Source organism: Williamsia muralis NBRC 105860 (assembly GCF_001598915.1).
Classification (GTDB): Bacteria; Actinomycetota; Actinomycetes; order Mycobacteriales; family Mycobacteriaceae; genus Williamsia; species Williamsia muralis.
This window is the reverse complement of sequence record NZ_BDAP01000002.1, coordinates 1-454681: the sequence shown is the minus strand read 5'-3', so window position 1 is coordinate 454681 and position 454681 is coordinate 1. Positions and strand designations below refer to the sequence as shown.

443 protein-coding genes, 3 tRNA genes and 9 pseudogenes (1 of these 455 cut by a window edge) are annotated in these 454681 nt (G+C 64.4%); 236 read left to right on the top strand and 219 right to left on the bottom strand.

Features of this window, described 5'->3' with window-relative positions; all coding sequences use genetic code 11:
- Positions 1-618, top strand: the 3' end of a protein-coding gene (locus tag WIMU1_RS08985; RefSeq protein ID WP_062797510.1) for an FAD-dependent oxidoreductase. It extends 927 nt beyond the left edge of the window; only the last 618 of its 1545 coding nucleotides appear in the window; its start codon lies off the left edge, out of view; its stop codon occupies positions 616-618.
- 17 nt (positions 619-635) lie between these two features.
- On the opposite strand, the gene hsaA is transcribed toward WIMU1_RS08985, so the two are convergent.
- Positions 636-1802, bottom strand: a complete 1167-nt coding sequence (gene hsaA / locus WIMU1_RS08980) for a 3-hydroxy-9,10-secoandrosta-1,3,5(10)-triene-9,17-dione monooxygenase oxygenase subunit (RefSeq protein ID WP_062797508.1) — start codon at positions 1800-1802, stop codon at positions 636-638.
- 175 nt (positions 1803-1977) lie between these two features.
- On the opposite strand from hsaA, the gene WIMU1_RS08975 reads away from it, so the two are divergent.
- From WIMU1_RS08975 to WIMU1_RS08965, 3 genes are read left to right on the top strand one after another with little or no spacing between them, the layout of a single operon-like run.
- Complete coding sequence (locus WIMU1_RS08975; protein WP_062796556.1) at positions 1978-3141, top strand: 3-ketosteroid-9-alpha-monooxygenase, oxygenase component; 1164 nt, start codon at positions 1978-1980, stop codon at positions 3139-3141.
- Positions 3119-3373 carry a hypothetical protein gene (locus WIMU1_RS08970; RefSeq protein ID WP_062796554.1) on the top strand — a complete coding sequence of 85 codons (255 nt, stop codon included), beginning with the start codon at positions 3119-3121 and terminating at the stop codon, positions 3371-3373. The genes WIMU1_RS08975 and WIMU1_RS08970 overlap by 23 nt, the downstream gene beginning before the upstream one ends.
- 47 nt (positions 3374-3420) lie before the next feature.
- Positions 3421-4212, top strand: coding sequence for an SDR family NAD(P)-dependent oxidoreductase (locus WIMU1_RS08965; protein ID WP_062796552.1), 792 nt, complete (start codon positions 3421-3423; stop codon positions 4210-4212).
- A gap of 103 nt (positions 4213-4315) precedes the next feature.
- Here the strand turns inward: WIMU1_RS08965 and bphC are convergent, their stop codons facing one another.
- From bphC to WIMU1_RS08930, 7 genes are read right to left on the bottom strand one after another with little or no spacing between them, the layout of a single operon-like run.
- Positions 4316-5242 carry a biphenyl-2,3-diol 1,2-dioxygenase gene (gene bphC / locus WIMU1_RS08960; protein WP_062796550.1) on the bottom strand — a complete coding sequence of 309 codons (927 nt, stop codon included), beginning with the start codon at positions 5240-5242 and terminating at the stop codon, positions 4316-4318.
- A gap of 22 nt (positions 5243-5264) precedes the next feature.
- Positions 5265-6443: an acyl-CoA dehydrogenase family protein gene (locus tag WIMU1_RS08955; RefSeq protein ID WP_062796548.1), complete on the bottom strand. Its 1179-nt coding sequence runs from the start codon at positions 6441-6443 to the stop codon at positions 5265-5267.
- Between the two features lie 36 nt (positions 6444-6479).
- A complete protein-coding gene (dmpG, locus tag WIMU1_RS08950; RefSeq protein ID WP_062796546.1) occupies positions 6480-7508 on the bottom strand; it encodes a 4-hydroxy-2-oxovalerate aldolase in 1029 nt (342 codons plus the stop codon).
- Positions 7509-7540: 32 nt separating this feature from the next.
- Entirely contained in the window at positions 7541-8443 is a 903-nt protein-coding gene (locus WIMU1_RS08945) for an acetaldehyde dehydrogenase (acetylating) (RefSeq protein ID WP_023954449.1), read from the bottom strand.
- Positions 8444-8453: 10 nt separating this feature from the next.
- On the bottom strand, positions 8454-9239 hold the full coding sequence (locus tag WIMU1_RS08940) for a 2-keto-4-pentenoate hydratase (protein WP_062796544.1): 786 nt from the start codon (positions 9237-9239) through the stop codon (positions 8454-8456).
- The gene (locus WIMU1_RS08935; protein ID WP_062796542.1) at positions 9239-10942 is read right to left on the bottom strand and encodes an FAD-binding protein; all 1704 of its coding nucleotides are present in this window, start codon (positions 10940-10942) and stop codon (positions 9239-9241) included. Before WIMU1_RS08935 ends, WIMU1_RS08940 begins: the two co-directional genes overlap by 1 nt.
- A 2-nt stretch (positions 10943-10944) precedes the next feature.
- Positions 10945-11814 (bottom strand): alpha/beta fold hydrolase, encoded by an 870-nt coding sequence (locus tag WIMU1_RS08930; protein ID WP_062796540.1) that lies wholly within the window; start codon positions 11812-11814, stop codon positions 10945-10947.
- A 183-nt stretch (positions 11815-11997) separates the two neighbouring features.
- Here WIMU1_RS08930 and WIMU1_RS08925 point away from each other — a divergent pair, with 183 nt between their 5' ends.
- Positions 11998-12501: a flavin reductase family protein gene (locus WIMU1_RS08925; RefSeq protein WP_062796538.1), complete on the top strand. Its 504-nt coding sequence runs from the start codon at positions 11998-12000 to the stop codon at positions 12499-12501.
- 34 nt (positions 12502-12535) lie between these two features.
- Here WIMU1_RS08925 and WIMU1_RS08920 read toward each other — a convergent pair whose 3' ends face one another.
- Positions 12536-13429 (bottom strand): IclR family transcriptional regulator, encoded by an 894-nt coding sequence (locus WIMU1_RS08920; protein WP_023954454.1) that lies wholly within the window; start codon positions 13427-13429, stop codon positions 12536-12538.
- Positions 13430-13593: 164 nt separating this feature from the next.
- Here WIMU1_RS08920 and WIMU1_RS08915 point away from each other — a divergent pair, with 164 nt between their 5' ends.
- Entirely contained in the window at positions 13594-14100 is a 507-nt protein-coding gene (locus WIMU1_RS08915; protein ID WP_062796536.1) for a nuclear transport factor 2 family protein, read from the top strand.
- 67 nt (positions 14101-14167) lie between these two features.
- A complete protein-coding gene (locus WIMU1_RS08910) occupies positions 14168-15103 on the top strand; it encodes a 3-oxoacyl-ACP reductase (RefSeq protein ID WP_062796534.1) in 936 nt (311 codons plus the stop codon).
- Between the two features lie 47 nt (positions 15104-15150).
- Here the strand turns inward: WIMU1_RS08910 and WIMU1_RS08905 are convergent, their stop codons facing one another.
- The gene (locus WIMU1_RS08905) at positions 15151-16365 is read right to left on the bottom strand and encodes a lipase family protein (protein ID WP_084248117.1); all 1215 of its coding nucleotides are present in this window, start codon (positions 16363-16365) and stop codon (positions 15151-15153) included.
- Positions 16366-16727: 362 nt separating this feature from the next.
- Between WIMU1_RS08905 and WIMU1_RS08900 the strand changes: the two genes are divergently transcribed.
- A complete protein-coding gene (locus WIMU1_RS08900) occupies positions 16728-18179 on the top strand; it encodes an MFS transporter (RefSeq protein WP_174548715.1) in 1452 nt (483 codons plus the stop codon).
- 314 nt (positions 18180-18493) lie between these two features.
- Positions 18494-19453: an alpha/beta hydrolase gene (locus WIMU1_RS08895; protein WP_062796532.1), complete on the top strand. Its 960-nt coding sequence runs from the start codon at positions 18494-18496 to the stop codon at positions 19451-19453.
- A 66-nt stretch (positions 19454-19519) separates the two neighbouring features.
- Here the strand turns inward: WIMU1_RS08895 and WIMU1_RS08890 are convergent, their stop codons facing one another.
- Positions 19520-20719 carry an adenine nucleotide alpha hydrolase family protein gene (locus tag WIMU1_RS08890; protein ID WP_062796530.1) on the bottom strand — a complete coding sequence of 400 codons (1200 nt, stop codon included), beginning with the start codon at positions 20717-20719 and terminating at the stop codon, positions 19520-19522.
- A gap of 147 nt (positions 20720-20866) precedes the next feature.
- Between WIMU1_RS08890 and WIMU1_RS08885 the strand changes: the two genes are divergently transcribed.
- Complete coding sequence (locus WIMU1_RS08885; protein ID WP_062796528.1) at positions 20867-21889, top strand: oxidoreductase; 1023 nt, start codon at positions 20867-20869, stop codon at positions 21887-21889.
- A gap of 4 nt (positions 21890-21893) precedes the next feature.
- Here the strand turns inward: WIMU1_RS08885 and WIMU1_RS08880 are convergent, their stop codons facing one another.
- Both WIMU1_RS08880 and WIMU1_RS08875 read right to left on the bottom strand, forming a co-directional pair.
- Complete coding sequence (locus tag WIMU1_RS08880; RefSeq protein ID WP_062796526.1) at positions 21894-22271, bottom strand: DUF427 domain-containing protein; 378 nt, start codon at positions 22269-22271, stop codon at positions 21894-21896.
- A 65-nt stretch (positions 22272-22336) separates the two neighbouring features.
- Positions 22337-23131, bottom strand: a complete 795-nt coding sequence (locus WIMU1_RS08875; protein ID WP_062796524.1) for a helix-turn-helix domain-containing protein — start codon at positions 23129-23131, stop codon at positions 22337-22339.
- A gap of 111 nt (positions 23132-23242) precedes the next feature.
- On the opposite strand from WIMU1_RS08875, the gene WIMU1_RS08870 reads away from it, so the two are divergent.
- The gene (locus tag WIMU1_RS08870) at positions 23243-24004 is read left to right on the top strand and encodes an SDR family NAD(P)-dependent oxidoreductase (protein WP_023954463.1); all 762 of its coding nucleotides are present in this window, start codon (positions 23243-23245) and stop codon (positions 24002-24004) included.
- Here WIMU1_RS08870 and WIMU1_RS08865 read toward each other — a convergent pair.
- Positions 23997-24371: a nuclear transport factor 2 family protein gene (locus WIMU1_RS08865; protein ID WP_062797504.1), complete on the bottom strand. Its 375-nt coding sequence runs from the start codon at positions 24369-24371 to the stop codon at positions 23997-23999. The two genes, WIMU1_RS08870 and WIMU1_RS08865, sit on opposite strands and share 8 nt — an antisense overlap.
- A gap of 156 nt (positions 24372-24527) precedes the next feature.
- Here WIMU1_RS08865 and WIMU1_RS26385 point away from each other — a divergent pair, with 156 nt between their 5' ends.
- The 10 genes from WIMU1_RS26385 to WIMU1_RS08820 all read left to right on the top strand — a co-directional run bounded on the left by WIMU1_RS26385 (position 24528) and on the right by WIMU1_RS08820 (position 31926).
- Positions 24528-24677, top strand: a complete 150-nt coding sequence (locus tag WIMU1_RS26385) for a hypothetical protein (RefSeq protein ID WP_165842475.1) — start codon at positions 24528-24530, stop codon at positions 24675-24677.
- A 129-nt stretch (positions 24678-24806) separates the two neighbouring features.
- A complete protein-coding gene (locus WIMU1_RS08860; RefSeq protein ID WP_062796522.1) occupies positions 24807-25706 on the top strand; it encodes a universal stress protein in 900 nt (299 codons plus the stop codon).
- A 318-nt stretch (positions 25707-26024) separates the two neighbouring features.
- A complete protein-coding gene (locus WIMU1_RS08855) occupies positions 26025-26591 on the top strand; it encodes an alternate-type signal peptide domain-containing protein (RefSeq protein ID WP_062796520.1) in 567 nt (188 codons plus the stop codon).
- 39 nt (positions 26592-26630) lie between these two features.
- Entirely contained in the window at positions 26631-27332 is a 702-nt protein-coding gene (locus tag WIMU1_RS08850; protein WP_084248116.1) for a signal peptidase I, read from the top strand.
- The gene (locus WIMU1_RS08845) at positions 27329-27862 is read left to right on the top strand and encodes an alternate-type signal peptide domain-containing protein (protein WP_062796518.1); all 534 of its coding nucleotides are present in this window, start codon (positions 27329-27331) and stop codon (positions 27860-27862) included. Before WIMU1_RS08850 ends, WIMU1_RS08845 begins: the two co-directional genes overlap by 4 nt.
- Positions 27863-27864: 2 nt before the next feature.
- Positions 27865-28452, top strand: a complete 588-nt coding sequence (locus WIMU1_RS08840; RefSeq protein WP_062796516.1) for a hypothetical protein — start codon at positions 27865-27867, stop codon at positions 28450-28452.
- Positions 28449-29039 (top strand): signal peptidase I, encoded by a 591-nt coding sequence (locus WIMU1_RS08835; RefSeq protein WP_084248115.1) that lies wholly within the window; start codon positions 28449-28451, stop codon positions 29037-29039. The genes WIMU1_RS08840 and WIMU1_RS08835 overlap by 4 nt, the downstream gene beginning before the upstream one ends.
- Entirely contained in the window at positions 29039-29614 is a 576-nt protein-coding gene (locus tag WIMU1_RS08830) for a hypothetical protein (protein ID WP_062796515.1), read from the top strand. Before WIMU1_RS08835 ends, WIMU1_RS08830 begins: the two co-directional genes overlap by 1 nt.
- A gap of 1 nt (position 29615) precedes the next feature.
- On the top strand, positions 29616-31100 hold the full coding sequence (locus tag WIMU1_RS08825) for a signal peptidase I (RefSeq protein WP_062796513.1): 1485 nt from the start codon (positions 29616-29618) through the stop codon (positions 31098-31100).
- A gap of 76 nt (positions 31101-31176) precedes the next feature.
- On the top strand, positions 31177-31926 hold the full coding sequence (locus tag WIMU1_RS08820) for a maleylpyruvate isomerase family mycothiol-dependent enzyme (RefSeq protein ID WP_062797500.1): 750 nt from the start codon (positions 31177-31179) through the stop codon (positions 31924-31926).
- Between the two features lie 10 nt (positions 31927-31936).
- On the opposite strand, the gene WIMU1_RS08815 is transcribed toward WIMU1_RS08820, so the two are convergent.
- The 3 genes from WIMU1_RS08815 to WIMU1_RS08805 all read right to left on the bottom strand — a co-directional run bounded on the left by WIMU1_RS08815 (position 31937) and on the right by WIMU1_RS08805 (position 33662).
- Positions 31937-32911, bottom strand: coding sequence for an antibiotic biosynthesis monooxygenase (locus WIMU1_RS08815; protein ID WP_062796511.1), 975 nt, complete (start codon positions 32909-32911; stop codon positions 31937-31939).
- Positions 32912-33144: 233 nt separating this feature from the next.
- Positions 33145-33357 (bottom strand): hypothetical protein, encoded by a 213-nt coding sequence (locus tag WIMU1_RS08810; RefSeq protein WP_062796510.1) that lies wholly within the window; start codon positions 33355-33357, stop codon positions 33145-33147.
- Positions 33358-33428: 71 nt separating this feature from the next.
- A complete protein-coding gene (locus WIMU1_RS08805; protein ID WP_245968899.1) occupies positions 33429-33662 on the bottom strand; it encodes a DUF3263 domain-containing protein in 234 nt (77 codons plus the stop codon).
- Between the two features lie 95 nt (positions 33663-33757).
- Between WIMU1_RS08805 and WIMU1_RS08800 the strand changes: the two genes are divergently transcribed.
- From WIMU1_RS08800 to WIMU1_RS08790, 4 genes are all read left to right on the top strand, one after another.
- Positions 33758-34732, top strand: a complete 975-nt coding sequence (locus tag WIMU1_RS08800) for an arsenic resistance protein (RefSeq protein WP_062796508.1) — start codon at positions 33758-33760, stop codon at positions 34730-34732.
- A gap of 64 nt (positions 34733-34796) precedes the next feature.
- Entirely contained in the window at positions 34797-35231 is a 435-nt protein-coding gene (locus WIMU1_RS08795; protein WP_062796506.1) for a VOC family protein, read from the top strand.
- A gap of 86 nt (positions 35232-35317) precedes the next feature.
- Positions 35318-35467, top strand: coding sequence for a hypothetical protein (locus WIMU1_RS26380; protein WP_023954481.1), 150 nt, complete (start codon positions 35318-35320; stop codon positions 35465-35467).
- Between the two features lie 5 nt (positions 35468-35472).
- Positions 35473-36252 (top strand): glycoside hydrolase family 16 protein, encoded by a 780-nt coding sequence (locus WIMU1_RS08790; RefSeq protein WP_211339011.1) that lies wholly within the window; start codon positions 35473-35475, stop codon positions 36250-36252.
- Positions 36253-36260: 8 nt separating this feature from the next.
- Here WIMU1_RS08790 and WIMU1_RS08785 read toward each other — a convergent pair whose 3' ends face one another.
- The 4 genes from WIMU1_RS08785 to WIMU1_RS08770 all read right to left on the bottom strand — a co-directional run bounded on the left by WIMU1_RS08785 (position 36261) and on the right by WIMU1_RS08770 (position 40988).
- Positions 36261-37589: a hypothetical protein gene (locus WIMU1_RS08785; RefSeq protein ID WP_062796504.1), complete on the bottom strand. Its 1329-nt coding sequence runs from the start codon at positions 37587-37589 to the stop codon at positions 36261-36263.
- Positions 37586-37819, bottom strand: coding sequence for a hypothetical protein (locus WIMU1_RS08780; RefSeq protein ID WP_062796502.1), 234 nt, complete (start codon positions 37817-37819; stop codon positions 37586-37588). The genes WIMU1_RS08785 and WIMU1_RS08780 overlap by 4 nt, the downstream gene beginning before the upstream one ends.
- A complete protein-coding gene (locus WIMU1_RS08775) occupies positions 37819-39654 on the bottom strand; it encodes a hypothetical protein (RefSeq protein WP_062796501.1) in 1836 nt (611 codons plus the stop codon). Before WIMU1_RS08775 ends, WIMU1_RS08780 begins: the two co-directional genes overlap by 1 nt.
- A 311-nt stretch (positions 39655-39965) precedes the next feature.
- Complete coding sequence (locus WIMU1_RS08770) at positions 39966-40988, bottom strand: nitronate monooxygenase (RefSeq protein WP_084248114.1); 1023 nt, start codon at positions 40986-40988, stop codon at positions 39966-39968.
- Between the two features lie 98 nt (positions 40989-41086).
- Between WIMU1_RS08770 and rnhA the strand changes: the two genes are divergently transcribed.
- The 5 genes from rnhA (at position 41087) to WIMU1_RS08745 (ending at position 45088) form a co-directional block, all read left to right on the top strand.
- The gene (gene rnhA / locus WIMU1_RS08765; RefSeq protein WP_062796499.1) at positions 41087-41572 is read left to right on the top strand and encodes a ribonuclease HI; all 486 of its coding nucleotides are present in this window, start codon (positions 41087-41089) and stop codon (positions 41570-41572) included.
- Positions 41569-42486 (top strand): D-isomer specific 2-hydroxyacid dehydrogenase family protein, encoded by a 918-nt coding sequence (locus tag WIMU1_RS08760; RefSeq protein WP_062796498.1) that lies wholly within the window; start codon positions 41569-41571, stop codon positions 42484-42486. The genes rnhA and WIMU1_RS08760 overlap by 4 nt, the downstream gene beginning before the upstream one ends.
- A gap of 182 nt (positions 42487-42668) precedes the next feature.
- Entirely contained in the window at positions 42669-42878 is a 210-nt protein-coding gene (locus WIMU1_RS08755) for a dodecin (RefSeq protein WP_062796497.1), read from the top strand.
- 124 nt (positions 42879-43002) lie between these two features.
- Positions 43003-44133, top strand: coding sequence for a PQQ-dependent sugar dehydrogenase (locus WIMU1_RS08750; protein WP_084248113.1), 1131 nt, complete (start codon positions 43003-43005; stop codon positions 44131-44133).
- A 184-nt stretch (positions 44134-44317) separates the two neighbouring features.
- A complete protein-coding gene (locus WIMU1_RS08745) occupies positions 44318-45088 on the top strand; it encodes a GAF and ANTAR domain-containing protein (RefSeq protein WP_062796496.1) in 771 nt (256 codons plus the stop codon).
- 8 nt (positions 45089-45096) lie between these two features.
- Here the strand turns inward: WIMU1_RS08745 and WIMU1_RS08740 are convergent, their stop codons facing one another.
- From WIMU1_RS08740 to WIMU1_RS08730, 3 genes are all read right to left on the bottom strand, one after another.
- Complete coding sequence (locus WIMU1_RS08740; protein WP_147431357.1) at positions 45097-45384, bottom strand: hypothetical protein; 288 nt, start codon at positions 45382-45384, stop codon at positions 45097-45099.
- A gap of 118 nt (positions 45385-45502) precedes the next feature.
- Positions 45503-45886: a VOC family protein gene (locus WIMU1_RS08735; protein WP_062796493.1), complete on the bottom strand. Its 384-nt coding sequence runs from the start codon at positions 45884-45886 to the stop codon at positions 45503-45505.
- Positions 45887-45960: 74 nt separating this feature from the next.
- The gene (locus WIMU1_RS08730; RefSeq protein ID WP_062796492.1) at positions 45961-46992 is read right to left on the bottom strand and encodes a GGDEF domain-containing protein; all 1032 of its coding nucleotides are present in this window, start codon (positions 46990-46992) and stop codon (positions 45961-45963) included.
- Positions 46993-47303: 311 nt separating this feature from the next.
- Here WIMU1_RS08730 and WIMU1_RS08725 point away from each other — a divergent pair, with 311 nt between their 5' ends.
- From WIMU1_RS08725 to WIMU1_RS08715, 3 genes are read left to right on the top strand one after another with little or no spacing between them, the layout of a single operon-like run.
- Complete coding sequence (locus WIMU1_RS08725) at positions 47304-48056, top strand: isocitrate lyase/PEP mutase family protein (protein ID WP_030165905.1); 753 nt, start codon at positions 47304-47306, stop codon at positions 48054-48056.
- Between the two features lie 51 nt (positions 48057-48107).
- Entirely contained in the window at positions 48108-50996 is a 2889-nt protein-coding gene (locus tag WIMU1_RS08720) for a DEAD/DEAH box helicase (RefSeq protein WP_120802594.1), read from the top strand.
- On the top strand, positions 50993-51739 hold the full coding sequence (locus WIMU1_RS08715) for an SWIM zinc finger family protein (protein ID WP_062796491.1): 747 nt from the start codon (positions 50993-50995) through the stop codon (positions 51737-51739). Before WIMU1_RS08720 ends, WIMU1_RS08715 begins: the two co-directional genes overlap by 4 nt.
- A gap of 18 nt (positions 51740-51757) precedes the next feature.
- Here WIMU1_RS08715 and WIMU1_RS08710 read toward each other — a convergent pair whose 3' ends face one another.
- Entirely contained in the window at positions 51758-52615 is an 858-nt protein-coding gene (locus WIMU1_RS08710) for an SDR family oxidoreductase (RefSeq protein ID WP_062796490.1), read from the bottom strand.
- Positions 52616-52732: 117 nt separating this feature from the next.
- Here WIMU1_RS08710 and WIMU1_RS08705 point away from each other — a divergent pair, with 117 nt between their 5' ends.
- Together WIMU1_RS08705 and WIMU1_RS08700 are read left to right on the top strand one after the other, a co-directional pair.
- Positions 52733-53110: a winged helix-turn-helix transcriptional regulator gene (locus WIMU1_RS08705; protein WP_062796488.1), complete on the top strand. Its 378-nt coding sequence runs from the start codon at positions 52733-52735 to the stop codon at positions 53108-53110.
- Positions 53111-53222: 112 nt separating this feature from the next.
- Positions 53223-54173 carry an esterase/lipase family protein gene (locus tag WIMU1_RS08700; RefSeq protein WP_030165920.1) on the top strand — a complete coding sequence of 317 codons (951 nt, stop codon included), beginning with the start codon at positions 53223-53225 and terminating at the stop codon, positions 54171-54173.
- Between the two features lie 26 nt (positions 54174-54199).
- On the opposite strand, the gene WIMU1_RS26655 is transcribed toward WIMU1_RS08700, so the two are convergent.
- Positions 54200-54361: a hypothetical protein gene (locus WIMU1_RS26655; protein WP_245968898.1), complete on the bottom strand. Its 162-nt coding sequence runs from the start codon at positions 54359-54361 to the stop codon at positions 54200-54202.
- Positions 54362-54732: 371 nt separating this feature from the next.
- Here WIMU1_RS26655 and WIMU1_RS08690 point away from each other — a divergent pair, with 371 nt between their 5' ends.
- A complete protein-coding gene (locus WIMU1_RS08690; RefSeq protein WP_062797489.1) occupies positions 54733-55164 on the top strand; it encodes a DoxX family protein in 432 nt (143 codons plus the stop codon).
- A gap of 61 nt (positions 55165-55225) precedes the next feature.
- Here the strand turns inward: WIMU1_RS08690 and WIMU1_RS08685 are convergent, their stop codons facing one another.
- Positions 55226-56353 carry a citrate/2-methylcitrate synthase gene (locus tag WIMU1_RS08685; protein ID WP_062796484.1) on the bottom strand — a complete coding sequence of 376 codons (1128 nt, stop codon included), beginning with the start codon at positions 56351-56353 and terminating at the stop codon, positions 55226-55228.
- Positions 56354-56453: 100 nt separating this feature from the next.
- Between WIMU1_RS08685 and WIMU1_RS08680 the strand changes: the two genes are divergently transcribed.
- Positions 56454-57713 (top strand): citrate synthase, encoded by a 1260-nt coding sequence (locus WIMU1_RS08680; protein WP_062796482.1) that lies wholly within the window; start codon positions 56454-56456, stop codon positions 57711-57713.
- Positions 57714-57817: 104 nt separating this feature from the next.
- Here the strand turns inward: WIMU1_RS08680 and WIMU1_RS08675 are convergent, their stop codons facing one another.
- Together WIMU1_RS08675 and WIMU1_RS08670 are read right to left on the bottom strand one after the other, a co-directional pair.
- Positions 57818-58300 carry a PPOX class F420-dependent oxidoreductase gene (locus tag WIMU1_RS08675; protein WP_062796481.1) on the bottom strand — a complete coding sequence of 161 codons (483 nt, stop codon included), beginning with the start codon at positions 58298-58300 and terminating at the stop codon, positions 57818-57820.
- A gap of 10 nt (positions 58301-58310) precedes the next feature.
- Positions 58311-59840 (bottom strand): acyl-CoA synthetase, encoded by a 1530-nt coding sequence (locus WIMU1_RS08670; protein ID WP_062796479.1) that lies wholly within the window; start codon positions 59838-59840, stop codon positions 58311-58313.
- A gap of 65 nt (positions 59841-59905) precedes the next feature.
- On the opposite strand from WIMU1_RS08670, the gene WIMU1_RS08665 reads away from it, so the two are divergent.
- The 3 genes from WIMU1_RS08665 (at position 59906) to WIMU1_RS08655 (ending at position 63448) form a co-directional block, all read left to right on the top strand.
- The gene (locus WIMU1_RS08665) at positions 59906-61423 is read left to right on the top strand and encodes an amidohydrolase (RefSeq protein WP_062796477.1); all 1518 of its coding nucleotides are present in this window, start codon (positions 59906-59908) and stop codon (positions 61421-61423) included.
- Positions 61424-61541: 118 nt separating this feature from the next.
- A complete protein-coding gene (locus tag WIMU1_RS08660) occupies positions 61542-63074 on the top strand; it encodes a SulP family inorganic anion transporter (protein WP_062796475.1) in 1533 nt (510 codons plus the stop codon).
- Entirely contained in the window at positions 63074-63448 is a 375-nt protein-coding gene (locus tag WIMU1_RS08655; protein WP_062796473.1) for a MerR family transcriptional regulator, read from the top strand. The genes WIMU1_RS08660 and WIMU1_RS08655 overlap by 1 nt, the downstream gene beginning before the upstream one ends.
- A gap of 12 nt (positions 63449-63460) precedes the next feature.
- On the opposite strand, the gene WIMU1_RS08650 is transcribed toward WIMU1_RS08655, so the two are convergent.
- Positions 63461-63670: a dodecin gene (locus WIMU1_RS08650; protein WP_062797488.1), complete on the bottom strand. Its 210-nt coding sequence runs from the start codon at positions 63668-63670 to the stop codon at positions 63461-63463.
- A 146-nt stretch (positions 63671-63816) separates the two neighbouring features.
- On the opposite strand from WIMU1_RS08650, the gene WIMU1_RS08645 reads away from it, so the two are divergent.
- The 5 genes from WIMU1_RS08645 (at position 63817) to WIMU1_RS08630 (ending at position 69571) form a co-directional block, all read left to right on the top strand.
- Positions 63817-66000 (top strand): FUSC family protein, encoded by a 2184-nt coding sequence (locus tag WIMU1_RS08645; RefSeq protein WP_062796471.1) that lies wholly within the window; start codon positions 63817-63819, stop codon positions 65998-66000.
- A 189-nt stretch (positions 66001-66189) separates the two neighbouring features.
- On the top strand, positions 66190-66363 hold the full coding sequence (locus WIMU1_RS26150) for a hypothetical protein (RefSeq protein ID WP_157366792.1): 174 nt from the start codon (positions 66190-66192) through the stop codon (positions 66361-66363).
- A 111-nt stretch (positions 66364-66474) separates the two neighbouring features.
- On the top strand, positions 66475-66831 hold the full coding sequence (locus WIMU1_RS08640) for a UBP-type zinc finger domain-containing protein (RefSeq protein WP_023954512.1): 357 nt from the start codon (positions 66475-66477) through the stop codon (positions 66829-66831).
- 93 nt (positions 66832-66924) lie between these two features.
- Positions 66925-67806 (top strand): alpha/beta fold hydrolase, encoded by an 882-nt coding sequence (locus tag WIMU1_RS08635; protein WP_062796469.1) that lies wholly within the window; start codon positions 66925-66927, stop codon positions 67804-67806.
- A 199-nt stretch (positions 67807-68005) separates the two neighbouring features.
- Entirely contained in the window at positions 68006-69571 is a 1566-nt protein-coding gene (locus tag WIMU1_RS08630) for an MFS transporter (protein WP_062796467.1), read from the top strand.
- Here WIMU1_RS08630 and zwf read toward each other — a convergent pair.
- From zwf to WIMU1_RS08610, 4 genes are all read right to left on the bottom strand, one after another.
- Positions 69568-71040 (bottom strand): glucose-6-phosphate dehydrogenase, encoded by a 1473-nt coding sequence (zwf, locus tag WIMU1_RS08625; protein WP_023954515.1) that lies wholly within the window; start codon positions 71038-71040, stop codon positions 69568-69570. The two genes, WIMU1_RS08630 and zwf, sit on opposite strands and share 4 nt — an antisense overlap.
- Before the next feature lie 98 nt (positions 71041-71138).
- On the bottom strand, positions 71139-71477 hold the full coding sequence (locus tag WIMU1_RS08620) for a hypothetical protein (protein WP_120802590.1): 339 nt from the start codon (positions 71475-71477) through the stop codon (positions 71139-71141).
- Between the two features lie 271 nt (positions 71478-71748).
- The gene (locus WIMU1_RS08615) at positions 71749-72162 is read right to left on the bottom strand and encodes a hypothetical protein (RefSeq protein WP_062796454.1); all 414 of its coding nucleotides are present in this window, start codon (positions 72160-72162) and stop codon (positions 71749-71751) included.
- A 46-nt stretch (positions 72163-72208) separates the two neighbouring features.
- The gene (locus WIMU1_RS08610; protein WP_062796452.1) at positions 72209-72790 is read right to left on the bottom strand and encodes a universal stress protein; all 582 of its coding nucleotides are present in this window, start codon (positions 72788-72790) and stop codon (positions 72209-72211) included.
- Positions 72791-72972: 182 nt separating this feature from the next.
- Here WIMU1_RS08610 and WIMU1_RS08605 point away from each other — a divergent pair, with 182 nt between their 5' ends.
- The 4 genes from WIMU1_RS08605 to WIMU1_RS08590 all read left to right on the top strand — a co-directional run bounded on the left by WIMU1_RS08605 (position 72973) and on the right by WIMU1_RS08590 (position 75854).
- Complete coding sequence (locus WIMU1_RS08605; RefSeq protein WP_062797486.1) at positions 72973-73641, top strand: winged helix-turn-helix transcriptional regulator; 669 nt, start codon at positions 72973-72975, stop codon at positions 73639-73641.
- Positions 73642-73789: 148 nt separating this feature from the next.
- Entirely contained in the window at positions 73790-74635 is an 846-nt protein-coding gene (locus WIMU1_RS08600; protein ID WP_245968897.1) for a TolB family protein, read from the top strand.
- A gap of 91 nt (positions 74636-74726) precedes the next feature.
- On the top strand, positions 74727-75200 hold the full coding sequence (locus WIMU1_RS08595) for a hypothetical protein (RefSeq protein ID WP_062796449.1): 474 nt from the start codon (positions 74727-74729) through the stop codon (positions 75198-75200).
- A 240-nt stretch (positions 75201-75440) separates the two neighbouring features.
- Positions 75441-75854 (top strand): hypothetical protein, encoded by a 414-nt coding sequence (locus WIMU1_RS08590; protein WP_147431356.1) that lies wholly within the window; start codon positions 75441-75443, stop codon positions 75852-75854.
- 51 nt (positions 75855-75905) lie between these two features.
- On the opposite strand, the gene WIMU1_RS08585 is transcribed toward WIMU1_RS08590, so the two are convergent.
- A complete protein-coding gene (locus WIMU1_RS08585) occupies positions 75906-76466 on the bottom strand; it encodes a TetR/AcrR family transcriptional regulator (RefSeq protein WP_062796445.1) in 561 nt (186 codons plus the stop codon).
- Between the two features lie 88 nt (positions 76467-76554).
- Here WIMU1_RS08585 and WIMU1_RS08580 point away from each other — a divergent pair, with 88 nt between their 5' ends.
- Positions 76555-77301 carry an SDR family NAD(P)-dependent oxidoreductase gene (locus WIMU1_RS08580; protein ID WP_062796443.1) on the top strand — a complete coding sequence of 249 codons (747 nt, stop codon included), beginning with the start codon at positions 76555-76557 and terminating at the stop codon, positions 77299-77301.
- A gap of 35 nt (positions 77302-77336) precedes the next feature.
- On the opposite strand, the gene WIMU1_RS08575 is transcribed toward WIMU1_RS08580, so the two are convergent.
- The 3 genes from WIMU1_RS08575 to WIMU1_RS08565 all read right to left on the bottom strand — a co-directional run bounded on the left by WIMU1_RS08575 (position 77337) and on the right by WIMU1_RS08565 (position 79442).
- Complete coding sequence (locus tag WIMU1_RS08575) at positions 77337-77759, bottom strand: YybH family protein (protein WP_062796442.1); 423 nt, start codon at positions 77757-77759, stop codon at positions 77337-77339.
- Positions 77760-77876: 117 nt separating this feature from the next.
- The gene (locus tag WIMU1_RS08570) at positions 77877-78734 is read right to left on the bottom strand and encodes an alpha/beta fold hydrolase (protein ID WP_084248111.1); all 858 of its coding nucleotides are present in this window, start codon (positions 78732-78734) and stop codon (positions 77877-77879) included.
- Between the two features lie 162 nt (positions 78735-78896).
- On the bottom strand, positions 78897-79442 hold the full coding sequence (locus tag WIMU1_RS08565; RefSeq protein WP_062796440.1) for an NADPH-dependent FMN reductase: 546 nt from the start codon (positions 79440-79442) through the stop codon (positions 78897-78899).
- Positions 79443-79699: 257 nt separating this feature from the next.
- Here WIMU1_RS08565 and WIMU1_RS08560 point away from each other — a divergent pair, with 257 nt between their 5' ends.
- Positions 79700-80557, top strand: coding sequence for an arylamine N-acetyltransferase family protein (locus WIMU1_RS08560; protein ID WP_062796438.1), 858 nt, complete (start codon positions 79700-79702; stop codon positions 80555-80557).
- On the opposite strand, the gene WIMU1_RS08555 is transcribed toward WIMU1_RS08560, so the two are convergent.
- Positions 80558-81331 carry a nucleoside phosphorylase gene (locus WIMU1_RS08555; RefSeq protein ID WP_158599239.1) on the bottom strand — a complete coding sequence of 258 codons (774 nt, stop codon included), beginning with the start codon at positions 81329-81331 and terminating at the stop codon, positions 80558-80560. It lies immediately after the preceding gene.
- 142 nt (positions 81332-81473) lie between these two features.
- Between WIMU1_RS08555 and WIMU1_RS08550 the strand changes: the two genes are divergently transcribed.
- Positions 81474-82745 (top strand): serine/threonine-protein kinase, encoded by a 1272-nt coding sequence (locus WIMU1_RS08550; RefSeq protein ID WP_062796437.1) that lies wholly within the window; start codon positions 81474-81476, stop codon positions 82743-82745.
- A gap of 89 nt (positions 82746-82834) precedes the next feature.
- The gene (locus WIMU1_RS08545; protein WP_062796436.1) at positions 82835-83188 is read left to right on the top strand and encodes a VOC family protein; all 354 of its coding nucleotides are present in this window, start codon (positions 82835-82837) and stop codon (positions 83186-83188) included.
- A gap of 762 nt (positions 83189-83950) precedes the next feature.
- On the opposite strand, the gene WIMU1_RS26650 is transcribed toward WIMU1_RS08545, so the two are convergent.
- Positions 83951-84088, bottom strand: coding sequence for a hypothetical protein (locus WIMU1_RS26650; RefSeq protein WP_245968896.1), 138 nt, complete (start codon positions 84086-84088; stop codon positions 83951-83953).
- Here WIMU1_RS26650 and WIMU1_RS08535 point away from each other — a divergent pair.
- Complete coding sequence (locus tag WIMU1_RS08535; protein WP_245968895.1) at positions 84081-84974, top strand: GGDEF domain-containing protein; 894 nt, start codon at positions 84081-84083, stop codon at positions 84972-84974. The two genes, WIMU1_RS26650 and WIMU1_RS08535, sit on opposite strands and share 8 nt — an antisense overlap.
- A gap of 62 nt (positions 84975-85036) precedes the next feature.
- On the opposite strand, the gene WIMU1_RS08530 is transcribed toward WIMU1_RS08535, so the two are convergent.
- The gene (locus WIMU1_RS08530) at positions 85037-85234 is read right to left on the bottom strand and encodes a hypothetical protein (protein WP_062796434.1); all 198 of its coding nucleotides are present in this window, start codon (positions 85232-85234) and stop codon (positions 85037-85039) included.
- Between the two features lie 70 nt (positions 85235-85304).
- Here WIMU1_RS08530 and WIMU1_RS08525 point away from each other — a divergent pair, with 70 nt between their 5' ends.
- On the top strand, positions 85305-86303 hold the full coding sequence (locus WIMU1_RS08525; protein WP_062796433.1) for a helix-turn-helix domain-containing protein: 999 nt from the start codon (positions 85305-85307) through the stop codon (positions 86301-86303).
- A 142-nt stretch (positions 86304-86445) separates the two neighbouring features.
- Here the strand turns inward: WIMU1_RS08525 and WIMU1_RS08520 are convergent, their stop codons facing one another.
- Positions 86446-87558 carry a carboxylate-amine ligase gene (locus WIMU1_RS08520; protein WP_245968894.1) on the bottom strand — a complete coding sequence of 371 codons (1113 nt, stop codon included), beginning with the start codon at positions 87556-87558 and terminating at the stop codon, positions 86446-86448.
- A 180-nt stretch (positions 87559-87738) separates the two neighbouring features.
- Between WIMU1_RS08520 and WIMU1_RS08515 the strand changes: the two genes are divergently transcribed.
- Together WIMU1_RS08515 and WIMU1_RS08510 are read left to right on the top strand one after the other, a co-directional pair.
- Positions 87739-88032, top strand: coding sequence for a hypothetical protein (locus WIMU1_RS08515; protein ID WP_062796431.1), 294 nt, complete (start codon positions 87739-87741; stop codon positions 88030-88032).
- Between the two features lie 25 nt (positions 88033-88057).
- Positions 88058-88360: a hypothetical protein gene (locus WIMU1_RS08510; protein WP_062796430.1), complete on the top strand. Its 303-nt coding sequence runs from the start codon at positions 88058-88060 to the stop codon at positions 88358-88360.
- A gap of 204 nt (positions 88361-88564) precedes the next feature.
- Here WIMU1_RS08510 and WIMU1_RS08505 read toward each other — a convergent pair whose 3' ends face one another.
- Entirely contained in the window at positions 88565-89008 is a 444-nt protein-coding gene (locus tag WIMU1_RS08505) for an Hsp20/alpha crystallin family protein (RefSeq protein WP_023954550.1), read from the bottom strand.
- Between the two features lie 152 nt (positions 89009-89160).
- A complete protein-coding gene (gene nadE, locus WIMU1_RS08500) occupies positions 89161-89997 on the bottom strand; it encodes an NAD(+) synthase (RefSeq protein ID WP_062796428.1) in 837 nt (278 codons plus the stop codon).
- A 57-nt stretch (positions 89998-90054) separates the two neighbouring features.
- Here nadE and WIMU1_RS08495 point away from each other — a divergent pair, with 57 nt between their 5' ends.
- Both WIMU1_RS08495 and WIMU1_RS08490 read left to right on the top strand, forming a co-directional pair.
- Positions 90055-90609, top strand: a complete 555-nt coding sequence (locus WIMU1_RS08495; protein WP_371850289.1) for a CinA family protein — start codon at positions 90055-90057, stop codon at positions 90607-90609.
- A 54-nt stretch (positions 90610-90663) separates the two neighbouring features.
- Positions 90664-91272, top strand: a complete 609-nt coding sequence (locus WIMU1_RS08490; RefSeq protein WP_062796426.1) for a flavodoxin family protein — start codon at positions 90664-90666, stop codon at positions 91270-91272.
- 25 nt (positions 91273-91297) lie between these two features.
- On the opposite strand, the gene WIMU1_RS08485 is transcribed toward WIMU1_RS08490, so the two are convergent.
- From WIMU1_RS08485 to WIMU1_RS08475, 3 genes are all read right to left on the bottom strand, one after another.
- Entirely contained in the window at positions 91298-92014 is a 717-nt protein-coding gene (locus WIMU1_RS08485) for a pyrimidine reductase family protein (protein WP_062796423.1), read from the bottom strand.
- Between the two features lie 21 nt (positions 92015-92035).
- A complete protein-coding gene (locus WIMU1_RS08480) occupies positions 92036-93352 on the bottom strand; it encodes an NAD(P)/FAD-dependent oxidoreductase (RefSeq protein WP_062796422.1) in 1317 nt (438 codons plus the stop codon).
- A 114-nt stretch (positions 93353-93466) separates the two neighbouring features.
- A complete protein-coding gene (locus tag WIMU1_RS08475; RefSeq protein ID WP_062796420.1) occupies positions 93467-94402 on the bottom strand; it encodes a methionyl-tRNA formyltransferase in 936 nt (311 codons plus the stop codon).
- A gap of 198 nt (positions 94403-94600) precedes the next feature.
- Here WIMU1_RS08475 and WIMU1_RS08470 point away from each other — a divergent pair, with 198 nt between their 5' ends.
- From WIMU1_RS08470 to WIMU1_RS08455, 4 genes are read left to right on the top strand one after another with little or no spacing between them, the layout of a single operon-like run.
- On the top strand, positions 94601-101680 hold the full coding sequence (locus tag WIMU1_RS08470; RefSeq protein WP_062796417.1) for a non-ribosomal peptide synthetase: 7080 nt from the start codon (positions 94601-94603) through the stop codon (positions 101678-101680).
- Between the two features lies 1 nt (position 101681).
- Complete coding sequence (locus WIMU1_RS08465) at positions 101682-103391, top strand: ABC transporter ATP-binding protein (protein WP_062796416.1); 1710 nt, start codon at positions 101682-101684, stop codon at positions 103389-103391.
- On the top strand, positions 103388-105208 hold the full coding sequence (locus tag WIMU1_RS08460) for an ABC transporter ATP-binding protein (protein WP_062796414.1): 1821 nt from the start codon (positions 103388-103390) through the stop codon (positions 105206-105208). Before WIMU1_RS08465 ends, WIMU1_RS08460 begins: the two co-directional genes overlap by 4 nt.
- Positions 105205-106509: a lysine N(6)-hydroxylase/L-ornithine N(5)-oxygenase family protein gene (locus WIMU1_RS08455; RefSeq protein WP_062796412.1), complete on the top strand. Its 1305-nt coding sequence runs from the start codon at positions 105205-105207 to the stop codon at positions 106507-106509. Before WIMU1_RS08460 ends, WIMU1_RS08455 begins: the two co-directional genes overlap by 4 nt.
- Here the strand turns inward: WIMU1_RS08455 and WIMU1_RS08450 are convergent.
- Both WIMU1_RS08450 and WIMU1_RS08445 read right to left on the bottom strand, forming a co-directional pair.
- Positions 106506-106919, bottom strand: coding sequence for a RidA family protein (locus WIMU1_RS08450; RefSeq protein ID WP_062796410.1), 414 nt, complete (start codon positions 106917-106919; stop codon positions 106506-106508). The two genes, WIMU1_RS08455 and WIMU1_RS08450, sit on opposite strands and share 4 nt — an antisense overlap.
- A gap of 30 nt (positions 106920-106949) precedes the next feature.
- Entirely contained in the window at positions 106950-107579 is a 630-nt protein-coding gene (locus tag WIMU1_RS08445; protein ID WP_084248187.1) for a TetR/AcrR family transcriptional regulator, read from the bottom strand.
- Between the two features lie 103 nt (positions 107580-107682).
- Here WIMU1_RS08445 and WIMU1_RS08440 point away from each other — a divergent pair, with 103 nt between their 5' ends.
- A complete protein-coding gene (locus WIMU1_RS08440) occupies positions 107683-108786 on the top strand; it encodes an NAD(P)/FAD-dependent oxidoreductase (protein WP_062797476.1) in 1104 nt (367 codons plus the stop codon).
- Here WIMU1_RS08440 and WIMU1_RS08435 read toward each other — a convergent pair.
- A complete protein-coding gene (locus WIMU1_RS08435; protein WP_243404430.1) occupies positions 108783-109319 on the bottom strand; it encodes a hypothetical protein in 537 nt (178 codons plus the stop codon). The two genes, WIMU1_RS08440 and WIMU1_RS08435, sit on opposite strands and share 4 nt — an antisense overlap.
- 151 nt (positions 109320-109470) lie before the next feature.
- Between WIMU1_RS08435 and WIMU1_RS08430 the strand changes: the two genes are divergently transcribed.
- Positions 109471-110259 carry a sulfite exporter TauE/SafE family protein gene (locus WIMU1_RS08430; protein WP_062796406.1) on the top strand — a complete coding sequence of 263 codons (789 nt, stop codon included), beginning with the start codon at positions 109471-109473 and terminating at the stop codon, positions 110257-110259.
- Positions 110260-110310: 51 nt separating this feature from the next.
- On the opposite strand, the gene WIMU1_RS08425 is transcribed toward WIMU1_RS08430, so the two are convergent.
- Entirely contained in the window at positions 110311-110718 is a 408-nt protein-coding gene (locus WIMU1_RS08425) for a RidA family protein (RefSeq protein WP_062796404.1), read from the bottom strand.
- A 64-nt stretch (positions 110719-110782) separates the two neighbouring features.
- Here WIMU1_RS08425 and WIMU1_RS08420 point away from each other — a divergent pair, with 64 nt between their 5' ends.
- Positions 110783-111403: a TetR/AcrR family transcriptional regulator gene (locus tag WIMU1_RS08420; protein ID WP_174548714.1), complete on the top strand. Its 621-nt coding sequence runs from the start codon at positions 110783-110785 to the stop codon at positions 111401-111403.
- 321 nt (positions 111404-111724) lie between these two features.
- On the opposite strand, the gene WIMU1_RS08415 is transcribed toward WIMU1_RS08420, so the two are convergent.
- From WIMU1_RS08415 to WIMU1_RS08380, 8 genes are all read right to left on the bottom strand, one after another.
- On the bottom strand, positions 111725-113359 hold the full coding sequence (locus tag WIMU1_RS08415) for a monocarboxylic acid transporter (protein ID WP_062796400.1): 1635 nt from the start codon (positions 113357-113359) through the stop codon (positions 111725-111727).
- Complete coding sequence (locus tag WIMU1_RS08410; RefSeq protein ID WP_023954569.1) at positions 113356-113718, bottom strand: DUF485 domain-containing protein; 363 nt, start codon at positions 113716-113718, stop codon at positions 113356-113358. Before WIMU1_RS08410 ends, WIMU1_RS08415 begins: the two co-directional genes overlap by 4 nt.
- Positions 113719-113856: 138 nt before the next feature.
- Positions 113857-115620: a sodium/solute symporter gene (locus WIMU1_RS08405; protein ID WP_062796398.1), complete on the bottom strand. Its 1764-nt coding sequence runs from the start codon at positions 115618-115620 to the stop codon at positions 113857-113859.
- 9 nt (positions 115621-115629) lie between these two features.
- On the bottom strand, positions 115630-116007 hold the full coding sequence (locus WIMU1_RS08400; protein ID WP_243404431.1) for a DUF485 domain-containing protein: 378 nt from the start codon (positions 116005-116007) through the stop codon (positions 115630-115632).
- Entirely contained in the window at positions 116004-116837 is an 834-nt protein-coding gene (locus tag WIMU1_RS08395; protein WP_245968893.1) for a LytR/AlgR family response regulator transcription factor, read from the bottom strand. The genes WIMU1_RS08400 and WIMU1_RS08395 overlap by 4 nt, the downstream gene beginning before the upstream one ends.
- A gap of 43 nt (positions 116838-116880) precedes the next feature.
- Positions 116881-118083: a sensor histidine kinase gene (locus tag WIMU1_RS08390; protein ID WP_062796396.1), complete on the bottom strand. Its 1203-nt coding sequence runs from the start codon at positions 118081-118083 to the stop codon at positions 116881-116883.
- Positions 118084-118110: 27 nt separating this feature from the next.
- A complete protein-coding gene (locus tag WIMU1_RS08385) occupies positions 118111-118407 on the bottom strand; it encodes a hypothetical protein (protein WP_023954574.1) in 297 nt (98 codons plus the stop codon).
- Positions 118408-118417: 10 nt separating this feature from the next.
- The gene (locus WIMU1_RS08380; RefSeq protein WP_062796394.1) at positions 118418-119257 is read right to left on the bottom strand and encodes a helix-turn-helix transcriptional regulator; all 840 of its coding nucleotides are present in this window, start codon (positions 119255-119257) and stop codon (positions 118418-118420) included.
- A 113-nt stretch (positions 119258-119370) separates the two neighbouring features.
- Between WIMU1_RS08380 and WIMU1_RS08375 the strand changes: the two genes are divergently transcribed.
- The 3 genes from WIMU1_RS08375 to WIMU1_RS08365 all read left to right on the top strand — a co-directional run bounded on the left by WIMU1_RS08375 (position 119371) and on the right by WIMU1_RS08365 (position 122533).
- Positions 119371-120372: an aldo/keto reductase gene (locus WIMU1_RS08375; RefSeq protein WP_062796392.1), complete on the top strand. Its 1002-nt coding sequence runs from the start codon at positions 119371-119373 to the stop codon at positions 120370-120372.
- A 102-nt stretch (positions 120373-120474) separates the two neighbouring features.
- Entirely contained in the window at positions 120475-120924 is a 450-nt protein-coding gene (locus WIMU1_RS08370; protein ID WP_120802584.1) for a nuclear transport factor 2 family protein, read from the top strand.
- 124 nt (positions 120925-121048) lie between these two features.
- Positions 121049-122533 (top strand): phospholipase D-like domain-containing protein, encoded by a 1485-nt coding sequence (locus WIMU1_RS08365; protein ID WP_062796390.1) that lies wholly within the window; start codon positions 121049-121051, stop codon positions 122531-122533.
- Between the two features lie 25 nt (positions 122534-122558).
- Here WIMU1_RS08365 and WIMU1_RS08360 read toward each other — a convergent pair whose 3' ends face one another.
- Both WIMU1_RS08360 and WIMU1_RS08355 read right to left on the bottom strand, forming a co-directional pair.
- Positions 122559-123749 carry an acyl-CoA dehydrogenase family protein gene (locus WIMU1_RS08360; RefSeq protein WP_062796388.1) on the bottom strand — a complete coding sequence of 397 codons (1191 nt, stop codon included), beginning with the start codon at positions 123747-123749 and terminating at the stop codon, positions 122559-122561.
- Positions 123746-124978, bottom strand: a complete 1233-nt coding sequence (locus WIMU1_RS08355; RefSeq protein ID WP_084248107.1) for a CoA transferase — start codon at positions 124976-124978, stop codon at positions 123746-123748. Before WIMU1_RS08355 ends, WIMU1_RS08360 begins: the two co-directional genes overlap by 4 nt.
- 135 nt (positions 124979-125113) lie before the next feature.
- Between WIMU1_RS08355 and WIMU1_RS08350 the strand changes: the two genes are divergently transcribed.
- Positions 125114-126325 carry an acetyl-CoA C-acetyltransferase gene (locus tag WIMU1_RS08350; RefSeq protein WP_062797470.1) on the top strand — a complete coding sequence of 404 codons (1212 nt, stop codon included), beginning with the start codon at positions 125114-125116 and terminating at the stop codon, positions 126323-126325.
- Positions 126326-126348: 23 nt separating this feature from the next.
- On the opposite strand, the gene WIMU1_RS08345 is transcribed toward WIMU1_RS08350, so the two are convergent.
- The 3 genes from WIMU1_RS08345 to WIMU1_RS08335 form a co-directional block, all read right to left on the bottom strand.
- Complete coding sequence (locus WIMU1_RS08345) at positions 126349-127011, bottom strand: hypothetical protein (protein WP_147431355.1); 663 nt, start codon at positions 127009-127011, stop codon at positions 126349-126351.
- 94 nt (positions 127012-127105) lie between these two features.
- Positions 127106-127579 (bottom strand): TspO/MBR family protein, encoded by a 474-nt coding sequence (locus WIMU1_RS08340; RefSeq protein WP_023954587.1) that lies wholly within the window; start codon positions 127577-127579, stop codon positions 127106-127108.
- 83 nt (positions 127580-127662) lie between these two features.
- Positions 127663-128091: a PLD nuclease N-terminal domain-containing protein gene (locus WIMU1_RS08335; protein WP_243404433.1), complete on the bottom strand. Its 429-nt coding sequence runs from the start codon at positions 128089-128091 to the stop codon at positions 127663-127665.
- Positions 128092-128247: 156 nt separating this feature from the next.
- On the opposite strand from WIMU1_RS08335, the gene gdhA reads away from it, so the two are divergent.
- From gdhA to WIMU1_RS08320, 3 genes are all read left to right on the top strand, one after another.
- The gene (gene gdhA / locus WIMU1_RS08330) at positions 128248-129591 is read left to right on the top strand and encodes an NADP-specific glutamate dehydrogenase (protein ID WP_371850288.1); all 1344 of its coding nucleotides are present in this window, start codon (positions 128248-128250) and stop codon (positions 129589-129591) included.
- Between the two features lie 63 nt (positions 129592-129654).
- Positions 129655-130539: an LLM class flavin-dependent oxidoreductase gene (locus WIMU1_RS08325; RefSeq protein ID WP_062797466.1), complete on the top strand. Its 885-nt coding sequence runs from the start codon at positions 129655-129657 to the stop codon at positions 130537-130539.
- Positions 130540-130724: 185 nt separating this feature from the next.
- The gene (locus WIMU1_RS08320; protein WP_062796381.1) at positions 130725-131117 is read left to right on the top strand and encodes an STAS domain-containing protein; all 393 of its coding nucleotides are present in this window, start codon (positions 130725-130727) and stop codon (positions 131115-131117) included.
- Positions 131118-131128: 11 nt separating this feature from the next.
- Here WIMU1_RS08320 and WIMU1_RS08315 read toward each other — a convergent pair whose 3' ends face one another.
- Complete coding sequence (locus WIMU1_RS08315; protein ID WP_062796379.1) at positions 131129-132214, bottom strand: NAD(P)H-dependent amine dehydrogenase family protein; 1086 nt, start codon at positions 132212-132214, stop codon at positions 131129-131131.
- 63 nt (positions 132215-132277) lie between these two features.
- Positions 132278-133306, bottom strand: coding sequence for a Rieske 2Fe-2S domain-containing protein (locus tag WIMU1_RS08310; protein ID WP_062796377.1), 1029 nt, complete (start codon positions 133304-133306; stop codon positions 132278-132280).
- Positions 133307-133486: 180 nt separating this feature from the next.
- Here WIMU1_RS08310 and WIMU1_RS08305 point away from each other — a divergent pair, with 180 nt between their 5' ends.
- From WIMU1_RS08305 to WIMU1_RS08270, 8 genes are all read left to right on the top strand, one after another.
- On the top strand, positions 133487-134107 hold the full coding sequence (locus WIMU1_RS08305; protein WP_023958726.1) for a TetR/AcrR family transcriptional regulator: 621 nt from the start codon (positions 133487-133489) through the stop codon (positions 134105-134107).
- Between the two features lie 133 nt (positions 134108-134240).
- Positions 134241-135524, top strand: a complete 1284-nt coding sequence (locus WIMU1_RS08300) for a lipase family protein (RefSeq protein ID WP_062796375.1) — start codon at positions 134241-134243, stop codon at positions 135522-135524.
- Positions 135525-135644: 120 nt separating this feature from the next.
- Entirely contained in the window at positions 135645-136004 is a 360-nt protein-coding gene (locus WIMU1_RS08295) for an SRPBCC family protein (RefSeq protein WP_370623712.1), read from the top strand.
- Between the two features lie 146 nt (positions 136005-136150).
- On the top strand, positions 136151-137023 hold the full coding sequence (locus WIMU1_RS08290) for a DMT family transporter (protein ID WP_062796373.1): 873 nt from the start codon (positions 136151-136153) through the stop codon (positions 137021-137023).
- A gap of 67 nt (positions 137024-137090) precedes the next feature.
- A complete protein-coding gene (locus WIMU1_RS08285) occupies positions 137091-137477 on the top strand; it encodes a DUF2834 domain-containing protein (RefSeq protein WP_062796372.1) in 387 nt (128 codons plus the stop codon).
- A gap of 92 nt (positions 137478-137569) precedes the next feature.
- Entirely contained in the window at positions 137570-138904 is a 1335-nt protein-coding gene (locus tag WIMU1_RS08280; RefSeq protein WP_062796370.1) for a hypothetical protein, read from the top strand.
- Between the two features lie 2 nt (positions 138905-138906).
- The gene (locus tag WIMU1_RS08275) at positions 138907-140280 is read left to right on the top strand and encodes an outer membrane protein assembly factor BamB family protein (protein ID WP_062796368.1); all 1374 of its coding nucleotides are present in this window, start codon (positions 138907-138909) and stop codon (positions 140278-140280) included.
- Positions 140281-140352: 72 nt separating this feature from the next.
- Entirely contained in the window at positions 140353-140967 is a 615-nt protein-coding gene (locus tag WIMU1_RS08270) for a Type 1 glutamine amidotransferase-like domain-containing protein (protein ID WP_062796366.1), read from the top strand.
- A 127-nt stretch (positions 140968-141094) separates the two neighbouring features.
- Here WIMU1_RS08270 and WIMU1_RS08265 read toward each other — a convergent pair whose 3' ends face one another.
- Genes WIMU1_RS08265 through WIMU1_RS08250 form a run of 4 tightly spaced genes read right to left on the bottom strand, consistent with a single transcriptional unit; the run spans position 141095 to position 145419 of the window.
- Positions 141095-142600 (bottom strand): flavin-containing monooxygenase, encoded by a 1506-nt coding sequence (locus WIMU1_RS08265; protein ID WP_084248106.1) that lies wholly within the window; start codon positions 142598-142600, stop codon positions 141095-141097.
- Positions 142597-143523 (bottom strand): hypothetical protein, encoded by a 927-nt coding sequence (locus tag WIMU1_RS08260; RefSeq protein ID WP_030166382.1) that lies wholly within the window; start codon positions 143521-143523, stop codon positions 142597-142599. Before WIMU1_RS08260 ends, WIMU1_RS08265 begins: the two co-directional genes overlap by 4 nt.
- Positions 143524-143525: 2 nt before the next feature.
- Positions 143526-144398 carry an SDR family NAD(P)-dependent oxidoreductase gene (locus WIMU1_RS08255; RefSeq protein WP_062796363.1) on the bottom strand — a complete coding sequence of 291 codons (873 nt, stop codon included), beginning with the start codon at positions 144396-144398 and terminating at the stop codon, positions 143526-143528.
- 16 nt (positions 144399-144414) lie between these two features.
- A complete protein-coding gene (locus tag WIMU1_RS08250; protein ID WP_062796361.1) occupies positions 144415-145419 on the bottom strand; it encodes an alpha/beta hydrolase in 1005 nt (334 codons plus the stop codon).
- A gap of 132 nt (positions 145420-145551) precedes the next feature.
- Here WIMU1_RS08250 and WIMU1_RS08245 point away from each other — a divergent pair, with 132 nt between their 5' ends.
- Positions 145552-146613: a ferredoxin--NADP reductase gene (locus tag WIMU1_RS08245; protein WP_245968892.1), complete on the top strand. Its 1062-nt coding sequence runs from the start codon at positions 145552-145554 to the stop codon at positions 146611-146613.
- Positions 146614-146668: 55 nt separating this feature from the next.
- Here WIMU1_RS08245 and WIMU1_RS08240 read toward each other — a convergent pair whose 3' ends face one another.
- The 3 genes from WIMU1_RS08240 to WIMU1_RS08230 form a co-directional block, all read right to left on the bottom strand.
- The gene (locus tag WIMU1_RS08240; protein WP_281275284.1) at positions 146669-147886 is read right to left on the bottom strand and encodes a pyridoxal-phosphate-dependent aminotransferase family protein; all 1218 of its coding nucleotides are present in this window, start codon (positions 147884-147886) and stop codon (positions 146669-146671) included.
- Between the two features lie 488 nt (positions 147887-148374).
- Entirely contained in the window at positions 148375-148833 is a 459-nt protein-coding gene (locus WIMU1_RS08235; protein ID WP_062796359.1) for a DUF3237 domain-containing protein, read from the bottom strand.
- Positions 148830-149312, bottom strand: coding sequence for a nuclear transport factor 2 family protein (locus WIMU1_RS08230; RefSeq protein ID WP_084248105.1), 483 nt, complete (start codon positions 149310-149312; stop codon positions 148830-148832). The genes WIMU1_RS08235 and WIMU1_RS08230 overlap by 4 nt, the downstream gene beginning before the upstream one ends.
- Positions 149313-149586: 274 nt before the next feature.
- Between WIMU1_RS08230 and WIMU1_RS08225 the strand changes: the two genes are divergently transcribed.
- Complete coding sequence (locus tag WIMU1_RS08225) at positions 149587-150624, top strand: NADP-dependent oxidoreductase (RefSeq protein ID WP_062796357.1); 1038 nt, start codon at positions 149587-149589, stop codon at positions 150622-150624.
- Positions 150625-151020: 396 nt separating this feature from the next.
- Here the strand turns inward: WIMU1_RS08225 and WIMU1_RS08220 are convergent, their stop codons facing one another.
- Entirely contained in the window at positions 151021-151956 is a 936-nt protein-coding gene (locus WIMU1_RS08220) for an alpha/beta hydrolase (RefSeq protein ID WP_062796355.1), read from the bottom strand.
- A gap of 433 nt (positions 151957-152389) precedes the next feature.
- Here WIMU1_RS08220 and WIMU1_RS08215 point away from each other — a divergent pair, with 433 nt between their 5' ends.
- From WIMU1_RS08215 to WIMU1_RS08200, 4 genes are all read left to right on the top strand, one after another.
- A complete protein-coding gene (locus WIMU1_RS08215; RefSeq protein ID WP_062796353.1) occupies positions 152390-152953 on the top strand; it encodes a cupin domain-containing protein in 564 nt (187 codons plus the stop codon).
- Positions 152954-152996: 43 nt separating this feature from the next.
- Positions 152997-154502: a CoA-acylating methylmalonate-semialdehyde dehydrogenase gene (locus WIMU1_RS08210; RefSeq protein WP_084248104.1), complete on the top strand. Its 1506-nt coding sequence runs from the start codon at positions 152997-152999 to the stop codon at positions 154500-154502.
- A gap of 18 nt (positions 154503-154520) precedes the next feature.
- Entirely contained in the window at positions 154521-154970 is a 450-nt protein-coding gene (locus WIMU1_RS08205; protein ID WP_084248103.1) for a VOC family protein, read from the top strand.
- Between the two features lie 161 nt (positions 154971-155131).
- Positions 155132-156001 (top strand): mycofactocin-coupled SDR family oxidoreductase, encoded by an 870-nt coding sequence (locus WIMU1_RS08200; RefSeq protein WP_062796351.1) that lies wholly within the window; start codon positions 155132-155134, stop codon positions 155999-156001.
- 383 nt (positions 156002-156384) lie between these two features.
- Here WIMU1_RS08200 and WIMU1_RS08195 read toward each other — a convergent pair whose 3' ends face one another.
- Complete coding sequence (locus WIMU1_RS08195) at positions 156385-157047, bottom strand: TetR/AcrR family transcriptional regulator (RefSeq protein ID WP_062796349.1); 663 nt, start codon at positions 157045-157047, stop codon at positions 156385-156387.
- A gap of 345 nt (positions 157048-157392) precedes the next feature.
- Here WIMU1_RS08195 and WIMU1_RS08190 point away from each other — a divergent pair, with 345 nt between their 5' ends.
- The 4 genes from WIMU1_RS08190 (at position 157393) to WIMU1_RS08175 (ending at position 163549) form a co-directional block, all read left to right on the top strand.
- Complete coding sequence (locus WIMU1_RS08190; RefSeq protein ID WP_062796347.1) at positions 157393-158892, top strand: long-chain-fatty-acid--CoA ligase; 1500 nt, start codon at positions 157393-157395, stop codon at positions 158890-158892.
- A gap of 427 nt (positions 158893-159319) precedes the next feature.
- Positions 159320-161542, top strand: a complete 2223-nt coding sequence (locus tag WIMU1_RS08185; RefSeq protein ID WP_062796345.1) for an MMPL family transporter — start codon at positions 159320-159322, stop codon at positions 161540-161542.
- A gap of 7 nt (positions 161543-161549) precedes the next feature.
- The gene (locus WIMU1_RS08180) at positions 161550-162875 is read left to right on the top strand and encodes a sensor histidine kinase (protein ID WP_062796344.1); all 1326 of its coding nucleotides are present in this window, start codon (positions 161550-161552) and stop codon (positions 162873-162875) included.
- Positions 162872-163549, top strand: a complete 678-nt coding sequence (locus WIMU1_RS08175) for a response regulator transcription factor (RefSeq protein ID WP_062796343.1) — start codon at positions 162872-162874, stop codon at positions 163547-163549. The genes WIMU1_RS08180 and WIMU1_RS08175 overlap by 4 nt, the downstream gene beginning before the upstream one ends.
- A 152-nt stretch (positions 163550-163701) precedes the next feature.
- Here WIMU1_RS08175 and dnaB read toward each other — a convergent pair whose 3' ends face one another.
- Positions 163702-165087 (bottom strand): replicative DNA helicase, encoded by a 1386-nt coding sequence (gene dnaB, locus WIMU1_RS08170; protein ID WP_120802581.1) that lies wholly within the window; start codon positions 165085-165087, stop codon positions 163702-163704.
- Between the two features lie 482 nt (positions 165088-165569).
- Here dnaB and WIMU1_RS08165 point away from each other — a divergent pair, with 482 nt between their 5' ends.
- Positions 165570-166133 (top strand): hypothetical protein, encoded by a 564-nt coding sequence (locus WIMU1_RS08165; RefSeq protein WP_062796342.1) that lies wholly within the window; start codon positions 165570-165572, stop codon positions 166131-166133.
- Between the two features lie 109 nt (positions 166134-166242).
- On the opposite strand, the gene WIMU1_RS08160 is transcribed toward WIMU1_RS08165, so the two are convergent.
- On the bottom strand, positions 166243-166755 hold the full coding sequence (locus WIMU1_RS08160; RefSeq protein ID WP_062796340.1) for a MarR family winged helix-turn-helix transcriptional regulator: 513 nt from the start codon (positions 166753-166755) through the stop codon (positions 166243-166245).
- Positions 166756-166833: 78 nt separating this feature from the next.
- Here WIMU1_RS08160 and WIMU1_RS08155 point away from each other — a divergent pair, with 78 nt between their 5' ends.
- On the top strand, positions 166834-168966 hold the full coding sequence (locus WIMU1_RS08155) for an MMPL family transporter (protein WP_174548713.1): 2133 nt from the start codon (positions 166834-166836) through the stop codon (positions 168964-168966).
- An 11-nt stretch (positions 168967-168977) separates the two neighbouring features.
- Complete coding sequence (locus WIMU1_RS08150) at positions 168978-169595, top strand: lipocalin family protein (protein ID WP_062796337.1); 618 nt, start codon at positions 168978-168980, stop codon at positions 169593-169595.
- 68 nt (positions 169596-169663) lie between these two features.
- Here the strand turns inward: WIMU1_RS08150 and rplI are convergent, their stop codons facing one another.
- The 4 genes and pseudogenes from rplI to rpsF form a co-directional block, all read right to left on the bottom strand.
- Complete coding sequence (rplI, locus tag WIMU1_RS08145) at positions 169664-170119, bottom strand: 50S ribosomal protein L9 (protein WP_023958688.1); 456 nt, start codon at positions 170117-170119, stop codon at positions 169664-169666.
- 18 nt (positions 170120-170137) lie between these two features.
- Positions 170138-170401 (bottom strand): 30S ribosomal protein S18, encoded by a 264-nt coding sequence (rpsR, locus tag WIMU1_RS08140; RefSeq protein WP_023958686.1) that lies wholly within the window; start codon positions 170399-170401, stop codon positions 170138-170140.
- Between the two features lie 58 nt (positions 170402-170459).
- Entirely contained in the window at positions 170460-170990 is a 531-nt protein-coding gene (locus tag WIMU1_RS08135; RefSeq protein ID WP_023958684.1) for a single-stranded DNA-binding protein, read from the bottom strand.
- Positions 170991-171197: 207 nt separating this feature from the next.
- Positions 171198-171473 (bottom strand): annotated as a pseudogene (gene rpsF / locus WIMU1_RS08130) (30S ribosomal protein S6); the annotation flags it as partial.
- A 185-nt stretch (positions 171474-171658) separates the two neighbouring features.
- Here rpsF and WIMU1_RS08125 point away from each other — a divergent pair.
- Together WIMU1_RS08125 and WIMU1_RS26145 are read left to right on the top strand one after the other, a co-directional pair.
- The gene (locus WIMU1_RS08125) at positions 171659-173149 is read left to right on the top strand and encodes a glycosyltransferase family protein (protein ID WP_062796335.1); all 1491 of its coding nucleotides are present in this window, start codon (positions 171659-171661) and stop codon (positions 173147-173149) included.
- Positions 173146-173721 (top strand): GNAT family N-acetyltransferase, encoded by a 576-nt coding sequence (locus WIMU1_RS26145; protein ID WP_062796333.1) that lies wholly within the window; start codon positions 173146-173148, stop codon positions 173719-173721. Before WIMU1_RS08125 ends, WIMU1_RS26145 begins: the two co-directional genes overlap by 4 nt.
- Before the next feature lie 48 nt (positions 173722-173769).
- Here the strand turns inward: WIMU1_RS26145 and WIMU1_RS08115 are convergent, their stop codons facing one another.
- The 3 genes and pseudogenes from WIMU1_RS08115 to WIMU1_RS08105 form a co-directional block, all read right to left on the bottom strand.
- Positions 173770-175446, bottom strand: a complete 1677-nt coding sequence (locus tag WIMU1_RS08115) for a glycosyltransferase family 87 protein (RefSeq protein ID WP_062796331.1) — start codon at positions 175444-175446, stop codon at positions 173770-173772.
- Positions 175447-175458: 12 nt separating this feature from the next.
- The gene (locus WIMU1_RS08110) at positions 175459-177504 is read right to left on the bottom strand and encodes a transglycosylase domain-containing protein (RefSeq protein ID WP_099383285.1); all 2046 of its coding nucleotides are present in this window, start codon (positions 177502-177504) and stop codon (positions 175459-175461) included.
- Between the two features lie 284 nt (positions 177505-177788).
- A pseudogene (locus tag WIMU1_RS08105) lies at positions 177789-178178 on the bottom strand (DUF5318 family protein); the annotation flags it as partial.
- Between the two features lie 253 nt (positions 178179-178431).
- Between WIMU1_RS08105 and WIMU1_RS08100 the strand changes: the two are divergent.
- A complete protein-coding gene (locus tag WIMU1_RS08100) occupies positions 178432-179073 on the top strand; it encodes a PadR family transcriptional regulator (protein ID WP_038253268.1) in 642 nt (213 codons plus the stop codon).
- Positions 179066-180160, top strand: coding sequence for an inositol-3-phosphate synthase (locus tag WIMU1_RS08095; RefSeq protein ID WP_062796329.1), 1095 nt, complete (start codon positions 179066-179068; stop codon positions 180158-180160). Before WIMU1_RS08100 ends, WIMU1_RS08095 begins: the two co-directional genes overlap by 8 nt.
- 168 nt (positions 180161-180328) lie before the next feature.
- Here WIMU1_RS08095 and WIMU1_RS08090 read toward each other — a convergent pair whose 3' ends face one another.
- Entirely contained in the window at positions 180329-180547 is a 219-nt protein-coding gene (locus WIMU1_RS08090; RefSeq protein ID WP_023958664.1) for a hypothetical protein, read from the bottom strand.
- A 133-nt stretch (positions 180548-180680) separates the two neighbouring features.
- Positions 180681-181424, bottom strand: a complete 744-nt coding sequence (locus WIMU1_RS08085; protein WP_062796327.1) for a FadR/GntR family transcriptional regulator — start codon at positions 181422-181424, stop codon at positions 180681-180683.
- A gap of 145 nt (positions 181425-181569) precedes the next feature.
- Between WIMU1_RS08085 and WIMU1_RS08080 the strand changes: the two genes are divergently transcribed.
- The 4 genes from WIMU1_RS08080 to WIMU1_RS08065 are packed head-to-tail and all read left to right on the top strand — an operon-like array spanning position 181570 to position 186337.
- Entirely contained in the window at positions 181570-183249 is a 1680-nt protein-coding gene (locus WIMU1_RS08080; RefSeq protein ID WP_062797453.1) for an AMP-binding protein, read from the top strand.
- Between the two features lie 7 nt (positions 183250-183256).
- Positions 183257-184039: an enoyl-CoA hydratase-related protein gene (locus WIMU1_RS08075; protein WP_062796325.1), complete on the top strand. Its 783-nt coding sequence runs from the start codon at positions 183257-183259 to the stop codon at positions 184037-184039.
- Positions 184036-185271, top strand: coding sequence for an acyl-CoA dehydrogenase family protein (locus WIMU1_RS08070; protein WP_062796323.1), 1236 nt, complete (start codon positions 184036-184038; stop codon positions 185269-185271). The genes WIMU1_RS08075 and WIMU1_RS08070 overlap by 4 nt, the downstream gene beginning before the upstream one ends.
- A gap of 10 nt (positions 185272-185281) precedes the next feature.
- Positions 185282-186337 carry an acyl-CoA dehydrogenase family protein gene (locus WIMU1_RS08065; protein ID WP_062796318.1) on the top strand — a complete coding sequence of 352 codons (1056 nt, stop codon included), beginning with the start codon at positions 185282-185284 and terminating at the stop codon, positions 186335-186337.
- A gap of 90 nt (positions 186338-186427) precedes the next feature.
- Here the strand turns inward: WIMU1_RS08065 and WIMU1_RS08060 are convergent, their stop codons facing one another.
- Positions 186428-189811 (bottom strand): pyruvate carboxylase, encoded by a 3384-nt coding sequence (locus WIMU1_RS08060; RefSeq protein ID WP_062796316.1) that lies wholly within the window; start codon positions 189809-189811, stop codon positions 186428-186430.
- A 262-nt stretch (positions 189812-190073) separates the two neighbouring features.
- On the opposite strand from WIMU1_RS08060, the gene WIMU1_RS08055 reads away from it, so the two are divergent.
- Genes WIMU1_RS08055 through WIMU1_RS08040 form a run of 4 tightly spaced genes read left to right on the top strand, consistent with a single transcriptional unit; the run spans position 190074 to position 194652 of the window.
- Entirely contained in the window at positions 190074-191813 is a 1740-nt protein-coding gene (locus tag WIMU1_RS08055) for a PEP-utilizing enzyme (protein WP_062796314.1), read from the top strand.
- Entirely contained in the window at positions 191810-192763 is a 954-nt protein-coding gene (locus WIMU1_RS08050; protein ID WP_243404436.1) for a TIGR03619 family F420-dependent LLM class oxidoreductase, read from the top strand. Before WIMU1_RS08055 ends, WIMU1_RS08050 begins: the two co-directional genes overlap by 4 nt.
- A complete protein-coding gene (locus tag WIMU1_RS08045; RefSeq protein ID WP_062796312.1) occupies positions 192764-193864 on the top strand; it encodes a zinc-binding dehydrogenase in 1101 nt (366 codons plus the stop codon). It abuts the gene before it with no gap.
- A complete protein-coding gene (locus WIMU1_RS08040; RefSeq protein WP_062796310.1) occupies positions 193861-194652 on the top strand; it encodes an SDR family NAD(P)-dependent oxidoreductase in 792 nt (263 codons plus the stop codon). The genes WIMU1_RS08045 and WIMU1_RS08040 overlap by 4 nt, the downstream gene beginning before the upstream one ends.
- Before the next feature lie 42 nt (positions 194653-194694).
- On the opposite strand, the gene WIMU1_RS08035 is transcribed toward WIMU1_RS08040, so the two are convergent.
- The 6 genes from WIMU1_RS08035 to WIMU1_RS08010 form a co-directional block, all read right to left on the bottom strand.
- Positions 194695-195741 carry a zinc-dependent alcohol dehydrogenase gene (locus tag WIMU1_RS08035; protein ID WP_062797449.1) on the bottom strand — a complete coding sequence of 349 codons (1047 nt, stop codon included), beginning with the start codon at positions 195739-195741 and terminating at the stop codon, positions 194695-194697.
- Positions 195742-195746: 5 nt separating this feature from the next.
- Positions 195747-196721 (bottom strand): TIGR03621 family F420-dependent LLM class oxidoreductase, encoded by a 975-nt coding sequence (locus WIMU1_RS08030; RefSeq protein WP_062796308.1) that lies wholly within the window; start codon positions 196719-196721, stop codon positions 195747-195749.
- 94 nt (positions 196722-196815) lie between these two features.
- The gene (locus WIMU1_RS08025; protein ID WP_245968890.1) at positions 196816-197664 is read right to left on the bottom strand and encodes a sugar phosphate isomerase/epimerase family protein; all 849 of its coding nucleotides are present in this window, start codon (positions 197662-197664) and stop codon (positions 196816-196818) included.
- A gap of 92 nt (positions 197665-197756) precedes the next feature.
- A complete protein-coding gene (locus WIMU1_RS08020; RefSeq protein ID WP_062796307.1) occupies positions 197757-198881 on the bottom strand; it encodes a sugar ABC transporter substrate-binding protein in 1125 nt (374 codons plus the stop codon).
- Between the two features lie 62 nt (positions 198882-198943).
- Positions 198944-199966, bottom strand: coding sequence for an ABC transporter permease (locus WIMU1_RS08015; RefSeq protein ID WP_051721164.1), 1023 nt, complete (start codon positions 199964-199966; stop codon positions 198944-198946).
- Between the two features lie 105 nt (positions 199967-200071).
- The gene (locus tag WIMU1_RS08010; RefSeq protein ID WP_062796305.1) at positions 200072-201592 is read right to left on the bottom strand and encodes a sugar ABC transporter ATP-binding protein; all 1521 of its coding nucleotides are present in this window, start codon (positions 201590-201592) and stop codon (positions 200072-200074) included.
- 239 nt (positions 201593-201831) lie between these two features.
- On the opposite strand from WIMU1_RS08010, the gene WIMU1_RS08005 reads away from it, so the two are divergent.
- Complete coding sequence (locus WIMU1_RS08005) at positions 201832-202368, top strand: VOC family protein (RefSeq protein ID WP_245968889.1); 537 nt, start codon at positions 201832-201834, stop codon at positions 202366-202368.
- Here the strand turns inward: WIMU1_RS08005 and WIMU1_RS08000 are convergent, their stop codons facing one another.
- Positions 202369-202842 (bottom strand): nuclear transport factor 2 family protein, encoded by a 474-nt coding sequence (locus tag WIMU1_RS08000; protein WP_023958628.1) that lies wholly within the window; start codon positions 202840-202842, stop codon positions 202369-202371.
- A 60-nt stretch (positions 202843-202902) separates the two neighbouring features.
- Entirely contained in the window at positions 202903-204336 is a 1434-nt protein-coding gene (locus WIMU1_RS07995; RefSeq protein ID WP_062796304.1) for an aldehyde dehydrogenase family protein, read from the bottom strand.
- Between the two features lie 159 nt (positions 204337-204495).
- Here WIMU1_RS07995 and WIMU1_RS07990 point away from each other — a divergent pair, with 159 nt between their 5' ends.
- The 6 genes from WIMU1_RS07990 (at position 204496) to WIMU1_RS07965 (ending at position 210832) form a co-directional block, all read left to right on the top strand.
- On the top strand, positions 204496-205209 hold the full coding sequence (locus tag WIMU1_RS07990) for a hypothetical protein (protein ID WP_243404439.1): 714 nt from the start codon (positions 204496-204498) through the stop codon (positions 205207-205209).
- Complete coding sequence (locus WIMU1_RS07985) at positions 205206-207749, top strand: putative PEP-binding protein (RefSeq protein ID WP_062796302.1); 2544 nt, start codon at positions 205206-205208, stop codon at positions 207747-207749. The genes WIMU1_RS07990 and WIMU1_RS07985 overlap by 4 nt, the downstream gene beginning before the upstream one ends.
- Before the next feature lie 6 nt (positions 207750-207755).
- Entirely contained in the window at positions 207756-208829 is a 1074-nt protein-coding gene (locus WIMU1_RS07980) for an acyl-CoA dehydrogenase family protein (protein WP_062796300.1), read from the top strand.
- An 86-nt stretch (positions 208830-208915) separates the two neighbouring features.
- Positions 208916-209302, top strand: coding sequence for an ArsR/SmtB family transcription factor (locus WIMU1_RS07975; RefSeq protein ID WP_062796298.1), 387 nt, complete (start codon positions 208916-208918; stop codon positions 209300-209302).
- On the top strand, positions 209299-210405 hold the full coding sequence (arsB, locus tag WIMU1_RS07970; protein ID WP_062796296.1) for an ACR3 family arsenite efflux transporter: 1107 nt from the start codon (positions 209299-209301) through the stop codon (positions 210403-210405). Before WIMU1_RS07975 ends, arsB begins: the two co-directional genes overlap by 4 nt.
- A gap of 10 nt (positions 210406-210415) precedes the next feature.
- Positions 210416-210832 (top strand): arsenate-mycothiol transferase ArsC, encoded by a 417-nt coding sequence (locus tag WIMU1_RS07965; protein WP_062796295.1) that lies wholly within the window; start codon positions 210416-210418, stop codon positions 210830-210832.
- 464 nt (positions 210833-211296) lie between these two features.
- Here the strand turns inward: WIMU1_RS07965 and WIMU1_RS07960 are convergent, their stop codons facing one another.
- A complete protein-coding gene (locus WIMU1_RS07960; RefSeq protein WP_062796292.1) occupies positions 211297-211776 on the bottom strand; it encodes an ArsI/CadI family heavy metal resistance metalloenzyme in 480 nt (159 codons plus the stop codon).
- A 98-nt stretch (positions 211777-211874) separates the two neighbouring features.
- Here WIMU1_RS07960 and WIMU1_RS07955 point away from each other — a divergent pair, with 98 nt between their 5' ends.
- Positions 211875-212234 carry an Rv2640c family ArsR-like transcriptional regulator gene (locus WIMU1_RS07955; RefSeq protein WP_062796290.1) on the top strand — a complete coding sequence of 120 codons (360 nt, stop codon included), beginning with the start codon at positions 211875-211877 and terminating at the stop codon, positions 212232-212234.
- A gap of 28 nt (positions 212235-212262) precedes the next feature.
- Here WIMU1_RS07955 and WIMU1_RS07950 read toward each other — a convergent pair whose 3' ends face one another.
- A complete protein-coding gene (locus tag WIMU1_RS07950; RefSeq protein WP_062796288.1) occupies positions 212263-212748 on the bottom strand; it encodes a carboxymuconolactone decarboxylase family protein in 486 nt (161 codons plus the stop codon).
- A gap of 154 nt (positions 212749-212902) precedes the next feature.
- Between WIMU1_RS07950 and WIMU1_RS07945 the strand changes: the two genes are divergently transcribed.
- From WIMU1_RS07945 to WIMU1_RS07930, 4 genes are all read left to right on the top strand, one after another.
- Complete coding sequence (locus WIMU1_RS07945; RefSeq protein ID WP_062796286.1) at positions 212903-213826, top strand: RNA polymerase sigma-70 factor; 924 nt, start codon at positions 212903-212905, stop codon at positions 213824-213826.
- Positions 213827-213929: 103 nt separating this feature from the next.
- A complete protein-coding gene (locus tag WIMU1_RS07940) occupies positions 213930-214766 on the top strand; it encodes an SH3-like domain-containing protein (RefSeq protein ID WP_062796284.1) in 837 nt (278 codons plus the stop codon).
- Positions 214767-214782: 16 nt separating this feature from the next.
- The gene (gene scnC / locus WIMU1_RS07935; protein WP_062796282.1) at positions 214783-215496 is read left to right on the top strand and encodes a thiocyanate hydrolase subunit gamma; all 714 of its coding nucleotides are present in this window, start codon (positions 214783-214785) and stop codon (positions 215494-215496) included.
- A 1-nt stretch (position 215497) separates the two neighbouring features.
- On the top strand, positions 215498-215857 hold the full coding sequence (locus WIMU1_RS07930) for a hypothetical protein (protein ID WP_062796280.1): 360 nt from the start codon (positions 215498-215500) through the stop codon (positions 215855-215857).
- On the opposite strand, the gene WIMU1_RS07925 is transcribed toward WIMU1_RS07930, so the two are convergent.
- The gene (locus WIMU1_RS07925) at positions 215813-216802 is read right to left on the bottom strand and encodes a helix-turn-helix transcriptional regulator (protein ID WP_062796278.1); all 990 of its coding nucleotides are present in this window, start codon (positions 216800-216802) and stop codon (positions 215813-215815) included. The two genes, WIMU1_RS07930 and WIMU1_RS07925, sit on opposite strands and share 45 nt — an antisense overlap.
- Before the next feature lie 63 nt (positions 216803-216865).
- Here WIMU1_RS07925 and WIMU1_RS07920 point away from each other — a divergent pair, with 63 nt between their 5' ends.
- The 4 genes from WIMU1_RS07920 (at position 216866) to katG (ending at position 220479) form a co-directional block, all read left to right on the top strand.
- Entirely contained in the window at positions 216866-217270 is a 405-nt protein-coding gene (locus WIMU1_RS07920) for a RidA family protein (RefSeq protein ID WP_062796277.1), read from the top strand.
- Complete coding sequence (locus tag WIMU1_RS07915) at positions 217267-217692, top strand: SRPBCC domain-containing protein (protein ID WP_062796275.1); 426 nt, start codon at positions 217267-217269, stop codon at positions 217690-217692. The genes WIMU1_RS07920 and WIMU1_RS07915 overlap by 4 nt, the downstream gene beginning before the upstream one ends.
- A gap of 80 nt (positions 217693-217772) precedes the next feature.
- Positions 217773-218204, top strand: a complete 432-nt coding sequence (locus WIMU1_RS07910) for a Fur family transcriptional regulator (protein ID WP_062797441.1) — start codon at positions 217773-217775, stop codon at positions 218202-218204.
- A gap of 49 nt (positions 218205-218253) precedes the next feature.
- Positions 218254-220479 carry a catalase/peroxidase HPI gene (gene katG, locus WIMU1_RS07905; protein WP_062796273.1) on the top strand — a complete coding sequence of 742 codons (2226 nt, stop codon included), beginning with the start codon at positions 218254-218256 and terminating at the stop codon, positions 220477-220479.
- Positions 220480-220548: 69 nt separating this feature from the next.
- On the opposite strand, the gene WIMU1_RS07900 is transcribed toward katG, so the two are convergent.
- From WIMU1_RS07900 to WIMU1_RS07890, 3 genes are read right to left on the bottom strand one after another with little or no spacing between them, the layout of a single operon-like run.
- Complete coding sequence (locus WIMU1_RS07900; RefSeq protein ID WP_062796271.1) at positions 220549-221064, bottom strand: hypothetical protein; 516 nt, start codon at positions 221062-221064, stop codon at positions 220549-220551.
- 31 nt (positions 221065-221095) lie between these two features.
- Entirely contained in the window at positions 221096-221614 is a 519-nt protein-coding gene (locus WIMU1_RS07895; RefSeq protein ID WP_062796269.1) for an SRPBCC family protein, read from the bottom strand.
- A 43-nt stretch (positions 221615-221657) separates the two neighbouring features.
- Positions 221658-222272, bottom strand: coding sequence for a TetR/AcrR family transcriptional regulator (locus tag WIMU1_RS07890; RefSeq protein WP_062797438.1), 615 nt, complete (start codon positions 222270-222272; stop codon positions 221658-221660).
- Positions 222273-222404: 132 nt separating this feature from the next.
- Between WIMU1_RS07890 and WIMU1_RS07885 the strand changes: the two genes are divergently transcribed.
- Genes WIMU1_RS07885 through WIMU1_RS07875 form a run of 3 tightly spaced genes read left to right on the top strand, consistent with a single transcriptional unit; the run spans position 222405 to position 224682 of the window.
- On the top strand, positions 222405-223424 hold the full coding sequence (locus WIMU1_RS07885) for an aldo/keto reductase (protein ID WP_062797437.1): 1020 nt from the start codon (positions 222405-222407) through the stop codon (positions 223422-223424).
- 54 nt (positions 223425-223478) lie between these two features.
- Entirely contained in the window at positions 223479-224363 is an 885-nt protein-coding gene (locus WIMU1_RS07880; protein WP_062796267.1) for an LLM class flavin-dependent oxidoreductase, read from the top strand.
- 22 nt (positions 224364-224385) lie between these two features.
- Complete coding sequence (locus tag WIMU1_RS07875) at positions 224386-224682, top strand: hypothetical protein (protein WP_062796265.1); 297 nt, start codon at positions 224386-224388, stop codon at positions 224680-224682.
- Positions 224683-224701: 19 nt separating this feature from the next.
- Here the strand turns inward: WIMU1_RS07875 and WIMU1_RS26645 are convergent, their stop codons facing one another.
- Genes WIMU1_RS26645 through WIMU1_RS07845 form a run of 7 tightly spaced genes read right to left on the bottom strand, consistent with a single transcriptional unit; the run spans position 224702 to position 231007 of the window.
- Entirely contained in the window at positions 224702-225031 is a 330-nt protein-coding gene (locus tag WIMU1_RS26645; RefSeq protein ID WP_245969206.1) for an acyl-CoA dehydrogenase family protein, read from the bottom strand.
- Positions 224947-225951 carry an acyl-CoA dehydrogenase family protein gene (locus WIMU1_RS07870; protein ID WP_245968888.1) on the bottom strand — a complete coding sequence of 335 codons (1005 nt, stop codon included), beginning with the start codon at positions 225949-225951 and terminating at the stop codon, positions 224947-224949. Before WIMU1_RS07870 ends, WIMU1_RS26645 begins: the two co-directional genes overlap by 85 nt.
- 16 nt (positions 225952-225967) lie before the next feature.
- On the bottom strand, positions 225968-227119 hold the full coding sequence (locus tag WIMU1_RS07865) for a thiolase family protein (protein WP_062796264.1): 1152 nt from the start codon (positions 227117-227119) through the stop codon (positions 225968-225970).
- Entirely contained in the window at positions 227116-227502 is a 387-nt protein-coding gene (locus tag WIMU1_RS07860; protein ID WP_062796262.1) for a Zn-ribbon domain-containing OB-fold protein, read from the bottom strand. The genes WIMU1_RS07865 and WIMU1_RS07860 overlap by 4 nt, the downstream gene beginning before the upstream one ends.
- Before the next feature lie 13 nt (positions 227503-227515).
- A complete protein-coding gene (locus WIMU1_RS07855) occupies positions 227516-228931 on the bottom strand; it encodes a dihydrolipoamide acetyltransferase family protein (protein ID WP_062796260.1) in 1416 nt (471 codons plus the stop codon).
- Positions 228932-228933: 2 nt separating this feature from the next.
- The gene (locus WIMU1_RS07850) at positions 228934-229959 is read right to left on the bottom strand and encodes an alpha-ketoacid dehydrogenase subunit beta (RefSeq protein WP_062796258.1); all 1026 of its coding nucleotides are present in this window, start codon (positions 229957-229959) and stop codon (positions 228934-228936) included.
- A 19-nt stretch (positions 229960-229978) separates the two neighbouring features.
- Positions 229979-231007 carry a thiamine pyrophosphate-dependent dehydrogenase E1 component subunit alpha gene (locus WIMU1_RS07845; protein WP_243404441.1) on the bottom strand — a complete coding sequence of 343 codons (1029 nt, stop codon included), beginning with the start codon at positions 231005-231007 and terminating at the stop codon, positions 229979-229981.
- A 217-nt stretch (positions 231008-231224) separates the two neighbouring features.
- Between WIMU1_RS07845 and WIMU1_RS07840 the strand changes: the two genes are divergently transcribed.
- The 8 genes from WIMU1_RS07840 to WIMU1_RS07805 all read left to right on the top strand — a co-directional run bounded on the left by WIMU1_RS07840 (position 231225) and on the right by WIMU1_RS07805 (position 238464).
- Entirely contained in the window at positions 231225-232772 is a 1548-nt protein-coding gene (locus WIMU1_RS07840; RefSeq protein ID WP_062796256.1) for an AMP-binding protein, read from the top strand.
- Positions 232773-232819: 47 nt separating this feature from the next.
- Positions 232820-233419: a histidine phosphatase family protein gene (locus WIMU1_RS07835; RefSeq protein WP_062796254.1), complete on the top strand. Its 600-nt coding sequence runs from the start codon at positions 232820-232822 to the stop codon at positions 233417-233419.
- Entirely contained in the window at positions 233416-234057 is a 642-nt protein-coding gene (locus WIMU1_RS07830) for a histidine phosphatase family protein (RefSeq protein ID WP_062796252.1), read from the top strand. The genes WIMU1_RS07835 and WIMU1_RS07830 overlap by 4 nt, the downstream gene beginning before the upstream one ends.
- Positions 234058-234190: 133 nt before the next feature.
- On the top strand, positions 234191-234583 hold the full coding sequence (locus WIMU1_RS07825) for a nitroreductase/quinone reductase family protein (RefSeq protein WP_211339009.1): 393 nt from the start codon (positions 234191-234193) through the stop codon (positions 234581-234583).
- 88 nt (positions 234584-234671) lie between these two features.
- Positions 234672-236453: an HNH endonuclease signature motif containing protein gene (locus WIMU1_RS07820; protein ID WP_084248186.1), complete on the top strand. Its 1782-nt coding sequence runs from the start codon at positions 234672-234674 to the stop codon at positions 236451-236453.
- 88 nt (positions 236454-236541) lie between these two features.
- Positions 236542-237336: a maleylpyruvate isomerase family mycothiol-dependent enzyme gene (locus tag WIMU1_RS07815; RefSeq protein WP_062796248.1), complete on the top strand. Its 795-nt coding sequence runs from the start codon at positions 236542-236544 to the stop codon at positions 237334-237336.
- Positions 237337-237475: 139 nt separating this feature from the next.
- Entirely contained in the window at positions 237476-238048 is a 573-nt protein-coding gene (locus WIMU1_RS07810) for a DUF6230 family protein (RefSeq protein WP_031332417.1), read from the top strand.
- The gene (locus WIMU1_RS07805; protein WP_235189541.1) at positions 238042-238464 is read left to right on the top strand and encodes a DUF6114 domain-containing protein; all 423 of its coding nucleotides are present in this window, start codon (positions 238042-238044) and stop codon (positions 238462-238464) included. The genes WIMU1_RS07810 and WIMU1_RS07805 overlap by 7 nt, the downstream gene beginning before the upstream one ends.
- Here WIMU1_RS07805 and WIMU1_RS07800 read toward each other — a convergent pair.
- Positions 238423-238998, bottom strand: a complete 576-nt coding sequence (locus WIMU1_RS07800) for a TetR family transcriptional regulator (RefSeq protein ID WP_062796246.1) — start codon at positions 238996-238998, stop codon at positions 238423-238425. The genes WIMU1_RS07805 and WIMU1_RS07800 overlap by 42 nt on opposite strands.
- A 101-nt stretch (positions 238999-239099) precedes the next feature.
- Here WIMU1_RS07800 and WIMU1_RS07795 point away from each other — a divergent pair, with 101 nt between their 5' ends.
- Entirely contained in the window at positions 239100-240161 is a 1062-nt protein-coding gene (locus tag WIMU1_RS07795; RefSeq protein WP_062796244.1) for an NAD(P)-dependent alcohol dehydrogenase, read from the top strand.
- Here the strand turns inward: WIMU1_RS07795 and WIMU1_RS07790 are convergent.
- Positions 240148-241164, bottom strand: a complete 1017-nt coding sequence (locus WIMU1_RS07790; RefSeq protein WP_245968887.1) for an NADP-dependent oxidoreductase — start codon at positions 241162-241164, stop codon at positions 240148-240150. The two genes, WIMU1_RS07795 and WIMU1_RS07790, sit on opposite strands and share 14 nt — an antisense overlap.
- Positions 241161-242885: a PEP-utilizing enzyme gene (locus WIMU1_RS07785; protein ID WP_062796243.1), complete on the bottom strand. Its 1725-nt coding sequence runs from the start codon at positions 242883-242885 to the stop codon at positions 241161-241163. The genes WIMU1_RS07790 and WIMU1_RS07785 overlap by 4 nt, the downstream gene beginning before the upstream one ends.
- A 134-nt stretch (positions 242886-243019) precedes the next feature.
- Here WIMU1_RS07785 and WIMU1_RS07780 point away from each other — a divergent pair, with 134 nt between their 5' ends.
- Together WIMU1_RS07780 and WIMU1_RS07775 are read left to right on the top strand one after the other, a co-directional pair.
- Positions 243020-243796: an SDR family NAD(P)-dependent oxidoreductase gene (locus WIMU1_RS07780; protein ID WP_062796241.1), complete on the top strand. Its 777-nt coding sequence runs from the start codon at positions 243020-243022 to the stop codon at positions 243794-243796.
- A gap of 159 nt (positions 243797-243955) precedes the next feature.
- Positions 243956-244846, top strand: a complete 891-nt coding sequence (locus WIMU1_RS07775) for an alpha/beta hydrolase (RefSeq protein ID WP_062796239.1) — start codon at positions 243956-243958, stop codon at positions 244844-244846.
- Here WIMU1_RS07775 and WIMU1_RS07770 read toward each other — a convergent pair.
- From WIMU1_RS07770 to WIMU1_RS07750, 5 genes and pseudogenes are all read right to left on the bottom strand, one after another.
- The gene (locus WIMU1_RS07770; RefSeq protein ID WP_062796237.1) at positions 244843-245625 is read right to left on the bottom strand and encodes a ThuA domain-containing protein; all 783 of its coding nucleotides are present in this window, start codon (positions 245623-245625) and stop codon (positions 244843-244845) included. The genes WIMU1_RS07775 and WIMU1_RS07770 overlap by 4 nt on opposite strands.
- Positions 245626-245658: 33 nt before the next feature.
- Positions 245659-247066 (bottom strand): annotated as a pseudogene (lpdA, locus tag WIMU1_RS07765) (dihydrolipoyl dehydrogenase).
- A gap of 27 nt (positions 247067-247093) precedes the next feature.
- Positions 247094-247855 (bottom strand): SDR family NAD(P)-dependent oxidoreductase, encoded by a 762-nt coding sequence (locus WIMU1_RS07760; RefSeq protein ID WP_062796235.1) that lies wholly within the window; start codon positions 247853-247855, stop codon positions 247094-247096.
- A gap of 43 nt (positions 247856-247898) precedes the next feature.
- The gene (locus WIMU1_RS07755; protein ID WP_030166602.1) at positions 247899-248606 is read right to left on the bottom strand and encodes a histidine phosphatase family protein; all 708 of its coding nucleotides are present in this window, start codon (positions 248604-248606) and stop codon (positions 247899-247901) included.
- Between the two features lie 108 nt (positions 248607-248714).
- Positions 248715-249374, bottom strand: a complete 660-nt coding sequence (locus WIMU1_RS07750) for a TetR/AcrR family transcriptional regulator (RefSeq protein WP_062796234.1) — start codon at positions 249372-249374, stop codon at positions 248715-248717.
- Positions 249375-249474: 100 nt separating this feature from the next.
- On the opposite strand from WIMU1_RS07750, the gene WIMU1_RS07745 reads away from it, so the two are divergent.
- From WIMU1_RS07745 to WIMU1_RS07725, 5 genes are all read left to right on the top strand, one after another.
- Entirely contained in the window at positions 249475-250293 is an 819-nt protein-coding gene (locus tag WIMU1_RS07745) for a TetR/AcrR family transcriptional regulator (protein ID WP_062796233.1), read from the top strand.
- 74 nt (positions 250294-250367) lie between these two features.
- Positions 250368-251114, top strand: coding sequence for a ThuA domain-containing protein (locus WIMU1_RS07740; protein WP_062796232.1), 747 nt, complete (start codon positions 250368-250370; stop codon positions 251112-251114).
- A 113-nt stretch (positions 251115-251227) separates the two neighbouring features.
- A complete protein-coding gene (locus WIMU1_RS07735) occupies positions 251228-251533 on the top strand; it encodes a hypothetical protein (protein ID WP_023958528.1) in 306 nt (101 codons plus the stop codon).
- Positions 251530-252921, top strand: a complete 1392-nt coding sequence (locus tag WIMU1_RS07730; RefSeq protein WP_062796230.1) for an aromatic ring-hydroxylating oxygenase subunit alpha — start codon at positions 251530-251532, stop codon at positions 252919-252921. Before WIMU1_RS07735 ends, WIMU1_RS07730 begins: the two co-directional genes overlap by 4 nt.
- 14 nt (positions 252922-252935) lie before the next feature.
- A complete protein-coding gene (locus WIMU1_RS07725; protein WP_062797429.1) occupies positions 252936-253967 on the top strand; it encodes an NAD(P)-dependent alcohol dehydrogenase in 1032 nt (343 codons plus the stop codon).
- A gap of 40 nt (positions 253968-254007) precedes the next feature.
- On the opposite strand, the gene WIMU1_RS07720 is transcribed toward WIMU1_RS07725, so the two are convergent.
- From WIMU1_RS07720 to WIMU1_RS07710, 3 genes are all read right to left on the bottom strand, one after another.
- On the bottom strand, positions 254008-255525 hold the full coding sequence (locus WIMU1_RS07720) for a hypothetical protein (RefSeq protein WP_062796228.1): 1518 nt from the start codon (positions 255523-255525) through the stop codon (positions 254008-254010).
- Between the two features lie 109 nt (positions 255526-255634).
- A complete protein-coding gene (locus WIMU1_RS07715; protein WP_062796226.1) occupies positions 255635-256429 on the bottom strand; it encodes an LLM class F420-dependent oxidoreductase in 795 nt (264 codons plus the stop codon).
- Positions 256430-256444: 15 nt separating this feature from the next.
- Entirely contained in the window at positions 256445-257869 is a 1425-nt protein-coding gene (locus tag WIMU1_RS07710; protein WP_062797427.1) for a phytoene desaturase family protein, read from the bottom strand.
- A gap of 154 nt (positions 257870-258023) precedes the next feature.
- Here WIMU1_RS07710 and WIMU1_RS07705 point away from each other — a divergent pair, with 154 nt between their 5' ends.
- Positions 258024-260093: a PhoX family protein gene (locus WIMU1_RS07705; protein ID WP_062797426.1), complete on the top strand. Its 2070-nt coding sequence runs from the start codon at positions 258024-258026 to the stop codon at positions 260091-260093.
- Positions 260094-260186: 93 nt separating this feature from the next.
- On the opposite strand, the gene WIMU1_RS07700 is transcribed toward WIMU1_RS07705, so the two are convergent.
- From WIMU1_RS07700 to ggh, 3 genes are all read right to left on the bottom strand, one after another.
- On the bottom strand, positions 260187-260813 hold the full coding sequence (locus tag WIMU1_RS07700; RefSeq protein WP_062796222.1) for a TetR/AcrR family transcriptional regulator: 627 nt from the start codon (positions 260811-260813) through the stop codon (positions 260187-260189).
- Between the two features lie 68 nt (positions 260814-260881).
- Positions 260882-261784, bottom strand: a complete 903-nt coding sequence (locus WIMU1_RS07695) for an alpha/beta fold hydrolase (RefSeq protein ID WP_062796215.1) — start codon at positions 261782-261784, stop codon at positions 260882-260884.
- A gap of 21 nt (positions 261785-261805) precedes the next feature.
- Positions 261806-263146 (bottom strand): glucosylglycerate hydrolase, encoded by a 1341-nt coding sequence (ggh, locus tag WIMU1_RS07690; RefSeq protein WP_030166637.1) that lies wholly within the window; start codon positions 263144-263146, stop codon positions 261806-261808.
- Between the two features lie 88 nt (positions 263147-263234).
- Between ggh and WIMU1_RS07685 the strand changes: the two genes are divergently transcribed.
- From WIMU1_RS07685 to WIMU1_RS07675, 3 genes are all read left to right on the top strand, one after another.
- Positions 263235-263912, top strand: a complete 678-nt coding sequence (locus WIMU1_RS07685; protein WP_062796214.1) for an SDR family oxidoreductase — start codon at positions 263235-263237, stop codon at positions 263910-263912.
- Positions 263913-264018: 106 nt separating this feature from the next.
- A complete protein-coding gene (locus WIMU1_RS07680) occupies positions 264019-264402 on the top strand; it encodes a VOC family protein (RefSeq protein ID WP_062797425.1) in 384 nt (127 codons plus the stop codon).
- A gap of 109 nt (positions 264403-264511) precedes the next feature.
- Positions 264512-265396, top strand: coding sequence for an SCO6745 family protein (locus WIMU1_RS07675; RefSeq protein ID WP_062796212.1), 885 nt, complete (start codon positions 264512-264514; stop codon positions 265394-265396).
- A 9-nt stretch (positions 265397-265405) separates the two neighbouring features.
- Here WIMU1_RS07675 and WIMU1_RS07670 read toward each other — a convergent pair whose 3' ends face one another.
- From WIMU1_RS07670 to WIMU1_RS07660, 3 genes are all read right to left on the bottom strand, one after another.
- Positions 265406-265633: a DUF3263 domain-containing protein gene (locus tag WIMU1_RS07670; protein WP_030166646.1), complete on the bottom strand. Its 228-nt coding sequence runs from the start codon at positions 265631-265633 to the stop codon at positions 265406-265408.
- 283 nt (positions 265634-265916) lie between these two features.
- Positions 265917-266261 carry a rhodanese-like domain-containing protein gene (locus tag WIMU1_RS07665; protein ID WP_062796211.1) on the bottom strand — a complete coding sequence of 115 codons (345 nt, stop codon included), beginning with the start codon at positions 266259-266261 and terminating at the stop codon, positions 265917-265919.
- Complete coding sequence (locus WIMU1_RS07660; protein ID WP_062796210.1) at positions 266258-266611, bottom strand: hypothetical protein; 354 nt, start codon at positions 266609-266611, stop codon at positions 266258-266260. Before WIMU1_RS07660 ends, WIMU1_RS07665 begins: the two co-directional genes overlap by 4 nt.
- Before the next feature lie 190 nt (positions 266612-266801).
- Between WIMU1_RS07660 and WIMU1_RS07655 the strand changes: the two genes are divergently transcribed.
- The gene (locus WIMU1_RS07655; protein WP_245968886.1) at positions 266802-267278 is read left to right on the top strand and encodes a MarR family winged helix-turn-helix transcriptional regulator; all 477 of its coding nucleotides are present in this window, start codon (positions 266802-266804) and stop codon (positions 267276-267278) included.
- Between the two features lie 32 nt (positions 267279-267310).
- Here the strand turns inward: WIMU1_RS07655 and WIMU1_RS07650 are convergent, their stop codons facing one another.
- The 4 genes from WIMU1_RS07650 to dps form a co-directional block, all read right to left on the bottom strand.
- Positions 267311-267556 (bottom strand): hypothetical protein, encoded by a 246-nt coding sequence (locus WIMU1_RS07650; protein WP_147431354.1) that lies wholly within the window; start codon positions 267554-267556, stop codon positions 267311-267313.
- A gap of 85 nt (positions 267557-267641) precedes the next feature.
- Positions 267642-268634 carry an alpha/beta fold hydrolase gene (locus WIMU1_RS07645; protein ID WP_062796205.1) on the bottom strand — a complete coding sequence of 331 codons (993 nt, stop codon included), beginning with the start codon at positions 268632-268634 and terminating at the stop codon, positions 267642-267644.
- Between the two features lie 3 nt (positions 268635-268637).
- Positions 268638-269012, bottom strand: a complete 375-nt coding sequence (locus tag WIMU1_RS07640; RefSeq protein ID WP_081729770.1) for a nuclear transport factor 2 family protein — start codon at positions 269010-269012, stop codon at positions 268638-268640.
- A 159-nt stretch (positions 269013-269171) separates the two neighbouring features.
- Positions 269172-269708, bottom strand: a complete 537-nt coding sequence (dps, locus tag WIMU1_RS07635) for a DNA starvation/stationary phase protection protein Dps (RefSeq protein ID WP_023958495.1) — start codon at positions 269706-269708, stop codon at positions 269172-269174.
- 164 nt (positions 269709-269872) lie between these two features.
- On the opposite strand from dps, the gene WIMU1_RS07630 reads away from it, so the two are divergent.
- From WIMU1_RS07630 to WIMU1_RS07620, 3 genes are all read left to right on the top strand, one after another.
- Positions 269873-271099 carry an EAL domain-containing protein gene (locus WIMU1_RS07630; RefSeq protein ID WP_062796201.1) on the top strand — a complete coding sequence of 409 codons (1227 nt, stop codon included), beginning with the start codon at positions 269873-269875 and terminating at the stop codon, positions 271097-271099.
- Between the two features lie 19 nt (positions 271100-271118).
- A complete protein-coding gene (locus WIMU1_RS07625; RefSeq protein ID WP_062796199.1) occupies positions 271119-272495 on the top strand; it encodes a DUF2252 domain-containing protein in 1377 nt (458 codons plus the stop codon).
- A gap of 93 nt (positions 272496-272588) precedes the next feature.
- Entirely contained in the window at positions 272589-273452 is an 864-nt protein-coding gene (locus WIMU1_RS07620) for a DUF2189 domain-containing protein (protein ID WP_062796197.1), read from the top strand.
- Positions 273453-273472: 20 nt separating this feature from the next.
- Here the strand turns inward: WIMU1_RS07620 and WIMU1_RS07615 are convergent, their stop codons facing one another.
- Positions 273473-273880, bottom strand: a complete 408-nt coding sequence (locus WIMU1_RS07615; protein ID WP_062796195.1) for a VOC family protein — start codon at positions 273878-273880, stop codon at positions 273473-273475.
- A gap of 135 nt (positions 273881-274015) precedes the next feature.
- Between WIMU1_RS07615 and WIMU1_RS07610 the strand changes: the two genes are divergently transcribed.
- From WIMU1_RS07610 to WIMU1_RS07600, 3 genes are all read left to right on the top strand, one after another.
- A complete protein-coding gene (locus tag WIMU1_RS07610; protein WP_062796193.1) occupies positions 274016-274564 on the top strand; it encodes a TetR/AcrR family transcriptional regulator in 549 nt (182 codons plus the stop codon).
- Positions 274565-274690: 126 nt separating this feature from the next.
- Positions 274691-276277, top strand: a complete 1587-nt coding sequence (locus WIMU1_RS07605) for a GMC oxidoreductase (protein WP_062796191.1) — start codon at positions 274691-274693, stop codon at positions 276275-276277.
- A gap of 128 nt (positions 276278-276405) precedes the next feature.
- The gene (locus tag WIMU1_RS07600) at positions 276406-277656 is read left to right on the top strand and encodes a lipase family protein (protein WP_062796189.1); all 1251 of its coding nucleotides are present in this window, start codon (positions 276406-276408) and stop codon (positions 277654-277656) included.
- A 23-nt stretch (positions 277657-277679) separates the two neighbouring features.
- On the opposite strand, the gene WIMU1_RS07595 is transcribed toward WIMU1_RS07600, so the two are convergent.
- Both WIMU1_RS07595 and WIMU1_RS07590 read right to left on the bottom strand, forming a co-directional pair.
- Entirely contained in the window at positions 277680-278108 is a 429-nt protein-coding gene (locus tag WIMU1_RS07595; RefSeq protein ID WP_062796188.1) for a (R)-mandelonitrile lyase, read from the bottom strand.
- 209 nt (positions 278109-278317) lie between these two features.
- A complete protein-coding gene (locus WIMU1_RS07590; RefSeq protein WP_062797423.1) occupies positions 278318-279919 on the bottom strand; it encodes an alkaline phosphatase D family protein in 1602 nt (533 codons plus the stop codon).
- A gap of 334 nt (positions 279920-280253) precedes the next feature.
- Between WIMU1_RS07590 and WIMU1_RS07580 the strand changes: the two genes are divergently transcribed.
- Positions 280254-280787 carry a hypothetical protein gene (locus WIMU1_RS07580; protein ID WP_120802579.1) on the top strand — a complete coding sequence of 178 codons (534 nt, stop codon included), beginning with the start codon at positions 280254-280256 and terminating at the stop codon, positions 280785-280787.
- A 37-nt stretch (positions 280788-280824) separates the two neighbouring features.
- Here WIMU1_RS07580 and WIMU1_RS26375 read toward each other — a convergent pair whose 3' ends face one another.
- Complete coding sequence (locus WIMU1_RS26375) at positions 280825-281454, bottom strand: GGDEF domain-containing protein (RefSeq protein ID WP_169805137.1); 630 nt, start codon at positions 281452-281454, stop codon at positions 280825-280827.
- Positions 281455-281896: 442 nt separating this feature from the next.
- On the bottom strand, positions 281897-283144 hold the full coding sequence (locus WIMU1_RS07570; RefSeq protein WP_062797421.1) for an MFS transporter: 1248 nt from the start codon (positions 283142-283144) through the stop codon (positions 281897-281899).
- Between the two features lie 251 nt (positions 283145-283395).
- Here WIMU1_RS07570 and msrB point away from each other — a divergent pair, with 251 nt between their 5' ends.
- Positions 283396-283857 carry a peptide-methionine (R)-S-oxide reductase MsrB gene (gene msrB / locus WIMU1_RS07565; RefSeq protein WP_023958441.1) on the top strand — a complete coding sequence of 154 codons (462 nt, stop codon included), beginning with the start codon at positions 283396-283398 and terminating at the stop codon, positions 283855-283857.
- Positions 283854-284363, top strand: a complete 510-nt coding sequence (gene msrA, locus WIMU1_RS07560; protein WP_023958439.1) for a peptide-methionine (S)-S-oxide reductase MsrA — start codon at positions 283854-283856, stop codon at positions 284361-284363. The genes msrB and msrA overlap by 4 nt, the downstream gene beginning before the upstream one ends.
- Positions 284364-284459: 96 nt before the next feature.
- On the opposite strand, the gene pgfA is transcribed toward msrA, so the two are convergent.
- Together pgfA and WIMU1_RS07550 are read right to left on the bottom strand one after the other, a co-directional pair.
- Positions 284460-285665, bottom strand: coding sequence for a cell envelope lipid trafficking protein PgfA (gene pgfA, locus WIMU1_RS07555; protein WP_255283874.1), 1206 nt, complete (start codon positions 285663-285665; stop codon positions 284460-284462).
- Positions 285666-285735: 70 nt separating this feature from the next.
- Complete coding sequence (locus WIMU1_RS07550) at positions 285736-287142, bottom strand: FAD-binding oxidoreductase (RefSeq protein ID WP_062796178.1); 1407 nt, start codon at positions 287140-287142, stop codon at positions 285736-285738.
- A 339-nt stretch (positions 287143-287481) separates the two neighbouring features.
- On the opposite strand from WIMU1_RS07550, the gene WIMU1_RS07545 reads away from it, so the two are divergent.
- Both WIMU1_RS07545 and WIMU1_RS07540 read left to right on the top strand, forming a co-directional pair.
- Complete coding sequence (locus WIMU1_RS07545) at positions 287482-288402, top strand: esterase/lipase family protein (protein WP_062796176.1); 921 nt, start codon at positions 287482-287484, stop codon at positions 288400-288402.
- Positions 288403-288457: 55 nt separating this feature from the next.
- Entirely contained in the window at positions 288458-289495 is a 1038-nt protein-coding gene (locus WIMU1_RS07540) for an alpha/beta hydrolase (RefSeq protein WP_062796174.1), read from the top strand.
- Between the two features lie 10 nt (positions 289496-289505).
- On the opposite strand, the gene WIMU1_RS07535 is transcribed toward WIMU1_RS07540, so the two are convergent.
- Positions 289506-289787: a hypothetical protein gene (locus WIMU1_RS07535; RefSeq protein WP_062796172.1), complete on the bottom strand. Its 282-nt coding sequence runs from the start codon at positions 289785-289787 to the stop codon at positions 289506-289508.
- Positions 289788-289991: 204 nt separating this feature from the next.
- Between WIMU1_RS07535 and WIMU1_RS07530 the strand changes: the two genes are divergently transcribed.
- The 5 genes from WIMU1_RS07530 (at position 289992) to WIMU1_RS07510 (ending at position 294167) form a co-directional block, all read left to right on the top strand.
- The gene (locus tag WIMU1_RS07530; RefSeq protein ID WP_062796170.1) at positions 289992-290522 is read left to right on the top strand and encodes a hypothetical protein; all 531 of its coding nucleotides are present in this window, start codon (positions 289992-289994) and stop codon (positions 290520-290522) included.
- A 272-nt stretch (positions 290523-290794) separates the two neighbouring features.
- The gene (locus tag WIMU1_RS07525; RefSeq protein WP_062796168.1) at positions 290795-291664 is read left to right on the top strand and encodes an LLM class flavin-dependent oxidoreductase; all 870 of its coding nucleotides are present in this window, start codon (positions 290795-290797) and stop codon (positions 291662-291664) included.
- A 33-nt stretch (positions 291665-291697) separates the two neighbouring features.
- Positions 291698-292564 carry a hypothetical protein gene (locus WIMU1_RS07520; protein ID WP_062796166.1) on the top strand — a complete coding sequence of 289 codons (867 nt, stop codon included), beginning with the start codon at positions 291698-291700 and terminating at the stop codon, positions 292562-292564.
- An 81-nt stretch (positions 292565-292645) separates the two neighbouring features.
- Positions 292646-293545: a hypothetical protein gene (locus WIMU1_RS07515; protein ID WP_062796164.1), complete on the top strand. Its 900-nt coding sequence runs from the start codon at positions 292646-292648 to the stop codon at positions 293543-293545.
- A 190-nt stretch (positions 293546-293735) separates the two neighbouring features.
- Positions 293736-294167: a hypothetical protein gene (locus WIMU1_RS07510; protein WP_157366791.1), complete on the top strand. Its 432-nt coding sequence runs from the start codon at positions 293736-293738 to the stop codon at positions 294165-294167.
- On the opposite strand, the gene WIMU1_RS07505 is transcribed toward WIMU1_RS07510, so the two are convergent.
- The 5 genes from WIMU1_RS07505 to WIMU1_RS07485 all read right to left on the bottom strand — a co-directional run bounded on the left by WIMU1_RS07505 (position 294164) and on the right by WIMU1_RS07485 (position 299370).
- The gene (locus tag WIMU1_RS07505) at positions 294164-296029 is read right to left on the bottom strand and encodes a DUF6924 domain-containing protein (protein ID WP_147431353.1); all 1866 of its coding nucleotides are present in this window, start codon (positions 296027-296029) and stop codon (positions 294164-294166) included. The genes WIMU1_RS07510 and WIMU1_RS07505 overlap by 4 nt on opposite strands.
- 412 nt (positions 296030-296441) lie before the next feature.
- Positions 296442-296870: a nitrile hydratase accessory protein gene (locus tag WIMU1_RS07500; RefSeq protein WP_062796158.1), complete on the bottom strand. Its 429-nt coding sequence runs from the start codon at positions 296868-296870 to the stop codon at positions 296442-296444.
- Positions 296867-297406: a nitrile hydratase subunit alpha gene (nthA, locus tag WIMU1_RS07495; protein WP_245968885.1), complete on the bottom strand. Its 540-nt coding sequence runs from the start codon at positions 297404-297406 to the stop codon at positions 296867-296869. Before nthA ends, WIMU1_RS07500 begins: the two co-directional genes overlap by 4 nt.
- Positions 297385-298170, bottom strand: coding sequence for a nitrile hydratase subunit beta (gene nthB / locus WIMU1_RS07490; RefSeq protein ID WP_084248093.1), 786 nt, complete (start codon positions 298168-298170; stop codon positions 297385-297387). Before nthB ends, nthA begins: the two co-directional genes overlap by 22 nt.
- 339 nt (positions 298171-298509) lie before the next feature.
- Positions 298510-299370: a helix-turn-helix transcriptional regulator gene (locus tag WIMU1_RS07485; protein WP_062796154.1), complete on the bottom strand. Its 861-nt coding sequence runs from the start codon at positions 299368-299370 to the stop codon at positions 298510-298512.
- 102 nt (positions 299371-299472) lie between these two features.
- On the opposite strand from WIMU1_RS07485, the gene WIMU1_RS07480 reads away from it, so the two are divergent.
- The gene (locus WIMU1_RS07480) at positions 299473-300171 is read left to right on the top strand and encodes an SDR family NAD(P)-dependent oxidoreductase (RefSeq protein WP_062796153.1); all 699 of its coding nucleotides are present in this window, start codon (positions 299473-299475) and stop codon (positions 300169-300171) included.
- Between the two features lie 1783 nt (positions 300172-301954).
- Here WIMU1_RS07480 and WIMU1_RS07470 read toward each other — a convergent pair.
- Entirely contained in the window at positions 301955-302464 is a 510-nt protein-coding gene (locus WIMU1_RS07470) for a DUF3995 domain-containing protein (protein WP_062797419.1), read from the bottom strand.
- Positions 302465-302599: 135 nt separating this feature from the next.
- A complete protein-coding gene (locus WIMU1_RS07465) occupies positions 302600-303115 on the bottom strand; it encodes a MarR family winged helix-turn-helix transcriptional regulator (protein WP_245968884.1) in 516 nt (171 codons plus the stop codon).
- A gap of 92 nt (positions 303116-303207) precedes the next feature.
- Here WIMU1_RS07465 and WIMU1_RS07460 point away from each other — a divergent pair, with 92 nt between their 5' ends.
- On the top strand, positions 303208-304137 hold the full coding sequence (locus WIMU1_RS07460; RefSeq protein ID WP_062796149.1) for an NADP-dependent oxidoreductase: 930 nt from the start codon (positions 303208-303210) through the stop codon (positions 304135-304137).
- Between the two features lie 5 nt (positions 304138-304142).
- Here the strand turns inward: WIMU1_RS07460 and WIMU1_RS26890 are convergent.
- A pseudogene (locus WIMU1_RS26890) lies at positions 304143-304480 on the bottom strand (VOC family protein).
- 159 nt (positions 304481-304639) lie between these two features.
- On the opposite strand from WIMU1_RS26890, the gene WIMU1_RS07450 reads away from it, so the two are divergent.
- The 5 genes from WIMU1_RS07450 (at position 304640) to WIMU1_RS26140 (ending at position 309617) form a co-directional block, all read left to right on the top strand.
- Entirely contained in the window at positions 304640-304948 is a 309-nt protein-coding gene (locus WIMU1_RS07450) for a DUF1330 domain-containing protein (protein ID WP_062796148.1), read from the top strand.
- Positions 304949-305170: 222 nt separating this feature from the next.
- Positions 305171-305977, top strand: a complete 807-nt coding sequence (locus tag WIMU1_RS07445) for a GAF and ANTAR domain-containing protein (RefSeq protein ID WP_245968883.1) — start codon at positions 305171-305173, stop codon at positions 305975-305977.
- Between the two features lie 188 nt (positions 305978-306165).
- Positions 306166-306762, top strand: a complete 597-nt coding sequence (locus WIMU1_RS07440; RefSeq protein WP_062796146.1) for an ANTAR domain-containing protein — start codon at positions 306166-306168, stop codon at positions 306760-306762.
- A 293-nt stretch (positions 306763-307055) separates the two neighbouring features.
- Positions 307056-308294 (top strand): fatty acid desaturase family protein, encoded by a 1239-nt coding sequence (locus WIMU1_RS07435; protein WP_062796145.1) that lies wholly within the window; start codon positions 307056-307058, stop codon positions 308292-308294.
- A 372-nt stretch (positions 308295-308666) separates the two neighbouring features.
- The gene (locus WIMU1_RS26140) at positions 308667-309617 is read left to right on the top strand and encodes a hypothetical protein (protein ID WP_147431352.1); all 951 of its coding nucleotides are present in this window, start codon (positions 308667-308669) and stop codon (positions 309615-309617) included.
- 194 nt (positions 309618-309811) lie between these two features.
- Here the strand turns inward: WIMU1_RS26140 and WIMU1_RS07425 are convergent, their stop codons facing one another.
- The 3 genes from WIMU1_RS07425 to WIMU1_RS26135 form a co-directional block, all read right to left on the bottom strand.
- Positions 309812-311014, bottom strand: coding sequence for a HEPN-associated N-terminal domain-containing protein (locus WIMU1_RS07425; RefSeq protein ID WP_084248092.1), 1203 nt, complete (start codon positions 311012-311014; stop codon positions 309812-309814).
- A 268-nt stretch (positions 311015-311282) separates the two neighbouring features.
- Positions 311283-311714: a hypothetical protein gene (locus WIMU1_RS07420; RefSeq protein ID WP_062796139.1), complete on the bottom strand. Its 432-nt coding sequence runs from the start codon at positions 311712-311714 to the stop codon at positions 311283-311285.
- A 243-nt stretch (positions 311715-311957) separates the two neighbouring features.
- On the bottom strand, positions 311958-312116 hold the full coding sequence (locus tag WIMU1_RS26135; RefSeq protein ID WP_157366790.1) for a hypothetical protein: 159 nt from the start codon (positions 312114-312116) through the stop codon (positions 311958-311960).
- A 474-nt stretch (positions 312117-312590) separates the two neighbouring features.
- Here WIMU1_RS26135 and lon point away from each other — a divergent pair, with 474 nt between their 5' ends.
- The 3 genes from lon (at position 312591) to WIMU1_RS07405 (ending at position 315786) form a co-directional block, all read left to right on the top strand.
- Entirely contained in the window at positions 312591-314927 is a 2337-nt protein-coding gene (gene lon, locus WIMU1_RS07415) for an endopeptidase La (protein WP_062796137.1), read from the top strand.
- 169 nt (positions 314928-315096) lie between these two features.
- On the top strand, positions 315097-315438 hold the full coding sequence (locus WIMU1_RS07410) for a DUF3140 domain-containing protein (protein WP_062796135.1): 342 nt from the start codon (positions 315097-315099) through the stop codon (positions 315436-315438).
- A 24-nt stretch (positions 315439-315462) separates the two neighbouring features.
- Complete coding sequence (locus WIMU1_RS07405; RefSeq protein WP_062796133.1) at positions 315463-315786, top strand: TfoX/Sxy family protein; 324 nt, start codon at positions 315463-315465, stop codon at positions 315784-315786.
- A 7-nt stretch (positions 315787-315793) separates the two neighbouring features.
- On the opposite strand, the gene WIMU1_RS07400 is transcribed toward WIMU1_RS07405, so the two are convergent.
- From WIMU1_RS07400 to WIMU1_RS07390, 3 genes and pseudogenes are all read right to left on the bottom strand, one after another.
- The gene (locus tag WIMU1_RS07400; protein ID WP_245968882.1) at positions 315794-316687 is read right to left on the bottom strand and encodes a DUF4436 family protein; all 894 of its coding nucleotides are present in this window, start codon (positions 316685-316687) and stop codon (positions 315794-315796) included.
- 84 nt (positions 316688-316771) lie between these two features.
- Positions 316772-318475, bottom strand: a complete 1704-nt coding sequence (locus tag WIMU1_RS07395) for a cyclic peptide export ABC transporter (protein ID WP_062796131.1) — start codon at positions 318473-318475, stop codon at positions 316772-316774.
- A gap of 12 nt (positions 318476-318487) precedes the next feature.
- A pseudogene (locus WIMU1_RS07390) lies at positions 318488-319360 on the bottom strand (type III polyketide synthase); the annotation flags it as partial.
- Between WIMU1_RS07390 and WIMU1_RS07385 the strand changes: the two are divergent.
- Both WIMU1_RS07385 and WIMU1_RS07380 read left to right on the top strand, forming a co-directional pair.
- A pseudogene (locus WIMU1_RS07385) lies at positions 319355-321151 on the top strand (ATP-binding cassette domain-containing protein); the annotation flags it as partial. The pseudogenes WIMU1_RS07390 and WIMU1_RS07385 sit on opposite strands and share 6 nt — an antisense overlap.
- Positions 321152-321251: 100 nt before the next feature.
- The gene (locus WIMU1_RS07380) at positions 321252-321692 is read left to right on the top strand and encodes an SRPBCC family protein (RefSeq protein ID WP_062797405.1); all 441 of its coding nucleotides are present in this window, start codon (positions 321252-321254) and stop codon (positions 321690-321692) included.
- A gap of 34 nt (positions 321693-321726) precedes the next feature.
- Here WIMU1_RS07380 and leuS read toward each other — a convergent pair whose 3' ends face one another.
- Positions 321727-324579 carry a leucine--tRNA ligase gene (leuS, locus tag WIMU1_RS07375; RefSeq protein ID WP_062796129.1) on the bottom strand — a complete coding sequence of 951 codons (2853 nt, stop codon included), beginning with the start codon at positions 324577-324579 and terminating at the stop codon, positions 321727-321729.
- 83 nt (positions 324580-324662) lie between these two features.
- On the opposite strand from leuS, the gene WIMU1_RS07370 reads away from it, so the two are divergent.
- Entirely contained in the window at positions 324663-325076 is a 414-nt protein-coding gene (locus tag WIMU1_RS07370; protein ID WP_062796127.1) for an SdpI family protein, read from the top strand.
- 35 nt (positions 325077-325111) lie between these two features.
- On the opposite strand, the gene WIMU1_RS07365 is transcribed toward WIMU1_RS07370, so the two are convergent.
- Both WIMU1_RS07365 and WIMU1_RS07360 read right to left on the bottom strand, forming a co-directional pair.
- A complete protein-coding gene (locus tag WIMU1_RS07365; protein ID WP_062796125.1) occupies positions 325112-327160 on the bottom strand; it encodes a CocE/NonD family hydrolase in 2049 nt (682 codons plus the stop codon).
- A 100-nt stretch (positions 327161-327260) separates the two neighbouring features.
- Positions 327261-327857: a YqgE/AlgH family protein gene (locus WIMU1_RS07360; RefSeq protein ID WP_081729758.1), complete on the bottom strand. Its 597-nt coding sequence runs from the start codon at positions 327855-327857 to the stop codon at positions 327261-327263.
- 24 nt (positions 327858-327881) lie between these two features.
- Here WIMU1_RS07360 and WIMU1_RS07355 point away from each other — a divergent pair, with 24 nt between their 5' ends.
- Entirely contained in the window at positions 327882-329240 is a 1359-nt protein-coding gene (locus WIMU1_RS07355; protein WP_084248091.1) for an MFS transporter, read from the top strand.
- A 12-nt stretch (positions 329241-329252) separates the two neighbouring features.
- Entirely contained in the window at positions 329253-330095 is an 843-nt protein-coding gene (locus tag WIMU1_RS07350; RefSeq protein WP_371850287.1) for an LLM class flavin-dependent oxidoreductase, read from the top strand.
- Positions 330096-330098: 3 nt separating this feature from the next.
- Here WIMU1_RS07350 and WIMU1_RS07345 read toward each other — a convergent pair.
- Positions 330099-330815: pseudogene (locus tag WIMU1_RS07345) on the bottom strand (EthD domain-containing protein).
- 60 nt (positions 330816-330875) lie between these two features.
- On the opposite strand from WIMU1_RS07345, the gene WIMU1_RS07340 reads away from it, so the two are divergent.
- The 3 genes from WIMU1_RS07340 to WIMU1_RS07330 are packed head-to-tail and all read left to right on the top strand — an operon-like array spanning position 330876 to position 332502.
- A complete protein-coding gene (locus tag WIMU1_RS07340; RefSeq protein WP_023958350.1) occupies positions 330876-331289 on the top strand; it encodes a hypothetical protein in 414 nt (137 codons plus the stop codon).
- On the top strand, positions 331286-331702 hold the full coding sequence (locus tag WIMU1_RS07335; RefSeq protein ID WP_030166927.1) for a hypothetical protein: 417 nt from the start codon (positions 331286-331288) through the stop codon (positions 331700-331702). The genes WIMU1_RS07340 and WIMU1_RS07335 overlap by 4 nt, the downstream gene beginning before the upstream one ends.
- A complete protein-coding gene (locus WIMU1_RS07330) occupies positions 331699-332502 on the top strand; it encodes a hypothetical protein (protein WP_062796123.1) in 804 nt (267 codons plus the stop codon). Before WIMU1_RS07335 ends, WIMU1_RS07330 begins: the two co-directional genes overlap by 4 nt.
- 18 nt (positions 332503-332520) lie before the next feature.
- Here WIMU1_RS07330 and WIMU1_RS07325 read toward each other — a convergent pair whose 3' ends face one another.
- Together WIMU1_RS07325 and WIMU1_RS07320 are read right to left on the bottom strand one after the other, a co-directional pair.
- On the bottom strand, positions 332521-334020 hold the full coding sequence (locus tag WIMU1_RS07325; RefSeq protein ID WP_084248090.1) for an AMP-binding protein: 1500 nt from the start codon (positions 334018-334020) through the stop codon (positions 332521-332523).
- Between the two features lie 189 nt (positions 334021-334209).
- On the bottom strand, positions 334210-334755 hold the full coding sequence (locus tag WIMU1_RS07320; RefSeq protein ID WP_062796121.1) for a hypothetical protein: 546 nt from the start codon (positions 334753-334755) through the stop codon (positions 334210-334212).
- Between the two features lie 114 nt (positions 334756-334869).
- Here WIMU1_RS07320 and WIMU1_RS07315 point away from each other — a divergent pair, with 114 nt between their 5' ends.
- On the top strand, positions 334870-335961 hold the full coding sequence (locus WIMU1_RS07315; protein ID WP_062796119.1) for an aminotransferase class V-fold PLP-dependent enzyme: 1092 nt from the start codon (positions 334870-334872) through the stop codon (positions 335959-335961).
- On the opposite strand, the gene WIMU1_RS07310 is transcribed toward WIMU1_RS07315, so the two are convergent.
- From WIMU1_RS07310 to WIMU1_RS07300, 3 genes are read right to left on the bottom strand one after another with little or no spacing between them, the layout of a single operon-like run.
- Positions 335955-337121 carry an acyl-CoA dehydrogenase family protein gene (locus tag WIMU1_RS07310; protein ID WP_062796117.1) on the bottom strand — a complete coding sequence of 389 codons (1167 nt, stop codon included), beginning with the start codon at positions 337119-337121 and terminating at the stop codon, positions 335955-335957. The genes WIMU1_RS07315 and WIMU1_RS07310 overlap by 7 nt on opposite strands.
- A 15-nt stretch (positions 337122-337136) precedes the next feature.
- Positions 337137-338702: a glycerol-3-phosphate dehydrogenase/oxidase gene (locus WIMU1_RS07305; RefSeq protein ID WP_062796115.1), complete on the bottom strand. Its 1566-nt coding sequence runs from the start codon at positions 338700-338702 to the stop codon at positions 337137-337139.
- A complete protein-coding gene (locus WIMU1_RS07300; RefSeq protein ID WP_062796113.1) occupies positions 338699-339295 on the bottom strand; it encodes a TetR/AcrR family transcriptional regulator in 597 nt (198 codons plus the stop codon). Before WIMU1_RS07300 ends, WIMU1_RS07305 begins: the two co-directional genes overlap by 4 nt.
- A 20-nt stretch (positions 339296-339315) precedes the next feature.
- Between WIMU1_RS07300 and WIMU1_RS07295 the strand changes: the two genes are divergently transcribed.
- The 3 genes from WIMU1_RS07295 (at position 339316) to WIMU1_RS07285 (ending at position 342737) form a co-directional block, all read left to right on the top strand.
- A complete protein-coding gene (locus tag WIMU1_RS07295; RefSeq protein WP_084248088.1) occupies positions 339316-340941 on the top strand; it encodes an FAD-binding oxidoreductase in 1626 nt (541 codons plus the stop codon).
- Complete coding sequence (locus WIMU1_RS07290) at positions 340938-341837, top strand: diacylglycerol kinase (protein ID WP_062796110.1); 900 nt, start codon at positions 340938-340940, stop codon at positions 341835-341837. Before WIMU1_RS07295 ends, WIMU1_RS07290 begins: the two co-directional genes overlap by 4 nt.
- 93 nt (positions 341838-341930) lie before the next feature.
- Complete coding sequence (locus WIMU1_RS07285) at positions 341931-342737, top strand: transglutaminase-like domain-containing protein (protein ID WP_062796108.1); 807 nt, start codon at positions 341931-341933, stop codon at positions 342735-342737.
- 16 nt (positions 342738-342753) lie between these two features.
- Here the strand turns inward: WIMU1_RS07285 and WIMU1_RS07280 are convergent, their stop codons facing one another.
- Positions 342754-344229: a CCA tRNA nucleotidyltransferase gene (locus WIMU1_RS07280; protein WP_062796106.1), complete on the bottom strand. Its 1476-nt coding sequence runs from the start codon at positions 344227-344229 to the stop codon at positions 342754-342756.
- A 137-nt stretch (positions 344230-344366) separates the two neighbouring features.
- On the opposite strand from WIMU1_RS07280, the gene WIMU1_RS07275 reads away from it, so the two are divergent.
- The 4 genes from WIMU1_RS07275 to WIMU1_RS07260 are packed head-to-tail and all read left to right on the top strand — an operon-like array spanning position 344367 to position 352503.
- Positions 344367-345479, top strand: a complete 1113-nt coding sequence (locus WIMU1_RS07275; protein ID WP_084248087.1) for an NUDIX hydrolase — start codon at positions 344367-344369, stop codon at positions 345477-345479.
- Positions 345476-348046 (top strand): DUF6049 family protein, encoded by a 2571-nt coding sequence (locus WIMU1_RS07270; RefSeq protein ID WP_120802907.1) that lies wholly within the window; start codon positions 345476-345478, stop codon positions 348044-348046. Before WIMU1_RS07275 ends, WIMU1_RS07270 begins: the two co-directional genes overlap by 4 nt.
- Positions 348043-351882 carry a murein biosynthesis integral membrane protein MurJ gene (gene murJ / locus WIMU1_RS07265; protein WP_371850286.1) on the top strand — a complete coding sequence of 1280 codons (3840 nt, stop codon included), beginning with the start codon at positions 348043-348045 and terminating at the stop codon, positions 351880-351882. The genes WIMU1_RS07270 and murJ overlap by 4 nt, the downstream gene beginning before the upstream one ends.
- A gap of 12 nt (positions 351883-351894) precedes the next feature.
- Positions 351895-352503: a DNA-3-methyladenine glycosylase I gene (locus tag WIMU1_RS07260; RefSeq protein WP_062796100.1), complete on the top strand. Its 609-nt coding sequence runs from the start codon at positions 351895-351897 to the stop codon at positions 352501-352503.
- 27 nt (positions 352504-352530) lie between these two features.
- Here the strand turns inward: WIMU1_RS07260 and WIMU1_RS07255 are convergent, their stop codons facing one another.
- Positions 352531-352995 carry an NUDIX hydrolase gene (locus WIMU1_RS07255; RefSeq protein ID WP_062796098.1) on the bottom strand — a complete coding sequence of 155 codons (465 nt, stop codon included), beginning with the start codon at positions 352993-352995 and terminating at the stop codon, positions 352531-352533.
- A 219-nt stretch (positions 352996-353214) separates the two neighbouring features.
- On the opposite strand from WIMU1_RS07255, the gene WIMU1_RS07250 reads away from it, so the two are divergent.
- The gene (locus WIMU1_RS07250) at positions 353215-354126 is read left to right on the top strand and encodes a phosphodiesterase (protein WP_062796096.1); all 912 of its coding nucleotides are present in this window, start codon (positions 353215-353217) and stop codon (positions 354124-354126) included.
- A gap of 16 nt (positions 354127-354142) precedes the next feature.
- Here the strand turns inward: WIMU1_RS07250 and WIMU1_RS07245 are convergent, their stop codons facing one another.
- Positions 354143-355582, bottom strand: coding sequence for a stealth family protein (locus WIMU1_RS07245; protein ID WP_062797397.1), 1440 nt, complete (start codon positions 355580-355582; stop codon positions 354143-354145).
- Between the two features lie 378 nt (positions 355583-355960).
- Between WIMU1_RS07245 and sigM the strand changes: the two genes are divergently transcribed.
- From sigM to WIMU1_RS26995, 3 genes are all read left to right on the top strand, one after another.
- Positions 355961-356548, top strand: coding sequence for an RNA polymerase sigma factor SigM (gene sigM, locus WIMU1_RS07240; protein ID WP_031331106.1), 588 nt, complete (start codon positions 355961-355963; stop codon positions 356546-356548).
- Between the two features lie 91 nt (positions 356549-356639).
- Positions 356640-357218: a G/U mismatch-specific DNA glycosylase gene (gene mug, locus WIMU1_RS07235; protein WP_062796094.1), complete on the top strand. Its 579-nt coding sequence runs from the start codon at positions 356640-356642 to the stop codon at positions 357216-357218.
- 86 nt (positions 357219-357304) lie between these two features.
- On the top strand, positions 357305-358039 hold the full coding sequence (locus WIMU1_RS26995) for an RsmA family anti-sigma factor (protein ID WP_062796092.1): 735 nt from the start codon (positions 357305-357307) through the stop codon (positions 358037-358039).
- Between the two features lie 180 nt (positions 358040-358219).
- Here the strand turns inward: WIMU1_RS26995 and WIMU1_RS26990 are convergent.
- Positions 358220-358618, bottom strand: a pseudogene (locus tag WIMU1_RS26990) (phosphatase PAP2 family protein); the annotation flags it as partial.
- A gap of 370 nt (positions 358619-358988) precedes the next feature.
- Between WIMU1_RS26990 and trxB the strand changes: the two are divergent.
- From trxB to WIMU1_RS07210, 3 genes are all read left to right on the top strand, one after another.
- On the top strand, positions 358989-359975 hold the full coding sequence (trxB, locus tag WIMU1_RS07220; protein ID WP_062796088.1) for a thioredoxin-disulfide reductase: 987 nt from the start codon (positions 358989-358991) through the stop codon (positions 359973-359975).
- Positions 359976-360035: 60 nt separating this feature from the next.
- Complete coding sequence (gene trxA / locus WIMU1_RS07215; protein ID WP_023954118.1) at positions 360036-360368, top strand: thioredoxin; 333 nt, start codon at positions 360036-360038, stop codon at positions 360366-360368.
- Between the two features lie 209 nt (positions 360369-360577).
- Complete coding sequence (locus WIMU1_RS07210) at positions 360578-361759, top strand: N-acetylmuramoyl-L-alanine amidase (protein WP_084248084.1); 1182 nt, start codon at positions 360578-360580, stop codon at positions 361757-361759.
- 47 nt (positions 361760-361806) lie between these two features.
- Here WIMU1_RS07210 and WIMU1_RS07205 read toward each other — a convergent pair whose 3' ends face one another.
- The 9 genes from WIMU1_RS07205 to rpmH all read right to left on the bottom strand — a co-directional run bounded on the left by WIMU1_RS07205 (position 361807) and on the right by rpmH (position 368481).
- The gene (locus WIMU1_RS07205) at positions 361807-362538 is read right to left on the bottom strand and encodes a hypothetical protein (RefSeq protein ID WP_211339043.1); all 732 of its coding nucleotides are present in this window, start codon (positions 362536-362538) and stop codon (positions 361807-361809) included.
- A gap of 220 nt (positions 362539-362758) precedes the next feature.
- Positions 362759-363823: a ParB/RepB/Spo0J family partition protein gene (locus WIMU1_RS07200; protein ID WP_062797393.1), complete on the bottom strand. Its 1065-nt coding sequence runs from the start codon at positions 363821-363823 to the stop codon at positions 362759-362761.
- Positions 363824-363843: 20 nt separating this feature from the next.
- A complete protein-coding gene (locus WIMU1_RS07195; RefSeq protein ID WP_084248083.1) occupies positions 363844-364845 on the bottom strand; it encodes a ParA family protein in 1002 nt (333 codons plus the stop codon).
- Positions 364846-364856: 11 nt separating this feature from the next.
- A complete protein-coding gene (gene rsmG / locus WIMU1_RS07190; RefSeq protein WP_245969297.1) occupies positions 364857-365423 on the bottom strand; it encodes a 16S rRNA (guanine(527)-N(7))-methyltransferase RsmG in 567 nt (188 codons plus the stop codon).
- A 245-nt stretch (positions 365424-365668) separates the two neighbouring features.
- On the bottom strand, positions 365669-366283 hold the full coding sequence (locus WIMU1_RS07185; protein ID WP_062796082.1) for a Jag family protein: 615 nt from the start codon (positions 366281-366283) through the stop codon (positions 365669-365671).
- Between the two features lie 47 nt (positions 366284-366330).
- The gene (gene yidC, locus WIMU1_RS07180; protein ID WP_062796080.1) at positions 366331-367563 is read right to left on the bottom strand and encodes a membrane protein insertase YidC; all 1233 of its coding nucleotides are present in this window, start codon (positions 367561-367563) and stop codon (positions 366331-366333) included.
- A 4-nt stretch (positions 367564-367567) separates the two neighbouring features.
- A complete protein-coding gene (yidD, locus tag WIMU1_RS07175; RefSeq protein ID WP_084248180.1) occupies positions 367568-367885 on the bottom strand; it encodes a membrane protein insertion efficiency factor YidD in 318 nt (105 codons plus the stop codon).
- Between the two features lie 41 nt (positions 367886-367926).
- A complete protein-coding gene (gene rnpA / locus WIMU1_RS07170) occupies positions 367927-368232 on the bottom strand; it encodes a ribonuclease P protein component (RefSeq protein ID WP_062796076.1) in 306 nt (101 codons plus the stop codon).
- Positions 368233-368337: 105 nt separating this feature from the next.
- Positions 368338-368481, bottom strand: a complete 144-nt coding sequence (gene rpmH / locus WIMU1_RS25755) for a 50S ribosomal protein L34 (RefSeq protein ID WP_081729590.1) — start codon at positions 368479-368481, stop codon at positions 368338-368340.
- Positions 368482-368914: 433 nt separating this feature from the next.
- Between rpmH and dnaA the strand changes: the two genes are divergently transcribed.
- The 12 genes from dnaA (at position 368915) to WIMU1_RS07115 (ending at position 382765) form a co-directional block, all read left to right on the top strand.
- The gene (gene dnaA / locus WIMU1_RS07165; protein ID WP_062797389.1) at positions 368915-370549 is read left to right on the top strand and encodes a chromosomal replication initiator protein DnaA; all 1635 of its coding nucleotides are present in this window, start codon (positions 368915-368917) and stop codon (positions 370547-370549) included.
- A gap of 728 nt (positions 370550-371277) precedes the next feature.
- Positions 371278-372447: a DNA polymerase III subunit beta gene (dnaN, locus tag WIMU1_RS07160; RefSeq protein WP_062796074.1), complete on the top strand. Its 1170-nt coding sequence runs from the start codon at positions 371278-371280 to the stop codon at positions 372445-372447.
- A 184-nt stretch (positions 372448-372631) separates the two neighbouring features.
- The gene (gene gnd / locus WIMU1_RS07155; RefSeq protein WP_062796072.1) at positions 372632-373528 is read left to right on the top strand and encodes a phosphogluconate dehydrogenase (NAD(+)-dependent, decarboxylating); all 897 of its coding nucleotides are present in this window, start codon (positions 372632-372634) and stop codon (positions 373526-373528) included.
- 20 nt (positions 373529-373548) lie between these two features.
- Positions 373549-374721 (top strand): DNA replication/repair protein RecF, encoded by a 1173-nt coding sequence (recF, locus tag WIMU1_RS07150; protein ID WP_062796070.1) that lies wholly within the window; start codon positions 373549-373551, stop codon positions 374719-374721.
- A complete protein-coding gene (locus tag WIMU1_RS07145) occupies positions 374721-375308 on the top strand; it encodes a DUF721 family protein (RefSeq protein WP_023954148.1) in 588 nt (195 codons plus the stop codon). Before recF ends, WIMU1_RS07145 begins: the two co-directional genes overlap by 1 nt.
- Before the next feature lie 274 nt (positions 375309-375582).
- On the top strand, positions 375583-377724 hold the full coding sequence (gene gyrB / locus WIMU1_RS07140) for a DNA topoisomerase (ATP-hydrolyzing) subunit B (RefSeq protein WP_084248081.1): 2142 nt from the start codon (positions 375583-375585) through the stop codon (positions 377722-377724).
- Between the two features lie 48 nt (positions 377725-377772).
- Positions 377773-380280, top strand: coding sequence for a DNA gyrase subunit A (gene gyrA / locus WIMU1_RS07135; protein WP_023954152.1), 2508 nt, complete (start codon positions 377773-377775; stop codon positions 380278-380280).
- A 23-nt stretch (positions 380281-380303) separates the two neighbouring features.
- Positions 380304-381356 (top strand): DUF3566 domain-containing protein, encoded by a 1053-nt coding sequence (locus tag WIMU1_RS07130; protein ID WP_062796068.1) that lies wholly within the window; start codon positions 380304-380306, stop codon positions 381354-381356.
- Between the two features lie 65 nt (positions 381357-381421).
- A tRNA-Ile gene (locus tag WIMU1_RS07125) sits at positions 381422-381495 on the top strand.
- A gap of 49 nt (positions 381496-381544) precedes the next feature.
- Entirely contained in the window at positions 381545-381673 is a 129-nt protein-coding gene (locus tag WIMU1_RS26640) for a hypothetical protein (protein ID WP_255283872.1), read from the top strand.
- Between the two features lie 10 nt (positions 381674-381683).
- Positions 381684-381756: transfer RNA gene (locus tag WIMU1_RS07120), tRNA-Ala, on the top strand.
- Between the two features lie 82 nt (positions 381757-381838).
- Positions 381839-382765 (top strand): LLM class F420-dependent oxidoreductase, encoded by a 927-nt coding sequence (locus WIMU1_RS07115; RefSeq protein WP_062796066.1) that lies wholly within the window; start codon positions 381839-381841, stop codon positions 382763-382765.
- A 31-nt stretch (positions 382766-382796) separates the two neighbouring features.
- Here WIMU1_RS07115 and WIMU1_RS07110 read toward each other — a convergent pair whose 3' ends face one another.
- The 8 genes from WIMU1_RS07110 to WIMU1_RS07075 all read right to left on the bottom strand — a co-directional run bounded on the left by WIMU1_RS07110 (position 382797) and on the right by WIMU1_RS07075 (position 387865).
- Positions 382797-383342 (bottom strand): DUF1707 SHOCT-like domain-containing protein, encoded by a 546-nt coding sequence (locus tag WIMU1_RS07110; RefSeq protein ID WP_062796064.1) that lies wholly within the window; start codon positions 383340-383342, stop codon positions 382797-382799.
- Between the two features lie 97 nt (positions 383343-383439).
- Entirely contained in the window at positions 383440-383787 is a 348-nt protein-coding gene (locus WIMU1_RS07105) for a DUF4190 domain-containing protein (RefSeq protein WP_120802905.1), read from the bottom strand.
- 364 nt (positions 383788-384151) lie between these two features.
- On the bottom strand, positions 384152-384769 hold the full coding sequence (locus WIMU1_RS07100; RefSeq protein ID WP_062796057.1) for a hypothetical protein: 618 nt from the start codon (positions 384767-384769) through the stop codon (positions 384152-384154).
- A 64-nt stretch (positions 384770-384833) separates the two neighbouring features.
- Entirely contained in the window at positions 384834-385565 is a 732-nt protein-coding gene (locus tag WIMU1_RS07095; RefSeq protein WP_084248179.1) for a GAF and ANTAR domain-containing protein, read from the bottom strand.
- Positions 385566-385635: 70 nt separating this feature from the next.
- On the bottom strand, positions 385636-386421 hold the full coding sequence (locus tag WIMU1_RS07090; RefSeq protein ID WP_062796055.1) for a GAF domain-containing protein: 786 nt from the start codon (positions 386419-386421) through the stop codon (positions 385636-385638).
- A 25-nt stretch (positions 386422-386446) separates the two neighbouring features.
- Complete coding sequence (locus WIMU1_RS07085; protein ID WP_062796053.1) at positions 386447-387259, bottom strand: GAF domain-containing protein; 813 nt, start codon at positions 387257-387259, stop codon at positions 386447-386449.
- Between the two features lie 157 nt (positions 387260-387416).
- Positions 387417-387671 (bottom strand): DUF6480 family protein, encoded by a 255-nt coding sequence (locus WIMU1_RS07080; protein WP_062796051.1) that lies wholly within the window; start codon positions 387669-387671, stop codon positions 387417-387419.
- Entirely contained in the window at positions 387668-387865 is a 198-nt protein-coding gene (locus WIMU1_RS07075; protein WP_062796050.1) for a hypothetical protein, read from the bottom strand. Before WIMU1_RS07075 ends, WIMU1_RS07080 begins: the two co-directional genes overlap by 4 nt.
- Before the next feature lie 164 nt (positions 387866-388029).
- On the opposite strand from WIMU1_RS07075, the gene WIMU1_RS07070 reads away from it, so the two are divergent.
- Positions 388030-388569, top strand: a complete 540-nt coding sequence (locus WIMU1_RS07070; protein ID WP_023959064.1) for a peptidylprolyl isomerase — start codon at positions 388030-388032, stop codon at positions 388567-388569.
- Between the two features lie 82 nt (positions 388570-388651).
- A complete protein-coding gene (locus tag WIMU1_RS07065) occupies positions 388652-389503 on the top strand; it encodes a rhomboid family intramembrane serine protease (RefSeq protein WP_062797386.1) in 852 nt (283 codons plus the stop codon).
- Between the two features lie 25 nt (positions 389504-389528).
- Here WIMU1_RS07065 and WIMU1_RS07060 read toward each other — a convergent pair whose 3' ends face one another.
- Complete coding sequence (locus WIMU1_RS07060; RefSeq protein WP_062796048.1) at positions 389529-389990, bottom strand: PH domain-containing protein; 462 nt, start codon at positions 389988-389990, stop codon at positions 389529-389531.
- 70 nt (positions 389991-390060) lie between these two features.
- Complete coding sequence (gene crgA / locus WIMU1_RS07055) at positions 390061-390351, bottom strand: cell division protein CrgA (protein ID WP_023959067.1); 291 nt, start codon at positions 390349-390351, stop codon at positions 390061-390063.
- A 100-nt stretch (positions 390352-390451) separates the two neighbouring features.
- Between crgA and WIMU1_RS07050 the strand changes: the two genes are divergently transcribed.
- Entirely contained in the window at positions 390452-391117 is a 666-nt protein-coding gene (locus WIMU1_RS07050; protein WP_030167098.1) for an aminodeoxychorismate/anthranilate synthase component II, read from the top strand.
- Between the two features lie 60 nt (positions 391118-391177).
- On the opposite strand, the gene pknB is transcribed toward WIMU1_RS07050, so the two are convergent.
- The 7 genes from pknB to WIMU1_RS07015 all read right to left on the bottom strand — a co-directional run bounded on the left by pknB (position 391178) and on the right by WIMU1_RS07015 (position 400883).
- Positions 391178-393085 (bottom strand): Stk1 family PASTA domain-containing Ser/Thr kinase, encoded by a 1908-nt coding sequence (gene pknB, locus WIMU1_RS07045; protein ID WP_062796046.1) that lies wholly within the window; start codon positions 393083-393085, stop codon positions 391178-391180.
- Positions 393085-394464 (bottom strand): protein kinase domain-containing protein, encoded by a 1380-nt coding sequence (locus tag WIMU1_RS07040; RefSeq protein ID WP_084248079.1) that lies wholly within the window; start codon positions 394462-394464, stop codon positions 393085-393087. The genes pknB and WIMU1_RS07040 overlap by 1 nt, the downstream gene beginning before the upstream one ends.
- A 4-nt stretch (positions 394465-394468) precedes the next feature.
- Positions 394469-395971 (bottom strand): peptidoglycan D,D-transpeptidase FtsI family protein, encoded by a 1503-nt coding sequence (locus WIMU1_RS07035; RefSeq protein WP_062796044.1) that lies wholly within the window; start codon positions 395969-395971, stop codon positions 394469-394471.
- Positions 395968-397395, bottom strand: a complete 1428-nt coding sequence (locus WIMU1_RS07030; RefSeq protein WP_062796042.1) for an FtsW/RodA/SpoVE family cell cycle protein — start codon at positions 397393-397395, stop codon at positions 395968-395970. Before WIMU1_RS07030 ends, WIMU1_RS07035 begins: the two co-directional genes overlap by 4 nt.
- Complete coding sequence (locus WIMU1_RS07025; RefSeq protein WP_062796040.1) at positions 397395-398882, bottom strand: PP2C family protein-serine/threonine phosphatase; 1488 nt, start codon at positions 398880-398882, stop codon at positions 397395-397397. Before WIMU1_RS07025 ends, WIMU1_RS07030 begins: the two co-directional genes overlap by 1 nt.
- The gene (locus tag WIMU1_RS07020; RefSeq protein ID WP_030167109.1) at positions 398879-399343 is read right to left on the bottom strand and encodes an FHA domain-containing protein FhaB/FipA; all 465 of its coding nucleotides are present in this window, start codon (positions 399341-399343) and stop codon (positions 398879-398881) included. The genes WIMU1_RS07025 and WIMU1_RS07020 overlap by 4 nt, the downstream gene beginning before the upstream one ends.
- Positions 399344-399500: 157 nt before the next feature.
- A complete protein-coding gene (locus WIMU1_RS07015) occupies positions 399501-400883 on the bottom strand; it encodes an FHA domain-containing protein (RefSeq protein ID WP_062796038.1) in 1383 nt (460 codons plus the stop codon).
- A 352-nt stretch (positions 400884-401235) separates the two neighbouring features.
- Between WIMU1_RS07015 and WIMU1_RS07010 the strand changes: the two genes are divergently transcribed.
- A tRNA-Leu gene (locus WIMU1_RS07010) sits at positions 401236-401318 on the top strand.
- Positions 401319-401382: 64 nt separating this feature from the next.
- On the opposite strand, the gene WIMU1_RS07005 is transcribed toward WIMU1_RS07010, so the two are convergent.
- Positions 401383-402768 carry an MFS transporter gene (locus WIMU1_RS07005; protein ID WP_062796036.1) on the bottom strand — a complete coding sequence of 462 codons (1386 nt, stop codon included), beginning with the start codon at positions 402766-402768 and terminating at the stop codon, positions 401383-401385.
- A 43-nt stretch (positions 402769-402811) separates the two neighbouring features.
- Positions 402812-403705, bottom strand: coding sequence for an alpha/beta fold hydrolase (locus tag WIMU1_RS07000; protein WP_062797381.1), 894 nt, complete (start codon positions 403703-403705; stop codon positions 402812-402814).
- A gap of 99 nt (positions 403706-403804) precedes the next feature.
- Here WIMU1_RS07000 and WIMU1_RS06995 point away from each other — a divergent pair, with 99 nt between their 5' ends.
- The 4 genes from WIMU1_RS06995 to WIMU1_RS06980 all read left to right on the top strand — a co-directional run bounded on the left by WIMU1_RS06995 (position 403805) and on the right by WIMU1_RS06980 (position 406212).
- Positions 403805-404299: a DUF6328 family protein gene (locus WIMU1_RS06995; protein ID WP_023955246.1), complete on the top strand. Its 495-nt coding sequence runs from the start codon at positions 403805-403807 to the stop codon at positions 404297-404299.
- A gap of 59 nt (positions 404300-404358) precedes the next feature.
- Positions 404359-404829 (top strand): HD domain-containing protein, encoded by a 471-nt coding sequence (locus WIMU1_RS06990; RefSeq protein ID WP_062796034.1) that lies wholly within the window; start codon positions 404359-404361, stop codon positions 404827-404829.
- Between the two features lie 87 nt (positions 404830-404916).
- Positions 404917-405789 (top strand): SCO6745 family protein, encoded by an 873-nt coding sequence (locus WIMU1_RS06985; RefSeq protein ID WP_062796032.1) that lies wholly within the window; start codon positions 404917-404919, stop codon positions 405787-405789.
- 21 nt (positions 405790-405810) lie between these two features.
- Positions 405811-406212, top strand: a complete 402-nt coding sequence (locus tag WIMU1_RS06980; RefSeq protein ID WP_062796030.1) for a nitroreductase/quinone reductase family protein — start codon at positions 405811-405813, stop codon at positions 406210-406212.
- Between the two features lie 18 nt (positions 406213-406230).
- On the opposite strand, the gene WIMU1_RS06975 is transcribed toward WIMU1_RS06980, so the two are convergent.
- On the bottom strand, positions 406231-406650 hold the full coding sequence (locus WIMU1_RS06975; protein ID WP_062796028.1) for a YccF domain-containing protein: 420 nt from the start codon (positions 406648-406650) through the stop codon (positions 406231-406233).
- A gap of 101 nt (positions 406651-406751) precedes the next feature.
- On the opposite strand from WIMU1_RS06975, the gene WIMU1_RS06970 reads away from it, so the two are divergent.
- Positions 406752-406967, top strand: a complete 216-nt coding sequence (locus WIMU1_RS06970; RefSeq protein ID WP_030167137.1) for a hypothetical protein — start codon at positions 406752-406754, stop codon at positions 406965-406967.
- A 2-nt stretch (positions 406968-406969) separates the two neighbouring features.
- On the opposite strand, the gene WIMU1_RS06965 is transcribed toward WIMU1_RS06970, so the two are convergent.
- A complete protein-coding gene (locus WIMU1_RS06965) occupies positions 406970-407614 on the bottom strand; it encodes a LuxR C-terminal-related transcriptional regulator (RefSeq protein ID WP_062796026.1) in 645 nt (214 codons plus the stop codon).
- Entirely contained in the window at positions 407602-408720 is a 1119-nt protein-coding gene (locus tag WIMU1_RS06960; protein WP_031331435.1) for a sensor histidine kinase, read from the bottom strand. Before WIMU1_RS06960 ends, WIMU1_RS06965 begins: the two co-directional genes overlap by 13 nt.
- A gap of 211 nt (positions 408721-408931) precedes the next feature.
- Between WIMU1_RS06960 and WIMU1_RS06955 the strand changes: the two genes are divergently transcribed.
- Both WIMU1_RS06955 and WIMU1_RS06950 read left to right on the top strand, forming a co-directional pair.
- The gene (locus tag WIMU1_RS06955; RefSeq protein ID WP_120802901.1) at positions 408932-411082 is read left to right on the top strand and encodes an MMPL family transporter; all 2151 of its coding nucleotides are present in this window, start codon (positions 408932-408934) and stop codon (positions 411080-411082) included.
- A 70-nt stretch (positions 411083-411152) separates the two neighbouring features.
- On the top strand, positions 411153-412472 hold the full coding sequence (locus WIMU1_RS06950; RefSeq protein ID WP_245969202.1) for a sigma-54-dependent transcriptional regulator family protein: 1320 nt from the start codon (positions 411153-411155) through the stop codon (positions 412470-412472).
- Positions 412473-412566: 94 nt separating this feature from the next.
- On the opposite strand, the gene WIMU1_RS06945 is transcribed toward WIMU1_RS06950, so the two are convergent.
- Positions 412567-412944 (bottom strand): histone-like nucleoid-structuring protein Lsr2, encoded by a 378-nt coding sequence (locus WIMU1_RS06945; RefSeq protein WP_062796024.1) that lies wholly within the window; start codon positions 412942-412944, stop codon positions 412567-412569.
- A gap of 388 nt (positions 412945-413332) precedes the next feature.
- Between WIMU1_RS06945 and WIMU1_RS06940 the strand changes: the two genes are divergently transcribed.
- Positions 413333-413527, top strand: a complete 195-nt coding sequence (locus WIMU1_RS06940) for a hypothetical protein (RefSeq protein WP_062796022.1) — start codon at positions 413333-413335, stop codon at positions 413525-413527.
- Between the two features lie 328 nt (positions 413528-413855).
- On the opposite strand, the gene WIMU1_RS06935 is transcribed toward WIMU1_RS06940, so the two are convergent.
- Both WIMU1_RS06935 and WIMU1_RS06930 read right to left on the bottom strand, forming a co-directional pair.
- Complete coding sequence (locus WIMU1_RS06935; protein WP_062796020.1) at positions 413856-414491, bottom strand: hypothetical protein; 636 nt, start codon at positions 414489-414491, stop codon at positions 413856-413858.
- Positions 414492-414784: 293 nt separating this feature from the next.
- The gene (locus WIMU1_RS06930) at positions 414785-415849 is read right to left on the bottom strand and encodes a GAF domain-containing protein (protein WP_062796018.1); all 1065 of its coding nucleotides are present in this window, start codon (positions 415847-415849) and stop codon (positions 414785-414787) included.
- A gap of 354 nt (positions 415850-416203) precedes the next feature.
- Between WIMU1_RS06930 and WIMU1_RS06925 the strand changes: the two genes are divergently transcribed.
- Positions 416204-417907 carry a sensor domain-containing protein gene (locus WIMU1_RS06925; protein ID WP_062796016.1) on the top strand — a complete coding sequence of 568 codons (1704 nt, stop codon included), beginning with the start codon at positions 416204-416206 and terminating at the stop codon, positions 417905-417907.
- A gap of 29 nt (positions 417908-417936) precedes the next feature.
- On the opposite strand, the gene WIMU1_RS06920 is transcribed toward WIMU1_RS06925, so the two are convergent.
- The 3 genes from WIMU1_RS06920 to WIMU1_RS06910 all read right to left on the bottom strand — a co-directional run bounded on the left by WIMU1_RS06920 (position 417937) and on the right by WIMU1_RS06910 (position 420289).
- Entirely contained in the window at positions 417937-419013 is a 1077-nt protein-coding gene (locus WIMU1_RS06920) for an NAD(P)H-dependent amine dehydrogenase family protein (protein ID WP_062796014.1), read from the bottom strand.
- Between the two features lie 65 nt (positions 419014-419078).
- Positions 419079-419819, bottom strand: coding sequence for a glucose 1-dehydrogenase (locus WIMU1_RS06915; protein WP_062796012.1), 741 nt, complete (start codon positions 419817-419819; stop codon positions 419079-419081).
- 101 nt (positions 419820-419920) lie between these two features.
- Positions 419921-420289, bottom strand: coding sequence for a PLDc N-terminal domain-containing protein (locus WIMU1_RS06910; protein WP_030167167.1), 369 nt, complete (start codon positions 420287-420289; stop codon positions 419921-419923).
- 438 nt (positions 420290-420727) lie between these two features.
- Between WIMU1_RS06910 and WIMU1_RS06905 the strand changes: the two genes are divergently transcribed.
- Positions 420728-420958, top strand: a complete 231-nt coding sequence (locus tag WIMU1_RS06905) for a hypothetical protein (RefSeq protein ID WP_120802899.1) — start codon at positions 420728-420730, stop codon at positions 420956-420958.
- A gap of 6 nt (positions 420959-420964) precedes the next feature.
- Here WIMU1_RS06905 and WIMU1_RS06900 read toward each other — a convergent pair whose 3' ends face one another.
- Entirely contained in the window at positions 420965-421645 is a 681-nt protein-coding gene (locus WIMU1_RS06900; protein WP_062796008.1) for an alpha/beta hydrolase, read from the bottom strand.
- Between the two features lie 152 nt (positions 421646-421797).
- On the opposite strand from WIMU1_RS06900, the gene WIMU1_RS06895 reads away from it, so the two are divergent.
- Complete coding sequence (locus tag WIMU1_RS06895; protein WP_062796006.1) at positions 421798-422532, top strand: DJ-1/PfpI family protein; 735 nt, start codon at positions 421798-421800, stop codon at positions 422530-422532.
- A 26-nt stretch (positions 422533-422558) separates the two neighbouring features.
- Here WIMU1_RS06895 and WIMU1_RS06890 read toward each other — a convergent pair whose 3' ends face one another.
- Positions 422559-424130: an acyl--CoA ligase family protein gene (locus WIMU1_RS06890; protein ID WP_211339042.1), complete on the bottom strand. Its 1572-nt coding sequence runs from the start codon at positions 424128-424130 to the stop codon at positions 422559-422561.
- A 164-nt stretch (positions 424131-424294) separates the two neighbouring features.
- Between WIMU1_RS06890 and WIMU1_RS06885 the strand changes: the two genes are divergently transcribed.
- On the top strand, positions 424295-425647 hold the full coding sequence (locus WIMU1_RS06885) for a hypothetical protein (RefSeq protein WP_120802897.1): 1353 nt from the start codon (positions 424295-424297) through the stop codon (positions 425645-425647).
- On the opposite strand, the gene WIMU1_RS06880 is transcribed toward WIMU1_RS06885, so the two are convergent.
- The 6 genes from WIMU1_RS06880 to WIMU1_RS06855 form a co-directional block, all read right to left on the bottom strand.
- Complete coding sequence (locus WIMU1_RS06880) at positions 425636-427291, bottom strand: MFS transporter (RefSeq protein WP_062797374.1); 1656 nt, start codon at positions 427289-427291, stop codon at positions 425636-425638. The genes WIMU1_RS06885 and WIMU1_RS06880 overlap by 12 nt on opposite strands.
- Before the next feature lie 286 nt (positions 427292-427577).
- Positions 427578-428387, bottom strand: coding sequence for a UbiA family prenyltransferase (locus tag WIMU1_RS06875; protein ID WP_245969201.1), 810 nt, complete (start codon positions 428385-428387; stop codon positions 427578-427580).
- A 114-nt stretch (positions 428388-428501) separates the two neighbouring features.
- Positions 428502-429677 (bottom strand): alkaline phosphatase family protein, encoded by a 1176-nt coding sequence (locus WIMU1_RS06870; protein WP_062796000.1) that lies wholly within the window; start codon positions 429675-429677, stop codon positions 428502-428504.
- Between the two features lie 3 nt (positions 429678-429680).
- Positions 429681-430334: a hypothetical protein gene (locus WIMU1_RS06865; protein WP_255283871.1), complete on the bottom strand. Its 654-nt coding sequence runs from the start codon at positions 430332-430334 to the stop codon at positions 429681-429683.
- A gap of 97 nt (positions 430335-430431) precedes the next feature.
- Complete coding sequence (locus WIMU1_RS06860) at positions 430432-431901, bottom strand: MFS transporter (RefSeq protein WP_051721192.1); 1470 nt, start codon at positions 431899-431901, stop codon at positions 430432-430434.
- A complete protein-coding gene (locus WIMU1_RS06855) occupies positions 431894-432538 on the bottom strand; it encodes a TetR/AcrR family transcriptional regulator (protein ID WP_084248077.1) in 645 nt (214 codons plus the stop codon). The genes WIMU1_RS06860 and WIMU1_RS06855 overlap by 8 nt, the downstream gene beginning before the upstream one ends.
- Positions 432539-432744: 206 nt before the next feature.
- On the opposite strand from WIMU1_RS06855, the gene exaC reads away from it, so the two are divergent.
- The 3 genes from exaC (at position 432745) to WIMU1_RS06840 (ending at position 435423) form a co-directional block, all read left to right on the top strand.
- Positions 432745-434268: an acetaldehyde dehydrogenase ExaC gene (exaC, locus tag WIMU1_RS06850; protein WP_023955193.1), complete on the top strand. Its 1524-nt coding sequence runs from the start codon at positions 432745-432747 to the stop codon at positions 434266-434268.
- A gap of 53 nt (positions 434269-434321) precedes the next feature.
- Complete coding sequence (locus tag WIMU1_RS06845) at positions 434322-434732, top strand: DUF779 domain-containing protein (protein ID WP_023955191.1); 411 nt, start codon at positions 434322-434324, stop codon at positions 434730-434732.
- A 121-nt stretch (positions 434733-434853) separates the two neighbouring features.
- Positions 434854-435423 (top strand): YdeI/OmpD-associated family protein, encoded by a 570-nt coding sequence (locus tag WIMU1_RS06840; RefSeq protein ID WP_062795994.1) that lies wholly within the window; start codon positions 434854-434856, stop codon positions 435421-435423.
- A gap of 52 nt (positions 435424-435475) precedes the next feature.
- Here the strand turns inward: WIMU1_RS06840 and WIMU1_RS06835 are convergent, their stop codons facing one another.
- The 5 genes from WIMU1_RS06835 to WIMU1_RS06815 all read right to left on the bottom strand — a co-directional run bounded on the left by WIMU1_RS06835 (position 435476) and on the right by WIMU1_RS06815 (position 441587).
- Positions 435476-436267: a YsnF/AvaK domain-containing protein gene (locus WIMU1_RS06835; protein WP_207779645.1), complete on the bottom strand. Its 792-nt coding sequence runs from the start codon at positions 436265-436267 to the stop codon at positions 435476-435478.
- A gap of 211 nt (positions 436268-436478) precedes the next feature.
- Complete coding sequence (locus WIMU1_RS06830; protein WP_023955186.1) at positions 436479-436928, bottom strand: nuclear transport factor 2 family protein; 450 nt, start codon at positions 436926-436928, stop codon at positions 436479-436481.
- Positions 436929-438734 (bottom strand): N-acyl-D-amino-acid deacylase family protein, encoded by a 1806-nt coding sequence (locus WIMU1_RS06825; RefSeq protein ID WP_062795992.1) that lies wholly within the window; start codon positions 438732-438734, stop codon positions 436929-436931.
- Between the two features lie 134 nt (positions 438735-438868).
- Positions 438869-440260 carry a glucose-6-phosphate dehydrogenase gene (locus WIMU1_RS06820; protein WP_062795990.1) on the bottom strand — a complete coding sequence of 464 codons (1392 nt, stop codon included), beginning with the start codon at positions 440258-440260 and terminating at the stop codon, positions 438869-438871.
- 52 nt (positions 440261-440312) lie between these two features.
- Positions 440313-441587 carry an MFS transporter gene (locus tag WIMU1_RS06815; RefSeq protein WP_245969296.1) on the bottom strand — a complete coding sequence of 425 codons (1275 nt, stop codon included), beginning with the start codon at positions 441585-441587 and terminating at the stop codon, positions 440313-440315.
- 76 nt (positions 441588-441663) lie between these two features.
- On the opposite strand from WIMU1_RS06815, the gene WIMU1_RS06810 reads away from it, so the two are divergent.
- On the top strand, positions 441664-442545 hold the full coding sequence (locus tag WIMU1_RS06810; RefSeq protein ID WP_062795986.1) for a LysR family transcriptional regulator: 882 nt from the start codon (positions 441664-441666) through the stop codon (positions 442543-442545).
- An 87-nt stretch (positions 442546-442632) separates the two neighbouring features.
- Positions 442633-442830: a hypothetical protein gene (locus WIMU1_RS06805; RefSeq protein WP_062795984.1), complete on the top strand. Its 198-nt coding sequence runs from the start codon at positions 442633-442635 to the stop codon at positions 442828-442830.
- Positions 442831-442898: 68 nt separating this feature from the next.
- On the opposite strand, the gene WIMU1_RS06800 is transcribed toward WIMU1_RS06805, so the two are convergent.
- The 4 genes from WIMU1_RS06800 to WIMU1_RS06785 all read right to left on the bottom strand — a co-directional run bounded on the left by WIMU1_RS06800 (position 442899) and on the right by WIMU1_RS06785 (position 446799).
- Entirely contained in the window at positions 442899-443708 is an 810-nt protein-coding gene (locus tag WIMU1_RS06800; RefSeq protein WP_062795982.1) for an ABC transporter ATP-binding protein, read from the bottom strand.
- A 10-nt stretch (positions 443709-443718) separates the two neighbouring features.
- Positions 443719-444741: an ABC transporter substrate-binding protein gene (locus WIMU1_RS06795; RefSeq protein WP_062797369.1), complete on the bottom strand. Its 1023-nt coding sequence runs from the start codon at positions 444739-444741 to the stop codon at positions 443719-443721.
- Positions 444742-444773: 32 nt separating this feature from the next.
- The gene (locus WIMU1_RS06790; protein ID WP_062795980.1) at positions 444774-445649 is read right to left on the bottom strand and encodes an ABC transporter permease; all 876 of its coding nucleotides are present in this window, start codon (positions 445647-445649) and stop codon (positions 444774-444776) included.
- Positions 445650-445761: 112 nt separating this feature from the next.
- Positions 445762-446799: a LacI family DNA-binding transcriptional regulator gene (locus tag WIMU1_RS06785; RefSeq protein ID WP_031331411.1), complete on the bottom strand. Its 1038-nt coding sequence runs from the start codon at positions 446797-446799 to the stop codon at positions 445762-445764.
- A gap of 212 nt (positions 446800-447011) precedes the next feature.
- Between WIMU1_RS06785 and WIMU1_RS06780 the strand changes: the two genes are divergently transcribed.
- The 4 genes from WIMU1_RS06780 to WIMU1_RS06765 are packed head-to-tail and all read left to right on the top strand — an operon-like array spanning position 447012 to position 451310.
- Positions 447012-448169: a Gfo/Idh/MocA family protein gene (locus WIMU1_RS06780; RefSeq protein WP_062795978.1), complete on the top strand. Its 1158-nt coding sequence runs from the start codon at positions 447012-447014 to the stop codon at positions 448167-448169.
- On the top strand, positions 448166-449347 hold the full coding sequence (locus WIMU1_RS06775; RefSeq protein ID WP_062795976.1) for a dihydrodipicolinate synthase family protein: 1182 nt from the start codon (positions 448166-448168) through the stop codon (positions 449345-449347). Before WIMU1_RS06780 ends, WIMU1_RS06775 begins: the two co-directional genes overlap by 4 nt.
- Positions 449344-450210 (top strand): sugar phosphate isomerase/epimerase family protein, encoded by an 867-nt coding sequence (locus WIMU1_RS06770; RefSeq protein ID WP_062795974.1) that lies wholly within the window; start codon positions 449344-449346, stop codon positions 450208-450210. Before WIMU1_RS06775 ends, WIMU1_RS06770 begins: the two co-directional genes overlap by 4 nt.
- On the top strand, positions 450207-451310 hold the full coding sequence (locus WIMU1_RS06765) for a glycerate kinase (protein WP_062795972.1): 1104 nt from the start codon (positions 450207-450209) through the stop codon (positions 451308-451310). The genes WIMU1_RS06770 and WIMU1_RS06765 overlap by 4 nt, the downstream gene beginning before the upstream one ends.
- Before the next feature lie 24 nt (positions 451311-451334).
- Here the strand turns inward: WIMU1_RS06765 and WIMU1_RS06760 are convergent, their stop codons facing one another.
- Positions 451335-452093, bottom strand: a complete 759-nt coding sequence (locus WIMU1_RS06760) for an ABC transporter permease (protein WP_245969197.1) — start codon at positions 452091-452093, stop codon at positions 451335-451337.
- 94 nt (positions 452094-452187) lie between these two features.
- Here WIMU1_RS06760 and WIMU1_RS06755 point away from each other — a divergent pair, with 94 nt between their 5' ends.
- The 4 genes and pseudogenes from WIMU1_RS06755 to WIMU1_RS06740 form a co-directional block, all read left to right on the top strand.
- Complete coding sequence (locus WIMU1_RS06755) at positions 452188-453114, top strand: ABC transporter ATP-binding protein (protein WP_062795968.1); 927 nt, start codon at positions 452188-452190, stop codon at positions 453112-453114.
- A complete protein-coding gene (locus WIMU1_RS06750; protein WP_062795966.1) occupies positions 453111-453902 on the top strand; it encodes an ABC transporter permease in 792 nt (263 codons plus the stop codon). Before WIMU1_RS06755 ends, WIMU1_RS06750 begins: the two co-directional genes overlap by 4 nt.
- A 46-nt stretch (positions 453903-453948) precedes the next feature.
- Complete coding sequence (locus tag WIMU1_RS06745; protein ID WP_023955154.1) at positions 453949-454245, top strand: putative quinol monooxygenase; 297 nt, start codon at positions 453949-453951, stop codon at positions 454243-454245.
- Between the two features lie 60 nt (positions 454246-454305).
- Positions 454306-454681, top strand: a pseudogene (locus WIMU1_RS06740) (PaaI family thioesterase); the annotation flags it as partial.

Below are 454681 nucleotides of genomic sequence, written 5' to 3'. Positions count from 1 at the left end.
GAACGGTACCTCAACGAGTCACTCCCCTACGACCAATTCGGTCGGGCCATGATCGCCCGGGGCGCCGACTCCGCCATCCCCTCGTATTTCGTCTTCGACTCCGCCGAAGGTGGCCCGGTGCTGCCGGCCATCTCGATCCCCCAGGCATCGGCCGCAGAACATCTCGACGCCGGCACCTGGGTGCAGGCGGACACGATCGAGGCGCTCGCAGACAAGATCGGCGTTCCCTCCGGCACACTGCGCCGCACGGTCGAGCAGTTCAACGGCTACGCCAAGGCCGGGGTCGACGAGCAGTTCCGACGCGGCGAAGACCCCTACGACACGTTCTTCTGCCGACCGAGCAAGGCTGCAGAAGCACCCAACGCGGCCTTGCGGCCGATCTCCACCGGACCCTTCTATGCGGCCCGGATCATCCTCAGCGACCTCGGCACCAAGGGAGGTGTGCGAACCGATGTCGACGGCCGCGCGCTACGTCAGGACGGCACTGCCATCGACGGTCTCTACGCGGCCGGTAACACGAGTGCTTCACTCAGCGGCCGGTTCTATCCGGGACCCGGAGTACCTCTCGGGACCGCGATGGCGTTCGCCTATCGGGCCGTCCAGCACATGCTCCGATAACCGATCCCACGCTGGCTTCAGACCAGATTGTCCTCGACGGGCAGCCCAAATGCGCCGCGGCCGTATAGTGCCAGCGCCCGCTCGGGTTCGTTGGCGACGTGGACGCTGCCCGCGTGGGCGTCCCGCCATGCACGCTCGATGGGGTTGCCGCGCGTCAGCGAATTGCCTCCGGCGGTCTTGAACAGCAGGTCGATCGCCTCGAGCGCCCGCTCGGTGGCGCGCACCTGATCGCGGCGGGCCCGCAGTCGCATCCACTTCGGCACATCCTCCCCGGCGCGTGCGAGGTCCCACATGTCGCGGACGTTGCGATCCATCTGCAGTGTCGCGGCGTCGATCTCGGATGCGGCGCGGGCCACCGACACCTGAGCGACGTGGTCTTCGGCGAATCGTCCGCCGCCGAGACTGAGCCGCACCCGCTCACGCATCACGTTCACGTAGGACTCGTGACACCCCGCGACCACACCCACGATCGGAGCCGCGATGGCGGAGGTGAAGATCGTGGCAAACGGCAGCCGGTACAGCGGACCTGAGTTGATCTTCTGGCCAGGGCCCCGCAGTTGGGCCGTCTCGTAGTTGCGGATCGTCCGATGTTCGGGCACAAAGGCTTTGGTCACCGTGATCTCGTTGCTCGCGGTGCCCCGCATTCCCACCACGTCCCAGACGTCCTGGATGGTGTAGTCGGCGCGTGGAACGAGCACGGTCATGAAGTCGACCGGCCGGCCCTCTGCCCCGAACTGCAGGGCACCGAGCAGCGCCCACGATGCATGGTCACATCCCGACGAGAACTTCCAGGTACCCGAGAGCTCGTATCCACCCTCCACCGGCAGCAATTGGCCCATCGGCGCGTAGGCCGACGACACGAGTGCGAGCCGGTTGTGGCCCCAGACGTCCTCCTGTGCGCGCTGGTCGAACAGGGCCAGGTGCCACGGGTGCACACCCAGTACCGACACGATCCAGCCCGTGGAACCACAGGCCCCCGAAATGGCGCGCACCACTTCGTAGAACTCGACCGGATCGATCTCCGATCCCCCATACCGCTTGGGCTGCAACATCCTCAGCACGCCGGTGTTCTGCAGATCCTCGATCACGTCGTCGGACACCCGACGTGTCTCGTCGACCACCCGCGCTTGGTCGGCGATGCCGGGCAGCAGGTCACGGACCGAGTGCAGCGTCTCGTTTGTCATCTTCGAACTCCATCGATGCAGCGCAGTGGTTTCGCGATGGTAGGCCGACGGGCCCGGGCACCGCATTGACCAGGTCTCGGTTAGTGAGACCTCCGCCGTGAATGTGGCCGTGGTCACCTAGCGTTCGGGTCACAACTGTTCTGCCGCAACTCCTCAAGGAAAGGACGGACGCATCGTGACCACCTCGCAGTCCGAAACAGGTGAGATCCGTGAGATCGACACGGGGGTCCCACCCACACGATTCGCCCGCGGCTGGCACTGCCTCGGCCTCTCCGAATCCTTCAAGGATGGTCAGCCCCATTCCGTCCAGGCATTTGGCACCAAACTCGTGGTATTCGCCGACAGCTCAGGGAAATTGGCCGTCCTCGACGGGTACTGCCGGCACATGGGTGGTGACCTGAGTCAGGGCACCATCAAGGGCGACGAGGTCGCGTGCCCGTTCCACGACTGGCGATGGGGCGCGGGCGGTCGGTGCAAGAAGATCCCGTACGCGCGCCGTGTGCCCCCGGTCGCGAAGACGCGCAGCTGGAAGGTGCTCGACCAGGACGGCATGCTGTTCGTCTGGAACGATCCCGAAGGCAAGCCACCGCCGGCAGATGTGACCATTCCCCGAATCGAGGGAGCGCTCAGCGATGAGTGGTCGGATTGGGTCTGGTACCAGGTCACCGTCGACACCAACTGCCGCGAGGTGGTCGACAACATCGTCGACATGGCCCACTTCTTCTACGTCCACTACTCGTTCCCCACCTACTTCAAGAACGTGTTCGAAGGGCATGTGGCCAGCCAGTTCATGCGTGGCGAGGCCCGTGAGGACATGCGTCCTCACGCCTCTGGACAACCGAAGATGCTCGGGAGTCGTTCGGATGCCACGTACTTCGGCCCGTCATTCATGATCGACGACCTCGTGTACCAGTACGAGGACCATGACGTCGAATCCATCCTGATCAACTGCCATTACCCGGTGAGTGCCAACCAGTTCGTGCTGCAGTACGGCATGATCGTCAAGAAATCCAAGCGGCTCGAAGGAGCCGCCGCAGACGAGATGGCCAAGAACTTCGGTGTGTTCATCGCCAAGGGCTTCGAGCAGGACATCGAGATCTGGAAGAACAAGACGCGCATCGAGAACCCGCTGCTGTGCGAGGAGGACGGTCCCGTCTACCAACTACGGCGCTGGTACGAGCAGTTCTATGTCGACGTCGCGGACGTGACACCGGAGATGACCGAACGCTTCGAGTTCGAACTCGACACCACCCGTCCGGTGGAGTCGTGGAAGAAGGAAGTGGAAGCCAACGTCGCCCGGAAGGCCATCGGTTCCGATGCAGCCATTGCACTGCACTGAGTGTGGGGCAGCGGTTCTCGTCCAGAAGAACAGCTGGGAACACACCTCGGTGCAGTGGAACGACGATGCCCGCGCGGCATGCCGAGAACTCGCCGGTGGTGCTGCCCGCCGCGTGGGGGCGCCGTTGGAGCGATGCCAGACGCTGACCGACGTGATCGAGAACGCCGCCCGCTCCGGTTCCATCCCGGTGGCCGATGACACGCCGGTTCGGCCTCTGGCGCAATCACATTGACAGTCCGTTCCACACTTTCGTCCGCATCATCCCGAAGGAGTACGTCCTTGATCGACAGGAACCACTACGGTCCGTGGGCGGTGATCGCCGGCGGATCCGAAGGCGTCGGCGCATCGTTCGCCGATCTTCTGAGCACTGCCGGCCTCAATCTGGTGCTGATAGCCCGAAAACCCGGGCCTCTCGATGAGACCGCAGAGAGGGCGCGAAACAATGGGGTCGAGGTCCGGACGTTGGCACTCGACCTTCTCTCACCGGACGCGTTCGAGCAGATCCGGCGGGCCACCGACGACATCGAGGTGGGCCTGCTGATCTTCAACGCCGGGGCCAACAGCTACGGGCACGAGTTCGTCACCGGCGACCTCGCCGGATTCCAGGGTGTCATCGACCTGAACATCACGTCTCAACTCACCCTGTCCCACCACTTCGGGGCGAAGATGAAAGAACGCGGGCGTGGCGGCATCATGTTGCTCGGCTCCCTCGCCGGCTACATTGGTTCAGAAGACCAGAGCATCTACGCCGCATCCAAGGCGTTCGGCCGCATCTTCGCCGAGAGTCTGTGGCTGGAGCTCGAGCCGTTCGGCGTTCACGTGGTCGAGTTGGTGCTCGGAGTGACACGCACCCCGGCGATGATCCGGGCCGGCCTGAATTTCGGTGTACCCGGCATGAACGTTGCCGAGCCGGAAGATGTTGCCCGCGAGGGGATCGAGCATCTCACCGACGGCCCGGTGTGGGTTGCCGGCGGCAACTACGAGGCCGCGCAGAAACGAAACGGCTTCCCCCGGGACAAACTCGTCAAGGGCGCGGCCGAGAGCATGCGCAAGCTGCTCGGACGCCGCTGATCCACAACTGACAAAGCCTCCCGTTTCGGTCACATCCTCCGGTTGCAACTGGAGGGGATGAACGAAGCGGGAGGCTTTGTCTTGGTCAGACTCGGGCAGGTGGTCAGATGTCGGCCGGTGGCGCGAAGGCGGCAAGGGGTTCGGAGCCCGACCAATCGTGGCCCCAGTAGCTGTCAGCGGTGATTTCCTCGGCGGTGTAATGGCTTTCGTCGACCAGCATGCCCTCGGTGCCGAACTCGAGGTCCCAGCCGCCGGGTGCGCGCACATAGAACGACACCATCTTGTCGTTCGTGTGGCGGCCCAGTGTCGAGGAGAGGCTGAACCCCAACTTGTTCACACGATCGAGGGCCTGCCCCACGGCGTCGAGAGTGTCGACCTCCACCATCAGGTGCACCATGCCGGGGTCCTGACTCGCCGGCGCCGGACACAGCGCGAGGCTGTGGTGACGCTGGTTGACGCCGAGGAACCGCACTCTCCGGGCCGGTGCGGGGGCATCGGGACCGCCGAGGCGGATGGCGCCTCGCGGGAGGAAGCCGAGCACCTCGGTGTAGAAGGCGTACGTCTCGTCGAATGCCGAGGTCGGGAGTACGGCGTGACCGAGTCCCTCCGTGCCGGTGACGAATCGGCCACCGTGTGGCGTGACCACCGGACTGTGGTCGAGCACCGGACCGAAGAAGATCTCCGTCCTGGTACCGGACGGGTCGTCGAACGCGATGACCTGTTCGGCATCGCGATACAGCGACTCTTCCTCAGACAACACGTCGACTGCGATGCCTGCCTTCTCGATCGCCTGGCGAACACGCTCGAGGGCGAACTGGTCACGCACCTCCCAGCCGATGGCCAGCGCCTTGTCCGACTCGCCGGGCAAGACGACGATGCGGGAACGACGCTCGTCGAGCCGCAGATACAGACCGTCGGCTTCTGGACCCGAACCCGTCGACATGCCCAATCCGTCGACAGTCAGTTCGCGCCACCGGTCGACGTCGCGGGTCTGGACCCGCAGATATCCAAGTGCTCGTATGTCGGTCATGGGTGAACCTTTCGTGTCAGATCTAGATCATCGAGCGATGCGGGCCTTGCGGCTCGCCGCCCATCTGGGTGAGCGCCGAAGCGTGGAAGATCGACCCCGGCACGTGAATTGCGTGCGCCAAGCCCGCGTGAGCGTCGCGCCAGAAACGCTGCATCGGGGTCTTCAGCTGTAGCGCACCGCCGCCCGACCGTGCAAAGACCTCGTCGACCGCCCGCACCACACGCCATGCGGCAGCGGTTTGAGTTCGCCTGCCGATGGCACGCAGCTCGAACGAGACCTTCTGGCCTCTTTCCGTCATGTCCCAGAATCGGTCGACCGTTTCGAGGACGGCTGCCCGTGATGCAGCGATCTCCGCTGCTGCCTCACCGATTGCGAACAGAACGTAGGGGTCTTCTTTGATCGCCGTCCCCGACACCGTGACCCGATCGCGCTGGGTGTTGATGTGACAAGCGAGGGCGCCTTCGGCGATGCCGATCAGCGACGACGTGATGCCGAGCGGAAAGATGCACGAGAACGGGAAGTTGTAGAGGGTCTGGGTGCGGCCGAACTCCTTGGCTGCGGTCCCGTCGAACACCTTGCCTGCGGCGAGAGTTCGATACGTGGGGATGAAGGCGTCTTTGACGATGAGGTCTTTGCTGCCGGTACCGCGCAACCCCACGACATTCCAGCTGTCCGGGTCGATGTCGTAGTCCGAGCGCGGTAGCAACACGTGCAGGTTCTGCGGTGGCATCAGCCGGTTGCCGTCTTTGTCTCCGACGGCGGCACCGATCATGATCCACCCGCAATGGTCGGTACCTGAGGAAAACGACCAGCGCCCGTTGAGGATGTAGCCGCCCTCTACAGGCTTCGCCACACCCATGGGGGCATAAGGGGATGCCATCCACATGTCGGGGTCCTCACCCCAGATCTCGTCCTGCGCCTTGCGATCGAAGAAGGCGAGTTCCCACGGGTGCACACCGACGATGCCGCTCACCCAGCCGGCCGCGCCATCGATGGCTCCGATACCCATTGCGGTCTCGGCGAACTCGCGAGGATGTGCCTCGAATCCGCCGTACTCCTTCGGCTGCAACATGCGGATGACCCCGGAGTCCCGCAATCGTTTTGCCGAGGTGTCCGACAGCCGCATGAGCTTGTCACCTTCCACGCCCTCGGCGCGGATCTCCTCGGCGAATTGCTGAATGTTGTCCAGAACCTGGCCCATGATGTTCTCGGCTTTCTATAGGTACCCGGCGAACGCCTAGGCAGAGGTTGTTTCCGCGAGACCGATCGCGATCTCGATCAGCTGGTCTTCTTGTCCCCCGACGAGCTTGCGGCGACCTGCCTCGATGAGGATCTCCGCGCCGGAGACCCCATAGCGTTCGCCCTGTTTGTCGGCGTGCTTGAGGAAACTCGAGTAGACGCCTGCGTATCCCATCGTCAGCGACATCCGGTCCAGGAGGCACTCGCCGTCCATGATCGGCCGTACGACGTCCTCGGCGGCGTCGAACATCTTGAGGGTGTCGATACCCGTTCGGATGCCGAGCTTCTCGGTCACCGCGGCGAATGCCTCCACCGGGGTGTTGCCCGCCCCGGCCCCGAACCGGCGGGTGGAACCGTCGATCTGCAGCGCACCGGCCTTCACCGCGAGGACGGAGTTCGCAACGCCCAGTCCGAGGTTCTCGTGGCCGTGGAAACCGACCTGAGCGTCGTCCCCCAGCTCTGATACCAGTGCAGACACTCGATCGCTGACGTCGTCGAGAACCAGTGCGCCGGCCGAATCCACCACGTACACACACTGACAACCCGCATCGGTCATGATCCGCGCCTGCTTCGCGAGCACCTCCGGAGGCTGACTGTGCGACATCATCAAGAACCCCACGGTCTCTAGCCCCAACTCACGCGCCAACCCGAAATGCTGCATCGACACATCGGCCTCGGTGCAATGCGTCGCGATACGACAAATCTGCGCACCGTTGTCCTGCGCCGCCCGAATATCGTCCTTGATCCCCAGACCAGGCAACATCAAGAACGCGATCTTCGCTGTCGTCGCCGTCTCGACCGCCGCGCGGATCAACTGCTGCTCAGGAGTCTTCGAGAACCCATAATTGAACGACGACCCACCCAGACCATCACCATGGGTCACCTCGATCACCGGAACACCCGCACCATCGAGGGCGGCGACGACCGCCTTGACGTGGTCGACAGTGAATTGGTGGCGCTTTGCGTGGGACCCGTCGCGCAACGACGAGTCGGTGATTCGGATGTCGAGATCAGGACTGTAGGGCATGAGTGTTCCTTAGGAAGAGCAGTTCGGGCGGTTCAGACGGCGCCGGCGAGCAGGTTCGAAGCGAAACTCTCGCCGACTTTGGTCGCGGCGGCTGTCATGATGTCGAGGTTGCCCGAGTATGGCGGCAGATAGTCGCCGGCGCCTTCCACCTCGAGGAAGATCTCGACCCGCGCCAGTCCACCGCTCGTCGTGCTGGGTTCGTCGAACTGTGGCTCGGCCCGCAGGCGGTAACCGGGTACGTACTGCTGCACCGAGCCCGCCATCTCGTAGATGGACGCTGCGATGGCATCGCGGTCGGCGTCGGCCGGAATCGAGCAGAATACGGTGTCCCGCATGAACATCGGTGGCTCGGCGGGGTTCAGGATGATGATCGCCTTGCCCCGCTTTGCCCCACCTATGGTCTCGATTCCGCGACTGGTGGTGATGGTGAACTCGTCGATGTTTCCTCGCGTTCCTGGCCCCGCAGACGGTGACGCGACACTCGCGACGATCTCGGCGTAGGCGACCTCGGCAACACGAGACACCGCGTGCACCATGGGGATCGTGGCCTGACCACCACAGGTGATGAGGTTGACGTTGGGCGCGTCGAGGTGCTCGCCCATGTTCACCGACGGGATCACCGCCGGACCGAGCGCGGCGGGTGTCAGATCGACGGCGGTGATACCGAGTTCGGCGTACCGGGGCGCGTTCGCACGGTGAACATAGGCCGAGGTCGCCTCGAAGACGAGGTCGGGCTTCTCATCCTGTGAGAGAAGCCAATCGACGCCCTCCGAACTGGTCACCATGCCGGCGTCAGCGGCGCGCCGAAGTCCTTCACTCTGGGGATCGACCCCGATCATCCACCGCGGCTCGATGATGTCCGAGCGCAGCAACTTGTACATCAGATCGGTGCCGATGTTGCCGGATCCGACGATGGCGGCCTTCGCCTTGGTCATGGGTTCTTCCTCACTTGAATTGCGCTGTCACGGAGCCGATGCCGCTGAAGTCAGCCCGGAAGGTCGAGCCTGCATGCACGTCGATCGCCCGGGTACACGAGCCGGGCAGGATGACGTGGCCGGCCTCGAGGCGTACCCCGAAAGCCGCGACCGTGCGTGCCAGCCACGCAACGGCCTTCGTCGGATTCCCGAGAACCGCGCTCGCCTCACCGCGAGCGATCTCCACGCCGTCCTCGAAGAGCACCGCTGAAATACCTCCGATGTCGATGTCCGACGGCCGGACCCTCCCCGCACCGAGGATGACCCCCGCGGACGAAGCATTGTCGGCGATGGTGTCGACCAGACCGATCTTCCAATTCCTGATCCGTGAATCGATCAGCTCGATACTCGGAACGATGTACTCGGTGGCAGCGAGCACGTCCTCTTCGGTGCAGACCTCCCCAGGAAGGGTTTCGCCCAGCACGTAGCCGATCTCGACTTCGATACGGGGGTAACAGAATCGCGCGGAGTCGATCGGGGCGTCCTCGGAATACACCATCGACGACAGGAGATGTCCGTAGTCGGGCTCGTCGACACCCATCATCGCCTGCATCACCTCGGAAGACAGGCCGACCTTGTGGCCGTACACACTCTCCCCGGCAGCCAGCCGCCTGCGGATGTTGATCAGCGCGATCTCGTACGCGTCGACCACATCGATCTGCTCGAACGTCGTACTGAGGGGATCGATCGGCGAGCGGTGTGCTTCGGCGTACCACAGGAGGTCGGCGGCCGACAAGCGTTCGTCATCGATCAGCATCAGGCTGTGGCCGAATCGAGCGTTGCGCCCCGTTCGGTCGCCGACACATGCCGGGCCGCAATGTAGCCGAACACCATCGACGGCCCGATCGTCGCTCCTGCGCCCGCATATTCGTTGCCCATCACCGACGCCGACGTGTTGCCGGTGGCGTACAGGCCGTCGATGACCGTTCCGTCCTCGCGCAGCACTCGACTCTTTGCGTCGCACACCAAACCGCCCTTGGTGCCCAGGTCGCCTGCCTCACAACGGATTGCATAGAAGGGCCCCTTCACGATCTCGTCGAGGTTGGGGTTCTTCATCGTCGGATCTCCGTAGTAGCGGTCGTATGCGCTCTCGCCACGACCGAAGTCCTCGTCCACACCTGAACGCGCGAAGCCGTTGAAACGGTTGATGGTCTCGACCAGCGTGTCGGCTGGGACACCGATCTCTTCGGCCAGCTCACGCAGCGTGTCGGCCTTGTGCACCACACCGGAGTCGTAGAACCCCTGAGGGAAGGGAACATTCGGAAGTACCTGCGCGAACGGGTACCGATTCTTGGCCTTGGTGTCCATGATGAACCATGCCGGGACGTGCCCGCCCTCCAGCTGCTCGTGCACGAAGTTCACGTAGGGAGCCGACTCGTTGGTGAAACGCTTTCCGGCGCTGTTCACGATCACCGACGGTGGGATACACCTCTCAGAAACCAACGGGATGACCGCACCCATGGGATGAAGGACCGATGGCATCCACCACGCGTCGTCCATCAGGTCTACTGCCGCCCCGAGACGCTGTCCCGCAACGATCCCGTCGCCGACGTTCTCTCGGGCACCCGAACTGACGTCGGCCACACCGTGTCGGGGCAGATACTGTGCCCTCATCTCTTTGTTGTGGTCGAAACCGCCTGTCGCCAACAACACGCCGCGGCGCGCACCGATACGAATGGTTGTGCCATCACGCTCGGCCACCACACCGATGACTGTTCCGCGGTCGTCGGTGATCAGTTCGGTCATCGACGTCTTCAGCCATAAGGGGACGCCTGCGTCCTTGAGGACCATGCGCATCCGTGCGACCAGGGCACGGCCGCCGGTCGCCATGTGCCGGCGTCGGATCACGTTTGAGGACACCCGCCACGCTGCGACCAGCGAGGCCCTGCGCCCCTTCCACGTTCTCTTGACCATGGCGAGGTCGTGGTAGTCCTTCGATGTGACCCACAGTCCCAGTGGGCCTTTCATGCTGTTCGGGCGCTGGAACTTCTCGTCTTCCTTCAGCGCGCGGGTGTCGAAGGGCTTGCATTCGATGGTGCGACCCAGCGCGCTCCCCCCTTCGAACTCAGGGTGATAGTCCGAGTACCCCTTGACCCAGTAGAGCTTCATGTGCGGGCTCTTGTCGAGCAGTTCCATGAGCGCGGGCCCGTTGTCGACAAAAGCGTCGAGGCGATCCGCGGGCACCTTGCCCTCGGTGATGACGTCGAGATAGCGACGGATGGAACTCCGTTTGTCCACCACGCCTTTCGCCCGGAGTGTGGGCGCGTTGGGAATCCAGATGCCGCCGCCGGAAATGGCGGTGGATCCACCGTAGGTGGCGCCCTTGTCGATGATGAGTGTGTCGAGTCCGCTGTGCGCGGCGGTGATTCCGGCCGCCATGCCACCGCCGCCGCTCCCCACGACCAGGAAGTCGACGATTGTCTCGAACTGTCGGGTGTCGAAGCGATTGTTGTCGGCCATGTCTACGTCCTGTCCTTGCGGGTGAGAAAGGCAAGCACCGCAGGGACCCAGGCATCTCGGGCCTCGATCATCGTCCAGTGCCCGCACTTGGGGAATACGTGCAGCTCGCTGTTCGGGATGTCTCGCATCGGCAGCATTGCCATGTCGACCGGGCTCACCCTGTCGTCTCGCCCCCAGGTCAGCAGCGTCGGGGCTTTCACCTTGCCGAGCTGCGACCAATACGGCGGCGCGTCTGAGCGCGCCGCCGCGACCATGGAGGCGGCAAAGGCCTTGCTGCTGTACATCCGTCGAGCGATCTCGAGGGTTGTCGGCTCGGTCGCCAGCTCCCAGCGCTCGTCGGTCAGTTCAGGGGTGATCACAGCCGGGTCATAGACCATCGACCGGAGCCAGCGGCGCAATCCTTCGCGGGTGGGGTTGTCGGTGAACTCCATCAGGAGCTTGATTCCCTCACTGGGCCCCGGAGAGAAGGTGGCCTTGCCCATTCCACTGATGGTGACCAACTTGTCGACCCTGCTGGGTTCATCGATCGCGACCTTGGTGGCGACGATCCCTCCCATCGAGTTCCCGATCATGTGCGCGGTATCGATCTCGAGACCATCGAGAAAGAGTCCGACGGCGGACTGCGCCATCGACATCGGGTGGCCGTCGCCAGGATCGCTGACCCCGAATCCGGGGAACTCCAGTACCAAACAACGGAAATGCTCGGCCAGTTCGGGAAGCACTCCCCGATAGTTCCTCCACCCGGTCACCCCGGGCCCGGAGCCGTGGAGCAGCAGCAGTGGTGGGCCCTCGCCTGCCTCATGGAACCGGAGCATCCCGAGATCGGTGTTCAACTCCCGCAGACTGCGCTCGTAGCTCACGTCTGTCGTCATGGCCCGAACGTTGCCAGCCCGGCGCCTCATCCACAGCCCAGGTCTCGTTGAGCGAGATCCCCAGCACGCCAGGGCCGGCCGGACTCTGGCGCTTCCGCTGAGCGAGACCTCGTACGGCTGCCGAGGCCGGCCGCAATAGCCTCACCTCATCATCGGCCACACAACAGAACCGGAGGTGTTCGGATGTCGATCGAAACGATGTCGCAGACCGACATGCGAAAGGCACTGGGTCAGTTCGCAAGCGGAGTCACCGTGGTCGCCGGTATGGACGACGAGGGACCTATCGGTTTCGCCTGCCAGTCCTTCGCCTCGGTGTCGCTTGATCCTCCCCTGATCCTGTTCTGCGCCGACCACCGCGGGCGGTCTTGGCCCCGTATCCGGAACACGGGCCGGTTCAGCATCAACGTGCTGCACGAGAACCAAACCGATCTGTGTTCCCGATTCGGATCGAGCAACGGGCGCAAGTACGAGGGACTCGACTGGGATCTGAGCAAGTGGGCGACGCCGTCGCTCCCAGGTGTGCTCATGCGGGTACATGCCGAGATCCACGACGTGCACACCGCAGGCGATCACGACGTGGTGATCGGCCGAATCCTCGGGTTGGAGTCGGTCACCGAAGAGCGTCCGATGATCTTCTTCCGCGGCGGATTCGGACTCGACGCGGCTTCAAAGCTTTTGCGTGCCTGAAGCATCGACTGGTTCATCGCGCGTGGCGAATCGACTACAGCCACTGCCCCGACTGCACGGCGAGCAGTCGGTCCAAGGCCTCGGCCGACCACGTGTTGTCCGGCATCGGAGGGGTTTTGCGCCCCCGGCGAGTGGTACCGGCCTCGGGATACAGGGTGCGCGTGACTTCCCGGACCGCCCGCACGACCAGGGGGGCAACCCGTTTGAGCTGAGCGGTCCGTGCGTCTCCGCAGAGCGAGATCGCCGCAACCGGGCCGTCGTATCCGCGGACCGCCACTCCGACGCACGCGGCGCCGCGCACGGACTCACCGCGCTCGAATGCCAATCCGCTGCGCTGTCGGATGCGGTTGAGTTCCTGATGGAGGGTCGGCAGATCAGGGATCGTGTGGTCGGTGCACCGATTCAGCCGCTGCTGATAGATCGCGTCGACGCGCTCCGGATCGAGCCAGGCGAGCATCGACTTTCCGCCGGCGGTGGAATACGCCGGCCCGCGTCCACCAACTCGTGAAGGCAGCGATGCAGCGAACCGTCCACCGACCTTGTCGAGGTAGATGCTCTCGCCCCCGTCGAGGACCGACAGATGGACCACCATGCCGGTCTGCATGTGCAGATCGTGCAACAGAGGCGCGGCAGCCGCACGCACCTGTGCATGACCACCGTCCCCTCCGCCGAGACCCATCGACCGCCGGCCGAGTCGATAGCCGAACGAGGCGTGTTCCACCCAGTTCAACCGGACCAGTTGGTCGAGGATGCGGTGCACCGTCGATCGCGGCAGTTGCGTGCGTCCGGCCACTTCTTCGAGAGTCAGCCGCGACGCAGGGCCGCCGAATGAATCGAGGATGAGCGTCATTCGTTCGAGCATCGAGGGCGGCAGATCCCGCTTACCGGCAGAGCGGGGGTGTGCAGCACCGGAATCAATGACCGTCATCGAGCCTCCATAACCTGGTCGAATCCGAGATCCAGGACAAAACTGAAATGAATTCTTGTAATACTAACAGCAGTCCCGGTGACTGGGAAGCGTGTCGCAGCAGCCGCTGTCGGCAGCGCTGCGAATCCCCGCTCTCTCCGGCCAACAAAACGAAAGGCTGATCCATGACCGACACCACCCCTGACGTGGCTCTTCTCATCCACACACTCACCGAGCGCGTCGCCCTGCTCGAGGACAAACTGGCGATCACCGAGTTGATGACGGCCTACGGCCCGGCCGTCGACAGCGGTTCGGCCGAGGCCGTGGCCCGCCTGTGGACCGAAGATGGCGTCTACGACGTGGACACCGGTGTCATGCGCGGACATGCCGAGATCACGGCGATGGTGAGATCGCAGGCTCACCAGGCATGGATAGATGGCGGCTGCGGGCACGTGTTGGAGCCGGGTCACATCATCGTGGATGGTGACACAGCGGTCGCAACATGCAAGTCGCAGTTGATCATTCGCGATGGTGACCACTTCACGGTCCTGCGGGTGACCGCGACCCGCTGGGAGCTGAGCAAGATCGACGGCACGTGGAAGGTGACATACCGGACCGGGCGTCTGCTCGACGGCCGCCCAGACGCACGCGCACTGCTGGCCGAGGGGGTCCGAGCCGAACATGAAGGTTGACCACTTGCGTCGAAACTAGAATGAATACTAGTTTCGTTGCAGTAGCCAACGAACTGAGGAGCTCAACATGGTGGACACACTCGATCTGGCCGGCCGCGTCGCCGTGGTCACGGGCGCGGGCGCGGGTCTCGGACGCGCGGAAGCCCTGGCGCTGGCCGAGGCGGGCGCCGCCGTGGTCGTCAACGACATGGGTGACAACGCGCATCTCGTGGTCGAGGAGATCACGTCCGCCGGCGGTCGAGCTGTCGCGCTCACCGGTGACGTCTCGGACTGGTCGATGGGCGAGCGCCTTGTCCAGGAGGCGGTCACCCGATTCGGGTCATTCGACATCCTGGTCAACAACGCCGGGATTCTGCGGGACAAGATGATCTTCAATCTGACCGAATCCGACTGGGACGACGTGATCCGAGTGCACCTCAAAGGCCACGCCGCCACCTCGCGCGCCGCCGCCGCCCATTGGCGCGAAGCGAGCAAGAACGCCGGTCAACCGGTGTTCGGGCGTGTCATCAACACGTCGTCAGAGGCTTTTCTGTTCGGCTCGGCCGGCCAGCCGAACTACTCGGCGGCAAAGGCGGGCATCACCGCGCTGACACTCTCCACCGCACAGGGTTTGTCACGCTACGGGGTGCGCGCCAACGCCATCTGCCCCCGGGCACGCACCGCAATGACCGCTGATGCCTTCGGCGAGAACAATGGTGCCGCCGACAGCGATCCGCTCGCGCCGGAGCGCGTAGCCACCCTCGTGCGCTATCTCGCCTCCCCCGCATCCGACGAGATCAATGGTCAGGTGTTTGTCGTGTACGGCAAGATGGTCGCGCTGATGCACGCCCCTGAGGTGGAGAACCGTTTCGACGCAGTCGGTTCCGCATTCTCGGCCGAGGAGCTGGCGGGCCGGCTGACCCCGTACTTCTCCGGCCGTGGAGAGTACGAGACATACGCCGCCTACGGAGTGGCCGAACTGGAGAAGCCCGCCCTGGCCACCAACGAAGGCGCTCTGCAGTGACCTCTGACCCTGCCTGCCCGCCCCGGGCGGGCAGGCAGGGTTGTCGGTCAGCAGCCGTCGACTGCCTGGGCCCCGGTTTTCACCGCGGAGACGAAAGACTGGATGTCACCCAACGAGGCGCCGATGGTCTGGCGGTGGTCGGCGCCCTCGTACAGTCGGTAGTCGATCGGGTTGCCTCGAGCACACAGGGTGTCGACCAGGACATCGGTGCCGGATTTCGGCACCACCGCGTCGGTGGAGCTTTGAGCGATCATCGTCGGCACAACCACTTTCACCGCCGCGGGCTCTTGCTTCGTCATGTAGTCCGTCAACGGACCGAGGTCGGCATCGGCCCGGAACACCTGGCCGTCCACCACCGGTGGCACGCGGCGGATGTCGTCCAGGCAGCCGGTCCTGGCGGAGTCAAGGAGCGGACGAGCCTGATCGGTCAGCAGGTCCTCGGGACGAATCGACGGATCGGCTGCTTGTGCACCGAGGAGTATCAGCGGGAGAAATGACTGCGCTGCAGCGATTCCGGGCACACCCGATTTGAAGTACTCCGGCAGTCGATCGAGTCCACTCCCGGGCGCGATGGCCGCGGCAGCTCGCAGATCGAGCTCCGGTGCACGTTCGGGAGCGTCTGCGGCGGCGAACAATGCGGCCTGGCCGCCCTGACTGTGGCCGACTGCGTACCAGTCTGTCCCGATCGACTGGTCGAGGTCACGTGCTGCCCGCACGATGTCGGTGAGCGCGTTCACCTCCGATTCGGCGTTGACATAGGGATGGACCCCCGGAGTACCCAGACCTTCGTAGTCGGTGCGAACCACGGCAAAGCCCTTACTCAGCCAATCATTTAAAGCGGCATCGACTTCGGTGAGATACGCCTGGGTCGGACCGCCGTCGAAAGCCGCGGACGGTGCGCACGCATCTGCCACGCCGGTGGTTCCGTGCGCCCAGCTGATCACCGGGTAACCCCCGGCCGGGGCGGGAGTTCTCGGTACCGCAACCGTTCCGGACACCACGATGGCGTTCCCACTCGCGTCTTCGGACGAGTACGTGATCAACTTGGTCTGGGCCGCATCTCGGAGAGCAACCGGTCCGTCGACCACGGCCGCGGACAACACTCGGCCTGCTTTCACCGGCGCCATATCGCCTTTCGAACCATCGTCTGTGCCGGACGAGCAGGAAACCACTGCCGAGGTGATCACTGCAGCGGTGGCCAGCGTCGACCATCGGACGGGCGTGGACTTCCGGCGATGCAGTGCGGCAACGATTTCGCTCATATGTGCGCCTCTTTTCATGCAGGCACTGTGACAGCGCCCACCCTTCGGGATCACAACAGTCCCGGTGAGCGAGACCTGCCTTTCCATCGGACGTCCCGCATCACACGTCGCCCGGCTCAGCGACTCATCTGTCTCCTCCAAGCCGCCCCGGCGACGATTCGGAGCGCCGAACAACATCCGATTCCGGCCAGTGGGACTGAACAGTTGGTGTGCGCTGCGTCACTGTAGCTTTTGGCTCACCGCGGCGGAGGCAGCCCGTCCTCGCCCGATCGAATCCACATGTACTGCGCCACAGACCTATACGCCGCAGTCGGCGACAGCCGCGTTCGTCACACATCACCACGTCTACTTGGAGGACACCCATGACAACGATCCCCGACCCAACGGCACCGGCAAAGCCGTTGCCCGAAGGTGGACGATTCAACCGCCGCCGCTCCACCGGGGTGATCATCGGAATCCTGGTCCTCGTCGAGATCATCAGCGCCTTCGAGACCTCGATGGTGTTCGCGGCGATCCCGACCATCATCGCCGACTTCAACAGCGACGCAGCGACGGTCGGCTGGGCGGTGACAGCCTTTCTGCTGGTCGCCGCGGCCTCAGCGGCCGTCTGCGGTCGGCTCGGCGACATGTACGGACGCGAGAGAGTTCTGGTGTTCATCCTCGCCGCCGCCACCATCGGGTCACTGATCAGCGCCCTCGGCGACAGCATCAGTGCCATCATCATCGGTCGTGCGATCCAGGGCGTCGCCGGCGCGATCCTGCCGCTGTGCATCGGATTGGCCCGCGAACACCTGCCCAATGTGAAGGTCCCTGTCGCTGTCGCCCTGATCTCCGGGACGGCGGTGGCCGCCGGTGCAGCGTCCGCCTACGTTGCCGGTTTGATGATCGATCACGCCAGCTGGCACATGATCTTCATCGTCGCGGCCGTGTACGCCGCATTCACCTTGCTGCTTGTGCTCTTCGTGCTGCCCTGGCGACGGCCGGTCGGCACCAGCCAGAAGGTGGACTTCCTCGGCACCATCGCCTTCGCCCCGGCAATCGCGGCAATTTTGCTCGCCATCAACAAGTCCGGCACCTGGGGGTGGAGCGACGCAAAGACGCTCGGCCTGCTCATCGGCGGTGCGGTGGTACTGGCGCTCTGGGTGCTGTGGGAATTGCGGGTCACCGATCCGATCGCAAACGTGCGACTTCTCGCCCATCGCAAGGTCGCGTTGACGATGCTCGCGACGCTGACGCTGGCCGCCGGTCCTTTCGGTATCAGCAACATGATCGTTCCCCTGGTGCTGCAGACGCCCACGAGCGCGCCCTTCGGCCTGGGCATGACCCCGACCGACGCCGGACTGCTGGCATTCGTCGCAGCACTCCTCGGGTTCGCCTTCACCCCGTTGAGCGGCCGGATCACGCGCACCATGGGATCGCGGGTGTCGCTCCTGATCGGCGGCCTGGTGTACGGGGTGTCGGGCGTGATGTTGATGATGTTCCACGATTCCAAGGTCGGGATGTTTGTCATGGTGGTCACCGTGTCCATCGCGACGTCGTTTGCCTACACAGCCCTGCCGAACCTCATCGTGGAAGAGGTTCCGGTCGAGAACACCAGCGAGGCAACCGGTCTCAACACTGTCGTTCGCACTGCCGGGCAGGGCGTCGGCACGTCGATTGCCACGACCATCCTGGCGTCGTCGGCGGTCGCCGGTAGCGTCGCGCCCACCGTCAGCGGGCTCAACACCGTCTCCATCGTGATCCTTGTCGGCACCGGTTTGACCGTCGGCCTCACCTTGATGCTCCGCCGCGGGACGGTCTACGCCGACGCCTGACCCCACCCGATCCCGATGATGTGCCCTTCTGGCGGACCCCACCTGGGGATACCTTCGCCACAAGGGCACATCATCGGGTTCTCCGGTCAGGCCGAACAGTTGATTTTGCGTTAGATATCGACAGCGATGCAGGTGATGCGGGGTCGCTCGCAAAGCTCACAATCGCCGCCGCCATCAGCGGCGTTGCCGGGCGTGCATACAGCAGAAGGCCCTGTTATTTTGCTGTTATCTTTCCCGCGGGCCCGCATGCGGCACCGGGGTGAGCACCGGTCCGGATCGGGCCATTCACTGGCACCACGTACAAAAGGAAACTGATGCGCGCAAAGCACGCCTGGCGAAAGTTCGTCGCCGGAGCCCTTGCCCTTGTGGCCGGAGTGGCGGTCTCGGTGGCCGCGGCACCCGGCACTGCGTCGGCAGCCCCTCAGACGGTCTACGTCTACTCCGCCGCGATGAACAAGAACATCCCCGTTCGCGTCCTCCCCGCGTCAGGCGGTGGCAGCCACGCCACCCTCTACCTGCTCGACGGCCTGCGTGCACCCAACAACAACAGCGGCTGGCTCATCGAGACCGATGTGCAGCAGTTCTTCGCGGGCAAGAACGTGAATGTGGCAATCCCGTTCGGCGGCGGCGGCAGTTTCTACACCGACTGGCAGCGCGACGACCCGACCCTGGGCCGGCAGAAGTGGGAAACCTTCCTCACCCGGGAACTGCCTGCCTACCTGAAGTCGGCGTTCAACAGCGACAACCGGCGCAACGCCATTGCCGGACTCTCGATGAGCGGCACCTCCGCGTTGAACCTTGCTTCCAAACACCCCAACTTCTACCAGGGCGTCGCGTCGTACAGCGGCTACCCCACGGTCAGCACCCCGGGGTTTGCACAGGGCATCGCCGCATCCGTGCTCGAGATGGGCGGCAACCCGGTGAACATGTGGGGCCTGTGGCCGGCCGGAGCCTGGACGGCGAACGACCCCTCGTTGCACACCGGAAACCTGCGTGGCAAGCGTGTGTACGTGTCCTCAGGTGCGGGTTCGCCGCGGACGAACCCGATCTTCAACCCGGCGAGCCCGTCGTTCGACCCGATCAAGTTCTCCCAGATGGTGCCTCTGGAGACCGCGGCGTCGATCAGCAGCCAGCTCTACGTCGCCAGTCTTCGTGTCGCCGGGGTCAACCCGCAGGTCCACATCACGCCGGAGGGTGTGCACTGGTGGACCCACTGGGAGGACCGCCTCAAAGAATCCTGGTACGGAACGCTCGCTCCTTCGCTGGGCGTCTAGTCCCACAACAGTCCGTCGGCCGCGCCCCAGAGCTCTGGGTCGCGGCCGACGTCGTTGTTGCTGTTTTCAGGCGGCCAGGTCTTTGTTCAGAGCCGGCCGGTAGAGACCGATCAGGAATCGCACACCTTGCGGTGTAAGGATGTTCTTCACACCGATTGCCACGAACTTCGCCATCGTCGTGAAGTCCTTGAACTTCGACCTGTCGAGAACCCGTTGTAGCGCCGCTTCGAGCTCCGGGTCGTCGATGTCGCCGGCCCGCAGTTCGGCAAGATTCTCTGCCACAAAGAGTTTCGCATCGCGATTGAAGTGCAACCGGTCGATCGCCTCGATGGAGATGTTGTCGGGCAACGTGGCGCACCGCTCGAGACCACCGGCGATGTAGAGATTGATCATGGTGCGCAGGCACTTTTCACATTCGCCGCAGTTGTAGGCGTTGTCCTGGTTCCACCAGCACACTCGCAGATTGTTCATCGCGGCGTCTTCCTCGATGAACTTCTCCATCTTCGCCGCCCGACTCGCCTCGACCCCGTCGTGGACGAACTCGACCGCGTCGCTGGACCAATGCCCATCCAAGTCGGGATGGGTACCCCATGGGTGCAACTGGTCGGCGGTGTAACTCGAAGGGACGTAGATCTTTTCGACCACGGTCGACAACGCGATCCCGACGTGCGCCAGCAGCGCACCGTGGCCCTGCAGCCCCCAGTTGAGCCGGTTGCGGTCGAGCCGGCCGCGCAGATCCGTCTTCACCTCGATGAGCTCTTTACCCAGTTCGGCCGCCGATTTCCGCAAGGCGTCGAGGGTACGTTCGGCGAGATCGTTGTTGGACAGATCGATGTCGAAACCGTGGATGAAGATGAGATGCGTGATCTCGTCGAGGTGTTTGAGCGTGGTGTAGTACGAATCCACGCCACCAGAGAAGAATGCGCCCACCCCGCGCCGGCCGGAGGACCTGGTGGTCTCGACCGCCATCGGGGCCGTGATCGTCACCTCGTCCAAGATGTCGGGAAACCACGAACCGAGGGTGTCCTGGGCTTTGACGCTCCCCTGCACCGCTGTCTCGCTGACGTCGCCGTACACCACCACGTCACGTTTGTTCCGCATCCCGATCAGGGTTGCGGGCGCCAGCCACGGCGTCGCATCATCCGCCAGGGGAACGTTTGCCGTGGTCGAGACCCTGTCGGTGCGTTCACCGTTGATCAGCAACGCGCTGATGCGGCGGGCGTCGTGCGAGTCCGGCGATGGAACAAGAGTGACGGGGCTGGGCATTTCTGACCTTTCTTCCGCTGATGATCCGCCATCGATGGTGCCAGCCCTGCGATGCCGACGACAGGGGTGTGCCGCCTGCGGCGTGAGTTCATACGTTCGGGCTCCCCCGTCGTCCCATCGTGCCGTGGGTGGCGTTAACGTCGCTTCATGGATCAGTTCTCAGCCCTGGTGGCGCGACAGACCGACGACGGTATCGAGACCGCGATCGAGACCGTGGACGAATCGTTCTTGCCCGAGGGTGGCACTCCGACCGCGACCACCGGCGACGTCACCATCCGGGTGTTGTACTCCAGTGTCAACTACAAAGACGCGCTCGCTCTGACGCCGAAAGGTGGTGTGGTACGCGATTATCCGATCGTTCCCGGCATCGACCTCACCGGCGAGGTCGTGGAATCGAAGTCACCCGACTTCGCGGTCGGCGATCTGGTTCTTGCCCACGGCTACGAGATCGGCACCGGTCGCCACGGCGGCTACGCCGAGTACGCACGCGTTCCGGCCGACTGGGTGGTTGCCCTCGGGGAACTCTCGCCACGCGACGGTGCCGCGATCGGGACCGCCGGGTTCACCGCGGCGATGAGCGTGCAAGCCTTGCTCGATCGCGGGATCTCCCCCGCCGACGGCCCGGTACTGGTGACCGGCGCGACCGGCGGCGTCGGTTCGGTCAGCGTCGACATCCTGGCGGGTCAGGGCTTCGAGGTGGTCGCGTCCACGGGCAAGGCGGACGCGGGCGATCGGCTGCGACAACTCGGTGCCGCCGACGTCATCGGCCGACTGCCACTGGACCCGGATGCCAAACCCCGCCCGCTCGGCAAGGCCCAGTGGGCGGGCGCCGTCGACTGTGTCGGCGGCAAGACGCTCGCCGAGGTGCTGAGCGGCATCAAGTACGGCGGCGCCGTGGCGGCCAGCGGCCTGACCGGCGGACCTGCGTTGGCCACCACCGTGCTGCCGTTCATCCTGCGCGGTGTCGCCCTGCTCGGCATGGATTCGGTGCAGATGCCGATCGAGCCTCGACGAACCATCTGGGCTGCACTTGCCGGACCGCTCGCCCCCAGGCACCTCGAGCACATCGTGTCAGAGGTCGACGTCAAAGACGTCGTCGGCGTGATCGACCAGGTTCGCGCGGGAGAGTTCTCAGGCCGGGCCGTGGTGCGGGTGGCCGGCGGGTTCTGAGGACTCAGCTCGCAGGGTCAACAGAGATGTCGACCCGGTCGGGATAGAAGGCGAGGTGCCCGGCGATCGGCGCGACCGCGTCGTAGGGCTCCTCGTACGTCCAGGCTGCATCTTTGATGACGCCTTCGTCGGTGATGACATCGAAGTAGGAGGCGTTGCCCTTGAACGGGCAGTAGCTCTCGGTGTCGCTGCGTTGCAGCACTTTTGGATCGACCGCAGCCAGCGGCACGTAAGCCACCGGCGGGTAGGACGCCTCACGCAGGGTGAGCGTCTTGTCGGTGTCGGCGACGAGCGTGCCGCCTGCGGTCACGGTCACCGAGTCGGTGCTCGGTTCCACCGTGATCGGATGGTCGGGGCCAGGGATCAATTGCGTTCTCGACATGGTTCGCCTCTTTCTCTCCCTCGATGCCAACGCTCACCGCAGCCGTGCATTCCCCGCGTCACCGATCAGCGAAGTCGCAGGAACTCCGCCGTCTTGTCGTCGGCCGGATAGAAGCTCTCGACGCTGAGTTCGTCGACCGTCACGTCGAGAGGCGTACCGAACGTGGTGACCGTGCTGAAGAACGACAGCTCACCCTGGTCGCTGCGCAGCCTCAGGTAGATTGCAACATCGCCGGAGAGGGTGGCATCTGCGTCGGCATCCTCGTCGGCGTCGGGCACCGGATACCGCTGGAGGCGGGCCAGCAGTGCTTTCAATTCCGGGTCGCCGGTCACCCTGATCTGCCGGTCGAGTCGTTCGAACAAGTGCCTGCGCCACTGCCGATGGTTGATGATCCTGGACCCGAGCCCCCGCGGGTCGAGGCTGAACTCGAGCACGTTGAACGGGGGTTCCAGCAGGTCGTCGGGAGCACCGTCGGTGAAGGCAGCAACCGCTGCGTTGGCGTCCACGAGATTCCAGTGCCGGTCCACCGCCAAGGCCGGGTACGGTTCGGTCGCGGCCAGCACCTGACGTAAAGCGCTCCGCACCATGGTCATTCGGGAACCGTCGAGCGGCGTCTCACCGTAGGACGGGGCATATCCGGCGGCGAGCAACATCTGGTTGCGCTCACGCAGCGGCACATCGAGATGCTCGGCCAGTTTGAGCACCATCGCGCGGCTCGGCACCGACCGGCCGGTCTCCAGGAAACTCAGATGCCGCGCGGAGACGTCGGCCGCTGACGCGAGCTCCAGTTGCGGCACCTTGCGGGTGGTGCGCCACTGCCGCAGCAGGTCACCGAAAAGGTAACGCTGTTCTTCGGTCATGTACTGATCTCCCGGGTTGATCTGTCAGCATTATGGACTGCGGGTTTTGCACCGAGCGCAAGTTCGACTGCTGCCCGTGGGTGGGTGTTCGACGATCGAAGAGGAGTTCTCATGACCGTGCTCGACCGCTTTCGGCTCGATGACCGGGTGGTGATCGTCACCGGCGCCTCGTCCGGCTTGGGGGTTGCTTTCGCCAAGGGGTTCGCTGAGGCCGGAGCCCGCGTGGTGCTCGCTGCCCGCCGCGCCGACAAGCTCGAGAAGACCGCCGCGCTGGTCGAGTCTGTGGGAGGCACCTCCCTGTCGGTGGTCACCGACATCACGCAGGTCGAACAGGCCACCGCGATGGTCGAGGCTGCCATGACCGAGTTCGGCCAGGTGGATGTCTTGATCAACAACGCCGGAGTGGGGACGGCCGTGCCGGCCACCCGGGAGACTCCCGAGCAATTCCGGTCGGTCATCGACATCAATCTCAACGGTTCCTACTGGGCCGCACAGGCCTGCGGCCGGGTGATGAAGCCGGGAAGCTCGATCGTCAACATCTCGAGCGTCCTCGGCATCACCACCGCAGGCCTTCCGCAGGCCGCCTACTCCGCGAGCAAGGCCGCCATCTCGGGGCTCACCCGCGATCTGGCGCAGCAGTGGGGATCGCGAAAAGGCATCCGGGTGAACGCGATCGCCCCTGGATTCTTCGAGTCCGAGATGACCGCCCAGTACCCCGACGGCTATCTGCAGCAGATGGCTGCCCGACAGGTACTGCCCCGCAGTGGCGATCCCGAAGAACTCGCGGCCACCGCGGTCTGGCTCGCCTCACCGGCCGGCGGGTATGTCACCGGGCAGACCATCGTGGTCGACGGCGGCCTCACCATCACATAGCTGTCTGGCCCGGCATCTTGTCGATGAACCCATAGACGCTGGTGATCTTCTCGTCGTTCACCGCGACCACGTCGAAGCCGATCACCACTGCCTCTACTCCGCTCTCCGGAACCAGTTCCCAGGTGAAGCGGGCGATGTTGTGGTGCGTCTCGAACACGTCACCCCGAACGAACCGCATCCCCGCGAATTGTTGCTGAGCGCCGGCGAGCACCTGATCGATCGCTTCTGTGCCCGTCACCGAAGCGAGCGGATCGGTGTAGACACCCTCGGGGTCCCAGACCTTCTCGACGATTGCTCGCCGTGCGCCTGGATCGGTTTCGTTCCAGGCGCTCAGGTAGTCGTCGACCAGGGCGGTCATCTCGGTCATCGCATCTCCTTCGTCTTGCGTTGATGTTGTGATGACCATGCTGCTGCGCCGCGGTGGGTTGGAGCGATGACCTCCGGGGTAATAGTTTTCGGTCCGCGGCCCACCCCTTCCGTACGGTGGTCACCACAGGACGACGTGTACCGATGAGAGGACCCCATGACCTTTCCGCATGAAAACGAAGAGCCTGTCGGCGAAACCGACGAGACAGCCGAGCAGAAGAAGACGTACGAAGCAGGTGAAGAAGGCACCGGGGAAGAACGCGACCATGCTCTCGGTGGCAGCGAGGGCACGTCCGACGGTCAGTAGATGACCGCGTCGCGGACCTGAATCCGTTGATGTCGCCGACACCGCCGACATAGGGTTCGAAGCGAGCCGGGCACTGTTTCCAGCGATCCGCTGGCCTCATCATCCGGTTCACCGGACCGAGGATGTGAGATGAACACCGACGCCAGCAACGCACCGGCCATCGTCGTGGGGATCGATGGCTCCGAGGCCGCACTCGGCGCCGCCCGATGGGCGGCGGACTATGCCGCAGCAAGCCATTCGCCTCTGTCCCTCTTCCACGCGATACCTCGGATCGACTGGTACTTCGCCAACGCCATGGTGTTCACGCCCGAGGCCTTGGCCACCGAACTCGCCGAGGAGGGCCGCAAGAAGATCGACGAGGCGGAATCCGCCATCCGGGCGGTGCATCCTGATCTGACCGTCGAGCGGCACATCGTGAACGAGGCCGTCGGTCCGGCGTTCGAAAAAGTCTCGGCCACTGCGAGGTTGGTGGTCATCGGATCTCACTGGACCAGCGCGGCAAGCGATCTCATCCTCGGCGGCCATGTGATCCGGATCGTCAACAACTCGCGCTGCCCGGTCTTGGTGTGGCGCAGGACGGCCTGCCCCGACACCGACGAGACGCTACCCGTTGTTGTCGGAGTGGACGAGTCGGAGAACTCGACGCGCGCGCTGGATTCGGCGTTCGAGGTCGCCGACACGCTGCGCGCACCGGTGACGGTTGCGCACATGTGGGAGACCGGCGCCGCGGTCGGCCTCGGCTACTGCGAGGGGCCGGTCGACTGGAACCTGCTGCACCTGTTGCAATCCAACCAGGAACAGAAGTTGGACGAATTGGTCGCACCGTTGCGCGCGCGTTTCCCCGGGGCCCACGTCAACAAGATCTACACCGACACCGGGCCGGCCAAGGGGCTCAAGGAACTCTCCCGATCCGCACAACTCGTGGTCGTGGGCAGTCGTGGGCACGGCAAACTCGCCGGGGCCGTGCTGGGTTCAGTCAGCCAGAGTCTGATCCACCACGCGGATTGTTCGGTGCTCGTGGTGCATTGACCATGACCACCTGAGCCCGGGCATTTGTGAAATCATTTCGGTTCGCAACACCAAAAAACACGCAACCCTACTCGCAAATGTGCGAAATAGATAGTTTTGTCAATAAAGCCGAAAACGCTACGGAAACTATTTCCTCATCGAGGGCGTCGTAGCGGTGGACCAACAATGGTGCGCGTGGGGCAGAAAGACATCTTCCCAGCTCAGTCGGCAGATTCTCACCCCGTAAGCACTGCCTACCCAACAATATTTAACCGGTAACAAAATGGTGCTAATTAGGTATAAGGGGGTACGTTAGAAAAACAACCGAAAAGAGCCGATATGAAAAAGCAAACCAAAGCTGCAGCTGCCGCCGGCGCGGGAGCCATACTTCTACTCGGCGGGGCCGGCAGTCTGGCCTACTGGAATGACTCCAGTAGTACCCCCGACGCAGCCATCAGCTCTGGCACGCTTTCGCTTGATGACTGCACCGGCGACGGAACTTGGACCGACGTTAATCATGGTGGCACCACGATCACCGACATCGACGCGTTCCGGATCGTCCCGGGTGATGTGGTGTCCTACACCTGCGAGACGGCTGTCAACGCCACCGGCGACAACCTGACGGCAACCCTGACCGCCGACGTCGGCGGGGTGACAGGCGACCAAGAACTGGAAGACGCTTTGAATCCGCCTGTCGTGAGCGTGACAGCGAACGGCGTCGAACTGCCGAGTGATGATTCCGGAGTTCAGATCACTCCGGCAGCTCTGGACGCCGACCAGCCGATCGTGGTCTCGGTGACAATGACATTCGACCCCCTGACTGACGGGACGACGGCTCAGACCCAGACCGTCAATCTTGCCGCCACCCAGCTCGTCTTGACACAGAACACCAACCCGGCGCCGTAGGCAGCCAAGCCTATTCGCTCCCGCGGCAGACCAACAGCCATGACCGCCGACGACAACTCAACGCACGAGCCCACCGGACTGTGGTGGTGGATCCGAACAACAGTGAGTTGGTCACTGCTGCTCGGAATGCTCGCGCTGTTGGTCCTCGTCATCCTCGTTCCCGCGATCGCCGGCGCGGAGCGCTTCACCGTGTTGACCGGTTCCATGAAACCGACGTATCCACCCGGGACCTTGATCGTGGTCAAACCCGTTGAGGCAAAAGAACTACGCATCGGGTTGCCGATCACCTACCAGTTGCAGACCGGGCAGTCGGCGGTGGTCACGCACCGGATTGTGTCGACGACACAGAACGCGAAAGGCGAGCGCGCATTTGTGACGCGCGGCGACGCCAACGACAGTCCAGACGCGAAACCAGTTGTCGCCGAGCAAGTTCGTGGCGAGGTCTGGTATAGCGTCCCCTATCTCGGCTACGTCAACAACTGGCTCACCGGTCAACAAAGAGCGTGGACCATCGGTGTGCTGGTGATCGGATTGTTCTCCTACGCAATGTTCATGACCGCCGGAGCTCTACGAGACGGACGCCGGGCACGACATAAGAAGTTGGACAACGACGGACCCGACACCTTGCCTTCTGACTCCGCGCGAACCGGACAGCATTCGTCTGTCCACCAGGGTGATCTCACCCCCAACCCGATCAGTAGCTCTGACGAGCGTCTGCAAGTAGAAGAGGCCGAAAAGTGAACCGCAATGCCAAGGGCGCCCTCGCCGCCGGTGCCGCTGTCGTCGTTCTGCTCGGCGGTGCAGGTTCCTACGCACTCTGGAGTGACTCGGCATCGAGCACCCCGGGAAACCTGACCTCTGGGGAGCTCAAATTGACGGCAACCGGAACGTCCGCGTGGAAGGACGTCTCGACTGACGGAATCGTGGGCGGAACTGCCATCAACCCCCTGATCGATCTCCTGGTTCCGCGCGACACGTGGGAATACACCTCCAGTTACACGGCAACAGCCACAGGAAAGAACATGAAGGCTCAGGTCACCGTCAATCCCGGTACCGCGGGAACCCCGCCGACCGGCGTGACGATCACCCCGGCAGCTTCGGTGGACGGTACTACGGCGACCGGTGGTGCCATCACGATCGCGCCCGGCACCCCACACACCGTCATCGTCAAAGTCACTGTTGCGTTTGCTGATGTCACAGGCACCACCAGCCAGGTCTCGCCGGTGAACGTGTCCGGTATGTCCGTCAGCCTGAACCAAGTTCGTCCCTGATCATGATGCGGCCGGTTCTCGCCCGGCTTCTGGTCGTAGCGACACTGGGAGCGATCGTCGCACTGTCTCTGGCGGCAGTGCGATCGACCGATGCCCTCTGGTCTGATCAGGGAACCACTGCAACCACCACGGTCAACACCGGGCAACTGAAATTGGTGGCGGGAACCGGTTCTGGCTCCACCTACCAGTTCGCGGGACTGAACGGATCCGGGATCCTGCCGGGTCAGCAGAACCAGGCACCGCTGGCGGTCACGAACGCCGGCAGCACACCGCTGCGGTACAAACTCAACAGTGCCGGGCCGCAGGTCACGTCCGGCCCGGGCGTCACCGTGTCACTCTCCGGAACGGTGATGGGGGCGGGGGCCACGTGCAGTACCGGCGTGCTGCCGGGAGTCACGGCTTTCACGGCGTTCAGCGCCACCAGCTCCACCACCGCCGCCACCAGCCCGTGGCGTTCACTGGCCAAGGGTGCAACCGAAAGCTGGTGCATCAGGAGCGCTCTGACATCGGTGAATCCACCCGGTACGGGCACCGTATCGGCCACCTACACAGTGCTGTTCGCCTTCGGAACCGAACAGACGCGATCATGATCACAGAACATGCCAGCACATCCGCACTGCCTGCGAGCTCGGGCCGTGGGCATCGTACCGGGCCGCTGTGGTGGACCCTGCAGATCATCACGTGGCTTATCTTGATGATCCTGGTGGCGATTCTGCTCGCGGCCATCGTGCTACCGAAAATTGCGGGCGCTCAGCCGTACACAGTCCTCACCTCGTCCATGAAGCCCGGGTACCCACCAGGAACGCTCATCGTCGTACAGAAGGTCGACACGACGGAACTGGCGATCGGGGACGTCGTCACCTATCAGATGGAGTCGGACAAATCCGATGTGATCACCCACCGGGTCGTCGGCTTCACCTTCGATCAGCAAGGCAACCAGCTACTCACCACGCAAGGTGATGCCGTGGCCGTCCCCGATGCCAACCCGGTGGTGTCGGAGCAAGTCCGTGGAAAACTCTGGTACGCGATCCCGTATCTCGGCTACGTGAACAACTGGGTCAGCGGTTCGACCCGCCTCATCCTCGTCTACGTCCTTGCGAGTGTTCTGGTTCTCTACGCTGCAACCCAATTCGTGGGTTCCGTGCGCGAGCGGCGCGCTTCGAGGAGCCCAACGTGATGTCCTGGTTGCGAGCTCTGACCTCAGCGCTGATCAGTCGACGACTTCGCGCGATCTTATCGATCGGGATGGTCATCGGCATCAGCGTGGTGGGCACGATGGCCCTCTGGTCGTCCACTGTGAGCACTCAATCAGGTGTGTTCACCACTGCCACCATCGATATCCACATCCTCGACAACGGCACAGAGACCGCGTCTTTCGCGTTCGCTCCCGTGGGTCTCCTGCCGGGGCAGTCGGCCGCGAAAGTCATCACCGTGAGCAATACCGGATCGGCGGCGTTCACCTACAACGCGCTGGTGTCCAGTGCCAACGCGCTCGGCCAGGGCATGACGCTCAAGGTGGTGGCCGGAGCGACGGCGACCAACGGAACCTGCGGTACCGGAACCACACTCACCACCAGCGCGACCATCACCAGCACGGCGACGGCATTCTTCACCGGGCGTGGACCGGTCGCAGCTTCCGGAGGGACCGACGCACTGTGCCTTCAACTCAGCCTCCCGATCACGGCACTGGCCGGCCTGGCCGGCACGTCCGGTTCCGTTGTGTTCACCTTCAACGCCGGCGCAGGTATCTGACATGAGCGACCGGACGAAGAAATACGCCATCGAGGTCACCCTCACCGTAGGGGCACTGGCCGGCCTGCTGTGTGTGATCGTCGCGCTCGCGAGCGTCGCATTCGGTCTGTCGCCGTTGGTTTTTCGCTCAGACTCGATGTCTCCGGCTATCGCCACTGGCGACGTCGCCATCGCGCGTTCGGTCTCCGCAGCCGAGCTTGCCCCCGGCGACATCGTCAGTGTGTCCCGCCCAGACGGAACCCGCATCACACACAGGGTGGTCTCGATCGACTCACGCGTCGGCAACTCGGCCACCATGACCCTGCGGGGCGACGCGAACAGCATCAACGATCCTGAGCCGTATACCGCAGTCACAGTCGACCGCGTCTTGTTCCATGTTCCGAATCTCGGTTACGTGTTGAGCTGGTTTACCAGTCCCTACTCGTGGGCGGTCGCCACCCTACTGACCCTCGGGCTGTTGTCCGCGGCATTCCGGCCGGACAGGCTGATTCACCGATCGAACCCAGGCCGGCATGCAGCATCGTCGTCCCCGCGCTCACGTAACGCGACGCTCGCGGTACAGGCGGTGATCGTGTTGACCGTGGTCGCCACCGCGGTGACCGGTTACGTTCGGACGAACAACACCCTCGCAGCGCTCAACGACTCCGCCACCGCGACCGGCACCGTGTCAGCGGGCCGTCCGATCGTACCCACCTCGTTGACCTGCACGAATACCTACCCGAATATCGTACTGTCGTGGCCTAACCCGGTCAGCAACCACAGCTACGACTACGAACTCTCTCTCACCAACGTGGCCGGTGGCGCAACAAGGACGCATGTGAAGATCGCCTCGACCGCCATCACGGCTACTCAGACCATCACTTACAACACCCCGTGGTTTCCCTTGGCCGCCATCTACAACATTGACCTGCGCAGCAAAGTGGGCAACTTCCTGTCGACCGGAAAGCTGACGATTCGCATCCAGGAAGGGTTCTTCACCACGACCTGCGGGGAAACGAACGGAACACCCTCAGGGACCGCCGCCGCACGTTCAGCACCCGCCCAGACCACGACCACCCAATTACCCTCCGCGACAACAACGCAGGCGCCTACCACCACCACGTTGTCGCAGGCGCCCGCCACGTCGACCTCGACTGCGTCCCCAGCCCCGACCACGAGCAGCACACCACCACCGTCAACCCCACTCAGCGAGGAACCCACAGCAAGTCCGGCACCTACGTCCGCGACCACCCTCACGTCGGTTCCCGAGACAACCTCACCCGCAGGAACCTACGTCGCCTCGGCGAACGATGGAACGGTCACCATCGGTGACAAGCAGAGCGGCACAGAGGAATACCGTGGTGATCTCCGAGCCGCGCAACTCGAGTGGGCCGACGACGTGACGCTGAAGGTGACCGCGGCTGACGGCACCGTGAACACGGTGACCAAACGTGACGGCCGATGGTCGACAACGAGTGTGACGGCCACTGTGCCTGCCGCCGGGTGAGCGGCCACCAGGCTGCCCGGTGTCAGGTTCGGGCGACGCCACCCGACCCGTCACACCCACGCGGTACTGTCCGATCGTGGACTACACCGATGCACTTGTAGAACAGAACCGGCTCTTCGGCGAGGCGATCCGGGACGCCGACTTCACGCAGCCCGTGCCCACCTGCCCCGAGTGGACGATCCAGCAGTTGTTCCGGCACGTCGGACGTGGAGATCGCTGGGCGGCGCAGATCGTGGGCGAAAAACGTGACAGCCCGGCCGACCCGCGCCAGGTGCCGAACGGCAAGCCACCGGAAGATCTCGACGGTGCCATCGAGTGGTTCCATGAAGGCGTTCGAACACTCGTCGACGCTGTCGCCGAGACCGGCCCCGACACCCCTGTGTGGACATTCACCGGGCCACAGCCCGCGTCGTGGTGGATCCGGCGGCGCCTCCACGAATCCACGGTGCACCGCGCCGATGCCGAACTGGCACTTGGGATTCCGTACCATGAACGACCCGATCTTGCCGCCGACGGCGTCTCCGAGTGGCTGGCTTTGATCGCGGCGCGACCGGCAGGCCCGACCTCTCCCCTGAACGACGGGGCCACGCTGCACCTGCACGCTGCCGAGGCCGATCTCGGCTCGGCCGGTGAGTGGTTCATCCGCGGCGACGAAGGAGCGGTGGTGTGGGACCACCGCCATGCGAAGGCAGACACAGCCGTGCGGGGGCAGGCAACGAACCTACTGCTCGCGATCAGCCGCCGGAAGACGGCGGAGGAAGCGGACATCGAGATCCTCGGCGACCGTCAGGTGTGGGACACCTGGCTCGAACGGACCCAGTTCTGATCGGCCATCGTCATGGCAGCGTCCAGAACACCACCGTGACGAGGTAGAACACCACAGTCCACAGCGCCATCACGCCTGCGATCACAGCGAACCCGCGCAGATTGGTCTGCTTCTTCGGCGTGTTCGGTGTCGGGTACAACCAGTGACCGAGGATCTTGTTGACGTAGTACGGCATCGTGAAGAACGTCATCACAAAGCTCGACAGCAGGTTGCCGATCAAGAGCCCCAGCCACAGCGGCATCCCCAAGGGCGAAAGGGCAAGCGACAGCAGCACCACGGTGGGGTAGAGACCGACCCAGACGGCAGTGGACATCTTCGTGTCGGACGGTATCGGCGCACGATGACCGTCTTGGTCGAACGCAAACCAGCTGCCGAATGAGTTGTCGATGGTGCGCAACTCGAACTCGTTGAACTTCTTGCCCTCGTCCAGCAGGACCTGCCGCTCACGTGAGGTGAGCCAGGCATCCAGGTCGGCGGCACTGTCGAAGCGGTACAACGCCGTCCACTCGTTCTGCAGGCCCTCGATGGGCCGGAACAGTTCGGTGCCGCGAAACCCCTTGAACCCGGTCTCGGCCTCGCGCATGCGGCCCTGCCATTCGAGGAAGTCGTCGATGTGTTCCGGCGAGACCCGGTGTGTCACCACCACGGTGACAAGCGGATCCACCGGGGCCGCGCCACCGGTGATGACCTGTTGCGTCGCGGGGCCGTCGAAATACTCCCGGCCCTTGTCGAGATGTTCTTGCCGTGTGGCGCTGTTGATCCAGGCCTGCACGTGAGCCACCGAGTCGAAGCGATACACCACCACCCAGTCGGGCTGCACGTCTGTCGGCTGAGCCGTCTCGGCGGCGATGAATCCTGGGTAGCGGGCGGCCGCGGCATTCATGTCGTCCTGCCAGATGGCGAATGCACGTTCGGTTCCGGGGTTGACCTTCTGACCGATGATCACCGTTGCGGCGTTGTTTGTTGTCGTTGCTTCGGCGGTCATCGCCGGCTCCTACTCGTCGTCACGCGGTGGAATCACGGGCAGGCCGGCTCGGGCCACACCTCGACGTGACTCGAAGCGCGTCGTCTCGACTTCCTGGCGGCGCAATCGTACGTGAGCCGACGGCCTTTCACCGGCCGTGTGGAGAAATCGCCCATCGGTAAGACCTCGGCGCAACCGAGGAAGGCACCGACCGCGTGTCACGAAAACCCGCTCGCCCGAGCATCATTGACGCCTCAGACGCTGAAGGCGGCCGGAAATCGTCGGCGAAGTGCATCGATCTGTCGACGGACCTCGTACAGCTCGAACCGTTTGCGCGAGTGCGTCTCCGCCGACACCTTGTTGTTGGTCAGCTCGTCTTCGATCTGCGTTGCCCACAACTCGAGTTGGGCGGCGAAATACGTTGCCTGCGCCTCGTTCGAGTCCTGCTCCCACTGCCCGGAGGTCATGGCGCAAAATTGTAGCCGCTCTATAGTTCCTGTCCGACCCAGATGGGAAGCCCAGTTCAACACCGGCGCAGTCATGCGAGGCGGCGGGTGCACACCTGACGGATCGCGGCGACGACGGACTGGTCGTGCCTACCGACCTGATCGGTGTCGAGCACATCGGTGAGGCGCTCGAAGTAGTCCCGCTCCCCGATGCCGAACTCCACCAGGATGTCGTCGGCCGACCCTCCGCCGTACGGGTACCACCGCCGCGCGAAGTCGAGCATTCGCTCCACCTCGTCCGGAGGGATGTTGCTCAGAGTGGTCATGGTCCAATTATCGATCCTGCGACCGAACTTCGCATCCGACAACGGACCCCGCCGGTCGCCCTGAGAGGATCGTGCGGACCAGAAAGCGAGGGGCAGTGCGTCATCGACTGTCGACGTTGATCGAGGTCCTCGACCGCCGGCAAGTGATTGTCTACGTGGCGGCTATCGCTGCCGGCATCGTTCTCGGCCTCGTCGCACCGGGCGCCGGCGAGTCGCTGGACTGGGCCATCAACCCGGCTCTCGGCGCGCTCCTCTACGTGACGTTTCTGCAGATCCCCACCCGTGACCTCGCCCGGTCGCTGCGAGACCGCCGGTTCCTGGTCGGTGTCGGAGTACTCAACTTCGCCATCGTCCCGTTGGTGGTCGCGGCGATGTTCGTGTTCTTGCCGGACGACCAGGCAGTCCGGTTCGGGGTGCTGCTCGTGCTGCTCAGTCCCTGTATCGATTACGTGATCGTGTTCTCCGGGCTCGCAGGGGGCAGCGCACATCGGTTGCTGGCTGCGACGCCACTGCTGCTGTTGGCGCAGATGATGTTGTTACCGGTCTACCTTGCCGTGTTCCTGGGCTCGGACCTTGCCCAGATCATCGCGGTACGACCTCTCATCGAGGCTTTTGTGATCCTCATCGTGGTGCCACTGCTGCTCGCGTGGGCCACCCAGACGCTGGCGGTGCGTTTCCCGCTCGCGCGTCGAATTCGTTCAGGGGCAACAGCCACCATGGTGCCGCTGATGGTCATCGTGCTGCTCGTGGTTGTCGCGTCGCAGATACCGAAGGTGTCCGGCAGCCTCGGTGACGTCGTCGCGGTTGTGCCGTTCTACGTTCTCTTCCTGGTCGTGATGGCTTTTGTGGGTCGCTGGGTGGCCTCGAGGTTCGCGTTCGACAACCCCGGTCGCCGCGCGCTGGTCTTCAGCGGTGCCACCCGCAACTCACTCGTGGTTCTCCCGCTGGCCCTCGCCCTACCGGCGGGCTACGAACTGGCAGCGGCCGTGGTGGTCACGCAGACTCTGGTCGAGGTGGTCGGCATGGTCGTCTACGTCCGGGTGATCCCGTACCTGATCCCTTCCCGTTGACATCGCCTGCGCAATGTCCGAAACGTTCACGAGACCGTGGCCGCCCTGACCTAGCGTGAGAAGGGTGCAACTCGACCAGCAGATCCACTTCCTGACCTTCGCCACCGCCGACCTCGACGCCGCACGGCAGTTCTACGTGAACGGGCTCGCATGGAAGCCGCTGATGGACGTGGAGAACGAGATCATCTTCTTCCAGATCGCGCCCGGCGTTGTCCTCGGGTTCTTCGAGGCCGGCAAGTTCGCCGAGGACATCGGCGTGGCGGCCGCCCCATCGATATCCGGCGCAACAGTCGCTCACAACGTCGACAGTCGGGATGCTGTCCGGGCCGTCGCCGACGCCATGGTCGCGGCCGGCGCGTCCTTGCTCAAACCGCCACAACCGGGCGCTTTCGGTGGCATCTTCCACGCACAGGTGCGTGATCCCAACGGCCTCATCTGGGAGATCGCGCACAACCCCGGCTGGCACGTCGAGGCCGACGGAACAGTGGTCCTCGCCTGACTCGGTCCTTCGAATGCTTTTCGGTCGGCAACAGCAGGTGGCGACGTACGGTGGGATCAGCACGTGACCATCACCAGCGAGGATCGATGACCTTTCCATTCGAAGACGAAGAGCCCATCGGCGAGACCGATGAGCTCTTGAGACAAGCCGCGGTCTACGAGGCCGGCGAGCACGGGCACGAGATCAACCGCGGTCATGCTCTGGGTGGAACCGAAGGTTCCACGGACGGGCAGTAACTCACGTGGTCACCGACATCGGCGGCCGACGCCTGACCTTCTCCGAGGAGTTCGACAACCACGAGTTGGACCCGGCCGTGTGGTCCCCGCACTACTTGCCCGCCTGGAGTTCGCGGGCGCACACCGCGGCCACCTACAGGATCTCCGACTCCTGTCTGTATCTGTCCATCCCACCGGAGCAGCCGCTGTGGCTGGCAGGCGAGCACTCCCCGATAAGAGTGTCCGGTATCCAGTCGGGCAACGGATCCGGAGCTGTCGGCAGCACCCTGGGACAGCAACCGCCTTTCGACGGGGCCGTGGTGCGCGAGCACCAACCGGAGTTTCGCGGCTGGACGCCGGCGGGCGGCTACTTAGAGATGCGGATGCGTGCCACCGTCTCGCCCAGATCCATGTTCGCCTGGTGGATGGTGGGCCTTGAAGACATTCCCGAGCGCAGCGCCGAGATCTGTGTGGCCGAGATCTTCGGTGACGCCATCACCTCGTCGCCGTCTGCTGCGGCGGTGGGTACCGGTCTGCATCCTTTTCGCGATCCGTCGGTGGTCGACGATTTCACGACGACTGTGCTGCCCATCGATGTGGGCGACTTCCATGACTACGCGGTCGAGTGGACCACCGATGCAGTCGAGTTCTACGTCGACGGCACGTTTGTACGGCGATGCGTGAATCCCCCGACCTATCCCATGCAGATGATGCTGGCCGTCTTCGACTTCCCGGAGCGATCCAACGGCGCCGACGATGATCTGGTGCCAGAAATGGTGATTGATCATCTTCGTGGCTACGCCTGACCGGGCGGTCAACCACCGAACAGCAGGTACAGACCGAGGAAGGTGTAGGCAACCATCGTCAGCAACAGCGCCAACTGCCCGGTGCGCTGGTGACGAGCCGGAAGAAGTCGTAACGACGCATCGTGCGCGGCTATGACTGCTGCGATGTGACCGCCGAGGACAAACCCGACCTTGAGCGTGGCCGCCACCGTCGGGTGTTGTGAGAGAACATAACCGGGGTGGGCGTCCTGAAGCCACAGCACATTCCACCCTCGGCCGAGTGGATCGCCGAGGGCCAGGAACGTCTCCTGCCCCTTCTCCACCAGGTATTGCAGATAGTGGGCCAGCACGTACCCGATCACGATGGGGATCAGCGTGTGTGCCAGTTGGCCCGGAAGTGCTTGTCGCTGAGCCGCACTAACGCCACCGGTGGCGCGGGTGGCGAAGGTGAAGGTTCCGAACACCACCGCGATGAAAACGACAAGGGCAAGGGTGTGTGCCGCCGAGGAGCCCACATCTCCGCCGCCGATCGACTCCACATAGTCCTTCCACTGGGGAAAGTCGGAGAAGCTGTCGAAAGCGGTGGAGCCGAGCAGCACCGACAGCAGAACCACCGTGCCGGGCAGAATCGGAAGCGTGGTCAGGTGATTCATCGGGTTCCCGACGACGATCCGCCCGGTTGCCCGGTCACGGCCGAATACCGAAAGACGGGAAGCGACAACGCTGTACACGTCGAACGGGTCGGACCTGGTGAGCCAGCGGTCTCCCCAGACGGCAGCGCCTGCGACCATGAGCACCACGTAGCAGAGCAGCCAGATCCGGATGGCCGGGACCGAATCCGGCTCAGGTGAGGCGAGTTCGAGCCAGACGAAAGCAAACAAACCGATGGCTGCGGGCCAGTAACCCCACGTCGTGGGGTAGCCGCCCGTGCGGCTGGATCGCGATCGGCCGAGCACTCGGCTACCGAGTCGATAGACGGTGCGGATCGGCGAGATGACCCGCCACACCGGACCGATCAGCACGGACAGAACAACAAGCCCCACCCAGAGAAGAACGTAAAAGCTTCCCGCGAAAGGGTTGTCGTCCGAATCCGGCCCGAAGACCCCGGCCATCATCACCCACACCGCGAACACCAGAGCCATCACCGACGCCACGGTGCGCGTCACCCAAGAATCGACGACGCGATCAACCCACAGCGGTGCCGGCCGACCTGGTTTGTCCGGACCGAACCTCGGTGTACGCCATGCGAAAACCACCACCGCGAACGAGAACGTCAGCGCCCAAGCCCCACCGATGAGCACAGATGTGTACGGGATGGGCAGGTCCTCGGATCCGCCCAGGCCATGCGCAACGATCATCCGCGGGTGTCTCCGGCGCTTCCGTCGCCGCGAACGTATCCGTCACCGTCCTGCTCGATGGTGTCGTGCTCGATGTCCCCATCGAGACCGGGCCCGTCATCGTCGCCGCGCCGTCGATCCCTGACTGCGATGACCACGATGACGATCACCAGGATGAGCGCCGGGAAGAACGCCGGCGCGGCCAACAGCAGCGAGTGGCCGGCCAGATATTGGACGTTGTTGTCGCCCATCAGGTCTGCGGTTGCACTGTCGGTCGCGAGTCCGTACGGGCCCCGGTCTCCTGCTGCTTGTTGTTGATCCGGCCTGCGCCCCACGCCAGCGCTGCGATCAAGATCAACGAGCACGCCAACACCACCAGGCCGGCGACCATGAACAGCCAGCTCGGGTAGTCGAAGCTGCGCTCCCGCTGCAAGATCTTGATCTCGGGCATGAACTCACGTGTCATCGTCGAATCCGCAGCCACCTCAGGAGCCCCGATTCCCGGGTCGGCGGGCAAGAAGATCGGCACGGCGGTCATCGTCGTGCCGTCCTGCACGCGCAGAAGCGTTTTCCACGTCCCCGACACCGGCACCGGCTCCGTGGAGCGGTAGATACCGGCACCGACGCGTTCGAGCGGATCGATGAAGAGACCGCGGTCGTTCTCGATGCCACCCTGCCACGAGAGGATCGACACCCATTCGGGGTCGTCACTGACCAGCCCCGGCGGGTCGATTGTCACCTCGGCCGTCACCATGCGGCCGTCAGTGCTCGGCACATCGGTGAGTGTGATTGTGGCGCGGGCATTCTCCGGCACTTCAGTGCGCAACCCGTTGGCAACGGCCCCTCCGACGATCAGGACCGTGAGCACCACTGCCACAGCGCTCAGGCGGGGACGCGGCAGCGGCTCACCTCGCAAGATGACGGCCAGCAGAGCGCCGCACACACCGGTGGCGATGCTGACCGGGATCGCCATGGCCAGGGCTTCTGCCCACATCCCGGTCGGCCACGGGTAGTGGTACACCGCATCGATCCACCACGACTCGATCCACAAACCGAGGGTGGCGACGCCGAGGCCGGAGACAGCCCCGAACAACACCGGCCGTCGTATCAACGGGGTCAGGGCCAGCAATTCGACCACCACGGCCGGGCCGAGATACAGCGCGAAGAAGCTGATCGGCGCTCCGAGTGCGGGACCGACGACCAGCGCGACGATCCCCCTGATGGCGATTGCGAATAGTGCTGCGGCGATTGCGGATCCGGGCCCCAGGGTCATACGTACCGCGACCAGGGCAAAAGCTGCCGCACCGGCGATCATCATGGGTTGCAGGACAAGCCGGAACTGCTCGACACCGAAGTCGTATTCGATCTGGAAGACCGACAGGCCGATGACAAGTCCGCCGAAGGCCATGCACCGGGTGAGCCAGTTGCCCCACCCGTCGGCCGGCGCATTCTCGCCCATGGCGGCGCGCCCCTCGCGGTCGAGCAGCACCACTGCGATCAGCGACAGTCCTGCACCACCGATCAACATCAGATGAGTCGGGCCCCACAGGGTGACGTCCTGGCCGAACATGCGGTGCCAGATGTCGTCGAGGGGGAACCCGACCAACGCGTAGAAGCCACAGCCGGCCATCAGTACCCCGCCGACCGGTGCGTACCAGGTGCGCGTGATGCGAATGGCCGCCGGACCTGGCTTGTCGTACGGCAGGAAGACGGCCAACATCCCCGCGATGAAGAGCAGGAACAGACCGACCAGGATGAAGTAGTGAGCGGGGTTTGCCAGCGGACCCTCGTCGCGACCCTTGCCGATATGCAGACTGACGTCCCAGATGAACCCGAACAGGGCGCAGATGATGGTGCTGGTGAACAGGAATATGGGTAGCGCAGCCCATGGCGGGCGGTTCAGGCGGCGACCGGCCCACTCGGCTACAGATGCAAGCCAGGTGATCTTCCGGGTTCGGTGGAGATAGCCCACCCAGAGCAGCATCACCGAGACCACCCCGGCAGCCGCGCTCACGGCGAAGACCTGATCCAGTGCCGCTCCGCCACCTTCGGACGCCGCCAGCACGTGCTCACCTTGTGTCAACATCGACTCCCCGCCACCTCACACCACACTGGGCCGAATCCACTCGACTGAAGATTCTCAGTAAAAATACAGTAAACGCACGTGCACCCACAAGGGGGCGAAACTACCGCTGCCTGCAAAAATACGAAGGCTGTGTGGATTCATTTCAGTGCACAGCCGTACACTGGACGTCGGCGGGGCCGTCAGGCGCCGCCGTCTGTAACCATGCGTTCACCTGACTTTGTACGTTACAACGCCGGGTGTCAAGATCCATTGGGTCTCGAAGTCAGCTCACCAAGCCATCTGGGTGGATCAGCGAACGGCCCAGGACAACCTCAGAGGGCCGAGACGAGCCTGGCCACGATGGATTCGGCCGTACCGGAGGTGGCGTTTCGAAAGTCCGTACCGGCCCAGAGGTTGGTGGCGTGCGGATCACCCGCAGCGACCGCAGCCTTCCGCATGGGCCCGGTCAGATGGTGGATCTGCGGGTACGCGAACGGCGCGGAAGCGTCGTGCTCTTGCATGAACCGGTTGTGAAGCCCCCTCGCGTAGCGGCCCGAGAACGCTCGCGTGACTCCCGTCGTCGTGAACTCGGGATCCACCAGGGCGGCGCGGTGCACGGCATTGGTCCCCGCCTCGTCGGCGAGCAGGAACGCCGTGCCCACCTGGACCGCCCGTGCGCCGAGGGCGAGCACCCGGCTCACTTCCTCAGAAGTCGTGATCCCTCCGGTCGCGACCACATCGACTCCCCGCCCGACCACGTCGGCGAGGAGCTCGTCGAGACTGCCCGGTGCGGGTTCAGCGGTGGGGTCGAAGGTCCCGCGATGCCCACCGGCGCCTGGGCCCTGCGCCACCAGCGCGTCGACTCCACGGCCGAGTGCGATGTCTGCCTCGGTCGCCGTGGTCACGGTGCCGAGCGTGAAGATGCCCGCATCGGCCAGTCGCCGGATCTCGTCGGCCGTGGCACATCCGAAGGTGAAGGACACCGCGTCGGGCTTGAGGTCGAGCAACACCTCGATCTTCTCCGCCCAGGCGTCGTCGTCGTATCGCGGCTCACCGAGCGAAGCACCGAACTTGTCTGCCAGTGGCGCGAGTTCTGCTGCGTAAGCCTCGATCTGCGCCGGATCACCAGCATTTGGTTGCGGGACAAAGAGATTGACCCCCAACGGCCCCGACGTCAGAGACCTCGCCTCCTGGATGTCCGCGGCCAGCTTCTCGCCGTTCAACAGGGCTCCGGCCAGAAAACCCATACCCCCGGCGTTTGTCACCGCAGCCGCAAGCGCCGGCGTGCTGGGCCCACCGGCCATCGGGGCGCCGATCACGGGGGCGTCCAGGTCACGAAGGTCGAAGGTGGGCACGTGCTACCTCCCGGGGATCTGAGCCTGCGGTCACCGGCTCGGGTGTGCGGCAGTCGGGCTGCTGCATTCGGTCTCGACGCGACGGTAGCCTCTTCGCCATGGCCGACGACATCGACATGGCGACTCCGATCGAGATCTCGACCGACGGAGCATGCCTCGGCAATCCAGGGCCGGGCGGATGGGGCGCGGTGCTGCGGTACAAGAACCACGAGAAACAGTTGTCGGGTGCCGATCCGGCGACCACCAACAACAAGATGGAATTGACCGGGGCCATCAAGGGACTCGAGGCGCTCAAGAAGCCATCGAAGGTCATCCTCTATACCGACAGCACCTACGTGCGCAACGGGATCATGAAGTGGGCGACCGGCTGGCAGAACAACGGCTGGCTCACCAAGGACAAGAAGCCGGTCAAGAACAGCGAGCTCTGGCGTGAACTGATCGCCCAGTGCGCTCGCCATGATGTGGAGTGGCGCTGGGTCAAGGGTCACGCCGGCGACCACTACAACGAGATCGCCGACCAGCTGGCCACCACCGCTGCTCGGGCACTGCGCGACGGCGGCCCGACGGGCCAGGTGGCCGGATGACCGCCCCCATCCCGGTGGCTCTGCTGCCCCATTCCGATCCCCACCTCGCCGAAGCCATCGCGTCCGCCGGTGGCACCCTCGCCGACCTTGCCGAGGCGCGTGCCCTCGTGTGGATCGGCAACGTCGACGGTTTCCCCGATCCGCTGCCCGACACCATCGAGTGGGTGCAGCTGCGGCTGGCGGGCATCGAGTCATTCCTGCGCGCGGGGTTGCTCGACGATCGGCGGATCTGGACCAATGCGTCAGGGTTCTACGCCGAGAACGTCGCCGAGCACGCCCTCGCGCTCTTGCTGGCCGGCCTTCGCCAGATCAACGTCGCCGTCCTACGGCACTGGGATGAGAAGGCCATCGACCCGGCTGTGCGGTCGCTACACGGCTCCACGGTCGGGATCATCGGTGCCGGTGGCATCGCCCGGTCGCTGATACCCCGGTTGAACGCCTGCGGAGCCCAGGTGATCGCGGTCAACAGATCCGGCCGGCCCGTCGAGGGCGCGTCGACGACGCTGCCGGCTAGCAGGATCGACGAAGTCTGGGGCCTGGTCGACCACGTGGTGCTCGCGGCTCCGGCCACCGACGAGACCCGTCATCTCATCAACGCCCGCACGCTTGCTGCGCTGCCCCGACATGCCTGGTTGATCAATGTGGCGCGCGGTCCACTCGTCGACGAAGTCGCCCTCCGGGACGCATTGGTGGCCGGAGAGATCGCAGGCGCCGCCCTCGACGTGACCGATCCGGAGCCGCCCGACGCCAACGACCCGCTGTGGGATCTGCCGAATGTGATCATCACCCCGCACGTGGCCAATCCGTCCGCGGGTCTGACCCGCACGATGGCGCCGTGGCTCGCCGAGAATCTCCGACGCTTTACGGCAGGCGGCGACATGCTCGCGGTGGTCCGGCCCGGTGCCGACTACTAGTTGCAGCGCTGGAGTGCGGCGGCGCCGACGACCGGCAGCGAGAGTATGCGGCGCGCTGATGGAATCTCCCGTGCCGTAATGGTTGCGTTGTCTCGCCGGCATGGCAAGGCTGAGACAGTCGGCATCTCCCGGTGTCGAGGCTGAGCCACAGCCGGATCCACCCTTCAACAGGAACGAGAAGTATGAGCGACAACGTGTATCGGGTCACCGAGATCGTCGGTTCCTCGAGGACCAGCTCTGATGACGCGATCAAGACCGCGCTGTCCCGCGCCGCTGAAACCCTGAAGAACATCGACTGGTTCCAGGTGGTCGAAACCCGTGGCCATGTGGAGAACGGCGAGATCGCCCACTTCCAGGTGACGGTGAAGGTCGGTTTCAAGCTGGCCGACTGACCTGCGCGGACAGGTCGGCGGCGCGGCGTCCGGGTACCGTTTTGCCAGGGACCCAACGGAACAGACACGCCCGCCGCCGGCAACGGCGCGTTCGACCGGCCAACTCCACCGACCGGAAGCGCTCATGACACACAGACTCGCCGCGTTTGTACTCGCAGGCGCCGTGCTCGTCGCCGGATGCAGCGCCTCGGACAACGCCGACGGACCCGCGCAGTCGGCCGGTTCCACTGAGTCTTCCGGTTCGACCGGGTCGTCGGCCGATCCGAGCCAGCCATCGGCGAGCACCGCTCCTGCGGACGAACCCGCAGATGTCGTCACCGGGCTCGACGCGCCGTGGTCGATCGTCTTCGCCGGAGATGCACCGCTCATCAGCGAACGCGACTCCGGCAACATCCTCGAAGTCGTCCGCGACCGCACCCGGGTGGTGGGCGCGGTGGCCGATGTCGCACCCGCAGGCGAAGGCGGGTTGCTCGGTCTCGCCGTGCGGGAGGAGTTTCTGTACGTCTACTTCACCAGCGACGACGGGGACAACCGCGTGGTGAGATATCGCCTCACCGGATCGGCCGGGAATCTCGGACTCGGCCCCGTCGAACCCGTTCTTGCCGGCATCCCGGGCGGACGAACCCACAACGGCGGCCGTATTGCATTCGGTCCCGACGGCATGCTCTACATCTCCACCGGCGACGCCCAGGACCGGCCGAAAGCGCAAGATCCCGGCAGTCTCTCCGGCAAGATCCTGCGGATCACCCCGGATGGAGACGTGCCCGCTGACAATCCGACAGCCGGCAGCCCGATGTGGTCGCTCGGACATCGCAATGTTCAGGGAATCGCCTGGGCAGCCGACGGCACGATGTTCTCATCCGAGTACGGCCAGGACACCTGGGACGAACTCAACGTCATCAGAAAGGGTGGCAACTACGGTTGGCCCCGCGTGGAGGGGAAGAGCGAACAGTCCGACAGCACCTACATCGATCCTGTTCAGCAGTGGGATCCCGACGACGCCAGCCCCAGCGGGATGACCATCGCCGAGAACACCATCTACATCGCCAACCTGCGCGGTGAGCGCATCCGCGCCGTTCCGGTGGCCGCCCCCGAGACAGGGCGCGACCTCGTCGTCGGCGAGTTCGGACGGGTGCGAGATATCACCGTTGCGCGCGACGGGTCGCTCTGGTTGCTCACCAACAACACCGACGGTCGTGGGGATGCACGAGACGGCGACGACCGCATCAAACGGGTGACAGTGCAGTCTGGCTGACGCCCGAGGAAACCGACTTCCGAAAGCACTGCAATGCAGCGCTTTTAGGCCATGTTTGGCCGTCCGCACTCGCGGTTATTCGCTATAGATGGTTTGACACAGACACGAAGTAAATCGCGGCGCAATCGGGCATGGCGCGTCCGGTAGTCACAAAAGTCGAGTCCGGCAGCGGGAAGGGAGACCGATGGGCAGTTGGCAAGCTGGCGACGATCGCGGCGGCAACAGTTTTGTGGGATGCGGTCCGGTCTCCACGGGCCTGGCCCCGCTCTGCGAGGGGGTCCTGGATGCCGCAGGAGTCGATGGCGCCGCCCTGACTCTGTTGACCACCTCCAGCCGGGTCCGAGACCTGGTGTACGCCACGGACTCGGTGGCTCAGCGGTTGGACGATCTGCAGTTCACGCTGGGCGAAGGCCCTTGCCTGGATGCCTATGAGAACGACGACGCCCACCTGCTCGCCGACCTGGACAATCACAGCGGCAGCAGGTGGCCAACCTTCATCGGGGAGGCCATCGGACTGGGCGCACGGGCACTGTTCGCCTTCCCGGTTGCTGCCGGCGGCACGCCTCTGGCCGTCCTCGAGCTGTACCGGCGGACCGCCGGTGAACTGAATCCCCAGCAGCACGCGGCCGCGACTGCCGCAGCCTCCACTGCCGGTTACACGGTGACCCGCAATTGGCACGACTACCTCGCCACCCAGGGTGACTACGACGACCGGGTTGCCACCGCGGCAGCCGATATGAGTCACGCACAAGACCACACCACGGACAGGTTCTCCCGGTCAGATGTCTACCTCGCATCCGGCATGGTGGCCGCCCAATTGGCCGTTTCTGCCGACGAAGGGCTGGCCAGGTTGCGGGCATTCTCTTTCCGGCACGATCGCTCACTCAAAGACGTCGCGGACGATGTGGTCGCCCGGCGGATGAACCTGCGCACCCTCGACCTGGAAGACCACTGAGCACGAGCTCAGAAGTTGAGCTCGATCAGCCCGACCACCCCGAGCACTCCGCCCAGCAGCCCCGACATCGACAGCAACATCGTCAGGTCGCTGCCCGTGACGGAGATGCGCGGTGTCTCGCGGGGCGTGTCGTCGCGGGTCGCGCGCGTGACAGAGGGGCGCGTCGGCCGGTGGCCCCCGACGGTGGGGTCCCACAGCAGCCCGGTCATCTCCCGAGGAACCGTCTGCGGCGCGTCACGACGGACCAGCACTGGCCTGCCCTGCGATTGGCGACTCGGCCGCTCAAGAAAAGTCACACTGTACATTCTGCCGCGTATCGCAAACTCGTGTCGCCTATCGCGGAATGTTCATCTGTTCGACTCACGGGCCTTACTAGCGATCAGGGTGCCGAAGCGACAGCCTCACCGCCGGCCGTCACACCCCGATGATCGACAGCACATTCCCTGAGGGATCACGGAACCATGCGATGTCCGGGCCCTGGTCGTTTCGAGACCCACGAAAGATCCCCCGCTCGTCTTGGTCGAAGTCGTCGTAGCGGTCGAACTCGACCCCTCGTTCGGTCAGCGCGGTCACCGCCGCATCGATGTCTGGGACCTCGAAGTTGAGAATGGTGAACACTGCCGGTTCGTGGTCGGGCTTGGGATACACCAGCACGTTGGTGCTGCCGGTCAGGTGAAGGTTGAGCAACCCCATCGGGCCGTCCTCGACCTCCAGGCCGAGTGTCTCGGAGTAAAAACTCCGAGCCGCCTCGATGTCCTTGACCGCGAACCCACTGAACGCGTTGTTGATGTCGAGCATGTCGATCCTCCTCGCCGGCGGTCACCGCCGATGGTCATCGCCTTGCCAATACCGACCACCGGTCTGCCCTCAACTCATCGGTCGACCCCGGCGTTCTTCGGCGGCAGATCGTGCTCGAGGGCGGGTGGCGCCAAGGTCACCGCATCTCCTCCGCGTTTCTTCGACTGGTACATCGCGGCGTCAGCCGACGGAGCAAGTGCACTCAGCAGAGCGATCGTCGGTCGAAGGCGTCCGGACTTGGTCATGCAGTGCGCCGCCACGGCAACCCCGACGCTCACCGTGATCGGGTAGGCGTCATGCGGGTTGCGCAGCACGATCCGGAGCCGTTCGGCGAGGTCGACCAGCTGCTCGACTGAGCCCGTGACGGCGACCGCGAACTCCTCGCCACCGACCCGGGCCACCAGCGCTGCCGGACCCGCCGTCGCGGAAAGTCTGGAGGCGGCGAGCGCGAGGACGGTGTCGCCCGCGTGGTGCCCGTGCTGATCGTTCACCGTCTTGAACTCGTCGATGTCCAGCATCAGCACGGCCAGCAAGGTCCGGGGACCGTCGAAGCGCAGCTGGGGGAAGTCCACTTCCAGGCCGCGACGATTGCGGAGCTGCGTCAGGTGATCGCGAAACGCATCGCTGGCGTCGTGGCCGAGGTTCAGCAGGCCGGACTGCATCATGATCGGCGCCGACAACAGAACCGATAGCAAGACGGCGAGCAGAGCGGATGCGATGAATAGATCTTGTCCGGGAGTGACCAGCACCTTGAGGTACAACGCGACCGTGGTCGACGTGGCAAACACCAGGTGCGCGGCCAGCCATCGTGGGCTGTGGAATGCGCTGATGTGGGCGGCGGTCACCGCGAACAACACGCAGCCGGTCATCGCGATGAACGGGTCGACGAACGTGAACAGCACCACCGCAACACCCAGGTCGGAGTAGATGAGGAACAGCTGCGCACCTCGCCTGGACGGCCACGGGCCCCGGAGCCAAGCCAGGCCGACGACCATGCTGCTGACCGCAGCAACCGCGACCGCACCTTGGGCGGCGATGGTCTCGCGTGGACCGGCCGGCGACCCCAGCGACAGCAGCGCTGCCACCCCGTAGAAGAACGACCACATCCCCGACGGCTTGGCGGTTGACGACCAGGGACCCGCGCGAGCGGTGGTAGTTCAGCGTCCACTGATAGTCGAACGGTTGCCGCCACCACCTCCGGATGAAGTGCATGCGGCGTCTCCCGAGAAGTTAGTGGGCGGTACGAAACGATAGGTGAACAGGCTGCGAAAATGTCACTCTGTCAATTCGGCATCGAAGCATCGCGAGATTGCTCGGTGAGATGCAGACCACATCAGAACCGGGCGGCGTCGGTTCGCGCGTCCAGCATGTGGGAACTGATGGAATGGCCGCTCAGACGGGCGTAGTTGTAGGAACCATGACTGATCTCGCAAGCAAGGCAACCACTCTGCTCGAACTCCACCAGCCAGGAAATCCGGTGATCCTCCCGACGGTGTGGGATGCGTGGTCGGCGAATCTCGCCGTGTCCGCCGGGTTCACGGCCCTCACCGTGGGCAGTCACCCGGTGTCGGACTCGATCGGCAAGGCCGACAACGAAGGCATCACCTTCGACGAGTTGATCACCCGCATCAAGCAGATCACCGAAGCTGTCGACGTACCGATCTCGGTCGACATCGAGTCCGGCTACGGCGAAGACCCCAAGCGCCTGATCGATGGCCTGCTCAGCGTCGGCGCCGTCGGTCTGAACATCGAGGACACCGTGCACAGCGAAGGTGGTCGTCTGCGTGAGGCACAGGAGCACGCCGACTTCGTCGGAGCACTGCGTGCAGCATCGGACGCCACCGACACGCACGTGGTGATCAACGCCCGCACCGACCTGTTCGTCAAACAGGTCGGCGATGAGAACGACCGCGTCGACCGCGCCATCGACCGCTTGAAACTGGCGGCCGCCGCCGGCGCCGACGTGCTCTACCCCGTCGGCTTCCACTCCGACGACGTCCACAAGCGCCTCACCGCCGAGCTCCCCCTCCCGGTCAACGCGATCGGTCACCCCGCCAACGACGACAAGGCAGCCCTGGCCGCGCTCGGTGTCGCCCGGGTCAGCTTCGGCCCGATCCTGCAGATGGTCTTGGCCGAACGCGCAGGCGAGGTACTCGCACGCTGGAAGTGATCAGCGGCCCGCTCGGCGCCCGCTGTCGCACCGGCGTGCCACCATGTTGACGTGGTTGCGACAGCGGCGGCGCACGCTTTGTGGCGCTCAGGGGTGGGGTTGTCGCTGTGGTTCACCGACGCAGACGGCCAACCGTGCACCGGCCACGTGCCCGACGGCCTACCGGAGCCGATCGCCACAGCGGTGTCGGGACGGTCACTGCGGCGCACCATCACCGTTGCCGGCCCCGGGCCCACCCGTCGCGACGTCTCATCACTGACACTGGGCCCGGCGGCCTCCTGCGACCTCCTGCGGTCAGTGAATGACGATCCTGCCGTCGGTGGCGAATTACGTTATTACCGTTTCCTTTTGGAATCCACCGAGCGTTTCGTCAGCGCCGGGGCCGTCGCTCCGGCGGTGAATCGGGTCGCCGGCGAGTGGGCAGTACGCTGGGCTCCGCTCACCACGGCGGGCTGGCGGGCCTGGCTCTCCACGGCCATCGCGTCGGCGCCACCGGTGATCCTGGAGAACGGCGATTCCACCGCCATCATGGACTTCTGCGGCGAGATGACCGACCACCTCTGCCGCATCCGCTGCTCCGACATCGCCCCCCATTCAGTGCGGTCGAGCCTGGTCCGAGGTCTGCTGCCGGACACCGATTCTCCGGAAATGTCGGCGGAACGGGCCGCGTCCGCGGCGGCTGCGTGGGCCAGCTGGGCCGATGGCCTCCGGCAGGGCGAGTCCGCGCTGGTGCTCCGGCTGTGCGAGCCCGAAGAAGACGACAACGACGACTCCGACCTGGTGACCCGGTGGCGCCTGCAGGTGTGCCGGCGAACCATGGACCGTCCGGATCAACCCGTGGAGCTGCGCCGGCTGGATCCCCACCAGATCGATGAGATCACCACCGAGGTCGCCGGAGCCGTTCGCGCCTTTCCCGACCTCAAGGCCGCCCACCACGACCACCACTCCCTGGATTTCCTGCTCTCCACCGACACGGTGCTGGCTCTGCTCGACACCGGAGTCGCCGCGTTGGCGGACGCCGGGTTCGAGGTACTGCTCCCCCGGTCCATCGCCCATGTGAGGCCGACCCTGACGCTGCGGGGCAAGCCCGAGGGTGGGCCGCGTTCTCGCGCTGTCATGGTGGGGCTCGGCGAGATTCGGGACTTCCAATGGCAATTGGCCTTGGGCGACGACATTCTCGACGCGTCCGAACTCGAGGCACTGGCGCGCCAGAAGGGTGATCTGGTCAGGATCCGCGGCAAGTGGGTGCGCGCCGACAACGCGGCCTTGTCGAGGTCGGCTGCGTTCATCCAGACCCAGCGGGCACTGGCCGAGTCCGGACAGCCGGCCGACATGGGTGAGCTCTTCAACCTCGTCACCGACGGAGACGACCGGCTGCCACTACCGGTCGGGCGGGTGGAAGGTCTGGCATGGCTCGACGACATCAAGCGCGGTGGGCAACTGGCCCCACCGCCGCTCGAGGCTCCCGCATCGTTGCGTGCCGAACTCAGGCCCTACCAACACCGTGGGATGGAATGGCTGAGGCATCTGAGTTCGCTCGGCATCGGCGCGGTGCTCGCCGACGACATGGGGCTGGGTAAAACCATCCAGGTGCTCGCCCTGATCTGCGGCGAAAGAGCACCAGATGATGCCGGTTCGCGCACAACGCTTTTGGTGTGCCCGATGTCGGTGGTGGGTAACTGGGAACGAGAGATCACCAAGTTCGCGCCCCACCTCACAGTGCTGGTCCATCACGGACCAGGCCGCCTTACCAAGGGGCACCTCGAACCGGCGGCGGCAAAGGTGGATGTTGTCATCACGACGTTTGCGATCGCTTCGCGCGACCGGGCGCTGCTGAGCGCGGTGAAGTGGGACCGCCTCGTGGTGGACGAAGCCCAGCACATCAAGAACGTGAACACCGCCCAGTCCAAAGCGGTGCGGGCGATGTCGGCCCGTCACCGCGTCGCTCTCACGGGCACCCCGGTGGAGAACCGGCTCGAAGATCTTCGTTCGGTCATCGACCTGGTCAATCCCGGACTGCTGGGCACCGCCTCGGTGTTCAAGAACCGCTACGCCGAACCCATTGAGCGCGAACGTGATCGGGATGCGGTACGCAGGCTGTCGGCGGTCACCTCGCCGTTCATCCTGCGGCGGGTCAAAACCGATCCCAGCGTGATCTCCGATCTACCGGAGAAGACCGAGCTGACCGTTCGGGCAAACCTCACCGTCGAGCAGGCCGGGCTCTACCGCGCCGTCATCGACGACCTGATGGATGCCCTCGGAAAGGGCGAGAGCCGTCAGCCCGGTAGTGAACGACGCCGAACGGTGTTCGCCGCCCTGACCCGACTCAAACAGATCTGCAACCATCCCGCGCACTATCTCGGCGACGGCTCTCCCATCCTCCGCCGGAACGAACACCGCTCGGGCAAGGTCGAATTGCTGGCGGACATGCTCGAGAACATCGTCGCCGACGGCGAGCGGGCGCTGGTCTTCACCCAGTTCACCGCGTTCGGCACCATGCTCGAACCATGGTTGTCCGACCGACTGGGCCATCCCCTGTCGTTCCTGCACGGAGGCCTCAGCCGCCCGGCGCGTGACAAACTGGTCGCCGAGTTCGGCGAGGCGGACGGGCCGCCTGTGATGATGGCGTCGCTCAAGGCCGGCGGCACCGGTCTCAATCTCACCGCCGCCAATCATGTTGTGCACTTTGATCGCTGGTGGAATCCCGCCGTCGAGAACCAGGCCACCGACCGCGTGTACCGAATCGGCCAGGAGCGCCGTGTGGAGGTACGCAAGTTCGTCTGCGTCGGAACCTTGGAGGAGCGCATCGACCAGCTCATCTCCGACAAACGTGAGCTGTCGGAGCTGACCGTCGCCACCGGCGAGAACTGGCTGGCCGACACCGGCGACGATGAGCTCTATGAGCTGATGCGCCTGCAGGATGAGGCGGTGAGCGAATGAGCCGCAAGAAGAAGGCGCCTGAACGCGGTTACGGCCTCACGCCGTGGTCCAAGGCTTTTCTGCTGGCCGTCGAGCCGACTGCCGAACAGCGGAAGATCGTCAAGGCGCGCAGCTACTTTCGGGACCGCAACGTCATAGACCTGGTGATGCGGTCGGGCCGGGTCAGCGCCCTGGTGCAGGGTAGCCAGCTCGACCCCTTCGAGGTGGAGATCAATACGCTCGCAGCCGATCCGGCGACTGTCGTCTCCATGCTGCGGCATGAAGGCAAGACGGACGATCTCGTCGCCCTGACCCGCGGCAAGCAACCGCAGTTGCTCGGTTCGCTGGTGATCCCGACCGAGGCGTCGGATCTGCGAGTCGATTGCACGTGCCCCGACGACAGTGACCGCTGCATCCACGTGTTGTCGGTGTGTTTCGAGATCGCGGCAGCGATCGACAAGGAGCCCAGCACCCTGCTCACCGTGATGGGAGTTGAACTCGGCGTCTTGCTGGCCCACCTGCGGGACGCACCATCAGCCGATTCGGCCGAGCCTGACGAAGCCCCTGCACCACCGGTCGATATCGACTTCTACGGCGACGGGCGACAGATGCCCGGACTGCCACATCCACCGCCGATCGACGTGTTGTCCGAGTTGGACACCACTGCCCTCACGGCGGCTCTACGCCGATCGGGTTCTGCGGCGATGGATGTGGCGCAGGCAGTGGACGAGCTGGCTGACCTCTACGCCCGGATTATCCGCTGAGCGACTCTGTGGCGGAGCTCAGTTGAGAACCGACCTGATGACCTCGGAGACCGGGGTCGACTCTCGTCCGATGAGTGCTTGCAGGTCACCACTTGCCGTGTCCAGCTCGCCGCGCGAGATGCCGGCGTCCGCATCGGCAAGCATCGCGGCGACCGGACCCGGCAGGCCGGCCTGCTCCAGTGCGGCGGCGTAGTCGGCCTGCGGGAGGTCCTGGTACGTCACTTCTGCGCCGGAGATCTCACTGATGGCCTTGGCGAACTCGGCATAGGTGAGGCGTTCGCCACCACCGAGTTCGTAGATCTTGCCGCCCTGATCGTCGAGCGTCAGAACTGCGGCTGCGGCGGCGGCGAAGTCGCCCCGGGTCGCAGCCGCGAGACGTCCTTCGCCCGCAGCGCCGTACAGTTTCCCGGACTCGACCGCCTGAGGGATGGCTGCCACATAGTTCTCCCAGTACCAACCGTTCCGTAGCAGCACGGTGGGCACCGACGACTCGGCAAGGCGGGCTTCGGTGGCCTGGTGCTCAGGGGCGAGGGAGATGTTGCTCCGGTCCGCGTTCAGCAGACTCGTGTACGCGATCAGCTGGACGCCTGACTGTTCGGCCGCGTCGATGACGTTGATGTGCTGAGCAACCCGTCGGCCGACCTCCGAGCCCGACACGAGAAGCAGTTTGTCCACTCCCGTCAGCGCCGCACGTAGTGCCGCCGGATCGTCGTAGTCGGCAGATCGAACGTCGACGCCTTTGTCCTGCAGGGCTGTGGCCTTCGAGGCGTCTCGGACCACTGCGACGATCTCGGTCGATGGCACACCTCGATCGAGAAGATTGTCGATGACAAGTGTTCCCAGTTGGCCGGTGGCACCGGTGACCGCTGTTGGCATTTCAAATCCTCCGTCTCAAGCGCCGTTCTCAGCGCTACCGTTTCAGTATGCACTTACTTTTAGTAAGCGCAAGCCGGTGAGTAACCATCCTGGTCACAGCTGGGTTATCGTGGAGCAATGGCCGACCAGGTGGACAACTCTCTCGAAGCAGACGTCTTCGCGCGCGACTGTTCATCCCGCGAGACCCTCCAGGACGTCACCGGTCGCTGGGGGTTGCTGGTTCTCGCGGCACTCGCCGAGGGCAGTTATCGATTCAACGCACTCCGCCGACGAGTCGACGGAGTCAGCGAACGGATGCTCTCGCGGACACTGCAAAACCTCGAACGCGACGGCATGCTCACTCGCACGGTGCTCGAGGCCATCCCACCCAAGGTCGAATACGAGCTGACGCCGCTGGGCCGGGAGATCGCCGAACGGCTGCACGGTCTGATCGAACTGGTGCAGTCGAACATGGACGTGGTCTATGCCGCCCGCGCCGCCTACGACAACCAGTGACTGTCCCACCCGTCGGGAACTCCTGCCAGATTCACCGATCCCGACACCCCGCCTGAGCTGCCGGTTATCCTCGAATCGTAGCTAACCAGTTGCGATGGGCAGTGGGAGCAGAATGCAACGAGCGAAGATCGCCGGGGTGATCGCTGCTCTCGTGTTGACCCTGGGGACGGTGTTCGGGACCGGTCCGGTGGCGGCGAAGGATCCATTGCCCGTCGACTACAACTTCTTCGCCGGTATCCCCAGCGAACTCACTCGGCCCGGCGGCTCCCTGCCCGGGTCCAACGACTGGAATTGCAAGCCGACTCCCGAACATCCGCGGCCTGTCGTTCTTGTGCACGGTACGGGCGGGGGTGCCCAGACCAACTGGGGTACCTACGCGCCGCTGCTTGCGAACAACGGCTACTGCGTCTTCGCCTTGACCTATGGCGCCATCCCGTGGGCACCGTGGCCGATCAGCGCACTTGGCGGCTTCGCATCCATCGACAAGAGTGCCGCCGAATTGGCCGCCTTTGTCGACAGGGTGCGCGCATCGACCGGCGCTGCCAAGGTCGACATCGTGGGGCATTCACAGGGCACCTTGATGCCCACCTACTGGATCAAGTTCCTGGGTGGAGCCGACAAGGTCGACAAGTACATCTCTCTGGCGCCGTTGTGGAACGGCACCAACGTCGCCGCGGCCGGTGAGATCGCTGCCTATGCCAAAGCGCTTGGGATAGACCAGGTTCAGCAGCAGACCATCGGGGCCATCTGCGCGGCGTGCCTGCAGATGACCAAGGGTTCGGACATGCTCAAGAAGTTGCAGCGCGATGGCCTCTATGACCCCGACATCACATACACCAACATCATGACCCGCTTCGACGAACTCGTCGTTCCGTATACGAGCGGGGAGCTGCGAGCTGAGAACGCCACGAACATCGTTGTGCAAGATGGTTGTTCACTGGACTACTCCGAGCACACCGGCATCGCGGGATCTCGCCGGGCGGCGCAGTTCGTCCTGAATGCGCTCGACCCGGCACACCCGCAGGCAGTGGGATGCGAGTTCGTCCCACCCTTCACCGGCTGAGTCTCCGACCCCGGTCGGGTAGGAGTTCATCGGCGGTTGACGGGCGGGATGTCGCGTTGGACCAGCCGAACCCGATCGCGGCCGACCACACCGGGGAAGAAGTAGTACCCCTGAGGTGACTCGACCAAGGTATCGGCGTCAACGCCGCTCACCTCCCACACGTCAACAGGCCCACCGGTGTTGTTCATTCGAACGAACCAGTCACACTCGTACTCATTGGCAGCGAGGAAGCACCCCTCTTGCTCCGGTCGATCCGAACCGGCAATTCCACGTGCGGCGCCCATGAGCCGCCAGTCCAACCCGCTCCGAGAGATGGACGCACGATTCTTTGCGGACGTGACATGAAACCGAGTTGGGCACTCGCGCTCTGATGCTTCTGACTGCATCCGGCCATTGTGCTGCTCCAAGAGCTGAGAGTTAAGTCATTTTTCAGCGGGACGAGACCATTTGCCTCCGCCTGTACAACAACAACCGGCGCTGCTCCCGGCGATTACTTCTGCGTTCCGGCATGGTCTCACTTCACAAGACCGACAAACCGCCACAACCCCAGGAGCGCATCATGACCGCCATCGCCGACAACCCAGCCACGTCCAGCCAGACCACGTCCACCATCAGCCGGAGGTCTCAGATTGCCGGACGAGTGGTGACCGGACTCGTCAGCATCTTGCTGCTCGTCGACGCTATCTCGCACCTGGCATTGCCGGAAGAGGTGACGAAGGCGTCGTACGAGCTCGGCTTCACCGACGGCGACATCGTTGCCATGGGCGTGGTGATGCTGGGGTGCCTTGCGTTGTATCTGTACCCGCGGACCGCGATTCTCGGTGCGGTACTTCTGACCGGATACTTCGGCGGCGCGACCACATCCCACATGATCGATGAAAAGTCGCTCAGCGCAGGCATTTTCTTGCCAGTCGTCGTCGGCATCGCAGTGTGGTCCGGCCTGTGGCTGCGCAGCGCAACGGTTCGTTCGATCATGCCGCTGGTGCGCTGATCACACACGATGTCACCCGACACCTGGACCCGGCGAGATCACCTCGCCGGGTCCACCGGGCTCACCGGACAACCGGTGGGCCGACGTATCGGGCGCTCGGCCGAATGATCTTGCGGTCCTCGGCCTGCTCCAGAATATTGGCGCACCAGCCCACCATCCGGCTCACCGCGAAGGTGGGTGTGAACATCTGTCGGGGCACTCCGCAACTGTCCATGACGACCCCGGCATAGAACTCGACGTTCGCGTACAGAGGACGATCCGGATAGGCCTCGGCCAACACCGCGACCACATCCTTCTCCACATCGATGGCGAACTCGGCCAGCGGTCCACCGAGTCGGGACGCGATGTCGCGCAACAGGTCCGACCTCGGGTCGTTGGTGCGGTACACCGCGTGACCGAAACCCATGATGCGGCTACGCCCCGCCAGCTGGGCTTCGGCCCAGGCGGTCGCATCGCCGGTCTCGGCGATCTCGTCGAGCGCATCGAGTGCCCGATCAGGCGCGCCGCCGTGCAGAGGTCCGGAAAATGCGCCGAGCGCCCCACACACCGCGCTGAAGACATCGGCGCCGGTCGACGCGATCACCCGGGCGGTGAACGTCGATGCATTGAATCCGTGGTCCACGGTGGCGATCAGGTACTGCTCGATCGCTCGTGCACGCTCCGGCTCGGGTTCCTTGCCGGTCAATCCGTACAGCCAGTTCTCTGCGGTCGAAAGGTCGTCGCGCGGTGGTAGCGGATCCTCACCCGCTCGAATCCTGTGCAAGGCGGCAAGGATGGTCGGCGTCATCGCAGTGGCGGCCAGCGAGTCGGCAATCCTTTGATCTGGACCGGCATCCCACAGCGGTACAACCGATGTGGCTGCCGCGGCTGCCGACAACACGGTGCGTAGTCGCGCGAGCATCTGCCGTTCACTGCCGGCCAGGGCGATCGTGCGTAACAGCGACGACAATTCCGCTGGAATCGCGCGAAGGGCCCGCGTCGTGACGACAAACGTGTCCAGCTCGTCGGGGTCCGGAAGGCGACCGTAGACGAACAGGAACCACACTTCTTCGAACGTCTTCGTCCTGGCCAGGTCGATGGCCGAGTACTGGCGATACTGATAGAAGCCCTCGTCACCACGTACATCACCGATCGCGGTATCCGCGACCACGACGTTGCTCAACCCCGGCGGGGCGACCATCACCGACATGTGAATCTCCGATCCATAAGTGTGGTTGTCTGGCAATCACATTCGACCGGTAGTTGCTATGTGTCAATGTTGATCGAATCAATGTGAAGGGACCTCGACGATGGCAGTTCGATCGACCGACCACGTGGCCCATCACCGTCGGCGGCGACCCACACCGCTGCGACACGATGGACGCGACTACCTCACCACCGCGCAAGTCGCCCGGGTGCTCGGCGTCAAAACGCAAACCGTGTACGCCTACGTGAGTCGGGGGCTGTTGACCAGCGCTGCCGTCGACGGGGTCCGGGGCAGCGTGTTCGCCGTCGACGAGGTGGACGCATTGACCCGGCGTTCCGCCGGCCGACCACCGGCAGGGGTCGTCGAACGTATCCGAACCCAGATCACACTGCTCGACGACGATCACCTCTACTACCGTGGCCAGGATGCCGCCGTGCTCGCCACCTCGGTGGACTTCGAGGCAGTTGCCGCAATGCTGTGGCAGAGTGAGCCCGGTTGGGGTCGAAACATGCTGCCCGGCAGTGTGATCAAACAGTTGAGAGCCCTCAGCAACCCCGCACGCCGCCGTGTCGACATGGTCAGAATGGCCATCGGCGTACTCGGATCCCGCGACAACCTCCGCCACCAACTCACCCACGATGTGGTGACCCGCAAGGCCGCCGGCATTCTCGACACGGTGGTCGATTGTTTACCTGTCGCCTCTGGTCAGGACGCAATCGGGCCATCACTCGCGGCGAGGCTGTGGCCGCGGCTCACCCCGATCCCGGCCAACCGCGGCCGTGTCCGCTTGCTGAACGCCGCGCTGGTCTTGCTGGCCGACCACGACCTGACTGCGAGCACGGTCGCGGCCAGGGTGGCCGCGAGCGCGCGCGGCAGCATCTATTCGGTCGTCACCGCGGGACTCGGTGCGCTCGACGGGCCGTTGCACGGAGGTGCCGCCACCAGGGCGTCACGATTCCTGGCCGATGCTCTGGACAATTCTTCGAGTGCATTGGCGCTGTGGTCGGGGCCAGACCAGGCCACACCTGGATTCGGCCACGTGGTGTACCGGGACCACGATCCGCGAGCCGAGGCCCTGTTCGAGTTGATGGCCACCACCACCGGCGGCAACCGGAAAGTCATCCGAACCATCGAAGAGTTGCGGGGTATCGCCGGCCAGACCGATGCCGCGTTCCTCAATTCGGATATGGCACTGGCCGCGATCGCGGTCCGCTTCGACATGGCGCCTGACGCGGCCGAGACGATCTTCGCGATCGCGCGGATCGCAGGATGGGTTGCCCACGCCATCGAGGAGTACGAGGAGCCGAGACTGCGGTTCCGGCCGCAGGGTGTCTACGTCGGGGTGCGACCACCTGCCCCGTGAGCAGAATGTGTGTCGTAGGCGCCGTCGCACCGTTTTGATCGCCGCGCACCGGTTCAAACCCGTGCGCGGTGCACAAGACGGTGCGTGGACAATCTCCGCCGCAGTCAGTCCTGTGCGTCGAGGCGGGTAGCCACGTCTTCCGGAAATCCGCCGGTGGCAATGGGACTCCAGCGCGACGGGGTAATGCGAATCAGCGACTTGCCTTGCACACGCATCGCCTTGCGGTAATCGTCCCAGTCGGGGTGCTCACCGGAGATGCTGCGAAAGTAGTCGACAAGTGCATCTTCGGCCTCCGGCATGTCGAGCACCTCGGCGGTTCCATCGACCTGGACCCAGGCGCCGTTCCATTCGTCGGACACCACACACACGCTCACCGAGCTGTTGCGGCGGGCGTTCGCCGTCTTGGCGCGGCCGGGGTATGTCGATATGACGATGCGGCCTTCCTCGTCCACTCCTCCGGTGACCGGCGATAGCTGCGGACTGCCATCGGATCGGACGGTACTGAGCAGCATGTGGTGCCGCGGCCGGACAAAGTCCAGCAGCGCTTCGCGTTCGACGTCTGTGGTGGTCGCAACTGTTCTGGCCATGGGTTGCAGTCTAGTCCTGCAGTCCGCTGCGCAGTTCCCGCTTGAGCAGCTTCCCACTCTGATTCCGCGGCAGTTCATCCACGAACACAACGCGTTTCGGCACTTTGAAGGGGGCGATCTGCTCTTTGACGTGAGCGATCAGATCATCGGGCGACACGTCGCCTGCGTCCGGACGCAGCACCACCACTGCAGTGATCGCCTCGATCCACTTCTCATCCGGTGTACCGATCACTGCGACCTCCGCGACACCGGGATGGGTGTACACCGCATCTTCGACTTCACGGGATGCCACCAAGATCCCACCGGTGTTGATGACGTCTTTGATCCGGTCGACCACGGTGATGTAGCCCTGCGCGTCACGAGTTACCAGGTCACCGGAATGGAACCAGCCATCTCGGAACGCTTCCTCGGTGGCCGCGGGATTGTCCCAATAGCCTTGGCACAGTTGCGGAGAGCGGTAGAGCACCTCACCCGGGGTGCCGTCGGCAACGTCGTTGCCGTCGGTGTCCACCACTCGCGTCTCGACAAAGAACACAGCTCGGCCACACGATGCCGGCCGATCTTCGTGCTCTTCGGGTTGCAGAACCGTTGCCAGCGGGCCGATTTCGGACTGGCCGAAGCAGTTGTAGAAGGCGATGTCGGGGTAGCGTTCGCGTAGCCGGTTCAGCACGGTGACCGGCATGATGGAGGCACCGTACTGGGCCTTACGCAGGGTCGAGAGATCGCGGGTCTCGAGATCGGGATGACCGGCCAGCGGAACCCACACGGTCGGCGCCAGGAACAGCGACCCGATCTTCTCGCTTTCGATGCGCCGCAGGATCTCCGGGATGTCCGGGGTCTCCATGAGGCTGATCGTGGCTCCCACCGACAGGTACGGGAGCATGAACACGTGCATGCCCGCCGAGTGGTAGAGCGGCATGCAGATGAGCGGATTGTCCGAGTCGGTGAAGGCGAGCGCCATCACCGAAGACACGTATTCGTGGACCATGGCGCCGTGGGTCATCATCGCGCCCTTGGGTTTCGACGTGGTTCCCGAGGTGTAGAGCAATTGCACGAGGCTGGTCTCGTCAACCGGATCGTCGATGTCCGGGATGTCTCCCGAACTGCACCACGCCAGTAGCGAATCCGTGTCGTCACGTAGAGCAATGACGTGCTCGACACGCAGCGATTCGGCGACAGGCGTGAGGCCCGGCCGAAGTGCCGGGTCCACCAGCACCGCACGACTTCCCGACTGCCCGACGAGGTATTCGAGCTCGCCACCCTTCAGCGCATAGTTGACAGGTACATGGACCAGTCCGGCGCGGGCACAGGCCAAAAACCCGATGAGGTAGGCGTCGGAGTTGGTGCCGTACGCCGCGACCCGATCACCTCCGCTCAGGCCGATCGACCGGAGGTGTCCCGCGGCCCTGCTGACAGCGGCATCGAGATCGCGATAGGACCACGAGCGATCGGCGAACCGGAGTGCGATCCGATCAGGAAATTTGGCCGCACTCCGCCGGAGGATGCCGTCGACGGTACTGGCACGAAACATTGTGCTCATGGGAACAAACTTTATAGGAAGTCCAAGTATCTCGAACGCATATCTGTCGTGAGAAGCTGGGCGCCATGACCGTCTCATCCACTCTGATCCGCAGTGCGCGATTGGTTCCGGTCGGCCGACCAACCCCCACAGATCTCCCCGTCGACATCCGGATCGACGACGGAACGGTGACCGAGATCGCTGCCGGGCTTCGCCCACGCGGCGCAGAGACGGTGATCGACGCCGACGGCCGCTGGGCCATCCCCGGACTCTGGGACCAGCACGCTCACCTCACCTGGTGGGCCCAAAGCCGTTCCAAACTGGACGTATCCGGCACTTCAAGTCCTGGTGACGTGCTGCGCATCGTCGCCGACCACGTGGCGTCACTGCCCCACCCCTGGAGGTCCGGCGCGATCGTCGGCTACGGATTCCGAACGGCCACCTGGCCCGAACAGCCAACCGCTGCCATGCTCGACACCGTCAGCGGATCCCATCCGGTCATCCTGGCCAGCGGCGACGGTCACACCGGCTGGCTGAACACCAAAGCTCTTGCACTTCTGGGGGTTCCGCTTCGCGGCGGGCCACTTCTCGAGTCCGAGTGGTTCGATCTGCAACACCATGTCAGCGCCCTGACCGCCGCATCGGAGAACATCGACGACCTGCTGCGCGCGACCATCTCGGACGCAGCGAGCAAAGGTGTTGTCGGTGTCGTCGACTTCGAGATGGCTGCGGGCTACCTGGAGTGGCCGGAGCGATTTGCCCGCGGTATCGACCAGATCCGCATCCGGCCGGTGACGTATCCCGACAGACTCGACGATGTCCTGGCGGCAGGTCTGCGAACGGGCAGCGAACTCGCCGACGGACGAGGGTTGCTGACCATGGGTCCGTTGAAGATCTTCTCGGACGGGTCGCTCAACACCCGCACCGCGTTCTGCTGCGAGCCCTATACCGACACCGAACACCACACACTCGGCCACCAGGCGTACGACCACCAGTCCCTCGTGGAGTTGCTCTCCCGTGGGCACCGCGGCGGTATGGACATCGCCTTGCACGCCATCGGTGATGCTGCGGTGGGCCAGGCACTGAGCGCGTTCGAGGCAACCGGCGCGCGCGGCGGCATCGAACACGTGCAACTCATCCGCCACGACGACATCCGGCGGATGCGAGAACTGGGCGTACGGGCGAGTGTCCAGCCGGCCCATCTGGTCGACGACCGGGAGGTGGCCCGGCAATGCTGGTCCGACCGCACCGACCGTTGTTTCGCCCTTCGTTCGATGCTGCGGGGCGGTGTCACACTCGCGCTCGGCTCCGATGCACCGGTTGCCCCGCTCGACCCGAGGATCGCGATGGCAGCAGCCGTCGATCGGGGCGCCGACGCGACAACCGAGCCGTGGAACCCCGATGAGGCGCTCACCCCGGCGCAAGCCCTTTCGGCCAGTACTGATGGGCAGACCACGGTGGCAGTGGGCAGTCGGGGCGACGTGGTGCTGCTCGACGACAATCCGATCGCATCGGGTTCGTCGACACAGATGGGCGCTCGTCTGCGCGCACTCGGGGTCGCCGCCACCGTCGTCCGTGGCCGGCCCGTTCACCTGGCCCTGTAACGGCGATCGCGCCAGCACGGGTTGGGGCAAACCTCTCGTTACGGTAGGTTTGCGGGCGTCCCGGCCACGTCTGCCGGTCATCACTCCCGACTGCCCACATCTGCTCGAAAGGACGCGCGTGCCCAGCACGAACTCCGTCACCCATTCTCAGAACCCGCCGGCGACGGTGCGCGCGCTCGTGCGTTCACCACGCGATCTCCGGCGGGAGGTGCTGGCAGGTCTGGTGGTGGCGCTCGCGCTGATCCCCGAGGCCATCTCGTTCTCGATCATCGCCGGGGTCGACCCGCGTGTGGGGCTGTTCGCGTCGTTCACCATGGCCGTCACCATCGCCGTGGTCGGAGGCCGGCCGGCGATGATCTCCGCGGCCACCGGCGCTGTTGCGCTTGTCGTGGCGCCGATCGTCGACGACTACGGACTCGACTACCTCATCGCCACGGTCATCCTCGCCGGCATCTTCCAGATCGCGCTCAGCGTGATCGGTATCGCCAAGTTGATGCGCTTCATCCCCCGCAGCGTGATGACCGGGTTCGTCAACGCGTTGGCAATTCTCATCTTCGGAGCCCAACTGCCGCATCTCATCGGCGACGACATCCCCTGGCTCGTCTATCCCCTGGTGGCAACGGGTTTGGCGATCATCGTGCTGTTGCCCCGGCTCACCACGGCTATTCCCTCCCCACTTGTGGCGATCGTGGGTTTGACGGTGCTGGTCACTGCGTTCGGCTGGGATGTCCCCTCGGTGGAAAACGAAGGCGCATTGCCCGATTCGCTACCGTCCCTGTTGATCCCCGATGTGCCGTTCACGATGCACACCCTGTCGGTCATCGCGCCTTACGCACTGGCGATGGCCCTCGTGGGACTGATGGAGTCGCTGATGACAGCCAAGCTGGTCGACGACATCACCGACACACACTCCGACAAGACCCGCGAAGGGTGGGGCCAAGGAGTGGCCAACGTCGTCACCGGGTTCTTCGGCGGCATGGGTGGCTGCGCGATGATCGGTCAGACGATGATCAACGTCAAGCAATCGGGCGCGCGAACCAGGCTGTCGACGTTCCTCGCGGGGTTGTTCCTGTTGATCCTTGTGGTGGTTCTCGGCGACATCGTCGGTGTCATCCCGATGGCCGCCCTGGTCGCCGTGATGATCATGGTGTCAGTCGGTACGTTCGACTGGCACAGCGTCCATCCCCGAACCCTGCGGGTGATGCCGTTTCCGGAAACTCTTGTCATGCTGGTCACCGTTGTCGCAACGGTTTTCACCAGCAATCTCGCCATCGGCGTCGTTCTCGGCGTGCTCACCGCGATGGTGTTGTTCGCCCGCCGGGTCGCACATCTCACCACGGTCACGCCGGTCACCGAAAACGACCCCGAGAGTGCCGATTTCGCCGAGGTGCGTCGCTACCGGGTCACCGGACAGCTGTTCTTCGCGTCGAGCAATGACCTGGTCTATCAGTTCGACTATGCGGGCGATCCCGACAGGGTCATCATCGACCTGAGCGATGCCGACGTCTGGGATGCGTCGACGGTCGCCAGTCTCGATGCCGTACTGGGTAAGTACCGGACGCGTGGCAAACAGGCCACGATCGTCGGGCTGGAGGGCGCGGGGCTCGCGCGCCTCGAACGGTTGTCGGGTCGACTCGGCGCATCCGACTGATGGCCGGCGACCGCATGAAGGTGGGCGAGGTTGCCGATCGGCTCGGCCTGTCGGTCCGGACTCTGCGCCATTACGAAGACATCGATCTGGTGGCACCGACAGCCCGCACCGAAGGCAACTTCCGGCTCTACACCGAAGACGATGTGCGACGTCTGCTGATCATCCGGCGGATGAAACCACTGGGCTACAGCCTCGACGAGATGCGCACGTTCTTACGCGCCGTGGATGCACTGCACGGTTCCGACAAGCCGGATCCCGCTGCCCGTACCGTCATCGACGAGGTGAGAGCCGACGCCCGAAACCGCTACGAACGCCTGCTCACCCACGTCGACTACGCCACCGAGTTCATCGGCATACTCGACGACCTCGACTGACGATGGAACTCCTCAGTCCTCCAGTTTGAAACCGACCTTCAGGGTGACCTGGAAGTGCGCGAGCTCTCCGTTCTCCACGTGTCCTCGGGTCTCGATCACCTCGAACCAATCCACGTTGCGCAGCGACTTGTTGGCCCGGGCTATCGCGGTCTTGATCGCATCGTCGGTACTTGTTGTCGACGACCCGACGATCTCGGTGACGCGGTAGACGTTGTCGCTCATGCGAATCTCCATTCTCGTTCTGCTCGGCGAGGGTTTCTGATCTCTCGCCCAACCCACGTTAGGCGATTGCGGCGCCGCACGACATCGATCTCGACGTCGGCCACCGTTGCCCCGTGGAATCGGACTCCTGCCGTTACCATCACGCCATGGGCTTGCCCGTCCCGCGTCGACTGCGCTCGCTGCCTGCGGCCGCGCGTTCGCGCGACCACGGTTTCGATGCGCTGCGGAGGGCGGTTCGCACCGCGATCATCGTCCCGATCGTGGCTGCCATCGCCGTGCATGTCGGCGGCCCCCAGACTCCGTTGTTCGCCATCTTCGGCACCATTGCGCTCCTGGTGCTGGTCGACTTCCCGGGCAACCGCACTCGACGTGCCGTCAGCTTCGCCGGCCTCGCTGTGGTGGGATACGTATTCATCACCGTCGGAACGATTCTGGCGGCGCCTGCATGGGTGGGCGTGGTCTCGATGCTGGTGGTCGGGGTGGTGGTGTCGTACCTGGCCATTCTCAGTTCGAGTTTCGCCGCGGGCCAGCGAGCTGCTCTCCTCGCGTTTGTCCTGCCGGTGGCAGTTCCCGATGTCGGCCCCATCTCCGACCGACTGCTGGGTTGGACTCTGGCCCTGGTGTTCTGCATCCCGGCTGCGCTGTATCTCCTGCCCCCGGATCACCACGATGCGCTGCGCCGCCGGGCCCGGGAAGTCTGCGATGCCCTTGCCCAACACATCGCCATGAGCGACACCGACACCGCGTCCACCGCGCGAGTCATGGACGCGATGAACAAACTGCGTCAGGTGTACCTGGGTACCGACAGCCGACCTACGGGGCTCACGGCCGGCAGTCGAGCTCTGGCGCGCGTGGTGGACGACCTCGAATGGCTTGCCGCTCAGACCACTCACGGCCAGAACCGGTTACTCGAAGAAGTCCGAGACCCGGCCTCGGCGGTCCTGCGTCGTTGCGTCGAGGTGCTCGGCGAAGGGCGGTCAACAGAAGACGATGACCTGTATCGGCAACGACTCGTCTGCACAGCAACGGACCTGACCTCGGTGTTGCGAAACCGATTCGGTCACAACGTCGAACAGATCGCCGCCGAACCGAGCGAGTCCGAGGCGGAGGCCACTGGCGCCCGACTGCTCACGGTTCACACCGTCGGCACAACAGTGGCTCTCGTCGGGCGGACCATCGCGTGGTCGTCTGCTGCCGATGCGCGGCCGATGATCGCCAAGGTGCTGGGCAGGCAGTTGCCACCGACCGGCGCAGCAGATCTCGTGCTGTCCGAAGTCGAGGCCACCCGAAAAGCCGCGTCGTCGGTCGTCATAGCCCGGTCTGTGATCGCCCGCAACGCCCTGCGCACCGGTGTGGGCCTCGCTGCCGCAGTGGCCCTCATTCAGATGGTGCCGGTGCAGCACGGGTTCTGGGTGGTGCTGGGCGCGATGTCGGTTCTGCGCAGTAGCGCCCTGACCACGGGCTCGAAAGTCGTACGGGCAGTGGCGGGAACCACCGCGGGGTTTGTCATAGGCGGAGCCATCGTCGTCGTGTTGGGTACCAACGGCACCCTGTTGTGGGTTCTGCTTCCGTTTGCAGCTTTCGGAGCCGCCTACATTCCCAAGGTCTTCTCCTTTGCCGCCGGTCAAGCCGCGTTCACGGTGCTGGTGATCACCATGTTCAACATTCTCAAGCCCAGCGGTTGGCACGTGGGCCTGATCCGCGTCGAGGACGTTGCCATCGGATGCGCAGTGGCAGTGGTGGTCTCGTTTCTCCTCTGGCCCCGAGGTGTCGCAGCGACGGCACGTGCGGCCATCGACGGCGCAACCGGCCAGTACCTGCAGTACCTCGATGTTGTGGTGGGCCGATTGCTCCGGGCCGCCGACCCCTCGGCGAACGCCGACGTCACCAAGCATCGCAACCTGAGTGTCATTGCTTATCGCACCGCCGATGACGCAGCACGCCAATATCTTTCAGAAAGTGGTGGGCCCACAGACGAGCGAACGCCCATGCTCCGAGCTTTCGGACACGCCACTCGCCTCCGGGTGGTCGCCGATTCGATCGCAGACCTCCCGTTGCCGCCCGACCCAAACGGCCATCCGCGACTTCGGGCGGTGGTCAGGCGCCACACCGACAAGATCCGGACCGGCCACACGCCGCACACCGACGGCGGAGTCGGGATCGCCGAAGATGCTGTCTCGGCTCTGCGCGCGGACACCGCCGATCACCCATTGGACATGGCCACTGCGCGACCACTGATCGGCACATGCGCGTATCTCGGCGAACTCGAACTGATGTACGGCGCTGCTGAGCCGTCCACTCCGTCCCCACTGAGCCGACCGAGCAGTTAGCCGCCTGTCCCACAAACGGTCGACTCCGAGCGGCTCACGCACGGAAAATCGGTTGCCCCGCGCCATCTGAACCGCCGACACTGTCCTGGCCTGCACAAACACTGCCGAGCGATCGCTTGGCAGGATATTTGCCAATACTGTCAATTCAGACACTGTTGGCGCGATGTATTCGAACGGATAGTTGCTGCCATGGACATCTTGGTGATCTTGGGGCCGGCCGTGGTTGCCGGATTGATTGCGACGTATCAAAATCGCACGTCGCCGCGGGCGTCTTTCGACGCCGGATCTGGGATGAGCCGGGCCCGTACCGAGCTCGAACTCGACCTGCTCGATCGAGGCAACAAGGGGCGCAATGTCGGCTGAGTCGGTCTGGTGGGGCTACGCGGTGGACGCGATCCGCGGTGGACAAGATGCGCAAACGATCGAACACTGATCTTGTGGTCGAGTAACGATCGATGAGCGAGAGGGCCCGGAATGACAACTCCAGACATCAACCCGTCGGTGCCGCCCAGCGGTTCCGGTTGCGTCGAATGCGACCAGACGGGTAGCTGGTGGTTCCACCTACGCCGGTGCGCAACGTGCGGTCACGTTGGCTGCTGCGATGATTCGCTGTCCCGGCACGCCTCACATCATGCCGCCGACACGGGTCATGCCGTCATCCAGTCGTTCGAACCTGGTGAGGATTGGTTCTGGAATTACGCCACCAATGACTACTACCGCGGCCCCGAACTCGCTCCGCCGCACGCGCACCCCGTCGATCAGGCGACGCCGGGTCCGAGTGATCGCGTGCCGGCCGACTGGATGAGTCGGCTGAAAAACCGGACCGACTGACCGGGTTCGGGCTCTCGTAACGGCCCGGAACGGTGGCGGCACGATGTCTCTGACCCGTAGCCTTCACATCACCATCGATGTGGAAGGGGCACCATGGCTTCGGAGTTCGACCTCCTGACCGAGAACGCTGCCGAACTGGATATCGACCTCGATCCCATCCCCGAGGTGACCCGCATCGACACCGATGTGGATGGCAACGTGGTCAGCAGCGTCCAGTGGACCGCCGAGTCCCCCCGCATCGTCTTCCTCCATGGTGGCGGACAGAACGCCCACACCTGGGACAGCGTGATCCTGGCACTGGGCCTGCCGGCGCTGGCCGTCGATCTGCCGGGGCACGGCCACTCCGGCTGGCGAGAAGACCACGACTACCGTCCGCAACCGAATGCCCTCGCCGTCGCTCCGGTCATCCGTGACCTCGCCCCCGACGCCGAACTGGTTGTCGGGATGTCGTTGGGCGGACTCACCACCATCGCCATCACCGCACTCGAGCCCCGCCTCATCCGACGGGCCCTGATCGTCGACGTGAGCCCCGAATCGCCAAAACGGGTTGAGCAACTGAGCGGAGCCGATCGAGGCACTGTAGCGCTGGTCAGCGGACCCGACACGTACGACAGCCGCGACGAACTGATCGAGCTCACCGCCGCAGCGGCACCCGGACGCAGCAGGTCGTCGATCCGTCGCGGGGTCATCCACAACACCCGCGAGCTCGACGACGGCCGCGTGCAGTGGCGCTACGACAAGATGCGCGAGAGCATCGAACCCGGGCCACTCTGGGATGCCTTGTCGGCCAGCACCATTCCCCTCACGCTGGTCCGCGGCGGTGCGTCGGCTTTTGTCACAGACGACGATGCCGCCGAGATCGTCCGTCGACGGCCGGGCACCGAAGTGACCTCGGTACCCGGAGCGGGGCACTCGGTGCAGAGCGACGCCCCACTGGAGTTGGCCGCGATCATCCGGTCGACGCTGGGCTTGTGATCGCAGGCCGTTTCCCTGGGTTGCTTCGATGAACACAGCCCGAAGACTGCGGAACAGTTCGACGATCAAACCCTGAGCTGCGCGCCCGGTCGCGGGATACTCTTTGCGCACCCTGTTGTTTTTCATGTGGATGTTCGTTCGATCACCATCGAGTCAGACTGCTTGTCTGGTGCCCCGGCACCGACGAAGGGAGCCACCCTTGACGGCCACCGTGACATCAGAAGCACCACCACGCGCGAAGGTGGTGCTGGGCACCCTGATACTCGTCGCCGGGGTGGCCAACATCAACCTTGCGGTCGCCAACGTCGCACTCCCCGACATCGGTAGAGCCTTCGACGCGGGTGCCACCGGCCTGAACCTTGTCGCAGTGGGGTATTCACTGGGATTGGCCGCGTCCGTGCTGTACTTCGGCGCTCTCGGCGACCGGCACGGCCGTAAACGAATGCTTGTCTTCGGCATGTTGTTGTCGATCCCGGCCTCGTTGGTGGCCGGCTTCGCGCCCTCGATCGAGGTGCTGTTCGCTGCGCGCCTGGTGGGCGGAATCGCTGCCGGACTGGCCTTTCCGACGACGCTGGCCGTCATCACCGCACTATGGTCGGGCCCGAGTCGCACTCGCGCCATCGCCGCGTGGTCGGCTCTGGGTGGCGCGATCTCCTCACTGGGGCCGATCGTTTCAGGTGCATTGCTCGAGGTGTTCAGCTGGCACTCGGTGTTCCTGGTGACACTGCCGCTGGCCGTGGTGGCGCTGGTGGCCGCGATATTCCTCGTACCATCCGATTCCGGCGATGCGTCTGAGTCCGTGGACAACCTCGGCGGCGTGCTGTCCATCGTGTTCGTGGGCGCAATGATCCTGGCCCTCAACTTCATCCCGATGTCGGGCGCCGGATCGGCGGTGGGTGTACTCGCCGCGATCTCTCTGGCCGCCGGTATCGCGTTCTTCGTGCGGCAACGTCATGCCCCCACACCGTTGTTCAATCTCTCGATTGCCAGTCGCCGCACCTTCTGGGTGGCCGCCTTCGGTGGCGTGGTCGTGTTCGGCACGCTGATGGGTGTCATGTTCATCGGCCAGCAGTATCTCCAGAATGTGCTGGAGTACTCGACGTTGGAGGCCGGCACCACCATCGTTCCCGCCGCGATCGGAATGGTGCTCTTCGCGCCGTTGTCCGCCCGGATGGTCGAGGCGCGTGGTTCACGCATCACTCTGCTGGTGGGATTCGTGTTCATCCTCGCCGGTCTCGTTGCGGCGTTGACGATGTGGACCGAGGATGCGCACTACTGGCAGATTGCTGTGGCGTACGCGTTGGTCGGGATCGGGGTCGGCTTCGCCGGCACGCCGGCATCGCGGTCGCTGACCGGATCGGTGCCACGCTCGCGCGCAGGTATGGCGTCGAGCATGTCAGACCTGCAACGCGATCTCGGTGGGGCCATCATGCAGTCCATCCTGGGTGCAATCCTGACCGCCGGATACGCCCGCGACTTCACCAAGTCGATCTCGGATTCGCCCGACGCGTCCAAGGTCACCGACGAGACCGAAGCCGCTCTCACCAAATCGTTTTCGAGTGCCGAGGTGCTGGCCGAGCGTTATCCCGAGTACGGCAAGGAGATCATTGCCGGCGCCCGCGATGCGTTTGTTCACGGCGACCACCTGGCCTACGCCGCGGCGATCGCCGTGGTGCTGGGCGGCGCCGTGGTGGTGTTCTTCGGTTATCCCAAGGTCGATGACGAACGCCGACTCATGAAAGAGTATGCGCGCGAGGGGTCTTAGCTCTGTTTCTTGTTGCGCCAGATCCTCTCGAACGGCAGGCGCCAGGCGTGGGGCGCGATGAGTTGATGAATGGCGTTTGGCCCCCAGGAGCCCTGGTCGTAGCTGCGCACCGGCGGCGGGTTCTCGAGCAACGGCGCCGAGACCTCCCACAGACGCTCGATGCCTTCGGCTGTTGTGTAGAGCGTTCGATCGCCCTTCATCGCGTCGAGGATCAAGCGCTCATACGCCTCGAGCACAAGTCCCACCTGATCGGTCTCCTGCATGGCGAACTGCAGACTCAGCTTGTCGAGTTTCATACCCGGTCCCGGTCGCTTGCCGTAGAACGACAGCGACACCTTGAACGCGTCGGCCAGATCGAACGTGAGGTGGTCCGGACCTTGCTGTCCCACACCGGAACCCGGCGGGAACATGCTCTTGGGTGGCTCGTGGAAGGCGATGGAGATGATGCGCTGGCCTTCGCCGAGGCTCTTGCCCGTGCGTAGGTAGAACGGCACGCCGGCCCAGCGCCAGTTGTCGATCTCGGCCTTCAGCGCCACAAACGTCTCGGTCTCGGATTCCGGCGCCACGCCGGGCTCGTCGCGGTAGCCGGCGTATTGGCCGCGCACCACATTGCGTGGATCGAGCGGTCGCATGGATCGGAAGACCTTGTTCTTCTCTTCGCCGATCGGTCCCGGCGCCAGAGCGGTGGGTGGTTCCATCGCAACGAACGCCAGGATCTGGAAAAGGTGTGTCACCACCATGTCCCGAAACGCGCCTGTCGACTCATAGAAGTGGGAGCGGCCCTCCAGTGACAGCTTCTCTGGCACATCGATCTGGATGTAGTCGATGAAGTTGCGGTTCCAGATCGGTTCGAACAATCCGTTGGCGAACCGGAAGGCCAAGATGTTCTGCGCCGACTCCTTGCCGAGGAAGTGGTCGATACGAAAGACCTGCTCTTCCTTGAACCATCGGTGAATGGAGGCGTTGAGTGCCACCGCACTCTCGTGGTCGGTACCGAAGGGCTTTTCCATGATGACGCGGGATCGCTTGACGAGATCGGCTGCGTGCAGCATCTCCAGCACTGCCATCGCCGCCTTCGGCGGAACACTGAGGTAGTGCAACATGCGCGCTTCGCTGCCGAGCGCATCGAGTTGCACGCGTACGCCGGCCGCGAGCGCCTCAGCCCCGTCGCCCTGCGGCACGTAGGTCAGGTGCTGGGCGAACTCGGCGGCAGCCTCAGGCGTGAACATCCTGCTGGAGAACTCACTGCAGGCCTTGATCGCGACCTCCCGGAACCCCTCGGTGTCGAAGTCGTCCAGCGATGTACCGACGATTCGCAACTCGGGTGCCAGCTTTGACAAGAACAGGTGGAACAGCCCCGGCAACAGCTTTCGCCGGGCGAGGTCACCTGTGGCGCCGAACAGTACAACGACGTGGGGGGCGAGGTCCCGCTTCTCTTTGCTGCCGCGGGCCTCGATCAGTTCGGTCACACCAGTGATGGTCCCACCTCAGGGGCATTTGGGCGCGCCAACTGTCAGTTGGGCCGGGGGAACACCGAATTGAGTGAGCCGTGCGGCCTCGGCGTGCTCTAGTCCTCCAGGTATCCGGTATTGGGGTCGATCGAGCTGAGAAAGTCTCGGATCGAGCTGCGGTAGTGACCGAGTGTGTCGACTCGCCGCGGCGGTCGACGTTTGGTTGCTTGGTCTGCTGGGACTTGCGCGGTCTCCAGCGCACCTTCCGAGAATCCGTAGCCGGGGTTGGGGCCGTTGTCCCAGTTGTAGTCGTGCCCGCCGTCACGTTCGGTGATGGTGAAGGTCTGACCGTCGACCGTGAGGATGATCGGGAGTGGAGGGACGGTGTCGTCGGGGGCCGCAGGATCAATCTGAACAGGTGGGCCGGTGTTTGATGATGTGACGGTCTGCCGCACTTCGGAGGTGCTGGGAAACCCCGTGCCAGAATCGCTCGGTGCAGGCGGCAAGCACGCATGCGGCAACGGTGAGCGCGGCGACACCTGCTGTTCTCATGTGGTCCCCCTGATGACGTGGCTACGAGGAAGTATGCAGCATTGCCTCGCGGTGGCTGGGAACGAGCCCCCGCACAACCTATTTCACTGAACCCGCAGCCGCTTGGGACCACTGGTACGACCTGGCTTTACAGATCTCCGTCCCCACCGGTGACCTAAACACCCTGCAGTCCAACTAGTTACGCCGACGACAGACTGCGGCCCGCCGGGGCAGACGTAGACACACACTCTGGGCACGTGCTGCGGCTAGGCCTATGGCGGCATAGGTCGCGGTGAGAACGATCATGAGGGCAACAGGTCGGCGCGAACTCGGTTGCCGGAACGCCTGACTGATGCCCGCGGTGGTGTCGGAGATGTCGATGGCAAGCGATAGCTTGGCCCACCGTGCCCGCTCGTGTGGAGTGGCGGTGAGGTAGCCGGTTCCCATTGCAACTGCTCGGGCGCCATACACGCGCGTCATGTATGACAGTTCGTCGGTGGGGCTTACAACTCCGACGGCGGTGGCGAACGCTCGTGGCGCGACCAGAGACGTCACGCCGAGAATGATCCGTCCGGCGGCAAGGGCTTTCATCATCGATGGCGCGTGCATGATTCCTCCTGCTGGTTCCGGTTTTTGACGGGGCTTGCTGGTGTTTTCACGCGGTCGCAGGCCTGTGCAGTGCACGCCATGCCTTCGTCTGGTTGCGCAATTGTGTGGTTGACGCCGGCCGGCTTCGCAGATGTGTAGTTCCGTCAGTGGCGATGAGTGCAACGTCGCTGGGTAGTCGTCGAGCCAGACGACGTACCAATCGGCTCGGACTCTGCCCGGACATACCGGCGATGATGGTCGGACTTTGATACCGCTCGGCGGTGCTGAGCAGCACGCGGACGGGATCGCCGCGGAGGTAGAGCGCGGCGAGGGGCCGCAGACCGGCTACAAGTGCCACCTCCGTACCTCGGCGCAGGACTTCATCGACAGTTGCCCGGTCGGTGAGCAGGTACGCCTCCGCCTTCAACGCGTCGTGCAGTCGGGTCGGGCGCGGCGGTGGGGAGGGCGCTCTGATCGCGCACACGAGAATGACGTCCGCGGGCCCACCCGCCAATCGGCTTGCTGCTGTGATTGCTCGAGTCGATTCCTCTGAACCGTTGCAGCCGAGAACAATTGGCCCGTCCTGGCGGGTTGTCGTGTGGGCCACGAACTGGCCTCGATAGAAGTGGGACAGCATCTTGTCGGCCATGGCCAATCGCCTCACAGTGTCAGGGGTCCTGGGTTTGCGTGTAACCCGAGGGGGCGCCGATGGTTGACGTTGCCTCGCGGGCCGTCGTGCTGATTCGACTCTTACATAAGATTTAGAAGTGCACAAGTAAAAAATTGAAGTCTCCACTTTTGTAACCACTGTCCTGGGGTACGGTGGTGGCCATGGTGCGACGTAGCTACGACCAGTTCTGCGGGCTTTCCCGTGCGCTCGATGTGGTCGGCGAGCGGTGGACGTTGCTGATCGTGCGCGAGCTGATGTCGGGGCCGAAGCGGTACTCCGACCTCTCGGACGTGCTGACCGGCATCGGCACCAGCTTGTTGGCGTCGCGACTCAAACAACTCGAGGTCGACGGGATTGTCCGGCGGCGGTACCTGAGCCCGCCTGCCGCTTCGACCGTCTATGAATTGACCGACCCCGGCCAAGAACTCGCAGACGCGATGGTGCCGTTGGCGTTGTGGGGGGCTCGACATCACACCAGCGAAGATCCGAAGTCTGATGAGAGTTTTCACGCCGAGTGGTCACTGCTGTTCCTCGCGCGCATGCTCGACAAGGAATCACTTCGAGGAATGACTTCGAGGTTCGAGTTCAACGTCGGCAATAGCGTTGCGACACTACAACTTCAAGATGGGTCTCCCCGCGTCCAAGCGGGGCCGCCTCAAACGCCCGCAGACGCGGTCATTTGGACGGAGCCGCCGACAATGGCTGCCATCGCCGGCAATCGGATGACCGTAACCGAGGCCATCGAAAACGGACTCGTCAAGATTGATGGCGACCCTGACACTTTGCAATCGCTCCTCGAGATGCTGGAGGCCAGCCTCGCGCAAAGATGAAGCAGCTCAACCAACAGCATGCCTCCACTGACCAGGCCTGCCTCACATCCGTCCTCAGCACCGCGAGTTCGAATCACGGTTTGTCTGAGCATGTCATCATCACCCAATGCGGTTCATCCGGTTAGTGTCCGTCGCCATCGCCGTTCTAGTGGCCGCGACAGCATGCGCGGACGACGCCCCGCCCGCGCCGACGCCGGTTCTTATTGCTTTCGACGACGGACGGGGTCAGGTATTTGTGGCCGATGCGGACGGTGGTGGCCTACGCCAAGTCACCCCGACCCTGCGTGATGACACGTTTGACATGCAATACGCAAACTTCGCCGCCCTGTCGCCGTCCGGCAAACAGCTTGCGTATACCCGCGGCGGTACCCTCATCGAATTGGTCGACCTCGGGTCGGGCGAGTCCAAGACAATCCGGGACGGCGGTTACCAGCCTGCCTTCTCGCCGGATGAGTCCACCATTGCTTTCGCGAACAACGGCGCCATTTACGTCATGGACAGCGACGGTTCCGATATGCGTGTCATCGCTCAGCACGAGGCGGCCTCCGATCCCGCATTTTCTCCTGATGGCTCGCGCGTCATCTTCGTCGTTTCCGGGTATCTCGTCGAGGCACCGACAGCACCGGGACCATCGAGAGTCGTTTTGCGCGATCAGTTCTGGAACGCAGATCCCGTCTATTCTCCCGACGGCTCGACCCTCGTCTTCTCCAGCAACCGGGGCGGGAACAACGGATCGGAGATCTATTCGATGCCCGTGACAGGCGGTGACATCACAGCGCTTACTGCCACCTACGCCATAAGCCCGGCGTTCACACCTGACGGGTCGCGCATCATTTACACCAGGGCGGCCACGGACTCTGGTGAACTCGTCACCGACATAGCTGTCCCGACTCGCGCCGAGCTCGCCTCGATGAACCCCGACGGGTCCGATCAAAAGCGGCTGACGCCGCAATCCATTACGGCCCAGGGTCCGAGTGTCGCGGGCGGACAATGAAGTGTTTGAGCTGCTTGGCCGACGCCGGCACGAGGGCCGGCGTCGGGGCCGCACCAATACTTGCTCTGAGAAGGACGGCTAGGCTCCGCTTGTGCTGGCACTGAGAGCGGTTTGGTGGAGTTTGGCTCTGGCGGCAGTGATATTCACGATCTGGACTGCGATGTCGCCAGTTGAGGGTGTGTCACTGTCGTGTTCTAAGTCCGGCGAGTTGGGTCTCGACGGAAGCCAAGCCGCGCTGCAGTGCGATGACTCGATCCTGCGCGTCTTTGGTTCGTGGCCGTTGGTTCAGCTCGGGCTGATGTTGGCAGTGCCTCCCGCCGTGGCGGCCCTGGCGATGAAGCGCTGGGTGTCGTGGCTGGTTGTCCTCACATTCGGCGTGTTGGCATTCATAGCGATAGCAAACTGGGCGTCATTCTGGATTCTGTTGGGTTTTGCAGTTCCGATGGCGGCCGTCGGCTTGTTAGTTGCCTTTGTGCAGCACTTCGTTCAACCGCACCGTCCAGGAGGCACTTTCGCCCCTCCAGCACCGACGCCGACGCATACTCAACCTGCCCGCCCAGCGTAAGGAAGCGATCGAACGACCGGCAGGGCAGCGCGGTGTTCACGGATTATTTCGTCAGCGACACGAAAGTTATGGTGCCGCAATCTGTTACGTGAATCAACGAATGTTGCGTTGGCACCGGGTGGGTACGCCAAGTCCACGAGCTGCCGCTTGACATCTTTTCTCCAGTTTGCCGATGTTGCACTCGCAGTGCGGCGTACAGTCCGGGTTCAAAGCGTAGTGACAGGCCAAGGGGGCAGATCCATGCGTATGAATACAACTGTTCGGGCAATCGGCGTCGGGGTCGTTGCAGCCGGAGCTGCGGCATTGGTAATCGGTGTCGGCCCCGCCGCTGCCGCACCGGAATCCGGATCAGCGAGTGGGGGCAGCGCTGACCTTTCTGTGACAATCTCCTCGAGCTTCGACACCTGCCACCTGACGGTCACAAACCGCGGCCCCGACACCGCCTACAACGTCATCGCTGGGCCCAGCAGCCTGGTCGCGCTGCTGGCAGGTGGGCCGCCGCGGTATCTCGGCAACATGGCCGCCGGCCAATCGCTGACCGAATACTTCGGAGGTTGCGGCTACATCGCCGGGGCGCCCCTGACGTACTTCGCGCTGTCCACCACCGGTGACCCCGCCCCAGCGAACAACACTGTCACGTACAACATCAATTAGGCGACCGGGTTCAGCAGCAGGTCGGCGTGCGGCATCTGAGACGTCTCCGACTCAGGATCGGGCCTGCAACATCCGCTCGACTGCGGTGACCACCGATTGCCGGTGAGCAGCAACTCCATCTCCATCAGTCTCGTATTCGTCAAGTCCGGTAAGCCCTTTGGGCGACAGCTGCCAGGCTTGCGCGATGGCGTAGATGAAGACCAGGACGTCGACGGCCGACAATGGTTGGGCCGCGTCCGTCGCGACGGCGAGTGCCTTGTCCCGATAAATCTCGCTGGGCTCAGCAGTTGCTTCTGGCCGCTCGAGCTGAGCCCACATGCTCAGCCGAAGTACTTCGGGGAAACGCTGATGATGGTCGAACACGTCACCGGCCCAACCGGCAAGGTCTTCAGGGCGCGGCGGGACGTTCTCGGCCATCCGACGTAGCGCCGCTGCCAGGGTCGCGTCGAACAAGCCGCTTTTGCCGCCGTAGTACGCGTAGATCATCCGAACGTTGCTCTGCGCTTTGGCAGCGATCCGCTCTACTCGCCCACCCGCAAATCCGTGCGCGGAGAATTCGTCGGTTGCCGCAGCGAGAATCCGTTCCTTGGTCGCCTCGGCGTCGCGGGCCATGGTTCACTCCCTGCTTCGTGTTGACGGGCATTCCAACACGATCTACCTTACAAGTAAGTATTCATTTACTTATCTGACTGGAGAAGCCATGACCCGTATTGCCCTCGTGACCGGCGCCAACCGTGGACTCGGACGAGCGACCGCGCTCGCTCTGGCCCGAAACAAGATCAGAGTTGTCACGGCCTCGCGGGGCGGTGGAAGCGAGGTCGTGGATGAGATCGTCGAGTTGGGCGGCGAAGCCATCGCGGTTCACCTGGATGTCGCGGACCTCGCCTCCATCGAGGCGGCGCGTGTCACCGTGCTCGCCGGCATCGAGCGCGAGTGGAGCGCCAGTACCGTCGACGTACTGGTCAACAACGCCGGGGTGGGCCTGTTCGCGCCGCTTGACGCCATCACGGTCGATGACTTCGACGCCACCTTTGCCGTCAACGTCCGCGGTCCGCTCTTTGTCACCCAGGCTTTCCTGCCACACCTGTCGGAAGGGGCAAGCATCGTGAACGTATCGAGTTCGCTCAGCCGGCACGTCAGCCCGGCAACCTCCGTCTACGCCGCATCAAAGAAGGCCCTCGAAGCTCTTACCCGCAGCCTCGCTGCGGAACTCGGCCCTCGGGGCATCCGGATCAACTCGATCGCGCCCGGCCCCACCGCAACCGACTTCAATGGCGGAGCCATGCGCGACGACGAAGCGATGCGCGCGGGATTGTCCGGACAAACCGCGCTCGGGCGAGTGGGCGATCCAGCTGAGATCGCCGACGCGATCTCAGCCCTGGTGTCCCGCGAGTTCCGCTGGGCGACAGGCGAACGCATCGAAGTATCCGGCGGTGTGTTGCTGTGACGGGGGACCGCGGGCCCTCTAGCTCGTCGATCGATTCATACGACGAGTGTGTTCTGCCGACGCCAAATCACCCAACGACCCTCGCGACGGACAAAGACATACAACGCGTTCATCTCCGGGGCACTGCCGTCGCGCGCGTCCTCCGAGGTGGACCACGCGTTCTTGCGAGCGACGATGACGTCTTGGGCCAGCAGCGTGACATCGACCAATTCGTAGTAAGCGGTCGCGTCTCTCAGAAACCCCGACGCCAGGCCATCTTTCGTGGACTCCTCGATTGCCCGGCGACCTTCGAGAACCGCCCCACGGGCGTTCACGACGACCGCGTCGTCGGCAAGATGCGAGTTCATCTGAACAGGGTCGTTGTTGTTGAACCCCTCTTGAACATCGGTGATGATCCTTCGGATTGCGTTGACATCAGCGGTCTCTGGCGCCACGATGCGGTCTGATTGTTGAGTCATGACACGACGCTAAGACTTCAAGTGAGCATGAAGTCAATACTCGGCTCATGCGCATACGACCGATTCGCTGCGGCAAGCTAGTTTCTCGCGAACCAGTTCAGGGTGAGCTGCTACAGACTATGTTTGGGGGCCGACCGCTGTTCGTACGCGTTGACAGAAGTCGACGATCACTCTGACGGGTTCCTCGGGGTGCGTGCTCAACCCACCGTGCGCTGCATCCGCAACTACGACGTGTTCGCATCCAGGAATGCTGCCGGCCGCGGCCCGTTCGGTGGCCGGCGGGAAGAAGACGTCGTGTTCGAACGCAAGGGACAGAGCAGGAACCGCGATGGCCGAAAGCGCATTGAGGTGTTCGATCCGGTCTCGGGACCAGTCTCGTGATGCTGAGAGCTGCCCAGCGAGGCCGTCGACACTGGTCCACCGGCTACCGTCGTCGCCGAGAATGTCCTGCCAGCCGCTGACGGCCTGCGGATCCTGGACCGTTTTGATGGGCAGGGTGGTCATCAGCAATTCGAAAGTACTGACGGCGGTCGGCAGCGCCCCCGTCGACTCGATGAGGTCGAGCTCCATGGTGTCGACCAGCTCGAGGATCGGCGACGGGTCGAGCCCGGCCATCAATACCGCTGCGGAAAAGACAGTCGGATGTTGCCTCAACAAGGCTTGGGCAACGTAGCTACCCAGGGAGTAGCCGACAACGACAACGTCCGAATCATGTCCGAGTTCCCGCAGAACCTCGATTGCATCGGCAGCAAGATCCTCGACCGAGTAGGGCGCAGGTGGAGCTGATGACGGCGGAATGCCGCGGGCATTGAAACTGATCACCGAGAAGCCTGCGTCGACCAATTGAGTAGATAGGCCGGAGAACTCCCAGACGATCGCCGGCATCCCCAGACCCGCGAGGAGTAATAACGGCTGACCTTCGCCAGCCACACTCACGCCTACTCGCACACCGGTCTGTAGTTCGATTTCATCCATAACTGGCCCCCGCCTGATGTCGGCGCCCCGCCTACCTGCGCCTGGTGCAGCAAGTAGAACACGTTCCAGTTTCGGTCGCGCGGGAATGCACCCTGCCCTACCCACAGACTCCCGACGCACCCGTCCGGTGGCCGCCGGGAAGAACACGTCGGCCTCGAGGCGCTACTTCCCTGATACGTCGGCAGATTCGACCTCCACGACCGCACCTGCAACCGCGGTCAAAGACGCAAACACCTTCGCGTAGCGAGCAACAGCTTCGGCGATGAACTCGTTGAGTCGGGGCAGATCGTCGATCACGAAGTACAACCCGCGGCCCGGCACCACCGCACCGAGTTCGGCGAGCAGCGGCAACAGTGTGGTCTGGGGAGCGAGCGAATGCGTGAGATCACCACCGGTGAAGACCGGGATCGCGACCACTCCCTGCAGCCCATCGGTTCCGTAGCGGTCGAGGAACGCTTTGAGCAGACCCGTATAGGACGCCTTGTAGGTGGGCGTCGCAAAGATCACCAGGTCGCTGTCGGCGACAGCAGTGGTCACCGCCTTCAGTCGCTCCGACGACCACTCGAACAATTCAGACGCGTAGTCGGCGAGTTCGATCACGTCGAGGTCGTAGCTGCCCGGCGTCAACAGCGCCGGCACCAGCGCCTCTGCCACAGTGCGGGTCCGCGCCTGCGGTTTGGGGTTTCCGACGACTACAGAGACTTTCACGTGACTCACTCCAGACATGGCGGTGCCGGTCGGGTTCGACCGCCGGTGACCTTACGACACGAACGGCCGGTTGCCACGGGTTTGTCTCAGCGAGAGTTTTGTTCTGGCGCGTCGAGCGAGAACTGTTACTCCCTCAAATCTGCCGTGTACGAGAACACCGAGGGAATATTGCCCTCGGGAGGCCGCTATCCAACAGTTTTCAGTGGATCCTCCGACCCCTTGACTTCACCCGTACTTGAAGTTGGACCATTCTTGTCATGAGCACACTTCCGGCACCCACGGTCACGAACTCATCCGGCCTCGACATCGACGCCTACTTTCAGCGCATCCATCACACCGGTCCGTCGACACCGACGGTCGAAACACTGCACGCGCTGGTGGCAGCGCACACCCGGACCATCCCGTTCGAGAACATCGATCCCCTGCTCGGCGTGCCCGTCGCCGACCTCAGCGCCACGGCGTTGACCGAGAAGCTGGTCCACCGGGGGCGCGGGGGATACTGCTATGAACACAACGGCCTGATGCGATACGTACTGTCGGAGTTGGGCTTTGAGGTTGACGCATTGACCGGGCGCGTGGTGTGGATGCAGGCCGACGACCACTTACCGGCGCGGACTCACCAGGTCTGCGCAGTCACCATTCCCGGTGTCGCCGGCAAGTACCTCGTCGACGTCGGCTTCGGGGGCCAGACGTTGTCATCGCCCATCCACATGATCACCGACGAAGTGCAGTCGACTCGTCACGAGCCCTACCGGATCCGACGGCGCGATCAGGAGTTGGTGCTCGAAGCGCTGATCCGCGACGAATGGCAGCCGCTGTACCGGTTCACCGAGGACCCGCAGCCGCAGATCGATCTGGAAGTCGGGAGCTGGTACGTCTCGACACATCCGGAGTCGGTCTTCGTGGTCGGATTGAGTGCGGCCAGGGTCACCGACGACGCGCGGTGGAATCTGCGCGGCCGCAACTTGGCGGTACACGGACGCGATGGCTCGTCGACCCGTACCCGTCTCGGGTCGGCCGATGAGGTGATCGAGGTGCTGCAACGCGACTTCGGGATCAACCTCGACGGCGTGAACGGCCTCCGAGACCGGGTTGAGGAAGTTCTGGACACCTAGTCACAAGTCAAGTGCCACAGCGGTATCGAGCGCCACCTCGATGCTGCGCATCCAACCGTCCTTGAGCGCCGAGTCCTTCTTGTCATACACACTCACGCCCTCGAGGAGGTTGCTCGAGCAGGCGCAGACCATCCCCGCACGCAGACCGCGCAACTTCGCCACCACGAACAATGCAGAGCTCTCCATCTCCACGTTGAGAATCCCCATCGCGGTCAGCTGCGCTATCCACTCGGGGCCCTCGGCGTAAAAGGCGTCGTCGGTGGCGTTGATACCCGAATAGACGCCGAATCCGCCCCGCTGCTCCCTCATCGACTCGGCGGTGCGACGCAGTTCGCCGGCAATCCCGATGTCGGGCACCGCCGGAAACCCCGGGTGCACGTAGGCAGCGGTGGTTCCGTCGTTACGGAGTGAACCTTCACTGACAAGAAGGTCGCCCGGCGCGATACCCGGCTGCAGTGCGGCCGAGCTGCCCACGCGGATCATGGATGTGACGCCCACACGGGCGAGTTCTTCCACCGCAATCGCCGTGGAAGGACAACCCATGCCGGTGGAGGTCGCGGTGATCATCTTCCCGCGATACATGCCCGTCATGGTCCGATGTTCGCGGTTGTGTGCGACCTCGGTGACGCCGGTGAGGAACTCCGCCACAAACGGCACCCGAAATGGATCCCCTGGCAGCAGCGCCACGCTTCCGACCTCGCCGGGCGCTATCCCGATGTGGTATTGCCGGGCACCACGCCCCGCGGCAGCCTTATCGACGATCTGCTCTGACACGATTTTCCATCCCGTCCTCAGGAGCGTTCACGCTCCCACAGGGCACGGGGCCTCGCCACTCGAAGCGGGCTCGACAGTTCAGCCGGCGGATGAATCCACTAGCGATCGCGAAACCCGAAACAAAGGGCGCTAGCGTAAGGGAATGCCCGCTCCCGAAACGCTCGCCGGCCGCTATGAACTGCGCGGTCTGCTCGGCCACGGCGGCATGGGTGACGTGTACGACGGGTGGGATCTGCGACTCGGACGTCCGGTGGCGGTGAAAGTGCTGCGCTCAGATCTGGCCGCGGCCGCCGATATCCGGCTGCGATTCGAGAGCGAAGCCCGTACCGCTGCCACCATCAATCATCCCAATGTGGTGGCCGTGTACGACAGCGGCGAGGACGGTGGTCGCCCGTTCATCGTCATGGAGCGACTACCGGGTCGCACCCTTGCCGACGAGATCGCCGAGGCTCCCGTAAGCCCGGACCGGGTCCGGGTGGTGCTCGCCGACGTGCTGTCCGCCCTCGGCGCCGCGCATGCAGCCGGAGTCCTGCACCGCGACATCAAACCCGGGAACGTGCTGTTCAGCACGGCGGGCGCTGTGAAGGTCACCGACTTCGGCATCGCAAAAACCGCTGAGTCGAACCAGACCGCGACCGGTGAAGTGCTGGGAACAGTGGCCTACCTCAGTCCTGATCGGATCGAGGGCAAACCGGCCGGTGTCACCGACGATCTGTACGCGGTCGGCGTCATGGGCTACGAGATGGTCGCCGGGTTCCGTCCGTTTGCCGGCGACAACATCTTGTCGGTGGCGCGGGCCATCTTGCAGCACGACGCGACTCCGCTTCGCGCGCTGTCGCCCTCTGCCGATCCGATGCTCGTCGGGACGATCGAACGTGCGATGGCACCTGACCCTGTTGCGCGTTTCCCCGATGCCGAGAGCATGCGGCGAGCACTGCTGGTTCAACCGATGCATCCCCCCGCTGCGCCCCCGATGCCCGCGGCCGTTCCGCCGGCGACCCGGGCATTCACCTCGCCTATCCCGCCGTCTGCTGCCTACGCAGCACAAGCGGCACCGGCACCCGCGTCGCGGTCTAGGCGCCGGCCGCTGGTGGCAGCAGCGATCGTGGCTGCCGCGATTGTCGCGGTGGTCGCCGGGCTCCTGGCGGTGACACTCGGGTCCGATTCCTCCGATGCCCCGGCGACCACACCGAGCACCACCAGCGCCTCCACCTCGAGCCTCCCGCAACTCGCGCCGGCACCGGTGACCACGGAGACAGCGCCCACCACCACGAGCACGCCTGCGCCCATCGCGCCACCTCCCACGGTTGCCCCGGCGCCCGCCACCACCGGCGACGAGAAGCAGAAAGAAAAAGAAAAGGAGAAAAGAGAGGGCAACGGTAACGGTAACGGCGAGAAGAAGAACGACAACTGAGCGCGCCTCACGCAGCAGGCCTCTGCGCTCATCCGCCGGAGCCAGCTCATTCGCGGTATAACCCAACTACCCACTGGAGAGAGGCCGCCATGTCGCTGGAAGTACTCGGTATCAGTTTCGATGCGCAAAACGCCGCGGCCCTAGCCGGGTTCTGGTCGCGTGTGCTCGCGCGTGACCTGGGAGACGACGCCACCGAGGAGTTCGCCTCGATCGCGCCGAGTACGGGCGACGGGGGACCGCTACTGATGTTTCGCAGGGTTCCTGAAGGCAAGACGGTCAAGAATCGGGTGCACTTCGACCTGAAGGCCGATGACGTGCAAGCCGAGACCCGTCGTCTTATCGCCCTGGGTGCACGCGAACTGCGCTCATTCGGCGAGAACAACAATCAGTGGGTCAGCTTTGCCGACCCCGAAGGCAACGAGTTCGACCTCGTCCCCGCCTGATCTCTCCTCACAGGTCACTAGCCGTCCAGAGCCCGCGGCTTGTTCCCGTCCGCACCGAACTCTCGGGCCACCTGATTTCTCGGGAGGGACCCAGTCCGCGCTGAGCCATCTCGTGAACGCCGGCGTGCGCGCCACTCACCTAAACACGGTTCCTCGCGATGCTCGACCGATCGATGTACCTACGTCCGCGCCCCGCTCGCAAGGCCGCGCCGAAGGACTGGCCCGCAACACGTTTTAACACCGGTTTCACCCACCGGGTGAGGGTGCAGCGCTACAACCCGAGGATCCAGCCGATGAACGCGAGTGCAGCCAAGACGTAAATTTCCACTGAGCCCATGATTTTTCCCTTGTTCGGAGACTTTGATCTAGCGGAGTTGTCGACGAAGCTCGGACTCTCGTGGATCTCGGGATCATCTGAGCCGATACAACTTTGACACGCGAGGACGTGTCTGTCACTTCTTCGGCTAACCAACTTGATGAACATCAGGAAACGCATCGCGCCTTTCGAGCGATCACTTTCCTGTCCACGATGTTGAGCCCCGACAACCACTGCTGCTGTGTCCTCGACATCTTGCTGGGCTGGATACTCGCGGCACGTGCTTCCGGTCAGCTGGGTTCCCTGAAGGCCACATCAATTTCGGCGTGCACGGGTAGCATCAAAGCTGAAGTCGGCCGTCCGAACCGTCCCGATACGGGGGGTTGTCAAGTGCGCCAACTCCTCCTGTGGTGGCGGCAGCCAGACCACTTTGACTGGCTGTCTGACTATTTGGCCGCCCGTAGCCTGACGTCGGCGACCAGATACGTCCTTGCGGCGATCTTGGCGATGCTGGCGATGGCGACATTCTTGATGATGTTGAGTCCCTCGGGTCCACAGAACACGTCCCAGACAGTCGTGTCCATCGCCGTGATGGTCGGTCTATCCGCAATCGCCGCCGGCTACGCGTGGCGGTGGCCGAACCGCAGGCAGTCGCAAGTCGCCTCCGTCGCAGGAACCCTTTTCATCGCGGCGGCCTGCCTGGCTGACTCCGATCCGCGTGCAGGCATGCTCGGATGCACGGCGTTCATCGGCCTTGCGGGCTATATCGGCTTCTTCCACTGTGCTCGCTACCTGTCGCTCACGCTGACCATCTCGCTGGTGACCGCCGTTATCTGTGCTGTCCGGATCGCGGTCGCCGGCGATCCGGCCATGGCGCTATCGAAGCTGCTGGTGATGGGCGGCGGCATCCTTGCGGTGCCATTCTGTGGTCAGGTACTCGTTCACTGGCTGTCCGTCGACGCGCTGAAGTCGTCCACCGATGCTCTGACCGGACTGCGCAACCGTCGCGGTTTCCACCGTGCCGCGTCCGATCTCATCACCGGCGCTGCCGGTGACCCCGAGAGAAGTATCACCGTCGTGATGATCGATCTCGACGCCTTCAAAGCGGTCAACGACGCCTACGGCCACACCGTCGGCGACATGACCCTCATCGCCGTCGCCGACAGCTTGCGTAGAGCCAGTCCCGAGGACGCGGTCGTGGGCCGCATCGGCGGCGAAGAGTTCCTGGTAGCCGAGATCACGCCAGCCGGCAAAGCTGACGACACCGCCGAACGCCTCCGCACAGCCATCGCCACCATGTCGTGGAATGTGACCGCCAGCCTCGGCGTCTCGAGTATCGGCCTTGTCGAGGTCACCGGCAACACCCGCGAGCTCATCAGCGGTCTGATCGCCGCCGCCGACACCGCGATGTACGAGGCAAAACGCGCCGGAGGCAACCAGATCAGTCACGCCGACACGCCGATTCACTGACTACCTGGATACCGAGCCGGCCTCTCCCCAAGGGCTGGACTCACTCATCACTTGCCTTTCGGTCAGCGTGTCCGGATGTCTCGGCAAGTGAACATGTCACCCACCTCGACCTCCCAGAACTCGCGTTGCCGAATCCTGGCCACCGACTCGTCGGGCGGGGTCCTGTTGTGGGCCAACGCGCTGGCCGCGTCCACCCCTGCCGCGAACTCTTTGAGAACTCGCCGAAATCGTTGCATCACAGTCACGTTCTGTCTGTCCATGCACCAAGGGTGGCGGACATCGCCGACAACCAGAAGTGGCACTGATGCCGATCTTCGTTAAGATAGTGCCATGTCTTCGCAGCGATCCCGTCCGGGGTCAGCACGCACCGTGGCCATCCTCGCCTACGACGGGATGACCGCTTTCGAAATGGGTATCGCCGCCGAGATATTCGGCCTGGCCGAGCTCTCCGAGTCATTCTGGCCGGGCATGGTGCGACCCTGGTACTCGGTGCAACTGTGCACGGAGACAACCGCTCCGGTGAGAGTTGTCGGTGGGGCGACCCTGAAGGCAGCATTCGGACTCAAAGAACTCGCCGCAGCACACACGGTCATCATCCCCAGCATCCGCGACATACACGCCCCCATCTCTCCCGATGTCATCTCCGCAGTACGGGACGCCGCGGGGCGGGGGGCACGTCTGGTCTCCATCTGTTCGGGTGCCTTCGTGCTGGCCGCCGCCGGGGTACTGGACGGGCGACGGGCGACCACCCACTGGCGTTACGCAGAGCAGCTCCAGCAGCGGCATCCGGACATCGAGGTGGACCGCCTACCCCTCTACATCGACGAAGGCGATGTGCTCACCAGCGCAGGTTGCTCGGCCGGGCTCGATCTGTGCCTGCACATCGTGCGCAACGACCACGGTCCCTCCGTCGCCAACGAGGTGGCGCGAAGCCTCGTGATCGCACCGCACCGTTCCGGCGGACAGGCCCAGTTCATCGAGAACCCACTCCCCGCAGTCCAGGACGACACTGCCATCACCGACAGCATGGCCTGGGCACTCGCACACATCGACCGCCCCCTGAGCCTGGACGACCTTGCCGCCCAGTGCAATATGTCGAGGCGCAGCTATTTCCGCCAGTTCACCAAGACCACTGGCACCACACCGATCAAGTGGCTGATCGCCCGCCGGATCGATGTGAGCCTGGAACTGCTGGAAACATCATCCGAACCCGTGGAACGCGTTGCGGCACTGGTGGGATTCACGTCCGTTGTGACATTTCGACATCACTTCACCCGATTGATGGACACCACGCCCAGTCAGTATCGGGCGACCTTCCGCGCCAGGTGATCAACGCACCACCCTCATGGTCTCCAGGGATTTGTCGATGGCGTCGGGAAGGTTCATGCCTGCGGCCTTGCCGGTCCGCCAGTGCCTCGACCAGTGGTGCGCGAGATTGGTCCATCATCCTCCTGTCCAGAGATCGGCTGGTTCAACGCAAGGTGTCGGCGTCCAGGGTGCGCGCCGCGACATGCTCGACAACCGCCAGCGCGCCGCACCGCTGGAGTACCTGACGCTGCTGCATCGCGCCGTTTCCACGGCGGAAGAGTGTGTCCAGCGCGTCATCCACGGCTGCACGCTCACCCAGGGCGTCGAGTGCGGGCGCGATGTGGGCGAGCATCCCGTCCACGGCGGTGCGCACCGAAACCATGCTCCCGGAGAGCAGATCTGGACACTCGCCGGTCAGACCGTCGCGTGCTGCCCGCCATTTTGCCACGCGAATGTCATCGGAACTGATCGCCCGCGCGGCGGCGGGCGGGCCGTCAGCAAGGGCCGTCATCACCAGCGCACGCACCAGCGTGGCGTAGAGCACCGTCTCGTCCACAGTCGCGGGAACGTCACTGACGCGGACCTCGATGGTCGGAAAGTTGCTGGAGGGCCGCACATCCCAGTAAATCATCCCCTCGTCGAGCGCAGCGCCCACCTCGAGGAGCCGAGCGGTGGCGGCGTCGTACTCCTCCACCGATGCGAGATGAGGGGGAGCACCCGCGCTCGGCCATCGCGACCACAGCATGGTCCGCCAGCTGCTGTACCCAGTGTCCGATGATCGGTGGATGGCCGAATTGGCCGTCAGCGCAACGAGAACGGGCAACCATGGTCGCAGCGAGTTGCTCACCTCGATTGCACGTGCGCGGTCCGGCACCGCCACATGCACGTGACATCCACACACGCCTTGCTCGGCAGCGATGATGCCGAAGTTTTGTGCGATGCGCTGGTATCGGTCGGTTTTCGACACCGGCTGACGTTCTCCGACGATCGGCGGCACGCCCGCTGCAAGCACGCGGCCGCCCATCTCCCGAGCCGCGGCACCGGCTTTGTTCCGGCTCTCCACGAGGTGCCGCCTGAGGTCGTCCATGGAGTCGAGTATCGGCGTCGCGGTCTCGATCTGGCACGGCGTCAGTTCGAGATCCAGGTCGAGTCCCAGCGATTTCGCGACGTGGGCAACCGCGGCACTTTCCATGAACGGTTCACCTGTCGACTCCTCGACGAGCAGGAGCTCCTCTTCGACACCGAACGTGGGAACGTCCAAACCCGTACTCGCCACCGCACACCTCCTCAGGTCCCCCGACCGACCCCGACCGCCCTCGTCCGTGAGACGCGACCGGCACCTCATTGAGAGGTACCTCCGCATCGATCGCGGCAAACGGCTGGCAGGGGGTGGTTTCGGGCGAGGCCGCACCGGGTACCCGCCATACGAAGGAGTGATGTCAATCTGGAGGACGACATGGATCAGCGTACGAAGGACGAAACCCGCAACAAACTGTCTTTGCCAGTCGGCTGGTCCGGATTTGTGGCCATCGCGGGTGGCGCGGCCTGTGTCGCGATGGCGATCCTGACTCTCGCCGGCGGTCACATGATTGCTGCCGTCATCCTCGCTGTGGGCGCAGTGTTGCTGTTTGCATGGGGCTTTTTCGCCTACCGCGCGACCGACAGCCTCAAGGACAATCACGTGTCGGAACTCAAGGCACGCCGTGACCGAGTGCGTTACCGCGCCAAGTACCCGCGAAAGAACCGCTGACCATTCAGGGACCTGAGGCTTGTCGATGACCAACGACGTCGAAAAGCGCTGGAATGATCGAACGGTCTACCGCGCTGCGGTGACGTATGACCTGGCGGTAATCGCCGCGGCATTCGGCTGGCTGACCATCTACCTGGTGATCGACCCGAGCAGTTCGGTCTGGGCGATCGGAGTCCCGGCACTGTTACTGCTCGGCGGACTGGGGGCGTTCGTCCAGACGTACCGTGTGTGGAAACGCGGTGGCGGTTGGCCGGTATGGCAGGGCGCCGGATGGTTCCTGTTCGTCCTGATGCTGCTGACCCTGAGCTTGCCCGTCACCGCCGATTGACAATCCGTTCTGCTGAGTTCTCACGCTTGTGCCCCCGGCCAAAAGGTCGGGGGCACAAGCGTGTTTGCGTTATTTCGACGTTGTCATGACATTCGCCCACCAGTCGTTCAACGGACTGGGCTCGGGCCAGATCACGGTTTCATCCAACTCCACAGCATCACCCCTCTTTCGCGGTCGACCAATTGCGATGTCAGTCAGCGGTTCTCAGGAGGAACTCGTCTCGATCGACTTCTGCGAGTCCGTGTGGTTGATCGAGATTCGACGAGGCTTGGCCTTCTCGGCAACCGGAATGGTCACCGACAGCACACCGTTCTCGTAGCTCGCCGAGATGCCCGCCGCGTCGATTCCGTCGCCCAGCGTCAGCTGGCGGCGATACGTGCCGTAAAACCGTTCGCTCGACATCCACTGCACGGAATCCTCCGACCGTGCGGTCCGATGGGCGGTCAGGGTCAGCGTGCCATTGTCCACACTGACATCCACCGAGCCGGGATCCACGCCCGGTAAATCGGCGGTGAGAACGTAATGGTCCTCGACCTTGTAGAGGTCCATCGGCATGAACCTCGGCGTTCGAGATGACCCCACCGCCTGGCCGGTCAACAGTCCCCGCGCCAACGTGTCCACATCACTGAAAGGATCAAACCGAAGCACAGCAACCCACCTCCTGCTCGACACTTCGGCCCGCCACCCTGGCGGGCAGCCAATCACTGTGCACTACTTTTTTAGCACTCATCACCGGGGAGTGCCAAGTACTTTTCTCGACGAGTTGCGCACTCGCACACCATCTCCCGGTTCGTCGCCGATCAGCCCGTCGGATCCCGCCACCACAGGTCGGTGGGGGCGACCGGAACGGTGCGCTTGTGCCTGGTCTTGACGAAGGCCTGCTCGATGGTCTTGGCCGCCTCGTCGGAGACCGCCTCTCCGGTCAGGTACGCATCGATCTCGCGGTAGGTGACACCCAGGGCCTCCTCGTCCGGGATGGCGGGCCGGTCGTCTTCGAGATCGGCGGTGGGCACCTTGGTCCACAGGCTGTCGGGCGCGCCCAGATGTTCCAGGAGTCGCGCTCCCTGCCCCTTCGTCAATCCCGAGAGCGGAACCACGTCGGCGCCGCCATCGCCGTACTTGGTGAAGAACCCGGTCACCGCCTCGGCCGCGTGGTCGGTGCCCACGACGATGAGGTTCAGCTGGCCCGCCACGGCGTACTGCACGATCATGCGTTCACGCGCCTTGACGTTGCCTCGGACCAGGTCGGTGAGCTCGTCTATGCCCAGCGCAGCAGCGGTGGCCTTTGCCGCGGCATCGGCGGTGTCCTTGATGTTCACGCTGATCGTGCGGCTCGGCTTGATGTAGTCGATGGCGGTGTCGACATCGGCCTGGTCGGCCTGCACGCCGTACGGGAGCAAGACCGCCACGAACTCGGCTGATCCTCCCGACTGATTGATCCGGTCAACCGCCAGCTGGCACAGACGCCCGGCCAGCGAACTGTCCTGCCCACCACTGATACCCAAGACGAAACCGTTCGCTCCGGCATTCTGCGCGTAGTCGACCAGGAACTGCACCCGGTTCTCGACCTCCGCGGCGACATCGATGTCGGCGCGGACGTTCAACTCGTTTCGGACTGTGTCTGCGAGGGAATACATAACTTCACCGTAGCCGGGGTACACCGGTCCTGCGAACCGAACGGCAACTGTTGCACGATGTTTGCAGCAGCGATGCGACGCGCCCCAAAACAACGTGAGGACAACATGATTGCCGATCCCGACGACCGAGTTCCGACCGAGGACGAGGTGCAGGAGCTGTGTGAGAAACTGGCGAAGTTGGCGGGCGAGCACGATCTGACCATCGCGACCGCCGAATCACTCACCGCGGGTAACCTCGCCTCCCAACTCGGCCGGGCCACGTCGTCCGGCGACTGGTATTGCGGTGGCGTGATCGCCTATCGCAAGGAGGTCAAGTACTCGCTCCTCAAGGTGCCCGAGGGGCCGGTCGTCAGCGAAGAAGCAGCTCTGGCGATGGCACGCAGCACCGCAGAGCTGATGGGTGCCAACCTGGCGGTCGCCGTCACCGGCGAGGCAGGACCCGAACCGCAAGAGGACAAGGAACCCGGGACGGTCTGGTTCGGCGTCTTCGATCACGGTTCGGTGGACGCCACCAAGCGGGTCTTCGATGGCGACCCGCCGGACGTTCTGGCCGCGACAGTTGCTGCCTCGGTGCGCATACTCGTCGACCGGGCGAAGTCGTCTGGCGGGTAGCAGCACGGCCGCGGCGCCATGTTTGGGTACGCCGGCGATGGCTATTCCACACCCATGTCTGAACTCAGCGCCCTCGCCCTGATCTGCAGCCTCAAGCCGTCGCCTGCGCCATCGAGCACCGAGTTGCTCGCCGGTCAGGTGCTCGCCCAGCTCGAGACACATGGGGTGTCGGGGTCGAAGATCCGCGTGGTGGACCACGACGTGAAGCCCGGAGTGGAAGGCGACATGGGCGACGGCGACGAGTGGCCGGCCATCCGCGACGCGATCCGGAAAGCCGACATCTTGGTCGTGGCGACTCCGACCTGGGTCGGTCACATGTCGAGTGTCGCCCAACGTGTTCTCGAGCGCCTGGACGCAGAGCTGTCAGAAACCGACGATCAGGGGCGGCCCGCAATGGTGGGCAAGGTCGCGGTGACGGCAGTGGTCGGCAACGAGGACGGCGCACACAAGATCACAGCAGATCTCTTCCAGGGGCTGAACGACATCGGTTTCACGATTCCCGCTCAAGGCGGAACCTACTGGAACGGTGAGGCAATGCAGGGGACGGACTACAACGACCTGGACGAGACACCTGAGCCCGTAGCCACCACCACTGCCACCGTGGCGAGGAACGCGGCCCATCTGGCCGCGCAGCTGAGGTCGGCCCAGTACCCACCCTACTGACCGCCCGCCAAACGGCTTTCAGGGATCAGCGGATGTACCGCAGATAAAGAAAATCGTTGTGCGAGAGCACATGTGCCAGCTTCATCCGTCGAGGCCCACCCAGAGTGGTCTTCGACCTGGGCGATCCGCCCTGCCCGCCGGCGATCATGGGTGACACCGTCACGCACATCTCATCGATGAGGTCATGCTCTGCCAGGGCCTGCAGCAACGACGGTCCGCCCTCACACAGGATTCGCCGAAATCCACGCTCCCGCAGGGCATCTATCGCCTGCGGCAGATCCACCTGGTCGTGGCCGGCGACGATCGTCTCGTGAGCGTCATCAGGCTCACCCTGGGCGACCACCGCGGTCGTGATGATCAACGGTCGGGGCTCGACACCGAACAGCCGAGATTCCCTCGGCAGCCTTCCTTGGGTGGTGACCACCGCAACCGGTGGCGGGCCAGTGGAACCCAGGTTGGCTTGGCGGAGCCGTATCTGTCTCTCCGTCAGGATCACTCGACCGTACGACTCCGCACGCACCGTTCCCGCCCCGACGAGCAATACGTCGGCGAATGCGCGCAGATCCAGGAGCAATTGGTGGTCGGTCGGATCGGAGATGGCGGCGACGCGGCCGTCGAATGCCGCCTCGTTGTCCAGCGTGTTCACCATGTTGACGCGCACACCGTCCGGCGGAGCGCTGTAGAAGTCGATCGGCGCCACCGTGTCTGCCGCGGTCAGCACGGTCACCTCTGACTCACTCATGTCGCGAAACCGACCGGCCCGTCATGTATACGGTTTGCGGGCCGTCTCCGGATCGCCGTAGGTGATCGCGCGTTCACGCCTCGATCCGGTCGCCAGTGTGGCTGCCCAGTTCAGCAGAGTGCCAGTGCGATTGCGCGCGCCGGAGAGGAACGCGATGTGGATGACGCCCCACGATAGCCATCCCGCCATACCCGACATGTGCAGGGGTCCGGCTTGGACCAACGCGTGATGCCGGGCGATGTACGCCGCGTTGCCCAGGTCTCGATACTTGAACGGCCGCCTCTTGTTGGTCTTGCCTTCCACCGCAGCGGCGATCACCGCACCGGCGTGCCGCCCACCCTGCATGGCGACCTCGGCGACACCGGGAAGTTTGTTGCGCGACATCATGTCTCCGACAACAAACACATTCGGATGCCCCGGAACGGACAGGTCGGCCTCGACCGCGATGCGCCCGGACCGGTCTTGCTCGGCACCCAAGGCAGTGGCCAGCGTCCGTGCGAAAGGCACCGCTTCCACGCCTGCCGTCCACAACACGGTCCGGGTTTCGAACCGGGTCTTCGTCTTCGGTTCGGCCTTGGTGGTGATCTCCACGTCCGTGGCGGTCACATCGGTGACGTGCACGCCCAGGTGGGTCTCGACCCCCACCTTGTCGAGTGTGCGCAGCGCGCTGTCGCTGAGCTTGCTGTCGAACGACTCCAGAACCCGCTGGCCACCGTGCAGGAGCAGCACCCGCGCCTCACCCGGGTCGATCGACCGGAACTCGTGTGTCAGTGCGCGCGTGGCCAATTCGCGGATCTGTCCGGCGAGCTCGACACCGGTGGGTCCACCGCCCGCGACAGCGAAGGTCAGCCAGGGTTGGCGCTCTTCCGGTGTGGGCAGCGATTCCGCCATCTCGAAGGCGGCCACCAGCTTTCGGCGGATGGTCAACGCATCGTCGAGGGTCTTCATGCCCGGCGCCCACTGGATGTACTCCTCGTGACCGTGGTACGCCTGCTGCATTCCTGCAGCCACCACGAGGTAGTCGTATTTCAGCTCGAAGGTCGATCCGTCGAAGCGGCTCGCTGTGAGCACTCGCGCCTCGGTGTCGATGGCGTTCGCCTCACCGAGCGCAACGTGTGCGTTGTCCTGATTGCGCAGCAGGTGCCGCAGAGGACTTGCGATCGATCCTTCGGACAACAAGCCGGTGGCGCACTGGTACAGCAGTGGCTGGAACACGTGACTGGTGCCGCGCTCGACAACGGTCACCGCGACATCGGCGCGCTTGAGGCGCTTTGCCGCGTAGAGACCTCCGAATCCTCCACCCACGATCAACACATGGGGCCGGCCGGGTGCAGTCATTCGGTGTCAACTCCTTTCGCTGCAAGACGGCGCAGCGATACCCGCTTGTTCACAACTCGAATCATGTTATGCGGTTCGGGTGATGACCGGGCCTGACTCAGGCCGCGCGCGGCGTCACGTCAGATAGCCGCCACCGCGTGGGAAGAAGTCTTTGCCCGCATGCTCCACACCGTCTTCGGTCCGCAGTCGTTCCACGACCAGCCCGTGGTTCTTTCCGCGGTATGCGTCGGCTCCGGCCACGATCACCATGCCGTCCCCCTCGTGGATGAACACCCGGCCGGGGGTGCCGCCGTAGATGCCTGTCGAGACCGAGGCCTTGGTGATCCGGATGCGCTCGCCACGGAAGTGGGTGAAGGCGTTGGGGTAGGGATCCGATTGGGCGCGGACGAGGCGATCGATGTCCTCGGCGGGCCAGTTCCAGTTGATCTGGCTGTCGACGTCCGCGCGCTTGTGGAAGAAGGTGCGGTCGGCGAGATTCTGCGGCTTCCAGACGGCTTCACCCGACTCGATGAGGTCGAGGGCTTCGATCAGGACCTCGGGGATGATGTCGATGGTTGCGCGCACGAGATCGGTGGCCGTGTCACGAGGCCCGATCGGCACGGCCCGTTGCACAACCACATCACCGGTGTCGAGGTCGTCGTCCATGCGGTGGGCGGTCAGGCCCACCTCCTTCTCCCCGCTGATCAGCGCCCAGATGACCGGCGAGAAACCGGTGAACTTGGGCAGCAACGAGTCATGCAGGTTCAGGGTGCCGTGCGGCGGTAGATCGAAGAGTTCACGCGGTAGCCAGGTGCGCCAGTTGTTCGCGACGATGATGTCGGGCTCGGCGTGCTTGACCTGCTCGATCAGTTCGCTGTCGGGTCGTTGCGCGAGGTGGACGGGGATGTTGTTGGCCCGGGCCAGTTCTTCGACGGAGTCCGACCAGATGGACTCGTAGGAGTGCTCACTCGGCGGGTGGGTGACGGCCAGAACCACCTCGTGATCCGACTCGATGAGTGCTTCGAGAGTCTTGTGTCCCCAGGTCTGATAGCCGAAGGTCGCTACTCGCATGAAACTTGCCTCTTCAGTCGTCGGAAGTACGTGGCGCCCGCGAGTGCACCACAAATGTGCGTTCAGCTTGACCGACAGAGATAGGTTATGAACCTACATTCACCATTGAAGTTAGTGCAGCATTCCCTAAACTCACCCAGCGATGCAACGGGGCCTCGCCGAGTGGGTCAGCGCGCTCCGGACAGAAGAGATCCTCAGGTGGATTCCGCACATACCTTGACCGGGAACCCCACCCCCTCGGCGCCTTCCCCGACGACTCCAGCTGCCGGATCGGCACCGTTTCCGCTGACCGCGGCCCAACGCGGTATCTGGTTCGCCCAGCACCTGATGCCCCACACGCCCATCGTCATCGCGAACTACGCGGAGATCCATGGCCCACTCGACGTTGATCTGCTCGATGACGTGGTCCGCGCCTGCATGCACGAGATCGACTGCGGGATGCTCCGCCTCGTCGACATCGACGGTGAGCCGTTCCAGGTGGTCGACCAGACCCTCTCGGATCGATTCGAGCGAATCGACCTGCGCGGCGAGGACGATCCCGAACTGGCCGCGCAGGACTGGATACACGCGAACTACTCGGCGCCGATAGATCTGCTCTCCGATCGGCTGATCAAGGGTGCGGTGCTCCGCGTCGGCGACGAGCACTACCTCTGGTACTCCTGCATCCACCACATCGTCATCGACGGCTACGGCGCCATCTTGTTCATCAATCGTGCCGCCGAGCTGTACACCGCAAAGCTGGCCGGACGCGAGGCCGACACCCAGGCCGTCCCTCCGCTGCAGGCGCTGATCACCTCCGAGAACGACTACCGGTCGTCCAGCCGTTTCCAGCGCGACCGCGACTACTGGCTGGCAAAGGCCGCGAATCTCCCCGAGCCGCAGTCGTTGTCGCCGTTCGAATCGGCGCCCGACGTCAGACCACGGCGAGTCGGTGAGCTCCTCTCGACCGAGGTCACCCGGCAACTCGAGGCCGCTTCGACGAGATTGAAGAGCTTCGAGACACCACTCTTGATCGCAACCCTCGCCGTGTACATCGCCCGAATCACCGGTTCGGCGGACGTGGTCCTGAGCCTTCCGGTGTCGGGGCGGACCAACGCGGTGCTTCGCAAGTCGGGCGGGATGGTGTCCAACATCGTGCCCATCCGCGCGTCGATCACACCGACGACGACCGTCGGCGACCTCGTCTCCCACATCCAGCTCGAGCTCACCGGGGCCCTGCGCCATCAGCGCTATCGGGCCGAGGATCTGCGACGCGACCTCGGCGCAGGTGAGGACTCCCGCGGCTTCTACGGGCCGGTCATCAACATCATGAACTTCCCGTCGGACATCCGTCTGGGGCCGGTCACCGGGCGGTTCCAGATCCTGTCGACCGGGCCGGTCCACGACCTGTCGGTGAATCTCTACCCAAGTGCCGACGGGAACACGCGCGTCGACTTCGAGGCCAACCGGCACGCTTACGGAACCGATGAGCTGCGCGCGCACCACCGCCGGTTCGTCACGCTCCTGCAGGCGATGGCCACAGCCCCACCCGACGCCGCGGTCGACGGCTTCGATGTCTTGACTGCCGACGACCGCAGCGCTCTTGTGCCATCTCGTGGCCCGGCGGCTGTGCCCCCGGCAACGTTGAACGAAATGACAAGGGCCGCAGTGCTGGCCGACCCGGATGCCGTCGCCTTGGAGATGCACACGACGCATACGTACCGCCAGGTGGACGCCTGGTCCGATCAGCTCGCCCGAGAGCTACGCGATGCCGGCGCATCCACCGAGCAGTTTGTTGCCATCGCCTTGCCCCGGTCGCTCGACTCCGTACGCAGCGTGTGGGCGGTTGCCAAGACCGGTGCGGCGTTTGTCCCGGTGGATCCGCACTACCCGGCCGACCGCATCGCGCACATGCTCACCGACTCGGGCGCCCGACTGGGCATCACCACCAGCGAGTTCCGCTCGCAGCTGCCCGACACGGTGCAGTGGCTGGTGATCGACGAACAGCTCACCGGTCCCGGGCATGTAGTTCCATTAGCGCCGAAACCCCTAGTCTCGCTGGATCATCCGGTGTACATGATCTACACCTCCGGCTCCACCGGAACCCCCAAAGGTGTTGTCATCACCCACCGCGGACTGGCCAACCTCGCCGCCGAAAGAAAACACAACTACCTCGTCGAACCCCACTCGAGATTCCTCCACAACACCTCACCCAGCTTCGACATGGCCATCGGCGAACAAATCGCCGCACTCTCCGCAAGCGCCACCCTCGTGGTCTCACCCCCGGACCTGAGCCCAGCGGAACTCACCGATTGGATTGTCACCAAACGGATCACCCACGCGTTGATCACCCCGACCATGCTGTCGGCGCTCGATCCAGACGCGCTGGGCTCCCTCGAGGTGCTCGGGGTCGGGGGCGAGGCGGTGACCGGTGACCTGGTGGACCGTTGGGCCGTCGGACGACAGATGCGCAACGGATACGGACCGACCGAAGCCACCGACATCGCCACCGTCTCCATCCTGCGGGCAGGCAAACCGGTGTCGATCGGTACCGCCGTGCACGGTTTCGAACTGTTGGTACTGAACGCCCGCCTGCAACCCGTGCCTGCCGGTGTACCCGGCGAGCTGTATCTCGCCGGGCCCGGCCTCGGCCGCGGTTACCACCGTCGACATGCGTTGACCGCAGAACGGTTCGTGGCCAATCCATTCGGCAGCCCCGGCGATCGCATGTACCGGACCGGGGACGTCGTCAGCTGGGCCGGCGACCACCAACTCCGCTATCACGGACGAGCCGACAGCCAGGTGAAGATTCGTGGGCATCGAATAGAACTGGGCGAGATCGACGCGGTGCTCCGGTCCTCTCCGGATGTCCGGCACGTACGGACAGCGGTACGCGAACTCGCCGACGGCCATCCGGCTTTGGTGTCGTACGTGGTGGGTGACCCGCGCTCGGCAGACCGTCTTCGAGAGTTCGCCGGGCGTAACCTCCCCCGCCACATGCAACCGGCGGCGGTCGTGCTGATCGACGCGCTACCACTGACCCCCACCGGCAAGCTGGACGAACGGGCGTTACCTGTACCCGAACTAACCCGTAGCGCCTACCGCGCGCCGAGTTCCGACGCCGAACGTGTTGTCGCAGCGGTGTTTGCCGAGGTGCTGAACATCGACCAGGAAGACGTGGGGGCCGACGACAGCTTCTTCGACCTGCACGGCAACTCACTGTCCGCGATGGGGGTGGTCTCCCGCGTCAATGCAGAGTTGGGCTGCGGGTTGACCGTTCGCACGGTCTTCGAGAGCCCGACTGTGTCCGGCATCGCCGCAGCGGCGGCGGGAACCACCGGACAGGCAGCGCGTCCGCCTCTACGGCGGGGTGATCGCCCCGCCCGGTTGCCGTTGTCTCCGGCGCAGCAGCGCATGTGGATCCTCAACCAGTTCGACACTGCCGCTGCCACATACAACCTGCCGCTGGCCATCCGACTCACCGGAGAACTCGATACGAGTGCCCTCACGGCAGCTGTCGATGACGTGATCCGACGCCACGAGTCGCTGCGCACCACGTTCCCGAGTGACGACGGCGGACCCAGGCAGGTGGTTCTGCCACCGACTGCGGTGTCGCTCGATCTGACCCCGCAACCGATCGAGGCCGACCACATCGCCGCGGCCGTGCTGACGCTCGCCCGCGACGGTTTCGATGTCGCGGCGGGGGTCGCCATTCGGAGCCGGTTGCTTCGCAGCGCCGCCGACGACCACACGCTGGTACTGGTGATCCACCACATCCTCGCCGACGGCGTCTCCATGGGACCACTCGCTCGCGACGTCATGCTCGCCTACAACGCCCGCACCGAAGGACTTACGCCGAGCTGGCCCGAGTTGCCCGTCCAGTACGCGGATTTCACGCTGTGGCAACATCGTGTCCTCGGCTCGGAAGGCGATCCCGATTCTGTTGCAGCGCAGCAGGTCCGATATTGGCAACAAACACTCGGCGGCCTGCCCGTGGTGCTCGATCTGCCCACCGACCGCCCACGGCCCGCCGTCGCCTCGCACCGCGGAGCGTCCGTCGACTTCGAGATCAGCGGCTCGACCGGCGCCGCGCTGCGGGAGCTGGCGCGACAACATGGTGCATCCATGTTCATGGTCGTCCACGCCGCACTGGCCACGCTCCTCGCAAGGCTGTCCGGTACCGAGGACATCGCGATCGGCGCGCCGATCGCAGGTCGCGGCGAAGAACAGCTCGACGACGTCATCGGCATGTTCGTGAACACGCTTGTCCTGCGGACACAGGTGGACCTCAGTACCGGATTTGCCGACCTTCTCACCCAGACCCGAGCCGTTGACCTCGGTGCGTACGCCCACGGTGATGTCGCATTCGAGCGTCTCGTCGACATCCTGCAACCGCCGCGCACCCAGGCGTATTCGCCGCTGTTCCAAGTGGTTCTGAACTTCGAACCCGGGCTGCCCGGCAGCTTCGAGCTCCCGGGCCTCACTGTGACTCCCGTCCCCCTCGACCCAGGTATCGCTCAGTTCGAACTCGCGTTCTCCATCACCGAGCCGGGGCCCGATGACGACTGCCTGCGTGGGTCGCTGCGCTATGCAACCGACCTCTTCGATCGCCGCTCGGCACAAGATCTCGCCGACCGTCTTGTTCGGATCCTCGATGCGGTCGCCATCGACGCTGCCGCGCCCCTGGCAGACCTGCCGCTGTTGACCGCCGAGGAGAACGCGAAGCTGGTACCCGTACGCGGCCCGGCATCTGTTCCGGCAGCGTCGATGGCCGAACTGATCGACACGGCCGTGCGGCAACGCCCCGACGAAGCCGCGTTCATCTGGGATGGCCGTGCGCACAGTTATCGAGAGGCCGACGCCTGGGCCGACAGCTGCGCCCGAGTCCTGCAGGAACATGGCGCCGCACCAGAACGTTTCGTCGCCATCGCCCTGCCCCGGTCTGCGGACTCGGTGCGCAGTATGTGGGCGGTTGCCAAGACCGGTGCGGCGTTTGTCCCGGTGGATCCGCACTATCCGGCCGACCGCATCGCGCACATGCTCACCGACTCGGGCGCGCTGTTGGGCATCACCACCAGCGAGTTCCGCTCGCAACTCCCCGACACTGTGCAGTGGCTGGTGATCGACGAACAGCTCACCGGTCCCGGGCATGTAGTTCCATTCGCGCCGAAACCCCTAGTCTCGCTGGATCATCCGGCGTACATGATCTACACCTCCGGCTCCACCGGAACCCCCAAAGGTGTTGTCATCACCCACCGCGGACTGGCCAACCTCGCCGCCGAAAGAAAACACAACTACCTCGTCGAACCCCACTCGAGATTCCTCCACAACACCTCACCCAGCTTCGACATGGCCATCGGCGAACAAATCGCCGCACTCTCGGCAGGCGCCACTCTTGTCATCTCACCCCCGCACCTGTCACCGGCGTCGCTCGGCGACTTCATCCGGTCAGAGCGGGTGACCCACGCCCTAATGACACCCACCATGCTTGCCGCGCTCGCTTCCGACGACGTTCCCGATGTCAGGGTGCTGGGTGTCGGCGGTGAGGCAGTGTCTACAGCGCTGGTCGAACGGTGGGCTGCCGGCCGACACATGCGCAACGGATACGGGCCGACCGAAGCCACCGACATCGCCACCGTCGGCAATCTGCGGCCAGGCGAACCGGTCACCATCGGCGCTGCAGTGCACGGATTCACGCTCCTCGTGCTCGACGACCGCCTGAATCCGGTACCGGTCGGGGTGCCCGGCGAGCTCTATCTCGCCGGACCCGGTCTGGCCCGCGGCTACCACCGCAGGTTCGGCCTGACAGCAGAACGGTTTGTCGCCAATCCATCTGGCGCGCCGGGCGACCGGATGTACCGCACCGGCGATGTGGTCGCCTGGTCTGCAGATCTGGAACTGCGCTACCACGGACGCACCGACAGCCAGGTCAAGATCCGCGGACACCGCATCGAACTCGACGAGATCAACGCGGTTCTGCTGAAACATCCGGCGGTCGGGCAAGCCGTCACCATCGGCACCGCCACCCCCACCGGCGAGCCGGCCCTGGTTTCGTATGTGGTGCCATCGACACACTCCAACCCACCGGACACCGTGCACCTCGCGGTGTTCGTCAGCGAGTTCCTGCCCCGGCACATGGTGCCTGCCGCGATAGTCGCGGTGGCCGGCATCCCGGTCACACCGACCGGAAAGCTCGACGAATCACGCCTGCCCGCCGCAACGTTCGAATCACGGACTCCGTTTCGCGCTCCGAGCACGCATACCGAAGTCGTCGTCGCGGCTGCCTTCGCTCGATCACTCGAACGACAGCAAGTCGGCGTGCACGATGACTTCTTCGCACTCGGCGGCAACTCCCTGTCGGCCATCGCCATGGTCGGCTCGATCGGCGAGCAACTGGGCCGACGAGTCCAGCTGCAGTGGTTGTTCGCCGACCCCACCCCGATGGCGTTGGCCCGACGGATCGATATGACCGATCCCGTTCAGGACGACGCCGCCCTCGACGTGGTGCTGCCGATCCGCCGCACCGGCTCGGCAGCACCGCTCTTCTGCATACACCCGATCATCGGATTGTCCTGGTGTTATCGACCTCTGGTGCAGCATCTTCCAGAGGATCGGCCGATCTACGGCATCCAGGTACCCGGGACCGACGACACCGAGCCACCACGGTCCATAGAGGCGACGGCCGCACGCTACGTCGCGGAGATCCGGCGCATACAACCCGACGGTCCCTACCACCTGCTCGGCTGGTCGCTCGGCGGCGTCCTCGCGCATGCGATGGCTGTGCTGATCGAAGAACAGGGTGGCCAAGTGGCCGGTTTGGTGATGCTGGACAGTTTCGCATCACCACCGGTGCCCGCAGCCGACGAATCCGTTCACGCGGGAGATCTGCTGGCGGGACTCGGATTCGACGGTGCCGTACTGGAGCAACTGGGAGCAACGTCCGCAGATTCCCTCACCGACGTGCTCGCGGTGATCGAGGATCTGCCACACGGCATCGAGCGTCATCAGGTTCAGCGCTTGGTCGACTTCGCCGAGCACAACAGCACACTGTTGCGGGAGCATTCACCGGGCATCTACACCGGAGACCTGCTCTTCGTCACTGCTGACGGTGATTCACCGGGGTCCACGGCTGCCGCCGACTCGTGGCTGTCGCATGTGAAAGGCGAGATCTCCACGCTAGCCATCCCGTTCACCCATTGGCAGATGTGCAGCCCCGCCGCGCTTCGTCTCACCGGCCCCTCCATCGCACGGCATCTCGCCCGCCGGTCCGACGTGACACTCGTCGGCGGAGAACGCTGACATGAGGCCTCGGCACACCCGGTCCGGCGCAACAATTCTCCGCGACAGTGCGCGAAGTAACGCCCCGTTGCTGTCCGGCGCAGCACTTCTGCTGTGCCTTCATCAGGCCTGTGAGGTTGCGGTCCCCGTTCTGATCGGCGTGATCATCGACCGGGCGGTGACCAACGGCGATATTGGTTCCCTCGCCACCGGAATCACTTGGCTCGCCGCGGTATTCGTGGCGCTGACGATCTGCTATCGACTGGGCGCACGGCTCGCGATGCGTGCCGCCCTCGATCAGGCACATCGGCTACGCGTCCAGGCCACCCGCCGCGTGCTCGACTGCGCGATGCTGGACACCGACCTGCGCAGCGGGGAACTGATGGCGGTGGCGGGCACCGATGCCGACGAAACCGCGGCACTGCTCCGGTACCTGCCACAGGCGGCGGGTGCCCTGGCCGCCGTCGCGGTGTGCGGCGGCGCGTTGCTGGTCATCGACATCCCACTCGGACTGGCCGTGTTCGTCGGTGTGCCGGTGCTGCTGCTCGGATTACAGCTCACCGCACCGGGTTTGACCCGGCAGATGATCACTCAACAACAGGGCGTGGCCGAGACGTCGGGATCAGCGGCAGACCTCATAGCCGGTCTGAGACCGCTACGCGGTATCGGAGCCGAGGAAGCGGCCGCGGCGCGCTACCAGAAGTCGAGCCAGGATGCGCTGGTCGCCATGCGGCGCGCAGCGCGTGGGCAGGGCATGTTCATGGGGGCGGCCGCGGGAATCAGCGCGATCCTCGCCGTGGGTGTCGCCACCGCTGCCGGATGGTTCGCGCTCAGTGGCCGGATCAGCGTCGGGGAACTCGTCACCGTGCTGGGGATCGCGCAGTTCTTCCTCGAGCCTCTCGCCGTGCTCTCGATGTTGCCAGGAAAGGTGTCGACCGCCCGCGGATCGGCCGAACGACTCGCGCTCATCTCAGACGCCGACGTGGTGAAGTCCCGGGCAACCATGCCGCTCGGACCCGGGCCCCACGGCATCGAGTTCCGGGGCGTCGAATACCACAGCCTGCGCGGCCTCGACCTCATCGTGAAACCCGGTGAATGCGTGGGCATCGTCGCCACCAGTGCCCACGACGCCCACGCGATACTCGCCCTGATATCTGGCGTTGCCACACCGTCGGCGGGGGGCGTCTGGGTGTCGGATGTTCCCGCCGAATGCACCGACACATCCGAACGGCCGCGACCACTGCTGATCGCTCCGCACGCGACTGACCTCTTCACGGGATCCGTCATGGACAATCTCCGCGCCGGCGATGACGACCTCGACCCCATCGCGGTCGGCGATGTGTTGCGGACCGTGGCGGGTGAAGACGTGGCCGCGGCCCACACAGACGGCCTCGATCACGTGGTCGCAGACCGTGGCTACTCGTTGTCGGGAGGGCAGCGACAGCGACTGGCACTTGTCCGCGCACTGCTCGCCGACCCCGCTGTTCTGGTCTTGCACGACCCGACCACTTCGATCGACGCCGTCACCGAACGCGCTGTGGCGCACCATGTCCATCGTCTCCGGCATCAGCGACGGGCCGACCGCACCACGGTGGTGATCACCAGCAGCCCAACCCTGCTGTCGGTGATGGACCGTGTTGTGCTCGTCGACGGGGGCCGGGCCGAACGCGACGGCGCGCACGCCGATCTGACCGCCATGGACAACCGGTACCGCGAGGCGGTCCTGCGATGAGCCCTGAGTTGCACGAAGACACCCGGGTCCTCCCGGTCGCTTCCGGACGACAGACCAGGTCGTGGCTCGCCGCTGCCCTGGCCCACCACCGCGCGGCGGTCGCCCGTGTCATCGCCGTATCCGCCCTTGCCGCAATCGCATCCGTGACTCCGGCGTTGGCCCTGGGAGTGCTGGTCGATCGTGTGGTCGCCGGTGCCGGTACCTCCGTCCTGTTGTCCATCGCCGCGGTCGCCGCTGCCGCCGCGCTGGTCGGCGGAGTGGCTGCGGGACTCTCGGTCTACTCCGTGGCATCTCTGGGGGCCGGGCTGCTTGCCGACCTCCGTGAGAGCGTGATCCGGCGGGCGCTCCGCATGCCCACCCGGGTGCTCGAAGACACCGGGCGGGGCGACCTGCTGTCGCGCGTCACCAACGACGTTGCGGCCGTGAGCAAAGCCGTGATCACCGTGCTGCCCACCATGGTGATCGCGACCATCCTCACCGCGGTGAGTATCGCCACGATGGTGGGGCTCGACTGGCGCCTCGGTCTCGCGGGTGCTGCCGCATTGCCGCTTTACGGGCTCGCTCTGCACTGGTACCTGCCTCGGTCATCCCCGCGCTACGCGGCCGAACGGCGTGCAGTCGGCGAACGCTCCCAGGCCATGGTGGAAAGTTTCACCGGCCTTCGCACCGTGCACGCGTACGGACTCGAGGCATCGCAGGCGAGCATCGTCGAGACCAAGTCCGCTGCGGCGCGCGACATCTCCATTGCCGCATTCACGGTGTTCACCCGCATGGTCGGCCGGGTCAACCGGGCCGAGTTCGTCGGGCTGGCAGCGGTTCTGGTGGTGGGCTTCATGCTCGTCGAGGACGGTGCCGTGTCGGTGGGTGCAACGACAGCCGCCGCGCTGCTGTTCCACCGCCTGTTCAATCCGATCGGCATGATCCTGTACAGCTTCGCCGACCTCCAGCTAGCAGCGGCCGGCCTGTCCCGGCTGATCGGCGTGGCCATCTCGACCGACGTCGATTCCGACGCCCCTGCCGACGCCCAGATCGACAACACTCTGATCGGCGGCGCGCCGACTCGGGGAGGCGCCGTCGAACTGCGCGCCGTTCATTTCGGATACGACGCTCGCCGGCCCGTTCTTCGCGGGATCGATCTCCGCATCGAAGCAGGCACCCGAGTGGCGCTGATCGGAGCGAGTGGCGCCGGCAAGTCGACGCTGGCGGCCATGGTCGCCGGAAACCTCACCCCGACATCGGGATCGGTGATGATCGGTGGCATCCCGTTGGACACGTTGCCTACCGACATCGTCCGGCAACACGTGGCCACCGTCAGCCAAGAGGTCCATGTGTTCGCCGGACCACTGATCGACGATCTCCGTCTCGCCAGGCCGTCGGCCAACACGGACGAGGTCTGTGCCGCGCTCGACACCATCGGAGCACTCGAGTGGGTTCGCGAGCTGCCCGCTGGTCTGGACACCGTCGTAGGCGAGGGCGGCCATCAGCTCACCGATGCGCAGGCTCAGCAGATAGCACTCGCCCGGCTGGTCCTGGTGGACCCGCCGATCGCCGTACTCGACGAGGCCACCGCCGAGGCGGGCAGTCTCGGCGCGCGCGATCTGGAGCGCTCGGCGGCTGCTGCCACGGCCGGGCGAACGACGTTGGTGGTGGCGCACCGGCTCAGTCAGGCAATGCAATGCGACGAGGTGGTCGTGCTCGATCGCGGCACGGTCATCGAACGGGGAACGCCGGCTCAACTGCTGGCTTCTGAAGGACTTTTCGCCCGAATGTGGGCGGCATGGACGATCCAAGGACACGGAAGGGGCGCGGAGCAATGAATGACCACAACACGGAGGTCGTCGACGTCCTCGGAATCGGTTTCGGTCCGTCGAACCTCGCACTGGCCATCGCAGCGGAGGAATTGAACTCCGGACTGCACCCAGACCAGCGGATCACCGCCCGATTCGTGGAAGGCAAAGAACAGTTCGGCTGGCACCCTGGAATGCTGTTGCCTCGCACGACGATGCAGGTGTCATTCCTCAAAGACCTGGCGACACAGCGCAACGTTCGCAGCGAGTACACCTTCCTGAACTATCTCGCGGAGGTGAACAGGCTCACGGAGTTCGTCAACTTCCAGACCTTCTTTCCCACCCGTCACGAGTTCCACGACTACCTGGAATGGGCGGCTCGCAAAGTCGATGCCGACGTCTCGTACGGCACCCGGGCTGTGCTCATCGAGAACTCCGGAGACTGCTTCGAGATCCACGTGGAAGGGCGGCACGCCGGCATCATCAGGGCCCGCAACATCGTCGTCGCAGCCGGCTTGGTGGCCAGGCTCCCCCTCGGGATCACAGCGTCGCAGCGGGTCTTCCACAACCACCAACTACTCCCGCACCTCGCAGAGTTGCCCGAGCCCACCGCCAACAGTTTCCTGGTGATCGGAGCCGGCCAAAGCGCAGCCGAGGTCGCGGAGTACCTGCACACCAACTATCCCGGCGCGGAAGTACACGCGGTGTTCGCCAAGTACGGATACACGCCCGCCGACGACAGTCCGTACGCGAACCGGATCTTTGATCCCAACGCGGTCAACGACTTCCACTCGTCGGCTCCCGAGTTCCGGCGTCGGCTGCAGAACTATCACCGCAGCACCAACTACTCGGCGGTGGACCTCCCGCTCATCGAGGAGTTGTACGCCCGCGAATACGACGAACGAGTGCGCGGCCAACGCCGCCTGTTCGTCCACGGCGCCTCCGAGGTGACCCAAGTGGTCGAATCGGACACCGACGTGACGGTGACCGTTCGTCACGAGCCGACAGGCCTCACCGAGGACATCGTCTGTGATGCGGTGGTGTGCGCCACCGGTTTCGATCCGCTCGACCTCAAGGAGATCTTGGGGGATCTGACGAACAGCGTTGCGTACGACGCTGCCGGACCCCAGGTCGCCCGCGATTACCGCCTCATCACCACCTCACCCCTGCCCGGCGGGATCTTCTTGCAGGGAGGGACCGAACACACGCACGGCATCTCGTCGTCACTGCTGTCGAACATCGCCGTTCGCACCGGGGAGATCGTGAAGTCCGTGGCCCGCGACCGCAAAGGCGAGGCGGTGTCGACACTTTCGCGGGGGAGCCTCGGCTAGGTCTGGTCAGCCAAGGGCCGGGCGGCCACCGCCTCGACCTCGAACAGGATGTCCGGCATTGCAAGTCCCGCAACTCCGATGACCGTTTGCGTGGGCGGTGCGGCGCCGCTGCCCTGCACTGCCTGGCCGATCACCCCGAGTTTCTCGAAGTCGGGACCCACCACATAGGTCCTGAGTTGGACAACGTTGCCTAGGTCGAGTCCGTGGGCGGCGAGGGCGACACCGAGGTTGCTGAAGGCCTGCTTCACCTGCCCGGCGAAGTCTGGCGAGATGACCATGCCGTCCAGGCCCGATCCGTATTGGCCCGCGACGAACACCAGCTCTGCGCCGGACGGAACACTCGCAGTGTGGCTGTACCCGAACGGAACCGGGTCATGCAGCCCCTCGGGGTTGACGATGGTGTGGGACATGACTTCACCTGTTTCTCATCGAGACGTCCTTCAGACGTCGGTCGGGTTGGGCTCTGATGTGTTGAGGGCGAATGCAAGTTGGGCGAGAACCACCTCGCGGTAGTCGACATCCGTAGGTGACAGATGTTCGAGCACAACCGGATACAACAGGCCGACGATGTTCGCCACGACCACCTCGATGATGGCGTCCGAGCCGAAGCGGGGGCGGAAGTCACCCGCGTCGATCCCGCGCCGGACCGCATCGACAAAGGGCTTGCGGTACTGCTCTGCGAGCGTGGCGGCATGTTGCTGCAGTTCGACATCGTGCGCGGCGGCCGTCCAGAACTCCATCAGCATTCGCCAGGTGGCAACGTCCGTGGCCAGGCCGCGGTCGACCATCGCGACGAGCTGCTCCCACGGATCTTCGAATTGAGCTGCGAACTCGTTCATTGCGTCCACCGCAATGGAAGTGGCGCGATCGAAGGCTTCGATCAGCATGTCCTCGCGCGATCCGAAATAGCCCTGCAACGTGCTCACTGCCACACCCGACGCGGCGGCGACGTCGGTGTAGCGGGTACCGCCGTACCCGCGGTCCGCGAGTGTCGCGATCACCTGGTCGAGTACGGCCGTGCGCCTCGCACCGCCCGCTCGGCGGCTGCGACTCGGTCTCGGCTCACTCATGTTCATACCGTATCACCATACGGTACGGATATACCAGATCGCCTCGACCGCCACCTGGACGAACAGTCTCGCCGGCACGGTAGGGATGCGTCAGACTGACACCATGACCGTGACCGTCGATTGCCTGGTCATCGGCGCAGGTGTGCTCGGCTTGGCTGTCGCGAGGCGCCTGGCGCTGGGCGGGCGGGACGTGGTGCTGGTCGACGAGGCGGATGCGATCGGCACGCAGACGAGCTCGCGCAATTCCGAGGTGGTCCACGCCGGCATCTATTACCCGCGGGGCAGCGCCAAGGCCCGGCACTGTGTGGCCGGTCGGCAGATGTTGTACCGCTACTGCAGCGACCGGGCCATCGATCACCGGCGGATCGGCAAGCTCATCGTGGCCACTGATTCCGACCAGCTCGCCCGCCTCGACGCGATCGCGGCTGCAGCGGCCGCAAACGGGGTCGACGACCTCCGGCTACTGAACCGGGACGACCTGGCCACGATCGAACCCGGACTCGACTGTGCGGGCGCGCTCCACTCGCCGTCGACGGGCATCATCGACAGCCACGGACTGATGAGGGGCCTGCATCGCGATGCCGAAGACGCCGGTGCGACAACCGCTCTGCGCACCAAGATGACGGGCGGGCACATCGGGCGCGGGCAGCTCGCCGTCGAGCTCGACGGCACGGCGATCAGCTGCAGAACCGTGGTGAACGCCGCCGGGCTCGGCGCCTGGGATGTCGCACGAGGCATCGAAGGTGTACCACCAGAGACCATCCCGAGGCGATTTCTGGCAAAGGGTAACTACTTTGTTCTCGAGAGCGGCCGAGTTCCGTTCTCGCAGTTGGTCTATCCCGTACCTGTCGGCGGCGGTCTCGGCGTACACCTCACGCTGGATCTCGCCGGCCAGGCTCGGTTCGGCCCGGACGTCCAGTGGACCGACCACATCGACTACCACGTCGACGCCGCCAGAGCAGACCAGTTCCACGCAGCGATCCGGCGTTACTGGCCCGGCCTGCCGGACAACTCACTGGTACCCGCCTACTGCGGAATCAGGCCCAAATTGTCGGGCCCAGGCGACGGGGACAGCGACTTCCTCATCCAAGGCCCCGCCGCACACGGGACGCCCGGACTGGTGAACCTGTTCGGCATCGAATCACCCGGCCTGACGTCCTGCCTGTCGATCGCAGAGGCCGTGGCGTCGATCGTGGATGACCGCTAGAGAATTCGGTCGTTGTCCGGATCGTCGGGATTTTCCGGTTCCTCGGGCGGGGGTTCGACCGGACGGCGCAGGTTGGCGATCGTCGCGTCGATATCGGCGAGCGCCTTCGTCTTCGACGCGTAGAAAATCTCGCCGGGAAGCAACTCGAGCCAACGCACCGACCACCCGATGTCACGCAACGTGTCGCCGCTCTTCTCCGGCGACGCCGCGGCAGCGATGAGTCGGTCATCGAGCTCGAACACCGCATCATCGAGGCGTCCTCGTGCGGCCAGGAGTTCGTCGTCACTGCGCAGGGAAGGGTTCTCGTACACCAGGCCCATTGCGTAACGGATGCGTCGGTGCAGGACGGCCTCTGGATCGGTGGCGGTGGTCCATTCAGCGGGCGCCCGCCCGGGCTTGCCCGGGACCAGGTCGGTGGAGCGGGCAAACCGTCGCACCCGCTTGTTGGAGTCGTAGGCGAACCACAGGCCCCCGAGCAGCATCAGCACGGCGACGACCACCGCGGCGACGACGATCAGCCACGCCACATCCATCACCCTCTCGACCCAACGATCACAACCTTCTGGCCCACGTTAGTTCAGGCACGGGCGTGGCCGGGGACCGCCCGTCCGCGTCATCACACGCCGGCCTCATCTACGCGAGGCCGCTACCAACCCGCTTCGACGCCCGTGGCACGGTGAAGCAATGTCTGTCTGGGAAGTGGTCGCGATCCTGATCGCCGGCGTGGGCGCCGGAGCGATCAACGCGGTGGTCGGCAGCGGAACACTCATCACGTTCCCCACACTGGTTGCGTTCGGATTCGCTCCGGTGACCGCAACGATGACCAACGCCGTGGGGTTGGTGGCCGGCGGCGTATCGGGGACATGGGGCTACCGGCGCGAACTGCGCGGACAGTGGCCGCGGCTGCGGTGGCAGATCCCCGCCTCGTTCGTCGGAGCACTCATCGGCAGCTGGTTGCTGCTGCACCTACCGGAGAAGGCCTTCGAGACGATTGTCCCGGTGCTTCTCGTCCTCGCATTGGCGCTGGTGATCTTCCAGCCCAGGATCCAGCGTTGGACAGCCTCTCGGATGGCCTCGGCACCCGTCGACGACAACAACGACACCGTGCTCAGTCCCGCGCGCCTGGCTCTGGTCACCGGGGCGACACTGCTCGTCGGTATTTACGGCGGTTATTTCACTGCGGCACAGGGCATTTTGCTGATGGGCGCGATGGGCGTGCTCGTCTCCGACAACCTACAACGCCTCAATGCCGCCAAGAACCTGCTCTCCCTCATCGTGAATGTGGTCGCCGCGGTCACCTACACCATCGTTGCGTTCGACCGAATCAACTGGGCCGCTGCCGGTCTCATCGCCATCGGCTCGCTCCTCGGTGGAGTGATCGGCGCCAAGTACGGCCGGAAGTTGTCACCGTCAGCGTTGCGGGGCGTGATCGTCCTGGTCGGTCTGATCGGATTGTGGCGACTGCTCGTCTGACCCGTAGTTGGCTGCTACAGGTCCGAGGCCATCAGCGCACAGCTGCAGCGCTCAGGGCAGTACCGCAGTGGCCTCCACCTCGACCAGCAGATCAGGCTCGCCAAGGGACGCAACACCCAGGAGCGTGATGGGTTTGGTGGGGTCCACCCCCAGCTTCGCCGCCGCGCGGCCAACGCCTTCACCCAGGAGCGGGAACTTCTCTTCGCTCCAATCCATCACGTAGACAGTCAGTTTGGCGACGTCGTCGAAGGTGCCGCCCACTGCGGCCAGTCCCGTCGCGATGTTGAGGTACGCCTGCTCCACCTGTGCGGCGAGGTCGCCCTCCCCCACAGGTTTGCCATCGGCGTCGCGAGCGACCTGTCCCGCGAGGAACACCATCCGGGATCCGGTGGCAACCGAGAGCTGCCGGTACACATCGGGTTTGGGCAAGCCATCAGGGTTCATCAGTGTCACGGGCATGGCAATCTCCTTCTCGAGGTCCTGCGGTCCCTCAAACCATAGCAGTGTTATGTATTGTAGAGAAGTGGTCAGAACAAGAGATCCGGCAGTACGTGCCCTGTTGGTCGAGCGCGCTGCGGTGATGTTGGGGCAGCGCGAATCCATCACCCTGCGCGCGCTCGTCGACGGGACAGGTGTTTCGACGATGGCGGTGTACACCTACTTCGGCGGGATGGACGGCCTGCGGATGGCAGTGCGGCAGGAGGGGTTCACCCGGCTGGAAGCACTTCTGCAAGAGGTCCCGGTCACCCGCGACCCGGTCAAAGACCTTGTGGCACTGTCTGCGGCGTACGTCACCAATGCGTCACTAAACCCCGACCTCTACCGGGTGATGTTCGAAGACGGCATCGCACTGGAAGATCCCGCTGCCGCCGACAACACCCTGGAGCATCTGGTGCAGGCCGTGGCGCGATCCCGACAGCATGGACGGCTGCGCGATGACGTCGACCCACTCGATCTCGCGACGCAGTGCTGGATAGTCGGCCACGGACTGGTGTCGCTGGTGGTCACCGGACCACTGCCACCACAGGCAATCCATCACGGTGCGGCGATGCTCACCTCGCTGCTGACCGGAGCCGGCGACGCACCGGACACGTGCAAGCGGTCGGTGCGGCTGGGATGGAAACCCGACATCCCCGGCATCTGACCAACACGGACTGCAACCGGAGGATCTGAGGCCAAGGCACGCACACCCTCCGGTTTCGTCGACTCCCTCCGGCTGCAACCGGAGCATCTGACTGCAATCGGAGGAACTACCCCTACGGCCACACACCCTCCGACTGCAACCGGAGCCTGGGGACAAACCAACTCGGCCCCACCATTTCTGTATTGGTGGGGCCGAGTCTTTCGGAGGGTGTGGCCGCGGTTGTTCTGGACTGCCGACGAGCGAGCGCAGCGATGTGAGGAGAAGGGAAGAACTACCGCCTGATGGCCACGTCCGACAAAGCGAGCGGAGCGAGCAGAAGGATCAGTGGGATACTGCCTTCTCGACGCCCACTCCGGTCAGCGACCGAACTTCCATCTCGGCCTGCTTGGCAGCGTTCTCCTTGCGACGGCCGCCGATGTAGGTACCGATCACCGCGAGCAAGAAGCCTGCCGGGATCGACACGATGCCCGGGTTCGACATCGGGAAGAGGTCGAAGTTGGCGTCGGGGAACATCGAGGTCGGCTTGCCCGACACCGCAGGCGAGATCACGATCAACCCGATGCAGGTGATCAGACCGCCGTAGATGCTGAACAGTGCGCCGGTGGTGTTGAACCGCTTCCAGAACAGCGAGAACAGCAACGTCGGCAGGTTGGCCGACGCGGCGACCGCGAAGGCGAGAGCCACCAGGAAGGCGATGTTCTGCCCCATGGCCGCGATGCCCAGGACGATGGAGACCACGCCGATCACGACCACGGTGATGCGTGAGACCCGGACCTGTTGTTCCTCGGTGGCGTTGCCGCGCTTGATGACACTGGCGTAGATGTCGTGGGCAAACGAGGCCGACGCGGTGATCGCCAGGCCGGCCACGACGGCGAGGATCGTCGCGAAGGCGACCGCCGAGATCACCGCCAGGAAGATGGTTCCGCCGAGTTCGAACGCCAGCAACGGTGCCGCCGAGTTCTCCTTGCCCGGTGCCGCGAGGATCTTGTCCGGTCCCACCGATTTGGCGGCTCCGTAACCCAGCACCAGGGTGAACAGGTAGAACGCGCCGATCAGGGCGATGGCCCAGGTGACCGAGCGACGAGCTTCCTTGGCGGTCGGCACGGTGTAGAAGCGCATCAGCACGTGGGGCAAGCCTGCGGTACCGAGGACCAGGGCGATACCCAACGAGATGAAGTCGAGCTTGGACATGTCACTGATGCCGTACTTGGCGCCCGGCGCAGCGATGTCACGACCGGCGACAGCTTTGCTCGCCGAACCACTCACGGTGGCTTGGGCATCGGCGATCAACTGCGAGAAGTTGCCTTTCACGGCGAACAGCACCAGGACGAACATCACGCCGGCGCCGGCGATCAACAGCACCGCCTTGACCATCTGGACGTAGGTGGTGCCTTTCATGCCGCCGATGAGGACGTAGGCGATCATCAGCACACCGACGACCGCGACCACGACACCCTGACCGAACTTGCCGTCGATGTTGAGCAGCAGCGCCACGAGTCCACCGGCACCGGCCATCTGGGCGAGCAGGTAGAACAGCGAGACCGTCAGCGTCGACAGTGCAGCAGCCATCCGCACGGGGCGCTCTTGGAGCCGGAAACTCAACACGTCGGCCATCGTGAAACGGCCTGTGTTGCGCAGCAATTCGGCAACGAGAAGCAGGGCGACCAGCCACGCGACGAGGAAGCCCACCGAGTAGAGGAAGCCGTCATAGCCGTAAACCGCGATGGCACCGGCGATTCCGAGGAACGACGCGGCCGACAGATAGTCGCCGGCGATCGCGAAGCCGTTCTGCGGTCCGGAGAACTGGCCGCCACCGGTGTAGAAGTCAGAAGCCTTCTTGGTGGTCTTGCTGGCGCGGATCACGATCGTCATGGTGATGACAACAAACGCTACGAAGATGGCGATGTTCAGCGCGGGGTTGCCGACAGAGGCGGCGCCTGCAGCGAGCGAGGTCATTTGAGCGGTCCTTCCAGCTCGTCGCGGATCGCGGCAGCGCGGGGATCGAGGTCACGGTTGGCGAACCGGACGTAGACGGCGGTGATCACGAAGGTCGTCAGGAATTGACCGAGACCGAGGATGATGCCCAGGTTGATGTTTCCCCAGACCTTGGTGGCCATGAAGTCGCTGGCGTAGGTCGCGAGCAGGACGTAGAGCATGTACCAGGCGAGGAAAAAGGCCGTCAGAGGAAAGACGAAGACGCGTAGGCGGCGGCGCAGGTCCTGGAACTCAGGGCTTGCCTGCATGTCGATGAATGCCTGCGCGTCCGGTGCGGGTCGCTGTGGCGACGCCTCCGGGCTCAGGTCGGATGTGGTCATGACGACTCCTGGGGTGAAGGGAAAAGCTCGTATCGGACATTAGTGAGATGCCGGTCACAGCAGAAGGATGTGGCCGCAGTCACACGGCGAGCTGTCGAACTGTGCGATGAACGGTCGGTTGAGCGCGACGAACGGCACCTACTCCGGCCGCAGATTCGCCTCTCGGTCTTTGCCGACACCAAGGCGTTCGGGAGCATGGAGCCTGGTGAGCAGTCGGCCGACATCGGCTGGGATCTGGTGCGGGGTGAGCTTGCTGACCAGCACCATCGAAGCGAACGCGAGGGGCACACTCACCGCTGCGGGATAGCCGATGATCGTGGCGATCCAGCCTTCCTGCAGGACATCGGCGATGCCCGTGATCGAGGTGGCCAGCGCCGCACCCCCGGCGACCACCCCGCCGACGATCAGCCCCGCTGCGGCGCCTGCCGCCGTCAGGCCACGCCACCAGATACCGAGAACCAGCAGTGGACACAGGGTCGACGCGGCCACCGCGAACACCAGGCCCACCGTGCGCGACAGGTCGATCGACGTCACGGCCACCGCGAGGAACAACGGCACCAATCCGGCGAGCAGCGAGGCGATCCGGAAGTCCCGGACCCGGCCACGCAAGACATCGGTACTCAGCACGCCGGCCACACTCACCAGCAGCCCCGACGAGGTGGACAGGAACGCCGCGATCGCCCCCGCGGCCACCAGAGCGGCCAGGAGTTGTCCGCCCAGCCCGGACACCACCGATCCAGGAAGGAGCAGTACCGCGGCGTCGGATGCACCGGTGATCAGCAGTTGCGGCACCCACAGCCGAGCGAATGCGCCGAGCAGGGTGGGGAACAGATAGAACACCGCCAGCAGACCCACCACCGCCAATGAGGTTGCGCGGGCGGCCCGCCCATCGGGATTGGTGTAGAAGCGGACCAGGACATGCGGCAATCCCATGGTGCCGAGGAAGATGCCGATGATCAGTGAATACACCTGGTACATCGGGTGGTCGCCCCCGAATCCCCATCCGGGAGTGGCCCATTGATCGTGCGTGGCCGGCGCACCCGACACCACCGGTACGGCCGCACCCGGCGCCAGCACCAAAGACGTACCCGCACTGACGTCATGGTCGCCCGCGGTCAGCCTGATCGGGCCGCTCACCTCACCACCGTCGACCGTGCCGTCCGCGGTGACCCAGAGGTCGCTGTTGACCTGCACTACCACGTCGGTGGTGACGTCGACGGTGGTCTGTTCGGCGACGGTGGGAGGGGCCGCCGACCCCAATTCCTGGTCTTCTCCGTAGAAGTGGATCGCCAGCACGATCGCCGGTACCGCGATGGCCGTGAGTTTGAGCCAGTACTGAAATGCCTGGACGAAGGTGATCGACCGCATCCCGCCGCCGATCACGTTGGCGATCACGATGACCCCGACCAGCACTGCCCCCACCCACGGCGACGTACCCAGCAGGATGTTGAGGGTCAGTCCGGCGCCCTGGAGCTGAGGGACCATGTAGAGGATGCAGATCAACACCACCACGGCGGTGGCGAGCTTGCGCAACAGTGTTGACCCGAGCCGGAATTCGGCGAAGTCGGGGACGGTGTAGGCCCCTGATCGCCGCAGTGGTGCCGCGACGAACAACAGCAGTCCGACGTAGCCTGCGGTGAATCCGATCGGATACCACAGTGCGTCGGTTCCGTACTTCGCGATCAGGCCCGCCACACCCAGAAAGGATGCAGCCGAGAGGTATTCACCGGAGATCGCGGCGGCGTTCCAGTTCGGTCCGACACTGCGGGAGGCGACCAGGAAGTCAGAAGTGGTGCGGGCCAGCCGCACTCCGTACGTCCCGATCGCCACGGTCGCCACCGCCGCGACGATCAGCGCCAGCAGGGTCGCAGTCGGTACCGATTGTCCGGTGATGGTCTCCATGGCGGACGGTCAATCGTCGACCAGGTCGGCGAACTCTTGTTCGTTGCGGTCGGCGAGCCGGTTGTACATCCACGAGACCCCGAGCAACACCGGGTAGACGCCCACTCCCAGAACCAGCCAGGGCAGCCGGATCCCCCACACGGTCACCTCGGCCAGATCGGGAAAAACCGCCCACAGCAACGGGATCGCGCACAACATCGCCACGGTGAACCCGGCGAGCCGCAAAGCCAGTCCCAGCTGCGCCCGCATCAACCCGCGGATGAGGGCGTCACCGACCTCGGTCTGCTCTTGCACCTCCACCCGGGACCGGACCCGGCGGGCCCCGCGCCGCTTGGCGAGTACCACCCTCTCGCGGGGTCGCGGCTGACCCTCGGCGGGCGACGTCACGGCGCGTTCCGGGTCTGCCGGGGAATCCGGACCAGACGGTCCTTCAGCTCGCGGGTGTGCCGACGACTGACGGGCAGTTCGACCGGCCGCCCGTCCCGGACCGAACGCAGGCACACCACGGTCCCCGACCCCACCGTGCGGATGCCGGTGACCAGAGGCAAGGCCACGAGATAGGACCGGTGGACACGCAGGAATCCGGCGTCGCGCCAACGTTCCTCGAGAGTGGAGATGGGGATGCGGACCAGGTGCGAACCGGTGGCGGTGTGCAACCGGGTGTAGTCGCCGTCGGCCTCCACCCAGTTCACGGTCGACCGGGGCACCAGCGTGGTGGTCCCGCCCATCTCGACCGGGATCACCTCATCGGTGTCGCCGTCCGCCGCAGAGTCCGGCCGGGAAGCTGGGGTCGATGGCCCCCTTTGCTCCCTGTGCTCGAGCACCCGGCGGACGGACTCCGCCAGCCGCTGCGCGCGCAGTGGTTTGAGCAGATAGTCGACGGCCCCGAGGTCGAACGCCCGGACGGCGCGATCCTCGTGAGCGGTCACGAACACCACGGCCGGCGGGTGCGCGAACGCGGCCAGCACACCCGCGAGCTCCAGGCCGTCGAGTCCGGGCATGTTGATGTCGAGGAACACCGCGTCGATCGCTCCCGGCCGGTCCTTGATCAATCTCAGGGCAGTGGTCGCATCGCCTGCGGTCAGCACTTCCCCGACGGCCTCCTGGGCACGCAGGAGGTAGCTGAGCTCGTCGAGCGCGGGCCATTCGTCGTCCACGGCGAGCACGGTCAGCGCATGCCGGCCCGGTCGTCCTGAACTGTTCGGTGTCTGCGTCACAACGCATCCATCGTGCCACGCACACCGGTCCGCGCGGCTCTTCTCACGCGGAGATGCCCGGCCGGAATTTCGGCACCCTCATGCTCACCTTGGTTCCCGCTCCCGGCGCGGTCTCGACCACCAGACCGTAGTCGTTGCCGAATGCTGCCCGCAGCCTGTCGTCGACGTTCGCCAGACCCACGTGTGCGGACTCGGTCGCAGTCGCGGTGGCACCGGACACGATGGCGTCGAGATCACCCGATCGCAGTAGATCCGGGTCCATACCCACCCCGTTGTCCTCCACACTGATCACGCAGTCGGTGCCTTCGTCGGCGGCGACGATGATCACCGTGCCACCGTCGGGTTTGCTCGAGATACCGTGCCGTACAGCGTTTTCCACCAGCGGCTGCAGGGCAAGGAAGGGCAGCACCACGTTGAGCACCTCAGGGGCCACCTGGAGGCGGACCTGCAGTGCGCTGCCGAAACGAGCCCGCTCGAGGGTGAGGTAGCGATCGATGTTCCGGAGTTCGTCGGCGAGCACGGTGTATTCACCTGCCGACCGGAAGGAGTACCGGGTGAAGTCCGCGAACTCGAGGATCAGCTCGCGCGCCTGATCGGGATCGGTGCGCACGAAGGACGCGACCGTGTTCAGTGCGTTGTAGATGAAGTGTGGACTGATCTGTGCGCGCAGAGCCCGCACCTCGGCGCGGTCGAGCCGGGCCCGCGAGGCGTCGAGTTCGGCCAGTTCGATCTGGCTCCCCGCATATCGGGCGACCTCCGTGATCGCCGACAACATGCCCGGCCCCGGCTGGATGCGCGTCACCACTCCCATCACCCCCACCGATGCGGAATCCTCGAGCAGCAGCGGCTGCACGATGAGCGCGCGCACCCCGGGCTCGTCGAGGTCGGGGGCTTTGATGAGGATGCGGCGACCCTCGTCGGCGGCGCGCACCGCGGCCTGGGCAAAGGTGTCGGTCAGCGCTTCGTGTGGCCCCGTCCAGGCCAGGAGCGTTCCGTCCGCGTCGGCGAGACCGAGGGCATCCGCAGACGTCAGCTCCCGTAGATGCGGCGCTGCTTCGGCCGCCGAATCGGCGCCCAGGCCGCGGCGTAACGGGACAGCCGCGAGTGAAGCGGTGTGGAGTGTCGCGTGAACGACGCGTTCGGCGGGAGTGGTCAGCGTCGGCCGGGTGCGCACGCGCAGGGCCAGCACCGCCACCACGACGAGCAGGACGGCGATGACCGCGAGGGTGAGCGCGATGCCGGACATCAGCGGGTCATCACGCTCGCGACCCGACTAGCGGTCGCCGAGGGCGTATGCGGCAGCAGAGGTTGCCGCGGTGACGGTCAGCACCGACGGCCACGCGCCGATCTTCTTGGCGAGAGGATGGGAGGCCCCGAATGCGAACAGATAGCCACCGAGCAGCGGGGCCGCCACGGCAGGTCCCTTGGTCTGCCACCACTGGGCGGTGCTCCAGGCGCCGGCCGCGGCCAGGACGACCCCGCCGAGTTCGCGGCGTCCCGAGTACCTGGCGGCGGCGAAACCACCGATGAGTCCGGCAGCGACAACAGGTGCGGTGTAGGTGGAAGTCACACCAGCGACTCTAACTGCTGAGCGCTTGGGTTCCGATGACACCGAGAAGGTCCAGTCGTTCTCTGGCCTCGGTCCCCGGCTGGGGGAAGTAGACGAGCAGGTGCTGGTCTTCCTTCTGGGTCACGAGGGTCTCGCACAACAGCGCGATCTCCCCGACCTCCGGGTGGATGAACCGTTTGAGAGCACTGGTCCGGGTGGCCACGTGGTGTTCGGACCACAACGCCGCGAACTCATCGCTGGCTGTGTGAAGGGCGCCGACCAGTTCGGTGACGGTGGCGTCGTCGCCACGCTTGGCCGCGATCGCTCGCAGATCGCTGACGTGTTTGTGGCTCATCCGAGCCCAGTCCTCGGGATTGAAGCGTTCCCTCGTCGCGGGGTCGGTGAACCAGCGCCAGGTGTGGAAGCGGTCCAGACCCGTGACCGTCGACTGATCGCCGACGAGAAGCAGGTTCATCCGGTTTTGGGCCAGCGTCTCGCCGAGGTCGGAGATCGCGCACGCCGGGATGTCGTCGAGTTTGTCGAGGAGGTGCAGCAGACCCGGACCCACGTGGGAGTCGCCGCCGATACGCGGAGGCGGAGCATGCCCGCACAACAGGTAGAGATGGTCGCGTTCGTCATCGGTGAGCCGCAGCGCCCGCGCCATCGAGGCGACGATCTGCGTTGAAGGATGCGGCCCACGAGATTGCTCGAGCCGGGTGTAGTAGTCGGTGGACATCCCGGCCAGCACGGCGACCTCGTCGCGACGCAGGCCTGGCGTGCGGCGGCGCACACCCTCGGGCAACCCGACATCGCGCGGCACCAGGGCCGCGCGGCGCCGGCGCAGGAAATCGGCCAGCTCGGCGCGATCCATTCGTTGACTCACATCCACCACTGTGCCGTTCGCGCGCCATCTCAACCAGGGATCGGCGGTCCCCCGATGACCGGTCTCTGCCGCCGGGGCGGCAACCGGCCGAAGGTGAATGCATGAACATTCAACAGGTAACCCTTGGAAAAACTGGTCCCACGGTCTCGCGCATCGGCCTCGGTGCGATGGGCATGTCCGGCGTCTACGGACCCAGCGATGACGCCGAGTCGATCGCCACCATCCATGCCGCCATCGACGCCGGCGTCAACCTGATCGACACGGGCGACTTCTACGGCATGGGGCACAACGAGATGCTGATCGGCCGGGCACTGCGAGACCGTAGCCGCGACGACGTGCAGCTCAGCGTGAAGTTCGGCGCACTTCGCTCCCCCGACAACGGGTGGGGTGGCTTCGACGGACGACCGGAGGCGGTGAAGAACTTCCTCGCCTACACATTGACGCGCCTCGGGGTCGACCACATCGATATCTACCGCCCGGCCCGGCTCGATCCCGCGGTGCCGATCGAAGACACGGTGGGCGCCATCGCCGAGATGGTCCAGGCCGGATACGTGCGGCACATCGGGCTGTCGGAGGTGGGCAGTGAGACGCTCCGTCGCGCGGCAGCCGTGCATCCGATCGCCGATCTGCAGATCGAATACGCGCTCATATCCAGGGGCATCGAAGCCGACATCCTGCCGACCGCGCGCGAGCTCGGGATCGGGATCACGGCATACGGAGTGTTGTCGCGGGGCCTGCTCAGCGACAGCGTCTCGGTGGCGAGCACCTTCGCCGCCAACGACTTCCGTGCGCACAGCCCGCGGTTCCAAGGTGACAACCTCGCTAGAAACCTGACGCTGGTCGACACCTTAGGCACCATCGCAAAGGAACGTGGGGTGACGGTGGCGCAGCTGGCCATCGCGTGGGTGCTTGCCCAAGGCGACGACATCGTGCCGGTCATCGGGGCCCGGAAGGTGGTTCGGCTGCACGAAACCGTTGCGGCTCTCGACATCCATCTCACTGCCGACGAACTGGCCACCATCGAATCGGCGGTTCCGGCCGATGCGGTCGCCGGCGATCGTTATGCCGAGGCGCAGATGGCCATGCTCGACAGCGAGCGCTGATCTCGCGACCTCCCCGATCCATGCAGGGTTTGTGTTCGTCCGCAGGCACTGCAACGCCGGTATTCGTACACAAAGCCTGCATGGATCGCCTACTGTCCTGCCGTGGCCGAAAACGACGAGCGAGCGATCACCAACCTGATCGCGTCGTACGCCGAACTGGTGGACGCAGGTGATTTCGCCGGTGTCGGTGACCTGCTCGCGCATGCGTCGTTCGGTAGCGGAGAAGGGTCGTTGACCGGCGCCGACGCCATCGCGGAGATGTTCGGGAAGTCTGTGATCACCTACGACGACGGCACACCCCGCACCAAGCACGTCACGACCAACATCCACCTCGAGATCGACGGCGCGTCGGCGGCCGTGCGGTCATACTTCACGGTCCTTCAGGCGGTGACCGGGTTGTCGCTACAGCCGATCATCGCCGGACGGTACCGGGATCGCTTCACGAGAACGGCCGACGGCTGGCAGTTCGCCGAACGGGTGGTCACCATCGATTTGATCGGCGACGTCAGCGGGCATCTTCGCGGGACGCGACCCGCTCCCGTCACCGACTGAGCACCCTCACAACCCTGAGCACCCTCACCACCCTCGTACCGCTGGTCAGCGCCGCCGAATGGATGAGTCCAACAGGACCATGTACTTTTAGCATCGCTATTCATCGAAGAAGTCGAGGACATCAGTGACCGAAGACAGCCGAGTGCTGGTTCCCGGCGACACCTGCTGGCAGATCGCTCGAGCCGACCGCCTCGCCTGCATCATCGATGCCGCCGACTACTTCTTCTACGCCAAGTCGGCCATGCTCGAGGCACGCCATCGGATCATTCTGATCGGCTGGGACTTCGACACCCGCATCAAGCTCGAGCCGGGCGGCCAGACCCTCGAAGGGCCCAATCGTCTCGGCGATTTCCTCAAGTGGTTGCCGAAACACCGGCCCGGCCTCGACATCCATCTGCTGAAGTGGAATCTCGGCGCTCTGACCGCCATGACCCGGGGAATGGCCCCGATCTTCGTCGAGAACTGGCTGACCGACGAAAGCCTGCACTTCGAACTCGACGGCGCGCACCCCGTAGGGGCCGCGCATCACCAGAAGATCTTGGTGATCGATGACCAGCTCGCGTTCTGCGGCGGCATCGACATGACGGTCGACCGGTGGGACACCTCAGACCACAAAGACAGCAACGACTTCCGAACCAAACCCAGCGGAAAGTCCTACGGCCCATGGCATGACGCGACCACCGCGGTCGATGGGGACGCCGCGCGAGCGATCGGCGAGATGGCCCGCGACCGGTGGAAGGCCGCGACCGGGACAACGCTCGAGCAGATAGCCGGCGATTCCGAGGGTGACCAGTGGCCCAAGGGACTGGTCCCCACCCTGGAGTCGGTGGACGTGGCCGTCGCACGCACACTGCCGGAGATTCCGGGCCGCGACGAGGTGCGGGAGATCGAGGCGCTCTACCTGGCGGCCATCGCGAGTGCGCGGCGTTATCTCTACATCGAGAGCCAGTATCTGGCATCACGCACCATCGCCGAAGCGATGGCCGAGCGTCTCGGCGAGTCCGACGGACCCGAGATCATGGTGGTGCTGCCACGCAACGCCGAAGGCTGGCTCGGACAGCAGACCATGGACGGCGCCCGCCACCGACTGCTCAAGCTCCTGTGGAATGCGGACGTGCACAACCGTTTCCGTGCATTCCATCCCGTGACCACCGGGGGTGACGCGATCTACGTCCACGCCAAGATCCTCATCATGGACGACAGCGTGCTCCGGGTCGGCTCGTCCAACCTCAACAACCGCTCGCTCGGTTTCGACAGCGAATGCGACCTCGCCGTCGAGATCCGCGATGACGATGCCACCGCCGATGAGCACCGGGCAAGCATTCGGCACGTTCGCGATCGCCTCCTCGGCGAGCACCTCAACGTCGGAACCGAGGGCTTCATGGACGCGCTCACGAAGCACAATTCGCTGGTGGCCACCGTCGATGCGCTTCGCGGAGAAGGCAAGACGCTGGTGGAGTTCGACCGGGAGGCCATCGACGGCGAGGAGAACCCCCTCGCCGAGAACGAGCTGATGGATCCCGAGCAGGCACCGTCGTCGTTGTTCCAGCGCACGTACCGGGAACTCGCCCGCAGACGCTTGGCTCGGCGCCAATCCGCCCACCGCTGAACGGCTTACGCACCGAGAAGGCCATTCAGAGGGCGTACGTGCGCATCACACCCTTGCTGATTATGGTCTTCTGGATCTCACTGGTGCCTTCACCGATGAGCAGGAACGGCGCCTCTCGCATCAGACGCTCGATCTCGTACTCCTTCGAGTAACCGTATCCGCCGTGGATACGGAAACTGGCCTGGGTCACCTCGGAGCAGTACTCACTCGTCAGGTACTTGGCCATACCGGCCGCAACGTCGTTGCGTTCTCCCGAGTCCTTGAGCCGCGCAGCGTTGATCATCATCAGGTGCGCCGCCTCGACCTTGGTCGCCATCTCTGCCAGCGAGAACGCGATGGCTTGATGCTGCGCGATGGGCTTGCCGAACGTGCTGCGTTGCTGTGCATATCGCGCGGCGAGTTCAAACGCGCGTAAGGCGACACCGCATGCGCGGGCAGAGACGTTGACGCGACCGACCTCGATGCCGTCCATCATGTGCCGGAAACCCTGGCCGGGACTGCCACCGAGGACCATGTCCGACGAGATCCGGTAGTCGTCGAAGAAGAGCTCGGTGGTGTCGATGCCCCGATAGCCCATCTTCTCGATCTTCCCGGGGATCGTGAGTCCCGGCGCCACCTCGCCGAATCCCACGGGCTTTTCGACCAAGAACGTGGTGAGGTTCTCGTGCGCCTTCACCGACCCTTCGTCGGTGCGCACCAGAACCGCGACGAGGGTAGAACTCCCGCCGTTGGTGAGCCACATCTTCTGACCGTTGACGAGGTAGTCGTCGCCGTCGAGTGTGGCGCGGGTACGGATTGCGGCCACGTCCGATCCCAGCTCGGGCTCTGACATCGAAAAGGCGCCGCGCACTTGCCCTGTCGCCATCCGCGGCAGAAAGTGCGATTTCTGTTCGGCAGTGCCGTGCTGCCGGATCATGTACGCCACGATGAAGTGGGTGTTGAGCACACCCGACACACTCATCCATCCGCGCGCCAACTCCTCGACACACAGGGCGTAGGTCAGCAGCGACTCACCGAGTCCCCCGTACTCCTCGGGGATCATCAACCCGAAGAGTCCCATATCGCTCATCGTGTCGACCAGAGCCTGAGGGTAGGTGTCGGAGTGTTCGAGTTCCTGCGCGTTCGGGATCACGTCCTTTTCCACGAAATCGCGCACCGTGGAGAGGATCTCCCTCTGCACGTCGGTGAGGCCTGGGGTTTGCGCGAGTCGGGTCATTCGGTGTCCTTCGTGGTTGGTCGAGTGGTTGCGTGCACCACGCCGCGGTTGTGGAGGTCGGCGATCTGCGCGTCGGTGAGGTTCAGGTATGTCGCCAGCACGTGTGCCGTGTCGTCGCCGTTGGCCGGTGCGGGACGGGCGGGTGGATGTGCGCCCTCGAACGTCATCGGCGTGGTCGGTGCCAGATAGCTGCCGATGCGCGGCTGCTCGATCAGGCCGAACATGGGGTTATTCATCACCTTTGGGCCGCAGGCAACCTGCGCAAAGGTGCGGTAGCGCTCGTACACCACCGACGTGTCCGCCAGGGCTGCCTCCGCCTCGTCGGCGTTCCGTTCGGCGAACCACACCCCGAACAAACCGTCGAGTACCCGGCGATGGCGGTAGCGGTCGCCGTCCTTCGTGAAGTCCACGCGCAGTGCACTTTCCACCGCTCTGACCGCATCCGCAGTTCCGGTGACCTCGGCGAGGTCGCGGAAGTGCCGCGGCGTGATGGCAACCACCATGAGCCGCTCACCATCTGCTGTCGCGAAGTCACAACCGTAAGTGCCATAGATTCCGTTACCCACCCGCGGTCGATCATCGCCGCCGAGCTGCGCCTCGGCCAGGTATCCGAGATGCCCGGTGGTCGCCAGCGCGACATCTTCCAGCGGCAGCACCACCCGTGCACCCGCGCCGGTCTCCGATCGACGGATCACCGCCGCGGTCACCGACAGCGCCGCGTACAGGCCGCATGCCACATCCCATGCCGGCAGTACGTGGTTCACCGGTCCCGCCGTGGTCGATGGGCCGGTGACAAGCGGAAAACCCGTGGCGGCGTTGACCGTGTAGTCGAGGGCACCCGAACCGTCGGCGCGGCCGAGGACCTGAACGTGGATGAGATCAGGACGGATCGCGGCGAGGGAGTCGTAGTCGAGCCAATCTCGTCCGGCCGCATTCGTCACGAGCACACCGGCTTCGGTGATGAGATCACGGATCAGTGCGATCGCCTCGGGGTCGCGGAAGTCGACCGCGACAGATCGTTTGCCCTTGTTCAGATTCGCCCAGTAGATGGACTCGCCTTCGCCGGTGACCGGCCAACGGTGGTAGTCGGCAGCGCCGCCGATCGGGTCGACTCGGATGACTTCGGCGCCAAGTGCTTCCAGTGTCATCCCCGCGAGAGGGGCGGCGACGAAGCTCGACACCTCCACGATCCGCAGCCCCTTCAGTGGCGAGGTCGGCACGTCGGTCACCGCAGGCGGTCCACGGGATGCAGGCAAATGGTCATGGGAACACCCTGCCCGGCATCGGCCCGAAGGTCCATATGCACCGACCCACCATGTTTTCGGCCTTCAGCGTGCATGATGGATCCGCTGAGAGGAGCCGGTGTGCGCGATGTGCTGATCTGTGAACCGATTCGGACCCCGATCGGTCGGTATGGCGGAATGTTCACGTCGCTGACCGCCGTCGATCTCGGTGTTGCCGCCATGACCGGCCTGATCCATCGCACCGGCATCGCACCCGACCTGATCGAAGACGTGATCCTGGGCCACTGCAACGGCAACAGTGAAGCCCCTGCAATCGGCCGCGTGGTGGCCCTCGACGCCGGCCTACCGGTGACCGTGCCGGGAATGCACGTCGACCGCCGGTGCGGATCAGGTCTGCAGGCCGTCATCCAGGCTGCTTTCCAGGTGGGCAACGGCGACAACGAACTCGTGGTCGCCGGCGGCACCGAATCGATGAGCAACGCATCGTTCTACTCGGTCGACATGCGCTGGGGCGCCGCGCGAACGGGGGTCCAGATGCACGACAGCCTCGTCCGCGCCCGGTCCACGGCAGGTGGCAGGCACCACCCGGTGCCCGGCGGCATGATCGAAACTGCCGAGAACCTGCGCCGCAGGTACGGCATCAGCCGCATCGAACAGGACCAGCTCGCGGTGACTTCTCATGCACGCGCCGTGGCGGCACAGCAGGACGGCGTCCTTGCCGAAGAGATCATCCCGGTCGGTGTCTCGGTTCGCGGCGGCGAGAAGGTGATCGACACCGACGAACATCCACGTGCGGACGTGACCCTGGAGAAGCTCGGTGCATTGCGTCCGATCATGGCTGCTGACGACCCCGATGCCACCGTCACCGCAGGCAACGCCAGTGGACAGAACGATGCGGCTTCGCTCTGCGTGGTGACCACTGTTGAGACGGCGGCTGCGCTCGGCCTAGATCCGCTGGTCCGGCTGGTGTCCTGGGGAATCGCCGGCGTGGCGCCGGACGTGATGGGCATCGGTCCCGTCCCGGCGACAGAGAAGGCGCTGGCCAAGGCGGAATTGACGTTGTCGGACATCGATCTCATCGAACTCAACGAGGCTTTCGCGGCCCAGGCCCTCGCCGTGATGCGGGAGTGGGAGTTCGGTGCCGGTGACCTCGACCGCACCAACGTTCACGGTTCGGGGATCTCGCTCGGTCACCCGGTCGGCGCGACGGGCGGACGAATGCTGGCCTCCCTCGCCCGGGAGATGCGCCGCAGAGATGCGCGATACGGGCTCGAGACCATGTGTATCGGCGGCGGTCAGGGTTTGGCCGCGGTGTTCGAGATTGTTCGCTGAGGTCGCTCTGCACGACACCCGAGTCACAAGTTGCTGCCGGCCACCCAGCCTTCCTCCGCCAGCACCCTCGACAAGACCACGGTCGCGCGAGGAGGCTCGGTGACGCCGAATCGTGGACAGCGGGCTCGCAATTCGTTGTGCAAGTGCTGTTGTGGTGTCAGACCGAACGGTTCCTCGCCCGGTGGTGCGATCACACCCCACAGCGAGACGTACACCTCGGCGGTACCGACTCTGAGCCCGGCGGTGTCGCACTCGATCTCGACGCGGCGGTAGTTGGGCTCGGTGCGGTCGACGGCGCTCAGCTGTTCCGGCGTCAGCATTGTCATCACCACCGAGATCGGCGGGCCGGGGCGACGGAACGGGGCCGCGGGGATGAATCCGGCGACGCTGCGGTGCGCACTGTGGCCGACCGAGATGTCGCTGACGGTGCCCAGGAGGAAGGGAACACACCCATCGACCTCCGCGAGCTTTCGCCTCATCACCGCTGCACAGGCGTTTGAACCCACCGCGACCACCGGCCGGCGTTGCGACAGTCCAGGTTTCGCCGCCCTGCGCAGTTCGCGCTCGATGTCCTCGACCGTGGCAAGCTGTCGGTACTCGTCGCCTACGAGCACGCCGGTGCCGTCCACAGCTCGGCCGGGGTACTCCATGGGCCGGGCCGCCAGGTCGTCGTCGCACTCGGACACCGACACAGGATACCGACGCTCAAACGCAGGTTTTGTGTTTCTTTACAGGTGTTGCAACGCCTGCAAGGAGACACAAAGCCTGCACATTCTGCGGTCAGCGATTACGACGCCAGATCGCGGCCGACAGAACCGTCGCGAAAGCGCACCACGCGGCGTACGGAACCAGCGCCGCGGAAGCAATCGGCGACCCTGGCTGCGCGCGCCGAACCAGATCCACACAACTCAGAGTGAGCACACCTGCGGTCGCGGTCGCAGCGTCGAGACGATGCGCTTTGAAGAAGACCCAGGTCCAGGATCCGTTGAGGACAAGATTGAGGTACAGCGCTCGTTCGAAGGCGGCCGCGTCGATGTGGCGGCCCTGCTCATGTAGGCGGTCGACCACCACCGCTGAGCTGATGGCGACATCGCTGTAGAGCGCGGTCCATACGATCGGGAACGCGACGGACGGTGGCTGGAACGGCGGCTTCGACAGCTTGCGGTACCAGCGGGTGTTCACGTCTTGCGACGCCAGCGCGCCGATGCCTGCTGCCAGACCTGCGGCGGCGGATGTCTTGACCAGTGAGCGCATCTCGGGCCCCTTTTCGACGACTCTGCCAACGGTACGTCGCCGGTTCGCAGGTCCGAGGGGTTTCGCGTGACCGGAACGGGCTGTCAGCGTTCCTCGCGCCGACGGCGCCGCCATTCCAGATCGGCGTCGCGCCGCTGCTGTTCAGCTCGTTCGCGGCAGCGCTGCAAGAACTCCGCGTCCGCGACGGGGTCTTGCGGGACGAACCGGCCTTTGCGGTCGTATTCGGGAAACAGTGATCCGGCACCGCGGTCGGCGGGCCGGCGACGATTGCGGGCACGAGGGCGACCGCTGAGGAACCACACCACCGGTCCGACAAACGGAAGGATTATCACCAGGAGCAGCCAGCCCCACCGCGGCATGCCTTTCGGCTCACCTTCACCGCCGACGATGTCCACTAGCGAGGCGATCATCAAGATTAGCACAATGAGTGTCACGTAGGGCATGTACGGCCCCCACCAATACATCCCCCACCAGTACGGGTAGTACAACGGCACACTCGCCCCCTCGGTCACATGATCGGCGCAACTCTTTCACGATGGCCGCTGCGTGAATAGACACTGAGCGATGGACATCTCCGGCGAAAGGCAATTTCTGTCGATCGATAGGCTGATCGGGCAACACGGCACGTCCGACGCCTCGACAAGACCGCAGAGGGAGCACTGTTCCAAGTGATCGATGAGAAGCTACATGACCTCTACGAGGACATCGTCGCCCGCAACCCCGCCGAAGGTGAGTTCCACCAAGCCGTGCGCGAGGTCTTCGACAGTCTCGGTCCGGTGGTGGCCAAACACCCGCACTACACGGACGCTGCGATCATCCGTCGCCTCTGTGAACCCGAACGGCAGATCATCTTCCGAGTGCCGTGGACCGACGACGCCGGCGGCGTGCAGGTCAACCGCGGGTTCCGGGTGGAGTTCAATTCTGCACTCGGCCCCTACAAGGGTGGTCTGCGTTTTCACCCCAGCGTGTATCTCGGCATCGTCAAGTTCCTCGGCTTCGAGCAGATATTCAAGAATGCCCTCACCGGCTTGCCGATCGGTGGCGGCAAAGGCGGGGCGGATTTCGACCCGAAGGGCCGCTCCGACAACGAGGTGATGAGGTTCTGTCAGTCGTTCATGACCGAGCTCTACCGGCACATCGGCGAGCACACCGATGTCCCCGCCGGTGACATCGGTGTCAGTGGACGGGAGATCGGATATCTGTTCGGACAGTACAAACGCATCACCAACCGATACGAGTCCGGGGTTCTGACCGGGAAGGGCTTGTCGTGGGGAGGCTCGCAGGTCCGTACCGAAGCCACCGGATACGGCACGGTGTACTTCGTGAGCGAGATGCTCGCCGCCATGGGCGACTCCTTCGACGGTAAACGTGTCGCAGTGTCCGGCTCCGGCAACGTCGCCATCTACGCAATCGAGAAGATCCAGCAACTCGGCGGGATCGCGGTGGCCTGCTCTGACTCGAGCGGATACGTGGTGGACGACAACGGCCTCGACTTGGAGCATCTCAAAGACGTCAAGATCAAGCAGCGTGGACGGATCGCAGATTACGTGCAGGCACGAGGCCGGGGAGCCGAGCTCGGCACGGCCGGGAGTATCTGGCACGTTCCGGTCGACATCGCGCTGCCCTGTGCCACGCAGAACGAACTCGACGCCGATGACGCGAAAGCGCTCATCGCCAACGACTGCCGCATCGTGGCCGAGGGCGCGAACATGCCCACCACACCTGAGGCCATCAAGCTGTTCTCTGACGCCGGCGTTCGTTTCGCGCCCGGCAAGGCAGCCAATGCCGGCGGGGTGGCGACGAGCGCCCTGGAGATGCAGCAGAACGCGTCCCGGGATTCGTGGTCGTTCGACCACACCGAGGAACGGCTCGCCGAGATCATGCGTTCGATCCACGATCGGTGCCTGCACACCGCAGAGGCTTACGGCTTTCCCGGCAACTACACCGCGGGAGCGAACATCAGCGCATTCACTCACGTTGCCGATGCAATGCTCGCGCAGGGACTGATCTGAAGATCGGCGAAACCGGCACCCCACCCGGGGCGATCATGGAGGATCAGGTTCGTGCAGGTCGGAATGACGTTGCCGGTGATGGAACCGGATCTCGATGCAACTGTTCTCAAACAATGGGCGAAAGCCGTTGACGATGGGCCTTTTTCGTCCATCTGCTGGGGCGAGCGCATGGCCTTCGACAACCCCGACAGTCTCACGATGCTCGGGGCGGTTGCCGCGTGGACCGACCGGGTGCAACTGGTCACCACGGTGATCGTGCCCCAGCTCCACGACCCGGTCATGCTGGCGAAGGCGCTCGCAACGGGCGACATGCTCTCCGGCGGACGGTTGACGGTCGGACTCGGGGTAGGCGGACGGCACGAGGACTATCGAGCAGTCGGCGCCGACCCGAAGACTCAGACCATCCGCGGCATGGCCGACCGCGTCGCGATCATGAAACGGGTGTGGGCCGGCGAACGGATCACCGAATCGGTGCTCCCCGTTGGCCCCTCACCCGAGCAAGAGGGTGGACCTCGGCTGATGGTGGGAACCATCGGCCCGAAAACGGTTCGCTCCGCGGCACATTGGGCCGAGGGATTGGCCGGGACCACGCTTGACCTGGACGTCGACAAGCAGAAAGAGCTGTTCGACGTCGCCACCACCTCGTGGGCGGAGGCGGGCAAGAAGCCACCGCATCTGGCGACATCCTTTTGGTTCGCACTCGGCGATCCCGAACCCGCCCGCGCGCAGATCCACCATCATCTGCGTCGGTACATGAACTGGATCCCTGCCGACTTCGTCGACGCCATCGCTCCCACCACAGGCTGGGCGGGCGACGAGAATCAGCTTGCCGAGGTACTGGCGAAGTTCGCTGCCATCGGCACCGATGAGATCCACCTCATCCCGACCAGTTCAGACGTCAGTCAACTTCAACGGGTTGCGGACGTGGTCGAGGCGTTTCGCGATTAGTTCCCGCCCCCACGCATCCGGGGCGCACCTCGCCGCCGTTACCTTTCCGTTATCGTTCGTCACGATTGCGCGCCGAAGCTCGTTACGCATTGCTTGGGTGAGCGCAACTTTCTACTGTTCAAACAGATCACCAACCTGAAGCCCGAGTTGCGTAGATTCCCGTTTCGAACGAGAAAGGCAGAACGATGACCGCAGATTTCCTGGCAACCGAGTTCTCCGACCGCGAATGGCCGTTCGAGATCAGTGTCGAATCCTTCACCGAAGCACACGCAGTTGTCCGGGTGAGTGGCAACGCCGACATGGTCACCTCTCCGCAGCTTCTGGCGGTCATCAATGCAGCGATGACCAATTACTCAGAGGTGGTACTCGACCTGTCTCAGGTGAACTTCTTTTCCTCTGCCGCCATCGATGTGGTGTTCGAGGCATACGCTCGCCGGCCCGACAGTTTCAGGGTCTTCGCGCCGGTCCGTCCGGCCCGTCAGGTCCTCGAACTGTTCGCCGACGAGCGCCTGCTCACCGAGGCACCTGCTCCGGTCGTCGACATCCGCCGCGCCGCCGGCCTACAGGACGCGTCCTGATCGCTGCGGATTCACAGCTTGAAACGGCCCGCCATGCCCCGCAAGGGCATGTCTGCACTCGTGAGGATTCCTGGTCGCGCGCTGACCACCGAACGGATCGAGTTCAGCGCGGGCAAACCTGTGACGGTCATACCGATGGATGCAAAGTCCTCCGGGTTGTCAAGCCGCACTCCCGGTTTCGGGAAGATCATGTGCTTGCTGTAGATGTTCGGGTCGCCCTGGATATGGGTGATGTAGCAACCCTTGATGTCCCAGCTGGGCGCGGTGTGCGGCGTCATCTGCCATTCCAGGTGTGACTCGACCCGCGGCACACCGTCCACCATGCCCTGGTACTTGATGTAGTTCGCGCCCAGCGAACCCTTTGGCATCTGGTACCACCCGAGGTCCACGTCTTTGGTGCACGCACCGAGCTCGTAGGAGAACTTGACCTCGTCAAGCTTCAGATCAAAACAGTCGGCCATCATGTAGACGCTGTCGGAGAACACTCTCGTGTACTTCTCCAGTGATCCGGGGATCGACGGGTCGTCGATGGGGCGTCCGTACCCGACCTCTTTCCACGTCTCCACCGAATGATGGCACGACACATCCACCGATTCGATGACGGTCACGTTCTCGATATCTGCCACATCGGCGGAGTGGACGACTCCGAGTATCTGGCACAGTCCGGGGTTCATACCGGTGCCATAGAAGGTGGAACCTCCACGCTGACAGGCGGCTTCGAGCACTTCGGTTGTCTTCTTGCCTGACGGGTGCGGGTGGTTCTGGTTTCTGTGGTGCCCCGTGATCCAGTCGGCCGTGGTGACGATGTTGATGCCGGCTTCCAGCACACGCTCGTATAGTTCTTCGTCCGGGAACACCCCGTGGAAGGTCAGCACATCCGGCTTCGCAGCGATGATGTCGTTCACCGATCCGGTGGCGATGACCCCGTTTGGCGCCAGGCCCGCTATCTCGCCCGCGTCCCGGCCCACCTTCTCCGGGGTGTAGCAGTGCAAGCCGATCAGCTCGAGGTCGGGATGACTTGCGATCCGCTTGATCATCTCGGTTCCCACATTTCCTGTGGCCACCTGGAATACGCGAATCTTCTCAGCAGTACTCATGTGTTGTCTCCCTGTTGATCTCGGCTTGTGTACCGATCTTCGGACCGGTGGTTCGACCACCGATCACGATGTGCCCTCGACTGTCGACGTGTGAGCGTGGGTGCGGTTCTGCTCATCTGGATAGAACTGCGCGGCCCAGGCGCGCAGGGCCCGAAAGCCCTCGAACTCCTTGCGGGAGAGGGCCGGTGGGTCGGAGTACCGCTGGTGCGCCCAGATGTTGATGTCGGCCGCGAACTGTTCGATGATGTAGTTCGCCATCGTCTTCGCGTAATCGTTCATCTCCGCGGACTGGTCACCGGGCTTGCGGCCGATCCACACCGTGAACCGGACATCGGACGTGTTGTCGTCGACGGGCGTCACCGCGGACAGAGTCCGGTTGTCGACCATGCCCCAGCTCTTGGTGACCGCCACGCCGAGTCCGCCGTTGATGGCCTCCACCCCGCTGCTGACATCGTCTTCGGACGCCGCGTCGTCAAAGGCCACCGTGAAGTCGACATACGAGACCGGCTCGTCGAAGTCCTGCCTGGTGAACTCCGGAATGAACGGAGTTTTGTGCACGAACTTGAAGTGGGCGAAGTCCACGCCGTTTTCCATGATGTATTGCGGATGCAGTTCGAGCCGCTCGCGATAGAGCACGCCGACGGGGAACGATGGGTAATAGTCGTCCGCGCTCTTGCCGTCGTCGAAGTCGGCAAACACATCCGGAACATCGAAGTAGGGGGCTCGGCCTTCCACGTCGTGCCAGATCCAGATGGATTCGTTGCGCTCTACGACGGGGTAACTGCGGATCCGCCGGCCTTTGTTCGGATGATTCTCGTAGGGAATGCAGACATTTCGGCCTTCGGAGTTCCATTCCCATCCGTGGAACGGGCAGACCAGGTTCTCGCCCTCCACATGGCCGCCGTAGCCGAGGTGGGCGCCGAGGTGTTCGCAGTAGGCGTCGAAGACCGCCACCTGGCCCGACGTGGTTCGCCATGCCACCATCTCGCGGCCGAAATACGTCATCCGGTGAACTTCGCGCACGGTGACCTCAGCCGACCAAGCCACCTGAAACCAGCCGGTGGGCTTCATGGACAGTGTGGGTTTGGCCACTCCGAACCTCCGCGTTTTCTGAATTACGTTGTGCCGCAGTCGACGCCGAGTAGCCACTCGGATGGACCACGCACCCTGCGGCGGCCGCGCTGACCACAACCGTAGAACCATCTGTGAAACTTGTAAAGAGGGTTCTTTGAAAGTGGGCGTCGCGGCCGACACCGACTACCATCGGCTGTCATGACCGAAGTGGCGGCGCCGAGCAGGCGGGCGAACAAGCGAGGAATCGCCACCCGCGAGAGCATGATCAAGTCCGCGATCACCGCGTTGGCAACGGGCGACCCCGGAGCCGTGTCGGGAAACCGGATCGCCCGCGACATCGGGGCCACCTGGGGCGTGGTGAAGTACCAGTTCGGCGACATCGACGGGTTGTGGGCCGCCGTACTCCGCTACACCGCCGAGCAACGTGGCGACCTGCCCGCGAACGTCAAGCCGGGAGGCACCCTCCAAGAACGGGTGACCGGGTTGGTGGAGGCAATGTACGTCGGGCTGCGATCGCCGGAATCGCTGGCGATCGAGACACTGCGTGCGGCCCTGCCCCGCGAACGCACCGAACTCGAGCGCGACTTCCCCCTCACCGCAGCCGAGCTCGCCTCGTGGAAACCACGCTGGGACAACGCTTGTGAGCGTGCGTTCGCCGACCTGGGTGTGGATCCGGTGCGGATCCGGCAGATGGCTGCGCTGATCCCGGCCGCCATGCGCGGCATCACCTCGGAGCGAACCCTGGGAACGTACGGCGACCTCGACGACGCGCGCGACGGCTTGGTCAACGCCATCATCGCCTATCTGGACTCGCAGTAACCGCCGAAAGCCTACAGCGAATGGCTTTCCCAAATACGGAATGAATGATCGTTATTTCGTTGCGGTGCATCATGTTTCGTGAACAGTCGTCGAACTCACTCCGCGGTCGCGGGACCGGTGTTTTAATATCACCATGTCATTTAGTGGTCGGACTCTCGCCCTGCGTGTCGTCGCCGCAGTAGGTCTCCTCGTCGGATCGTTGGCCCTGGCGGGTGTTCCTGCCGCGCAGGCAGATCCGGGGCCCGGGTCCCCGCTTCCGTCGGCCGACCCCTTCTACAGCTACGACGGGTCGCTCACCGACATCACGCCGGGCACGGTACTGCGGAGCCGGCCGATGACTTTTCGGACGCCGACGCTCGACACCCCGATCACCGGTAGCCAGGTCCTCTACCGCACAACCGATCAGCAAGGCAGAGGTGCTGTGACCGTCGCAACAGTGCTGCGGCCGCTGGTGCCCGGACCGACGAAGCTGATCTCGTACCACATGGCGTACGACGCCCTCGGTTCCCAATGCGATCCTTCGTACACACTCAGCGGCGGATCATCCAGTCCCATCGCCGAGGCCGAACAAGCAGTGATCGCCGGCTACCTGGCCGCCGGATACACCGTGGTGGCGCCCGACTACGAGGGTGAAGATCTGGAGTGGACCATCGGACGCCAGTCCGGCTATGCCGCGCTCGACGGTGTCCGGGCTGCTGAGGCTTTCTTGAAGCTGCCGGTCTCCACCCCGGTCGGCCTGCTCGGGTACTCGGGCGGTTCGGTACCCACCCAGTGGGGTGCCGAGGTGGCACCGAAGTACGCGCCCGAACTGAACATCATCGGCGTTGCGGCAGGCGGATTGCCCGTCGACCTGGCCCACAACCTTCCTTACATCAGCGGCGGCACCAAGTGGGCGGGCGTGATCCCCGCGCTGATCGTCGCCTACCAGCGCGCCTACGACCTCGACACCAGCAAGTTCATCTCCGACTACGGCCAGCAGCTGATGCAAACGGTGAGTTCGGAGTGCATCGCCAATTTTGCCGGCGACTATCCCGGCCTGACGGACGCCCAGATGGTGAAGGCCCCGTACACCTCACTGTTGCAGGTGCCGCAGGTCGTCGGCGCGATCGACGACAACATCATGGGCAGCCAGGGAACCCCGAAGGCGCCATTGTTCCTGGCTGTCGGGCATGCCGACCCCATCGGCGACACCATCATGGTCACCGACGACGTGGTGGGTCTGGCACACGAATACTGCGGCCGCGGAGTCGATGTCACCTACGCGCAGTACAACGGTCTGACGCACCAGGAATCGTTCCCGCCGTTCGAGGCACAGGGCTTCGAGTACTTGACCGAGCGTTTTGCGGGTATCCCCACCCGTAGCAACTGCGCCGGCATTCCCCCCGGCAACAGCCTCGCGCCCACACCGATTCCCTGACCACTCCGTCCGGCTCGGTCCAGCAGCACTGGCGGGACCGGTTTGAATCCGCGGTGTTCTGGCTAAGTCCTACCCATGCGCCTGGGTTTCCGACATCGAATGCCGACTGTGGAACTCTCCATGTCGTTGCCGTCGGATGCGGTGTGGGACGTCCTGGTGGATCTGACGTCGTGGCCGAAGTGGGGCCCGACGGTTGCCGGTGCTGAACTCGATGATCCCGGGCCGCTGAAGCTGGGCGCCCGCGGCAAGGTGTGGACACCGGTCGGCGTACCGCTCCCATTCGAGATCAACGAGTTCATCGACGGCCGGGTATGGGCTTGGCGGGTGGCAGGTGTGCCCGCGACCCGGCACGAGGTGATCCCGACAAGGGGCGGCTGCGTGCTCAGCATGGCTGTGCCGGTCTGGGCGCCGGCCTACTTGAGCATCATGGCGATCGCGGTGCCTCGGATCGAGCGTCTCGCCGCCGAGCGCGTCTCCTGACGCAAACACATCTACTGCCGTTGGTACACGCGCAGTTTCGCCGCCGTTCACACGGGGCGCAGTCGGGTCATCCGGCATCAGGCGTCATCTTCTGTGCTGCGAGACAACTCCTGCTGGACGTGATGCGCTCACGGTACGTTCTGTGAGTGAGCAACTCGTTCCTGGCGGTTCTGTGCGCGGTCGGCGCCGCTTTGTGTATCGCAGTGGGCACGGTGATCCGACAGCGATCGGCGTCGGTGATCAGCGATGATGACGTGGGCGCGCTCGGGCCGATCACCACACTCGTTCGCAGACCGGAATGGTGGCTGGGCACACTGGTGGGGTTCGGTGGTTACGGCCTTCAGGCGGTTGCTCTAGGGCTCGGATCGCTTCTGCTCGTGCAGCCCCTTCTCGTGTTGTCGTTGCTGTTCGCCCTACCGCTGGGGGCGAGATTCTCCGGTCGTACCGTCCGGCCACTGGACTGGGCTTGGGCGGCGGCGTTGACCCTGTCTGTCGCCGTACTCGTTGTGGTGGGCGACCCACGCCCCGGTGTCGAACGTGCCGAGACGCAGCACTGGATCATCATCTGCGCCATCGGGTTACCTTTTGTCGCCGCGTTTGTCCTGCTGTCGCGCAACGGATCCAGGTCACGGCGTGCGCTACTTCTGGGACTCGCCGGAGGCGCACTCTTCGGCGTTGCAGCAGTGCTGACCAAAGGGGTTGTCCATCTCGTCGGGCGCGGCCCCGTCGCGCTGCTCACGTCGGTGGAGCCCTACGCGCTGATCGTTGTGGCGGTGATCGCTATATCACTGCAGCAGTCAGCTTTTCAGGTCGGCGCATTGCAGGCATCGCTCCCGGCCACCACGGTGATGGAACCGATGGTCGCCTCGCTGCTGGGCTTCGTTGTGCTCGGCGAGTACCTGCATGCCGACAGGGCCGTGGCCGCGATCCTGGCGATCGCGCTCGTCGCGACGGTCGCCGCTGCAGTTGCATTGGCCCGAAGTGCTGCCGACAGTGAGGAGGTGGTCGTCGCAAAATAGAGAGACTGATGCGAGTCAGCTAGGCCCGACGTGATCGTGCAGATGAAACTCAAGACAGAGGAGCACTATGTCGAAATCACCCACCACCAATGACATCTGGCGGCGCCGGTCTCTCATGGTCACGTTCGTGGCGGCCTTGGTGACCCAGAACGCCATCGCAATTCCGTACGTCCGCGAAAACGGCCCTAAGTCGGTACTGGACTTCTTCATCGGAGACATCCACAAGACAACGCCGGGCCGCTTCGCGATGGTCGACCTCATGTACGTGGTCATCGGATTCCATATCTGGGCGTTCTCGGAAGCGAAGAAGCTCCACATCATCCGATGGTGGGTCGCTTCATTTGTCCTCACCTTCGGGGTGGGCATCGCGACCGCGATCCCCTTCTTCCTGCTCGCCCGGGATCGCGCTCTCGAGCGCCGCGGATCCGACCACCAGGTCGTAAGCGCCGTGTAGTGCAAGCGGTGCTGTAGCCACCTGGGCAAGGTGGCCAGCGTACTGGCCTTATTGCCACGGCTGCCGTAGCGTCCGCAACGGGGAGGAAGTGGATGAACGAGCAGGAATCGTCACGCGCGAAGCAGGCATGGACCTACGCGTTGATCATGGTGTCCGTCGTAGCGCTGGTGATCGCGGTGGCCGGCCTGCTGAGGCCATCGCCGGATCCGGAACTGACCACGTTGCCAACATCATCGACGACGGGGCCCGATCCGGCTGCGCCTATGGACGTCAACATCGTGGAAGAACCCGTGGACCTATCCGCCCCGATTCCGGGGTGCGAGACGGTCGAGCCACCACCCACCGATTCGGGTCGCTACAGTGTTTTTACGTCCAGTAGCGACCCCAGCTACGACAATCCCGAGTACCCGTGGTTTAGCGGTCCAAAGGCGACCGCGATGTCGAACGCTGCGGTCGCGTCGCTGCCCCCAAGTGCAGAAATTGAGTTCGCAAGCCAGGAGAGGTCACTTGTGTTCCAGCCAGTATCTGACCTCGGCGGAGCGCAGCCAGAGCCGAAAGGCTACACCTACGCCACGGCTGCGTTGGTCAACGGCGACGCCAAAGGCAGTGTCTACCTACAGGTTCAGAAGAATTCCGACCCGGTTCCCGCGTGTGTGGCGGGTTATCTCGACGAGCGACGCACTCTCGCCGATGGCACGATCGTCGATGTCCACGACACCTGGGAGGAAGTGAATGGCTCCCGGACTCTTAGACGATCTGCGCGTGCTTACGTGCCCGATCAGTCGTGGATCCATGCGACCGCCTACGACATTTCTGGCGACGCGCAACAAGAGCACAGCGGGAAGATCCCTCTGGCAATCGATGATCTGGTGCGAATTGTCAGTGATCCCGGACTCCGGCTCAGCACCCCGGTCCCACCGGGCACACCCGCGCCGTCAGAAGGGTGCGGGGATTCCTTCGACGACGGCGGCCCAGCCATTACCCGGGAGCAGGCCCGCAGGCTCGATACCATCCTCGCGACGACCGATCTCCGCGGCCGAAAGCTGCCTCCGTTGCAACTCGCCAACTATTCGGATGACATTGTGTGCACATTTCTTCCGGTGTCGAATGGGACTGCAGGACTCAAGATCTCGATCACCGGCGGCCAGCCACTTCCCACTCCCGAACGCCCAGTTCCAGGGTCCAGTGGTCAGCAGGAGATGCGGACGCTTCCTGACGGGACCGTCGTGCAGACGCAGCAGTCCTCCGGCTCGGTCTCAACAACGAGCAGTCCCGACAACTCGCAGAGGGAGACGACCAACTCCGTCGAAGTGACGCGTCCCGGCGGAACTCAAATCTCTGTCAGTTCCAGCGCCGCCGTACCCAATTCGCCGCTTTCCTTGGAAGAGCTCGAATCCATTGCACTCACAGACGGATTGGAGCTGTAGCCGTGCCCAGCAGGAGTACGCGGGCGCTTATCGCGGCCGCCGCAGCCGCCGTCGTGACAGTCACCGCAGCGGCGGCCGTGGTGGCCAACCAGGGTCCGACGTCGGTCAAGAAGATCACCGGGACAAACGAGCACGCGCCGGGGCTCGCTTGGTCCCTCGATGCCGCCGAGTACCTCGGCCGTCCGTTCGGAGACTTCTCTGATCCGCGCGGGGGATCGTCGTACATGTCCGGCACTCCTGGATTCATCCTGGCAGCAGACACTCTCGTGACCATTGTCGGCATTCCGACCGACAGGTACGTCCTCGACGAGGCCGTGATGATCGGTGTCGACCCCGAAAACGGTTCTGTCCGCTGGCGCGCTCCCGCCGCGGATCTCGAGCAGTGCAGCGATCAGCCGATCGATGGGAAGATCTACTGCTACGCACAAGCCGATGGCCACGCGATCGTCACGTACGACCTCAAGTCGGGTGCGTCAGAGAGGCGTTCCGTCGAGGAATACGTTTTCGGTCTCACGACCACCGCCGACACCCTGTACATCATCGAAGGCAGCCCCGAAGACGGCGAGGTCCGGGTCCATTCAGGCAACTTCGACGACGTCTCTGCCAACTGGACGCAGAAATTTGACGTCAGCGGCGGATGGGAGGACGTGTACCAGTCGGGCGTACTGACCGTGGCCGACGAGGTCGGGCTCGTGCGGATGGGTGTCTCTATGGCGCAGTTCGACGCTGATTCCGGCAACCTGTTGTGGGGCAGCGGCGAGAGCTGCGTGTCGAGCGCGACCCTCGAGCCCGGAGGTGTTGTGGTGCAATCGAACAGCGGGTGTGGGTCCGACGACACCGAGTCCGAGCAGCTTCTACGGGGACCGGACGGAAAGGTGCTCGCGACCTCGACGAGTCCGGAAGTGCAGTATCCGGTATTCGAGCACGCCGACGCAGATGATCCCGTCCTTCTCGGCGATTCTGCGTACGACCGCACCACCGGCGAGCGCCTCTGGACCAACCCGGATCTCGTCGCCGGGCAGTCCGGAACTGTCACAGCCGTCGTAGGCAACACCGCCTACCTCAGCGATACGACAAACGCACGCGCGGTAGGTATCGACGTGCGGTCCGGAAAGCAGCTGTGGCGCACCGATGGGGACGAGTCGTTGACCCCCCTCGCGGCCGGTGGCGGGTTACTCGTCGGATCCGGAGTGGTCGAGGGGACCGAGGCACTGATGGCGGTTGACATCGGTACCGGCGAGATCGTGTGGACAGCGCCATTTGTGGCCATCGACGCAGATCCCGAGACGTTCCGTTCGGGCCGTGCGATGACACCGTACGACAATGGGTGGATTCTTTCCTCGGACCGCCGGATGATCGGCCTCACCCCGCTCTGACGCGAAGTACTAAAGTTGTGCCCACCTCAATAGTTTCCGGTCTCCCGACGCGCAACGTGGCAGGCTGATGCTGTGGCTGAACTCCTGTTGGTGAGCCGATGGTTGTCGGCGGTACCGGGCTTCTTGACGCCCCGAACCGGTCCTGGCGCCACCATCGGGTTTGTACCGACCGCATCGTCGATCTATGACAACCGAGCCTGGGTGGACTTCGATCGAACAACTCTCCACGAACAGGGCTGGCATACAGTCGAACTCGACATCGAAGCCATGACGGCAATCGACCTCGCGAAGTCACTGGACACGGTTGATGCAGTCTTCGTTTCCGGCGGCAACGTCTTCCACTTGCTCGAAGTAATGCGGCGCACGGGTTTCGCGGATGTCCTCACCGAACGCGTCGAAGCTGGTCTCCCCTACATCGGCGCAAGTGCGGGTGCGTGCGTCATCGGCGCAGATATCGAACCGCTCGCCCTCCTCGACGACCCCTCCGAGGCGCGCAGTCTTGACTCCACAACCGGGCTTGGCTGGATTGACGAAGTCGTCGTGCCCCACGCCGACGGCATTGTGTCGGGTCGGGCGATCATCGACGAACTCAGACACCGATTCGGTGGGCAATTCACACTGCGACTACTCGCCGACGACCAGGCGTTGCTGGTTTCAGGCAGTTCGCGCTCCGTGGTCCCCTCCTGACGGCGCAGCTTTCGCGTCAGCTCCCGGCCGGACATGAAACAAGGGGAGTGATGCGGTTCTCCGCATCACTCCCCTCGTGTACCCCTGCAGCGGTGGGATTTTCGGGTTCCCTAGTTGTCTACGAAAATCAGGGAGTCCCGGCCAGGACAGCGTCATCCACGCCGGCGGTGTTCGCGGCCGTGATCGAGTAGTCCGGCAAGACAACCGTGTCGAGCTGCTTGACGTACTGCGTCGCGAAGCCGGGATACATGGTGGCGTTGAAGCCGTCTTCGGTGAGGTACCAGCTCGAGCAGCCCGAGTTCCACGTGGTCTTGGTCAACCGCTGCTGCAGATCCTCGTTGTACTGCGCCTGCACGTCTGCGCGCACGTCGAGGACGAAGTTCTGGTTCACTGCCGTGGCGATGGCGTCGACGATGTAGTCGATCTGCGCTTCCATGTACACCAGCGCTGAGCTGTGGCCTGGCCCGGAGTTCGGACCGAAGGTGAAGTACATGTTCGGGTATCCCGAGACGGCAACGGACTTGTAGGCGTAGGCGCCTTTGCTCCACTCCTCGGCGAGGACTCGGCCGCCGCGGCCGGTGATCGGAATCGGCGTGCCCGCCTTGGAGACGTCGAATCCCGTCGCGAAGACGATGGCGTCGAACTGGTGCTCGATCCCCTCGACGGTGCGGATCCCCTTCTCGGAAATACTGGCGATCGGCCAGGTCACCAAGGTGCAGTTGTCCTTCTGCAGAGCCGGGTAGTACTGACTGGTCATCAGCAATCGCTTGCATCCGGCCCGGAACTCGGGCGTGAGCTGACGGCGCATCCATGGATCACGCACCTGGGTGCGCAGGTGCAGCTTGGACACCCCTTCCACGACGCGGGTCAGCGGCGACTTCCACACCACACCCAAGGCGACGGATTCATGGCCCCAGAACCAGGCTTTGCGGGCAAGCGACTGCGTGAACGGCAGGCGTCGATACACCTCACGGGTCACCGGCCGCGTGCTCAGGTTGGTGCGCGGAAGAACCCAGCCGGGTGTGCGCTGGAAGACCTTCACCGAGTCCGCCACACGGACCAGCTCCGGCACGATCTGCACCCCGCTCGCCCCGGTGCCCACGACGGCAACCTTCTTGCCCGCGAAATCGTAGTCATGGTTCCAGCGGGCGCTGTGGATCTTCTCGCCCTCGTAGGTTTCGATGCCGCGGATCTTCGGGAGGCTCACGTTGGCAAGGGGGCCCGACGCCATGACAACGGCGCGAGCGAAGACCGGCTCGCGGTCGTCGATGGTGATCTCCCACAGCGACGAGTCCTCGTGCCAGGTCAGATCGGCCACGTTGTGTTCGAACCGGAAATACTGGCCCAGCTCGAACTTGTCGATCATCGAATCGACGTAGGCGAGGATCTCTTCGCTGCCGGAGTAGGTGTGCGACCAGTCCGGATTCGGCGCGAAACTGTAGGAGTACAGCCGCGACGGAATGTCGCATGCCGCACCGGGATAGGTGTTGTCACGCCACGTCCCCCCGGGACGGGTGCCACGCTCCAAGATGGCGATGTCTGCGATGCCGCGTTGCTTGAGTCGGATAGCTGCGCCGACGCCGGCGAATCCGCCGCCGATCACAGCAACGGACAACACTTCACGGCCGCTCATGCGACGGGCTCGTAGGTCAGTTCCTTCGACCAGGTGGGCTGGGCGCGGAGCAGGCGTTTGGGGTACTTGGCGGTCAGGGTGACCATCGAATCGGCCAAATAATGGTACGGGTGGTCACGATTGATCACCACCGATCCGTGCCAGGCGATGAAGCGGTACATGGGCAAGCGTTTCGGGAACGGCGTGCGCTCACCGACCTTCTTGAATCGCTTCATGGCGGTGTAGAGACGCTCCTCGTCGACACCCATCGCAACGATGTTGTCGCGCATCTTGTTCAGCAACGGGATGTAACGCAGGGTGCCGATGATCAGCGACGGGTGCATCCAGGCGCCGACGGTTTCCACGATGATCTTGCGCATCTTCGCATGACCGAGAAGCTCGATGACCTCGAAATCAACTGCGAGGTGCCGTGACTCATCGGCGTTGATGCGTTTGAACACCTCTTGGCAGACCGGGTCGTCGATCTCGTCGACGATGAACTTCACCAGCGCACCGTCGAGGGCCACCTCGAGCATCGGAATTACTGTGCCGAGCACGGCCAGTGGGGTTTGGTCGGAGTACTTGTCCAGCCAGTCGATGATGAGTTTGACGTTGACGTTCGGCTGAGGGATCTCGTCGTTCTCGAGCATTCCCCACCGGCGCATCAGCGCCAGTTCGGCGTTGGCGTGCTTCTGTTCCTCGGCGTGGAAGTGGCGGTAGATGTCTCGGAGGGTTTCGGTCGGGGCCTTGCGCGCCATGGCCGCGAAGCCGCGGGCACCGACGTTCTCGATCCACATCAGATCCGACATGAACGGCTTGAGTTTGGCGTGCAGTTCGGGGCTGATCAGCTCCGCACCCGGTGCATCCCAGTCGATGTCGGCGAGGGCCCATTGACGGTCTTTGATCTTGTCCAGCATGGCATCGAAATCGAAGTTCTGTGTCATCGTCACTTTCCTGTCGTTGAAGCGGATTGGAGCTGGCTGTGCGGCGCGGGCTCGTCCGGCATCAGTCGATTGAGCAGCCCGGCACCGCGGGCGTAGAGAGCTGGAGTTAGTCGCTTGGCCAGCCAGATCGCTTTGGCATCAAGCTGCGGAACGACGTAGAGGCGGCCTTTGTCGAAGGCGTCGAGTGTGCCGACGGCGACGCGCTCGGGCGAGAACCCGGTCCACCGCATCAGGTTCTGCGCGAGTTGGGAAGACTTCGCGGTGATACGGCCGTCGACGGCGACGTTGGTCTTGACGAACGTCGGGCACAGTACGCTCACGCGCACACCGGTTCCCGACAACTCCGCCGCCAAGGTTTCCGAGAGCGACATGACACCGGCCTTGCCGACGCTGTAGGGGCCCATGGTCGGCGCGGCGGCGAACCCCGCGGCAGAGGCAACGTTGATGACACCCCCGCGTCCGGCCGCGCGCAGTTGCGGAATGAACGTTTCACACCCGTGGATGACGCCCCACAAATTGATACTCAGGGCCCAGTTCCAGTTGTCGAGACCGATGCTGCCCACCGGCTGCCCGCCGATGCCGACGCCGGCGTTGTTGATCACCACCGTTGGGGCGCCACCGAATTCGAGTTCGGCGAACAAGGCGAGATCCTCCACCTGCGATCGGTCGGCAACGTCGCACTGGACTGCGTAGCCACGGCCGGCAAGAAGGCGGACGGTTTCCTCCGCCCGTTCGAGTGAGATGTCGGCGCACACAACGCGGCCTCCGCGCCGGGCGAGCTCGATGGCAAAGGCGCGGCCGATACCGCTTCCCGCGCCGGTCACCACGGCATCGGCGCCGTACGACGGCGGCGGGGTCGATCGGAATCCGAACATGACTTCTCGATTTCTGTTAGAGGGCTGGTTGGCCGAAAGGGACTGCGGTGAGCCCGAGTTCGGTGCGGAGGAACTGTGCTGCCCGTCGCAAGGCGGGCGCCGCCTCCGGAGACACGCGATCAAGCGCTTGGAAGACGTGCATCTGGTCGGGCCAGATCTCGAGCGTGCATGTACCCGCGTTGGCTTCGACGAGGTCGCGCAGGTATTCGGCGTCGGCGACCAGCATCTCGGCGCCACCCGCCTGCACCAGGAAGGGCGGCAACACCGTTCCGGCCTCCACCGCCAGTCGCAGGCGCGGGATATCCGGTTCCTGTCCGGTTGTGTAGAGCGTGGTGAGGGCCCGCGCGCCGGCAGCGGAAATCATCGGATCGCGCCGCACGCGCTCGCGGCCCTCGGCCAAATCGAAGGTCAAGTCGATCAAGGGGGAGAACAGCACCACCGCAGCAGGCTGAGGTATTGAGCGTCGAGCGTTGTCGATGACCAGGTCCAGCGCGAGGTGTCCGCCCGCGGAGTCTCCCGCGACGACGATGTTGCCGGGGTCGTAGCCACGCTCCAGCAGCCACCGATACGCCCGCTCGATGTCGTCCGCGGCAGACGGGAACGGATGCTCGGGTGCGAGTCGGTAGTCCACCACGAACACCGGCAGACCCGCTTCACGTGAGAGTCGCGATGCCAGGCCACGGTGCGTGCGCGCCGAACAGATCGCATAGGCGCTGCCGTGCAGATACAGCACCACTCCGGCGGCCTCGTCCGCGACATTCTCGTCCGGGAACCCGGGTTTCGTGGCGTCCACCCACTCACCGAAGACTCCGTCGTCGCTCACCGCTGTGACCCTGGTTCCGCGCAGCCTACTGCCGCACAAACGCATTGCGACCTCGACGAGGACGCGCGCGACCTGCACGCCGCCCTTGTCGTACGGAAGCCGCGACGCGACCGGACGCAGCGTCGCCGCCGTCACCCGCGCAGCACACCGGGACCGCAGGGATCCCCGCAATGGCACGACCGCGCCTCTCGTTGTCATAACGACAGCATCATCGGAAACTGTGCCATTTGTCAATGGTACGGTTTATTCACACAGATCAACGCACTTCATTCCACCGGAGCAGGCCTGCCAGTGTCGGCCGAGTGCAGACAGTGCACGAAAGGATGACTCTTGACGATCGATTCGGCCGGCACGGCCATCGGTGCACGGACCCTTCGACTGCAGGTCGAGAACGTGATCGAGGAAACGTCCGACGCCGTCACCCTTGTCTTCTCCACACCCGACACCGACCGTCTGGCGCCATTCGACTACCGACCCGGACAATTCGTCACCCTGGAGATCCCGCACGAGAAGGACAGCTCCGTAGCGCGTTGTTACTCGCTGTCGAGCAGCCCCGACTGCGACGAGCGGCCGGCAATCTCGGTCAAACGCACCCCGGGCGGTTACGCGTCCAATTGGCTCTGCGACAACGCCACCGTCGGAATGACCCTGTCGGCGCTGAGGCCTGCGGGCTCTTTTGTGCCGTCACGGTGGGACAAGCCACTCGTTCTTGTCGCGGCCGGCAGTGGCATCACTCCGGTGCTGTCCATCCTCAAAACCGCGCTGGAGGTCCACCAGGAGCGGGTCGTGCTGGTCTACGCGAACAGGTCGACCGAATCGGTGATGTTCGCGAGCACCCTGGCCGACCTACTCCAGCGTTATCCGACGCGCCTCGAGGTGATCCACTGGTTCGAGTCCGACCACGGTTTGCCGACCGCCACCGGGCTGCGCAACCTGGTAACCCCATCGCCCGATTCGGATGCATACCTCTGCGGCCCAGAGGTATTCATGGACCTCGCGCACGACGCCCTCGTCGCCGCGGGACTCTCGCCCGATGCCATCCATCGAGAGGTTTTCAGCTCTATCCAGGCCAACCCGTTCCATACCTCGGTCGCCGATCCACCGTCCGCGACGGACGTGGGTACGCCTGTCACCGCAGAGGTCGAAGGGGAGGACTACACCTTTCGCTGCCCGCCCGACACCGTTCTCCTCGACGCGATGCTCGACAACGGTATCGACGCACCCTTCGTCTGCCGCGAAGGGAATTGCGGCGCATGCGCTTTCACTCTCAAAGCCGGCGAAGTCGAGATGCGTGTCAACGACACGCTTGACGACTACGAATTAGGCAAAGGCATGCGGCTTGCATGCCAGTCCGTGCCTGTTTCCGACAGTCTCGACATCGTCATCGAGTAGGCAGTTCGACAGTCTCAAAGAGATCCGCTGCAATCGCGCCGCAATCCGCACATTCTCAGTCTTTGACTGGCCCGCGGTCGACTGCCGAGGTACCAGAGCAACCCACGGGCAACGCAGAGCTAGAAGGCTTAAGAGTCCCGCTCGGCGACATCGCAGATGTGTAGGACTCGATGGCTGCTTCGCTCCCACCACCGGCAGGAACCTTGACCCCGTGCCGACGAAGCACCGCCTCCAGCGCGGTCAATGTGGTCAGAACGGCGTCGCGGCGAGCGTTGTAACCCATTGTGCCGATCCGCCAGATCCGTCCGTGGAGAGGACCGAAGGAGGTACCGATCTCGATGCCGTAGTCCGTCAGCAGGTCAGCGCGTACCGCCTCGCCGTGCACGCCTTCCGGGATCTCGACTCCGACAACGTTCGTCATCTTGTATCGCAAGTCGCCGAACGTCCTCAGGCCGAGTCCTTGGACTCCGGCAAGCATCGCGTCGCCATGCAGGCGGTGCCGCGACACGCACTCGGTTAGTCCCTCTTCGAGCAACAAGCGTGCACATTCGCGAGCACCGTAGAGCATCGTGGTGGCTTCGGTGTGATGGTTCAACCGCTTCGGTCCCCAGTAGTCGAGAATCTGACCGAGATCGAAGTAGTTGGACTGGACGCGATTCGCGCGAACCACGCTGTCGGCATCACGGATACCGGCCTCGATGCTCTTGCGAGACTCGATCACCTCAACAGCTCTGGGAGACAGGGTCAATGGCGCGCTACCGGACGGCCCGCCCAGACATTTCTGTAAACCAGCCGACACCGCGTCGACGCCCCACTCATCGGTCAGGAACCGGTTGCCGGCGATACTGGCGGTCGCATCGCAATAGAACAGGACGTCGTACTCGCGGCAGATGGCCCCGAGCTCTTCGAGGGGCTGAGCGATCGTCGTCGAGGTGTCGCCTTGCACGATGGCGAGCACTTTCGGGCGCACCGTCTTGATTGCGGCTTCGATCGTTTCGGCGTCAAAGGCGCGCCCCCACTCGACATCAATGGCGTGGACCTTCGCGCCACAGCGTTCAGCGATCTCGACGAGCAACTGGCCGAACCGGCCGAACCTCGGCACCAGCACCCGATCGCCAGGGCTGATCAAAGAGACCAGCGCGGCCTCGATGCCGGCTCGCGCGGTGCCGTCGACGACCAGGGTTGCTTCATTGGAGGTGACAAAGACCTCGCGGTAGAGCGCTTGGACCTCGTTCATGGTCGTGGTCATGAACGGATCGTACTGACCGACCATCTGGGCAGTCATCGCCTGTAATACGCGCGGATACGCCGTGATTGGGCCTGGACCCATCAACAACCGGACCGGAGGATTGATCGGCCCGAGTTCCGCCGAGAGCTGAGATGGTTTCGGGCCAGCGGTCATGAGTCGACCGTAGCAACCCGAGCGTCCAACTTCGCACGCTTCCAGTCGCCGTCGATCTCGTCTGCTTCGCAGACAGATTCGTGCAAACCCGCTGTTGCCGATGGATTCTGGATGTTTCGCCCTTCACGCAACAGGTTGAGCGGGGTGCAGGAGACGGGTTGCATGAGGTCCTCTGTTCGATCATCGGTTCTCTAACAGGAGCCGCATCCTCCACCGGAGTCCACTCCTGTGCTTCTAACGCATAGGACCCGGCGGGGCCGCCGACTTATCGTGTGGTCAGCGGCCCCAGAACCAGAAGATGGGCCTACTGTAGTAGTCGCAGAGTGGGTCCCAGAGCTCTCACGTGTAGGCCACAAGCATCATCCGACGACTCGGAAGACTTGGAACTCGACGACTGGTCCGGGCTGGATGCGTCCTTGTCCGACGAAAATGCTTTGGTTGACCCAGGTGTACTTGGGATCGCCGCACTCCAGACGTGGCGTAGTGACGAAATAATGATCCCCGAAGTCAGTGCCCGTATCCCCGCCACTGAGCGCACCGGCAGCAGCTTCGGTGACCTCCACCAATCCCAGATAGTTCATATAGATGACCGCTCCGTCATCGGTGAAGAACTGCGCGCGCACGTCCAGGCGACCAAAGCCGTCCTCACCGGCCAGAAGCCAGTCCCCACCCCCGGGAGCGGCTTTTCCGCTAATCCGTTCTCCAGAGACGGTGCCCCCGGTGACGGCCAGGACCTGACGCAACCCGTAAGGCCCCGGCCCCACAACCTGAGGCGCAGCAAGCTCGGCAGTGTAAGTGAATTCAGGCTCGAGTCTCACTGAACAGCTCCCACTCCGGCAGCAGCCATCACCGTCGCCATTCCCTTGGCGATCTCGTCGCGTCCGAAGGCCTCGACTACAACCTCTGGATTGAAATATTCACGCAGAAGCGTGATGTGGCCGTCACGAATCCGCATATGCGTGCAGTAGGTGTTCGCATAGATCTTGCCCGTCTGAGTGACAGTTGCCGTCCCATGTAGCTCCAGGACGAACAGCTCCGGATCGGCTGTGTCGTGCACTGTCAGCGAATCAATTCGCAAGTCCGGCACTGACTCGAAGAACCAATCGATGAAGTGACCGATGAGGTCACCGCCTGGAACCGCTTGCACGAGAGGCTCAGGCGCGAAGGGCATCTCCCATACAGCATCAGATGCAAAAAACTTCTTCCACTCCTCCAACGCCGATCCGCGTGGTGGGCCATCGTCCAGGGCTCCCCAGAACTGCTCCACCACCCTGCGGTTGTCAGATTGTGCATTCATTTGCGCCTCCAATGTTCGTTCTTGGCGGCTGTGGCACAACCGCCTACCAATCAAAGATGCACGGTCTGTCGTTGATAGTCAACACTATGTCGAAACTAGAAATCGCACTTGAGACGCAGGCCTGTGCCGCGCCGAGCGCTTGAATCGACAGGCTGTGGACTTTAGTCCACACTCCGTCTAGTCTGGGCGCAGTAGACCCCCACCGGTCGGCAAGCCCAAGATCACGGCTGTCGACATTGCCTCCCTTATCCGCCCCTGAGCTCCAGGAGTTCGTGTGACCACATCAATCAATCGTCAATTTCGCCTGCGTAGCAGACCGACAGGTGAGGTCACCGAGCGTGACTTGGAGTGGCTCGAAGAGTCGCTTTCTGACATCAAGGAGGGGCAGGCGTTGATTCGAACTCTTTACCTGTCGCTAGATCCTACGAATCGAGTCTGGATGAGTCAGATTCGTTCCTATATTGCTCCAGTCGAATTGGGCTCGGTCATGCGTGGGCTAGGCGTTGGACAAGTCGTCGAGAGCCGACGAGCGGACCTTCCGGTCGGCGCATTCGTAGTTGGTTTCACCGGCTGGCAAGAATATTGCGTCGCGGACGACTCGACTCTGGAAATTCCTTTCACGGTACTCCCGGAACCACTGCCGGCCCCGTTGCCGGCGTTCCTCGGAGTGCTTGGCCATACGGGCATCTCCGCTTTCCTCGGCGTGGAGCTCGGCGATCCACGGCCCGGGGAAACATTCGTTGTCTCGGCCGCCGCGGGCGCAGTTGGTTCTATCGCTGGCCAGCTGGCAAAGCAGCGTGGCGCACGGGTCGTTGGTATCGCGGGGGGCGCTGCAAAATGTCAGTATTTGGTTGAACAAGTCGGGTTTGATGCATGTGTTGACCGCCATTCTGATGACTGGCGCAAACAACTCGATGACGCGACCCCTGACGGCATAGATGTCGACTTTGAGAATGCCGGTGGGCCGATTATGGACTACGTTCTCGACCGGTTGAACGTCGGTGCCCGAATAACTTTGTGCGGCCTCATTTCTGAGTACAACGAGTACAGCGAGCAGGGCGACCGGCCAGGTCTGCGGAATGTCAGTCAGTTGCTGATGCAGCGAGCGACCCTACGGGGATTCATCGTCACAGACCATGTCGACCGGTATGGCGAGATCATCGGGGAACTTGCCAAAGCGCTAGGTGGTGGCGCCCTGCAGTATGACGAGACCATCGTGAATGGTCTAGAGCAAGCGCGCGTGACGCTCAACAATGCGTTGTCCGGCAGAACTCGCGGCAAGGTTGTCGTGAAGGTCGCCGACCCGGTGTAACGACACGAGGCGGTCGGTCCCACAGGTACACACCTCTAGCGGAGATCGAACATCGGGGTTGCCCGCTGTGCAACGCCTCAAACTCGTTGCCGGACTGGTCGTTACACCCGAGGGTCGCGGAACTCGCCGCACGATGCTCAAAACCTGTAACGACTGGTCTACCTTCGCATTGACGACTCAGGTATCACGCGGCCGTCGACGGAAGCCGTTGACGGTAGAGGTTAGAGATGAGAGGTGAACATCGTGGTCGTCTGCGCAGGGCAGCGGCGCAGCGAATTGCTCACCGACCTGCGCGCTGCTGCTGTTGACTCATCTCATAGGCGTTGGAACCACGAGAACTGAACAGTGCCGGGGGTGACTCTTGCAGCAGCATACGCTGCGGCACAGAGATTCTCGCTATCTGAGGAGGCCGGCTAGTCCGGATGCGAAAGACGCTATGGCGTGTTCACCTTTGTCCAGAACGCCTGCCAGCAGAAAGAAGCTGTGCGGCATGCCTTGGTACTCCTCGCTGTGAACCCTCACCCCCGCTGCGGTCAGTTTCTCGCCATAGCGGCGGGCGTCATCGGCCACTGGGTCGACCTGCGCGCTGACGATGACTGCTGACGGGGACCCCTCCAGACTCCGAGACATCACCGGCGAGACAAGAGGGGACTGGCGATCGACTTCGTTGGGTACGTAAAGATCGTAGGACCACTCCAGGGCCTTGCGAGTAAGCAACGGACCATCGCCGTATCGTTCGATTGAGTTGCTGACCATGGTGGCATCGAGCGCCGGACACAATAGGCCCTGGGCCCTTACTGTCAGACCCCGCGATTGAGCGGCGTTGGCGACAGCCGCAGCCAAAGAGGCTCCTGAAGAGTCTCCCGCTACGGCGAGTGATTCGGCGTCGATGTCTAGCTCGGCGGCGTGGTTGCTCAACCACTCAAAGGCATCGAGCGCATCGTGGTGCGCACGCGGGAACTGGTTCTCCGGAGCGAGGCGATAATCGACCGCGACGACAATGAGACCAGCTTGAACACATAGCTCCCTGCATAGCCGGTCGTGCGAGTCCAAGCTCCCACGTACAAATCCCCCTCCATGGGTGTACATGACCGCGGGCAGCTCTCGAGTTGTAGATCCGGAAGGTCGATATCGCCGTGCAACGACCGACCCTTTACGGACCGGAATGATGAAATCGTCTACCGCACAGTGCTGGCTTGGCAGTCCCGCCAAGGCGATCAGGCCTTCGCCGGCTTGCCTGTAAACCGCAATCGGCACGTCCCAGGGCTGGGCCGGCGGTTTCGCTTTGAAACCCTTCAGCAGCTGAACCACTTGCGGGTCGAGCGCGGTCATCCGACGACTCGGAAGACTTGGAACTCGACGACTGGTCCGGGTTGGATTCGTCCCCCGTTGGGCCCCGGCCCCACAACCTGAGGCGCAGCAAGCTCGGGATTGTAAGTGAATTCAGGCTCGAGTCTCACTGAACAACCTCCATCTTTCGTGAGTGACACACGCGCGACCGGCGTGCTTTGTGACGAGAATGGACTACCAGTCGAGATTAGTCAACACGTAGTCCATTCCGATCATTGATCGGACTCCATGCGAAAGCCGTTCCCTACCAAGGGATTAATGTTTCGGCCTACTGGTTCACGGCCCGCGTTCCGTGCGCAAAGCGGCGGTGTGCCGTACTCGACATGGTGTTGACTATCACCGACTGTGAGTCTACTCTCACTTTCAGTTGCCGCTTCCCGACCGGCCAGCGGCACCGCGACACGAAAGGATTGTCATGACCATCCACTCGGATGTAGACCAGATTCAGCCCTCGACCTCACGCGACGGCGAAAGCTACGTTTCGCACCGGGACCAGATCCACTTCAATATGACCGGGGACTTCATGACCGGTGTGGATTTTTGGATCCACGCGACCGGCGAGACAACCAACGGCCAGCTCATCATCATCGAGACCAACTGGGTACGCGGCACCGAACCGGTCTGGCACATTCATCACCGCGAAGAAGAAGGTTTCTTCGTCATGGACGGCGAGATCAAGATCCACACCGAAGCCGGTTCATACAACGCAAAAAAGGGCCAGTTCGTCTGGGGACGCAAAGACCAGAGGCACACGTATGAAGTTGTCGGCGACGAAGCTCGGATCCTCGTCATGTTCGTGCCCGGACCTGATCGTGCAGGCTTCGAACCCAACACCGGAATCGATAAATACTTCTACGAAGCACGTGATCGCGAGCTCCGCACACCCGAGCAGCTTCAGGCAGAGGTCGAAAACCTCAAGGTCAACTACGGCCTCGAAATGTTCCCGGATCTGCCCCACCCCCGCGATCAGAAGGCCTGAACGCCAGCGCATTCGGTCAATTCGAGTACAAAATGGAGCAGCAGTGACTATCGACGTTTTCCTTGACACCGTCCCGCACTGGATCGGCGGCGCAGCCGTCGAGACCTCAGGCGGACCACAAACCGACATCCATGACCCTGCCACCGGACGCGTGGTGCGAACCGTCGTGCGGGGCGATGCCGAAACGGTCAACGATGCCGTAGACAGCGCGCGAAGGGCTGCAGGTGCCTGGGCTGATACCCCGGTCCCCGCTCGTGCTTCTGTGCTGCACCGATTTCGGTCATTGGTAGTGGAACACACCGATGAGCTGGCGTCGATCATCACCTCTGAGCAGGGCAAGACATTGCCCGACGCCCGGGGCGAGGTGGCACGGTCAGTTGAAGCAATCGATGTATCGCTGTCGGCTGTACAGCAGCTCAAAGGCGAGTACGCCGACCAGGTGGCCAACGGGGTGGACACGTACTCGTTCCGTCAGCCGCTTGGTGTGTGCGTCGGCATCACGCCGTTCAACTTCCCGATCATGGTGCCGGTATCTATGTTTGTGGCGGCCATAGCCTGCGGCAACGCGTTTGTACTCAAGCCCAGTGACAGGGTGCCGTCGACGGCAGTTCGGTTGGCGCAGATGATGAGCGAAGCCGGTCTACCCCACGGTGTCCTCAACGTCGTCCAGGGCGGTACCGAGACGGCCGAAGCACTCCTAGATCACCCGGATGTTGCAGCCGTGTCCTTTGTGGGTTCCACGCCCGTGGCGCGAGAGATCTACCGGCGATCGGCGCAAACCGGCAAAAAGGTTCAAGCGCTCGGAGGCGCCAAGAATCATCTGGTGGTGATGCCCGACGCTGACCTTGACGCTGCAGCTGATGCTTTGGTCTCGGCGGCATACGGCGCTGCGGGGCAGCGGTGTATGGCGGTGACCGTTGCAGTGGCTGTTGGCGACGCCGCGGAAGCATTGGTCGCGAAAACCGCCGAACGCGCACGCGCATTCAAAGTCGGACCCGGCGCTGAAACGGAAATCGATATGGGGCCGCTCATCTCACAAGTTGCGATCAACCGCGTTCGCGGAGCGCTTGAGCGTTCCGTCGAAGACGGGGGAAAGCTTGTCGTAGACGGCCGCGAGCGATCTGCACCCGACGACGGCTACTTCATCGGGCCAAGCCTGGTCGATAACGTGAGCGTAGAGAGCGACCTCTACCGCCAGGAAGTGTTCGGGCCGGTGCTCGGAGTCGTGCGCGCCGCCAGTTTTGAGGAAGCCCTACAGATCGTCAACAACAATCCCTACGGCAACGGCGCCACCATCTTCACCACCAGCGGGCCCGCCGCGCGGCGGTTCACCCGCGGGGTATTGGCCGGCAGCGTCGGAATCAATGTTCCTATCCCCGTGCCTATTTCGTGGTTTGGCTTCGGAGGCTGGGGAGATTCCCGATTCGGGGACGACGGGCTCAATTACGACGCCTACCGCTTCTACACCAGGGCTAAGGTCGTCACCCAGCGATGGATCGAACCTACTCAGGGTCTGGCTCCCCACTTCGTCGCGGCCGGCAACCAATAGCAGATAAGAGGATCATCGATGGACGCACACGTCCCAGCAACAGAAACCATTGACGACCTTGCCCGGCTCGACCACATCGGGATACTTGTTCGCGATCTTGACGCAGCTGTCACCTACTGGACCAACAGGTTTGACGTCGAAGTCGCCAGGACATTCAGCGCTCCCGCGATGGACATTGTTTCAGTATTCCTCAACACAGCCGGCGCGGAGATCGAGCTGTACACCGTGGAGGACTCGTCCGCCCTCGACAGTGCTCTCGGCAACGCGACATCCAAACTCGATCACATAGCCCTCCGACTGCACCGCGCGGACGGACCCGAACTCGTCGGATGCGACATTCGGGGCCCGGGTCGTCGCGACCCCATCGCAGCGCCCATCGCAATCGGCGAATCTACACATGTCTGGACCGAGCCCCCTGGAATCGATGTTCTCCTCCAGCTGATCAGGCCCGGCGCTCAAGGTCGCTGAACGGGAAGGTCCACTTATCATCCGCCAGCTGTCAACCTCGAAAAACCCTGGGAAAGAGAAACTCTGGCGGTAATTGCCAATCGCTTCACCATTGAAGATCCTGTCGATCTGGCGGGCCGCTAGACCTACACCCCAAGTAAATCACTCAAGGAGGAGTAATCATGGGACAACGAATGGAAGGTAAGGTCGCGCTCGTCACCGGCGCGGCACGAGGGCAGGGACGAGCGCACGCCATCCGTCTCGCCGAAGAAGGCGCCGACATTCTTGCGTTCGACTGCCCGGCAGACGGAAGGGTGCCGTATCCCGTCGCCACATCTGACGAACTCAAGATCACGGTGAAAGAGGTTGAGGCACTGGGCCGGCGGATCATTGCCCACGAAGGGGACGTCCGAGAGCAAACCGCACTCGACAATTTGGTCGCCGAGGGCGTGAGTGTTTTCGGTGGCGTCGACGTTGCAGTGGCCAACGCAGGCATCTGGACTGTTCACCCGTTCGCAGACATTCCAGAAGACGAGTTCGCAGATGTGTTGAACGTCAACATCATGGGCGTCTGGCGCACCCTGAAAGCTGTGACTCCCGCCATGAAGGTGCGCGGTGGCGGATCTGTGATCATCACCTCGTCCGGCAACGGCGTCGAGGGATCTCCTCACTACGTTCATTACGTCGCTTCGAAACACGGCGTCCTTGGGTTGGCCAAGGGTGCCGCGCTGGAGTTCGGGCAATACGGCATTCGGGTCAACTCACTTCTTCCTGGCCCCACCGATACCCCCGCCCTGGACTGGCAGGGCGGTTACGATCTGTGCGCAGGCAAAGGGCCAGGTCAGGGCACCAAAGAAGATTTGCAGGGAGCGAAGTACTGGTCGGCCCTTCGTGACGTGGGCCTGCTGCCACCCCGTGCCATGAGCGAGGCCGTCCTGTGGCTCGCATCTGACGAATCTCAGTGGACAACCGGTCTCGAGATGTTGGTCGAAGGCGGACACATGCTCATGCCAGGACTGAACATGACGAAGATGGCAGCCGACAACCCCTGAACGGGCAGCAGGCCTCGTTGAGCATCACGAGATGCAGTCTGCTCGTGACCGGGTGGTGTCATTTGCTCCAGCTACGAGCGATGACACCACCTTCCGTCTTTGAGAAGGGTCGAGAACACCTGGGCTCCTCCCTCCAGAGATGCGATACGGATCCCGCCCCCGCAAGGCCGGGAAACAAGAACGCAGACCAATGTCTACCCCCGACTGCGAAAATCAGAGGCGCGCAAGGGGGCTCGCCTCTGATCGAGGAAAAGTCATCGCACGGAGGTTGGATTTCGCCAACTCGCCGGATTGACCCAGCGGGCTTTACCGCCATTTATTTAACGCCTGACGCACTGACTCCATAAACGCGACGCAGCGTTATGGCGCCAGACGCGCGCAGCTCACTTGGGTTTCCACTCCAGACCGTAGACCGTCCGCAACCAAACTGTTGTCACAGTTTCGACCATGTCTTCCAGAGGAATTGCGTTCTCGCTGCGTGAACTCATCAAGGCCAGGTTACGTTCTCCCATCCACATCAACGCAGCGGCCAGGGATCTTGCCGGCGGTCCATCAGTAGCCACGCCCGTAGCCCTATCGCGTTCAATCCCCGCGGCAGCGGCGTCTATGAAACGACCAAGGATGGTGTCCCACTGCACCTGCAGGTCCGCTTCAGCCGCAGCGGCGTCTCCAACTTCGCGAAGAACGTGGCCATGCTTCTCCCACACTTGAATGACCTCGGAGACTGCATGCTCAATCGCGGCCTCGGGCGACATCCCGGCCGGCCGCTCGAAAATCAGCTGCGACGCACTGTAGACATCAGAAGTCACCCGTGAGAGCAGGGCCGACAGTACCTGCCATTTCGATTCGAAGTAAAAGTAGAACGATGACCGGGACAATCCGGCCCGCTTGGCAAGATCGTCTATCGAGACGCTCCGCATCGGCACCGTTCGCAGTAGTTCATAGGCACCCTCGAGGATCGCTTGCTCTCGCATGTCCCCTTTGAGGTTGCGCCGGCCAACCTTCGCTTCCGACGAGCCGAGGCCAGACAAAGATGTGGGCACCATGGGTACATGGTAGGACACGAACTGCGACAGAGCGTGTGACGCAGTGCAGTTTTGAGCTGGCAACGTCGCTGAAACTGCTGCGGCGATGCAGCCAAGTAACTCCGAGGCATGTCCCGAAACCGCGAGGTCAGGCCATCATCGGACTCGCTGCTGACCGGTTTTCGACACGGTGTTGACAATCACACACAGGGAGTCCATATTGATAGAACCCCCCGCCCACCTCTCACCGGACCGTTTCTGCTGTGCGAGCAGGCCGCGGCCACACTGACGGGCGGTCACTTGCCACTCGATGTCGCTCGCATGCCAACGAGAAATTGACCGAGCAATAACTACCAGGAGTCAGATATGTCCAGTCTCGCCGATAATCTGATTGCGTCCGCGGAAAAGCACGGCAGTCGACCAGCAATACAACTAGATGATTATGTCCTCACTTATAACCAACTTCACCATCGCGCGGCCGCAGTAGCGGGTGATTTACGCGCCCGGGGGGTCCAACCCGGAGACCGAGTCGGCCTTGTGCTGCCAAATGTTCCCGCTTTTCCAGTGCTTTTCTACGGAATACTGTTGGCCGGCGCGATCGCGGTCCCGATGAACCCCTTGCTGAAAGCACGCGAAGTCGAGTATTACCTCGCAGACTGCGGAATGACGCTCATCTACGGGCAGGACGCCGGAGAGGATACTGTCTCGAAGGCAGCATCGAAGATCGGGATACCAGCGATCCTCGTCCCGCGTACAGGTCCGGATGACTTATCCGGAGAACCACTGTTTACGCCCACCGACCGCGCCGACGATGACACGGCCGTCATCCTGTACACCTCGGGGACCACCGGCAAACCCAAAGGGGCAGAACTCACTCACCGCAATATGTCAACCAACGCGGCGACCACCGTGGACACCTTGATCAGGGTGGGCCCTGATGACGTAATAATGGGCTGCCTTCCCTTGTTCCATGTCTTCGGGCTCACCTGCGGCTTGAATGCGGCGGTCAAAGCTGCCGCCCTACTAACCCTCATTCCCCGATTCGACGCAGTCCAGGCGCTCCAGGTTGTTGCCCGCGATCATGTCACGGTCTTCGAGGGGGTACCGACCATGTACGCCGCGATGCTGCATTCGACCGAAGCCGACAACGCCGACATGTCCTCACTGCGTACATGTATCACCGGTGGCGCAGCCATGCCTGTTGAGGTGCTCAAAAGATTCGAGCGACAATTCGCCTGCGAGATCTACGAAGGTTACGGACTGTCCGAGACAGCACCCATCGCATGCTTCAATCAACCGGGCCTTCAGCGCCGACCCGGCACCATTGGCGTGCCAGTGCGCGGATGCCACCTTCGAATAGTTGATGACGCCGGCATCGACGTACCAGACGGCGAGGCCGGCGAGATCGCCATCCAAGGCGAAAACGTGATGAAAGGGTACTGGAACCGACCCGAAGCCACCGCCAAGGCGATCCCCGACGGCTGGTTTCGCACCGGAGACATCGCTACGCGCGATACCGACGGCTATTACACCATCGTCGATCGCAAGAAGGATCTGATCATCCGCGGCGGTTACAACGTCTACCCACGCGAAGTCGAAGAAGTTCTCTACCAACACCCCGCTGTTGCCGAGGCAGCAGTCGTCGGTATCAAACATACAGACCTCGGCGAAGAAATCGGCGCCGCCGTTGCGCTCAAACCCGGAACACACACTACTCCGCAGGAACTCAAATCATTTGTACGAGAACGAATTGCCGCCTACAAGTACCCGCGCGAAATCTGGTTCGTCGACGTCCTACCCAAGGGTCCGACCGGCAAGATACTCCGGCGTGAAGTTCAATCTCCTAACACCCAACAGACCAACTGACCAGCCCTCCACGCCCGGTTCACCGTGCCCTCATAGCTGCGCTGCAGCGTCACCAGTCCAAACCAGGTGCTCACGCGATCTAGCGACGATCTGGTTATCGCCCATACCGTGGACCTTGCCGACCGCCGCCAACCGAATCGCATCCGCGATCTCAAAAGTGTTACAGGACATACGTTTAGATACTTCCTGCCCGGATAGGGCCGACCAGTTCATCCACTATTCTCTCCGTGAGCGCTCCGCCTGCCATCGTCTCCAGCGACCGACTGTCGCTGGTGCATATGCACCAGGACCCGGGCATCTCTGATTCGGCTGCACTACAACAAAAGGGGTGCCGAGGCACGATGCCAGACGGGGTGCTGACAAGGGATGTTGTAGCTGCGCAATTCGCGCATATTCCTTTGTCTAGCAGTGTCTGGAGTGATCAACGGTGGCAACACTTCTGTATCGGATCGGGCGGTGGGCTTTTCGGCGGCGCCGTGTCGTGCTTTCCCTGTGGCTCGGTGTCTTGATGATCGCTGGGGTCGCCCTCGCCTTGGCACCGGGCGGGGAGGAAGAGGAACTCTCCATGCCCGGCATCGAATCCCAGAAAGCCTTCGACCTCCTCGATGAGCGGTTCCCGGACAACAACTCCCAGGGCGCCGAGGCGCGTCTGGTGTTTCAGGCCCCCGATGGGCAGCAGATGACTGGCGTCGACAACCGGTCGTCCGTAAAACAGGCACTCGGCGCGCTGGGCGGCGGCGGTCAAGTCGCTTCGGTGACAGACCCCTTCGAAACAGACGCCGTCAGCGAGGACGGCACCATTGCTTACTCCACCGTCACCTACAGCGTCGGGGCCGTTGACCTCACCGCACCGACGAAAGACGCCCTGGAGCACGCCGCGGATCAGGCGCGAGATGCTGGGTTGACCGTGGAAATCGGTGGCTCCGCGTTGGATTCGGAAGTGTCACCGGGTGGTACGACGGAAATGATCGGCATCGCGGTTGCGGCGGTTGTACTGATCATCGCCCTGGGGTCATTGGTCGCTGCCGGATTGGCTTTGTTCACAGCGTTTGTGGGCGTGGCCATCGCCTTCTTCCTCGTATCGGCGCTCGCTGTTCCCTTAGGCCTGACGTCGACCGTCGCAATCTTGGCGCTGATGCTGGGACTGGCGGTCGGGATCGACTACGCACTGTTCATCATCTCCCGCTACCGCGACGAACGCGCCCGGGGCCGCAGCCCGGAGGAGGCTGCCGGCCGAGCGGTGGGGACCGCTGGATCGGCTGTCGTCTTCGCCGGCGCGACCGTCATCATCGCGTTGCTCGGGCTGGGGGTTGTTGGGGTCCCTGAACTCACCAAGATCGGGATGGGAGGAGCTGGCGCTGTAGGTCTCGCCGTTCTCGTCGCATTGACTTTGGTCCCGGCATTGTTCGGAACCTTCGGCCGCCGGGTCCTGCCCCGCTCCGTCCGCAAAGCCGCCAAGCGAGAAGTGAAGACCCCGCATCCGCCGCCCACCGCCATCGAAAAGCAAGGGCTCGGCACCCGTTGGGCGCGGTTCGTGCTGCGCCGACCGGTGACCGTGCTACTGATCGCCGGCGTCGGTCTGGGGGCGGTGGCGTTGCCGGCACTGAGCCTGGAACTCGGGTTGCCCGGAGACGAGTCCAAGTCGGTGCAGACCACCGAACGCCGGGCCTACGACCTGATGTCGGATGGTTTCGGCCCCGGCTTCAACGGTCCGTTGACGGTGGTTGTAGATATGTCGAAGTCGGAGGATGCCCGGGCCACCACCGATCTCGTGATGAACACGATCCGCGCAGTAGACGGAATCGAATCGGTGGGCGATCCGGTCGTCAGTGACAACAACGACACAGCAGTTCTCACTGCCATCCCGCAGACAGCACCAACCAGTAGCGATACCAAAGACCTGGTGGCGTCGATCCGTGGAGAGGTCTCGCGTATCGAAACTGTCACGGGTGCAGCTATTTTGGTGACCGGCACGACGGCCCTGAACATCGACATCTCCGAAGCGATGTCCGATGCCCTCATCCCGTATCTGGCCGTGGTCGTCGGTTTGGCGATCCTGTTGCTGATGGTGGTGTTCCGCTCGATCCTGGTTCCGATCAAGGCTGCTCTGGGCTTTCTGGTGTCGGTGGGTGCGGCGTTCGGCGTCGTCGTCGCCGTCTTCCAGTGGGGATGGGGCGCTGATCTGATCGGTATCGACCAGACCGGACCGGTGATGTCGCTGATGCCGATTCTCATCATCGGGATCGTGTTCGGTCTCGCGATGGACTACGAGGTGTTTCTGGTCAGCCGCATGCGGGAGGCCTACGTTCATGGTGCGTCCCCGGAGGAAGCGATCGTCGCCGGATTCCGGCACAGCGGACGTGTGGTGGCCGCTGCCGCGATCATAATGATCAGTGTGTTCGCGGGATTCATCGGCCTCGCCAGTCCGACCATCCAGACGATGGGCGTCGGTTTGGCCGCGGCAGTCCTCTTCGACGCGTTCGTGGTCCGGATGGCGATTGTGCCCGCGGTCCTGGCGCTTCTCGGAGACCGCGCCTGGTGGATGCCCCGTACGCTCAGGCGTGTGCTGCCGAATGTGGACATCGAGGGTGACGCATTGAGCAAGCAGGTCCCCGTGTCCGCACATAGCTCGGATGTTGCCCGAAACTGAGCCGGCCATGATCAACACGGTTGGCGCCCTTCCGCCTTCTCGAACATGGTGGCGGGAGGGCGCCGTCGCCATGACGGCGTTCGCGATATCGCTGCTCGGAGGCGTTTTCCAGGTCGACGACACACTGTCGCCACCGCCTGCCGCCGCTTATGTCATCGCCCTGGTGTCCTGTGCCGTGCTACCGCTGCGGCACCGCACTCCCCTGGCCGCAATGGCGGCCACGACCGTGGCCGGCATGCTGGTCGCACCACTGGATCTGCTGCTGACCCCGCTCATCGCGGTACCGGCGGTGATCGCCGCCTACTCGGTCGCCGTCCGCGGCGAACGGGCCCCGACGGCCGCGGTGCTGCTCACGTCCTCGGTACTGATGATTGCTCCTACCCCACTGTGCGGGTCTCTCTCGTGGCAGGACGCGAGCAGGTTGGCCTCGGTGGTGGCGTTCGTGTTGATGTCAGGTGTGCTCGGTTATTCGACGCAGATCCGGCGGGCTTATCTGGCGGCTGTTGAGGAGCGGGCCCAGCGGGCAGAAGAGACCCGGGACAGCGAGGCACGACAGCGAGTGGCTGAGGAGCGATTGCGTATCGCCCGGGAACTGCACGACGTCGTGGCTCACCAGATCACCCTGGCCAACGCGCAGGCCACGGTCGCGGCTCATCTCTTCGACGCCCGACCGGAGCAGAGCCGCACGAGCGTGACCGAACTCGTCCAGACCACCCGCGACGCGCTCGACGGTCTCCGGGCCACCGTCGGATTGCTCCGTCAGTCCGGCGATGCGTCGACGCCGACCGAACCGGCGCCCGGCCTGTCTCGGCTTTCCGCGCTGCTCGAATCTTTCCGGCGCGCGGGTCTCGAAGCGACGGTGTACCACAAGGGCACTGTCAAACCGCTGCCGCCAGGCGTGGACCTCACTGCCTACCGCATCGTGCAGGAGGCCCTGACCAACGTGACCAAACACGCCGACACCGACACCGCCCAGGTACAACTGGACTGGGGCCGCGATCACGTCACCATCACCGTCGCCGATGACGGTCGCTCTGACGGCGGCGGCATCCGTGGTGCGACGACCGAAGAAGCTGGGCCAGCCGGTTCGAGCCCACCCAAGCGAACCCCTGGATACGGTCTGATCGGTATGCGCGAACGAGTCACCGCAGTCGGGGGCCAACTCACTGCAGGCCGGCGCACGAAAGGCGGCTTCCTCGTCGCCGCGACTCTGCCGTTCCCGTCAGCCAACGCCACGACGACGAAGCGCAAAGAAACAACCATCAGAGGACAAGTGGTCGATCGCGCAGTAAGCGACGAACGACCCGGCGACAGATCGGCAGGGACATCGTGACGCTTCGTGTGCTACTCGCCGACGATCAGGCCCTGCTGCGTGGCGCCTTCCGGATGCTCCTCGACAGCGCCGATGACATCACTGTCGTGGGGGAAGCGTCCGACGGGCGAGAAGTGGTGACATTGACCCAGGAGTTGCACCCGGATGTGGTGATGATGGACATACGCATGCCCGAAATGGATGGTCTCACCGCCACATCGGAGATCTGTGCCGACCCGGAGCTACGCGCCACCCGCATTCTGATTCTCACCACCTACGAGACCGACGAATATGTCGCGCAAGCACTGCGCGCCGGGGCAAGCGGCTTTATCGGCAAAGGAATTGGGGCCGAGGACCTACTCGACGCCGTCCGCACGATCGCCGACGGCGACACACTGCTCTCCCCCGCCGCAACACGCTCCCTGGTCGCCCAATTCCTGGCCGCGCCTAGCGCGACCTCACCGCACCACCCCAAGGAGCTCACAGCGCTTACTCCGCGCGAACTCGAAATGGTGGCTCTGGTCGCAACCGGCCTGTCCAATCAGGAGATTGCCGAACGGATGTTTCTCAGCTCCTACACCGTTCGCGCCCACGTGCAACGCGCCATGACGAAACTCGACGCCCGCGACCGAGCGCAACTCGTCGTCGTCGCCTTCCAGACAGGCCTCGTACAGGGCCCCGATCGACCGCTTTAGTACCGCGCCGCCAACAAATTCACCGTCAGACTTCATACGCAGCAAGCATTCAGAATACCGCCGTCATCGACTGCGGACCTATGCCGTGCGGACTGAACAAGCATGCGTACCCAACATCGCTGGCCGACGAGAACTCCCACGGCACCAACCGCTCAGCCGCGCGCCATATCCACGAACCGGCTCAAATGCAGTTGGTGCGCAACGGTAATCGTCGATGTGGGGCCGTTACGGTGCTTACCGAGGATGATGTCGGCTTCGCCGGCACGGGGGTCATCACGTTCGAAAGCGTCGGGGCGGTGCAACAGGATCACCATGTCGGCGTCCTGCTCCAGCGAACCGGACTCACGGAGGTCGGAGACCTGCGGGCGCTTGTCGGTACGTTGCTCGGGACCACGGTTCAGCTGACTGATGGCGACCACCGGAACCTCGAGCTCCTTGGCGAGCAGCTTGATGCTTCGCGAGAACTCGGAGACTTCCTGCTGGCGCGATTCGACCTTTTTGCCGGACGACATCAGCTGCATGTAGTCGATGACCACGAGCTTGAGATCATGACGCTGCTTCAAACGCCTTGCCTTGGCACGGATTTCCATCATCGTGAGGTTGGGTGAGTCGTCGATGAACAACGGTGCCTCGGAGATCTCACCCATACGGCGAGCCAAGCGGGTCCAGTCGTCATCACTCATCCGGCCCGAGCGCATGTCGCCAAGTTTGATCTTCGCTTCGGCTGAGAGCAACCGCATCACGATCTCGGTTTTGCTCATTTCCAAAGAGAACATGGCACTGGTCATTTGGTGCTTGATGGAGCAGGACCGCAAAAAATCCATAGCCAGGGTACTTTTTCCAACTCCAGGCCGCGCCGCAACAATGATCATCTGACCCGGGTGCAAACCGTTGGTCACTTCATCAAGATCGTGGAAACCCGTTGGCACACCGAGAGATAGACCACCACGCGACGCGATGGAGTCGATCTCGTCCATCGTGGGCTGAAGCAATTCCTCAAGCGCCACATAGTCTTCGGCGGTGCGGCGCTCGGTGACCTCGTAGACCTCGGCCTGCGCGCGGTCGACCACTTCGGCGACATCCTGGCCGTCGGCCCCGGCGTAGCCGTATTGGACGATGCGGGTGCCGGCCTCCACCAGGCGCCGCAGGATTGCCTTCTCGGCGACGATCTCCGCGTAGAAGCCGGCATTGGCCGCGGTCGGCACCGTCGAGATCAGCGTATGGAGGTACGGCGCCCCTCCGATACGTCGAAGCTCGCCCGCGCGGTCGAGCTGCCCGGCAACGGTCACAGCATCGGCAGGTTCCCCCTTGCCGTACAGGTCGAGAATTGCGTCGTACACAGCCTGGTGCGCGGGCCGGTAGAAGTCGCCGGGACGAAGCTTCTCCAGCACGTCGGCGATGGCGTCCTTGGACAGCATCATGCCGCCCAGAACAGATTGCTCGGCGGCCATGTCCTGCGGGGGCTGGCGGCCGAAGTCTTCGCTCGGGGGCACCTGCTCACGCGGAGTTGTATGCCCACGATCGTCAACTACGGCCAACGTGCCACCCCTTTCGCTTCAGGTTGTCTGGACCACTATTTCAAGAGGGTCTGACAACCCAATCGCCTCAGATCGCCGCCGATCTGCATGCGCACCCGCCAGACACTAAGGGCTCGGGCCGATCCGGCCAAACGGAGCTGTGGACCATCCTGTGCACCAACTGTGGACGGTGTGCGGATAGTTGTTAGCGCCCTGTTGGCTACTTGTGGATAAGTGACGTGAATAGAAGCAACATCCCAGGTCAGACACGGTCACTCACTTTTTCTTACTGTGGATACCCATTCACACGGCGTGTCTCTGCAAGTGCGGTTTCGGGCGTGTTCGGTTTGACAAATCGAGTTGTACTACAAACGCACGAACTTCCGTCACTTGCCCTAAAGTGACCGTCACGTGCACAGATCTGTGCTCACCGAACCGGTCACACGAGCCGGCCAACAGTGGTGCAATGATCGGGCACGAACGAATGATCTGGGGAGGCGTTCATGAGGGAGATCATCGGGGTGATTGCCGCTGTTGCGGCCACTGTCGGACTGCTGTCGGCAGGTTCCCCGGCCTCGGCGGTACCGGGTCCCACGTACACGCAGGTCCCCGATCTCGCCGGCTACGTGCCCGTGGACCCCTACGGCTACCGATCCCCCGACTTCGTCGACAACGGCAAGACCTTCTTCGTCACTCCCGGCGGCCGGGTCTGCGCCTTGGGCCCCGGCTACGCCTACGCAGCGTGCACCGGTCACCCGTCCACCGCGCCTCCGGGAATCGTCGGTGCGGCCATCTCTGCGGGCCAGACGGGCCCCTATTGGGTCGCTCCGAACACCTCGTACACGGTGCGTCCGCGGGGCTGGTTCCAACCACCCCTGCTTCAGATCGGTGAATCGATCACCGTCGACGGATCGAGCTGCGCGGTGAGCCCCATCGGGGTCACGTGTGTGGCTGGTCCGAGAGCGTTCACGTTGACCCAGTCCTGGTACAAGTTCGTGACGCCGGCCGGCGACCAGTACCACGACGCGAACCGATCCCCCGAGTTCCTTCCTCCCGATCAGCGCTGACCCAATCGTCTTGAGCGACAAACCCTCCGACTGTGGTCACATCCTCCGACTCCAACCGGAGGAAGTCGCCGAAGTCGGAGGGTCTGGGGACATACACCGAGCCCGCGAGTCACCGCCCGGGCGTCGCCCCACCGGCATTGCCGAGTTCGTCTTCGTACGTGTGCATCGCGGAGATCAACGCCGTGAACACCCGATGGGCCGCGGCAAGATCTTCGTCGGGAAGGTCCACCATCGCATCGTGGGTGTGCTTGCCCAGCGGCGCGAAGAACGCCCTCGCCACGGCCATTCCGTGCTCGTCGTAGCGCAGGATCACTTTTCGGCGGTCGCGTTCGTCGGCCTCCCGCCGGATGTGTCCCGAGCCGATCATGCGTTCCACGAGATGCGTCACAGCCCCGCCCGACACCTGCAACCGCTTACCGAGACCACCCGACGTCAACGGCGCGCCCGCAGCGTCAGCGACCATTACGTGCAGCAGGGCTCGAAAGTCGTTTGCACTGAGGTCATTCAAGGTCGCGAACACACGCGAGATCTGGTCGGACTCGGCATTGAGCGCCCGGACATCCGATGAGATCTGGGACTCGAGCGCCGCGCGGTTGTCCTGCGCCGGCTGATTGTCGGGCATGGGTACCTCCTGCCAGGACTATAAGGCCTCGAGATAGTTTAGTTGCTCAATATTTTAAAATATGAGATTGTTGGGAACATGGCGACCTCGAACACGTCGACTCATTCTCCCACCTGGTGGGATCGCCTTGCTGCCGCAGTGAGCGGCCGTAGATCGTGGTGGATCGCGCTTGCGGTCATCCTGATCTCCGGCGCAGCCATGGGGCTCATCGGCGAGAACGATTCCGGAGATCAAGCGCCGGATTCGCTTCCGCCATCGGCTGACTCGGCACAGGTCAACGAATTGCTCGACAGCTTCCCCGATTCGGACGTATCCGCAGCCGTTCTCGTCACGGTACGCAGCGACGGCGGTCCGCTGTCCGACGACGACAAGGCCGCGGTCGAGCAAGCGCAACAGCGCATGCTGGCGGTCGACCGCTCGGTGCCCACCACCGCATCGGCCGGCCCGGGCGCCGTCGTCTCTCCGGATGGAATCGCAGCCATCTCAGTCGTCCCTGTCAGCGCCGAGCTCAACGGCTTCAAGCTCACCGACCTCGTCGACGAGTTGCGAGACGCCGCCGACAAGGGGCTACCGAGCGGACTGACCACCTACGTGACCGGTGGCCCGGCGTTCGGCGCCGACACCGCAAGCTCGTTCTCCGGTGCCAACGTCACACTGCTGGCAGCGACGGCGCTCGTTGTCGCCCTCCTACTGATCGTCACGTATCGCTCGCCGGTTCTGTGGCTGGTTCCGTTGCTGGTCATCGGGTTTGCCGATCGGCTGGCGAGTTCGGTCGGCACCGGGTTGGCCGAGCTGACCGGCCTCTCGTTTGACGGGTCCACCTCGGGCATCACCAGTGTGCTGGTGTTCGGCGCGGGCACCAACTACGCACTGCTGCTGATCTCGCGGTATCGGGAAGAGCTGCGCAAAGAGCAAGACCACCGGATTGCGTTGCAGCACGCGGTCCGTCATGCCGGCCCAGCCATCCTCGCCTCGAACGCGACAGTGGTACTGGCACTCCTCACGCTTCTGCTTGCCGCACTGCCGAGTACCCGCAGCCTCGGGGCACTGGCGGCTGCGGGTCTTGTTGTCGCGGTGATCTTCGCCCTGCTGGTGTTGCCACCCCTGTTGGCGCTCTTCGGAACTCGACTCTTCTGGCCGTTCATCCCCAAGGTGGGCGATCCGGTGCCCACCGAGGGCGGCAACTGGTTCAAGATCGCAAACGCCGTCTCCCGGCACCCGGTTCGCGTCCTCGCGGTTGCCCTCACGGCATTGATCGCATGTTCGTTGGGTCTGCTCGGCGCAAACATCGGCCTGTCACAGACCGAGCAGTTCCGGGTGAGCGCGGACTCCGTCGAAGGTTTTGACACACTCGCCGAGCACTTCCCCGCCGGGCAGTCCGACCCCACAACCGTCATCGCGGATACCGCTGCCGCCGAAGAGATCCAGTCCGTCCTGGACAGCACCGACGGCGTGATCTCGGCGACCGAAACGGGACGGTCCGACAACGGCCTCACCAAGTGGTCCGTGGTCATCGACGCCGATCCAGCGTCCGAGCGGGCATTCGACATCATCGATCAGTTACGCGACGCCACGGGCGACGTTCCCGACGCGCAGGCACTCGTCGGCGGGTCCGATGCCAAAGCCCTCGACATCGCAAACGCGTCCGAACGTGATCGGCTCCTGATCATCCCGCTGATCCTCGCCGTGGTGTTCGTCATCCTGATCGTGTTCCTGCGCGCTCTGGTGGCACCCGTGGTGCTGGTCGCGACAACAGTGCTGAGCACCATCGCCGCCATCGGGATCGGCAGTCTCATCAGCGAACACCTCTTCGGCTTCCCGGCCCTGGACAACAACGTCCCGCTCTACTCCTTCCTCTTCTTGGTTGCCCTGGGAATCGACTACACGATGTTCTTGGTGATCCGCGCAAGGGAAGAGACACCCGGCCACGGCACGCGAGACGCCATCGTGCGGGCAGTGGCCTCTACCGGTGCCGTGATCACCAGTGCGGGAATCGTATTGGCCGCAGTCTTCTGCGTGCTCGGCATCCTCCCACTCATCACACTGACCCAGCTGGGCATCATCGTCGGACTCGGAATCCTCCTCGACACGTTCCTGGTTCGGACCGTGGTGATCCCCGCACTCTTCAGCGTGATCGGGCCCCGGATCTGGTGGCCAGGCACCGTGGACCGAAAAGCGCGTCCACAACCGGAGTTACAACAACAGAAGTAGGAGATGACACCATGGCGTTTTCACCTCGCCGACTCAGTCGCATCGTGATCGGCGGTCTTGCAATCGCTTTCGCTCTTGCCTGTGCGGCTCCCGCTTCGGCGGACACCAGCTCGCTACCCCAGCCGCTGAAGCCGGTGGCCAAGCTGGACACCCAGCGCTATCTCGGTGACTGGAATCAGATCGCCGCCATCCCACAGCCGTTCAACCTCATCTGCGCGCGCGACACGATGGCGAACTACCAGTTGATCGACCCGGCGAACATTCGGGTGGAGAACACCTGCACCACCTGGACCAACCAGGAGAACCGGATCGTCGGCAATGCTCGGGTCAACGACAAGTTGACCGGCGCCCAACTTCACGTCAGCTTCCCGGGCGTTCCCACGCAGGAATCGAAGGACGGGCCCACCAACTACGTGGTCACCTACATCGCCGATGACTACTCCTGGGCATTTGTCGGAAGCCCCGAGCGCACATCAGCGTTCGTGTTGTCGCGTGAGCCGTCCGTGAGCACCGACCAGTGGAAGCAGATCCGCAAGGTCGCCGAAGACCGCGGCTACAACGCCTGCCTGCTCCTCACCTCTCCGACCACCGGCGGTTCGAACGAGATCCGTCCGCTCTGCACCGTCTGATCAATCGCAGATACAACAAACCCCCGACCACATGTGGCCGGGGGTTTTTTGCGTGTTGAACCTGGTGACTACTTGCCGGCAGTCACGGTGAGGTTGAACTGTGCAACAACGTCGCTGTGCAGGTTCACCAAGACCGGGTAGGTACCGGTGGCCTTGATGTGGCCCTTGGGCAGCTCGATGTTGCGCTTGTCGACAGCAGGTCCGCCGGCACTCTTGATGGCACTGACCACGTCAGCGGCCGAGACCGAACCGAACAGCTTGCCCGAGTCGTGGGTCTTGACACCCAACGTGACCTCGGCGAGCCCTTCGATGGCCTGCTTGAGCTCGTTGGCGTGCTCGAGACCGCGCACTGCGCGAGCGTCCTGTGCACGACGAATGCCTTCGACCTGCTTCTCTGCTCCGCGGGTGGCGACGATGGCCAGCCCACGAGGCAGCAGGAAGTTACGGCCGTAGCCGTCTTTGACCTCGACGGTGTCGCCGGGGACACCCAACTTCTCTACCTCTGCGGTGAGGATCAGTTTCATGTTCTTGGTCCTTTCCGCTTATCGAGAGGTGGAGGTGAAGGGCAGCAAGGCAACTTCGCGCGAGTTCTTCACCGCGATGGCCACGTCCCGCTGATGCTGGACGCAGTTTCCGGTGACCCGACGCGAGCGGATCTTGCCACGGTCAGACAAGAAACGACGCAGGAGCGCGGTGTCCTTGTAATCGATCAGCAGGTTCTTCTCTTTGCAGAAAGTGCAGGCCTTGGCCTTGACGATCTTTTCTGCGCCACGGACCTTCCGTCCGCCTTTAGCTTTTCCAGCCATGTGTTGTCACTCCAAAAGTGTTGAGGTGCACAGCTACCTGTGCAGACTCAGATGTTCGTCAGAACGGTGGTTCGTCGTCCCCGCCACCGAACGAGCCGCTGGCAGGCGCGCTGCCCCACGGATCGTCGTTCTGCGCGGCTGCACCCGAGTTCGCAGCAGCGCCGCGGTTTCCACCGCCGCTTCCGCCGGAACCGAAGTTGCCGCCGCCTCCGCCGCCGCCGCCGCGCGAGGCCCGATTGACCTTTGCGGTGGCGTAGCGGAGCGAGGGACCGATCTCGTCGACCTCGAGCTCCACCACGGTGCGCTTCTCACCCTCGCGGGTTTCGTACGACCGCTGCTTGAGCCGGCCGGACACGATCACTCGTGAACCCTTGGTGAGAGATTCGGCAACATTCTCGGCGGCATCGCGCCAGATGTTGCACCGCATGAACAGCGCTTCGCCGTCTTTCCATTCGTTGGACTGCCGATCGAACGTGCGTGGCGTGGATGCCACGGTGAAGTTCGCGACGGCTGCACCGGACGGCGTGAACCGGAGTTCCGGATCTGCCGTCAGGTTTCCGACAACGGTGATGACGGTATCGCCTGCCATGTGTATCTCCCGAGTTCAGTTGCGGTTGCGCAGTGGTGTGGGTCGATGTGCACCGAGCCTAGAGCTCGGCACCGACACGCATTGGACGTTCGAGCGAGCCCGATCGGACCACTCGAACATCACGAGCTACTTGGCCGGCTTGGCCGCAGCCTTGGCAGCGTGCTTCGCAGCAACCTTGGCGCGGCGTACCTTGGCACGCTCGTCCACGCGCATCACCTTGGTGCGCAGCACGGACTCGTTCAGCTTCAGCTGGCGATCGAGCTCGGTGACCGTCTTGGGCTCGGCATTGAGATCGACGACTGCATAGATCCCCTCAGTGTGCTTGAGGATTTCGTAGGCAAGACGGCGCTTGCCCCAGACATCGACGCCCGCAACATTTCCGCCATCCTGGCGAATCACATTGAGGAAAGTATCCAACGATGGAGCTACAGTTCGCTCATCCAGGTTGGGGTCAAGAATGACCATCAATTCGTAGTGACGCATAAGACCTCATCACCTCCTATGGACTAGGTCGGCCACGGACGATCCGTGGCAGGAGGGTCGCCTGCGTCGGCAACCGGCCCAGACTACCCCAACAGTGCTTGACCAGCGAAATCCTGGCCTCTACGCCACAGCCACCCCCAGACCGGGCGGGCCGAGGCGTATCGACACCCCCTACCCTGTAGGCCATGCCTTCGCCGTCCCCCACCTCCAGCTGGGAAATGACGACGACACCGCGACCGGGCTGGCGGGCGCGTATCAGCGCCGGCCGCGGCGAGCTCCTGCTCATCCTGACCCTCGCGCTGTTGATCAGCTCACTGTTCATGTGGCTCGGCTACCTGGGCAAGGCCACCTGCGGCGGCCCTCCGTTCGACGAGTCCGGCCGCAGTGCGCTCTGGCCGGTCGGTTCGAGCGAGATCATCATGCCCTGCTATTCCGACCTGCAGTTCCTGTGGATCGGCCGCGACATCAACAACCACGTGTTCCCGTACATCCACGGGGGCATCACCGACAACGGGGTGCTCTTCGGAGGCGTGGTCGAGTATCCGGTGCTGTCGGGACTGCTCATGTACTTCGGCGCCAGCGGCGCCCACACCGATACCGAGTTCCTGACCCAGTCCGCGATCCTGCTCGTACCCTTCGGGATCCTGATCGTCATCCTGCTCGCCCTGCTGGCCCGCTGGTACGTGATGCTGTGGGCAGCCACTCCCCCGCTGATCCTCTACGCGTTCCACAACTGGGAGCTGCCGGTGGTCGCGACGTCGGTGGGCGCCATCGCGGTGATGATCCTCGGCGCACGGATCAATCCGCGAACCGGCAAGCCGTGGTTGTCGTTGCGGACCAGCGCGCTCTGGGCGTCCTTCATCCTCTCGATCGGCTTCTGTCTCAAGATCTATCCCGGCTTGTTCGTGCTGCCGTTGGCCATCTTTGTGCTGACCCGCGCGATGGTGCCCGACTCCGAGGCGAGTGGGTCCACGTCGCTGCGCACCCGGCTGACCCGCCGGTCCCTGGATTGGACCGGTGCCGCCGGCGTCGTCGCGGTCGCGGTCATCACGGTGATCGCGGTGCAACTGCCGTTCATGATCGCCGGGTTCAAGGGCTGGCAGGCTTCGCTGTCGTTCCAGGGCAAACGCAAGGCCGACGTCGACACCAACACCATCTGGTACTGGGGACTGCGGCATGTCACCGGCGACGGGCCGAGCGATGCGAACAGCGTCTACAACTCGATCGTCGGGGTTGCCTCACCTCTGCTGATCATCGTCTCGCTGGGCGTGGCGGTGTGGCTGGGGCTCAGACATTGGCAGCGCGGCAACATCTTTCCGTGGATCGGCGTGAGCGCGGCGATGCTGGCCGGGTTCATGCTGTTCCACAAGGTCCATTCGCCGCAGTACACGCTGTGGATACTTCCGTTCTTCGTGCTCCTCAAGGTCGACTGGCGCCTGGTCACGCTGTACCTCGTCGGCGATCTGGCGCTCGACCTCACCATCTTCCGCATGTTCGGCATCCTCACGCGCGGTGACGAGATGGAGTGGTGGGTGATGGGCGGTGTCCAACTGGGCGTGTGGTCGCACGCGCTGTGCCTGGCGATCCTGATCTACCACTTCGTCGGCCGACCCCTGCGGGTGCCACCGGAAAAGGTCTCGCCCACGGCCTCGAGGGCGGCTACCGTACCGGCATGACCTGGTACACCGCCCCCACGCTCTCCGGCGCCCGAATCATGTTGCGCGAGTTGGTACCCGACGATGCGCCCGCCCTCGCTGCCGCGGTGGACACACCTGAGGCATTCCGGTGGACGACGGTGCCCGGCGACGTTGCGTCCGCCGAGCGTTACATCCAGACCGCCCTCGACACCCCCGACCGTGTCGCCTTCGCGGTGGTCGAACAAGACAGTGGTCGCGTGGTCGGCTCCACGAGCTACTACGACATCACTCCCGACTACCGCGCGCTTGCCATCGGCCACACCTGGTACTCCGCCGCCGTACACGGCACCGCGGTGAATCCGGAGGCCAAGCTGCTGCTGCTGCGCCGCGCCTTCGAAGACCTGTCAGCCGTCAGAGTGGTGTGGCATACCGACGAACGCAACGCCCAATCGCGGGCCGGCATCGCCAAACTCGGCGCCACGTTCGAAGGTCTGCTGCGCAAGCACCGTCCACTTCCCGATGGATCATGGCGCACCACAGCGCAATTCGCGATGACGGACGACGACTGGCCCGCCGCGAGAGAGGCCCTCTCCAAGAGGCTGGAACGATGAGCCCGGCCTGAGGGGCCGCCTCAGCTCACTCCGTTCAGGTGCGGCTGGTCACGTGCGCGAGGAGACCGCCATCGAGTCGGTGGTCGGATCGTCTGGCGCTGGACGGGTTCTCACCTTGATCCGCCTCGGCCACGGCAACCGGTCGGGAGCCCTGTCGAGCACCCCACCGCCGGGGTCGTCCACGGCCAGGCTCTGCCATCCGGTGCCACGTCGCACCAGATCGTCGGTCGGGTGATAGATCTGCCAGATCACCAACGCGCACAGTGCCAGCACCGCGAAGTCCCGGACCACAACAGCGGACAGGAACCACTGCTCAGGCAAGCCGTCGTCCGTTTCCTGGAACAGGTACCACATCATGCGCGGCACCCAGACGAGAGCGTCGATCAGCATCCACGTCAACAGGATTCGCGTGTGCGGCAGGGCCAGAACCGCGAGAGGCACCAGCCACAGCGAGTACTGCGGACTCCACACCTTGTTGACCAACAGGAACCCGGCGACGGTCAGGAAGGCCAACTGGGCCAACCGCGGCCGAAGCGGTGCATGGAAGCCGATGAACGCGATGCCGATACAGACCACCACGAACAACGCCATGCTCACCGCGTTCAGCAGGGACGGCGGCTGCCCCCGTTGGTTGCCCCACTGGTAGTCGGTGACAGCCGACACCACGTTGTAGATCGTGTCGGGATCGGTACCCCGAGAAGAGTTGTGGCGGAAGAACTCGGTCCAGCCGCGAAAGTGCAGGACCATGATCGGCAGGTTGATGATCAACCAGGTCGCGGCGGTCATCAGAGCGGTGACGGCGAAGTCGCGGACCTTGCCGGCACGGAGACAGAGCACCAGCAACGGGACCAACAACAATCCGGGATAGAGCTTGGCCGCGATGCCGATTCCGAGGAACACCCCGGTCATCCACGGATTTCGTCGGGCCCACGCCAACATCGCCAAAGCGAGCGCCGCAGTGGCGATGGCATCGAAGTTGGTGAAGATGTGGACCACGACAAGAGGAGAGACAGCTGCGAGCATCACGGCCCACACCCTGCGCCCTGCAGTGAGCGCGGTGGCCCAGATGGTCACCAGCCAGCACAATGCCAGTCCCAGCGCCACGAGGTTGAAGAAGACCACCACGTCCAGCGCGCTGGGCAAGCCCCAATTGTCGTGTGCCCATTGCCAGGCCTCGGTGGCCTGGGCCGCGGCGTACATGAACATCCCGGTCAGTACCGGGTACTCCATGAACCGCTGCTTCTGTCCTCCGGCACCGTTGTCCTCGTACCAGAACGTCTTGTACGGAAGTGCGCCTTCGTTGAGTCGCTCGGCGCTGTAGAGCGGGATGGTGTCGGCGTAACACATCGCGGTGTACTGGCGGTGATCCGACCAATCGAGTGTCTGTTCGCCGGTCGTCTTGTCCGGGGCCTGTTGCAGGCAGCCGGCTTTCGCGTACCAGCCCAACGCCATGAACACGAGGGCGATCAGAAGTATCACCCGGATCGGCGTCCAGCCGGGGTTGCGCCCCACCACCGCATGCAGACCGACCGGGCCACCGATCACCATGCTGCCCGGAGAAGCGATCGGATCGGTACGGCTCGGCAGGACGCGTGTGGTCGCCTCGCGACGATCGGCCGCGGGCAACGCAGGCGACTCGAATACGTTCAGGTGTTCCGTCGCAGCCGAACCGTCATCGTCGCGCACTTCGTGCGACGTCGATTCGGTCGCTTCCCCGTCGGTCATCACCCCACTCGCTCAGCGGGTACCTGTGGACGGTCCACCCTCTTCGGGCGGGAGTACCGGCTCTGTCTCCGTCTCGGTGTCAGGGTCGGGGCCGCCGCCCGGAAGTGGGATCACCACACCGGGGCCGATCGTCACGCCCGGCCGAGTGGTGGTGGTCGGCGGTGTCGTGGTGGTCGGCACCGTGCGCGTGGGGGTGTAGGTCTGCGGCGGCGGCTCATAGGGAACGCCTGCGACTCCACCGATCTCGCCCGGTTCCGGGAACTCCTCGATCGGCCGGCCGTCGAGAGCCCGGTTCATCGCTGTTCGCCAGATCTGCGCCGGGAGGCCTGACCCGTAGATCGTTGCGCCGGTGTAGTTCTTGAGCGCGGTGCCCTTGTCGGTACCAACCCACACTGCTGTCGACAGCTGCGGCGTGTAGCCCACCATCCAGGCGTCCTTGTTCAGCCCGGTGTCGCCGAGCTGGGTGGTGCCTGTCTTGGCGGCGGATGGCCGCTCGCCCCCGTCGAGTGCGTTGCCGTTCGAGTACGAGGCGATCGGTTCCAGTGCAGCCGTGGTGTTGTCGGCCACCTCGGCCGGCAGCCGGCGTTCACCCGCATTGTCGGTGCGCTCGTAGAGCACCTGGCCCTGCGAGTTCTCGACCTTCTGGACGAAGTGCGGGGCGTGGTACATGCCCGACGCCGCGAGCGTGGCGTACGACGACGCCATGTCGATGACGCGAGATGCGTACTGCCCGAGCACAACACCACCCTCGACTCCGCCGTCGGGGTTCTGCAGTGTCTTGGCGCCGTCGGCCGCGACCTCGGGGATGCCCGCGCGGTGAGCCGCATCGGCGACCGCGGTGGGTCCACCGTTGAGGTCCATCATCAGGCGGTAGTAGACGGTGTTCAGCGACATCTTCATGGCCGTCGCCAGGTTGCACGACCCGCAGGATTCGCCGTCCGAGTTGGTGACGGTGAGGCCGCCGGGTCCCTCGAAAGGCGCCGAGCTGTAAGTCTTCGACAGCGGGATGCCCTGCTCGAGTGCTGCCACCAGAGCGAACACCTTGAACGACGAGCCGGTCTGTAGATTGGCCTGCGCGTAGTCGAATCCGTTGCCGTCGTTGCCACCGAAGTAACCCCGGACCGCGCCGGTCCGTGGATCGATCGACACCACAGACGTCCGCAGCTCGGGCGGCTCACCCTCTCGGAGGTCGTTCGCCGCGGTGAAGTTCGCCCGCTGCACCTGGGGATCGATGGTGGTGGTGATGCGAAGACCGCCGGTGCGGATCTCCTCTTCGGAGATGTTGAGTGTGCCGAGCTCGGCCAGTACCTGCTGCTTGATCAGTCCGTTGGGTCCGTCGCTCGCCGGGTCGCCGGCAACGGCCTGGGTATCGACGACCTTCGGGTACTCCTGCGCGTCGGCCTCTTCCCTGTTGATCGCGCCGATCGTGACCATGCCGTCGAGGACGTACTCCCAGCGCCCTTCGGCAGCCTGGAGATTGGTTGCCGGGTCGTAGTAGGAGGGAGAGCGGATCGACGACGCGAGCACAGCCGCCTCCGACAGGGTGATGTCGGCGAGGTTCTTGTTGAAGTACGCCTTGGCCGCTGCCGAGACACCGTAGGCGCCGCGACCGAAGTAGATGGTGTTGAGGTACGCCGCGAGGATCTCTTCCTTGGTCCACTCGCTGGACATCTTCGTGGAGATCGCGAGTTCACGGAACTTCCGCTGGTAGCTGGCCTCGTCGCCGGTCAGCACATTCTTGACGTACTGCTGGGTGATGGTCGAGCCACCACCCGCGTCCTCGCGACCGGTCACCTTGCCCCACGCCGCGCGGGAGTACCCGCGGATCGAGAAGCCCGAGTTGCTCGCGAACTCGCGGTCCTCGGCTGCGATCACGGCCTGCTGCAGCACCTGCGGGATCTCGGTGATCGGCACATCGGTGCGGTTGCCCTCCGGTGGCACGATTCGCGCGAGTTCGCCGCCCCGGGTGTCGACCACCGTGGCGATCTGACTCTGCTTGATGTCGCCGGGTGCGGGCACCTCGGCTCCGGCGTAGGTCACCAGGAACACCGCTGCCATCACCAGCGCGAAAGCGGGGAGCAACGCGCCGCCGAGACCGACGATCCAGGCGACTGCCTTCTGCCACCGTCGCTTCTTCTCGACCGGGTTGCTGCTGGAGGGAGCGCGGCCGCCGCCGCCATGCTCCGAGGTCCAACCGGACCGGTTGGGTCCGTCAGGGCCATTGCTCACAAGTACTTCTCCATACCTTCAGTGCCGATCCCTTTTGAGCCCATTCCATCTGGGCCACCGCCGGCACCCACATCAGTGGCTGCATCGGCTGAACTGTTCGCCATTCGACCCCCCGCTACCCGCCGGGTCCGCCGTACCCGTGGACGCGGAGGCAAGCCGGACACGTACGACTGGACCAGGTGGTTCCAGCTGCAGGTCCTGCACACCTCGACCACATGTACCGAGAACTCCTCCTGGCTCACGGCCAGGCGGAGGATCTCCTCGGTGGTCCGCGCCGACCCCGACACCTGCCCGAGCTTCTCGCCGAACACCCAGGACACGATGGTGACCTGTTCTTTCCGGCAGATCGGGCATCGCACCGAACTGGGACGGCCGTGAAACTTCGCCGCACGCAGCAGATAGGGACTGGCATCGCACACCTCGGCAACCCCGGTACGTCCGGAGTAGACCTCGGCCAGCCGGGACTTGCGCTGTAACGCGTAGTCCACCACCTGTCGCTGCAATCGCACGAATCAAGAGTACGTGCCGCCGACTCGGAAGATTTGGCGGTTCGGCGCCGCCAAGACCACGAAAGGGCTCCGATCGTCGCTGCTGACAGTCCAATTTTTGCGGCACCGATCGTTCTCGACGCGTGCATGCTGCGGATAAGCCCAGTTCAGACGTAGTTTCCATCCCGGTTATATCGGCCCGATACATATGTGTGTAGCATCTGCGGTACAGGTTTCTGCAACACGTTGAACGGAGGTGCGATCGGAGATGCTTGAACTCGCGGTACTCGGTTTGCTCCTCGAATCCCCGATGCATGGCTATGAGCTGCGTAAACGGCTCACCGGACTGCTCGGGGCGTTCCGCGCGTTTTCGTATGGATCGCTGTACCCGTCACTGCGCCGCATGCAGGCCGACGGTTTGATCGCTGAGGATTCGGGCCCTCCGGGAACGCTCAAACGACGCGCTCGTCGCGTCTATGCGCTCACCCCGAAGGGACGCGAACGGTTCGCCGAACTGGTCGCCGACACCGGACCGCAGAACTACACCGACGACGGCTTCGGGGTGCATCTCGCATTCTTCAGCCGGACTCCCGCGGAGGCGCGCATGCGCATCCTCGAGGGTCGTCGCCGGCAGGTGGAAGAGCGGCGCGAAGGTCTCCGAGAGGCCGTCGGACGTTCGAACCGCACAGTGGATCGCTACACCAAGCAACTCCATCAGCTGAGTCTCGAATCCAGTGAGCGTGAAGTTCGCTGGCTCAACGAACTCATCGCCGCCGAGAGTTCGGAATGGGCCGGGGAGTCGACCAAGACGTCGAGGAATCCCGGACCGTTGCCGACCGAGGCGGTTACGACAGAACCCGAAACAACTTCGGTTACACCACACAAAGAAGGGGAACCCGACCATGGGTGACAACACAGTACGCGTGGCAATTGTTGGCGTGGGTAACTGCGCCTCATCCCTGGTCCAGGGCGTGCAGTACTACAAGGATGCCGACGAGAACGCTTCCGTTCCGGGCCTCATGCACGTGAAGTTCGGCAAGTACCACGTCCGCGACGTCGAGTTCGTCGCCGCATTCGACGTGGACGCCAAGAAGGTCGGCTTCGACCTCTCGGATGCCATCTTCTCCAGTGAGAACAACACCATCAAGATCGCCGACGTGCCGCCCACCGGCGTCACCGTGCAGCGGGGCCACACCCTCGACGGACTCGGCAAGTACTACCGCGAGACCATCACCGAGGCCGACGGCGAGGGCGGCGATGTCGTCCAGACCCTGAAGGACGCCAAGGTCGACGTGCTCGTGTCCTACCTGCCCGTCGGTTCCGAGCAGGCCGACAAGTTCTACGCGCAGTGCGCCATCGACGCGAACGTCGCGTTTGTCAACGCCCTCCCGGTCTTCATCGCCAGCGACCCCGTGTGGGCCAAGAAGTTCGAAGATGCCGGTGTGCCGATCGTGGGCGACGACATCAAGAGCCAGGTCGGTGCCACCATCACCCACCGCGTGATGGCGAAGCTGTTCGAGGACCGCGGTGTCACGCTGGACCGTACGTACCAGCTGAACGTCGGCGGCAACATGGACTTCAAGAACATGCTCGAGCGTGAGCGTCTCGAATCCAAGAAGGTCTCGAAGACCCAGGCCGTCACCTCGAACCTCACCGGTTCGCTGGCGGGCAAGATCGACGACAAGAACGTCCACATCGGACCGTCCGACCACGTTGCGTGGCTGGATGACCGCAAGTGGGCCTACGTCCGCCTCGAAGGTCGCGCCTTCGGCGACGTGCCGCTGAGCCTCGAGTACAAGCTCGAGGTCTGGGACTCCCCCAACTCGGCCGGCATCATCATCGACGCCGTTCGTGCGGCGAAGATCGCCAAGGACCGCGGCATCGGAGGACCCATCCTCCCGGCCTCGGCCTACCTCATGAAGAGCCCGCCCGAGCAGCTCGCCGACGACGTCGCGCGCAAGCAGCTCGAAGCCTTCATCATCGGTGCAGACGCCTGATCTGATCCGACAAGCTCCACCCGAGAGCCGCACGCCTTCTAGAAGGTGTGCGGCTCTTGGCATTTCCGGGGCACAACGGTCCTCAGATTCACGTATTACGGGAGCGAACGACGAAGACCCACCGAATACTCGGTGGGTCTTCGTCAGTTACATCGGGGAGTCTGTGGATCAGCCGACGACCGTGGTGTCGTAGTAACCGTCGCCATCGGTGTCGACGTGCACGGTGTCGATGTAGCCGTCGTTGTTCGCGTCCTCGTGCATCTCGTCGGCGAATCCGTCACCGTCGGTGTCGTACTCCTCGTAGTTGGCGATGCCGTCACCGTCGGTGTCGGTGAGAGCGGTGTCGATGATGCCGTCTGCGTTGGTGTCGTAGTACTCGGTGGCCATGATGTCTCCTATGACTCGGTGCTGTTGATTCTCTGTCTTGGTGAAGCAGTCAGAGATAGGAGACGTCGCGGCGCACAAATGTTCCCGCGATTTTCCGGCGCTGAAAACAGCCCACGATCAAGGGAAAGCGGCTCTACATCTGCCAGTGCACCGGCCGCGAGATGATCTCGTTCAACCGACGCCGGTAGTACTTGGCCGTTTCTTCCACGAACGCGCTCATCGCGGTGGCGGACGCGTCTTGGTCGCGATCACGCATGGCGTCGAGAACGTCCTGCTGCATCTCGACCGCAGCGAGCCGGGTCGCCATCGGGTGCTCGCTGGGTTCTGCGTCGCGCACCAGCAGCCACAGTGTTTCCATCACGATCCGCAGAGCTGGATTCCCGGCGGCTTCGTACACCCCTCGCTGGAACACTGCGTTGTTCTCCTGAAAGTTGGCGTAATCGCCGGGGTCCTCGCGCATGCGGTCGAGCGCCAGTTGCATGGTCTCGAGCTGATCGTCGGTGACGTTCGCCGCGGCCTGACGGGCGACGATGGGCTCCATCATCAGGCGCACGTCGATGACATCGCTGATGTTGGCGCCGTTGATCTGCAGGAACAGCTTCATCGTGTTGCCGAGCGACTCGAGCTCCGGCCGCTTTGCCACCGGGCCGCCACCGATGCCGGACTTGATCGTCACGAGGTCGCGGCTTTCGAGCAGACGGAGCGCTTCCCGGACGGTCGTGCGCGCCACCCCGTGCTCTGCGACCATTTCTTTCTCTGTGGGCAGCCGTTGTCCGACGACGATTCCGCCTCCGAGGATCTGATCCGCTATCACGTTGGCCACCCGCGCCGAGATCTTGGGCGCGCGCGCCCGCGGAACGCTTTCCTCGATGGTCATGTGTTTCTCCCCCGCCTCCAAGTTCGTCTCGCAGTGCTAACCATACCTACGGACAGTGTGATGTGCGCCAAGTCTGTACATAGTTAGCGGGATTAGATACTGTAGTCCGTGTCAGAAAAGTACTCACGGGGGCGAGGAGGTGGTCATGTATCCCACACGGCCACCGAATGCTGCTCTGACGCAGAGCTATAGGAATGCCGGGCACTGGCGCGATCAGCCCGTCGCCCACTTCCTCGAGCAAGCCTCCGCTCGATACCCAGACGCTGTTGCGGTGATCGACGGTGCGCGTCGCATCACCTTCGGTGAACTCGACGACGCGTCGGCACGGCTCGCGGCAGCACTGCGAGGTCGCGGTGTGCGATCCGGCGACGTCGTGGCGTTCCAGCTGCCCAATTGCGCCGAAGCGGTCATCGCGTTTCAGGCCGTCATGAAGCTCGGCGCCATCGCCAACCCGATCGTTCCCATCTACCGAGCCCGGGAACTCCGATTCATCCTCGGGCAGGCTCGCGCAAAGGTGGTGCTCATCCCCGGAACGCACCGTGGTTTCGATTTCGGGGCAATGTACCGGGACCTGGTGACCGACCTTCCCGACCTGCAGCTTGTCGTCTCCATCGAAGAAAACCCCGTCAACGCGGCAGTCGGCACCACGTTGGACGAATTGACGAGGTCGGCCACCCCGCAAGCCATTTCGGCAGTACGTAATCTACCGCCGGCCGACCCTGACAGTATCTGCCTGTTGCTGTACACCTCTGGTACCACCGCTGACCCCAAAGGCGTTCTGCACAGCCACAACACCCTCGTCTACGAGAACCGGTCGATGATCACCTGGTTCGGATTGAACGAGCGCGACGTCATCTTCAACCCATCACCGGTCACCCATGTGACCGGGGTGAACTGCGCGCTGACGCTGCCGTTCCTACTCGGCACAACGGTTGTGCTGCAGGATATCTGGGACTCCGAGGCCGCCTTGGATCTCATCCGGTCCGAGCACGCCAGCTTCATGATCTTCTCGACGCCCTTCCTCCGGGGCCTGCTCGACGCAGCCACCGCGGCGGAGCTCGACACCCCTTCCATCCGCTACATCGCTTGTGGCGGAGCCGATATCCCCGACTCGCTGACCGCCGCCGCAACCGAGCGGCTGGGTACGGTCACGAGAATGTACGGCGCCACCGAGGGCCCGTCTGTCACGGCGTCCGACCGATGGGACCCCATCTATCTGCGCACCAAGACCGATGGTCGGCCGATCTCACCCACGGAGGTGATCGTCGCCGACGACGTCGGCACGTCCGTTGCCACAGGGGCGGTGGGCGAAATCCTCTGGCGCGGGCCGGACACCTTTCTCGGATACCTCGATGAGCGCCTGAACGAGACCGCCTTCACCGACGACGGTTTCTTCCGTACCGGTGACCTGGGTCGCTTCGACAGCAGCGGCGGCATCCACATCGTCGGACGTATCAAAGATGTCATCAATCGTTCGGGCGAGAAGATCAGCGCACACGACGTCGAGAACCAACTCAGCGAGCATCCGGCTGTTGTCGAGGTGGCCGTTGTCGCCGGGCCTGATGCCCGGACCGGTGAACGCGGGTGTGCGTTTGTGGTGACCCGGGATCAGCGCGATCTCACACTGCCCGAGGTGCACCGCTTTCTTCTCGAACGAGAGATCGCGGTGCAGAAGATCCCGGAGAGCGTCTTCGTGGTCGATTCGCTGCCGAAGACGGCCAGCGGCAAGGTGCAGAAGTTTGCGCTGCGCGACTGGACCCGCGATCGGGATGCGCTCCCACCCCAGATGACGGCGATGAAATTCGCCGCAACACACGAGAAATAGGGGCCGAATGACCGTTCAGACACCTGGGATCGAACATCTCGTCGTCACCGAGCCGGAACCGGGTATCGCACTCGTCGAACTTGCCCGCGGCAAGGTGAACGCGATCGACACCCAGATGTACGACGAGATCGCACGAGTCTTCGACATGTTGTCCGACAACCAGGACATCCGCGCCATCGTCCTCACCGGCCGCGGCAGGATCTTCTGCGCGGGCAATGATCTCGGCAACTTCCGGGTGATGGATTCGGTCAGCGGCGACGTCGAGATGCGCAGCGTGAGACGGGCACTGTTCGGGCTGTACGACTGCGCGTTACCCGTTGTCGCTGCCATCAACGGTCCCGCTCTCGGCAGTGGTCTTGCGTTGGCTTCGCTCAGCGACATCGTGGTTGCCTCCGACCGGGCGACGTTCGGCCTTCCGGAGATGGGTGTCGGCGTGCTCGGAGGAGGCCGGTTCACCGCCAGAATGCTTCCGCAGCAGGCGATGCGACGGATGTTCTTCACCGCGGAGCCCGTCGATGCGGAGACCTTGCGCAGCTGGGGTGCGCCCCTCGACGTGGTACCGCATGACGAGCTCCTCGAGGTCGCGATGTCGCGGGCGCGCGTCATCGCCGCCAAGAGCCGATACGCGCTGACCCTGGCAAAGCAGTCGCTGAACGGGTGCGAAGACGTCGATCTCAAACGCGGGTACGAACTCGAACAGACCTTCACCGTGCGACTGTCCGAGCACCCCGACTCCAAGAAGGCAGTCGAGGCCCGTATCGCCGAGATGTCGAAAGGAAAGAAGCCATGACCCCGAGCCCGGGATCAAGTGGATCCGTCGACGCGCAGGTGATCGACGTCGACGCCTTCTCCGAAAAGTGCGTTGCGTGGCTCGACGAGCACCTCGACCGGCGGGAGACGGGGCCGGCGGTGGCCGCAGACCCGAACTACGCAATTTTCCACAACCACACCCACGACGAGGAACGCGACCTGATCGACGCCGCCCGGGACTGGCAACGGAAAAGGGTCGATGCCGGGTTCGGCGCCATCACCTGGGGTCCGGAATGGGGTGGCGCAGGACTGACTGCCAGCCACGAACGCGTGTACGTCGGCCTCGAGCGGCAGTACATCACGCCGGACCGTCACGAAACCGTGCTCGTCACTGTCGAATTGGTGGCACCCACGCTTCATGCGCTGGGCACCGAGGATCAACAACAGCGATTCGTCCGGCCATTCCTTCGCACCGACGAACTGTGCTGCCAGCTCTTCTCCGAGCCCGGCGCCGGTTCCGATCTGGCCGGGCTGTCCACCAAAGCTGTGGCCACCGGCGATGGTTGGCGCATCAACGGGCAGAAGGTGTGGAGCTCGGGTGCACAGTTCTCCGAGTGGGGCCTGCTCATCGCCCGCACCGACACCACCGTGGCCAAACACCGTGGCATGACGGCGTTCATGGTTCCGATGGACGCGCCCGGGGTCGATGTACGACCCATTCGGCAGAGCTCCGGTGGATCGACCTTCAACGAGGTCTTCCTCACCGACGTCGAAATCCCTGACTCGCTGCGCATCGGTGCCGAAGGTGACGGTTGGAAGGTCGCGCTCACCACGCTCGGCTTCGAACGCAATTCGAGCGCGGGTATCGTCAGCGCCGGCGGTAACAGCGCCGATCTGGTGCGGCTGGCAAAGAGTCTGGGCATCACCGACGATCCCCTGGTACGCCAGCAATTGGCAGACGCTGCGATCTACGAGCGCGCCTCGGCACTGATGGTGGCTCGTTACGCCGAACGTGAGCAATCCGGAGCCGTTCCGGGAGTGGAGGGTTCGATCGGCAAACTCGTCTGGACCCAGAACCTCAAGCGGATCGGCGACGCCGCCGCTTCGTTCCTCGGCCCGAAGATCCTCGCCGACACCGGAGAGCCGAACACATTCGCCTGGACCGAACACCTCCTGGGCGCACCCGGCTATCGCATTGCGGGCGGCTCTGACGAGATCCAGCGAAACATCATCGGCGAACGCGGGCTCGGACTGCCCCGCGAACCACGTTAGGAGATCGGCAATGCCTCTCGAATTGACGGTCGAACAGCGCGATCTCGAATCAAGTCTCAGGTCCTCGCTGGCCCGCACCGCAGCCGGCGACAACGTCTGGGGCTCGCTGCTGGAGATGGGCCTGACCGAGGTCCCGTTCCCGGAGAATTACGGCGGAGCAGGGTTCACCCTGAAGGACACCGCTGTGGTGATGGCCGAACTGGGCCGGTCACTCGGCGCCGCTCCGTGCTTCTCCTCGGTCATCCTGGCAGGTTTCACACTGCTGCACGCAGGTTCGGATGCCGCGAAGACACAACATCTTCCGACGATCGCGGATGGCAGCGTGACCGCCGCACTCGTGACCGGATACCCGTTTGCGTCCACGTCGATCACCGCGTCCGGAGGTGACGACAACACAATCGTTCTCGACGGCGGGCAGGAGGCCGTGGTCGCCGGAGCCGATGCTGATCTGCTCGTCGTCGTCGCCGAGGGACCCTCGGGTCCGGAGTTGGCGGTCATCGGCGGTGACGCCGCCGGCGTAACACGCACCGCGCGTGAATCACTCGACTTCACCAGGCCACTTGCGCGGATCGAGTTCACCGGGGCATCAGCGCAGCGCGTCGGCGGCAACCACCTCGTAGCGGGTCTCGACAGGGCGCAGGCCATCGCCATCACCGCGCTCGCCGCTGAGCAGGTGGGGGCTGCACGCGCCTGCCTGGAGATGTCTGTCGATTACGCCAAGACCCGGCAACAGTTCGGACGTGCCATCGGGTCTTTTCAGTCGATCAAACATCGACTCACCGACATGCTGGTGGCGATCGAACTGGCCGAGGCAGCTGTACTCGATGCCGCCGACGCCGATTCCCGCAGTAGCCGCGAGCTGTTCGTCGCTGCTGCGACCGCGCGGGTACTCGCCTCCCGAGCCGCGACCTTCTCGGCCGAGGAGTCCGTGCAGATCCACGGCGGCATCGGCTTCACATGGGAGCACCCGTTGCACAGGTACTTCCGCCGGGCCAAGACGAGCGAATTGTTGTTCGGCAACACCGCCGTGCACGCCGAGACAGTTGCCGCCGCGCTGGTGTCCTGAGTCGTCGGCTACACATCCCCTCCGACATCGGCCACATCCTCCGGTTGTAACCGGAGGATGTGGCCGTAACCGGAGGATCTGGCCCGCGGGTCAGGCAATAACCAGAAGCAGGTCGCCACCATCGACCTGTGCTGCACCACTGATGGGCACACGGCTGACGGTGCCTGAGCGGGGTGCGGTGATCGCGGCCTCCATCTTCATCGCCTCGATGCTTCCCACCAATTCACCCTGCTCGATGGCGTCGCCCTCTTTGACCGACAACGTGACCACACCGGTGAAGGGCGCCGGTACCTGCCCCGGGTCGGTGCGATCGGCCTTTTCGGCTTCACGAGTGGTGGTCTCGACGCTGCGGTCACGTACCTGCACCGGCCGGAGCTGACCGTTGAGTATGCACAGCACGTTGCGCATGCCCTGGGCGTCGGGTTCGGAGATGGCTTCCAAACCGATCAGCAACTCCACGCCGGGTTCGAGTTGCACCCGATGCTCCTCGCCTTGCCGCAGGCCGTAGAAGTATTGATTGGTCGACAACTGCGCGGTGTCTCCGAACTTGTCGCGGTGGTTCTCGAACTCCGTTGTCGGGCCGGGGAACAGCAGCCGGTTCAACGTTTCCCGCTTGACCTCGCTCGGTCCCGACAGGCCCGACAGCTGTTGTTCCGTGAGGGGTGTGACCGCTCTTGGCTCGGCCCGACCGGCCAGCGCCCGAGACCGCAGTGGCTCGGGCCAACCACCGGCGGGGTCGCCGAGGTCGCCGCGGAGGAAGTCGATGACCGACGACGGGATGTCGTAAGAGGACGGTTCGGCTGCGAAGTCGTCGGCTGTCGCATCGGCGCCGACAAGCGCCAACGCGAGGTCGCCGACCACCTTCGACGACGGGGTCACCTTGACCAATCGGCCCAGAATCCGGTCGGCGCCGGCATAGGCCGACTCGATGTCCTCGAACCGATCGGCCAGGCCGAGCGCCGAGGCCTGCTGGCGCAAGTTGGACAGCTGCCCGCCCGGGATCTCGTGGGTGTACACGCGGCCGGTGGGTGCGGGGAGTCCTGACTCAAATGGCGCATAGTTCGAACGGATTGCGGCCCAATACGGTTCGAGGTCGCACACGGCGCTGAGATCGAGCCCGGTGTCACGTGGTGTGTGCTCGGTCGCGGCCACGATCGCCGACAGCGCGGGCTGACTGGTGGTGCCGGCCAGCGCGGCGCTGGCACCGTCGACGGCGTCGACCCCTGCGTCCCAGGCCGCGAGGTACGTGGCCAACTGACCGCCCGGGGTGTCATGGGTGTGGAGATGAACCGGTAGATCAAAACGTGAACGCAGTGCTGTGACAAGGGTGGCTGCGGCCGGGGGACGCAGCAGACCGGCCATGTCTTTTATCGCGAGAATGTGTGCGCCGGCCTCCACCAGTTGTTCGGCGAGTCGCAAGTAGTAGTCGAGCGTGTACAGATCCTCATCTGGATCGGTCAGATCGCCGGTGTACGACATCGCCACTTCGGCAACGGATGTGCCCGTGTCGCGAACCGCATCGATCGCCGGGCGCATCTGGTCGACATTGTTGAGCGCATCGAAAATCCTGAAGATGTCGACACCCGTGTCTACCGCCTCGCGAACGAACGCATGGGTCACCTCGTCGGGGTACGGCGTGTATCCCACCGTGTTCCGGCCTCGCAGCAGCATCTGGATGCAGATGTTCGGCATTGCCTCACGTAGCGCGGACAGTCGCTCCCACGGGTCCTCGTGCAGAAAGCGCAGCGCCACATCATATGTCGCCCCTCCCCACGCCTCCACAGACAGCAGCTGCGGGGTCATCCGGGCAACATAGGGCGCAACGGCGACGAGATCACGGGTTCGTACGCGCGTTGCCAATAGGGACTGATGGGCATCCCGGAATGTGGTGTCGGTGACGGCCAGAGCTGTCGAGCGACGGAGGTCTGCCGCGAACACCGTCGGTCCAAGGCGGAGCAGCCGATCCCGCGACCCGGCCGGAGGTGGGTTGCCGACGTCCACCGCCGGCAGCTTGTCGACGGCATAGACGGTGGACGGACGCTCGCCGTGTGGCCGGTTGACGGTGATGTCTGCGAGGTAGCGCAGGATGCGGGTGCCCCGGTCCGCGGAGACGTTCTGGGTCAACAGTTCCGGGTGATTCTCGATGAAGGACGTGTCGACCCTCCAGGCCAGGAAGTCGGGATTGTCCAGGACTGCCTGCAGGAAAGGGATGTTGGTCGCCACGCCACGCACACGGAACTCGGCGATCGCTCGCCGGGCGCGGGCCGCTGCGGTGGCGAAGTCGCGTCCTCGGCAGGTGAGTTTGACCAGCATCGAGTCGAAATGCGAACCGATCTCCGACCCGAGTCCGACACTGCCGTCCAATCGGACGCCGGAGCCGCCAGGTGTGCGATAGGCCGTGACCCGGCCGGTGTCGGGGCGGAACCCGTCGGTGGGGTCCTCGGTGGTGATGCGGCACTGCATGGCGGCGCCGCGGATCTCGATGGACTCCTGCGTCAGGCCAAGGTCGGTCAGCAACTCGCCCGATGCGATACGCAGTTGCGCCGCAACCAGATCGACGTCGGTGATCTCCTCGGTGACGGTGTGCTCCACCTGGATCCGCGGGTTCATCTCGATGAAGACGTGATTGCCGTACGGGTCCAGGAGGAACTCCACGGTACCTGCACAGGTGTATCCGATGTGCCGAGCGAACTTCACCGCATCGGCGCAGATACGTTCGCGCAGTTCGGGATCGAGTCCTGGCGCGGGAGCCACCTCGACAACCTTCTGGTGTCGCCGCTGCAACGAGCAGTCCCGCTCGAAGAGGTGGATGACCTCGCCGCTGCTGTCACCCAGGATCTGGACCTCGATGTGCCGGGGGTTGACCACCGCCTGTTCGAGGAAGACGGTGCCGTCACCGAACGCCGTGTGCGCCTCTCTCGATGCAGCCTCGATGGAAGACCGGAGTGACTCCGGGTCGGCGACACGTCGCATTCCTCGGCCGCCGCCGCCGGCAACCGCCTTGACGAACACAGGGAAGCGCATTCCCTCCGCTGCGGCGACCAGCTCGTCGACATCATCGGATGGCGCACAGGAGGCCAGCACCGGCAGCCCGGCGGCTCGGGCGGCGGCAACCGCGTGCGACTTGTCTCCGGTCAGCCGGAGTATGTCCGCTGACGGGCCGACGAAGGTGATCCCCGCAGCTGCACAGGCAGCGGCCAGGTCCGGGTTCTCGGAGAGGAACCCGTATCCGGGGTAGATCGCGTCGGCACCAGCACGTTGTGCGGCCGAGATGATCTCGTCGACAGAGAGGTAGGCGCGAACAGGATGGCCTGGTTCACCGATCTGATACGCCTCGAACCCTTTGGCGCGATGGGCCGAGTTGCGGTCTTCGTACGGGTAGACGGCAACCGTGGACGCACCCAGTTCAACGGCGGCACGAAATGCGCGGACCGCGATCTCGCCACGGTTGGCGGCCAGGACCTTTGTGAACATGGGCGTTCCTCTCTTGTCGGGACGATGCCGGGAACGGCGAATCACACCGCACGGGCAGGCACGGTGGGGCGAGGTATGTGAGCTGAGTCTCTCATGTTTTACCCTCACTTACTAGATGGACAGTCAAGTTAGTCAGAATCGGCAGGCGGTGGAGAATGTTGCTCAACTTGCTGCGCAATATCTCTGTACATGTTTCTATTTGGGCGATGTTTCTATAGTGTGACTTGAAATACAGTCCGTCAGCCGCCTTCAGGAGGACTCGATGACCAACGCGCCACGCGCCGACCACTGGATCACCGATTGGGAGTTCAGTGAGCGCTACCCCGTCTACACGCGGGCCAACGCGGGAGAGGTCTTGCCCGACCCGTCGAGTCCGCTGAACGTGACACTCGTGTGGAACAAGGGTCTCAACATCGGGTGGCGCGAAGGCTACGTCGAGCACCTCGGAACCCACCTGGCCTCCGAGATCGACGAGACGATGCCCGAGATCATCGGTAACTTTGGCGGCTACCACTACACCAACTTCTCGATGACCGAACTCAACGGCGCTCGTCTACCTGGCCTGACCGTGCCGGTGTGGAACCGCCTCTGGGTGGGCGACCACCCCGACCTGCCGGAGTACGAGCCGAAACCCGGCCACGAAAACGCTGAACTGACCGCGGGTCTTGCCGAGAAGACCGCATGGGCATTGACCGCCGATACGTATCCCGAGGCCGAAGAGACCAAGCGCCGCGCCGACCTCGCGCGTGAGCAGCGTCCTGACCTCAGCGGCCTGAGCGATCAGGAATTGGTCGACCACGCAAGATCATTCGTTCCCGACCTGGTCTTCTGCTACGCCTATCACCCGGTCACCACCACACTGTCCACGATGGGACCGGCAGTGGCCGGCGCCCTGCTCGAGGCCATCGGTGAGAGCGACAAACTCGGCGATCTGCTGAGCGGATTGGGCGGTGTCGATTCGGCCGCTCCGTCTTTCGCGATGTGGAAGATGGGCCGCCTTGTCGCTGCCTCCGACGAGCTGACCACCATCTTCGACGGCGGTCTCGCCACTGTGCTCGACGCGGTTGACGCCAGCGATTCCCCCGACGCCAAGCAGTTCCGCATCGACTTCGACGACTTCTTGTACAAGTACGGCTCCCGGGCACCGAACGAATGGGACATCCGTTCGGACAGCTGGGAGACCAAACCTGTTCTCGCACTGATGGCGATCAACGGCATGCGTCTGAGTCCCGACGATGCCGATCCAGAGCTGATCCTCGAGCGCAACCAGGCCAAGCGCATCGCGCTCACGGCCGAACTCGCCGACAAAATGCCCGATGCAGACACCCGCCAGAGCTTCCTCGACGCAGCCAAGTCGATCACCAAGTTCATGCCATGGCGCGAACGAACCAAGACATCGTGCGTCAAGGTGATGGGTGAGATGAGAGCGGCACTTTACGAATTGGGGCACCGCATGGTCGCTCGCGGAGTGATGGACGACCACCACGACATCACCATGCTGCTCGACACCGAGCTCGACGACTTCGCTGCCGACCCCGAGTCGTTCTCGGCCACCATCGCCGAGCGTCGCGAGCAATACCTCCAGTTGTTCGACCTGGAACCGCCGTTCTTCCTGTTCGAGCCGCTCCCCTTGTCACAGTGGCCGCGCCGGACCGAACACAAATCGGAGCCCGCCCTGCCGGGTGACACTCTCAGTGGCGTGGGTGGCGCTCCGGGCGTGAGCCGGGGCCGAGCGCGAGTACTTCACGACCCCTATGACGCAGGCGATCTCGCCGAGGGCGACATCATCGTCGCCCCGCAGACGGACCCGGCATGGACCCCGTTGTTCGTCTTTGCCGGTGGCGTTGTGGTGAACGTCGGGGCCACCATCACCCACTCGTCGATCGTCTGTCGCGAATTGGGCATTCCTTGTGCGGTCTCGGTCCAAGATGCGACCGCACGTATCCCAGACGGCGCGATGATCGAGGTGGACGGCAACACCGGGACAGTGACCGTACTGTGACCCTGAAGGTCGGTCTCACCCTCCCCCAGCTCGGAGAACACGTCGACGCGACGGCGGTGCGCGACTTCGCCGTTGCCGCAGAGGAACTGGGTTTCAGCAGCCTGTGGGTTCAGGAGCACCTGTTCTACCCAGAGCAGAACGAATCGATCTACGGCGGCAGGCACACCACCACCGTGCACCCCGCCTACCGCTCGGTGCTCGGCGCCACCGAGCTCATGGCGTTTGTTGCCGCGTGCACACAAAAGGCGATGATCGGCAGCAGCATTCTGGTGGCCGGGTATCACCGACCCATCGAACTGGCTCAGCGTCTTTCGACGCTCGATGTGCTGTCCGGCGGACGACTGGTCGCCGGGCTCGGCGCGGGTTGGTCGGACGAAGAGCACGGACAGATGGATGTGGATCCGCGCACACGCGGACGACGGATGAGCGAGCTGGTCGCGGCGGTCCAGGCATGTTGGGGCCCCGACCCTGTCGAGTTCTCAGGCGACTTCTTCAACATTCCCAGGTCGGTGGTTCGGCCCAAGCCGGTGCAGCAGCCTCACCCGCCGCTGTTGTCCGGACTGCGTTCGGCTGCCGGATTGGCCCGTACCGCAGCATTGTTCGACGTCTGGAATCCCAGCAGCGGGACCGCGGAGGCGTTGCTCGATCAACTGCAGACCATGCGCGAGGTGCGGCCGGATCAGCTCGCCCCCGTACGCCTCTTCTTGCGCTCGTACCTGCAGCGGCCGACCGATGCGGTCGGTTCCGGTGGCCAGGGTGTCGACGGCGTCCGCCGCGACATCCGGACGGCAGTCGCTGCCGGCGCCGAACAGTTCATCGTCGAGATCAACTTCTGGGACGAGATGCGGTCCACCCGAGACTGGGCACAGGCGCCCGCCCGGCTGGCCACCTTGCTCGAGACCGCCGAAGAAGAGTCGGCAGCAGCACAATTGGCGAAGGAGAGTGTGTAAGTGAAGGCAGCGGTGTGGGCCGGAGACGGCCCCGACCTCACGATTGAAGACATCCCCCGACCCGAGCCACGCCGTGGCGAGATTCTTCTCAAGGTCACCGCCTGCGGCGTGTGCCACACCGACCTGCACGTGCTCAAGTCGGAGGTGAAGTTCCCGGCACCCGCGGTACTCGGGCACGAGGTCTCCGGCGTGGTGGAGCAGATCGGCGATGGCGTGGACAACGTCGCTGTCGGCGACCGGGTTGTCTGCAGCTTCATCATGCCGTGTGGTGACTGTCGTCACTGCGTGCGCGGACTGGAGGACCTGTGCGAGAAGTTCTTTGCGCACAATCGACTGAACGGCACTCTCTACGACGGCGAGACCCGGCTGGCGCGCGAGGACGGTACGTCACTTGCGATGTACTCGATGGGCGGGTTGGCCGAGTTCTGCGTGGTCCCGGCTTCTGACGCCTTCAAGGTTCCGGATGGTGTCGGCCTCGGTGAGGTGTCGATTCTGGGATGCAGCTCGTTCACCGCGCTGGGCGCGGTCAACAATGCAGAGCTCGAACTCGGTGACCGCATCGCAGTGATCGCTGCCGGAGGCGTGGGGTCGTCGATCGTACAGTTCGCTGCGGCCGCCGGAGTGGCGCAGATCATCGCCATCGACGTCAACGACGAGAAGCTCAAAGCCGTTGCCGCACTCGGTGCAACCCATACCATCAACTCCAGCACCACCGACGTGGTCGCCGAGGTTCGGGCGCTGACCGACGGCCACGGTGTTGACGTGGCCTTCGAGGCGTTGGGCAACAAACACACCTTCGCCACGGCGATGGAGATCCTCGACGACGGTGGTCGCGCCGTGGTGGTCGGCATCGCCCCCGTCGGCTCCTCAGGAGAGATCGACCTCGCCCGGCTGGTTCGCCGCAAGCTGGAGATCCATGGTTCGTACGGAGCCAAGGCACGGCGTGACATGCCGGCGCTGCTCCGCATGGTCTCGGGCGGCATCGTCGAGCCCGAGCGCGTCATCACCCGTCGGTACACGCTCGAGCAGGCGGACGAAGCGTACAAGGCTCTCGCGCGCGGCGAGATCGTGGGACGTGCGATCATCGAGATGCCGTCATGACCCAGGCCGAGAACGGTTCGGATGCAACCGGACTCGTCGCGGTTGTGACAGGTGCCGCCTCCGGCATCGGCCGGGCCGCCGCCGAGCTGATCCTCGAACGCGGCGGTCGCGTGGTCGCGTTCGACCGGTCTGCCGACAGCCTGGACTGGCTCAGCGGCAACGACCACGCAGTGCCCTTCGTCGGCGACGTCACGCTGAGCGTCGACAACCGCGACGCGATGTCGGTGGCCGTCGAATCATTCGGGACCCTCGATGCGCTGATCCTGAATGCCGGAGTTCCGGCGTCGGGTTCGATCGAGACCCTCGACATGGATGTCTTCGACCGGTCGATCGACGTCAATCTCCGTGCGGTGGCCCTCGGTATCCGCGAATCGATCCCTTTCTTCCGCCGGGCAGGCGGTGGCTCCGTGGTGATCACCTCGTCCGCCACCGCCATGGGCGGAGAGCCCAACCGGTGGCCCTACGCCGCGGCCAAGGCGGGCGTCGTCAATCTCGCCAAGTCGCTGGCACTGGACCTGGCCAACGACTCGATCCGGATCAATTGCGTCTGCCCGGGGCCCATCAGCACGGGCATGACCAAACGCATCGAAGAGAACACGCCGGAGCGGTACGAGTCGCTCAAAGCCATGGTGCCGCTGCACCGTTGGGGTACCGCACGTGAGGTCGCCGAGGTGATCGCGTTCCTAGCCTCACCGCTGGCGTCGTTCGTGACGGGAACCGCGATCCCGGTCGATGGGGGCGCCACCTGCGGGAGCGGCCAGACCGTTCCGGTGCCCGCCCCGGTCTGAACGGATCGGCTGGGCCCCCGCAGGCTTGATGAGGTCACATGGTCAGCGGCGGGGGTCCACCAGAACCTTTGCGTGACGGCTCTTTCCCGAATCCAGTTCGGCGAACATGGGTACCAGCTCATCGAGGCCGATGGTGCCCGTGTGCAGGGAGCGCACATCCACCCGGCCGGCGGCGATGAGTGTCATGGCGCCGAGGAAATCCTCGTGCGAATACGCCAGGGAACCGATCACCGTCAGCTCTCGGCTCTGCCAGTCTCCGTAGCTCACCGACGAATTGGTACCCGGGTAGCCCAGCAATGCGAGGGTTCCGCCTCGACGGACCAGTTCGGCCGAGGGCTGGAGCAATTCGGCCACGCCTGTGCATTCGAAGAGGACATCCGCGCCCAGTCCATCGGTGGCCTCGGTGAGCAGCGCCTTCAAATCGCCCGGCTCGACCACCTCGGTGAACCCCAGATCGACGGCCGCCGAGCGTCGAGCGGGCGAAGGCTCGCTCACGATGATCCTGCCGGCACCCGCCACCCTCGCATGCTGGGCGGTGAGCAGACCGATCGGTCCCGCTCCCTGCACCACCACGGCGGCACCGAGGCGGATACCTGCGCGCTTGACCGCGTGGAAGGTGACGGTGGCCGGCTCCATCAGGGCCGCCTCCTCGTCCGAGATCGTTTCTGGGATCGGAATGGCCCTGCGCGCAGACACTTTGAGCTTTGTCGCGAACCCGCCGTGCGCAGGGGCGTCGTCGGTGATCCCGTTGGCTTCGGCGAACGCGAGGTCGCAGTGAGCCGCATGCCCGGCGCGACATTGAGCGCACTGGCCACACGCCGGCCCGACACCGGCGACCACACGTTGCCCGACCGAGAGTCCGGTGACCTCCTCACCGACCGCGCTGATCGTTCCCATCCACTCGTGTCCGAAGACGGCAGGCGGCAGGCCGGCGGATGCGTAGCCGTGGGTGTCGGTGGCGCAGATTCCGCAATAGCCGATGTCGACGACCACGCCGTTCGGCGCTGGGACCGGGTCGGCCTCCAGCGCGGTTTCTGCTGTCTGCGGCGCCACCATGTGTACGTACTTGTTCTGTCCGTCGGTAACCATGCTCTTCACTTCCCGCTCATGCGCTCGACCACGGGCGCAAACTGTTCGTAGGCCCTATCACCGATCGTAAAGTAGGAGAATCCGAACTCCTCGCGACGTTGTTCGAGCTGCTCGCAGATGTCATCGACGGACCCGACGAGAGCATGCGGAAATGCCCGGAGCTCAGCTCGGCTGAAGCCGGTGCGATCGATCAAGGCCTCTTCGGTGACGTCGGTCTTGCCCTCGATCGCCACGAAATACGCGCCGGTCTCGATCTCGATGTCTCCGAACCGATCGCCGGCGCCGTCCCGAACCCAGCCCATCTTCTTGTGGGTCTCTTCGACGGTGGACGTGAGCACACTGTCCGAACCCAGGACACCCGAACGGTTGTTGAAGTTGATGCTCACGATGTCGGCGGTCCTACCGGCGAGCGTCAGGACCCGGCGAGCGCCGCCTCCGACCATGATCGGGGGCGCGGTCTCGGGTACGGGCAGCGGAGCAAACCCCGTGGCCTTGACGATCTTGCCGTCCACGTCGATCTGCTCGCCCCGGAACTGCTGGGCGATCAGTTCGATCGTCTCCTCGAGACGGTCCACCCGGGACCCCGCCGAAGGGAAATCGATACCCATGGCTTCGTATTCGGCCCCGAGCCATCCCGCTCCCAACCCGATCTCGATCCGGTCGGGCGCGAACATCGCAAGCGTTGCAGCCTCTTTGGCCAGCACAACCGGTTCGTGGTAACTGGTGCAGAACATTCGGCACCCCACCTTCAGGGTCTCGGTCACCTCGGCCGCCACGGCCATGCTCGTGATCGGGGCCATCGTCACCGGCCGGTGGCCGGTGGGGTCCAGGGCAGCGCCAGGCCCGATGTAGTGATCTGAGACGTGTAGCGCCGAATAGCCCATGTCCTCGACCTTGTGGGCCACATCGCGCCACTCCTTGCCAGTGTTCGCGCGGTAGACCTGCGCGGCGAATCGAAACGGGCGGGTCTGATGTGTCATGACTTCCACTTTCGTCCTGTTGTGTGTCTTTGTCGTCCAGATGGGCCGATGGGCTTGTTGGTCTGTGGCCTGAACGGTCCGCAGTCTGTTGGGGTCAGTGACCCGCAGCTGCCGTTCGGTCGAGATCCAGGTACTCGAAGAGCTCACGAGCAGCGGCACCCAGCTCGGCCGCCCACCCACGGGGATCGGCGGTGCCGCGGTCAGACGGCGCCTCGACACTGATCGCGGCCGTCGGCGGCAATGCGCGGACCAGATCGGCCAATGGCAGCACACCCTGACCGGGCGCCAGCCGATGCTGGCGCGCTTCGGTGATCGCTGCGTTCTCATCGGTGGCCGGTTCGGCCGAAAGTGCGTCGCACAACTGGCAATACGGAAACAGGTCGGGCGACTGCCTTGCGATGTCGTCGATCGGCGTGCCGGCCCGCGCAACGTGCAACGCGTCGAGCAGGATGCCCGAGCCGCCGTCACCCGCGTCGGCCAGGAACCGAGCCGCGGCATCCATGTCGCGGACGGCACTGAAGATCATCGGTTCGAGACAGCACCGCAGACCATGATCGGCTGCGGCAGCCGCGAGTTCACCGAACAGCGTGGTGGCCCGCTGGTAGTCGTCGTCGAGAACGGTCACGAGCAGATACGACGCCGACAAAGCCTGTCCGGCCTCGAGCACATGCATCCAGTCCTCGCGCGAGCTACCCGGGTGCAGTTTGATCACCTCGGCGTCGAGGACGCGCATTCCGTTGTCGTGCAACGCCTGCCTGGTGTCGCGGAGGAGTGCCGAACCCTCCAGCAACTGGAACCCGCGGTCTCGTGGTGTCTGTGCCACCCGGAGTCCGACTGCGTTGAATCCCGCCGCCGCGGCGTTCTCGATGAACTGGGGCGGCGGCACCTGAATCGCCGAGAGGTGTGACAACGACAGGATTCGTTGCTGTGGAGGCTGTTCCATACTGGTTCCGATCATTCGGGGCGTCTCACCGATGGCGCGGAAGTGCCCGGGGCATCGTGCTCGCCCCGGGCAGTTCCTCACCTACACAGAGATCACTTCTTCCAGAGGGCCTTGAACTGGTCCTGGTAGTCGGCGACTCCGACATAGAAGCCGGTCTTGTCGTCGATCACCGCCGATCCGATGTTGTCCTTGTTGAGGAGCTGGGTCGGCAGGAATGCATCGTCCGCGGGCCCCAGGTCATCGCCGTTGAACGAGCGGGCCAGCATGTCCAGCACGCGCCACCCGAGGATCTGCACGGGGAAACCGACCCACACGCTGTTGTCACCGTCTTCCAGCGACTTCAGGTTGTCCGGTGTGGGGGTCTGACCGGCAAAGGTCACCTGGTCTTGCAGGCCGGCACCTCGCAGTGCCGCGTCCACGCCGAGCACGAGGTCACCGAACGAGAAGACCGCGTAGTTGATGTTCGGGTCTCGCTGCAGCGTGCTCACCACGCTCTGAGGGGTCTTGGTACCGAGGTCGGTGACCTGCTGATTGACCATCTCGACCTTGCAGCCCGGGCACTGCGCCTTCATCTGCGCGGTGAAGGCATCGGTGAAGACGTTGAGGATCGGGTAATCGGTGATCGTGAAGACCGCGACGTTCGCGTCGCCTTCACTGTCGACGACAACCTGACTGGCCACCATCTTTCCCCACTCCTGCACCTGCGCAGTTCCATCCAAGGATGTGGAGATCACGCCGGGGATCGGCTCGTCACCGACACTGTCGGCGATCACGGTGATCCCGGCCGCCTTCGCGGACTCGATCTGCTTGCTCAGCATCGACACCGGGGTGCCCGAGAAGTGGATGGCATCCGGCTTCAGCGCAATGGCCTGATCCATCGCCTTGGGTGCGGCCTCTGCGTCGGTTCCCATGATGATCCGCTGGTACCGCCAGCCGAGCAGATCGGCAGCCTGCTGGATGGCGTCGTCCTTGGCACTCGAGATCGGTTGCGGGGTCTCGATGCTGATGACGTACTTACCCGCTTCGGGGGCCTTGCTCAGCGGGGTGTCGAGCACGAGGTTGGTCGGCGCGGCCTCGTACTGATCGGTCACGGCCTGCGCGGCGGCGATGTCTGCCGGCTGGCTGGAGCCGCCGTCGTCGCTGCTGCTACACGCGGTGGCGAACAGACTCGCGGAGACAACGGCAACGAACGCCTTTGTCCAGGTTGTCGTTTTCACATGGATTCCTTTCGAGGGGTGGCCGATAGGCCGGGTGGAGAAGACGTTTCGAGACCGGGCCGTCAGGCGCGACGGGCGGTGCGGGCCGCCAGGGCGACGGCGACGATGAGGGCGAGACCGTTGAAGAGGTCGTTGACGTAGCTGGGCGCACCTGCGAGCTGCAACCCCTTGACGCCCGTCGCCAGGAGGTAGATGGCGATCAGCGTGCCGAGCACGTTGACTCTTCCGGCCCGGATCTGAGTGGAACCGAGGAACACCGCGGAGAACGCCGGCAACAAATAGGAGGGTCCGATGTCAGGCGCGGCGGTCCCCAGTTTGGCAGCCAGGATGACGCCGGTTAGGGCCGCGACGGTTGCCGAGGTGACCAACGCGCCGAACATGATCCGTTCCACCCGAAGTCCGGCGAGCCTGGCCGCCTGGCGATTACCACCGGTGGCGTACAGGTACCGGCCGAGAGGAGTCTTTTCCAAGATCACGTACATCACTGCGGCGACGGCGATCATGTAGAAGAACGGAAGGGGCAGTCCGAGGAAGGGCTTGCTGCCCAGATCGAGGAAGCCGTCGGTGAACCCCTCGGTGATCTGCTTTCCGTCGGTGACCCAATATGTGCCTGCCAGAAGGATGCTCGACATACCAAGGGTCGCGATGAAGGAGTCGACGTTCAGTTTGACCACCACGAACCCGTTGACCGCACCGATCAGGGCCCCACAGAGCAACGTGGTGATGATCGCGATCGGTGCGCTGATCCCCTTGGACAGCTGGTACGAGACCATCGCCACCGAGAAGCCCATCACGCCGGCTATCGAGAGGTCGAAGACTCCCGCCGCCAGGGGAACGATCAATCCGATCGCCAACATCGCGGTGATCGCCTGGTCTCCGGCGATGATCCGGAAGTTGCCCTCGGTCATGAACGTGTCGGGGATCCAGATCGCGAACAGCACGATGATGGCAACCCACACATAGATTCCGCTGAACCGGTCGAGACCCAGGTTGATCTTGCGCCTGCCGCGCCCCGCCTGATGGCCGCCCGTGGGCGGTGGACCCTTCGGTGATGTCGCCGTCTCTTCAGGGGATTGTGTTGTCATGGTGTTCCTTTCACCGAAGTGGTGCCCGGAGGTAGAGGGGGTGTCGCTGCGGCGGATCGGGCATCGGGTCCGCTGCGATGCCGCGAGACGGCGGCCGCGGAGGGCTCAGGACTCGGCGAGTACGGGCTTCTTGAGAGTGGAGGCGGTCAGTCGATCGGGGTCGATGCGCGGCCGGCGCAGATCGTCCACGACCCGTCCGGCGGACAGGACGATCACGCGGTCGCACAGCCTCGTCAACTCACCGTGGTCGGTGGAGACCACCAGGACGGCGGCACCCTTCTCCGCGGCGTCGTCGATCAGCGCATGGATGTCGGCTTTGGCGCCGATGTCGACCCCTTGGGTCGGTTCGTCGAGCAGGAGTACACGCGGGTTGCGGCGCAGCCAGCGTGCCAGCATGACCTTCTGCTGGTTGCCGCCGCTGAGGGTGCCGAGGGCCCGCTCGGTGTCACCGGTCGGACGCACCCCAAGACGTTCGAGCCACGTTGCCACATCGGACTTCTCACGTCCCGCACGGAGCCAGCCACCGCTGGTGTACGCCCACGGATCGGCCACGGACACGTTCTCGCGCAACGATGCGGTCGCGAACGCGGCGTTGCTGAGACGTTCTGCGGGAACACAACCCATCCCCGCCGACATCGCGAGATCGGGACGGCCCTGCTCGATGACCTTGCCGTCGATCGTCACCACGCCTGCGCGGCTCTCGCCGCCGAACAGCGCCGGGACGATGTGTTCGCGGCCTGAACCGGTGATCCCAGCGATCCCGAGGACCTCTCCGGGATGGATCGCAAAGCTGAGCTCGTGTGCGGCACCACAGGTGAGCGCATCGACCTCGAGCGCAGGCGCTCCGGCATGTGTTGTCTCTTCGGGCTCGGCGAGGAACTCCTCGACTCGGCGGCCGATCATCAGTTCCACCAGACCGGGTTCATCGAGCCCCTCGAGGGGTCGCGTGGTCACAACTCTGCCGTCGCGCATCACGGTCACGCTGTCGCACAGCGAGAAAACCTCTCCGAGGTGGTGCGAGACGAACAGTACGGCCACCCCGCGGTCCCGAATCTTGCGGACCAGCTCGAACAAGCGAACCGCTTCGGCCGCAGGCAGATTGGCGGTCGGTTCGTCGAGCACGAGAATGTGGGTGTCGCCGCTGCGGCCCTGGACCGCGCGTGCGACGGCCAGCATGGTCCGCTCGCTCATGGTGAGGGCACCGGCGAGCTTCTTGAGGTTCAGATCGAATCCGAGTTCGGCGAGCGCTTCCTTGGCCTGGGCCCGTTCTGCGCGGTTGTCGATGGTGCCGACCGCAGTGCGCTTGTAACCGTGGCCCAGCGCAAGGTTGTCGACGACATCCAGACTCTCGACGAGGCCCAGTTCTTGGTGGACAAAGCGCAGCCCGGCGGCCTCCCCACCACCGGGGACTCCGAGGTTCAGCTCATCTCCCGCCACGGTGATCTTCGCACCGTGGTCCGGATCGTGGTATCCAGCAAGAACTTTGATCAGTGTCGACTTACCGCACCCGTTCTGCCCCACCAGTCCACGGATTTCACCGGGGGCGAGCGAGAGATCGACACCATCGAGGGCTCGTTGGCCGCCGAAAGTTTTCGAGAGGCCGCTGATGCTGAGCGCGTCTGTCATGTTGGCCTACCTACGTGAGGAGAGTTACTTGAACATCACTTGTGTTACCTGGATCATAGTGAAGTATGTACATGGATATGTCCAGCGTTTGCTGAATTTGTTATTTTCCGCTCTGACCGGGAGATTCATGCACACCGCGGCAGCTGTCCCGCGTCACCGTCGGCAACCCGGCACCGTTGCGACAACAGGTATCTACAGTCAGATAGAAGTTACCGAGTGGTAGAGGAGAGTGGACTTCTGTGATCGATGTCGAATTGGGCACCGTCGAACTGGGCACCGTCGTACAAATCGCCTACATGGTGGACGATGTCGCCGGCGCAGCCGAGGAATTCGCATCACGACTCGGCGCCGGGCCATTTTTCGTTCGCCGCAACCGCATCACCGGCGCGCTGGGCCCCGATGGAGAGCCGGGCGCTTTCGACCACTCGTCCGCCTACGGCCAATGGGGTCGATTGCAGATCGAACTGGTGCAGACCCACACCGCAGAGCCCGCGGCGTTCGCGGCCACCACCGCCATCCGGGACGGAGTGCATCACGTGGCGATCATGGTGGAGTCGTTCGCCGAGCAACAGCGTCTGTATGCCGAATCAGGGTGGCCGGCACTGCTTTCTGCGACCACCCCGAACGGCAATGACTTCGCCTTTCACGATGCCCGTCCGCAACTGGGCCACCTGGTGGAGATCTACGAACCCAGGCCGTCCATCTTGCGCCTGTATCGGACGGTCGCCGATGCCGCCGTGAACTGGGACGGCACAGACCCCGTGCGCCAGATGTGATCAGGCGGCCGCCAGCAGTTCGGCGGCCCGGTCGCGGGCAAGTGCGAGAACTTGCGGATTTCCCGAGTTCCACAGCACCGTGAGCTTTTTGCTCCGGATCTTCCACTCTCCGCCAACCCGCACCACCCCGTCGGTGTAATAGCCGCCGATCGTGAACATCGCGTCTCCGGCGGTGTTGGGCAGTACGTGCTCGGCCCGCACGTAGGAGGTCACGGTGCCCTCCTCGCCGTCGATGTCGATGTCGAGGTTCGACAGGAAGTGCTGGGATGCGGCCAGACCAGGGAACAGCATTCGTCCGCGTTGCACCCAGTCCTCGGCGCGAAAGCGGCCTTCGTTCCCGGCGCGATAGCTCGTGTAGTCGATGTCGATCTCATCGGTGAACACAGAGCGGTACAGATCCCAGTCCCGCAGGTCGATACCCCGCGCGAACCTTGCCATCAAGCGGGTGATCTCCACATGTGCCGTCTCGGTCATGGTCGGTTCCTTGTCTACAGGTGTTCAGGGCAGCAGGGTCGGTCGGTGCGGGGAGCGGGTTCAGCTACGCAGCTGAAGTGAGATCTTCTCGAAGTACTCGTCGAGCCCATCGGGGCCGAGTTCACGTCCGATGCCCGATTTCTTCATGCCGCCGAACGGGGCCATGGCGTTGAACCGCCCGCCGTTGATCGAGACCTGCCCTGTGCGCAGGCGCCGGGCGATCGCGATGGCCTGGTCGTCATCTGCCGCGAACACCGCACCGGACAACCCGTACTCGGAATCGTTGGTGATCGCGACGGCGTCATCGATGTCCCGATAGGTGAGGACGGCGAGCACCGGGCCGAACACCTCGTCCCTGGCGATGGGGGTGTTGTTGTCCACGCGACTGACCACGGTCGGACGCACGAAGTAGCCCGACCGCAGCCGTTCATCGAGCCCGTCCACGTCGCCGGGGCCGCCCACCAGGAACTTCGCATCCGCCGGCACGTCCGCGAGATGTTTGAGCACCGACTGCTGCTGGTCCTGCGAGGCCATCGGTCCCACATCGACCGTTTCGTCGAGGGGGTCGCCGATCGTCTGAGAGCCGACCAACTCCACCAGTCGCCGCTCCACCTCGTCGAGTCGGTCGGCCGGGACGAGCAACCGGGTGGTGGCCGTACAGGTCTGGCCGTTGTTGACGTAACAGCTACGAACAGCGGCGTTCAGCGCCGCGTCCATGTCCGCATCCGGGGCCACGATGAACGCCGATTTCCCTCCCAACTCGAGAGTCACTTTCTTGATTCCGGCTGCAGCCAATTGGCCGACTCGAGCTCCGGCGGATGTCGACCCGGTGAGGCTCACCAGATCGACGTCCGGGTGTCCGGCGAGCCGTTCGCCGACTCGGCCACCAGAACCCGACACCACATTGAGGACGCCGGGCGGCAATCCGATGGCGTGGGCGATGTCGGCGACCACAAAGGCAGCAAGCGGAGCAACGCTGCTGGGCTTGACCACGGTGGTGCATCCTGCCGCGATCGCCGGGGCGACTTTTGCCGCCAGTTGGTACAGGGGGTAGTTCCACGGAGTGATCGCACCGACCACACCTGCGGGAACCTTGAGGATCAACGACGTTCCGCGCCGTTCTTCCATCGGAAGTGTCTCGAGGACGTCGGCCATCGTTCGGAAGATCGTCACGCCCAGGCCCACCTGCACGCTCCGTGACCGTGCGATGGGGGTTCCGACCTCTCGCGCCATCGTCTCGGCCAACTCGTCCTCGCGCTGCAGGAGTTCGTCGGCGAAGCGTCGGAGCAGCGCAACGCGGTCGGCCACCGGCGATTGTGACCACGACGGGAACGCCCTCTTCGCCGCTGCCACCGCAGCGTCGACATCAGCTTCTGTACCTGCAGGGACGCGGGCCAGCAGGCCGCCGGTCGCCGCCTCGAAGACGTCGATCGTGCCTCCACCGTCCGACGGCACCCACGTGCCGTCGATATAGAGCTCGGTGCGATCGTCCATTGGGGGCGCCTCCACTTCGTCGTGCGATGAACACCGAGTGGCGGCCATCACAGCCAGCGTAAACTACTTTGCGGATTCGGTGTCAAGTAACTCTTCGGTTTCAAGTCTGTACATAGTTTGGGCGTTCTTTCTTGACTTCCACTACTATTTGGGTACGTTATGAGCACGGTCACAGTCTCCGAGAGCGAGGCACCGACCACTCTCGCCATCCGCCGTCCCGCAGCCGGGACCCGTTCGAGGAGCACCATGAACGACCTCGCGATCAACAACTCTGCACCGGCCACCGCGTCAGCCGAGCTGGTCAATCTTGTTGTGAAGGGCATGTCCCGTGGGCCGATCGCCCCTGAGCTGCAGATAGTCGTAGACGCCGGGCATGCCATCGCCAAGGGTCCGATGGTGATGCCGACCCCCGCGGGTATTGCGGAGGCAGGCCGCCTGGTCCGTCTGCCGGAGGGCAGCGCGCAGGAGCAGGCCGTGCGGGACTTCCTCCACGCCTTTCTTCCCGTCAACCGGCAGCTGCGTGAACTGTGCACCGCATGGCAGTGCCGACCGGACGGCTCGGCCAACGACCACTCGGACGCCCAGTACGACGCCTCCATCCGGGATCGTCTCGACGACATCCACTCGGCGGTCTCGAAGATGCTGCGCCGGGCAGGCAAACAGGCCCCCGAACTCACCGACTACCGCGACCGTCTCGGAGTCGCGCTCGAACGCTTCGACGACGGCGACACCGCATCCCTCACCTCACCCCTCACCGACGGCTACCACACCGTCTGGATGTGGCTGCACCAGCACGTTCTGATGATGCTCGGTGTCACCCGCGCCGAGGACGAGGCACTCGAGGAGGAGCTCGTTTCGGGTTCATCCCGATGACGTTGTCGGAGAACACATTCCCGGCAACGACCCGCGCCGCCGTCCCGTACGGCCAGGGACGTGCCCGCGGACTCGGCGCAGACGTGCTCGGGGTGCACGGCGTCGAGATGGACAACCTCGTCGCCCTCGGCCTGCCCGTCGTCCCGGGATTGACGGTGCCGATCGGCGCCGGATCCGGCCTGCAGGATCACCAGACCGCCACCACGGCGATCGACCTGCTCGAAAAGCTCGCGGTCCGGGGCATCTGGCCGGCTGTGCGTACAGAGCGTCGGCCCATGCTCATGCATCTACGCTGCAGCGCGCCCGTACCCGTGTCGGCTCTACCGCCCGCCATCTCGGTCATCGGCTTGTCCAGCCGGAACATCGACGCGCTGGTGGAGGTCATCGGACGCGAACGCGACATCTACGACTCCTGGGCCGCGAATCTACGGTTCGTCGCCGAGAACGCGCTCGACGTGGATGTCGATGACCTCGACGACCTCGCGGACGACCATCCCGACAGCAGGGCCCAGGTGCCCGCGCTGCTGGAGCTGATCGAAGAATCGACAGGTGCACCCTTTCCCGCCGACCCGGCCGAACAACTGGGCCTGGCGGCCAAGGCGATGCTGGCTCGGTGGGCGTCACCTCGAGGCCAGCGGGCCCGTAGGGCGTTGTCGCTCCCCGACGATCTCGGGATTGCCCTGCATGTCCGAGCGCTGCGTCTGGGCTCGTGGAACGAGTCCGGGTACGGATCGGCCATCAGCCGCGACCTCGAGACCGGCCGTTTCGCACCCCACGGCGTCTTTCATCTCGGCGTTCGCCGGGCCGACCCGAATCCGGGCCCCGGTGACCCCCTTGACCAGACACCGGGCGGCGTCCAGATCCTGGACCAGATCTTCGCAACCCTCGAGCCGCATCTGCGTGGAGTCGCAGGGGTCGAGTTCGAGGTGCGAGACCGCCAGCTGGCGTTGCTGAGTGCCCAGGCGGTCGAACACCCCGGCCCACGCGCGATCACACACCTCGCGGTGGATCTCGCGACCGCAGGCTCCATCGACCGCAGCGAAGCCGTTCGCATGCTCGAACCAGACCTGATGCAAGATCTCCTGCACGCCCAGCTCAAACTGACCGGGTCCGAACAATTGCTCACACGCGGGCTACCGGCCTCTCCCGGCGCTGCAATCGGTGAGATCGCCCTGTCGAGCGACCGCGCGATTCAGCTCGCAGGCCAGGGCAAGAACGTCATCCTCGTCGCATCCGAGACGAGCCCGGCAGACGTGCCTGCCCTGCTCGCGGCCACCGCGGTGGTCACATCGAACGGCGGTCTGGCATCGCATGCCGCGGTTGTCGCACGGGGGGCCGGAAGACCGGCTGTCTGCGGAGCGACGACGCTGCGCATCGACGCGAACGCCGGCACGGTCACCGCCGGTGAGGTGATGCTCCGTGAAGGCGACACCGTGTCGGTCAACGGGCGCACCGGAGACGTGTATTGCGGCACCGTGACGATCCGCCCCGCCGAGCCATCGGCCGAACTCGAGGTACTGCTCGGGTGGGCCGACGAGATCCGGCGCCTGAGGGTGCGCACCAATGCAGACAACGCCGAGGACGCCGCAACGGCGTTTCGGCTCGGTGCCGAAGGAATCGGCCTCTGCCGCACCGAACATCAGTTCCTCGGCGATCAGCTTCCTCTGGTGCAGCGCCTTGTGCTCGCAGAATCGGAGGCTGAGGAGATCGAGGCGATCGCCGCTCTCACCACCGCCCAGCAGAGCGACTTCACCGACCTGCTGCGAGTGGTCGGGAACCGGCCGATCACGGTTCGCCTTCTCGACGCTCCACTCCACGAGTTCCTGCCTGCCGACGGCGAGTACCGCGACGAGGCGCAAGCCCAGCGCGCCGCCGACACCCATGAATCGAATCCGATGCTCGGATTGCGGGGTGTGCGGTTCGCGATGGTGCAACAGAAGCTGTATCCGGCACAGGCCGAGGCGCTGTTCCGGGCGTGGGTGACCGTGAACGGCGAAGGGCTGCAACCACAACTCGAGGTGATGATCCCGCTGGTGTCACTGCCCGGCGAGCTGTCCAAAGCGATCGAGCAGGTGCGTTCGGCCGCAGCGGAGGTTGAACAGGACACCGGGGTGACGATTCCGTATCTCGTGGGCAGCATGGTCGAGACACCCCGCGCCGCCTTGCTGGCCGAATCGTTGGCCGAAGACGCGCAGTTCCTCTCGTTCGGCACCAACGATCTGACGCAGCTCACCTATGGGTTCTCGCGGGACGACGTCGAGAAGACCATGCTCACCCACTATCTCGAACACGGACTGCTCGACGACAGTCCCTTCGCCGTACTGGACACCGATGGTGTCGGGGCGTTGATCTCGATGTCCGTCCGCAGTGCGCAGCAGGCACGACCCGAGGTGAAGCTCGGCGTGTGCGGCGAACATGGTGGCGATCCTGCGTCGATCGCCTTCCTTGATTCTGTTGGACTGCACTATGTCTCATGTTCGCCGCGTCGTGTCCCGGTGGCCCGGCTGGCTGCTGCGCACGCAGCACTCGAAAGCAGGTGATGGGCGCTGAGTACCGAACTCGATGACCTGCGTACTGCAGTCCGTGATGCCGCTGCCGACCTCGGCGGGCCGGCCCTGTGCCGTCGGCTGGACGCCGACGGCCCTGGCTGGGATGCCAGAGCGTGGTCGGTGCTGGCCGAGCAGATCGGCATCGGCGCACTGGGCTTGCCCGAAGACCTCGGAGGTCTGGGTGGTCTCCCCGAACTGGCGGTGGTGGCCGAAGAGCTCGGAGCCGCACTGCTACCGGTCCCCTTTCTCTCCACCGTCATCGCCGGCCAGGTCCTACTGGGCACACCCACCCCTCCCGACGACGTCCTGACGGAGATCGCCGAGGGAGCGCCTGCGGCATTCGCAGGGCTCGACCGACGGGGGTGGTGGTCGACTGACGAATTACTCTTCACTGCAACCGAAGTCGACGGCGGATGGGTGATCGACGGACACGCCCCGGCCGTGCTCGGCGCCGCAGGAGCGACATGGATTGTCGTCGCCGCGAACACCGCAGACGGTCCCGACATCTTTGTCGTCGCGGCGGCCACAGACGGTGTGGGCGTCCATCCCATTGAGACCCTCGACCTCACGCGCGCTCAGGCCTCGGTCCATCTGGCTGCCGTCCCGGCGGTCCGGCTCACCACCGGTGGAAATGCCTCTGCTGCAGTGCTTCCGGCCCTCGATACAGCGTGCATCGTGCTGGCAGCCGAGCAACTCGGCGGTTCTCAGGCCAGCCTCGATCACACGGTCGACTATGTGAAAGAGCGCCGCCAGTTCGGTCGGGCCATCGGCAGCTTCCAAGCCGTCAAACACACCCTCGCGGATCTGCTTGTCCTCGTCGAGTCGAGTCGCTCGGCAGTGAGCCGCGCAGTCGAGTCCGATGACCGGACCGAGGCCGGCGCCGTCGCAAGGGCCTGGTGTTCGGACGCCTACCGGACAGTGAGTGCTGAAGCCGTGCAGTTACACGGCGGCATCGGCTTCACGTGGGAACACCACTGCCATCTCTATTTTCGGCGAGCGCGCGCCGACGCCCAACTGCTCGGCGGCAGTGCCATGCATCGCGAGCGACTGGCCACGGCCCTGGCCTGGTGAGCGCCTGACCACGAGGTGAGGGGCGGCCGAGGCGTTCGCCCGATGTTCATTTGGCGCACTGTATCGACACCTGTCAATATAGATCGGTGTCGAATCAAAGTCCGAACCCGTCCGGCGATGAAGCCTGTTGCTCGCCCTTGGTCCACGAACCGCTCGGCATGGACCGCACCGTCCAGCTGGCGCGCATGTTCAAGGCGTTGGGAGACCCGGTACGGCTGCGGCTGTTGAGCCTGATTGCCAGTCACCTCGGCGGCGAAGCATGCGTCTGCGACATATCAGACTCGTTCGACCTATCCCAGCCGACGATCTCGCATCACCTGAAGGTGCTACGGCAGGCCGGCCTGCTCGACTGTGAGCGCCGCGGAACCTGGGTCTACTACCGGGTGATACCCGCTACGCTGCAACAGCTTTCGGCGACACTCGACATGTCCGATCTGTCGCGCACCGTCGATGAAGCCCTGGTGACCTCGTGAACACGGCGACAAACGCGGCCGACAGACCCGCGGTCGTCGCGAAGCTGTCCACACTCGACCGCTTCCTGCCGGTGTGGATCGGCGTCGCGATGGTCGTCGGCCTGGCGCTCGGCCGGCTGATCCCCGGACTGAACAACACCCTCTCCGCCACTTCGGTCGACGGCGTCTCGCTGCCCATCGCCATCGGGTTGCTCATCATGATGTACCCGGTGCTCGCCAAGGTCCGCTACGACCGTCTCGACTCCGTGACCGGCGACAAACGTCTGCTGGTGGCCTCGTTGGTGCTGAACTGGCTGATCGGCCCCGCACTGATGTTCGCCCTGGCATGGCTGTTCCTCCCAGATCTGCCCGAGTACCGGACCGGGCTCATCATCGTCGGGCTGGCACGGTGCATCGCGATGGTGATCATCTGGAACGACCTCGCGTGCGGTGATCGCGAAGCTGCCGCAGTGCTGGTGGCGATCAACTCGGTGTTCCAGGTGGTCATGTTCGCCGTGCTCGGATGGTTCTACCTCTCGGCACTCCCGGGGTGGCTGGGCCTGGAACAGACCACCATCGAGGCGTCGCCCTGGCAGATCGCGCAATCCGTGCTGATCTTCCTGGGGATCCCGCTCATCGCCGGTTTCCTGTCCCGTTATCTCGGCGAGAAGCGCAAGGGCCGAGAGTGGTACGAGACAACTTTCCTACCGCGAATCGGCCCCTGGGCGCTGTACGGGCTGTTGTTCACGATCGTCATTCTGTTTGCGTTGCAGGGTGATCAGATCACGTCGCAGCCTCTCGACGTGGTCCGGATCGCGCTCCCGCTACTGGTGTACTTCGCGGTCATGTGGGGTGGCGGATACGCGTTCGGGGCTGCGATGGGGCTGGGGTACGCACGCACCACCACACTCGCGTTCACCGCGGCGGGCAACAATTTCGAACTCGCCATCGCCGTCGCCATCGCCACCTACGGCGCCACGTCGGGGCAAGCGCTCGCCGGTGTTGTCGGGCCCTTGATCGAGGTGCCTGTCCTCGTCGCACTGGTGTACGTGTCGCTCGCCCTGCGTCGACGCTTCACCCCGCAACCGTCCTCCCGGTCAGAGGGTGTGGCGCGCAATGTCTGATGAAATGCCAATGGCCAACAGGGTTCCCAGCGTGCTGTTCGTATGCGTGAGCAACAGGGGCAAGTCGGTGATGGCGCAGGGCCTCGCCCAGAAGATCGCCGGCGCCACCCTGTCCGCAGGCTCAGCGGGCACCGAAGCGAAGGTCGATGGCCGGGTGAACGAGCTGTCCGCCCAGACTCTCGCCGAGGTCGGGGTGGATGTCTCCGATCACCGGCCCCGCCAGCTCACCGACGACCTGATGCGCGCCGCTGACGTGACCGTGGTCGTCGGGACAGCCGCGCAGGTGAACCCGCCCGAGGGAACCACACTCGAGGTGTGGGACACCGATGAACCATCACTGCGGGGGATCGAGGGCATCGACCGGATGCGCGTGATCCGCGACGACATCGCAACCCGGGTCACCGACCTCATCGCCCGATTGACCTGAGCTGTTCGAGCGGGCTGGGTGGGCAGCTCGCGAAACTCGGAGGCTCGGTTTGCGGGGCGAGCAACGGCGAAAACACCGAGCGGGGTTTCTGGTCAGCTCACGAAACTCGGAGAAGCTCGCGCTACAGACCGAGCAACGGCGAGGGAGGCGAGCCGGGTAGCGGGTCAGCTCGCAAAACCCGCGGAGGCTCGGTCTGCGGGGCGAGCATCGGCGAGGACAGCGAGCGGGGTCGGTGGGCAGCTCACAAGACCCGCAAACGCTCGCACTACAGACCGAGCAACGACCAGGACAGCGAGCGGGGTTTCTGGCCAGCTCACGAAACTCGCACACGCTCGCGCTACAGACCGAGCGCCGGCGAGAACACCGAGCGGGGTTGGTGGGCAGCTGGCGAAACTCGGAGAAGCTCGCGCTACAGACCGAGCAACAGCCAGAACCCCGAGCGGGGCGGACCAGGAGCGAACCAACTAGCAGCAGGACTTGCTGAGATCTTCCCCTGCAGCTGAACCGCAACACACCGAATCAGTCGGGTTCGCCTCGGTACTACTGTCCAACAACAACTTCGGGCTGGTGCCAAACGTGTCCGAATCCGCGAGAACGGTGTACACCTCCCACTTCTCACCCGCCGGTCCGGTCACCCACACCTTGTCCTGGGTGGCGAAGCAGCATGTCGAGTTGATCTCTTCTTCGGTGAACAGTCCTTCGCCGCTGAGTCTGGCGGTCTCGCTGTGAACCTTCTCGCTCGACTCCACCTCGACCCCGAGATGGTTGATCGTTCCGCCTTTGCCTGGGTTTTCCAGCAGGACCAACTTCAGTGGCGGTTCCGTCACCGCGAAGTTCGCATATCCGGGCTTGAGTTTGGCCGGCGGGACGTCGAACAATTTCGAGTAGAACGCGACCGCCTGATCCAAGTCGTCGACATTGAGTGCCAGCTGCATACGGGACATGGCCTAACCTCCACCTGTGAGACATACGTCGAATTACTTGCCTCACCCACACTTGCTACCTTTTCGACATATGTCAAGGAAGTCGGTAGAGTTCAGGCATGCCCAAGACTCTTCCGGTGATCGACATGACGGCTCCCATCTGCTGCGCGCCGGTCTCTGCGTCACCAATGGACGATGCGGCCGCGCTGGAAGTTGCGTTGCGGCTCAAGGCACTTGCCGACCCGGCGCGGATCAAGCTCATGTCGATTCTCCTCACGGCTGAGTCGGGTGAGGTGTGCACCTGCGACCTCGCCGCGGCCGTGAAGTTGTCCGAGCCGACGGTCAGTCACCATCTCGGACAACTCAAGAAGGCGGGCATGGTGCGGCCGGAGCGACGCGGCATGAACGTCTACTACCGCGCCCACACCGACGCGTTGCAGGCCCTGCGGCAGGTTCTCGACCCCTCCTGCTGCCGCTGAGTGCGTCGCCCGGCCGCACACGCACCGATCAGTTCGCCATCTGCGCGAACATGCCTGGCTCGTAGGCGCCTGCCGGCGTCTTCACGATCACGTTGATCCGATTGGCTGCGTTGATCAATGCGATGAGACAAATCAGGGCGCCAACCTGATCGTCGTCATGGTGTTTGCGAACCTCCGCCCAGGTTTCATCGCGGACGCCACGGTGATGATCGGCGAGTCGGGTGGCTTCTTCGGTGAGGGTCAACGCAGCACGCTCGGCGTCTGTGAACACGGTTGCCTCACGCCACACGGCAATCAAATTGAGCCGCGTCGATGTTTCCCCGGCTGCAGCCGCCTCCTTGGTGTGCATGTCCGTGCAGAATCCACACCCGTTGATCTGACTGGCGCGAATCTTGACCAGTTCCTGGGTCGATCTCGGCAGTGGCGAATCGTCGATCACCAGGCCGGCGTTGAGGAACCGCTTGCTGAACTTCGCGGCGACGTCATTGTCGAGCATGTCGAATCGGGCAACCATTGATCATGTCCTCACTTGAGATGGTGTCTGTCGCGGAATGCGACAACCACGAGATGTCGGCGAGCCTCCGGTTGTGACACCCCCAGCCAGGTGTCACACATTCGCCGACACGGGCGTCTCATGGGAACAAGCGACCAACGCAAGGAAGGCACCGATGACCGACGAGCCCCTGACCGCAGCCGACGCCCCCGGCGGACATTCTGATGCCGCGACCGACGTGTTCCTCGCTCATCGCAATCTGCTGTTCACGATTGCCTACGAGATCCTCGGTTCGGCTGCCGACGCCGAGGATGCGTTGCAAGAGACCTGGATGCGCTGGGCGGGAGTCGACCTCGACGACGTGCGTAACGAGCGCGCGTATCTGGTCACAATCGCCACCCACCAGGCACTGTCACGGTTGCGGACGCTGGGCCGTCGACGTGAGTCGTATGTCGGCCCATGGCTGCCGGAACCATTGCTGACAGCACCCGATGTGGCGGATGACGTCGAGCTGGCCGAGAGCGTGTCGATGGCGATGCTGCTCGTGATGGAGACTCTTGCACCCACCGAGAGGGCGGTGTTCGTATTGCGGGAGGTTTTCGACCTTCCGTATGACGAGATCGCGATCGCCGTCGACAAGACCTCCGCCGCCGTCAGACAGATTGCTCACCGAGCCCGCGCTCATGTTGCCGCTCGCCGACCGCGAGGCACTGTGAGTCCCGACGAATCGCGGGTTGCCCTGCAAGCCTTTCAGCACGCCGTCGAAACGGGTGATCTGCAAGAGCTGGTCGACCTCCTCGCACCTGATGTGGTTCTCCTCGGCGACGGAGGCGGAGTCAAGAAGGCCGTTGTGCGCCCCATCGTCGGGTCCGACCGCGTGGCACGACTCCTCGCCGGCGGCCTGCCACGAATCGAGGGATCGGTGTCCACCGAGCGAGTCCTGATCAACGGCTCCCCCGCTCTCATCGTCAGCATCGATGGACAGATCGACAATGCGGTGTCGTTCAGGTTCGACGAGGGCAAGATCACGGGTCTTTATATCGTGCGCAATCCCGACAAGCTCTCACGTCTTGCCCAAGAGGTCTCACTTGATCGGTGAGTTCTTCCCCACCACTTCTTTCCGAATTCCGGTTCGCCCGATAAGAACGCGGAGTACATTCACTGCTCGGACACGCCGAAGGTGCGACTCCTGAGGAGGGCGTATGAGCACCTCACAAGAACGCGCCGAGCAACTCGACCTGATCGCCCGACTTCAGTCGTCCTATCCCGAACTCCCTGACGCACCGACACCAGACCTTCTCGACCACAAACGGTTTGTCGCGTACATGAAGCCCGTTCACGACGTCGGCGGCGAACCCGATGCGCCGTTGAAGTACGAGAACAAGGCGTACGAGTACTGGGAGCACATGACATACGTGATGTGCGAGGTTCTCGCGTGGCGGGGAATCTGGCTGTCCGAAGAACGCCGGCGCATCGGCAACGTCGACGTCGGCCGAGCGGTGTACCTCGGGATACCGTATTACGGCCGTTGGCTTTACGCCGTTGCGCGAATACTCGTGGAGAAGCACCACATCGGCCTCGGAGAACTCGCCGAGCGAATGTTGGAAGTCCAGAACCGCTACCCGGACGGGCTGTCCGGCAACAGACTCGAGGCCACACCGCGCCACGAGGGCGACGGGTCCGGCGTCACACGCAACACCCATCATCGGCACGCGGTGGGAATCGGGGATCCGCAGATCTACGCGGGACAGGCCGGCGAACCCGCGTTCGCAGTTGGCGATCGCGTCCTCGTCCGCGAACTCCCGGTGCTGCTCTACACCCGCACACCTGAGTACGTGCGCGGAGCCCATGGACGGATCGAATCCGTCGCCTACGAGAGTCCGGCACCCGAAGACGAAACATGGGGTCGCGAGGACGCGAAACCGGAGTGGTTCTACGTCGTCGGGTTCGAGATGGCGGAGCTGTGGGAGGGCTATACCGGCACACCAGATGACATCCTGCGCACCGAGATACCGCAACGGTGGCTTGCATCGGCGTAGGGGAAGGACAGGGGGAATGACCGAGCACGACCACGACCACGACCACGACCGGACTGTCGCCCCGATGGTCGACGAGGTGACCGATTTCGAGGTGCTCGAGATCGCGTTGCGCGAACTCTGCATCGAGAAAGGACTTTTCACCGCAGAAGAGCACCGGCTGTTCACCGAGTTCGCGGAGCAAATCGGGCCGACGCCCGCGGCGCGCCTCGTTGCTCGCGCCTGGCTCGATCCCGAGTTCAAACAACTCGCCTTGAGTGAACCGATGGCGGCAAGCAAGGAGGTCGGTGTCGATTGGCTCGAACCCACCGGTTTCGGAACCCCCAGCGATTTCACCGCCTTCTCCATTCTGGAAGACACCCCCACCGTTCACAACGTCATCGTCTGCGCGCTGTGCTCCTGCTATCCGCGACCCATCCTCGGCAACTCGCCTGAGTGGTACCGCACCCCCAATTACCGGCGCCGCATGGTTCGGTGGCCCCGTCAGGTACTCGCCGAATTCGGCCTCTACCTTCCCGACGATGTTGCTGTGCGGGTGCAAGATTCGAATCAGAAGCACCGATTCATGGTGATGCCCATGCAACCGCCCGGCACCGAGGGTTGGAGCGAAGACGAGCTCGCCGAGATCATCACCCGCGACAGCCTCATCGGGGTGGCGCTGCCGAAACCCGGCGTGACCACCAATGTCATCACCGAGACACGGGCCGCCATCCACCCCGCACAGGACAATTGACATGGGAGACAGCACTTTCGGGAGCAAGAGCGACTACGCACCGCTCGCCGAGATCGTCGAACGGGGGCAGGTGTGGCCGACGATGGCCCAGAAATACGGCGTCGAGAACCCGGTACCGCCGTGGAAGACCAGTCTTGATGGCGTCTGTGACGCGCTCGATCGAGCCGCTTCCGCCCAAGCGCCGAGTGTCACCGACCGTAGGGATGACGAGGACCGCTTGTCATCGACGATCTATGCGGATGTGCCCTACCCCGAGAGCCAGTTGATCTCGCTTGCGCACTCCCTCCTGGATCGTGGCGTGATCGACGAGGCCGAGCTACGTCAGCGGCTCTCCGCCGTCCGTGCCCGCCTGGAGGCCTGACGCCTCGCCGTACCGGTGTGCGATCCAGGTCCCGAGCGCACGCAACCTGTCGTTCAGTGCGGGCGGCTCCAGCACATCGAAGTCGAAGTTCTGGTAGACCAGCCAGCGCGCAGCCCAATCCAGGTCGTCGGCACCAAGCGTCAGTACGCAATCGTCGCCGTCGTCGGTGACCGAGCCGACCACCGGACGCACTATTCGTCTCGCTTCGTCGCCCGACATGTACAGCCGCACCCGGATGTGGTGCCGCCAGCCGTGAGCGAAAGCGTCTGCCACGAAGGCCGCGGCATCGGGAGGTGGGGGCGGGGTACCGAACCTTGTGCCCAGCGGCCTCACATCGCTGATCCGGTCGAGGGCGTAGGTCAGCCACTGCTGCGATCCACGCTGGTTGCCCACCAGATACCAACGCCCACTTGCCCGGACGAGATTCAGTGGCTGAACATCGCTTGCCTCACCACGGTGATCTGTGCGTCGGCGATGCCGGAAGCGGACGGCCTCCCCTGATCGGCACGCAAGCGCCAAGGTGACGAGCACACCCGCGTCTGCAGACACCATCTCGCCACCCTCGAGCGCCTCGGCTGCCGCCACCGCCTCGAACCGCCCGCGCAGGCGCGACGGGATGGTCTCGGTCAACTTGGCGAGTGCGGTGACCGCGGCGGGAGCCAATCCCCCGACCCCCACCGACCCGTGCAGTCCGAGAGCGACCGCCAGTGCCTCGTCGGCGTCGAGGACGAGAGGTGGGGTCACCGATCCGGCGGCGAGCGTGTACCCCCCGAAACGGCCAGGTTCGGCGTCGATCCGATAGCCCAGATCTCGGAGATGTTCCACATCGCGTCGCGCCGTGCGCTCGGTGACATCGAGACGATCGGCCAGCCGGCCCGCGCTGATACCCGGGTTCGACTGCAAGATCGCCAGCATCTGCAGGCGACGACCGGTCGGTGTGGACATTACGATGATGATGATGCCAAACCCTGACAGTTCTTGGCACGGTATTGGTCTAGCTTCACCTCCATGGACACAATCACATTGCTCAGACCCGAAGGGCTGGTACGCAGCCCGGCGTTCAGTCACGTTGCCGTCGTCCCGCCTGGCGCCACCACCATCTACATCGGCGGCCAGAACGCGGTCGATGCCACCGGGGCGATCGTCGGTGGCGACGACGTCGGAGCCCAGACCGCACAGGTCATGAAGAACCTGCAGACCGCGTTGGCCGCCGCCGGGGCGACGATGTCGGACGTGGTGAGCATGACGCTGTTCGCCGTCGACGGCGTCGACCTCACCGCTGGTTATGCCGTTGCCGCACAAGCTCTCGACCCGACAGGCGATCCGCCCTTGATCGCGGCGGCGATGGTCTCATCGATGGCGGTCCCCGGCGCACTCGTCGAGTTGTCCGCGATCGCCGCCGTCATGCGGTGAGCCCGCGCGAGACCGGTCACACCAAGGACGCGGGATGGCAGATCGGTGTCTCGAAGACGGTGGATTGTCCGCTCGATGTGGTCTGGGATCTCCTCACCTCGGCTGAGGGGACAGCACTGTGGCTCGGGCACGGGGTGTCGGTGCTGGACGAAAGGGGTCGCGCATACCAGACCCACGACGGAATCGTCGGCGAGACAAGGACTTTTCACCGGCATGACCGGATCCGACTGACGTGGCAGCCACCCCACTGGGATCACGACAGCACCGTGCAGCTCGCGGTGAGGGCCGGCGGACCCGGCAAGACGATGATCCGCTTCCACCAGGAGCGCCTGCTCGATGCAGGCGAGCGAGAACAACAGCGCACCCACTGGCGGGCCGTCATGGCCTCTGTTGTCGCGGCACTGGACGCCCTCGACGCCTGACCACTCCGCGGACAATCTTTTTTTGACTGATTCCAGAAAAAGCTTCCCATCGGGCCGACACTTTGCTTATCGTGGTCACCATGGCCACCACACCGGACAACGCGGAACGGCTACGCGCCGCAGACCTCCGCGTCACCCAACCCAGGGTGGCCGTTCTGGAAGCCGTGGACAGTCATCCGCACGCCGACACCGACACCGTTTTCGGTCTCGTGCGCGCAGTGCTGCCCTCCGTCTCGCGCCAAGCCGTCTACGACGTGCTGGGCGCGTTGACAACTGCACGGCTCGTGCGCCGGATACAACCGGCCGGCCACGTCGCACGGTACGAATCCCGGGTCGGCGACAACCACCACCACGTGGTGTGCCGCGCGTGCGGCGTGATTGCCGATGCCGACTGCGCGGTCGGAGAAGCGCCGTGTCTCAGCGCTTCGGACTCGCACGGATTCCTGCTCGACGAAGCCGAGGTCACCTATTGGGGTCTGTGCCCCGATTGTGCCGACGCGACCAGAGTTTGATCACAGCCCGTGATCACAGCCCGATCAACCTAACCGCGAAAGGAACGCAGTGACCTCCGATAGTCGCCCGCCCCATTCAGACGCCGGAACCGCTACCGCCAGTGAGAGCGAGAACCCGGCGATCCCGTCGCCGAAGCCCAAGGGGCATGCCCCGCTCACCAACAAGGACTGGTGGCCGGAACAGATCGACCTGTCGATCCTGCATGCGCACACGTCCAAGTCGAACCCGCTCGGCGAGGACTTCGACTACGCAGCGGAGTTCGCGAAGCTCGACGTGGAGGCACTAAAGGCCGATGTCATCGACCTGATGACTACGTCGCAGGACTGGTGGCCGGCCGACTACGGCCACTACGGCGGCCTGTTCATCCGCATGAGCTGGCACTCGGCCGGCACCTACCGCGTGTTCGACGGCCGCGGTGGCGGCGGTCAGGGCGCACAGCGTTTCGCCCCGCTCAACAGCTGGCCCGACAACGCCAACCTCGACAAGGCCCGCCGCCTGCTGTGGCCGGTCAAGCAGAAGTACGGCAGCAAGATCTCGTGGGCCGATCTCCTGGTCTTCGCCGGCAACTGCGCACTCGAGTCGATGGGTTTCCAGACCTTCGGCTTCGCGTTCGGCCGGGCAGACATCTGGGAGCCCGAAGAGGTGTTCTGGGGTCCTGAGGACGAATGGCTGGGCACCGACAAGCGTTACGAAGGCGAACGTGAGCTCAACGAGCAGCTCGGCGCCACCACCATGGGCCTGATCTACGTCAATCCCGAAGGGCCAGAAGGCAAGCCCGACCCCATCGCGGCAGCCAAGGACATCCGCGAGACGTTCGGCCGCATGGCCATGAACGACGAGGAAACCGCTGCGCTGATCATCGGTGGACACAGCTTCGGCAAGACCCACGGCGCCCACAACGCCGACAAGATCGGTCCCGAGCCCGAAGGCGCGCCGAAGGAGCAGCAGGGTCTGGGCTGGAAGAACGGCTACGGCAAGGGCAAGGCCGAGGACACCGTCACCAGCGGCCTCGAGGTCGTGTGGACTTCCACGCCCACCCAGTGGGGCAATGGATTCCTGCAGAACCTCTACGGCTTCGAGTGGGAACTGACCAAGAGCCCCGCCGGCGCATGGCAGTTCGTCGCCAAGGACGGCGCCGGAGCGGGCACCATCCCCGATCCGTTCGACGGACCGGGCCGCGCCCCCACCATGCTGGTCACCGACGTCGCCCTGCGTGAGGACCCCATCTACGGCGAGATCACCCGCCGTTGGCTGGACCACCCCGAGCAGCTCGCCGAGGCCTTTGCCAAGGCTTGGTACAAGCTCCTGCATCGCGACATGGGACCCGTCACCCGCCTGCTGGGCCCCTGGGTCCCCGAAGCACAGCTGTGGCAGGACCCGGTTCCGGCAGTCGACCACGAACTGGTTGATGACCAGGACATCGCCTCGCTCAAGAGCAAGGTGCTCGAGTCCGGTCTGTCCGTTGCCCAGCTGGTCAACACTGCATGGTCGTCGGCCAGCAGCTACCGCAGCACCGACATGCGCGGTGGTGCGAACGGTGCGCGTATCCGCCTTGAGCCACAGAAGAACTGGGAGGCCAGCGAGCCTGCCGAGTTGGCAAAGGTGCTCACCGTTCTCGAGCAGATCCAGCAGGACTTCAACGGCTCGGGTGGCAAGAAGATCTCGCTGGCCGACCTGATCGTGCTCGCCGGATCCGCTGCCGTGGAAAAGGCTGCCCAGGACGCCGGCCACGGCGTCACGGTGCCGTTCACCCCCGGCCGCACGGATGCCTCGCAGGAGGAGACCGATGCGGAGTCGTTCAAGGTGCTCGAACTGCGGGCCGACGGATTCCGCAACTTCGTTCGCACCGGAGAGAAGACACCGGCGGAGGTGCTGCTGCTCGACCGCGCCTACATGCTGGACGTGACCGCACCCGAGCTGACCGCTCTTGTCGGTGGTCTGCGGGCCTTGGGTGCAAACCATGGCGGGACCAAGCACGGCGTCTTCACCGACCGCCCGGGCACACTGACGAACGACTTCTTCGTCAACCTGCTCGACATCGGCACCGAGTGGAAGGCATCCGACTCCGATGCCGGCATCTACCAGGGCACCGATCGGTCGACGGGTGCTCCCAAGTGGACCGCGACAGATGTCGATCTGGTGTTCGGATCGCACTCCCAGCTGCGTGCGCTCGTGGAGGTCTACGCGCAGGACGACGCCAAGGACAAGTTCGTCAACGACTTCGTCGCCGCATGGGTGAAGGTCATGGACAATGATCGCTTCGACCTGAAGTGATCGTTTGATCAACTGACAGAACAGATCACGCCGATGCCGGTCCCGTTCAGGGGCCGGCATCGCCGTTTGTCACGGCTTGCTTGAAGTACCGATCCCCGGGCCCGGGGCAAACCGGCGGGCCCACACCTCCCGCACCGCAACGGCGACCAGCACCACACCCAGGGTTTGCATCGTCCCGAACCGAACACTGTCGAGGACGCCGGGAGTTGCCAACAGCAGCAGCCCGAAGGCAACGCACGGCGCGGCAACCGTCACGACACCTGGCACCAGCCGACGCGATGCGACCGCCTCGATCACAGCAGCGACGATCACCACTGCGAATGCAATCACCGACAGCACTTCGAGCTGAGTCCACGGATCGTGTTCGAACGACGACGCACCCGTGAAGTTCGCGATGGCAACTGGGGCTTTGATCTCGCTGTAGGCCTGTCGATTTCCCGACCACCCCGTGCCGGACGCGGGGCCGAGGTACTCGCTGCCCCCCGTCCAGGTGATGCCACCTGCGAACAACGTCACCACCACGAACACCCACCAGGCAACATGGCCGGTGATGCGGGCGAGCGGGAATACGCGGTGCCAGGTCATCGGCACAGTCTTACATCACCGAACGTCCGCTCTACCGACTTTCCACAGCCGCGCGCAGTGCTTCAAGCGTTTTCGCGATGTTCCGTCGTTGGAACTGCGAGAACGTCATGCCTCGCGTGGCGACCCGGTCAAAGACGGCCGCGACCGCATCGGGCCACTTGATCCTGTCGTCGGACCACGTTTCGGTGACGCGGGTGCGACCGGCCTCCACGGTGTCGAACCTGTACTCCCACGTGGCAATCGGGCCCTTGAGCCGCGGCGTCTTCGGGCCGATCGCATCCACACGGAAAGCGAAATGCGCACCGGGCTCGGCAGCGGTGACCGTGCAACGTGTAACCCAGTTGACGCTCCCGCGTCTGTTCCGCCCGTGAAACACCATTCCCACAAAAGCTGCACCGTCGGCCGCCGGGTTCACCACGGTTGCACCCACGTTCTCCGGGCTCCATTCACCCATCCGGGTAGGGTCACTGACCATCCCGTACAGACGGGATGGGTCCGCTGCGATGTCGATGCTGTCGGAGACCTGCATGAGGCGCTTGGCTGTGGGCATCTCTCGACAGTAGTGGGGGGTAGGCCGCGGCGGATACCTCGCGTCAGCGAACGCGCAACCCATCCATGAGAAGCCCGACCATCCGTCGTGCGTCGTAGCTCGAGTTGCCACCCGATCCGATGCACAAGTTGCCGACGCCCCTCATCAGCTCCAATGCGGCTACGTCTGAACGGGTTTCGCCGGCTGCCGCGCCGGCTTCGAGCAAAGACGCACACACGGGCACGAGCCGCTCGAGAAAGTAGCTGTGCAAGGTCTGGAACCCTGCGTCGTCCGATTGCAGCGCCTCGGCAAGACCGTGCTTTGTCACCAGGAAGTCGACAAACAGATTGATCCACTGGGTCAGCGCGGCGTGCGGAGACGTCACGGACGTCAGGAGCGCCGGGCCGGCCTGCGCGCATTCTTCGACCTGGTGACGGTAGACGGCGACGATCAGGTCGGCCCGCTTCGGGAAGTGCCGATAGATCGTGCCGACGCCAACCCCGGCCCTGGCGGCGATGTCGCGCACCGGCGCGTCGACGCCGGCGCTCACAAAGGCCGCAGCGGCCGCGTCGAGCAATGTCTTCTCGTTCCGTCGCGCATCTGACCGTTTCCGAGGTGGCGAGCCCTCGCTTTTCGTTCCACCCTGACCGTCCTGCGCCGCAGACGTCTGTTTGTTCACCACAGAGCTCCCGGCCCTTCCACTTGGCAAACGGAACATTGTTCCGTATCGTTCTTTGCGGAACGTTGTTCCGCTTTGTTCAGTATGTCAGAGCCGCACAAGCTCTCGCGTCACACCGTCAGAGGAGACACCATGAAGTACCGCACCCTGGGTCGTACCGGCGTCCAGGTCAGCACATTGGCGCTCGGAGCGATGAACTTCGGCGCCATCGGTCGCACCACCCAGGAGGAAGCGATCGCCATCGTCGATGCCGCTCTCGACGCTGGGATCAATGTCATCGACACAGCCGACATGTACGGCCAGGGAGAGTCCGAAGAGATGGTCGGCCGCGCGATCTCCGGTCGCCGCGACGACCTCATCCTGGCGACGAAGGCAAACATGCCGATGGGCGAAGAGCTGAATCATCAAGGCAGTTCCCGCCGTTGGCTCACCATGGAGCTCGACAACAGCCTCCGCCGGCTCGGGGTAGACCACGTCGATCTGTACCAGATCCACCGGTGGGACCCGACCACCAGCGACGAAGAGACGCTGTCGGCCCTCACCGACCTCCAGCGGGCGGGCAAGATCCGCTACCTCGGATCGTCAACCTTCCCCGCTTATCGCATCGTCCAGGCGCAGTGGACAGCCAGTGAACGCCACCTGAGTCGGTACGTGACCGAACAGCCCAGCTACTCGATCCTGCAGCGGGGCATCGAGACCCATGTGTTGCCGGTCACGCAGGAGTACGGAATGGGCGTTCTGGCGTGGAGCCCACTGGCGTCGGGTTGGCTGTCTGGCGCGATCCGCGAAGGTCGTGAGATCGCAACCAGCCGTTCTGGTCTGATGCCTGCCCGGTTCGACACCACGATCCCGGTGAACCGCGCCAAGATGGAGGCAGTGGAGCAGTTGGCGGGTGTCGCCGACCAGGCGGGACTGACCATGATCCAACTCGCGCTCGGCTTCGTCACCGCTCATCCCGGCGTGACCAGTGCCATCATCGGCCCCCGCACGCTGCAACATCTGCACCCTCAGACTGCGGCCGCCGACACGGTGCTCTCGTCAGACATCCTCGATGCCATCGACGCCATTGTCGCTCCAGGTACCGATCTCGCTCCGGACGAAAAGGTCGACACCCCTCCTTCCCTTCTCGATCCATCGCTGCGGCGTCGCTGACCCACCGATCCGACCAACTTCTCAGGACTGGCAAAAGCTCTCAAAGGACGATTCATGCCCACATCTGCACCCAGCTTCGGCATCCTCACCGCCCAACAACAAGTCGAATACCGCGACGTACTAAACGTGTGGCTCGAGGCGGACGCGGTCCCCGAGATCGAACATGCCTGGCTGTTCGACCACCTCATGCCGATCGGCGGCGACCCCAACGGGCCCATCTTCGAAGGCTGGACGCTGCTCTCGGCTCTCGCCGCAGAGACCGAGCGCCTACGCATCGGCCTCCTGGTCACCAGCAACCGCTTTCGACCACCGGCGATGCTCGCGAAAATCGCCACCACCGTCGACATCATCTCCGACGGTCGGTTGGACTTCGGGATCGGAGCGGGCTCGCGGCCGAACCCTCCAGAAGCTCGACGCGAATACCCCGCGCACGGCTTGCCGTTTCACGACGTCGCTCATGCGGTGGGCAGTCTCGCCGAGGCCTGCGTCGTGATCAAACGCCTGTGGACCGAGGACTCGCCGTTCGACTTCGACGGCGAGTACGTACAACTGACCGGGGCGTTGCAGAATCCGAAACCTGTTCAGCGTCAACATCCGCCGCTATTGATCGCCGGGCGTTCGGCCGCAGTGCTGCGCATCGTGGCCGAGCACGCAGACATCTGGAACATTCCCGGGGGTGACATCGACGATGTCATCGCGCGCAGTGCATTGCTCGACCGCTACTGCGCCGAGATCGGTCGCGATCCTGCTTCGATCACTCGGTCGATCCATGTGCCGGTCTCCTATGAAGAGGCGGAGCGCACCCGGGACGCGATCGGCCAAGTGGTCGATGCCGGGTTCGGTCACATCGTGCTGGGTCTGCCCGCTCCGTACCCGGTCGGCGTGGCCCACTGGGTGGCCGATGAACTCATCGGCACGTTCGCCCACGCTCAATCGTGACCGCTTGTGGCAGCCTGATTGCATGGCCAAGGAAGTCGAACACACCGATGACGGTCGCTACATCGTGGTGGGCGGGCGCCGCTGGCGAGCCACGGATCCCGCGATTCCTGAGGATCGAAGTGCCGAGTTGCGCTCGATACTGATGGCCTGGCGTCGAGAGGTGAAACGGACCAGCGGGGCGCCGGAGTCACGAGCGGGTGTCCAGGCCACGAAAGTGGCTCTCGGCGAACGCGGTACACCGTGGTGGGAACAGACGGACGACGAACGGCGCGCACGCTGGGAGGCCGACGTACCTCGTCCGGGCCAGGAACCGTCGTGACTGCCCGCGCGTCAGCCGGTCAGCGCCTGTCGCGCTGCGACCACGGCCTGTCGCGGTCTTCACGCGGCTCAGGTGGAAGGCCGAGTACCCGCTCGCCGATGATGTTGCGCTGGATCTGGTCGGTGCCACCCGCCAGCCGGTAGCCCGGACTGCCCAGGAGATGCTCCGTCCAGGCGAACTGATCAGGGTCCACGGCCGCAGTGATGTTGTTGCCCAGCAGGTCTGCAGCGATCTCGCCGATACGGCCGAGCACATCGGAAGCCATCAGTTTGCCCACCGACGCGGCCGGGCCGGGCGAGCGTCCGGCTGCAGCGGCACGAGCGACCCGATCTGCGGTCGCGGCACGCAGTTCCGAGCGTATGTAGGCGTCCGCCAGATCTTGGCGTACCAGGGGATCGTCCACAAGACCCAGGGATTGGGCAACGCAACGAGTTCGGCGACCGAACCGCCCTTCTTCCGGGTGACCGATCCGGACGCCGTACGTTCGAATGCCAAGGTGGCACTGGCGACCTTCCAGCCCTGACCGATCGCACCGAGTCGCATACTGTCCGACACCCGAACGTTCTGGAGGAACACCTCGTTGAATGAGGCGCCACCACTCATCTGCCGAATCGGCCGGATGTCGACGCCCTCTGCATCCAGAGGGATCAGGAACGCGGTGATCCCCTTGTGTTTTGGGGCCTCGGGGTCGGTTCTGGCCAGCAGCATGCCCAGATCAGCGAATCTGGCACCCGACGACCACACCTTCTGACCGTTGAAGATCCAGTCGTCGCCCTCCCGAACACCTCGACAACTCAGAGCGGCCAGATCCGAACCGGCGCCAGGCTCACTGAACAGTTGGCACGCCAGAAGATCGGTACGCAGCAACGGGTTCGCGTAATGTGCCCGTTGCTCGTCGGTTCCGAACATGGCAACGGCGGGTCCGACAAGTCCGGTGGTGACGCTGATCAACTCAGTGGACGGTGGGACGTCGAACTCACGCTCGGCCTGTGCAATCGCCGATGCGAAAGAGGCAGGCAGTCCACGGCCTCCGTGTTCGGCGGCGAGCGTGACGGCGCCATAGCCGGCGTCGAAACGCTGTCGGCGATACGCCCGGACGGCGTCGAGCAAATCGAGTTCGTCTTCGTCGGACAGGTTACGGAACACCGCGAGGTCGGGCTTGTCCGTTGGAGTCGGCGCCGGCCGCGGGTCCACGATGGACGCCAGCCAGCGGCGTACCTCCTCCTGGAAGTTGGCGAGAGCCGGCACGGTGTCGAGAGTTTCGGTCACGATGGTCCTTTCGTGCTCAGACGGTCAAGACCGTGCATGCCGACAGGCCCGGGGCACCGTAGACGTGGGTGAAACCGATCTCCGGCTGATCTGGCACCTGGTGGCCTTCGGCGCGCCCCTGCAACTGGCGGACCACCTCGTGTACCTGGCGTAATCCGGACGCACCGATGGGCTCGCCGCCGGCCAGACAGCCGCCGTCGGTGTTGATGGGCAGTTCTCCGTCATGACGGGTGGCACCCGAGTCGAGCAGTTTGGCTTGCTCGCCGTGCCGGCACAGTCCGGTCTCGGCCATATGGATCAACTCTGAGCCAGAGTCGGTGTCCTGCAACTGCGCGACGCCGACATCAGCCGGGTGCACGCCTGCAGCATCGAACGCGGCTGCAGCGGCGTCGATGCTGGGGCTGTTCACCGGGTCGGTGTGCAGCCAGGGTGAGAACACCTCGAACGACCCGAAGCGCCGGGTTCGGACCTCGACGGCCGCGAGCCGAATCGGTTTGTCGCACAGGTCATGTGCACGGTCGCCGCGGGCGAGGATCAACGCCACACCACCTTCGCCGGGCGAGCAGAACATGTACTGCGTCAGCGGATCGTTGACCGTCGCGGCGTCGAGCACCTGCTGTGCGGTGAGCGGTGTGCGACGCCACGCCATCGGATGCGCTGCACCATTGGCGAAAGCACGTTCGGCGACTGCCGCCAGCGCTGTCCTGTCGATGCCGTATTGGTGCAGATACCGCTGGGTTTTCATCGCGAAGTACTGGGTGGTGACCATCATCCCGGTGCGGGCGTACCACTGACCGAGTCCGTACGCGGCGGGATCCGAGCCGAACGCGCCCCGCTCGTGTTTGTCGAACCCGACGACCGCAACCACGTTCGCGCGTCCGGCAGTGAGCATGTCGGCCGCGGTCGACAATGCCACTCCGCCTGTTGCACAGCCGTTCTTGACGGTGGTGAACGGTATGCCGGTCAAACCGAGCCGCGACACAAGCGAATCCGGCTTGCCGGACACATTGCTCCCACCGACGGCGGCATCGATGTCGGACCACTCGAGTCCTGCATCGACGAGAGCGGCCCGCAATGCGTGCTCACCCATGTCCATACCGGTCACCCCGGGGTGCCGACCGAACGCGTGCATGCCTGCACCCACGATGTAGACGTCCCTGGCGCTCATTCGGCGACCTTCTCGAACGCAAAGGAGATGTCGCCCCCGGCCAATGGGAGAAGACGTAGTTCCACCTCGTCACCGATGACCACCGGTCCGAGAATCGTTGATTCCACCAGTACCGACCCCAGATCGACGTAGCCGACCACAAACGGCTCGAAACCCGATTCAGGTACCTCGTACGGCGGCTTCGGCGCGAATGACTGCGACGTCCAGGTCCATACCCTGCCGCGCGTCGGGAGTGACCGTTGCTCAATCGCTGCACTCGCACACGCAGGACACCGGGTCGCGGACGGGAACACCACCACACCGCATCCCGCGCAACCCGACCCGGCCAGCACCGGCGGGTCCACTTGGGCGAACAACGTCTCGTCTACAACGTTTCCTTCCATGCCAGAGCCCTGACTAGCGCCCGGCCAACAGTGAGAGCGGACGACCCAAGATTGCACTCAGCGTCTTGAGGTATTCGGCGGCCGGTGCCCCGTCGACTGCGCGGTGGTCAAAGGTCAAGCTCAACGTCAGCACCTGCGTGCGGACGGGAGTCTCACCCTCCCAACGGAAGCCGTCTTTCACTCGGCCGACGCCCAGGATCGCGACGTTGCCCGGGTTGATGACGGGGGTGAAGAAGTCGACACCGTACGCGCCGAGCGTGCTCACCGAGAACGTCGCGCCCTCCATGTCCGACAGACCCAGTTTGCCGGTCCGCGCCCCGGACGCAAGGGTCCGAGTGCGGTCGGCGACCTCGGCCACCGACAGACTGTCTGCGTCGCGCACCACGGGCACGATCAGACCACCGTCTACCGCAACCGCCACACCGACGTTGATCTCCTCGAACAGCGTGATCTTGTCGTCGGCGATGGCCGCGTTGAGCAGCGGGTGCTCACGCAGCGCGAGAGCCGCTGCCTTGACAACGAAGTCGTTGAGACTGGGCGCCTTTGAACCAGATTGTGCTGCCTCGGCCTTGAGTTGCTCGCGGACGTTCACCAGTGCGGTGACGTCCACCTCGTAGCCATGGGTCAGCTGCGCCATCGTCTGCAGGCTGTCGATCATGTTGCGCGCGATGGCACCTCGCATGCCTGTCAGCGGGATGACCTCACCTGCTTGGGGACCGGTTGTCGGCGCGCCTCCGCCGAGGGCCGCCGGAGCTGCCACCGTGCCCGCTGCCGCCTCCACATCTGCCTTGGTGATGCGGCCTCCGATACCCGTCCCCGCGACCTCCGCGAGATCGACACCGAGTTCATCCGCGCGACGACGAACGAGTGGTCCAACGAATTGGCCTGCCGCGCCGACGGTCTGGGTGGCCTTTCCTGTGGCCGGAGTCGCTGCGGTCGGTTCGGGTGCCTTGGCGGGAGCTGCGGCGAGATGGTCCTCGACATCCTCGGACACGATCCGGCCGCCGGGCCCCGTGCCCCGGATGGTCGAGAGGTCCACGTTCGCAGCAAGGGCAACCCGCCGTGCATTTGGAGAGGACTTGATCCGGCCCCCGTCATCGGGGCCACCCACGACCACCGATGCAGGAGCGGTGCGCGTTTCGGCGACTGGTTCCTGCTGCGCGACGGCAGCCGTTCCGTCGGGCGCCGACTCGCCTTCGCCCAGGAGCCAACCGATCACCGCGCCAACCGGCAGTACGTCACCGGCCGATGCGCCGGTGGCGAGGATGCCCTCGGCCTCGGCCTCCACGTCCACCTCGACCTTGTCGGTCTCGAGCCGCAGCAACAGGTCGCCCACCGCGATGTGCTGGCCTTCGCCGGCCAGCCACTCACCGATGACGCCCTCCTGCATCGTGAGCCCCAACTTCGGCAGCACGATCTGCTGAGCCACGATCAGTTCCTTTCGAGCAGTCGGCGGGCTCCTGCGACGATGCGGTCCGCGTCTGGGACATAAGCCTTTTCGAGCGGGGTGCTGAACGGCACCGGCGTGAACGGCGCTCCGATCCGCAGGACCGGGGCATCGAGGTAGTCAAATGCCTCTTCCTGGATCTGGGCGGCCACTTCCGCACCGATCCCACCGAAGGTCACTGCCTCGTGGACCACCAGGATGCGGTTGGTCTTCGATGCGGACTTCACGATGCTGGCGGTGTCGAGCGGCTGGACCGATCGGGGGTCGACCACCTCCACGGAGACGCCGGACTGCTCGAGGATGTCGGCCGCCTTGAGTGCTTCGGCGACCATTCGTCCGAACGCGACGATGGTGACGTCGTCACCTTCCCGCGGGATCGCTGCCTGGCCCAGCGGGATCTCGTAGATCTCTTCGGGCACCTCGCCGCGGGCGCCGAGCAGCACCTTGTTGAGCATGAACACCACGGGGTTGTCGTCGCGCACCGCAGACACCATGAGGCCCTTGGCGTCATACGCGTTGGACGGCATGACCACCTTCAGACCCGGGGTGTGCGCCAGCCAGCTCTCCAGGCTCTGCGAGTGCTGCGCGCCCGCGCTCACGCCGGCGCCGTAGGCCACCGCGATCACCATGGGGACCTTGACCTCCCCGCCGTACATGAACTTCATCTTGGCCGCCTGGTTCACCACCTGGTCGAGCGCAACCGCCAGAAAGTCCATGAACATGATGTCGACGATCGGACGCAGACCCCGCGCCGCGGCGCCGACGCCCAGCCCGATGAGGCCCATCTCCGCGATGGGGGTGTCGACCATCCGACGATCACCGAACTCGGCGAGCAAGCCGTCGTACATGTGGAAGACGCCGCCGTATGCCGCGACGTCCTCGCCTATGACAAAAACGTCCTCGTCTTCGCGCATGATCTGCGCGATAGCCTCGTTGTAGGCCTTGACGTAGGTTGTCTGACGCGCGGCCGGAGACGTCTCGGTCGTCGTCAATTCTGTTGCAGTAGACATGTGTTCAGCCTTCTCGGGTTCAGTCGCTGTAGACGTTCAGGGCGAAGTCGGCCAGGTCCGGGAATGGGCTGTTCTCAGCGAACTTCACGGATTCGGCGATGTCGGCGTCCACCTCGGCCCAGATCTGTGCGAACTCGGACTCGGTGACAACACCTTCGGAGACCGCGCGGGCCTCGAGCAGCTTGATGGCGTCCCGTTCTTTCCAGGCCTCGACCTCTTCGACGGTCCGGTAGGTCTTGCGCAGACCCTTCACACCCTGGTGGTCGTAGTACCGATAGGTCTTGGCCTCCACCAGCGTCGGACCGCCGCCATTTCGAGCTCGTTCGACGGCGCGCCCCACCGCGGCACGCACGGCGATGGCGTCCATTCCGTCGCAGATCTCGCTGGGGAAGCCGTACGCAGGTGCGCGATCGGCCACGTTCTCGAGCTTCATGTGGTCACGCAGTGCGGTGAACTCCGCGTAGCCGTTGTTCTCGCAGACGAATACCACCGGGAGGTTCAGGATCCCGGCCATGTTCGCTGCTTCATGGAAGGCGCCGATGTTGCTCGCGCCGTCGCCGAAGAACGGGATGGCAACGGTGTCCTCGCCGCGGTACTTGGCCGCGAACGCAGCTCCGACGGCGATCGGGATACCGCCTCCGACAATGCCGTTGGCGCCGAGCATGCCGATGGAGAGGTCGTTGATGTGCATCGAGCCGCCGCGGCCCTTGCAGTAGCCGTCGACCCGGCCGAACAGTTCGGCGAACATCTGCCGGAACTGCGCGCCCTTGGCCACGGCGTGACCGTGCCCGCGGTGGGTCGAGGAGATCTGATCGGTGTCGCGCAGATTGCTCATGGCGCCGGCGGCCACCGCTTCCTGTCCGACGTACAGATGCAGGAAGCCGGGTAGCTTGCCGCCCTCCATGAGGCGACCTGCCTCGGTCTCGAACTGCCGGATCCGGACCATGCGGCGGTGCAGGTCGAGCAGCACTTCTTTGCTCGGAGTGGGGTCGTTGGATCCGACGGGCTCAATGGCCTCGCGGGTTGCGTTGGTCGCGGTCGAAGTCACCACGAGCACCTCTTCTCTCGTTTCGAACCTTGCAGTCATGGACGCCGGGGGCGACTTTGTTTACTTCTTCTGCAGTATCGACCACTACTGTAGCCGAATGTAAGTAGAATCACTATAAAGTTACTACAGAGATCCGCGGCCCAGCGTCTTACTTGACTTGGTATCCAGTAAATCGCACGATGGGCGCCTACACGGACGTATTGGAAGGACTGAGTCGATGCTCGACCGAATCCGCGATCGGGCGATGACCGATCCCACCGGCACAGCCCTGGTGGACGACCACACCGTCACGACCTGGCAGGAGGTCCTGGGCATTCTCGACGCCCTCGGCGAGCGGCTTATCGGTCTGGCAACCGATCCTGACGAGCGCATCGCGGTGATCGGCGAGAACAACGTGGAAACCCTGCTCGCGCACGCTGCAGCCATCGGCCGCGGCGTGGGGCCGGTGGCGGTATCCCGCCAGCTCAAGGCGGGCGAGATGGCCGACCAGTTGATCGACTCCGGATCCGTGGCGGTGGTCACCGGGCCTCTCGGCCTGCAATCGTCGACCGAAGCCGCCGGCAAGACGAACTTGCGCGCCGTGATCGCACACAACGCTCCCGCCGCCGACGGTGTGGTCACCTGGGCTGACTTTCTGGACTCTCCCACCACCTCGGGTGCCACATCGGCTCCCGATCAGCGGCCCGCCCGGCCCCCGTTGGTCTACACATCGGGCACAACCGGGCGTGCTCGTGGAACCGAGGTGCACTGGCTGCCGGCGCCCGCGGCCAACGCCGCCGACTTCGCGACGGCAGTCGCGGGCCGATCGGGGTACCCGGCGGGCACCCACCTGGTGGTCGGGCCCCTGCAACACAACGGACCGCTGACGTCGATTCGCCATCTGCTCTCCGGCCAGCCGGTGGTGATCCTCGGCCGCTTCGATCCGGAGCGGACCTTGGAACTGATCGAGACGCATCGGGTGACCTCCACATTGATGGTGCCCACACACTTCCAACGCCTGCTGGCCTTGCCCGAAGCCGTGAGAGCCCGTTACGACGTGTCGAGCCTGGAGTACGTGGCGCATACCGGCTCTGCCTGCCCACCGGACGTGAAGCGCGCGATGATCGACTGGTTCGGTCCGGTACTCATCGAGTCGTACGGTGGCAGCGAGATCGGCACCGTGTGCAAGATCGACTCGGCGGAATGGCTGGAACATCCACGCTCGGTCGGCCGGGCAGTACCGCCGTTCGAAGCCGTTGTCGTGGGCGACGAGGGCACCGAACTCGAGCGCGGCGCCGTCGGCGTACTGGGATTTCGTACCCCACCCGAACGCGGTGTGGTCTACCACGCGGACCCTGAAAAGACCGCTGCCGCCTACATTTTGCCCGGAGTCGCGACTCTTGGGGACGTCGGCTACGTGGACGACGACGGATACGTCTTCATCACCGACCGGGTGGCCGACATGGTGGTGTCCGGCGGGGTGAACCTGTACCCGGCCGAGAGTGAGCGCGTGCTGCTGACCCATCCGGACGTCGCCGAGGTCGCCGTGATCGGTGTACCGGATGGTGATCTCGGCGAAGCACTCCTCGCGCTTGTTGTTCCCGCACAGGGTATTTCGCTGGACGTCGACGCGCTCGCATCGTTCGCCAAGGAGTCGATGGCCTCGTACAAGTGCCCCAAGCAGTACGTGGTCGTCGACGAGCTGGCACGCAACGCGATGGGCAAACTCGACAAGAAGGCCCTGCGCGCCCCCTATTGGGCCACTGGCCGCACGATAGCGGGCTGAGTCACCTGTTTCGTCCGTACGACCTTGATGCTCTTCGAAAGGCACCGATGATCGAGATCCTGTTCGTCCGGCATGGCCAACCCGTGTCGGGGGTTCGTGATCCCGTCCTGGCGCCCGAGGGGATCGCCGACGCCGGCAAACTCGCCGAATGGTTGCGACACGAGACGGTTGATGCGATCGTCTCCAGTCCGCTGGCCCGCGCGCGTGAAACCGCTGACACCATCGCAGCCGGGTTGGGCCGCGAGGTGGATCTTGTCCTCGAAGATCTTCGTGAGTGGGACGACGACATCAGCCCCGAAGACTATGTCGCACTCGAAGACATGGAACCGGACGATCCCCGGCTACTCGCCGTGGCGGCCGGCAGGTTCGAAGACTATGTGCCGCAACTCGATCTGCCGAAGTTCCGTGCTCGCGCCCGGAGTGCGATGGAGCAGGTGATCGACCGTTACGGATCGGGACGGGTGGTGGTGGTCGCCCACGGCGGCATCCTCAACGCAGCGATCGCGGACGTACTCGAGATGCCCAAGACGTTCTGGCACAACCCCGCCTACACGTCCGTGGCCCGGCTGCGCCGACTCGATTCCGGTGTCACCGTTGTTGATGCCATCAACGACACCGCTCACCTGCGTGGCACGGTGAACCCATGACACAGGTCGACAACACGGTCACCGCCACCGCAGACACCACCGCCGCGGACACCATCGCCACAGCCAGTCAGATCATCCTGGTCCGCCATGGACTACCCGGAGGCCCCGCGGTGGCCGACCCTTCACTGGGCGCCGAGGGTGTCGCCCAAGCCCAACGTCTCGCCGAATGGCTGAGGGCGGAGCCGGTGGCCCAGTTCGTCTCCAGCCACTACGCCCGAGCACACGAAACCGCGCTGCTGGCAGCGCAGCCGCACGCAATGAAAGTGCACGTGGACAAACGGCTTCGCGAATGGGACAGCGATCGCACCACCTACGCGACGCCCGAGGCCATCGCGGCCACGCCGCGAGGAAAAGCCTTCGCGGAGGGCCGATATGACGAATTCATCCCCGAGTACGACAGGGTCGCGACAGCGGCTCGCATGCGAGCGGCGGTGACCGAGGCGGCCGAGCGGGCACCAGGGCAGCTGACCGTCATCGTGTCCCACGGCGGTGTGATCAACACCCTGCTGACCGACATCCTGCAGGCCCCTTCGCCGTTCTTCTTCAACCCCGGCTACACCTCGATGACCCGCGTCGCGGTGATGCGGTCAGGCAGGTTTGTCATCCAGTCCGTGAATGAGACCGCGCACCTGCGTTGAGGCACGCTGGGTGGCGATGTGTCAGCGTATCGACATGAACCCAGCAAAATCATCGAACGCCGCAGGTCCGTGGTGGTACGCCCCGAAGAGATGGATGTACCGCGATGGTAGGCCCCATGGCCTGGCCCGTTTCATGAATTCACTGTCGGCACACCTGTATTCCCTCGACTGGTTCACGCAGAGCGGCGGTGCCACGCTGACGGTGCGCGGCAGACGCTCCGGCAGGCCGGTATCGCTGCCGGTGGTGATCGCTGAACACGATCGCTCGCGCTACCTGGTCTCGATGCTCGGAGACGACGCGAACTGGGTGCACAACGTGCGCGAAGCCGGCGGCGATGCCGAGCTCAACCAGCTCCCGGTGCACCTCGTCGAAATTCCCATCGGTGAACGCGCGTCGATCCTGCGCTGCTACCTGCAGATCGCTCCCGGGGCCCGCCCCCACATCCCGGTCTCCCATCAGGCACCCCTGAGCGAGTTCGCCGGTGTGGCACAGACTTATCCCGTCTTCCGGATCGATCGGAGCTGAACACCGGGGTTCGGTGATACCGCGTCGAGCCGACGCCTTGTGCGGCGAGACCGCACGTTTGTCAGACCCCTCGGATACACTCGAACACATGTTCGGGGGGACAAGATCAGAGCAGGAACGGGCAACCAGAATCGTGGCCGCGGCGGTGTTGCGGCCCAATGAGCTGCTGCGTAATGCAGAGTCAGCGGTTGCAGGCCAGGCCTACTTGGAGTGGGCGCGTTACGACGCTGCCGCACAGCTGCATCGGCAACTGGTCGAGCCACATGAGGACACGGCGGTTGCGCTGAGGGCGCTCGACCCATTCGCCGTCTGCGCGGCTCGCTTGGCAGCTGCGCAGCAGATCACACAGCAGGGTGCCGAGCACCACCTGTCGCGAGCATTGGCTCTGCGAGACCGGCTACCGGCAGTCAACGAACAACTGCGGCAAGGACGGGTTGCAGCGCATCACATCGCGACGATCGTCTCGAGGACCGACCTGATCGACGGGTCAGCGTTCATGGCCGACATCGACCACGAGATAGCCGGCCACCTGCAACGAACCGGATCGTGGTCGAAGAACCGCATGCGAGACATGGTCGATGCCACGATATTTCGCCGTGACCCTGACCTCGTCCGTCACGATCGGGAAGACGCGAAGAACAAGCGCGGCGTGTGGTCGAACAACATCGAGCACGGAATGTCCGCCATCGATGCGGTCGCGAGCGCCGAAGAGACCGCCATGATCATGGCGCGCCTCGAGAAGCTGGCGATGTCGGTCTGCAAGGCCGATCCGCGGCGCAAGTCCGACCGGATGGCCGACGCTCTGTTCGCAGTCGTGATGGCCCGCGAGTTCTACTGCCAGTGCCCCAACGACCCGAAGCACCCCTGCACGGCCGACATTCGCACGGCCCCAACCCACGAGGCCGTGGTGTCGGGCATCGACGTGAAGATCATCCTCCACGTGATCGCTGATCAAGCCACCGTCGACGGCAGCGCAGACAGTCCCGGATACCTCGACGGGCATGGGGTGATCAGCGCTGACCACGTCCGCGACATCGCCACCAGGCCGGAAGTCGTCGCCCGTTCCATGGGGAACGACTACCGGGAGGTGCGACGGGACGAGTCTTTCGCAGAGACCGCCCCCACGTCGCATCTGGACGACCCCCGGTCCGCAGCAGCCCCCAGTTTCGTTCGCGACCGCGAAGATCCCGAGCAGGTGTCCGAAGAACACACATCATCCGACGGTGATCTCACTCAGCGGACGTCGTATTGCCGGGCACCACAGAGCATTCCGAGCGTCGACGTCAGAGGTACGCGGGACGCCGTCGAACCGCCTTTTGTGCAGGCCGTTCCACTACCTGCCGTACAACCAGGCGACCCGTACAGGCCATCCGCAGTCGCTGACAGCTACATACGCATCCGCGACTGCTACTGCACGTGGCCTGGCTGCGACCGCAAGGCCTGGGGCGCCGACCTCGACCACACCCACGAGTACAACCACAACAATCCGGCCGCCGGAGGACATACCCACCCGGGCCACATGAAGGTTCTCTGCCGCTTCCACCATCTGCTCAAGACCTATTCCGACTGGCTCGACGACCAGTACCCCGACACGCGCAACGGTCGCACCCGGCTCGTCTTCATCACGCCTGAAGGGCGCACCTATCGCGGCCCAGCCTGGACCGGCGAAGACCTGTTCCCCGTGCTCGCGCGTCTCGTCTGGGACGCCGGCCCGGTGCCCCGCAGACGCCCATCGTCTCAGTCGCCACCATTCACGGACGGCCGTCAGAAGACGCGTACCGCTGCCAAACATGCACGCCGTCAACAGGAAAGGAAACGAAACCGCCGACGAAGTCAGGAGACGGACGAGCTCGCTCCACCGCCCTTCTGAGTTACTTGACAACGCCACCTGTTTGTTGATTGACTACCGCTATTGAGATGCGCGTCACAGTGCGCGTCGTTCGCCGAGGGAGTCCCCTATGAGCACAGCCGGGTTGGTCGCGAGCAAGAAGCTCGCCGAGAGGTACTCGGACGTTGTCCGCAGCCTTACGGCCGACGAGTGGGTGGCACCAAGCCGCTGCGCCGGGTGGTCGGTGAAAGACCTGGTGGCACACACGGGTTCGAACTTCAAGGTGATGGTCGATCCCCCGGCCGAGGATCCCGGAGCACCGACTCCCGCCACTGCCGAGGAGATGCAGGAACTGCTCGTGGCGCAGCGCCGCGACTGGACCAGCATCCAGGTCGCCGACGAGTTCCTGAACAGCGCCGATGGCGCCATGGGCGTGCTGGAAATGATGCAACAAGACGGCGTGGCAAGTACCCCGATGACCATGACAGACCTGGGAACGTATCAGAGCCACCAACTTTCGGACGCCTTTGCGTTCGACATGTGGTGCCACATGTACGTGGATCTACTGGCACCCGAAGGCCCAGTCACCCGCCCGGTCGCCGAACCGGACAACGAGGTGCTGAGCGCTGCAATCGGCTGGATGTGGGACGGACTGCCGCAGATGTGCAAGCCGGTCAGTTCGGTGCTCGACCGCCCGCTGGGCGTCCGTCTTTCCGGCCCGGGCGGCGGCGAGTGGACCCTTCGACCCGGTTCCGACCTGCTCGTTGTCGAGACCGGAATTGCCGACGCAGACACCGTGATCGCATCTACTGCAACGTCTTTTGTGATGTGGGGCACAACTCGTGCTTCATGGCGTGACCACGTGTCCGTCGATGGTGATTCGGATTTCGCCGCGACCGTGTTGGACACCATCAACATCGTGTGACGGCCGACTCCCTGGGGTCCGAAACGGTTTGCCCGTGCGCGACGATGGGTACAGCGAGCGTGATCAGCCGGGTTCTGCCCATGTGCCCGGTGATCTGACGCCACGTCTGTCTCTCACCCACCACCTTTAGGGCTCGCACATGGGATCCATCCGGAAACGCCGCTTCGCTGCGTGCACATTTGTCGGCCTCGTCGGCGCCACACTCATCGGTGGGGGTATCGCCAACGGCGATCTGCCCATGAACTTGTCGATCTCTGGTCAGTCGTCGCTTGCGACGATCTCGTCGGGCACGGCACAGAACGTCACCTTGTTCGCCCGGGAGGTGGAGACCACCACCGAAGGAAATCTGCCCAGTGCCGCCATAAGCATGGAATCCGCGCAACTGACCGACGTGTGCCTCTCGACTGTGGCACACGGCCTTCCGTTCATCGGTGACGTGACCATGTACATCCGGGTTCCAGGCAACAACACAACCGTGGACAACCTTGTTGTCGATGCCTCCTCCGTGGGAGGGTCCGTGAAGGCGGGACCGGCGCAGCTCGGACTCGACGTCTCCGCGACGGGTCAGGCCGAGGGCGTGGTGACAGCCGGGAAGACGGCGGCGAACGCGACGATGACGCAAGCCCGCATCGACGTCATCTCCCTGAACGCCAGCGCGGTGTCGATGAAGAACTTCACCATCGACGTCGACAAGGGATCCACGACTTGCTGACCACGGAAAGCACTCAGACCCGACGCGCGCGATTCCGGAACTGGCGGACACAACGTCCGTTCTGGGGTGCCACCTTGATCATCCTGTCAGGCCTGTGCCTGCTGCTGCCCGCCTACACGACCATCCATGTCGGCGATGTCCTGGTCACCATCAGCACCATCTCCGGCGTATCCACCCTGTTGCTCGGCGCGCTGATGTTGCTGTGCGGTGTGGCTTCGTTGTTGCGTCCGAGCGTGAAGTTGCCCGCGGGTGTCAGCGCGATGATCATCGCGCTGGTGGCACTCCCGGCAGCCAACTTCGGCGGCTTCATCATCGGCACGTTGCTCGGCATCATCGGTGCGAGCCTGGTGCTGGCCTGGTCTGATGCCCCGCGTTCACCGGTCTCGGCAGAAAGCGCGGCCGACCGCCACGCGTAGGGCCGCCCGTCGTCGGCTGTGATCCTCCGGGCTGTCGTCACCGGTCGCGGTGTAGACGATGGCATTCTGGGCCCAGGTGCTCGCCAACGCGATCAACATGGACCACAAGTCTTCCGCACCTACATCGTCGACGAGGATCCCGCGCGCCTGGCCGTCCGAAATCGCCTGAAGCACATCGACATCGCGGTTTGGTAGGTGCGCGAAGAGGGCGCCTGTGGGCGTGCGCTCCAACCTCGCCCATGACAACAACCGAACAAGACACGGGTCCTCGAGGTACATGTCGTACAGACGTACGGCGTAACCGGGGAGATCGTCCGCATCAAACGGCACGGTGTCCACGTCGGCATCAACACGCGCTGCGAAGACGGCGTCGAACAACTTGTCCTTTCTGCCGAAGTAGCTGTAGATCTGCGACTTGTTGATCGGTGTGGTGGCAGCAATCCGGTCGACCCGGGCGCCGGCGATCCCGTAGGCCGCGAACTCCGCGGTGGCCGCGGCCAGTATTCGCCGCCTGGTCTCTGATGCGTCGCCCATGGACGCCCACTCTACCTAGAACCAACTCGTTGGTTGCCAGGTCGGCGAACATGCCCTACCGTCGGATCCAACTGGTTGGTTGGTTATTGAGATGAGGACAGATGCGAACAGTCACGGGCTATCGAGCGAGCACCACAACGTCAGGTGTCGAACCCTTCCGCTTCGAAAGGCGAGAGCTCAGGGATGACGATGTCGCCGTACAGGTCACGTTCTGCGGGGTCTGTCATACCGACCTGCACGCGGTGCGCAGCTCTGCGCCCGACCGGGGCTCGTCCCCCATGGTCCCCGGTCACGAGTTCGTCGGGACAGTCACCGCGGTGGGAGGGGCGGTCACCGCATTCGAAGTGGGCGATGAGGTGGCGGTGGGCAACATCGTCGACTCTTGCGGGGACTGCGACATGTGCGGGGTGGGTCAGGAGAATTTTTGCCGAAACTATCCGACATTGACCTATGGCGGCACGGACCGACGTGACGGTTCGACAACCTTGGGTGCGTACTCCACCGAGTACGTTCTGCGCGACCGTTTTGTCTACCACCGTCCTTCGCTCCTCGATCCCGCAGCAGTGGCGCCTCTGATGTGCGCGGGAATCACGGTGTGGGAACCATTGCGCAGCAACTCTGTCGGTCCGGGCGTGTCGGTCGGTGTGGTGGGAGCCGGCGGCCTCGGCCACATGGCCGTCAAGTTGGCGAATGCGCTCGGCGCCGAGGTCACGGTGTTCACGACGTCGACCGGAAAGGCCGAGGACGCCTCTCGGCTCGGCGCCCACCGCGTGGTGATCTCGACCGAGTCCGCCTCGATGGCGGAGATGACCGGAAAGCTCGACCTCATCATCGACTGCGTCCCGGTGGAGCACGACCCGACCCCATATCTCCGCTGTCTCGCTCTGGACGGAACCCTCTGTGTGGTGGGGCATCTCGGGCCGATGACGGTCGACACCGTAGACCTGCTGATCGGCCGCAAGAGCCTCTCCTCTGCGGGCAGCGGCGGTCACAGATACACGCAGGACCTGCTCGACTTCTGCGGTGAGCACAACATCACCGCAGATGTCGAAGTGTTGCCTTCGCGTCAGGTGAACGAGGCATTGGAGCGGTTGTCCCGCAACGACGTGCGTTACCGGTTTGTCCTCGACATGGCCGATACCGCCGAACTCAGCCGAGTCTGACCAACATCTTGCCGACGTTCCCGCCTCCGAGCATCGACAGGAAAGCGTCCACTGCGTTGTCCAGACCGTCGTAGATGGTGGATTCGGCGACCAGTTCGCCCGCCTCAAGCCAGCCGACAACCCGATCCTCGAACTCGGCCCTCAGATCTTCGTGGTCACGGACGATGAAGCCACGCAGGGTGATTCGCTTGAGGATCGCGTTCATCAACACGTCGATGGGCGGACGGTCGGGCCCACCGTTGGAGATCATCCCGCACAACGCAACTCGGCCCCCGACCTTCAGAGACGACAGCGCGGCGACAAGATGGTCTCCACCGACGTTGTCGAAGTAGAGGTCTATGCCATCGGGAGCCGCGGCCCGCAGAGCCGAACCGATCGGCTCGCTGCGATAGTCGATGCCCGCGTCGAAGCCGAGATCCTCTATGAGCTTCCCCGCCTTCGACGGGCCTCCCGCGCTGCCGATCACGGTGCGCGCACCCATCAGTCGCGCGAACTGGCCGGCTGTGCTGCCGACCGCACCGGCGGCAGCCGAGACGAAGACGTCATCACCCGGACGTAGTTCGCCCGCACGGACCAAACCTGCGTAAGCGGTGAAACCTGTTTGCCCCAGCGCCCCGAGCCAGTGGTGCAGTTCGAGCCCCCGGGGTTCGATGACCGCCGCGGCGGAAGCGTCGACCACGGCGTGTTCGCGCCAGCCCAACCGGTGGCGCACGTACGACCCGTTCGGGATCAGGCCGTTCCCGGCAACCACCACGCCCAGCGCCGAGCCGTCCAGCGGGACGTCGACCTGGAAGTTGGTGGTGTAGTGCATCTCCGAAGTGCCCAGACGGCCCCGCATCGACGGGTCGACACTCATGAACAGGTTCTGCACCAGCACCTGGTCGCCCGAGATCTCGGGTACAGCCGTCTCACGAACCTCGAAATGCTCTGGACGGGGCTCCCCGTCTGCCGGTCGCTCCTTCAGGAAGACCGCGCGCGTGGTGGTGATGACACCGCTGCTCACGGCAGCTCCAGGATTGTTACCGTGCCCTTGGAGCCATCGACCTCGACCAGCGCGCCGTCCGGGATCCGTCGGGTGGCCGCGGGAACGCCCGCTGTGCAGGCGATTCCTAGCTCGCGACTGACGATCATGGCGTGCGAACCCATGGCACCCACGTCGGTGATCGCACCGGCGGACACCATGAACAGCGGAGTCCACGACGGATCGGTCTGCGGCGCGACGAGGATCTCGCCGACCTCGAACGTGTCGAGTGCGTCCATCGAGGTGATGACGCGGGTGCGCCCCGTGGTGATGCCCGGCGAAGCACCCGAACCCTGCAGCACGTCACCGACTTTCACACCCTCAACGACGGATTCGCCCTTGCGCTTGAGACCCGACAGCGGGGGCATCGGCTCGCGGGTGTCAAGGAACGTCGGCAGTTCCAGTCCGAACAGCTCGCGCCATTGCCGGTGCCGGTCGGCCAGTGTTCGTGTCATCGACTCCGGCGCGCTGGCCAGGGCGTCGAGTTCGTCGTCGACTGCCATGAAGACGTGGTCGGGTGACTCGAGATGACCCTGCGTGTGCAGCCGTCGGCCCAACTCGACCAGCGGGACACGTGCCTCGTGCAACACCTTGATGCAGTTGGTCTTTGCCCGTTCACGCCAGGCTGCGAACCGTCGGGCCGATGCGACCGCGGCGTCGAGGGTCGCCAGTGCCTCGGTGTCGTCACCCACGATGGCCCGGGCACGCGCCAACGCGTCGTCGGTGGCGGACGCATGTTCTGACAGCCGGGCGGAGGGTGATGCCGAATCGTCTTGCAGCCGGAGGCGATCGATCAGTGAGAAGACCAGGTCGGGCTTGGTCTCCCAGGAGACCGAACCGAGGTCCCACTCGTTCGGTCCTCGGTATCCGAAGTCGAGGAGGAACTGCGCGAGCGACGCGTCGAACTTCGGATCGATGCCGGCGATCCGCGCACCCACCCCTGCGACACCACCGTCGAAGGCCGCCATCAGCTGCTCGTCGGCGCGGACGAGACGGCCGAGCTCCCACAACGCATACGACGGCAGGGCCGAATCGACGTCGCCGGCAGAACCGACAAGCGTGACGATGAGGTCCTGATGATCGGCACCCAGCAGTTGGCCGAGCACGGCGGGGCCGACAGCGGCGCAGTTGGTGGCCACCACCTCGCCACGCCAGGCGACCCGCTCCAGCGGCATCACCGAACGTGCTCGCGCGACGAGGGCTGCCGGGGTCAGCGACGTGAGGTCCGGCCGCTCGGTGCGCAGTCGGTCAGCGAGTGTGCGATCCTCCTCCAGTTCCGGGAAGGTTTCTGTAGACAGCGCCCAGGCGTTGCGGTCGGCCAGACGGCGGCTGGCGTCTGCGTTCTCGTCGTCCGGATGGCCCACGTAGGCGGGGATGTCGGGGTCGCCGCCGTACCAGAGCTGGTCTACCAACTCCACCGGCAGTCCACCGCGGATCCCGACGAGCCGCGACATCGAGAGGTTGATGTACAGGTGGCCGTAGAAGATGCCGGATGATGCGGCGACATCAGGCTTCTCGGCCAGTGAATAGCTGCCCAAGCTGGCGTAACCGAAGTTCCAACCGGGCAAGATGTTCTGGATCCATCCGAGATCGGCGCCCAGCGGGGTGATCGGATCGGACAGCACGTCGCTGGCATTCAGCCGGGTGTACACGGGCAGGCGGTTGCTGGGATCGGTATCGACCAGCCAACGTTCTTCGGTCATCTCATCTCGACTCTGGGATAGTTTCTATATTTTGGGTGCAGTACTGTGTGTGACATGTAACACTGTACCGGGACTGTAGACGAATACAAGTAACTTGTCTGCACTCAACCGACCGTTGGTTCAAGGGAGATTTGATGAAGCTGCAAGACAAGGTCGTCGCCATCACCGGCGGTACCCAGGGCATTGGACGAGGGATCGCCGAGGCGGCTCTCGCCGAAGGCGCCAAGGTGGCGCTCAACGGACGGTCGGCCGAGAAGGGCGAGAAGGCACTGGCCGATCTCGGTGTCGGCGAGCGAGCCGTATTCTTCCCCGGCGACGTGACCGTACAGGCGGACGTCGAGGACTTCATCGAGCAGACGGTCGCCACGTTCGGACGCATCGACGTGCTGGTCAACAATGCCGGTGGCGCAAAGGACCTTCAGCCCACCGCCAAGCTCACCGATGACGAGTGGAATCTGGTGATGAACTGGAACCTCAACGCAAACTTCTGGGCCACCCGCCGCGCGCTGCAGCACATGCTCCCGGGCAAGTACGGACGCATCATCAACATCTCGTCGGTGGAGGGCAAGCAGGGCAAGCCTGTCTTCACCGCCTACGTCGCCGCCAAGCACGCGATCAACGGGATGACCAAGTCGATCGCTCGGGAGGTGGGCACCGAAGGCATCACCGTGAACGCGATCTGCCCGGGCCTGGTGATCACCGACATCATCAAGGACAACGGCCCCGCCACCGCCGAAGCCATGGGTATGTCGTTCGAAGAGATGGTTGCCCTGTTCGCCGAGGAGTCGGCGATCAAGCGGCCCAACACAGTTGAAGAAGTTGCCGCAATGGCGATGCTGCTTGCCTCGGACGCGGGCGCCGGAATCACCGGAGCGCTGCTCAGCGTCGACGGCGGCACCGCATCCTACTGATTTCACCGGACTTCTCCGAACCACGGAGGAGAGACATGAACCCGCCGGTCGAGCCGCACATCGGCCGGTGGGTCCACTGTCCGATAGACCCGCGCCACCTCTGCGGTGTCACCTACGATTGCTCATCATGGACACACCCACGGCGCCTCTCGGCCACCGATGATCGGCCGCATCCGAAACCGGGCCGAGTTCCATCCCGATCTGCGCTTGGCATCGATGCTGTTGCCGCCTCGACTGGTCAGCCGTCGGACCCTGCCGGTCATGCGAAAATTGACGACTGTCCTTCCCTCCGGCGGAGATGTGGAAGTTCACCAGCTCGAGACAGGCGCCTCTGCACGGGTGTTCAGGCATCCGGGCACCACCGCGCCATCGCCTGCGCTCCTGTGGATACACGGTGGCGGATACGTCATCGGTGTAGCCGCGCAGGACGACGGACTCTGCCGCGCCTTCGCCGAGAAACTCTCCGCGACAGTGGTTTCCGTGGACTATCGGCTGGCCCCGGATAACCCGTACCCCGCCGCACTCGACGACTGCGACGCCACCCTGGAATGGATGGCCACTCAGCCGGACATCGACCCTGCCAACATCGCAATCGGGGGTGCCAGCGCAGGAGGTGGGCTGGCGGCGGCACTGGCGTTACGTGCTGCAGACCGCGGCGGGATCAATCCGGTGCTGCAGCTCTTGTCGTATCCGATGCTCGACGACCGCTCCGAGACACCTGATCGACATCATCGGCTGTGGGACGCACAGAGCAATCGTTTCGGCTGGCAGAGCTATCTCGGCGACGCCGATCCGGCGACGGCGGTGCCGGCACGTCGCGAGAATCTCAGCGACGTCACGCCGGCATGGATCGGGGTCGGCACGCTCGATCTGTTCTTCGACGAGGACAAGAGGTACGCCGAGCGCCTCGAAGAGGCCGGCGTGCCGTGTGAGTTCGTCACGGTACCGGGTGCCTTCCACGGGTTCGATCTGGTGGCGCGGGGGGCAGAGGTGTCCAGGACGTACTTCGGATCGCAATGTGATGCTCTGAGAAGAGCTTTCGCAGGCTAGGCGGGCTCCGGGCTGATCAGTCCGGTGATGGCCCATTCGAGGCACCGCGCCAGGATGGTGTCGAATTGGGGAACCACCCAGCTGCCCCGGTCCACCTTGCCGAGGTCGTCGATGCCCAGGTCCTGCACGTCGAACCGTCCCCGGCAGTGACCGAGAGTGAAGTAGCAGACCGTTCCATCGCCGTGGTCCTTGAGGTACAAGACGGGCCGGGGCTCGTCCTCACTGGTGTGCCCCTCCGCGAAACCTGTTGATGCACCGACGAATCGGGTGTGCGCGAGCACCTGGATGGGCGGGTGCAGTTCGCTGATGTACAACTCGTCGGTCACCTCGAACGGTTCCACGTCGGCCACGAATGGATGGTCCGGATCGGTGATCTCGACGAGGTACGGTGCGATCGGCGGGTGTCCGAGGAACTGACTGCCGATCACAGCCGGCAGCTCACCCATCGACCTGGGGGTCACGTACTTGCTCGGGCTTCCCGGCGCCGTCGGCTCGATCGCCGAGTTGGTCCCGTGCAGGGCGAGCCATCTACCGCCGCGTCCGACGAAGTCGATCAGTGCTTGTTGCTGGCCGGCATCGGGAACCACATTGCACGTATAGGTGATCAGCATGTCCGCCGAGTCGATCGCTTCGAGACAGTCGTAGTTCTCGAAGACGCGGGTACGCACGTGCTCGTAGTCCGCCAAGGCCGAGAGCAGTTGCAGCCGAGCGTAGTCGAAGTCGTGCCATTGGCCGCCACACACCAATACCGCGTCGATACGGCCCGAGGGTCCGGACATGTGTTCCTCTTTCCGCGTGAACCGGTACCGCGTTCAGCCGTGTGCGTGCAGTGCCTTGCCCGCCAACGCGAGATGCGCCTCACCGAGAGCTTCAGCCTGTGTGGGATGTGCGTGGATCAACTGGGCGACATCGCCTGCAGTCGCTTCCCAGTTGTAGATGAGTTGCGCTTCACCGATGAGCTCACCGACGCGGGCATCCAACCATGTGGATACCGACAACTGGTCCGTTCTCGCCGGCGCGCACGAGTTTGATCCCGCCTGTCGTGCGCAGGATGCGGCTCTTGCCGTTGCCACCGAGATCGTAGACGGCCGTGGAGACCTCGCCGTACTTCTCGGCTGCCTCCGACTCTGTCAGGCCCACCGATGCCACTTCCGGATTCGAATACGTCACCCGGGGAATTCCCCTGTCCGCGATGGGCATCGCGTCCAGTCCGGCGAGTTGCTCGGCCACCAGGATGCCCTGGGCAAAGCCACGATGCGCCAGCTGCGGCCCGGGCACGATGTCCCCCACCGCGAACACACCTGGCACGCCGGTCTGCAACAACTCGTCGGTGATCACCCACCCGCGGTCGACTTCGACGCCGGCCTCTTCGAACCCCAGCCCGGCAGTTCGTGGACCCCGTCCCACCGACACCAGCAGTAGATCCGCGCTGACGTGCCTGCCGTCGGCCAACTCGACGTCGACGCCGCCGTCGGCGTCCGTGGTCACGGATGCAAAAGCGGTACCCGTCAGGCTCTTGATGCCTCGTTTGCGAAATGCGCGCTCGACCTGCTTCGAGCTCCACTCGTCCTCGGTGGGCAGCAGGCGCGGAGCGGCTTCCACGATGGTCACCTCGGTGCCCAGAGATGCCCAGACACTGGCGAACTCGCATCCGATGACACCACCACCGAGAACCACCACCCGATCGGGAACGGAGTCGAGTTCGAGTGCCCGGTCACTGGTCATCACAGGCCCTCCGAGCTCGAGTCCGGGCAGGCTCCTGGCCTGCGAACCGGTCGCGAGCACCAGCGCCTCTCCGCGGTATCGGGCACGCCCACCCGCGGCGAGTTCGACTTCGACCGTACGGTCGGCGACCACTCGGCCGTAGCCTGCGACAACCTCGATACCACGCGAGGCCACCAAGCCCTGGAGTCCGCGATAGAGGCCGGCGATGACGTCGTTCTTGTAGCTGTTGACGGCACTCATGTCGATGCCGTCGAGAGTTGCCTTGATGCCGAAGCCGTGTGCTTCGCGCACCGAGTCGGCCACCTCGGCCGCGTGCAGCAACGCCTTGGTGGGGATGCACCCGTTGTGAAGGCATGTGCCGCCGAGTTTTCCGGCTTCGACGAGGACCACCGACATGCCCAGCTGCGCCGCACGCAGGGCGCACGCATAGCCGCCGGATCCGCCGCCGAGGATGACCACGTCGGCCGGCTGATCATTGTTGTCGCTACTGGTCATGTCGTTTCCCACTCGCCGAGATATCGATCAGAAGTCGAAGCGGTTCGTGAATCCGCCGTCGACGACCAGGTTGGTTCCGGTGATGTGACCGGCAGCCGGGGATGCCAGGAACACCACGGCGTTCGCGACGTCCTCGGCCGAACCGAGTTTGCCCATCGCCGCGGCCTCGAGCGCACCCTCATAGAGAGCCGGGCGACTGGTCTTGATGGTGTCCCACGCGCCGCCTTCGAAGAAGATCGGCCCCGGCGACACCGAGTTGACGCGGATACCCTTGGGACCGAGTGCTTTTGCCTGCGCTGAAGCATGCTGCAACGCGGCCGCTTTCAGGGCGCCGTAACTGTTGGCCGTGGTGATCGGGCCGGCCTCGAGAGCCGAGGTGGTCGCGATCGCGACCACGGCGGCCGCCTCGCTGTCCTCGAGATGACCGGAGGTCGATTCGATGAAGTTGACCAAGCTCATCAGATCCACGTTGAAGCTGTTCACCCACGCCTGCGGGCCCTTGCCGGTGGCAGCAGAAGCGTTGACGATCACGATGTCGATGCCGCCGAGGGCTTCTGCTGATGCATCGACAAACGACTTGACCGACTCACTGTCGCCGACGTCGACCGCCTTGTGGAAAACCGTTCCGTACTCGGACAATTCGGCGGCGACCTCATCGAGGTGTTCCTGACCGCGCGCACAGATTCCGACGGAGGCACCCTCGTTCAACAGGGTCCGGGTGATGGCCAGGCCGATGCCGCGGCTCGCACCACTGACGATTGCGCGCTTGCCCTTGAGATCGAGATCCATTGGTACTCCTTGTGATGGCGGAGGCGGGTGGCCCCCTGAAAGGTCAGAGATTCATTGCTCCCACGTGTGTCTGGAAAGACAACACGTGAGAGAAGTCGTTGATGGACTGCACCGCGCGGCGCGTGTCCGCCCCCCGCAGAACCGAGATGGATGTGTGGTGCACCCGCACCGGCATGTCGAATCCACTGCCCAGTGCGTCGGCGAGCGCGGCGTTGATGACGCCGCCGTGAGCGGTGACGACCACCCGCTGACCGAGATGCGCGTCGATGATGCGCGACAGCTCGCCGAGCACACGTGCCCGGAATGCGGCCCCGTCCTCGGCGTACGGAAACGCCTCGTACCGCCTGGTGCGGATGTGTTCGCGGAAGATGGTCGAGATCTCTTCGTGAGGTAGCACCTCGAACGGCGACTGGTCTGCGGGGAAGTTCTGCCACGGTTCGAACTCGGTGAGGGTGTCGCGCACCTCGGGGGTCAAACCGTGCCGGGCGCCGATCTCGGTGCCGGTACGCAGCGCCCGTTGCAACGGCGAGCTGTACACGGCGTCGACCCGGGTGGCTGCCAGGCGGTCGGCAACCGCCTGCACCTGACGTTCACCGGTCTCCGACAGCGGCGGGTCCACGGTCTCCCCCGCGCTCAGCTCTTTGGTGAGCTGCTGCTCACCGTGACGCACCAACACGAGCTCGCACAAGCCGTCCAGTGGCGCGAACGGATTGTCGAGGTCTATGGAGCGGGCACGCGGCTGACTGAGCACTCTGCCAGTGAACCACAAACTGTCGTCGGTCTAAAGATACTTTTTCGAATTGCCAGGTAGATGGCCTGTGTGAGCTTCAGAAGTGCAGTCGGAGACCAGCGATGTGCATCACACGCTGCAGATGTCCGCCGCCAACTCTCGGACCTCGTCGGAGAACTTTCGGCGGCCGAGGTTGGCCAGCACAGCGTCTTCGGTGAGCCATGACGCGGCTGAGACCTCCAGCAGACTCGACAGCGCGGTTGCGGCGGCAGCCTGCTTCGCCTTCGACGCGACACGATTGCGCGTTCGTAGCTCGGCCGAGAACACCGCGAGCATCTCGAGGCGTACCTCTCGGCGGAGTGCCTCGATCGACAGACTCCAGCCGGGCGACCGGACGAAGTAGACCAGCGACGCCGACCGCTGGCTGTCGGTCCATTCCAGCAATCGCACGATGATGTCGCCGAGCGGTGCGTCTGGATCCTCGGCCACTTTGCCCCGCAACTCATCGAGCAGTTGCTCTGCGAAAAGGCGCAGGCCACCGAGCAGCACCTCGTCTTTGGACGGGTAGTGGTAGTAGACCGCAGCCGACGTCATGTGCGCTTCGGCAGCGATGTCGGCGACGGTGACGTCTTCGATCGACCGGACGGAGTACAGGTGCATCGCCGCTTCGACCACCACTTCGCGCCGCGAGGGCCTGTGTGCTGCTCTTTTGGTCCCCTTGCCCACCGGGGTCGCGGCAGCAGACGTACCAGCGCCGGACCTCCCTGGCTCCCCACCCTTGCTTGTCATGCACTAGATGATGACAGGCGGAACAAGTTCTCGAGGCTGTGACATCCTGATGTGGTAACTCAAGGGGCAATGCAGTCATCCGGGGCGAGGAGGAACGACTGTGGCACGGCGGAAGACAACCACACCGGCATCGAACGGTGAACGCACCACCGACAGCCGGACGCTGGACACCGACGAGAACTGGCTGGGCTGGGACTCGCTGCCTGCGGCGGATGACCAACCGGGCGGTGGCCTCGGGTCGCCGACACCTGAACCGGCAGACGACTCCGAACCCGACGAACCCGTGAAGAAGACCGCACCGGCAAAGGGCTCGGCGCACCGGCCGTCGCGGCGCCACCTGATCGTGAAAGCAGCGGTCAGAGTGTTTTCCAAGAAAGGCTTCGCCGAGGCCTCCATCCAGGAGATCGCCGAGGAAGCCGGCATGGTCCCCACCGCCGTCTACTACCACTTCGCCAGCAAGGAAGAGCTGTTCGAGAGCGCTCTGGGATATGCGATGGACGCCAGCTCCAAGGCGGCGTACTCGGCCCGACCCGATGACGTCTCGGCAGATGCCGACTCGTTCAAAGAGGTCGTCTCGGCCGTGTGGGACTGGACCGCGGAGCACCCGAACTCGGCCCGCATGCTGTTCCTGCAGATGGCGGGCGGTGCGACCCCCGGAACACGCCTGCTCACCAAGGAGTACGAGGAACGGCACATCCGTCGCGCATTCGACTACTTCCCGGTCACCGATGTGCCTCCCAACAAGCGCGCCGCCGCGGCACAACATGCAGCCCGCTCACTTCGGGTGCGCACGATGATCGCGATGACCATCGCCATCCAGCCACTGCGTATCGAGGGTGGGCCGCTCGCCGACATCCCCGTGCCCCGGCTGCGGACGGCGACCACCGAGGTCTGCTCGAGGATGATCGAAGGTCGCTGACCCGCCCCTCCATACCGCTCCGTCGAGTAACTTGACAGCAAAACCAGTTGAGTTCGACGAAGTGGAGCGTTTCGATGCGAGTTCTGGCTGTCACGGGTGGGCATTCCTTCGACCGGGAGGCCTTCGCGGAGTTCCTCGACTCCCTGCCTGCGGATGTCACGTGGCGTGAGCATCCGGACGCAGACATCTCCGCTGCAGAACTCGCCGAGTTCGATGCATCACTCCACTACGACATGCCCGGGACCCTTCCGGAGCCGACCGATCCCCCTGAATCGATACGTGAGGCCGTCCGATCAGCGCCCGACACGGGCCATGGGTACGTGGTGCTGCACCACGCGCTCGCATCCTGGGCGCGCTGGGATGAGTGGGCAGAGTTCGTCGGGGGTCGCTACCTCTATCAGCCAGGCGTGGTCCGTGGCGTCACCTGCCCGGATTCGGGCTATCGACACGCAGTGCCAGAGACGATCTCGGTGGTCGACGCGGCTCACCCGGTGGTCTCGCAGGTGCCCGCAGAGTTCGGGCTGACCGACGAGACGTACCTGTGCGAGGTCTTCGAAGACGACGTCGAGCCACTGCTGCGCACCGATGCCGAGATGACCGACGCCGTCCACTGGTCGACGTCGCTGGCCATGGCGGGCCGCCGCGACGACCGGGAGGGCTGGCGACATCGCGAGGGCTCCTCCCTGGTCGGGTGGACGAAGACCAATGGACGAAGCCGGCTGGTCTACCTGCAACCGGGCGACAAGGCCCCCACGTTGCGCGACGCCAACTACCGCGCCCTGGTGACGGGTGCACTCGAATGGGTGAGTCGTCGCCGCTGACCTACTTTTTGGTGACAACCTAAAGAAATTTGTGCTCGCGATCACTCTTCGCTGCTACAGTTAGTGCATTCGGTACCAAGTAAGGCAGCGAGTCTCAGAAGAGGGAGCACGCGATGCGTCAGATCAAGCATCCGATGAGCCGGGCGATCTACGAATTCGATGAGGATTTCAACGTCCGGGTCACCACCAAAGACGGCAAGACCGGCACTTTCGACCCCGAGGGTCGGTACCTGCACGGTGAGGTGAAGGCTGTGGATCCCGAACTGGCCCGGTGGGTGGGTCTCGGACCGCGCGAACCGGTGCCGATCACCCAGAACCGCCGCTTCATGGGCGCCGCGAAATTGCTCGAGAAGATGCAGGCCGACAAAGCAGCACAGGATGCTCTCGCCGTCAGCCTGGAACAAGGAGGCAAACTGTGACCACCGAAGCGCGCCCCACCGGACAGTCGGCAGCCGACGACGGTTTCATCGAGAACGGAACCGCGTACCAGCGACTGCTCGACACCGACACCCATCCGGTGCCCGACATCCTGCGCGAGGAGTCGCACGAGAAGTACGAAGACCAGAACTTCGTGCCGGTCTCCCGCTACATCAGCCGCAAGTACCACGAGCTCGAGCGCGACCGCATGTGGTACAAGGTCTGGCAGATGGCATGCCGCGAGGAAGAGATCCCCGAACCGGGTGACACCCTCGTCTACGAGATCTGCGAGAAGTCGATCCTCATCGTGCGGGGCAAGGACATGGGCATCCGCGCGTTCTACAACTCGTGCCTGCACCGTGGCCGCACGCTGCGCGAAGAGGACGGGCCTGCAGGTAACGAGATCCGTTGTCCTTTCCATGGATTCGCCTGGAACTTCGATGGATCACTCAAATCCATGACCTGTGCCTGGGACTTCCCTCAGGTCGACCAGGGCAAGATGGATCTGCCGCAGGTCAAGGTCGACACCTGGGGTGGTTTCGTCTTCATCAACATGGACCCGGCGTCTGAATCGCTCCCGAGTTTCCTCGGCGACCTCGGAAAGCACTTCGAGGCTTGGCCTTTGGAGGACCGCTACATCCAGGCCCATGTCGCCCAGGTCATCCAGGCCAACTGGAAGATCGCGCAAGAGGCCTTCTCCGAGGCATTCCACGTCATCACCACCCATCCGCAGCGAGTGGTGGGCACCGGCGACTCGAACAGTCAGTACGACAGCTGGGGAAACTTCAACCGCGGCATCACCGCGAACGGTGTACCCAGCCCGCACATCAAGTTCGTCCCGTCCGAGCAGGAGATGTTCGACTCGATGGTCGACGCCCGCATCGACGAGGACCCGATGGTGACACTGCCCGAGGGCGTGACCGCCCGCGAGATGTCCGGAATGCTGGCCCGCGAGGGCCTGCGTGACATCATCGGAGATGTCAAGGCAGACAACATGTCCGATGCCGAGTCGCTCGACAGCATCTACTACACCGTGTTCCCCAACTTTCACCCGTGGGGCGCCTACCAGCGCATCGTCTACCGGTTCCGGCCCAACGGCGACGACCACGAGACATCGATCATGGACGTCTACCTGCTCGGCCCCTTCAAAGGCGAGCGGCCCAAGCCGGCGAAAACCCAATGGCTCAAGCCTGATCAGTCGTGGATCGAAGCGACCGTTCTGGGTAGCTCAGCGCGGGTGTTCGACCAGGACGCGTACAACATGCCCAAGGTGCACAAGGGTCTGAAGTCGGCACAGTCGAAGTACCTGCCACTGGCCCGGTACCAAGAGGTGAAGATCCGCCACATTCATCATCTGCTCTCGCAGTGGATCGGCGAGGACGTCGACTGACCGTGTCCGCGACCATGAAAGCGCTGCAGTACCGCGAGTTCGGGGCGCGTCCGGAGGTCGTCACGGTCGACAAACCGGTGCCCGGGCCCGGTGAGGTGCTGCTGAAGATGACCGCATCGGGCGCCTGCCACTCCGATGAGTTCATCATGTCGACGCCTGCCGACCAGTACGTGTTCGCGCCACTGCCGTTGACCCTCGGGCACGAGGGCGCAGGCGTCATCGAGGAACTCGGTCCGGGCACCACCGGCATCGAGGTCGGCCAAGCGGTACTGGTGTACGGACCGTGGGGCTGCGGGATGTGCCATTCGTGCGCGCAGGGCAGTGAGAACAACTGTGTTCACGGGATCAGCGCGCCCGGAATCCACCGGCCGGGCACCATGGCCGAGTACATGATCGTCGACAGTCCAAGGCATCTCGTGCCGTTGGGTGATCTCGACCCGGTCGCGAGCGTTTCACTGACCGACGCCGGACTCACGCCGTATCACGCCATCAAGCCCTCGCTGTCGCGTCTCTCTCCCGGCACCACCGCACTGGTGATCGGGGTCGGCGGTCTGGGTCACGTGGGTGTTCAGTTGCTCCGTGCGCTGACTCAGGCAACTGTCATCGCTGTCGATCTCGATCGATCGCGGGTCGATCAGGCCCTCGAACTGGGTGCGCACCACTCCTTCATCTCCGATTCCGATGCGGGAGAACGCATCAGGGAGCTCACCGGTGGTCGCGGCGTCGATGCGGTCTTCGACTTCGTCGGTGCACAGAGCACAGCCGATCTGGCGCAGTCGTCGGTGGCCGTGGCCGGCGAGATCGCCCTGGTCGGTGTCGGCACAGGCACCGTGGGAGCCGGGTACCTCACCCTGCCGTTCGATGTGTCTGTGCGCGTGGTCAACTGGGGCTCGCGTAGCGAACTGATGGAGGTCATCGAACTCGCCAGACGCGGTGCGATCAGCGTGACGGTGTCCGAGTTCTCGATGGACGACGCACCATCGGCCTACGAACAACTCCACGCGGGCAAGGTCCGGGGTAGGGCCGTGGTGGTTCCGACCCGCTAGTACCGAACCCGTCGACGGCGGCAAGGGCCCGGCCGGCGGGTCAGTAGATGGCTTCGCGGTGCGGGTCGAAGTAGTGGCCGATCCGCCGGGCCGAGAGCTGACGGAAGATCTCGCCTGCGGCCGTCGGCCACGCGGAGGTGGTGACTGCCTCGCTCGCTCGTAACAGCGTCACCGAGATCAGTGCGACGCGGCCGAGCGGGGTGTCGAAACCACTCGGAGCCCCCCAGCCCTTGTTGCTCAGCAGAACACCCACAGTGCTCCCGACCGCCCACTCACGGGGCGCCCGCACTCCGGCGAGCTCCACATACACCGGATCGACCGAAGCGGTGATGGTGCGTACGAAGTCTTGCCCACCAGAGGCGGCATGGGCCGCGACCGCGGCGATGATCGTGAAAAGCCAATGCTCGCGCGCGCTTTCGTCGGCACGCAGCTCGGGGTCGATGGACTCGACGAAGAACTCCGCGCCCACACCGACCATCGATCCGTTCAGCGCACCGACAAGACTCGGCGCCGACAGACCATCGGTGGCCACCAGGGTGGTCCGTTCGCGCGCCACCACCCGAAAGCCCCTTGTACCGCCCGGCCACAACACCTCGTTGTCGGGTAGCGGTGCGAGTATCTGCTCATACATCCGTCCGACGCCCCGCCAGATGTTGTCGCGTGCCGTCTGCGCCTCACGTGCACCGGGAACATCCTGTGTCGACTCCTGGCCGCGAATCGCAACGCCCACTCCTCCGCCGTGCTGCACCGGAGCCGGAGTCGACGGCACCTGCGAACGGGCATGCGCCCGTTCGAACGCACGCTGGGTGAACGCCATCTCGTTGGACTCAGGAGTCATTGCAGGCGAAGGGATCTCGACCACCGCGTCGTCGGCTACGAGAAACACCAGACGCATGCGGCCGCCTGATCGCGCCGGGTCGGCTGGTGTCTGTGTGAAAACCCGCCAGCCCGCCTGAATCCGTTGCGCTGCCAGGGAGTACAGATTGTGCCCCGCGTGGTCGATCCGGTGGTTGCGGATGAAGTCCAGCGTGATGGTCACCGCTGCAGCGGCATCGGTGGCGCGGGTGGGCACCGACCCTGCGGATGGGAACGGGAAGTAGGAGCCCGACAGCAGGTGTGCGAGGGGAACGCCGCCGACGTAGTCGACCAACCACCGCGGGGCATCCCGCGGATACCTCAGCAGATCGTCGCGGTAGGCATCGGCGTCGAAGATGAGCGTCGGATCGATCGGCCCGTGCTCACCGTGGTCGAACCGGACAACCGGGGCGCCGGGCCCCAGCACGATCTCGAGCAGCAGACACGCATCGGCCCCGGATTGATACCGTCCCACCCTCAGGTCTCTGGCCACTTCGAGCGCAGCCGGCGGCATCGGAATGGGCGTCGGTGGCACAGGCCCGAAGTACGTCAGGGCGTAGCGGGTGGCGGTACCGGCAAAACTGAATGTGGCTTTCGCTCCGGTGGCACCGAGAGGCGCGACCGATTGGATGAGCCTGCCGATGGTCGAGATGAACTCGGGCTCGGCCATCAGGCGGGCTTGCGTCGAGGACCAATACGTCATCGCGCAATCACCTCCCCACCTGCGGCCTTCTGATCCGTCACGTGTCGCGATCTTGTGATCGGCGTGCGATCGAAGCCATTATCGCGCATGTGGGGAGGTGCGCGTCTACCTATCCGTTCCGGCGGTCACGCCACTTGCACAGTTCGGTGGCCAGCGAGATGTCGTAGTCGGGGCCGTTGACACCGACCGTGAACAGGGAAACGCCCTCGTCGGCGAGACTGTCGGCGAGCTTCACGGCTTCGTCGAGACCGCCTGCCTGCGACAGCTCCGCCGAGTGGGCGATCTCACCGGGGTCGCGACCGACTGTTGCGCAGTGATCAGCCAGTACCTGCGACTTGTGCCGGTAGGTCTCCAGGTCGACGAACGAGTGCCAGTAATGAGCGTGCTGGGCGACGAACTTGAGCGTCTTCTTCTCGCCGCCGCCACCGATCAGGATCGGGATCTCGCGAACGGGCGCCGGGTTGAGCTTCGCGAACCGGTTCTTGATCCGGGGCAGTGCCTCGCCGAGGGCGTCCAGTCGGCTTCCCTTGGTCCCGAAGTCGTACCCGTACTCGGTGTAGTCGCGTTCGAACCAGCCCGAGCCGATACCGAGGATCAGCCGGCCACCCGAGATGTGGTCGACGGTGCGGGACATGTCGGCCAGCAGATCCGGGTTGCGGTAGCTGTTGCAGGTGACCAGCGCGCCGAGCTGGATGCGTGAGGTCTGCTCGGCCCACGCCGCGAGCATCGTCCAACATTCGAAGTGCGCGCCGTCCGGCTCACCGTAGAGCGGGTAGAAGTGGTCCCAGTTGAACGCGACATCGACACCGGCGTCTTCGGCGCGGCGAACCGCGTCACGGATGTTGTTGTAGTCGGCCGCGTGCTGTGGCTGTAACTGGACTGCGATCTGAATTGGTGTGCTCATGAGTTCCAGTGTGCATCAACCGTGCCGACGGATCGCGGCCTGCGCGGCATGCATGCCACACATACCGTGGACGCCGCCGCCGGGCGGGGTCGATGACGCGCACAGATATACACCGTCCACGGGTGTTGCGTACGGCACGCGCGCAACCACGGGCCGCGTGAACAATTGCCGCAAATCGGACACACCCGAATTGATGTCGCCGCCTACGTAGTTCGGGTTGTACACCGAGAGTTGCTTGGCCGTCATGCTGTGCCTGGCGATGATCACGTCCTTGAACCCTGGGGCGCAGCGTTCGATCTGCGCTTCCACCGCTTCGGTCATGTCGACGTCAGAGCCATGAGGCACATGGCAATACGCCCAGGCGACGTGTTTGCCGTCGGGAGCACGTGATGGGTCGATCACGCTCGGCGTTCCGCCGATGAGATTGGGACGCTCCGGATGGCGTCCTGCCTTCACGTCCTCTTCGTTCTGCCTGATCTGCTGGTCGTCCGAGGCGATGTGAAAGGTCGCCGACTTCGCGGTGTAGGGGTCGTTCCACGGGATCGGTTCACTCAATGCGTAGTCGATCTTGAACGACCCTGGGCCATAACGGTATTTGGCCAGACGGCTGCGGTACCGGGTCGGCAGGCGGTCGCCCATGATCCTGCTGAACTGGGTCGGGTCGATGTCGAAGAACTTCAGGCGGGTGTCGGGCATGTCATCGAAACTCCGCACGGGATGATCGGTTCGGATCTCGCCACCGTGAGCTTTGAGCGCGCCGGCGAGGGCATCGGCGATCGACTGACTCCCGCCCCGCGCGATCGGCCACCCGCCCGCGTGCGCGAGCATCCCGAGTATCAACCCGAACGATGCCGTGGCCACCCCGCTGGTGGGCCGGACCACGTGAGTTGCGATGGCCGCGAACAACGTACGGGTGCGTGGATCTCGGAACATGATCTTGTTGAACGCGTCTGCACTCAGCAGCGCCTGCGGTCCGAACCTGGCCGCCACCAACAGGTGGCGCGGGATCCGGAACGGGCCGAAGAAGTCGCTGATCAGGTCTTGCGAGTGTTTGGCGGCAAATCCGAGGGTCGCGCCCCATGCGGCAGCGTCACGGCCGAGCGTCTCTTGGGTACGCGCGAGATCCCGGAACAGCGGCAGAGCGGTGCCGTCACCGAACACCTGCGACAGCTGAACCTCGGGGTCGAGCCATTCCAGCCCATACCGGCCCAGATCCATCGAATTGAATGCCGGCGAAGCCAATCCGGTCGGGTGCACCACCGAGCACATGTCGTGCCAGAAGCCGGGTTCGGTCAGCTCGCTCGTCCGGGTTCCACCACCGATCGTCGGATGAGATTCGAGCACCAGGACCTTGTGGCCGGCATTGGCGAGTGTGACCGCTGCCGACAAACCATTGGGTCCTGATCCGACCACCACCGCGTCGTAACCATCCGCCCTCACAAACACCAACCTTAATCGCGTAACCGCGAGTCTTTACCGCTGATTCATGTTCAGGTTCCCGCCGGTTTCACTGCGATGCCTACCGTTCGACAAGTTGGTCGAAGCCCGCGACCTCGTCAGCCCATCACTTTCGTCAGCACAGGGAGTCACCACGGTGAGAGTTCCACTTGCCATTTTTGATAAACACGCAGGCGCCTCGAAGCGCTCCCGCGTGACGTGCCACTACAAATGTGGCGACGCATGCTGGCATGAACCTCCCAACACCAGCGACAACGAGTACTTCCGGGACATCGCCCGCAACGCGGTCTCACGTCGCTCGGTACTGCGTGGTTCGGCCGCCGCAGTGGTCGCCGTGGGAGCCACCTCGGCCCTCGCCGCATGCGGCGATGACAGCAAGTCGACAGCACAACCGTCGAGTGCGGTGGAGGTCACCGGCACCGGCGACGGCAACGGGATGAACTTCGTCCCGGTCGCGCCGAACACCGAGGACGCCCTGGTCATCCCCGATGGGTATGAGCAGGCCGTGGTGATCATGTGGGGCGACCCGGTGGTCCCCGGGGCACCCGCCTTCGATTTCGACAACCAGACCCCTGAAGCGCAGGAAAAGCAGTTCGGGTTCAACAACGACTTCGCCGGACTGATCCCCATCGAGGGACAGGCGGGGCACTACTACCTGGTGGTCAACCAGGAGTACACCAGCGAAGAGTTCATGTTCAAGGGTTACAAGCCGAAGGAACCGACCGAGCAGCAAGCGCGGATCGCCATGGCTGCGCACGGCATCACGGTTGTCGAGGTGAAGAGCGAAGACGGGTCGGGCAAGTTGACTCCCGTTGTCGGCGAACGGAATCGACGCCTCACGGCAATGAGTCCGTTCACCCTGACCGGCCCGGCGGCCGGCAGTGAGTTCGTGAAGACCAACGCCGATCCCCAGGGAACCACGGTGCTCGGCACCATCGGCAACTGCTCCGGTGGTCTCACGCCGTGGGGAACCATGATCTCCGGCGAAGAGAACTTCAACGGTTACTTCACCGGCGCGTCCACTGTCACCGACTCCACGGCGAAAGACCGCCTCGAGCGGTACAGCTTCGACGATGAAGACGACTTCCATCAGTGGGGCAAGTACGAGACCCGGTTCGATCTGGCGAAAGAACCCAACGAGGCCAACCGATTCGGCTACGTCGTGGAGGTCAATCCACACGACCCCAAGTCCACTCCTGTCAAGCATTCCTCGATGGGTCGCCTCAAGCACGAGGGCGCCAACATCTTCGTCACCGACGACGGCACCGTGGTCGCCTACACCGGGGACGACGAGCGGTTCGAGTACATCTACAAGTTCGTGTCCAGCAAGAAGATTCAGCCAGGCGTGGGTGCGGCGGCCATGCAGCACAACATGACCATCCTGTCGAACGGCACGCTGTACGTGGCCCAGCTGACCGGCAACCAGCCCGATCAGATCGACGGCAGCGGCAAGCTCCCTTCCTCGGGATCGTTTGCCGGAACGGGCAAGTGGTTCCCGCTGCTCACCGTCACCGACGACGGCGCCGAGTCCAAGGTCGAGGGCATGACGGCCCAGGAGGTGGCAGTGTTCACCCGGCTGGCGGCCGACAAGGTCGGTGCCACCAAGATGGACCGTCCCGAGGACATCGAGCCACACCCGAAGACCGGCAAGGTCTACTGCGCGCTGACCAACAACGACAAGCGCGGCACGGCGGGCAAGGCCGGCGTCGACGAGGCCAATCCCCGGAACGAGAACAAGAACGGACAGGTCATCGAGTTCACCGACGACCATGCCGGTACAGAGTTCACCTGGGACCTGTTGCTGGTGTGTGGTGATCCGGCCGCCGCCGACACCTACTACGGCGGATTCGACAAGACCAAGGTCAGCCCCATCTCGTGCCCGGACAACGTGGCCTTCGATCCGCACGGGAACCTGTGGATCTCCACCGACGGCAATGCGCTGAAGAACAATGACGGACTGTTCGCCGTTGCACTCGAGGGCGACAACCGCGGCGAGACGAAGCAGTTCCTCACCGTGCCGAGAGGTGCCGAGACCTGCGGTCCGATCATCGACACAGACCGGATCATCGTCTGCGTCCAGCACCCCGGCGAAGAGGACGAGTACTCGGCCGACAAGCCTTACTCGAACTGGCCCGAAGGCGGCGATTCGCAGCCTCGCCCGTCGGTGGTCTCGGTGTGGAAGTCGGGCGGTCAGATCGGCGTCTGACCCGCTCCCTGCCGGATTCGCTCCGCTTACCGACGTCTGCTCCCGTTGTAACGGGCGCGAACGCGCGTAAGTGGAGCGGATCTGTCTGTGAGGTCAGGGTTTGGCTGTCATCGCTGCGATGATGGCGGCGACCTGCGCGGCCAGCGCCTCGGCGGAACCCTCGTCACCGGTGAACCACCGGAAGAGTGCTTGCTGGAACAGGCCGTCGAAGATCGCGTAGGCCACCGGCGGACTCAACACCGGGGGTCGACCGGTGAACTCGGAATGGCGTGTGACCATTCGCCAGATCATCGCTTCCAGACCCTGTTCGATCTCGCCGACGGCGGGCCGGAAGACCTCGTCGAAATAGCTCTGAGCACGCATGTCGTACCAGAGACGGTGCATCGGAGCCTCGTCCGTCAGGCTCGTCGCCATGGCGGCCGAGAATCGTTTGGCGAGGTCATCGACGTTTTCGGAGCCGTCGATAGCGGCGTCGTACCGGGTGACACATTCGGCTTTGTACTCGCGGACTCCGAAGATGATGAGTTCGTTCTTGTCGGCGAAGTAGTAGTGGAGCACCCCGTGGGTGAAGTCGGAGTTGCTGGCGATGTCGCGAAGACTGGTGTTCGCATAACCCCGTTCCGCCAGAGTGGCCAGCGCCGACCGGGCAAGCTCTCGCTGCCGTTCGCCGAACTTGTCCACGCGACTCTCTGCGCGCGTCCTCCGGGTTGAGGTGCTCATCACCGAGCAGTTTAGATCCGGGTCACGGCCGGAACAATGGCGAACGGACTGTTTTTGCAGTTACGGCGTCACGCCAGGAACTCGATGATCAGGTCGCCGACCACCTCGGGTTGTTCGAGATGCAGGAAATGCCCGGCGGCCTCGACAACGCGGACGTCGCTGCCGGCGGGCAACACCGCACCCGCCCGTTCGGCGAAGCCGGCCTGCATACATCCGTCGTCGGCACCGTGCAGGTAGAGGGTGGGTGTGCGGGCTTCGCCTGTCATCGCCCTCTGCATCGACCGGTATCGCTCCGCAGGCCGGGTGGGTCGCAGCGTGGCCCGGTAGTACGCCAAGACCGCGGTGCGATGCGCTGCGGTGGGCAACGAGTCGAAGACGTACCGCAGGTCTTCGGTGGCGTCGAATCCCGGTGACCATCTCCGCCAGAGCAGAGGGATGAGCTTGTCCAATGTCCACTCAGACAGGCGCGGCAGCTGGACGAACATGGTGTACCAGCTCAGAAAGGCTTGCCGTGCATACAATTTCGCCATCGCTGCGGGATCGGAACGCACCTGGGTGAATGCCCCGATCGGAGGTACCGCCATCGACACCACGGTGCGGAACGGCGAGCCTTCGAAGGCCGCCAGCCCATTCGAGGTGAGTGCACCCCAGTCGTGTCCGACCACCACGGCCTGATCATCGGCGCCCAGGCATCGGTGGATCTCCACGGCGTCGTACATCAGTGCGCCCACGTGGTAATCGCCGTCGCGGGCGAGCCCGGACGGCGCGTATCCCCTGCCGAACGGAGCGATCACCCGGTAGCCCTGCTCGGCCAGTCGCGGTCCGAGGTGCCGCCACGTGTACGCGGTATCAGGGAACCCGTGTAGGCACAGCGCCAGTGTTCCGTCTGCCGGTCCCCAGGCGAACGCCTGCAGATCCACGGTCGGCAACGTCAGTGAGATCGACTCGGCTCCGGCGGGTGGCTCATGCATGTGCTGATCCAATCAGGTCGGCTAGTCCAGCCAGTCCAAAACGGCTGCAGCGGTCCAGGATTGCTGCATGCTACCCAGCGGCTCTCCGGTGAACGGCTCATAATATTCGGCGAACGACCCGTCTTGCGCCTGCCTCAGCCCTTCTTCACGCAGCCGCGCCGAACGTTCCGTCCAACCGCGACGGGCGAATGCCCACGAGAACAGCCAGGTCATCACCGGCCATACCGGCCCGCGCCAATACTCTCGCGATTTGAAGTCCGCCGAGATCGGTGAGGTCGACGGCGGGACCGCGTACTTGAGGTCGGGGTGACCGCAGAAGCGAGGACCTTCGAAGAGCTTGAGCAGTGCACGCTCACGGTCGCGCGGCAGGCCACCACACAACAGCGGTGCAAACATCGCGATGGTCTCGGTGTTGATCCAGCGGCCCGCACGCAGATCGAAGTCGCGAGCGGCCCCGTTGCGTTCCGAGGTCGCCGCCGCGACGCCGGCACGGTATCGATCCGCCCAGGCCCGCAGGTCACGGACATCCGAGCGAGGTTTCGAATAGTCCTCGCCGATCGTCGCGAGCACGTCACACGCCACCGCGAAGATCGCGCTGACGAAAACGTCTTCGATGGCGAAGCTCATCACCTCGGGCAGCACCGCATCGTCGTAGTTCGCCATCTTCATCTCGTGGACCAGCCACAGATAGCGGTCGTACTCGACGTCGGATGGGCGCATCGAGGCGTCGGCGCCGTGTGAGAGGTCGGCACGGGTGTACGGCGGCAGATCGGCCCCCGGCTTCACGTTCTCGTAGGCGGCATCCCAGCGGGGCGAGTTGTCCATCCCTGATTCCCAGCCGTGGTACAGCGTGATGCGACCGCGGCCCTGCGGATCCCGGGCATGCGCAAGCCATCTGTGCCACCGGACGAGGTCGCCCCATCTGCGGTCGAGGAACTCCTCGGCGACCGAGCGTGTGGTGCGGCCCTGACGGCGGGAATGGTCGAGGATGCGTTGCACCGCAATGGCGTGGACGGGCGGCTGGGTGATGCCCGAGGTGTGCGGCGCCCGCGGTGCGTTGAACGCGAGCTGTGAACACTCCCATCGCGCCGGACCCGGGAAGTACCCGTCGCGGCCGTTCGCGAAGACGATGTGCGGGATCATGCCGTTGCCCCACTGCGCCGAGAGCAGGGTGTCCATCTCGACCACCGCTCGTTCCACACTCAGCGGCGCGAGGCCGACCGTGACGAAAGCCGCATCCCAGCTCCACATGTGCGGGTACAGACGCGGCGCCGCACTGGTCATGGTGCCCAGATCATTGCCACGCAGCAGGTAGGCGGCGCGCGCCGACAGTTGCGTGTTGGTGAAGCCGACGTATCCCACGGTCACATTCTGGCCCCACGGGCGCGATCGTGCCCATCTCGCTGTCCAGACCCTCTGGCAGCCCAGGGTGCTGACTAGGGTGGCGACCATGCCAACCGCGTTGATCACCGGGGCCAGCCGTGGTCTGGGCGCTTCCATCGCCCGTCTGCTCGCGCCCACTCACGACCTGTTGCTCGGCGGTCGACCGTCGACCGAATTGGACAACATCGCATTGCAACTCGACGGGGTGACCACCTGGCCTGTCGAACTCACCGACGCCGACGAGCTCGCGGCCGCCACCGAGGCGATCAGCGAACTCGACGTCCTGGTGCACAACGCCGGCGTAATCAGCTGGGGTTCGATCGAAGACACCCCGGCCGATGAATGGCGACGCGTGCTCGAGGTCAACCTGATCGCCGCTGCCGAGTTGACCCGCCTCCTGCTGCCCGCACTCCGTGCCGCGCGGGGGCACGTGGTGTTCATCAACTCGGGTGCCGGCCGACACGCCAATCCGGGGTGGGGCGTCTACGCCGCGAGCAAGTTCGGCCTACGCGCGCTGGCCGATGTTGTTCGGGCCGAGGAACCATCGTTGCGGGTCACGTCGATCTTTCCCGGGCGCATCGACACCGACATGCAGCAGGAGTTGGTGGCGATGGAGGGCGGCGAGTACGACGCCACCCAGTTTTTGCTGCCCGACACGGTGGCGTCGGCGGTGGTGGCAGCCATCCACACGCCGGCCGACGCCCATCCCCATGAGGTGGTGCTCAAACCGACAGGCCGTCGCTGACTGACATCCGCTTGGTCGCCGATGATCCGGCGGCACTTTCCGAGTCAGTACAGCTGTGGCTCCCGCCAGTGGGGCAACACATCCCGACAACGGAAAAGATGCGGACATGGCGCAGCCAGTAGTTCATTTCGAGATCATCGGCAGCAACCCGGACAACCTCCGCGGCTACTACAGCGCCTTGTTCGGTTGGGAGTTCGATCCGCCGTCCACCGTGGCTGCGGAGATCTCGGAACCGGACAGCTACGGATTCCTCGACCTCATAGCAACACCTGACGGCACCGGGATCCGCGGCGGTGTCGGCGGTGGTAGCGGGCGGGGCAGCCATGCGATCTTCTACGTCGGCGTTCCCGATGTCGAAGAAGCCCTGCGCCAGGCCGAAAGTCTCGGCGGCATACGGGTGTTGGGACCCGTGACTGCACCGAACGGACTTGTGGTGGGGCACTTCACCGATCCGGAGGGAAGTCTGATCGGAGTCGCCGGCGCCGTGTAAGAGAGATGACCGATGACCTCGAGTTCGGTGTCAACGGCCCTCGGCCGGATTCTCGAACCGTAGGGTGAGGGTCATCGGGCAGACAGCGCAATCGGCAGTTGGGGAGAACATGACGTTGAAGTATTCAGAATCCGATCGGGCACTTGCTCGGGCGGCGTACGAGACCCTCGAACCGTTTCACGTTGTCGCCTACTTCAGCCCCGACATCAAAGCCGCTTGCGCCGACACCGGACTGGACTTCCACGGCTGGTACGTGGGCGCTCGGGGCGCTCCGCTGGGGCCATGTGACGCCTCGGTTGTCGCTGCGGCGTTCTTCAACTTCAGCCCCGCGGTGGTCGGTCCCGGGTGGGATGCCGCCAAAGCCGTGGGCCTGGACGTGGTGAACGACCGCCGGTACCAGATGCTCGACGAGACGTTGGGCCGTGCGCTCGGCGACCACATCGGGAATCCCGTGCTCGACGAGTTGGCGGATCGCTACGCCCAGAAGGCTGCAGACCTGCCCATGGGCGGGCGCACGCTCGCGGCGGCATGGGCCAACTCGCAGCCCCCGACACAACCGCACGTTCGGCTGTGGCATTCCATCGCAATCGTCCGCGAGTGGCGGGGTGACGCCCACATCGCCGCGTTGGTCACCGCGGGCCTCGACCGGCTCGAAGCGCTGGTGCTTCACGAGGCACAGCATCCCGACCCCACGGTGCGGCGCCGTCTGCTCGGTAAGAAGCTGGTGATGGTGACCCGCGGCTGGTCCGAGGACGACTGGAGTGCGGCCGCGGACAATCTGCGGGCGCGCGGGTTGATCGATCAGGCGGAGTCGGGCGAGATCCTCACTGCAGCCGGCGCCGAACTCTACAACCACATCGAGGAACTCACCGACGATGCAGCGGCAGCTGCCTGGTGTACAGACGACGACACCGAGCAATTGCTCACGGCGACAAAGCCGTTCGTCAAATCGGTGATCGACGCGGGAATCCTCCCGGGGACCAAGAAGAAGTAACCGGTTCGGTCAGCTGGCGAGCCAGAGCCGGCGCCGGATCACTCCGCGCATCCGTTCGACATCGTGCGGATTGAGCGACGTCGGCGGTTCTTCGTCGACGATGTTGTTCAATTCGGCGAAGAAGTCACGGACGGGCATGCCGAACCGCTCACGGATCTGATCGGACGGGCCACCGCCGAACTGGTACCAGTGCGACTCGAACTCCACCATTTGCTGCTGCTGTGGTTTCAGCGACATCGCAAACACACCTCCCCGATCGACGTAAGAAGAATCCCCGGTTGTCCGACGGTTTCTGCGTCGGGCCATCGATTCTTGATACCGCAAACTTCGGTTCGATGCGAGATTTAGATCACACATGAGCGGAACTGCCGGGAGAACAGGCGGCGACCTGCACGATCACCCCCCGGTTTGATCCGTCGATTGATCCATCACATAGATCGTCGCGCCCGGTGCTCGGACGACTACTCGCAGCCGCGTGGCGCGCGGCGCTTGCGGCGATTGCCGATGTCGACGCGGGACGTCACTCGGCCGGAGGTCCACCGATCAGCGGCCCTCCGGCAGCTCGCCAATCGATCAATCCCTTGCTGATGTTCCGGGCTTCCCATCCCCAGTCTTTGAGCAGGTTTGCGGCGGCGGAGGACCGCAGCCCGCCTGTGCAGAAGGTCAGCAGCAATCGGTCGTCCGGCAACTCGTCGGAGCGGCGCTCCAGGTCTTCGAGAGGGATGTGGACCGCACCCGGGATGTGGGTCCTGTTCCACTCGAACCGCCGTCGGACATCCACAACCAACGCGCCACCCTGTGCGAGGTCGATTGCCTCTCGGGCTGAAACCTTCGGTGCTTGACGCAGGTAGTGGCGAAAGCTCACCAGATGACGCCGATCCCGGCGGCCAGGAGGGACAACACCCCGACGGCATAGAAGAGCGGGCGCGGGACGTGACGGCCCGTGCGTCGCTGCTTCGCGTTCCCCGCACCGAGAACCCCACCCAGGACGATGAGGATGGCCAGTTTGAGGCCCACCTTCGGCCAATTGGTCTCCACACCGGCAGGCCAGGGTGCAGCCAGGACGACCCCACTGATCAAGGAGACCAGCAAGCCGTAGTCCATCGCGGCGGTGGTCCTGAAACGGCGTGCCAGCGCCTCCGCCGCCCATCCACCGAAGGTCACGGCGAACCCGATCAGATGAATCCAGATCACGACGTTACGAAGTACGTCCACGCTCACCCCTTGCCTCGGCCCGCCACAGGGGCAGTCCATGCTTGACGCCTATTGGTTGCGGCAGTTTCAGTCAGACTGTAACTGAGGATGCTCGCATGTCAAACCGTCTGATCGGCGCCTCATTCCCGGCCGCACCCACCCCCCACGGTGGTCTACTGTTGGCCGGAATCGACGAGTGAGGAATGTCAACGTGCCGGAGGACGATCGCGCTGTCGAGGCGACTCCGACCGCCACCGAGGATGGCATCGCGCCCTCGAGTGCAGCCTTCGTACTGATTGCCCTGGGCAACCGGATGCGCGCGCGGGTGGAGTCCCGCTTGGCGACCGAAGGTATTGCCATTCGCCACCTGTCGGCTCTGGGCCACCTGACACGAAGGCCAGGGATCTCCTACAGCGAGCTCGCACGCCGTGCGTCTGTGACCCCACAGAGCATGCAGGCGACGTTGAACAAGCTGGAGGCGATCGGCGCCGTGGAGAGGACAACGAGTGGCGGAAGAGGCCGCACCGCAACACTCTTCGTGACCGAGGAAGGCAAAAGACTACTGGCCGTGGGCTACTCGTCGTACGCAGAGCTGGATGCCCTGCTCACAGAGCATCTCGACATGGAGACGTTGAACGACATGATGTTGCCGTTCATGAAACTCCTGCGGAGCCTCGACTCCGAGTGAGTCAACCGCGACCATCTCCGCCTTGTCGGGTATCAGGAGTTGGTGGCGTATGCGACAGCGGAACCCGTCGGCGGCACCCGAACCGCGCGCCCGGCCGACGACATAGCCGCGGTGTGGATCTCGATGGTCCCGTCGGCGCGCTGGAGAAGCGTGGTCACCGTGCCGTCGTCGCCGACCAGCTCGATACTCCTGACGCCTGTCTCTGCGTCGCCCCGACTCCTCATCGAGTCACCTGAGAAACGAGCCTCGTCACCGACCGTTCGCACGCTGCTTGCCATGTCCGCCGCCTTCTGGAGTGTGTACATGGGAAGTTCGTCGCCGACGATGCAGCGGATTGGTTCACACAGCACCTCGAGAACTCCCTCAGGTGCAGCCCACAGACGGAACACCGTCCTGCACCGACCTCGCGAAGCCGATCAATGCCGCGGTCACCTCATCGGGCCGCTCCATCTGGATGAAGTGGCCGGCCCCGTCGAAGGTGCGGACTGTCTGAAGCCTGGGCATCGTCTCGCGCATCCGGCCGATGGCTTTGCGGCCTGCCATCGTGATCACCGGGTCCTCACCACCGGCGAGAAAACAGGCCGGGACGTCAATGACACGACCGTCGACGGCGCTCTCCCAGTTGAGGTCCGCGGCGCGGTACCAGTTCAGACCACCGGTGAATCCGGTTCTGCGGAAAGCTGTCTCGTATTCGTCGAGGTCCCCTTCCGACAGCCACGACCACGGCAGTTGCGGTGCTGCCGGCAGTACGTCGAGGTACCCCAGTCGGCGGCCGCCGCGGTGGCTCGGATGCTGCCAGATGTCGAGGTAGCGAAAGTTCCCCGACAAGGCGTGGAACAACCGCATGAGGAACTCGCGCGGTGCCGCGTTCAGTTCGGCCTCGGCGAGATCTGGCTGCATGAAGTACTCGAAATGGAAGAAATGGCGCTGTGCCAGAGCCGAATAGGCGTCGGACGGCCTGATCGGCAGCCGGTCCGGAGCGTAAGGCATGGCGAGCAGCACCAGCCCGGCCACCCGCTCGCGATGCTCGAGGGCAACGGTCCATGCGGTCGGGGCGCCGAAGTCGTGGCCCACAACAATTGCCTGTTGAACCTCAAGAGAGTCGAGCAGCGCGACCACACGATCGGCGATTGCGGCGAAGGTGTACTCGGCAACGCCGCCGGGCGAATCGGTGGCCCCGTAGCCGGGCATGTCCGGCGCGATGACACGGAAGCCGGCCGCCACCAGGGGCTCAACCTGGTGACGCCAGCTGTAAGCGAGCCCAGGAAACCCGTGGAGCAACAGCACGGCAGGACCGTGCCCGTCGTCCACGAGGTTCCACGTGAATCCGTCGACCGTCAGTGTTCGGTAGGGCACCGACTAGACCTGCTGGAGGTCTTCCTGGCTCCACACCGCACGCATGCTGGTGATCTTGCAGTTGTCATCGAAGACCATGATGTCCACGGGCGTGATCTTGAACGCGGAGCCGCCGGCCTCGGTGATGAGGGTGAACTCGAATACTGCCGTGTCGCCAGCAATCTTGGACCAATGCAGCTCAGCGGTGGTCTTGTCCATCGCAGCGATCACGCCATAGAACTCCACGATCGATTCGCGCGTGCTGCGCACGTCGGCGCCGATCGGGTCTTCGACCGTTGCGCCCTCTGCGTACAGATCGGCGACCTGCTCTGGCTTGCCGTTCGCCACCAGGTCCACGTAGGACTCGACGACCTTTTTGATTTCCTCGACACTCGGCATGTGCATCTCCCTCATCGACTAGAACATGTTCTAGTTCGAGGACGTTACCCGTGATGTCCAGCTGAGTCCCGGAAAGGTTCAAACACCCACCAAAGCCAAGAGGTGCTCACCCGCAATGGGTGAGCACCTCGAGATGACTTCGATGGTGTGGTGAGCGGGTCAGCGACTCTGGTCGGCTGCGCCCTGTTCCGTGCTTGCGCCGGCATTCGCCAGCTCTCCCGAGGCATTCTCGAGGTGCGCACGGACGAACCACTGGAACTTCTCGAGTTCCGCAGTCTGGCCGATCAGGATGTCCTCGGTGACCGGATCGATCTCGCCTGCAACGGCAATGGCCTCACGCTGCGAGGTGATCACGCCGACGTAGACGAGGTCGAGGGCGCCGAGGTGGGCCTGCACCGTGTCGCGGCCGACCGAGTAGTCGTTCCAGGACCGATCCTCTTCGATCGCCTTGGCGGTGCCCTTCGGTGAGCCACCCAGGGTCGCGATGCGCTCGGCGAGCGTGTCGGCGTAGCCGCGGGCGAGTTCGACCTGGGGATCGATCATTTCGTGAACGCCGATGAAGTTGGCACCGACGACGTTCCAGTGGATGTGCTTCAGAGTCAGATGAAGGTCGTTGAACGCGCTGAGACGTTCCTGCAGGACAGAGACCAGTTTCTTTGTGGCGTCATCAGAGAGGCCAGGCGCGGTGAAAGTCATGACCGCAGTTTGCCCTGCCGACCCAGATCTCAAACCCGACCGTGCCGCCGAGACCGAACTGCGACCTTGTCATAACGGTTCGGTAACGGGTGCGGGTACACCTGGGCCTACCGTGTGGTTGGCTTGGTTGATGATCGAACGCAAGTGCTTGACAGTGGCAACCGGTGACCTCGACCTCTGAGTCGGACGAGATCTTCGAGGGACTCGAACTCGTACCGCATTACGCACCCATTCGCCGGCTCGCCGACGATGCGCTGGTCGCTGTGGAACTACAGGTCCTTGGACGCGGGGACACCGCCCTGAACACCCCGAAATCGCTGCGCCGCGCTGCGCGGATGATGCAGCAGACCGACGTCGTCGACGGTCGCAAGCTTTCATTTTTCAACGCGGACCCGGCCAAGACCACCGTGCCCATCTTCGCGACCGTTGATCTGCAGTCGCCCGCTCACCTCGCGTTCGCGGCCCCGCCCGAGCACCACCTGCTTCTTTCCGTGGACCCCGGCGAGACCTTCCGCCGGCCCCGCTCCGTGTTGGACGAGGTCGCTGCGGCCCGTGCCGCGGGTCGTCTGATCTGCGTGGACCGATTGGGGCTCGATGATCGCGCGTTGACCCTGCTGTGGCTTATCGAACCCGACGTGATCTTCACCCCTGCGGAGTTGCTGGCCCGCACCCGCGATCCAGAGATCGCCGGGCTGGCCCACGCACTGGCCGCCCACGCCGAACGGACCGGAGCTCTGGTCATCGCCGAAGGTGTCGACACCGAGGCGCTGCGGGTGGCGGCGCAGACGGTCGGAGCCACCCACGGCATGGGAGCCCTGTTCCCGGCTGCGCACAGCCCGGCGCTTTTCGCCGACGAGCCGGTGGCTGCACTGCCGCCACGTGACACCGCGGCCGGCCCCGCAGATGATGATTCGGCGACCACCCCGTACGCCATCGTCAGTGCGAGTCACGTTCCCCGCCCCGGCGACAAACGCCTGCTGATCGAGATGAGCAAGGCCCTGGAGACCCAGGCTGCGGCCGCCGGCCCGGGAACCCTGGTGCTGGGGACCTTTCAGGAGGCTCGGCAGTTCACACCGGCGACGGCACGGCGTTGGCGTTCCCTGGCCGACAAAGCCGGTTTCGCCGGCGTGTACGGCGTCGGCCTGCCGCAGATGCTCGACGGGAACGTCCAGCACGCTCCGCTCGACCCGGATGATGACCTCGTCAACGAGTGGACGGTGGTGGTTCTCGGCCCGCACGCCTCGGCACTCCTGTCCGCGCGCGACCGGCACGAACCGGTCCCCGACCTCGATCGCACCTTCGACGTGGTCCAGAGTTACAACCGTGACCTCGCATCCCGTGCGGCGCACGCCATCCTCGCCCGATTCACCTCACCGCGAGTGGCTGACTGATTCGACGGAGGGCGCCGGCATGGCCAAACAGACGATCGACCTGCGCCGGTTCGTGCGCGCAGATGATGTCCTCGAGCAGGGACGTCGATTGCGCGAGGACCTTGCACCCGGTGCACACGCTCACCGCGCCGCAGCCGCGGATCGACCCGGCGTGCTCGAATACATCGCTGCCAGCAATGAAGGCCGGATGCCCGAACTCATCCCGCTGCGCATCGGGCGGATGACCGCGTCCCCGTTCTCCTTCTTCCGCGGCGCAGCCGGTTTGATGGCGGCCGACCTGGCCGGTACACCCGACAGCGGGCTGGCCGCACAATTGTGTGGCGATGCGCACGCCGCCAATTTCGGGTTGTACGGAACCCCCGACGGCAAGATCGTGATGGACATCAACGACTTCGACGAGACCATCCCGGGGCCGTGGGAGTGGGACCTCAAGCGCCTTTCGGCGAGTTTGGTGCTCGCGGGCCGGCAGGGCGGGGTCTCGGAATCCGGCTGTCGCGAAGCCGCGGAGGACGCCGTGAAGTCGTATCGCAAGACGATGAAGAAGCTCGCCGACGCGCCTTTTCTGCGGTCGTGGTCAGTGATCCCCGACGTCTCGGTTCTGGATCAGGTCAAAGCCGACTCTCTGCTGGACAGCTTCGAGGCTGCCGCAGACAAGGCGATGAAGAACACGAGCGAGAAGGTGGTGGCGAAGTGGACGCAACAGGTCGATGACCCTGCCACCGGAATCCAGCGGCACCGGTTCGTCGCCGACCCGCCGAACCTCACCCGGGTGGACACCGCCACCGCCGATGCGGTCATCGACGGCCTGACGGACTACGTCGACACGCTTCGCGAGTCGCGACGGAACCTGATCGCCCGATTCGCGGTGTCCGATGTGGCTTTCCGGATAGTGGGCACCGGCAGCGTGGGCCTTCGGAACTACGTGGCCTTGCTGCACGGTAATCGCTCGGAAGACCTTGTGATGCAGGTGAAACAGGCAAAGTCATCGGCGTTGGCCCCCTACGTTGCAGCCGACACTCCCCGGCACGAGGGCCGGCGCATAGTCAACGGCGCACGGATGGTTCAGGCAGAGACCGATATCCTGCTCGGCTGGACGACGATCGGTGGGATCCCGTTCATCGTCCGACAGTTCCGAAACCTCAAAGGCGACATCGACCCCACCACCCTCAAGGGCAGTCTGCTCGACGACTACGGGCGCCTGGCGGGCGGATTGCTGGCGCGAGCTCACTCGCGGTCGGTCGACCCGCGCCTGCTGGCCGGCTACTTCGGCGGTGGCAAGGTGATCGACAAGGACATCGCGGCGTTCGCGGTGAACTACGCCGACCAGACCGAACGCGACCACGGTGAACTGGTCGCCGCTGTCGCTGCGGGAACGATTGAGGCACAGCTCGGCTAACACCACGCGTATTACTTGACACCGCACCTACATACGGGCTTTGGTCAGAACAGTGTGCAAAATCGACCAGCCGCACCGACGTAGGAGCAGGCCATGACCGAGTACCCACCGCGCGAGAACGAACCCAATGTCCCCCTCGGGAAGGGTTCGGGTCAGCCAGAGCCGCCGGCCGGGCAGTATCCCCCACCCGGCGGCCAGAACTATCCACCGCCCGGCCAGGGCTTTTCGCCTCAAGGCGGCTTCCCGCCGCCACCTCCTCCGATGGATCAGTACTCCGCTCAGGGTGGCTACCCCGGGCCTGCCGGCTTCGGACCACCGCAACTATCGGTCGGCTCAGCTCTGAGTTACGGATGGTCCAAATACAAGGCAAATGCCGGCGCCTGGATCGCGATCTGCCTGCTGTCCCTGGTGGCCAGCTGGTTTGTCCAGTTCGCGTTCTCCGGCTTTGATTTCCAGAATGAGTTGTCCGGTGGTGGGGCCGCGCTCAGTGTGATCGGGACCGTGCTGTCGTTCATCGTCAGCACGCTGTTCCGTGCCGCGTTCACCAACGGAGCTCTTGCCGAGCTCGACGGTAACCGGCCGTCGATCGGCGCTTTCTTCAACTTCCGCAATCTCAGCGCGGTGTTCATCATCGCGGTCCTGGTGGGCGTGGCGACCGTCGTCGGGTTCATCCTGCTGATCATTCCCGGCCTCATCGTCTTGTATTTGACCTGGTACGCACTGACTTTCGCGATCGATCGCAATCAAGACGCCTTCACCGCGATCAAGTCGAGCTTCGAGCTGACGTCGAAGAACATCGGATCACTGCTCCTGTTGGCGCTGGCCTGTTTTGGGCTCAACGTCCTCGGCGCGATCCTGTGCTTGGTCGGCCTGCTGTTGACCATTCCGGTCACGCTCATCGCAAGCACCTACGCGTACCGCGTGCTCACCGGCGGTCCGGTATCACCGGTAGCGTGAGTGCATCCGGAGCCCACTGATCAGGTCGGATGACCTTGCAGCTCAGTGGGTTCCGGGTCTTCGGCGGGTTCGGGTCGCTGGCCCACATGGATCAGGTTGCCGTCAGGGTCGGTCACGTCTGCGACCCGCTCGCCCCAGGGCATGTCGGTGGGCGGACTGACAACCGTGGCACCCGCAGACACCAGGGCTTCGAACCCTTCTTCACAGCTCTCCGCGTACAGCCACAGCGCTCCCCGACTGGGTGTCTCCGGCGCTGAGGGGTCTGATCCGATCCCGAAGGACGACTTCCCGATCTGCAGACTCGCGTAACCCGCGGGCCCTTCTTCCGGAAACCGGTAGTCCAGTTGGGCATCGCATGCCTGTTGATAGAAGGCGACGAGGCGATCGAGGTCTCGGCTGGACAGGATGGGGAACAGCTCGGTGAACACGATTGAAGTCTCCTTGCAGCCCTGACATCGGTGTTGTCGCCCAGACTAGCCGCGTATCCGTTTGCTTCTCAGCCTGTTTCGATTCCGGGAGCCGGGTCCGACAGATTTGTGCAGCGTGGGGCGATAATGTCGGATATGCGGTCGCGGCACAAGATCCTCGAAGCCACTCGTGCGCTCATCGCCGAGCAGGGGTTCGACGGCGTCAACATCGCTGCTGTCGCGCATGCCGCGGGGGTGTCACGCCAGACGGTCTACTCCATCTTCGGGTCCCGTGAGGAACTGGTGTCTTCGGCGATCGCCGATCTCACCGTCCACGTGCTGGGAGACATCCACGCCCGGGTGGACACCATCGACACCTCGATCGCCTATGTTGTCGAACTCATCGTGGCCGGACGATCCGCGGTACGCGACGACCCCCTACTCGCTCTGCTGCTGCAAGCACAGCAGGGCAACCCCGTGTTCGACACCGGCATGATGTCGCGCGCGAAACCGGTTACCCGCGAGTTTCTCTCGCCGTTGGCGGCGCGAGATCCCCACGTCGCGGAAAACCTCGACAACATCGTCGAGATAGCTCTGCGCCTCGGATTGTCGGTGGTGCTGTTCGACAGCGACGCCGTCCACTCCGACGATGATCTACGCCAATTCCTCACCATGTGGCTTCGTCCTGCGTTGGATCCCACTTGATGGCCCGAGTGTAATTCTTGACACATTGGCGCGTGACTGTCTAGTTTTGACCACGCCTGCAGAACGGTCACCACTTGCGTCGGCCAGGGCATTCGGGGTTTGTCCAGCTCGTGATTCGGGGGATCTATGTCCGCGTTCGACCGCCGTTCCTTCCTGACCGGCGCTGCCGTGGTCGGAGCCGCTATCGCGAGTCCGGCAATCGCCCACGGAAATCCCACGCCGCGAAAGCGCACCCCGGTGGTCCGTGAAGACCATCGGGCGATCGTCATCGGCTCGGGATTCGGTGGCGGTGTCGCCGCACTGCGCCTGGCCGAAGCGGGTGTGCCGGTGACGGTGCTCGAACGCGGAAGGCGCTGGGCGACAGGTCCGAACTCGGAGACATTCCCCAGAGCCACCACGCCCGACAAGCGCATTCTGTGGTACCGGTCTGCGCCCCAACTGTTCGGCAAGCCCGCCGTGTTCGAGCCCTACGTCGGACTGCTCGAGGCGGTGCCCGGCGAGAACATGACCGCGCTGTGTGCGGCCGGTGTCGGCGGCGGGTCCCTGGTCTATCAGGGCATGACCCTGCAACCCGACGAATCGGTGTTCAACACACACTTCCCCCAGGAACTCGACTGGGCGACCATGAATCGGGTCCACTACCCCCGTGTCGCCAGGATGCTCCGGCTCGCGGTTGCACCTGACGAGCTGATCGGCACCCCCAACTACCGGGCCGCGCGGGTGTTCGCCAAGAGCGTTCGCGAAGCGGGCTTGCCGGTGTCAAAGATCCCGATGCCGATCGACTGGAACTTTGCCCTCGACGAGTTGCGCGGAAAGATGAAGCCCTCGTACACCAACGGCGACGGCGCACTCGGCGTGAACAACGGCGGAAAACACTCGGTCGACGTCACCTATATCGCTGCGGCCGAAGCGACCGGGCGGGTTGCCGTGCACACGCAGCACCACGTCACCGATGTCGAGCGGACACCCGAAGGCCGTTGGCGGGTCTATGTCGACCGGATCGATTCGGCCGGAAACGTTCTCGAGAACAAGATCTTGACCACCAACGCACTCGTGATGGCCGCCGGCAGCATGAACACCTCCAAATTGCTGATGCGCGCCGCGGCAAAGGGACAGATACCCGACATGCCCGACGACCTCGGCGGCAACTGGGGCAGCAACGCCGACCGCATCTACGTATGGACCAATCTGGAGACCGAGTTCGGGGCGCCGCAAGGTGGGCCGGTCATCTACGGCAGCAAGAACTGGTCCGACCCGAACGCCGCGCACACCGTGATCCAGGCGTCGGTGCCGCCGCTGTCCTTCGATGCCCGCAGCACGATGATGGTGGGTTACGGGGTGAGCACCGGACGCGGCCGCTTCCACTACGACTCCGACCGTGACGACGCAATCCTGCGGTGGCCCACCGACAGTGACGCAGAGATCCAGAACCGCCATATCGGCCCTACGGTGCGCAAGATCGCGGGACCTGGCGGCATCCTCACCGACACCAACGAGTTCTTCCCTTCCACCTGGCATCCGCTCGGTGGAGCCAGCATGGGCCCGGTGTGCGACCTCGAGGGTCGCGTGCACGGGCAACGCGGTCTTTACGTTCTCGACGGTGCGCTGATGCCCGGCAACTCGGCGGCATGCAACCCGTCGATGACCATCGCTGCCGTGGCTGAACGGGCACTCGATCATCTCGTCACCACCGAAGTCGGTACGGTCATCTGAGTCCACGATCGCCAGCGGTCGGCGAATCCCTTTCATAGTCAGGAATCACGTTGCTACACACCCTTTCCACGCGCAGCGGGGCCGCCAGGCGAGTTCGCTTCGCCATACTGGCGCTGAGTGTCTCGGTGATGACGGCTGCCGCCGTCGGCGCGGCTCCGTCTGCGTCGGCTGCCCCGTCCTCGGACTTCTACGGCATGCCCGCCGAGTACCCGACCACTCCGGGTTCGGTGATCCGAACCGAATCTATGCCCCTACTGGTGTCGATCCCGGGTGTGAACGGCCCGTGGCCGGGTTCTGCAAGCCGCGTCCTCTACACCTCGCGTCTGGAGAACGGTGAGCCGACGCCGGTCAGCGGCACCTTCATCGACTCGACCCAGCCGTGGCAAGGCGAGGGAGAGCGGCCGACCGTCGTCATCGGCCCGGGCACCATGGGTCAAGGCGATCAATGCGCACCGTCGCGAGCATTCGCCACAGGGTTGATTGCACAGACCGACCCTCTTTCCTTCTCCGCGAACCAAGAAGCGTTGTCGGCCGCACGCTGGAATGCCCTGGGCGCAAGGGTGTTCGTCACCGATTACGTGGGGCTGGGCACTCCGGGCGTCCACACATACGTCAACCGCGTCGAGGAAGCCCACGCGATGATCGATGCTGCCCGAGCGGCAAACGCACTCAGCGGTACCGGCTCTCGCACACCGATAGCTTTCTGGGGCTACTCCCAAGGTGGTGGGGCATCGGCGGCCGCGGCCGAACTGCAGCCGACCGACGCGCCCGAGCTCAACCTCAAGGGCACCTGGGCAGGCGCACCCCCGGCGGATCTCCTCGACGTTCTGGCGAAGGTCGACGGCAATCTGATCGGAGGTGTCATCGGCTTCGCAATCAACGGCTTCGTCGCACGTCATCCCGCGCTGAAGAAGCCTCTCGCCGAGCGCACAACGCCTGCGGGACAGGCAATGCTGGATCGGCTGGGAACCGAGTGCATCGGTGATGTGATCTTCCAGCAACCGTTCTTGCGCACCAGCTCGCTCACAAGGGACGGCAAGTCTCTACTCGAGAACCTCGACACCATTCCCGAAGCTGCTCCCATCTTCGAGGAACAACGCATCGGCACGCTGGCGCCGGCGAGTCCGGTGTTCGTGACCAGCGGCATCAACGACGACACCATCCCGTACGAGCAGGCGCGGCAGCTCGCCGGCGAGTGGTGTGAGAAGGGCGCCGACGTCACGTTCCGCACCAACCAGCTGCCGCCCATCACCCCGGGCTTGGTGTTGCCCAACCACTTCGGGCCCGATCTCATCGACGGTCTCGGAACGGGTGGCGCCGTCGACTACCTCATGGATCGGTTTGCGAACAAGCCCGTCACCGGTTGCACCTTCAACTGACCAGGCCCGTTGCGGGATATTCTTCAGCGTGAGCCAGGCAGGTCCGCGGTGGCCGGTTCCTGGTTGTACTGCTCGTCTGTGACGGGTGCGAGCCATTGGACGGCGTCGTACTCTTCGCTGCTCTCGTTGATGGCGAGGTGGACCATCAGCCGGTTGGGCGCGGCCCCGTGCCAGTGCTCTTCATCGGCCTCGAACAGGACCCGGTCACCTGGTCTGATGATCTCGACTGGTCCACCTCGGCGCTGGCACAACCCGATTCCCTCGGTGACGAACACGGTCTGACTCAAAGGGTGACGGTGCCAGTGCGTTCGCGCCCCGGGCATGAAATGCACCAGGTTGGCCGACACCCGCGATGGTGCCGGCGCAGCGGCCACGGCGTCGATGTAGACATCGCCGGTGAACCAGTCGCTGGGCCCCTTGGTGGTCGAAACCGAACTGCGGACTATCTGCATGTGAACTCCCGAATCAATTGATCGACAATGTTCTACGTCTGTGACGGCTTGGCCTGGCTGTGCTCCGCAGCCCACGATCCGAGTAGCCGAAGACGCTCGGAACTGGGCGAACCGGGTTCGGCCGTGTACACCATCAACACCGAACCCGCGCCACCAAAGTACCTCTGACACTGTGACACGGCGCTGTCATTGCCGGAACGCACCCCGCGTCACCGTGCCGTCAGCACCTTCGAGTAGAGACTGACACCCTTCGCGTCACGTAAGTTCACCGTGAAGGTGCGATCTTCGGGGTTGATGGTCACCTCGCCGAAGTGCTGAAAGCCCTCAGCCGGTGAGACATTCGCTTCCGTCGGCGCATGCACGAACTCGTATCGGGCACCGAACGTTCCATCGAGCGGGCTTTCCGGGAACGCCCCGGCATTCAGTGGACCCGACACGAACTCCCAGAAGGGCGCAAAGTCGGTGAACCCGGCCCGGCTCGGCTCATACGAGATGGCGGCGGTGTAGTGCACATCGGCGGTCAGATAAACGATGTTGGGGACGTTCTTGGTCTGGGACAGGACTCTGGAGAAGGCGATCTCACGGCCAAGAGGTTGGCCATTATCGCCCTGCGCAACACCTTCCATCGATTTCGGCCCTACAACGGGATCTGTTGCCTTGTCAGGCACGACGATCGACAAGGGCAGGTCGTTCGCCACGACCTTCCACGTCGCCGAGGACGTCGTCAATCCGTTGATGAGCCACTGCGTCTGCTTGGCCCCGAGGACACCCTCCGGGCTGTTCGGGCTCCATGCGTTCGGATTCGGATCTTTGTAGCTACGCATGTCGAGGACAAAGACGTCCAAGTCCGGACCGTAGGCAATCTTGCGGTACAGACGTCCGTCGACGGCTTCACTGGGTTGGACGGGCTGCCACTCCTGCCAGGCTTGCGCGGCGAAACCAGCGAGTGTGTCCACATCGGTTTCGGTGTAGCCCTTGCGATCCTGCCCGGCGAGGGACTCCCCGGGGAACCAGTTGTTGACCACCTCGTGGTCGTCCCATTGAACAATCTGCGGGACGTTCGCGGCAAACCTACGGTAGTGGGAGTCGGTCAGGTTGTATGCGTAGTTGCCCCGGAAATCGTCGAGCGTCTCGGCCACATGCGATTTCGCGTCCGTTGTCACGTTCACATACGTGCCACCGTTGTTTTGCTTTTGAGACTCCGCGACCGGACCATCCGCGTAGATCGCGTCACCGGAGTGCAGGAAGAAGTCGGGCCTCAGATCAGCAATCGCGCCGAAAATGGCCATACCTCCCATGCTTTCGTTGATGCCCCAGCCTTGCCCCACAACATCTCCCGACCAAGCGAAGCGCAACGTTCCCGGTCGAGCCGGCACCGTGGTGAACACACCGGTCAGGGGCTCGGACCGAGCGCCGCTTTCTCCTTCGAGGATTACGCGGTAGTGGACTGTCTGGCCGGGCTCGAGACCGGTGAGTCGCACACGTCCGGTTCCGTCCGACGCCGGCGTGAGCATCGGCCCGGTGAATTGCTTTGTATTCGTGAAAGACTCGGTTGCGGATGTCTCGACAAACATCGTCGCTGGGGTGTCGGAACGCGCCCAGATGAGGGCGCCATCGGCGCGCGGATCTCCGCTTGCGATTCCGTGGGTGAGCCGCGGGCGTGGCACCGCCAGTCCGCTCGACGACGGTGACGTTGCCGATCCGGACCCGCCACATGCCGCAAGTGCACTTCCGGCCGGGATGAGCAGAGCGCCGATGGCGCCGGCGCGCAGCAGCGTACGGCGGTTCAACATGGGATTCGTCTCAGGCATACCCCACAGGTTGTCGACCCCGAAAGACGCGAATCGAAACAGAACACCCACGGCCGGCAAACGTAAGGTTTCGTCGGGGTCAACTCCATTCCTCGAAACAACCTGGGTGGATCGTCGACTACCGCTTATCGCTGATTTGCCTATCATCTGACTGCTCGCGAGACATCGGCCTGACGTTTTGGATGGCGGTGACCACAGCCGCAGCAATGAGCCAGACAAATACTCTGTTGCCTGTGTCGCGGGCAGACAGGTCGCCGCTGCCGAGTAGCCCGGCAAGCCCTGCAACGATGAGAAAGAACCACGGCGCAAAAGTCGAGCGATTCGTGAGCATCTCGTGATCTTCTCACTCAACTGCACGCGTTACATGTGCGACGATCACAGAATGGGGAGCCTGGGGGATGCGGGTCTAGCTTCGCGGGAGACCCATCCCGCCTCAGGCCGCACCGAGAAGCAGCAACTGCCCACGAATTGGCTTCGCACGGTGTGGCTCTCTTCCCTCTTTTTGGCAACCTTGGCCGGTGGTTACGTTGGCGCAGTCACTTCGACGACGATCGTGGGCGCCGTCGTCGGGGCGATCATGGCGGTGCCGGCTGGGGCGATCGCGGCCCTGATCATCGTTGGCACTGGCGCGCTCTTCCTCAGAGCCTCCGGCGACGGTGAGCGGAGGGCGTCACGGGACAGATGGTTCCGAGTGGTGTTCAGTGCCTACGTCGGTACGGTCGTCGGGCTGCTGCTCTTCATCGTCTCCTTTGTTCTGGCTGCTCGAGACTTGGCACAGGTGCCGTACGTCGGGATTGTCTGCGTTTCCACCCTGGTCGCAGTGATGGGGTTCCGCTTTCCACCGACTTATCGAACAGCCGGTCTCTGACGACAACCTCCGCACGCCAGGCTCCACGCTTGAAGGATCAGTCTTCTAGGACATCTCGAATTTGCAGGGAGCCGAAGTCAACGGTGTGGCCGCCGCCCTTGTTGCGGGCGACGTACATTGCGGTGTCCGCGGAGCTGACGATCTCCTCTGGGCTGCGTTCGTCGTGTGGTGATATGTGGGTGATTCCCACACTGGCCCGCAACCGGACAGCAGTCTCTTCGACGACCACCGGTTCGGTCAACGCCAGGTGGATGGAATCGGAGACGTCGTCGACGAAGTCCTGATCCACTCCTTGGAGAACTGCGATGAACTCTGCACCGACGACCCGACCCAGCAGATGAGGCTGGGGAAGGCTGTCGCGTAGGCGTTGAGCGGTCTCGGCGAGGGCCTCGTCGCCGCGTAGGTGGCCCAATGAGGCGTTGAGTTCTCTCAGCTTGTCGAAATTGATGACCATCACAACGTTGCTGCGGCCGACATCGTCGGGCGCAGACTCGAGCAGCGAGGCGAGGTGCTCGAGGACGGCGGGCAACCTGGGAAGCCCGGTCAGCTGATCGTTCACGTCGCCGGCGAACAAACGTTTCCGCGAGAGATGAAGTTCCGTGATGTCGCGGAAAGACAACAACACCGAGCATTCGGGATCGTCCAGCCGGAGGTCAGCTCGGGACACTTCAAGCCACACCGTCTGACCGATGAGATTCTCGAAAGAGACTGTCGCAGTGTCTATTATGTCGCCGTGATCGGCGCGGTAACTTGAAATAGACTGCGACTCAACGACTTCCCCATGGGTGTCGTGAAACGATATCCCGAACCCGTCCGGAAACGACATATCGTCGACCTGGCGTTCATCGAGATCGAACAAGTTGCTTGCCACGTCATTGGCGAGTTGCAGAAGCCCATTTTGCGACAGAACGACCGCACCGATCGGCAGCGCATCGATGACGGCCTCAACGCCCTGCCGGTCCGCGTTGGTAGGCACGCTGTGCAGGCCGCGTGGGCGGTTGTTTCGGGTCATCATCGGCCCTTCTCGCTGACTCATCAAGTGAGCATGTCCGGTGGGTGTCGTGACCCCAACGTAGATGGGCGCACGCCGATCCCTGCGCACTGGCCGACTAATACTCCTCGAGCTGCGCGCGTTTCTCGCGTTCCATCTCGCGAACGGCCTTGCGACGAGTGCTCAAGATACCGACGGTAGCGATCAGCCAGACGGCGTATTGCACCGTCCATGCCACCCGGAACGAGTCGAACGAGTAGCCGCCCATCGCCCCGATGATGATTCCCATCACCTGCATCACGATCAGCGACACCAGGAAGCCACCCATGTTGACCATGCCCTGTGCGGTCCCGAGGCTCTTGCTGGGATTGAAGGTACGCGCGAAGTCGAAACCGACCACCGATCCTGGCCCGCCCACCGAGATGACCACCACGAGAATCACCAAGAGCCACGTGGGTGCGGGTGCCGGCAATGCCAGCACCACAGTCCAGATGGCCGCATTGCTACCCATGATTCCCAGGACAAGCCAGGAGCGTCGGGCCGGGAATCGACCGGTGAGCAAGCCGATGATGATGCCGGCACCGATGATCGACACCACCGAAGCGCTCAGCAGTGCGCCCGCTGCACCCGCCGAAAGGTTCTGTCCCGTTGTCAGATACGGGATACCCCACATCAACGCGAAGACGGTGATGGAGAACTGGGTGCCCATATGGCTGAAGAAGCCCAGCCTGGTTCCCGGGCGCGACCACACCGTCTTGATACTGCGCAGTGTCTCCCTCACCGATACCGACTCGGTGGTGGCGTCGGTGCCGGGGGGCGCGTCGCGCACAAAAGCCAGGGCCAGCACGGCGGTGAGAAGGCCGAGCGCGACAGCCGAGGAGTACGCGGCCGTCCAGCCCGGCCCGTTCAGCAGGGCAAGGAACGGGACCGCCGACAGCACCTGGCCGAGTTGGCCGAGGATGCCGGTCAACTGGGTCACCAGCGGTACCCGCTTGGGCGTGAACCACCGTGGCACCAGCCGCAGAACCGAGATGAAGGTGAACGCGTCGCCCGCCCCGACCAATGCGCGGGCGATGATGGCGGCAGGAAGGGCCTCGGTGAGGGCCAGGGTCATCTGGCCGACGGCCATGATCAGCGCGCCCGTCACGATCAACGCCCGGCTGCCGTATCGATCGAGTAGCAGACCGGCCGGGATCTGCATGCTCGCGTAGACGATCACCTGCAACACCACAAAGGTGGAGAGCACACTGGGGCTCGCCGAGAACCTGTCGGCGGCGTCGAGGCCGGAAACACCTAGAGTTGTCCGGTCCAGAACGGCGACGACGTACGCCAGCAGTCCCACCGACCAGACCAGCCAGGCGCGCACCGTTCCTCCTTCGCTGTACTCGCTCATCTGCGACCCACCGAGCGACCGCCGTCACCGCGATGCCCTCAGTCCACACCGGTCGCGTGCGCACAGCCATTCAGGGGTACGCACTCGGTAGCCTAGGTAACAACCAAGGACCGCTGATGCGCCACTGGCGTCGGAGGAACACCCGGGACACACTTGGTGTTGTCATACCCGAGTGACACCTCCGTCCCGCAGCCAGCGGAGACGAATCCCCCGAGGAGGACAACGTGTCGCATGAATATCGCAAAGACCCCGACGCCGTCGCCCGGTTGAACCCGGCGCAGTTCGCCGTCACCCAGAAGTCGGCCACCGAGCCGGCCTTCCGGAACGAATTCTGGGACAACCACGAGGCCGGCCTGTACGTCGACATCGTGTCCGGTGAGCCCCTGTTCACGTCGACGAAGAAGTTCGACAGCGGCTGCGGATGGCCCAGCTTCACCACGCCGATCGAACCGGCGAACGTGGTCGAGAAGACGGACAGCACCCACGGCATGGTGCGCACCGAAGTCCGGTCCACCCATGGCGACAGCCACCTGGGACACGTCTTCAACGACGGACCGATCGACGAAGGTGGTCTGCGTTACTGCATCAACTCGGCCGCACTCCGGTTCATCCCGGTCGCCGAGATGGAAAGCGCCGGCTACGGCGAGTACCTGCATCTGTTCAACAGCAAGGAGGCCACACGATGACCGAAAAGGCGATACTGGCGGGCGGATGTTTCTGGGGCGTCCAGGAACTGGTTCGTAGGCAGCCGGGCGTCATCTCCACTCGTGTCGGCTACACCGGCGGCGACGTACCCAACGCGACGTACCGCAACCACGGCACCCATGCGGAGGCCCTCGAGATCGAGTTCGACCCCGAACAGACGAGCTACCGGGATCTTCTCGAGTTCTTCTTCCAGATCCACGACCCGTCGACCAAGAACCGGCAGGGCAACGACATCGGGATGAGCTACCGATCGGCGATCTTCTACACCGACGACGAGCAGAAGCGCGTCGCTCTCGACACCATCGCCGATGTCGACGCGTCAGGCCTGTGGCCAGGCAAGGTCGTCACCGAAGTGGTTCCTGCGGGACCATTCTGGGAGGCCGAGCCCGAGCATCAGGACTACCTGCAGCGCATTCCGAACGGGTACACGTGTCACTTCGTGCGTCCGGGCTGGAAGTTGCCGCGGCGGGAGAACGCCAGCGCGTGATCACCGCGCCGGTGATCGCGGTCTGATCATCGGCACATGACACATCAGGGCGACGCGCACAATGCGCGTCGCCCTGATTCGTGTTGTGACCCTTGCTCAGCCGGCGAGGTCCTGACCACCCGTGGGCCTGTCAGAACGACGGCGGATCAGCAGGACGATGCCCGCGATCAACGAGATGCCACCGATCGTTCCCACGATCGCCGGGATGATGACGCCACCCCACCGGAGCTGATCGACATAGCCGGAGGCTTTGTCCGACTGCCGGTCTTCGGTTGCCGAATCCCAGGCCATCGTCGCCTTGAACACGTCCATCCGGAAGTCGCGGATGGGCTGGGCAAGACCCGGATCTTCCCAACCGGGCGACTTGAAGTACTGGTGCTGCTCTTCGAGTCCACGCAAGACGGTTCCCGTCTTCGGTTCCACCCACACATGCCGCGTGGCGGTCGCAAAGCGGTCCATCACGATCTTCTCGTTGGCAGGCACACCTTCGATGCCCCACCAGCTCGCAGGCATCTCGAGTGACGTCCCTGGCGCGGGTTCGCCGCTGGGGGTCTCGAGCTGCACCTGATCGATCTCGGGCACCTCGCTCACGAACTCGTACGCGGTGAGTCCGTTGATCTTGGTCTCACCGACGAATTTGGCCGGGACGTCCTGGCGGGTGTTGACGTCGTAGTACGGGTACTCCGACTTCTCGACATCGAAGCCGAACTTGTACTGGAAGCCTTCTCGCGGCGCCTCCACGAAGTTGCTCTCGTCTTCGATGGTTCGAACGCCGGCCGGCGCCTGCACTGTGTGCAGGCGGTGGATCTCGCCGTTCGGCTTGCTCGTCTCGCGGTTGAGTGAGACGACGTCGATGTTGCCGGTGAGTACACCGTCGGAACACGTGCGCGCGCTGTCGACAGCGGCAACATTCGGCTCGACGATCTCGTCGCCGTCGCGGATGCGGTCGATCCGGACGGTCTGGCCGGACTGCACGGTCACCTGGTCACTGTCGGACGGTTCGATGACCACGGTGCGGCGCTGCTGGGTGAGGTGCGCGTTGAACACCTCGGCGCGTGGACCGGACACCGAACAGCGGTCGAAGACCTTTGCCGGCAGCTCGTCGTCATCGGTGATTCCGGCCGGCTGCGACACCGCCACGGTGGTGATGTCGAGATCAAGCGGTACCACCTTGAGCTGGGGGACCAACCAGACCGGGACGGCAATGGCAGCGGTCACGGCCGCGACGCCGAAAAAGATCAGCGCGGGCGCCAGAAACCTGTTGATTGTGAGCTCCCTTCGGATGCCGATGTGGCTCGACAAGTATGGCAAGCGGACATGACGGGCCGACGCCGCACCTCATCGACAGCCATCACAGCGGGGTCGACGGCGATCACAGCGGGTAGGTACCGAAGACTCCGGTGGGGTCGATCTGGTCTCGAAGCCCACGCAGTCGTCCGAGGTTCCCCCCGAACGCGGCGTCGATCTCCGCTTCCGTCTCGGCGAAACCGGGACGCACTTCCACGCTGTAGACACCGGTGGTGTGCCCGGACAAGGCGGCCAGCGTTTCGCTCGCCCAGGACAGACATGGTTGTTCGTCGGACGGATCCGACCAGATCGCGTTGAGTGGGATGTTCCATTCGGCTGATCGCCCCCAGAAAGCCGTATCGGTGTCACCGACATCAGCGAGGGCGCCACCGGTCTGCTGGAAGTCGATGCGGCAGGCGGGTGTAGGTGCGGCAGCGATCTGGGTGGCGAGCGCGTCCGCAACCGAAGCATCGAGCGAAGGGCCGGTGAACACGGCCTTCCCGAAGAACGAGCCCCTGGCGTCGGCGGGTTCGGGCAGCAAGAGCGGCGACGGTTCGGCACCCCCCGCACCAGGCGGGGTGTATTCGGGCAGGCCCGAGAGGTAGCGGCCCGACATCTCCGAACGGTAGTGCACCTGTTTCGACGCATCCATGACAGCCGTTGCCGCCCTTCGTACCTCATCGATGTCGGCGGCGTCTTCACTCGCACATGTGGTGAACAGCAGCATCACCGGTTTCCCCGGCGTCAGGTCGGCGTAGCCGAGCACCGCACCCATCATCATGTGCCGCGGCACCTCTGGTGCGATGCGGAAGTATGTGGCGAGCGCGTCGAGATCCACCACACTCCGGTGCACCCACATCGGGCCCGCGCGATGCGTGTTCAGGGTGGCCGAGGTGACCACGCCGAACGGTGGCGCGCACCCCCGAACCGCCCACCACAGGTCTGCGTCGCGGCCGGTACTGCTGTCGGACAACTGCACGACCTCCCCGGAGGGCAGGACCAACTCCATTGCGGCGAGGTGGTCGAGGGTCAACCCGAGGCTGCGGGTGTAATAGCCGACCCCACCGCGGGTGACCAACCCGAACCCGGCGTGCTGTGAGATTCCGACCGGGACGATGCGACCGGGGCCAAGCGCATCGAGCATGGTGCCCACGCTCGCTCCCCCACCGACGGTGACCGTCTCACCCTCTGCTTGCGCACCGTTCATATGAGCCGACAGATCGATCATGATCGACTGATCGGCAACGCAGTTCGAACTCAGTCCGCCGCCTCGCACGGTGACCGTGTTCCCCGACCGTTCGGCGATGGTGACGGCCTCGGCCACCTCGCTCACGGAGGTCGGCTGCACCACGCAAAGCGGGTGACGTCGCGCTGCATCGGGAAAGAAGATCCGTCCCAGGGCGTCGCGGTAACCGGCCGTTCCAGGAGCGTGCACCCGGCCTGCCAATGCCGCGTTCAGCTCGCGGATCGCATCGGTGCCCTGAGCCGCCACGATGGCCCCATTCCTGGTTTTTCGTACGCGGTGCCGCACAGACCTTCCGACGCGACCGAGTCTCTCAGACCAAACGGGTACTGACAGCGGAACGCGCGACGGCTCGAGATCATGGCCTTGCAGCACCGGGCCGAATCTCATTCGGCGCCTTGTCAACCCGCCACAAAGATCGTGAGTGAAACTATCCATCTACCCAGGGATGTGCCCTTGGCGATCACTTTTCCTCAACCACCAGCGAACCGACGTCTTCACCGCACCGCGGGCCGCAGGGTGTGGTAAGCCTCTCGTATATCGCGCGGATGCGGACGTGATGGTCGGGTGGAAGCCAAGGGGTATCGAATGGGTCACCTACGTCTGGGTACCGCGCTGGCCGCAGCTGTTCCGGTACTCATGTCGGCGTTTCTGGTACCTGTCCCGACGTACGCCGCGCCTGCCGATGAATCTTCTCTTCCTGGCGTCAACCAGTTCACCTCGTGCACACCGGCACCCGAACATCAACGACCCGTGGTGCTGGTCCACGGCAACGGGTCCGGGATGGCCGCCACCTGGCGGACGTTGTCAAAGCGGCTCTCCGACTCCGGCTTCTGCGTGTTCGCGCTCGACTACGGACGTCATCAGCCCGGTAGCGATGAGAACCTGCTCGACCTCGCCGGTGGGAGCGACATCGAAGAGTCTGCGGACGTGCTCGCCGCGTTCGTCAGCAAGGTGCGATCGGCGACGGCGGCCGACAAGGTCGACGTGGTCGCCCATTCGATGGGCGCACTCACTGCACGCCACTACCTCAAGTTCGTGGAGCGCAACACCATCCACACTGTGGTGAGCGTCGGTGGCACCAACCACGGATCGACCTTCGAATCGAACACGGACCTGCCCCTTGGTTCCAATTCGGAGATATACAGGCAAACCGACGCTGCCGGACTACCCGCCGACGAGGTGCTTGCCGCGGCCGTCGGTCCCGCGTACGCCCAGCAGATGGCCGGGTCGTCTTTCCTCACGCAGCTGAACGCCGGCGGCGACACCGTTCCCGGGGTTGATTACGTGGCCGTGGCAACACGTGGAGACAAGGTCGTCACCCCGCCGGAATCGGCGTTCCTGACCGCCGGCCCCGACGCCACGGTGCGCAATGTGTGGGTTCAGGACGGTTGCCCCGGATTGGTCGTCGACCACATGGGTCTGACCACCCACCCGCGCTCCCTGTGGCTGATCCACACCGCTCTCGACCCAGACCTTGCCGACACGATGCCCGCGCCCTGCCCCTGAATCTCTACTTTTCGACCCACCACATGTTCATGCTCGCGACGTCACTAGGGACACCATGAAAAACCCCGTCACGCAGTTCCGCCGGAACTCCCGTCTACTCGTCGCCGTAGCAGTCGCGGGACTCGCGGTGGCGATGGCGCCTGCAGCCACGTCCTCCGCCGACCCGATCATCGACCGCGCGATCGCGGCGCCCGACGGCTCCCATCTCGTGAGTCTTGTGCGCGGAGAAGGACGCGAGGCGACCGCCGAGGTGTACTCCGCCGCGATGGACAAGAACATCGGGCTCAAGCTGCTGATCGCGCCAGGAGACGAGCCGCGACCGACGGTGTACGTGCTCGACGGGGTCGGTGGAGCCGGCGAGGAGAACGGCCTGCTCAGCTGGGGCGATGCAGCGTCGTTCTACAAGACGAAAGACGTCAACGTGGTCGCCACCCTCGGCGGAGACTCGAGCTACTACACCGATTGGCAGCGCGACGATCCCGAACTCGGGCGCAACAAGTGGACCACCTTCCTCACCGAGGAACTCCCACCCATCGTCGACTCGGCCCTGAACACCACAGGCAAGAACGCGATCGTGGGTGTCTCGATGTCCGCCACCTCCGTGCTCGCGCTGTCCATCCAGAAACCCGACCTCTATGAAGGCGTGGCCTCGTTCAGCGGCTGCGCCCAGACCAGCGATCCACTCGGACGTGCGTACGTCTACATCACGGTGTCGAACTTCGGTGGCAACCCCGTCAACATGTGGGGTGAGCCGGACGACCCCGCATGGCAGGCGAACGATCCGTATGTCCACGCCGCGGGGCTGCGTGGGACCGCGCTCTACATCTCCACCGGATCAGGACTGCCGGGTGAGCACGACAACCTCGAGGCACCCAACGTCGACGGTGAGACCAGCCAGCTGGTGGCGCAATTGACTGCCGGCGGGGTGATCGAAGCCGCGACGAATCAGTGCACTCAGAACTTACGTGGCCGGCTCGACGCGCTCGGGATCCCGGCCACCTACAACTTCAAGGACAAGGGAACGCACTCCTGGGACTACTGGCGCGACGACGTACACGACTCGTGGCCCGTGCTCTACGAGTCGATTCGCTGACGCGCCGACTTCAGAAGCCGAGACCCATCCAATCGGTTCCCACAAAATCGGCCTCCAGTTTGTTGGCCTCGACGCGCACGTCGTCGGGGTCCGGGTCGAGACCATCTGCGGCGATTGCGCGTAGTGCCGCGGTGACTCCTGCCTCGTAGGTTTCGTACCCACCGATGATCTCGCTGTCCGCACGCCACCACACCAGCAGATGGGTGCCGTTCGGCGACGGGCAGAAGCCGACCACCTGGCCGTCGCGGGACAGGGTGGGGCAGCCATCCGGGTAGCCGTCGTCGTCGCTCATAGCCGCACTCTAGACATCGCCGCCGACAACAGTGTTTGCTGTGCCCCGACCCTGTGACCTGCAGACCGGTGACCTTGCAGAGATCTCATTCCGGTATCGAGATCACAAATCGTCCGCTTGCCGTAGCTTGACCGGCGGACTCTTGTGTTTGAGACCACAAATCCCTGGGTAGTCCGGGAAGAAATCGTCTCGTCAGGAGTCAACGTGGATACCGTCGTCTGGATCGTCATAGCCGTAGTGGTGGTGCTGGCTCTCATAGCGCTCGCACTGTTCTTGGCACGCAAGCGCAAGGAAAGCCGTCGGGTGCAAGCCGGAGAGATCCGGGAGCAGGCGTCCGAACGCGTCGCCGGCGTCCGTAAGCGTGAGGCCATCGCCGAAGAGCACGCAGCCAACGCCCGACGGGCGCAGGCGGAAGCCGACGCCAAGGCCGCCGAGGCCAAGCGCCTGGCCGCAGAGGCGAGCACCCATCAGGGCACGGCTGCCAGCAAGCGCCAAGAACTCGACGCCGAGTTCCAGCGCGCCGACAAGCTCGATCCCGACGTCGGCCGGAACGGCCGCGACGACAACCGCCACGACAACGGCAACCGTATGGATCCCCGCCAGGCCGGAAACGGCCCCGGCAACGGCCTCGATCCCCGCCACACCGGAAACGGTCCGGGCCACAATTTGGACCCCCGTCAGACAGGGAACGGTCCCGGCGACAACGGAAGCCACGTTCCCAGGCACAACCGCTAAACCTCTTTGCAAGCCGAGAGTCTCGTCGCCACGTGCGACGGGACTCTCGTGCGTTTGGTGGCCGTTGTGAGAACACCTGTTTAGCAACTTGATTCACCTGAATGAACACAGACTGGCGTCGGGCTTTATTCTTTGCTCCCCCAGCCACTTTCGAAGGCGCGGTTTCTCCACACTCATCTGTGGATAACCCCACGATTTGTGGATAACTCTCAATATGCCATTGATGCATCGCGTTTCGCGATGGTGTCGTCACCCGCGGCTAAAGTGAGCCCATGCGATACGGAATCTCCATCCTGCCCGACCAGTCGTGGCACGACGCGCGGCCGAAATGGGAACGAGCCGAGGAGATCGGCTTCGACCACGCCTGGGTGTTCGACCATCTGGTGTGGGGCGGGCTGCCCGACGCGCGTTGGTTCTCCAGCGTTCCGACGATGACCGCTCTCGCCATGGTGACCTCCACGATCAAGATCGGCTCGTTTGTGGTGTCGCCCAATTTTCGTCACCCCGTGTCTTTTTCGCGTGAGGTCGAGACCTTGCTCGACATCGCCGGCGACCGCGTGTTGCTGGGGCTGGGCGCCGGAGGTACACCTGACGACGGACTGCAGGGCGCCCCGGCGATGACACCGCGCCAGAAGGTCGACCGTTTCCAGGAGTTCACCCTCTTGCTCGACCGATTGCTCACCGACGACCATGTCTCGGCCGACGGCGAGTATTACCAGGCTCGCGACATGCGGTTGGTCGGCGGCTCGGTCCGGCACCGGGTCCCGTTCATCCTGGCGGGCAACGGGCCCCGTTCGATCCGCTTCGCCGTCCGCCACGGTGATGCCTGGATGACAACCGGGCAGAAGGCCGAGACGCTCGATGAGTGGTTCGACGGGGTCAAGCGTGCGTGCGACAACCTCGACGAGGCGATGGCCGACGAAGGTCGCTCCCCTGATGGCTTCGACCGCTACCTGAACCTCGACGCATCGCCGCAGTTCTCACTGACGAGTCTGGCGACGTTCGATGACATGGTCGGCCGGGCCGGGGAACTCGGCTTCACCGACGTGATCATCCACTGGCCGCGAGACGGTGACCCGTTCCGTGGCTCCGAGCGTGTGCTGGATGCACTGGCCGAGCGCGGATTCCCGCCACCGGTCTGACCGACCGCGGGTGCACTGACTACCGTCGCAGGCATGAGCACACCGTCGTGGGTGGAGTTGGCTGGCCGCAATGCGGCCGCCGAGACCGTGTACGTGTCCGGGTCGATGCGAACGTCAGCCAAAGAAGGCAACGAGACGCCCGGGCCCGTGTTCGACTTCTGGCACGGACCTCATGATCGGTGGCGGATCGAGCGCGAGGGCGATGTCGTCTACATCCAGGGCGCCGGCGAGAAGCCCTTGGTCCGCATCGACGGCGAGATGCGGCGTCTCGGCGGAGACTTCGGCATCGTCAATCTGGGTTCGCAGGCGAGCCCTCTCGACCTGTTGGGTGAGAACTCACTGTTGCGGCGGATGAGCCGGAATATGCGCGTGGCCGCACCTCCGGTGCGGATCGACAGAGCCGGCCGGGCTGCGTGGAGAACCGCCCTGCTGTCCCGGTCTGACGATTCGGTCGAGATCACCTTCGACGACATCACGGGCATCATCGTGGGGGTCGGCAATCCCGAGCGCGGCGACCTGTTCGAGGTGTACGACGTCAGCGAGCACGACGACCTACCTGCCGACCTCTTCGTCTGGACCGGACCCGTTGTCGAGGCCGAGCCCCGCGACCGCGGGCGCCGAGGCGGCCTGCCCACGGACCCACGCGAACGACATGAGCAGACTCTCGAGGTGATGGCGGCGACGGTGGCAGCTCTGGATCGGCCGCGGGACGTCCTCGAAGCCATCGCCGGCGCCGACGGCGGCCCCGCTGCACAAGCCGCCATCATCGAACTGCTCGGCGTCACCGAACGCGGCGCCGAGGCGGTGGCGGCAATGCAGTTGTCGCAGTTCCGTTCTGACGTCGCGAGGATGGCCCGCGCCGGGCTCATCGAGTTGCAGCGAACGCCCCCGCCTGCCTGATGGGGGAACAGTCCGGTCGAATTGTGTTCGCCATCGGCCAACTCGCCACGTGAGCACGGCGGTTTTCGGCACTATGTATTCATGGACACCACAGTTGTGGCATCTGGCGAGCCTGGTGGGCGTCGGGTCGGCCTGTGGGATGAGTTGCGGACCAAGTACGCCGACGTCGGGTTCACCAGTGCCGTAGGCGAATTGCGCTCGGTGACCACTGTCGACGGTGAGGTGACCGCAGCAACCGCCAGTTTCACGATCATGCCCGGCGACCGCTGGCACGTCAGCGATGACCACGGAGAGGTACACATCCAGCAAGGAGCCCGGTGCTGGATACGGGGTGGTCGCGGCGGCCTCGAACCTGTTTCAGGTGGCTCGGCAATGTCGGCTGCGGCAAAGTGGCGGCACGTACATCCGTACCGCTTGCTGGGAGACCCCGGCGATTGGCTCTTCGCCGACCCGCACAACTACCACTCCCCCGCTGCCGATCCCGTTGCGACCACGGTGGCGGGCCGGCCAGCCTGGGAATTTCTTCTCGACCCACCGCGCAGCAAGATCAACCCGTTGCAGGCCACCCTTGATGAGCACACCGGAGCATGCCTGCGCGTCTACGAACACGCGGACGGAGACGCGCACCTCATGGAGATCACTCACGTCGAGTTCAACGTCGCGGTGGACCCTCGGCGCTTCCTTCCCTCGGAGCCCGTGATGGAACCCGACTACGCCGAGCAATCGCACGGACAGCTGCAGGCTGACCGGGACCGTTTCGCGGGCTACCTCCGGGCCTTGGACCATGCTTCCGAGCTCATCGACATCGTGCAGCACAGTGCAGATCCGGCGGTTGCGGCGGCTGAAGTGGCTGAGCTGCTAGAGGTTTCAGACCTGACAGCCCGTGCGATCCTCGATCAACCCGTGCATCGCTTCACTGCGCTCTACCGTCAGCGGTTCGTAGAACAGTTGAGCGGAATCAGGGAGGTTCTGGGTTCGTGATGTGGGTCGGAAGGTCATCCTGCCGGCTTGTTCCGGGGCGGGCCTGTGGCCAACTACCGAACACCCGAGGGCGGTTTCCCCCGTGCTGCCGGGGATTGCGATGGTCGGCCCTGAAACACTTGCGGCCATGACCCGGCACCGCGTGTTTTCACATGCCCGCATCACTGGCCATAGTGCGTGGTGGGTCTTCATGGTGGCGACGCTGTTTGCCGGAGGCATCACCTGGACGGGTGTTAGCAGGTATGGCAACTACATCGGTGCGACCTCTTTCACCAAGGAGTATGGCTGGACGGCGTATACCGGGTTGACCGATACGCCGGTAGGCACCGCCTACTTCGCAGGCTCGTCCTACGACCCGTGGAGCGATCCTGAGTTGTGGTCAGCGATTGCGTTTGGCGCGGTACTCATTGCTGCTGTTGTCGAGGCGATCTCAGCTCGCGAGGTGTTGCCCGGAATTGTGACGGTCGCCGCGCCGTGCGTGGCGTTCGGACTGCTGTTGTTGGTTACTCCCGGTGTCCTGGACACCGTCGAGTTCGACACGATCCTCACCATGACTGTGGTGTTGGTGGCCGTTGCAGTCCGGGAAGTGTGGGCGCGCCGGTTCGCGCCGCAGCCGAGCTAGTCCGACCGCAACGGCGGATGTTCGGTGGCTCTTGCTGCTAACTGCTGTGGTGGAGGGGCAGGCGACTGCACCATCATCGCGGCGATGGGACGAAATGTGTTCTCTTCGAACACGATGTACCAGTACCCGCGTGGGATGCTGACCATCAGGTGCAAGCCTGAGCCGGCGGCCGCGATGGCGGACAGGTACTCGTCCCGGCCGACCAGGTTTGCTCCGCGGTAGTCGTGTTCGCTGACATTCGTGTGGTGCTGAGTGAAGTCGGGAACCCGGCTTATGTGCCAGACGGAACTGTCGTTGAGCTCTTGGACTGTGTGGTGCAGGCGGGCAAGTGTTTCGGTGGACGTATTCTGGGCGACGGCGTCGATGAGTTCGGCGGTGGAGAGGATGTGGGCCGGCGGCTTGGGTTTGGGGAAACCGCGATACACCCCGTCGGGTTGGGTGCCTCGGACGAAGTCATCGAAACCCATGTTGCTGATGGATAGGTTGTTTTCGATGGACCACATCTGTTCGGGAATTATCCGAATCGTCTGCCCACGCAAGAGATCGGTGTCCTCGCTCCATTCCGCTGGACTGGTGTCGACAGCGACGATCGGGTGTTCGGGATTGACGATGGTTTCGTTGTCTGCCAGGAACACGTAGTGAGGTGGGCCGGAGCCGATCAGTTCGAGGAGCATGGGCACGGTCAGGCCGTCGTTCTCGGGGTGGTCGATACATGTAAGGCCGGCTTGAAACTCGGTGTCGTCGTCGAAGTCGCTGGGTTGCGGGGCCATGGCCGCGAGTGCTGTTTCGCGCCAGAGACCGTTGTCGGTGAAGTCGGTACGGATCAGTAGCGATGCGTGCCCGCCGAGGTAGCTGCTGAGCAGGCGTCCGGTGCCGAGCGCGGCGGTCTCTTCAGCTTCTTGGGCAGCGAGGCGTTCTCGTTCGAGGTCGGCCCGTATCTCGGCAGGCGACTGTGCGGGAGGCGGGACTGGTGGGATCGAGTCGAGGATGCGTTGGCCGTCTCCTTCTGCGAGTTGGTGTTGGCTGCGGATCTCGATCGTCCACGGTCCCTGTTGCCCGCGGTGTGTGTGCGAGTAGAACTCCGATTGCCATATGGGTGCGGGTTCATCCAGTTCGGTAAGCCACCGGCGCACCATCACCTGGGAATGCTGCAACGTCGCCGTCAGGTCCATCGCTCCGGTCTTCGGATCGCCGTCGTCCACCGTGGTGGTGACTTTCGACGGCAGCCAGGTCGGATCTGAACGTGGCATCACAGCGAGCCGATGCTGCTTGTCCTCGTGCTCGCGCTGCTGGATCGAGATCTGCTCTTCTTGGTCGCGGACCTCGCCGTCCCACACGAAAAGATCGTCGTCGAAGTCCTCGTCGAGCACAGGATCAGATAGCTCCATCCACTCCTCGCCCTGACTCCACGCCAGCGCGACCCCCAGTTCGGCGTCGATGACGTACGTGGTCGCCTGTATACCCCTACGCGTTGACGCGAACTCCACCTGCCAACCCTGGCGTCCGCGGACCTGCACCTCGCGCGGCTCTGACGGTGTTCCCAATAGGTTCTCGCTGGATTGCGGCCAGTATCGATACGCCGTCAGGAGGTTTTCTGGGCCTACACCCCCCATCGTGACCACAAGACGGCTTGGCGATTTCATCGCGCGGATCATCACGCCCTCGTCGTCATGCCACCGGTATTCAGCGTCGGCGTTCTCGATGTACGTCGGCTGCCCCGACAAATTCTCAATGCGCTTGCGCTGCGGGAGGTCGACCCACACCCGAGACACGCTGCCGTCGGAGTGATGAACAGTCGCACGAACAGGACGCCCCATGGTGCTGTAACTGATTCCGCGTACCTGCGCCCACCCAAACCCCATACAGCGAACCTTTCCACACCGTGCCGATGGTGGGTGCGTACCGACCCAAAGGTCAACTCTTCGATGGACCGCGGCGATACTGCCGAGTGTTATACAGAGGCAATGAGACTCGGGGGGCGTGGGGTTGCAGGCGCCGGTAGGGTGCACTGTCCTGCTGGTGTTGACCGGATGAAACCCGACAACGCCGAGCAATCGTGCAGCACAGTGCAGATCCGTCGGTTGCGGCGGCTGAAGTGGCTGAGCTGCTCGAGGTTTCAGACCTGACAGCCCGTGCGATCCTCGATCAACCCTTGCATCGCTTCACCGCGCTCTACCGGCAGCGGTTCGTAGAACAGTTGACCAGGGTCAGGGAGGTTCTGGGTTCGTGATGTGGATCGGCGACGACTAGGGGCCGGTCGGCCTGCGGGCACAGTCAGCTGGGCGCTGCAGTGATCGCGGCATCAATCGCGACTGGTTCGAGTATGGCTTTGTAGTGGTTGCGGTTCGGTGGTGCAGCCAGAACCTCTGCCGTCCGATTCGTCAGAGCGGCACGGTCGATGGCTCCGTTACTGGCCATGACTGCCTCCAGTGCGATCACCCAGTGTTCGTAGTACGACCACGACTCATCGGAGGTCACGGAGCGGGTTGACTCCCAGTCCTTGATGGCGTCGATGAGCGCGCCTTGGAACAGTTGCCAATCGAATTCGCCTACGGTGTGTGCCGCCACCGCCAGCGCGAAAGCTCTGATCTCCCAGGGGTGATCGAATGCCATTTCCCCAGGTCGCCCGCCGGGTAGGTTGCGGACCAGATCATCCACCGCTCGGCGGTCCGCATCTCGTGCGGTGGCGGGCACGTCGTTCATGATGCGGCCCTGACCGGGCCGACGCCGATCATCGAATCCCGTGTGACCAGTGCAGCGAGTTGTTCTTCGCTCCAGCCGTCGGTACCGGCGGGTCGCTGCGGCAGCACCCAATAACGCATCTCCGAACTCGAGTCCCAGATGCGGATCTCGACCGAGTCGGCGATCGCGAATCCGAAGTCGTCGGCCAGGACCTTGCGCGGCTCACGCACGATGCGGGCCCGATACTGCGGGTCTTTGTACCAGTTGGGAGGCAACCCGAGAACCGGCCACGGGTAGCACGAGCACAAAGTGCACACGATGGCGTGGTGCACCTCGTCGGTGTCCTCGAGGACCACCATGTCTTCGCCTTGCAGACCACCGATGCCTAGTTCCTTGCAGGCTGCGCCAGCGTTGTCGAGGAGTCGCTGCCGAAAGTCGTTGTCAACCCACGCTTTCGCGACGACCTTCGCTCCCAGCTGCGGCCCGACCTGATTCTCATAGATGTCGACGATTCGGTCGACCATCGAGCTCGTCATCACCCCCTTTTCGATGAGCATCGACTCCAGCGCCTTGACGCGGGCGGCAGTTTCTTCTTGACCTGAGGCCCCTGCACCCATGCGGTCGCCCCGTTCTCTTCATCGACCAATTCGACGTAGGGGTCCCATACGTCGAAACACACCGACGCATTCGGATCGCCAAAGCCTTTGCCCCACAACTCTTCGCTGGTGAACTTGATGGTGTAGACATGCTCGGGTGCGTCGCCGAGCCCATTCCCTGCCGAATCTGGGTAGATGAACGACCCGCGGTGAGCGACAACCACAGCCTGTTTACCTCGGATGTACCGGGCCAACCGGGTGTGTCCGAACGGGCTGACGTGCGCCGTGCGCACCTTGTCACCGACGGTGAATCGCGGCTGCTTGCTGGTTCTTCGAGCAGCGGAAGCGCCAGCCGATACCGCTATATCAACGAAGTCGAGCAGCTCTTGGCGTTGGCTGTGTTCAGGGAGTGGGGCGTCGGGGTTGTCGAGATAGTGGCGGGTGCGCCGGGCTAGTTCATCCGCCTCGATAGCGCCTATCTCGATGACGTGGGCCTCGATGGAGTGGAGCCAGTGCTGGTAGTAGGGCGAGCTGAGGTAAGTCGCCGGGTCCATCTTCTCGGTGCCGTGTCGGAACTGGTCAATACCGAAGTACCCGGCGCCAACGCAGGCCGGGTACATGGCGAACACCGTCTTTTCCCACTCGGCCCTGAAGACCGGTTCACTGTCCGAAGGGTCGACCGGACCGAGACCATCGGTCCCTCCGAGATCGAATACGCCGTTCATATGGTGCTCCCAACTCCGGCGTGGTCTGCTCTTGCAAATCCGAGAACTCTCGGAGTCGCACTTTGAGGAACTCCGCCTTTGAAGTGGCCTACGTCACACATCCTCCCAGCGCGCTCTCTGGGATGTCAACCGCCGTACACACGGCAAGCCACTCCCTGTGATCTCGCCTGACAATGGAGCGGGCCTTACCCTGCGGGACAACATGTTCCGCGATCGGCGAGCTGTGCAGTGGGTACAAGCATGCCGCCCGACCTGCAATAGTGCGGTCGGAGCCAGCGAACCCTGCAGACGGAGTCAGGAGTGGTTCCTCCGCTGTCTGGTGATCGCGCCGAGGGCGGGCTAGCGGTGAGCAGCCTCTGATACACCAGACAGGGTCGCCAGCCGAAGTTTGGTTTCGTCTTCGGAATCCGTTGCAGCGGTGAGTATCACGATCTTCAACTCCGCGTCACCGTCGGTGAGGACGTCGCAGTCCACCGTGATGGGCCCAACCTGGGGATGCTCGATGATCTTGTGTGACTCCCGATGTGCTCCAACCTTGCCGGAGGCCCATAGGTCGGCGAAACGCTCGCTACCGGCAGTGAGCGAGTCGATCAGCTTGAGCAGGCGAATGTTGTTCGGGAAACGCCCGGTGGCTCGGCGTAGGTCGGACACAATGGCTTCTTCCGCGGTATCACCGGCGAGTATTGTCACGGGCCATTGCGCCAGCGCCGGGTTGTCGTCGGCGAGGAAAGTGTCGCGGGCGAAGTTGCGGAGCGACGGTGAAGTTGACGATGGATCGCCGACCAGAGCCGCCCAGCCCCGGTTCCACCAGATCAGCTGCCAATCTGCGGCAAAGACCGCGACCGCTGTGTCTCCGAGCCGGTTCAGGACACGGTGAACGCCGGGTGGGATGTGATCGGAGATCTCGTCGGAGCCGGGAGGGACATGCCCGGCCAATCTGTACAGATGGTCTCGCTCCGTATCCGTCAGTTGCAGTGCTCGACCAAGCGATGCGACTACTTGCGCAGACGGCGTCGTCGCCCGGCCCTGCTCGAGCCGCACGACATAGTCGACGGACACGCCGGCCAGGTCGGCGAGTTCCTCCCGTCGTAGGCCTTTGGCACGGCGGGCGTGCCGCTCCGGTAGTCCGGCCGCGGACGGTGACATCCGGTCGCGCCAGGCGCGCAAGGTGACGCCGAGATCGGTCGGGTGAGTGTTCACGTCCTCGATTGTGCACCGCCGGCACGGTTCGAAGGTGGTACTCGTTGTCCTACGGTCGAACTGTCTCTGGTGAGCTGTCTGTGTCGAGTACAGGATGAATGCATGACAATCACATTCATCACCGGAGCCAACAAGGGCCTGGGACGCGAGACCGCTCGACGCCTCATCGAAGACGGGCACACCGTTCTGATCGGAGCCCGCGACAGCCGTGCAGGTTCTGCGACTGCCGAAGCGCTCGGCGCTCGATTCGTCGAGATAGATGTCACCGATGACCTATCGGTCGCCGCAGCCGCAGACAATGTCGCGCAACACGAGGGGGCGATCGACGTCCTCATCAACAACGCAGGCGTTGCGGGTCCGATGGGCGATCCGAGTGATTTGACGGGCGCCGACGTACTCGGCGTTCTCGATGTGAACGTCGCCGGTGTCGTCCGGACCACCACGGCCTTCCTGCCCCTCCTGAAGCGGTCTGATGATCCTGTGGTCATCAATGTGAGCAGTGGGATGGGATCGCTTGCCGCGACACATGATCCGAGTCGTCCCGAGTCTCACGTGGTCGCCCCGATCTACACGGCCTCGAAGGCGGCGCTGACCATGCTCACCACCCAGTACGCAAAAGCTCTCGTCGGCATCCGAATCAATGCTGCCGACCCCGGCTACACCGCAACGGATTTCAACGGCCATTCCGGGCATCAGACCGTCACCGAAGGCACCGACGCGATCGTCAGTCTCGCCACCGAGGGGCCCGGGCATGGATCGGGCCGGCTCGTTGACCGTGAAGGCGAGATCAGCTGGTCTTGAGGGCGGATCGGCGTGATCGGGCGGCTGCGCTGGTTTCGAGACTTCACCTTGGGAGACGGTTGGTCCAGTGCCAGTGACTATCCGGCCGGCATGTTCGCGAATTCGACAGCCCGACGCAGCGTCTCACGGTCGACGATGCCGGCGGCATTCATCTGTTGGGTCACGACGCCCGACTCGTGCGGATCGTGGAGTACGCGATATTTACTTTGGGCGGACAGGGCGACTAACAATCACGGTCTCTGACTGCCCGTGCCACGCGTCCAATACGGTGGGCAGTGCTTCCATTGTCCATCTTCTTTGGCCATCTGAACCTTCGAGGGGCCGGGCCGTGACGCCGGCAATCCCGTGTCGCTTCCAGGCTCTTCTACAAGGGTGGAGACGATTCTGACAGTCGCCCTTGTCGAAGTGCCGTCGACGCCTTCGATCTCGCCGACGACGAGGGAGTCCGTTCTGGGAATCGAAGGTTGGCCGGCCGTGCCCTCGGTGGTGCCTGAACAAACCGGAAATGACGAGGGCAGTGTGTCCGAGCTATTGCGGGTGGCAACGTAATTGAGAAATGCTGCCTCGACAGCATCACGGTCATCTGCACCCAACGAGTCCGAGTCGCCACATCCGGACGCAAGCGCCATCGCGAAAACCACTGCGACAATTCGACACCCGGTTGCCACGACCCTTGACGGTGTACGCATGGCGCAACCGTACCGAATCCTATGGAGGCGGTTGCGCATTCTTGTCGATTTCTGGTGCACAAGAACGTTCTCGAGTTCGGTAGCGGACTCACCTGCGCCATACCAAGCCTACGATCTACCGATGCACTCACGGTGGTACGACAGCGACTGGTTCAAAAAGCTCGAGCGATGGTGGGATGTAGCCAGCTCGGTACTCGTAATGGCCTGTGGTCCGTACATCATCGGATCGGTCATTTCCGACTCCTCGGCATTGAATTGCTTCAACACTATTCTGTGGGCGATCGTCGCCACTTGGATTGCGTGGTCAGCGTTTTCGTCGTGGCGAACTCGAAACGACCCGCCAAGAGTTCATATGTCACCCAGGGACGTACCCCTCTGCGATGTGCAGCGCATCGTAGATAGTGAGCCAGAAAAGGTGCCTGCAGTCAAAGCCTTACGCGAGATTCATCCCGGTCTAGGGCTCATCGATGCAGCCCGTCTCATTGACGCTGCCCGAGGAGCCGGTGGCCCGGGCAACGGTCACAACAACGGCAACGGGCTGTGACTACGTGCCAACCCCGTTTGAGCCTGCCCGATTTAGTTGTCGTAACAATCGATTGCTGCAATTGTCGTCTTGCTCGAAGTCGACACACTCACCAGCAGTTCCCAAACAAACTGCGCCACGACAGCGTTGTCACGGACTATCAGAAGGCGCCTCGGACAAGTAGCCGGTCTCAGGATCTATCTCCGCGAGAAACTCGCTGATACATGTGCGGTGATAGCGAACGGTTGGTAGCGGGACCGGGAGTGGCGCCGGTGGGAGCCGATCGCGAGTCCTCCATGCAACACTCGGGGCGCCGGACTGGAATCCGTAGCCAAAATTGGGACCGCTTACCCAGGTGTATCGGCTACCGCCGTCTGAGGCGATCGCTACCTGAAACAGTTCTCCATCCACAACAAGGTCGATTGGACCGTCCGCGGCCGTTGGGCGCCAATCGTCAGGTACTTCATCAGGTTCCACAAGTTTCATCGTCGCTGAACGACGCGCTGATCGCGAATGGTTATCGCTGACGAAGGACGCAGCTACAGGCGCTGACCTCCGCGGTTGATCGAGCTCAGGACCCGGGGCGCACCAGACGACGTGCGGGCCGGGTGAGCCATAAACCCGTCAGTAGCGCGGCGCCCCACACCACAAACAGCGGATCCCATATGAAGGCGTGCCCGATCATGGTGGTCCGGTTGAATCCATTGCTGGGCGAGACGAGGCCGGCGAGCACCGCGCACGCCGACAACGACGAGACCCCTCCCCACACCACCAGAACGACACCGCCTGACCAACCACACCATCGAATCGGTCGATAGATCCGGCTCTTTCGTCGCTCGTTGACCATCGGCACGACAGCTGCGACCGCTTTTACCAGCGCGATGAGACCCAGGGCCAGACCGATTTCGACCGGGCTCTCGCGCGCGAGCTCGACAGCCCACTCTCCCACTGACTCGAGTTGCCAACGGCCGCCGACGGCCCAGTACAGACTCGCCACCGCGTGCAGTAGACCGGCGGACGCGGCGATGCCGAAGGCTACCGAGGCGACGTCAGTCTGTGGCGACGACGCGTGTGTTCGCATGAGAAACACCTTACGAACGGTGGGCTGCAAGCACATCCAGGTTTACCCTCAACCTGACCCCGAGAAAGTGTTCGTCGATCAGAGCGTTTTGCCCGGCGAATCCGGGTTCCGAAGAGACCCCGCGTAGTTCGCGCTTCACTCCCCCCGACGTTTGCTCGCCCGGCGGGGTTTGGCCGAGCGAGGGGGAATGGTTCGCATGTGGTCACGGGCTTTCGTGAGTACGCGGGCGAGGTCATCGATGTCATCCTGGTCCAGCGCGTCGAAAAGTAGTTGCCGGACGATGCCGATGTGCCCCGGGAACACGGCCGCGAGTACTCGACGGCCGGCCTCGGTCACGGTCACGGTGATTCCGCGTTCATCTTCCTCAGAAGGGCTGCGGGTCACCAGCCCCGCGCGTTGCAGAAGACCCACTTGATAGGTGAGTCCGCTCCTGCTGTAAACCACGCCGTCGGCCAGTTCCGTCATCCGGCGACTGCCCGTAGGTGCGTCGCCAAGCGATGCGAGCAACTGAAACTGCACGTAGCTGAGGCTGCCCGCCTCCTGCAACTGCTGCTCCACCGCATGCCGCACCAGGCTGCTCGTCTCGATCAGCGCGAGGTACGCGCCGAGCTCGACGGCGCTCAGACCTTGTTGTTCTCTGCGTTCGGTCACATCGACAGCTTACCTGTTGCTTCGATTTCAAAGCACTGCTATGTTGATCTCAAGTGCTTCACATTCGAAGCATTCGATCTAAAGGAGTCACCATGAAGGCAGTACAGTTCCACGAGGTCGGCGGTCCCGAAGTCCTCCACTACGGAGATGTCGAGCAGCCGACGCCGGCCGCCGGACAGGTCCGCGTGCGTGTGGCAGCGTCGGCGTACAACGCCGCCGACAATGGCATGCGGGCTGGGTTCTTGCCCATCCCAATTGTGTTGCCGCACATCCCCGGATATGACGTTTCGGGCACCGTGGATGCGCTGGGCGAGGGCGTAAACGACCTCGCAGTCGGCGACGATGTCATCGGGTTCCTGCCGATGGAACACGACGGTGGCGCAGCCGAGTACGTCACCGCCCCAGCCCAGGCACTGGTGCACGCCCCCACCACTGTGTCGTTGGACGACGCCGCGGCACTACCGTCTGTCGCCCTGACTGCATGGCAGGCGCTGTTCGACGACGGACAGCTGACCAGCGGACAGAGCGTGCTGATCGTCGGCGCCGGAGGCGTGGTCGGCAAGTACGCCATCCAACTGGCCAAACGCGCTGGCGTGCACGTCATCGCAACCGCCAGCCCACGCAGTATCGACGCTGTCCGCGCCGCGGGCGCCGACCACATCATCGATCACACCAACACCGCCCTACTCGATGCCGTCGACGGGCAAGTAGACGTATTGCTCAACCTCGCCCCCATCGAACCCGAGCAGTTCGCCACCCTCGTCACTGCCGTTCGAGACGGCGGCGCCGTTGTCAGCACCACCGCGTTCATGGCGACGCCCGACGACAAAGCACGAAATGTGCGGGCAGCCACCGTGTTCGTTCAACCGAACCGCACACGCCTTACCGAGATCGTGTCCCTGGTCGACGCCGGCGCACTCACCATCGAGGTCACGCGGCGGATACCTCTCACCGAACTGCCCGCCCTCCACAACGAAGCAGCCGGCGGACGGATCGCAGGGAAGGTCATCGTGCTCCCCTGAACCGCTCAGCGCTGGACTAGACAGAACTCGTTTTCCAACGGGTCGGCCAGAACCGCGGTTCGGTACCCGCCTTCGTCGTTGTGTTCCTCCACGGTTCTCGCACCGAGGCCAACCAGTCGGGCAACTTCCGAGTCGAGGTCATCTACGAAAATGTCGAGGTGAACCCGGTTTTGCCCGCTTTCGCTTCCGTCACGCGTTGCAGCGTGAGGTGATGCAGGCCTCCGTTCGGCGACACGAGCGCATGGAACTGCGCATCGTCTGTGCAAGGGGTTGGTTCGTCGTATCCAAGAGCGGCTTTCCAGAAGAAGGCCGCGGTCTTCACGTCGACGCAATCGAGCGTCACTCCCACAATGCGATTCACCAGGACCCTTTTCTTGAAGGCTGCTCGACTTCTTAACGGAATCTCCTCTCAACGGTTCCGAGAACCCCTGGCGGACAGCCGGATATCTAGGGGCGGACCTTACGCTCGACTACATCAACCACCAGAAACGGAACTCAATCAATGTCCAAGGGATATGTCATATTCACCGAAAAGGTCCGCGACCCAGAAGCACTCGCTGCCTACAGTGCCGCCGCGGTACCCTCTGTGATCGCTGCCGGGGGAACAGCAATCATTGCCGGGCCGCCGCACCTCGTCGCCGAGGGCGACTGGCATGGCGACATCACCGTCGTACTCGAGTTCGAGAGCGTCGCCGCCGCCAACGCCTGGTACACCGGTCCCGACTATCAAGCCGTGATCGGTCAACGACACCAAGCCGCAACCAGCAACGTCGTGATACTCGAGGGGTTCACACCGCCAAACCTGACTTGAGTGCTCGCTACCCGCGCCGAAAGTTCGCGCCGCCTACCGGCATGCGCGCCCGTTGCAACCGGTGCGCGCGTCTGCAAGCGGCGCGAATTCGAGCGGGTGGGTGGCGAGGGCTTCACCGGCCCGCAATCCTCACGTTGCCGACCCCGTCGGGCAATGCCCGATAAGCTGGTCTCAATCTTTGTTCGGAGGATGCATGCGTCCGTGACCGAGGTGAGGACGCACATGACCGGAGACATCCCCGACGCGGTTGCGGCGCACGTTGAGCCCGATCTCGATCTCGGGATGGACCGCGACGAGCTCTTCGGCGACGACGTCGAAGAGCTCCGCAACAGTCTCAGTTCGCTGTCACAGCTGGCGATGAGTTCGCTGACACTCCCTCAAACACTCACGCACATAGCCGAGTTCGCGGTACATGCCATTCCCGGCGCTGATGGGGCCGGATTGACGTTGCTCGACGGCGATCGCCCGGACACGGTTGTCGCGAGCGACGATTTTGTCGTCGCGGTGGACCGCATCCAGTATTCGCTCGGCGAGGGCCCGTGCATCACTGCTGCCGAGCGCGCCCGAACCGTACGTTCGGGCTCGCTCGGTGGGGACGCGCAGTGGCCGCGGTTCGGGCCCCGCGTCGGCAGACTCGGTGTGCACAGTGTTCTGTCGCTACCGCTCAAGACCGACGACGGTGTGCTCGGCGCGATGAATGTGTACGCCCGCGCGAAGAATGCGTTCGATGATCGCGCCGTCACCCTCGCTGAATTATTCGCCGTTCCCGCGGCAGTGTCGGTGCAGAATGCGCAAGCGTTGTCGAATGCATTGCTGCTTTCCGAGCAACTGCAGAAGGCTCTGACCAATCGCAAGGTCATCGATCACGCCATCGGCATCGTGGTCAGCCGCAGCGGGTGCACCAGCGCCGAGGCGTTCGTGAAATTGCGGGAGATGAGCCAGAAGGACCACAAGAAGCTGGCCGATGTCGCCCAGTCGATCTTCGACGACGCGAAACGACGGGCCCAGGCGCGGCGCTCCGGCTCATAGAACTCACCCGATATCGGGGCCGCGCCATGAATGCGTTGGGGTTTCGCGCCGGATGTGTGACGCGTAGGGTCGAAATCGCCGGACGTCAGCAGGGGCGGGTCCCGACCCGCTGGAGGCGCGGGCATCACACGCCTCCCTGGTGGGTGCAGGAAATACTCAATTGGCGGTCGGGTCCGCCGCGGATACACATGAAGTCGGATTCTCAGCTGGTTGCTGCGCTCGCGTCACTGACCGCCGGGCTGGACGACCCCTCGGTCGATCTTCACCAGCGCCTGGCAGAGCTGGTTGCAGCCCTGACCGAGTCGATCGACTCACTGGTCTCGGTTGCGCTGACTGTGGTGGTGGACCACCGCCCGTTCTCGGTCGCCGTCCCGGTCCGTCAGGGCGTAGTGGCAGTCACGTCCGTATCCATCCCGCTGCGCTCACGATCCGGGCCCGAGATCGAATCCCGTCTGGTCTTGCTGGCCGGGACGCCTGGCGCATTCGTTGACCTTGTTGCGGACGTCAGCCTTGCGATGAACTCGGATCCGGCGACGATCGACGTGGACACCCAGCTGCCGCCAGCAGTGCCCTTCGAGAACGATCCCGGTGGCGACATGCAGCGGGACCTCGAAGATCGTTCGGCCATCGACCAGGCTCTCGGTGTCCTGCTGGCACGAGGAGCCACGATGCAGGCGGCGAACACGCACCTGTCGCAGCGCGCCGAGAGGGACAACATCTCGATGGCCGACGCCGCACGAGCAGTCCTCGACGACGCCATGGAAGTTCTCCGACCCGACATCTGACTCGCACTCGGATACACGCCGGTGCAGCGGTCGTCGAGTTTCAGCGTGCAGCGAACAGCCCCGACAACAGATTGACAGGTCACGGATTTACGGGTTACGTGGACAGTGCTGAGAAAACCAGCCGGCCCGGGGCCGGTTCCGCCGCCCACGGCCCGCGGGATCGCCACACAAGTTCGCTGCCCGGATATTCAAGTGTTGTACGTGTTCGACCCTCGATCGCCGAGGGCGCGACCTCGTCCGAACACCACCGACGAGACTTCCCGACAGAGACTCGCCGGAGCGGAGCGCACCCCGTGGCCATCACCGACATAGCTCGATACGCCCATCTCACCGACGTCGACCTCGACTCGCTCAGCAGTGAGCTCGACACCATCCGACGCGACATCGAAGACCAACGCGGTGAACGCGATTGGCGATACATACATCGCGTCATCGCCCTGCAACGTGGGCTCGAGATAGGCGCCCGCGTGGTACTCATGGGATCTCGGCGAAAGCCCGCGTGGGTGCTGGGGACGTCGATGCTGGCCTGCTCGAAGGTCCTCGAGAACATGGAACTCGGTCACAACATCAGCCACGGACAGTGGGACTGGATGAACGACCCCGAGATCCACTCCAACTCATGGGAATGGGACCAGGTCGGCCCGTCGTCGCAGTGGAAACGGGCCCACAACTACTCGCATCACCTCTACACCAACATCGTCGGCATGGATGACGACATCGGTTTCGGCATCCTCCGGATGACCCGCGACGTCGCCTGGCGCCCGGTGAATCTGATTCAGCCGCTGGCCAATGTCGTCCTCGCGACCACTTTCGAATGGGGCATCGCGCGCCACGACCTGGACGCCCAGAAGCGAATGGACGTCGAGCGGCATCCAGGCACCGACATCAGCCGGATCGGCAAGTCCGAAGCCAGTCGCACCTTCTGGCGAAAGATCGGCAAGCAGATGGGCAAGGACTTTGTCCTCTTTCCCGCCCTGACCGGACGGGCGTGGAAGACCACGCTCACGGCCAACGCGTCGGCGAACCTGATCCGCAACCTCTGGGCATACGCCGTCATCTTCTGCGGTCATTTCCCTGACGGCGCAGAGAAGTTCACGATGGCCGAGTACGAGTCGGAGACACGGCAGCAGTGGTACCTGCGACAGATGCTCGGCAGCGCGAACTTCAAAGCCGGGCCGTTGATGGCGCTGATGAGCGGGAACCTCTGCTATCAAATCGAGCACCATCTGTTCCCGGATCTGCCGAGCAATCGCTACCCCGAGATAGCCAAACGTGTCGAGGCCCTCTGCGAGAAGTTCGATCTCCCGTATACGACGGGGTCATTGCCGCGACAGTACTGGCTGGCCTTGCGCACCATCCACAAACTCGCCCTTCCCGACAGCTTCCTGTCGCGATCGTCCGATGACGCACCGGAGACCAGCAGCGAGCAGCGATTCGGACTCGCCGATCCGCGTGAGACGACCGTGGAACCGGCGAGCCCACGCCGCGGACTGAAAGCTGCCATCGGGGCCCTGCGCGCCGGTAAGCGCTGAATACCGGGCTGCTGAGCAGCTGAACGCCATCGCGATTTCGTATAGGTTCTCGGCGCGTCTGTCGGGTGCGACCTCAGAGTTCTCATGTAGATGTCGGCATTCGATTATCAACAAACCGAACATTTGATTAGCCTCCCCGCAATCCTGCTGTGGCGTCCGAGCGTCTCGATGTGACGTCGATCTGCCACTACCGGTGCCGGTCCCGGCTCGTCCCTGATCGATTGTGGGGTTGCCGCGATCGGCCGCGTGTAAGTCACATCTGCGAGCATCGAGCGGATGGAATGACGTGATCTGTTTGTCGCTGTCTCGAAACAGCTCCGAGGCTTGACTGAGTTCCACCAAGCCGAGCGATAGTCATGCGAGAGTGGGTAAATGCCTGTTTCTCCACCCGAGAAGACGCTCGAACATTGGGTCAGTCAGTACGTCACCTACCGGTACCGCTCACATGCAAGTCTGTGGTGGCCGGTAAGCGGACACGACCTTGCTATGAACCCGATCCGTAACCACGGTGGGTCGATCGGTAAAACCATCCAGCTCGAGCTGAAGACCGCGACTCACCACCCGAGTAGTCCAGAAGTGCACCGTGTCTACGTCGACGTGCAACAACTATTCGACTACAGCCGCCAACCTCGTGGCTATTGGCCGTTTTATGTGTTCCCAATCCCGAACTGGATTGGCGACATCCGCGATGACTACCGCGCGCATTTGGCTCACTTTCCGAATCCGCGCGCGCCCAGACCAGCTGACATTGCTTTTGGACGATCCTCTGAGTGGTGGTTCGTCAGCCGTCAAGTCGTTCTTCCGCTGGACGTTCTCGCACGAGCCCTGGACATCGATATTGGCCGAACATCGGCGCGACCATCAAAACAAAAGGTCTCTCTTCTCACAGCTGCGGTGACGCACAGGCCCGGGCATCACATCCATTCGAGATCAGTCGCCGTGACGTGGGCATGGGAAGGGGGCAAACACACCGGTCTGCTCCGTGCAGCCGTACCCCTCCAACAGTTCTTTACGGAGATCAACGACTGCGGGCGCTCGACCTGGCCACAGCTGGCTACAGTGCCGTCAGACATTCTGCCGGGAAGAAGTTCATACACGTATGAAGACGTGAGGAATATATTGCGGGAGTTGGCATTCCAAGGCGGTCAGAGAAGGTCGTCGCGTACCGATGAACGCTACGACAGCAACCCTGTGCTTCTTGGACCGGACGATGATGGCACCTTTGTCGTCTACGAACAGACTGTTGACGAGTCTGATGACGAAGCTGTAGATCCTGAGATGCATCTCGCGCAGATCGCGATTTCACCGTCTGGTCTGTTCTGACGCTGGGGCTAAGGCCAGTCGTGACTGTCGAATCATGGCAGGATCACGGTTTTAGTGTTGGCCTCGTATGTCTACAACCAGGTCATCGCGGGGCAGTGCACGAGCTGACTCCGGCTAGCTCGACGCAGGAGGCCGCGGCGAAGTGCCGCCTCAGCCTTCCGCTGTGCGATGGAAACGCCGCCGTGGCGACTGGACTACATCGCGCCCACAGTGCAGTGGGTGAGGGTCGTCGGATCGAGAACCATGCGGGTGTCGGTGTTTTCGCATCCCGGGTCGGCGCACTGCTCATTGGTGACGAACAGTGCGCACGCGTCCACGGTGGGGTCCGCCGCCGATCTCCACATGAGCCCGTCACTGGTCCCGACTGCATCAGGCACTTCGTAGCGGAGAAATTCGGTGATGATCTGGGTCGGGATGTAGTCCAGATTCAGCCCCGATGGTCCGCTGGGGGCGGCGGGCGCGCGGATGGACTCGACGAAGTCGTGCAGGAACTGAATCGCGGGGCGCAGGTGGCGGCGTTCGGGATCGAACAGTGACGGCACCGGGGGCGGGATACGGAGGTCGACCACGCGCAACTCTCGGGCCAAGGCGAATTGTGCGATGCTCACGATGTCGGTGGGGTTGGCATAGCCGGCCACCTCGGCTACCGTGCCACCGCTGGTGGATGCGCCGTAGAACGCGCCGATTCCGGTAGGGCTCATTCGGTTGTCGCGAGCGAACGTCGCTGGCGGCGTCCCGATCTCGGTGGCGCCGGAGAAGGTGGCGCCGGTGGAGTCGACGCGTGCACGCCACCATCGGTGCCCGACGGGCAAAGTCATCACCAGGTTCGAGTCCACAACCGCGCGGGCGATCGCGGCGGGTACCGCATCCATCGAGTACATGCCAGCGCCGTCGGCGGTCGACGGGTCGGGACTGAGAAAGGTAAATCGCCGTGTGGTCTTGACGTAACTGCGGAACTGATCCCAGCTCCACACCAACGCCTCCGCGCGGGCCGCGGCGTAGGGATTGCGCTGACACCACAACGTGCCCTGCAATTTCCGTGCGATCTCGTCGAGGACGGCAGCATTGTCGCTGACGTCCAACTCTTGCAACAGGTCGTAGGTATCCCACGGCCCCTTGGGTGTCAGATACCCGTCCTCGGAGTCCCAGGCCGCTTCGTTGACCGGGTCGTCATACTCGGCGCGGATCCCGTCAACAACGAGCTCCAGCACCACCTCCAGCGGGGCGCTGAGCTGTGGCGGGGCGGTATCACAGAACGAGCATGGGCCGCTACCCGCCTGACCAGCGACCGCGTCGGCCAGAGCCGGATCACTCACGCACGCGGTGCACACCACCGCATCGGTGCCGGCCCAGCCGCGTTCCTCGATCTCGGCGAGATGGCGCTTCATCAATCCCATGGGCTGATAATGGGCCAGGACAGCCGCGATGCGCTACTGCAAAGACCCGGCAGCCGCCCGCCGGCAGCTGGGCCCGCTTCGTGGCGATCAGTCGTTCGATGCGGCGAAAGACCATGCGTTGAACAATCGCCGCACTACAGAGCGTTGAGCTACTCCACGAGAGTTCGGTACGAACTGACGGAACTAGCGGACCACGTGGACGGCACGTCCGCTGATTCGTCGTCAGCCGCTTTTTCGACGAAAACAGATCGCGTCCGGTTCAGTGGCTTCAGTCCGCTTCGGCTGCACTCGGATTGCGGCGGCGGAGTTCCTCATAAACCGCGTCGGCGAGGTTCTGCCAACTCTGCGCAGTGCCTTGAAGATGTTCCAGCCCGAACTGGAAACTGAGGGCGGCGTTCCCCTTCGCTCGAGATGGCTCTCGCCAGGTCCAGAGGACGCCGTTCGCGTACTGGTGTGCGCCGTGAACGAGATGGTTGCGCCCTTCGTGCATGGCCTCATAGCCGTCCACGATCGCCTCCGCAGGCTCGGCCGATGTGATGATTTTGCGCAGCTCCTTGATCAGTTGTGCCCCGCTAAGGCCAAGCCGGAGCGGCTGACCCCCGGGGCGTGTCAGCAAGCGGTCGAGCAGCATCTCGACTCGTCCGCCCAGGTAGAGCACGCGGCCGAGCGCGATAGCGAAGTCGTCTGGGAGATCTTCCATTCCTCCATTCTGGCGCAGTCTGCAACCGAATTTCCTCGCGCCCTCAGATTTCGCTCCCACTTGCAGACTCGTCTCCTGCGGCGAGCGAGACAACAGATCCGACAGGGGGTAGGGGCGCTGGTAGGTAACGCAGACACGCATCTGCACCCCTCCCCCTCGTTCCTTAGCTGCGTTTCTGCATCGCCGATCGAAAATGGCCATTGCAACTCACGGACATGTTCGTCGAACTCCATCGCCCTCGACTCACGTCGTGACCGCGCCAGGAAGCGAACGTTCTCGAGCAAGTTCCGGATCGGTGCCTGTCCAGACTTCATACTCGGCTCCGATGCGATAGCTGATCTGGCGTGTCCAGGCGAAGACTTCCTGCGCTTCGACTTTCGCTGCAGTGCGCAGGTTCTTCATATTTACGACCACAGAAGTGTTGTCTCACGGCGAAGGAGGAAGTCGGGGCAATGGCGGCGATTGCGTCCTCCGAACTCGCCGTTTACCAGAACGGCCGCGCCGAGATCCACACGGTCGCGGGGTCATACCGGCGAGCAAGATGCGATTGCGCTTCAACGAACTCTCGTAGACGGTGGCGGATTCGTACCGGCAGGCAACCGCCCAGCTCAGAGATGCGAGTTTTGCCCACCTGGCAAATGACCTCAGCGCTCGACTCAGCGATATACGCAGGTCACTGCTGTGAATCGCATCGGCCACGCTTTTCAAAGGCCTTCCGACAGCTCGTTGACAATCCGTCGCGCCGCCGACATCTCTATGAGAATCCGACAGGCAACTTGAGAACCTACATTTCGCTCTCGAAGAACACGGACTACCTGGGGGAACAAAGGCCACCACCGGAAAGTTGAGCCCGAAGTACTTAACTTTGGAGGAAACATGAGCGAACTGAATCGCTTGCCGGTGTTGTTCCTGACCGACCCCGTCTTGCTCCCCGGCATGGTGGTCCCGGTCGAACTGGACGATGCCGCACGCGCCGCCGTCGACGCCGCGAAGGCCTCGGAGGCGGGCAAACTCTTGGTCGCCCCTCGATTGGACGACCGTTATCCCGCCTACGGCGTCGTTGCGTCCATCGTGCAGCTCGGCCGCCTCGCCGGCGGCGAATCGGCGGCGGTCCTCAAGGGCGAATCCCGCGCTCACATCGGATCGGGAACCACGGGTCCCGGCGCGGCGCTGTGGGTCGAGGTGGAGCCGGTGTCCGAACCCGCGGTCACCGACGAGGTGCGCGAACTGGCCGCCGAGTACAAGAAGCTCGTGCTGGCCATGCTGCAACGCCGCGAGGCCTGGCAGGTCATCGACTCGGTCAACAAACTGAGCGACCCGTCGGCACTCGCCGACACCGCCGGCTACGCGTCGTACCTCACTGATGTCCAGAAGCGGCAGATGCTCGAAACTCCCGACGTGGCAGAGCGTTTGACCACGTTGATCACGTGGACCCGCGACCACCTGGCCGAGGTCGAGGTGAACGACAAGATCGCCGGCGAGGTCCGCGACGGCATGGAGAAGACGCAGAAAGAGTTCCTGCTGCGTCAGCAACTGGCCGCGATCCGTAAGGAACTGGGCGAAGACGAACCCGACGGCAGCGACGACTACCGTGCCCGCGTCGAGGCGGCGGAACTGCCCGACAACGTGCGCGAAGCTGCGATGCATGAGGTCGGCAAGCTCGAGCGCGCCAGCGACCAGAGCCCCGAGACAGGCTGGATCCGAACCTGGCTGGATACGGTACTGGACCTGCCGTGGAATGTGACCACCACCGACTCCACCGACATCAAGGGCGCCCGCGCCATCCTCGACGCCGATCACCACGGGTTGGACGACGTGAAGGACCGCATCGTCGAGTACCTGGCCGTCCGCGCTCGCCGCGCCGAACGCGGCCTGCAGGTCGTCGGTGGTCGCGGGTCGGGTGCGGTGATGGTGCTGGCCGGACCTCCCGGAGTCGGCAAGACGTCGCTGGGTGAGAGCGTTGCCCGCGCCCTCGGTCGAAAGTTCGTACGCGTCGCCCTCGGTGGCGTCCGCGACGAGGCCGAGATACGTGGACACCGGCGTACCTACGTCGGCGCACTGCCCGGACGTATCGTGCGGGCCATCGGCGAAGCGGGATCGATGAATCCTGTTGTGCTGCTGGACGAGATCGACAAAGTCGGCGCCGACTACCGCGGCGACCCCAGTGCCGCACTGCTCGAGGTGCTCGACCCGGCGCAGAACCACACCTTCCGCGACCACTACCTGGACCTGGACCTCGACCTGTCGGATGTGGTGTTTTTGGCGACCGCCAACGTGATCGAGCAGATCCCGTCGGCGCTGCTCGACCGCATGGAACTGGTGACCATCGACGGCTACACCGAAGACGACAAGGTTGCCATTGCACGCAACTACCTACTGCCGCGGCAGCAGGAACGGGCGGCAATCACCGACGACGAGGTGGAGGTGACGGACGCTGCGTTGCGCAAGATCGCGGCCGACTACACCCGTGAACCCGGTGTGCGACAGTTCGAACGGCTCCTGGCCAAACTGTTGCGCAAGGTGACCACGGCACTGGCCGGCACTGAAAGCGCGGACGGTTCCGCCAAGGTGCGCGTCGACGAGCCCGACCTCATCGGGTACCTGGGCCGCCCACGCTTCACGCCTGACGCCGAAGAGCGGACGGCCGTGCCGGGTGTGGCAACCGGGCTGGCGGTCACCGGACTGGGCGGCGATGTTCTCTACATCGAAGCCGGGTCCACCGATGGCGAAGGATTGGTCCTCACCGGGCAGCTCGGTGACGTGATGAAGGAGTCTGCACAGATCGCGCTGAGCTACGTGCGTTCGCACGCAGCCGATTTCGGCATCGACCCCAAGTCGCTGGAACGCAGCATTCACGTGCACGTCCCGGCCGGCGCAACGCCCAAGGACGGCCCGTCTGCGGGTGTCACGATGGTGACCGCGCTGGTGTCGATGGCAACCGGACGCAAGGTGCGGGCCGACGTCGCGATGACCGGCGAGGTCACCCTCAACGGACGGGTGCTGCCCATCGGTGGCGTGAAGCAGAAGCTGCTGGCCGCCGCGCGGTCGGGAATGACCACGGTCTTCATCCCGCAACGCAACGAGCCCGATCTGGATGACGTGCCTGCCGAGGTGTTGGAGGCACTGACCGTGCTGCCGATGACCGACGTCGCCGATATCATCGCCCAGGCGCTCGAGCCCGCCGCCGATCAAAAGGCGACCGTCGCAGCCTGATCGACACGTCCGCCCACCTGTTCTCACATCCCTCTACCGCCCCTGGCGGGGTGGGTACCCGGGACTGGGTGGGCGGACTTCTGTCACGGGTGGCTGTACAAGGTTTCGACACCACCGCATCGAGGTAGAGCTCAGTATCGATCTCGACGTCCGAGGGAAGGACCGCCCGATGAGTACACAGGCGAACGATGCCGTGGCCGAGGTGTGGGATGACTGGAAAAAGGCAGTCAACATGACGGCCGGCGAACTGGAGTCCTTCCTCGACACCCCCGAGTCGAAAGACGTGGGAGACAAGAGCTCGGGCGGGGAATCGACCGGCCACAAATCAGGCCGCCGGATCGTGGAGATTCTGCGTGCCACCAAGAGCGACCTGACCGATGACGATGCAGCACACATGCGCAAGGCCGTCGGCTACGTCCATCGACATCTGGCTCAGCGCCCCTCCGGCGACGTCTCCGACACCGCCTGGCGCTACTCGCTGATGAATTGGGGCCACGACCCCACAAAATGAAGTCGGTTGTCGCACACTTGATCCATGGCGTATGACACGCACCTGGCCGACCGCGTCCGAGAACTCATGGGTCCCGAGGCGGGCGTCTCGGAAAAGCGGATGTTCGGTGGTCTGGCGTTCCTGATCGACGGTCACATGGCCGTGGCGGTCAGCGGGCAGGGTGGGCTGATGGTCCGGGTCGACCCGGACGAATCCAAGACTCTGCTCGGCCGCGCCCACGTGTCGCCGATGGTGATGCGCGGGAAGGAGCTTGCCGGGTGGATCCGGGTGGCCACGGACGGCGTCAAGACCAGAAAGCAACTCCAGACGTGGGTGGACCGCGGCGTCGCCCGAGCGCGGCTGGCGTAGCGGGAAGTCAGGGCGCCTGGCGCCACCATGCGATGACGTACAGCGACATCGCGGTCACCAACCCGGCCACCACCCAGAGAACAACCGAGTAGTCCACCCAGGAACCGAACGGTGGTGACCCGGGGAAGATGTTTCGCAGAGGGAGCACGGCGAAGAGCATCACCGCGAACCAGGTGACCATCGGAGGCTGAAAAGCCTTGCGCCGTCGTACGGTCTGGATCGACACGAACAGGGCACACACGGGGAGGACGATCAGTACCGCACAGAGCGCGAGATCGAAGACCAGCGATCCGGCCGTCCGATCCGCGTATATCGTGAACGCTTGTCCCCCACCGGCATCCTGATCATCGGACGTCACGTCCCAACCTGTCAGTGAGTCGGTCACCACCACATCTGTCGGCAACGGGAACGAGACGGTGCCGGCCTCCGGCGACGACGCCTGGCTGAAGGCGCGCACCACCACATTGTCGGACCGGTATTCGTCGAATGGCCACTCGCGGATGTCACCGTTCGCATAAAGCTTGACCGGCAGCGGTCCCACCCTCGTCCCGCTGTTGAACACCAGCCGCCCATCGGCGGCGATCGGTGAGACGTCCACCACCAGTTCGTTCTTCAGATATCCGTTGTCGCCCACCAGGTTTTTGCCCGGATACACCGACACATTCGCCGCCATGGAGAAATCACTCCCGTTGACGGCATCGATGTCGAGGTAGACCAGCACACTGTTGTCGGCGGCCACCCGGCCATCCTCTCCGGCATCGTCGTCACCGGACGCATAACCGAGGAGAACCGCCACGTAGACCACCACGACGCCCAGCACGATCAGCAGACCACGCCACCACGTACCTCGTTTGGCCGTCTCCCGACCGTCCGCCGATACGTTGTCCACCTTTGACGCCACCCGTGGCCTCCCGCCCTCGATACACCGCTTCACGATGCCGACGGATCGGCCTCGGCTCGAAGTGAGTGTATCGGCCGAGGCGGGTCAACCTGCGGCTTCGCTCAGGATCGCTCCGTGCGACAACGGCGGGCCCTGCTGCAGCCGGCCGAAGTCGAGCTTGACCAATTGATCCGCGACGTCGAAGTAGCGGTCGTCGTGAGTGATCACCACAACCGTCTTCCCAGCCCTCTTGAGGTCGGCGAGGATGTTGCGGTAGAACACCTCTCGGAACTGCGGTTCCTGATCAGCGGCCCATTCGTCGAACACGTATATCGGCCGGTCCTCGAGCAGTGCGGTCACCAACGTGAGCCGTTTGCGTTGTCCCTGCGACAACGCGAGCGTGGACAACCTGCCGTCATGGACCGACACCTTGTGCGAGATCTGCATCTGTTCGAGGTAGCGCCGCACCTCGTCGTCGATGCCGGGCCGCCGGAACCCGAGGTAGTCCTCGAAGAGGTGGAAGTCGGTGAAGACCGCTGATGCATTCTGCCGAAACCACTCGACGTTGCCGTGGGTTATCAACTCACCGTTGAGCGTGAGCCTGCCGGAGTGCGGGGCATAGAGCCCCGTGATCAGTTTCGCCAGCGTCGATTTCCCACTGCCGTTGCCGCCCACGATGAAGGTGACCTGGCCTGGGTCGAGCACCAGATCGATGGGTCCGAGATGGAAGCCCGCCGCCGGTGGGCCGGCCGGATGGGGTGCGCCGGGCGGTGGCGGCGGGCCGGCCAACTGTTCCCCGCGATAGGTGTAGCCGATGCCCGACAGTTCGAGCCGGGCATGCCTGGCCAGCGGCCGATCGGTGAACGGAAGACTCGACTCGTCGTGCATCGACGACATCGACAGGTCCATCTCTTGGATCTTCTTCAGGGCCACATCGCCGCGTAACAGGTCGGGGATCAGATGCATGATGTTCTGCATCGGCATGGCGAGGAACGTGGTGATGAGGACGTACCCGACCATCACCTCGCACGGCAGTTCGAGGATGACCGCCAGTCCGAACAGGATGAACGCCATGGTGCCGAGTTGACACAGCTGCCCGAAGCCCTGGGCCACTGAGAACTTGGTCCCGGCTTCGACGTTCTTGGCCCGCAACGCTTCCGCGGTACCCAGGAGGTGACGGTCCATGAAGTCACGACGACGGCCCCGGTGCAGCTTCAGCTCCTTGATACCGAGCGTCACCGATTGGAATGATCTGAGCAGGTCGTCCTCGTTCTCGCGGGCATTCCGGTAGATCTTGCGAACACGCTTGAGCACGGTTTCCACGCAGGCGATGGCGGCAAGGGTGGAGCCGACGGTGATGGCGAAGATGACTCCCGACACCACCGACAGGTACACCAGACAACCCACGATGGTCGCGGCGTCGATGCAGATGCTCGGGATCGCCGACACTGCTTGCGACAGTGCACGCACGTCCTCGGTGAGCGTTGCCATCAACCGGTGCATGCCGAGACGTTCGAGATGCTCGAGGGGCGCCGACACCACTCCGGTGCTTAGCTTGGCCCGCAAACGGTAGATCGCGTTCTGCGCCAAATGGATCAGCAGGATCTGGGACAGCAGACCGGTGACCAGGACGACGGCGGCGGTGAGCAGGAACAGCTCCACGGTGTGACCGGGCTGCTTGTCCGGTGAGATGATGCTGTTGATCTGGGTGACCAGGTACGCGTTGGCTGCGCCGCCGATCAGGCCGGCCAGCACGGCAATCGCGATGCCCTTCCACGACACCGACACGAGAAAGCGGATGAGTTGCATGGTGATTGCCTGCTACTTCCGGACGATGTCGAAGAGAAGGCCTTCGAGCGTGACCCCGGGGGCGAATGAGAATGCGATGCCCGTGCTGACCTCGTTGTCGTCGGAGGTCCGCTTGGCCATCTGCTCGAGAACGAAGATGAGCGAGACGCTGAGCATGTTTCCGTAGCGCGCCAGGATGTCCCAGCTCGCTTCGGCACAAGCCGGGTCGAGGCCCAGGGAACGCGCCGATTCGTCGATGATCTTCGGTCCGCCGGGGTGGATTGCCCACAGGTCGATGTCGGACTTCCCGAGTCCGTGGGACCGGAGAACCGCTCTGATTACCGGATCCACACCCCGATAGATGTAACCCGGGAGATCCTCGGCCAGCTCGCAGGTGATCCCGTTGTCGTTGACGCCCAGCACGATTCCGTCCTCGGCGCCGTCCAGCAGGTGGCTGAACGTGTCGCGGATGACGATGTTCCCGGCCGGGATCGGGTGGCGCACCTCGCTGGCACCGACGACCACCGCGCCGCAGCCATCGCCGAACAGACTGTGGGTGATGACCTCGTTGATGTCGTCGGCGAACACGGCGTTGACCGACGAGATCTCCAGGCAGATGACCAGGGCCTTCTTGTCAGGGTTGGCTCGCACGAAGTCCGTCGCCATCCGGATGCCGTTCATCGCTGCGGCGCAGCCCATGAAGTTGACCACCACACGACTGGTCGTGCGGGGCAGGCCAAGTTCCTTGATGACGGCCACATCCACTCCGGGAGCGATGAATCCGGTGCTCGTGACGAATACCAGAAGGCCGATCTCGACGTCACCGGAGACGCTACCGAGTGCACGCCGGGCCACATCAACGGCCAGTGGCGCGGCATGTTCGAGATAGAGGTTCATCCTCTGCTGATCGAAGACCTACGCAGTGTCAACGGCACTTACGTCAACGGTCGCCGCGTGATGCGACACCAGCTGACCGACGGCGACGTGGTGACCATCGGCAACAGCGACTTCGTGGTCACGGACGGCAAACTCGTCCGCGGGCAGGACCAGTCGGTGGTCGCCGATGGTGTCCACGTCAGCTCGGTCAGCCTCACGGTCGACCGGAAGCAACTCGTCAGCGACATCGAGTTCAGCGCTGCGCCAGGTACTCTCACCGCAATCATCGGGCCGTCGGGCGCCGGGAAGTCCACCGTCTCCCGAATAGTCTCCGGCGCTGGACATCCCACCGCCGGCCAGGTCACCTTCGAAGGTCGAAGCGTTCATGAGGAGTACGAGGCCCTGCGAACGCGCATCGGCATGGTCCCGCAGGACGACGTACTCCACGGGCGGCTCACCCTGCGCCAGGCGCTACGCTACGCCGCACAGCTGCGACTGCCGCCTGACATGTCCGGCGCCGACCGCGACGCCGTGATCGACGGGGTGCTGGCCGAGCTGCAGCTGACCGAGCACACCGGCACTCGCATCGACAAATTGTCAGGGGGACAACGCAAACGGGCATCGGTGGCGATGGAACTGCTGACGGGCCCGGCGCTTCTCATCCTCGACGAACCGACGTCCGGGCTCGACCCGGCGCTCGATCGCCAGGTGATGCAGACCCTGCGCAGACTCGCCGACGCAGGCCGGGTTGTCATCGTGGTCACCCACTCCGTGGCGCATCTGTCGATTTGCGATCAGGTCCTGCTGCTCGCCCCCGGCGGCAAGACAGCATTCTGTGGTCCGCCGGAGTCGGTGAATGCCGCAATGGGGACCGGTGATTGGGCGGAGATCTTCGCGTATGTCGCGGCACGACCCGATGAAGCGGCGACCCGCTACCGGTCGACGGCGCTGCGCCGCCGACCACCGCAACCCCCACCGCCATCGGCGCCGCGACCCCGGCCCCGCCAGACCAGCGCGTTGCGGCAGGTCAGTACGATCGCCCGTCGTCAGATACGCCTGATCTTCGCCGACAGGGGTTACCTGATGTTCCTGATCTTGCTTCCCGTTGTCTTGGGGGCACTCACCCTGGTGATCCCGGGGTCGGCCGGTTTCGGTTTGAACGCCCCCGGCACCACCGAGACACTGCAGATCCTGGTGGTCCTGTCGATCGGGGCGACATTCATGGGCTCCGCGCTCACGGTGCGCGACCTCGTCGGCGAGCGGTCAATCTTTGAGCGAGAACGTGCCGTCGGCCTACGGCCAGGTGCGTACCTCACGGCCAAGGTGGTCGTGTTCACCCTCGCCGCTATCGCACAGACAGTGATCATGCTGGTGATCACCTATGCCGGCCGGGGCACACCGGGCAAGGGCGTATACCTGCCCGGCGCAATCGAACTCGGAATCGACCTCGCGCTGCTCACCTGCATCGGTGCGCTCATCGGCCTGGCGATCTCGGCGACGGTCCGCACCCCGGAACAGACGATGCCACCGCTTGTGGTGGTGGTGATGGTGCAGTTGGTCTTCTGCGGCGGGCTCTTCGCCCTCCACGATCGGATGGGCCTCGAGCAGCTTGCCTGGCTTGTCCCCGCCCGGTGGGGTTACGCCGCCGCGGCGTCCACTGTGGAGGTCCAATGGACCACCCCTGGTGCCGCCACCGAGGACGAACCGATGTGGAAACACGATATGGCAACTCTCGGCCTGAGTTACAGCGTGCTCGGGGCCATCGCGCTGCTGCTCCTGGTGTTCATCTACAGCCGTCTGCGACTCAAACGATCAGCATGAAGCCACAACTCGTCGCTCCGGGACGCGGTCGCGATAAGGTGCAGAAAGCCGTGGCCCAGTGGCGGGTCCGCAAATCGCAGACGATTGGTGGGGGTTGTTCATGGGAGTTGTCCGACACAGTTCCGAGGTGAAGGCGACGCGAGAACGAGCCTTTGCCTATGTCAACGACCACCGGCACGTCCCGGACTGGATGTTCGGTGTCAAGAAGTTCGAACCGGTGTCGGAGACCATCTATGGGCTCGGAGCCACGTTCGACGTGGTGATGAACGTCGGCCCGAAGGCTCTCAAGGCCACCCTCGAGGTCACCGAATTCGTGGAGAACGAGATCGTTCGCCTGGAGTCGATCAATGGCTTCTCCGCCGCCACGGTGTGGCGTTTCGAGGACTCCGGTGCCGGCACGGCCGTCGAGGCGGAGCTGTCGTACGACCTCCCTGGGGGCATCGCCGGTCGCGCTCTGGGCGCGATCATCGAGCCCGTCGTAGGACAGGCTGTACGCCACACCGACTCAGCGTTGCGGTCCCAGTTGGACAAGCCCGCCTGACAAAGGCGGGCTTGTCGCCGTGGTCCACTTCAGCTCAAGGGATGATGTTGACCATTCGGCCGGGCACCACGATCACCTTGCGCGGTTCGCCGTCGAGCAACGGCGCGATCTTCTCGTCCGCCAATGCCGTTGCCCGCAGAGTGGCCTCGTCTGCATCGGCGGCCACCGTCATCCGGCTGCGGACCTTGCCCTTGACCTGGATCGGGATCTCGATGGTGTCCTCGACCAGCCACTGCGGATCCGGGGTCGGGAACGGCCCGTGCGCCAGCGATCCCTTGCCGCCCAGCCTGTTCCACAGCTCTTCGGCGATGTGCGGCGCGACCGGCGCGAGCATCAACACCAACGGTGATACAGCTTCTCGCGGAGCACCTTTCGGATACTGCTTGGTGAGGTGATTGGTGAGCTCGATCAGCTTGGCCACCGCGGTGTTGTCGCGCAGGTTCGCGTAGTCCTCCCGAACGCCCTCGATGGTCTTGTTGAGCAGACGATTGGTGTCGTCGGCCAGCGGTTCTTCGGTGACCCGCATGTCGCCGGTCGCCTCGTCGACCACCAGGCGCCACGCCCTCTGGAGGAATCGTTGGGCGCCCACCACGTCTTTGGTCGCCCAGGCGCGGGAGGTGTCGAGCGGACCCATCGACATCTCGTAAACACGCAGGGTGTCGGCGCCGTACTCGCGGCAGATGTCATCGGGCGCAACGGAGTTCTTGAGCGACTTGCCCATCTTTCCGTACTCGCGGTTGACTTCCTGACCCTGGTAGAAGAACTTGCCACCTTCTTCGGTGACCTCTTCGGCCGGGACGTAGATGCCCCGCGAATCGGTGAACGCGTACGCCTGGATCATTCCCTGGTTGTAGAGACGGCGGTACGGTTCTGCCGAGGTGACGTGTCCGAGGTCGAACAGCACCTTGTGCCAGAAGCGCGAGTACAGCAGGTGCAGCACGGCGTGCTCCACGCCGCCGACGTAGAGGTCGAGGCCACCGGGGTCCTGCGGTCCGTGCAACTCGGGACGCGGGCCCATCCAATAGGCCTCGTTCTCCTTGGCGCACAACTCTTCCGAGTTCTCGGGATCGATGTAGCGCAGCTGATACCAGGAGCTGCCCGCCCACTGCGGCATCACGTTGGTGTCGCGGGTGTAGTGCTTGAGACCATCCCCGAGATCGAGTTCGACATGCACCCAATCGGTGGCCTTGGCCAGCGGCGGCGACGGCTCACTGTCAGCGTCGTCGGGGTCGAAAGAGACAGGCGCATAATCGATCACGTCGGGCAGCTCGACCGGCAGCATCGAATCCGGGATCGAATGCGGTGCGCCGTTCTCGTCGTAGACGATGGGGAAGGGCTCGCCCCAGTAGCGCTGCCGGGCGAACAGCCAGTCGCGCAGTTTGTACTGGATCGTCCCGCTGCCGGCACCATCGGACTCGAGCCGCTCGATGATCGCCGCCTTGGCGTCCTCCACCGTCATCCCGTCGAGGAATCCGGAGTTCACCAGCGTTCCATCGCCTGTGTACGCCTGCTCGGCGACACCTTGTTCCGAACCGATCACCTCGATGATCTCCAGACCGAACGACGTCGCGAACTCGTGGTCGCGGGGGTCGTGTGCCGGCACCGCCATGATGGCGCCGGTACCGTAACCGATGAGCACATAGTCGGCGATGAAGATCGGGATCTGTTGTCCGTTGACCGGATTCGTCGCGTAGCTGCCGGTGAAGACACCGGTCTTCTCTTTGTTCTCCTGGCGCTCCAGGTCAGATTTGGCAGCGATGGTCTCCCGGTACTTCGCGATCGCGGCTGCGGGAGTCGGGGCACCGAAGGTCCACAGCGAGTTGACGTCTGCAGGCCAGGCAGCAGTGGTGAGCTCGTCGACCAGCTTGTGTTCAGGCGCGAGCACCATGTACGTGGCACCGAAAAGCGTGTCGGGCCGGGTGGTGAACACCTCGATCTGGTGATCGGTGCCGGGCACACCGAACGACACCTGGGCACCGCGCGAACGGCCGATCCAGTTGCGCTGCATGGTCTTGACCTTCTCCGGCCAGTCCAGCAGCTCGAGGTCGTCGAGGAGGCGATCGCTGTAGGCGGTGATGCGCATCATCCACTGGCGCAGGCGTTTACGGAAGACCGGGAAATTGCCGCGGTCGCTGCGGCCGTCCGCCGTGACCTCTTCGTTGGCCAGCACAGTTCCCAGCCCGGGACACCAGTTGACGAGTGAATCGCTCTGGTAGACCAGCCGGTACTCGTCGATCACGTCGTTGCGGGCGGCCTGGTTCAGCTCCGACCAGGTCCGGCCGTCCGCCAGGGTGCGGGCGCCCGATTCCAGCTCGGCGATCAGTTCAGGGATACGCCGCGCCTTACCCTGCTCTGCGTCGTACCAGGCGTCGTAGATCTGCAAGAAGATCCACTGCGTCCAGTGATAGAACTCGACGTCGGTGGTGGCCACCCGTCGCCGCTCGTCGTGACCGAGGCCCAGCCTGCGGATCTGCTCGAGGTATCGCTCGATGTTGGCCTCGGTGGTGGTGCGCGGATGCGTGCCGGTCTGCACGGCGTACTGCTCTGCGGGCAACCCGAAAGAGTCGAAGCCCATCGTGTGCAGGACGTTGTAGCCGTTCATCCGGTGATAACGCGCGTACACATCGGTGGCGATGAATCCCAGCGGGTGCCCGACGTGCAGCCCCGAGCCCGACGGGTACGGGAACATGTCCTGGACGAACAGCTTGGCGTCCGGTCCGCTGAACGACGAGAGGTCGCCGGCCAGTTCACCGGTCGGATTGGGGGCCTCGAAGGTACGGCCTTCGGTCCAATTCCGCTGCCAGCGCTCCTCGATCTGCCCGGCCAGGTCCGCGGTATAGCGGTGCTGCAGGGTGTCGTCAGGGCCAGGAGTCGTCGAACCAGTCACTTGACCAGCGTAAAGCGTTGCTCGCAGCCGCCGTACGCAGGCCTTCCGACGGGCGATTTGCACAGCAATCGTATGGTGGTGGGGTGACCATCGCCGCCTTCATCCTCGCCGCTATCACGCTGGTGCTGGCGCTGATCTTCCTCACGGTGGGTGCCCTCGGCACCACTCGCAAGCTGCCTCGCAACCGGTGGTTCGGTGTCCGGTCGGCAGAGACCATGCGCAATGACGACGCGTTTGTCGTCGCCAACCGCGTGGCCGGCCCGGGGTTGATCTGCGCCGGAGCCATCCTCGCGATGGGCGCCATCCTCGCCTTCGCGCTCGGCGGCGGAGCCGGTGTCATCCTCGCGTTCGCCGCGATCGTGGTCGGTGTGGTGATCGCCGGCGTCATCGGGTCATTCGGCATCCGCGCGGCGACCACCGTCGAAGAGCCCGCATCGGACTGTGGCCAGAGCGGTGGCTGCGCCAGCTGCTCACTGCAGAAGGTGTGCACCAACTAGCCAAACGGCCACAGTCAACGGCAACAACGCCCAGGTCAGGGTGCCGGTATCGACACCGGGATGCTCAGGAAGCTCGGGGCATTCGGATCGAGCTGGATGTGTTCCGGTTTGAGCTCCGACTCGTTCAGCAGCGGCCGAAGCGGCAGCCCCTTCGGGAAGTTCATCGCGAACACGTCCACCCGCAGCCGGTGGCCCGGTTTGATCAACGCGTCCGTCGCGAGCAGACCGACGTCGAGCTGGACTGCCTTGCCCGGCTGCACCGGTTGCCGGGTTTCCAGCGTCAGCGTGTTGACCGGGTCCACCACGTCGCCGTTGGGTGCGTAACCCGTCTTCTCCGCGTCGAGGGCACGCAGCGACGCCATCACCTGGCCCGACGTCAGGACGGTCGACGTACCGTCAGGCGCGACGTCGTTGAGCGTTGCCGTCCAGTACCCGTCGGTTGCATCCATCACCGTGTTGAGGTGCAGGTTCACCGGCCCGCTGATGGTTGTCGGCACCTGCACCGGCGCACTGGTGAACGCCAGGGCCGTGGACTCCGAGATCCGCGCGTCGTCGGCACAGAACGGGAAGATCCCCACCAGGCCCGCGGTCTGCTGGGCCGCATCGCGGGAACACAGGGTGGCCAGGCCGGGGGCAACGGTCATCCGGCCCCGACTCGGTGGGGGCTCCGTCGACAGCGAGCCGTCGCGGACGGCGTGCGGCGCGGTACCGCTCGAGCGGTCGGACAGGTACATCCGCTGGTAGTTCATCCCGGGGCGCGGGAAGTCCGACGCCGTGGTCCAGCCGTTGCCCAACTGGTAGAGCGTGGCAGGCCCGTAGTTCTCGATCCCGTTGTCGATGCCCTTGAGCCACTTGTCGAACCACGCCTTCTGCAGCACGTCGAGCCGGGGTGGGCTGCCCGGATCACCGAAGCCGGCGCCACCGGTGATGTGGTAGGTGGGGCCCATGATCAGCTGCTTCTTGCCGCCGGAGAGCGGGATCTTGTTGTACATCCGCCACTCGCTGTTGGTGAACAGGTCGAACCAGCCGCCGTAGAGCATGGTCGGCACCTCGATGTTCTCGGCGAGGTCACGCCAGCCCACGCGCTCGGCGGACGCGCTGTCGAGCAGGTTCATCGTGCGCGGCGGAATCGACTCGATGGTCGGCGACAAGAGCGCGTCGAACAGCTGCGGCGCGAACACCGCCGGATCGGTGAGCCTGTCCGACAACCACTTCCAGTCGAAGGTGCCGTTGAGCATCGACTGGACGTCGGGGACGAACTTCAAGCCGTTGACCAGCGCGAGCCATGCCGGCAAGAAGCCGACGCCGAGGGCGCCGCCCGGCGCGACGATGTCGCGGATGAGGTCGCCGCCCGGCTCCACCGGGAAGATCGCCTTGAGCGGCTCGGGGTTCTTGTTGGCAGCCTGGATCTGGTTGATCCCCGAATAGGAGACACCGCTCATCCCGACGTTGCCGTCCGACCAGCCCTGCGCTGCCGCCCAGTTGATCACCTCGACGGTGTCCTTCTGCTCGCGCTCACGGAAGACGTCCCAGACACCCTGGGAGAAGCCGGTTCCGCGCACATCGACCACCACCTGGGTGTAACCGCTGCGAACCAGTTTCTGGTCGACGGAGAAGGTGCGGGCAAAGCCTCCGCGGATCGTGCCCGCCAAGTCGTTGATGCCATCGATCGGTGTGCCCGACAGATTGATCATCCCCGCGAGCTGGTCGGCCAGCGGTCCGAGCACCGGGTTCGACAACGCTGCGTCGGCCACCGCCGACACCAGCTTGGTGTACGGGGTCATGTTCACGATCACGGGCGTCTTGGTGGCGACGGGATTACGGGCGGCATCCGCCGGACGGTAGACGTTGGCCTTGAGAACCGTACCGTCGCTCATCGTGATCGGCACGTCCCACTGGACGTTGACGTCCGGGTACCGCAGGCCCTGATCGTGTCCGGCAGTCCACTGCTGCCCATTTGCTCCAGCGGTCGGATCCGCTTGCGCCGCAACCGGATTGATCAGCCCGGCCATCAGTGCCACCGTCGTGACACCGGCCATCACAGCGACCTTGCCGAAACCGTTCCTACGAACCCACCCTGACATTGGACCCCTCCAACTCCCCACACCCGGCGACACTGGTCTCTCACCGTCACCGATTCCGAATCGAACCGTAACAGTTCGGTGACCCGGCCAAGACGGGTTGTCAGTTTCGTTCGAGTTCGATCGGGTGAGTGGACAACAGCGGTAGCGGCCACGGCTGACGGCGCAGCACCTGTGCCCATAGATCGACGTCCGCGGGCACCAGGACATCGTCGGCCAGCGACGGCGCCACGATCCAGCTTCCCTGGCGGAGTTCGTCACCCAGTTGCCCGATCCCCCAGCCCGCGTAGCCGGCGAAGATCCGGACGCCGGTCAGCACCGACCCGAGATCATCGGCGTCGGCATCGAGGTCCACCAGCACCACGCGGCCTTCGACGGGCCGAAGCGCGGGAAGGTGGTCGATGGGCATACCCGGCTTGACGACACCGAGACACAGAGCGGAGTCCTGCTTGACCGGCCCGCCCACGAAGATCGCCTTCGGCCGGGCGGCCGTGTCGGTCCATGCCGGCAGAAGATTGTGCACCGCAGTCTGACTCATCCGGTTCAAGACCACCCCGAGCGTGCCCGCGTCATTGTGTTCGATGACGTAGATCACCGTGCGGCGAAACGTGGGCTCGGCGAGATCGGCTGAGGCCATCAGCAGACTGCCGGCAGACACCTGGGCGGTACTCGGTGACACGCGTTCATCATCGCACGCCACCGGCGAGGTGTTTGTACGCTGGACATGGTGAACGTCGAACCCACCACGGCGGCAACCGTGCCGCCCTCCCCCATCGGTGACCACCGGTTACCTCTGCGGGACTTCATCAGGTCTTTTCGTTGTTCACCGGGCCTTTCGCGGCTGCTCGCGGTCCGTCTGGGCAGCCAGTTCACCGATGGGCTCTTCCAGGCCGCCCTGGGCGGCGCGATCCTGTTCAATCCCGAACGGCACGCCGACCCGATGGCCGTCGCCGCCGGGATGGCCGTACTACTTCTCCCCTACTCGGTGATCGGCCCGTTCGCCGGAGCCCTCCTCGATCACTGGGATCGGCGCACCGTGCTCGTGTGGGCCAACGTCCTGCGCGCGGTGCTGGTGAGCCTGGTGGCGATCGTGATCGCCACCGGAACCGGCGACACCGGCGTCCTCATCGCCGCCCTGGCTGTGACCGGCGCGAGTCGTTTTGTGGCGTCCGGACTCTCGGCGGGATTGCCACACGTGGCCGCGCGCGAGCACCTCGTCGGGATGAACTCCTTCTTCACGACCATCGGTGCGGGCGCTCTGGCCGCCGGTGCCGGCGGAGCTCTCGTCCTGCGTGAGATCTTCGGTTCCGACAACACCGGGAGCGCCGCGACAACGATGGGTGCAGTGGTGGTCGCTCTGATCGCCGCCTTCATCGCCCACCGCTTCGAACCACTTCAGCTCGGACCCGACCACCCCGACGTCGTCGGCGGATCGCGGGCACGAAGTCCCGGCGGTTCCGCGCTGCGTGCGGTCGCGGTGGGTCTGGGCCATGGAGCCCGGGCCGTCTGGAAGGTGCCGTCGGTGGCCGCGGCCCTCTCGGCGGTCGGCGCCCACCGGCTGGTCTTCGGGGTCAACACCTTGGTGCTGCTGGTACTGACCAAACATTCGTCGCTCGGTGGCGGGCTCACCGGCTTCGGCCTGGTGGCCGGGATGATCGCGGTGGGGATGTTCCTGGCTGCGGTGATCACACCGTTCCTCGTCGCCCGCATCGGCAGGACACGGGCGGTGGTGTCGGCGCTGGCGGTCGGAGCGCTTGCCCAGATCGCACTGTGCACGTTCAACGGGATCGTCATCTGCGTTGCCGCCGTGGTGCTCGGACTGATCGGCCAGGTGTGCAAGCTGTGCGCCGACGCCGCGATGCAGATGGACGTCGACGACGCCCGTCGCGGGCAGGCATTTTCGTTCCAGGACGCGCTCTTCAATTTCGCATTTGTCGGTGCGGTGTTCGTGGCGGCCTTGACGATTGCGGACAACGGCAAGTCGCCCGATCTGATCATCGCGGGCTCCGTGGTCTACGTGGTGGCGATCTTTGTCGTACGTGTGGTCAACAATCGGTCATCACCGGAGAAGATCACCATCTGACCAGGAGGCGGCGTGCAGTACGGAATCGTGTTCCCGAAGGGCGCCGGCATGGAGTTCGCCGATCTGGCGGTCGCGGCGGAAGCGGCCGGCTGGGACGCGGTCTTCGGCTGGGAGGCACTGTGGGGCAACGACCCCTGGATCTCGCTGACCGCCGCGGCGATGCGCACCGAGCGCATCCGCCTGGGCACGATGCTCACCCCACTTCCGCGCCGTAAACCGTGGGATCTGGCTTCGACGACCACCACCCTCGACCGGCTGAGCAACGGCCGTGTGATCCTCGGCGTCGGCATGGGCGCCCTGCATCCCGGGTGGCTGGCCTTCGAGCGCGACCAGGGCCGTAAAACCCGCGCCGAACTGTTCGACGAGGGACTCGACGTGCTCTTTGGTCTCTGGGCCGGGCAGCCGTTCGCCTACGACGGCAAGCACTATCAGGTGCAGCCGACGGACTTCGAGCTGCCACTGCCGCCGGTCCAGCAGCCGCGGATCACCACCTGGTGTGTCGGACTACAAGGCGCGCGCAAGTCCATGGCTCGAGCGGCTCGGTGCGACGGGCTCCTACCGAACTTCCCTCGTGACCCCGGAATCGAAGGCGTGGTACCGGTTTCCGTGGAGCACTGGGCGAGGGTGGCCAGGGAGATTCGCGAATTGCGGGCCGAACTTGGTTTCACGGGAAACTACGACATCGTCTACGAAGGCACTGCCGACCTGTCCGACCCGGCCGCCGAGCGCGAACAGGCTGGGGAGCTTGCCGCTGCGGGCATCACCTGGTGGCTCGACTCCGATTGGGAATCCGCGTCTGCCGACCCCATCGCCTATCAACTCGAACGTATCGAGGCCGGCCCGCCCAGGCCCTGACGCTCAGTCGCGGAACGGGGTCGAATAGACGTAGCGGCTCGTGGGCACGGTGTCGATGTTCTGATCGGCACCGAAGGCGCCGGTGCTCGCGAGCATCCGGCCCATCCTGTCCGCCAGGTCTTTGTCGTCAGCGGCGCCGAAGAAAGCGTGCACATCGTGAACCGCCTCGATCGGGAACAGTTCCTCGACGATGGCAGTGAGCGGTGGCGACGTTGCTGTGAGCGGCCTGACCACCGCGTTCTGCACGTAGCCGAACGTCGACTGGGTCTCGATCGCCACGCTGGTGTGGTCGAGATGCCAGCGTCGCAGCCACGTCTGTTCATCGATGTGTTCTGGTCTGCGCAGAAACGCCATGTTCGCCAGCCCGGGTGTTCTGGTGCCCGATTCGACAACAGGCGGCGGCAGTGGAATCGATTCGGTGACGAGATAGGCGGCGATGTTTCCGTAGTCGGGGTTTCAATAATCGCTTTCGAGAGTGTTGATCAATTCCGAGACACCGGGACCGTAGTTTTGGTGGGTCCACACGCTGATGACGGCCACAATCGGAGGTTCCAGCGTGGTCAGAGTCATGATTGAGTCGGTCACAGGCGAATCCCGGACATTGATGGTGACCCCCGAAAAATCCGCTTTCGCAGTCAATTCCACGACACGTTTTCGCAGTTCAGAGCACCATTTGTCGTCGGGAACGGGGGCACGAACGGACATCATGACTTTTTCCATGCTCGACCTCGACTGCAGACTGTGGCGACAAAGTGGTATTGGACCTGGCATTATTACCGCATGCGCAATCGTGATGAGGTGTCGGAGTTCGCTATCGAGCTCAATAAGCTCTGTGCCATTCGGTGGCCGGGTGGGTCTCGTACCGCGAACGCCGAGATCGCTGATTGGGTCACGGCAGAAACCGGCCGCAACATCGACCGGCAGTTCGTGTGGCGGATCCGCAAGGGTCGCGTGATGAAGGTCGACGGCGCCGTTCGCGACGCCATCTGCTCCTTCTTCGGGGTCTCCAAAGACCACTTTTCGAACAACCCCCGCACTCTAGGCGAAGAGGTGCAGGCGGCGATCGAAGAAACGGGACTACAGGTGGCCGGACTTCGCGCCGACCAGCTGTCGTCGACCGGGCGAGCCGAACTGGCGACGTTGCTCCGCGAGGTGAGCCGGGTACTGGAAGCAGAGAAGAGCGTCGGACAATGATGACCCGACAGAAGATGTTCCGCCTGGCCGCCGCGATCACCCCCGAAGGTGATTGGTCCTGGGAGGACTTCGAACACCGTCTCACCCGCCAACTCGATTGCGCGGTTCGCTGCATCACCTCGGACAGCCTGACCTCAGGCGAACTGACGGGGGCGGCGTTGCGTACCGCAAACGGCACCGCGATCATCGTCATCCCGGGCAATGTCTCCACCGCCCATCGCATCCACATCGCCGCGCATGAGGCCTGGCACCTGCTGGCAGGCCACGACGGTTGCGATCAGAACTCACGCCGGGAGGCCAAGGCCGAGGCCTTTGCCACCACAGTGGGCACGCTCGCCGAAGGCCGAGGCAATGAGCCCCGGACCAATCGCGCCCTGACCGCTGCATTCGGAGCTGTTGGCATCGTGGCATGAACACCCTTCTCGGGGCCCTGGCTTGGACAGGGGTGGCCCTGGGAATCCTGATCGCCCTCCGAGGCGGTTGGTATCGCCGTGCCACGACAATCGTCTTCGGTGTGTGCATCACGTTTTACTGCCTCACCGGAGAGAACTACCTAGCGCTCGTACCCGAAGACGGGGTGCGACATCTGATGACCACTGCCGAACGCATGTGGGGCGCAACATCAGCGGTGCTGGCCGGTTGTGCGCTGGTCGGTGCGCTGATCGCGATCCGGAGAAACAGCCTGGATCCCGACGGCGACGAGTGGACCGATCCCGAGTTGCACCAACGGGTGATGATCCTGGTGCTCGGTGCCGCAGCGTCCGTCGCGGTGATCAACATGACCCTCGTGCACGCGGACTTCCCGCCGTCGGCCAACTTCCTCACCGAATACGGTGACCACTTCAACGTTGTTCTGTACGAGGCGGTCTTCGCCATCTGGATCGGTCTTCCGGCGGGCTTTCTCGGCTGGACCGTAGTGCGCTCCGAACTTGGCCCGCTGCGCTATCTCGTCGGCCTGGGCGGTCTCTTCGGTGTGGGCTGGGCGGCGTGGAAGTTCGTCGGAACCGCGCTCATCTATATCGCGGACATCCCCATAGCCGAGACAAGCCCGGTCAGCGTCACACTGGGACTGCTGGCGCTCGGCTTTTGCGTCGCCGGGTCGCTGCTTCTCAGTCTCGAAGCAGCGTTCCAGGTGTGGCGTGCCGGCCGCACCTACCGCACCGCGCGAGCGCTCGAAGACCGGCGACTGCGCCGGCACAATCCCGCCGCCTGAAACGACTCGGGCACAACCTCACAGCTTGAACTTGTAGACCTTGCCGCTGTCGTCGCGCGGGAGATGGTCGAGCACCTCGATGATCCGTGGCAGCTTGTACGACGCCAGGCGCTCACTGAGCGCGTCGAGCAGCAGGGTCGGCTGGACGTCGTACCCGGGCCTGGCCACCACATACAGGGCCACCTGCTCCCCCAGGTCACCCTCGTGTGGTCGGCCGACCGCGGCAGCGTCTTCGACGCACGCCAGTTCCATCGCTGCGGCCTCGATCTCGGCGGGATAGATGTTGACCCCGCCGGAGATGATCACCTCGGTGCTGCGGCCCGTCAGGTACAGGTATCCGTCGTCGTCGACGTAGCCGACATCGCCCACATCCAGAGGGAACCGGGCCGGTGTGGGGCTGCGCAGGTAGGTGAAGGCCGGCCAGTCCTGCGGCGGCTTTATCTGTACGCGTCCCGGGGTCCCGGCCGGCACCGGCCGGCCCGTGTCGTCAACGATCCTCACCGAAGAACCGTCCACCGGACGGCCGACCGATCCCGGCCGCTCCGACCACTCCTGTGCGTCGATCCAGGTGATGATCCCGCCTTCCGTGCAGCCGAAGAACTCCTTGACCGCGTCACCGAACCACTCGATGGATGCTCGCTTGATGGCCGGTGGACACGGCGCAGCCGAATGGACGAGGTGCGTCACGGACGACACGTCATAGGCGGCCCGAACCTCTGGTGGCAGCGACAGCAACCGGGAGAGCATCGTGGGGACGACCTTGGCCTGCTCGATACGCCTGGTGTGGATCAACTCGAGGAAATCTTCGGCATCCCACCTCGGCATGAGGGTCACGTTCGAGCCAACCCGTAGACCCAGGAGAGCAAAAGCATTGGGACTTGCGTGATACAGCGGTCCGGCGACAAGCAGCTCGCCGCCTTGCCGGAGCCCCATGTGTTCGGCCGTGGCCGCAGCCACGGTGAACAGTTGATCCGCGCTCATGCGCTCGCGCACAACGCCTTTGGGCCGTCCGGTGGTACCCGAGGTGTAGATCAGGCCGAGCGAGGCCGCCATGGCCCCCTCCCGGTACTCGAGCCCGTCGGACCGACTTGCGATGAGTGCTTCATGCGAATTGCGGCGGTTCACCCCGTCTGTGACCTCGACGATCTGCACAGTCGAGCGCGCCGCGGCAACGGCCTGGCGGGCGGTGTGCAGATGCATCGTGTCGCAGAAGAGGATCCGCAGCTCGCAGTCGTCGAGGAGGTAGGTGATCTCGGGTGCGGTCCAGTGCCAATTGATGGGCACCGGGTTGCCTCCTGCAGAGGCGATGGCGATGGAGATCTCGAGGAAGTCGACGCTGTTGAAGGCAAGGAGTCCGACCCTGTCACCGAACTCGACACCGCAGTCGACCAGGGCTGATGCCAGCCGGCCCGCTCGGTCGAAGCACTCTTGGTGAGTGCGGGCGGTGGACCCGCACAGCACCACAGGCTCTACGTCTTCCTGGGCCGCCCCGAAGTCTTGCACTGCATCTGCCCTCATGGTTGACTGAGCCTTACTTCCATTTCTGATCGTAACGGTCATTCAAGTGGAGCGAGGGGTGGCTCTCAGGGTGGCTGCTGACAGGGGCGGCAACCGCCCTGAGACTCGTCGCCTCAATTCGAGCGGCCGTCTGTGCGAACTATCCGCCAATTCTCCGATGAAGTCGATAGTCGCAAACTGTTAGCGGAGCTACCCATAGCGGTCGAACGTCAAACCCTCCGGCCCGGGATGCGCCCCCGAGTCGGCGACACCATTCAGATCCGAGTCGATCAGCACCTGATCGAACTTCCCGTCGTCATCGGTGTCGATGTAGAGCCGCCCGCCGGTGCGGGAGACCGCGATGTCGTCCTGTCCGTCGGCGTTGCTGTCGAACGTACGCTCCCCTGATGGTGCAGACGGCTCTTCCGGGTTTGCCGGCGTCTGCGAACGGGGCGGATCAGGCGGCACGTCCGGTCCAGCACCGGCAAGGCCCTCGGACCGCCTTCCCCACACTCCTGAACCATCGTCGGTGAACCAGGCGTCGACGGCGCCGTCGTCGTCGAGGTCGAGCGCGCTGCAGTCGGCCCGTCCGTCATGGTCGCGATCCCACAACGCATCGTCGGACAATCCGTCGCCGTCGAAGTCGAGCCGAACCGCATCCGGAGCACCTCCTCCGAGGGTGAGATCTGCCGACGAGGTCCAGGTGCTGGTCCGCCCGTCACCGGCCCCGAAGACATACTCGATCGTCGGTTCCATGAGTACTTGGACGGCGCTGGTGGGTGACGGGTTCCGCCGCGCCCCTTCGCGGTAGCGTAAGAGCGACCCCAGTGCCCGGCGTCACCCAGCATGACCTGCGAGGAGGACCTTCGGATGTACGTCAGCGAGCTCGGTGACCTATGGCATCGGGCCCGAACAGAGCCCGTCAGCATCCACCTCGATTCCGCCGCGGCATCGCGCGCTTCGAATCAGGTCATCGAAACCATCACCGCCCACCTGTGGCGCGAAGCCGAGCGCGGCGCCTACGTGGCCCAGGAACAGATCACCGAGTCGCTGGACCGGTGCCGTCGTGACATCGCCACGCTCGTCGGGCGCCAGGCGCACGAGCTCGCGTTCCGCGAGTCGGCGAAGGCCGCACTCCGCGCGCTGCTGACCTTCTGGAATCTGCCGATCTCGGCATCGGTGTGGGTGGCCAAGAACGAGTTCGGGCCCAACCTCGACGAGTTCGAGCGCCGCGGGTACGCCGTGCACACCATCCCGTCCGCCGACGTGTACGGACACGTCGACACCGATGCGCTCGAGAACATGCTGCAGTTCGAGCAGCCCGACTTCATCCACGTGTGCCACATCGGATCTCACAGCGGAGTCGTGCAGCCGGTCGAGAAGATCGTCGAGCTGGCGCGTACCGCCGGGGTACCGGTGGTGGTCGATGTCGCCCAGTCGTTCGGTCAACGAGACTGCGCTTCCGGTGCCGACGTGGTCTACGGAACGAGCCGCAAGTGGCTGGCCGGTCCTCGCGGCGTCGGCTTCCTCGCCGTGCGCGGCGACTCGGTCCGCCCTGCGGAGATCGAGAGTTCCGAAGCGTTTGTCGCGGGACGTCTCGGTCTGGGTGTGGCAATCCAGGAGCTGCAGAGCTTCGGTCCCGAACGGGTCAGCCGCGAACTCGCGGCCATCGGGCAGTTCACCCGGGAGCGGTTGCACGGCATCGGCAGCTGGGAGGTGATCGAACCGATCAACGAGCCCTCGGCGATCGTCACCCTCGCACCTCCCCCGGGCTGGGGTCCGTCGGACGTCCTGGCGGCACGAGACAAGTTGCGGTCCATCGGCATCCTGGTCACCTGCGCCGACAGCTGGCGTGCGCCGCTCAGTGCCGAGCAGTCGGTGCTGCGGATCAGCCCGCACCTCGACGTCCAGCGGTCGCATCTGGACCAGCTCGCGAACGAACTACGCGGGATGGGTTACTGAGTCCTCTTCTTCTCCGCTCGCACCAGGCCTGAGCCGATGATCAGCCGCTGTATCTCACTGGTGCCCTCGTACAACCGCAGGAGTCGCGCGTCTCGGTAAATGCGTTCCACCACAACACCTCTGATGTACCCGCTGCCCCCGTGAACCTGAACCGCGAGATCGGCGACCTTGCCCAGCATCTCGGTGCAATACAGCTTTGCCACCGAGGGCGCGATGCGACGGTCCTCGCCGCTGACCCATTTGCGCGCCGCTTCGGCCACCAGCGCCCGGCCGGCCATCACGCCGGTTTGCTGGTCGGCGAGCATTGCCTGCACCAACTGGAAGTCGCCGATCGCGGTGCCTCCCTGCGTCGTCAGCGCGGCGTACTGCACCGATTCGTCCAATGCACGTTGCGCCTGCCCGACTGCGACTGCCGCGATGTGGATGCGGCCACGGGCGAGAATGGTCATGGCCGCCCGGTATCCCACCTCTGGATCGCCGCCCACAAGTGACGCACCGGGTACCCGGACGTCGTCGAAGAAGACCTGGGCGGTCACCGACCCTTGTTGGCCCATCTTCGAATCCTTCGGGCCCACACTCACTCCGGGGGTATCGGCAGGCACCAGGAAGACTGCGATGCCCGGGCCGGTCTCATCGGCCGGCCGGTAGCGCGCGAACACCACGAACAGATCGGCCCACGGCGCGTTGGTGATGTAGCGCTTCTCGCCGCTGATCACCCAATCATCCCCGTCGGCAACGGCTTTCGTTCGTAGGCCGGCCGGATTCGAACCGGCCCCGTCCTCGGTGAGCGCAAACGACGCCACCACCTCGCCCGACGCGATCCGGCTCAGCCAGGCTTCTTTCTGTTCATCGGTTCCGAACTCCACCAGCACCTGACCGGCGATGCCGTTGTTGGTGCCGAGGCTCGACCGGAAGGCCAGACTCGTGTAGCCCAACTCCTGTGCGAGCCGGACATCCTGTTCGAGGTCCAGACCGAGACCACCCCACTGCTGAGGGATCGCGAACCCGAACAAGCCCATGTCCTTGGCCGCCTGCAGGAGGTCGGCAGGAATCGCATCGCCGTCGGCGATCTCCTGCTCGCGCGGAACCACCTGCTCACGCACAAAACTCCGGGTTGCCGCCAGGATGTCGGACAGATCGTCCTCGGTGACTTCGCTCATCGCACCAGGATAGGGTCAAGCGCTCGCGGACACGGCCGCCTTGACGATCTCGGTGACTGCCGGGCGTGCCGCGTCGGCATCGCTGGGCACCAACGCAATTCGGGTGCGTCTGGCCAGGATGTCATCAACGTTCAGCGCCCCTTCGGCGGTCAGCGCGTACTGCACTTCGGCCCGGGTGACGTCGATGTCCTCGGCTATTCGGCCGGCGGGGTTGCTCACCGTGGCCGTCTCGAGGACGCGCTCGGCCTCGGCACCGAACCGCGCCACCAGCGACTCGGGCAACGTGCTGTCGCCGGTCCGCCCGACGGCGCCCACCAGTGCCAGTGACTCGGTCTCGCACGATGCCGCGCGTATGCCGCCGCGCTGGACGGCTTCGTCGACGGCGTCCTGGGCCATCTGGCGGTAGGTCGTCAGCTTCCCGCCCACCACCGTGATCACACCGGTAGGACTGACCCGGACCAGATGGTTGCGCGACAGGTCCGCGGTGGCCCGCTCCCCCGTGCCGCCGTCGTCGATCAGCGGTCGCAGTCCCGAGTAGGTGCCGCGAATGTCCGACCGGGTGAGTTCCCGGCTGAGTGCCTGGTTGATCGTGTTGAGCAGCAGATCGATCTCGTTCTTGGACGGGGTGGGCTCGTCCGGGATGTCGCCTGGTGCGTCCTCGTCGGTGAGCCCGATGTACACCCGGCCCAGCTGCTGCGGCAGTGCGAAGACGAACCGGCTGATGCTGCCCGCCATCGGAACGGTGAGGGCGGCGGTCGGATTCCCCACAGCAGCGGCGTCGACCACGAGATGCGTTCCGCGACTTGGCCGTAGGCGTATCGAATCGTCGACCTGGCCCGACCACACCCCGGTTGCGTTGATCACCGACCGGGCTGCGATCGGGAAGCTGTGGCCCGTCCTGGTGTCGGTGAGCAGAGCGCCGTGCCCGGTGACGTCGGAGGCGCGGGTGTAGGTACAGATACTGGCGCCGAGACCTGCCGCGGTACGCGCGAGTGCGACCACCAGACGGGCATCGTCGATGAGCTGCCCATCGTGTCCCAGGACCGCCGACCGCAACCCATCGGTCCGGATTCCCGGACACAGTTCGCCTGCCCGCTGCGCCGAGATCCGGCGTGAGCGCGGCAATACGGTGGTGGGCGTCTTGGCGTTGTGCCGCAGCACATCTCCGGCAAACATGCCTGCGCGGGCCGCGACCTTGGCGACAAACGGGGTGTCGGAGTAGACAGGCAGCAGCTGGCCGACCGGCCGTACGAGATGCGGTGCGATCACCGTCATCACCCGATGACGTTCGAGCGCGGATTCGCGTGCGATCGCGATGTTGCCGGTCGCGAGGTATCGCAGACCGCCATGGACGAGTTTGCTGCTCCATCGGCTGGTTCCGAAGGCCAGGTCATGCGCCTCCACCAACACCACCGACAGCCCGCGGGCTGCTGCATCGAGTGCCGCCCCGGCCCCGGTGACACCCCCACCGATGACCAGTACGTCCACCGGATCGGTGCGCGAAGCGAGTTGTGCGAGTTCGCTGCTGCGGCGGTGGGCGTTCAACGACGCGTCGGCAAAAGACAGGGGTCTGCCGGTCATGGCGAGCTCCTCAGATAGGACATGAGTGCGTGCCGCAGTTCTGGCGACCATCGCTCACCGAGAATGGGTTCGACGATCGCGTGGGATTGGATCGTGGACTGGCAGATCAGCAGGACCATGGTGGCCAGTTGGTCGGGATCGCCGTCGCGGATGTCGCCGCGGCGTTGACCGTCTGCGATCGTGCGGTTCAGGAGTGCGAGCACCGCTTGCTGACTCCGCCCGAACCTGATGAACACATACGGCGCCAGCGCTGCCGACGGCTCACTCCACAACACCGCGAACAGGTCGTTGCGACGGATGGCATCGGCCACGGCGACAATTCGGTCGACCTTGTCCCCCAGCGATGTGCCTTGTGGCGGCTCGCCGGCGATGACCCGGCTCATCTCCCTCGTGACGAGGTCGGCGGTCACCGACTGCACGTCGGGCCAGCGTCGGTACACGGTCGGCCGACTCACTCCGGCCAGTCGCGCAACCTCGGCGAGGGTGATCTTGCCGCCTTCTGCGCGCACGAGACATGTCCGCGCCGCGTCGAGAACGCGGTCGGCGACGGAGGGATCGCCCACTGCGGCGATCTTGGCGTGACGGATTGACATATTGTGTAAAACTGTAACGCATGACGGTGAACTATCCACAACACGCACTACCGCTTCCCCCGATGAAGTGGGATGCGTGGGGAGCCGAAGCGGCGGCCACCCACCTCTCCGCCGACATCAAGAACCTTCTCGTCGGCGTCTTGGGCATCTCCGGCGATCCGATCGATGCACCGACCGCCGATCAGGTGCGCCTGTCCCCCACCCGCCTGACCGACACCGACCTCGATGCATTGCGCGCGATCGTCGACGCCGTCTCGACCGCCGACGGCGATCGGCTGATCCGATCCGGCGGTAAATCGACCCTGGACCTGTTGCGACGCAAGCAGATAGAGCAGGCCGCGCCGGACGGTGTGGCGATCCCCGCGTCTGACGACGAGGTTCATGCCCTGCTGCAGTGGTGCGCGCTCTCCGAGGTGGCCGTGGTGCCCTTCGGCGGCGGCACCAGCGTGGTTGGTGGCCTCGATCCCGACAGCGGCGAGCACCGCGCGACGCTGTCGGTCGACCTGCGCCGTTTCGACGAATTGATCGCGATCGACACCGTGTCGGGGCAGGCCACCCTCGGCGCAGGGGTGACCGGACCGGCCGCCGAACAACTTCTCGCCGAACACGGCTTCACACTCGGGCACTTTCCACAGAGCTTTCAGTTCGCCACCATCGGGGGGTTCGCGGCCACCCGATCGTCGGGGCAGGCATCAGCCGGGTACGGGCGCTTCGACGACATGGTGACCGGCCTGCGAGTGGTCACGCCCGTTGGCACCCTCGACCTGGGTGGCGCGCCGAAAAATGCTGCAGGGCCGGACCTTCGGCAACTGTTCCTCGGTTCGGAAGGCACCTTCGGGATCATCACCCAGGTCACCGTGCGAGTTCGCCGCATCCCCCAGGTGACCATCGGCGAAGCGTGGCACTTTCCCGACTTCGCCTCTGGCGCAGATGCGTTGCGTGCCGTGGCACAGCAAGGCGGTGGTCCTACGGTGATGCGGTTGTCTGATGAGGCGGAGACCGGGGTGAACCTGGCGAGACCAGCCGAGATCGGCGCAGGTGATCAGGGCGGGGCCCGGTCAGGCGGCTGCCTGGCGATCACGACCTTCGAGGGCACAGACGATCTCGCCGCCGCGCGCCGCGACCTCACCGCCGCCCTGTTCTCGGCTGCCGGCGCCACATCGATGGGCGCCGAACCCGCACACGCCTGGGCGCACGGCAGGTTCAACGCCCCGTACCTACGTGATGCGCTGCTCGCGATCGGCGTCGGTTGCGAAACCCTCGAGACCGCGACCACGTGGGCCGAGCTGGCTGACACCAAGGCTGCCGTGGCCACAGCCCTGACCACCGCCATCGAGGAATCCGGCTCCCCCGCCCTTGTGCTCTGCCACATCTCCCACACCTACCCCACCGGGGCTTCGTTGTACTTCACAGTGGTCTACCGGGCCTCAGATGATCCCATCGGGCAGTGGTTGCATGCGAAAACCGCTGCATCACAAGCGATGATCGATTCCGGTGCGACGATCACCCACCATCACGCCGTCGGCGCCGACCACCGGCCGTGGCTCGCCGACGAGGTCGGCGACGTGGGACTGCGGGTGCTGCGCGCGGTGAAATCCGCGCTCGACCCCACCGGCATCCTCAACCCGGGCAAACTCATCCCATGACCACTGCGATCGCCAGGGTGTCCGCTCTGATCAATCCCGCTGCCCGCCATGGCCTCGGCGTGCGCGCCGCAGCCACCGCACTCGCCGCGCTGCGTGACCGCGGTGTGGAGGTGACCGAGCTGGTCGGCCGCGACCCCGACGACGCCCGCGAACTCGCGCGCACGGCCGCCGCATCCGACATCGACGCCCTGGTGGTGGTCGGCGGCGACGGCAGCGTTCGCCTGGCCCTGGAGGCCGTCGGCGACACCGGTGTCCCGCTGGGTCTCATCCCGGCCGGGACCGGCAACGACCACGCACGCGCTCTGGGGATCCCCACCGACGACCCCGCTGCTGCGGCCGCCATCATCGCCGCCGGGCGTCGCCGACCGTTCGACATCGCGGTCATCACGCCGGCCGACGGCCCCAGTGCCGTTTTCGGAACGGTCGCGGCCACCGGCCTCGACGCGCTGGTCACCGAGCGCGCGAACAACATGTCGTGGCCCAAGGGGCAATTGCGCTACCCACTGGCGGCGGTCGCCGAACTGGCGCGGATGAAGCCGTTTCACTATCGGATCACGGTGGATGACAACACATTCGAACGCGACCTCATCCTGGCGGCGGTGGGCAACACACCCTCATACGGCGGCGGGATGAAGATCACGCCGTCGGCGGTCATCGACGACGGCCTGCTCGACCTCACACTGATCTCTCACGGACCACGCCTGAAGATGTTCGGATTGTTCCCGACCATGTACAGCGGCAAGCACATCGAGCACAAAGAGGTCGAGCAGTTCCGTGGTTCACGCATTGTCCTGGACTGCGTACCGACCGCGCCGATCTATGCCGATGGCGACCGGATCGGGCGTTTGCCGGCAACCATCGAGGTGCGACCGGGTGCGGTAACGTTCCTGGCGTAGCCGCCGCCGTCGTCGGGCACCCATCCAAGCCGCACGGGGCTTCCCTTCCGTAGAGGCCCGTCGTGCCGAGTCCCGCCCTGCCGAGGAGTTCCTGTGCTCAAACGTGATGTATCCGCCCATCTCGACGTCGACATCACCGGCGAGACCGATCTGGAGTTCCAGATCACCGTGGCCCCGCATCCCGGGGCCGAGGTCACCGAGTCGCTGTCCTTTGTTCTGGACGGAAAACCCGTGTCGGCCAAAGAGATCAGCGGTGCGCACGGAAGCCGCATCCACATGCTGCACGCCGGGGTGGGCAATCTGCAGGTGGAGTACACCGCCACCGTCCTCGGTTCCGCCGACCCGGCACCGGTATCCGACCACGACCTGTCGATGTACCTGCGGCCGAGCCGATACGCCGAGGCCGACAAGTTCTTCGGTTTCGCCGCAAAGCAATTCGGCGATCTGACCGACCCCGCGGAGCTGCTCGAAAAGGTCGCTTCGTGGGTGGGTACGCATCTGGACTACGTCCCGGGTTCCAGCGACCCCATCGACGGCGCCGCCGACACCCTGCTGGCCGGCGCCGGCGTCTGCCGCGACTACGCACACCTGGTGGTCGCGATCCTGCGGGCGGTGAACGTCCCGGCTCGACTTGTCGCCGTGTACGCGCCCGGTTGCGATCCGATGGACTTCCACGCCGTCGCCGAGGCATTCGTCGACGGCCGGTGGCGAGTTGTCGACGCCACCTGCCTGGCGCCTCGCCAGACATTGGTCCGCATCTCGACCGGCCGTGACGCCGCGGACACCGCCTTCCTCGACAACCACAGGGGCGCCATCACCCTGAACAAGGCAACGGTGACCGCTGTGGTCGACGGCCCGTTCCCGAACGACGACATCAGCGAGATGGTGTCACTCAGCTAGCCAAGGAACAGCCGGTTCAGCTCTGCTGCTCGGCGGCCCACCATTGCCGCAACGCCTCTTCGGCCTCCTCGCGCGACATGGGTCCGCGATCGAGCCGCAGTTCCTTGAGATACCGCCAGGCCTTGCCGACCATCGGGCCCGGGGGCAGATCGAGCAACTCCATGATGGTGTTGCCGTCGAGGTCGGGCCGGACCTTCGCCAGATCTTCCTGTTCGGCGATCCTGGCGATGCGCTGCTCGAGGTTGTCGTAGTTCTGTTGCAACTTGCGCGCCCGGCGCTTGTTGCGAGTGGTGCAGTCGGCCCGCACCAGTTTGTGCAGCCTCGGCAGCAGGGGACCGGCATCGGTCACGTAGCGTCGCACCGCCGAGTCGGTCCATTGATTGTCGCCGTAGCCGTGGAACCTCAGATGCAGGAACACCAGGTTCGCGACGTCCTCGATGACCGCCTTCGGATACTTCAGAGCGCGCAGGCGCTTACGGACCATCTTGGCGCCGACCACTTCGTGGTGATGAAAACTCACCCCACCGTTCGGTTCGTGACGCCTGGTTGCCGGCTTGCCGATGTCGTGGAGGATCGCCGCCCACCGCAAGACCAGATCGGGATCGCCGTCCTCGAGGTCCATCGCCTGGGCGAGCACGGTGAGGGAGTGGGTGTAGACATCCTTGTGCTGATGGTGTTCATCGATGGCCAGCTTCATCCCGGGTATCTCGGGGATGATCAGCTCGGCCAGGCCGGTCTCACACAACGTCTCGACTCCATCGACCGCATGTTCGCCGAGGATCAGCTTGTCGAGTTCGGCTGCAATCCGCTCCACAGTGATCCGTTTGATCTGGCCTGCCATCTCCACCGTGGCCGCGAACACCCGCGGTGACAGCGAAAATCCGAGCTGCGAGACGAACCGCACACCACGCAACATGCGCAGCGGATCGTCGTTGAACGAATCCTCGGGCGCGGCGGGCGTGTCGATCACCCCGGCCAGCAACGCGTCCATCCCACCGAGAGGGTCGATGAACTCCTGGCTGCCGTCGGCACCGATCTTCACGGCCATCGCGTTCATGGAGAAGTCGCGGCGCACCAGATCGTCTTCGAGTCGATCACCGAACCGCACCTGGGGGTTGCGGCTCACCCGGTCATAGGAATCGGCCCTGAATGTGGTGATCTCGATCTGGATACCCGCCCTGACCGCGCTGATGGTGCCGAACTCGATCCCGGTGTCCCAGATGGCCTCGGCCCACCCGCGCAGCAACTCCTGCACCTGCTCGGGACGTGCATCGGTGGTGAAGTCCAGGTCGCCGGTGCTGAGCCGGCCCAGCACCGCGTCGCGCACCGAGCCGCCCACGAGGAACAGCTCGTGTCCCGCTGCGGCAAATCGAGCGCCGAGGGGATCGAGGGTGTCCGAGAGTCCCCGCAACGACACCGCAGCGGCTGCGAGCAACCTGGTGCGTCGCTCATCGGCGGCCGAGGTGCCGGTGGAAGAAGGGGGAGTTGTCACGACTGGCCAGACTACCGACCGACCGGCGACGATCCGAACCCCGATCGCGCGGCATGACCAAACCGCGGTGGGTCCAGGGCGCCGCCATCGGCCCCGCTGGCAGAAACGGTGGGTTAACGGCGACTAGCATCGTGTGAGTGTCAGCCGAACCCACCGAGCCGAATAGGGACGTCCCTCGACGTCCGCGGCGCAGGCGCGGCAATCGGCGCGGCGGATCGACAGCCACCCGGATCGACAGCTCTCATCACAGTGGAGCAGAGCCCCGTCCCCAGCCGAGTCCCCAGCCAGGTCCGGAACCGCAACGCAGCGACGACTCGACCGTCACCGACGCCACCGCGTCGGCCACCGGATCGCGGCGATCGCGCCGCGGACGTCGCCGAAAACCGTCACGCCCCGCCGACCACAGCGTCGAGGCCGCCCGTAGTGAATCCACCGGGGTCGCCGGGACCCATGTTGTCGAAGGTCGGACCGCGCAGGTCAAGCCGTCGGATGTGGGCAAGGTCAAAGCCCCTGCCAAGGTGCCGCCGAACCTGGCCAAACAACGACTTCGCACGGTGCGGGAGACCTCGGCGGGCGGGCTGATGGTGTCGGGCCTCGACGGCCCGCACGAGCAGCGGTGCGCCGCCCTCATCGGGCGGGTCGATCGCCGCGGCCGGATGATGTGGTCGCTGCCGAAAGGTCACATCGAGACGGGGGAGACCGCCGAACAGACGGCGATCCGTGAGGTCGCCGAGGAGACGGGCATCGAGGGCAACGTGGTGGCCCCCCTCGGAAAGATCGACTACTGGTTTGTCAGTGAGGGCAAACGGATCCACAAGACGGTGCACCATTACCTGATGCGCTTCACCGGTGGTGAACTCTCCGACGCCGACTACGAGGTGGCCGAGGTCGCCTGGGTTCCACTCGCCGAGCTCCCTCGTCGACTGACCTATTCGGACGAGCGACGATTGGCGCGCGTCGCAGAGGACGTCATCGCCGAGCTCGTCGCCGACCCCGACCGGATGGCCGAGTCCGAGGCCAAGGGGGCGCGCACCGAACCGAACGCCTACGAGAAGGCCGCGGCCGCGCGGAATCAGAAGCGCAATGAGCCTCCGCCCGCACCGGCGAGGCCTCGCCGCAGACGCCGCCGGGGTCGTCGCGGCGGAGGTGGCGGCACCGAGACCACATCCGAGAACCGCGGGGCCGGCAACAGCGGGGGACCGGCCGCCCATGCACCACCGCCGGAATCCGGCCCGCACGTCGCGACGTGAACGGCCGATCGATGCGAGCGCTGACGATCCTGGTCAGCGTTCTCGCCCTGGTGTTCGGTCCCCTCGCGGTGTCGGCGGTGGCCGCACCCGCCGACGACACCTCGCAGACCGATGACACCTCGCAGACCGGGGAGTTCCTGCGGATCTCGCTCGAGTCGATCGATCCCTCCACAGTCACCACCTCCAGTCCCGGCGTCGTCACCGCCGGCGGGACGCTGACCAACGTCGGGGACCGGCCGGTCCGCAACATCGCCATGCGCCTGCAGCGCGGGGCCGCCATCACCACCAGTGCCGGCCTCGGCGACTCCCTGTCCGCCGACGCGAACAGCTTCGAGACCGTCGGCGACTTCACCGACGTCAGTCAGCAGCTCGGACCCGGGCGGTCGATTCCCTTCTCACTACGAATTGATCTGTCCGTCAATGCTTCTGGTGCGCCCAGCTTCCAGATCGACAAGCCGGGTATCTATCCGGTGCTGGTCAACGTCAACGGCACCCCCGACTTCGGCAACCCGGCACGGCTCGACGACGCGCGAGTACTCCTGCCCGTGGTCGGCCTGCCGCCGAACCCGCTGCGGGCGCAATCCCAGGCCGACGACGACGTCTCGGGCGACCCTGTCGCCGCGCCCATCGGAGCCGACGGTTCGGTGGCCCCGGACATCTCACAACCGGTCGGCATGACCATGCTCTGGCCGATCGCCGCACCGGCGTCGCTCGCGCCGGGGGTCACCGGGGGAGGCGACGAGACCGTCCGGTTGATGGACAACGGTCTCGAGCAGTCACTGGCAGCCGGCGGACGTCTCGATCGACTCGTGGCGACCATGGAGCAGACCCGGACGCGAGATCTGGAGTCGCCGCTGGCGCGCAGTCTGTGTCTGGCGGTGGACCCCGATCTGCTGATCAGCGTGCAGGCGATGACCGGTAGTTATCTGGTCACCACCGACCCGGCCGATCCGACCGGTCCAGCTCGGGAGGGCACCGGATCCGAGGTCGCGGCGGCCTGGCTCGCCCGGCTGCAGGCCCTGGCCACCGGTATGTGCGTGGTGGCCACCTCGTTCGCGCATGTCGACACCACCGCGCTGACCCAGGTCGCCGACTCCGACCTGTCCGACACCGCATTACGAGCACCCGCCGACATCGTCGACCGCATCCTCAACGTGAAGAGTGTGCGTGGCCTGGCGATTCCGGCCTCGGGGGTTCTGGACACCGCAGGCGCCGGACTGATCCGCGACAAGGGCGCGGTGGGCACCGTCGTCGCGGCGTCGAGCGTCAGAAACCTCACCCCCACCTCGACGAACGGCGAATACCCCCTGGGCGAGGACCTCGCCGTCCAGACCTATGACCCGGCGGTGGCAAGCGGCCTGTCGTCTCTCGGTCCGGGTCCGCGGTCGGCCCAGGTCACCCCGACAGCCCAGCGGGCAGGCTGGCTGGCCGGCACCGAACAGGTCCGCCGCCAGAACGCTGTCGCGGCGATGATGTTCTCTGCGCTCGCACCGTCCACACTCGCCGACGACTCCGGGACGGCCGACACGGGCACGCAATCGTCGGACGCGCAGGCCGTGGCCGACCCGATCGCCGAACGCATCGGGCGCGGCGCGGTGCTGATGCCCCCACCCACGTGGTCTGCGTCCGAGGATGACACCCGTGCGGTGTTGTCGGCGATGTCTCTGCTGCTCGGTTCAGACCTCGCGATTCCCCGGCCGCTGGCGGGGATCGCCACCGATCTCACCGCCACCTCGGGTGCGCCCGCGGGTGCTGAGCTGGTGGCCCCACCCGAGACCGCCGTCACCGGTCCCGATCCCCGGGTCATCGCCTCGGTACGCGCCGACCTGCAGCAGACGCGCGACCTGCAGGACTCGATGACGCGCCGCGCGGACGTGCCGATCACCCCGGGTGCCTACCTGGCGCCGCTGCGTGAGGACATGCTGCGGGCGATGGCGTCCGTGGCGCCGCAGGATCAGCAGGCTGCGGCGCGGTCGGCGTCGATGCGCACATCTGCGGTCGGGACAACGCTGATGAACATCCGCAACGGTGTGGGCATCCTCGACCCAGGTGGGCGGTTCACCCTGGCTTCCGAACGCAGCCCGTTGCTCCTGGTGATCCGCAACGATCTGCCCGTGGCGATGCGAACTCGATTGAACGTCTCGGCACCGAGCGGCATGACCGTCGGAGACATGGGTGTGTTGGAGATCCCGCCCAGGGGCACCCGTCAGATCCAGGTCCCGACTCGCGCCGACCGTTCCCGTTCGATCACGGTGGAGATCGGTCTGGTGACCACAGGCGGAGTCCCGTTGGGCGACTCGATCAACCTGTCAGTACATTCCAATGCATATGGTAAACCGCTATTCATCATCACAATCTGCGCCGGCGCACTCCTGGTGTTCTTGTCGGGCAGACGGTTGTGGCATCGATTCCGTGGGGAACCCGATCCAGCCGACCTCGACCGGCCCGAACCCGACGAACGCGATCGTCTGATGGCGGACAGCCGCGCGTTGCACAGTCCACCCGAGCGCGAGCACCACCTCGGCCGACATCACCCTGATCACGACACCGGCGGCGACAGGTCATGACCAACGGTGGAATGCAGCCGCCACCTCCGCGCCGACGGCCCCCGCCCCGGTCTGTGGGGGTCCCGCCCGGTGCACCACGCGACCCCGCACCCGGACCACGCCCGACAGCCGGTGAGCTGGCCTCGGCTGCGTCCGGCAAGATGACGACGTCCACGGCGATCGACCCCGGTGCCCGCGTCCGCGAACAGCCGTCCGACGACAGCGTCCTGCGCACCAGCGGATCCATTGCGCTGGCCACCCTTGTCTCACGCATCACCGGATTCGTACGCACGGTCCTGGTGCTGGCTCTGCTCGGCGCCGCGGTCGCTTCCTCATTCCAGGCCGCCTATGTGCTGCCCAACATGGTCGCCGAGGTGGTCCTCGGTGCCGTCCTCACCGCCATCGTGATCCCGGTCCTGGTACGCGCCGAATCCGAAGATGCGGACGGGGGAGTGGGATTCATCAACCGCATCTTCACCCTCGCGGTGACCGTGCTGGGGGTGGCCACCCTCGCGGCCCTGATCGCTGCGCCCGCGCTCACGATGCTCAACCTCGGTGACGGCAAGGTCAACCGCGACCTCGCCACCGCACTCGCGTTCCTGCTGATGCCCGCCGTGCTGTTCTACGGGTTGTCGGCGCTGTTCATCGCCATCCTGAACATGAAGGGCTTCTTCAAGCCCGGCGCCTGGGCACCCGTGCTCAACAACGTCGTACAGATAGTCACCCTGATCGCCTATGCGGCCGCCCCGGGTGACATCTCGCTGAACCCGGTCAGCATGGGCGACACCAAGCTCCTGATCCTGGGCGTCGGCACCACTCTCGGCGTGATCGCCCAGACCGCGGTCCTGCTCCCAGCCATCCGGCGCAGCGGGGTGAAGCTGAAACTGCAGTGGGGTCTGGACGACAGGTTGCGCAAGTTCGGCAACATGGCGCTTGCCATCGTTCTGTACGTCGCAGTACTGCAGGTCGGTCTGATCGTCACCTATCGCATCGCCTCGAGCGCAACCGAAGCCGGCGTCAGCGTCTACGCGACACACTGGCAGCTCCTCCAGTTGCCCTATGGCGTACTCGGCGTGACCATCCTGACCGCGATCATGCCCCGCCTCTCCCGTAATGCCGCCGCCGACGACACCCACTCGGTGGTCGACGATCTCTCACTGGCCACCCGGTTGACGATGGTCTCGCTGGTGCCGGTCATCGCGTTCATGACGTTCTTCGGGCCGGCCATCGGTGTCGCCGTGTTCAACTTCGGCAAGTTCGACGCCGACACCGCCTCACAGCTCGGCAGCGTGCTCTCGTGGGGCGCGTTCACGATGATCCCGTACGCGATGACACTGGTGCAGCTCCGTGTGTTCTACGCCCGCGAGGACGCCTGGACCCCGACGTACATGGTCATCGGGATCACCGCGGTGAAGGTGGCAGCGTCCTATCTCGGCCCGGTCCTGTTCGACGACCCCGACGCGATCGTCCGGTGGCTGGCCCTGTCCAACGGTCTCGGCTACCTCGTCGGTGCGGTGGTCGGTCACTATCTGCTGCGTAGCAGGCTCGGTGGCGCAAGAATGACCAACGTCGGCCGCACGGTCATCTGGACCATCGTGGTGTCGGTGGCGTGCAGCGCCCTGGTGTGGGCGCTGGCCGAGGTGTCCGGACTGCACCGGCTCAGCACCGACCACGGCAAGATCGGCTCCCTCGCCTATCTCTTGCTCGTCGCGGTCGTCTCCATCGGCCTCACCTACACGGTCCTGACCCTGCTGCGTGTTCCCGACGTGCTCGCAGTGGTGGTCGCAGTCCGGCGGGTCATCGGCCGGTTCATCCCCGCTGTCGCCCCGGCCCCCGAACCCGCCACCGACGGCGCTGCCACCATGACCGTTCAATTCCCGCGGATCTCTGGGGACGAATCGGTTCCGTATTCTGGTCAGGTCGAGGTCATTCAGCGCTTCGACCGGGGAACATCGAGTTGGCAGGCGTATTCGGTCACCAGTGGTGGTGCCGCCGGAATGGGCGTCCGCCAACCCCAAGATCTTCGCTATCGGAGGAGAGGAGCAGGTGCCTTGAACAAACCAGAGCCCGACAGCAAACCGGCCGGGCCGCCCACGCCTGCTGCCGGTTCCACCGCCGTCTCGCCAGAAGACGGTCCCGCCACCAAGGCGATGCCCAGTCAGGCCGGCGCCCGTCAGCCGGCTCCCGAGCAACCGCCGGGCGACCGTCCCGCATCAGGTCCCCCCGGACCTCGCCCACCCGCGGCGGCAGGCGACGGACCCCCACGTCCTCCCGAGGCGCCATTGCCGGGCCTACGGCCACGTCGCGGACCGCGGCTGGTCCCGGGCGCTGCCGTCGCCGGTGGCCGCTACCGTCTGCTGCAGCACCACGGTGGCGCACGCGGACTCCAGTTCTGGCAGGCCCGTGACATCAACCTGGACCGCGATGTCGCCTTGACGTTCGTCGACGCTCTGCAGGTCGCACCACCACCTGACCCGGGCGTGCGTATCGATCCGCGCGATGAGGGTCCGCAGGCGGTGCTCTCGCGCACCCTGCGGCTGGGACGCATCAACTCGCCCGGAATCGCTCGGGTACTCGACGTGGTGCGCGGATCGTCCGGCGGAATCGTTGTCGCCGAATGGGTTCCGAGCTCGTCACTGGCCGATGTCGCCAAGACCAGTCCGTCTCCGGTCGGTGCGGCCCGCGCCGTCCGGGCGCTCGCAGCCGCGGCCGAATCGGCGCATCGCAACGGCGGCGCACTGTCCATCGACCATCCCGAACGCATCCGGATCAGCCAGGACGGCAACGCGTTCGTCGCGTTCCCCGGCACGCTGGCCGACTCCGACAAGTCCACCGACGTCCGTGGTCTCGGTGCCGTCCTGTACGCACTGTTGCTGGCCCGTTGGCCACTCGACGCCGACACCGGTAGGGAACTGGCGACCAACCGCACGTCGAACGAGCCCGTCGGGGGACTGCACCCGGCATCACCCGGACCCGGCGACCTGCCCCGCGAGCCACGCGCCGAGCGTCCCGACGTCCCGTTCGAGATCTCGGCGGTCGCCGCCCGGGCTCTCGAGGGGAACAGCGGGATACGCACCGCGGCAACGGTTCAGCACGTTCTCGACCAGGCAAGCGTGCTGGATCAGAAGACCGATCTCATCGCGCAGGTCCGCGACGACGACGGACCCGGTTCGTCGTCGCGCGCGACGCCGCGCATGCTCGGGACCGGGGGTGACGGTAAGAAGCCACGGTCGGTGCGGATGATGGCGCTGATCGCCGGGGCCGTGCTGCTCACGTTGTTCCTCATCATCGCGATGGTGGTCTGGATCTCGAACTCGGTGGGCGGCAGCAACGACACCCCTGACATCGACAAGATCTTCTCGTCCTCGGCCGGCGCCCCGTCCCCTGGCGCACCCGCGCCTGCCGTCGGGTCGGCCCCGCTCGCGTTGACCGGCGTGACGATGCTCGACTACTCCGATCAGGAGCCGGACAGCCGGACGAACTTGAACAACGTCATCTCGGGCCAGGCCCCGGCATGGCAGACGGACGAGTACCGCGGCGGACCGCGTTTCGGAAACCTCAAACCCGGTCTGGGACTGATGTTCACACTGGACCGCGACGCCACCCTGACCGAGGCCGTCATCCGGACCCCCACACCGGGCCTCCAGGTCCAGATCCGCACCGCCGACGACCCACGCGCCCCGTTCGAGGCCACCACACAGGTCGGGGCAGCGACCCTGGACAACGAGACCACCACCATCCCGATCGCCGGCGCCGGCCCCTCGCGGTACGTCATGGTGTGGCTGACGTCGTTGCCCCGCAACGACAGCGGCCGCTTCCAGGGGTCGGTCGCCCAAGTCACGCTCACCGGTTCCTAGGCCGACAAGGCGGTGACAACCGACGGGCTGCCCGCGGGTGCAGTGCGGTGTGAGGACGGGCTCATCCGTCCTCTGTGGGCCGCACAGACCGGCCTGATGCGCGACTACTACGACAACGAGTGGGGCATGCCGGTCTCCGGCGAGAATGCCCACTTCGAAAGACTTGTGCTGGAAGGCTTTCAGGCCGGCCTGTCGTGGGCGACGATCCTGCGCAAGCGGCCCGCCTTCCGCGAGGTCTTCCGCGATTTCGACGTCGACACCGTCGCCGCGTTCGGCGACCGCGAGGTCGACGCGATGCTGGCCGACGCGCGCATCATCCGCCATCGCGGCAAGATCGAGGCCGCCATCGGGAATGCCAGAGCCACACAGCAATTGCGCGAAGATGGTGGCCTGGTCGACTTCCTGTGGTCGTTCAAACCCGATCGCACCCCTGAGCCCGAGGAGATGGCCGACGTGCCGACCACCTCGGCTGAATCCATCGCGATGTCGAAGGCCCTGCGCGCACGCGGCTTCCGGTTTGTCGGGCCCACCACGATGTTCGCCTTGATGGAGGCCATCGGTATCGTCGACACCCATCTGTTGAGCTCCCACCGACGCGGCAGTTCCGGTATCTGGCCCTGATGGGCCGGCAACCCGAGCTCGTGGGTGTCACTCGCTGGGGCTGCCCAGGTGCTGTCGGACCAGATCCGCGAGATTGCCCGGGTAGATCATCTCGTCGCTCGATTCGATCTCCTCGGGCTTCCACCACCGATGGCCGAGTATCGAGCTGCGCTCCAAATCCGTCCAGCCCGCCGAGTGGGGCTCGAACGTTCCCACATGCGCCACGAAGTAGGTCTCCACCTGATGGATCGGCTCGCCCCCGAAGACGATGTCGAACTCGCGGGCATAGACGGGCGCCGACATCTCGGCGACCTGCAAGCCGGTCTCCTCGTACACCTCACGGCGCGCCGCCTGTTCATCGGTCTCATCGCCTTCTCGGCCGCCACCAGGGGTGAACCACCACGGCCCGGCCGACGGGTTCTGTGGATCCACACCCCGGAACAGCAGCGTGCGGCCCTCCTCGTCGATGAGGATGATGCGGGCGGCGCGACGCAGCCGGCGAACGATCTTCACAGCTCTCCACCTCTCAGGCGGCTCCCAGCGTGCCAGACCGGTCCAGGTGCCGCGACATCCGCGCGACCGCAGCTGTTCACCCTGCCGCGGCGGCACGGGCCCCGGCTGGCAGTTTCAGACTGTTTGGCTACTGTGGACACCGCGGCGGTCACCTGATCACCGCACCACTCCACGCCAGCAGTCTCCTCCAGCGCCAATCCGATCGGAAGCGAGAGACCGATGATGGCTCGGACGGCCGAGTATCCCCGGCCCAACCACTGCATCGTGCACGTCAGCGACACCCACCTCATCGACGGCGACGGCGATCTCTACGGGGGAGTGGACAGCACCTCACGCCTTCGTCAGATACTCACCGAACTCACCGGTTCCGGATCGAGGATCGATGCGCTGGTCTTCACCGGCGACCTCGCCGACAAGGGTGATTCGCGCGCCTACGACACCCTCCGGACGATGGTCCAGCCTGTCGCCGACGACCTCGGAGCCCAGTTGATCTGGGCGATGGGCAATCACGACGACCGCGCGAACTTCCGGGTGAAACTGCTCGACCAGGAGCCCTCGACCGCAGCGGTCGACGCGGTGTACGACATCGACGGTCTGCGGATCGTCACCCTCGACACAACCGTTCCCGGGCTCCACCACGGCGAGATCGCCGACGAACAACTCGATTGGCTGGCAGGGGTTCTCGCCACCCCCGCCGACTTCGGGACCATTCTCGCAATGCACCACCCCCCGGTACCCTGTGTGCTCGACCTGGCTGTCCTGGTGGAGTTACACGGCCAGGATCGTCTCGCAGATGTGTTGCGCGGCAGCGATGTACGGTCAATCATCGCCGGACACCTGCACTACTCCACCACCGCCACCTTCGCGGGCATCCCGGTATCGGTGGCCGCAGCCACCTGCTACAACCAAGATCTCAATGTCCCTGCCGGCGCCATGCGCGGCCGCGACGGAGGCCAAGGTTACAACCTGGTGCATGTCTACGACACCACCATCGTCCACTCAGCGGTGCCGATCGGTACGTATGAGACTGTCGGAGAGTATGTTTCGCCGGCCGAGAGCGCTCGCCGATTGGCCGAGGCAGGGATTGTCATCGCCGACGGCCGCAGAGCCGATTCGGTCAGCCGCGTCTGAGCGGACGTGTGGCCGACTACGCGAAAGACGATGACGCCGCGGCAGTCTCCCACGGGGCGACGATGGGGAAGTAGCGGTCGAGGAAGCTCGTGACCGTCTGCGTCCGCAGTTCGAGGTCGACCTCCGGAACGCTGCCGTCGTTGAGGCAGAAGAAGTCCACCGCACGCTTGGGGAGCATCTTTTCCATGTCCTTGAGCCCGGCGTACTCCGTGGTGTCGATGTAGCGCACCTTCGCGTCCTTCTGCACCACCGCACGCCCGGTCATCAACGCGTAATAGTGGTAGAGCGAGTTGGTCACCGAGATGTTGCTGCTCGACCGGAACGCACTCGCCGCGGTGGCGGCGAACTCCGCGGGGAACTCCCTCTCCATCTCTTCGAGCACACTCTTGCGCAGAGGGGTGGCGGCATGTTCGAGGTGCCGAGTTGTCATGAGCCCGAACCGATCCTGCAACAACCGGCGGTTCACCCTCGCCGCATTCTCGAACCCGCTGCGGTCCTGGTCGCTGTATCCGAGACCGATGCGTGTGGTTGCCTCGATGAACATGCTCACGCCGCCGGAGGAGAAGAACGCCTCAGGGCTGACCGGCCGGCCGAAGAACATGTCGTCGTTCGAGTACAGGAAATGCTCCGACAACCCCGGTATACGGTGCAGCTGGCATTCCACGGCCTGCGAATTGTGTGTCGGCAGAACCGATGTGTCGGCGAAGAACTCCTCGCTCGGCACGAAGGTCACCCGCGGGTCGTCGGCCAGCCAGGACGGCCGCTCGGAGTCGGTGGCCACGAAGATGCGGCGTACCCAGGGTGCGTACATGTACACCGACCGCAACGCGTACTTCAGCTCGTCGATCTGCCGGTACCGCGCGGCCGACGCATCCCCTTCTCCGACAACGTAGTTCTGCATGCGCTTGGCGCGCTGGGCCTGGAACTCGGCCGACGAACCGTCGACCCAGGAGAAGACGATGTCGATGTCGAAGTTGATGTCGGAGGCGTGGCCGGCAAACATGTTCTCGATGGTCGGCCATGTCTTGCCGAACTTCTCCACCGTTCCGCGCACCGCTTCTTCTTTGCGGATCGTGCGACGGGTGAGCGAATTCTCGATCGGGAGAATGATTTCCGACGGCGTGAACGACCACAGCTCCACCTGTACAGCCGTGGATGCGCCGTAATGCAAGCCGCTGCCGGGTTCCACCCGTGGCCGGTAGAGCCGGAAGATCCGCGCCTTGGACGACGCCGACAGACGTCCGTCGCCGACGAAGACTGCCTTACCGCGTTCTGCGTCAACGGTTTTCGAGTAGAACGGTTCGCGTTCGCAAGCATCCGCGAGAGCTCGTGTCATCGCTTTGCGGTTGGTCCATGCCACCGCGATCACCGGACGTTCGTCGTTCCCGCGCACAAGCAGGTATTCGATCTGCGCGTCGTCGAGGACATCGCGGATGAACAGCAGATCCTCGACCATCGCCTGGTGAGGTGTGGTCGAGGTGATGGTCAGCGCGTATCGACCCTCGAACCCGACGACGTCGGGCCGCTCCCGGAGCCGCGCGACCGAAGCCGGTGACTCACGAAGGACGGCCTCCGGTTTGTCGAGCTCCGGAGGAACGAGGTAGATCTCATGTGGCGCAGACGACAGAGTGATGTGGCGATCCTTCCGGGGAGCACAGCCGAGAATTCCCCGCCGATCGGTCAAGTCTAATGCTCTCCCCGGTCAACCCCGTCCGCTGCTCGGTACGGTGGACCATCAGCGCCGGTCACGGCCTTTTTTGACGGGTTGTCATACAAACAGATGCACTTGCATCTGGTCTCGCACGCGACATTGTGGTCCATTAGTCTCACTCCCATGGCCAAATGGGGGAGGGCCGGCGGTGACGTGCGGACCGATGGGGAATTGCTTGCAGCGCATGTGCAGGGGGACAGGGATGCGTTCGCGGTTCTGATCACCCGCCATCAGAGCTATCTATGGGCAGTTGCCCGCCGCACCTCGCATTCCGACGAAGACGCCGCCGACGCATTGCAAGAAGCCCTCCTCAACGCCCACCGCATGGCCCATCGGTTCCGCGCCGACGCCAAGGTCACATCGTGGCTGCATCGTATTGTCGTCAACGCATGCCTGGATCGTATCCGCCGCAACAAATCTCGGCAGACCGTTCCTCTACCCGAGTTCGACATCGCACAACTCGCCGATCCCCATGACCGCACCGGCACCGTCGACCTGTCCATGTCGATCGGCCGTGCGCTCGACTCTCTGCCTCCCGAGCAGCGTGCGGCGATCGTTGCCATCGATGTCGAGGGTTACTCGGTGGCGGAGGCGTCCGAACTCCTCGGGGTTCCCTCCGGGACCATCAAGAGTCGCTGCGCTCGCGGCCGCGCGAAGCTGGCGGTACTGCTGGGACACCTGCGTGACACTGCCGACGAGGCCCAGGGGTAGTCGCCCTTCACCATTCAGGCCACGTCTTCCACGCTGAGTTGATCCGGACCGTCTGTGGCATCCGCGCGAGACCGTGCGGTCTACTGGTCCGATGGGCTTCACACGCGCCGAACTCGAGTCGTATCGCGATGCCGTCGTCCCCGATCTCATCGGGCCCGACTGCAAATTGTTGTTCGTCGGGATCAATCCTGGCCTCTGGACAGCGGCGACCGGCGCACACTTCGCCCGGCGCGGCAATCGCTTCTATCCGGCTCTGTGGCGAGCCGGGATCGTCGACCGATTGATCGATGCGTCGGCGGGTATGAGCGATGACGATCGGGCCCTGTTGCTCGACCGGGGGATAGGCATCACCAACGTGGTCCCGAGGGCGTCTGCACGGGCCGACGAACTGACCACCGAAGAACTGGTCGAGGGCGGCCGCAAGCTGATCGAGACGGTCACCCGCGTGCACCCGAAGGTCATCGCGGTCGCGGGAATCACGGCCTACCGCACGGCTTTTGGGGACCGGAAGGCAACTGCCGGACGTCAGGACCGTACGATCGGCGACACGGTGGTGTGGGTTGTTCCCAACCCGAGTGGTCTCAACGCACACCACACCGTCGACACCCTTGCGGAGGCCTATCGGGCCGCGGCGGTGGAGGCGGGCGTGGTCCAGGAAAGTCGGCAATAAAAGACAGTGTGTCGAGGGAACCGTTGCGAAGAAACTGGCGTCCTAGCTTTCACATCAAGAAAACGAGGGAAACTGGGGTTCGAACGATGTTCGGAATCGGCAATCGGCACCACACTGACCGCGAGCTGCCAGAACCGCCGTACCCGCTGGACATGATCGCCGACCTCCACGCCGGCGTCTATCCCGACGAGGTGGCCGATGCCTTGCGCGCAAAGGTATTCGACGACCCGGATTCGATGACCATCTGGAAAGCGCTGGACGCCACCACCGGCGAATTGGCTTCTACGCCGGTCGTCGAGGAGCCGCTGCCCGCCTACGCGCAGCACAAGCTCGACCAAGCGCTCCACATGATGGCCGCTGACCATCACGACCCACCTACGGAGGCTGTCACCCCACTGAGGCGGCATCGTGGTGCCATTCTGCTATCTGCTGTTGCCGCGGCGGCAGCAGTGGCTGCGATCGCGGTCGCGACCACCTTTGCCTTCAGCGGACGCTCCGAACCCGCAATCGCCGAACAGAACGCTCCCACCCCCACTTCGATTGCCGCGCCTTCGGATGCCACCCTGCTCAGCGCGCTCGGCCAGTCCGCCGACACCGCATTCGGCGACCTCGCCCAGCGCGACCGATGTCTGGCGGCCAATGAGATAGAACCGGCCACTCCGGTGTTGGGTACAAGCTCAATTCAAGCCGGTGGCGGCCCTGCGGTGGTGATATTGCTCAGCACGGGTATGGCGGGACGGTTCGATGCGCTGGTGGTCGGGGCCGACTGCGACACGGCCAACCCGGCGACGCTCAGTCGCACCACCATCGGCAACAAGTGACGCCACGGCAACTGCCGCGATGAGTCCCACCGGCAGCACCGCCAGATGTCCCGTTCCCACCGACCACACCACCGGTCCCGTCGCTGCTGCGGCTGCTGTCCAGACGCCCGCCCGCACGCCTGACATTGTGCGAAAGCCGAGGTCGTAGGTGTGTCGCCGGGTCGGCGGCACCAGATGCATCAAGGCCGTCGCAAGCAGGATCGACCCGATCAGGTCGCTGGGCCGGTGCCATCCCCAGACCATCAGGTCCTGACCGACAAGCGTCAACCAACCGACTCCGAGGATGGCCAACACCGGGGCCACCCGTCTCGGAGCCGCTCGTACGATGCCGGCCACACATCCGGCAGCTGCAGCGGCGTGCCCACTCGGGAAGGTGTTCGACAGCCAGCCGAGTCCGACGAAGTCGGGGCGCAGCAGCACCTCGTCCCGCAGGAACTGAGCCAGCAGGATCCCGGCGATCGGCAACAGCAGCAGAGGCAGCACACTCCCGCGCCGCCCCGCGACAATGCCCAGACCGATGATCAGGGCCGCTGCAACCGTCCACAGTCGGTAGTCGGTGATTGACCCCAGACCGACCATGTGGGGCAGGTCAGCACTCGCCCCGGTGCCGCGGAGGGTCAAGTAGGCCCGCTGGTCGAGATATTGACCCCACTGGCTACGGACGGCCAGTAGGTATACGGCGCCCATGGCAATCGTCAGCGTCGCCGCCCAGGCCAGCGGAGGCCACGTGGAGAGTCGCGAGGGTCGCAAGAGCATGGCTCCATCGTGCCGAACATTTCTGTGAGCTCTCACAGGGTCTGCGGATCTGTTTCGGGAACAGATCCCTTTAGGCTGGTGTTGTCCATCGCGGGTGAAGAAAACGTCAAGGCTTCGCTGACAGCGGAGCCCACCGCCTCGCCCCGACAGGCCACGAGCCCAGGTTGAACCACCGTAAGGAAGTAGAGCACCGATGACCTCAGCAGGTACCGAGACCGTCCACGACGTGATCATCATCGGATCAGGACCGGCCGGATACACAGCAGCCGTGTATGCCGCACGTGCCGAACTCTCTCCGGTGGTCTTCGAGGGCACCCAGTTCGGTGGAGCGTTGATGACCACCACCGAGGTGGAGAACTTCCCGGGGTTCCAGAAGGGGATCCAGGGTCCCGAACTCATGGACGAGATGCGTGAGCAGGCCATTCGGTTCGGTGCTGATCTGCGCATGGAAGACGTGGATGCGGTCCGCCTCACCGGCGAGATCAAAGAGGTCGACGCCGGCGGCGAGACCCACCGGGCGAAAGCCGTCATCTTGGCCATGGGCGCCGCAGCCCGCTACCTCGACATCCCCGGAGAGCAGGACCTGCTCGGCCGAGGTGTGTCGGCGTGTGCCACCTGTGATGGCTTCTTCTTCCGTGACCAGGACATCGCCGTCATCGGCGGCGGTGACTCCGCCATGGAGGAGGCGACCTTCCTCACCAAGTTCGCACGCAGTGTCACCGTCATCCATCGCCGCGAGGAGTTCCGTGCCTCACGGATCATGCTCGAGCGTGCCCGCGCGAACGACAAGATCCGCTTTGTGACCAACGCGACCATCGGCCGCGTTCTCGGCGAGACGTCGGTCACCGGCCTGGACTTGGTGGACACCGTCACCGGCGCCACCTCGCAGATCGATGCCACCGGCATGTTCGTGGCCATCGGCCATGACCCACGCAGCGCGCTGGTCAAAGACCAGGTCGACCTCGATCCGGACGGCTACGTGCGGGTTCAGGGCCGCACCACGTACACCTCGCTGCCCGGCGTATTCGCCGCCGGCGACCTGGTGGACCACACCTACCGTCAGGCCATCACGGCCGCCGGCTCGGGTTGTGCTGCCGCCATCGACGCCGAGCGCTGGCTGGCCGACCAGAACGACATCAGCCCGCTCGAGGTCCCCGAGGCGGCCGGCGTTCAGGCCTGACCGCTCGAACCGACCGGTTCGACCGAACCGGCCCCCACAGACGAACCAAAGGAGATCAAAATGGGTGCAAACACCGTTGCAGTGACAGATGCCACATTCAAGGAGGAAGTGCTCGGTGCCGGCAAGCCGGTACTGGTCGACTTCTGGGCCACCTGGTGCGGACCTTGCAAGATGGTCGCTCCGGTGCTCGAGGAGATCGCCGGAGAGAACTCCGACAAGCTCACCGTCGCCAAGCTCGACGTTGACCAGAACCCAAATGTCGCAAGGGATTTCCAGATCATGTCGATCCCCACGATGATCCTTTTCGAAGACGGCAAGCCCACCAAGACCATCGTCGGTGCGAAGGGCAAAGCTGCGCTTCTCCGCGAACTCGACGGTGTTCTCGGCAAGTAGTCGTCCCTGATCAGCAGCCCCCTCGCCAGCGGTCACGTACCAGTACTGAGATGATTACGGTCATCAAATTGGTACGTGACCGTATTGGCTCTGACGGCGGATTGCTGAGACACTCGTAGCTGACTCGAAGCCCTGCGCTCCGAAAACCACGCCGAGCGCGGTACCCCTGTGCCGCCGACGCCCGAGTTGACGCCAGAAGGGAAGGCCCCGTGACGCCGTTGTTCCGGTTGGGAGATCACGGCTCGGCTGTGGCCGAAATTCGTGGCATTCTCACGGGACAAGGTCTGCTGAACGACGCCCCGTCACCGTCCAGCCGGCTTGTCGATCCGAACGGCTGGGCACAACCCGAAGCCGTCTTCGACCTCGCAACCGACCACGCGGTCCGGGCGTTCCAGCAGCAACGCGGCCTGATCGTCGACGGTGTTGTCGGGCCCGCGACGTTCCGGGCCCTCCGCGAGGCCTCTTACCGCCTGGGTGCGCGAGTGCTCTCGTACCAGCTCTCAGCTCCCATGCACGGCGACGACGTCGCCACTCTGCAGGCGCGCCTGCAAAACCTCGGTTACTACACCGGCTTGGTCGACGGGTTCTTCGGTGCGGACACCTACAACGCGCTGTGCAGCTACCAGTCCGAGTTCGGACTCAGTTCGGACGGTATCTGTGGCCCCGCGACCCTTCGTTCGCTCGAGCTACTGGGTACCCGTGTCACCGGTGGATCACCACACGCGATCCGCGAAGAAGAACACGTCCGCCGACTCGGCCCCCAGCTGTCCGGCAAACGGATCGTCATCGACCCGGGTTCCGGCGGATCGCACCCCGGCACCGACCCCGCCACGGCAAAGATCGAAGAAGAGATCCTGTGGGACCTCGCCCGCAGGCTCGAAGGCAGAATGATCGCCGCCGGCATGGAGACCTTCTTCTCGCGCGCGCAAGGCGAGGACCCCACCGATGAGGAGCGCGCCGAGACCGCCAACGCGATCGGTGCCGATCTACTTCTCGCGCTACGGTGCGCCCACTATCCGAACGACCGCGCCAGTGGCGTCGCGACGTTCTATTTCGGTACGCCGCATGGCTCTTCGTCCACCATCGGCCGATCGCTCGCCGGGTTCATCCAGCGTGAGATCGTCGCCCGCACCCATCTGCGCGACTGCCGGTGGCACGAGCGCACGTGGGACATCATGCGACGCACACGAATGCCCGCCGTGCAGCTCGACGTCGGCTACATCAGCAACCTCCACGATGCGACCGAGCTGAGTGACCCGGCAGTGCGCGACACCATCGCCGAGGCCATCTTGGTTGCCGTCAAACGGTTGTACCTTCTGGGGCGCGATGATCAGCCGACCGGCACATACACTTTCGCCGAGTTGCTCGCCTCAGAAGAACTCGCCCGCTGACCTCCCGCCGGTAACCGCATCTGGCGGTTGAACCGTCGAGTTCGCCTCTACTGCCCGGCCCGCCGTCGCAGTCGGGTCTTCTGGCCGACCCAGGTCTTCTGGCCGACTGGCACTGCCGTCCGCTCGCGACCCGCAACGTCGATGGCTGCCATCACGACAAGCTTCTCGAGCGCGCTCTCCACGCCGGCCTTCCAGCCGAGATCGTCATCGAGTTCCAAACGCAGTCGCGGGTACCGGTGATGAGCCGACACCACGTCGAACCCTGCCCCTTTGAGGAAGTGCGCGTCGATCATGCAATGCGGACAGATCGATTCCTGATCGGGTTCCTCCGCCGATGTGGTGTGCGCCGACCGAACGATTCCGAACGACTCGATTGCCCGGACGCCACGACGGGTGAGATCGCCGACAACGGCGGTGGCCAATTCGTCGGCCGCGCCGTCAAAACCCGGGTCGACCCAGAGCGAGGTCAGGATCACTGCGTCAGCCGACACCGGGGAAGTGGGGAACATCAACGAACGCGGCACGCTACGTGGGGGACCGTAGAAGGCCGCCCCGACCACTTTGCCGGTATGGGTGTTGATCGCGAGTTGTCCGCACGTGCCCCACTCGAGGAGCATCATCGACACCCAGGCTTCTTTGTCGAACTCGCTGTCGAACTCTCCGCCGCCTGGATTCGCGGGAATGAGCTCTGGGTCCATCTCCCAGAAGACACACCGACGAGTGTGCGTAGACAGTGACTCGAACCCGCCCATGGTGAGCGGCGTTATCGTTACCGACACGGCCCCGCCGCCTCCTGAACACACGTGATTGGAACGAATTCTGCCCTGAACGCTTTCCAGTTTAAGTGATGATCGGTGATCGGTTGAGATGAGCCGCCCAGATTCCGAAAGACCATGTGTAACAGCGTGTTCCGCGTTCTACGAGCACCCCGTGACGTGGCTACGTCACAGTGACGTTTCATCCCGACACTGGGGTACTCAGAAATTCGCGGCACAAAACTCATCTTTGCGCGATGATCTCCACGAGTCGTTCGAGGTCGCCGACGGACCCGAATTCGACAGTTATCTTGCCTTTGCGCTTGCCCATCGCGACCGTCACGCGCGTATCCAACTTGTCAGACAGGCGCTCGGCGACGTCTTGGAGCCCGGGCATCTGCATCGGTTTGCGTTTCTGTTGAGCTGGAGCAGCGGGTCCATCGCCTCGGTTGGCAAGATGCACCGCTTCCTCGGTGGCTCGGACCGACATACCTTCGGCCACGATTCGCGCGGCGAGTGCTTCCTGTGCGGCTGAATCCGCTTCGAGGGCGAGCAGCGCACGTGCGTGTCCGGCCGACAGAACGCCGGCGGCGACACGTCGTTGCACGGGAATCGGCAGCCGCAGCAGACGGATCATGTTCGTGACCACAGGACGCGACCGACCGAGACGAGTTGCCAGCTCCTCGTGGGTCACCCCGAACTCCTCGAGCAGCTGCTGGTACGCGGCCGCTTCTTCCAACGGGTTGAGCTGCACCCGGTGGATGTTCTCCAGGAGCGCATCGCGCAACATGTCACCGTCGGCGGTCTCGCGAACGATCGCGGGAATCGTCTCGAGTCCGGCTTCCTGACTCGCTCGCCAGCGGCGCTCGCCCATGACGAGTTGGTACTCGGCACCGCCATCTGGTTCCGTCAGGCGACGTACGACGATGGGCTGCATCAATCCGAATTCGCGGATCGAGTGCACCAGTTCGGCGAGCGCTTCTTCGTCGAACGCCGTACGCGGCTGCTGCGGGTTCGGCTGAATCAGAGCCGGTGGGATCTCGCGGTAGATGGCCCCCACCGTGTCATCCACACCACGTGGATCCGTCACGGTCGGGGGAGTGGGCACCGGAGAGGTGGCGGATTCCGAAGAAATGGTGGATTCCTTCGCCGGACCGAACACGGCGTCAGACGCCGCGGAACCCATCCGGGGGCCCTCGGTGGGCCCGGTCGGGATGAGTGCCGCCAGTCCTCGACCCAGGCCGCCCTTGCGTTGTGGTGCCTTTGGCTTGCCGCCCGCGGTCTTGGCCGGAGTTTTCGAAGGGCCGATGGCCTGATCTGACTCGGTCACTACCGGTTCTCCTCTTCTCGATCTGACCGCAACGCCAACTCGCGGCCCGCATCCAGATAACTCATGGCTCCACGTGAACCCGGGTCGTACTCGATGATCGTGGTGCCGTAGCCCGGCGCCTCAGAGACCTTGACGCTGCGTGGAATGACCGTGTTGAGCACGCGGTCACCGAAATGCTCACGCACGCTTTCTGCGACCTGGTCGGCCAGCTTCGTGCGGCCGTCGTACATCGTCAGCACCACGGTGGACACGTGGAGGTTCGGATTGAGGTGCGCCTGGACGAGATTGATGTTCGACAACAACTGGCTCACACCCTCGAGGGCGTAGTACTCACACTGAATCGGGATCATCACTTCCCGCGCCGCGACCATCGCGTTGATGGTCAGCAGTCCCAACGATGGCGGGCAATCGATCAGCACGAAGTCGAAGTCGTACCGGTCGAGAGTTTCTTGATCAAGTGCGTTCCGTAGCCGGTTCTCCCGCGCGACCATCGACACCAGTTCGATCTCGGCGCCGGCCAGATCCAGTGTTGCCGGCACACAGTACAGCCGCTCGTTCGACGAGCTCTGGACGATCGTGTCGGCAAAACTCACTTCACCGATCAGGAGTTCGTACACGGACGGGATCCCCGACCGGTGGTCGACGCCGAGGGCTGTACTCGCGTTGCCCTGAGGGTCGAGGTCGATCACGAGGACGCGAAGCTGATGAACGGCCAGTGCCGCCGCCATGTTCACGGCGGTGGTCGTCTTGCCCACTCCGCCCTTTTGATTGGCGATCGTGATGATCCGGGTGTGCTTGGGCCGGGGGAGTGCACCCGAGCCTCCGGGGGTCAATACGCGGCTCGCTCGTTCAGCAGCAGCCGCAATCGGGGTGTCCAGCGGGGACTCCTTGCGGAAAGTAGATGTGGTCTCGTACGCGCTGGTTTCACGTGAAACTGTTTCACGTGAAACGTGCGATTCGTTGGACACGCTTGGGCTCCTTCGGCTACGCCTGCTGAACATTCTGCGCTCTGTCACCGACGACCACCAACCCGCGCGCCAGAGACGACTGTCGTGGGGGTCGGGAGTAGTCCGGTCCCGCACACTTCGACCCGGAGTCTGGCGAGACCGATGCGGTTCAGGGTGCCTTGGTGGGTGGCGATTTCGTCGGCGGCAGAGGATCCCTTCACAGCCAAGAGACGGCCGCCTGGGCGGAGCAGGGGAGTGCTCCACTTCCCGAGACGATCCAGTGGGGCCACGGCGCGCGATGTCGCCACGTCGGAATCACCCACCACCTTGCGTACCGACTTCTCTTCGGCCCGTCCGCGCACAACCTTCACGTCCAGTTCCAGTGCTTCAACAACCTCGTCGAGGAATGTCGACCGACGCAGCAGCGGTTCTACGAGGGTCACTCGAAGCGACGGTTTGGCGATCGCGATAGCGATGCCGGGTAGACCCGCGCCACTGCCGATGTCGACCACTGTCTCCCCATCGGCGATCAGCTGTGCAACCACAGCGCAGTTCAGAATGTGGCGCGCCCAGAGACGATCGACTTCGCGGGGCCCGATCAGTCCACGTTCGACCCCGGCATTCGCCAGCATGTCCCAGTAGGCCTCTGCCTTACCCAGTTGGTCGCCGAACACCGTTGCTGCCGCTCGCTGCAACTGCTCGCCGTTCTCGGCAGAAAATTCTGCGGTCACCCGCGCCTCCGTTTCACGTGAAACAACTTCCTCACACATCCTCTCGCGCCACCTACACACCGGCCAAACGACATCGGTGTAATTCGGGCCCGAGAAAGCAGTGGGCCCCCGGCGAATCCGCCGGGGGCCCACTTTCTAGGTTTCGATCAGGACTTCAGGACAACAACCCGACGATTGGGTTCAGCCCCTTCGCTCTCGGAGTAGACGCCACTGACAGCTGCAACCGCGTCGTGAACGATCTTGCGCTCGAACGGAGACATCGGATCGAGCGTCTCGCGCTCGCCGGTCTCCAGCACGCGTTCAGCGACTTCACCACCGAGCCGGGCCAGACGCTCCCGACGATCAGCCCGCCACCGTGCGACATCAAGCATGAGACGGCTCCGGTCGCCCGTGGTGCGCTGCACCGCCAAGCGGGTCAACTCCTGCAACGCGTCGAGGATCTCGCCGTTCTTTCCGACGAGCTTCACCAGATCCGCTCCGCCGTCGATGCTCACCACTGCACGGTCACCGTCTACGTCGAGATCGATGTCGCCATCGAAGTCGAGAACATCAAGCAACTGCTCGAGGTAGTCGCCCGCGATCTCGCCCTCTTCGACCAAACGCTCTTCGTCGGTCATGTCTGGATCTCTGGTGGTGTCTTCATCGGACACCGACTCTTCCGACACGGGATCTTCGGACACGGGCTCCTCGGACACATGGTCCTTGGACGCCGGCTGATCGACCAGATCGTCGACAGCAACGTCCTTCGTCTCTGCACTCATCGAACTACCCTCGCTTTGCACTCTTTCGGGAACCGACCGCTCATGGGTCAGCGCCTCTTTTTACGACGTTGTTGGTTGCCACCGCGTTGACCGCCTGGCCCGGAGGCCGGCCGTCCGGACGCCGGCTTCTTTGCACCGTTTGATCCAGGGGAGCCGCCGGCCTTCGGAGTACCGCCCTTGGGTGAACCGCTCTTGGTCTTGTCCGCACCCGAAGCGGTCGCACCGTTGGACGAGGTCTTCGACAGGTCCACCTCATCGTCGGTCGACGCGTCCTTCGACATGTTCACGGCTGCGTCCTTATCGCCTGCGGCGTCGGTCTTCGACTTGCCTGCCGGCTTCGCACCGGGCTTCGGCTTGGACGACACTGCCGGCTTCGCACCGGGCTTGGGTGCGTTGTTCGACCGCTTCTCGAGCTTGGCAGCCTTTTCGGCTTCTTCTTCCTTTTCGATGTTGCCGAACACAACGTGCTGCTGAACGTAGGTCCACAAGTTGTTCGACACCCAGTACAGAAGGATGGCGACCGGGAAGAATGCGCCCGACACCAGGATGCCCAGCGGGAAGACATACAGCGCGAGGTTGTTCATGATGCGCGTCTGTGGGTTCTCCATCGCCGCCGCGCTCTGGCGGGCGACGGACGCACGAGAGTTCATGTGCGTCGCAATGGAGGAGATGATCACCAGAGGGATCACCAAGATGATGATGTTCAGACGCGTGAAGTCGATGGACCCGTCAGCGCTGAACGCCACCCATTCCGAGGTGGGCTGAATGATGTAGGACGAGAGCGGCACACCGAACAACCGCGCGTCGAGGAAGTTCTGAACCTGGTCGACGTTGAAGATGTAGTTGCCGTACGACCGTGTCTCCTCGGCCGTCATGCCCAGCTGGCCGAAGCCCGTGCCCATCCGGTTGAACGAACGCAGCACGTGGAACAGACCGATGAACACCGGGATCTGCGCCAGCATCGGCAGACATCCGAGCAGGGGATTGAACCCGTGCTCCTTCTGGAGCTTTTGCATCTCCTCGGTCATCTTGACCCGGTCTTTGCCGTACTTCTTGCGGATCGCCTGCATTTGCGGCTGGATCTCTTGCATCTTCCGCGTGGTGCGGATCTGCTTCACAAACGGCTTGTAGAGGATCGCGCGCAAGGTGAAGACAAGGAAGACAACCGACAGGGCCCAGGCGATGCCGGAGCCGCCGGGGGAGTCGGGGAGAACATGGCTGAACAGCCAGTACCACACCCACATGATCGCCGAGACCGGCCAATAGATGAAATCGAGCACGTCGTCAGTTCCTCACTGTTACAGCAGATTCCGGCTCACAGGCCGAGGGTTCATCAGGCTTGGGTTCCGTCGGCGACAACATCTGTCCGCGCCGCTCGGGAATCGGGTCGTAACCCGGCTTGTGCCAGGGACCGCATTTGAGCAGCCGGACCACCGACAGCCAGCCGCCGTACAGCACCCCGTATTCGGTGAGCGCCTCGACCGCATACGTACTGCAGGAGGGCTCGAACCGGCACGTCGGCATCCGCGTGGGGGAGATCCACGTGCGGTACAGCTCGATCAAGAAGATGACGGCGCGTCGCGGCCAGGTCCGCACGCTCATACCTGAGCGGACTTCCTGATCGGACGACACCGACTGAGACATCACACGGTCGATTCGAGACGACGCTCGGCTTTGGCAACGGCCGCCGTGAGCTGTCGTTCCAGTTCCGGTTCGGGGCACGTGGCGCTACCGGGTAGCGCACGCACCACCACCATCGTGCTCGGATCGCATCGCTCCACCAGAGGACGTGCAGCTGCACGAAGCCGCCGGGCAACCGCATGACGAACCACCGAATTGCCCACCGACTTGCCGACGATCAGACCGATCCGTGGACCACCGTGGGTGACGAAGTCAGGAGACTCGGGTACCAGCACGTGCGCGACCACATCACGCCGACCAACCCGCACCCCATTTTTCAGAGTGCGGGTGAAGTCTGATCGCCGGGTGATCCGGTTAGGTGGGGCCAACACGTGTGTTGCGGCCGGCTGCGCGGGCTGCGGTACCGTGTCGGCTCAGGCCGTCAGGCTCGAGCGTCCCTTGCGACGACGGGTGTTGACGATCGCGCGACCCGCACGGGTACGCATACGCAACCGGAATCCGTGCACGCGTGCACGACGACGGTTGTTCGGCTGAAAGGTCCGCTTGCCCTTGGCCACGGTGAAACTCCTCGTGTGACGGGCTCGCGTCCATGATTGAGCCCAGCTTGTTAATAGGTGGTCTGGTCGCTACCCCGATGCTTCGGCTCCCGAACCACTCGCGAGTGGTTCACCTCAGCCGGAATCGACGTTCGGCGACCGTTCGAGACTACTGACTCGCCAACGGCCGGTCAAACCGCCTCCGTACCACGAAGCGGGTCGCGACCTGCGGTATCGGCGGACGACACGCCTCGATCGGCCCGATTCTTGCCTTTACCTGCAACATGTGGTGATCAGTTGTGAGCCCCGGCCAATCTCTGTTAACTTCACCCAAGCTATCCACCCGGGGCGGAATCGCGACAACCCTTTCTGGGGTTCGCTGTGTCTCGCTGTTCCTCCACACCTGTGGATAACGGTGTGGACAATTGGTGACGAACCACAAAGAGGGATGACCATGCCAGCCGATTCGGATCACGATTCGTTCAGTGTGATCTGGCGCAAGGTGGTCACCGAACTCAACGACGACACATCTCCCGGTAGCTACCCCCTCTCCAAACAGCAGAAGGCGTGGCTCTCGCTCGTCCGCCCGCTGACACTCGCCGAAGGCTTCGCGCTCCTCACCGTGCCGACCCCCCGGGTCCAGGAACAGATCGAACGCGGTTTGCGGGAACCGATCGTGTCCGCCCTCAGTCGTCACCTCGGCCATTCGGTGGATCTCGCGGTGCGCATCGATCCGATCGCAGCCGACGCCTACGAGCCCGATCCTCCTTCCGAGCCCGAGTCGGTCGCGGCAAATGGCCGGCCTCACCGCATAGACGACATCGGGGGTGGTCCCCGGATGAACGGGGACTCCCGCATCGACGCCGGACCACGGCTCGACGGCGATTCCCGCAACGTCCATTCGATGGCATCGCCGCCGCCGGAGACCTTCGCCGACCGCGACCGCGACATCAACGGGGGCGCCGGTGGAGACTGGCCGAGTTACTTCAACACCGACTCCGGTTCGAGGCGCCACGTCGACTCGTCGCGGAGCAGCACGTCGGGCAATTCCAGCGGCGACTCCAGCCTGAACTCCAAGTACACCTTCGAGACGTTTGTCATCGGTGCCTCGAACCGCTTTGCGCACGCCGCGGCCGTTGCCATCTCCGAGGCACCTGCCCGGGCCTACAACCCGCTGTTCATCTGGGGAGAATCCGGTCTCGGAAAAACCCACCTGCTCCACGCGGCGGGCCACTACGCCCAGCGGCTGTTCCCCGGCATGCGGGTGAAGTACGTGTCGACCGAAGAGTTCACGAACGACTTCATCAACTCCCTTCGCGATGACAGGCGAGTGGCGTTCAAGCGCCGCTACCGTGACATGGACGTGTTGCTCGTCGACGACATCCAGTTCCTCGAGGGCAAAGAAGGCATCCAGGAAGAGTTCTTCCACACCTTCAACACCCTGCACAACGCAAACAAGCAGATCGTGGTGTCGTCCGATCGGCCTCCGAAACAGCTTGCAACACTTGAAGATCGGCTACGAACCCGGTTCGAGTGGGGTCTCATCACAGACGTCCAGCCACCCGAGCTGGAAACCCGCATCGCCATCCTGCGAAAGAAAGCGCAGATGGACGACATCCGCGTGCCCGACGACGTCCTCGAGCTCATCGCGTCGAAGATCGAGCGCAACATCCGCGAACTCGAAGGTGCGCTGATCCGCGTCACCGCTTTCGCGTCGCTCAACCACTCAGAGCTCGACACCGCCCTGGCCGATGTGGTGCTGCAAGCGCTGTTACCCGATTCGGCCAGCCTGGAGATCACCGCGGCGACCATCCTCGCGGTCAACGCCGAATACTTCGACATCAGCATCGAAGAGCTGCGTGGGCCCGGCAAGACCCGCTCGATCGCCCAGGCACGGCAGATCGCGATGTATCTCTGTCGGGAACTCACCGACCTGTCCCTGCCGAAGATCGGCGAGACATTCGACCGTGATCACACCACGGTGATGTACGCGGACAAAAAGATTCGCAAAGAGATGACCGAGCGTCGGCGCGTGTACGACCAGGTCCAGGAACTCACCGCCAGGATCAAACAGCGCTCACGCCGCTGACGCCTGCCGTCTCACACCCTTCTGTTCTTCTCCTGCACGCCGTTACTTCTCGCGCGCGCCGCGCGCCCAGAGCGCTTCTGCGTGGCCCGGTGCTGCGTCCTGGCTGACACCTGCGTCCTGACTCACCCTCCTGGACCACAATGCGTCGCTGATACCCGCCTCCACGCCGACGCCGCGGACCCCCGGAGACCATGCCTCGGGCAACCACATCCCACCCGATGTCCCCGCCGAAAACGACAACTCTCGACCACTCCCGCAGACTTCTCAGACTTGTCATCCCATTCCCTGGTGATCTGCGCGACTCGATCTGCCTGTGTACAAGCCCGTGGATAACTACCGAAATCTGTGGATAGACAGTGGACCGTTCCCGCGGCGCCGGGTTGTGTTCACATGTACTTCAACTTCACGCGACATCGGCCAACGTTTCGCCCCCAGGCCCGCAGACCGGCCACCAGCCAACAAGACCTGTCATCCACAGATTTCACAGGACCTATTACTAAGAAGAATTTCTCTCTTAACAAGACTCTTTAAAAGAAGGTGTGTGCACAACCCTCGTCCACAGGTCTCACAAGACATCCGGGGACGTCGGTGCGAGCGCACCCCATCGCCACCGAATACTTGTCATCCGCTTTAGAGTGGAGACCCTGACGCCTGCGCTCGGAGGAGTTCACCGCCCGCCGGCGACCTCTTGCGCAGTGGAACGATCAACCAGAAGGAAACTGAAGACGATGAAGTTTCGGGTGACTCGCGACGAGTTCGCAGATTCGGTCGCGTGGGTTGCACGCAGCCTGCCCAGCCGCCCACCGGTTCCGGTCCTCGGCGGTGTGTTGCTGACCGTGACCGACACCGGACTGTCCGTCTCGGGTTTCGACTTCGAGGTCTCGGCACAGGTGAACGTCTCAGCCGAGGTCGCCGACGAAGGTCAGGTCCTGGTGTCGGGCAAGTTGCTGGCCGACATCACGCGCGCCCTCCCTGCCAAGCCCGTCGACGTGCAACTCGACGGAACCCGCGTCGCGATCGTCTGCGGCAGCGCGAAGTTCTCGTTGCCGACGATGCCGGTTGAGGACTACCCGCAGCTTCCTGAGGTGCCCGACAACACCGGGTCCATCCCGGCCGATGTCTTCGCCGAGGCGATCACCCAGGTTGCGGTGGCTGCCGGCCGCGACGACACCTTGCCGATGCTGACCGGTATCCGCCTGGAGATCGACAACGAGACCGTGGTGCTCGCCGCGACCGACCGTTTCCGGTTGGCAGTTCGTGAACTCACCTGGAAACCGGAAGTCGCGGGCACCACGTCCGCTGTGCTGGTCCCGGCGAAGACACTGGCCGAGGCGGCTCGCACAGCCGGATCCGACGGAACCTCGGCCGTCGGCCTGGCCTTTGGATCGGGCGGGAGCATCGGTGCGGACGGTCTGCTCGGCATCCTGGGATCTGGCCGTCGGACCACCACCCGCCTGCTGGATGCGGAGTTCCCGAAGTTCCGTCAGCTGCTGCCCCCCACCCACACATCGGTGGCCAACATCGAGATCGCACCGCTGACCGAGGCCATCAAGCGTGTGGCCCTGGTCGCCGAGCGCGGTGCGCAGGTGCGGCTCGAGTTCGGTGAGGACACCGTGCTGCTCACCGCCGGCGGCGACGATGCAGGTCGCGCCGAGGAACAGCTGGATGTGAAGTTCTACGGCGACCCGCTGACCATCGCGTTCAACCCGGGTTACCTGCTCGACGGACTCACGTCGCTGCATTCGTCCACCGTCGACTTCGGCTTCACCACACCGTCGAGGCCGGCCGTGTTGCGGCCGGGTGCCGAGACCGAGCCGGTCACCGACGAGAACGGCGCGTACGCCGCACCCAACAGCGAGTACACCTACCTGCTGATGCCGGTTCGACTGCCGGGCTGATCTGCCGACGACACCGCGCCAGATGATCAGGTCGGCCGGAAAGGTCAGCGCACCGAGCCACACTGACCGAGAATGAGTGCGGTGACCAGCGACTGACGCAGGTTGCCCGAGCGTTGATCCGACTCGAATCGATTCGCGGCCATCTGACCGCGAGGACCGTGACTGGCAAAGGACTGGTGAGACCATGCAGCTGGGTTTGGTGGGATTGGGAAAGATGGGCGGGTTCATGCGGACCCGGGTCAAGAACGCCGGAATCGAGGTCATCGGATACGACCCCCGTCCGGAGGTCACCGATGTCGCATCGCTTACCGAACTGGCCTCCGCGCTCGACGCCCCGAGGATCATCTGGGTGATGGTGCCCTCGGGTGAACCGACGCGGTCCACCGTCCGCACGCTCTCGGACATCCTCTCACCCGGCGATCTTGTCATCGATGGCGGCAACTCCAAGTACACCGACGACGCGATCAACGCAGAGCTGTTGAGCACCAAGGGAATCCGTTACGTCGACTGCGGAGTGTCCGGCGGCATCTGGGGCTTGGAAAACGGATACGGCCTGATGTGCGGCGGCGCCAAAGAGGACGTCGAACGCGCCATGCCGATCTTCGACGCGCTACGGCCGCCCGGTGAGCGGGCCGACGGATTTGTCCACGCCGGACAGGTCGGCGCCGGTCACTACGCCAAGATGGTGCACAACGGCATCGAATACGGACTGATGCACGCCTACGGCGAGGGCTACGAGATCCTCGACGCCGAACCCCTCATCGAAGACGTCACCGGCACCCTGCGGGCCTGGACAAACGGCACCGTCGTGCGATCGTGGCTCCTCGAGCTGCTGGTCAAGGCACTGCAGGAAGATCCCGGCCTGGCCGAGATCTCCGACTACACCACCGATTCCGGTGAAGGCCGCTGGACGGTCGAAGAAGCCATCCGGCATTCGGTCCCCGCCAACGTCATCTCCGCGGCCCTCTTTGCACGCTTCGCCTCACGCCAAGAAGGCGGCTCACCCGCCCTCAAGGCCGTGTCGGCACTGCGCAACCAATTCGGCGGACACTCGGTGGTTCCGAAGTCGTCGGGCGACTGACCGGGAGTTGATCTGAGCAGGTGTACGTCCGCAACCTGTCGCTGCGCGACTTCCGTTCCTGGGATGAGGTCTCCATCGAACTCAGCCCGGGCACAACGCTTTTCGTGGGGAGAAACGGATTCGGCAAGACCAACCTGCTCGAGGCGCTCTACTATGTCGCCGGCTTGCGGTCGCACCGGGTGAGTACTGATCAGCCACTGATCCGTACCGGGGCAGATCAGGCCCGGGTCACCGCGACGGTGGAGAACGACGGCCGTGAACTGACGGTGGATCTGGTGATCGGCGGAGCTCGCAGCAACAAGGCCGCCATCAACGGTGCCCCGTGCCGCAGGCCACGCGATGTGCTGGGGATCCTGCGCGCGGTGATGTTCGCGCCCGAAGACCTGTCGCTGGTGCGCGGAGATCCGGGGGAACGACGTCGGTTCGTCGATGAACTGGTCGCCATGCGTGGCCCTCGGTGGGCCGCCGCCAAGTCCGATTACGACCGGGTATTGCGTCAGCGGGCCGCGCTGCTCAAGACGGCGGCGGCCGCCCTACGCAGGGGCGGCAGCGACGCCGAGTCGGTGATCAGCACCTTGGACGTGTGGGACGCCCAGCTCGCCGCCTACGGCGCCCAGGTGAGCGCCGCGCGGATCGACTTGGTGAACGAATTGGAACCCCATGTAGCACAGGCGTATTCGACGATCGCGCCGCATTCCCGGCCGGCGAACATGCGCTACCGATCGTCGGCGTCGATCGATGTGATTCCGGCACATGGGGAGAAGGCCGATGTGGACTACATCGAAGCGGCACTGCTCAGCGACCTCGCGGCGCTGCGTCAGAAAGAGATAGACCGCGGTGTGACGCTTGTCGGGCCTCACCGAGACGACGTTGATCTCTTGCTCGGCACCGAACCGGCGAAGGGTTTCGCCAGTCACGGCGAGTCGTGGTCGATGGCCCTGTCACTGCGTCTGGGCTCTGTCGAACTGGTGCGTGCCGACGGCGTCGAACCGGTACTGATGCTCGATGACGTGTTCGCCGAGCTCGATGCCAAGCGCCGCGAGAAACTCGCCGACGTCGCGGCCGGGGCCGAACAGGTCCTCATCACCGCGGCGGTCGCCGACGACATCCCCCCTCAGATCGGCGGCAGGACCGTCGCGGTGAATATCATCGAGTCGGCAGGCGTTCGAACGTCGGAATTGGTGGTCGGGTGATGACCGAGGAACCCAGCAAGGGGCAAGAGCCGGGCACAGGAAACGAGTCCGGAGGCGGCGGCAGATCCGAGGGCAGCGGCTACGACATGGCGCGCAAAGCACTCGAAGACGCCCGGGCCGCTGCTCGCGCGGCCGGTAAATCCGTCGGTCAAGGCCGTGCGTCTCCTGGCAGACGGACAGCTGCACCGCGCAAAACCACCCGTAGATCGTGGACCGGTGCCCACCCCGACCCCTACGACCCGCAACCTCTCGGTCGTGTCGCCGGAGGTCTCGCCGGACGTCGCGGCTGGAACGCCAAACTCAGTGAGGGCACCGTCTTCGGTGCGTGGGACCGGATCGTCGGAGCCGAGATCGCGGCGCATGCCCAGCCCAAAGCATTGCGCGACAAGGTTTTACACGTCACGGCAGAGTCGACTGCCTGGGCGACCCAACTACGGCTGATCCAGAGTCAGATCCTGGCCAAGATCGCGGCCTCGGCCGGCCACGGGGTTGTCACGAGCCTGCGGATCACCGGCCCGCAGAGCCCGTCCTGGCGCAAAGGCGAACGTCACGTCCGTGGCCGAGGACCCCGCGACACCTACGGCTAGACACGGATTCGGCGAACCGGCCACGAATCCCGTCAGAACGTGGACGACGTACCCGCTGTGTCGGTCGGACTAGGTCTCATCCGAGAAAATCCGTCTGCGGACAAGTCAGGGGTGTTGCAGGGCCATTCCTTGTCGCCTTACCCAGTAGTATGTAGAGAGTTGCCCCGAACCGGGGTAGACCGCTGCATGGGAACCCCGGGAGCAGAACAGCGATGGCTGCCGGGCGCGTACCGCGTGGTGTGACTCAATGGCGATGTAAGGAGCGGACGCACTCGTGGCCGACAGCACCGAACCCCAGAATCCGGAACAGCCGGAACAGCCGGAACCGACCAAGAAGGCCCCGACCAAGAAAAAGGGCAGCGACTACGGTGCGGATTCGATCAGCATCCTCGAAGGCCTCGAGGCGGTTCGCAAGCGTCCCGGTATGTACATCGGTTCCACCGGTGCGCGCGGCCTGCACCATCTGATCTGGGAAGTCGTCGACAACTCGGTCGATGAGGCCATGGCGGGCTACGCCTCGCGGGTCGACGTCACCCTTCGCGCCGATGGCGCGGTGCAGGTGGTCGACGACGGCCGCGGGATCCCGACCGGCATGCACAAGACGGGCATTCCGACCGTCGAGGTCGTCATGACACAACTGCACGCCGGCGGAAAGTTCGACTCGGACTCGTATGCGGTGTCCGGTGGTCTGCACGGTGTCGGCATCTCGGTGGTCAACGCACTGTCGAAGACGGTCGAGCTGGAGATCAACCACGCCGGCTTCTCTTGGGAGCAGACCTACACCAATGCAGTTCCGGGGCCTCTCAAGAAGGGCGCGCCCACCAAGAAGACCGGCACAACCGTCAGATACTGGGCCGACGAGAAGATCTTCGAGACCACCACCTACGACTTCGACACCATCGCGCGCCGCCTGCAGGAAATGGCCTTTCTCAACAAAGGTCTGACCATCACCCTCACCGATGAGCGGCCGGCGACCATCGAGGTCGGCGACGCAGACGACGTCGACGTGGCAGAGGCACCCAAGTCCGAAGACGAACTGGCCGAGGAAGCCGCCAACACCGAGCTCGCCGACGAAGCCGTCGTCGACGCCGAGGGCAAGCCGGAGAACTCGAAGAAGAAGAGCCGTACCCGTATCTATCACTACCCGGGTGGTCTCGAGGACTTCGTCCGTCACCTGAACAATCGCAAGACCGCCATCCACAACTCCGTGCTCAGCTTCACGGCCAAGGGCACAGGCCACGAACTCGAGGTGGCCATGCAGTGGAACAGCGGATACGCCGAGTCGGTGCACACGTTCGCCAACACCATCAACACGCACGAGGGCGGCACCCACGAGGAAGGTTTCCGTTCCGCGCTGACGGCGACCGTCAACAAGTACGCCACCGAGAAGAAGCTCGTGAAAGACAAGGGCGACAAGCTCACAGGCGAGGACATCCGTGAGGGCCTGGCCGCTGTCATCTCGGTCAAGGTCGCGGACCCGCAGTTCGAGGGTCAGACCAAGACCAAACTCGGCAACACCGAGGTCAAGAGCTTTGTGCAGAAGGTGAGCAACGAGAACCTGGCGCACTGGTTCGAGTCCAACCCTGCCGAGGCGAAGATCATCATCCGCAAGGCAGTGGAGTCGGCGAACGCCCGGCTGGCCGCCCGCAAAGCGCGAGAGTTGGTGCGCCGCAAGAGCGCCAACGACATCGGTGGGTTGCCGGGCAAGCTCGCGGACTGCCGCAGCAAAGACCCGAGCAAGTGCGAGGTCTACATCGTGGAGGGCGACTCGGCCGGCGGCAGCGCCAAATCGGGACGTGACTCGATGTACCAGGCGATCCTGCCGATCCGCGGAAAGATCATCAACGTCGAAAAGGCCCGTATCGACCGTGTTCTCAAGAACACCGAGGTGCAGTCGATCATCACCGCCTTCGGTACCGGTATCCACGACGAGTTCGACATCAGCAAGTTGCGGTACCACAAGATCGTGCTGATGGCCGACGCCGACGTTGACGGACAACACATCTCGACCCTGTTGATGACGTTGCTGTTCCGTTTCATGCGACCACTGGTGGAGCACGGTCACGTGTACCTCGCTCAGCCGCCGCTGTACAAGCTCAAGTGGCAGAAGGGTGCACCGCCGGAGTTCGCGTACTCCGACCGTGAGCGCGATGGTCTGCTCGAGGCCGGTGCCCAGGCCGGCAAGAAGATCAACAAGGACGACGGCATCCAGCGGTACAAGGGCCTCGGCGAGATGAATGCCAAGGAGTTGTGGGAGACCACGATGGACCCCTCGGTGCGTGTCCTGCGTCAGGTGACGCTCGATGATGCCGCCGCCGCCGACGAACTGTTCAGTGTGCTGATGGGGGAGGACGTGGTGGCCCGGCGGAGCTTCATCGCCCGCAACGCCAAAGACGTTCGCTTCCTGGACGTCTGACGGACTCCGCTTCCATCTGCTTCGACCTGACACGACGAAAGTGAATTGATGACCGACACCTTGCCACCGGACAGTGGCGCCGGAGACCGCGTCGAGCCGGTAGACATCCAGCAGGAGATGCAGCGCAGCTACATCGATTACGCGATGAGCGTCATCGTCGGCCGCGCGCTGCCCGAGGTCCGCGACGGACTCAAGCCGGTGCACCGCCGACTGCTCTACGCGATGAACGACGCCGGGTTCCGGCCCGACCGCAGTTACGTCAAGTCGGCCAAGCCGGTCGCCGAGACCATGGGTAACTACCACCCGCACGGCGACACCGCGATCTACGACGCGCTGGTGCGATTGGCGCAGCCGTGGTCGATGCGGTATCCGCTGGTCGACGGCCAGGGCAACTTCGGTTCCCGCGGCAACGACGGCGCGGCCGCGATGCGGTACACCGAGGCCCGGCTGACGCCGCTCGCGATGGAGATGTTGCGTGACATCGGCGAGGAGACAGTCGATTTCACTCCCAACTACGACGGCAAGACCCAGGAACCGACGGTCCTGCCCTCACGGGTTCCGAACCTGTTGATCAACGGGTCGAGCGGCATCGCGGTGGGTATGGCCACCAACATCCCGCCGCACAACCTCGGTGAGGTGGCCGACGCCATCTTCTGGGCACTCGACAACTACGAGGCCGACGAGGAGAGCACCCTCGAAGCCTGCATGGAACGCATCAAGGGACCCGACTTCCCAACCGCCGGACTGATTGTCGGCGGCCAGGGCATCCGCGACGCGTACACCACCGGCCGGGGCAGCATCCGTATGCGAGGCGTGGTGCGGATCGAGGAGAACAAGGGTGCCACCACCCTTGTCATCACCGAGCTGCCGTACCAGGTGAACCCCGACAACATGATCTTGTCGATCGCCGAACAGGTGAACGAGGGAAAACTCAAGGGCATCAGCAGGATCGACGACGAGTCGTCGGACCGAGTCGGCATGCAGATCGTGGTCACGCTGCGTCGCGACGCCGTGGCCAAGGTGGTGCTGAACAACCTCTACAAGCACAGCCAGCTGCAGACCAGTTTCGGCGTGAACATGCTCTCCATCGTGGATGGTGTTCCGCGAACGTTGCGCCTGGACAAGATGATCCGCCTGTACGTCGAGCATCAGATCGACGTCATCATCCGGCGTACCCGTTACCGGCTGCGTAAGGCCGAAGAGCGGGCCCACATCCTGCGTGGTCTCGTCAAAGCCCTTGACGCACTTGATGAGGTCATCGCGCTGATCCGCCGGTCGCAGACCGTCGATCTGGCGCGTACCGGTTTGATCGAGCTGCTCGACGTCGACGAGATCCAGGCCGACGCCATCCTGGCGATGCAGCTGCGCAGGCTCGCGGCCCTGGAACGGCAGAAGATCGTCGACGAGTTGGCGGAGATCGAGATCGAGATCGCCGACTACAAGGACATCCTCGCCAAGCCGGAGCGCCAGCGCGCCATCGTGCGCGACGAGCTGGCCGAGATCGTCGAGAAGTTCGCCGACGAGCGACGCACGAAAATCATTGCCGCAGACGGGGATGTGTCCGACGAGGACCTCATCGCCCGCGAAGACGTGGTGGTCACCATCACCGAGACCGGCTATGCGAAGAGGACGAAGACCGATCTCTACCGCAGCCAGAAGCGCGGCGGTAAAGGTGTGCAGGGTGCCGGTCTCAAGCAGGACGACATCGTCCGGCACTTCTTCGTGTGCTCCACCCACGACTGGATCCTGTTCTTCACCACCAAGGGCCGGGTCTACCGGGCGAAGGCGTACGAACTGCCGGAGGCCAACCGCACCGCCCGTGGCCAGCACGTCGCCAACCTGCTGGCATTCCAGCCCGAGGAGCGCATCGCCCAGGTCATCCAGATCAAGAGTTACGAGGATGCGCCCTACCTGGTGCTCGCGACCCTCAACGGACTGGTGAAGAAGTCGCGTTTGGTGGACTTCGACTCCAATCGCTCCGGCGGCATCTTCGCGATCAACCTGCGCGGTGAGGACGAGTTGGTGGGCGCACAGTTGTGCAGCGCCGACGACGACCTGCTGCTCGTGTCGACGAAGGGACAGTCGATCCGTTTCTCGGCCACCGACGACGTGTTGCGTCCGATGGGGCGGCAGACCTCTGGTGTCCAGGGCATGCGGTTCAACGACGATGACCAGTTGTTGTCGCTGAATGTGGTCCGCGAGGACACCTACCTGTTGGTCGCGACATCGGGTGGCTACGCCAAGCGCACCGCGATGAGCGATTACCCCGTGCAGGGTCGCGGCGGCAAGGGTGTCCTGACGATCCAGTACGACAAACGCCGCGGCGCGTTGGTGGGCGCAGTGATCGTCGACGACGACAGTGAGCTCTATGCGATCACCTCCGGGGGCGGCGTCATCCGCACCGGTGCGCGGCAGGTTCGCAAGGCCGGACGCCAAACCAAGGGCGTCCGCCTGATGAACCTGGGCGAAGGAACTACGCTCTTGGCTATTGCCCGCAATGCCGACGAGCCGGATGAACCGGCTGACACGCAGAACGGGCCGGCCGGCAAGAAGTAGCTGAGGCGAACGCAAAGGAACGCATGAGCACAACTGACGAGCCCAACGAACCCAAGGTCGCGGGCGAACCGAACGGCACCAGTGGGCCGCCGAAAGGTCCGCAGGGATCGTCGGGCAGCGGTGGTGAGCAGGACACGGCGGCCTCCGCCGCGGCGAACTCCTCGGCCAACGGCGCACGTCCTTCGGTGTCAGTGCAGGATCAGGCGCCGCGGTCGGACGCCGGTCAGGGTCAGGCCCCGGCCCAGGGTCGGCCTCCCGGCAACGGGACCGGCCCCGGTGGCGTGCCTCCTTGGCAGCGTGCCGGCTCGCAAGGCGGCCAGGGGCAGCCCACCGGCCCCGGGCAGCCGTCGGCATCGGCAACCGGCCCACAGCCGCAGATCAAGCAGCCGCCCCAGCAGCCACCTCAGCAGCAGGGGTCGGGCCGGGGTCCTGCCGGCCCACCTCCGGGTCGCCAGCCCGGTCCGGGTGCTCCGGCACCGACGGCCAAGCGCCCGGTGATCACCGGCACCGCAGCACCCAAGTTGCCGGGTTCGGAGACCGACTCGACCAGTCGGTCTCCGCTGTCGAAGCCGATCGACGGCCCGACCCGCAACATCGACCGGCGCGACCTTCCGCAGGAAGATCTGCCCGACCTCGATGCCATCCATCATCCGGAGGCCTCGCAGCCGGCCAATCGCTCGTTCGAGGCGATGCCTTCGCCGAGTGCCATGGGTGCGTTGCGCGCTGCTGTCCAGATCCGCCGGATCGACCCGTGGTCGGCGTTCAAGGTGTCTGCGGTCCTGTCTGTCGCCTCGTTCTTCATCTGGATGATCGCGGTGGGTGTGCTGTATCTCATCCTCGACGGCATGGGCGTCTGGGATCAGCTGAACAACTCCTTCGGCACGCTGGTGTCCAGTGACACCACCGCGGAATCCTCGTTCGAGATCAGCGCCGGAGGTGTGTTCGGTATCGCGGCTCTGATCGGCGCGGTCAACGTCGTGCTGTTCACCGCTCTGGCCACCGTCGGATCGTTCATCTACAACCTGTCGTCCGACCTCGTGGGTGGTGTGGAGGTAACCCTCGCCGACCGCGACTGAGGGGCTTTTGACCAGCCGTTTTGTCGCGGGGGCACGCAGTCGGGTAATCTCTGACTTCGGTTCACGGGCCTATAGCTCAGGCGGTTAGAGCGCTTCGCTGATAACGAAGAGGTCGGAGGTTCAAGTCCTCCTAGGCCCACTGTGACGACGAACCGAACCAAGGGACCACCACCCAAGGGGATGAGCGGATGAAGGCAGTTGCAGTAGCGATCGCCGCAGTCGCACTCGTCGTCGCGGGCCTGCTCACGGAATCTCGGCGCAACATCGAGGTGTGGCATGGTCTACCCGAAGGTCAGAGCGATCTGACAGCCGGTTGATCCGGCAAACGGGGCCTTAGCTCAGTTGGTAGAGCGCTGCCTTTGCAAGGCAGATGTCAGGAGTTCGAATCTCCTAGGCTCCACAAAGCACGAACTGCACCACCCTGATTCGGCCGTCAGGCCCCCGAGGTGGCGCACGCGATCAAAGCCCGTAAGAGTGGCTGTATGGATTTGCGAATATTTGTCGAACCCCAGCAAGGTGCAACCTACGACGACCAGCTTGCAGTCGCGAGAACTGCGGAGGCAGGCGGATTCGGGGCGTTCTTCCGTTCCGACCACTACCTGGCCATGAACGTCGAGGGTTTACCGGGCCCGACCGATGCGTGGACCACCCTGGCCGGGCTCGCCCGCGAGACCAGCACCATCCGGCTGGGCACGCTCGTGTCCTCGGCAACGTTCCGCCATCCGGGCCCGCTCGCGGTCACCGTCGCCCAGGTGGATCAGATGTCGGGCGGTCGGGTGGACTTCGGACTCGGCGCCGGTTGGTATGCCGCCGAACACGAGGCCTACGCGATCCCGTTCCCGGATCTTCGCGAACGGTTCGACCGACTCACCGAGCAGCTCGCCGTCATCTCCGGATTGTGGACCACACCGGTCGGGGAGAAGTTCTCGTATTCGGGCGATCACTACACCGTGACCGACTCTCCGGCGCTACCCAAGCCCGTTCAGTCGCCCGCACCACCGATCGTCATCGGTGGTGCGGGGAAGAAGCGCTCAGCAGCTCTGGCGGCGCAGTACGCCGCGGAGTTCAACGTGCCGTTTGCACCCGTCGAGGACGTCGAGGCGGCGTTCGGACGAGTCCGGGCCGCCTGTACCGACCGGGGCCGCCCGGCCGACGACCTGACGTACTCAGCGGCGCTGGTGGTGTGCGCCGGACGTTCCGACGCCGAGCTGACCCGCCGAGCCGACAACATCGGGCGCGGGCTCGACGATCTGCGCCGAGATGGTCTGGCGGGTTCACCGGACGAGATCGTGGACAAGATCGGCACCTACGCGGCGATCGGCGCCACAAGGATCTACTTACAGGTGCTCGACATGTCCGACCTCGAGCACGTCGAGTTCATCGCCGAGACGGTGATCCCGCAACTCTGATCTCGCAGCGCTTTGACCGTGTGAGCGTCGCTCAGTAGCCGAAGTCCCGGCGTCGGCGTGACTCGATCTCACGCCGGCGCCGGAGTTCGGCCTGATCGAGGTGTCCGGTGTCGTCATAGTCCACATCGTCACCACCAGCTTGGCCGGACCAGATGCGGATCCCGCCGAGGACAAGCGGGAACACGATGAACACCAGCCAGGCGTTGGGCACGCCGAAAACCACCTGCAGCAGAAGAAAGAGCAGCAGGGTGCCGCCACCGGCGAACAGGTTGAGGGTCTGGATCAGCTTCTTGCCCGGCGCGCGCTGGACACTGTTGTTGCGAGGTGCCTGGGCAGGGGAAGAATCACGGGCAAGGGCAGGCGCGGACGATCCTGAGCCGAACGGGGTGGGTTCAGGTAGATCGCCGAAGAGCTTGTCGAGCTCGGAGCGGGTGTGCGCGGCCGCGGCCAGCTGAACGCGTTCTTCGTACTCGGTGTGGTCGAGTCGACCACTGGTGAAATGCTCACCGAGTGCGTCGAGGGCGCGACCCCGCTCATCGTTGCCGATCCGGATGTCGCGGGTCTTGTCATCGTCCATGCAGCAATTCGATCACGCGCCGGCGGTCCGTGCTGTGTGGTTGGAAGGCTCCGCGGTTGGACGGCGCTGTGGTTGGAAGGCGCTGTGGTGGAGAGGCTCAGTTGCCTTGGCCGACGATGTACAGATAACCGGCGAGAACCAAGATGCCCGCTGCCAGATAGAGATACCCGACCCACAGGGCGGCGACCGCGAACGGCATACCCTGCTCGCCGGTCCGCCGGATCTGTGACCGCGCAACGTGGCCGCAGACGATCCCGATCAACGAGGTGACCCCCAGCACCGACAAGATCAACGCGACGATGGCGGTGACATTGGTCTTGTTGGATCGCGACGCGGGCGCAGGGCTCATCTCGGCTCCGGACTCCTGATCTGCTGGGTGGTCGCCCTGCGGACCGTCATAACGGGTTTCTGCCGGATCAGACGTCTGCGAATAGGCACTGCTCAACGGCGCGGGTGAGGCACCGAGACCAGCCGCAGGGCCGCTCAGTGGTGCCGGAGAGGAGGGAGGCGGCTGACGTCGCCGAGGATCTTCTCGTGGGCGGTCGACCGGGCCGGGATTGAAGGGCGGAGGTCCGCTGGGACCAGGCCGTGGGGCATAACCACGACCCGGCTCGGGCGGAAGGCCACCTTGCGGGGCCGGAGCCTGAGGGGGGCCGGGCCGGTAACTCGGCGGTGGGCCTTCGGCAGGCCCGGTGCGCGGTTGCCATGCCGGAATGGGCTCGCCATGGCGGCGTCGGTTGCCCTCGCCGTTCTCAACACTCACCCGTCACACCGTACCTGCCGCAGCGACCGCAACTGCCGCGCCAACCTCAATTGGCGGATTGCCCGTTCGTGGACTGACCGGCGGGGTCGACGGACTCGGCTTCGGTCTCGACAACCGGCACGTCGGCCAGACGCGGGGGAGCAGCGGCCACCGATGGCGGTTGCGGACGCGTGCGACGACTGATCGCGAAGGCGGCCGCACCTGCACCCACCAGCCCGGCCACGATCAGGGCGATCCTGAGGCGACGACGAGAAGGCGACCTCGTGGTCACCAGCTGGTTGGGGAGTGCATCGACGAGCCCGGCGCGTTCGAGGGCATCGACGACGGTGGGGTTGCTGATCGTCACAGGGAGCACGTCGGCGGCCCGGTCGCGGTACGCGGCGGTGAGTTCGCGAGCCTCGGCGGCCAGCTCGGACTCCTTCGAACGCGCCTGGGCCGCGACCTTCTTGGCGCCGGCGAGTGCGACATTGCCGGCCCCTCGGGTGGCGACGGAGGCACCGAGCAGCGATTTGCGCGCGCCGGCGACGCTCAACCCGGCGGACCCACGGGTGAGGTTCGACAACCCGGCCAGGGTCTGTCGACCGCCGAGCTTCACCCGCTGCCCGGCGCTGCGGGTAGCGGCACGTTGACGGACCGCTTTCAGTTCGGATTCGAGTTTGCTCATGAAACCTCCTCGGTGAAACCATTGCGGACTGTTGTCCACCCTAGTGGGCGCGGACAGGTGGGACTCAACGGTGCTCGGCCCGCCGAGTCCTCGGCGGATCGACAGCGGGATGTTCCCGGCGAACCAGCCTTCGGCTGACGTCCACAAGACGCGTATTCGATTCCTGTGACAGCTTTTTGAGCAGATCGAATGCCTGCACGCCGTCGAGGTCGTACCGCTCCATGATCATGCCCTTGGCCTGGCCGATGATGTCGCGTGATGCCAACGCACTCTCGAACTCGTCGTGACGACGGACGGCGTAGAGCGCGACAGCGGCGTGGGCGGCGTGCATCAGGCCGACCTCTTCGGCACCTTCGGTGAAGGCGAATGCGTTGTCGCCGTACAGGTTCAGCGCACCGGTCGCCTCGCGGTCGGAGTAGAGCCGAAATGACAGCGCCGACCGGATCGGCGTCGCCGCCAGTGCGGCGGACGAGAAAGCCGGCCAACGCTTTTCGACGGCGAGATCGTCGACGCGGATGGTGTGCTGATGTGTTGCCGCATCAACACACGGTCCTTCGCCGAGTTCGCTCTGCAATTGGTCGAGCCGTCGGGCAGCGCGTGAGGTCGCGGCCGTGGAGGTGATCTTGTTGCGTTTGGTGATGACGGTGATCCCGGCGTGATCGGCACCGGGAACATGCTCGACCGCGCTACTGGTGAGTCCTTCGAGGACCGACGCGATGCTCTCGGGAAGGCGCGTGCGGATGCCGCCGGCGAGCTCTTCGGTCACCGCCCGCAGATCGCTGCGATTCTCTCTCATCGCCTGTTGCCTTTCTCCCTCGGGAGCCGCCAGGCTCACATGGACAAAGATGCCGATCGAGTTGTCGGGGTCATGTGTCGATCCGGCGAGGGGCGGAAGGATCGGTGGGAGGATTGAACACGCCAGTCGCGCCGGGATCGGTCGGCGAGCTGTTCTGCGCCGCGACAACCGAGCGGGCATGCGCGGTGACGGTGACGCCATGAGCGCGCGCGAGCCGGGTCAGGAAGTGCCTGGCCTCGACGATCTCGATGCCGCGGTACTCGGCGATGATGCCGATGGCGGTCGCGACCACGCTGGTTCCCTCGAGCACCGTGTCGACGGATCTGCTGACGCCGGACTGCCGGGTGGTCGGCACACCGTTCGTGAGGGCTATGGCAACCAGATTGGCCAGGATCTGGCCGAATTCGCTCGGCTGACCGGATTCGTCCCAGACCTGCTGGGTGTGGATGACCAGCGAGCCGACGGGTGCCGACAGTGCCTTGATCGGGTAGGCGCGAACCCCGCGCAACCCGGCCGACACCGCGCGTTTCCGGTAGTCCGGCCATCTGGTGTCGTCGGTGGCCGAGAGGTCGGTGACCAGCGTGAGCGCCCCGTCGTAAACGCTGCTTCGCGCGGGGCCGGTGGTGTTCAGCTCGGGATCGGCGCCTACATCGGTCCGGCAGGATTCGGCCACTATGTGGAGGTCGTCTCCCGCTGTGGAGCGTCGATCATCGCGTAGGACGATCACCGCAGACAACGCATCGAAGCCCTCGCGGGCGTGGGTCACAACGGTTTGCAGCAGCGTGGGCAGATCGAAGTCGGTTGTCAGGGTTCCGGTCACATCGGCGATCGCGACCCGGTTCAGCACGTCACTCATCGTTCGGCCCGCCACATCTTCAGGTTCATGTGTCCTCCAGATCAGCTTCGTCACGCAGGTTCAGTCGGCGGGCCACCACGTCGTCGGACACGTCCTTGATGGATCGGCCGTGTTGGTACGAATATGCCCGTAGCCGGTCGAGGGCATCACCAGCCGGTACGCCGAGTTGCACGGCCGCCATCCCGGACGCCAGATACACCTGCGATCGCGAGAACGCGCCCGGCGAGTCGACCTGCGCCTCGCTGAGATTCTCCGCCGCAGCGTCGGCGCCGGTGGCGTGGTCCGTATTGGCGAGGTAGGCATCCCAGTTCTGCCGAACGGTGAACGCAGCCGTCGCCGCGATGGTCAGAGCCGCATTGAGCTCGTCGACCGCAAGAGCTCCGGGGGTACGACGATAGAGCTCGAGAACGCCCAGCGGGTTGCCGCCCTCCACCACGGGAAATGCGAATACCGACCGCACACCGATGTCGAGGGCTTCGCCGATGAACACCGGCCATCGGCCGTTCGCGGACGCATCGGTCAAATCGGGCAACAGCTGGTTGTTGTCATCGTGATACGCATCGAGGCACGGTCCTTCGCCGAGAGTGAACTGCAGTTCATCGATCTGCTGAGCCGTGGCGTCCGTGGCGTAGACGAGGTCGCGTACGCGGCTCGAACGGGTCAGCAAGGCGATGGCGGCACCGTCCACGCCAGAAAGCCGTACAACCGTCTCGCACAGTTGGCCGATGCCGGTGAACACCGAGGTGCCGGCCACGTTCTTGGTCGAACCGGCTTGGGATGGGTCGGGACCTGCGCCTTCACCCTCGGCCGGCGATCCTCTGTCAGAGGTGCCGTTCATCCTGCGCTCCCATCGCCTGAGCTCAAACCTACCCTTCGGGGCCATGACGCGTCGGTCCTTGGTCGGCTCGGCAGTTCTCCTGCACCAGGACAGCCGAACGCCGCCCACATGGTGCTGCCTTAACAGCGACCAGGGGCGGCGCTACCGAAATGACGATCTAGCCCATCTGAGCAATGATCGCGACCGCGCCGGCCGCGAACAGGAGAACTAGGATCACCACTCCGATGATCAAAGCAATCCCCGTGGGCGGGAAGTGGTTTCGCGTCCTTGGCTCGGAGTCCGACAAGCCAGAGGTCTGCGGAGCGTCTGGCGGGGTGGACCCCGGCGACACTCCGCCGCCGGGCTCGAGGCCTGGTGTGTTGGCAGGATCCGGGTTGGGATCGTTGTGGGCCGGCCCGGAACTACGGGTCATCGATCCTCGAGTTGTTCGGCCGATGCACCCGCGTATCCCGAGCTGTTGTCCCAGTTGTCGGGCAGGTCACTGCCGTCCTTCGGGAGTTCGGAGGCGTCGGGAGCGGTGGTTCCGTCAAGGGTCGTGCTGAGCTCTTCCGGTGCCTCGTCGACTCCCGGGGTGGTGCCGGAAACGTCCTTCTTTGCGTCGGTCATCGTCTCTCACTTTCGTCTCGACTCGTCACCAGCGAGGATCTCGAAGGTGGTGGGGCCACGGACTACTGCCGGGCTCCCGTGAGGTGGGTAGTACCCGCGGTGGCGATGGCAAAACCTGGCCTGCCGGTCGGCTGACGTCTGCGCCGACGGCGTTCAGTGGCACCATGGAGGCCGTGACCACAGCATTGAAAACCGCAACCGCGACCCTGCACACCAATCACGGTGACATCAGAATCGCCCTGTTCGGTAACCACGCGCCCAAGACCGTCGCCAACTTCACCGGCCTCGCCGAAGGGTCGAAGGAGTACTCCAAGCCCAACGCTTCCGGCGGAGACGCCGGACCGTTCTACGACGGCGCGGTGTTCCACCGCATCATCTCGGGCTTCATGCTCCAGGGCGGCGATCCCACCGGGACCGGTATGGGCGGACCGGGCTACCAGTTCGAGGACGAGTTCCACCCGGAACTCACGTTCAACCAGCCGTACCTGCTGGCCATGGCGAACGCCGGACCCGGCACCAATGGGTCGCAGTTCTTCATCACCGTCGGCCCGACCCCTCACCTGAACCGCAAGCACACCATCTTCGGCGTGGTCGAGGACGAGGAGTCCCAGAAGGTCGTCAAGGCTATCGAGGCCGTCCCGACCGACCGTCGTGACCGTCCGCTGGACGACGTGATCATCGAAAAGGTCACCATCGAGTCCTGACAGACCGCCATTCGGTCGTGCCGAGCTCTGCTCAGATGAGGACTGTGTGACATTCCAGAACCCGCCGTCGCCGCCCACCCAGGTGTGCGTCCGGCATCCTGACCGGCCGACGGGTCTGGCCTGCAGCCGGTGCGGCCGTCCGGCATGTCCACAATGTCTCACCCCGGCCGCAGTCGGCCAGCACTGTGTCGACTGCGTCCGGGCATCCGGGCGAGACACTCCACGGGCAACCGTGGTCGGACCTCGGGGCATCGGGTCGAAGACCCCGTGGGCGACGTATGTGCTGCTCGCCATAAACATCGCGGTGTTCGCGGCCACGGTGGCGCAGGCCGGCAGCTTCACCGAAGTCCGCGGCTCGCGGATCTTCTACGAGGGCGCGCTCTTCGGGCCCTTCCTCGCCGATGGCGAGTACTGGCGTCTGCTCACCGCCGGCTTCCTGCACTTCTCGTTGATTCATGTCGCGGTCAACATGTTCTCGCTGTACATCCTGGGCCGTGATGTCGAAATCACCCTCGGCACAGCACGTTTCGTAGGTATCTACCTCGCGTCGCTACTCGGTGGCAGCGCGATGGTCATGCTGTTCGAGAACCCGAACGCCATCAACGCCGGCGCTTCCGGAGCCATCTTCGGGCTGATGGGGGCCACGCTGGTGGTGGTGCTGCGGGCCAAGGTCCCGGCGGGGTTCGTACTGGGTGTGATCGGGCTGAACATCGTTCTCTCGCTGACCATCCCCAACATCTCCCTGTGGGCCCACCTCGGGGGGCTGGTCTTCGGCGCCGCCGCGGCCGCCGGGGTCCTCTACGGCCCCGGCCTTCTGCCCGCCGGGTCGCGTACCGCCCGTAACGTCGCCGCCGTCGGTTGGGCTTCGATTGCCGGGCTGATCGTGCTGGCGTTGCTGATCGGCGTGGCGCGCGCGGCAACTCTCACGGTCTGAGCTGCCGACCGAAAACGTCGAGCAGCTACTTTCTAATCTCCACGGGCAATCCGGCCTCGCGTAGTGCATCTGCCACATCCAGCGGGTTGGTCCCGAGATCCCACCGGCCGAGAATCACCAGTCTTTCCCCTTCGCGAGCCGCGGTGTCGTCGAGGTCGAACTCGAGATGCGGCACCTGGCGGCCGTAGCGCGAGTAGGTGAGCACCTGGGCGCGGCGCACCGCATCGAACGGGTATCTGCGCGCGCCGGTCACCGTGCGGATCTGGATCAGGTGTCCATCGATGATGGCGAGCCTGGGCCGCACCAGCAGCGCGATCGCGCCGAGTACCACCAACAACAATGCCGCGATCGACATCAGCACCAGGCCGGCCGGGTCGGGAGCAGAGAACGCCGCTGCGGCGCCGAGGAGTATGCCGCCGACCACCATGACCGCGCCCATCGCAGCCGGAGTGGACCACGCGAGAGAAGGCTGTGCCGAGTTATCCACAGGCCTTATCCACAGTGGGGATGAATTACACACATGTTGTTCAAGACTGTGGATGAACCATATCGCCTGGTCAGCGCCATTTCATGGTCATCAAGAGGCCAGCCACCATGAAACCGAAACCGATCAGGAAGTTCCAGGGTCCCAACTCGTACATCCAGTTGAGGATCTTGCCGTCGGCGCCGAGCGACTCCGGGGTGGCAACCAGGTAGAAGACGATCAGCCACAGCAGTCCCAGCACCATCAGGCCGAGCATGGTGGAGACGTACACCGGGCTCGACGGTCCGGTCTTCACCTTGACCGGAGTGCGGCTGGCGGGGTTGATCGTGTAATCGGTCTTCTTGCGGACCTTCGACTTGGGCATGGTTTCCTCGGTTCGCGGGCAAAAACGTCTCCCTATAACCTAGCCCACCTGGGATCGACGATGGGAGGCCCTCGCGTGCACCCAGGTATTGTTGACCACTGTGAATGAGCCACAGCCCGCGCGAATACTCGTGGTGGACAACTACGACAGCTTTGTCTACAACCTGGTCCAGTATCTGGGCCAGTTGGGTGTGCATGCGCAGGTGTGGCGTAACGACGATGCTCGGCTCGCCGACCCCGATGGTGCGATCAAGGATTTCGACGGTGTTCTGCTGTCGCCGGGTCCTGGCACCCCTCAGCGTGCCGGCGCCACCATGCCTCTTGTGAAGGCTGCGGCCGACCAGGGCACCCCTCTGCTCGGCGTGTGTCTGGGCCATCAGGCGATCGGCGCGGCCTTCGGTGCCACCGTGGACCGCGCGCCAGAACTGCTGCACGGCAAGACCTCGTTGGTCACGCACGACGACGACGCAGATGGCGTTCTGGCGGGCCTGCCCAATCCGTTCACGGCAACCAGGTACCACTCCCTCACCGTGTTACCCGAGACGATCCCGGCCGAGATCCAGGTGACCGCGCACACCGAGAGCGGCATCGTAATGGCCATGAAGCACCGCGAACTCCCCATCCACGGTGTGCAGTTCCATCCGGAGAGCGTGCTGACCCAGGGCGGGCACCGGATGCTGGCGAACTGGCTGACCGTGTGCGGCATGACCGTCCCCGATGGACAGGTCAGCACCCTCGAAGCGCAGGTGGCCGCAGCGCTCGGCTGACGACCACCCGGGCCGATCCTCGTTGTCGGATGGATCGGGGTGACTGCGGTCTTCCCGTGGTCAGGGAAGCAGGCTTGCCCGTCCGACCGTGATCGACACCGCCGCGTCCTTGCGGAGGAGACTGCCGGCCACGGGAGCCTGTTCGAGGACCTTCTCGTCGTCGGGGCTGCCCAGCGGCACGTTGCGCTGCACAGTGGTGAGGGTGGTTCGTTCCCACCCTGCAGACGTCAGGATCGTCTGGGCCTGCGCCGCCGTCCGGCCGCGCAGATCGGGCACCACGAACATGTTGCCGCGGCTGATGGTCACCTGCACGACACTGCGCTCGTCGACCACCTCGCCGGCGTTCGGCGATGAGCTGATCACCGTGCCCGACGGCAACTCCGAATCGGTGGCAACCACGGCTATGTCGAGGTTGAGCTGGTCGAGATTCGTCCGCGCCTGCGCTTCGCGCTGACCGGTGAGGTCGGGGACGGTGACCTTGCGTGGTCCGGTGCCGACCTGGATGGTGATCAGCTCGGTGACCGCCTGCGTACTGCGTGCGGCAGGTGCGGTGGCGACCACTTTGCCCTTGAGGTCGGCGGTGGAGGACACCTCGATCGACCGGGTGTTGGTGAATCCCAGATTGCCCAGCTCCGCAGTCGCTTCCGCCAATGTCCGACCACGCAGATCTGGGATCTGTTGCCGCAGTGGGCCGGTGGAGACGTACAGGGTGACGGTGGCTCCCTTGTCGACCTTCACACCTTCACCCGGAGTGGTGCGGGTGGGTGCACCGACCGCGACGGTCGGGCTCGGCTCGTCGCGTTGATTCACGCGGAACCCCATCCGCTCGAGTTCGGCCTTTGCGTCAACCGCCGACATGTCGGTGACTCGTGGGATCGACACCTGCGGCGTCACATCCGACGCCCAGGGACGCAGCAGCAACAGGGTCACGGCAGCGATCACCAAGGCCGCGAGCACACCGAATCCGGCGAACTTGAGAGCCTTGCGTCGCGTCTGCGAGTCGTCGTCATCATCATCGCGGCGGTGACTGGTGCCCGCCGGCCCGACGCGGGAGACACGCGCCCGAGGACCGGTGTCGATCAGCGCGGTGCGGTCCTCGTCCGACATCACGATCGGAGCACTCGGTTTGCCGCCGGCGAGCACCTTCATCAGATCCGACCGCATCTCGGACGCCGATTGGTAGCGGTTGGCCGGGTTCTTGCTCATGGCCTTGAGAACCACGGAATCCAGCTCGTGCGGCACTCCCTCGCGTACCGACGACGGGGTCGGGGGATCTTCACGCACATGTTGGTAGGCAACGGCCACCGGTGAGTCGCCGGTGAACGGCGGTTCGCCGGTCAGCAGCTCGAACAGCACACAGCCCAGCGAGTAGACGTCGCTGCGGGCATCGACGCTCTCGCCGCGGGCCTGCTCGGGTGACAGGTACTGAGCGGTGCCGATGACGGCCGCGGTCTGGGTCACGGAGTTGCCGGTGTCGGCCAGCACGCGGGCGATGCCGAAGTCCATCACCTTCACCGCGCCGGACTTGTCGATCATCACGTTCGCCGGCTTCACGTCCCGGTGAACGATGCCGTTCTGGTGTGAGAAATGTAGTGCCGCAGCCACGTCAGCGACCCACGTCATCGCCTGTCGAGGCTTGATGTACCCCTCGGCGCGCAGAACGTCTCGCAAGGTTTCGCCGTCGACGAACTCCATCACGATGTACGGCAGCGGCCCCTCCGGGGTGGTGGCCTCGCCGGTGTCGAAGACCTGGACGATCGTCGGGTGATTGAGGGCCGCCGCATTCTGCGCCTCACGCCGAAAGCGCAGGTAGAACGTAGGGTCGCGGGCCAGATCGGCACGCAACACCTTGATGGCCACATCGCGGTGCAGGAGCAGGTCACGCGCGAGGTGGACCTCGGACATACCGCCGAAACCGAGAGTCTCGCCCAGTTCGTATCGATCAGAGATCTGCCGGGGGTCGGCCATCAACCACCATCCTGTGGTTCGGGCTGCGCACTCGTACTGGCCTGTTCGTCGCCCTGGCCGAGCTGGTCATCGCTCTCCCGAGCCGGCAGGCCGGGGATCTGAATGCTCGGCAAGGTGAATCCACCGGTCGTCGACTCGGTGGTCGTCGTCGTTTCTTCAGTGGTTGTTGTGGTCGTACGCGTTGTTGTGGTCGTGGTTTCTTCGGTGGTGGTTTCTTCGGTGGTCGTCGGCGGAGGCGTGGTGGTCCTCGTTGTTGTCGTCGTGGTCGGTGTCGTCGACCTCGTCGGGACGTCGCCGGTGGTGTCATCGGAGTTGAGGATCAGGAAGCCGACCAGGACCAGCGCACCGAGCAGCAGGAGTACGGCCGCGGCGGCGAGCGCCTTCTGCCCTGTGGACCAGCCGTCTTGGCGATCCACCGGCACCGGTGCGACCACGGCACGGTGCTGCGGCGGCGGCGTGGGACGGGTCGCACCCGTCATCGGGGCCATCATCGCGGTGGCCGGCCGGGCTCCCGCCGCGGCGGCGGTGCCTGGCAACGGCGCCCGACGGCCCGCGCGCACCGCAGCCACCGCATCGGCGAACTCGCCGCCATCGGCGTACCGCTGTTTGGGGTCCTTCGCGATGGTGATCTCGATCAGTTCCCGGACATTGACCGGGAGGTCGGTCGGAAGCGGTGGTGCCTCTTCGCGGATGTGCTTCATCGCCACGGTGATGGCGCCGTCACCGAGGAACGGACGGCGGCCTGCGATCGCCTCATAGCCGACGATGCCGAGTGAGTACACATCGGACGCGGCGGTTGCGTCTTCGCCGAGCGCCTGCTCAGGCGAGATGTATTGCGCTGTGCCCATGACCATTCCGGTCTGGGTGACCGGCGCCGCATCCACTGCCTTGGCGATACCGAAGTCGGTGATCTTCACCCGGCCGGTGGGAGTGATGAGGATGTTGCCGGGCTTGACGTCGCGGTGCACCAGACCGGCGTCGTGGGCGGCCTTGAGCGCCCGGCCGGTCTGCTCGAGCATGTCGAGGGAATTGTTCAATGACAGCCGGCCGACGCGCGACAGCACCGCGTTGAGCGGCTCCCCGTTGACCAATTCCATCACCAGATAGGCCACCGAACCCGCACCCGGATCCTGCGCCTCGCCGTAGTCGAAGACGTTGGCGATCCCGGGGTGGTTCAGCTGCGCGGTGGTCCGGGCCTCGGTGCGGAACCGTTCCAGGAATTCGGGGTCGTCGGAGAACTCGGCCTTGAGGACCTTGACGGCCACGCGCCGATCGAGCCTGGTGTCCATGGTTTCCCACACCTGGCCCATGCCTCCGGTCGCGATCAACCGCATCAGCCGATACCGGCCTGCGATGGTCGTGCCACCCTGCAAACTCACCCGGTCACCTCTCACCTGCGAGCGCGTTGATCACGGCACGCCCGATAGGGGCGGCTGACGAGCCGCCCGTTGCCTGTAGTCCGCCGTCGCCGTTCTCGACGATCACCGCCACCGCCACCTTGGCATTGCTCGACGGACCGAACGCGATGTACCAGGCGTAGGGGGTCTCATCGGTGCCTTGGGTGTTGGAGTGCTCGGCGGTGCCGGTCTTCGATGCGATCGACACCGGCCCGCCGGATCCGCGGGTGTTGCGTTCGGAGTCGATCATCATCTCGGTCAGGGTCGCGGCGGTCTGAGCGCTGATCGGCTCGTTGAGCGAGTTGGGCCGGGTGGTGTTCAGGGTCTTGAGGTCCGGACCCTGCAACTTGTCCACGAGGTACGGCTGCATGCGAACCCCACCGTTGGCGATGGTCGCGGCGATCATCGCGTTCTGTAGTGGGGTGAACCGCACATCACGTTGGCCGATGGAGCTCTGGCCGAGAGCGGCGAGGTCAGGGATCGGGCCGACCGACGATTCGGAGACGGGCAGCGGGGTGTCGGGTAGTTCGGTGTCGACACCGAAAGCGTTGGCCTGGTTCTTGACCGCTTCGATCGGGTTCTGCAGTTTCTCGGTGGACAGTTGCACAAACGCTGTGTTGCACGAGTATTCGAGGGCCTGATGCATCGTCACCTGGCCACCGCTGGAGTCTGGACAGGTCTGACCGCCGTAGTTGGTCAGTCCGGTTTCGGTCTGCGGCAGCGTGTAACTGCTTGCCGCCGTAAGGCGTTCGTCTTGGCCGATGCCCTGCTCGAGCGCAGCGGCAGCGGTGATCACCTTGAACGTCGAACCAGGTGGGTAGGTCTCGTTGAGGGCCCGGTTGAGCATGGGCTGGAACCCGGTTGAATCCTCGGTGGGATTCCACGCGGCCCAGGCGTCTTCACGGACGGTGGTGTCGTGGCTGGCCAGCAGGTTGGGGTCGTAACTCGGCGTGGACACCATCGCCAGGATCGCGCCGGTGTTCGGTGCCAGGGCCACCACGGCTCCGCGGCAACCGCCGTTGCAGCCCTTGTTCATCTCGTCGAAGGCGATCTGTTGCGCCCGCGGGTCGATGGTGGTGATCACATTGCCCCCGCGTGGATCACGACCGGAGAACATGTCGGCGAAACGCTGTCCGAACAGCCGGTCGTCGTTGCCGTTGAGGATGGAATCCTCGGCCTGCTCGAGTCCCGAACTCGCGTACTGGAACGAGTAGTAACCGGTGACCGGTGCAAAGGCAGGCGCCCACGGTCCCGGATAGGTGCGCAGGTACTTGAGCCGGTCATCGGTGGGCACCGACTGCGCGATCACGTCCTGGCCGGCGGTGATCTGGCCGCGCTGACGCGAGTACTCGTCGAGGAGCACCCTCTGATTGCGTGGGTCGGCCCGCAGGTTGTCGGCTTTGAACACCTGCACGTAGGTGGCGTTGGCGAGCAGCACGAGGATGATCACCATGACCGCGATGACCACGCGGCGAATGGGAATGTTCATGAGCGCTTGACCATCTCGGTGGGCGCATCGGCGATGGGCGTCGACTTCTTCTTGGTCGGATCGGGCTCACGTGCGGCGTTGGACACGCGGATGAGCAACGCGACCAGGATGTAGTTCGCCAGCAGTGATGAACCGCCGTAGGACATGAACGGTGTGGTCAGGCCGGTCAGCGGGATCAGCTTGGTCACGCCGCCGACCACCACGAAGATCTGCACCGCGATCGTGAACGACAACCCGGTGGCGAGGAGCTTGCCGAAGCTGTCACGAACGGCGATGCCGGTGCGCAGACCGCGGACGATCAACACCAAATACAGCAGCAGGATCGCCGCGAGCCCCACCAGGCCGAGCTCTTCGCCGATGGTGGCGATGATGAAGTCGGTGTTGGCAAACGGCACGATGTTGGGCCGGCCGGAACCCAGACCGGTGCCGAACAGACCGCCGGTGGCCAGACCGAACAGGCTCTGGCCGACTTGGTAGCCCTGGCCGTAGAAGTCGCTGAACGGGTCCTGCCACACCGCGACACGCACCTGCAGATGCGAGAACAGCTGGTAGGCGACCAGTGCGCCCAGGGCGAACAGGCTGACGCCGATGATCAGCCAGCTCACCCGCTCGGTCGCCACGTACAGCATCACCAGCATGGTCGAGAAGATCAGGAGAGAGGTGCCGAGGTCGGCCTCGAACGCCAGGACGCCGATGGAGATGATCCACGCGGCGAGCAGCGGGCCGAGGTCGCGAGCGCGGGGCAGGTCCATACCGAGGAAATGCTTACCCGCGGTGGTGAACAGATCACGCTTGGACACCAGCAACGACGCGGTGAAGATGATGATCAGGATCTTCGAGAACTCGCCTGGCTGGATGTTGAACAGCGGGGTGCGAATCCAGATCTTGGAACCGTTGATCTCCGACATCGACGACGGCAGGATCGCCGGGATGGCCAGGAAGACCAGACCGCTCAGGCCCAGCAGGTAGCTGTACCGCGACAGCGTCCGGTGGTCGCGGATCAGGATCAGGATGGCCGCGAACGCGATGATGCCGAGGACCGCCCACAGAACCTGCTGATCGGCGTCGTTGGTGCGGTCGATGGGGTTGGCGGTCTCACCGTTCTGACCGGTTCCGAGGTCGAGGCGATGGATCAGGACGAGCCCGAGACCGTTGATGGTGGCCACCAGCGGCAGGATCAGCGGATCGGCGTAGGGCGCGAATCGCCGTACGACGAGGTGGGCGAAACCGTAGAGCAGGACGTAGGCGGCCATGTACTTGGCCAGTTCCCAGGTGATGCTCTGCGACTGCGCAGCCTCGACCAGGATGAGCGCGGTGAAGACGATGATCGTCGACAGGCCGAGCAACACCAGTTCGGAGTTGCGGCCTGTGTAGTTGCGGATCGGCCCGGAAGCCGGTGTCTGTGTGACGGCGGCCTGTGACATCAGCGCCCCCGACAGTTTTCCGGGGCCGTGACGGGCGGCGTGGTGGTGGACGTCAGCGGAGGCTGCGTGCTGGCACTGCCCGACTGCGGGAGCACCGGCGCGGGCTGTCCCGGTGTTGCCGGCGGCGGTACAGGACTCTCGGTACCCGGCGCGACGGGCTGGGCCGGACCCGGGGTGACGCCCTCGGCCGAGGCGGACTCCTCTTCAGGACACAACGGCACGAGGTTGTCCATCAGGTTGCGGACCTGTTCCTCGGCATCGTCGAGAGGCACCGGGTCGCGGCCTTCGAGCGAGGCGGGCGCCGTGCCGGTGAGGTCGGACACCTTCAGGGGTACGCAGTTCTCGGGACGATTGTTGTAGTCGGCGATGGTGACCGTCGGCCTGTCGGTGTCCATGGCTCCGGTGCAGGTGATCTTGCTCAGCTCGTGCAGGCTCAAGCCCAGGAATGACCCCTGCAATCCGCGGTAGAGCACCACCTCGCCGTTGTCGGCGCTGACGTAATAGTTCGAACGGACGATCGCCCGGCCCACGAAGACACCGGCGATGAGGACGGCGATCACGGCGAGAGCGATCCCACCGAGAATCCATTTACGCCGCGGGTGTGCTTGCGGCGGTTCGGGTTCGGGGGTTCCGATGGTCGGCCGCCGGGGCGACTGGGCAGGCGGGCGCAGCGCCGCCGCACGACCGGCCGAGGTACGCGGATCGGGAACGTACTCCTGGTCGTCGCCTCCGGCCGCGCCACCGACGATGGGCTGGCTGTCGCCGTAATCCACATCGACGACGTCGGCGACCACAACGGTGACGTTGTCGGGGCCACCGCCACGCAGGGCCAGCTCGATGAGCCGGTCGGCGCAGTCGCGGTAGTTCTCCACCGACGTCATGGTGTCGGCGATGGTCTCTTCGCTGACCACGTCGGACAGGCCGTCACTGCACAGGAGATAGCGGTCGCCGGCGCGGGCTTCGCGCACCGTCAGCGTGGGCTCGACCTCGGTACCAGTGAGCGCACGCATGATCAACGACCGTTGCGGATGTGTGTGTGCTTCTTCGGCCGTGATCCGGCCTTCTTCGACAAGGGTCTGAACGAACGTGTCGTCGCGGGTGATCTGGGTGAGCTGGCCATCGCGCAGCAGATAGCCGCGCGAATCGCCGATGTGGCACAGACCCAGGCGCGAGCCCGCGAAGAGGATGGCGGTGAGGGTGGTGCCCATGCCGTCGAGTTCGGGGGCCTCGGCAACCTGGTCGGCTATCGCCTCGTTGCCATGGCGGGTGGCCTCTTCGAGTTTCGCCAGGAGGTCGCCGCCGGGCTCGTCGTCGTCGAGGGGACGTAGTGCCTGGATGACCAGCTGGCTGGCCACCTCACCGGCTGCGTGGCCGCCCATGCCGTCGGCAAGGGCCAGCAATCGGGCACCGGCGTACACGGAGTCTTCGTTGTTCGCACGGACCAAGCCGCGGTCGCTACGCGCGATATAGCGCAACACCAGGGTCACGGGCGCAACTCAATCACGGTTTTGCCCACCCTGACCGGAGTTGCGAGCGGCACGCGCACAGCGGTGGTGACCTTCGCACGGTCGAGATAGGTGCCGTTGGTGGAGCCGAGGTCTTCGACATACCAGTCATCTCCCCGGCGGATCAGCCGGGCGTGGCGCTCCGAGGCGTACTCGTCGGTGAGAACCAGGGTCGAGTCGTCGGCGCGGCCGAGCAACACCGGTTGGGTGCCGAGCGTGATCCTCGTGTTGGCCAGGGCCCCATGGGTGACCACGAGATATCTGGCCCCGCCTTTGACCTTGGCGGGGGACCCGCCGCGGTTGCGGCGTTCGTATCGCGTCATGGGTCGTTGGCCGGTGGCGGCGTACACATCGGTGCGGATGACCCGCAGTACTGCCCACACCAGGAGCCACAGCAGCAGCAAGAAGCCGACACGCGTCAGTTGCAGCACTATGCCCTGCACGCTTTTCCACCTCCTGGGCCAGCCATCAACGTCCAGTGCATCTTATGGCCCAGTGTCGCTCCATCACGCATTCGGATGTCTCACTTGTGCATCGAGCAGCTGTGAGCCACGCGGATCGAGGGAGCGCGCTACTGGGTAGTGACGGTTTGTGCGGGCGTCACTGGAAACGGACGGTGATGTCCGAATGCCCCACGCGGATCCGGTCACCGTCTGCGAGTTCCCAGCTGCTGACCTGGACATCGTTGACCGTGGTGCCGTTTGTGGAGTTGAGGTCGTTGAGAAGGGCGCTCGAGCCGTCCCAGCGGATTTCGACGTGGCGACGGGAAACACCGGTGTCGGGCAGGCGGAACTGGGCGTCCTGGCCGCGGCCGATGACATTCGAGCCGTTGCGCAGCTGGAACGTGCGGTTGCTGCCGTCTTCGAGCAGCAGCGTGATCGCCGTCGGTGCGTACGCGGCGGGAGCGCCGTAGCCGGGAGCCTGGGCGTAACCGGCCTGCTGGTCGTAGCCGCCCTGCTGGTCGTACCCGCCCTGTTGCGGGTACCCCTGCGCGTAGCCGGCCTGCTGGTTGTAGGCACCCTGCTGGTCGTACTCGTTCTGGCTGTACCCGGGCTGCTGATAGCCGCCCTGGTCGTAACCCTGCTGGTCGTACGCGGGCTGCTGGTAGCCGCCCTGGTCGTAACCCTGCTGGTAGTTGCGCGGGTCGTAGCCCTGCTCCGGGTTGGCCGACGGCTGGGCGTACCCACCCTGGTTGTAGCCCTGCTGGTCGTGGCCGCCCTGCTGGTACGCGCCCTGGTCGTACCCGGCCTGGTCGTAACCACCGTGCTGGTCGTAACCGCGTTGGTCATAGCCACGCTGGTCGTAACCCTGCTGGTCGTAGCCGGCCTGGTTGTAGCCCTGCTGGTCGTAGCCACCCTGCTGGCTGTACGCCTGCGCACCGTCGCCGGAGTTGTCCTGGCCCTGTTCGTAGGGCTGCTGGCTGTAGGCCGCCTGCGGTGGGTAGGAGCCCTGTTCGTAACCTCCGCGGGGGTCGTATCCGGAGTTCTGCGTCATGGGAGTGGCTCCTACTTGTGGGTTTCGGTTTGGCGCCGCGGGCGGCGGATGGGGCAACGGCGGCCCTGATTGATCTGGAGGACGATGGCCTGCTTGTTGCACAGGCATCGGCCGGACGTCCGGATTGACCGTGCCCCGCGCCCGGAACTGACCGGTGTGCAGGGTGGGTGAGTGGGAGAACTCGACCACCACGTCACCGTATGTCTGCCATCCGTTGTCACGGATGAAATTCTCGAGATGCTTGGAGAAGGTCTTCCGGTTGAGCTCGTACTCGGCAACCATCTCGCGGTGGTCAGTGGAGCTGACCACCAGGTTGTAGGCGTTCGGGGCGAGCTTGCCGCCGTCGCCGAGGTCTTCCAAGTTGTCTTCGGCTTCGCGTTGCAGAGCGTTCTCGACCTCTTGCGGGGCGACCTTGCCGCCGAAGACCCGGGCGAAGCCGTCATCTACCGCACCTTCGAGTTTGCGTTCGATTCTTTGCAGAATCCCCACTACCGACGACCTCCCTTCGAGTTCTCAGCGTGTCGGCGTGCCAATCGTGCTGTTTGATGATAGCGACTCACACCCCGCGTTGGACACTCCAGGCGGAACTTCTGCACCGTCCGCCACAGATGTCCCAGTAGACGCCTGGTGTCCGTTTCGGCCGAATACGTGGGCTGATCGGCCCGAATGGGCCCACACGAAAGCTGTGCGGGAAGTGACGTACAACTCATCTGATCGCACGTGCCTCTGACGCGCCGCGTGTTCGACCCGTCACCCTCGCGGTCCAGAGCTGCCGATTTCTGACGCAGGGCCGGCCCATGTTACCGTTTTCCAGTTCGTTTGAAGACCGACGAGCAGCCACGGGCGAGTGGCGGAATGGCAGACGCGCTGGCTTCAGGTGCCAGTGTCCTTCGGGACGTGGGGGTTCAAGTCCCCCTTCGCCCACAGAATGAGATCAGGCCGGGAACCAAGAGTTCCCGGCCTTTTCTTTTTGGTGGCGTCGACCGGTTCATGCGGGAACCGCGGGTGGTCTCTGCCGAGTGGTCAGCAACCACGCACCCACCGCGACAACGGCGAACACCGCTGCCATGGTCACGAGCGTCCAGACAAACCCCTGTTGCCCGCCGCCGTAGACGGCCATCAACGTGACGCTGACCGCGCTGCCCACCGAGAAGCCGAGATAGCGCAGCACCATGTTGAAGGCCATCGCACTACCGGTTTCCTCCTGCGGAACGTGCGGGACGATGAGCACGGCCAGCGACGAGAACGTGAAGCCGCTGCCCAGGCCACCGACGGCCATCCAGCCCAGAGCCCAATACACATTGCTGTGCACGAAGGCCAGACCCAGAGTGGAAGCCATGAACACAACCGAGCCCAGAGGCAGCAGGACGTCGGGGCCGTACCTGGCGCCGGCCGCCAGCGCGAGTCTGCTGCCGACAACACTCGTCAGCGAGTAGGGCACCAGCATCAGCCCCGCGACGGTGACCGAATGATCAAGCCCCCAGCCAGGATCCGAACTCTGGACCAGCACGATGGTCAACGTCAGCAACGTGTACATACCGATGCCACCGCCGAAGGCCACCAGATTCGGTGCAGCGATTCCCGAGCGGGTGGCCAGGCGGAGATCGACCAGCGGGTGATCGCGTCGCAGACTCCATCGCCCCCACACGACGAGAAACGTAAGTCCCACCAGCGCAAGGACAACGGTGCGGAGCGACGTCCAGCCCCATGTCTCACCCCTGCTGACCGCCAGGAGCGTGGACCCGGTACCGGCCGACAGCATCACCGCGCCTGCCCAGTCCACAGGTGCGCGGATCACCGACTGCGCACGCGGAACGAAACTCAGCGCCATCAGCAGGGTGCAGGCGCTGAGCACGGCGCCCATCCAGTAAGCGGCAGCCAAGCCCCAGGTCTGGGCGACCACGGCCGTCAGCGGGTATCCGAGGCCGGTACCGGCGACAGCTGTCACCGACAACATCGCGATGACGGCCGAGATCCTGGGGGGTCGGATGACGTCGCGGGCAACGGCCATCGCAAGGGGGACCAGCGCGAGTCCGACGCCCTGCATCGCCCGGCCGATCAACAGCGGAGCAAAACCCCAGGGAAGTGCGGCCAGCATCGAACCCAGGGTGACGATGACCAGACCGGTGATGATCGTCGGCCGACGCATCTGTCCGGCTCCGAGCCTCCCGATGATCGGTGTCGCGACCGCTGCGGTGAGCAAGGTGGCGGTCAGAGCCCACTGCGCGTCGGTGAGCGTCACGTCGTGCTCGTCGGCGATGGCCGGGATCAGCGGGGCCCCGAGGCTGCTGACGATCGCGGTGATGGTGGTCAGCAGACCCAGGGTCAGCAACAAGGTGCGGTATCGCGGCTCGCCGGCATCCTCTGTTGGCATCAGTGGTGGAGCACCGCCATCGCCGACGTTGCGGCGCTCGATGTCACTGAGCCGAATCCCAGTGCGCGAAAACAGTTCTCAGTGTGGCAACCAGGGGCAGAGGCTGATCCATCATCGGGTGGTGCCCGGCCTCGGCCAATTCGACCACGGTGGCCCGCGGGACGAAGAGGCCGGCGATCTCCTGGGCGGTCTCCGAAGGAACGATGCCGTTCTGGCAGCGGATGTAGGTCGCCCGCGTGCTCACCTGCGCCAAGAAGTCCCGTACCCTGACCCGCTGGCCGCCCTCGTGCCGTTTGCGGAACATGTCGGGGTCGAACTTCCACATCCAGCCGGCCTCGGTGTCTCGCACCGATTCGCCGGCGACATGCTCGGCCACGTAGGGCAACAACAGTTCTTGTGCCGGTTCGGTGCGGAAGCGGGCCATGATCTCGGGCTTGGTCGGATACGCCCGCGACTTGCGGCTCAGCTGCCGGATGATCACCTCTTCGGGCGGCTCGTCGAGCAGCGGCGAGTCGATCACCACGATGCCCGCCACGGACTCACCGTGCAAAGCGCCGACTGCCGATGTCACCCAGCCGCCCATGCTGTGCCCCACCACATACGGCTTGCCCGCGATCTCGCCCGCTTCGGCGGCGCCCAGTACCTCTGCGGCCCACGTCTCGAGCGGGTAGTCGGGGCGTGCATCGCTGTCGCCGTGACCCGTCATGTCCAGGGCGACCACCCGATGTGACACGGCCAGAAGTGGCGCCACATGGTCCCACCATCCCGAGTGCGCGGAACCACCGTGCACCAGGACAACACCGGGCGTGCCCGGCTCGCCCCAGCAACGCAGATGTACCGACGCACCCTCGACCTCGACGTCGCGATGGTCGGGCGACTGCTCGATGGCGGCGGTGAACCACGCGGGTGTTGCTGTCCCGGACTGACCAGTTGCCATTGCCTGCTCCTTCGCCACGGTGAAACCTCTCGGCTGACCATATCCACCGCGTTTCGGCAGGCACTTGCCAGTGCGAAGGAAGGAGTCGACCATTGGCAGATGAGCGACGAGACGGTTGACGACGACTGGCTGCGCAGGGAGCGCAACGAGACTCCCACACAGCGTCTCGACCGCAACTGGGCGAGTTTGCTGCAGGAGCTCCGGGTGGTGCAGACCGGTGTTCAGCTGCTGACCGGATTCCTGCTGACGGTGCCGTTCCAGGACCGCTTCTACGAGCAGGACGGTCTGTTCCAGAACGTGTATCTCGTGACGGTGACCGCTTCGGTCGGTGCAACGGTGTTGCTGCTCGCACCGGTGGCCATGCACCGGCTGCTGTTCCGGAGGCACCGTCTCGAAGAGCTGGTGAATTCGGCCCAGCGATTCGCCCTCGGTGGGCTTGTCCTGCTCGGAGTGGCGCTGACCGGCGTCATGACGTTGGTGTTCGAGTTGGTGGTCAGCAAATCAGTGGGGTGGGTTGCGGGTCTGGTCGCTCTGCTCACCTTCGCGTTCTTCTGGTTCGCCTATCCCTGGCGCTATCGCCGGCGCGATACCTGATCGTCCGGACATGGGACCCGGCCTTCCCTTACAGTCGGAACATCTGGGAAAGGCGGACCATGGCGCAATCTCGCAGCGGCGAAGATCTGATCGCGGCGGCCGGAGCCATCGCGGACCGCGCCCATCACGGACAGGTCGACAAGGTGGGTGGCGAGTACATCGTGCATCCTCGTTCGGTCGCGACGAGAGTCATGCCCCAGTCGGCCGAGTACATCGCTACAGCCTTGCTGCACGACGTGATCGAGGACTCGGACATCACCGCCTCAGATCTGCTGGCAGAGGGCATCCCGGGAACCGTGGTGGATGCGGTGACGCTGCTGACCCGAACCGAACATGTTGCGCCGCAAGAGTATTACGCACGTATCCGAACGAACCAGATGGCTCTGGCAGTCAAACTCGCCGACATCGCCGACAACACCGATCCGGTTCGGCTGAACCGCCTGCCCGACGACACCCAGGCACGACTGCGCACCAAATACCGCAGCGCCTACCGGTGTCTCGGGGTCGAGTTTCTCGCTGACGCGCTGTAGTCGTCAACGCCTGCCGGTCGCGGATCCATTGAGTCGGGCGTCGCAGAACCATGGCTGATCTGTGCGCGCAATGGCATTGTCGAGCCCATGGCCATCGAATTGTCCACGGCGCGTCGTCTGTGGCGACTGCTCGAACCGATCCACGCCGTCACCTACTTCTCGGACGAGACGCGAGAGGCGCTGGCAGCGGCCGGTTATCGCGGTTTCTGGATGGGGTATTTCGCGGGTCGTGCCGCGCCCCTGGGCGAGGTGGGTCCCGAGATCGTGACCGCGCTGTTCTACAACTTCGCGCCCGACCATGTGGCCCGCGCCATCCCGGACGCCTGGCGGTTCGCTCCGCCGGAGACGGCGATCGATGTGCGCCGACAGGCCGCGGTGGCCACTCTGCAGCGGATGCTGGGTTCGGCGGGGAACGACGAGGTGGTCGATCGGGTGGTGGCGCTGCTGAGGCCGGCAGCGCAGCACGCGGACCTGGGTGGGCGGGCGCTGTTTGCGGCGAACGCCGCGCTGCCGTGGCCGGAGGATCGGTATGGGGCGCTGTGGCATGCCGCGACCCTGCTGCGCGAACACCGCGGTGACGGCCACGTGGCCGCCCTGACGACCGCTGGTGTCACCGGTCGCGAGGCCGGGGTGCTGCATTCGAGTGCCGCTGCCATCCCACGGTCGGTTCTCGAGACCAGCCGCAAGTACACACCCGACGAATGGTCTGCGCTCACAGAACGTTTGGCCGAGCGCGGACTGCTCGACCACTCAGGGGCGATCACGCCGTCCGGGAGAGCGCTCAAGGGTGACATCGAGACCACCACCGATCGGCTCGCCGCACCTGCGTACAACGCCCTGTCCGAAGCCGAGGTCGATGAACTCACCTCGGCGTTGATGACGCTGACGAAGACAGTGGTCGCGAGCGGCGACATCCCGTCGGTCACTCCGATGGGTCTCGATCTCGACGATGTCGGGTGATGAGCGCCTAGACTTTTCGCCATGGGCTTCAACGACGAGATCATCAAAGAGTTCCGCGCCAATCACGGCAAGGTCGGTGGCAATTTCGAGGGCGCGCCACTTCTGTTGCTGCATCACAAGGGGATCAAGAGCGGTAAGCAGTACGTGACCCCGCTGGTCTATCTGCCCAAGGACGGGGTCTCGTACATTTTCGCGAGCGCTGCGGGCGCCGACGAGGATCCCCAGTGGTACCGGAATCTGCTCGCCGACCCGGCAACCGAGGTGGAGATCGGCGACGACACCGTCCCGGTGACCGTCTCCGAGGTCACCGGCGCCGACCGCGACCGGATCTACGCCGAGCAGGCCGGTCTGATGCCCGGCTTCGCGGACTACGAGAAGAAGACCAGCCGCACGATTCCGGTGCTCGAGCTCTCTCGAGCCTGAGGTCGGCCGGGCGCGCGATCAGTATGTGCGCTGGCGGGGCGGGGGAGCGGTGATGACACCGACCTCGTCCGAGTCGACGATCTCCGCGCCCAATGGCAGCAGGGACACCGGGACCATCTTGAAGCTCGCGATGCCGAGCGGAATGCCGATGATGGTGAGGCACAGGGCGATTCCGGTGACGATGTGGCCGATCGCAAGCCAGATACCGGCGAAGATCAGCCAGATCACGTTGCCGATGGCCGAGCCGACCCCGGCTGTGGGTTTGCGAACCACGGTTCGGCCAAACGGCCACAGGGCGTACGCGGCGATCCGAAACGATGCGATCCCGAAAGGGATGGTGATGATGAGGATGCAGCAGATGATCCCGGCGGCGACGTAGCCCAACGCCATCCAGAATCCACAGAGCACGAGCCAGATGACATTCAGAATGGTCTTCATCAGTTCAGTCTGCCAAATGTGACCGACTCCGCATGGATGAACGCAGCGACCCTGTGCGTTCTTCTGAGAAGCTGACGGGACTTTCGCTTCTGAGGAGTCTGATGAGATCTGGGCTTCGAGAGCTCGTGTGGTCGTTCGGGATGATCGTGATCCTGCTGGTCCGGATTGTCACCACCCTCACCACGGCGCTGCTGATCATCGGCTGGGTTGTGGTGGCGTTTCGGTCGGACCTGCTCAACAACTGGTTCTGGCCGGCCGCTGTCTCGGGCATCCTGCTGGCCGGCAGCACCTTCCTCTACAACGTGATCCGCGGCTGAGGTCAGACCCCTAGATAGGCGAGTACCGCCAGGACCCGTCGATTGTCGTCGGCCGACACCGGCAGATCGAGTTTCGTGAAGATGCTGTTCGAGTGCTTGCTGACCGCCTTCTCGGAGACGAACATGGCCTCGGCGATGGCTGCGTTCGAGCGGCCCTCGGCCATCAGGGCCAGCACTTCGCGTTCCCGCGCAGTCAAACGTTCCAGCGGTCCGTCGGCACGCTGACCGGTGAGCAGCTGCGACACCACCTCCGGATCGAGGACGGTGCCGCCCGCGGCAACCTGCCGTACGGCGTCGATGAACCCGGCGACGTTGGCCACCCGGTCTTTGAGGAGATAGCCGACCGCGCCTTCGCCACTCTCCAGTAGCTCTCGCGCGTAGAGCTGTTCGACGTATTGAGAGAGCACCAGGACCGGGAAGCCGGGACGGGAGGCCCGGATCTTGATGGCAGCGCGCAGACCTTCGTCCGTGAACGTGGGTGGCATCCGGACGTCCAGCACCGCAACGTCGATGGAGGCGTCGCCGAGCGCGACGTCGAGCTCGGTGGCGTTGTCGACGGCCGCCACCACGTCCATGCTGTGGGCTTGAAGGATGCGGGTGAGCCCGTCCCGCAGGAGGGCGTGATCTTCGCCGATCACGACGCGCATGGCACCTCCATCGACACGATGGTCGGCCCACCGATCGGACTGTGCACGAAGAGCCTTCCGTCGAGGGCGGTCAATCGCTGGGTGACACCGTGCAGCCCCGAACCCGAGGGTGCGGCGCCGCCCACCCCGTCGTCGCCGACCTCTACGCGCAGCACACCGTCGAAGATACCCATGGCGATCCACGCGTTCCGTGCACGGGCGTGTTTCCCGATGTTGGCCAGCGCTTCGGCAACCGCGAAATACACTGCGTTCTCCGTGGCGATGGGAAGGCGTTCGCGCACACCGAGATTGAGTGTGATGGGCAGGGGCATATCGAGAGCCAGCGCTTCGACTGCCGGTCCGACGCCGCGATCGGCCAGTACCGGGGGGTGGATGCCGCGGACCACTGATCGCAGATCGCCGAGGGCCGAGGTGGCCGACGCCCGTGCTTCGGCCATCAGTTGTCGGGCCGCTTCCGGGTCGGTGGCGATCTGACTCTCGGCCAGGCCGATCGTCATACCGAGGGCGGCCAGCCGCGCCTGAGCCCCGTCGTGGAGGTCCCGTTCCACCCGGCGCAGCTCGGCTGCCGCGGAATCAACTGTCGCAGCCCGTGACTCGGTCACCTCGTGTACGCGTGCCTCGAGGACTTCGTTACGGCTGCGGTTCAGCGCCCACAGATCCATCACGGCACGGGTTTTCATCAATGGCTCCACGAAGGGCAGCAGGATGAGGGTCGCCGTGAAGATCACTCCTACCAAGGAGATGACAAATCCGACCGTCGACGCGATCACCAGCCAGCCGAGGTCGCGCCAGCGCAGGGAATCGGTACTCCACACGGACAACAGATGAAAGATCCCTCGATTGTTCGTGGGCCGGTAATCACCCGGCTGCCACGGCCGGTCGAGAACGCCTGCTGCCATCCGCCGATGAAGGTCACAGAACGCGCCGGTGATCGGCACCTTGATCCACAGCACCAGAGCGCCGACGGACACCAGGACCAGCGGGATCGCGACCACCTGGACGACGAACAGCACCAGCGCGACCGGCGCGAGCAGAGTGGTGACAACGGCATACATGGCCGCTCTCAGCCACCGAACAATCGGCGTCGGTTCTTCGTCGGATCTCACAGCGGTCCTTCCACTCTTCAGGTCTCCATCGTGACCGAAGCGGGCAGTAGATGACAGTAGACCTGGGCCTACCCCAGGGGTGGGATATTCCGCCCTCACCTGGGGGATTGACGCTCCTGACCGGGCTCCGGGTAGCGAGCAGTCTCAGGTGGTGCTCGGTGTTCGCCGGGCCACCCGTCGAGGCGCACCGCCTCACGCATCAGGAGCTGACATGGGAAAGATGACCCGAGGGCCACAGGCAGTGGCGCGGTGGAGTGCGCACAACCCTTGGCGCGCAATAGGACTCTGGCTTGCACTTGTGGTGCTGGCCGTGGGTTTGAGCGCGTTGATCCCCACCCAGACGACCGACGACGCCGATTACCGGGTCGGTCAGTCGGGGACTGCCGACCAGATGATCCACGAAGCCGGTCTTGCCGCACCGGACACCGAGTACGTCGTCGTCACCGGCGACCGCGACGCGGCGCTGCTCGCCGCAAACGAACTGCGCGAGGCACTGGCCGGCTCGGATCAGGTGCAAGAGATCGTGGCGCCGGTGTGGAGTCCCGATGGCACGACGCTGTTGACGGCGATCGAGCTACGTGCGCCACCGGGCGACGAGGACGCGTCGATCACCGATATCAACACCGCCGTCGCGGCGGTCGGTTCGAATCACCCGGAACTGACGTTCGGTCAGACCGGCGACGTCTCGCTCGACGAGTCGATCAACGAGCGGGTGGCCGACGACCTGGTCTCGGCCGAGATCATCAGCATCCCCATCACGTTCGGCATCATGCTTGTTGCCTTCGGTGCGCTGATAGCCGCCGGCATCCCGGTGTTGCTGGCGATCACCTCAGTGGTCGCCACCATCGGGATCTACGCTCCCATCTCCTACCTCGTTCCTTCCGAGTCGACTGCGTCGTCGATGGTAATGCTCATCGGAATGGCTGTCGGAGTGGACTATTCGCTCTTCTACCTCAAACGCGAACGCGAAGAGCGGCGCAAGGGTCACAACACGATCGATGCGGTGGAGATAGCGGCAGCCACCTCCGGGCACTCGATCATCGTGTCCGGTGTTGCGGTGATCGCCTCACTCGCCGGTGTCTATGCGCTGGGCAGTGCGACGTTCAACTCGCTCGCCACGTCGGCGATCATCGTGGTGTCGGTGGCGGTCATCGGTTCCCTCACCGTGTTGCCGGCGTTGCTGGCCAAGCTCGGCAAATGGGTGGATCGTCCCCGGGTGCCGCTGCTCTGGCGCGTCAACAATCGGATCGGTCAGGGCGGGATCAGCTCGCGGATCATCGGACCCGTCATCCGTAGGCCCATCACCGCGTTGCTGGCGGGGCTGGTCGTGATGCTCGCCCTGGCGGTACCCGCGTTGTCGATGACGATGCGCAGCGCCAACCTCGACACGTTGCCACAGGATCTACCTGCGGTGCAGGTCGCGCAGACGATGAACACGCAGTTCCCGTCCGAGGGCCCTTCGGCCAAGATTGTTGTACAGGGCGGCGATGCTGCCGAAGTTGCTGTCGCACTGGACAACATCGGCAAACAGGCCGAGAGCTCAGGCGAGTGGACGGTCACCGGAGAGCCCGCGATCTCGCCGTCCGGCAGCACCAGCATCCTCGAACTCGCCAGTACCTACCCGCCGGACGACGCGAAAGGTGACGACGCCCTGGTGGCACTTCGGGCAAGCGTGGTGCCCGATCAGATCGACCCCGTGGACGGCGCGCGGTTCGCTGTCGGTGGTGACCTCGCCGAACAGTATGACTCGGCGAAGAATCAGTCCGATGGTCTGCCGGTGGTCATCGCGGTGATCCTGACTCTCACCATGCTGATGCTGATCGCGACGTTCCGGAGCCCGGTGATCGCAGTGGTGTCCACGCTGCTCAACCTGATGTCGGTGGGTGCCGCGTTCGGGGTGCTGGCCCTGGTGTTCCAGCATTCATGGGCCGAGAGCATTCTCGACTTCAATTCGAACGGGACCGTGGTGGAGTGGATACCGCTGTTCATGCTGGCCGTGCTCGTCGGGTTGTCGATGGACTATCACGTGTTCGTCCTGAGCCGGATTCGTGAAGGTATCGACATGGGATTGACGCCGAAGGCCGCGGTGCGCGCCGGCGTCACCCAGACCGCCGGGGTCGTCACAAGCGCGGCGCTGGTCATGGTCTCGGTGTTCGCGTTGTTCGCGGCGCAGAGCATGGTGGAGATGAAGCAGATGGGAGTGGGGCTGGCAGCGGCCATCCTGATCGATGCGACCATCGTGCGCTTGCTCCTGTTGCCGTCCATCCTGGTACTCCTCGGTGACCGGGCGTGGTGGCCACGGCGTGACCGCGCTGTCCGGCGTCAGGCTTCAGATCCCCAGGTCGCACCTGCTCGGGTGTGAGGTAGTGCACAATTGAGGGCAGGCTCACGGCCGTGCCGTGACAGACGCCGAGAACAGATCGGAGGACGCGATGAGTGAGACAACGTCACCGGCCCGCGACTTCTGGACTGCTCTCACCCCCGGCGAAGACCCGGCTGCCCGGCTCGAACAGGTTCGCCGCGCCCACGAACTCTTTGTGCAGACGGGCACACTTGCCCCGGCCACCGGCCCCACCTCGGTGCGGTCGGTGGTCCGGGACTCGTGGCTGCGTTCGGTCAAGGGCGGCGTCAACCCGTCGGGAATGATCGACGCGGGAGGGATGTCGTGGAACGACTTCCTCGAATACCGCGCCGGACACCCGATGGCAGCCGCCTACCCTCTGGTCCGCTCGCTGATGCTCGACGAGGTGTCCGACTCAGGTGTGGTGGTAGCTCTCACCGATGACGTGGGTCGGCTGTTGTGGGTAGAGGGCGACCACAAAGCCCGAGACCAGGCCGGCGGCATCAATTTTGTCGAAGGAGCGGTGTGGGCGGAGCGCGTTGCCGGCACCAATGCCCCCGGCCTGGCTCTCGAGGTCGACCACGGTGTGCAGATCTTCGGGGCCGAGCACTTCTCGGTACCCGTTCAGGAGTGGAATTGCGTCGCGGCTCCGGTGCACGATCCCGTGACCGGCGCCGTGATCGGCGTGATCGATGTGACGGGCGGCGAGCGGGTGGCCGCACCCTTTGCCCTGTCGATGGTGAAATCGGTTGTCGCGGCGGTGGAGAGCGAGCTGCGGGTGCGCACCCTGACCGGGAATGCGCCTGCGGTGGCGCCGGCGACGGGCCCGGAATTGCTTGTGCTGGACGGCGATCGGTACTTCTGGCGGACCGGTTCGGCGCCTGCGCTCCGACTGTCTCGCCGGCATGCGGAGATCTTGGTTCTGCTGGGTGAGTACCCGGATGGTCTCGGTACCGAGGAGATCGCCACCATGCTCGCCGAGGACGGGATCGACCCGGTGACCGTACGTGCCGAGATCTCCCGGCTCCGGCGCGATCTGGGTGCGGACCTGGTGGCGTCGCGACCGTACCGCCTCACGGTGCCCGTCGAGTCGGACATCGAGCAGGTGCGTCGGTTGCTTCGCGGAGGTGATGTCGCCGCGGCCATCGAGAAGTTCGGTCGCGGTGGGTTGCTCGCCGCGTCACTGGCCCCTGGGATAGCCGATGTCTTCGAGGAGCTGAAGGAAGACATGCGTTCGACGGTCCTCGCGGCACGCGACCCCGAGTTGCTGCGCGTGTGGACCGGCTCGGTGCACGGGCGCGAAGACCTGACGGCGTGGCGTCGCTGGGCGCAGACGCTCCCACCAGGTCACCGCGACGAAGCCCTCGTCCGCGGCAGGGTACGGCTGCTCGATCGGCGTTTCGGGATCTGATCGTCGCACCAACGTCATCCCCTCCGTGATCGCCGAGGGTAAATAGCCCTCGACAATTACTCACGGGGACGACGTTGGTGCCACCAGTCTCCGTTCAACGCCCGTCCGACTGCTCCCGGTAAGCGGCAATGATCTGCTGGCTGATGCGTCCGCGATCGCCGATGTCATAGCCCTGTTCCCGGGCCCATTGCCGAATGGATGTACGTTCGTCGGCGCCGACCACAGGCCCCTCGCGGCCGGTGGTGTGGTGCTTGGGTGCGGTCGACCGTCGCCGACCACCTACGCGGGCCGACTTGCTCAGCAAAGTCGAGACCGGAACTCTGCCTGTCTCGATCTTCTCCAAATTTGTTGCACTGGTGTCGATTACATAGTCGACCCCCAGCCACGACCACTCGATCGTGTGCAACTGATCAATGTGAACCGGCTTGCCATCCAAGTCGTCGACGTATTCAACGACGGTCTTTTTCGCCATGCGGCTAAAGATAGCCAAGTTGGTGTCGGTACGCGGGCTAAAAAGACAATCCGTCCGCAAAACGTTTCGTGGACGATGTGATTCGTCGTCTGAACGGTTGAATGGCTCCGCCCGTGAGACTGTTCTGGCTACTGCTGACCGCTCGGCCGGCGTGTTGTGCCCGCTGGGGCAAACCCCGCAGAACTGTTCTTCGAGCCCTACGTCGTTGTTGCGATAGGTGCCCGGGGAGTCCGGCGGCACCGTCGGCAACGATTTGTAGGTCGCTGGATCGTTGGGGATTAAAGTTCACCGTGTAGGTCTTATCGGCCTCGCGCGTCCAACTCGTGCGTGGCATGATAAGCCGCATGGGGGGTTTTGAAGTGTACAAATCAGAGTTGGTCGGTATTTCGTGAACGATTACAACGAATCAATGGAAATCAAGGATGATTCATCGATGCCGCTGGATGCGTCCGTTGTCGATGTAGACCGGATTCCGTCGGCAAAACACACCTTGATCGGGGGCGATCTGATGAAGGTCCTAGCCCTCACTGCTCTTTTGGGCCTGGTCATAGGTGTGATCGTGCTCATCGAACTGGCCAATTGACAACAGCTCGGGACCTTCGATTCATTGTCGTTCGGGCATGAATGCAATTGTTTGCCCGCCATGGACACGTGTCTATTAATTGTTCCGGTGAAGACAGAGTTCACGCGTGCCTTGAAGCGCATTGGATGACCTGAATGGTGTGCGCATTGATGTCACGATCAATCGGCGCCCGTAGAAATGTCGCTCGGGACGGACGCGTTTGCTGTGGTGGCCAGTCCGCTTCTCCAATGCGGCCGAGGTTTGCGACCTCATCCGAGAACACTGAGGTATTGCCGGTATTACCGCTTTACGCGGAAGAACGATTCGGCCGCCGAGTGGACGGGGTTGCCTAAGAGTCCTTTGAGTGTCGGGGCGACGACGCGACAAAGAGGGCGACGGCGTTCTCCCGCCACACCGTGACGACCGAGAAGTGCCGCTCGAGTAGATCGCGCAACATCTCTTCGGTGTCGGTGGTGTTGCCGAACGCGCCGGTTCGATTGCACGCCCACATCAGGATGCGACCGAGACGATTGTGCTGAGCCGTACCGATCACGGTGGCACCGAACAGTGTTCCCTCCGCGCCGGTCAGGCGAGCGAGGTTGGCCACCGCTGGTTCCTTGGCCGGCATCGGTCCCGGAAGGCAATGGATGAGGTAGTTGGCGGCGACGGACTTGTAGCGGCTAGGGGGCAAATCGTCTGAGACGAGGATGTCGGCCACGTATCCGGCGATCCGGGGTTGCTCTCCGGTGAGGCGTCCTTGCCCGAGGCGCGCTCCGGCATATGCGAGTGTTGCGTCGTTGGGGTCGACGAGCGCCAGCTTGTCCCAGGTCTTTCCGAGCTGGGAAAGAAAGTACCCGGACCCGACACCCACCTCCGCGTGCACGGTGGTGCAGTGTTCGGCATAGAGGGCGGAGATCGTCTTGCGGTGGCAGCCCCAGGCGTACGGGGAGGTGAAGCGAAGGACAAACAGATCGTAGAGTTGCAACGCGATGCCACTGTAAGGTCTTGCGCTGCGTGGAAGCTCCTGCTGGACAACAGTATCGCGCCGTGGCCCCGTGCTGTCGGCTCCTCGATCCATGATCAGTACTACCTTTCCGGCGGGTGGTGCGGTCCGTGCCCAACTACCGACGTGTGCGAAATCGCTTTCACACCGCGGAGACACGACTGGTACGCACCGCCAAGCAGGTCGCCGGCCCGGCGTATCTCGTAGCGGCACAACTTGTTACGGATAGCCGACCATGAGAGCGTTAGTCAGGTTACGGGGGCGTCCGGAGGCAGTCAATCTCCATGCGGCTCTGCGCGTCGAGTGATGCGAACAGTGGCCGCCGGGGGTTCGGTGCCCTTGACTCGTTGGCAGACGAGATCCAGCGTGTGCCAGCGCGCGTCGTCGCCCCACAGCCGAAGCGTTGCCGTGAGCTCAGGCTCGCGTTCTAGTGTCTCCGCCCAACGGTGCGGGAGTCCGTGATCGTCGGGATGAACACGGGCGCGCCCGTTGTCTGGGTCCACATGGATGCCATCGAGCACCTTTTGACCCTGCCAGCGGGCCACCATGATGGGGAAGCGGTCACCATGCGTTTGTGACCGATCCAGCTTCCAGTAGACGATCGCGGTCCACCCGTCCACTTCTTGTGCCAGAAGGTTGTTGGCAGCGTGGAGGGGGTTCTCGCGAGGCGGGTCGAACGGGGTCACGTCCCAGGTCACCCCGCGCCAGAAGCACCCGGTATCTGTTTTGACCACCTCGGTGGCCGCTCGTAGCGACCTGGGGTCTGAACTGCCGTCGGGGCCATCTGAGGGGCGATCGATCCGGACGGTCATCGGGTAGCGGGTGCCGTCCGCGCGACTCGAGAGCACTGCGGCAGCCGTCACCATGTCCGCTTCCGAGAAGGTGTCGACCGTGTTGTGCAGTGGATATGGCTTCCCGATCGCCCAATCGCGCCCGTAGATGTCGGGTATGCCAGGGCCGTAGATCACGGTCAGGCTCTGCAGGTCCCATTCCCAAGCGCCGGTGATGACATGGGGATATGCCGGCTCGGCTGTACCCCCGACCCATACCCAGACCGCGTGAACGTTCCCCGAACCAGAGGTCACCGGCTCGGCGTACGCGTGCAGTCGGTCCCCTCGAAGGAGTAGCTCTCTGCGAACAGGGGCCTGCGACGCCACGGCGACCTCGACGGCCGGCTTGACGAGTTTCGAGATGGCGGGCAGCGGAAGGTCGACGCGCTTGAGCTGTTGGAACCCATCGGCACCAGGCGGCACCGCAGGATTGTCGCCCTTGGCCACCACGCCCGCGATGGAACCGCGAAAGGTCGCGATCAACAACCACGTGCCGGGTGAAACAGTCATCGGCCCCCCATGTCGCCGCCTCCCGCGGGTGACATCTCGATACCCTACGGAACCCCCATCATTCCAAGCCTCATTGTGCGTGGTGCGCCGACGTCTCAACAATCGCTTGCCGGCCCCCGGGGCAGCAGCCTTGCATCGCCCGATTTCATTTCTGGACGCGTGGCTATTTCTCTGAAAAGACGGGCGACCGGAAATGTTTCGACGGACCCGCAATTTAACGGCATATCACCCGGGTCGTTCTATTCGGTCTCGACGGCGACAACTCCAAAACAACCAGGTCCAGGTTGGTGGGTTTTCACAGCACGGTCTCAGGGGTCCCATGTTGTACTTGATCGAGAGGGGGACAGCCGTGCGATGAGCGACAACAACAGAGACGTGATCACCGGAAAGGCCGTCGAGGCCGTCGAGGACGCGTCCGAGCAGCGTGCGTTGCGCGAGCACGAGCACTACCAAACTCTCGTCGAGCACAACCCCCATCCGATTGCCGTGCACTCCGGCGGTGTCATCGTTTATGTCAACCGCGCGGCCATCGTGGAGATCGGCGCCACTTCGCTCGACGACCTGGTCGGCCGGCCGATCACCGACTTCATGCATCCTGACTCGATCCGCGAGATCACCACGAAGCTGGTCTCACTCACGACGGACGGTGATTTCACCGACGCGGTCGAGGTCCGAATGGTCCGATTCGATGGCTCGGTCATCGACATGGAGATCGTGTCTGTCCTCACGAAGTGGCGAGGTGCCCTTGCCTACCAGGTCATCTTCCGGGACCTGACGGCCACCAAAGCCGCGGAGCAGGCGATCCGTCATCAGGTCGCGCTGGTGGCCACCGTCAGCGACGCCATCATCGCCACCGATTCCGCCGGAACAGTGGTCAGCTGGAATCCTGCCGCACAGTCCATCTACGGCTCCACCGCGGTCGAGGCGATCGGCTGTCCGGTTGCCGAGGTACTGGGGGCGCCGATGAACCTCCGCCGCCGTGTCGGCAAACCCGCCGAAAGTGTTGTGCACTATGCGAAAGACGGCACTCCCCGGATGATGCGTCTGGCTGTCTCCGAGATGGACGGCGGATATGTGGTGGTCTGTTCGGACAACACCGCACAGATCGAAGCCGAGACCAAGTTCACCTCGGTCGTCAATTCACTTCAAGAGGGCGTGCTGCTCATCTCTCAAGACGGGATGGTCGAATCCGCCAACCCGGCTGCTCGGCGAATGTTCGAGAGCGAACAGCGCAGGGCCGCAGGCTCCACCGCGGAGCGCATCACCATCGTCGACCTGAATGGCATTCCCATTCCGCCGCAGAACTGGCCGTCGCAGATCGTAACTGCCACGCACAAGCCGGTCATCGACGCGATCGTCGGTTTCGACCGCCTCGATGGCAGCAGAGTGTGGCTGTCGTGCAATGGTTTTGTCCTGAGCCCCAACGACCCCGACCATTCGTCGGTGGTGATCTCGTTCACCGACGTCACCGAGAGTCGGGCGCATGCAGCACGACTCGAGTACGCGGCCGACCACGACATGATGACCGACCTGCCCAACCGTTCCTATGTACTGCGTCGTCTCACCACAATGCTGGAGAACCGCGCCGCACAACAAGATTCGGGCGACATCGACGTGGTGATGTACATCGACCTCGACAAACTGAAGAACGTCAACGACTCTCATGGTCATCGCGCCGGAGACCGCGCCCTCATCGCGGTGAGCAGAAGGCTGCGTGCGGCGTTGCCCGCACCGCATTTCGTGGGGCGTGTCGGCGGTGACGAGTTCGTAGCTGTGCTGATCGGAGTCGACGAAGAGGACATGGAAGACATCTCGGACGACATCCACCTGCTGCTCCTCGATCCGATCGAGATCAATGGGGAGGAGTTCCGGATGCGCACAAGTGTGGGCATTGTCCGGATTCGCGACGGCGAGAAGCGCACTGCCCAGGACATCATCAGCGATGCAGACACAGCGATGTACCAGGCCAAACTCCGCGGTGGAGGCCATACGGTGGAGCACGACAAGTCGCACCCGAGCCGCGAATTCGCCCCGGCGGCAATCAAATTGGTGCGCTGAGCTCGGTCAGGTTCCGGGCTTCGCGGGCGTCAGGCGTGGGCGAACAGCCCTCGACCGGTCACCAATGGCAGATCAAGCGTGGTGTGGATGCCCGGCGTCGCTGCGATGACCTCAGGGATCGCGTTGACGATGCGGCCTGCCGCGGCGACGATCGCGGCATGGTTGTGGTCGCCCTTCTCGCTGGTGGGGCAGATGTCGACGGTGTAGCTGGGTTCGCCGGTGATCTCCACGCGGTACGAACCGCCTTCCTGCGCGGGGCGTGCCCAGTCGGGCCGGAGGTCGTCGCGTAGTCGAGTGACGTGTTCGACGACGATGGCCGAGTGGCCGTTGACCTTCCCGTGGATCTCGAAACGCATGGCCGCGACGGTGCCCTTCTCGATTCGTCCGACAGCGACGTCAAACGAATCTGGCGCGGGTTCGAGCTCGAAGCTCTCGGTGATCTCGTCCACCTCGATGCCGAGACCGGCAGCAAGCTGGCGGATCGTTGTGCCCCAGGTGAATCCGAGGATGCCAGGCTGAAAGAGGATCGGGAGTTCGTCGAGCGGTTTGCCGAAGCCCATCACGTCGAACATCACGATTGCGCCGTCGTAGGTGGCGTAGTCGGCGATCTCCATGACGCGGACCTGCTCGATACGCTGGCACGTCCCGGCCAGCGCGAGCGGGATGAGGTCGTTGGCGAAGCCGGGGTCGACGCCGGTGATGAAGATGCTGGCATCGCCTTGTTTCGCCGACGCCTCAACCCTGGCTATGTTCTTGTCGGGCAGCAGCTGCCATGGGTACTGCAGGATCACGGGAGACGACCCGACAACGTTGACGCCCGCTTCCAGGATCTTCTGGCAGTCCCGGAGCGCATCACCGGTACGGGTGTCTCCCATCGCGCAGTACACGACGCAGTCGGGCTCGGTCGCGAGCACCGCGTCGATGTCGCCGACCGCGGTGATCCCGGTGACGACGTCCAGGCCCGCGAGTTCACCCGCGTCGCGGCCGATCTTGGACTCTGTGGAGACGCCGACAGCGGTCAGTTCGTAGTCCGCACTCGTGATGAGTTGGGTCAATGCCAAACTCCCCACGTTCCCGGTTCCGATATGGGCGACGCGAATCGCCATGGGTGCCTCCTCGTGAAGTGTTGTGCGACTTGCGATCAACGTGCGAGTGCTGCCATGTATGTGCGTTACATGGACTTGTGCGGCACGTCGGTGACCAACCCGCCGTCCACCACGAACTCGGTACCCGTGGCGTACGACGACTCGTCACTTGCCAGGAACAACACAAACGTGGAGACCTCGCTGGAGTTGCCCGGGCGGCCGAGGGGGATCGTCACCAGGTCGTCAGGGAACTTCTCGGTCATGGGTGTGCGGATCAAGCCCGGATGCAGTGAATTGACCCGGATGTTGTGGGGGGCGAGTTCGAGGGCCACCGACTTCGCGAGTCCGCGGACGGCCCATTTCGTGGCGACATACCCGTGGGCCCAAGGTGCTCCGCGAAGTCCTTCGATCGACGACACATTGATGATCGAACCGCCGCCGGCCGCGATCATCGGATCCGTCGACGCCTGGATTCCGTAGAACGTGCCTGTGAGGTTGACGTCGATGATCTTCTGCCACTTGTCGTGCTTGAACGCCTGAATGGAGCTGCCGTTGGCAATGCCGGCGTTGTTGACCAGAACGTTGAGTTTGCCGAACTCGCCGACGGCAATGCCTACAGCCTCTTGCCATTGATCGGCCTGGGCCACGTCGAGGTGCACATAGCGTGCGGCGTCACCGAGCTCATCGGCGAGCGCCTTGCCCTCGTCATCCAAGATGTCACCGATCACGACCTTGGCGCCCTCGGCGACAAGTAACCGCGCATGTGATGCGCCCATTCCTCGAGCACCGCCGCTGATGATTGCAACTTTTCCGTCCACGCGTCCCATGGGGCGTCACGGTACCTGCAAATCCAGACATGTGTCCAGACCCGTGTCGCGCAATCGGTCCAACTCTGGCGGACGCTGCGGTTTGCTGACGAACGAGCGAGTCAGTCGGCCTCGCGCTCACGTCGACGGCGGTCGAGTTCACCTTGACGTCGTTGCTGTTCCGCGCGCTCGCGGCATCGCCGCAAGAATTCCGCATCTGCCTCGGGATCTTGCGGTTCGAATCGTCCCGGGACGTCGTACTCGGGGTAGCCGAGTGCCGAGGCGCGACCTGAACCGCTGACCCGGCCCGAGATGCCGGAGACCGGACGACCCGCGAGGAACCACACGATCGATCCGACCAACGGCAAGATGATCACCAGGAGAAGCCACGCCCAGCGCGGAAGTCCCCGGATTCCGGCAGCGTCGCTGCCGATGATGTCTACTAGTGCAGCGATCATCACGACGAGCACGATCAGACTCAGATATGGCACGCGAACCCCCCACTCGGTGAAATCGCAGAAAATTGCGACCCTCATTCATATCCCGAGGCACTGGCGACGCGCGTCCCCGGAACGGATGAGTCCGCGCGGTTCGTCGGGGAGCTTGAAAACGCTCTCGGCGGTGGAGTGTCGCCTGCGCATACAGCTGGGTGCGATTCGTGTGGCACCGATTTAATTACTGACGCTACAAAAAACTACTGAGGTTTTATGCGCTCTTTGTTCCCCGATAAATCCACTCATTCCGGACTATCTTTTTCTCAGAAAGAATTCGAAATCGAGATGAATGGGGTGGGTTGGATGAGGAGAATACTTGGTTCATTGGCATGTGTAGTGGCCTTGGCGGGAGGGTGGGTTGCCGCGGCGCCCGCTACTGCGGCCCCGGGGTACACGGATGTGGCGCTGTCTTGGGGCACCGGTTTCGGCTGTCCCGTGAACGTGACGAACGCCGGGACCGCGGCGGCCGACAACGTCTTTGTCGTACCCACGACGCCGGCGCCAGTCGCTCCTCGGTGGGTGGGAACGATCGCGCCAGGTGAGACCAAGACGTTGAACTACGGCGATTGCTACTTCTATGACCTCCCGTGGCCGAAGCGAATCTTCGCGGCGACCACTTCATGGGACATCAACTGGGACAACAACAATTTCACATTGGTTGACTGACAAACTTCAGGAAGTGACGCCGCAGGCGCCCGCGACCCGGGATGCCACGTCAGCGGTAACGGCTGCGGTGTCGGGCGCATCCGAGGGCACGTAGTGGTCGGAGGCGGCGTCGTAGGCGGCTCCGGCGATCGAACCGTGATCGGCGTCGAGTTCGACGAGTTCGACCGGCCAGTCACTGCGCTGGAGTGTGGCGGCGAAACCTCGGCTGGAGCTGATCGATACGACGTCGTCGGATCGGCCGTGCAGCAACGTGAACGGCGGTCGCTGACCGGTCGACGTCAGTTCCTCGGGGAGCTTCTCACCGGTGAGCGGATTGGTCGCGGTGAAGGCTCCGGCGAGGCACACGGCGTGATGGATACGGACTCCGAGTGCGTCGGCGTCGATGGTGAGTCCGGCCGCCGCGATGCCACCGAGTGACCACCCGACGATGACAAACCCGCTCGAAGATTCGGTGCGGTCCATCGCAACCTGCGCTGATCGGAGCAGATCTGCTCGACCACCGTCGGCGGAGTGCGAATCCCAGTCCGGAGCAATCACGTTCACCCCGTGTGCGGCGATTCGTGCGGCGAGCGGGCGAACAGCGGCGCGTGCATCGGTCTGCATCCCGTGCCAGAGCAACACTGTGGGATGTGCTGGGTCGCCGAAGAGGTCGGCCTGTCGTCCGGGTGCGTAGTCGATGGTCTCCATACCCCGAGTCTGCCTGAGATCAGGCGATGGCGAAATCGGTCGAATGCGATACGAGCGAACCGATGACCGGGATGAGTGAGGGGCTCGTCCCGTCGACCGGGAAACCGCAACGGACGGCATTACCAAATTCCACCGATAAAAGAGGAGTTCACGTGACACAGATCGCGCTGGTTGTGTACCCGGGTTTCACGGCGCTCGATGTTGTAGGGCCGTACGAGGTATTTCGCATGTTGCCGGATGCAGACGTCCGCTTCGTGTGGCATGAGGCCGGCCCCGTTGTGGCCGATTCGGGGGTGTTGATCCTTGGTGCAACCCACACACTGGACGAAACGCCGTCGCCCGACGTGGTCCTCGTTCCTGGGGGCAGCGGCTCGGTGATGAATCAGGCCCGGGACGGGCAGCTACTGCAGTGGCTGAGGTCTGTCCACACCTCGAGCACCTGGACCACCTCGGTGTGTGCTGGATCAGTGGTGCTCGCTGCTGCCGGTGTGCTCGACGGTCAGCGGGCAACCTCACATTGGCAGACCTTGAGTGCTTTGAAGTTGTTCGGTGTCACGCCGGTAGGGGACCAGCGAATCGTGCATGAGGGAAAGATCGCGACCAGCGCAGGGGTGTCGGCCGGTATCGACCTGGCCCTGTGGCTGGCTGCTCAGATCGCCGATGAGAAGCGAGCCAGAGCGATCCAGCTGGCCATCGAGTACGACCCGCAACCACCCTTCGATTCGGGGCACCACAGCAAAGCCGATATGGGAACCAAGGCGCTCGCGACAGCAATACTCGCCAAAGAGAGCCTCAACAAGGCTCAGATCTCCGCCGCGTCGAAACTGCTGTGGGAGCAGGTGATCTCAGCGGCACGAGTCAAAATGAGCAGGCATCAGGACAGGTAGTGAGACGTTCGAAGTCGGTGCCGAATTCACCTTCCGTGTCCCGACCGCAGCACGTTTTTCTGTATCTTTCCGGTCGAGGTTTTCGGCAGGTCACTGAACACGATCTCTTTGGGGACCTTGAACCGGGCGAGTCTGGTTCGGGCGAACTCGATCAGGTCGGCTGCGGTGAGGTCACGGCCTGACCGGACGGTCACATAGGCAACCGGCACCTCACCCCACCGTTCGTCGGGACGGCCGACGACGGCCGACTCCACAACATCTGGATGCGCGTCGAGGACACGTTCGACCTCGACCGAGGCGATGTTCTCGCCGCCGGAGATGATGACGTCCTTGCTGCGGTCTTTGAGTTCCACGTAGCCGTCGGGATGCATCACTGCCAGGTCGCCGGTGCGCAGCCACCCGTCGATGGTCGCGGCGCGGGTGGCGTCGGGATCGCGGTAGTAGCCCAGCATCACGTTGTTGCCGCGAACCACCAGCTCTCCGAGCGTCTGGGCGTCGGACGGCACGTCGTCGCCGTCGGGGGAAACGACCCGCACCGGCCCGGCGGTGATGTTCCCGATGCCCTGACGCGCCTTCTTCTCGGCCACCTCATCGGGTGTGGCGGCGTCCCACTCGGGTTGCCATTGATTGACAACGATGGGCCCGAAGGTCTCGGTCATCCCGTACAGGTGGGTCACTTCGATGTTGAGCGCGGCCATCCGGGCGAGCAGGGCGGGCGACGGCGGGGCGCCGCCGGTGGAGACCTGGATCGGGGTGTCGAGCGGTGAGGCAGAACGATCCTCGGCGATCATCGTCAACACCGTCGGCGCAGCGCAGAAGTGGGTGATGCCGGTGTCGCGGACCAGGCGCCAGATCTCGGCCGTGTCGATTGCCCGCAGACAGACATGCGTACCGCCTGCCGCGGTGACGGCCCAGGTGAAACACCAACCGTCGCAATGGAACATCGGGAGGGTCCACAGGTAGTTCGAGCCCGGGTCGAGACGGGACTGGTAGGCCATCGAAACGGCCTGCAGGTATGCGCCCCGGTGGTGGTACATCACGCCTTTGGGCCGGCCGGTTGTCCCAGAGGTGTAATTGATGGCCAACAGACCACGTTCGCTGGGTTCGCGCTGGACCGCGCCGGGGGACTGAGAGAGCAACTGTTCGTATTCGTCGTCGGGTCCTCCTGCCACGATCAGTCGAATGCCCACTGCGGTGGCGACTTTGGCAGCGACGTCGGCGAACTCGGCTGTTGCCACAAGGACCTTTGCTCCACTGTGGTCGAGGATGTACTCGACCTCGGGCGCAGAGAGCCGAATGTTGAGGGGCACCAGAACCGAACCGTGCAGGGGGATGGCACTGTGCAGTTCGAGCATCACGTGGCTGTTGGCACACAGGGCCGCCACCCTGTCGCCCTCACCGATCCCCAGGTCTTCGAGCACTCCGGTGAGGGCAAGCGTGCGTCGGTGGTAGTCGGCGTAGGTGAAGGTGCGATCGCCGTCGATGATGGCGGTGCGGTGCGCGAAGGCCTGCGCTGCACGCGTCAGGAATGCCGCCGGGGTCAAAGGGGCGAAGGTGAAGTCGCTCGGATCGGGGTCGGCTGCTCGTTCTACTGGCATCGTCATTGCTCCCTCGTGCGACTCGCGATGCCGCAATCGTATGCTCCGCGTCTCGTTGGATTCATCCCAAAGGGATGATGCACGTCCGCGTGGCATGACGAAGAGTTACGAGAGCGCGCTGGTCGTCTGCAGTCGGACACCTTCCTCGACGATGTGGGGCGAACATGATGGCTACCGGGGCCGGTCAACCGCTCGATCGTGCCGAGCGAGCCGAGCTCGAACGTTTACGCCGACAGGTTGCGGACGGCCGGCGCGACGAACTCGACGGACAGGGCGGTGCCGGCTCCGGTCTCCCGGCCGATCGGCGGGCATTGCGATGGTCGGCAACCATTCTGCTCCTCATCATCGTTGCCGCACTGGCCATCTCGGGAGTGCTTGCCCGTTTCGCGCGCAGTGAGGTGTTGGATACCGATCGATACGTCGAGACCGTGTCCCCGCTGGCCCGTAACGCCGCTCTCCAGAACGAACTCTCAACCCAGATCACCGCGGTCATCATGGAGCGAGCAAAGATCGCAGAGGTGACACGCGAGGCGCTGTCCGCACTCACACAGAATGCGCCCAACGTGCCCCCGGCGGTCGTCGGGCTGGCCCCGGTGCTGACCGAACAGGCGAAATCGTTCATCGACCAAACCGTGAGATCACTCTTGGGCTCCGAACAGTTCGAGGAGCTCTGGGTACAGGCCAACAAGCAGGCGCACGAGGCCCTGGTGAAACTTCTTACCGGTGAGGCGCGGGCCGCAATCGTCGTGGACGACTCGGGCACCGTGAACATCGCACTCGAGCCGATAGTCGCGAAAGTTCGCGACCGACTCAAAGATCGTGGGTTCGCCTTCGCGGACAACATCCCTGACATCGACAAATCGTTTGTGATCTTCCGGTCGCCGGACCTGGTCAAGGCGCAGAACGCAGTCTCCGCACTCGACAAGGCGTCCACGATCCTTCCCTGGCTGACCTTGCTCGTGGCGGTGGCTGCGGTCTGGGCTGCGCCCAGGGGATCTCGACGCCGTGCGGTGTCGTTGGTCGGTGCCTCGATCGCGCTGGCCATGGTGGTGCTGGCCATCGGGCTGAGCATCGGCCGGTCGATGTACCTCGACGCGGTTCCGGCCGACGTGCTGTCGCGTGGGTCAGCGGAAGCCCTGATCGATGCGGTGTTGGTCCCTCTGCGCTCCATGCTTCGTGCCCTCGCCGTCGTTGCTGTCGTGGTGGCGCTGGTCGGGTATCTGAGCGGGTCCTCACGTTCTGCAGGCGCTGTCCGCGGTGCATATTCGAGCGCGGTGGACTCCCTGCGCGGCAGGAGTACGCGTGCGCCTCACCCCCTCGAAACGTTCGCCGCCAGGTATCGGATACCGTTGCGTCTCAGCATCATTGCGGTCGCAATTGCCGTCCTGGTGTTCTGGGACTACCCCTCCGGGCTCGTGGTCACGGCCACCGTTCTCGTCGCAGTGCTCGCCATGGTGGTCGTGGAACTCGTTGCGCGGCCCGCAGTTGTGCAGAACGCACCTGAGTCAGGCAGTTGAATCCGTGCCTGACGCTTTACCGGACGCAGGTGCACCAACGGGTACGCGAGGCAGACCACCGGTGAAGAACAATGCGACGATCGCCAGTAGCGCCGCCAAAGCGAACGCGACCCGCAACGCTTTGAGCCGAGACTCGGAGTTCAGTGACACAACGGCTTCCGCCTGGGTCTCAGGGACCGAGGTGTCTTTCAAAGCGTCTTCGAGCTGTGTGTCCGAAATGAATGGAACACCGGTGACGAGCTCGGATGTGGCCCGTTCCTTGACGGCTGTCGGTACATCCGGATTGTCCTCGATCCCTGTGACGATCGAGGTCGTCAATGTCGCGATCAACACGGATCCGATCAACGCGGTCCCCAGTGATGCCCCGAGATTCGTGGCGGTGTTCTGTAATCCACCCACTTCGGCGCTCTGGGAATCGGGCACCGCCGACACCGTCACCGCGCCCAGTTGCGAAGCCAGAGCGCCCAATCCCAGCCCCATCAGCAGCATCGGAACAGCGACGATTCCAGCATTGGCGGCGGGATCGAGGCCGCCGACCAGGATGAGGATTCCGATGATCATCGAGCCGAGACCGAGACGGACCACGCGGCGGGGATCGGCTTGCGGCCGAAACTTGGGTATTCCGGCCGCGGCCAGCAGTAGCGCTATGGACAACGGGATCAGCCGGATGCCGGTGTCGAGTGCGTTGAGTTCGAGCACGACTGACAGGAAGAGCGGAACGGCGAAGAAGACACCTGCCTGCACTGTGAACTGAGCGAAGAACATCGTCAACCCGCCTGTGAGTTGCCGATTGCGCAGAAGTCGAGGGTCGATCAGCGGCTCGCCACCAGTGGCAGCGAGATGACTTTGCCATCGGAGAAAGACGTACAAGACCCCGAGTCCGGCGACCAGGAGCCAGATCACCGGCGACAGTCCCAGGATCTGTGTGGCACCGGGTTTGGCGATGACCCATCCCCATTGGCCCGAACGCAGCACCCCGAACACGATCATGCCGAGACTCGCCACCGACAGGGCTGAGCCGATGAGGTCGAGGCGGACCTTCGCGGGCGGTGTCTCTTTGATGCGCCCGAGCACGAGCAGGATCACAACTACCAGGACAACCTCGCCGGCGAAGACGTATCGCCAGGATGCGAAAGTGGTCACTGCGCCGCCGATCAGTGGACCCGCTGCGACGGCCATCGCACCCGAGGCCGCGACCAGACCGTATGCCGCGGCGCGTTTGGCGGCAACGAAGTTGGCGGCAACCAAAGCGACGATCGCCGGCATTATCAGGGCGGCGCCGATCCCCTCCAGCAACGACCAGCCGATGAGCAGGACAGGCAGATTGGGAGCCAATGCGGTGGTCAGCGAACCCGCTCCGTAGATCACCAAACCGATCGCGAAAGCTCTTCGACGACCGATGATTGTTCCGACCTTGCCGCCGGAGATCATCAGCGTCGCCATCACCAACGTGTACAGGGTGATCGCGGTCTGAATGCCGGTGATCGTGGTGTCCAGATCGTTCGCGACCGTTGCCATGGACACGTTCATCACCGAACTGTCCAGCGTCATGAGGAACTGTCCGGCCGCCAAAACCGTGAGTACCAGTCCTGAGCCACCCGGCGCCTCGGAGTGGTGACCATCTGGTCGAGCGGACACAGACATCGTCATTTCCTTCCGCTCGCCGGAGCCTGCCTGACGCCTGTGGTGCCGATGTGCCACTGTGGCACGCGTGCGAAGCTGTCGAGTCACCCGAATCGGGTGATCCTTCGGCTGCCTCGCAACGTGTCAGGCCACCGGCAACGTGGGTGTCAGTGAGTCAACGGGGTTGGTGTCGGCTCGCCGAGACGAATGGTCCGACCCATCGACCCGTCAGTTGACAGACGTGCTCGGACGCTCGAAACACGCTGAGCTGCAACAGAAAGCCACTTGTGGCGCTGTCCGGTCAGCGTCACCGCGCGATCAGCACAAGCATGGTGACATCGACCGCGGCGATGACGATCGCACCATAGAACGGGGTCCGGCCAGGAGCGCGCATCGTCGCCAGTGCGATGACAACCACCGCGCCGAGTCCGGCCCACAGCCATGGCATGTGGGCGTTGGCGATCACTGCGATCGCCGTGGCGCCCACGAGCAGTCCTGCTGCGACGTAGGGGATTCTTCGAGCGCCCAACAGATGCGGCAGTCCTTCGATGCCGGTGGCGGCGTCGTCTCCGAGGTCGGGCACCACGTTGAGCAGGTGTGCCCCCACCCCGAGCAGTCCACTGACCGCGACCATCCACAGCGGCGGCAGATGACTCGGCTCGGCGGTCAGCATCACGACCACCGGTAGCGAACCGAATGCGACGAAGTAGGGAACCCAGGAGAACACCGTCGACTTGAGTACTGCGTTGTAGGCCAGTGCAGACCCGACGCCCAGAACCAGGTGGACCAGTCCCGGTGCCACCCCGCACGCCAGCGATGCGACCACACACACCACGGCAGTGATGACAACCGAAACGGTCACCGTCCTGGAGCTGAGGTGGCCGGCGGCCAGCGGTTTGTCGGTCCGGCCGACCTGCCGGTCCCGGTCCCGGTCGATGAGATCGTTGGTCCAGCCGACGATCAGCTGCCCGCTGAAGACGGCGACCATCAACACAAAGATGAACCGGGCCTCGACGTCGGCGGCGAAGGCGACAGCCGCGGTCAACGCGGTGACAGCGAGGGCCGGGATCACGTGGGCCGCGCCCACCAACGCAACTGCCGGCCGGAGTGTCAGCACGATACGTCGATCACCGTGGGGCCGGTGGCGGCACGTCGAGTGGTCCGTGTTGCCTTCACCGAACCAACGGTACGGCGAACTCGTTCCGACACAACTCGCTTGGACACGAACAGGTCAGCGGGTGCCCCGCAGAACGATGGCCGGGACCAACTGCTCTGCCGAGTCCCAGGCCCCGTGCTGCCCGACGAGCTGGGACTCGAGTGGTTCGACGACGGAGCGCACCATCGCGGTCACTCCGCGGGCCGCCGCGATCACATCCCCGATCCTGACCTTGTGCCGCTCGGTCACAGCCGGCCCGAACCAGCCGGCATCAATCGCTTCTTCTCGGGTGACCACGGTGGCGCGGTCGCCCAGCGTTTCCTGCCAGACGCTCCGGACATCGGGCGCGGCTCCCGGTTCGGTGTAGATGTGCCGTACCCGTGCCTCACCGGCGACAGCAGTGGTACCGATCGTCAGCTCGTGGTGGGTGTCGATGTCGAATCGGCCGGTCGAGGTGTCGACCATCCCGTGGTCACCTGTCACGACGATCTGCCTGCCCGCCGGTAGCTCATCGGCAAGTGCGCCGACCATCTCGTCGATGAGGCGCAACTGTTCGCGCCAGGACTCTGACCCCGGCCCCTCGAGGTGCCCGGCGAGGTCGAGGCCACCGTAGTAGGCATATGCCAGTGTCGGTTCGCGCCCGGTCATCTCGGCGAGGATGGCCACGCGCAGTTCGTCGAGCTTCTCGGCGGCGATCACCTGCCCGGCCCCGCGGAAGGCCGCGCGCGAGAGACCCGACCCGATGTGGTGGCCCGGGACGATCTGGCGGGTGATGAATCCCTGCGCGCGGCAGCGCTCGAAAATCGTTGTCCCCGATTGGATGTCCTCAGGTACCGCCACATGCAGCAGGTCGTGGTCGTGATCTCCGTGTACGCACCATCGCAGTGTGTTCAGGATCGGCGACTGGGGGACCAGCCCATCGGCACCGGCCCTGAACGTGTAGCCGACCATCCCGTGTTGCCCCACCGTGCGCCCGGTACTCAAGCTGGTCAGGCTCACCGACGTGGTGGCCGGGAAGCCGGCGGCGACCACCGTCGAATGGTCCAGACTCGCGGCATTGAGATTCGGGGCATCAACCGGATGGGCGGCCACCAGTTCCGCACCCAGACCGTCGATGAGTAGGACTGTTGCCGAGTGGGCCGGGACAAGACGCAGCCGGTTGTCGAAGTCGGCCGCACCGAGCGATGCGGCGACCGACTCGAGCACCGACGACAACGGCGGCAAGCTGCTGTGGGGATCCAATTCGCTCATCGGCTACGACGCTAACGCGGTGGTCGATCTTCGCGGTAGCGAAATGAGGGAAGCGACCATGAAACAAAGGGCTCCGACGAAGGTGCCTACCTGGTCGATGAAAGGGGCAACCACCTTGCCGGACTGCGGATCGATGTAGGCGCCGACCGCCGAGAACCCGAATGCGATGGATCCGGCGGTGTTCAGGGTGGTGGCGCCCCAATCGGGCGCATCGGGTTCATCACGCTGCCGGTAGAGCTCGGTGGCGAATACCGCCAGTCCTGAGCTGACGAGAAACGCGGCCGACCCATAGAGGTCGGGCCGCCAGCTGAAGCGGTCTGCGTCGGCGATCGAATGTACGACAAGCGCTGCGCCGGTGCTGATGTTGAACGCGACGGTGCCCGCCAATTGCACCGTGGCAGACCACCACTCCGATGAGTGCACCTCGCGGCCGACTCGCTGCGACCCGGCGATCGACATCGCGGTTCCGCCAAGCGATCCGCAGAGCTGAAACTGGACAAACGCGGCGAAGGTGAAGAACCACGAGCCGACGAAGAACGAGACATTGGCCGCCGGGGCACCGGCCCAGTTCGCGAATCCGGGCGCCGAGCCGATCGCGAAAAGTGCCGAGCCGATCGCAAAACCCCAGCATTCGGTGCGAACGTTGTGGCGTATCACCACCGAAGGCTATCGCGCAGCCGAACGTCCCGTGCCGAAGCGGAGTATGAACGCACCTCAACGATTTCGCGGCCGACACGGGTCACCGGACAAGTGGTCAGTCCGCCAGTGCGGGCTCCTTTGCCGGGTCCGGCGTAGCGACCTTGTTGACGCGGATGAGCGCAAGCGACGCGATCAGTGCCAGCACTGTCACCACGATTGCCGCCTGGAAGGCGTGCTGCTGGCCGGCAACAAAGATGTCTGCCTGACCAGCTGTGGTGCCGGCGCTACTGCCGAGGTCGTCGGCTCGGGTGGTCGCGGCGTGCGCAAAGATCGTGCCGAAGACGGCGAGGCCGATTGCGCCGCCGACCTGCTGGCCCGTGTTGAGCAACGCCGAGGCCAGGCCTGTCTCGTGCGGCGCGACACCGTTGACGGCCGTCAAGGTGAGCGGCACGAAGCTGCACCCCATACCCACGCCGAGCAACAGAAGGGATCCGAAGAAGGTCCAATAGCTGCTGTTCGCATCGAGCTGTGCGAACGAGACCATCGCCGCGATAGCGAAAATCGGGCCGATGGTGAGGAAGGGTCTGATGCCGATCTTGGGGATGAGTCGTCGGACCACCACGATGGACATGAACATGATCGTCACCGGCATGGGCAGGAAGCCGACCCCGGTGTGGAATGGGCTCCATCCGTGCACGTTCTGCAGGTATTGCGCCAGGAAGTAGAACGTCGTGAACATTCCCGCCGCGAGGAACAGCATGATCAGGTACGAGCCTGTGCGGTTGCGGTCGGCGAAGATGTGGAACGGCATGAGCGGGTGGCTCGAGAGGTGCTCGATGACCACGAACGCGACCAGGAGGATCACAGCGATCGCGAGGGTCACCACGGTGGTTGTCGAGGCCCAGCCGTCGTCGGCAGCCTTGGTCAGGCCGTACACCAGCATCGACATGCCAGCGGTGACGGAGATTGCGCCCGGCAAGTCGAGCTTGGTGCCTGAACCCTGCGACTCGTTGAGTACCCGTGGCGTCAGAAGGAGGACGATCGCGCCGATCGGCGCGTTGATGAACAGGGCCCAGCGCCAGCTGGCAAAGTCGGTCAGCACGCCACCGAGCAGCAGCCCCAGGGCGCCGCCGGATGCGGCCATGGCCGCGAACACGCCGAATGCACGAGCTCGTGCCTTCGGCTCGGTGAACGTGGTGGCCAGCAGGGCAAGAGCGGTGGGCGCGGCGATGGCACCACCAGCGCCCTGAGCGGCGCGGGCGATGATCAGCATCATCTCGCTGGTGGCGAATCCGCCGACAAGCGATGCGACCGCGAAGAGCGCGATGCCGATCATGAACATCCGCCGGCGGCCGAACAGATCGCCGGTGCGTCCGCCGAAGAGTAGGAGCCCGCCGAACGCGAGCGAGTAGGCGGTGACAACCCAGGTGAGGTTGGCGGCCGAGAAGTCGAGGTCGTCGCGGATGCTGGGCAGCGCAACATTTACCACGGTGGCGTCGAGCACCACCATGAGCTGCGCGACGCAGATCACGGCCAGGGCGAGCCCGCCGTTGCGGGTCGAAGAGGAGGGTGGTGCTTCAGTCATGGGCGGTGTCTTTCGTGTCGGAGGTCGAAATGGGTCGCGTGCGGAGACCGAGCACCGGGATCAGCACGCTGTCCACTATTTGTTCGGCGTAGGCGCGGCCGGCGGGCTGGCCTGTCGTGAGGGCCCGCTGCAGCATCAGCGAGGGCAGCAGGCTCGCCACCATGGCCACGTCGACGTCGGGACCGAGTTCGCCTCGGCCCCTGGCGCGTTCGAGCATCTCGGTCATGCGTGCGATGCGCGGTTCGGTGAAGCGCGTTCGGAACGCCTCGAGCAGCTCGGGCTCGCGGGGCAGGGCGGAACAGATGCTCACCATCACCTGCAACAGCCGCTGTGATCGCGGACTGCACGACACGGAGACCATCAGCTCGATGTCGCCCTCGAGCGTGCCGGTGTCGATGGCGTCGATGGCAGGCTTGAGGGTCGCCATCGTGTCGATGACTAACTCGGCCTTGTTGCTCCATCGGCGGTAGACGGTGGACTTGCCGACGCCCGCTGCGGTGGCGACACCCTCCATGGTCAAGCGGTCGTAGCCGTCACGGACGAGGACCTCGACCACCGCGTCGGTGATCGCCTCGTCGCGACTCGGATCCCGAGGGCGCCCTCTAGGGCGTTCGTCCGCGGAGTAGGTGGATGACACCGGCAGACGCTAACACGAAACGAAACGAAACGGTACCGTATCGCATTATTCCGGTGTTGTTGAGCGACGCTCATGGGGGCTCGGACGGTCCGTGAACAGTTGCAACCCTGATGCAACGCGGCGACTCGTACTGTGTGCCTTACGTCACACGTGGCCACCTCATGCGGGTGGGTCACGATGGCCACCACAGGTAACAGAGGAGCATCATGACCGTTTACGCCAATCCCGGAACATCCGACGCAGTGATGAGTTTTGAGTCGCGCTACGAGAACTGGATCGGTGGCCAATGGACAGCACCGGTCAAGGGCCAGTACTTCGAGAACCCGTCGCCCGTCAACGGCAAGACGTTCTGCGAGGTCGCCCGGTCCACGTCCGAGGACATCGATCTGGCCCTCGACGCAGCCCACAAGGCCGCCCCGATGTGGGGTCGTACCTCGGTCGCCGAGCGGTCACTGACGCTGCTGCGGATCGCAGACCGGATGGAGGAGAACCTCGAGAAGCTGGCCGTCGCCGAGTCGTGGGACAACGGCAAGGCCGTTCGCGAGACCTTGGCCGCCGACATCCCGCTGGCGATCGACCACATCCGCTACTTCGCCGGAGCACTTCGCGCCCAGCAGGGATCGATCTCCGAGATCGACGAAGACACGGTGGCCTACCACTTCCACGAGCCCCTCGGCGTTGTCGGCCAGATCATCCCGTGGAACTTCCCGATCCTGATGGCCGTCTGGAAGCTCGCTCCCGCGCTGGCCGCCGGAAATGCGGTGGTGCTCAAGCCCGCCGAGCAGACACCGGCTTCGATCCTCTATTTGATGAGTCTGATCGCCGACCTGCTCCCGGCCGGCGTGCTGAACATCGTCAACGGATTCGGTGTCGAAGCGGGCAAGCCGCTGGCCTCGAGCAACCGGATCCGCAAGATCGCGTTCACCGGCGAGACCACCACGGGCCGGCTGATCATGCAGTACGCGTCGGAGAACATCATCCCGGTGACCCTCGAACTCGGTGGCAAGAGCCCGAACATCTTCTTCGCCGACGTCATGGCACAGGACGACGGCTTCCGCGACCGCGCGCTCGAAGGATTCACGATGTTCGCCCTGAACCAGGGCGAGGTGTGCACGTGCCCCAGCCGTGCCCTGATCCAGGACTCGATCTACGACGACTTCATCGACCTCGCGGTGGAGCGCACAAAGAAGATCAAGCAGGGCAACCCGCTCGACACCGACAGCATGATGGGCGCCCAGGCGTCCAACGATCAGTTCGAGAAGATCACCTCGTACCTGTCGATCGGCAAGGAAGAGGGAGCCAAGGTTCTCACCGGCGGCGAGCCCCTCGAATTGGAGGGCGATCTGGCCGGTGGCTACTACATCAAGCCCACCATCTTCGCCGGCACGAACCGGATGCGCATCTTCCAGGAGGAGATCTTCGGCCCGGTCCTGGCTGTCACCAAGTTCTCCGACTATGCCGACGCCATGCAGATCGCGAACGACACCCTGTACGGACTCGGTGCCGGGGTGTGGACGCGCGACGGTGCCACCGCCTACCGCGCAGGCCGTGAGATCCAGGCCGGTCGGGTGTGGACCAACACCTACCACGACTACCCGGCTCACGCGGCCTTCGGCGGCTACAAGCAGTCCGGCATCGGCCGCGAGAACCACCTGATGATGCTCGAGCACTACCAGCAGACCAAGAACCTGCTGGTGGGTTACGCTCAACAGGCCAAGGGCTTCTTCTGATCGAAGCTTTTCCTCAAGCGTGACAAGAGATTTCATCAGGAAGTGAGTGTGTGATGACTGCACCGGAACGGGTCGTCGCAACTGACTCCGCCGTGGAGCTCCTGACCAAGCTGTCGGAGCTCCACGGCGGCCTCATGATCCACCAGTCCGGTGGATGCTGCGATGGATCGGCCCCGATGTGTTACCCCGCCGGAGAGTTCCGCGTCGGGAGTCGTGACGTGCTGGTCGGAACGCTCGACCTGCCCGAACCCCTACCCGCGGTAAGGGTATGGATCAACGGCGACCAGTTCGAACTGTGGAAGCACACCCAGCTGATCCTCGACGTCGTCCCCGGGCGTGGTGCCGGGTTCAGCCTCGAGGCGCCCGAGGGTGTCCGGTTCCTCTCCCGTTCACGAGCATTCACCGCTGACGAGAACTCCGATCTCGATGCCGCTCCACCCCTGCGCGGCGCAGAGGTCGGCTGACCCGATCAGGGTCACCCCGCCCGCTCCGGACATCTCTGACGGCCGCCACTGAAAGAGATGACCGGGGCGGGTGTTCGGCATTTCGGCGGGCCGCAGATGGCACCGGCGCTACGCTACCGACATGGCTGACACCCAGGCGCCCCAGCTGCATCCGGCGGATCTTGCCGAATGGGGCAGGTGGCTGGCAGACAATCACGCCACGTCGTCGGGCGTGTGGCTCGTGTTCTGGCGCAAGGGATCCGGTCACCCACCACTCGACTACGACGAAGCCGTGCGTGAAGCGCTTTGCTGGGGATGGATCGACGGTCACACCCGGGCGATCGACGACCACCGCCGCGGCATGTGGTTCACGCGCAGGGGACGCGACAGTGCGTGGGCGGCGTCGAACAAGGCACGGGTTGCCGACCTGATCGCTCAGGGTCGGATGCGACCTCCAGGGCAAGCGGTCATCGACGACGCCAAAACCCGCGGGCTGTGGAACCTGCTCGATGATGCCGAGGCGTTGGTCGAATCAACCGAACTGGCAACAGCTCTCGACGCCAATCCCGTTGCGCGCCAGAACTGGGATGCGTTCCCGCCCAGTGCTCGTAAGTTCGGCCTCTCGCAGATCGCGTTTGCCAAGCGCCCGGAGACCAAGTCCAAGCGCATCGCTGCCATCGTCGACAAGGCCGCCCGGAATCAACGGCCGTGACAGGGCTGCGCCGCCATTCCCCTTCCCGGGAATGGCGGCGTGAGCCGGACGGCTAGTGCTTCTTGCCGTCTTCGTCGACCTCGACCCGCTCCTTGCGCACCTCGTCGGTGACAGTGGCCTCGTCGGTCACTGTCTCGGTGTTGAGCCGAACACGTTCGACAGCTTCGACGTCCTTGTCCACGACGGGTACCTCGCTGTGCAGGACCACTTCGTGCTCCTCTTCGCTGATGGCGGGACCATCGTGCGCGGCGCCGCGATTGGCGTCGGTGATCGGCTCGCGCTCCACACGCACCTCTTCGTGGCTGACCGGCACCGTCTTGGTGACGTTCTCGGTGACGACGTACTTGCGCAGTCGTGCACGGCCGGTCTCCTGCTGGGTGGTCCCGACGCGCACCTTCTCCTCGGAGACGGTCATCGCATCGTCCGTGGTGGGACCCGAAGTATCATGTCCGACAACTCCTTTGCCCGAATCACCGGCGTTGCCCGCGGTTCCGACATGGCCAGCATCGACGCCGCCGCCCGTTCCTGCGAGGCCGTAGTACTCGTACAGTCGGTCCTCTTCGGCCGGCGACAAGCTGCCGTCAGGATCGACCCGCGGCGCGTCCTTGATCTTGTCTTTGTCGTAGCTGATGGCGATGTCGTTGCCCTGGACGGTGGCATCGGCGAGAGGGGCAAACGACTCGGATGTGCCGAACAGGCCCGTCTTGACGGTCACCCACGTGGGCTCGTCGGTCTGGTTGTCGAGGTAGATCTGGCCGATACTGCCGATCTTGCCGCCGCTCGCGGACACGACGTTTCCGCCGCCGCTGGAAAGTTTGCTCACTTGGTTGCTGGAAATGGTCACGGTGTCTCTCCTAGTAGTGCTCGGAATGAACGGCGATTTGCAGTCGCAAATGCTGCTCTACCGAACGTATGCCCGTGATCATCAACACCAAAACATTTGAAATTAAAGATAATTAGACAGCATGTCCGATTCATCCGGCACGTTTCAGTGGACCCACATCACCGCGCGCCACGGTCACATCGAGGCGGTGGGGCGGCCAGCTGCGGCCGACTCAGATGACGCCGGTGGCGTCGTACATCCACGACATGTCGGCGGAACTGAAGTTCTCCACCCAGTTCGGCGGCGCGTGATTGGCCAGGCCGCCGAAGTCCCAGTAGTCCTTCCACAGAGTGATGCGTCCATCGACAACCTTGTGCACGGTCACAAAAGCCAGGGTCGCGGTTTCGCCGGTGGGCCAGGTCCAGGTCTCGGTGTGTTCGTACATCACGTCCTGACCGTTCTCCACCAGTAAGCCGTCGTGGTTGACGTAGTCGGCCAGGCTCTCCAAGCCGATCTTGAGGCGCTTCACGATGTCCTCGGGCCCTCGCGCGGCAGCTGCCGGCCCCACCGGCATGTCGACGTATATGCAGTCGTCGGACACGAAGCCCTTGATGGCCTCCCAGTCGCGTCGGCTCAGGGCGGCCCACAGGCCGAGGACTACGGATTCATTGGTGCTCGTCACTCATACCCCTTGAGGTGTTGGATGTGCGGATCGATCGTGCGGCGACGGGGCCGGGCTACCACCGGTTCGGGTGCGTAGAAAGCGCCCGACCCGTCGTTTACCGAGAACTGCTGTGGGTGAACCATTCTCGAACACCAGTTCGCCGTTGACCATCACAGCGCAAACGGTCTCGTCGTTGCGGTTCACCATTCGTGACAGGCCACCGAACTGCTCGAGCCTTGATTCGCTGTAGGCATTGAGTTGCTCGTCGAGGTGGTCGGGGTCGAGAACAAGGAGGTCTGCCCGGTCGCCGACGCGCAGGTGCCCGGCATCGATGTCGTACCAGTCGGCGAGCTCACCGGTGAGCCGGTGCACCGCGTGTTCGATCGTCATGAACGGCGTACCGGCCTCTGCCGCCGAATGAACATGGCGCAACAGCCGGAGTCCGAAGTTGTAGAACGCCATGTTGCGCAGATGGGCGCCGGCATCGGAGAAACCCAGCTGAACACCCGGTTCCACCGCAAGCTTCTTGAGGAGTTCGGGACGGTGATTCGAAATAGTTGTGCGCCAACGGAGTTGGTTGCCGTGCTCGACGACAAGATCGAGGAACGCGTCGACGGGGTGCAGTCCACCGCGGTCGACACCGACCTGGCCGAACGACTTGCCGACCACCGAGGTGTCGGGGCATTCGACGATCTCGGCGTCGAAGAAATCGCGATGCCACACCCGGGGGCCGTACTTGCGTCCGTAGTCCTTGCGGAACGCGCGCCGGTAGTCCTCGTCTTGCATGAGTTCGTTGCGGTCGACCTCGGTCTGCAGATGCAGAGCTGCCGCGCCCGAGCCGAACTCCTCGAACACCGCCAGGTCGATTCCGTCCGCATAGACCTCGAAGGGGACCGGGAGGTGTTGCCAGCGGAAGTTCCCGCCGAGCTTGTTGATGAACCGCGCGATCGGACCCATCGCGTGGATGACCTCGGGGCGAGCCTTGATGTCTGCCGCCGAGAGCAGGCTGGTCTTGAGTTGGCGACGACGACCCAGGCCCAGGGAACCGAACGCCTGGGAGAGCACGTTCCATGGCCGCGAGATGTCGGGTCCGGTCTGCAGAACCCGATTGCGGGTGCGCAGTATGGCACCCAGCCGACGGAGTTCTGGCGCCTTGGCGTAGGTGGAAGGAAGCGTGCGAGAACGGCACACCTCTCCGTCGAGTTTGTCGAAAAGCAGCTGCTGCGAGGACATTCCGACAAAGCCGGCGTCCAGCGCCTCGTTGAGCATCTTCTCCATGCGAAGGAGCTCTTCGGGTTCGGGGGCCACCTCTTTGCGTGTCGCCCGGTCGAGGCCCATCGTTGCCGCCCGCATGTCCGAGTGTCCGATGAACGCGGCGAGGTTGGGCCCCAGGGGAAGCGATTCGAGCGCGTCGACGTACTCGGCGGCACTGCGCCAGTTCTTGCGGCTGTCGACGTTGGCGATCACATGTCGCCGCGGGATCGCCTCGACGCGGCCGAAGAGATCGCCGGCCACCTCGGCTCCGATGTGGATCGTGGACAGTGAACACGAACCCAGCAGAACGGTGGTCACGCCGTGCCGCAGCGACTCGCTCAAGGCCGGCCCGCCGAGAACCTCGACGTCGTAGTGGGTGTGGATGTCGACCATGCCGGGCAGCACCCATCGGCCGGTGGCGTCGATCACGGTGCGGCAGCCGGCCGGATCCAGCGGCTGCGCGCTGACCGCGACAATTCGACCCTCACGGATGCCGATATCGGCGATGGAAGAAGGGGCGCCGGTGCCATCGAACCACCGACCCCGGCGGATCAGTGTGTCGTAGGTCATAGTCGGATGTAACCCCACTGATCAAGGCGCGTCAACAGTGGGCCCTCTACCGCCGAATTCCGTTGGCATAGTGCAAATGCCGCCTACGGAACCAAGTGCCCGGTCGCACCGTGAAGTGGTGGGAGCATCACGCGTCAGTCGAAGATCCACCCGCAGGGTCCGACGAGTCGGTCAGCAGCACCCGGACCTACCGACCCCGGGGAATAAGGCTGTGGCACAGGAGGATTGTCGAGAACAGGGGCCGCGACCTCCCAGACGTGTGCCAGACCGTCCGGCCTGGTGAACAGGGAGCGGTCACCGCGTAAGACGTCGAGGATCAGCCGTGAGTACGGGGCGAGGCCGTCGGCGACGCTGTCGAGGGGGAGCGACATGTGCCCGACGGACAGGGAAGTGCCCGAGCCCGGTTCTTTCACGGTCATCGCCATGTCGATCGACCCGTCCCCCTTGAGGTCGAAGGTGAGCACGGTGCCCTCCGGTGGGAGATGTTTGATCGGCCCGTCAGGGCGACGGAACACGAGGCTCACCCGCTGGGCACTGCGGTTGAGCATCTTGCCCGTGCGCATCACGAATGGCACTCCACGCCAGCGGTCGGTGTCGACCCACATGCGGGCCGCCACAAATGTCTCTGTCTGCGAGTCGTCGGCAATGCCTTCGGTGTCCCGGAAACCTTCGTATTGGCCGTAGACCACCTCGGCCGGATCAAGCGGGCGGAAGGCGGCGATCACCGACTCGCGGGCGCCCTGCAGATCGTCGGCGTCCAGGCTCAGCGGCGGCTCCATCGCCACCTCCGCGGCGACCTGGAACAGGTGTGTCACCACCATGTCGAGGAACGCCCCGGTGGCGTCGTAGAAGACCGCCCGGTCGTCGATGTCCAACGTCTCGGGAATGTCGATCTGGACCTGCTCGACGTGCTCCCGGTTCCACACGCCGGACACCATGCCGTTGGCGAACCGGAGTACATGCAGGTTCTGGGTGCTCTCTTTACCCAGGAAGTGGTCGATCCGGTAGACCTGCTTCTCGTCGAACACGTCGTGTACGGCGACATCGAGCTTCCGGAAGTCGTCCGGTGAAGTGCCGAAAGGCTTTTCGTACACCACGCGTGCGCCGTCGGCGAGACCGTGTGCCCCGAGGGCGGCGGTGTAGTCGGAGAAGGTCGTGGGCGGCAGCGCGATGTAGTGGACCAATTGGACTTCGCCGCCGAGTTGTCCGCGGAGGTCGTCGATGACGCTTGGCAGATCGCCCGGGTCGTCCACGGAGAAACCACCTCCGGCGAATCGGACGTTCTTCGCGAAATCGGCCCACTGGGTCTCGTCGGGTGCCGCATCGAACGTCGTGACCGACTGCCGCACGTGGTCGCGGAACTCGTCGTCGGAGCGATGGCCGCGCCCGTTGCCGATCAGCGCCCACGTCTCGGGGAGCAACCCTTCGCGGGCCAACTCGTAAAAGGACGGCAACACCATGCGTTTGGCGAGATCGCCTGTGGCACCGAATAGAACGAATACAACCGCGCTGCTCTCGTCGGGCATGTTGGGTGAGCTCCTAGGGCGACGACTTTCCGATGGCTTCCCCGAGTCTAGGTCAGCTCTCGATGAGCTCAGGGGATTTCGCCGTGACCGCAGGCATGGTGATCGACCGCAGCAGGACGGCGGTGAGCACGGCCCCGGCGATCAGAAACGCTGCCACGTATCCGGCCAGGCCGATCCAGCCTCCCATCGCGAACGCGACGCCACCACAGGCCCCTACGATCGAACTCCCGAGGTAGTAACCGAGCAGATAGAGCGAGGAGGCCTCGGCTCGGTGATCGGTGGCGCGGGCACTGACCCACCCGCTGGCCACCGAATGAGCCGCGAAGAACCCGGCGGTGAAGAGGAAGATGCCTGCCAGAACCGTTGGCAGCCAATCGGGAACGCTGAGCGCCAACCCGGCCACCATCACGCACATCGCGGTCACCAGCACACGTTCTCGTCCCCAGGAATCCGACAACCTGCCCGCCACGGCTGAGGATGCGGTTCCGGCGAGGTAGAGCGTGAACACCAGTCCGGCCAGAACTGCCGGCAGATCGAACGGGTCGGCGAGCAGGCGGTAACCGAGAAAGTTGTACACCGCGACGAACCCGCCCATCAGCACAAACGCGAGCCCGAACAAACACAGGAGCGGGACGTCGCGCAGGTGGATGGCGAGGTTCTGCAGTGTCCGCCTCGGCGAGATCGGTTGTGGCCGAAATTGTTTGGACGGCGGCACCAAGCGCGAGAACATCGCCGCGAACACAAGCGCAACGGCGGAGGCAACCTCCAGCGCCCACTGCCATGCCGTGACGTCGACCACGAGGGTGGGGATCAGGCGCCCGGTCAGGCCTCCGATCGTGGTGCCGGAGACGTAGATCCCCATCGCCGTGCCCAGCGATCGGGCGTCGATCTCCTCGGCGAGGTAGGCCATGGCCACTGCTGGAACTCCTGCGCAGAGGATTCCCTGGACTGCGCGTCCCGCCAGCAGCAGTTCGAACGTCGGGCTCCACGGCAGCACCACGCCCAGCGCAGCGGCTGAGACCGCCGACACGGTCATCACCCGCACTCTGCCGAACCGCTCCGACAGCACGCTGGCGGGCACGATCGCCACGGCGAGAAGACCTGTGGTGACGGAGACGGCCAGTGCCGAGACGGCCGGCGAAACCCCGTAGTGGTCCGAGAACATCGGCAGCAGACCCTGCACGTAGTACAGCGTCATGAAGGTCGCCATCCCAGCGGTGAACAGCGCGAACGCAGTTCTGCGGTAGCCGCGCTCGCCGGTCCGATATCCGGCGCGGGGCGGGATCGGGCGGGGACGGCTGATCGGCGAGCGGGTCACCGAACCCAGGTTTCCACTAGTGGGCCACGAGTGGAAATGAATCATTTGGTGCGTTGTAATACATCAGACGCATAAGGAGGCTCGCATGGCCGACGCCTGGTTCATCACCCTCGCGGAACTCGAGAACACGTCCGCGGCCGCCCGCAAGCTGCATCTGACGCAACCCACGTTGTCGCGGATGCTCGGCAGGCTCGAACGAGAGCTCGGGGTGGAATTGTTCGACCGGCACGCCAAGCGGCTCAAGCTCAACGCCTACGGCCAGATCTACCTAGGGCATCTGCGCCGGGCCGTCGCCGAGATGGACGCCGCCCGCCACGAGATCGCCGACCGAGCCGGCCCGGTCGAAGGGTCCATCGACCTGGGCTTCCTGCACTCCTTCGGGGTCTGGCTGGTGCCGACCCTGATCGGGGAGTTCCGGCGCCAGATGTCGCCCCGGGTCGCCTTCACCCTCACCCAGGGAGCGGCCGAATCCATCCTCGACCGGGTGGTCGCGGGGCCGGCCGACCTCGCCATCGTGTCGCCGCGACCACGGAGCAACGATGTGGGGTGGGCGTCCATCATGCGTCAGCGCCTGGCCCTCGCGGTACCCGCCGACCATCCGTTTGCGGTCCGCGACGAGATCGCCATGACCGAGGCGCGCGACGAGTCGTTTGTCGCCATGGGGCCGACGTTCGGTATGCGACGGATCCTCGAGGAGCTGTGTGCTGAGGCGGACTTCCGGCCGCAGATCACCTTCGAGGCCACCGAACTGGGGACGGTCGCAGGCTTCGTCGCCGCGGGCCTCGGGGTTGCGGTGATACCGGTCGAGGACAACCCGCAGCTGCCCGCGGGCCTCACCCTGCTCCCACTGACCGGTGACCGCAGCTCCCGCGACGTCGGGCTGATCTGGCATCGCGACCGGGCGATGACGCCGGTTGCCAGACGATTCCGCGACTACGTGACCGAATGGGCGGCCGAGCGCCGGTGATTGGTCGTTTCATCCGTGCGCCCTGAGCAGTTCAAGAAATTTCCGGCCAAGTGTTTTTACGCACCATCGACTGGGTAGGGGAATTCCATGACCGAGATCGGAGAGCCAAGCGATACCCAGCCCGTCGAAGATGTGCTCGAGCAGCAGCAAGACGTGGACCCCGAGCAGGCCGACGTTGCCGAAGACGCCGGTGGCAGTGGGCCGCTCGACGCGGACCCAGCTGACGTCCAGGAACAGGAACAAGTGGTGACCGCACCGCTGGAAGACGAGTACCGCGAGGACTGACCGGATCAGCGGAGCGTCCGCGCCGAGCGAAGGGGATGGCGGGCAGCGCGTGCGCTGCCCGCCACCGGTCAATCGGCGCTGGTTGTTGCCCCGAGGAGGTCGCGTACCCGGTTGGCGACCGCGATGAACTCGGGTCGTTCCATGGTTGCGCTGTAGTCGCGCTCCGCCGGAAGGTCGACGTCGAGGATCTCCACGATGCGACCGGGCCGCGGACTCATCACCACCACTCGATTCGCGAGATACACCGCTTCGGCGACCGAGTGGGTCACAAGCATCACGGTGGTGCCGGTCTCCCGCCAGATCCGATGGAGTTCGACGTTCATCCGCTCACGAGTGAGCGCATCCAACGCACCGAAGGGTTCGTCCATCAGCAGCACCTCGGGCTCGTGCAACAGCGCCCGGCACAGGGAGACGCGTTGCTGCATACCACCGGACAACTCATGGGGGAGTGCGCCCTCGAAACCGGTGAGTCCGGTCATCTCGATCAGCTGATCCGCTTTCGCCGCGGCAGCGCGTTTGTTCATGCCGCGCATCTCGGCCTGGATCAAGATGTTCTTGCGAACGGTCCGCCACTCGAGAAGGGCCGCTCGCTGGAAGACATAGCCGATGCCCCTCTGCGGGCCTTTGACCTCGCTGCCGCGCAGCCGCACACTGCCGTGAGATGCGTTGGTAAGTCCCGCAACCACTTTCAGCAACGTCGACTTTCCGCAACCGGACGGTCCGGCGATCGTGACGAACTCGCCTTCACGCACGTGCAACTGCACGTCGTCGAGTGCGGTGACCTCACCGCGCTTGGAGGAGAAGTGCACGCTCAAGTTCTCGACGGATACTGCGGAATCGGTCACGGTGTTCGGGGGTTCGATCGTCGTGGCATTCATCGTCGCTCACTCACTTGGTATCGGTGGGGGTGAAGGCCGAATCCCAGTACTGCGAGGGTTCGCCGGCGTTCTCGAGTAGACCGGAGTCGCTCAGCACAGCGATCGTCGCGGCCCAGTCTTCGTCGGTGTTCACTCCGGGTGCCTCACCTTTGGTGCCGGCGGTCGAGAGCAGCGGAATGGTTTCCGTCCACTGCTGCAGCAGAACTTCCTTCGGCGGCATCTGGGGATCCTTGCCCTCCATCGCGGCCACTGCCGCCTCGGGATTGGCCGCGGCGGCGGTGAAGGCTTCGCTGGTGGCGTCGACCATTGCCTGCACCAGCTCGGGTGAGCTCTCGATCATTCCGTTGTTGGCGATCAGGCCGTTGCTGTAAAAGTTCAGGCCCACATCGGAATAGCGGAGGTAACGCATGTCACGCCCGCTCTTGTTGGCGATGGTCGGGCCCTGGTCATGTGCGAATCCGATGAGCCCGTCGACCTTTCCTGACAACATGGCCGCGACCTTGCCGGCGGCGTCGAGGCTCTGTTGCTTCACCTGATCGGCGGGCACGCCGGCCTTTTCGAGGTAGATCGGGAACGTGGTGGTCGGGGCGTCGCCTGCCGAGACTGCGATGGTCTTGCCGGCCAGGTCGGCTGGTTTCGTGATGCCGGAATCGGCGTAGACCTGCACCGCCGATGGCGTTGTCTGCAAGAACACCCCGACGCTCTTGATCTTGACGCCCTTGCCGATGTTGCTCACCACGGCAGGGGTGTCGGCCCAGCCGAAGTCGGTCTGGTTCGAACCGGCGGCCTGCGCGGTCTTGGTCGATCCCTGCCCGGCCTTGATCGTGAGGTCGATTCCGTGTTTGGCGAAAATGCCCTCCTGCACCCCGTAATAGAACGGAGCATGCTCGCCGTAGGGGTACCAGTTGAGCATCAGCGATGTCGCGGTGGCCTGGCCGTCGGCGCCGGGCTTCTTCTCCGCGGCTCCACCACCGCAGCCGGCGAGCGCGAGTGTCATCGCAATGGCCGCGACCACAAGGGTTTTCAGTTTCATGTTCAATCTCCGTTGAGTGAGGTTCGAGTGTTTCAGACGGCCGACGCGCCGACAGAGGCGGTAGATCGGCGTGAGGCATGCCATGGGATGAGCAGCTTCTCGGCGAGCTCGATGATCATGAACAGGATGATCCCGAGCAGCGACATGATGATCAGCGCCGCGAACAGCATTGCGGTGTCGATGTTTCCGTTGGCCTGCAAGATTACGTAGCCCAGACCCTCGTTGGCCCCCACGAACTCGCCGACCACGGCGCCGGTGACGGCGAGCGTCGCAGCGATCTTCAGTCCGGACAAGAGCTGTGGAAGAGAGGCAGGAAAGCGCACCTTGGCGAAGGTCTTCCAGCGTCCGGCGCCCATCGTGGAGGTGAGCTCGACGATCTCCGGGTCCACCGAGCGCAGACCGGCCATCCCGGAGATGACGATGGGGAAGAACGCCATCAGCACGGCGACAAGGATTTTGGGGCTGGGTCCGAAGCCGAGCCACACCACGAACAGCGGTGCGATCGCGATCTTCGGGATGACCTGTGCGAAGAGGATCAGAGGGTACATCGTCTTCTCGACGCTCGGAGAGTAGAGCATCATCACCGCGACTGCTTCGCCGATCACGGCGGCGATGAGGAAGCCGGCGACGGTTTCGTAGGTGGTGACCCAGGTGTGGGTGGTGAGGTACGAAGCGTTGTCCACCATCGTCTGCCAGGTGTCGCCCGGTGACGGAAGGATGTACGGCGCAACCAGTTCGAACTTGGTCACCGCCCACCAGGCGGCGACGAGCACCGCTACCAGGGCGAGCGGCCGCCAAAGGCCGGACCAAGTATTTCGGAACGAGGGAAACCGTCGGTGACGCGTCGGCGTGAGGGGTGACGCCTGCAACGCAGCAGAACGGATCTCGACCGACGTTGTTACCGCCATTAGGAGTCCTAAAGCTAGTAGTGATGCAGACCGAGGTCCGCGGGAATGCGCTTTCCGAAGCTGAGGTCAACGTAATGTGATCGCGACCACACTGTCAATAGGCTGGAAGGAATCAGCTGCTCAAGGCGCTGCTGTGACGCAAGATCACGGTGCCCGGAACGAACTCGTGGGCACACTGCCCAGCGGCTGCTTCGTCGAGAGCCAGATCCACTGCACGCCGGCCGATGTCGACCAACGACAGGGCGACTGTGGACAGGCTGGGGACATGATCGCGCAGGGTGGGGATGTCGTCGAAACCCGCCACGCAGACATGTTCGGGCACACTGAGTCCCAGCTCGCGCCATGCCGCGATGGCACCTATCGCCATCACGTCGGTGACCGCGAAAACGCAGGGTGGCCGGCCTCGAGGACTCTGCGGACTGATTTCCAGCGCCGCGGCGAGTCGTCGTGCCGCACTGTAGCCGCCGTCTCGGGAGAAGTCGCCCGACACTTCGATGATCGGGCTGAGCCCGTGTCTGCTCAAGGTGTCGACGAATCCGTTCCGGCGGTCGACCGACGTGCGGATGTTGCCCGGCCCGCCGATGATGGCGAATGTGCGATGCCCGTGCTGGTAGAGCGCCTCTGCCAATTGCCCTGATGCCGACCAATTCTCAGGCTCGACGGCGGCGCCGAACGACAGCGGTTGGCCGATGACGACCACCTTGCCGCCGTTCTCGCGATAGACCGCGAACTCCTTCTCGAGGTCGCGATCGAGGTCTCCGCTCTGGCGAGACCCAGCCAGGATGATGGCGTCTGCCCGGTGGGAGATGAACGTGCTGACCGACTGCCGCTCGACATCGAAGTCGCGTTCGGTGCTGGCGAGCAACACCAGCTTCCCTGCTGCCCGGGCCTGCGCCTGAACGCCCCGGACGATGGAGGAGAAGTACGGGTCGGCAACATCGTGCACCACCAGGCCGATCAGTCCGGTCGATGACCGCGCCAACGCCTGGGCCTGCGCATTTGGGACGTACCCCAGCTCGGCGGCGGCAGCGCGAACACGGTCGGCAACACCCACGCCGGGAACGCGTGCGGACCCGTTGAGCACCCGCGAAGCGGTTGCCTGCGAGACGCCCGCGGCCGCCGCGACGTCCTGCAATCTCACCGCCGCCATCTCAACGACCTTTCGCCTCTGCATCGGCTCGATGTGCCTATTGACCAATCGTTGAGAGCAGCATAGCTTGGAAAGCGCATTCCGAAGCTGAGTTGTGAAATCCACTCGGGTGACCTTTCCCGCCCGTGTGTTCCCGTCCATCCCTTTCAGCTCTGCCGCGCCCCGGGCCGGCCGCCGATCGAGCATCGGCTGTTCAAAGAAAAGGCATTCTCATGTCCACCTCGACTCGTACCCTGCGCATCGCCATGAATGGCGTCACCGGCCGCATGGGCTACCGCCAGCACCTCATGCGATCGATACTTCCCATTCGTGACTCCGGCGGCCTGCTCCTGGCTGACGGTAGCCGCGTCCAGCTCGAACCGATCCTCGTCGGGCGCAACGAGGCAAAACTGCAGGAACTGTGTTCTCTGCACGGCATCGCCGAATACAGCACCGACGCATCGGCGGTCATCCACGATCCGAGCACCGACATCTACTTCGACGCCCAGGTGACGTCGCGGCGGGCAGAGGCGCTGGCCGCCGCGATGAAGGCGGGCAAGCACATCTACACCGAGAAGCCGACCGCCGAGACGCTCACGCAGGCTGTCGAACTCGCCCGTATCGGGGAGAACGCCGGGGTCACCACCGGTGTCGTCCACGACAAGCTCTATCTCCCAGGGCTGGTCAAACTGCGTCGCCTCGTCGATGAGGGATTCTTCGGACGGATCCTCTCTCTTCGGGGCGAGTTCGGCTACTGGGTGTTCGAGGGCGACGGTCAACCGGCGCAGCGTCCCAGCTGGAACTACCGTGCCGAAGACGGTGGCGGCATCGTCGTGGACATGTTCTGTCACTGGAACTACGTCCTCGAGAACATCCTCGGCAAAGTCGAGTCCGTCACAGCCAAAGCTGTCACCCACGTCCCCGTTCGATGGGACGAAGACGGCAACGAATACCCGGCCACTGCCGACGACGCCGCATACGGAATCTTTGAGATGGAGAACGGCGTTGTGGCACAGATCAACTCGGCGTGGACAGTGCGGGTTCATCGCGATGAGCTGGTCGAATTCCAGGTGGACGGCACGCATGGTTCAGCTGTTGCGGGATTGCGAAACTGTGTCGCCCAACACCGATCCCACACACCCAAACCCGTCTGGAACCCCGACCTGCCGGTGACCGAACCCTTCCGGGACCAATGGCTCGACGTGCCCGCCAATGCCGACCTCGACAACGGGTTCAAGCTGCAATGGGAAGAGTTCTTACGAGACGTCATCGCCGAGCGTCCGCATCGGTACGGACTGTTGTCGGCAGCCCGCGGTGTGCAACTGGCCGAACTCGGCCTGCGGAGCTCGGCCGAGGGCCGCCGTCTCGCCGTGCCGGAGATCACGCTGTGACCGTCACCGATGCGCACCTGTCCATTGCTCTGCCGGGCAGGGGCAATCATGTGCTCGCCGAACCCGGGGAATGGACGAAGCCGTCATCGCCCATCACCTCTCGCAAGGTGTACGCGGCAGCCCATGTGATCCCACGCGCGACGGCAGACAACACACCCGGTGCACCCGCCGACATCGACTGGGAGGCCACGCTTTCCTATCGACACGAGTTGTGGTCGTACGGACTCGGGGTCGCTGACGCAATGGACACAGCGCAGCGGGGCATGGGCCTCGACTGGTCGGCGACTGCCGAGTTGATCAGACGGTCGGGTGCCGAGGCGACCGCCGCCGGGGGCATGCTCGCATGCGGTGCAGGCACCGATCAGCTCGACATCGACACTCTCCCATCGGGAGCCGCCGGTCTCACCGCAGTCCTGGACGCCTATCGCGAACAGATCGCCGTGGTCGGTGAGTCGGGCGCCACGATCATCATCATGGCGTCGCGGGCACTGGCTCGGGTGGCGCAATCGCCCGACGACTACGTATCCGTGTACACCACGCTGCTGTCCGAGGTGGATTGTCCGGTGATACTGCACTGGCTCGGCACCATGTTCGACCCTGCGTTGCAAGGCTATTGGGGCAGTGACGACGTCGAGGAGGCGACGGCCGTGTTCCGTGGGCTCATCGAGGCCAACAGCACGAAGGTCGACGGCGTCAAGGTCTCCTTGCTCGATGCGCAGCACGAGATAGCGCTCCGGCGCACGCTACCGCCGAACGTGCGGATGTACACCGGCGACGACTTCAACTACCCGCGGTTGATCATCGGTGACGAACGTGGTCACTCCGACGCTTTGCTCGGCATCTTCGCGGGTATCTATCCGGCAGCGTCCACCGCTCTGCAGGAGCTCGACCGCGGGAATGTCCGACGCGCAGAACAAATCTTGAGGTCCACCGAGGACCTCGGTCGCCATATCTTCACTTCGCCCACCTACTACTACAAGACCGGAATCGCGTTCCTGTCATGGTTACGCGGCAGACAGTCCGGGTTCTCGATGGTTGGCGGGCTGGCCTCCGGGAGAAGCGTGGAGCATCTGACGACCTTGTTCGTCCTGGCCGACAAGGCGGGATTGCTCACCGACCCGGAGCTGGCAATTCATCGTATGGGTCTGTACCTCGAACTGAACGGAGTCCGATCGTGACGACCACAGCCGTACAGACATCTCCCTACGACCTCGACAATCCCTACGCGACACTGTCTCTGAACACCAAGACCGTCAACTCGTGGACATTGGCAGAAGCTGTGGACGGGGCGGCCAGTGCCGGCCTCGGCGCAGTCGGTCTGTGGCGAGATCGGGTACAAGAGGCCGGCCTCGCCTCTTCGGCGAAGCATATTGCGGACGCGGGCCTTCGGGTGTCGAGTCTGTGTCGGGGCGGATTCATGACCGGTGTGCTCGATGACGGTCTCGACGACAATCGTCGCGCACTCGATGAGGCCGCCGAACTCGGGGCTCCCGAGCTGGTGATGGTGATGGGCGGTCTGCCGGACCGCGATCTCATCGGGGCACGCGCGCGAGTGGAAGACCGTCTGGCGCAGCTGGTTCCCTACGCGATTGACCGTGGTGTCCGCATCGCGCTCGAACCGTTGCATCCCATGTTTGCTGCCGATCGGGCGGTGATTTCCACCCTGGGACAGGCGTTGTCGATGGCATCACCGCACCCCGTCGAAGCCGTGGGAGTCGTTGTGGACACCTTCCACGTCTGGTGGGATCCGGAGCTGTACAACAAGATTCGGCAGGCCGGGAAAGAGGGCAGGATCAGCTCCTACCAGGTGTGTGACTGGTTGGTGCCGATGGAAGCCGACCCCTTGCTCTCGCGCGGAATGATGGGTGACGGAGTCATCGATTTCGACACCATCGGAACGTGGGTGCGAGCGGCCGGCTATCAGGGCGATGTCGAAGTGGAGATCTTCAACGAGAAAGTGTGGTCAACCGACGGCCACCAGGTGATCGAGAACATGAAACAGCGGTACCGCGATCTCGTCTTGCCGCCGCTGGCCGGATGAGAGTTCTGATCGCGCCCGACTCGTTCAAGGGGTCGCTTGGCGCAGTGGACGTCGCGCAGGCCTTGAGCAGAGGTTGGGCCCGGGCGCGCCCGGGCGACGAACTCGTCTTCATGCCACAGGCTGACGGCGGTGAGGGAACGCTGGCGGTAATTGCCCAAGCGGTCGGAGATGCCACGTGGTCCGCCCACGACACGGCAACCGGTCCCCACGGGCGTCCGGTGTCAGCCCGCTGGCTGAACATGCCTGACGGTCGCGCTGTGGTGGAGCTCGCCGAGTCGTCGGGAATCGCCTACCTCGATCGGCTCGACCCCCTCGGCGCGACGTCTCGCGGACTCGGCGAGGTGATCCGGCGCACCGACTGTTCGAGACTGACTGTGGCGCTGGGCGGTTCCGCCTCGACGGACGGAGGATTGGGTGCTCTACGTGCGCTTGGCCTCGAAGTCTTCGACCGGGCGGGCAGGCCGGTTCCCGAAGGCGGGGCGGGTCTCCTCGTGGCCGAGCGTGTCGACACGTCCTCGTTACTGAGTCCACCGGCCGACGTCGAGCTGCTTGCCGACACCTCTGCCGTGCTGTTCGGTCCGGCGGGAGCGGCGAGCGTGTTCGGGCCACAGAAAGGCGCCGATGCACAGATCGTTGAAGAGCTGGACCGGGGACTGCGTCGATGGGTGGATCTGTTGGCCGACGCCGGGCTCGCTGCCGATCCGTCGATGCCCGGAATGGGCGCGGCGGGGGGCGTCGCATTCGGCCTGGCGGCGGCGTGGCGAGCACGGATCACCCCAGGTGCAGCGCGGGTGTGCGGCCTGACCGGTCTCACGTCGGCCGCGCCGGAAGCGGATCTGATCATCACCGGCGAGGGCAGGTTCGACCACACATCGCTCACCGGCAAGATCGTTGGGCACATCGTCTCCCTCGCCGCTGAAAGCCACGTCTCGGTGGTAGTGGTTGCCGGCCAGGTCGACGCGGGTATCGACGTGCCGACCTATTCGCTGACGGAAATGGCAGGTTCCACAACGCAAGCGATGAAGGCCCCGTCGTACTGGCTGACCGAAATCGGCCGACGAGCAGCTCAACGCGCAGCCGAACTCGTGCACCAGGCGTGACCCGACTCGACAAGACTCACTCGCTCACCGTCGTGCCACGAGCACACCCCGCGCGACCAGATCGGTGGTGGCCACCATCGCGCACGAGCTCACCGCCAGGATGGAGATGAGCACGAAGAGCTGCATCACAGCGGCGTCGGTGGTGGACGCGCCGCCCAGCACCATTCCCACGAACGCACCGGGAATGGTGACCAACCCGACCGTCCGGGTCTGGTCGAGGGCGGGGATCAGGGCCGTGGACGCAGCGGTGCGACAAATCTCCATCCGCGCCTGATGATTCGACAGCCCGAGCGACATCGCGGCCTCCACCTCACCGCGTCGCGACGTCAGTTCGTCCAGAGCGCGGCGACCAGTCAACGAGGTGGTGTTCATCGCGCCGCCGATCATGATGCCGGCGCTCGGTATCAGCGCGAGACCGGTTGCGGGTAGCACGCCCACGACAATCAATGCGCTCACCACCACATTTGATGGTGCGGCGACCGGCAGCAGTAATCGGGCTGTCTCGGACATCGTCGGACGACGGCCGATCACCCGGCCCGCCGCCGTCCAGGCGGCCACCAGAGCCATCAGCACCACGAATCCGGCGGACAACCAGATGTGACGGACAAGCAGTCCCAGCACCACCGCCAGCAGACCGAGCTGAACGGCCGCACGCACCGACGACCAGGCCACGGCGCGTTCGTGCCCGGCGCGGCCCAGATAAGTGACCGCGACCGCCACGACGGCCAGCAGCACCACAGCGACGGCCAGCGCCGGCCCGATTCGGACGACCGTGTCGGACAACGGGATCGACCTCCTGCCCAGATGACATCTGTCATGCCGATCTCGTGACATTAGCCGTGGGTGACGGACCGCGGTGGCCCGCAGGCTGTAAACCATGAACACAACGGCGCTCGAACTGAGCGGATTGACAAAGACATTCGACTCGGCGGGCGGGCCTGTGCGCGCCGTGGACGGCATCGATCTCCGTATCGCGGCCGGCGAGATGGTCGCGTTTCTGGGGCCCAATGGCGCAGGTAAGACCACAACCATCGACATGATGCTGGGACTCTCGACACCCGACTCGGGAACGGTCAGCATCTTCGGCCAGAACCCGGTGACGGCCGCCGGCGACGGACGGATTGCTGCGGTGCTGCAGACAGGCGGGTTGCTCCCCGACTTCACCGTCGCCGAGACCGTCCGCATCGTCGCAGGAACGTTCGGCGACGCTGCCGCTGCCGCGGAGGTCATCGAGCGCGCACAGCTGACCGGGATCGCGGACCGCAAGGTCTCGAAATGTTCTGGCGGCGAACAGCAACGACTCAAGTTCGCGCTGGCCCTGTTGCCCGACCCAGACCTCATCGTGCTGGACGAACCGACGGCAGGCATGGACGTGGAGTCTCGACGATCCTTCTGGGCGACGATGCGTGCTGATGCCCGCCGGGGCCGCACCGTGGTGTTCGCCACGCACTACCTCGAGGAAGCGGATGCTTTCGCCGACCGCATCGTGATGGTGGCCAACGGGCGCATAGTCGCGGACGGTTCGGTTGCGAGTATTCGTGCGCAGGCCAGTGGACGCAGCGTCTCGGCGTTGATGTCGCCGAGCGATGTCGCCCGGACGCAGGCCGCGTTCGGAGATCTCGCCGAGGTCGGCGAGCGGGGCGGACGGACCATTCTTCGCACTGAAAAGTCAGATGACCTGGCGCGCTTCCTTCTCACGCAGACAGGTGCGCGCGATGTCGAAATCGGCTCGCGCAACCTCGAAGACGCATTTGTCGCACTCACCTCGGACCACGACCGGACCCCCGAAAGGATCACCCTGTGACCACCCTGACCGACACTCACATCGCGTCGCCCCTCCGGGGCTTTACGGCCACGTACATACGCCTCGACCTGCGGCGGGTCCTGCGCAACCGGCGGGCGATGATCTTCACCCTGGCCATCCCGACGCTGATGTACGTGATCTTCGGGGCCACCACCGACTACGGCAGCGGCCGGATCGGCAGTGCCGACACCGCGGCCTACGTCATGGTGCACATGGGAATCTATGGCGCGATCCTCGCGACAACCACCACCGCGGCCTCGGTGGCCTCCGAGCAGCAAGCCGGGTGGACGAGGACCCTGCGTATGACGCCGCTGACACCGCTGGGATACGTGATGTCGAAGGTGACGGTGGCCCTTGCGGTCGCGGCGATGCCCTTGGTCTTGCTCTCTGCGGTCGGCCTGGCCACCGGAGCCAGCGCACCGGCAGACCAATGGGTGTTGTGTGTGGTGCTGGGGTGGCTGGGCTCCGGGGTGTTCGCGGCATTCGGCCTGGCAGTCGGCAGTGCGCTTCGATCGGACGGGGCGACCCAGGTGCTCGGCGGTGTGCTGACGCTGCTGGCTTTCGCCGGCAACCTTTTTGTGCCGCTCAAGGGCGCGATGCTGACGTTCTCGATGTTCACCCCGATGTTCGGCGTGAGCACGCTGGCGGGCTACCCGATGACCGGCGGCGACACCGTCTACGGCGAGCACATCTCGCTGTGGGTCTGTGTGGGGAACGTCGCGGTCTGGGCAGCTGTCTTCGGGTTCGCGGCAGTTCGCTGTTATCGGCGGAGCACTTCCCGCCGGTGAGTAGTTTGATCAGGACACCATCAGTGCACAGAAATGGGAGACCACGATGTCGTTGACCGCTCTGCTCGAAGTGACCTTCAAGCCCGAAGCCCTGTCAGACGCCAAGGAGCTCATGACAAAGGTTCTCGCCGACACACGTGCGTTCGACGGGTGCGAGGGCGTCGAGGTGCTGGTCGACAGCGCTGATCCGAATCATTGGATGATCGTGGAGCGTTGGGAATCGGAGAAGCACGACGCTGCCTACCGCGAGTTCCGGGCAGGTCCGGGTGCCATCACCGAGCTCGGCCCGCTGCTTGCCGGCGCTCCCGGCCTGACGAAGTACGAGACCGACACCAGCGTGTAGCCCGCAGGCGGCGCCGATCGATGGTGGACATCGAAAACGGAAACGTGTTCTAGTTCTCCGATGGTGCAATTTCTGCAGGAAGATCTGAGCGACGACGAGATCGCGCGGTTGCGCGGGGTCTTCGAGCCGCTCGCGGTGGCGGTACGAGACCTCGTGGACGCGACGATCCGTACGACGGTCGACGAGGAGACCGTACGCACGGTTCAGTCACAGATCGAGCAGGCCACCGCCCAGCTGAGGACCCAGCAGATCGACGGTTCCTACGGTGTCCGGATAACGCCCTCGGGGTTGTCGATGCCGTGGGGGAACGCCGTCGTCGGAGTCCGAAATGCCCTGGCGCCGCCCCTGAAGATCCACCACGACCGGGAGGGCGAGGCCTGGTCTGAGTTCCACCTCGGCGCCGCATATGAGGGTCCGCCGGGAATGGTGCATGGTG

What these genes read in the sequence shown, in the direction of transcription:
- hsaA (WP_062797508.1), bottom strand. Translation starts at nt 1,802, where the DNA reads ATGACAAACGAGACGCTGCACTCGGTCCGTGACCTGCTGCCCGGCATC.
- WIMU1_RS08970 (WP_062796554.1), top strand. Translation starts at nt 3,119, where the DNA reads ATGCAGCCATTGCACTGCACTGAGTGTGGGGCAGCGGTTCTCGTCCAG.
- bphC (WP_062796550.1), bottom strand. Translation starts at nt 5,242, where the DNA reads ATGACCGACATACGAGCACTTGGATATCTGCGGGTCCAGACCCGCGAC.
- WIMU1_RS08955 (WP_062796548.1), bottom strand. Translation starts at nt 6,443, where the DNA reads ATGGGCCAGGTTCTGGACAACATTCAGCAATTCGCCGAGGAGATCCGC.
- dmpG (WP_062796546.1), bottom strand. Translation starts at nt 7,508, where the DNA reads ATGCCCTACAGTCCTGATCTCGACATCCGAATCACCGACTCGTCGTTG.
- WIMU1_RS08945 (WP_023954449.1), bottom strand. Translation starts at nt 8,443, where the DNA reads ATGACCAAGGCGAAGGCCGCCATCGTCGGATCCGGCAACATCGGCACC.
- WIMU1_RS08940 (WP_062796544.1), bottom strand. Translation starts at nt 9,239, where the DNA reads ATGCTGATCGATGACGAACGCTTGTCGGCCGCCGACCTCCTGTGGTAC.
- WIMU1_RS08935 (WP_062796542.1), bottom strand. Translation starts at nt 10,942, where the DNA reads ATGGCCGACAACAATCGCTTCGACACCCGACAGTTCGAGACAATCGTC.
- WIMU1_RS08930 (WP_062796540.1), bottom strand. Translation starts at nt 11,814, where the DNA reads ATGACGACAGACGTGAGCTACGAGCGCAGTCTGCGGGAGTTGAACACC.
- WIMU1_RS08925 (WP_062796538.1), top strand. Translation starts at nt 11,998, where the DNA reads ATGTCGATCGAAACGATGTCGCAGACCGACATGCGAAAGGCACTGGGT.
- WIMU1_RS08920 (WP_023954454.1), bottom strand. Translation starts at nt 13,429, where the DNA reads ATGACGGTCATTGATTCCGGTGCTGCACACCCCCGCTCTGCCGGTAAG.
- WIMU1_RS08915 (WP_062796536.1), top strand. Translation starts at nt 13,594, where the DNA reads ATGACCGACACCACCCCTGACGTGGCTCTTCTCATCCACACACTCACC.
- WIMU1_RS08910 (WP_062796534.1), top strand. Translation starts at nt 14,168, where the DNA reads ATGGTGGACACACTCGATCTGGCCGGCCGCGTCGCCGTGGTCACGGGC.
- WIMU1_RS08905 (WP_084248117.1), bottom strand. Translation starts at nt 16,365, where the DNA reads ATGAGCGAAATCGTTGCCGCACTGCATCGCCGGAAGTCCACGCCCGTC.
- WIMU1_RS08900 (WP_174548715.1), top strand. Translation starts at nt 16,728, where the DNA reads ATGACAACGATCCCCGACCCAACGGCACCGGCAAAGCCGTTGCCCGAA.
- WIMU1_RS08895 (WP_062796532.1), top strand. Translation starts at nt 18,494, where the DNA reads ATGCGCGCAAAGCACGCCTGGCGAAAGTTCGTCGCCGGAGCCCTTGCC.
- WIMU1_RS08890 (WP_062796530.1), bottom strand. Translation starts at nt 20,719, where the DNA reads ATGCCCAGCCCCGTCACTCTTGTTCCATCGCCGGACTCGCACGACGCC.
- WIMU1_RS08885 (WP_062796528.1), top strand. Translation starts at nt 20,867, where the DNA reads ATGGATCAGTTCTCAGCCCTGGTGGCGCGACAGACCGACGACGGTATC.
- WIMU1_RS08880 (WP_062796526.1), bottom strand. Translation starts at nt 22,271, where the DNA reads ATGTCGAGAACGCAATTGATCCCTGGCCCCGACCATCCGATCACGGTG.
- WIMU1_RS08875 (WP_062796524.1), bottom strand. Translation starts at nt 23,131, where the DNA reads ATGACCGAAGAACAGCGTTACCTTTTCGGTGACCTGCTGCGGCAGTGG.
- WIMU1_RS08870 (WP_023954463.1), top strand. Translation starts at nt 23,243, where the DNA reads ATGACCGTGCTCGACCGCTTTCGGCTCGATGACCGGGTGGTGATCGTC.
- WIMU1_RS08865 (WP_062797504.1), bottom strand. Translation starts at nt 24,371, where the DNA reads ATGACCGAGATGACCGCCCTGGTCGACGACTACCTGAGCGCCTGGAAC.
- WIMU1_RS26385 (WP_165842475.1), top strand. Translation starts at nt 24,528, where the DNA reads ATGACCTTTCCGCATGAAAACGAAGAGCCTGTCGGCGAAACCGACGAG.
- WIMU1_RS08860 (WP_062796522.1), top strand. Translation starts at nt 24,807, where the DNA reads ATGAACACCGACGCCAGCAACGCACCGGCCATCGTCGTGGGGATCGAT.
- WIMU1_RS08855 (WP_062796520.1), top strand. Translation starts at nt 26,025, where the DNA reads ATGAAAAAGCAAACCAAAGCTGCAGCTGCCGCCGGCGCGGGAGCCATA.
- WIMU1_RS08850 (WP_084248116.1), top strand. Translation starts at nt 26,631, where the DNA reads ATGACCGCCGACGACAACTCAACGCACGAGCCCACCGGACTGTGGTGG.
- WIMU1_RS08840 (WP_062796516.1), top strand. Translation starts at nt 27,865, where the DNA reads ATGATGCGGCCGGTTCTCGCCCGGCTTCTGGTCGTAGCGACACTGGGA.
- WIMU1_RS08835 (WP_084248115.1), top strand. Translation starts at nt 28,449, where the DNA reads ATGATCACAGAACATGCCAGCACATCCGCACTGCCTGCGAGCTCGGGC.
- WIMU1_RS08830 (WP_062796515.1), top strand. Translation starts at nt 29,039, where the DNA reads ATGTCCTGGTTGCGAGCTCTGACCTCAGCGCTGATCAGTCGACGACTT.
- WIMU1_RS08825 (WP_062796513.1), top strand. Translation starts at nt 29,616, where the DNA reads ATGAGCGACCGGACGAAGAAATACGCCATCGAGGTCACCCTCACCGTA.
- WIMU1_RS08815 (WP_062796511.1), bottom strand. Translation starts at nt 32,911, where the DNA reads ATGACCGCCGAAGCAACGACAACAAACAACGCCGCAACGGTGATCATC.
- WIMU1_RS08810 (WP_062796510.1), bottom strand. Translation starts at nt 33,357, where the DNA reads ATGACCTCCGGGCAGTGGGAGCAGGACTCGAACGAGGCGCAGGCAACG.
- WIMU1_RS08805 (WP_245968899.1), bottom strand. Translation starts at nt 33,662, where the DNA reads ATGACCACTCTGAGCAACATCCCTCCGGACGAGGTGGAGCGAATGCTC.
- WIMU1_RS26380 (WP_023954481.1), top strand. Translation starts at nt 35,318, where the DNA reads ATGACCTTTCCATTCGAAGACGAAGAGCCCATCGGCGAGACCGATGAG.
- WIMU1_RS08785 (WP_062796504.1), bottom strand. Translation starts at nt 37,589, where the DNA reads ATGATCGTTGCGCATGGCCTGGGCGGATCCGAGGACCTGCCCATCCCG.
- WIMU1_RS08780 (WP_062796502.1), bottom strand. Translation starts at nt 37,819, where the DNA reads ATGGGCGACAACAACGTCCAATATCTGGCCGGCCACTCGCTGCTGTTG.
- WIMU1_RS08775 (WP_062796501.1), bottom strand. Translation starts at nt 39,654, where the DNA reads ATGTTGACACAAGGTGAGCACGTGCTGGCGGCGTCCGAAGGTGGCGGA.
- rnhA (WP_062796499.1), top strand. Translation starts at nt 41,087, where the DNA reads ATGGCCGACGACATCGACATGGCGACTCCGATCGAGATCTCGACCGAC.
- WIMU1_RS08760 (WP_062796498.1), top strand. Translation starts at nt 41,569, where the DNA reads ATGACCGCCCCCATCCCGGTGGCTCTGCTGCCCCATTCCGATCCCCAC.
- WIMU1_RS08755 (WP_062796497.1), top strand. Translation starts at nt 42,669, where the DNA reads ATGAGCGACAACGTGTATCGGGTCACCGAGATCGTCGGTTCCTCGAGG.
- WIMU1_RS08750 (WP_084248113.1), top strand. Translation starts at nt 43,003, where the DNA reads ATGACACACAGACTCGCCGCGTTTGTACTCGCAGGCGCCGTGCTCGTC.
- WIMU1_RS08745 (WP_062796496.1), top strand. Translation starts at nt 44,318, where the DNA reads ATGGGCAGTTGGCAAGCTGGCGACGATCGCGGCGGCAACAGTTTTGTG.
- WIMU1_RS08735 (WP_062796493.1), bottom strand. Translation starts at nt 45,886, where the DNA reads ATGCTCGACATCAACAACGCGTTCAGTGGGTTCGCGGTCAAGGACATC.
- WIMU1_RS08730 (WP_062796492.1), bottom strand. Translation starts at nt 46,992, where the DNA reads ATGTGGTCGTTCTTCTACGGGGTGGCAGCGCTGCTGTCGCTGGGGTCG.
- WIMU1_RS08725 (WP_030165905.1), top strand. Translation starts at nt 47,304, where the DNA reads ATGACTGATCTCGCAAGCAAGGCAACCACTCTGCTCGAACTCCACCAG.
- WIMU1_RS08715 (WP_062796491.1), top strand. Translation starts at nt 50,993, where the DNA reads ATGAGCCGCAAGAAGAAGGCGCCTGAACGCGGTTACGGCCTCACGCCG.
- WIMU1_RS08710 (WP_062796490.1), bottom strand. Translation starts at nt 52,615, where the DNA reads ATGCCAACAGCGGTCACCGGTGCCACCGGCCAACTGGGAACACTTGTC.
- WIMU1_RS08705 (WP_062796488.1), top strand. Translation starts at nt 52,733, where the DNA reads ATGGCCGACCAGGTGGACAACTCTCTCGAAGCAGACGTCTTCGCGCGC.
- WIMU1_RS08700 (WP_030165920.1), top strand. Translation starts at nt 53,223, where the DNA reads ATGCAACGAGCGAAGATCGCCGGGGTGATCGCTGCTCTCGTGTTGACC.
- WIMU1_RS26655 (WP_245968898.1), bottom strand. Translation starts at nt 54,361, where the DNA reads ATGAACAACACCGGTGGGCCTGTTGACGTGTGGGAGGTGAGCGGCGTT.
- WIMU1_RS08690 (WP_062797489.1), top strand. Translation starts at nt 54,733, where the DNA reads ATGACCGCCATCGCCGACAACCCAGCCACGTCCAGCCAGACCACGTCC.
- WIMU1_RS08685 (WP_062796484.1), bottom strand. Translation starts at nt 56,353, where the DNA reads ATGTCGGTGATGGTCGCCCCGCCGGGGTTGAGCAACGTCGTGGTCGCG.
- WIMU1_RS08680 (WP_062796482.1), top strand. Translation starts at nt 56,454, where the DNA reads ATGGCAGTTCGATCGACCGACCACGTGGCCCATCACCGTCGGCGGCGA.
- WIMU1_RS08675 (WP_062796481.1), bottom strand. Translation starts at nt 58,300, where the DNA reads ATGGCCAGAACAGTTGCGACCACCACAGACGTCGAACGCGAAGCGCTG.
- WIMU1_RS08670 (WP_062796479.1), bottom strand. Translation starts at nt 59,840, where the DNA reads ATGAGCACAATGTTTCGTGCCAGTACCGTCGACGGCATCCTCCGGCGG.
- WIMU1_RS08665 (WP_062796477.1), top strand. Translation starts at nt 59,906, where the DNA reads ATGACCGTCTCATCCACTCTGATCCGCAGTGCGCGATTGGTTCCGGTC.
- WIMU1_RS08655 (WP_062796473.1), top strand. Translation starts at nt 63,074, where the DNA reads ATGGCCGGCGACCGCATGAAGGTGGGCGAGGTTGCCGATCGGCTCGGC.
- WIMU1_RS08650 (WP_062797488.1), bottom strand. Translation starts at nt 63,670, where the DNA reads ATGAGCGACAACGTCTACCGCGTCACCGAGATCGTCGGGTCGTCGACA.
- WIMU1_RS08645 (WP_062796471.1), top strand. Translation starts at nt 63,817, where the DNA reads ATGGGCTTGCCCGTCCCGCGTCGACTGCGCTCGCTGCCTGCGGCCGCG.
- WIMU1_RS26150 (WP_157366792.1), top strand. Translation starts at nt 66,190, where the DNA reads ATGGACATCTTGGTGATCTTGGGGCCGGCCGTGGTTGCCGGATTGATT.
- WIMU1_RS08640 (WP_023954512.1), top strand. Translation starts at nt 66,475, where the DNA reads ATGACAACTCCAGACATCAACCCGTCGGTGCCGCCCAGCGGTTCCGGT.
- WIMU1_RS08635 (WP_062796469.1), top strand. Translation starts at nt 66,925, where the DNA reads ATGGCTTCGGAGTTCGACCTCCTGACCGAGAACGCTGCCGAACTGGAT.
- WIMU1_RS08615 (WP_062796454.1), bottom strand. Translation starts at nt 72,162, where the DNA reads ATGCACGCGCCATCGATGATGAAAGCCCTTGCCGCCGGACGGATCATT.
- WIMU1_RS08610 (WP_062796452.1), bottom strand. Translation starts at nt 72,790, where the DNA reads ATGGCCGACAAGATGCTGTCCCACTTCTATCGAGGCCAGTTCGTGGCC.
- WIMU1_RS08605 (WP_062797486.1), top strand. Translation starts at nt 72,973, where the DNA reads ATGGTGCGACGTAGCTACGACCAGTTCTGCGGGCTTTCCCGTGCGCTC.
- WIMU1_RS08590 (WP_147431356.1), top strand. Translation starts at nt 75,441, where the DNA reads ATGCGTATGAATACAACTGTTCGGGCAATCGGCGTCGGGGTCGTTGCA.
- WIMU1_RS08585 (WP_062796445.1), bottom strand. Translation starts at nt 76,466, where the DNA reads ATGGCCCGCGACGCCGAGGCGACCAAGGAACGGATTCTCGCTGCGGCA.
- WIMU1_RS08580 (WP_062796443.1), top strand. Translation starts at nt 76,555, where the DNA reads ATGACCCGTATTGCCCTCGTGACCGGCGCCAACCGTGGACTCGGACGA.
- WIMU1_RS08575 (WP_062796442.1), bottom strand. Translation starts at nt 77,759, where the DNA reads ATGACTCAACAATCAGACCGCATCGTGGCGCCAGAGACCGCTGATGTC.
- WIMU1_RS08570 (WP_084248111.1), bottom strand. Translation starts at nt 78,734, where the DNA reads ATGGATGAAATCGAACTACAGACCGGTGTGCGAGTAGGCGTGAGTGTG.
- WIMU1_RS08560 (WP_062796438.1), top strand. Translation starts at nt 79,700, where the DNA reads ATGAGCACACTTCCGGCACCCACGGTCACGAACTCATCCGGCCTCGAC.
- WIMU1_RS08550 (WP_062796437.1), top strand. Translation starts at nt 81,474, where the DNA reads ATGCCCGCTCCCGAAACGCTCGCCGGCCGCTATGAACTGCGCGGTCTG.
- WIMU1_RS08545 (WP_062796436.1), top strand. Translation starts at nt 82,835, where the DNA reads ATGTCGCTGGAAGTACTCGGTATCAGTTTCGATGCGCAAAACGCCGCG.
- WIMU1_RS26650 (WP_245968896.1), bottom strand. Translation starts at nt 84,088, where the DNA reads ATGGACACGACTGTCTGGGACGTGTTCTGTGGACCCGAGGGACTCAAC.
- WIMU1_RS08530 (WP_062796434.1), bottom strand. Translation starts at nt 85,234, where the DNA reads ATGGACAGACAGAACGTGACTGTGATGCAACGATTTCGGCGAGTTCTC.
- WIMU1_RS08525 (WP_062796433.1), top strand. Translation starts at nt 85,305, where the DNA reads ATGTCTTCGCAGCGATCCCGTCCGGGGTCAGCACGCACCGTGGCCATC.
- WIMU1_RS08515 (WP_062796431.1), top strand. Translation starts at nt 87,739, where the DNA reads ATGGATCAGCGTACGAAGGACGAAACCCGCAACAAACTGTCTTTGCCA.
- WIMU1_RS08510 (WP_062796430.1), top strand. Translation starts at nt 88,058, where the DNA reads ATGACCAACGACGTCGAAAAGCGCTGGAATGATCGAACGGTCTACCGC.
- nadE (WP_062796428.1), bottom strand. Translation starts at nt 89,997, where the DNA reads ATGTATTCCCTCGCAGACACAGTCCGAAACGAGTTGAACGTCCGCGCC.
- WIMU1_RS08495 (WP_371850289.1), top strand. Translation starts at nt 90,055, where the DNA reads ATGTTTGCAGCAGCGATGCGACGCGCCCCAAAACAACGTGAGGACAAC.
- WIMU1_RS08490 (WP_062796426.1), top strand. Translation starts at nt 90,664, where the DNA reads ATGTCTGAACTCAGCGCCCTCGCCCTGATCTGCAGCCTCAAGCCGTCG.
- WIMU1_RS08485 (WP_062796423.1), bottom strand. Translation starts at nt 92,014, where the DNA reads ATGAGTGAGTCAGAGGTGACCGTGCTGACCGCGGCAGACACGGTGGCG.
- WIMU1_RS08480 (WP_062796422.1), bottom strand. Translation starts at nt 93,352, where the DNA reads ATGACTGCACCCGGCCGGCCCCATGTGTTGATCGTGGGTGGAGGATTC.
- WIMU1_RS08475 (WP_062796420.1), bottom strand. Translation starts at nt 94,402, where the DNA reads ATGCGAGTAGCGACCTTCGGCTATCAGACCTGGGGACACAAGACTCTC.
- WIMU1_RS08465 (WP_062796416.1), top strand. Translation starts at nt 101,682, where the DNA reads ATGAGGCCTCGGCACACCCGGTCCGGCGCAACAATTCTCCGCGACAGT.
- WIMU1_RS08460 (WP_062796414.1), top strand. Translation starts at nt 103,388, where the DNA reads ATGAGCCCTGAGTTGCACGAAGACACCCGGGTCCTCCCGGTCGCTTCC.
- WIMU1_RS08455 (WP_062796412.1), top strand. Translation starts at nt 105,205, where the DNA reads ATGAATGACCACAACACGGAGGTCGTCGACGTCCTCGGAATCGGTTTC.
- WIMU1_RS08450 (WP_062796410.1), bottom strand. Translation starts at nt 106,919, where the DNA reads ATGTCCCACACCATCGTCAACCCCGAGGGGCTGCATGACCCGGTTCCG.
- WIMU1_RS08445 (WP_084248187.1), bottom strand. Translation starts at nt 107,579, where the DNA reads ATGAGTGAGCCGAGACCGAGTCGCAGCCGCCGAGCGGGCGGTGCGAGG.
- WIMU1_RS08440 (WP_062797476.1), top strand. Translation starts at nt 107,683, where the DNA reads ATGACCGTGACCGTCGATTGCCTGGTCATCGGCGCAGGTGTGCTCGGC.
- WIMU1_RS08435 (WP_243404430.1), bottom strand. Translation starts at nt 109,319, where the DNA reads ATGGATGTGGCGTGGCTGATCGTCGTCGCCGCGGTGGTCGTCGCCGTG.
- WIMU1_RS08430 (WP_062796406.1), top strand. Translation starts at nt 109,471, where the DNA reads ATGTCTGTCTGGGAAGTGGTCGCGATCCTGATCGCCGGCGTGGGCGCC.
- WIMU1_RS08425 (WP_062796404.1), bottom strand. Translation starts at nt 110,718, where the DNA reads ATGCCCGTGACACTGATGAACCCTGATGGCTTGCCCAAACCCGATGTG.
- WIMU1_RS08415 (WP_062796400.1), bottom strand. Translation starts at nt 113,359, where the DNA reads ATGACCTCGCTCGCTGCAGGCGCCGCCTCTGTCGGCAACCCCGCGCTG.
- WIMU1_RS08410 (WP_023954569.1), bottom strand. Translation starts at nt 113,718, where the DNA reads ATGACCACATCCGACCTGAGCCCGGAGGCGTCGCCACAGCGACCCGCA.
- WIMU1_RS08405 (WP_062796398.1), bottom strand. Translation starts at nt 115,620, where the DNA reads ATGGAGACCATCACCGGACAATCGGTACCGACTGCGACCCTGCTGGCG.
- WIMU1_RS08390 (WP_062796396.1), bottom strand. Translation starts at nt 118,083, where the DNA reads ATGTCCGGCATCGCGCTCACCCTCGCGGTCATCGCCGTCCTGCTCGTC.
- WIMU1_RS08380 (WP_062796394.1), bottom strand. Translation starts at nt 119,257, where the DNA reads ATGGATCGCGCCGAGCTGGCCGATTTCCTGCGCCGGCGCCGCGCGGCC.
- WIMU1_RS08375 (WP_062796392.1), top strand. Translation starts at nt 119,371, where the DNA reads ATGAACATTCAACAGGTAACCCTTGGAAAAACTGGTCCCACGGTCTCG.
- WIMU1_RS08360 (WP_062796388.1), bottom strand. Translation starts at nt 123,749, where the DNA reads ATGACCCGACTCGCGCAAACCCCAGGCCTCACCGACGTGCAGAGGGAG.
- WIMU1_RS08340 (WP_023954587.1), bottom strand. Translation starts at nt 127,579, where the DNA reads ATGCGCTCACTGGTCAAGACATCCGCCGCCGCAGGTCTGGCAGCAGGC.
- WIMU1_RS08325 (WP_062797466.1), top strand. Translation starts at nt 129,655, where the DNA reads ATGACGTTGCCGGTGATGGAACCGGATCTCGATGCAACTGTTCTCAAA.
- WIMU1_RS08320 (WP_062796381.1), top strand. Translation starts at nt 130,725, where the DNA reads ATGACCGCAGATTTCCTGGCAACCGAGTTCTCCGACCGCGAATGGCCG.
- WIMU1_RS08315 (WP_062796379.1), bottom strand. Translation starts at nt 132,214, where the DNA reads ATGAGTACTGCTGAGAAGATTCGCGTATTCCAGGTGGCCACAGGAAAT.
- WIMU1_RS08305 (WP_023958726.1), top strand. Translation starts at nt 133,487, where the DNA reads ATGACCGAAGTGGCGGCGCCGAGCAGGCGGGCGAACAAGCGAGGAATC.
- WIMU1_RS08300 (WP_062796375.1), top strand. Translation starts at nt 134,241, where the DNA reads ATGTCATTTAGTGGTCGGACTCTCGCCCTGCGTGTCGTCGCCGCAGTA.
- WIMU1_RS08295 (WP_370623712.1), top strand. Translation starts at nt 135,645, where the DNA reads ATGTCGTTGCCGTCGGATGCGGTGTGGGACGTCCTGGTGGATCTGACG.
- WIMU1_RS08285 (WP_062796372.1), top strand. Translation starts at nt 137,091, where the DNA reads ATGTCGAAATCACCCACCACCAATGACATCTGGCGGCGCCGGTCTCTC.
- WIMU1_RS08280 (WP_062796370.1), top strand. Translation starts at nt 137,570, where the DNA reads ATGAACGAGCAGGAATCGTCACGCGCGAAGCAGGCATGGACCTACGCG.
- WIMU1_RS08265 (WP_084248106.1), bottom strand. Translation starts at nt 142,600, where the DNA reads ATGAGCGGCCGTGAAGTGTTGTCCGTTGCTGTGATCGGCGGCGGATTC.
- WIMU1_RS08260 (WP_030166382.1), bottom strand. Translation starts at nt 143,523, where the DNA reads ATGACACAGAACTTCGATTTCGATGCCATGCTGGACAAGATCAAAGAC.
- WIMU1_RS08255 (WP_062796363.1), bottom strand. Translation starts at nt 144,398, where the DNA reads ATGTTCGGATTCCGATCGACCCCGCCGCCGTCGTACGGCGCCGATGCC.
- WIMU1_RS08250 (WP_062796361.1), bottom strand. Translation starts at nt 145,419, where the DNA reads ATGACAACGAGAGGCGCGGTCGTGCCATTGCGGGGATCCCTGCGGTCC.
- WIMU1_RS08240 (WP_281275284.1), bottom strand. Translation starts at nt 147,886, where the DNA reads ATGGTCGGTCAGTACGATCCGTTCATGACCACGACCATGAACGAGGTC.
- WIMU1_RS08230 (WP_084248105.1), bottom strand. Translation starts at nt 149,312, where the DNA reads ATGAATGCACAATCTGACAACCGCAGGGTGGTGGAGCAGTTCTGGGGA.
- WIMU1_RS08220 (WP_062796355.1), bottom strand. Translation starts at nt 151,956, where the DNA reads ATGACCGCGCTCGACCCGCAAGTGGTTCAGCTGCTGAAGGGTTTCAAA.
- WIMU1_RS08215 (WP_062796353.1), top strand. Translation starts at nt 152,390, where the DNA reads ATGACCATCCACTCGGATGTAGACCAGATTCAGCCCTCGACCTCACGC.
- WIMU1_RS08205 (WP_084248103.1), top strand. Translation starts at nt 154,521, where the DNA reads ATGGACGCACACGTCCCAGCAACAGAAACCATTGACGACCTTGCCCGG.
- WIMU1_RS08200 (WP_062796351.1), top strand. Translation starts at nt 155,132, where the DNA reads ATGGGACAACGAATGGAAGGTAAGGTCGCGCTCGTCACCGGCGCGGCA.
- WIMU1_RS08195 (WP_062796349.1), bottom strand. Translation starts at nt 157,047, where the DNA reads ATGGTGCCCACATCTTTGTCTGGCCTCGGCTCGTCGGAAGCGAAGGTT.
- WIMU1_RS08190 (WP_062796347.1), top strand. Translation starts at nt 157,393, where the DNA reads ATGTCCAGTCTCGCCGATAATCTGATTGCGTCCGCGGAAAAGCACGGC.
- WIMU1_RS08180 (WP_062796344.1), top strand. Translation starts at nt 161,550, where the DNA reads ATGATCAACACGGTTGGCGCCCTTCCGCCTTCTCGAACATGGTGGCGG.
- WIMU1_RS08165 (WP_062796342.1), top strand. Translation starts at nt 165,570, where the DNA reads ATGAGGGAGATCATCGGGGTGATTGCCGCTGTTGCGGCCACTGTCGGA.
- WIMU1_RS08160 (WP_062796340.1), bottom strand. Translation starts at nt 166,755, where the DNA reads ATGCCCGACAATCAGCCGGCGCAGGACAACCGCGCGGCGCTCGAGTCC.
- WIMU1_RS08155 (WP_174548713.1), top strand. Translation starts at nt 166,834, where the DNA reads ATGGCGACCTCGAACACGTCGACTCATTCTCCCACCTGGTGGGATCGC.
- WIMU1_RS08150 (WP_062796337.1), top strand. Translation starts at nt 168,978, where the DNA reads ATGGCGTTTTCACCTCGCCGACTCAGTCGCATCGTGATCGGCGGTCTT.
- rplI (WP_023958688.1), bottom strand. Translation starts at nt 170,119, where the DNA reads ATGAAACTGATCCTCACCGCAGAGGTAGAGAAGTTGGGTGTCCCCGGC.
- rpsR (WP_023958686.1), bottom strand. Translation starts at nt 170,401, where the DNA reads ATGGCTGGAAAAGCTAAAGGCGGACGGAAGGTCCGTGGCGCAGAAAAG.
- WIMU1_RS08135 (WP_023958684.1), bottom strand. Translation starts at nt 170,990, where the DNA reads ATGGCAGGCGATACCGTCATCACCGTTGTCGGAAACCTGACGGCAGAT.
- WIMU1_RS08125 (WP_062796335.1), top strand. Translation starts at nt 171,659, where the DNA reads ATGCCTTCGCCGTCCCCCACCTCCAGCTGGGAAATGACGACGACACCG.
- WIMU1_RS26145 (WP_062796333.1), top strand. Translation starts at nt 173,146, where the DNA reads ATGACCTGGTACACCGCCCCCACGCTCTCCGGCGCCCGAATCATGTTG.
- WIMU1_RS08115 (WP_062796331.1), bottom strand. Translation starts at nt 175,446, where the DNA reads ATGACCGACGGGGAAGCGACCGAATCGACGTCGCACGAAGTGCGCGAC.
- WIMU1_RS08110 (WP_099383285.1), bottom strand. Translation starts at nt 177,504, where the DNA reads ATGGCAGCGGTGTTCCTGGTGACCTACGCCGGAGCCGAGGTGCCCGCA.
- WIMU1_RS08100 (WP_038253268.1), top strand. Translation starts at nt 178,432, where the DNA reads ATGCTTGAACTCGCGGTACTCGGTTTGCTCCTCGAATCCCCGATGCAT.
- WIMU1_RS08095 (WP_062796329.1), top strand. Translation starts at nt 179,066, where the DNA reads ATGGGTGACAACACAGTACGCGTGGCAATTGTTGGCGTGGGTAACTGC.
- WIMU1_RS08090 (WP_023958664.1), bottom strand. Translation starts at nt 180,547, where the DNA reads ATGGCCACCGAGTACTACGACACCAACGCAGACGGCATCATCGACACC.
- WIMU1_RS08085 (WP_062796327.1), bottom strand. Translation starts at nt 181,424, where the DNA reads ATGACCATCGAGGAAAGCGTTCCGCGGGCGCGCGCGCCCAAGATCTCG.
- WIMU1_RS08080 (WP_062797453.1), top strand. Translation starts at nt 181,570, where the DNA reads ATGTATCCCACACGGCCACCGAATGCTGCTCTGACGCAGAGCTATAGG.
- WIMU1_RS08075 (WP_062796325.1), top strand. Translation starts at nt 183,257, where the DNA reads ATGACCGTTCAGACACCTGGGATCGAACATCTCGTCGTCACCGAGCCG.
- WIMU1_RS08070 (WP_062796323.1), top strand. Translation starts at nt 184,036, where the DNA reads ATGACCCCGAGCCCGGGATCAAGTGGATCCGTCGACGCGCAGGTGATC.
- WIMU1_RS08065 (WP_062796318.1), top strand. Translation starts at nt 185,282, where the DNA reads ATGCCTCTCGAATTGACGGTCGAACAGCGCGATCTCGAATCAAGTCTC.
- WIMU1_RS08060 (WP_062796316.1), bottom strand. Translation starts at nt 189,811, where the DNA reads ATGTTCACAAAGGTCCTGGCCGCCAACCGTGGCGAGATCGCGGTCCGC.
- WIMU1_RS08055 (WP_062796314.1), top strand. Translation starts at nt 190,074, where the DNA reads ATGACCAACGCGCCACGCGCCGACCACTGGATCACCGATTGGGAGTTC.
- WIMU1_RS08040 (WP_062796310.1), top strand. Translation starts at nt 193,861, where the DNA reads ATGACCCAGGCCGAGAACGGTTCGGATGCAACCGGACTCGTCGCGGTT.
- WIMU1_RS08035 (WP_062797449.1), bottom strand. Translation starts at nt 195,741, where the DNA reads ATGGTTACCGACGGACAGAACAAGTACGTACACATGGTGGCGCCGCAG.
- WIMU1_RS08030 (WP_062796308.1), bottom strand. Translation starts at nt 196,721, where the DNA reads ATGACACATCAGACCCGCCCGTTTCGATTCGCCGCGCAGGTCTACCGC.
- WIMU1_RS08025 (WP_245968890.1), bottom strand. Translation starts at nt 197,664, where the DNA reads ATGGAACAGCCTCCACAGCAACGAATCCTGTCGTTGTCACACCTCTCG.
- WIMU1_RS08015 (WP_051721164.1), bottom strand. Translation starts at nt 199,966, where the DNA reads ATGACAACACAATCCCCTGAAGAGACGGCGACATCACCGAAGGGTCCA.
- WIMU1_RS08010 (WP_062796305.1), bottom strand. Translation starts at nt 201,592, where the DNA reads ATGACAGACGCGCTCAGCATCAGCGGCCTCTCGAAAACTTTCGGCGGC.
- WIMU1_RS08000 (WP_023958628.1), bottom strand. Translation starts at nt 202,842, where the DNA reads ATGACCGAGACGGCACATGTGGAGATCACCCGCTTGATGGCAAGGTTC.
- WIMU1_RS07995 (WP_062796304.1), bottom strand. Translation starts at nt 204,336, where the DNA reads ATGGACGATCGCACCGAGCTCTATATCGACGGCACGTGGGTGCCGTCG.
- WIMU1_RS07990 (WP_243404439.1), top strand. Translation starts at nt 204,496, where the DNA reads ATGAGCACGGTCACAGTCTCCGAGAGCGAGGCACCGACCACTCTCGCC.
- WIMU1_RS07985 (WP_062796302.1), top strand. Translation starts at nt 205,206, where the DNA reads ATGACGTTGTCGGAGAACACATTCCCGGCAACGACCCGCGCCGCCGTC.
- WIMU1_RS07965 (WP_062796295.1), top strand. Translation starts at nt 210,416, where the DNA reads ATGGCCAACAGGGTTCCCAGCGTGCTGTTCGTATGCGTGAGCAACAGG.
- WIMU1_RS07960 (WP_062796292.1), bottom strand. Translation starts at nt 211,776, where the DNA reads ATGTCCCGTATGCAGCTGGCACTCAATGTCGACGACTTGGATCAGGCG.
- WIMU1_RS07955 (WP_062796290.1), top strand. Translation starts at nt 211,875, where the DNA reads ATGCCCAAGACTCTTCCGGTGATCGACATGACGGCTCCCATCTGCTGC.
- WIMU1_RS07950 (WP_062796288.1), bottom strand. Translation starts at nt 212,748, where the DNA reads ATGGTTGCCCGATTCGACATGCTCGACAATGACGTCGCCGCGAAGTTC.
- WIMU1_RS07945 (WP_062796286.1), top strand. Translation starts at nt 212,903, where the DNA reads ATGACCGACGAGCCCCTGACCGCAGCCGACGCCCCCGGCGGACATTCT.
- WIMU1_RS07940 (WP_062796284.1), top strand. Translation starts at nt 213,930, where the DNA reads ATGAGCACCTCACAAGAACGCGCCGAGCAACTCGACCTGATCGCCCGA.
- scnC (WP_062796282.1), top strand. Translation starts at nt 214,783, where the DNA reads ATGACCGAGCACGACCACGACCACGACCACGACCGGACTGTCGCCCCG.
- WIMU1_RS07930 (WP_062796280.1), top strand. Translation starts at nt 215,498, where the DNA reads ATGGGAGACAGCACTTTCGGGAGCAAGAGCGACTACGCACCGCTCGCC.
- WIMU1_RS07925 (WP_062796278.1), bottom strand. Translation starts at nt 216,802, where the DNA reads ATGTCCACACCGACCGGTCGTCGCCTGCAGATGCTGGCGATCTTGCAG.
- WIMU1_RS07920 (WP_062796277.1), top strand. Translation starts at nt 216,866, where the DNA reads ATGGACACAATCACATTGCTCAGACCCGAAGGGCTGGTACGCAGCCCG.
- WIMU1_RS07910 (WP_062797441.1), top strand. Translation starts at nt 217,773, where the DNA reads ATGGCCACCACACCGGACAACGCGGAACGGCTACGCGCCGCAGACCTC.
- WIMU1_RS07900 (WP_062796271.1), bottom strand. Translation starts at nt 221,064, where the DNA reads ATGACCTGGCACCGCGTATTCCCGCTCGCCCGCATCACCGGCCATGTT.
- WIMU1_RS07895 (WP_062796269.1), bottom strand. Translation starts at nt 221,614, where the DNA reads ATGCCCACAGCCAAGCGCCTCATGCAGGTCTCCGACAGCATCGACATC.
- WIMU1_RS07885 (WP_062797437.1), top strand. Translation starts at nt 222,405, where the DNA reads ATGAAGTACCGCACCCTGGGTCGTACCGGCGTCCAGGTCAGCACATTG.
- WIMU1_RS07880 (WP_062796267.1), top strand. Translation starts at nt 223,479, where the DNA reads ATGCCCACATCTGCACCCAGCTTCGGCATCCTCACCGCCCAACAACAA.
- WIMU1_RS07875 (WP_062796265.1), top strand. Translation starts at nt 224,386, where the DNA reads ATGGCCAAGGAAGTCGAACACACCGATGACGGTCGCTACATCGTGGTG.
- WIMU1_RS07865 (WP_062796264.1), bottom strand. Translation starts at nt 227,119, where the DNA reads ATGAGCGCCAGGGACGTCTACATCGTGGGTGCAGGCATGCACGCGTTC.
- WIMU1_RS07860 (WP_062796262.1), bottom strand. Translation starts at nt 227,502, where the DNA reads ATGGAAGGAAACGTTGTAGACGAGACGTTGTTCGCCCAAGTGGACCCG.
- WIMU1_RS07850 (WP_062796258.1), bottom strand. Translation starts at nt 229,959, where the DNA reads ATGTCTACTGCAACAGAATTGACGACGACCGAGACGTCTCCGGCCGCG.
- WIMU1_RS07840 (WP_062796256.1), top strand. Translation starts at nt 231,225, where the DNA reads ATGCTCGACCGAATCCGCGATCGGGCGATGACCGATCCCACCGGCACA.
- WIMU1_RS07835 (WP_062796254.1), top strand. Translation starts at nt 232,820, where the DNA reads ATGATCGAGATCCTGTTCGTCCGGCATGGCCAACCCGTGTCGGGGGTT.
- WIMU1_RS07830 (WP_062796252.1), top strand. Translation starts at nt 233,416, where the DNA reads ATGACACAGGTCGACAACACGGTCACCGCCACCGCAGACACCACCGCC.
- WIMU1_RS07825 (WP_211339009.1), top strand. Translation starts at nt 234,191, where the DNA reads ATGAATTCACTGTCGGCACACCTGTATTCCCTCGACTGGTTCACGCAG.
- WIMU1_RS07820 (WP_084248186.1), top strand. Translation starts at nt 234,672, where the DNA reads ATGTTCGGGGGGACAAGATCAGAGCAGGAACGGGCAACCAGAATCGTG.
- WIMU1_RS07815 (WP_062796248.1), top strand. Translation starts at nt 236,542, where the DNA reads ATGAGCACAGCCGGGTTGGTCGCGAGCAAGAAGCTCGCCGAGAGGTAC.
- WIMU1_RS07810 (WP_031332417.1), top strand. Translation starts at nt 237,476, where the DNA reads ATGGGATCCATCCGGAAACGCCGCTTCGCTGCGTGCACATTTGTCGGC.
- WIMU1_RS07800 (WP_062796246.1), bottom strand. Translation starts at nt 238,998, where the DNA reads ATGGGCGACGCATCAGAGACCAGGCGGCGAATACTGGCCGCGGCCACC.
- WIMU1_RS07795 (WP_062796244.1), top strand. Translation starts at nt 239,100, where the DNA reads ATGCGAACAGTCACGGGCTATCGAGCGAGCACCACAACGTCAGGTGTC.
- WIMU1_RS07785 (WP_062796243.1), bottom strand. Translation starts at nt 242,885, where the DNA reads ATGACCGAAGAACGTTGGCTGGTCGATACCGATCCCAGCAACCGCCTG.
- WIMU1_RS07780 (WP_062796241.1), top strand. Translation starts at nt 243,020, where the DNA reads ATGAAGCTGCAAGACAAGGTCGTCGCCATCACCGGCGGTACCCAGGGC.
- WIMU1_RS07775 (WP_062796239.1), top strand. Translation starts at nt 243,956, where the DNA reads ATGATCGGCCGCATCCGAAACCGGGCCGAGTTCCATCCCGATCTGCGC.
- WIMU1_RS07770 (WP_062796237.1), bottom strand. Translation starts at nt 245,625, where the DNA reads ATGTCCGGACCCTCGGGCCGTATCGACGCGGTATTGGTGTGTGGCGGC.
- WIMU1_RS07760 (WP_062796235.1), bottom strand. Translation starts at nt 247,855, where the DNA reads ATGGATCTCGATCTCAAGGGCAAGCGCGCAATCGTCAGTGGTGCGAGC.
- WIMU1_RS07750 (WP_062796234.1), bottom strand. Translation starts at nt 249,374, where the DNA reads ATGACAAGCAAGGGTGGGGAGCCAGGGAGGTCCGGCGCTGGTACGTCT.
- WIMU1_RS07740 (WP_062796232.1), top strand. Translation starts at nt 250,368, where the DNA reads ATGCGAGTTCTGGCTGTCACGGGTGGGCATTCCTTCGACCGGGAGGCC.
- WIMU1_RS07735 (WP_023958528.1), top strand. Translation starts at nt 251,228, where the DNA reads ATGCGTCAGATCAAGCATCCGATGAGCCGGGCGATCTACGAATTCGAT.
- WIMU1_RS07725 (WP_062797429.1), top strand. Translation starts at nt 252,936, where the DNA reads ATGAAAGCGCTGCAGTACCGCGAGTTCGGGGCGCGTCCGGAGGTCGTC.
- WIMU1_RS07720 (WP_062796228.1), bottom strand. Translation starts at nt 255,525, where the DNA reads ATGACGTATTGGTCCTCGACGCAAGCCCGCCTGATGGCCGAGCCCGAG.
- WIMU1_RS07715 (WP_062796226.1), bottom strand. Translation starts at nt 256,429, where the DNA reads ATGAGCACACCAATTCAGATCGCAGTCCAGTTACAGCCACAGCACGCG.
- WIMU1_RS07700 (WP_062796222.1), bottom strand. Translation starts at nt 260,813, where the DNA reads ATGAGCACCTCAACCCGGAGGACGCGCGCAGAGAGTCGCGTGGACAAG.
- WIMU1_RS07695 (WP_062796215.1), bottom strand. Translation starts at nt 261,784, where the DNA reads ATGCATGAGCCACCCGCCGGAGCCGAGTCGATCTCACTGACGTTGCCG.
- WIMU1_RS07685 (WP_062796214.1), top strand. Translation starts at nt 263,235, where the DNA reads ATGCCAACCGCGTTGATCACCGGGGCCAGCCGTGGTCTGGGCGCTTCC.
- WIMU1_RS07680 (WP_062797425.1), top strand. Translation starts at nt 264,019, where the DNA reads ATGGCGCAGCCAGTAGTTCATTTCGAGATCATCGGCAGCAACCCGGAC.
- WIMU1_RS07675 (WP_062796212.1), top strand. Translation starts at nt 264,512, where the DNA reads ATGACGTTGAAGTATTCAGAATCCGATCGGGCACTTGCTCGGGCGGCG.
- WIMU1_RS07670 (WP_030166646.1), bottom strand. Translation starts at nt 265,633, where the DNA reads ATGTCGCTGAAACCACAGCAGCAGCAAATGGTGGAGTTCGAGTCGCAC.
- WIMU1_RS07650 (WP_147431354.1), bottom strand. Translation starts at nt 267,556, where the DNA reads ATGGCAAGCAGCGTGCGAACGGTCGGTGACGAGGCTCGTTTCTCAGGT.
- WIMU1_RS07640 (WP_081729770.1), bottom strand. Translation starts at nt 269,012, where the DNA reads ATGCCGAGTGTCGAGGAAATCAAAAAGGTCGTCGAGTCCTACGTGGAC.
- dps (WP_023958495.1), bottom strand. Translation starts at nt 269,708, where the DNA reads ATGACTTTCACCGCGCCTGGCCTCTCTGATGACGCCACAAAGAAACTG.
- WIMU1_RS07625 (WP_062796199.1), top strand. Translation starts at nt 271,119, where the DNA reads ATGGCCAAACAGACGATCGACCTGCGCCGGTTCGTGCGCGCAGATGAT.
- WIMU1_RS07620 (WP_062796197.1), top strand. Translation starts at nt 272,589, where the DNA reads ATGACCGAGTACCCACCGCGCGAGAACGAACCCAATGTCCCCCTCGGG.
- WIMU1_RS07610 (WP_062796193.1), top strand. Translation starts at nt 274,016, where the DNA reads ATGCGGTCGCGGCACAAGATCCTCGAAGCCACTCGTGCGCTCATCGCC.
- WIMU1_RS07605 (WP_062796191.1), top strand. Translation starts at nt 274,691, where the DNA reads ATGTCCGCGTTCGACCGCCGTTCCTTCCTGACCGGCGCTGCCGTGGTC.
- WIMU1_RS07600 (WP_062796189.1), top strand. Translation starts at nt 276,406, where the DNA reads ATGACGGCTGCCGCCGTCGGCGCGGCTCCGTCTGCGTCGGCTGCCCCG.
- WIMU1_RS07595 (WP_062796188.1), bottom strand. Translation starts at nt 278,108, where the DNA reads ATGCAGATAGTCCGCAGTTCGGTTTCGACCACCAAGGGGCCCAGCGAC.
- WIMU1_RS07590 (WP_062797423.1), bottom strand. Translation starts at nt 279,919, where the DNA reads ATGCCTGAGACGAATCCCATGTTGAACCGCCGTACGCTGCTGCGCGCC.
- msrA (WP_023958439.1), top strand. Translation starts at nt 283,854, where the DNA reads ATGACCGAAAAGGCGATACTGGCGGGCGGATGTTTCTGGGGCGTCCAG.
- WIMU1_RS07545 (WP_062796176.1), top strand. Translation starts at nt 287,482, where the DNA reads ATGGGTCACCTACGTCTGGGTACCGCGCTGGCCGCAGCTGTTCCGGTA.
- WIMU1_RS07540 (WP_062796174.1), top strand. Translation starts at nt 288,458, where the DNA reads ATGAAAAACCCCGTCACGCAGTTCCGCCGGAACTCCCGTCTACTCGTC.
- WIMU1_RS07535 (WP_062796172.1), bottom strand. Translation starts at nt 289,787, where the DNA reads ATGAGCGACGACGACGGCTACCCGGATGGCTGCCCCACCCTGTCCCGC.
- WIMU1_RS07525 (WP_062796168.1), top strand. Translation starts at nt 290,795, where the DNA reads ATGCGATACGGAATCTCCATCCTGCCCGACCAGTCGTGGCACGACGCG.
- WIMU1_RS07520 (WP_062796166.1), top strand. Translation starts at nt 291,698, where the DNA reads ATGAGCACACCGTCGTGGGTGGAGTTGGCTGGCCGCAATGCGGCCGCC.
- WIMU1_RS07515 (WP_062796164.1), top strand. Translation starts at nt 292,646, where the DNA reads ATGGACACCACAGTTGTGGCATCTGGCGAGCCTGGTGGGCGTCGGGTC.
- WIMU1_RS07510 (WP_157366791.1), top strand. Translation starts at nt 293,736, where the DNA reads ATGGTGGCGACGCTGTTTGCCGGAGGCATCACCTGGACGGGTGTTAGC.
- WIMU1_RS07505 (WP_147431353.1), bottom strand. Translation starts at nt 296,029, where the DNA reads ATGGGGTTTGGGTGGGCGCAGGTACGCGGAATCAGTTACAGCACCATG.
- WIMU1_RS07500 (WP_062796158.1), bottom strand. Translation starts at nt 296,870, where the DNA reads ATGAACGACGTGCCCGCCACCGCACGAGATGCGGACCGCCGAGCGGTG.
- nthA (WP_245968885.1), bottom strand. Translation starts at nt 297,406, where the DNA reads ATGCTCATCGAAAAGGGGGTGATGACGAGCTCGATGGTCGACCGAATC.
- nthB (WP_084248093.1), bottom strand. Translation starts at nt 298,170, where the DNA reads ATGAACGGCGTATTCGATCTCGGAGGGACCGATGGTCTCGGTCCGGTC.
- WIMU1_RS07480 (WP_062796153.1), top strand. Translation starts at nt 299,473, where the DNA reads ATGACAATCACATTCATCACCGGAGCCAACAAGGGCCTGGGACGCGAG.
- WIMU1_RS07470 (WP_062797419.1), bottom strand. Translation starts at nt 302,464, where the DNA reads ATGCGAACACACGCGTCGTCGCCACAGACTGACGTCGCCTCGGTAGCC.
- WIMU1_RS07460 (WP_062796149.1), top strand. Translation starts at nt 303,208, where the DNA reads ATGAAGGCAGTACAGTTCCACGAGGTCGGCGGTCCCGAAGTCCTCCAC.
- WIMU1_RS07450 (WP_062796148.1), top strand. Translation starts at nt 304,640, where the DNA reads ATGTCCAAGGGATATGTCATATTCACCGAAAAGGTCCGCGACCCAGAA.
- WIMU1_RS07445 (WP_245968883.1), top strand. Translation starts at nt 305,171, where the DNA reads ATGACCGGAGACATCCCCGACGCGGTTGCGGCGCACGTTGAGCCCGAT.
- WIMU1_RS07440 (WP_062796146.1), top strand. Translation starts at nt 306,166, where the DNA reads ATGAAGTCGGATTCTCAGCTGGTTGCTGCGCTCGCGTCACTGACCGCC.
- WIMU1_RS26140 (WP_147431352.1), top strand. Translation starts at nt 308,667, where the DNA reads ATGCCTGTTTCTCCACCCGAGAAGACGCTCGAACATTGGGTCAGTCAG.
- WIMU1_RS07425 (WP_084248092.1), bottom strand. Translation starts at nt 311,014, where the DNA reads ATGGGATTGATGAAGCGCCATCTCGCCGAGATCGAGGAACGCGGCTGG.
- WIMU1_RS07420 (WP_062796139.1), bottom strand. Translation starts at nt 311,714, where the DNA reads ATGGAAGATCTCCCAGACGACTTCGCTATCGCGCTCGGCCGCGTGCTC.
- WIMU1_RS26135 (WP_157366790.1), bottom strand. Translation starts at nt 312,116, where the DNA reads ATGAAGAACCTGCGCACTGCAGCGAAAGTCGAAGCGCAGGAAGTCTTC.
- lon (WP_062796137.1), top strand. Translation starts at nt 312,591, where the DNA reads ATGAGCGAACTGAATCGCTTGCCGGTGTTGTTCCTGACCGACCCCGTC.
- WIMU1_RS07410 (WP_062796135.1), top strand. Translation starts at nt 315,097, where the DNA reads ATGAGTACACAGGCGAACGATGCCGTGGCCGAGGTGTGGGATGACTGG.
- WIMU1_RS07405 (WP_062796133.1), top strand. Translation starts at nt 315,463, where the DNA reads ATGGCGTATGACACGCACCTGGCCGACCGCGTCCGAGAACTCATGGGT.
- WIMU1_RS07395 (WP_062796131.1), bottom strand. Translation starts at nt 318,475, where the DNA reads ATGCAACTCATCCGCTTTCTCGTGTCGGTGTCGTGGAAGGGCATCGCG.
- WIMU1_RS07380 (WP_062797405.1), top strand. Translation starts at nt 321,252, where the DNA reads ATGGGAGTTGTCCGACACAGTTCCGAGGTGAAGGCGACGCGAGAACGA.
- WIMU1_RS07365 (WP_062796125.1), bottom strand. Translation starts at nt 327,160, where the DNA reads ATGTCAGGGTGGGTTCGTAGGAACGGTTTCGGCAAGGTCGCTGTGATG.
- WIMU1_RS07355 (WP_084248091.1), top strand. Translation starts at nt 327,882, where the DNA reads ATGGTGAACGTCGAACCCACCACGGCGGCAACCGTGCCGCCCTCCCCC.
- WIMU1_RS07340 (WP_023958350.1), top strand. Translation starts at nt 330,876, where the DNA reads ATGCGCAATCGTGATGAGGTGTCGGAGTTCGCTATCGAGCTCAATAAG.
- WIMU1_RS07335 (WP_030166927.1), top strand. Translation starts at nt 331,286, where the DNA reads ATGATGACCCGACAGAAGATGTTCCGCCTGGCCGCCGCGATCACCCCC.
- WIMU1_RS07330 (WP_062796123.1), top strand. Translation starts at nt 331,699, where the DNA reads ATGAACACCCTTCTCGGGGCCCTGGCTTGGACAGGGGTGGCCCTGGGA.
- WIMU1_RS07325 (WP_084248090.1), bottom strand. Translation starts at nt 334,020, where the DNA reads ATGAGGGCAGATGCAGTGCAAGACTTCGGGGCGGCCCAGGAAGACGTA.
- WIMU1_RS07320 (WP_062796121.1), bottom strand. Translation starts at nt 334,755, where the DNA reads ATGGAACCGACGATCGAGTATGTCTTCGGGGCCGGTGACGGGCGGACC.
- WIMU1_RS07315 (WP_062796119.1), top strand. Translation starts at nt 334,870, where the DNA reads ATGTACGTCAGCGAGCTCGGTGACCTATGGCATCGGGCCCGAACAGAG.
- WIMU1_RS07310 (WP_062796117.1), bottom strand. Translation starts at nt 337,121, where the DNA reads ATGAGCGAAGTCACCGAGGACGATCTGTCCGACATCCTGGCGGCAACC.
- WIMU1_RS07305 (WP_062796115.1), bottom strand. Translation starts at nt 338,702, where the DNA reads ATGACCGGCAGACCCCTGTCTTTTGCCGACGCGTCGTTGAACGCCCAC.
- WIMU1_RS07300 (WP_062796113.1), bottom strand. Translation starts at nt 339,295, where the DNA reads ATGTCAATCCGTCACGCCAAGATCGCCGCAGTGGGCGATCCCTCCGTC.
- WIMU1_RS07295 (WP_084248088.1), top strand. Translation starts at nt 339,316, where the DNA reads ATGACGGTGAACTATCCACAACACGCACTACCGCTTCCCCCGATGAAG.
- WIMU1_RS07290 (WP_062796110.1), top strand. Translation starts at nt 340,938, where the DNA reads ATGACCACTGCGATCGCCAGGGTGTCCGCTCTGATCAATCCCGCTGCC.
- murJ (WP_371850286.1), top strand. Translation starts at nt 348,043, where the DNA reads ATGACCAACGGTGGAATGCAGCCGCCACCTCCGCGCCGACGGCCCCCG.
- WIMU1_RS07250 (WP_062796096.1), top strand. Translation starts at nt 353,215, where the DNA reads ATGATGGCTCGGACGGCCGAGTATCCCCGGCCCAACCACTGCATCGTG.
- WIMU1_RS07245 (WP_062797397.1), bottom strand. Translation starts at nt 355,582, where the DNA reads ATGGTCGAGGATCTGCTGTTCATCCGCGATGTCCTCGACGACGCGCAG.
- sigM (WP_031331106.1), top strand. Translation starts at nt 355,961, where the DNA reads ATGGCCAAATGGGGGAGGGCCGGCGGTGACGTGCGGACCGATGGGGAA.
- mug (WP_062796094.1), top strand. Translation starts at nt 356,640, where the DNA reads ATGGGCTTCACACGCGCCGAACTCGAGTCGTATCGCGATGCCGTCGTC.
- WIMU1_RS26995 (WP_062796092.1), top strand. Translation starts at nt 357,305, where the DNA reads ATGTTCGGAATCGGCAATCGGCACCACACTGACCGCGAGCTGCCAGAA.
- trxB (WP_062796088.1), top strand. Translation starts at nt 358,989, where the DNA reads ATGACCTCAGCAGGTACCGAGACCGTCCACGACGTGATCATCATCGGA.
- trxA (WP_023954118.1), top strand. Translation starts at nt 360,036, where the DNA reads ATGGGTGCAAACACCGTTGCAGTGACAGATGCCACATTCAAGGAGGAA.
- WIMU1_RS07195 (WP_084248083.1), bottom strand. Translation starts at nt 364,845, where the DNA reads ATGTTCAGCAGGCGTAGCCGAAGGAGCCCAAGCGTGTCCAACGAATCG.
- rsmG (WP_245969297.1), bottom strand. Translation starts at nt 365,423, where the DNA reads ATGCTGGCGAATGCCGGGGTCGAACGTGGACTGATCGGGCCCCGCGAA.
- WIMU1_RS07185 (WP_062796082.1), bottom strand. Translation starts at nt 366,283, where the DNA reads ATGAGTGCAGAGACGAAGGACGTTGCTGTCGACGATCTGGTCGATCAG.
- yidD (WP_084248180.1), bottom strand. Translation starts at nt 367,885, where the DNA reads ATGAGCGTGCGGACCTGGCCGCGACGCGCCGTCATCTTCTTGATCGAG.
- dnaA (WP_062797389.1), top strand. Translation starts at nt 368,915, where the DNA reads ATGCCAGCCGATTCGGATCACGATTCGTTCAGTGTGATCTGGCGCAAG.
- dnaN (WP_062796074.1), top strand. Translation starts at nt 371,278, where the DNA reads ATGAAGTTTCGGGTGACTCGCGACGAGTTCGCAGATTCGGTCGCGTGG.
- gnd (WP_062796072.1), top strand. Translation starts at nt 372,632, where the DNA reads ATGCAGCTGGGTTTGGTGGGATTGGGAAAGATGGGCGGGTTCATGCGG.
- WIMU1_RS07145 (WP_023954148.1), top strand. Translation starts at nt 374,721, where the DNA reads ATGACCGAGGAACCCAGCAAGGGGCAAGAGCCGGGCACAGGAAACGAG.
- gyrA (WP_023954152.1), top strand. Translation starts at nt 377,773, where the DNA reads ATGACCGACACCTTGCCACCGGACAGTGGCGCCGGAGACCGCGTCGAG.
- WIMU1_RS07130 (WP_062796068.1), top strand. Translation starts at nt 380,304, where the DNA reads ATGAGCACAACTGACGAGCCCAACGAACCCAAGGTCGCGGGCGAACCG.
- WIMU1_RS26640 (WP_255283872.1), top strand. Translation starts at nt 381,545, where the DNA reads ATGAAGGCAGTTGCAGTAGCGATCGCCGCAGTCGCACTCGTCGTCGCG.
- WIMU1_RS07115 (WP_062796066.1), top strand. Translation starts at nt 381,839, where the DNA reads ATGGATTTGCGAATATTTGTCGAACCCCAGCAAGGTGCAACCTACGAC.
- WIMU1_RS07110 (WP_062796064.1), bottom strand. Translation starts at nt 383,342, where the DNA reads ATGGACGATGACAAGACCCGCGACATCCGGATCGGCAACGATGAGCGG.
- WIMU1_RS07100 (WP_062796057.1), bottom strand. Translation starts at nt 384,769, where the DNA reads ATGAGCAAACTCGAATCCGAACTGAAAGCGGTCCGTCAACGTGCCGCT.
- WIMU1_RS07095 (WP_084248179.1), bottom strand. Translation starts at nt 385,565, where the DNA reads ATGAGAGAGAATCGCAGCGATCTGCGGGCGGTGACCGAAGAGCTCGCC.
- WIMU1_RS07090 (WP_062796055.1), bottom strand. Translation starts at nt 386,421, where the DNA reads ATGAGTGACGTGCTGAACCGGGTCGCGATCGCCGATGTGACCGGAACC.
- WIMU1_RS07085 (WP_062796053.1), bottom strand. Translation starts at nt 387,259, where the DNA reads ATGAACGGCACCTCTGACAGAGGATCGCCGGCCGAGGGTGAAGGCGCA.
- WIMU1_RS07080 (WP_062796051.1), bottom strand. Translation starts at nt 387,671, where the DNA reads ATGACCCGTAGTTCCGGGCCGGCCCACAACGATCCCAACCCGGATCCT.
- WIMU1_RS07075 (WP_062796050.1), bottom strand. Translation starts at nt 387,865, where the DNA reads ATGACCGACGCAAAGAAGGACGTTTCCGGCACCACCCCGGGAGTCGAC.
- WIMU1_RS07070 (WP_023959064.1), top strand. Translation starts at nt 388,030, where the DNA reads ATGGAGGCCGTGACCACAGCATTGAAAACCGCAACCGCGACCCTGCAC.
- crgA (WP_023959067.1), bottom strand. Translation starts at nt 390,351, where the DNA reads ATGCCCAAGTCGAAGGTCCGCAAGAAGACCGATTACACGATCAACCCC.
- pknB (WP_062796046.1), bottom strand. Translation starts at nt 393,085, where the DNA reads ATGGCCGACCCCCGGCAGATCTCTGATCGATACGAACTGGGCGAGACT.
- WIMU1_RS07035 (WP_062796044.1), bottom strand. Translation starts at nt 395,971, where the DNA reads ATGAACATTCCCATTCGCCGCGTGGTCATCGCGGTCATGGTGATCATC.
- WIMU1_RS07030 (WP_062796042.1), bottom strand. Translation starts at nt 397,395, where the DNA reads ATGTCACAGGCCGCCGTCACACAGACACCGGCTTCCGGGCCGATCCGC.
- WIMU1_RS07005 (WP_062796036.1), bottom strand. Translation starts at nt 402,768, where the DNA reads ATGCCAACAGAGGATGCCGGCGAGCCGCGATACCGCACCTTGTTGCTG.
- WIMU1_RS07000 (WP_062797381.1), bottom strand. Translation starts at nt 403,705, where the DNA reads ATGGCAACTGGTCAGTCCGGGACAGCAACACCCGCGTGGTTCACCGCC.
- WIMU1_RS06995 (WP_023955246.1), top strand. Translation starts at nt 403,805, where the DNA reads ATGAGCGACGAGACGGTTGACGACGACTGGCTGCGCAGGGAGCGCAAC.
- WIMU1_RS06990 (WP_062796034.1), top strand. Translation starts at nt 404,359, where the DNA reads ATGGCGCAATCTCGCAGCGGCGAAGATCTGATCGCGGCGGCCGGAGCC.
- WIMU1_RS06985 (WP_062796032.1), top strand. Translation starts at nt 404,917, where the DNA reads ATGGCCATCGAATTGTCCACGGCGCGTCGTCTGTGGCGACTGCTCGAA.
- WIMU1_RS06980 (WP_062796030.1), top strand. Translation starts at nt 405,811, where the DNA reads ATGGGCTTCAACGACGAGATCATCAAAGAGTTCCGCGCCAATCACGGC.
- WIMU1_RS06975 (WP_062796028.1), bottom strand. Translation starts at nt 406,650, where the DNA reads ATGAAGACCATTCTGAATGTCATCTGGCTCGTGCTCTGTGGATTCTGG.
- WIMU1_RS06970 (WP_030167137.1), top strand. Translation starts at nt 406,752, where the DNA reads ATGAGATCTGGGCTTCGAGAGCTCGTGTGGTCGTTCGGGATGATCGTG.
- WIMU1_RS06965 (WP_062796026.1), bottom strand. Translation starts at nt 407,614, where the DNA reads ATGCGCGTCGTGATCGGCGAAGATCACGCCCTCCTGCGGGACGGGCTC.
- WIMU1_RS06955 (WP_120802901.1), top strand. Translation starts at nt 408,932, where the DNA reads ATGGGAAAGATGACCCGAGGGCCACAGGCAGTGGCGCGGTGGAGTGCG.
- WIMU1_RS06950 (WP_245969202.1), top strand. Translation starts at nt 411,153, where the DNA reads ATGAGTGAGACAACGTCACCGGCCCGCGACTTCTGGACTGCTCTCACC.
- WIMU1_RS06945 (WP_062796024.1), bottom strand. Translation starts at nt 412,944, where the DNA reads ATGGCGAAAAAGACCGTCGTTGAATACGTCGACGACTTGGATGGCAAG.
- WIMU1_RS06930 (WP_062796018.1), bottom strand. Translation starts at nt 415,849, where the DNA reads ATGACTGTTTCACCCGGCACGTGGTTGTTGATCGCGACCTTTCGCGGT.
- WIMU1_RS06925 (WP_062796016.1), top strand. Translation starts at nt 416,204, where the DNA reads ATGAGCGACAACAACAGAGACGTGATCACCGGAAAGGCCGTCGAGGCC.
- WIMU1_RS06920 (WP_062796014.1), bottom strand. Translation starts at nt 419,013, where the DNA reads ATGGCGATTCGCGTCGCCCATATCGGAACCGGGAACGTGGGGAGTTTG.
- WIMU1_RS06915 (WP_062796012.1), bottom strand. Translation starts at nt 419,819, where the DNA reads ATGGGACGCGTGGACGGAAAAGTTGCAATCATCAGCGGCGGTGCTCGA.
- WIMU1_RS06900 (WP_062796008.1), bottom strand. Translation starts at nt 421,645, where the DNA reads ATGGAGACCATCGACTACGCACCCGGACGACAGGCCGACCTCTTCGGC.
- WIMU1_RS06890 (WP_211339042.1), bottom strand. Translation starts at nt 424,130, where the DNA reads ATGCCAGTAGAACGAGCAGCCGACCCCGATCCGAGCGACTTCACCTTC.
- WIMU1_RS06885 (WP_120802897.1), top strand. Translation starts at nt 424,295, where the DNA reads ATGATGGCTACCGGGGCCGGTCAACCGCTCGATCGTGCCGAGCGAGCC.
- WIMU1_RS06880 (WP_062797374.1), bottom strand. Translation starts at nt 427,291, where the DNA reads ATGTCTGTGTCCGCTCGACCAGATGGTCACCACTCCGAGGCGCCGGGT.
- WIMU1_RS06870 (WP_062796000.1), bottom strand. Translation starts at nt 429,677, where the DNA reads ATGAGCGAATTGGATCCCCACAGCAGCTTGCCGCCGTTGTCGTCGGTG.
- WIMU1_RS06860 (WP_051721192.1), bottom strand. Translation starts at nt 431,901, where the DNA reads ATGACTGAAGCACCACCCTCCTCTTCGACCCGCAACGGCGGGCTCGCC.
- exaC (WP_023955193.1), top strand. Translation starts at nt 432,745, where the DNA reads ATGACCGTTTACGCCAATCCCGGAACATCCGACGCAGTGATGAGTTTT.
- WIMU1_RS06845 (WP_023955191.1), top strand. Translation starts at nt 434,322, where the DNA reads ATGACTGCACCGGAACGGGTCGTCGCAACTGACTCCGCCGTGGAGCTC.
- WIMU1_RS06840 (WP_062795994.1), top strand. Translation starts at nt 434,854, where the DNA reads ATGGCTGACACCCAGGCGCCCCAGCTGCATCCGGCGGATCTTGCCGAA.
- WIMU1_RS06825 (WP_062795992.1), bottom strand. Translation starts at nt 438,734, where the DNA reads ATGACCTACGACACACTGATCCGCCGGGGTCGGTGGTTCGATGGCACC.
- WIMU1_RS06820 (WP_062795990.1), bottom strand. Translation starts at nt 440,260, where the DNA reads ATGCCCGACGAGAGCAGCGCGGTTGTATTCGTTCTATTCGGTGCCACA.
- WIMU1_RS06810 (WP_062795986.1), top strand. Translation starts at nt 441,664, where the DNA reads ATGGCCGACGCCTGGTTCATCACCCTCGCGGAACTCGAGAACACGTCC.
- WIMU1_RS06805 (WP_062795984.1), top strand. Translation starts at nt 442,633, where the DNA reads ATGACCGAGATCGGAGAGCCAAGCGATACCCAGCCCGTCGAAGATGTG.
- WIMU1_RS06800 (WP_062795982.1), bottom strand. Translation starts at nt 443,708, where the DNA reads ATGAATGCCACGACGATCGAACCCCCGAACACCGTGACCGATTCCGCA.
- WIMU1_RS06795 (WP_062797369.1), bottom strand. Translation starts at nt 444,741, where the DNA reads ATGAAACTGAAAACCCTTGTGGTCGCGGCCATTGCGATGACACTCGCG.
- WIMU1_RS06790 (WP_062795980.1), bottom strand. Translation starts at nt 445,649, where the DNA reads ATGGCGGTAACAACGTCGGTCGAGATCCGTTCTGCTGCGTTGCAGGCG.
- WIMU1_RS06785 (WP_031331411.1), bottom strand. Translation starts at nt 446,799, where the DNA reads ATGGCGGCGGTGAGATTGCAGGACGTCGCGGCGGCCGCGGGCGTCTCG.
- WIMU1_RS06780 (WP_062795978.1), top strand. Translation starts at nt 447,012, where the DNA reads ATGTCCACCTCGACTCGTACCCTGCGCATCGCCATGAATGGCGTCACC.
- WIMU1_RS06765 (WP_062795972.1), top strand. Translation starts at nt 450,207, where the DNA reads ATGAGAGTTCTGATCGCGCCCGACTCGTTCAAGGGGTCGCTTGGCGCA.
- WIMU1_RS06755 (WP_062795968.1), top strand. Translation starts at nt 452,188, where the DNA reads ATGAACACAACGGCGCTCGAACTGAGCGGATTGACAAAGACATTCGAC.
- WIMU1_RS06745 (WP_023955154.1), top strand. Translation starts at nt 453,949, where the DNA reads ATGTCGTTGACCGCTCTGCTCGAAGTGACCTTCAAGCCCGAAGCCCTG.